Source organism: Mesorhizobium sp. Ca11 (assembly GCF_020165275.1).
Lineage (GTDB): Bacteria > Pseudomonadota > Alphaproteobacteria > Rhizobiales > Rhizobiaceae > Mesorhizobium.
On sequence record NZ_JAIUHU010000002.1, the window covers coordinates 1 to 456,606 of the forward strand.

429 protein-coding genes, 2 tRNA genes, 5 pseudogenes and 2 riboswitches (1 of these 438 only partly in view) are annotated in these 456,606 nt (G+C 63.1%); of the genes and pseudogenes, 237 read left to right on the forward strand and 199 right to left on the reverse strand.

The genetic code is table 11. From position 1 onward, the window contains the following. From LB538_RS03705 to glcF, 3 genes are all read left to right on the forward strand, one after another. On the forward strand, positions 1–463 hold a 463-nt coding region (locus LB538_RS03705; protein WP_263485637.1), incomplete at its 5' end, for a DUF559 domain-containing protein. Between the two features lie 214 nt (positions 464–677). Beyond that, entirely contained in the window at positions 678–1,883 is a 1,206-nt protein-coding gene (locus LB538_RS03710) for an FAD-binding protein (protein WP_224527518.1), read from the forward strand. 64 nt (positions 1,884–1,947) lie between these two features. Continuing rightward, positions 1,948–3,273: a glycolate oxidase subunit GlcF gene (glcF, locus tag LB538_RS03715; RefSeq protein ID WP_224527520.1), complete on the forward strand. Its 1,326-nt coding sequence runs from the start codon at positions 1,948–1,950 to the stop codon at positions 3,271–3,273. Between the two features lie 150 nt (positions 3,274–3,423). Here glcF and LB538_RS03720 read toward each other — a convergent pair whose 3' ends face one another. Both LB538_RS03720 and LB538_RS03725 read right to left on the reverse strand, forming a co-directional pair. Continuing rightward, positions 3,424–4,344, reverse strand: a complete 921-nt coding sequence (locus tag LB538_RS03720; RefSeq protein WP_224527522.1) for a bifunctional 5,10-methylenetetrahydrofolate dehydrogenase/5,10-methenyltetrahydrofolate cyclohydrolase — start codon at positions 4,342–4,344, stop codon at positions 3,424–3,426. Between the two features lie 358 nt (positions 4,345–4,702). After that, the gene (locus LB538_RS03725) at positions 4,703–5,443 is read right to left on the reverse strand and encodes a L,D-transpeptidase (RefSeq protein ID WP_224527525.1); all 741 of its coding nucleotides are present in this window, start codon (positions 5,441–5,443) and stop codon (positions 4,703–4,705) included. 211 nt (positions 5,444–5,654) lie between these two features. Between LB538_RS03725 and LB538_RS03730 the strand changes: the two genes are divergently transcribed. Further along, complete coding sequence (locus LB538_RS03730) at positions 5,655–6,293, forward strand: DNA-3-methyladenine glycosylase I (protein WP_224527890.1); 639 nt, start codon at positions 5,655–5,657, stop codon at positions 6,291–6,293. 206 nt (positions 6,294–6,499) lie between these two features. On the opposite strand, the gene LB538_RS03735 is transcribed toward LB538_RS03730, so the two are convergent. Together LB538_RS03735 and LB538_RS03740 are read right to left on the reverse strand one after the other, a co-directional pair. Continuing rightward, positions 6,500–6,883 (reverse strand): hypothetical protein, encoded by a 384-nt coding sequence (locus LB538_RS03735; protein WP_140839422.1) that lies wholly within the window; start codon positions 6,881–6,883, stop codon positions 6,500–6,502. A 27-nt stretch (positions 6,884–6,910) separates the two neighbouring features. Continuing rightward, positions 6,911–7,147, reverse strand: coding sequence for a hypothetical protein (locus LB538_RS03740; RefSeq protein ID WP_095769977.1), 237 nt, complete (start codon positions 7,145–7,147; stop codon positions 6,911–6,913). A 238-nt stretch (positions 7,148–7,385) separates the two neighbouring features. On the opposite strand from LB538_RS03740, the gene hisS reads away from it, so the two are divergent. The 6 genes from hisS to LB538_RS03770 all read left to right on the forward strand — a co-directional run bounded on the left by hisS (position 7,386) and on the right by LB538_RS03770 (position 14,582). Then, on the forward strand, positions 7,386–8,927 hold the full coding sequence (gene hisS / locus LB538_RS03745) for a histidine--tRNA ligase (protein ID WP_224527527.1): 1,542 nt from the start codon (positions 7,386–7,388) through the stop codon (positions 8,925–8,927). 174 nt (positions 8,928–9,101) lie between these two features. Continuing rightward, complete coding sequence (locus LB538_RS03750) at positions 9,102–10,220, forward strand: ATP phosphoribosyltransferase regulatory subunit (RefSeq protein ID WP_224527528.1); 1,119 nt, start codon at positions 9,102–9,104, stop codon at positions 10,218–10,220. Further along, on the forward strand, positions 10,217–10,918 hold the full coding sequence (hisG, locus tag LB538_RS03755) for an ATP phosphoribosyltransferase (protein ID WP_224527531.1): 702 nt from the start codon (positions 10,217–10,219) through the stop codon (positions 10,916–10,918). The genes LB538_RS03750 and hisG overlap by 4 nt, the downstream gene beginning before the upstream one ends. A gap of 86 nt (positions 10,919–11,004) precedes the next feature. Beyond that, positions 11,005–12,765 (forward strand): AMP-binding protein, encoded by a 1,761-nt coding sequence (locus LB538_RS03760; RefSeq protein ID WP_224527533.1) that lies wholly within the window; start codon positions 11,005–11,007, stop codon positions 12,763–12,765. A 10-nt stretch (positions 12,766–12,775) separates the two neighbouring features. After that, positions 12,776–13,399: a poly-gamma-glutamate hydrolase family protein gene (locus tag LB538_RS03765; protein WP_224685803.1), complete on the forward strand. Its 624-nt coding sequence runs from the start codon at positions 12,776–12,778 to the stop codon at positions 13,397–13,399. A gap of 136 nt (positions 13,400–13,535) precedes the next feature. Beyond that, the gene (locus tag LB538_RS03770; protein WP_224527537.1) at positions 13,536–14,582 is read left to right on the forward strand and encodes a calcium:proton antiporter; all 1,047 of its coding nucleotides are present in this window, start codon (positions 13,536–13,538) and stop codon (positions 14,580–14,582) included. 46 nt (positions 14,583–14,628) lie between these two features. Here the strand turns inward: LB538_RS03770 and LB538_RS03775 are convergent, their stop codons facing one another. After that, a complete protein-coding gene (locus LB538_RS03775) occupies positions 14,629–15,537 on the reverse strand; it encodes a hydrogen peroxide-inducible genes activator (protein WP_224527539.1) in 909 nt (302 codons plus the stop codon). Positions 15,538–15,709: 172 nt separating this feature from the next. On the opposite strand from LB538_RS03775, the gene katG reads away from it, so the two are divergent. Then, entirely contained in the window at positions 15,710–17,917 is a 2,208-nt protein-coding gene (katG, locus tag LB538_RS03780; RefSeq protein WP_224527541.1) for a catalase/peroxidase HPI, read from the forward strand. Positions 17,918–17,982: 65 nt separating this feature from the next. Here katG and LB538_RS03785 read toward each other — a convergent pair whose 3' ends face one another. Then, entirely contained in the window at positions 17,983–18,660 is a 678-nt protein-coding gene (locus LB538_RS03785) for an MIP family channel protein (protein ID WP_224527544.1), read from the reverse strand. 333 nt (positions 18,661–18,993) lie between these two features. Here LB538_RS03785 and LB538_RS03790 point away from each other — a divergent pair, with 333 nt between their 5' ends. The 3 genes from LB538_RS03790 to LB538_RS03800 all read left to right on the forward strand — a co-directional run bounded on the left by LB538_RS03790 (position 18,994) and on the right by LB538_RS03800 (position 21,617). Then, positions 18,994–20,286 carry an RsmB/NOP family class I SAM-dependent RNA methyltransferase gene (locus tag LB538_RS03790; RefSeq protein ID WP_224527547.1) on the forward strand — a complete coding sequence of 431 codons (1,293 nt, stop codon included), beginning with the start codon at positions 18,994–18,996 and terminating at the stop codon, positions 20,284–20,286. 94 nt (positions 20,287–20,380) lie between these two features. After that, positions 20,381–20,842: a PaaI family thioesterase gene (locus tag LB538_RS03795; protein ID WP_140635058.1), complete on the forward strand. Its 462-nt coding sequence runs from the start codon at positions 20,381–20,383 to the stop codon at positions 20,840–20,842. Positions 20,843–20,978: 136 nt separating this feature from the next. Next, complete coding sequence (locus LB538_RS03800; RefSeq protein WP_224527549.1) at positions 20,979–21,617, forward strand: 5'-methylthioadenosine/S-adenosylhomocysteine nucleosidase; 639 nt, start codon at positions 20,979–20,981, stop codon at positions 21,615–21,617. 12 nt (positions 21,618–21,629) lie between these two features. Here LB538_RS03800 and LB538_RS03805 read toward each other — a convergent pair whose 3' ends face one another. Next, on the reverse strand, positions 21,630–21,947 hold the full coding sequence (locus LB538_RS03805) for a hypothetical protein (protein WP_224527552.1): 318 nt from the start codon (positions 21,945–21,947) through the stop codon (positions 21,630–21,632). A gap of 87 nt (positions 21,948–22,034) precedes the next feature. On the opposite strand from LB538_RS03805, the gene LB538_RS03810 reads away from it, so the two are divergent. From LB538_RS03810 to LB538_RS03820, 3 genes are all read left to right on the forward strand, one after another. Next, positions 22,035–22,517: a MarR family winged helix-turn-helix transcriptional regulator gene (locus LB538_RS03810; RefSeq protein WP_224527555.1), complete on the forward strand. Its 483-nt coding sequence runs from the start codon at positions 22,035–22,037 to the stop codon at positions 22,515–22,517. A gap of 58 nt (positions 22,518–22,575) precedes the next feature. Then, positions 22,576–24,141, forward strand: a complete 1,566-nt coding sequence (gene guaA / locus LB538_RS03815) for a glutamine-hydrolyzing GMP synthase (protein WP_224527557.1) — start codon at positions 22,576–22,578, stop codon at positions 24,139–24,141. A 293-nt stretch (positions 24,142–24,434) separates the two neighbouring features. After that, positions 24,435–25,691 carry a tyrosine-type recombinase/integrase gene (locus tag LB538_RS03820; RefSeq protein ID WP_224527559.1) on the forward strand — a complete coding sequence of 419 codons (1,257 nt, stop codon included), beginning with the start codon at positions 24,435–24,437 and terminating at the stop codon, positions 25,689–25,691. On the opposite strand, the gene LB538_RS03825 is transcribed toward LB538_RS03820, so the two are convergent. The 8 genes from LB538_RS03825 to LB538_RS03860 form a co-directional block, all read right to left on the reverse strand. Then, positions 25,645–25,941, reverse strand: a complete 297-nt coding sequence (locus LB538_RS03825) for a helix-turn-helix transcriptional regulator (protein WP_224527561.1) — start codon at positions 25,939–25,941, stop codon at positions 25,645–25,647. The genes LB538_RS03820 and LB538_RS03825 overlap by 47 nt on opposite strands. 125 nt (positions 25,942–26,066) lie before the next feature. After that, positions 26,067–27,494, reverse strand: coding sequence for a tyrosine-type recombinase/integrase (locus LB538_RS03830; protein WP_224527563.1), 1,428 nt, complete (start codon positions 27,492–27,494; stop codon positions 26,067–26,069). Between the two features lie 12 nt (positions 27,495–27,506). Next, positions 27,507–27,755, reverse strand: a complete 249-nt coding sequence (locus LB538_RS03835) for a hypothetical protein (protein ID WP_224527565.1) — start codon at positions 27,753–27,755, stop codon at positions 27,507–27,509. A 339-nt stretch (positions 27,756–28,094) separates the two neighbouring features. Continuing rightward, a complete protein-coding gene (locus LB538_RS03840; RefSeq protein ID WP_318011890.1) occupies positions 28,095–28,550 on the reverse strand; it encodes a MucR family transcriptional regulator in 456 nt (151 codons plus the stop codon). A gap of 374 nt (positions 28,551–28,924) precedes the next feature. Then, on the reverse strand, positions 28,925–30,460 hold the full coding sequence (locus LB538_RS03845; protein WP_224527567.1) for a S41 family peptidase: 1,536 nt from the start codon (positions 30,458–30,460) through the stop codon (positions 28,925–28,927). Positions 30,461–30,482: 22 nt separating this feature from the next. Next, positions 30,483–31,826 (reverse strand): SagB family peptide dehydrogenase, encoded by a 1,344-nt coding sequence (locus LB538_RS03850; RefSeq protein ID WP_411908988.1) that lies wholly within the window; start codon positions 31,824–31,826, stop codon positions 30,483–30,485. Then, the gene (locus LB538_RS03855) at positions 31,823–34,069 is read right to left on the reverse strand and encodes a TOMM precursor leader peptide-binding protein (RefSeq protein ID WP_224527569.1); all 2,247 of its coding nucleotides are present in this window, start codon (positions 34,067–34,069) and stop codon (positions 31,823–31,825) included. The genes LB538_RS03850 and LB538_RS03855 overlap by 4 nt, the downstream gene beginning before the upstream one ends. A gap of 205 nt (positions 34,070–34,274) precedes the next feature. Then, positions 34,275–35,300, reverse strand: coding sequence for a hypothetical protein (locus LB538_RS03860; protein ID WP_224527571.1), 1,026 nt, complete (start codon positions 35,298–35,300; stop codon positions 34,275–34,277). Positions 35,301–35,575: 275 nt separating this feature from the next. On the opposite strand from LB538_RS03860, the pseudogene LB538_RS03865 reads away from it, so the two are divergent. Next, positions 35,576–36,307, forward strand: a pseudogene (locus LB538_RS03865) (IS66 family transposase zinc-finger binding domain-containing protein); the annotation flags it as partial. Beyond that, the gene (locus LB538_RS03870) at positions 36,276–36,419 is read left to right on the forward strand and encodes an IS66 family transposase (RefSeq protein ID WP_224527573.1); all 144 of its coding nucleotides are present in this window, start codon (positions 36,276–36,278) and stop codon (positions 36,417–36,419) included. The pseudogene LB538_RS03865 and the gene LB538_RS03870, both read left to right, overlap by 32 nt. Before the next feature lie 64 nt (positions 36,420–36,483). Here LB538_RS03870 and LB538_RS03875 read toward each other — a convergent pair whose 3' ends face one another. Next, a complete protein-coding gene (locus LB538_RS03875; RefSeq protein WP_224527576.1) occupies positions 36,484–38,424 on the reverse strand; it encodes a hypothetical protein in 1,941 nt (646 codons plus the stop codon). Between the two features lie 738 nt (positions 38,425–39,162). Between LB538_RS03875 and LB538_RS03880 the strand changes: the two are divergent. The 9 genes and pseudogenes from LB538_RS03880 to LB538_RS03920 all read left to right on the forward strand — a co-directional run. Beyond that, positions 39,163–40,132 (forward strand): annotated as a pseudogene (locus LB538_RS03880) (IS110 family transposase); the annotation flags it as partial. Positions 40,133–40,204: 72 nt separating this feature from the next. Continuing rightward, positions 40,205–40,554, forward strand: a pseudogene (locus tag LB538_RS03885) (transposase); the annotation flags it as partial. Between the two features lie 839 nt (positions 40,555–41,393). Continuing rightward, positions 41,394–42,059, forward strand: coding sequence for a hypothetical protein (locus LB538_RS03890; protein WP_224527577.1), 666 nt, complete (start codon positions 41,394–41,396; stop codon positions 42,057–42,059). Between the two features lie 236 nt (positions 42,060–42,295). Next, positions 42,296–44,089, forward strand: a complete 1,794-nt coding sequence (locus tag LB538_RS03895; RefSeq protein ID WP_224527579.1) for an ATP-dependent nuclease — start codon at positions 42,296–42,298, stop codon at positions 44,087–44,089. Next, positions 44,082–45,854, forward strand: coding sequence for an ATP-dependent helicase (locus tag LB538_RS03900; RefSeq protein ID WP_224527583.1), 1,773 nt, complete (start codon positions 44,082–44,084; stop codon positions 45,852–45,854). The genes LB538_RS03895 and LB538_RS03900 overlap by 8 nt, the downstream gene beginning before the upstream one ends. A gap of 176 nt (positions 45,855–46,030) precedes the next feature. After that, positions 46,031–46,237 (forward strand): hypothetical protein, encoded by a 207-nt coding sequence (locus tag LB538_RS03905; RefSeq protein ID WP_224527586.1) that lies wholly within the window; start codon positions 46,031–46,033, stop codon positions 46,235–46,237. Continuing rightward, on the forward strand, positions 46,227–47,036 hold the full coding sequence (locus tag LB538_RS03910; RefSeq protein ID WP_224527589.1) for an HNH endonuclease: 810 nt from the start codon (positions 46,227–46,229) through the stop codon (positions 47,034–47,036). Before LB538_RS03905 ends, LB538_RS03910 begins: the two co-directional genes overlap by 11 nt. Continuing rightward, on the forward strand, positions 47,037–47,282 hold the full coding sequence (locus LB538_RS03915) for an ABC-three component system middle component 6 (RefSeq protein ID WP_224527592.1): 246 nt from the start codon (positions 47,037–47,039) through the stop codon (positions 47,280–47,282). It begins immediately after the preceding gene. Further along, positions 47,279–49,042 (forward strand): DUF2326 domain-containing protein, encoded by a 1,764-nt coding sequence (locus LB538_RS03920; protein ID WP_224527595.1) that lies wholly within the window; start codon positions 47,279–47,281, stop codon positions 49,040–49,042. The genes LB538_RS03915 and LB538_RS03920 overlap by 4 nt, the downstream gene beginning before the upstream one ends. A 476-nt stretch (positions 49,043–49,518) precedes the next feature. Here LB538_RS03920 and LB538_RS03925 read toward each other — a convergent pair whose 3' ends face one another. Then, positions 49,519–49,746, reverse strand: a complete 228-nt coding sequence (locus LB538_RS03925) for a helix-turn-helix domain-containing protein (protein WP_224527597.1) — start codon at positions 49,744–49,746, stop codon at positions 49,519–49,521. Positions 49,747–49,992: 246 nt separating this feature from the next. Here LB538_RS03925 and LB538_RS03930 point away from each other — a divergent pair, with 246 nt between their 5' ends. The 4 genes from LB538_RS03930 to LB538_RS03940 all read left to right on the forward strand — a co-directional run bounded on the left by LB538_RS03930 (position 49,993) and on the right by LB538_RS03940 (position 52,644). Then, on the forward strand, positions 49,993–50,391 hold the full coding sequence (locus LB538_RS03930) for a hypothetical protein (RefSeq protein WP_224527599.1): 399 nt from the start codon (positions 49,993–49,995) through the stop codon (positions 50,389–50,391). A gap of 371 nt (positions 50,392–50,762) precedes the next feature. Next, entirely contained in the window at positions 50,763–50,891 is a 129-nt protein-coding gene (locus LB538_RS29150) for a hypothetical protein (RefSeq protein ID WP_263482269.1), read from the forward strand. Beyond that, on the forward strand, positions 50,888–51,742 hold the full coding sequence (locus LB538_RS03935; protein WP_224527601.1) for a recombinase family protein: 855 nt from the start codon (positions 50,888–50,890) through the stop codon (positions 51,740–51,742). Before LB538_RS29150 ends, LB538_RS03935 begins: the two co-directional genes overlap by 4 nt. A 77-nt stretch (positions 51,743–51,819) precedes the next feature. Then, positions 51,820–52,644, forward strand: a complete 825-nt coding sequence (locus LB538_RS03940; RefSeq protein ID WP_263482268.1) for a zinc ribbon domain-containing protein — start codon at positions 51,820–51,822, stop codon at positions 52,642–52,644. Between the two features lie 117 nt (positions 52,645–52,761). Here the strand turns inward: LB538_RS03940 and LB538_RS03945 are convergent, their stop codons facing one another. Genes LB538_RS03945 through LB538_RS03955 form a run of 3 tightly spaced genes read right to left on the reverse strand, consistent with a single transcriptional unit; the run spans position 52,762 to position 54,061 of the window. Then, positions 52,762–53,106 carry an excalibur calcium-binding domain-containing protein gene (locus LB538_RS03945; protein ID WP_224527603.1) on the reverse strand — a complete coding sequence of 115 codons (345 nt, stop codon included), beginning with the start codon at positions 53,104–53,106 and terminating at the stop codon, positions 52,762–52,764. Between the two features lie 13 nt (positions 53,107–53,119). After that, entirely contained in the window at positions 53,120–53,554 is a 435-nt protein-coding gene (locus LB538_RS03950) for a thermonuclease family protein (RefSeq protein ID WP_224527605.1), read from the reverse strand. Between the two features lie 39 nt (positions 53,555–53,593). Next, positions 53,594–54,061 carry a hypothetical protein gene (locus LB538_RS03955; RefSeq protein WP_224527607.1) on the reverse strand — a complete coding sequence of 156 codons (468 nt, stop codon included), beginning with the start codon at positions 54,059–54,061 and terminating at the stop codon, positions 53,594–53,596. A 307-nt stretch (positions 54,062–54,368) separates the two neighbouring features. Here LB538_RS03955 and LB538_RS03960 point away from each other — a divergent pair, with 307 nt between their 5' ends. Next, complete coding sequence (locus LB538_RS03960) at positions 54,369–54,467, forward strand: putative RiPP precursor (protein ID WP_224527609.1); 99 nt, start codon at positions 54,369–54,371, stop codon at positions 54,465–54,467. A 203-nt stretch (positions 54,468–54,670) separates the two neighbouring features. Here the strand turns inward: LB538_RS03960 and LB538_RS03965 are convergent, their stop codons facing one another. Beyond that, positions 54,671–55,306 (reverse strand): outer membrane protein, encoded by a 636-nt coding sequence (locus LB538_RS03965; RefSeq protein WP_224527611.1) that lies wholly within the window; start codon positions 55,304–55,306, stop codon positions 54,671–54,673. A gap of 400 nt (positions 55,307–55,706) precedes the next feature. Between LB538_RS03965 and LB538_RS03970 the strand changes: the two genes are divergently transcribed. Next, positions 55,707–56,018 carry a hypothetical protein gene (locus tag LB538_RS03970; protein WP_224527613.1) on the forward strand — a complete coding sequence of 104 codons (312 nt, stop codon included), beginning with the start codon at positions 55,707–55,709 and terminating at the stop codon, positions 56,016–56,018. Between the two features lie 486 nt (positions 56,019–56,504). Here LB538_RS03970 and LB538_RS03975 read toward each other — a convergent pair whose 3' ends face one another. The 5 genes and pseudogenes from LB538_RS03975 to LB538_RS03995 all read right to left on the reverse strand — a co-directional run bounded on the left by LB538_RS03975 (position 56,505) and on the right by LB538_RS03995 (position 58,792). After that, complete coding sequence (locus LB538_RS03975; protein WP_224527615.1) at positions 56,505–56,750, reverse strand: hypothetical protein; 246 nt, start codon at positions 56,748–56,750, stop codon at positions 56,505–56,507. After that, positions 56,747–57,040, reverse strand: coding sequence for a hypothetical protein (locus tag LB538_RS03980; RefSeq protein WP_224527618.1), 294 nt, complete (start codon positions 57,038–57,040; stop codon positions 56,747–56,749). The genes LB538_RS03975 and LB538_RS03980 overlap by 4 nt, the downstream gene beginning before the upstream one ends. Positions 57,041–57,225: 185 nt before the next feature. Further along, positions 57,226–57,918 (reverse strand): annotated as a pseudogene (locus LB538_RS03985) (SOS response-associated peptidase). A gap of 5 nt (positions 57,919–57,923) precedes the next feature. Then, a complete protein-coding gene (locus tag LB538_RS03990) occupies positions 57,924–58,187 on the reverse strand; it encodes a hypothetical protein (protein ID WP_224527622.1) in 264 nt (87 codons plus the stop codon). Between the two features lie 14 nt (positions 58,188–58,201). Further along, positions 58,202–58,792: a hypothetical protein gene (locus LB538_RS03995; protein WP_224527626.1), complete on the reverse strand. Its 591-nt coding sequence runs from the start codon at positions 58,790–58,792 to the stop codon at positions 58,202–58,204. A 147-nt stretch (positions 58,793–58,939) separates the two neighbouring features. Here LB538_RS03995 and LB538_RS04000 point away from each other — a divergent pair, with 147 nt between their 5' ends. Then, on the forward strand, positions 58,940–59,899 hold the full coding sequence (locus tag LB538_RS04000; protein ID WP_224527628.1) for an IS1595 family transposase: 960 nt from the start codon (positions 58,940–58,942) through the stop codon (positions 59,897–59,899). A gap of 523 nt (positions 59,900–60,422) precedes the next feature. On the opposite strand, the gene LB538_RS04005 is transcribed toward LB538_RS04000, so the two are convergent. Further along, positions 60,423–61,277, reverse strand: coding sequence for a DUF4747 family protein (locus tag LB538_RS04005; RefSeq protein WP_224527629.1), 855 nt, complete (start codon positions 61,275–61,277; stop codon positions 60,423–60,425). Between the two features lie 216 nt (positions 61,278–61,493). Here LB538_RS04005 and LB538_RS04010 point away from each other — a divergent pair, with 216 nt between their 5' ends. The 6 genes from LB538_RS04010 (at position 61,494) to LB538_RS04035 (ending at position 67,937) form a co-directional block, all read left to right on the forward strand. After that, a complete protein-coding gene (locus tag LB538_RS04010; RefSeq protein ID WP_224527631.1) occupies positions 61,494–62,159 on the forward strand; it encodes a hypothetical protein in 666 nt (221 codons plus the stop codon). Between the two features lie 940 nt (positions 62,160–63,099). Beyond that, entirely contained in the window at positions 63,100–63,963 is an 864-nt protein-coding gene (locus LB538_RS04015) for a class I SAM-dependent methyltransferase (RefSeq protein WP_224527633.1), read from the forward strand. Continuing rightward, a complete protein-coding gene (locus LB538_RS04020) occupies positions 63,963–65,156 on the forward strand; it encodes a glycosyltransferase (RefSeq protein ID WP_224527901.1) in 1,194 nt (397 codons plus the stop codon). Before LB538_RS04015 ends, LB538_RS04020 begins: the two co-directional genes overlap by 1 nt. Continuing rightward, positions 65,153–66,067 carry a sugar phosphate nucleotidyltransferase gene (locus LB538_RS04025; protein WP_224527635.1) on the forward strand — a complete coding sequence of 305 codons (915 nt, stop codon included), beginning with the start codon at positions 65,153–65,155 and terminating at the stop codon, positions 66,065–66,067. Before LB538_RS04020 ends, LB538_RS04025 begins: the two co-directional genes overlap by 4 nt. Then, positions 66,064–66,942, forward strand: a complete 879-nt coding sequence (locus tag LB538_RS04030; RefSeq protein ID WP_224527637.1) for an NAD-dependent epimerase/dehydratase family protein — start codon at positions 66,064–66,066, stop codon at positions 66,940–66,942. The genes LB538_RS04025 and LB538_RS04030 overlap by 4 nt, the downstream gene beginning before the upstream one ends. Further along, positions 66,939–67,937, forward strand: a complete 999-nt coding sequence (locus LB538_RS04035; protein WP_224527639.1) for an NAD-dependent epimerase/dehydratase family protein — start codon at positions 66,939–66,941, stop codon at positions 67,935–67,937. Before LB538_RS04030 ends, LB538_RS04035 begins: the two co-directional genes overlap by 4 nt. A gap of 138 nt (positions 67,938–68,075) precedes the next feature. Here LB538_RS04035 and LB538_RS04040 read toward each other — a convergent pair whose 3' ends face one another. From LB538_RS04040 to LB538_RS29320, 8 genes are all read right to left on the reverse strand, one after another. Beyond that, positions 68,076–68,894 carry a sugar phosphate isomerase/epimerase family protein gene (locus tag LB538_RS04040; protein ID WP_224527641.1) on the reverse strand — a complete coding sequence of 273 codons (819 nt, stop codon included), beginning with the start codon at positions 68,892–68,894 and terminating at the stop codon, positions 68,076–68,078. A gap of 7 nt (positions 68,895–68,901) precedes the next feature. After that, positions 68,902–69,987, reverse strand: a complete 1,086-nt coding sequence (locus LB538_RS04045) for an alcohol dehydrogenase catalytic domain-containing protein (protein ID WP_224527643.1) — start codon at positions 69,985–69,987, stop codon at positions 68,902–68,904. Then, complete coding sequence (locus LB538_RS04050; protein WP_224527646.1) at positions 69,974–71,050, reverse strand: ROK family protein; 1,077 nt, start codon at positions 71,048–71,050, stop codon at positions 69,974–69,976. The genes LB538_RS04045 and LB538_RS04050 overlap by 14 nt, the downstream gene beginning before the upstream one ends. Next, positions 71,047–72,276, reverse strand: coding sequence for a 6-phospho-beta-glucosidase (locus tag LB538_RS04055; RefSeq protein ID WP_224527649.1), 1,230 nt, complete (start codon positions 72,274–72,276; stop codon positions 71,047–71,049). The genes LB538_RS04050 and LB538_RS04055 overlap by 4 nt, the downstream gene beginning before the upstream one ends. A gap of 124 nt (positions 72,277–72,400) precedes the next feature. After that, positions 72,401–73,621 (reverse strand): sedoheptulose 7-phosphate cyclase, encoded by a 1,221-nt coding sequence (locus tag LB538_RS04060; RefSeq protein ID WP_224527651.1) that lies wholly within the window; start codon positions 73,619–73,621, stop codon positions 72,401–72,403. Between the two features lie 380 nt (positions 73,622–74,001). Then, complete coding sequence (locus tag LB538_RS04065; protein ID WP_224527654.1) at positions 74,002–74,580, reverse strand: EscU/YscU/HrcU family type III secretion system export apparatus switch protein; 579 nt, start codon at positions 74,578–74,580, stop codon at positions 74,002–74,004. Positions 74,581–74,806: 226 nt separating this feature from the next. Next, positions 74,807–74,992, reverse strand: coding sequence for a DUF3606 domain-containing protein (locus LB538_RS04070; RefSeq protein WP_224527657.1), 186 nt, complete (start codon positions 74,990–74,992; stop codon positions 74,807–74,809). A gap of 260 nt (positions 74,993–75,252) precedes the next feature. Then, positions 75,253–75,942 carry a hypothetical protein gene (locus tag LB538_RS29320; RefSeq protein ID WP_411908989.1) on the reverse strand — a complete coding sequence of 230 codons (690 nt, stop codon included), beginning with the start codon at positions 75,940–75,942 and terminating at the stop codon, positions 75,253–75,255. A gap of 293 nt (positions 75,943–76,235) precedes the next feature. On the opposite strand from LB538_RS29320, the gene LB538_RS04080 reads away from it, so the two are divergent. The 3 genes from LB538_RS04080 (at position 76,236) to LB538_RS04090 (ending at position 79,551) form a co-directional block, all read left to right on the forward strand. After that, positions 76,236–76,601 carry a VOC family protein gene (locus LB538_RS04080; protein ID WP_224527660.1) on the forward strand — a complete coding sequence of 122 codons (366 nt, stop codon included), beginning with the start codon at positions 76,236–76,238 and terminating at the stop codon, positions 76,599–76,601. 311 nt (positions 76,602–76,912) lie between these two features. Beyond that, on the forward strand, positions 76,913–78,805 hold the full coding sequence (locus LB538_RS04085; RefSeq protein ID WP_224527662.1) for an APC family permease: 1,893 nt from the start codon (positions 76,913–76,915) through the stop codon (positions 78,803–78,805). A 164-nt stretch (positions 78,806–78,969) separates the two neighbouring features. Continuing rightward, positions 78,970–79,551: a sigma-70 family RNA polymerase sigma factor gene (locus LB538_RS04090; RefSeq protein ID WP_224527665.1), complete on the forward strand. Its 582-nt coding sequence runs from the start codon at positions 78,970–78,972 to the stop codon at positions 79,549–79,551. Between the two features lie 3 nt (positions 79,552–79,554). On the opposite strand, the gene LB538_RS04095 is transcribed toward LB538_RS04090, so the two are convergent. The 12 genes from LB538_RS04095 to LB538_RS04150 all read right to left on the reverse strand — a co-directional run bounded on the left by LB538_RS04095 (position 79,555) and on the right by LB538_RS04150 (position 88,733). After that, entirely contained in the window at positions 79,555–79,716 is a 162-nt protein-coding gene (locus LB538_RS04095) for a hypothetical protein (RefSeq protein ID WP_176477115.1), read from the reverse strand. 122 nt (positions 79,717–79,838) lie between these two features. Beyond that, complete coding sequence (locus tag LB538_RS04100) at positions 79,839–79,976, reverse strand: hypothetical protein (protein WP_224527667.1); 138 nt, start codon at positions 79,974–79,976, stop codon at positions 79,839–79,841. Positions 79,977–80,168: 192 nt separating this feature from the next. Then, positions 80,169–80,387, reverse strand: a complete 219-nt coding sequence (locus LB538_RS04105; RefSeq protein WP_095768881.1) for a hypothetical protein — start codon at positions 80,385–80,387, stop codon at positions 80,169–80,171. 59 nt (positions 80,388–80,446) lie between these two features. Next, on the reverse strand, positions 80,447–81,307 hold the full coding sequence (locus tag LB538_RS04110) for a class I SAM-dependent methyltransferase (protein ID WP_224527669.1): 861 nt from the start codon (positions 81,305–81,307) through the stop codon (positions 80,447–80,449). 50 nt (positions 81,308–81,357) lie between these two features. Continuing rightward, complete coding sequence (locus LB538_RS04115) at positions 81,358–82,350, reverse strand: GNAT family N-acetyltransferase (protein WP_224527671.1); 993 nt, start codon at positions 82,348–82,350, stop codon at positions 81,358–81,360. Next, positions 82,350–83,411 (reverse strand): glycosyltransferase, encoded by a 1,062-nt coding sequence (locus LB538_RS04120; RefSeq protein ID WP_224527672.1) that lies wholly within the window; start codon positions 83,409–83,411, stop codon positions 82,350–82,352. Before LB538_RS04120 ends, LB538_RS04115 begins: the two co-directional genes overlap by 1 nt. Positions 83,412–83,429: 18 nt before the next feature. Beyond that, entirely contained in the window at positions 83,430–84,365 is a 936-nt protein-coding gene (locus tag LB538_RS04125; protein ID WP_224527675.1) for a beta-xylosidase, read from the reverse strand. After that, positions 84,358–85,119 carry a TIGR04290 family methyltransferase gene (locus tag LB538_RS04130; RefSeq protein WP_224527677.1) on the reverse strand — a complete coding sequence of 254 codons (762 nt, stop codon included), beginning with the start codon at positions 85,117–85,119 and terminating at the stop codon, positions 84,358–84,360. Before LB538_RS04130 ends, LB538_RS04125 begins: the two co-directional genes overlap by 8 nt. Before the next feature lie 2 nt (positions 85,120–85,121). Further along, complete coding sequence (locus LB538_RS04135) at positions 85,122–85,925, reverse strand: nucleotidyltransferase family protein (RefSeq protein ID WP_224527679.1); 804 nt, start codon at positions 85,923–85,925, stop codon at positions 85,122–85,124. Then, a complete protein-coding gene (locus LB538_RS04140) occupies positions 85,925–87,022 on the reverse strand; it encodes a glycosyltransferase (RefSeq protein WP_224527680.1) in 1,098 nt (365 codons plus the stop codon). Before LB538_RS04140 ends, LB538_RS04135 begins: the two co-directional genes overlap by 1 nt. 14 nt (positions 87,023–87,036) lie before the next feature. Then, complete coding sequence (locus tag LB538_RS04145) at positions 87,037–87,633, reverse strand: histidine phosphatase family protein (protein ID WP_224527683.1); 597 nt, start codon at positions 87,631–87,633, stop codon at positions 87,037–87,039. Beyond that, positions 87,630–88,733 carry an inositol-3-phosphate synthase gene (locus LB538_RS04150; protein ID WP_140844510.1) on the reverse strand — a complete coding sequence of 368 codons (1,104 nt, stop codon included), beginning with the start codon at positions 88,731–88,733 and terminating at the stop codon, positions 87,630–87,632. Before LB538_RS04150 ends, LB538_RS04145 begins: the two co-directional genes overlap by 4 nt. A gap of 153 nt (positions 88,734–88,886) precedes the next feature. On the opposite strand from LB538_RS04150, the gene LB538_RS04155 reads away from it, so the two are divergent. Beyond that, positions 88,887–90,635 (forward strand): hypothetical protein, encoded by a 1,749-nt coding sequence (locus LB538_RS04155; RefSeq protein WP_224527685.1) that lies wholly within the window; start codon positions 88,887–88,889, stop codon positions 90,633–90,635. On the opposite strand, the gene LB538_RS04160 is transcribed toward LB538_RS04155, so the two are convergent. The 9 genes from LB538_RS04160 to LB538_RS04200 all read right to left on the reverse strand — a co-directional run bounded on the left by LB538_RS04160 (position 90,636) and on the right by LB538_RS04200 (position 99,835). Then, positions 90,636–90,821, reverse strand: coding sequence for a hypothetical protein (locus LB538_RS04160; protein WP_095768871.1), 186 nt, complete (start codon positions 90,819–90,821; stop codon positions 90,636–90,638). A 78-nt stretch (positions 90,822–90,899) separates the two neighbouring features. Next, positions 90,900–91,961: a UDP-glucuronic acid decarboxylase family protein gene (locus LB538_RS04165; protein WP_411908990.1), complete on the reverse strand. Its 1,062-nt coding sequence runs from the start codon at positions 91,959–91,961 to the stop codon at positions 90,900–90,902. Beyond that, the gene (locus tag LB538_RS04170) at positions 91,958–93,067 is read right to left on the reverse strand and encodes a glycosyltransferase (protein ID WP_224527688.1); all 1,110 of its coding nucleotides are present in this window, start codon (positions 93,065–93,067) and stop codon (positions 91,958–91,960) included. The genes LB538_RS04165 and LB538_RS04170 overlap by 4 nt, the downstream gene beginning before the upstream one ends. After that, entirely contained in the window at positions 93,064–94,158 is a 1,095-nt protein-coding gene (locus LB538_RS04175) for a glycosyltransferase (RefSeq protein ID WP_224551593.1), read from the reverse strand. The genes LB538_RS04170 and LB538_RS04175 overlap by 4 nt, the downstream gene beginning before the upstream one ends. Then, entirely contained in the window at positions 94,155–95,282 is a 1,128-nt protein-coding gene (locus tag LB538_RS04180; protein ID WP_224527691.1) for a glycosyltransferase, read from the reverse strand. The genes LB538_RS04175 and LB538_RS04180 overlap by 4 nt, the downstream gene beginning before the upstream one ends. Before the next feature lie 2 nt (positions 95,283–95,284). Beyond that, positions 95,285–96,385, reverse strand: coding sequence for a glycosyltransferase family 4 protein (locus LB538_RS04185; protein WP_224527693.1), 1,101 nt, complete (start codon positions 96,383–96,385; stop codon positions 95,285–95,287). Beyond that, the gene (locus LB538_RS04190) at positions 96,370–97,662 is read right to left on the reverse strand and encodes a TIGR04295 family B12-binding domain-containing radical SAM protein (RefSeq protein ID WP_224527695.1); all 1,293 of its coding nucleotides are present in this window, start codon (positions 97,660–97,662) and stop codon (positions 96,370–96,372) included. Before LB538_RS04190 ends, LB538_RS04185 begins: the two co-directional genes overlap by 16 nt. Beyond that, positions 97,659–98,732 (reverse strand): NAD-dependent epimerase/dehydratase family protein, encoded by a 1,074-nt coding sequence (locus LB538_RS04195; protein WP_224527697.1) that lies wholly within the window; start codon positions 98,730–98,732, stop codon positions 97,659–97,661. Before LB538_RS04195 ends, LB538_RS04190 begins: the two co-directional genes overlap by 4 nt. Continuing rightward, entirely contained in the window at positions 98,729–99,835 is a 1,107-nt protein-coding gene (locus tag LB538_RS04200) for an NAD-dependent epimerase/dehydratase family protein (protein ID WP_224527699.1), read from the reverse strand. The genes LB538_RS04195 and LB538_RS04200 overlap by 4 nt, the downstream gene beginning before the upstream one ends. A 189-nt stretch (positions 99,836–100,024) precedes the next feature. Here LB538_RS04200 and LB538_RS04205 point away from each other — a divergent pair, with 189 nt between their 5' ends. Both LB538_RS04205 and LB538_RS04210 read left to right on the forward strand, forming a co-directional pair. Then, positions 100,025–100,297 (forward strand): hypothetical protein, encoded by a 273-nt coding sequence (locus LB538_RS04205; protein ID WP_140833344.1) that lies wholly within the window; start codon positions 100,025–100,027, stop codon positions 100,295–100,297. 224 nt (positions 100,298–100,521) lie between these two features. After that, positions 100,522–100,728, forward strand: a complete 207-nt coding sequence (locus tag LB538_RS04210; RefSeq protein WP_095768905.1) for a hypothetical protein — start codon at positions 100,522–100,524, stop codon at positions 100,726–100,728. 242 nt (positions 100,729–100,970) lie between these two features. Here LB538_RS04210 and LB538_RS04215 read toward each other — a convergent pair whose 3' ends face one another. Beyond that, on the reverse strand, positions 100,971–101,294 hold the full coding sequence (locus tag LB538_RS04215) for a hypothetical protein (RefSeq protein WP_140542275.1): 324 nt from the start codon (positions 101,292–101,294) through the stop codon (positions 100,971–100,973). 208 nt (positions 101,295–101,502) lie between these two features. Here LB538_RS04215 and LB538_RS04220 point away from each other — a divergent pair, with 208 nt between their 5' ends. Both LB538_RS04220 and LB538_RS04225 read left to right on the forward strand, forming a co-directional pair. Next, the gene (locus LB538_RS04220) at positions 101,503–101,997 is read left to right on the forward strand and encodes a DUF6894 family protein (RefSeq protein ID WP_224527702.1); all 495 of its coding nucleotides are present in this window, start codon (positions 101,503–101,505) and stop codon (positions 101,995–101,997) included. Positions 101,998–102,308: 311 nt separating this feature from the next. Further along, a complete protein-coding gene (locus LB538_RS04225; RefSeq protein WP_224527705.1) occupies positions 102,309–102,659 on the forward strand; it encodes a response regulator in 351 nt (116 codons plus the stop codon). Positions 102,660–102,670: 11 nt separating this feature from the next. On the opposite strand, the gene LB538_RS04230 is transcribed toward LB538_RS04225, so the two are convergent. Genes LB538_RS04230 through LB538_RS04240 form a run of 3 tightly spaced genes read right to left on the reverse strand, consistent with a single transcriptional unit; the run spans position 102,671 to position 107,658 of the window. After that, on the reverse strand, positions 102,671–103,045 hold the full coding sequence (locus tag LB538_RS04230) for a response regulator (RefSeq protein WP_224527708.1): 375 nt from the start codon (positions 103,043–103,045) through the stop codon (positions 102,671–102,673). 34 nt (positions 103,046–103,079) lie between these two features. Then, positions 103,080–106,652, reverse strand: a complete 3,573-nt coding sequence (locus LB538_RS04235; RefSeq protein ID WP_224527710.1) for a CheR family methyltransferase — start codon at positions 106,650–106,652, stop codon at positions 103,080–103,082. Further along, the gene (locus LB538_RS04240) at positions 106,606–107,658 is read right to left on the reverse strand and encodes a chemotaxis protein CheB (protein ID WP_224527713.1); all 1,053 of its coding nucleotides are present in this window, start codon (positions 107,656–107,658) and stop codon (positions 106,606–106,608) included. Before LB538_RS04240 ends, LB538_RS04235 begins: the two co-directional genes overlap by 47 nt. Positions 107,659–107,986: 328 nt before the next feature. Here LB538_RS04240 and LB538_RS04245 point away from each other — a divergent pair, with 328 nt between their 5' ends. After that, on the forward strand, positions 107,987–108,418 hold the full coding sequence (locus LB538_RS04245) for a hypothetical protein (protein WP_224527716.1): 432 nt from the start codon (positions 107,987–107,989) through the stop codon (positions 108,416–108,418). Between the two features lie 52 nt (positions 108,419–108,470). On the opposite strand, the gene LB538_RS04250 is transcribed toward LB538_RS04245, so the two are convergent. Beyond that, positions 108,471–109,046 carry a response regulator gene (locus LB538_RS04250; RefSeq protein ID WP_224527718.1) on the reverse strand — a complete coding sequence of 192 codons (576 nt, stop codon included), beginning with the start codon at positions 109,044–109,046 and terminating at the stop codon, positions 108,471–108,473. 458 nt (positions 109,047–109,504) lie between these two features. On the opposite strand from LB538_RS04250, the gene LB538_RS04255 reads away from it, so the two are divergent. Beyond that, entirely contained in the window at positions 109,505–110,107 is a 603-nt protein-coding gene (locus LB538_RS04255; RefSeq protein WP_224527720.1) for a diguanylate cyclase, read from the forward strand. 169 nt (positions 110,108–110,276) lie between these two features. On the opposite strand, the gene LB538_RS04260 is transcribed toward LB538_RS04255, so the two are convergent. Further along, complete coding sequence (locus LB538_RS04260) at positions 110,277–110,480, reverse strand: DUF2934 domain-containing protein (RefSeq protein WP_095768854.1); 204 nt, start codon at positions 110,478–110,480, stop codon at positions 110,277–110,279. Between the two features lie 150 nt (positions 110,481–110,630). Here LB538_RS04260 and LB538_RS04265 point away from each other — a divergent pair, with 150 nt between their 5' ends. Both LB538_RS04265 and LB538_RS04270 read left to right on the forward strand, forming a co-directional pair. Next, a complete protein-coding gene (locus LB538_RS04265; RefSeq protein WP_224527721.1) occupies positions 110,631–110,945 on the forward strand; it encodes a hypothetical protein in 315 nt (104 codons plus the stop codon). A 244-nt stretch (positions 110,946–111,189) separates the two neighbouring features. Then, positions 111,190–111,468, forward strand: coding sequence for a hypothetical protein (locus LB538_RS04270; protein ID WP_224527724.1), 279 nt, complete (start codon positions 111,190–111,192; stop codon positions 111,466–111,468). Positions 111,469–111,562: 94 nt separating this feature from the next. On the opposite strand, the gene LB538_RS04275 is transcribed toward LB538_RS04270, so the two are convergent. Continuing rightward, entirely contained in the window at positions 111,563–111,733 is a 171-nt protein-coding gene (locus tag LB538_RS04275; protein ID WP_224551591.1) for a hypothetical protein, read from the reverse strand. 459 nt (positions 111,734–112,192) lie between these two features. Continuing rightward, a complete protein-coding gene (locus LB538_RS04280; protein ID WP_224527730.1) occupies positions 112,193–113,953 on the reverse strand; it encodes a thiamine pyrophosphate-dependent enzyme in 1,761 nt (586 codons plus the stop codon). A 144-nt stretch (positions 113,954–114,097) separates the two neighbouring features. On the opposite strand from LB538_RS04280, the gene LB538_RS04285 reads away from it, so the two are divergent. Together LB538_RS04285 and LB538_RS04290 are read left to right on the forward strand one after the other, a co-directional pair. Next, complete coding sequence (locus LB538_RS04285) at positions 114,098–114,994, forward strand: alpha/beta fold hydrolase (RefSeq protein ID WP_224527733.1); 897 nt, start codon at positions 114,098–114,100, stop codon at positions 114,992–114,994. A gap of 1,075 nt (positions 114,995–116,069) precedes the next feature. Next, positions 116,070–116,333 (forward strand): hypothetical protein, encoded by a 264-nt coding sequence (locus LB538_RS04290; protein WP_224527735.1) that lies wholly within the window; start codon positions 116,070–116,072, stop codon positions 116,331–116,333. A 35-nt stretch (positions 116,334–116,368) separates the two neighbouring features. Here LB538_RS04290 and LB538_RS04295 read toward each other — a convergent pair whose 3' ends face one another. The 3 genes from LB538_RS04295 to LB538_RS04305 are packed head-to-tail and all read right to left on the reverse strand — an operon-like array spanning position 116,369 to position 117,973. Then, complete coding sequence (locus tag LB538_RS04295) at positions 116,369–116,581, reverse strand: hypothetical protein (protein WP_095768904.1); 213 nt, start codon at positions 116,579–116,581, stop codon at positions 116,369–116,371. 49 nt (positions 116,582–116,630) lie between these two features. Then, positions 116,631–117,230: a hypothetical protein gene (locus LB538_RS04300; protein WP_224527737.1), complete on the reverse strand. Its 600-nt coding sequence runs from the start codon at positions 117,228–117,230 to the stop codon at positions 116,631–116,633. Positions 117,231–117,244: 14 nt separating this feature from the next. Continuing rightward, positions 117,245–117,973 carry a DUF4142 domain-containing protein gene (locus tag LB538_RS04305; RefSeq protein ID WP_224527739.1) on the reverse strand — a complete coding sequence of 243 codons (729 nt, stop codon included), beginning with the start codon at positions 117,971–117,973 and terminating at the stop codon, positions 117,245–117,247. Positions 117,974–118,408: 435 nt separating this feature from the next. Between LB538_RS04305 and LB538_RS04310 the strand changes: the two genes are divergently transcribed. After that, on the forward strand, positions 118,409–119,323 hold the full coding sequence (locus tag LB538_RS04310; RefSeq protein ID WP_224527741.1) for a hypothetical protein: 915 nt from the start codon (positions 118,409–118,411) through the stop codon (positions 119,321–119,323). Between the two features lie 61 nt (positions 119,324–119,384). On the opposite strand, the gene LB538_RS04315 is transcribed toward LB538_RS04310, so the two are convergent. Both LB538_RS04315 and LB538_RS04320 read right to left on the reverse strand, forming a co-directional pair. After that, positions 119,385–120,455 (reverse strand): sensor histidine kinase, encoded by a 1,071-nt coding sequence (locus LB538_RS04315; protein ID WP_224527743.1) that lies wholly within the window; start codon positions 120,453–120,455, stop codon positions 119,385–119,387. After that, on the reverse strand, positions 120,455–121,198 hold the full coding sequence (locus tag LB538_RS04320; protein WP_224527746.1) for a Crp/Fnr family transcriptional regulator: 744 nt from the start codon (positions 121,196–121,198) through the stop codon (positions 120,455–120,457). The genes LB538_RS04315 and LB538_RS04320 overlap by 1 nt, the downstream gene beginning before the upstream one ends. Positions 121,199–121,315: 117 nt before the next feature. Between LB538_RS04320 and LB538_RS04325 the strand changes: the two genes are divergently transcribed. Beyond that, entirely contained in the window at positions 121,316–121,495 is a 180-nt protein-coding gene (locus LB538_RS04325) for a hypothetical protein (protein ID WP_224527748.1), read from the forward strand. Positions 121,496–121,679: 184 nt separating this feature from the next. On the opposite strand, the gene LB538_RS04330 is transcribed toward LB538_RS04325, so the two are convergent. From LB538_RS04330 to LB538_RS04340, 3 genes are all read right to left on the reverse strand, one after another. Then, positions 121,680–121,898, reverse strand: coding sequence for a hypothetical protein (locus tag LB538_RS04330; protein ID WP_140844354.1), 219 nt, complete (start codon positions 121,896–121,898; stop codon positions 121,680–121,682). A gap of 226 nt (positions 121,899–122,124) precedes the next feature. Next, a complete protein-coding gene (locus LB538_RS04335; protein WP_095768840.1) occupies positions 122,125–122,313 on the reverse strand; it encodes a DUF3606 domain-containing protein in 189 nt (62 codons plus the stop codon). Positions 122,314–122,568: 255 nt separating this feature from the next. Then, positions 122,569–122,877: a DUF982 domain-containing protein gene (locus LB538_RS04340; protein WP_224527751.1), complete on the reverse strand. Its 309-nt coding sequence runs from the start codon at positions 122,875–122,877 to the stop codon at positions 122,569–122,571. A gap of 346 nt (positions 122,878–123,223) precedes the next feature. Between LB538_RS04340 and LB538_RS04345 the strand changes: the two genes are divergently transcribed. From LB538_RS04345 to LB538_RS04360, 4 genes and pseudogenes are all read left to right on the forward strand, one after another. Next, positions 123,224–123,385 (forward strand): hypothetical protein, encoded by a 162-nt coding sequence (locus LB538_RS04345; protein ID WP_095768839.1) that lies wholly within the window; start codon positions 123,224–123,226, stop codon positions 123,383–123,385. Between the two features lie 93 nt (positions 123,386–123,478). Next, entirely contained in the window at positions 123,479–124,285 is an 807-nt protein-coding gene (locus LB538_RS04350) for a hypothetical protein (protein WP_095768838.1), read from the forward strand. After that, positions 124,278–125,024 (forward strand): metallophosphoesterase, encoded by a 747-nt coding sequence (locus LB538_RS04355; RefSeq protein ID WP_224527754.1) that lies wholly within the window; start codon positions 124,278–124,280, stop codon positions 125,022–125,024. Before LB538_RS04350 ends, LB538_RS04355 begins: the two co-directional genes overlap by 8 nt. Positions 125,025–125,167: 143 nt before the next feature. Continuing rightward, a pseudogene (locus LB538_RS04360) lies at positions 125,168–125,320 on the forward strand (LysR family transcriptional regulator); the annotation flags it as partial. A 216-nt stretch (positions 125,321–125,536) separates the two neighbouring features. On the opposite strand, the gene LB538_RS04365 reads toward LB538_RS04360, so the two are convergent. Genes LB538_RS04365 through LB538_RS04375 form a run of 3 tightly spaced genes read right to left on the reverse strand, consistent with a single transcriptional unit; the run spans position 125,537 to position 129,089 of the window. Further along, positions 125,537–126,352, reverse strand: coding sequence for an alpha/beta hydrolase (locus LB538_RS04365; protein ID WP_224527757.1), 816 nt, complete (start codon positions 126,350–126,352; stop codon positions 125,537–125,539). Between the two features lie 10 nt (positions 126,353–126,362). Continuing rightward, a complete protein-coding gene (locus tag LB538_RS04370; RefSeq protein WP_224527761.1) occupies positions 126,363–127,847 on the reverse strand; it encodes an NAD-dependent succinate-semialdehyde dehydrogenase in 1,485 nt (494 codons plus the stop codon). Between the two features lie 15 nt (positions 127,848–127,862). Continuing rightward, on the reverse strand, positions 127,863–129,089 hold the full coding sequence (locus tag LB538_RS04375) for an iron-containing alcohol dehydrogenase (protein WP_224527764.1): 1,227 nt from the start codon (positions 129,087–129,089) through the stop codon (positions 127,863–127,865). Between the two features lie 135 nt (positions 129,090–129,224). Here LB538_RS04375 and LB538_RS04380 point away from each other — a divergent pair, with 135 nt between their 5' ends. Together LB538_RS04380 and LB538_RS04385 are read left to right on the forward strand one after the other, a co-directional pair. Further along, entirely contained in the window at positions 129,225–129,923 is a 699-nt protein-coding gene (locus LB538_RS04380; protein WP_095768831.1) for a GntR family transcriptional regulator, read from the forward strand. A gap of 108 nt (positions 129,924–130,031) precedes the next feature. Beyond that, the gene (locus tag LB538_RS04385; protein ID WP_224527768.1) at positions 130,032–130,625 is read left to right on the forward strand and encodes a DJ-1/PfpI family protein; all 594 of its coding nucleotides are present in this window, start codon (positions 130,032–130,034) and stop codon (positions 130,623–130,625) included. Between the two features lie 156 nt (positions 130,626–130,781). Here the strand turns inward: LB538_RS04385 and LB538_RS04390 are convergent, their stop codons facing one another. Further along, complete coding sequence (locus LB538_RS04390; RefSeq protein WP_224527771.1) at positions 130,782–131,546, reverse strand: SDR family oxidoreductase; 765 nt, start codon at positions 131,544–131,546, stop codon at positions 130,782–130,784. Positions 131,547–131,837: 291 nt separating this feature from the next. Here LB538_RS04390 and LB538_RS04395 point away from each other — a divergent pair, with 291 nt between their 5' ends. The 8 genes from LB538_RS04395 (at position 131,838) to LB538_RS04430 (ending at position 138,631) form a co-directional block, all read left to right on the forward strand. After that, on the forward strand, positions 131,838–132,110 hold the full coding sequence (locus LB538_RS04395; protein WP_095768828.1) for a hypothetical protein: 273 nt from the start codon (positions 131,838–131,840) through the stop codon (positions 132,108–132,110). 291 nt (positions 132,111–132,401) lie between these two features. Further along, a complete protein-coding gene (locus LB538_RS04400; RefSeq protein ID WP_224527774.1) occupies positions 132,402–133,604 on the forward strand; it encodes an ABC transporter substrate-binding protein in 1,203 nt (400 codons plus the stop codon). 77 nt (positions 133,605–133,681) lie between these two features. Next, positions 133,682–134,548: a branched-chain amino acid ABC transporter permease gene (locus LB538_RS04405; protein WP_224527776.1), complete on the forward strand. Its 867-nt coding sequence runs from the start codon at positions 133,682–133,684 to the stop codon at positions 134,546–134,548. Between the two features lie 7 nt (positions 134,549–134,555). Next, positions 134,556–135,536, forward strand: coding sequence for a branched-chain amino acid ABC transporter permease (locus LB538_RS04410; protein WP_224527778.1), 981 nt, complete (start codon positions 134,556–134,558; stop codon positions 135,534–135,536). A gap of 3 nt (positions 135,537–135,539) precedes the next feature. Then, positions 135,540–136,319, forward strand: a complete 780-nt coding sequence (locus LB538_RS04415; RefSeq protein WP_224527780.1) for an ABC transporter ATP-binding protein — start codon at positions 135,540–135,542, stop codon at positions 136,317–136,319. Beyond that, positions 136,316–137,038 (forward strand): ABC transporter ATP-binding protein, encoded by a 723-nt coding sequence (locus tag LB538_RS04420; RefSeq protein WP_224527782.1) that lies wholly within the window; start codon positions 136,316–136,318, stop codon positions 137,036–137,038. The genes LB538_RS04415 and LB538_RS04420 overlap by 4 nt, the downstream gene beginning before the upstream one ends. A gap of 11 nt (positions 137,039–137,049) precedes the next feature. After that, positions 137,050–137,787 (forward strand): aspartate/glutamate racemase family protein, encoded by a 738-nt coding sequence (locus LB538_RS04425; RefSeq protein ID WP_224527784.1) that lies wholly within the window; start codon positions 137,050–137,052, stop codon positions 137,785–137,787. 136 nt (positions 137,788–137,923) lie between these two features. Continuing rightward, complete coding sequence (locus LB538_RS04430; protein WP_224527786.1) at positions 137,924–138,631, forward strand: GntR family transcriptional regulator; 708 nt, start codon at positions 137,924–137,926, stop codon at positions 138,629–138,631. A gap of 46 nt (positions 138,632–138,677) precedes the next feature. Here the strand turns inward: LB538_RS04430 and LB538_RS04435 are convergent, their stop codons facing one another. Continuing rightward, positions 138,678–139,580 carry an SDR family oxidoreductase gene (locus LB538_RS04435; RefSeq protein WP_224527787.1) on the reverse strand — a complete coding sequence of 301 codons (903 nt, stop codon included), beginning with the start codon at positions 139,578–139,580 and terminating at the stop codon, positions 138,678–138,680. 99 nt (positions 139,581–139,679) lie between these two features. Between LB538_RS04435 and LB538_RS04440 the strand changes: the two genes are divergently transcribed. Together LB538_RS04440 and LB538_RS04445 are read left to right on the forward strand one after the other, a co-directional pair. Then, the gene (locus tag LB538_RS04440) at positions 139,680–140,531 is read left to right on the forward strand and encodes a helix-turn-helix transcriptional regulator (RefSeq protein WP_224527790.1); all 852 of its coding nucleotides are present in this window, start codon (positions 139,680–139,682) and stop codon (positions 140,529–140,531) included. Between the two features lie 110 nt (positions 140,532–140,641). Next, positions 140,642–140,977, forward strand: coding sequence for a hypothetical protein (locus tag LB538_RS04445; RefSeq protein ID WP_224527793.1), 336 nt, complete (start codon positions 140,642–140,644; stop codon positions 140,975–140,977). A 166-nt stretch (positions 140,978–141,143) separates the two neighbouring features. Here the strand turns inward: LB538_RS04445 and LB538_RS04455 are convergent, their stop codons facing one another. Beyond that, a complete protein-coding gene (locus tag LB538_RS04455) occupies positions 141,144–142,097 on the reverse strand; it encodes a LysR family transcriptional regulator (RefSeq protein ID WP_224527796.1) in 954 nt (317 codons plus the stop codon). Positions 142,098–142,182: 85 nt separating this feature from the next. Here LB538_RS04455 and LB538_RS04460 point away from each other — a divergent pair, with 85 nt between their 5' ends. Both LB538_RS04460 and LB538_RS04465 read left to right on the forward strand, forming a co-directional pair. Beyond that, on the forward strand, positions 142,183–143,013 hold the full coding sequence (locus tag LB538_RS04460) for a class I SAM-dependent methyltransferase (RefSeq protein WP_224527799.1): 831 nt from the start codon (positions 142,183–142,185) through the stop codon (positions 143,011–143,013). A 12-nt stretch (positions 143,014–143,025) separates the two neighbouring features. Next, the gene (locus LB538_RS04465; RefSeq protein ID WP_224527804.1) at positions 143,026–143,529 is read left to right on the forward strand and encodes a hypothetical protein; all 504 of its coding nucleotides are present in this window, start codon (positions 143,026–143,028) and stop codon (positions 143,527–143,529) included. Here the strand turns inward: LB538_RS04465 and LB538_RS04470 are convergent. Continuing rightward, a complete protein-coding gene (locus LB538_RS04470; RefSeq protein ID WP_224527806.1) occupies positions 143,526–144,065 on the reverse strand; it encodes an Lrp/AsnC family transcriptional regulator in 540 nt (179 codons plus the stop codon). The two genes, LB538_RS04465 and LB538_RS04470, sit on opposite strands and share 4 nt — an antisense overlap. A 48-nt stretch (positions 144,066–144,113) precedes the next feature. Here LB538_RS04470 and LB538_RS04475 point away from each other — a divergent pair, with 48 nt between their 5' ends. Further along, complete coding sequence (locus tag LB538_RS04475) at positions 144,114–145,298, forward strand: MFS transporter (RefSeq protein WP_224527809.1); 1,185 nt, start codon at positions 144,114–144,116, stop codon at positions 145,296–145,298. A gap of 90 nt (positions 145,299–145,388) precedes the next feature. Next, a complete protein-coding gene (locus LB538_RS04480; protein WP_224527813.1) occupies positions 145,389–145,814 on the forward strand; it encodes a GNAT family N-acetyltransferase in 426 nt (141 codons plus the stop codon). Here LB538_RS04480 and LB538_RS04485 read toward each other — a convergent pair whose 3' ends face one another. Next, positions 145,815–146,930 (reverse strand): anhydro-N-acetylmuramic acid kinase, encoded by a 1,116-nt coding sequence (locus tag LB538_RS04485; protein ID WP_224527816.1) that lies wholly within the window; start codon positions 146,928–146,930, stop codon positions 145,815–145,817. 224 nt (positions 146,931–147,154) lie between these two features. On the opposite strand from LB538_RS04485, the gene LB538_RS04490 reads away from it, so the two are divergent. From LB538_RS04490 to LB538_RS04530, 9 genes are all read left to right on the forward strand, one after another. Next, a complete protein-coding gene (locus LB538_RS04490; protein WP_224527819.1) occupies positions 147,155–147,844 on the forward strand; it encodes an SDR family NAD(P)-dependent oxidoreductase in 690 nt (229 codons plus the stop codon). 203 nt (positions 147,845–148,047) lie between these two features. Next, positions 148,048–148,884 carry a substrate-binding periplasmic protein gene (locus LB538_RS04495; protein ID WP_224527822.1) on the forward strand — a complete coding sequence of 279 codons (837 nt, stop codon included), beginning with the start codon at positions 148,048–148,050 and terminating at the stop codon, positions 148,882–148,884. 2 nt (positions 148,885–148,886) lie between these two features. Next, the gene (locus LB538_RS04500; RefSeq protein WP_224527825.1) at positions 148,887–150,248 is read left to right on the forward strand and encodes a dicarboxylate/amino acid:cation symporter; all 1,362 of its coding nucleotides are present in this window, start codon (positions 148,887–148,889) and stop codon (positions 150,246–150,248) included. Beyond that, on the forward strand, positions 150,245–151,042 hold the full coding sequence (locus tag LB538_RS04505) for an aspartate/glutamate racemase family protein (RefSeq protein WP_224527828.1): 798 nt from the start codon (positions 150,245–150,247) through the stop codon (positions 151,040–151,042). The genes LB538_RS04500 and LB538_RS04505 overlap by 4 nt, the downstream gene beginning before the upstream one ends. A gap of 197 nt (positions 151,043–151,239) precedes the next feature. Beyond that, complete coding sequence (locus LB538_RS04510) at positions 151,240–152,082, forward strand: MetQ/NlpA family lipoprotein (RefSeq protein ID WP_224527832.1); 843 nt, start codon at positions 151,240–151,242, stop codon at positions 152,080–152,082. Positions 152,083–152,165: 83 nt separating this feature from the next. Beyond that, the gene (locus LB538_RS04515; protein ID WP_224527835.1) at positions 152,166–153,257 is read left to right on the forward strand and encodes a methionine ABC transporter ATP-binding protein; all 1,092 of its coding nucleotides are present in this window, start codon (positions 152,166–152,168) and stop codon (positions 153,255–153,257) included. After that, positions 153,238–153,891 carry a methionine ABC transporter permease gene (locus tag LB538_RS04520; protein ID WP_140844297.1) on the forward strand — a complete coding sequence of 218 codons (654 nt, stop codon included), beginning with the start codon at positions 153,238–153,240 and terminating at the stop codon, positions 153,889–153,891. The genes LB538_RS04515 and LB538_RS04520 overlap by 20 nt, the downstream gene beginning before the upstream one ends. 277 nt (positions 153,892–154,168) lie before the next feature. Beyond that, a complete protein-coding gene (locus tag LB538_RS04525; RefSeq protein ID WP_224527838.1) occupies positions 154,169–155,188 on the forward strand; it encodes an isopenicillin N synthase family dioxygenase in 1,020 nt (339 codons plus the stop codon). Between the two features lie 464 nt (positions 155,189–155,652). Further along, on the forward strand, positions 155,653–156,006 hold the full coding sequence (locus LB538_RS04530; protein WP_224527841.1) for a hypothetical protein: 354 nt from the start codon (positions 155,653–155,655) through the stop codon (positions 156,004–156,006). A gap of 134 nt (positions 156,007–156,140) precedes the next feature. On the opposite strand, the gene LB538_RS04535 is transcribed toward LB538_RS04530, so the two are convergent. Then, positions 156,141–157,043, reverse strand: a complete 903-nt coding sequence (locus tag LB538_RS04535) for a LysR family transcriptional regulator (RefSeq protein ID WP_224527842.1) — start codon at positions 157,041–157,043, stop codon at positions 156,141–156,143. Positions 157,044–157,145: 102 nt separating this feature from the next. Between LB538_RS04535 and LB538_RS04540 the strand changes: the two genes are divergently transcribed. Both LB538_RS04540 and LB538_RS04545 read left to right on the forward strand, forming a co-directional pair. After that, a complete protein-coding gene (locus LB538_RS04540; protein WP_224527847.1) occupies positions 157,146–158,132 on the forward strand; it encodes a zinc-dependent alcohol dehydrogenase family protein in 987 nt (328 codons plus the stop codon). Positions 158,133–158,230: 98 nt separating this feature from the next. Beyond that, a complete protein-coding gene (locus LB538_RS04545; RefSeq protein WP_095768895.1) occupies positions 158,231–159,190 on the forward strand; it encodes a dihydrodipicolinate synthase family protein in 960 nt (319 codons plus the stop codon). A 73-nt stretch (positions 159,191–159,263) separates the two neighbouring features. Here LB538_RS04545 and LB538_RS04550 read toward each other — a convergent pair whose 3' ends face one another. Next, positions 159,264–160,160, reverse strand: coding sequence for an AraC family transcriptional regulator (locus tag LB538_RS04550; RefSeq protein WP_224527849.1), 897 nt, complete (start codon positions 160,158–160,160; stop codon positions 159,264–159,266). 149 nt (positions 160,161–160,309) lie between these two features. Between LB538_RS04550 and LB538_RS04555 the strand changes: the two genes are divergently transcribed. Continuing rightward, positions 160,310–161,035, forward strand: coding sequence for an SDR family oxidoreductase (locus LB538_RS04555; RefSeq protein ID WP_224527852.1), 726 nt, complete (start codon positions 160,310–160,312; stop codon positions 161,033–161,035). A 64-nt stretch (positions 161,036–161,099) separates the two neighbouring features. On the opposite strand, the gene LB538_RS04560 is transcribed toward LB538_RS04555, so the two are convergent. Further along, positions 161,100–164,504 (reverse strand): acyl-[ACP]--phospholipid O-acyltransferase, encoded by a 3,405-nt coding sequence (locus LB538_RS04560; protein ID WP_224527855.1) that lies wholly within the window; start codon positions 164,502–164,504, stop codon positions 161,100–161,102. 536 nt (positions 164,505–165,040) lie between these two features. Between LB538_RS04560 and LB538_RS04565 the strand changes: the two genes are divergently transcribed. Genes LB538_RS04565 through LB538_RS04585 form a run of 5 tightly spaced genes read left to right on the forward strand, consistent with a single transcriptional unit; the run spans position 165,041 to position 172,436 of the window. Continuing rightward, positions 165,041–166,411, forward strand: a complete 1,371-nt coding sequence (locus LB538_RS04565) for an SWIM zinc finger family protein (protein ID WP_224527908.1) — start codon at positions 165,041–165,043, stop codon at positions 166,409–166,411. After that, positions 166,408–167,847, forward strand: coding sequence for a DUF5691 domain-containing protein (locus LB538_RS04570; protein ID WP_224527857.1), 1,440 nt, complete (start codon positions 166,408–166,410; stop codon positions 167,845–167,847). The genes LB538_RS04565 and LB538_RS04570 overlap by 4 nt, the downstream gene beginning before the upstream one ends. A 19-nt stretch (positions 167,848–167,866) precedes the next feature. Then, the gene (locus LB538_RS04575) at positions 167,867–168,946 is read left to right on the forward strand and encodes an ATP-binding protein (protein WP_224527859.1); all 1,080 of its coding nucleotides are present in this window, start codon (positions 167,867–167,869) and stop codon (positions 168,944–168,946) included. 3 nt (positions 168,947–168,949) lie between these two features. Then, positions 168,950–171,208 (forward strand): DUF5682 family protein, encoded by a 2,259-nt coding sequence (locus LB538_RS04580; RefSeq protein ID WP_224527860.1) that lies wholly within the window; start codon positions 168,950–168,952, stop codon positions 171,206–171,208. Next, entirely contained in the window at positions 171,201–172,436 is a 1,236-nt protein-coding gene (locus LB538_RS04585; RefSeq protein WP_224527861.1) for a VWA domain-containing protein, read from the forward strand. The genes LB538_RS04580 and LB538_RS04585 overlap by 8 nt, the downstream gene beginning before the upstream one ends. A gap of 22 nt (positions 172,437–172,458) precedes the next feature. Here the strand turns inward: LB538_RS04585 and LB538_RS04590 are convergent, their stop codons facing one another. The 8 genes from LB538_RS04590 to mtnK form a co-directional block, all read right to left on the reverse strand. Then, positions 172,459–172,659, reverse strand: coding sequence for a hypothetical protein (locus LB538_RS04590; protein WP_140696412.1), 201 nt, complete (start codon positions 172,657–172,659; stop codon positions 172,459–172,461). A 100-nt stretch (positions 172,660–172,759) separates the two neighbouring features. Beyond that, positions 172,760–174,760 (reverse strand): protein-L-isoaspartate(D-aspartate) O-methyltransferase, encoded by a 2,001-nt coding sequence (locus LB538_RS04595; protein WP_224527863.1) that lies wholly within the window; start codon positions 174,758–174,760, stop codon positions 172,760–172,762. 101 nt (positions 174,761–174,861) lie between these two features. Then, entirely contained in the window at positions 174,862–175,587 is a 726-nt protein-coding gene (locus LB538_RS04600; protein WP_140844266.1) for an MgtC/SapB family protein, read from the reverse strand. A 106-nt stretch (positions 175,588–175,693) separates the two neighbouring features. Beyond that, the gene (locus LB538_RS04605) at positions 175,694–175,852 is read right to left on the reverse strand and encodes a peptide ABC transporter permease (protein ID WP_140634712.1); all 159 of its coding nucleotides are present in this window, start codon (positions 175,850–175,852) and stop codon (positions 175,694–175,696) included. A 144-nt stretch (positions 175,853–175,996) separates the two neighbouring features. Beyond that, positions 175,997–177,061, reverse strand: a complete 1,065-nt coding sequence (gene fba, locus LB538_RS04610; RefSeq protein WP_224527866.1) for a class II fructose-bisphosphate aldolase — start codon at positions 177,059–177,061, stop codon at positions 175,997–175,999. 215 nt (positions 177,062–177,276) lie between these two features. Next, positions 177,277–177,744 carry a 6,7-dimethyl-8-ribityllumazine synthase gene (locus LB538_RS04615; RefSeq protein ID WP_224527869.1) on the reverse strand — a complete coding sequence of 156 codons (468 nt, stop codon included), beginning with the start codon at positions 177,742–177,744 and terminating at the stop codon, positions 177,277–177,279. Between the two features lie 80 nt (positions 177,745–177,824). After that, positions 177,825–177,978, reverse strand: a riboswitch (FMN riboswitch). A 330-nt stretch (positions 177,979–178,308) separates the two neighbouring features. Further along, complete coding sequence (gene mtnA, locus LB538_RS04620; RefSeq protein ID WP_224527872.1) at positions 178,309–179,403, reverse strand: S-methyl-5-thioribose-1-phosphate isomerase; 1,095 nt, start codon at positions 179,401–179,403, stop codon at positions 178,309–178,311. Then, on the reverse strand, positions 179,400–180,668 hold the full coding sequence (mtnK, locus tag LB538_RS04625; RefSeq protein ID WP_224527875.1) for an S-methyl-5-thioribose kinase: 1,269 nt from the start codon (positions 180,666–180,668) through the stop codon (positions 179,400–179,402). The genes mtnA and mtnK overlap by 4 nt, the downstream gene beginning before the upstream one ends. 136 nt (positions 180,669–180,804) lie before the next feature. On the opposite strand from mtnK, the gene LB538_RS04630 reads away from it, so the two are divergent. The 3 genes from LB538_RS04630 to LB538_RS04640 all read left to right on the forward strand — a co-directional run bounded on the left by LB538_RS04630 (position 180,805) and on the right by LB538_RS04640 (position 184,477). Next, positions 180,805–182,316 (forward strand): sugar ABC transporter ATP-binding protein, encoded by a 1,512-nt coding sequence (locus LB538_RS04630; RefSeq protein ID WP_224527877.1) that lies wholly within the window; start codon positions 180,805–180,807, stop codon positions 182,314–182,316. A 77-nt stretch (positions 182,317–182,393) separates the two neighbouring features. Continuing rightward, the gene (locus LB538_RS04635; RefSeq protein ID WP_224527911.1) at positions 182,394–183,389 is read left to right on the forward strand and encodes an ABC transporter permease; all 996 of its coding nucleotides are present in this window, start codon (positions 182,394–182,396) and stop codon (positions 183,387–183,389) included. A gap of 35 nt (positions 183,390–183,424) precedes the next feature. Then, entirely contained in the window at positions 183,425–184,477 is a 1,053-nt protein-coding gene (locus tag LB538_RS04640) for a substrate-binding domain-containing protein (protein WP_224527879.1), read from the forward strand. Positions 184,478–184,549: 72 nt separating this feature from the next. Here the strand turns inward: LB538_RS04640 and LB538_RS04645 are convergent, their stop codons facing one another. After that, a complete protein-coding gene (locus tag LB538_RS04645) occupies positions 184,550–184,789 on the reverse strand; it encodes a DUF1127 domain-containing protein (RefSeq protein ID WP_411908991.1) in 240 nt (79 codons plus the stop codon). A gap of 237 nt (positions 184,790–185,026) precedes the next feature. Between LB538_RS04645 and LB538_RS04650 the strand changes: the two genes are divergently transcribed. Next, on the forward strand, positions 185,027–186,532 hold the full coding sequence (locus LB538_RS04650) for a winged helix-turn-helix domain-containing tetratricopeptide repeat protein (RefSeq protein ID WP_224527882.1): 1,506 nt from the start codon (positions 185,027–185,029) through the stop codon (positions 186,530–186,532). A 134-nt stretch (positions 186,533–186,666) separates the two neighbouring features. Further along, the gene (locus tag LB538_RS04655; RefSeq protein WP_224527884.1) at positions 186,667–186,852 is read left to right on the forward strand and encodes a hypothetical protein; all 186 of its coding nucleotides are present in this window, start codon (positions 186,667–186,669) and stop codon (positions 186,850–186,852) included. A gap of 146 nt (positions 186,853–186,998) precedes the next feature. Here the strand turns inward: LB538_RS04655 and LB538_RS04660 are convergent, their stop codons facing one another. The 3 genes from LB538_RS04660 to LB538_RS04670 all read right to left on the reverse strand — a co-directional run bounded on the left by LB538_RS04660 (position 186,999) and on the right by LB538_RS04670 (position 191,397). After that, complete coding sequence (locus LB538_RS04660) at positions 186,999–188,069, reverse strand: D-alanine--D-alanine ligase family protein (protein WP_224560486.1); 1,071 nt, start codon at positions 188,067–188,069, stop codon at positions 186,999–187,001. A 224-nt stretch (positions 188,070–188,293) separates the two neighbouring features. Continuing rightward, a complete protein-coding gene (locus LB538_RS04665; protein ID WP_224526673.1) occupies positions 188,294–190,348 on the reverse strand; it encodes a bifunctional aldolase/short-chain dehydrogenase in 2,055 nt (684 codons plus the stop codon). Positions 190,349–190,431: 83 nt separating this feature from the next. Continuing rightward, positions 190,432–191,397 carry a sugar-binding transcriptional regulator gene (locus LB538_RS04670; protein ID WP_224526671.1) on the reverse strand — a complete coding sequence of 322 codons (966 nt, stop codon included), beginning with the start codon at positions 191,395–191,397 and terminating at the stop codon, positions 190,432–190,434. A 204-nt stretch (positions 191,398–191,601) separates the two neighbouring features. Between LB538_RS04670 and LB538_RS04675 the strand changes: the two genes are divergently transcribed. The 4 genes from LB538_RS04675 (at position 191,602) to LB538_RS04690 (ending at position 198,966) form a co-directional block, all read left to right on the forward strand. Further along, positions 191,602–193,242, forward strand: a complete 1,641-nt coding sequence (locus tag LB538_RS04675) for an acyl-CoA synthetase (RefSeq protein ID WP_224526666.1) — start codon at positions 191,602–191,604, stop codon at positions 193,240–193,242. A gap of 436 nt (positions 193,243–193,678) precedes the next feature. After that, complete coding sequence (locus LB538_RS04680) at positions 193,679–194,284, forward strand: TetR family transcriptional regulator (RefSeq protein ID WP_224526663.1); 606 nt, start codon at positions 193,679–193,681, stop codon at positions 194,282–194,284. Positions 194,285–194,367: 83 nt separating this feature from the next. Continuing rightward, positions 194,368–195,501, forward strand: coding sequence for an efflux RND transporter periplasmic adaptor subunit (locus LB538_RS04685; RefSeq protein ID WP_411908994.1), 1,134 nt, complete (start codon positions 194,368–194,370; stop codon positions 195,499–195,501). A gap of 312 nt (positions 195,502–195,813) precedes the next feature. Beyond that, entirely contained in the window at positions 195,814–198,966 is a 3,153-nt protein-coding gene (locus LB538_RS04690; protein WP_224526657.1) for an efflux RND transporter permease subunit, read from the forward strand. 290 nt (positions 198,967–199,256) lie between these two features. Here LB538_RS04690 and LB538_RS04695 read toward each other — a convergent pair whose 3' ends face one another. The 16 genes from LB538_RS04695 to LB538_RS04770 form a co-directional block, all read right to left on the reverse strand. Further along, on the reverse strand, positions 199,257–200,966 hold the full coding sequence (locus LB538_RS04695; RefSeq protein ID WP_224526654.1) for an APC family permease: 1,710 nt from the start codon (positions 200,964–200,966) through the stop codon (positions 199,257–199,259). A 366-nt stretch (positions 200,967–201,332) separates the two neighbouring features. Then, positions 201,333–203,702, reverse strand: coding sequence for a DUF1989 domain-containing protein (locus LB538_RS04700; protein ID WP_224526650.1), 2,370 nt, complete (start codon positions 203,700–203,702; stop codon positions 201,333–201,335). Between the two features lie 256 nt (positions 203,703–203,958). After that, entirely contained in the window at positions 203,959–204,585 is a 627-nt protein-coding gene (locus LB538_RS04705) for a sarcosine oxidase subunit gamma (protein WP_224526647.1), read from the reverse strand. Then, positions 204,578–207,559: a sarcosine oxidase subunit alpha gene (locus tag LB538_RS04710; RefSeq protein ID WP_224526644.1), complete on the reverse strand. Its 2,982-nt coding sequence runs from the start codon at positions 207,557–207,559 to the stop codon at positions 204,578–204,580. The genes LB538_RS04705 and LB538_RS04710 overlap by 8 nt, the downstream gene beginning before the upstream one ends. After that, positions 207,559–207,834 (reverse strand): sarcosine oxidase subunit delta, encoded by a 276-nt coding sequence (locus LB538_RS04715; protein WP_224526640.1) that lies wholly within the window; start codon positions 207,832–207,834, stop codon positions 207,559–207,561. Before LB538_RS04715 ends, LB538_RS04710 begins: the two co-directional genes overlap by 1 nt. Positions 207,835–207,901: 67 nt before the next feature. Then, a complete protein-coding gene (locus LB538_RS04720; protein ID WP_095768777.1) occupies positions 207,902–209,155 on the reverse strand; it encodes a sarcosine oxidase subunit beta family protein in 1,254 nt (417 codons plus the stop codon). 92 nt (positions 209,156–209,247) lie between these two features. Then, a complete protein-coding gene (gene glnT / locus LB538_RS04725; protein WP_140844229.1) occupies positions 209,248–210,555 on the reverse strand; it encodes a type III glutamate--ammonia ligase in 1,308 nt (435 codons plus the stop codon). 37 nt (positions 210,556–210,592) lie between these two features. Beyond that, positions 210,593–211,921 (reverse strand): FMN-binding glutamate synthase family protein, encoded by a 1,329-nt coding sequence (locus tag LB538_RS04730; protein WP_224515833.1) that lies wholly within the window; start codon positions 211,919–211,921, stop codon positions 210,593–210,595. 6 nt (positions 211,922–211,927) lie between these two features. After that, positions 211,928–212,659 (reverse strand): GXGXG domain-containing protein, encoded by a 732-nt coding sequence (locus tag LB538_RS04735; RefSeq protein WP_224526638.1) that lies wholly within the window; start codon positions 212,657–212,659, stop codon positions 211,928–211,930. A 19-nt stretch (positions 212,660–212,678) separates the two neighbouring features. Next, on the reverse strand, positions 212,679–213,575 hold the full coding sequence (locus tag LB538_RS04740) for a class II glutamine amidotransferase (protein ID WP_140544186.1): 897 nt from the start codon (positions 213,573–213,575) through the stop codon (positions 212,679–212,681). An 86-nt stretch (positions 213,576–213,661) separates the two neighbouring features. Continuing rightward, a complete protein-coding gene (locus tag LB538_RS04745; RefSeq protein ID WP_224526634.1) occupies positions 213,662–213,991 on the reverse strand; it encodes a hypothetical protein in 330 nt (109 codons plus the stop codon). Continuing rightward, positions 213,988–214,677, reverse strand: a complete 690-nt coding sequence (locus tag LB538_RS04750; RefSeq protein WP_224526631.1) for a hypothetical protein — start codon at positions 214,675–214,677, stop codon at positions 213,988–213,990. Before LB538_RS04750 ends, LB538_RS04745 begins: the two co-directional genes overlap by 4 nt. A 46-nt stretch (positions 214,678–214,723) precedes the next feature. Next, a complete protein-coding gene (locus tag LB538_RS04755; protein ID WP_140693763.1) occupies positions 214,724–216,130 on the reverse strand; it encodes an APC family permease in 1,407 nt (468 codons plus the stop codon). A 12-nt stretch (positions 216,131–216,142) separates the two neighbouring features. Further along, positions 216,143–216,304, reverse strand: coding sequence for a hypothetical protein (locus LB538_RS04760; protein ID WP_095768770.1), 162 nt, complete (start codon positions 216,302–216,304; stop codon positions 216,143–216,145). A gap of 49 nt (positions 216,305–216,353) precedes the next feature. Then, complete coding sequence (locus tag LB538_RS04765; protein WP_224526628.1) at positions 216,354–216,731, reverse strand: hypothetical protein; 378 nt, start codon at positions 216,729–216,731, stop codon at positions 216,354–216,356. An 11-nt stretch (positions 216,732–216,742) separates the two neighbouring features. After that, positions 216,743–217,030, reverse strand: a complete 288-nt coding sequence (locus LB538_RS04770; protein ID WP_095768768.1) for a hypothetical protein — start codon at positions 217,028–217,030, stop codon at positions 216,743–216,745. Between the two features lie 285 nt (positions 217,031–217,315). Here LB538_RS04770 and LB538_RS04775 point away from each other — a divergent pair, with 285 nt between their 5' ends. The 4 genes from LB538_RS04775 to LB538_RS04790 are packed head-to-tail and all read left to right on the forward strand — an operon-like array spanning position 217,316 to position 221,099. Beyond that, positions 217,316–218,449, forward strand: a complete 1,134-nt coding sequence (locus LB538_RS04775) for an aminomethyltransferase family protein (protein ID WP_224526625.1) — start codon at positions 217,316–217,318, stop codon at positions 218,447–218,449. Between the two features lie 41 nt (positions 218,450–218,490). Continuing rightward, positions 218,491–219,087: a dimethylamine monooxygenase subunit DmmA family protein gene (locus tag LB538_RS04780; RefSeq protein WP_140844223.1), complete on the forward strand. Its 597-nt coding sequence runs from the start codon at positions 218,491–218,493 to the stop codon at positions 219,085–219,087. Continuing rightward, entirely contained in the window at positions 219,084–220,049 is a 966-nt protein-coding gene (locus LB538_RS04785) for a PDR/VanB family oxidoreductase (protein WP_224515839.1), read from the forward strand. The genes LB538_RS04780 and LB538_RS04785 overlap by 4 nt, the downstream gene beginning before the upstream one ends. 9 nt (positions 220,050–220,058) lie before the next feature. Next, positions 220,059–221,099 (forward strand): heme-dependent oxidative N-demethylase family protein, encoded by a 1,041-nt coding sequence (locus tag LB538_RS04790; RefSeq protein WP_224526622.1) that lies wholly within the window; start codon positions 220,059–220,061, stop codon positions 221,097–221,099. A 146-nt stretch (positions 221,100–221,245) separates the two neighbouring features. Here the strand turns inward: LB538_RS04790 and LB538_RS04795 are convergent, their stop codons facing one another. Next, a complete protein-coding gene (locus LB538_RS04795) occupies positions 221,246–221,968 on the reverse strand; it encodes a helix-turn-helix domain-containing protein (protein WP_095768763.1) in 723 nt (240 codons plus the stop codon). Between the two features lie 318 nt (positions 221,969–222,286). On the opposite strand from LB538_RS04795, the gene LB538_RS04800 reads away from it, so the two are divergent. Next, positions 222,287–223,645: an NAD(P)-binding domain-containing protein gene (locus LB538_RS04800; protein WP_224526619.1), complete on the forward strand. Its 1,359-nt coding sequence runs from the start codon at positions 222,287–222,289 to the stop codon at positions 223,643–223,645. Between the two features lie 52 nt (positions 223,646–223,697). Here the strand turns inward: LB538_RS04800 and LB538_RS04805 are convergent, their stop codons facing one another. The 4 genes from LB538_RS04805 to LB538_RS04820 form a co-directional block, all read right to left on the reverse strand. Further along, a complete protein-coding gene (locus tag LB538_RS04805) occupies positions 223,698–224,801 on the reverse strand; it encodes a mandelate racemase/muconate lactonizing enzyme family protein (RefSeq protein ID WP_224526616.1) in 1,104 nt (367 codons plus the stop codon). Positions 224,802–224,997: 196 nt separating this feature from the next. Continuing rightward, positions 224,998–226,146 (reverse strand): efflux RND transporter periplasmic adaptor subunit, encoded by a 1,149-nt coding sequence (locus LB538_RS04810; protein WP_140844218.1) that lies wholly within the window; start codon positions 226,144–226,146, stop codon positions 224,998–225,000. 15 nt (positions 226,147–226,161) lie between these two features. After that, positions 226,162–229,359, reverse strand: a complete 3,198-nt coding sequence (locus LB538_RS04815; protein WP_224526613.1) for an efflux RND transporter permease subunit — start codon at positions 229,357–229,359, stop codon at positions 226,162–226,164. Next, positions 229,353–229,658 carry a hypothetical protein gene (locus LB538_RS04820; protein ID WP_224526609.1) on the reverse strand — a complete coding sequence of 102 codons (306 nt, stop codon included), beginning with the start codon at positions 229,656–229,658 and terminating at the stop codon, positions 229,353–229,355. The genes LB538_RS04815 and LB538_RS04820 overlap by 7 nt, the downstream gene beginning before the upstream one ends. A gap of 182 nt (positions 229,659–229,840) precedes the next feature. Between LB538_RS04820 and LB538_RS04825 the strand changes: the two genes are divergently transcribed. Continuing rightward, entirely contained in the window at positions 229,841–230,422 is a 582-nt protein-coding gene (locus LB538_RS04825; protein WP_140544202.1) for a TetR/AcrR family transcriptional regulator, read from the forward strand. Between the two features lie 54 nt (positions 230,423–230,476). Then, positions 230,477–231,265 (forward strand): class I SAM-dependent methyltransferase, encoded by a 789-nt coding sequence (locus LB538_RS04830; RefSeq protein ID WP_224526606.1) that lies wholly within the window; start codon positions 230,477–230,479, stop codon positions 231,263–231,265. Between the two features lie 278 nt (positions 231,266–231,543). Here the strand turns inward: LB538_RS04830 and LB538_RS04835 are convergent, their stop codons facing one another. The 5 genes from LB538_RS04835 to LB538_RS04855 form a co-directional block, all read right to left on the reverse strand. Then, positions 231,544–232,566, reverse strand: coding sequence for a LacI family DNA-binding transcriptional regulator (locus LB538_RS04835; protein ID WP_224526602.1), 1,023 nt, complete (start codon positions 232,564–232,566; stop codon positions 231,544–231,546). A gap of 87 nt (positions 232,567–232,653) precedes the next feature. After that, the gene (locus LB538_RS04840; protein WP_224526599.1) at positions 232,654–233,448 is read right to left on the reverse strand and encodes an ATP-binding cassette domain-containing protein; all 795 of its coding nucleotides are present in this window, start codon (positions 233,446–233,448) and stop codon (positions 232,654–232,656) included. 4 nt (positions 233,449–233,452) lie between these two features. Next, positions 233,453–234,439: an ABC transporter permease gene (locus tag LB538_RS04845; protein WP_224526597.1), complete on the reverse strand. Its 987-nt coding sequence runs from the start codon at positions 234,437–234,439 to the stop codon at positions 233,453–233,455. Between the two features lie 106 nt (positions 234,440–234,545). Further along, the gene (locus LB538_RS04850; protein ID WP_140844574.1) at positions 234,546–235,478 is read right to left on the reverse strand and encodes a substrate-binding domain-containing protein; all 933 of its coding nucleotides are present in this window, start codon (positions 235,476–235,478) and stop codon (positions 234,546–234,548) included. Positions 235,479–235,747: 269 nt separating this feature from the next. Beyond that, positions 235,748–236,905 carry a fumarylacetoacetate hydrolase family protein gene (locus tag LB538_RS04855; protein ID WP_224526594.1) on the reverse strand — a complete coding sequence of 386 codons (1,158 nt, stop codon included), beginning with the start codon at positions 236,903–236,905 and terminating at the stop codon, positions 235,748–235,750. A 198-nt stretch (positions 236,906–237,103) separates the two neighbouring features. Here LB538_RS04855 and LB538_RS04860 point away from each other — a divergent pair, with 198 nt between their 5' ends. The 6 genes from LB538_RS04860 to LB538_RS04885 all read left to right on the forward strand — a co-directional run bounded on the left by LB538_RS04860 (position 237,104) and on the right by LB538_RS04885 (position 243,183). Then, positions 237,104–238,387, forward strand: coding sequence for an NAD(P)/FAD-dependent oxidoreductase (locus LB538_RS04860; RefSeq protein ID WP_224526591.1), 1,284 nt, complete (start codon positions 237,104–237,106; stop codon positions 238,385–238,387). A gap of 103 nt (positions 238,388–238,490) precedes the next feature. Next, positions 238,491–239,378 (forward strand): ABC transporter permease, encoded by an 888-nt coding sequence (locus LB538_RS04865; protein WP_224526587.1) that lies wholly within the window; start codon positions 238,491–238,493, stop codon positions 239,376–239,378. Continuing rightward, on the forward strand, positions 239,375–240,193 hold the full coding sequence (locus LB538_RS04870; protein ID WP_224526584.1) for an ABC transporter permease: 819 nt from the start codon (positions 239,375–239,377) through the stop codon (positions 240,191–240,193). Before LB538_RS04865 ends, LB538_RS04870 begins: the two co-directional genes overlap by 4 nt. A gap of 27 nt (positions 240,194–240,220) precedes the next feature. Further along, the gene (locus LB538_RS04875; RefSeq protein ID WP_224526581.1) at positions 240,221–241,291 is read left to right on the forward strand and encodes an ABC transporter substrate-binding protein; all 1,071 of its coding nucleotides are present in this window, start codon (positions 240,221–240,223) and stop codon (positions 241,289–241,291) included. Positions 241,292–241,499: 208 nt separating this feature from the next. Continuing rightward, the gene (locus LB538_RS04880; protein ID WP_224526579.1) at positions 241,500–242,108 is read left to right on the forward strand and encodes a cupin domain-containing protein; all 609 of its coding nucleotides are present in this window, start codon (positions 241,500–241,502) and stop codon (positions 242,106–242,108) included. Continuing rightward, entirely contained in the window at positions 242,098–243,183 is a 1,086-nt protein-coding gene (locus tag LB538_RS04885; protein ID WP_224526576.1) for an ABC transporter ATP-binding protein, read from the forward strand. Before LB538_RS04880 ends, LB538_RS04885 begins: the two co-directional genes overlap by 11 nt. Before the next feature lie 16 nt (positions 243,184–243,199). On the opposite strand, the gene LB538_RS04890 is transcribed toward LB538_RS04885, so the two are convergent. Beyond that, positions 243,200–243,901, reverse strand: a complete 702-nt coding sequence (locus tag LB538_RS04890) for a GntR family transcriptional regulator (RefSeq protein ID WP_224526574.1) — start codon at positions 243,899–243,901, stop codon at positions 243,200–243,202. A 230-nt stretch (positions 243,902–244,131) separates the two neighbouring features. Between LB538_RS04890 and LB538_RS04895 the strand changes: the two genes are divergently transcribed. The 9 genes from LB538_RS04895 (at position 244,132) to LB538_RS04935 (ending at position 253,421) form a co-directional block, all read left to right on the forward strand. Continuing rightward, positions 244,132–245,172, forward strand: coding sequence for an ABC transporter substrate-binding protein (locus tag LB538_RS04895; protein ID WP_224526573.1), 1,041 nt, complete (start codon positions 244,132–244,134; stop codon positions 245,170–245,172). Positions 245,173–245,306: 134 nt separating this feature from the next. After that, positions 245,307–246,386: an ABC transporter ATP-binding protein gene (locus LB538_RS04900; RefSeq protein ID WP_224526689.1), complete on the forward strand. Its 1,080-nt coding sequence runs from the start codon at positions 245,307–245,309 to the stop codon at positions 246,384–246,386. Continuing rightward, complete coding sequence (locus LB538_RS04905) at positions 246,383–247,306, forward strand: ABC transporter permease (RefSeq protein WP_224526571.1); 924 nt, start codon at positions 246,383–246,385, stop codon at positions 247,304–247,306. The genes LB538_RS04900 and LB538_RS04905 overlap by 4 nt, the downstream gene beginning before the upstream one ends. Beyond that, on the forward strand, positions 247,303–248,103 hold the full coding sequence (locus tag LB538_RS04910) for an ABC transporter permease (RefSeq protein ID WP_224526568.1): 801 nt from the start codon (positions 247,303–247,305) through the stop codon (positions 248,101–248,103). Before LB538_RS04905 ends, LB538_RS04910 begins: the two co-directional genes overlap by 4 nt. A gap of 21 nt (positions 248,104–248,124) precedes the next feature. Continuing rightward, complete coding sequence (gene ggt / locus LB538_RS04915; protein WP_224526567.1) at positions 248,125–249,711, forward strand: gamma-glutamyltransferase; 1,587 nt, start codon at positions 248,125–248,127, stop codon at positions 249,709–249,711. Positions 249,712–249,761: 50 nt separating this feature from the next. Then, positions 249,762–251,291 carry an acyl--CoA ligase gene (locus tag LB538_RS04920; protein WP_224526563.1) on the forward strand — a complete coding sequence of 510 codons (1,530 nt, stop codon included), beginning with the start codon at positions 249,762–249,764 and terminating at the stop codon, positions 251,289–251,291. After that, positions 251,291–252,268, forward strand: coding sequence for a 2-dehydropantoate 2-reductase (locus LB538_RS04925; RefSeq protein ID WP_224526559.1), 978 nt, complete (start codon positions 251,291–251,293; stop codon positions 252,266–252,268). Before LB538_RS04920 ends, LB538_RS04925 begins: the two co-directional genes overlap by 1 nt. A gap of 101 nt (positions 252,269–252,369) precedes the next feature. Further along, entirely contained in the window at positions 252,370–252,981 is a 612-nt protein-coding gene (locus LB538_RS04930; RefSeq protein ID WP_224526556.1) for a 2'-5' RNA ligase family protein, read from the forward strand. Positions 252,982–253,067: 86 nt separating this feature from the next. After that, the gene (locus LB538_RS04935; RefSeq protein ID WP_201414125.1) at positions 253,068–253,421 is read left to right on the forward strand and encodes a nuclear transport factor 2 family protein; all 354 of its coding nucleotides are present in this window, start codon (positions 253,068–253,070) and stop codon (positions 253,419–253,421) included. Positions 253,422–253,512: 91 nt separating this feature from the next. Here LB538_RS04935 and LB538_RS04940 read toward each other — a convergent pair whose 3' ends face one another. Next, entirely contained in the window at positions 253,513–253,992 is a 480-nt protein-coding gene (locus LB538_RS04940; protein ID WP_224526553.1) for an SRPBCC family protein, read from the reverse strand. Next, positions 253,989–254,342: an ArsR/SmtB family transcription factor gene (locus tag LB538_RS04945; RefSeq protein ID WP_224526548.1), complete on the reverse strand. Its 354-nt coding sequence runs from the start codon at positions 254,340–254,342 to the stop codon at positions 253,989–253,991. The genes LB538_RS04940 and LB538_RS04945 overlap by 4 nt, the downstream gene beginning before the upstream one ends. 173 nt (positions 254,343–254,515) lie before the next feature. On the opposite strand from LB538_RS04945, the gene LB538_RS04950 reads away from it, so the two are divergent. After that, on the forward strand, positions 254,516–254,863 hold the full coding sequence (locus tag LB538_RS04950) for an ArsC family reductase (protein ID WP_224526545.1): 348 nt from the start codon (positions 254,516–254,518) through the stop codon (positions 254,861–254,863). Between the two features lie 381 nt (positions 254,864–255,244). Here the strand turns inward: LB538_RS04950 and LB538_RS04955 are convergent, their stop codons facing one another. The 3 genes from LB538_RS04955 to LB538_RS04965 all read right to left on the reverse strand — a co-directional run bounded on the left by LB538_RS04955 (position 255,245) and on the right by LB538_RS04965 (position 257,995). After that, the gene (locus tag LB538_RS04955) at positions 255,245–255,601 is read right to left on the reverse strand and encodes a DUF488 domain-containing protein (RefSeq protein WP_224526543.1); all 357 of its coding nucleotides are present in this window, start codon (positions 255,599–255,601) and stop codon (positions 255,245–255,247) included. Positions 255,602–255,697: 96 nt separating this feature from the next. After that, the gene (locus tag LB538_RS04960; RefSeq protein ID WP_224526540.1) at positions 255,698–256,954 is read right to left on the reverse strand and encodes an aminopeptidase; all 1,257 of its coding nucleotides are present in this window, start codon (positions 256,952–256,954) and stop codon (positions 255,698–255,700) included. A gap of 126 nt (positions 256,955–257,080) precedes the next feature. Further along, positions 257,081–257,995, reverse strand: a complete 915-nt coding sequence (locus LB538_RS04965) for a LysR substrate-binding domain-containing protein (RefSeq protein WP_224526537.1) — start codon at positions 257,993–257,995, stop codon at positions 257,081–257,083. 97 nt (positions 257,996–258,092) lie between these two features. Here LB538_RS04965 and LB538_RS04970 point away from each other — a divergent pair, with 97 nt between their 5' ends. The 3 genes from LB538_RS04970 to sbmA all read left to right on the forward strand — a co-directional run bounded on the left by LB538_RS04970 (position 258,093) and on the right by sbmA (position 261,072). Beyond that, positions 258,093–258,293, forward strand: coding sequence for a hypothetical protein (locus tag LB538_RS04970; protein ID WP_224526532.1), 201 nt, complete (start codon positions 258,093–258,095; stop codon positions 258,291–258,293). Positions 258,294–258,514: 221 nt separating this feature from the next. Then, the gene (locus LB538_RS04975) at positions 258,515–259,672 is read left to right on the forward strand and encodes a YbfB/YjiJ family MFS transporter (protein ID WP_224526529.1); all 1,158 of its coding nucleotides are present in this window, start codon (positions 258,515–258,517) and stop codon (positions 259,670–259,672) included. Between the two features lie 122 nt (positions 259,673–259,794). Next, the gene (gene sbmA / locus LB538_RS04980) at positions 259,795–261,072 is read left to right on the forward strand and encodes a peptide antibiotic transporter SbmA (RefSeq protein WP_095768730.1); all 1,278 of its coding nucleotides are present in this window, start codon (positions 259,795–259,797) and stop codon (positions 261,070–261,072) included. Positions 261,073–261,088: 16 nt separating this feature from the next. Here sbmA and LB538_RS04985 read toward each other — a convergent pair whose 3' ends face one another. Further along, positions 261,089–262,093, reverse strand: a complete 1,005-nt coding sequence (locus LB538_RS04985; protein WP_224526527.1) for a polysaccharide deacetylase family protein — start codon at positions 262,091–262,093, stop codon at positions 261,089–261,091. Between the two features lie 202 nt (positions 262,094–262,295). Between LB538_RS04985 and LB538_RS04990 the strand changes: the two genes are divergently transcribed. Together LB538_RS04990 and der are read left to right on the forward strand one after the other, a co-directional pair. Beyond that, complete coding sequence (locus LB538_RS04990) at positions 262,296–262,961, forward strand: tetratricopeptide repeat protein (RefSeq protein WP_140845806.1); 666 nt, start codon at positions 262,296–262,298, stop codon at positions 262,959–262,961. 6 nt (positions 262,962–262,967) lie between these two features. Then, a complete protein-coding gene (gene der / locus LB538_RS04995; protein WP_224526525.1) occupies positions 262,968–264,398 on the forward strand; it encodes a ribosome biogenesis GTPase Der in 1,431 nt (476 codons plus the stop codon). Positions 264,399–264,509: 111 nt separating this feature from the next. On the opposite strand, the gene LB538_RS05000 is transcribed toward der, so the two are convergent. Beyond that, positions 264,510–265,430, reverse strand: coding sequence for a LysR substrate-binding domain-containing protein (locus tag LB538_RS05000; RefSeq protein ID WP_224526523.1), 921 nt, complete (start codon positions 265,428–265,430; stop codon positions 264,510–264,512). Between the two features lie 116 nt (positions 265,431–265,546). Here LB538_RS05000 and LB538_RS05005 point away from each other — a divergent pair, with 116 nt between their 5' ends. The 7 genes from LB538_RS05005 (at position 265,547) to LB538_RS05035 (ending at position 271,227) form a co-directional block, all read left to right on the forward strand. Beyond that, positions 265,547–266,824, forward strand: coding sequence for an MFS transporter (locus tag LB538_RS05005; RefSeq protein ID WP_224526521.1), 1,278 nt, complete (start codon positions 265,547–265,549; stop codon positions 266,822–266,824). A gap of 172 nt (positions 266,825–266,996) precedes the next feature. Beyond that, positions 266,997–268,178, forward strand: coding sequence for a cell wall hydrolase (locus LB538_RS05010; protein WP_224526519.1), 1,182 nt, complete (start codon positions 266,997–266,999; stop codon positions 268,176–268,178). A 387-nt stretch (positions 268,179–268,565) separates the two neighbouring features. Beyond that, complete coding sequence (locus LB538_RS05015; RefSeq protein WP_095768724.1) at positions 268,566–268,958, forward strand: AtpZ/AtpI family protein; 393 nt, start codon at positions 268,566–268,568, stop codon at positions 268,956–268,958. A 65-nt stretch (positions 268,959–269,023) separates the two neighbouring features. Beyond that, positions 269,024–269,782: a F0F1 ATP synthase subunit A gene (locus LB538_RS05020; protein ID WP_095768723.1), complete on the forward strand. Its 759-nt coding sequence runs from the start codon at positions 269,024–269,026 to the stop codon at positions 269,780–269,782. A 75-nt stretch (positions 269,783–269,857) separates the two neighbouring features. After that, complete coding sequence (locus LB538_RS05025; RefSeq protein ID WP_027164582.1) at positions 269,858–270,082, forward strand: F0F1 ATP synthase subunit C; 225 nt, start codon at positions 269,858–269,860, stop codon at positions 270,080–270,082. 60 nt (positions 270,083–270,142) lie between these two features. After that, the gene (locus LB538_RS05030; RefSeq protein ID WP_095768722.1) at positions 270,143–270,724 is read left to right on the forward strand and encodes a F0F1 ATP synthase subunit B; all 582 of its coding nucleotides are present in this window, start codon (positions 270,143–270,145) and stop codon (positions 270,722–270,724) included. Positions 270,725–270,735: 11 nt separating this feature from the next. Continuing rightward, a complete protein-coding gene (locus LB538_RS05035; RefSeq protein ID WP_140845810.1) occupies positions 270,736–271,227 on the forward strand; it encodes a F0F1 ATP synthase subunit B in 492 nt (163 codons plus the stop codon). Between the two features lie 445 nt (positions 271,228–271,672). Here LB538_RS05035 and LB538_RS05040 read toward each other — a convergent pair whose 3' ends face one another. Both LB538_RS05040 and LB538_RS05045 read right to left on the reverse strand, forming a co-directional pair. Then, positions 271,673–272,371 carry a ribonuclease HII gene (locus LB538_RS05040; protein WP_224526517.1) on the reverse strand — a complete coding sequence of 233 codons (699 nt, stop codon included), beginning with the start codon at positions 272,369–272,371 and terminating at the stop codon, positions 271,673–271,675. Positions 272,372–272,563: 192 nt separating this feature from the next. Then, positions 272,564–273,718 (reverse strand): PA0069 family radical SAM protein, encoded by a 1,155-nt coding sequence (locus tag LB538_RS05045; protein WP_224526515.1) that lies wholly within the window; start codon positions 273,716–273,718, stop codon positions 272,564–272,566. A gap of 148 nt (positions 273,719–273,866) precedes the next feature. Here LB538_RS05045 and LB538_RS05050 point away from each other — a divergent pair, with 148 nt between their 5' ends. After that, complete coding sequence (locus tag LB538_RS05050) at positions 273,867–274,370, forward strand: glycosyltransferase (RefSeq protein WP_095768718.1); 504 nt, start codon at positions 273,867–273,869, stop codon at positions 274,368–274,370. A gap of 36 nt (positions 274,371–274,406) precedes the next feature. Here LB538_RS05050 and moaB read toward each other — a convergent pair whose 3' ends face one another. From moaB to LB538_RS05080, 6 genes are all read right to left on the reverse strand, one after another. Beyond that, entirely contained in the window at positions 274,407–274,964 is a 558-nt protein-coding gene (gene moaB / locus LB538_RS05055) for a molybdenum cofactor biosynthesis protein B (RefSeq protein WP_224526513.1), read from the reverse strand. Beyond that, positions 274,951–275,844 carry a 4-(cytidine 5'-diphospho)-2-C-methyl-D-erythritol kinase gene (locus LB538_RS05060; protein ID WP_224526685.1) on the reverse strand — a complete coding sequence of 298 codons (894 nt, stop codon included), beginning with the start codon at positions 275,842–275,844 and terminating at the stop codon, positions 274,951–274,953. Before LB538_RS05060 ends, moaB begins: the two co-directional genes overlap by 14 nt. Positions 275,845–275,869: 25 nt before the next feature. Next, positions 275,870–276,055 carry an NfeD family protein gene (locus LB538_RS05065; protein ID WP_224526509.1) on the reverse strand — a complete coding sequence of 62 codons (186 nt, stop codon included), beginning with the start codon at positions 276,053–276,055 and terminating at the stop codon, positions 275,870–275,872. An 85-nt stretch (positions 276,056–276,140) separates the two neighbouring features. After that, positions 276,141–276,998 (reverse strand): S49 family peptidase, encoded by an 858-nt coding sequence (locus LB538_RS05070; protein WP_140845815.1) that lies wholly within the window; start codon positions 276,996–276,998, stop codon positions 276,141–276,143. Positions 276,999–277,240: 242 nt separating this feature from the next. Beyond that, positions 277,241–278,038, reverse strand: a complete 798-nt coding sequence (locus tag LB538_RS05075) for a tRNA1(Val) (adenine(37)-N6)-methyltransferase (RefSeq protein ID WP_224526506.1) — start codon at positions 278,036–278,038, stop codon at positions 277,241–277,243. Next, entirely contained in the window at positions 278,038–278,262 is a 225-nt protein-coding gene (locus LB538_RS05080; RefSeq protein ID WP_027164594.1) for a DUF2007 domain-containing protein, read from the reverse strand. The genes LB538_RS05075 and LB538_RS05080 overlap by 1 nt, the downstream gene beginning before the upstream one ends. 154 nt (positions 278,263–278,416) lie before the next feature. Between LB538_RS05080 and LB538_RS05085 the strand changes: the two genes are divergently transcribed. The 5 genes from LB538_RS05085 (at position 278,417) to LB538_RS05105 (ending at position 283,382) form a co-directional block, all read left to right on the forward strand. Next, the gene (locus LB538_RS05085) at positions 278,417–279,430 is read left to right on the forward strand and encodes a polyprenyl synthetase family protein (RefSeq protein ID WP_112095919.1); all 1,014 of its coding nucleotides are present in this window, start codon (positions 278,417–278,419) and stop codon (positions 279,428–279,430) included. Between the two features lie 92 nt (positions 279,431–279,522). Continuing rightward, positions 279,523–280,188, forward strand: a complete 666-nt coding sequence (locus LB538_RS05090) for a GntR family transcriptional regulator (protein ID WP_224526504.1) — start codon at positions 279,523–279,525, stop codon at positions 280,186–280,188. A gap of 193 nt (positions 280,189–280,381) precedes the next feature. Next, positions 280,382–280,990 (forward strand): biotin transporter BioY, encoded by a 609-nt coding sequence (locus LB538_RS05095; RefSeq protein ID WP_224526502.1) that lies wholly within the window; start codon positions 280,382–280,384, stop codon positions 280,988–280,990. Next, positions 280,987–281,403: a DUF1284 domain-containing protein gene (locus LB538_RS05100; protein ID WP_224526500.1), complete on the forward strand. Its 417-nt coding sequence runs from the start codon at positions 280,987–280,989 to the stop codon at positions 281,401–281,403. The genes LB538_RS05095 and LB538_RS05100 overlap by 4 nt, the downstream gene beginning before the upstream one ends. 203 nt (positions 281,404–281,606) lie before the next feature. Further along, positions 281,607–283,382: a tetratricopeptide repeat protein gene (locus LB538_RS05105; protein WP_224526498.1), complete on the forward strand. Its 1,776-nt coding sequence runs from the start codon at positions 281,607–281,609 to the stop codon at positions 283,380–283,382. 481 nt (positions 283,383–283,863) lie between these two features. Here LB538_RS05105 and LB538_RS05110 read toward each other — a convergent pair whose 3' ends face one another. Further along, the gene (locus LB538_RS05110) at positions 283,864–284,325 is read right to left on the reverse strand and encodes a GNAT family N-acetyltransferase (RefSeq protein ID WP_224526496.1); all 462 of its coding nucleotides are present in this window, start codon (positions 284,323–284,325) and stop codon (positions 283,864–283,866) included. A gap of 169 nt (positions 284,326–284,494) precedes the next feature. Here LB538_RS05110 and LB538_RS05115 point away from each other — a divergent pair, with 169 nt between their 5' ends. After that, complete coding sequence (locus LB538_RS05115) at positions 284,495–285,442, forward strand: glycine--tRNA ligase subunit alpha (protein WP_224526494.1); 948 nt, start codon at positions 284,495–284,497, stop codon at positions 285,440–285,442. On the opposite strand, the gene LB538_RS05120 is transcribed toward LB538_RS05115, so the two are convergent. After that, on the reverse strand, positions 285,439–285,621 hold the full coding sequence (locus LB538_RS05120; protein ID WP_224526492.1) for a hypothetical protein: 183 nt from the start codon (positions 285,619–285,621) through the stop codon (positions 285,439–285,441). The genes LB538_RS05115 and LB538_RS05120 overlap by 4 nt on opposite strands. Positions 285,622–285,873: 252 nt before the next feature. On the opposite strand from LB538_RS05120, the gene glyS reads away from it, so the two are divergent. Together glyS and LB538_RS05130 are read left to right on the forward strand one after the other, a co-directional pair. Beyond that, on the forward strand, positions 285,874–288,201 hold the full coding sequence (glyS, locus tag LB538_RS05125; protein ID WP_224526490.1) for a glycine--tRNA ligase subunit beta: 2,328 nt from the start codon (positions 285,874–285,876) through the stop codon (positions 288,199–288,201). Between the two features lie 265 nt (positions 288,202–288,466). Then, positions 288,467–288,817 carry an ATPase gene (locus LB538_RS05130; RefSeq protein ID WP_224526488.1) on the forward strand — a complete coding sequence of 117 codons (351 nt, stop codon included), beginning with the start codon at positions 288,467–288,469 and terminating at the stop codon, positions 288,815–288,817. A gap of 97 nt (positions 288,818–288,914) precedes the next feature. Here LB538_RS05130 and LB538_RS05135 read toward each other — a convergent pair whose 3' ends face one another. Both LB538_RS05135 and LB538_RS05140 read right to left on the reverse strand, forming a co-directional pair. Further along, on the reverse strand, positions 288,915–289,304 hold the full coding sequence (locus LB538_RS05135) for a hypothetical protein (protein ID WP_140845825.1): 390 nt from the start codon (positions 289,302–289,304) through the stop codon (positions 288,915–288,917). A 102-nt stretch (positions 289,305–289,406) separates the two neighbouring features. Further along, entirely contained in the window at positions 289,407–289,907 is a 501-nt protein-coding gene (locus LB538_RS05140; RefSeq protein ID WP_181174901.1) for a hypothetical protein, read from the reverse strand. 171 nt (positions 289,908–290,078) lie between these two features. On the opposite strand from LB538_RS05140, the gene LB538_RS05145 reads away from it, so the two are divergent. The 3 genes from LB538_RS05145 (at position 290,079) to LB538_RS05155 (ending at position 293,246) form a co-directional block, all read left to right on the forward strand. Beyond that, the gene (locus tag LB538_RS05145) at positions 290,079–291,041 is read left to right on the forward strand and encodes an L-threonylcarbamoyladenylate synthase (RefSeq protein WP_224526485.1); all 963 of its coding nucleotides are present in this window, start codon (positions 290,079–290,081) and stop codon (positions 291,039–291,041) included. 19 nt (positions 291,042–291,060) lie between these two features. Continuing rightward, positions 291,061–292,494, forward strand: coding sequence for an FAD-binding oxidoreductase (locus LB538_RS05150; protein WP_224526480.1), 1,434 nt, complete (start codon positions 291,061–291,063; stop codon positions 292,492–292,494). A 185-nt stretch (positions 292,495–292,679) separates the two neighbouring features. After that, the gene (locus LB538_RS05155) at positions 292,680–293,246 is read left to right on the forward strand and encodes a DUF6101 family protein (RefSeq protein WP_140545535.1); all 567 of its coding nucleotides are present in this window, start codon (positions 292,680–292,682) and stop codon (positions 293,244–293,246) included. Between the two features lie 167 nt (positions 293,247–293,413). Here LB538_RS05155 and ubiA read toward each other — a convergent pair whose 3' ends face one another. Both ubiA and LB538_RS05165 read right to left on the reverse strand, forming a co-directional pair. Then, positions 293,414–294,397: a 4-hydroxybenzoate octaprenyltransferase gene (ubiA, locus tag LB538_RS05160; protein WP_095770156.1), complete on the reverse strand. Its 984-nt coding sequence runs from the start codon at positions 294,395–294,397 to the stop codon at positions 293,414–293,416. Between the two features lie 66 nt (positions 294,398–294,463). After that, positions 294,464–295,375: a LysR family transcriptional regulator gene (locus tag LB538_RS05165; RefSeq protein WP_224526477.1), complete on the reverse strand. Its 912-nt coding sequence runs from the start codon at positions 295,373–295,375 to the stop codon at positions 294,464–294,466. A gap of 91 nt (positions 295,376–295,466) precedes the next feature. Here LB538_RS05165 and LB538_RS05170 point away from each other — a divergent pair, with 91 nt between their 5' ends. Continuing rightward, the gene (locus LB538_RS05170; RefSeq protein WP_224526472.1) at positions 295,467–296,261 is read left to right on the forward strand and encodes a phytanoyl-CoA dioxygenase family protein; all 795 of its coding nucleotides are present in this window, start codon (positions 295,467–295,469) and stop codon (positions 296,259–296,261) included. A 536-nt stretch (positions 296,262–296,797) separates the two neighbouring features. Next, entirely contained in the window at positions 296,798–298,078 is a 1,281-nt protein-coding gene (gene purD, locus LB538_RS05175; RefSeq protein ID WP_224526469.1) for a phosphoribosylamine--glycine ligase, read from the forward strand. A 9-nt stretch (positions 298,079–298,087) separates the two neighbouring features. On the opposite strand, the gene LB538_RS05180 is transcribed toward purD, so the two are convergent. The 6 genes from LB538_RS05180 to LB538_RS05205 form a co-directional block, all read right to left on the reverse strand. Next, positions 298,088–299,458, reverse strand: a complete 1,371-nt coding sequence (locus LB538_RS05180; protein WP_224526466.1) for an alpha-glucosidase/alpha-galactosidase — start codon at positions 299,456–299,458, stop codon at positions 298,088–298,090. 20 nt (positions 299,459–299,478) lie between these two features. Beyond that, on the reverse strand, positions 299,479–301,149 hold the full coding sequence (locus LB538_RS05185; protein WP_224526463.1) for an ABC transporter ATP-binding protein: 1,671 nt from the start codon (positions 301,147–301,149) through the stop codon (positions 299,479–299,481). 9 nt (positions 301,150–301,158) lie between these two features. Next, a complete protein-coding gene (locus tag LB538_RS05190; protein ID WP_224526461.1) occupies positions 301,159–302,313 on the reverse strand; it encodes an ABC transporter permease in 1,155 nt (384 codons plus the stop codon). Further along, on the reverse strand, positions 302,314–303,321 hold the full coding sequence (locus tag LB538_RS05195) for an ABC transporter permease (RefSeq protein ID WP_224526458.1): 1,008 nt from the start codon (positions 303,319–303,321) through the stop codon (positions 302,314–302,316). A 111-nt stretch (positions 303,322–303,432) separates the two neighbouring features. Then, on the reverse strand, positions 303,433–305,514 hold the full coding sequence (locus LB538_RS05200; RefSeq protein WP_224526455.1) for an ABC transporter substrate-binding protein: 2,082 nt from the start codon (positions 305,512–305,514) through the stop codon (positions 303,433–303,435). Positions 305,515–305,619: 105 nt separating this feature from the next. Continuing rightward, complete coding sequence (locus LB538_RS05205) at positions 305,620–307,086, reverse strand: alpha-glucosidase/alpha-galactosidase (RefSeq protein ID WP_224526452.1); 1,467 nt, start codon at positions 307,084–307,086, stop codon at positions 305,620–305,622. 174 nt (positions 307,087–307,260) lie between these two features. On the opposite strand from LB538_RS05205, the gene LB538_RS05210 reads away from it, so the two are divergent. Beyond that, positions 307,261–308,175 (forward strand): AraC family transcriptional regulator, encoded by a 915-nt coding sequence (locus tag LB538_RS05210; RefSeq protein WP_318011862.1) that lies wholly within the window; start codon positions 307,261–307,263, stop codon positions 308,173–308,175. Positions 308,176–308,214: 39 nt separating this feature from the next. Here the strand turns inward: LB538_RS05210 and LB538_RS05215 are convergent, their stop codons facing one another. Then, positions 308,215–309,378 (reverse strand): glycoside hydrolase family 25 protein, encoded by a 1,164-nt coding sequence (locus tag LB538_RS05215; protein WP_224526446.1) that lies wholly within the window; start codon positions 309,376–309,378, stop codon positions 308,215–308,217. A gap of 249 nt (positions 309,379–309,627) precedes the next feature. Between LB538_RS05215 and LB538_RS05220 the strand changes: the two genes are divergently transcribed. The 8 genes from LB538_RS05220 to LB538_RS05255 all read left to right on the forward strand — a co-directional run bounded on the left by LB538_RS05220 (position 309,628) and on the right by LB538_RS05255 (position 319,697). Continuing rightward, positions 309,628–310,512 (forward strand): AraC family transcriptional regulator, encoded by an 885-nt coding sequence (locus tag LB538_RS05220; RefSeq protein WP_224526442.1) that lies wholly within the window; start codon positions 309,628–309,630, stop codon positions 310,510–310,512. A 318-nt stretch (positions 310,513–310,830) separates the two neighbouring features. After that, positions 310,831–311,913: a sugar ABC transporter substrate-binding protein gene (locus tag LB538_RS05225; RefSeq protein ID WP_224526438.1), complete on the forward strand. Its 1,083-nt coding sequence runs from the start codon at positions 310,831–310,833 to the stop codon at positions 311,911–311,913. Between the two features lie 69 nt (positions 311,914–311,982). Next, positions 311,983–312,819: an ATP-binding cassette domain-containing protein gene (locus tag LB538_RS05230; protein WP_224526435.1), complete on the forward strand. Its 837-nt coding sequence runs from the start codon at positions 311,983–311,985 to the stop codon at positions 312,817–312,819. Then, the gene (locus tag LB538_RS05235; protein WP_224526432.1) at positions 312,816–314,069 is read left to right on the forward strand and encodes a sugar ABC transporter permease; all 1,254 of its coding nucleotides are present in this window, start codon (positions 312,816–312,818) and stop codon (positions 314,067–314,069) included. The genes LB538_RS05230 and LB538_RS05235 overlap by 4 nt, the downstream gene beginning before the upstream one ends. A gap of 24 nt (positions 314,070–314,093) precedes the next feature. After that, complete coding sequence (locus LB538_RS05240) at positions 314,094–314,822, forward strand: SDR family oxidoreductase (protein ID WP_224526429.1); 729 nt, start codon at positions 314,094–314,096, stop codon at positions 314,820–314,822. 138 nt (positions 314,823–314,960) lie between these two features. Next, positions 314,961–316,568: an FGGY-family carbohydrate kinase gene (locus tag LB538_RS05245; RefSeq protein WP_224526426.1), complete on the forward strand. Its 1,608-nt coding sequence runs from the start codon at positions 314,961–314,963 to the stop codon at positions 316,566–316,568. 586 nt (positions 316,569–317,154) lie between these two features. Continuing rightward, positions 317,155–318,924, forward strand: a complete 1,770-nt coding sequence (locus tag LB538_RS05250) for an acyl-CoA dehydrogenase family protein (RefSeq protein ID WP_140845843.1) — start codon at positions 317,155–317,157, stop codon at positions 318,922–318,924. A gap of 20 nt (positions 318,925–318,944) precedes the next feature. Continuing rightward, on the forward strand, positions 318,945–319,697 hold the full coding sequence (locus LB538_RS05255) for a crotonase/enoyl-CoA hydratase family protein (RefSeq protein WP_224526423.1): 753 nt from the start codon (positions 318,945–318,947) through the stop codon (positions 319,695–319,697). 21 nt (positions 319,698–319,718) lie between these two features. On the opposite strand, the gene pdxH is transcribed toward LB538_RS05255, so the two are convergent. Beyond that, entirely contained in the window at positions 319,719–320,438 is a 720-nt protein-coding gene (gene pdxH, locus LB538_RS05260) for a pyridoxamine 5'-phosphate oxidase (protein WP_411908992.1), read from the reverse strand. Between pdxH and LB538_RS05265 the strand changes: the two genes are divergently transcribed. The 4 genes from LB538_RS05265 to LB538_RS05280 all read left to right on the forward strand — a co-directional run bounded on the left by LB538_RS05265 (position 320,374) and on the right by LB538_RS05280 (position 323,447). Next, positions 320,374–320,835 (forward strand): RT0821/Lpp0805 family surface protein, encoded by a 462-nt coding sequence (locus LB538_RS05265; protein ID WP_224526416.1) that lies wholly within the window; start codon positions 320,374–320,376, stop codon positions 320,833–320,835. The genes pdxH and LB538_RS05265 overlap by 65 nt on opposite strands. 116 nt (positions 320,836–320,951) lie before the next feature. Beyond that, entirely contained in the window at positions 320,952–321,878 is a 927-nt protein-coding gene (locus tag LB538_RS05270) for a DnaJ C-terminal domain-containing protein (RefSeq protein ID WP_224526413.1), read from the forward strand. Between the two features lie 107 nt (positions 321,879–321,985). Then, positions 321,986–322,804, forward strand: a complete 819-nt coding sequence (fabI, locus tag LB538_RS05275; protein ID WP_224526410.1) for an enoyl-ACP reductase FabI — start codon at positions 321,986–321,988, stop codon at positions 322,802–322,804. 55 nt (positions 322,805–322,859) lie between these two features. Then, positions 322,860–323,447 carry a histidine phosphatase family protein gene (locus tag LB538_RS05280; protein WP_224526407.1) on the forward strand — a complete coding sequence of 196 codons (588 nt, stop codon included), beginning with the start codon at positions 322,860–322,862 and terminating at the stop codon, positions 323,445–323,447. 234 nt (positions 323,448–323,681) lie between these two features. Here LB538_RS05280 and LB538_RS05285 read toward each other — a convergent pair whose 3' ends face one another. Beyond that, entirely contained in the window at positions 323,682–323,945 is a 264-nt protein-coding gene (locus LB538_RS05285; RefSeq protein ID WP_041002438.1) for a DUF1344 domain-containing protein, read from the reverse strand. 208 nt (positions 323,946–324,153) lie between these two features. Here LB538_RS05285 and aroC point away from each other — a divergent pair, with 208 nt between their 5' ends. Both aroC and ribB read left to right on the forward strand, forming a co-directional pair. Continuing rightward, complete coding sequence (gene aroC / locus LB538_RS05290) at positions 324,154–325,254, forward strand: chorismate synthase (RefSeq protein WP_224526404.1); 1,101 nt, start codon at positions 324,154–324,156, stop codon at positions 325,252–325,254. A 115-nt stretch (positions 325,255–325,369) separates the two neighbouring features. Beyond that, on the forward strand, positions 325,370–326,470 hold the full coding sequence (gene ribB, locus LB538_RS05295; RefSeq protein ID WP_224526400.1) for a 3,4-dihydroxy-2-butanone-4-phosphate synthase: 1,101 nt from the start codon (positions 325,370–325,372) through the stop codon (positions 326,468–326,470). A 345-nt stretch (positions 326,471–326,815) separates the two neighbouring features. On the opposite strand, the gene LB538_RS05300 is transcribed toward ribB, so the two are convergent. Next, on the reverse strand, positions 326,816–328,036 hold the full coding sequence (locus LB538_RS05300) for an MFS transporter (RefSeq protein ID WP_224526397.1): 1,221 nt from the start codon (positions 328,034–328,036) through the stop codon (positions 326,816–326,818). A gap of 120 nt (positions 328,037–328,156) precedes the next feature. On the opposite strand from LB538_RS05300, the gene LB538_RS05305 reads away from it, so the two are divergent. Beyond that, on the forward strand, positions 328,157–328,750 hold the full coding sequence (locus LB538_RS05305) for a TetR/AcrR family transcriptional regulator (protein WP_095766748.1): 594 nt from the start codon (positions 328,157–328,159) through the stop codon (positions 328,748–328,750). A 131-nt stretch (positions 328,751–328,881) separates the two neighbouring features. Continuing rightward, positions 328,882–329,865 (forward strand): hypothetical protein, encoded by a 984-nt coding sequence (locus tag LB538_RS05310; RefSeq protein WP_224526395.1) that lies wholly within the window; start codon positions 328,882–328,884, stop codon positions 329,863–329,865. On the opposite strand, the gene bluB is transcribed toward LB538_RS05310, so the two are convergent. After that, on the reverse strand, positions 329,866–330,597 hold the full coding sequence (gene bluB, locus LB538_RS05315; protein ID WP_224526392.1) for a 5,6-dimethylbenzimidazole synthase: 732 nt from the start codon (positions 330,595–330,597) through the stop codon (positions 329,866–329,868). Positions 330,598–330,639: 42 nt separating this feature from the next. Then, positions 330,640–330,818, reverse strand: a riboswitch (cobalamin riboswitch). A gap of 115 nt (positions 330,819–330,933) precedes the next feature. On the opposite strand from bluB, the gene LB538_RS05320 reads away from it, so the two are divergent. The 6 genes from LB538_RS05320 to LB538_RS05345 all read left to right on the forward strand — a co-directional run bounded on the left by LB538_RS05320 (position 330,934) and on the right by LB538_RS05345 (position 336,115). Next, the gene (locus tag LB538_RS05320; protein WP_224526390.1) at positions 330,934–331,860 is read left to right on the forward strand and encodes a histone deacetylase family protein; all 927 of its coding nucleotides are present in this window, start codon (positions 330,934–330,936) and stop codon (positions 331,858–331,860) included. A 3-nt stretch (positions 331,861–331,863) separates the two neighbouring features. Then, a complete protein-coding gene (locus LB538_RS05325; RefSeq protein WP_095766752.1) occupies positions 331,864–332,115 on the forward strand; it encodes an exodeoxyribonuclease VII small subunit in 252 nt (83 codons plus the stop codon). Between the two features lie 193 nt (positions 332,116–332,308). Then, positions 332,309–332,575 carry a DUF2277 domain-containing protein gene (locus LB538_RS05330; RefSeq protein ID WP_095766753.1) on the forward strand — a complete coding sequence of 89 codons (267 nt, stop codon included), beginning with the start codon at positions 332,309–332,311 and terminating at the stop codon, positions 332,573–332,575. Positions 332,576–332,584: 9 nt separating this feature from the next. Further along, entirely contained in the window at positions 332,585–333,505 is a 921-nt protein-coding gene (locus LB538_RS05335) for a pirin family protein (RefSeq protein WP_140847990.1), read from the forward strand. A gap of 265 nt (positions 333,506–333,770) precedes the next feature. After that, entirely contained in the window at positions 333,771–335,678 is a 1,908-nt protein-coding gene (gene dxs / locus LB538_RS05340) for a 1-deoxy-D-xylulose-5-phosphate synthase (RefSeq protein WP_224526388.1), read from the forward strand. A gap of 149 nt (positions 335,679–335,827) precedes the next feature. Beyond that, the gene (locus tag LB538_RS05345) at positions 335,828–336,115 is read left to right on the forward strand and encodes a hypothetical protein (protein ID WP_224526386.1); all 288 of its coding nucleotides are present in this window, start codon (positions 335,828–335,830) and stop codon (positions 336,113–336,115) included. Here the strand turns inward: LB538_RS05345 and LB538_RS05350 are convergent. After that, entirely contained in the window at positions 336,112–336,513 is a 402-nt protein-coding gene (locus tag LB538_RS05350) for a GFA family protein (protein WP_095767151.1), read from the reverse strand. The two genes, LB538_RS05345 and LB538_RS05350, sit on opposite strands and share 4 nt — an antisense overlap. Positions 336,514–336,621: 108 nt before the next feature. Here LB538_RS05350 and LB538_RS05355 point away from each other — a divergent pair, with 108 nt between their 5' ends. From LB538_RS05355 to LB538_RS05365, 3 genes are all read left to right on the forward strand, one after another. Then, the gene (locus LB538_RS05355) at positions 336,622–337,389 is read left to right on the forward strand and encodes a TlyA family RNA methyltransferase (RefSeq protein WP_224526384.1); all 768 of its coding nucleotides are present in this window, start codon (positions 336,622–336,624) and stop codon (positions 337,387–337,389) included. Next, positions 337,386–338,627, forward strand: a complete 1,242-nt coding sequence (locus tag LB538_RS05360; RefSeq protein WP_224526382.1) for a class I SAM-dependent RNA methyltransferase — start codon at positions 337,386–337,388, stop codon at positions 338,625–338,627. The genes LB538_RS05355 and LB538_RS05360 overlap by 4 nt, the downstream gene beginning before the upstream one ends. A gap of 168 nt (positions 338,628–338,795) precedes the next feature. Further along, positions 338,796–341,618: a caspase family protein gene (locus tag LB538_RS05365; RefSeq protein WP_224526380.1), complete on the forward strand. Its 2,823-nt coding sequence runs from the start codon at positions 338,796–338,798 to the stop codon at positions 341,616–341,618. Between the two features lie 245 nt (positions 341,619–341,863). Here LB538_RS05365 and LB538_RS05370 read toward each other — a convergent pair whose 3' ends face one another. The 4 genes from LB538_RS05370 to LB538_RS05385 all read right to left on the reverse strand — a co-directional run bounded on the left by LB538_RS05370 (position 341,864) and on the right by LB538_RS05385 (position 345,315). Then, positions 341,864–342,523, reverse strand: coding sequence for a transglutaminase-like cysteine peptidase (locus tag LB538_RS05370; protein WP_224526378.1), 660 nt, complete (start codon positions 342,521–342,523; stop codon positions 341,864–341,866). A 195-nt stretch (positions 342,524–342,718) separates the two neighbouring features. After that, positions 342,719–344,131, reverse strand: coding sequence for a metalloprotease TldD (gene tldD / locus LB538_RS05375; protein WP_224526376.1), 1,413 nt, complete (start codon positions 344,129–344,131; stop codon positions 342,719–342,721). A 99-nt stretch (positions 344,132–344,230) separates the two neighbouring features. Further along, the gene (locus LB538_RS05380) at positions 344,231–344,698 is read right to left on the reverse strand and encodes a YbjN domain-containing protein (protein ID WP_224526373.1); all 468 of its coding nucleotides are present in this window, start codon (positions 344,696–344,698) and stop codon (positions 344,231–344,233) included. 77 nt (positions 344,699–344,775) lie between these two features. Continuing rightward, positions 344,776–345,315, reverse strand: coding sequence for an invasion associated locus B family protein (locus tag LB538_RS05385; RefSeq protein WP_095766761.1), 540 nt, complete (start codon positions 345,313–345,315; stop codon positions 344,776–344,778). 211 nt (positions 345,316–345,526) lie between these two features. Between LB538_RS05385 and coxB the strand changes: the two genes are divergently transcribed. The 12 genes from coxB (at position 345,527) to LB538_RS05445 (ending at position 355,431) form a co-directional block, all read left to right on the forward strand. Next, positions 345,527–346,528: a cytochrome c oxidase subunit II gene (gene coxB / locus LB538_RS05390; protein WP_411908993.1), complete on the forward strand. Its 1,002-nt coding sequence runs from the start codon at positions 345,527–345,529 to the stop codon at positions 346,526–346,528. Positions 346,529–346,566: 38 nt separating this feature from the next. After that, positions 346,567–348,216: a cytochrome c oxidase subunit I gene (gene ctaD, locus LB538_RS05395; protein WP_095766763.1), complete on the forward strand. Its 1,650-nt coding sequence runs from the start codon at positions 346,567–346,569 to the stop codon at positions 348,214–348,216. 76 nt (positions 348,217–348,292) lie between these two features. Next, on the forward strand, positions 348,293–349,237 hold the full coding sequence (locus LB538_RS05400; RefSeq protein ID WP_095766764.1) for a heme o synthase: 945 nt from the start codon (positions 348,293–348,295) through the stop codon (positions 349,235–349,237). Beyond that, entirely contained in the window at positions 349,234–349,425 is a 192-nt protein-coding gene (locus LB538_RS05405) for a hypothetical protein (RefSeq protein ID WP_140541531.1), read from the forward strand. The genes LB538_RS05400 and LB538_RS05405 overlap by 4 nt, the downstream gene beginning before the upstream one ends. Further along, the gene (locus LB538_RS05410; protein WP_224526369.1) at positions 349,425–350,054 is read left to right on the forward strand and encodes a cytochrome c oxidase assembly protein; all 630 of its coding nucleotides are present in this window, start codon (positions 349,425–349,427) and stop codon (positions 350,052–350,054) included. The genes LB538_RS05405 and LB538_RS05410 overlap by 1 nt, the downstream gene beginning before the upstream one ends. Position 350,055: 1 nt before the next feature. Continuing rightward, the gene (locus LB538_RS05415; RefSeq protein WP_140847288.1) at positions 350,056–350,937 is read left to right on the forward strand and encodes a cytochrome c oxidase subunit 3; all 882 of its coding nucleotides are present in this window, start codon (positions 350,056–350,058) and stop codon (positions 350,935–350,937) included. 84 nt (positions 350,938–351,021) lie between these two features. Next, positions 351,022–351,408, forward strand: a complete 387-nt coding sequence (locus LB538_RS05420; protein ID WP_224526367.1) for a DUF983 domain-containing protein — start codon at positions 351,022–351,024, stop codon at positions 351,406–351,408. Further along, entirely contained in the window at positions 351,405–352,160 is a 756-nt protein-coding gene (locus tag LB538_RS05425; RefSeq protein ID WP_224526366.1) for an SURF1 family protein, read from the forward strand. Before LB538_RS05420 ends, LB538_RS05425 begins: the two co-directional genes overlap by 4 nt. A gap of 137 nt (positions 352,161–352,297) precedes the next feature. Beyond that, complete coding sequence (gene ispH / locus LB538_RS05430) at positions 352,298–353,302, forward strand: 4-hydroxy-3-methylbut-2-enyl diphosphate reductase (protein ID WP_140541535.1); 1,005 nt, start codon at positions 352,298–352,300, stop codon at positions 353,300–353,302. A 6-nt stretch (positions 353,303–353,308) separates the two neighbouring features. Next, on the forward strand, positions 353,309–354,271 hold the full coding sequence (locus LB538_RS05435; protein ID WP_224526364.1) for a homoserine kinase: 963 nt from the start codon (positions 353,309–353,311) through the stop codon (positions 354,269–354,271). Beyond that, positions 354,268–354,798, forward strand: a complete 531-nt coding sequence (rnhA, locus tag LB538_RS05440; protein WP_224526362.1) for a ribonuclease HI — start codon at positions 354,268–354,270, stop codon at positions 354,796–354,798. The genes LB538_RS05435 and rnhA overlap by 4 nt, the downstream gene beginning before the upstream one ends. A 39-nt stretch (positions 354,799–354,837) precedes the next feature. Further along, positions 354,838–355,431 carry a histidine phosphatase family protein gene (locus tag LB538_RS05445; RefSeq protein WP_224526360.1) on the forward strand — a complete coding sequence of 198 codons (594 nt, stop codon included), beginning with the start codon at positions 354,838–354,840 and terminating at the stop codon, positions 355,429–355,431. Between the two features lie 3 nt (positions 355,432–355,434). Here the strand turns inward: LB538_RS05445 and LB538_RS05450 are convergent, their stop codons facing one another. From LB538_RS05450 to LB538_RS05460, 3 genes are all read right to left on the reverse strand, one after another. Next, the gene (locus LB538_RS05450; RefSeq protein WP_224526358.1) at positions 355,435–355,911 is read right to left on the reverse strand and encodes a DUF2938 domain-containing protein; all 477 of its coding nucleotides are present in this window, start codon (positions 355,909–355,911) and stop codon (positions 355,435–355,437) included. Positions 355,912–356,002: 91 nt separating this feature from the next. Next, on the reverse strand, positions 356,003–356,485 hold the full coding sequence (locus LB538_RS05455; protein WP_224526355.1) for a peroxiredoxin: 483 nt from the start codon (positions 356,483–356,485) through the stop codon (positions 356,003–356,005). A gap of 139 nt (positions 356,486–356,624) precedes the next feature. Continuing rightward, entirely contained in the window at positions 356,625–357,431 is an 807-nt protein-coding gene (locus LB538_RS05460) for a protein-disulfide reductase DsbD domain-containing protein (RefSeq protein ID WP_224526354.1), read from the reverse strand. A gap of 125 nt (positions 357,432–357,556) precedes the next feature. On the opposite strand from LB538_RS05460, the gene LB538_RS05465 reads away from it, so the two are divergent. After that, positions 357,557–358,165 (forward strand): YqgE/AlgH family protein, encoded by a 609-nt coding sequence (locus tag LB538_RS05465; protein ID WP_095767156.1) that lies wholly within the window; start codon positions 357,557–357,559, stop codon positions 358,163–358,165. A gap of 242 nt (positions 358,166–358,407) precedes the next feature. Here the strand turns inward: LB538_RS05465 and LB538_RS05470 are convergent, their stop codons facing one another. The 4 genes from LB538_RS05470 to thrC are packed head-to-tail and all read right to left on the reverse strand — an operon-like array spanning position 358,408 to position 364,615. Next, a complete protein-coding gene (locus LB538_RS05470) occupies positions 358,408–361,296 on the reverse strand; it encodes an EAL domain-containing protein (RefSeq protein ID WP_176476983.1) in 2,889 nt (962 codons plus the stop codon). A 2-nt stretch (positions 361,297–361,298) separates the two neighbouring features. Further along, positions 361,299–361,895, reverse strand: coding sequence for a GNAT family N-acetyltransferase (locus LB538_RS05475; protein WP_224526351.1), 597 nt, complete (start codon positions 361,893–361,895; stop codon positions 361,299–361,301). A gap of 15 nt (positions 361,896–361,910) precedes the next feature. Continuing rightward, positions 361,911–363,203: a M16 family metallopeptidase gene (locus tag LB538_RS05480; protein WP_095766779.1), complete on the reverse strand. Its 1,293-nt coding sequence runs from the start codon at positions 363,201–363,203 to the stop codon at positions 361,911–361,913. A 14-nt stretch (positions 363,204–363,217) separates the two neighbouring features. After that, a complete protein-coding gene (thrC, locus tag LB538_RS05485) occupies positions 363,218–364,615 on the reverse strand; it encodes a threonine synthase (protein WP_224526349.1) in 1,398 nt (465 codons plus the stop codon). Positions 364,616–364,743: 128 nt separating this feature from the next. On the opposite strand from thrC, the gene LB538_RS05490 reads away from it, so the two are divergent. Next, positions 364,744–365,487: a hypothetical protein gene (locus tag LB538_RS05490; protein ID WP_224526347.1), complete on the forward strand. Its 744-nt coding sequence runs from the start codon at positions 364,744–364,746 to the stop codon at positions 365,485–365,487. Positions 365,488–365,547: 60 nt separating this feature from the next. On the opposite strand, the gene LB538_RS05495 is transcribed toward LB538_RS05490, so the two are convergent. Continuing rightward, positions 365,548–367,110, reverse strand: coding sequence for a winged helix-turn-helix domain-containing tetratricopeptide repeat protein (locus LB538_RS05495; RefSeq protein WP_224526345.1), 1,563 nt, complete (start codon positions 367,108–367,110; stop codon positions 365,548–365,550). A gap of 109 nt (positions 367,111–367,219) precedes the next feature. On the opposite strand from LB538_RS05495, the gene LB538_RS05500 reads away from it, so the two are divergent. Then, positions 367,220–367,681: a cupin domain-containing protein gene (locus tag LB538_RS05500; RefSeq protein ID WP_224526343.1), complete on the forward strand. Its 462-nt coding sequence runs from the start codon at positions 367,220–367,222 to the stop codon at positions 367,679–367,681. A 16-nt stretch (positions 367,682–367,697) separates the two neighbouring features. Here the strand turns inward: LB538_RS05500 and LB538_RS05505 are convergent, their stop codons facing one another. Continuing rightward, complete coding sequence (locus LB538_RS05505; protein WP_224526341.1) at positions 367,698–368,387, reverse strand: HAD family hydrolase; 690 nt, start codon at positions 368,385–368,387, stop codon at positions 367,698–367,700. Between the two features lie 173 nt (positions 368,388–368,560). On the opposite strand from LB538_RS05505, the gene LB538_RS05510 reads away from it, so the two are divergent. Continuing rightward, a complete protein-coding gene (locus LB538_RS05510) occupies positions 368,561–369,694 on the forward strand; it encodes a site-specific DNA-methyltransferase (RefSeq protein ID WP_224526339.1) in 1,134 nt (377 codons plus the stop codon). Positions 369,695–369,745: 51 nt separating this feature from the next. Here LB538_RS05510 and LB538_RS05515 read toward each other — a convergent pair whose 3' ends face one another. Both LB538_RS05515 and mutY read right to left on the reverse strand, forming a co-directional pair. Next, a complete protein-coding gene (locus tag LB538_RS05515) occupies positions 369,746–370,357 on the reverse strand; it encodes an HAD family hydrolase (RefSeq protein WP_224526337.1) in 612 nt (203 codons plus the stop codon). A 10-nt stretch (positions 370,358–370,367) separates the two neighbouring features. Further along, positions 370,368–371,522, reverse strand: coding sequence for an A/G-specific adenine glycosylase (gene mutY, locus LB538_RS05520; protein WP_224526335.1), 1,155 nt, complete (start codon positions 371,520–371,522; stop codon positions 370,368–370,370). A gap of 32 nt (positions 371,523–371,554) precedes the next feature. Here mutY and LB538_RS05525 point away from each other — a divergent pair, with 32 nt between their 5' ends. From LB538_RS05525 to smc, 3 genes are all read left to right on the forward strand, one after another. Beyond that, entirely contained in the window at positions 371,555–372,064 is a 510-nt protein-coding gene (locus tag LB538_RS05525) for a DUF721 domain-containing protein (RefSeq protein WP_224526333.1), read from the forward strand. Positions 372,065–372,218: 154 nt separating this feature from the next. After that, the gene (locus LB538_RS05530; protein WP_224526331.1) at positions 372,219–372,980 is read left to right on the forward strand and encodes a DsbA family protein; all 762 of its coding nucleotides are present in this window, start codon (positions 372,219–372,221) and stop codon (positions 372,978–372,980) included. Between the two features lie 63 nt (positions 372,981–373,043). Beyond that, on the forward strand, positions 373,044–376,505 hold the full coding sequence (gene smc / locus LB538_RS05535) for a chromosome segregation protein SMC (RefSeq protein ID WP_224526329.1): 3,462 nt from the start codon (positions 373,044–373,046) through the stop codon (positions 376,503–376,505). Between the two features lie 32 nt (positions 376,506–376,537). On the opposite strand, the gene LB538_RS05540 is transcribed toward smc, so the two are convergent. After that, complete coding sequence (locus tag LB538_RS05540) at positions 376,538–378,250, reverse strand: HAD family hydrolase (RefSeq protein ID WP_224526327.1); 1,713 nt, start codon at positions 378,248–378,250, stop codon at positions 376,538–376,540. Between the two features lie 249 nt (positions 378,251–378,499). Here LB538_RS05540 and LB538_RS05545 point away from each other — a divergent pair, with 249 nt between their 5' ends. Beyond that, positions 378,500–379,009 carry an anthrone oxygenase family protein gene (locus tag LB538_RS05545; RefSeq protein ID WP_224526325.1) on the forward strand — a complete coding sequence of 170 codons (510 nt, stop codon included), beginning with the start codon at positions 378,500–378,502 and terminating at the stop codon, positions 379,007–379,009. Between the two features lie 86 nt (positions 379,010–379,095). On the opposite strand, the gene LB538_RS05550 is transcribed toward LB538_RS05545, so the two are convergent. The 5 genes from LB538_RS05550 to LB538_RS05570 all read right to left on the reverse strand — a co-directional run bounded on the left by LB538_RS05550 (position 379,096) and on the right by LB538_RS05570 (position 383,509). Next, positions 379,096–379,170, reverse strand: a tRNA-Gln gene (locus LB538_RS05550). Positions 379,171–379,403: 233 nt separating this feature from the next. Next, the gene (locus LB538_RS05555) at positions 379,404–380,360 is read right to left on the reverse strand and encodes an NAD-dependent epimerase/dehydratase family protein (protein WP_224526323.1); all 957 of its coding nucleotides are present in this window, start codon (positions 380,358–380,360) and stop codon (positions 379,404–379,406) included. A 95-nt stretch (positions 380,361–380,455) separates the two neighbouring features. Beyond that, positions 380,456–381,439 carry a GDP-mannose 4,6-dehydratase gene (gene gmd / locus LB538_RS05560; RefSeq protein ID WP_224526321.1) on the reverse strand — a complete coding sequence of 328 codons (984 nt, stop codon included), beginning with the start codon at positions 381,437–381,439 and terminating at the stop codon, positions 380,456–380,458. A 99-nt stretch (positions 381,440–381,538) separates the two neighbouring features. Continuing rightward, the gene (locus LB538_RS05565; protein WP_224526319.1) at positions 381,539–382,963 is read right to left on the reverse strand and encodes a phosphomannomutase; all 1,425 of its coding nucleotides are present in this window, start codon (positions 382,961–382,963) and stop codon (positions 381,539–381,541) included. Between the two features lie 201 nt (positions 382,964–383,164). Further along, complete coding sequence (locus tag LB538_RS05570) at positions 383,165–383,509, reverse strand: VOC family protein (RefSeq protein ID WP_224526316.1); 345 nt, start codon at positions 383,507–383,509, stop codon at positions 383,165–383,167. A gap of 214 nt (positions 383,510–383,723) precedes the next feature. Here LB538_RS05570 and ppdK point away from each other — a divergent pair, with 214 nt between their 5' ends. From ppdK to LB538_RS05590, 4 genes are all read left to right on the forward strand, one after another. Beyond that, positions 383,724–386,408 carry a pyruvate, phosphate dikinase gene (gene ppdK, locus LB538_RS05575; RefSeq protein WP_224526314.1) on the forward strand — a complete coding sequence of 895 codons (2,685 nt, stop codon included), beginning with the start codon at positions 383,724–383,726 and terminating at the stop codon, positions 386,406–386,408. A gap of 119 nt (positions 386,409–386,527) precedes the next feature. Then, positions 386,528–387,631 (forward strand): glycosyltransferase family 9 protein, encoded by a 1,104-nt coding sequence (locus LB538_RS05580; protein WP_224526311.1) that lies wholly within the window; start codon positions 386,528–386,530, stop codon positions 387,629–387,631. Positions 387,632–387,884: 253 nt separating this feature from the next. After that, entirely contained in the window at positions 387,885–389,042 is a 1,158-nt protein-coding gene (locus LB538_RS05585; RefSeq protein WP_224526308.1) for a glycosyltransferase family 9 protein, read from the forward strand. A 136-nt stretch (positions 389,043–389,178) separates the two neighbouring features. Then, complete coding sequence (locus tag LB538_RS05590; protein ID WP_095766799.1) at positions 389,179–389,916, forward strand: polysaccharide deacetylase family protein; 738 nt, start codon at positions 389,179–389,181, stop codon at positions 389,914–389,916. 83 nt (positions 389,917–389,999) lie between these two features. Here LB538_RS05590 and LB538_RS05595 read toward each other — a convergent pair whose 3' ends face one another. Next, positions 390,000–390,389: a DUF427 domain-containing protein gene (locus LB538_RS05595; RefSeq protein ID WP_224526306.1), complete on the reverse strand. Its 390-nt coding sequence runs from the start codon at positions 390,387–390,389 to the stop codon at positions 390,000–390,002. Between the two features lie 204 nt (positions 390,390–390,593). Continuing rightward, on the reverse strand, positions 390,594–390,950 hold the full coding sequence (locus tag LB538_RS05600) for a hypothetical protein (RefSeq protein WP_095766801.1): 357 nt from the start codon (positions 390,948–390,950) through the stop codon (positions 390,594–390,596). A gap of 189 nt (positions 390,951–391,139) precedes the next feature. Between LB538_RS05600 and LB538_RS05605 the strand changes: the two genes are divergently transcribed. Together LB538_RS05605 and LB538_RS05610 are read left to right on the forward strand one after the other, a co-directional pair. Then, positions 391,140–392,768 (forward strand): fatty-acid--CoA ligase, encoded by a 1,629-nt coding sequence (locus tag LB538_RS05605; RefSeq protein WP_224526304.1) that lies wholly within the window; start codon positions 391,140–391,142, stop codon positions 392,766–392,768. Between the two features lie 82 nt (positions 392,769–392,850). Continuing rightward, positions 392,851–393,636: a DUF1499 domain-containing protein gene (locus tag LB538_RS05610; protein ID WP_224526302.1), complete on the forward strand. Its 786-nt coding sequence runs from the start codon at positions 392,851–392,853 to the stop codon at positions 393,634–393,636. On the opposite strand, the gene LB538_RS05615 is transcribed toward LB538_RS05610, so the two are convergent. Beyond that, positions 393,637–394,545, reverse strand: coding sequence for an MBL fold metallo-hydrolase (locus tag LB538_RS05615; protein ID WP_224526300.1), 909 nt, complete (start codon positions 394,543–394,545; stop codon positions 393,637–393,639). 221 nt (positions 394,546–394,766) lie between these two features. On the opposite strand from LB538_RS05615, the gene LB538_RS05620 reads away from it, so the two are divergent. The 9 genes from LB538_RS05620 to LB538_RS05660 all read left to right on the forward strand — a co-directional run bounded on the left by LB538_RS05620 (position 394,767) and on the right by LB538_RS05660 (position 403,522). Then, entirely contained in the window at positions 394,767–395,357 is a 591-nt protein-coding gene (locus tag LB538_RS05620) for a biotin transporter BioY (RefSeq protein WP_224526298.1), read from the forward strand. 221 nt (positions 395,358–395,578) lie between these two features. After that, complete coding sequence (rfbA, locus tag LB538_RS05625) at positions 395,579–396,469, forward strand: glucose-1-phosphate thymidylyltransferase RfbA (RefSeq protein WP_224526296.1); 891 nt, start codon at positions 395,579–395,581, stop codon at positions 396,467–396,469. Further along, positions 396,462–397,016, forward strand: coding sequence for a dTDP-4-dehydrorhamnose 3,5-epimerase (gene rfbC, locus LB538_RS05630; RefSeq protein WP_224526293.1), 555 nt, complete (start codon positions 396,462–396,464; stop codon positions 397,014–397,016). The genes rfbA and rfbC overlap by 8 nt, the downstream gene beginning before the upstream one ends. 14 nt (positions 397,017–397,030) lie before the next feature. Beyond that, on the forward strand, positions 397,031–398,164 hold the full coding sequence (rfbB, locus tag LB538_RS05635; RefSeq protein ID WP_224526682.1) for a dTDP-glucose 4,6-dehydratase: 1,134 nt from the start codon (positions 397,031–397,033) through the stop codon (positions 398,162–398,164). Continuing rightward, positions 398,161–399,102, forward strand: coding sequence for a dTDP-4-dehydrorhamnose reductase (gene rfbD / locus LB538_RS05640; protein WP_224526290.1), 942 nt, complete (start codon positions 398,161–398,163; stop codon positions 399,100–399,102). Before rfbB ends, rfbD begins: the two co-directional genes overlap by 4 nt. A 77-nt stretch (positions 399,103–399,179) precedes the next feature. Then, positions 399,180–400,646: a glucosyltransferase domain-containing protein gene (locus LB538_RS05645; protein WP_224526287.1), complete on the forward strand. Its 1,467-nt coding sequence runs from the start codon at positions 399,180–399,182 to the stop codon at positions 400,644–400,646. Between the two features lie 161 nt (positions 400,647–400,807). Further along, on the forward strand, positions 400,808–401,611 hold the full coding sequence (locus tag LB538_RS05650) for a class I SAM-dependent methyltransferase (RefSeq protein WP_224526284.1): 804 nt from the start codon (positions 400,808–400,810) through the stop codon (positions 401,609–401,611). Positions 401,612–401,703: 92 nt separating this feature from the next. Beyond that, on the forward strand, positions 401,704–402,804 hold the full coding sequence (locus tag LB538_RS05655) for a rhamnan synthesis F family protein (protein ID WP_224526279.1): 1,101 nt from the start codon (positions 401,704–401,706) through the stop codon (positions 402,802–402,804). Further along, positions 402,791–403,522 carry a hypothetical protein gene (locus LB538_RS05660; protein ID WP_224526275.1) on the forward strand — a complete coding sequence of 244 codons (732 nt, stop codon included), beginning with the start codon at positions 402,791–402,793 and terminating at the stop codon, positions 403,520–403,522. Before LB538_RS05655 ends, LB538_RS05660 begins: the two co-directional genes overlap by 14 nt. Positions 403,523–403,546: 24 nt before the next feature. Here LB538_RS05660 and LB538_RS05665 read toward each other — a convergent pair whose 3' ends face one another. The 6 genes from LB538_RS05665 to LB538_RS05690 form a co-directional block, all read right to left on the reverse strand. Further along, on the reverse strand, positions 403,547–403,927 hold the full coding sequence (locus LB538_RS05665; protein ID WP_224526271.1) for a hypothetical protein: 381 nt from the start codon (positions 403,925–403,927) through the stop codon (positions 403,547–403,549). Next, positions 403,917–404,867, reverse strand: coding sequence for a WxcM-like domain-containing protein (locus LB538_RS05670; protein WP_224526269.1), 951 nt, complete (start codon positions 404,865–404,867; stop codon positions 403,917–403,919). The genes LB538_RS05665 and LB538_RS05670 overlap by 11 nt, the downstream gene beginning before the upstream one ends. Next, complete coding sequence (locus LB538_RS05675; protein ID WP_224526267.1) at positions 404,864–405,802, reverse strand: glycosyltransferase family 2 protein; 939 nt, start codon at positions 405,800–405,802, stop codon at positions 404,864–404,866. The genes LB538_RS05670 and LB538_RS05675 overlap by 4 nt, the downstream gene beginning before the upstream one ends. Then, the gene (locus tag LB538_RS05680) at positions 405,799–406,929 is read right to left on the reverse strand and encodes a DegT/DnrJ/EryC1/StrS family aminotransferase (protein ID WP_224526265.1); all 1,131 of its coding nucleotides are present in this window, start codon (positions 406,927–406,929) and stop codon (positions 405,799–405,801) included. Before LB538_RS05680 ends, LB538_RS05675 begins: the two co-directional genes overlap by 4 nt. A gap of 195 nt (positions 406,930–407,124) precedes the next feature. Continuing rightward, the gene (locus LB538_RS05685; protein WP_224526263.1) at positions 407,125–407,868 is read right to left on the reverse strand and encodes an ABC transporter ATP-binding protein; all 744 of its coding nucleotides are present in this window, start codon (positions 407,866–407,868) and stop codon (positions 407,125–407,127) included. 7 nt (positions 407,869–407,875) lie between these two features. Then, positions 407,876–408,745 (reverse strand): ABC transporter permease, encoded by an 870-nt coding sequence (locus LB538_RS05690; protein ID WP_224526261.1) that lies wholly within the window; start codon positions 408,743–408,745, stop codon positions 407,876–407,878. A 316-nt stretch (positions 408,746–409,061) separates the two neighbouring features. Between LB538_RS05690 and LB538_RS05695 the strand changes: the two genes are divergently transcribed. From LB538_RS05695 to LB538_RS05705, 3 genes are all read left to right on the forward strand, one after another. Continuing rightward, positions 409,062–411,095, forward strand: a complete 2,034-nt coding sequence (locus tag LB538_RS05695; RefSeq protein ID WP_224526259.1) for a UDP-N-acetylglucosamine 4,6-dehydratase — start codon at positions 409,062–409,064, stop codon at positions 411,093–411,095. Between the two features lie 93 nt (positions 411,096–411,188). Beyond that, positions 411,189–412,100 (forward strand): glycosyltransferase family 2 protein, encoded by a 912-nt coding sequence (locus LB538_RS05700; protein WP_318011863.1) that lies wholly within the window; start codon positions 411,189–411,191, stop codon positions 412,098–412,100. 3 nt (positions 412,101–412,103) lie between these two features. Then, the gene (locus tag LB538_RS05705; RefSeq protein ID WP_224526257.1) at positions 412,104–412,640 is read left to right on the forward strand and encodes a sugar transferase; all 537 of its coding nucleotides are present in this window, start codon (positions 412,104–412,106) and stop codon (positions 412,638–412,640) included. 13 nt (positions 412,641–412,653) lie between these two features. Here the strand turns inward: LB538_RS05705 and LB538_RS05710 are convergent, their stop codons facing one another. Both LB538_RS05710 and LB538_RS05715 read right to left on the reverse strand, forming a co-directional pair. Then, complete coding sequence (locus LB538_RS05710) at positions 412,654–413,598, reverse strand: NAD-dependent epimerase/dehydratase family protein (RefSeq protein WP_224526255.1); 945 nt, start codon at positions 413,596–413,598, stop codon at positions 412,654–412,656. Further along, positions 413,595–414,887: an O-antigen ligase family protein gene (locus LB538_RS05715; protein ID WP_224526252.1), complete on the reverse strand. Its 1,293-nt coding sequence runs from the start codon at positions 414,885–414,887 to the stop codon at positions 413,595–413,597. Before LB538_RS05715 ends, LB538_RS05710 begins: the two co-directional genes overlap by 4 nt. A gap of 447 nt (positions 414,888–415,334) precedes the next feature. On the opposite strand from LB538_RS05715, the gene cysD reads away from it, so the two are divergent. Genes cysD through cysQ form a run of 3 tightly spaced genes read left to right on the forward strand, consistent with a single transcriptional unit; the run spans position 415,335 to position 418,967 of the window. After that, positions 415,335–416,240: a sulfate adenylyltransferase subunit CysD gene (gene cysD / locus LB538_RS05720; protein ID WP_224707448.1), complete on the forward strand. Its 906-nt coding sequence runs from the start codon at positions 415,335–415,337 to the stop codon at positions 416,238–416,240. Between the two features lie 2 nt (positions 416,241–416,242). Continuing rightward, positions 416,243–418,180, forward strand: coding sequence for a sulfate adenylyltransferase subunit CysN (gene cysN, locus LB538_RS05725; protein ID WP_224526250.1), 1,938 nt, complete (start codon positions 416,243–416,245; stop codon positions 418,178–418,180). 7 nt (positions 418,181–418,187) lie between these two features. Beyond that, positions 418,188–418,967 (forward strand): 3'(2'),5'-bisphosphate nucleotidase CysQ, encoded by a 780-nt coding sequence (gene cysQ, locus LB538_RS05730; protein ID WP_224526676.1) that lies wholly within the window; start codon positions 418,188–418,190, stop codon positions 418,965–418,967. A 118-nt stretch (positions 418,968–419,085) separates the two neighbouring features. On the opposite strand, the gene LB538_RS05735 is transcribed toward cysQ, so the two are convergent. The 7 genes from LB538_RS05735 to LB538_RS05765 form a co-directional block, all read right to left on the reverse strand. Continuing rightward, entirely contained in the window at positions 419,086–419,382 is a 297-nt protein-coding gene (locus tag LB538_RS05735; RefSeq protein ID WP_140846230.1) for a DUF982 domain-containing protein, read from the reverse strand. Between the two features lie 199 nt (positions 419,383–419,581). Continuing rightward, on the reverse strand, positions 419,582–421,750 hold the full coding sequence (locus LB538_RS05740; RefSeq protein WP_224551491.1) for an amylo-alpha-1,6-glucosidase: 2,169 nt from the start codon (positions 421,748–421,750) through the stop codon (positions 419,582–419,584). 209 nt (positions 421,751–421,959) lie between these two features. Then, positions 421,960–423,054: a glycosyltransferase family 4 protein gene (locus LB538_RS05745; RefSeq protein ID WP_224551493.1), complete on the reverse strand. Its 1,095-nt coding sequence runs from the start codon at positions 423,052–423,054 to the stop codon at positions 421,960–421,962. Between the two features lie 466 nt (positions 423,055–423,520). Beyond that, positions 423,521–424,663, reverse strand: a complete 1,143-nt coding sequence (locus LB538_RS05750) for a DegT/DnrJ/EryC1/StrS family aminotransferase (RefSeq protein WP_224530024.1) — start codon at positions 424,661–424,663, stop codon at positions 423,521–423,523. Between the two features lie 254 nt (positions 424,664–424,917). Further along, entirely contained in the window at positions 424,918–425,841 is a 924-nt protein-coding gene (locus LB538_RS05755; protein ID WP_224530021.1) for a carbohydrate kinase family protein, read from the reverse strand. Then, the gene (locus LB538_RS05760; RefSeq protein ID WP_095766828.1) at positions 425,838–426,284 is read right to left on the reverse strand and encodes an RbsD/FucU family protein; all 447 of its coding nucleotides are present in this window, start codon (positions 426,282–426,284) and stop codon (positions 425,838–425,840) included. The genes LB538_RS05755 and LB538_RS05760 overlap by 4 nt, the downstream gene beginning before the upstream one ends. Before the next feature lies 1 nt (position 426,285). Continuing rightward, positions 426,286–427,509, reverse strand: coding sequence for an ROK family transcriptional regulator (locus LB538_RS05765; RefSeq protein ID WP_140845712.1), 1,224 nt, complete (start codon positions 427,507–427,509; stop codon positions 426,286–426,288). 212 nt (positions 427,510–427,721) lie between these two features. Here LB538_RS05765 and LB538_RS05770 point away from each other — a divergent pair, with 212 nt between their 5' ends. The 10 genes from LB538_RS05770 to LB538_RS05815 all read left to right on the forward strand — a co-directional run bounded on the left by LB538_RS05770 (position 427,722) and on the right by LB538_RS05815 (position 444,123). Beyond that, positions 427,722–428,756, forward strand: a complete 1,035-nt coding sequence (locus tag LB538_RS05770) for a sugar ABC transporter substrate-binding protein (protein ID WP_095767162.1) — start codon at positions 427,722–427,724, stop codon at positions 428,754–428,756. Positions 428,757–428,918: 162 nt separating this feature from the next. Next, positions 428,919–429,980: an ABC transporter permease gene (locus LB538_RS05775; protein WP_140541596.1), complete on the forward strand. Its 1,062-nt coding sequence runs from the start codon at positions 428,919–428,921 to the stop codon at positions 429,978–429,980. A 2-nt stretch (positions 429,981–429,982) separates the two neighbouring features. Next, positions 429,983–430,765 carry an ATP-binding cassette domain-containing protein gene (locus LB538_RS05780; RefSeq protein WP_176477005.1) on the forward strand — a complete coding sequence of 261 codons (783 nt, stop codon included), beginning with the start codon at positions 429,983–429,985 and terminating at the stop codon, positions 430,763–430,765. A 142-nt stretch (positions 430,766–430,907) separates the two neighbouring features. Beyond that, positions 430,908–433,370 (forward strand): glycogen/starch/alpha-glucan phosphorylase, encoded by a 2,463-nt coding sequence (locus LB538_RS05785; RefSeq protein WP_224530019.1) that lies wholly within the window; start codon positions 430,908–430,910, stop codon positions 433,368–433,370. Positions 433,371–433,524: 154 nt separating this feature from the next. Further along, positions 433,525–435,738 (forward strand): 1,4-alpha-glucan branching protein GlgB, encoded by a 2,214-nt coding sequence (gene glgB, locus LB538_RS05790; protein WP_224530037.1) that lies wholly within the window; start codon positions 433,525–433,527, stop codon positions 435,736–435,738. Positions 435,739–435,801: 63 nt separating this feature from the next. After that, positions 435,802–437,070, forward strand: a complete 1,269-nt coding sequence (gene glgC / locus LB538_RS05795; RefSeq protein WP_095766832.1) for a glucose-1-phosphate adenylyltransferase — start codon at positions 435,802–435,804, stop codon at positions 437,068–437,070. 147 nt (positions 437,071–437,217) lie between these two features. Next, positions 437,218–438,663 (forward strand): glycogen synthase GlgA, encoded by a 1,446-nt coding sequence (gene glgA, locus LB538_RS05800; RefSeq protein WP_224530014.1) that lies wholly within the window; start codon positions 437,218–437,220, stop codon positions 438,661–438,663. 3 nt (positions 438,664–438,666) lie between these two features. After that, the gene (locus tag LB538_RS05805; protein ID WP_224530012.1) at positions 438,667–440,295 is read left to right on the forward strand and encodes an alpha-D-glucose phosphate-specific phosphoglucomutase; all 1,629 of its coding nucleotides are present in this window, start codon (positions 438,667–438,669) and stop codon (positions 440,293–440,295) included. A 175-nt stretch (positions 440,296–440,470) separates the two neighbouring features. After that, entirely contained in the window at positions 440,471–442,468 is a 1,998-nt protein-coding gene (gene glgX / locus LB538_RS05810) for a glycogen debranching protein GlgX (RefSeq protein ID WP_224530009.1), read from the forward strand. Continuing rightward, entirely contained in the window at positions 442,468–444,123 is a 1,656-nt protein-coding gene (locus LB538_RS05815; RefSeq protein WP_224529998.1) for an alpha-glucosidase family protein, read from the forward strand. Before glgX ends, LB538_RS05815 begins: the two co-directional genes overlap by 1 nt. Before the next feature lie 7 nt (positions 444,124–444,130). On the opposite strand, the gene LB538_RS05820 is transcribed toward LB538_RS05815, so the two are convergent. Continuing rightward, complete coding sequence (locus LB538_RS05820) at positions 444,131–445,861, reverse strand: TadG family pilus assembly protein (RefSeq protein ID WP_224529997.1); 1,731 nt, start codon at positions 445,859–445,861, stop codon at positions 444,131–444,133. A 146-nt stretch (positions 445,862–446,007) separates the two neighbouring features. Next, positions 446,008–446,373, reverse strand: a complete 366-nt coding sequence (locus LB538_RS05825; RefSeq protein ID WP_245340453.1) for a TadE family protein — start codon at positions 446,371–446,373, stop codon at positions 446,008–446,010. Positions 446,374–446,748: 375 nt separating this feature from the next. Here LB538_RS05825 and LB538_RS05830 point away from each other — a divergent pair, with 375 nt between their 5' ends. From LB538_RS05830 to LB538_RS05845, 4 genes are all read left to right on the forward strand, one after another. Further along, on the forward strand, positions 446,749–448,341 hold the full coding sequence (locus LB538_RS05830) for a peptide ABC transporter substrate-binding protein (RefSeq protein WP_224529996.1): 1,593 nt from the start codon (positions 446,749–446,751) through the stop codon (positions 448,339–448,341). 177 nt (positions 448,342–448,518) lie between these two features. Then, positions 448,519–449,442: an ABC transporter permease subunit gene (locus LB538_RS05835; RefSeq protein WP_095766839.1), complete on the forward strand. Its 924-nt coding sequence runs from the start codon at positions 448,519–448,521 to the stop codon at positions 449,440–449,442. Next, on the forward strand, positions 449,435–450,559 hold the full coding sequence (locus LB538_RS05840) for an ABC transporter permease (protein WP_224529995.1): 1,125 nt from the start codon (positions 449,435–449,437) through the stop codon (positions 450,557–450,559). The genes LB538_RS05835 and LB538_RS05840 overlap by 8 nt, the downstream gene beginning before the upstream one ends. Position 450,560: 1 nt before the next feature. Further along, entirely contained in the window at positions 450,561–452,180 is a 1,620-nt protein-coding gene (locus LB538_RS05845; protein ID WP_224529994.1) for an ABC transporter ATP-binding protein, read from the forward strand. Between the two features lie 24 nt (positions 452,181–452,204). Here LB538_RS05845 and LB538_RS05850 read toward each other — a convergent pair whose 3' ends face one another. Then, entirely contained in the window at positions 452,205–452,540 is a 336-nt protein-coding gene (locus LB538_RS05850) for a hypothetical protein (protein WP_140845723.1), read from the reverse strand. Between the two features lie 199 nt (positions 452,541–452,739). On the opposite strand from LB538_RS05850, the gene LB538_RS05855 reads away from it, so the two are divergent. Both LB538_RS05855 and LB538_RS05860 read left to right on the forward strand, forming a co-directional pair. Then, positions 452,740–453,033 (forward strand): type II toxin-antitoxin system ParD family antitoxin, encoded by a 294-nt coding sequence (locus tag LB538_RS05855; protein WP_140845724.1) that lies wholly within the window; start codon positions 452,740–452,742, stop codon positions 453,031–453,033. A gap of 4 nt (positions 453,034–453,037) precedes the next feature. Then, positions 453,038–453,403: a type II toxin-antitoxin system RelE/ParE family toxin gene (locus tag LB538_RS05860; RefSeq protein ID WP_224529993.1), complete on the forward strand. Its 366-nt coding sequence runs from the start codon at positions 453,038–453,040 to the stop codon at positions 453,401–453,403. A 59-nt stretch (positions 453,404–453,462) separates the two neighbouring features. Here the strand turns inward: LB538_RS05860 and LB538_RS05865 are convergent. After that, positions 453,463–453,539: transfer RNA gene (locus LB538_RS05865), tRNA-Pro, on the reverse strand. A gap of 191 nt (positions 453,540–453,730) precedes the next feature. On the opposite strand from LB538_RS05865, the gene LB538_RS05870 reads away from it, so the two are divergent. Both LB538_RS05870 and LB538_RS05875 read left to right on the forward strand, forming a co-directional pair. Continuing rightward, the gene (locus LB538_RS05870; RefSeq protein ID WP_224529992.1) at positions 453,731–455,968 is read left to right on the forward strand and encodes an AGE family epimerase/isomerase; all 2,238 of its coding nucleotides are present in this window, start codon (positions 453,731–453,733) and stop codon (positions 455,966–455,968) included. Positions 455,969–455,972: 4 nt separating this feature from the next. Further along, a complete protein-coding gene (locus tag LB538_RS05875; protein ID WP_224529990.1) occupies positions 455,973–456,584 on the forward strand; it encodes a hypothetical protein in 612 nt (203 codons plus the stop codon). 4 nt (positions 456,585–456,588) lie between these two features. Here LB538_RS05875 and betB read toward each other — a convergent pair whose 3' ends face one another. Further along, positions 456,589–456,606 carry the 3' portion of a betaine-aldehyde dehydrogenase gene (gene betB, locus LB538_RS05880; protein WP_224529987.1) on the reverse strand. It continues 1,446 nt past the right edge of the window, so 18 of the gene's 1,464 nt are visible here — the last part of the coding sequence; its start codon lies off the right edge, out of view; the stop codon is at positions 456,589–456,591.

The following is a 456,606-nucleotide window of genomic DNA, read 5'->3' on the forward strand; positions in this document are numbered from 1 at the left end:
GGCTCGGGCGAAGCCCGAGCCGGAGAGGGGGGCGGCCTATCAGCCAAGCCGCCGCTCGCCCGAGAAAATTGCCCGCGCCCGCGCGCTTCGTAGCGGCGACAACCATGCGGAAGCGATCCTCTGGAACGAACTGAAGGCAAGAAGGCTAGGCGGATACAAATTCGTTCGCCAGATGCCCATCGGTCCGTATTTCGCGGATTTTGCGTGCAGGAGCGAAAAGCTGATTGTGGAACTGGATGGCAGCCAGCACGCGGACAGTTCGTACGACAGGCGGCGGGATGAATTCATGCGGGGCGAGGGCTTCTCGGTTTTGCGGTTTTGGAGCTTCGATGTCTTGAAGAACAAGAGGAGCGTTTGCGAGACGATCTTTGCGGCGTTGGAAGGACGGCTTGCCGAAGACGTAGTTGCTGCCGACCTCAGGTTTGTTTTCGCAGCCAGGAAGACGGGAGATAGCGCTCTATGATGGCCCCCTCTCCGTCTCGGGCTGCGCCCGAGCCACCTCTCCCCCGCGTTGCGGGGGCGAGGAACCCAAGCTTTCCAAGGTCGCAACGTCGGCGGTCGGTGTTTCCTCGCCCCCATGAAATGGGAGAGAGGTGTCCGCGTAGCGGACGGAGAGGGGGCAGCGCTGCCATATGCGATTGCCCTGGCCTCGCTGGGGCGAGGAAAGGCGCCCCCTCGTGACCACCTTCACCCCATCTTCTTCCGCCGAAACCCTCTCCACCATCCAATGGGCAGCCGCCGAGGAAACGCCGCTCGAAATCCTCGGCCATGGCTCGAAGCGCGGCATCGGCCGCCCATTACAGACCGAACACACACTCGACTTGTCGCACCTCATCGGCGTAACCCTCTACGAACCGGCCGAGCTCGTGCTCTCGGCCAGGGCCGGCACGCCGCTCGCCGAGATCGAAAAATTGCTTGCCGAGAACGGCCAGCAATTCGCGTTTGAGCCGATGGACTATGGCCCGTTGCTCGGCGGTGAACCAGGCAAGGGCACGATCGGTGGCGTGCTGGCTTCGAACCTCTCCGGCCCGCGTCGCCTCAAGGCGGGCGCCGCGCGCGACCACATCCTTGGCGTCGCCGCCGTCTCCGGCCGTGGCGAGGCTTTCAAGTCGGGCGGCCGCGTGGTCAAGAACGTCACCGGCTACGATCTCTCCAAGCTGATGGCCAACAGCTGGGGCACGCTCGCCGTCTTGACCGACGTCACCTTCAAGGTCCTGCCAGCCGCGGAAACGGAAGTGACCTTGGCCATACGCGGCCTGCTCGACGATGCCGCCGTGGCCGCAATGGCGCTGGCGCTCGGCTCCAGCGCCGAGGTGTCGAGCGCCGCGCACCTGCCGGAGCGCATCGCCGCGAAGGTCGCCGGCGGCAAGCACGGCAGCGATGCCGCCACGCTGCTGCGCGTCGAGGGATTCGGGCCTTCGGTCGTCTATCGCATCGAGGCACTGCGAAAGCTGCTTAGCAAGGCCGGGCCGCTGGAAGAGATCGCCGGCGAGGCCTCGAAGACGATCTGGCGCGACATCCGCGATTGCCGGCCTTTCGCCGATGGCGGCGCCCGGACGGTCTGGCGCGTCTCGATGGCGCCGTCCGAGGCGCATCATATGGTGATGGCACTGCGCATGCAGGCGGCGGCCGACGCCTTCTACGACTGGCAGGGCGGCCTGGTGTGGCTGTCGATGCGCGAGGACGATCCGGAGGCCGATCTATTGCGCGGACTGATCCGCAAATACGGCGGCGGCCACGCGACGCTGGTGCGCGCATCCGCACCGCATCGCGCGGCGCTGCCGGTGTTCGAGCCGCAGCCGCCGCATCTGGCCGCGCTTTCGGCGCGGCTCAAGGCCGAGTTCGACCCGAAGCAGATTCTCAACCCCGGCCGCATGGCCTAAAGCAATTCCAGGAAAAGTGTGAAACGGTTTTCCGTTCGGAATTGCGTCTAACAGAGACGGCGATATGCAGACCAATTTCTCCGCCGCGCAGCTTGCCGACCCGCATGTCGCGGAATCGGAAAAGATCCTGCGCAAATGCGTGCATTGCGGCTTCTGCACCGCCACCTGCCCGACCTATGTGACGTTGGGCAACGAGCTCGATTCGCCGCGCGGCCGCATCTACCTCATCAAGGACATGCTGGAGAACGGCCGGCCGGCCGACAAGGAGATCGTCACCCATATCGACCGCTGCCTGTCTTGCCTTGCCTGCATGACGACCTGCCCCTCGGGCGTGAACTACATGCATCTGGTCGACCATGCCCGCGCTCATATCCAGGAAACCTACAAGCGCCCGCTGCTCGACCGGCTGACGCGCGCCATGCTAGCCTTCGTGCTGCCTTACCCGAACCGCTTCCGCGCCGCGCTGAAGCTCGCCGGGTTCGGCCGGCCGTTCATCGGCCTGTTCGAGAAACTGCCGGCGCTGAGGCCGGTGGCGGCCATGCTGAAGCTCGCGCCATCGGCGATCCCGCCGGCATCGCCGACGGCGAAGCCGGCCACGCATGCCGGGAAAGGCACAAGGCGCGGCCGCGTCGCGATCCTCACCGGCTGCGCGCAGTCCGTGCTCGATCCGGCGATCAACGAGGCGACCATCTCTTTGCTGACCAGGCTCGGCGTCGAGGTCGTGGTGCCGCAGGGCGAGGGCTGCTGCGGCGCGCTCGTCCATCACATGGGCCGCGAGCATCAGGCCCTTGCCTCGGCCAGACAGAATGTCGACGCCTGGATGCGCGCCATTGAGCAGGGCGGGCTCGACGCTATTATCATCACCGCGTCCGGCTGCGGCACGACGATCAAGGATTATGGCTTCATGCTCCGCCTCGATCCCGCCTATGCCGAAAAGGCGGCGCGCGTCTCGGCATTGGCCAAAGACATCACCGAATACCTCGCCGCGCTCGACCTTCCCGAGCCGGCGCGCAGGCCGGGCACGGTCGTCGCGTATCACTCCGCCTGCTCGATGCAGCATGGCCAGAAGATCACGCGCCAGCCGAAGGAGCTGCTGGCCAAGGCCGGCTTCGTTGTGCGCGAGCCGCGCGAGGGGCATCTGTGCTGCGGCTCGGCCGGCACCTACAACATCCTGCAGCCCGACATTTCGGCTAGATTGCGCGACCGCAAGGTCAAAAACATCGAAGCGACGGGCGCTTCAGTCGTCGCCACCGGCAACATCGGCTGCATCACGCAGATCGCGTCCGCGGCGAAGCTGCCGGTCGTGCATACGATCAAGCTACTCGACTGGGCTTATGGCGGCCCGAAGCCTGAGGGTGTTTCTGAGCGAGTACTTGCGGCCGCAGAGTGATCCTCGTCGCCGGCGCCCCCTCATCCGGCCGCTTCGCGGCCACCTTCTCCCCGGTGGGGATAAGAAGTTGGCGCCGCCGCTGACAGTCTCCTCTCCCCATGGGGAGAGGTCGGCCGAGCGAAGTGGACGCTGGGTGAGGGGGGTGTCGGCCTATTCCGCCGCGAGCTGATCCGCTACCCCATAGGTCGCGCGATAAAGCGCGCGCTGGCGGTTGAGCGCCACCATGGTGTTGCGCAGCAGGATCGCGACCGTGAGCGGACCGACGCCGCCGGGCACCGGCGTGATCCAGGACGCCACTTCCTTGACGCTGTCGGTGTCGACGTCGCCGACGATGCGGGTTTCGCCGTCGGGCCCGACCTCGGAATTGATGCCGATGTCGATGACGGCAGCGCCCGGCTTCACCATGTCGGCCTTGATCAGCCGCGGCTTGCCGACCGCGACGAACAGCGCATCGGCGCGCCGCGCATGCGCCGCCAGCGATCGCGTCATGTGATGGCACACCGTCACCGTCGCGCCCTCGCTCATCAACAGGAAGGCGATCGGCTTGCCGACGATCTCCGAATGGCCGACGACGACAACTTCCAACCCCTTGAGCTCGAGGCCTGTCTCCTTCAGCAATTCGACCGAGGCCGCCGCCGTGCAGGGCGCCAGGTCGAGCTGGTTGTAGACGATGTTGCCGATCGAGGCCGGATGCATGCCTTCGACGTCCTTCAGCGGATGCACCGCCGCCTGCAGCGTCTTGATCGGGATATGCGCCGGCACCGGCCGTTGGATGATGATGCCGGTGACGCGCGGGTCGGCATTGAGGCCGTGGATCGCCGCTTCCAGCTCGCCGGCGGTGATGTCGGCGGAAAAGCGCCGCTCCTCGAAGGAGATGCCGGCAAGGGCTGCCTTGGCGCGCTGGTTGCGCACATAGACATCGACCGCTGCGGTATCGCCGACGGTGATCGAGACAAGCTTCGGCGGGAAACCTTCGGCCGTGGCGATCGCTGCGTCGTCGCGCACCGAAGCGATGATGCGCTGGGCGACCGGGCCGCCTTTCAGGTAGCGGCTGTCGTCGGTCCGGGTCATGGCTGGCACCTCTGCCTTCTGAGGCAATTCAAGAAAAGGCGCACTGCCGTCCGGAATTGCGTGACTATCAAGATTTGTGCACTGCAATAGCAGAGGAGCGCCGGGAAATCAGCCCCGGAAACGAAGTGCCCTACTTTCGGGGCGACTTGCCACCTCATGCATGGAAAAAAACAAAAAACGAAAAAGGCAGCGCGGTTTCCCTGCGCTGCCTTTTCGCGACTGGCCGTATCCCCACACGGCCCGTCCCCCGTAAACCCCTTCGCTGGTTAAAGCACATCCCGCAGGATGGCACTATGACTTGGCTGCAACAGCATCAGACAAAAGGTGCTGCGCCGTCTAACCAGCTGATTCGCTGCGATTATATCACCTCGACCGTCGTTCCGACATTCACGCGCTCGTAAAGGTCGACGACATCTTCGTTGCGCATGCGGATGCAGCCGGAAGACACCGCGCCGCCGATCGTCCAGGGCTGGTTGGTGCCGTGGATGCGGTATTCGGTGGTGCCGAGATAGAGCGCGCGCGCGCCGAGCGGGTTCTCGATGCCGCCGGCAAGATAGGTCGGCAGGTAACGGCCCTTGGCCGCCTCGCGCTTGATCATCTCCGCGGGCGGCCGCCAGTCCGGCCAGACCTTCTTGTCGGTGATCTTGTGGGTGCCCGACCATTCGAAGCCGGGCTTGCCGGTGCCAACGCCGTAGCGCCGCGCCTTGCCGTTCTTCTCGATCAGGAAGAGGAAGTTCTGGTGCGTATCGATGACGATGGTGCCGGGCTTCGCCGGCCCGTCATAGGCGACTTCCTGAGGCAGGTAGACCGGATTGATCTGCGGCCGCATCACCACGCGCTTGGCCGGCTGCTGCACGGCCGCCGTCTTCTGCCGGTCGGGCTGCGCCTGGAAAAGGCGCTGCAGCGGCTGCTGTACCGCCTGCCGGGTTGGGCGCACGATGCCCGGCGCATGGCCGAGCTGCAGCACCCAGGGCGCCGAAAGGTCGGGGCTCACCATCACCGGCGGCACGTCGGCATAGCGGTCATTGGCAAGGGAAGTCGTGGCGCCGGCGGCAAGAATGGCCACCGCGCCGAGCAGGGAACAAAACGCTGTCTTCATCGGAACGCACCTTGATCGAACTCATCCGGGGCGTAGGGAGCCCGCGGTTTCGCGATCCTTGGCGCGGAGCGGCAAGCAAAACATGAATCGGAATGCGTAAAATGCCGCTTTGTCAGTAAACCTTTTGGTGTGGTTACCGGCCGGTTCAGGAATCTGGTAAAGCCACGGTAAAAGCTGCGCTGAGGCGCGTTAACGAATGGATTTGCTGACGATGGCGATTGAAAATGCCGGCATTCTCGACGGGCCCGACGGCAAGGCGCGCTGTTTCTGGCACGGCAATTTGCCGGACTATCTCCACTACCACGATCACGAATGGGGCCGGCCAGTGACGGATGATCGCCGGCTGTTCGAAAAGATCTGCCTCGAAGGCTTCCAATCGGGCCTGTCGTGGCTGACCATCCTGCGCAAGCGCGAGAATTTCCGCGAGGCCTTCGCCGGTTTCGACTTCGAAAAGGTGGCGGCGTTCACAGACGCGGATGTCGAGCGCCTGCTCGGCAATGCCGGCATCATCCGCCACCGCGGCAAGATCGTTTCGACCATCAACAACGCCAAACGCGCCCGCGAGATGGTCGACGAGTTCGGCTCGCTTGCCGCCTGGTTCTGGAAGTTCGAGCCGGGTCCGGGCGAGCGGCCCGAAATCGTCGACCTGGCGCATCTGCGCGCTAACCCGACGACGGCGGTGTCGGTCAGGATATCCAAGGAATTGAAGAAGCGCGGCTGGAGCTTTGTCGGCCCGACCACGGTCTATGCTTTCATGCAGGCAATGGGCCTGGTCAACGACCATCTCGAAGGCTGCTACTGCCGGGCAGAGGTGGAGAAAGAGCGCAAGAAGCTGAAGCGGCCGAAGTAGGGGTGCTTTCTTCCTTCTCCCCTTGCGGGAGAAGGTGGCCGCGAAGCGGCCGGATGAGGGGTGTTCCAGGGAATGCCAGCGTCTCACTCCGCCGGAAGAGACGGCAAGATTGCCAGCGTCTCACTTCGTTGGAGCACCCCTCATCCGTCTCGGCGCTAACGCGCCGATCCACCTTCTCCCACAGGGGGAGAAGGAAAAGAGGCGCGCTACTTCTCGAACCTGCCCTTATGGCCGCTGCCGTTGATGTCCCAGACCAGACTGGAGCCGGACACCGTCAGCACCAGTCCGCTGAAGCCGCTGTCGTCGGGCGTATGATGCGTGGAGGCGGAGCTGCGGCCTGCCGGGATGACCTCGACAGTCGAGCCCTTCCGCACCCAGCAGCCCTTGCCGTACTGGTCGTTGGCGCCATAGGCGAGCGCGAATTCAAAGCTGCCGTCTTTCTTCAACAGCAGTTCTGAACCGACCTCCATGACGCCGTTCAGGTAATAATGGCCGGCAAGACGGGCATCACCCGCCTGGCAGGCGTTGGCGGCAACGGGCATGCTACAGAAAAGCGCGCCGGCAAGCGCGTACGCGAATTGCAGATGCATGATGATCCCCCGATCGTTGAGTGAAAGTCAGACGCTGCCGGCGCCGGCCAGGAACAGTCCGGCAATGATCGCCGCCACCGCCGCGAAGGCCGGATAGATCACCAGCAGGCCAGTCACCAGCGCGTCGCGCACGGTCGGCTTGCGCGCCTCGGCCGCGACCTCGAACGGCCCGGCCGGCTGCTGGGCCGGCTTGAGCATAAAGCCACCGGCAGGGCGCAGTCTGGCCGATGTGCCGCTCTCGATAATGTCGTTAGCCGTCGTCATGGCCCCGGACCCCTTGTTTCGACGCGCTTTATGGTCGCCGATTGTGTCGGTAGCATGCCGCGCCGACGGCGGAATTGTTTCGTTTTTCGCGTGGTTCGTTTCAGCTCTTTCCTTCCCACAAGGGAGAAGGAAAGAGCCCACCCTTGCCGCACCTAGCAGCATCGGTTAGGACACGCGCGCCTTGGAAATAGGAAATTTCCTATCTAAGGCGTGCCACGAAACACCGAGTACTCATCCCATGGCCGACAAATCCGAAAAGACGAAAGCGCGGCTACCGCGCGGTTTTGCCGACCGCAGCGCCGAGGATATTCGTGCCGTCGAGAAGATGATGGCGACCATCCGCTCGGTCTACGAGCTCTACGGTTTCGAGCCGGCCGACCAGCCGATGATCGAATACACCGATGCTTTGGGAAAATTCCTGCCCGACCAGGATCGGCCGAACGAAGGCGTCTTTTCCTTCCAGGATGACGACGACCAGTGGCTGTCGCTGCGTTACGACCTGACCGCCCCGACGGCCCGCTTCGTCGCCGAGAATTTTGACAAGCTGCCAAAACCCTATCGCAGCTACCGCTCCGGCTGGGTGTTCCGCAACGAGAAGCCTGGTCCCGGCCGCTTCCGCCAGTTCATGCAGTTCGACGCCGACACCATCGGTACGCCGGGTGTCGCCGCCGATGCCGAGATGGCGATGATGATGGCTGACGTGATGGAAGCGCTCGGCATCAAGCGCGGCGACTACGTCATTCGCGTCAACAACCGCAAGGTGTTGGACGGCGTGCTGGAAGCAATTGGCCTTGGCGGCGAGGAAAATGCCGGCCGCCGGCTGACGGTGCTGCGGGCGATCGATAAGCTGGACAAGTTCGCACTCGAAGACATTCAACTTTTGCTTGGAAAGGGCCGCTGGGACGGCGGCAAGGAAGGCGAGGGAGATTTCACCAAAGGCGCAGGTCTTTCCGACAGTCAGATATCGCAGTTGTTAAACATCACTGGTTGGAAGGCTCAGGGATCGGGCAGCAGCGGGGTTGCTAACGGCCTTACTGTCGACAATCTGCGTCGCGGCTTCGAGCAGACTCCTCTGGTGATGCAAGGTTGCGAAGAGCTTGATCAGATACAAATGCTCTGTGCAGCCGCTGGTTACGACGAAACTAAGATATTGATCGACCCCTCCGTCGTGCGCGGGCTCGAATACTACACCGGCCCGGTCTTCGAGGCCGAGTTGCTGGCCGAGATCCCCAATGACGAAGGCCAAATCGTGCGCTTCGGCTCGGTCGGCGGGGGCGGGCGCTATGACGGGCTGGTCTCGCGCTTCCGCGGCGAGCCGGTGCCGGCGACCGGCTTCTCCATCGGCGTTTCGCGGCTAATGACGGCGCTGAAGAACCTCGGCAAGCTCGACGCCTCCGATGTCATCGCGCCGGTCGTGGTGCTGGTCATGGACAAGGACACCGAAAGCCTCGGCCGCTACCAGAAGATGATTGCCGAGCTGCGCGCCGCCGGCATCCGCTCCGAAATGTATCTCGGCGGCGCCGGCATGAAGGCGCAGCTGAAATATGCCGACCGTCGCGGCAGCCCGGTCGCTATCATCCAGGGCGGCGACGAGCGCGCCAAAGGCGAGGTGCAGATCAAGGACCTGATCGAAGGCGCGCGCCTGTCGGCCGAGATCGCCGACAATGCCGAATGGCGCGCGGCAAGGCCGGCGCAGGTGACGGTGGCGGAGAGCGAGCTGGTTGGCGAGGTGAAGAAGATCCTGGCGGCGCAGGCTGAGGAGCGCGCACGTGGCCGATAGGGCGCCGACCTCCCCTTCTCCCCTTGTGGGAGAAGGTGGCCGAGCGAAGCTCGGTCGGATGAGGGGTGTTCCAGGGAACGCCGGCGTCTCATTCCTTCCAACACCCCTCATCCGTCTCGGCGCTGCGCGCCGATCCACCTTCTCCCACAAGGGGAGAAGAGGAAGGGGCGCCGCATGACCACCCGTCCCGCCATCGCCGCCGACATCGTCGCACTTTTCGCCACCCGCGACACCCACGCCGTGGAAGTCGCCGTGCTGCAGCCTGCCGACCCGTTCCTCGACATGGCCGGCGAGGATCTGCGCCGCCGCATCTTTCTCACCGAGAGCGAGACCGGCAAGACGCTGTGCCTGCGGCCCGAATTCACCATTCCGGTCTGCCTCGATCACATCTCCAGCCAGGCCGGCACGCCGCGCCGCTATTCTTATCTCGGCGAAGTGTTCCGCCAGCGCCGCGACGGCGGCAACGAGTTCTTCCAGGCCGGCATCGAGGATCTCGGCGACCGCGACACGGCCGCCGCCGATGCCCGCTCGCTGGCCGACGCGCATGCGCTGCTGTCGCTGGTGCTGCCTGGCTGGAAGCTCGCCGTCACGCTTGGTGACCAGACCTTGTTTGAGGCCGTGCTGGCGGCGCTCGGCCTGCCGCGCGGCTGGCGCATGCGCCTTGCCCGCGCCTTCGGCTCGGCGCCGATGCTGGAGGCCGCCCTTGCCGATCTCGCCAATCCGCCGCGCAACAGTCAGCTTTCCGGTCCGGTCGCGCTGCTGGTGCTCGACGGCGATGCGGAAGGCCTTGCCGCGCATATTGCCGACGGCATGGAGGAAGCCGGGCTGTCGGCGTCATCCGGCCGCGCGCCTGCCGACATTGCGCGCCGGCTGATCGAGAAAGCGCAACTGCGCAGCGTGCGGCTGTCCGACGAGGCCTTCTCGGCGTTGAAGGGCTTTCTCGAGATCGACGTCGCGCTCAGCGACGCGACCGCGGCGCTGGAAAAATTCGCCGCCGATGCGGGCCTGTCGCTGGGACCGGCGCTGGCGAATTTCGCCGCTCGCGCCAAAGCGATCGAGGCGCATGGGCTGTCGGCGGCAGAAATCCGCTATGACGCCGCCTTCGGCCGTCCACTCGACTACTACACCGGCCTCGTCTTCGAGATCGCGGTCCAGGATGGCGATCGGCCGCTGGCCGGCGGCGGTCGCTACGACCGGCTGCTGACGCTGCTGGGAGCAAAAAAGCCGATTCCAGGGGTCGGCTTCTCGGTTTGGCTCGATCGCATCGAAGCCTTGCGGGAGAATGCCAAATGATCACGCTGGCGATCCCGTCGAAGGGCCGTCTCAAGGAGCAGTCGCTCGAAGTGCTGGCCAAGGCCGGCCTGGCCGTGAGCCTGCCTGAAGACGACCGCAAGTACCGCGCCCGCATCGACGGTCTCGACAATGTCGAGGTGGCTTTCCTGTCCGCGTCCGAGATCGCCGGCGAGATCGGCCAGGGCGCGGTCGATCTCGGCATCACCGGCGAGGACCTTTTGCGCGAGAACCTCGCCGACTGGGAAGCGTGCGCGGAGATCGTCGCCCGCCTCGGCTTCGGCCATGCCGATGTCGTGGTGGCGGTGCCCGACATCTGGCTGGACGTCGACAGCATGGCCGACCTCGATGATGTTGCCGCCGATTTCCGCCAGCGCCATGGCCGGAGGCTCAGGATCGCCACCAAGTACTGGCGGCTGACGCAGCAGTTCTTTTCGCTCAAGCATGGCATCCAGGTCTACCGCATCGTCGAAAGCCTCGGCGCCACCGAAGGCGCGCCGGCCGCGGGGCTGGCCGACGTCATCGTCGACATCACCACCACCGGCTCAACGCTTCGCGCCAACCACCTCAAGGTGCTGGGCGACGGTGTGATCCTGAAGTCGCAGGCTTGTCTCGTTGCTTCGAAGAAGCAGCGCGATGCGGCCGACGAAGCGATCCTGCGCGACATCGCCGCGAAGATGAGCGTCCTGCCTCCTCCCTGAGCGCCCTCAAGCAGAGGGGGACCATTGACGGATTTCCACCGTCCCCATCGGCTGATAGGCTGGCTTATCCCGGGAGGAGAACGGCGATGGCGATCAAACTCGACGAGCTCATGAACGCCACCAATCTGCGCAAGACGCGCAACAGCTTCGTTGCCCCGGTTGGCGACAAGGCGCATGTGTCGGGCGACCGGTCGGTGCCGCTGCTCGACAAGACCATTCCGGAATTGTTTTCCGATACGGTGAGCAGATACGCGACGCTCGACGCCGCCGTCTTCGTCGGCCAGGACAAGCGTTTCACCTGGAGCGAGCTGTCGGACGCGGTCGACGCTTTGGCTGCCGGTTTCCTGGCGCTCGGCCTCGAAAAAGGCGACCGCGTCGGCATCTGGTCGCCGAACCGCTGGGAATGGCTGGTGACGCAGTTCGCCACCGCCCGCATCGGCCTGATTCTGGTTAACATCAACCCGGCCTACCGGCTGACCGAGCTCGAATACGCATTGAACAAAGTCAGCTGCAAGGCATTGGTCACCGCCGCGCAGTTCAAGACCTCCGACTATCTCGGCATGATCGAGACATTGGCGCCTGAATTAGCCAGGGCCGAGCCTGGCAAGCTCAAGGCGAAAAAACTGCCGGCGCTCAGGATCGTCATCCGCATGGGCGACGACAATTCACCCGGCATGTTCAATTTCGGCGATGTTCTGGCCATGGCCGGTCGTGACGAGCATGACAGCCTCGACCGCATCTCCGAAGGGCTGAAGCCCGGCGAGGCCATCAACATCCAGTTCACCTCAGGCACGACCGGCGCGCCGAAAGGCGCGACGCTGACGCATTCCAACATCGTCAACAACGGCAATTTCGTCACCTCGGCCATAAAACTCACCACCGAAGACCGGCTCTGCATTCCGGTGCCGCTCTATCACTGCTTCGGCATGTCGATGGGCACGATGGGCTGCGTGTCGAAAGGCGCGACCATGGTCTTCCCGGGCGAAGGTTTTGACGCCGGCGCAACGCTGAAGGCGGTGGCGCAGGAGCGCTGCACTGGGCTATACGGCGTGCCGACCATGTTCGTCGCCATGCTCGACCATGCGGATTTCTCCAGCTTCGATCTCTCCAGCCTGCGCACCGGCATCATGGCCGGCTCGCCTTGCCCGATCGAGGTGATGAAGAAGGTGGTGTCCCTGATGCATATGTCTGAGGTGACCATCGCCTACGGCATGACCGAGACCAGCCCGGTCTCCTTCCAGAGCAGCGTCGACGATCCGCTGGAAAAGCGCGTCTCCACCGTCGGCCGCATCCACCCGCATGTCGAGGTCAAGGCGATCGGCGCCGACGGTGGCACCGTCGCGGTCGGCGAGCCGGGCGAGCTCTGCACGCGCGGCTATTCGGTGATGAAGGGCTATTGGAACGACGCCGAAAAGACCCGCGAGGCGATCGACGCCGACGGCTGGATGCATACCGGCGACCTCGCCACGATCGACGCCGAGGGCTATTGCAACATCGTCGGCCGGGTCAAGGACATGGTCATCCGCGGCGGCGAGAACGTCTATCCGCGCGAGGTCGAGGAATTCCTCTATCGCCATCCCAAGATCAAGGAAGTGCAGGTCTTCGGCATCCCGGACGACAAATATGGCGAGGAGCTCTGCGCCTGGATCGTGCTGAAGCCCGACCAGATCGCCACCGCCGAGGAGATCAAGGCCTTCTGCGCCGGCCAGATCGCGCATTACAAGGTGCCGCGCTACATCCGCTTCCGCGCCGAGCTGCCGATGACGGTGACCGGCAAGCCGCAGAAGTTCCTGATGCGCGAGGCGATGGTGGAGGAGCTCGGGCTGGTGGCGCAGAAGACGGCGTGAAACGGCATCTATGGACAACGAGTTTCCAAATTTCGCGGCGCTGAGAGCCGCCAAAATTGAAAACGTGGATTATCGCATCGTCGTCCGGCGGGGCGCGCGAACCGGAAGTGCCATCGTCATGGCCCCGCATGGCGGTAAGATCGAGCCTCGCACCTCCCTGACCACCGAGACGATAGCAGGGGCCGATCTCGATATGTATTGCTTTGAAGGGCTCATGCCGGAAAGCAACCGGGAGCTGCACATAACGTCCAGGAACTTTGACGAGGCAACCGCGCTCGAACTGTTGCGGACGAAGTCCACTGTCGTCGCCATCCACGGCCGTCAGGATCGCGACGATTTTTCGACAGTCTATCTGGGCGGCAAGGACGCCGCGTTGGTTTCAGAGATAGCCGGGCGTCTGCAGGGGGCCGGTTTCCAGACAAAAAGAGACAATCATCCCTTTCCCGGTATCCAGGATTCGAACATCGTCAACCGCGGGCTGACGGGGAAGGGAGCGCAGCTGGAAGTGCCCTTCTCGCTGCGCCGCCGACTGGGCAACGAGCCGGAGCTTCTGGAAAAATTCTGTGGGGCGGTTCGCAAGGCCATCGAGACATTCGACGCCATAAACGGCGCCCGGTCCCCGGTCATGTTTTGAATGCTGCAACGATGCCCGTGATGCTCCCCAGGCGCTTTTCCGCTAAGCTCGCGTAAACGCCTGGCATTCGGGGGCTTTGATGTCTGGTTATGCGCGATCGGTGACGTCCTACACGATGCCGTTGGTGGCGCTGGCAATGGCTTTCGCGGTCAGGGCCAGCGGCCTTTCGGTCGACGAAGGGTCGCTGAATACCAGGATCCTCATTGGGGTGCTGTCGAGCGCCATCATGTTCACCACCATTTTCGTCGTGCTCGACCACGCCGAGGCAGTCGCCTCGCGCGTGGGCGAGCCCTATGGAACTTTGGTGCTGACATTTGCGGTGACGGCAATCGAAGTGTCGATCATCGTCTCCATGATGCTGCATGGAGAAAACAACCCGACGCTGGCGCGCGAGTCCGTTTTCTCGACGGTGATGATCACCTCCACCGGCGTCGTCGGCATCTGTCTCACGCTTGGCGGCTGGCGCTACCGCAAGCAGGCGATCCTGCGGCAAGGAACCAGCGCATACCTGTCGGTTCTGATCGCGCTGACCGTGATGACGCTTATTCTTCCGACCTACACCCAAGCCACGGATCCCGGCACGTTTTCGGCGGCTCAGCTTGGTTTTGTCAGCGTCCTTTCGGTGCTGCTCTATGCGAGCTTCGTATTCGCCCAAACCGTCCGACACCGGGAGGACTTCGTCCAGGGGCAGGCGCACGACGCTCCGACGCGAACTGCAACCCACGGAAGCATCTCCGTCAGCGCGCTCCTGCTGCTGAGCGGGCTCGTCGGCATTGTCCTGCTCGCCGAGCAGGTCGCCGCGAGCGTGGAGGATGCGCTCGCCGCCTATAAGGTGACCCAGGCCGACAGCATCGTAGGGGCAATGATTGCGGCACTGGTTTTGATGCCGGAGGCGATCTCGGCGATCCGCGCTTCCTTCAAGAATGAGCTGCAGCGCAGCCTGAACGTCGCGATGGGCTCGGCCTGCGCCACGATCGGTTTGACGATACCGGCGGTCGCGGCGGCCAGCCTGCTGACGGGCAGGGGCCTGACCTTGGGGCTTCCGGCGTCCGATGCCGTGCTTCTGGTGCTGGCGCTTTTCATATGCAGCGTGAGCTTCAGCACCGAACGAACGACGTTCCTGACCGGCATGGTGCATGTCGTGGTGTTTTTTACCTATGTGTTTCTGATCTTTGTGCCGTGAAGTGCCGGCCGGCGGGCGCAGGGATGGAGATGCGTCGAAGCGCGCTTCACACCCCCAGCACTGCCCGATCCAGCCCACGTATGATCCGCGCCAGTTCCACGCACTCGTCCTGGCGCACCTTGTTCTTGCGCCAGGCCATGCAGATCATGCGCTGCGGCATCGGCTCCTGGAACGGCACGATCCTTAGATCCGGCATGACGCCGGCAGCACTTGCCGCCATTTCCGGCACCAGCGTGACGCCCAGCCCATGTGCCACCATCTGCAAGAGCGTCGTCAGGCTGGTCGCGCCGTAGCTTGCCATCGCCACCGGCCGTACATTGCCGCAGACGGCAAGAGCCTGCTCGCGCAGGCAGTGGCCTTCCTCCAGAAGCATCAGCCGCTCCAGCGCCGGGCTCTCGGGCGGCACCGGCGGCGAGGCGAAGGCCGGATCGCCGGCGGGAACGGCGAGGAAGAAGCGGTCGGGAAAAAGCGCTTCGGTTACGATCGCCGGCTGATCGAGCGGCAAGGCCGCGATGAAGGCGTCGAGCCGGCCGGACGTCGCGTCCTCGACCAGCGACGCGGTCACCGCCTCGCGCAGTTCGAGCTGCAGGGCAGGGTAGTGCTTTTTCAGCTCCGGCAGCACATGCGGCAGGAGATAGGGCGCGACCGTCGGGATGATGCCCAGCCGGAAGCGTCCTTCCATGGTCGGGCGGCCGCGCCGGGCAGTCGTCTCGACGTCACGTATATCCGCCAGAATGCGCTCGATACGCGGCTGCAGGGCAAGCGCCTCGTCGGTCATGCGCACCGTCTTGCCGCCGCGTTCGAACAACAGACAGTTCAGCCGGTCTTCCATCTCGGCGATCTGCGCGGAAAGGGCCGGCTGGCTGACGCCGGCAAGCTTCGCCGCGCGGCCGAAATGCAGCGTCTGCGCCAGCGCGTCGAAATACTGCATTTGCCGGATGGTGAGGCCAATCATAAGAAAATCCTATCAAACGAAACAGGAAAGGCAATTTGTCTTTATCGGCAGGCCGGCCTAGTCTGGAATCGTTCCAGGTTGGCGCGGCCAGTGGCTGCCCCCGAAAATTCGGGAAAATCAACCTCGGCAAAATTCAACCACGGCAAAACCTCGGCAGAATCGGGAGACTAAGATGGACGCGAAAACCGACGACAACAGCGCTGGCAAATGCCCGGTGGCACATGGATCCGCACGGACCAACCGCGACTGGTGGCCGAACCAGCTCGACCTTTCCGTTCTCCACCAGCAGTCGAACCTCTCGGACCCGATGGATGAAGATTTCGACTACGCCAAGGAGTTCGCAAGCCTCGACCTTGATGCGGTGATCGCAGACCTGCACAAGGTCATGACGGATTCGCAGGACTGGTGGCCAGCGGACTTCGGCCATTACGGCCCGCTCTTCATCCGCATGGCCTGGCACAGCGCCGGCACCTATCGCATCGGCGACGGCCGCGGCGGCGCCGGTGCGGGTCAGCAGCGTTTCGCGCCGCTGAACAGCTGGCCGGACAACGCCAATCTCGACAAGGCGCGCCGGCTGCTGTGGCCGGTCAAGCAGAAATACGGCCGCAAGATTTCCTGGGCCGACCTTCTGATCCTCACCGGCAACGTCGCGCTGGAATCGATGGGCTTCAAGACCTTCGGCTTCGCCGGCGGCCGCGCCGATGTGTGGGAGCCGGAGCAGGACGTGGACTGGGGCTCCGAAACCAAGTGGCTCGGCGACGAGCGCTATTCGGGCGACCGTGAGCTTCGCGGCCATCTCGGCGCCGTGCAGATGGGCCTCATCTACGTCAACCCGGAAGGCCCGAACGGCAAGCCGGATCCGGTTGCGGCCGCGCGCGACATCCGCGAGACTTTCGGCCGCATGGCGATGAACGACGAAGAGACCGTGGCGCTGATCGCCGGCGGCCACAGCTTCGGCAAGACGCATGGCGCGGGTGATGCCTCGCTGGTGGGCGCCGAGCCGGAAGGCGCCGGCATCGAAGCGCAGGGCCTCGGCTGGTCGAGCAAATATGCCTCCGGCATTGCCGGCGACGCCATCACCTCGGGCCTCGAGGTCACCTGGACGACGACGCCGACCAAATGGAGCAACAATTTCTTCGACAACCTCTTCAATTATGAATGGGAGCTGACGAAGAGCCCGGCCGGCGCCCATCAGTGGACGCCGAAAGGCGGCGCTGGCGCCGGCACCGTTCCGGACGCGCACAATCCCTCCAAGCGTCACGCGCCGGCCATGCTCACCACCGACCTCGCGCTGCGTTTCGATCCGGCCTATGAGAAGATCTCGCGCCGCTTCCACCAGAACCCGGACCAGTTTGCCGACGCCTTCGCCCGCGCCTGGTTCAAACTTACCCACCGCGACATGGGCCCGGTGGTGCGCTATCTCGGTCCGCTCGTGCCGAAGGAAGAGCTGATCTGGCAGGATCCGATCCCGGCCATCGACCACGAGCTGGTGAGCGAGGCCGACATCGCTTCGCTCAAGGCGAAGATCCTGGCCTCCGGCCTGTCGGTCTCCGAGCTGGTCTCGACCGCCTGGGCCTCGGCCTCGACCTTCCGCGGCTCGGACAAGCGCGGCGGCGCCAATGGCGCCCGCATCCGTCTGGCGCCGCAGAAGGACTGGGATGTCAACGAGCCGGCTCAGCTCGCCAAGGTGCTGACCAAGCTGGAAGCCATCCAGAAGGAGTTCAACACCGCGCAGGTCGGCGGCAAGAAGGTCTCGCTCGCCGATCTCATCGTGCTTGGCGGCGTCGCCGCGGTCGAGAAGGCGGCGAAGGACGGCGGCACCGAGGTGAAAGTACCCTTCACGCCGGGCCGCATGGACGCTTCGCAGGAGCAGACGGACGTCGCCTCCTTCGCCGCGCTGGAGCCGAAGGTAGACGGCTTCCGCAACTATGCCCGCGGCAGGTTGCCGATGTCGGGCGAAGCGATGCTGGTCGACCGCGCCCAGTTGCTGACGCTGACCGCGCCGGAGATGACGGTACTTGTCGGCGGCTTGCGCGTGCTCGGTGCCAATACCGGCGGTTCGAAGCATGGCGTCTTCACCGACAGGCCTGGCCAGCTCACCAACGACTTCTTCGTCAACCTGCTCTCGATGGCGACCGTTTGGGATCCGGCGGCCGGGTCAGAGCCGGGCTCGGACGAGGTTTACGAAGCGCGCGACCGCAAGACCAAGGAGGTCAAGTGGACCGGCACCCGCGCCGACCTGATCTTCGGCTCGCACGCGCAGCTGCGTGCGCTCTCCGAAGTCTACGCCTCGGCCGACGCCAAGGCCAAGTTCGTCAAGGATTTCGTCAAGGCGTGGACGAAGGTGATGAACGCCGACCGCTTCGACATCGCGAGATAAGGTCGTACCTCCCAAGCAAAAAAGGCGCGGGTCATGCCCGCGCCTTTTACTTTATCGAACTGCGGTCAGTCTTTTTCGAAGACGCCGGCCTTGGCGACGACGCCGGCAATCGCGCCGCCGACCAGCGGCGCGACGATGAACAGCCAGAGCTGGCTGAGCGCAGCGCCGCCCGAAAACAGCGCCGGGCCGATCGAGCGCGCCGGATTGACCGAGGTGCCGGTCACCGGGATCATGGCGAAGTGGATGCCCGCCAGCGTCAGTCCGATGGCCAGGCCGGCAAAGGCGGTGGTGTGCTTGGCGTTGGTGACGCCGAGGATCACGGTGACGAAGGTGAAGGTGCCGATCAGCTCCCACAGGAAGGCTGAGCTCATGCCCCATTTCGTTTCGTCCCAGCCATTGGCGCCGAAGCCGCCGATGTGGCCGCCGACCTGGCCGGAAACGATGATCCACAGCGCCAGCGAGGCGATGATGGCGCCAATGATCTGCGCGATCCAGTAGGGGACGACATCCTTGGCCGGCATCCGCCCCGCCAGGAACACGCCGAGCGTCACCGCCGGATTGAGATGCGCGCCCGAGATCGGGCCGATCGCATAGGCCGCGGCGATCAGGCCGATGCCGAACGCCAGGCCGATGCCTTCCTGTCCGAGCGGCAGCGCGCCGCCGAAGCCGCCCGTGACCACGGAGGCGGTGCCGATGAACACCAACAAAAACGTGCCGAGAACTTCTGCCAGATAAGTCTTCATTGCCCTCTCCTCATAGGATCCGTCGAAACCGCGTTTCCTGCGTCGCGAATCACTACCGGAAGAGTATTCCTGCCGGAAACACTTGAAAAGCTTGGAGGTTAAGCCGGTTTGCTTTCTTGCAGGCGTCAATCAAAAACATTAGAAGTCTTTCATGTTCTGATCGATTGTTCTTGTTTCCTGACTCGGGCTCCCACCAACGGAAAAATCGTTCGGCCAAATGGGCCGGTCTTGAAACGCCATTTCATCGGCAAACCGAACGGAACTGTTTCAATCCTGGCCGGAAAGGCTTTATGAGCGGGCTGGAACCGATTTGTAACAGCTACGGAAAACGGGATGCGACTGGGCGGAAGGCTGGCGGCGGCCATAGAGGTTCTTGAAGACATCGGCCGGCGTCACCGGCCGGTGGCCGACGCCCTGCGCGATTGGGGCCTGTCGCATCGTTTCGCCGGCGGCGGCGACCGCGCCGCGATCGGCAACATCGTTTATGATGCGCTGCGCCGCAAACGCTCGGCCGGCTGGCTGTTCGGCGAAGACACGCCGCGCGCTATCGGCTTCGGCGCGCTTCTGTTGGAATGGGGCCAGACGGCGCAGTCGCTCAACGACGCGCTCGACGGCGACAAATTCGCGCCGCCGCTGCTCAGCGCGTCCGAGTTGAAAGCGGCTGCCGAGCGCAGGCTTGGCGAGGCCCCCGATGCTGTGCGGGCCGATATCCCGGACTGGTGCGCGCCGCTGCTCGAGCAAGCCTATGGCGACGCCTGGGTCAAGGAAGGCGCCGCCCTGGCGCAGCGCCCGCCGCTGGACCTGAGGGTCAACACGCTCCAGGCCGATCGCGCCAAGGTGCTGGCCGAGCTCCAGGGCACCGGTGCCGCGCCTACGGCGATCGCGCCGCATGGCATCCGCATCCCGCCGATCGACGGCGACGGCCGGCATCCGAACGTCCAGGCCGAGCCTGCCTTCCAGAAAGGCTGGTTCGAAGTGCAGGACGAGGGTTCGCAGCTTGCCGCCGCGCTTGCCGGCGCCGCGCCCGGCATGCAGGTGCTCGATTATTGCGCCGGCGCCGGCGGCAAGACGCTGGCGCTGTCGGCCGAGATGGACAATCGGGGCCAGCTCTTCGCCCATGACGCGGAGAAGGTGCGGCTGGCACCGATCTTCGAGCGCATCCGCCGCTCGCACAATCGCAACGTCCAGGTCGTCAGCAAGCCGACGGAGCTTGCACCGCTCACTGGGCATATGGATGTCGTGCTAATCGACGCGCCCTGCACCGGCAGCGGCACCTGGCGGCGCCGGCCCGACGCCAAATGGCGACTGACGGAAAGGCAGCTCGATGCCCGCAAGGCAGAGCAGCAGGCGATCCTCGACACCGCGCAAGTCTTCGTCAAGCCGGGCGGCCTGCTGGTCTACATCACCTGTTCGGTGTTCGAGGCCGAGAACGGCGAGCAGGTCGCCGCGTTCCGCGCGCGCCATGAAGGCTTCGCGCCGGTCGATCACCGCCAACTATGGGACAGCCGCTTCCCGGGCCATGAAGGGGCCGCGCGTATTGCCGATGCCGGCGGTATCTCGCTGTCGCCGGCGCTCAGCGGCACCGACGGGTTCTATCTCCACGCCTTGCGCAGGACTGCCTCTTGAAGCCAGCCGGGCTTTTGTTGCGCTGCAGCATAAAAGATTGCCTGTCTTGCCTGGCTCTGCAATAAACTTCGCCAGCAATGTGAGGCAAAGCGCCATGGCGGCAGCCAAGATCGTACCCGCTCCGGATTTCGAGGAACGCGTCAGGGCGTCCTTTGCCCGCCAGGAGGCGATGGCGACAATCGGCGCCGAGCTGACGCTGGTGACGCCTGGCATCATCGAGATCGAGATGCCGTATTCCGCCTCGCTGACCCAGCAGCACGGTTTCCTGCATGCCGGCGTCATCTCCACCGCGTTGGACTCCGCCTGCGGTTACGCAGCCTTTTCGCTGATGCCGGAGAATTCGGGCGTGCTGACCATCGAGTTCAAGGTGAACCTGCTCGCGCCGGGCAGGGGCGAGCGGTTCCTGTTCCGCGGCTCCGTGACCAAACCCGGTCGCACCATCATCGTCGCCGACGGCCAGGCCTACGCCTTCGCCGCCGACGGCGAGGCCAAGCTGATCGCCACCATGACCGGCACGATGATGACGGTGGTCGGCCGCGACGGGATAGAGGGGTGAGGAGCGGTCCGCGCAGCGGTCGAAAAGCCCCCAAATGGGCTTTTCGAGCGACGAACGCCCGGAGCCATAGTGAAGGGCAGGCGGCGAGAGCACGGTGTCCCTTTCGCGTCGTCGTAGCAAATAGGGGTAAAGCTTCATGACTGTCGAAGTGTCACGCCTGTCGCAAAAATCCGTTCTCTTCGTCATGGCGGCTGAGGCCGAATACGGCCCACACCTGAAAAACCTGTTCACGCCGCTGATGACCGGGGTCGGTCCGGTCGAGGCCGGGGTCAGGCTGGGCGCCGAGCTCGCGGCGTTGAAGGCTGAAGGCGCGCTTCCGGACCTGGTCGTCTCGCTGGGCTCGGCCGGCAGCCGCAGGCTGGAGCAGACCGAGATCTACCAGGCCGTGTCGGTGAGCTATCGCGACATGGATGCTTCGCCGCTCGGCTTCGAGAAGGGCGCGACGCCTTTCCTCGAACTGCCGGTGTCGGTGCCGCTGCCCTTCGTCATTCCAGGCATCAAGACCGCCACGCTCTCGACCGGCGGCGCGATCGTCTCCGGCGTTGCATATGACGCCATCGATGCCGACATGGTCGACATGGAGACCTTTGCCTGCCTGCGTGCCTGCCAGCTGTTCGGTTTGCCGCTGATTGGGCTCCGCGGCATTTCCGACGGCGCGGCCGATCTCAGGCACGTCAACGACTGGACGGAATATCTGCACGTCATCGACGAGAAGCTCGCCGCGGCCGTCGCCCTGCTGGAACAGGCGATCGGCGGCGGCCTGCTTGGTGGCTGACTGCCGGTTGGATCAGGCAGCAAGGCGTTGCGGATCGCCGAAATCGATGCGTGAAATGCGTCCACGGGAGGCGCCTGTCGCATCGATATAGTCGATTGCCCCCGCTGTATGATCGAGTTTCCACGCGCCGGCGGGGCCGTTTTTCCATTCGACCTTGTAGCCGTCGTCAAGCAGCGTCCAGGTCCCGTGAAAGCGCGTGCCATCCGGCAGGAGCATGTGCGCCCGATCGTCGGTTTCATAGTGGATGAAGGCGTTCTTGCCGCCCATGTCGATGACATGCGTGGTTCCGACCATGATAATGGCCAACGTGTCCCTGTTCAGTATCGTCATTGTTCCTGTCCGCGGGTTTGCGTTTCTCGAATGGCCTCGACGCCAAGAATATCGTCAAGTATCTTGACTATACGGAGTTCGAACTAAATGGTCAAGGAGCTTGACGAAAAAACTGACGGGTTGCCCAATCACGTCGGTTGGCGGCTGTGGCAGGCGAGCCGTGCCTGGCAGGCGGAATTCGCCGCTGCCATGCGGGCCGCCGGCCACGCTTGGTTCAGCGAAGCGCGCGCCGGGCTGCTTGGACACATCCCGCGCAACGGCACGCGCCAGTCGGCATTGATCGAGCGCGCGGCGACCTCCAAGCAAGCGGTTCAGCAATTGCTCGACGGGCTGGAGGCGGAAGGCGTGCTGGAGCGATTGCCCGATCCACGGGACGGGCGCGGCAAGCTCGTGCGCTATACGCGCAAAGGCCTGGATGCCTTGCGCGACGGCGATCGCATCAAGCTTCAGATCGAACGCAGCTATATCGATCGCATCGGCGAGCAGCGGTTTGCGGCGCTGATGGACGCCTTGCGCTCACTTGATGCCGGGCAGGGCGATGCATCGGGAGAAGCACCAGCATCGAAGTGAACGGCGCGACCGCGCACAACCCATTGCGCCGACTCGTTTCTTTCTCTAAAGGCTCGCCATGACGACGACAGCCAATCATCCCGACACCGTTCTGATTGTCGATTTCGGCAGCCAGTTCACGCAACTCATTGCCCGCCGCATCCGCGAGGCCGGCGTCTTTTCCGAGATCGTGCCGTTCCAATCGGCCGAATCGGCCTTCAAGCGCATCAAGCCGAAAGCGGTGATCCTGTCGGGCGGCCCGGCCTCGACCACCGATATCGGCAGCCCGCGTGCGCCGCAGATCGTCTTCGACGCCGGCGTGCCGGTGCTCGGCATCTGCTACGGCCAGATGGCGCTCTGCGTGCAGATGGGCGGCGTCGCCGAAAGCTCAAACCACCGCGAATTCGGCCGCGCCTTCGTCGAGATCGAGAAGGAGAGCCCGCTGTTCGAAGGCCTGTGGGCGCCTGGCCAGCGCCACCAGGTGTGGATGAGTCACGGCGACCGGGTCATCGAGTTGCCGCCGGGCTTCAAGGTGCTCGGAAAGTCGGAAAGCTCGCCCTTCGCGATCTTCGGCGATATCGAGCGCAAGATGTACGGCATCATGTTCCATCCGGAAGTGGTGCACACGCCGGACGGCGCCAGGCTACTCAGGAACTTCGTCCACAACATCGCCGGCATCGAGGGCGATTGGACGATGCGCGCCTATCGCGAGCACGCTGTGGAATTGATCCGCAAGCAGGTCGGCAAGGGCAAGGTCATCTGCGCGCTCTCGGGCGGCGTCGACTCCTCGGTCGCCGCACTTTTGATCCACGAAGCGATCGGCGACCAGCTGACCTGCATCCTCGTCGACCACGGTTTGATGCGCAAGGACGAGGCCAAGGGCGTCGTGGAGATGTTCCGCCAGCACTACAACCTGCCGCTGATCCTGGTCGACGCCTCCGACCGCTTCATCTCCGCGCTGGAAGGCGAGGCCGACCCCGAAAAGAAGCGCAAGACCATCGGCCGCTTGTTCATCGAGGTGTTCGAGGAAGAGGCGAAGAAGCTCGGCGGCGCCGATTTCCTGGCCCAGGGCACGCTTTATCCCGATGTCATCGAAAGCGTCTCCTTCTCCGGCGGTCCGTCGGTGACAATCAAGTCGCACCACAATGTCGGCGGCCTGCCCGAACGCATGAACATGAAGCTGGTCGAGCCGCTGCGCGAACTGTTCAAGGATGAGGTGAGGGCGCTCGGCAAGGAGCTCGGCCTCCCCGAAAGCTTCATCGGCCGCCATCCTTTCCCCGGCCCCGGCCTTGCCATCCGTTGCCCGGGCGGCATCACGCGCGAAAAACTGGAGATCCTGCGCGAGGCCGACGCCATCTATCTCGACGAGATCCGCAAGGCCGGCCTCTATGACGCCATTTGGCAGGCCTTCGCCGTGCTGCTGCCGGTGCAGACCGTGGGCGTCATGGGCGACGGCCGGACCTATGAATTCGTCTGCGCGCTGCGCGCCGTCACCTCGGTCGACGGCATGACGGCGGACTTCTACCACTACGACATGAACTTCCTCGCCGCCGCCGCCACCCGCATCATCAACGAGGTCAAAGGCATCAACCGGGTGGTGTATGACGTGACGTCGAAGCCGCCCGGGACGATCGAGTGGGAATGATTCAGACCTACTCAAACGTCGCCGAAAATACGCCAATCTGCGACGTAACATTCTGAAAACAAAAATAAATCCGTTCGCGGACAATCGGGGACAATCGGTGCGCAGAGATTGGGAGCGGCGGACCGCCTGACGGCCCTTCGGCGTATTGCTCGCTCGGATTTTCCAAAGTACCGTCTGTCCCGACGAGGCTCGTGACGGTACTTTTTTGCTTGTAAAGCATTGAAAATAAAGGAGAGTTCCTGCCACGCAGCCCCGAAATTGTACTGACGGTACTTTTTTCAGGAGACAGTGGGATGCTGACAGATGCCGCCCTTAAGGCTCTGAAACCAAGAGAGAAAATGTACAAAATTGCGGACCGTGACGGCATGTATGTTCGCATCATGCCCAGTGGCGCAATCTCGTTTCGACTGGACTACAGGCTCAACGGACGCCGCGAGACGGTCTATTTGGGCAGATATGGACGAGACGGAATCTCGCTTGCTCTGGCCCGAGAGAAGTGCCTCGACGCGAAGCGCGCCGTTAGGGAGGGACGATCGCCGGCAATGGAGAAGCAGCGCGCGAAACGTCGTCTAAAGGAGGCGAAGAGTTTTGGGGAGTTCGGCGAGAAATGGCTCAGTGCCGCTCCAATGGCCGACAGCACCCGATCCATGCGCCGTTCCATCTTCGATCGCGAGCTTCTTCCGGTCTGGCGCAATCGCCTCCTGACGGAGATCACCCCGGACGATTTACGCGCCCACTGTGGTAGCATCGTTGAACGCGGCGCGCCGGCGACCGCCATCCATGTACGGGATATCCTGAAGCAGATTTACAGTTTCGCGATCCTGCACGGAGAGAAGGTGGCTAACCCAGCCGATGAAGTTGGGCCCGCATCGATTGCCACGTTCGTACCTAAAGACCGCTCGCTTTCACCCTCGGAAATTCGCGTGATGCTGAAACAGCTCGAGCACATCGCCACACTTCCCACGATACGTTTGGGCATGCGGCTCTACCTGCTTACGATGGTGCGGAAGAGCGAGTTGCAGGACGCGGTTTGGGATGAGGTCGACTTCGAGAATGCGGTCTGGACAATCCCGAAAGAACGCATGAAGCGTTCGAAGGCTCATAACGTCTACCTGTCACGCCAAGTGCTCGACATCATGATTGCTCTGAAGACCTGTGCAGGAAATTCCAGGTACCTCCTTCCATCGCGGTATGATGCGGACGCCCCGATGTCGCGTGCCACCTTTAACCGGGTCACTTACGCAGTCGTCGAGCGGGCGAAGGCTGAAGGGCTGCCTCTGGAGCCGTTCACAGTGCATGACTTGCGGCGAACGGGCTCGACGCTGTTGAATGAACTTGGCTTCAACAGCGATTGGATCGAGAAGTGCTTAGCGCACGAGGACGGACGTTCGTCTCGAGGCGTCTACAACAAGGCCGAGTATGAAGTGCAGCGCCGCCACATGATGCAGGAATGGTCGGATACCGTGGACGCGTGGGTCGATGGAAAGAGGTGGATCCCGACGCTTATCCCTCCTTCGATGCCGATCTTGGGGCCCGATCCGTCTCTCTGACCGGTCGGGTTCGGCGCTGCTTCAGGTCCGGTTTGGGGGCGCGCGGAATTGGTTTTGAACGGCGCGCCGCGAGCCATGCTTGAATCTCGCTCAAATCCCAAACCACACATCTAGGGGTCAAAGCGAAGCGTCGCGGAAACTCGCCCCGCTGTTCCATTTCATAAATGGTGCTGTCGGCAAGCGGCACCATTTCTCGGAGTTGATGCCTCCGAATCGTACGGCGGAGTGCTTCTTCATTTGATCGGACCATCTTCTACTCCTCAGTGACGAACTGAACTGAAGACGATCGTGTTCGATGGGAAAAGAGCTTCGGGCTGTGCGTCGTATCACGGGCGGGTTAGACCGGTGAAAGGGACAGATCTAACGTTCCACAACCTACGTGACAGCGAGTGGTTGCCGTGCCGCGCACGGGAGTGCCAGTCTGCTCATGCTGCTTGCAAACGCCAAAACGTCTCGATGAAGTAAAGCTTGGGGCCCAAATCTGTCTGGGCGGTGGGCAAGTCGGAGCGCTCTACATGCCGATGGTATCAACCGTAATCCCTGGTCAATTGCTTTGCATGAGCGTGATCTTGGCGTAGGCATGATTGCCCAGCCTGAAGCGAGTCCTCCGGGCCCACCATCATCGTTATTTATCAATGCTTTATGGGGTGGTTCGCCACGAGGTTCGCCAATAGGTCCGCCAAGCATCGGCTTGCGCGTCACGAGGCGTACGACTCGATCCATCCCTTGGACCGCCAGCCGAACCTGCGAGGCCTCGCGCGAATAAAGCTCGGCGTGGTCGATATCGTCGTGACCGAGCACGTCCATGAGCTGTCTCGTTGAGGCCTCGGCCTCCGCCAGATAAACACCGAGCGACTTCCGCAAGCCATGCAGTGTCAACCCCTTCGGAAGATCGGCAAGCTTGCACCAATGCGCCATCATTCCAGTCAGCGACTTGGCGGAGAACGGCTCACCATAGCCATTGACCAGAACGGTCTCGCCGCGCCTGTCGGCCGCATCCAGGATCTCGGATAGCATCGGTGTGATCGGCACGAAAAGCCGTTTGCCACCTGTTCGTCCCTTGTTCTTGGCCTGAACGATATCAAACCCGTCGAAGTGACGCTCAACACCATCGATGAAGACACGGCGGGTGACCCGCTGATCCCAGCGCAGGCCTGCGACGTCGCCGCGGCGGTTGCCGAGCCAAAGGGCCAAACCGTAGCAAGTGCGTGCCGCGGTGCCGAGCTGCCAACGGTTTTCGAATTGCGCCATCGCTTCGCGCGACCAGGCTTTCCAACCGCCATATGCAGGCCGCCACTCGACCGCCGCTGTGGGATCGATTTCGATCCAGTCTTGTCGCAGCGCGACATAGACCAGCTTGCGTATGCCCACTAACAGATGCTTGGCCTTATGGGGTGTGGCGATGAAGCGGCCAAGGAGCTCTTCAACATGGATGCGTCTAAGGTTTTTGACCGCTACGTTGCGCCAGATGAGCGGGTGATCAGGGACCACACGCAGTTCTAAAAACTCTTCGATCAGCCGCGTGTTCTTGCGCTTGCTGGCTTCGTCAAGCGCCAGCCACTTGACCGAGATCTTCAACCGTTGAAACGCGGCTCCAAACGTGCCGGGCAGGGCAGCTCCGGGCATTTGGACGACGGGGGCCTTGGGGACTTTCCGGCCCTCGACCGCTGCTTGATAGGCATCCTTGAAACCGGGTTGGTTAGGCGCCGGCAGACTAACCACACGCTCCTTCGTCCGATAGCGCCAGCGAAGTTTTCCATGGCGATCGGTATAGGAGGAGAGGTCGGGATATTTGTCGGTCATTGCGGAATGAATCTATTCCCTGCGATGGTTTCCTTGCAACAGGAAGTCGACGATGTTCTCTTCATCGTCTCCAGGTAGTTCGGCAAACGCCGCTTCGAGTTTAAGGCGATCCCAAATCACACGACCGTCAACTTTCTTCGGCTTCGGCATGCGGCGGTCAGCAACCATCTGGTCGAATTTGGTTATGCCCACGCCAATATATCGGGCGGCTTCTTCGCGTGAGAGGCCGCGAGGAGGATAGGAGAGGGTGTCGCTTTCCATGATCTCGCCGGCGGCATATGTCCGCCTAGTGCACGGACTTCTGTTCAGAGATCAGGACCTAGATTGCATCTACCTCCGCCGGAAGGGCGCCGATCAAGCACTGCGGTAAATTGCGGTAACGGCGTATAAATAAGATGATTGTGTGAGTTTCAGGGGTTCGAGTCGGGAGACCGCTACATGGCGAGACCCACTATCGAAGAAGCGTTCTTCTGCTATCGGCGACACTCAGCTAGAGCGCAAAGGTCGCCGAGGATCGCTCGGGTAGCTTGCCCGGTTCTCGATTGGCTAACTGCCGCTGACGGCGCGCCCGAGGTTTGACCCACCAACAGCCAGCCTTCACTAAGCCCTAGGCTTTCGTTTGGCTGGCGCCTTTCGGGTCGTGGTAGGTTGCGGTTTACGCCCGAGCCCCGCCGCCTTCGCGAGTGTAGATCTTTGGGCCGCGTAGTTAGGCGCAACCATCGGATACTCTGGCTTCAATCCCCACTTTTCACGATATTCGTTTGGAGTGAGCCCGAAGTGTACCGCGAGATGACGTTTCAGCATTTTGAATTTCTTTCCGTCTTCCAGGCAGATGATGTAGCCAGGCGTCACCGATCTTTTCGGATTGATCGCAGGTTCGTGTTTAGGCGCCTCGGTCATATTCGGCTGACCAAGACCTGTCAGAGACGAATGGATCGACGCGATGAGATCTGGCAACCCAGCGACGGGCAGGGGATTCTGGCTGACATAGGCAGAGACAATGTCTGCCGTCAGCCCAACCAGATCGGCCGTCATAGCTTCGTTTTGATCACTCAAGTATTTCCTCCTGGCAAGTCAAAACCGGTTCGCCCATTGGTCCTATATCTCCACCGCTGCAGATTAGTACAGACTGCCACCGCCGCCGCCCAGACCGCATGGATTTTGCTTCAGATACGCCATCCTCGCCCGGCGGGGCAGCTTGGTGCTCACCGTGCATCTGCTCGCTATCTCCCTTTCATGGCGGCGCTCTTATGTGGAAACCGGCGACGTTGGGCATCATCTGGCCGCCATGACCGCCACCCTGCTCAACGAATTTGCAGCACACTACACCGCTCGCCCCTATACAGCAGAGCGGAGGTCAATGGCATCAGTACGCCTTTAGTCGGGGGAGAAAATCTCGTTGTATCGGGAGACACCGTCCGGCTTCTTCTTCACCGGCTCATTCTGAGCACCGCGGCGGTGAAATTGATGAGATCGACGTTTTCACCCAGTAAATCATCGCGGGTCAACTCGCATTGCACGTCCGCCCTTACTCCCAATCCCTCCACCGGAATACCGGCACTGAAACCTGTACGCAGTGATCTACGTCCTGCAATCGTAAGCCCGAACCCGCCTGGCAGTCGAGAAAGTCCCCCGTCAACCGCGTCGCTCCAGGAAACCAGCCTATCCAAGCCGAATACATTCGCGCCTCCGCCACCAGTCGTCGGATCAACGCCGACTATCAAACCGACACCATTGTCCGCAAAATCTGCCGCGAAAAAATCGCTTGTGCTGTATGAGAGCGAGTCGATCACCAGCGCAACCTTTCCTGGATAGCGATAGGCCGGAAGACTGTCGTAGCTAGATAAAGCATAAGCTTGCGAGTACTCTAAGCCGGTAAGCGGGCTCAGCTCGATAGAACGACGCCAAATCCGGAAACACTCAAGTTCCGCAAGCTTCAACGTGTAATCTGTGCATCTAAACTGAACCGGCGAGGACAGCAGCGGTTTATTTGTAAGCACCCTAAGGAACTTCTGGCCGGCTGGGATCAATCCTCCTGGGTTGTTCCGAATGTCGACAATCAGTGTCTCTTGGGGCAATGAGGCAATGATAGAAGCCAATCTATTTACAAACGCAATATCATCTGAGACGTCGAAGCTAAAAATCCGCACGTAGCCAGACCTTCCACTACTGGTTTCGATCGACCCGTAACGCAAATTATCATCTGTAGTTAGCGCCAAGACCCTCTCGCTAGTTACTTTCGGCACCTGGCGAAGAAAGTTGTTTGTATGCAAGAGCTGATAGTCGGCACCTTGAAGAGCCGCTCCGTAACCGTCCCTGACGGCGGATGGTGTGGGGCTCAATGGTGTACGATATGCGCAGTACCAAGGCGTCGACACAGATCGCAATTTGCCATCTTGGAGAAAGGTGAGAGTGACCCAATCCTCTATAGGTACCGAGAAGAAGGCGAGGGGTCGCTGGGTTAAATTCATCACGGAAAGCCGCAACCTGGCCGCTTCATGTGCTCCAGAAGTCTGCGCAGCGAACGCTGACACATACAGGTCAATCGGCATGCCATTCCAATGAGTAATGCATGCACCCAGAGGAATGTCTGCGTATCCAAAAAATTGCTTTGTCAAAATATAGGTTGGTCGGCCATTCTCAAGGCAACGTTCAATCATGAATGGAACATAAGCCGTAGCGTCTTGCCACGGCCGCGGCAGATTGATTGTGGTATGGCGATCACGTAAGGCGTGTATAATGCCCAGCAAGTTCTTGGAGAAGTCATTCTCGCACTTCGACGTTCTTAATATGGTTAGTGACTGTACCGGGTCGATAGCCAGACTAGATCGTTTCTGCGGAAGATGTGCGTAGTAGTGCTGCAGCGCCGCAGCCACCTGAGTACAAATCTCTTCTCTTGACACGCTATCTGGTTCGGTATTCCAACCACGAACTGCAGCAAGCACGCAATATTCGATATCATCCATCCGCCCAAGCCCCTTTTAGCAATCAAAGAGGTCGACCTAGCATAAACTCTCCGACAGAACTCTCCACGAGATAGTCCTCGCCCGTCATGCGGCACAATCGGTCGCTGTTTCCTATCCCAAGAGCACAACCAGCGACATTCATCGAGGTGGCCACCAAATACATAGTCTGGTATATCGCTCCGATGTTCTTCAGTTGAGTGGCATATGCCATACCACGATATTTCCATCCCAAGCGATGAAAGCGACTGGCAATCGTAATCAATACTTGCGGCCTCACAGCCCGCGCCGCCGAAGCGCTCGCTTCATCGATCAACATCTCCATATCTGCAGTCGGATGAGATATTAGACAAAGGCCGTGATTGATATGATCATAATAATAAAAGCCACGAGGATAGTCCAAGCAGGCGTCAATAGTAACATAAAACTCCTGTTCGTAAATCGCGCCCCCATTTGCATAAGGGCGGCTAAGCAGTTCACCGGCCGCAGTTGGCAATATGCACCGTGTTCGAACGGTACGGAAGAGAAATTCACCTAGCTGCGCCAGCGATATAGGAACGATGCTGTGCTGCCGAATTGACCGGCGCGTCTCTATCGCGGTGGTCAAGCTGATATCGACTTGACTCAGATGTAAAATGTCAGGTCGGGGAAGGGCACAAAAGGAACCGGCCCATTGGTGCTCCTTTGCGGCGGGAAGCGGCTCGATTTCGCCACGGAACGCGTAGACTCCCCCCATCTTCTGCGTTGTTCGGCCAAGTCGGCTAAGCGAGTGAAACAGCAAATCGTGGAAGTCCCACTGCCTGTACTTGGAATCGTGGGCTTCCAACGGCTCGCCGGAGCTCCCGCATGGAACAATGATCTGGGCGCGGGCAAGTATTCTACACGTATTCATCACACCGCCGTTTGGCTCGCCAGCCGGCAGATGCGAAGGGACCTTAAGGGAATAAAGAATCTCAAACACCGTTTCGTCGTTAACGCTCAGCCAACAGTCCGCCGTTGGGCTTCGAGCTACCAAAACGCCGTTAGAGAAATGCATATACGCGAAACGGGAAACCCTCCATAAGCAGTCCGATGAAACTGGATCTAGCCGAAGCTTGAAGTCGTCTCGGCTCGGAATGAGAACTAGTTTGTCGCGCGTGAGTCCCGCGTGCAGTTCGACTGAGCCTGACCGAGCCAAAGCTTCTAGTATTTCGATTAGATTGCTATCACACCCTTCCAAGGGTATACCGTCTTTCGACAGCCATTCAATAATATTAACGTAACGTGAGGGTAGTCCACTCTTCATTGGGACTATTGCATCTTGGAGCGATGCCGACTTCGACAGGCGAACAGTGGCTGCTGGTTGCTCGCCGCCTTCATGAAGTATCATAGAAACATCACCGTGGGATTGAGCTCTGGTTCTGTTTTCGCTTTTTCCAACCAGCCTTCCGCGACAGGAACATCGAAAAGTCGGCCCGGTGCATAACGCGCCCAAAAATGACGCATTCCCGGAACGACTACCTTGACTACCGGCAACCCGATATCGGGCCTTGTTTGATCTAAAATAAGAATCTCCAAGCCCTTGGCCTCTATTCTTTCAAAGAGCTCAAGAAGCAATCGGGTAACTGAGCTGGCCGGAACAGGCGGTAGGTCGTCGATGCGTACGCTGGCGAGAGTCGATGTTAAGTAAGGTTGGTTTTCAATCGTTGCGGTCTTCCACCAGGCGATAGCATCATCATCCGCGATGCCGTATCGTGTGAAGCCATTCTCGCAAATGTCGAGAACAGCAGGCATAAATTGGTTCATTTCCGTCAGAGCGCGGGAGACCGCGATACGCGGATCAAAGTGAGCCCCGAAGCCCATAATGATATCTTCGGTTGGTCCGGTTTCACGTCGACTAATGGCAACAGCAACCGGTACTTTGAAATCAGATGTGACGTCCAAAATCCAGAACGTTCGGTTCCGCGCTTTATAAAATGCCCTCAACTCGTCAATGAATGGATCATTCAGCGAGTCGAGATCGATGCTTTTACGAGGTAGTCTGTTCGCCCACCAAATTGCTACTGCATCACGTTCGACTAACTCCAAAGCCCCTTGTAATGCCGCGTCTTCGAAGTAACTGCCCGCAGCTGCGCCATTTGAGTCGGCCCAAGCGAAAGAAAGTTCCATCGGCTGCGGGAATCCATAGTACATTAGGCCCGTCGGAAGATACTTCCGTCGCCCCTGTGTCCACGACCATATTGGCGACCAGCTTATCACTGCATTCTCGTCAAATGGGACCGGAACCATTCGGTAGAAGCTGCTTTTGGCGAGCCGGCTATCTCGCTCCAGGTATTGTGTCTCGCTAAATTGCATAACAGTACGCGGATCGATGGCTTCGTCGCTTAGTTGGTTGAAAGAGGAAAAGACTTGTTCCTCCTCGCCGCGATACAAGCCAGAGTATCGTTCGAGCGCCTCACAAAGGGCGCTTGTGCGGGCTTGAGCTTCGCTCTTGCCCTTTCCAGAGCTATTAGAACGCAGAGTACTCTTTATAAAAAGGAGATCATCTGCCTTCAGCGCAAAATTGTGACCAGCTATATACGATTTTACGGGTCCAGTGCTGTTAGTGGGAGAGGGAGCAATGCCCTTTACAACTCCGGAAATCTCCGAGATATGGTGGGCGTAGCGATTGAAGGTCATATCGGGATCTTCGGCGCGCACGCCATTCTCATTTGCGGTAGACACTGACCGTTCCATCAGCGCAACGGGACGGCCGGCTACTCTTGCGATCATCGGCGTGCCGCATACCTGGCATTGCGGTCGGCGAATAACCTGATGTGTTCGCTGCTCTCCCGTAAGTACGTTGATGGTAGAAATTCGTGACTCGAAGTGGGCGTTTTCGCCTCGTGCAAGCCAACGAATCATCTGGAGAATCGTCAGAGATATGGCTTGTGTTTCACCGAGCGGAACAACAGCCTTGTTGATTGGAAAATGCGCACTGCGTCCAGTGTACTGGTTGATGAATGTTTCGGCATCCCGGTTCTGGCGGAGCCGATTTTCGAGACATTTCCAGCAGGGCCCCTTCCCCGGTCGGAAGAACGGTCCCACCATCGGCACGAGGCCCTGCGGCTTCAATAAAATCCACGGCCGACCTAAGGAAGTGTTCTGGCGATTGATGGCATCAAGGCCGCCATTTTGGTAATCGTCTACTATGACGAGCGGAAGAGAGCAGCGGGATGTCTCATTGACAGAAAAGCCGCAACTTCGCAGGCAATTAACTGCGGCGGTGGTGTCCGCATCAAGTCCGAAGACGTGGAGTGGGTTCGAGGCGATGAGTGCTGCGGCGCGCACGGCGTCCAGACCCAATTCACTCCAAAATATCTGAAATGGCCTTAGTTGTGGATCAACCGCTTCCTCGAGGTGGTTACACCGGAGCAATATGTCAAGCCCCGCAATTGCGGCATCGCGTCCTACCACAGGATCGAGTAACGATATTATGTCAAGCCAACCGTTACGACCGTTGAGAAGCGGAACGAGCTGGAACATCGTCTCACCCTCGAGTAGATGTTTCTCGTTCTCCGACAGCAGGAAGATTCCTTGCCCGTCAACGATCTCAACATGGTACTTTGATTTAATGATCGGAAATCGGAACACTTAGGCGCCAACCTCACGAGTAACCGGCGGATTTACCGGCTTCCTCCTTCCCAACCGAACCAACCTCTCGAGTGGGACAACAGTTTTCAATTCTGCCTCTCTGGATCAACAAGCACTAGCGGTTGCTGGTTGGTACTAGTCAAACCCGGCGGATTGTAGATGATGCTTTCCGCTCGGGTTCAGGGCCAGTTTCTCAAGCCAAAGGCTAGAACCTACCGCCCGCCGCGCCGATCGAACCCTGGGTGCCGATCGTTCCAGTGGTAGAGCCGCCACCGCCTGTGAACGCCGTCCCCGCTGTGAAGGTCGTGGCGCCGTACAATTGTGAAGAGCTGCCGCCCGCCGCGCCGATCGAGCCCTGGGTGCCGATCGTTCCAGTGGTAGAGCCGCCACCGCCTGTGAACGCCGTTCCGGCGGTGAAGGTCGTGGCGCCGGACAATTGTGAAGAGCTGGCGCCGGCCGCGCCGATCGAGCCCTGGGTGCCGATCGTTCCAATCGTTGCACCACCGCCAGTGAACGCCGTTCCGGCGGTGAAGGTCGTGGCGCCGGACAATTGTGAAGAGCTGCCGCCGGCCGCGCCGATCGAGCCCTGGGTGGCGATCGTTCCAATCGTTGCACCACCGCCAGTGAACGCCGTCCCGGCGGTGAAGGTCGTGGCGCCGGACAATTGTGAAGAGCTGCCGCCCGCCGCGCCGATCGAGCCCTGGGTGCCGATCGTTCCAATCGTTGCACCACCGCCTGTGAACGCCGTCCCCGCTGTGAAGGTCGTGGCGCCGGACAATTGTGAGGAACTGCCGCCCGCCGCGCCGATCGAGCCCTGGGTGGCGATCGTTCCAATCGTTGCGCCACCGCCTGTGAACACCGTCCCGGCCGTGAAGGTCGTGGCGCCGGACTGCAAGCCCGGAGATGGTTGCGACGCAGATGTGCCAGCAGATTGTACGGAAGCCATTTCGATCCTCCTGATGGTCGTAAGCATTTCGTTGAGAGCTGATTGGAACTCGGCAACAGACAACGACTTGATACCAACCTCTTTAAGCCGCGCGGCATCTGCTGCCCGTATGTCCTTGCCAAAGTCTTCGTTCTCGATAGCACGAAGCGCAATAGACGCTACTAAAAGCGCGTCATGAGAGCGCTCCTGCGAATTAACTTCTGATTGTCTGCCAACAATTTCAGGCTCTGTATTCGGTGCAGCCCGCGGATCTGTTTCCCTTCGAGGATTTTTTTCCGCCGCCATGTCTCGCCTCCACGAAACAAAAGGACACCACTAAGGCTCGACGAACTATTTCGGCGCCGAACCTAGTATCCAGTCTTATTGAGCTTTGTATGTTGATCAACTACTACTTTAGCATTTACTAAGCGGCATTTTCAGCGGCGTGTCAAGAGACGTGTCTTCCGCTCTGCGAATCGTTTCTCTCAGGTAGCTGTGAGCTTCAGAAGGTTGACCAATTCGACCGCGCCGAGGAGACTGGAGAGATAGGCTTTGGAGGGTTCGAATAAACATCCAAAAGAATGCCCGTCTGTCACGCTGCGCCGAAAAGGCGATGGCGCTCGGCTGACCAGCTTTCCGATAATCCGGATGTGCTGAAGGCGATGGTCTTGGCGCGCGATGTCGAGAATGCTCGCCTGACCCAGATCGTCAAGGAATTGCAGCGTCACCGCTTCGGCCGCCGGACCGAAACCCTGCCCGAAGATCAACTTCTCCTCGGCCTCGAGGAGGCCGAACAGATCGAAGCGGCAGGCGAGGAAGCGTCCGAACGTGCCGGTCCTGCCACGCGCAGGGAGCGTACCGCAAAGCGGCGGTCGAACCGGGGGTGCGCTGCCGCAGCATCTGCCGTGCTTCGAGATGGTCGTCGACATCGAGAACCATGTCTACCCATGCTGCGGCAACGGATTTCATCGGACCGGCGAAGACGTCAGCGAGCGGCTCGACATTGTGCCGCGCGCGTGAGCGTAGTCCGGCGCCCAAATATGCCTGTCGCGCTTGCGAGGACGTGGTCGTGCAGGCGCCCGCCCGGCTGATTGAAGGCGGACTGCCGACCGAGGGATGGTCGCCCAGGTTCTGGTCTCACCTGCCGCTCTATCGTCATCTACGCTTGGCAGAATATCAATCTGGATCGCTCCACGCTCGCCGACTGGGCCCGCCGCGCCGACCGGCATCTGGGTCCGGTCCGCGAGCGGCTGCGGGAGAAGCTGAAAGCCTCGCCCAAGCTTGCGGCAGGAAAGGAGCCGACTGATCCTGGCTGAGCTCGAGCCGTGCCTGCGCGAGAAGCTCGGCCTGATCAGCCAGAAGATCAAGCTCGCCGAGGCGATCCGCTACAGGCTCGTCGCTTCGCTGATCGAGACGTCAAGCTGAACAACGTCGGGCTGGGCGCCCCAAGGCTGATGAAGGCCACAGACAAACCTCGGGCCATATTCACCTAAACGAACACGCGCCAGGGTTTCGCCGACTTCATTCTGAATTCAAGTCCATACACATAGAACGCCATCGTCACAAATATCATAGAGATAAAGACCAAGACCTGGCCGACGAAAAAGTCAAACTGGGCAATATATCCCGGGCTTGCTATGAGAACTCCGAATACAATTGCGACCGGCAATATGCATACGTATACGCATGCCTTGTATGCAAAACCACTTTTATCTTCTTTCTGGGTATCGTGAGAGATTGCAATTGCCACTATATCCGTAATAATGCACAACCCGACAGCGACAATGGCAATTGCGATGGCCACTCCAGCGTTCGTCTGCATAACCTGAACGAGATTATCTCTATTAGCGTCCTTATCTCCGCCCCGTGCATAGAAAACTATCCATTGCAATGTAAGCGCCGGCAGGGCCATAAACCAAGCCATCGTGAAGATGCCGACATAAGATGATAACGGCATTGTCCTGATGTCATAGAAGGGTAACCATTCCTCATTACGGAGCTTCGCCGAACGCATAAACAATGCAATGCAACCCGAAAGGAGAGTGGCCAAGGCTGGAAAAGAAACCTCAAAAAGCGGCCTCACAAAGGCACTCGTTAATAAGGCATCTATCGGCTGTGATTCAATTCCGAGATGAGGTGCGACGATGCTATTTTGAGTGAGAATACGATACGCAAAATCAGTGAAGTATGCCGTTACAAATCCGACACCAGAAGCAAGCAAAATGCTGTTGTACCAAGGTTCCGTCGATGTATTATTTGACCGCAGCATCTTGGCGAAAAATCTGAGGCCTGGGTCCGCATACCTCTTATCTGAACTGAGCGCCATTTCACTTAGAAGTGCTTTTGACTTCTCTGGTCTAACCAATTCGCGTAAGGTTCTTTTGTCGTTCCTTGCTATTATTGAAAAGAGCGCAATAAGTCTTTTTGCAGCTATTTCGCAGGCTTTTATGTGATCTTTCCACGCCTCTCTCGCGCTCCTGAGATCTTCAAAAAATGGAATTTCACTTGGGACCGCCCCTTTCCGCTTCCCTTGTATCAGCAATTGATCGGCGGCTAGCCTGAGATCACGCGCCGCGTCCGGCTCAACGCGAGCTCCAACCGTTACAGTTTCGTGCGACGAGAGGAAATCCTTTACGAATGCGTTCGAGGCGGTCTCATCGAGGAGATCTTCAGTCTTGGCTTTAAGAATGACGTATTGTGGCGTCAACAACTTGACGACGTCTGCATACCGTTGATATTCGGCGTACGACCACAAGTCTTCTCGCTCCAGCGTCCACTCCCCGAACAGCCGGAGCGATACACACCGCCTAGCTCCGCGGACAGCGTCATCAAACTCGATGCCGAGGATCGACAGCAGCGCGATGGTCTTCCAAAAGGTTTCGATCTCATCCTCATACTGGGGGGTGCCCGCCACGACATTTTCGATTTCTTGAGCCGACAGCGCGGTGACACGATTATAAAAGTCGTCTGGAATGTTTGCGATCCTATAAGCAAAACTCCGTAACGCTTGCTCTATTTGCGCCACGACCGGTGTTGCGGGCAATACGCCAACAACAAGCAGCGCCCCCGTCAAAGGCCAGGCGGCACCTTCAAACTTTATCGTATTTTTCCCCCCGACTATATCTATTAAGGGCTGAAAAACGCATAAAATCAAATAAAAATACAGAAGCAGGAAAACGTAGAATACATACGCCCGATTGTAAGTTTCCCTCCCCACAAGTAATGGGAGTGTTAACATGCTTGTGAAATCGTACTCGGCCCCCTTTGGGGGCGAAATTAACTCACCAAGTCTCTTGCCGGCGTAAAGCGCTATGACAAGCGTGCCAAACAAAAAAGACAAGCCAAATGACCGCTCTCCGAGACGGGCGAGTATCTCCGGTAAGGACCCAGCTAGATCACTTGACGCGGGAGGTTGGGATATGTCCGCCAAGCTATCAGCCTAGCAGCGCGTAACACTTGGATTACAACCCGCAGCGTGACTGATTTGGCTGCCCCCCATACTGGCGGCCGACATAAGCCCAAGAACGATGGCAGCAAACAAGGCGATCTTGTTGACTTTCACGACAAGCCCTCCGGATCACACCAACGGAAAACGATAGTTGATTTTATCCTCACGGTCAAGACAGTTGCCTTCTTGCTCCTTGACCGCTCCCTGATTTGCAAACGCAGTCGTAGCCGCTCGAATGAAACTAGGTTGGAAGTTGCCCGGCATTCACTTCCATCAACAACTCAAACAACTCGAGGTTGTCCTTCACGGAGAAAGGCGGGCCCTTGCCGCTGGCGCTGAAGAGGTCGGTCCATGGCGTTTAAAGGGCTCCCGCCTCGGAACGCGAATTGGCAGCGTCCATGCGGAGATGGGACGGCCGGCTTCGTGCCGACATGTCTACATGCGTCTTTCCAGAAGACGAATTGCCTGAGCTGGAATTCTGGAGCTCCGCCTTATGGGCCGTCGCACTAGAAATGTTGAGAAGATTCCGCCTCGCCGGCTCCGGCATCCGCTCACGCGTTCCCAGATAATGGGCCGCGTCCACTCGAAGGATACGCTGCGGGAAATGCGCACCCGGTCGGCAATGGATGCCGCTCGGGATCCGGTTTCTCGTGTCAACTGACGATCGCCGGCGACTCGGCGGCAGAACCTCCCCCTGTGAAGCAATGCAGGAGGCGAACGATGGAATTCTTTTGCGGACTGGACGTAGCGATTGACGGGACAGCGGTGTGCGTCGTCGACGCATGGCGCGGTGCATGTTGAGACGACGGCGACAGATCCCGATGCGCTGTTTTTAGTGCTGAAGGCGTTTCTGCCGCGCCTACGTCGCGTCGGCCACGAGGCTGGCGCCTTGTCGCCTTGGTTGCATCCGGAGCTGAAGAAACTCGGCCTGCCGGCCGTCTGCCTGAGACGCAGCATGTGCGCGCGGCGATGTCGGCGCAGCGCAACGGGACCGACAAGGCCGACGCGCTCGGCATCGCCTACATCATGCGCACCGGCTGGTTCCGACAAGCCCATATCAAGTCGGAAAGCTGCTACCGGACGAAGCTTCTGCTGACGCATCGCCGCAATCTGAAGGCCAAGTTCCTCGATCTGGAGAACGCCATACGCCATTCGCTGAAGGCGTTCGGCATCCGCCTGGGCAAAGTGGGGCGAGGGGCCTTCGAGCAGGCGGTGCGCACCGCGGTGGCGGAAGATCCACTGTCGTCCGAGCTGATGGACGCCAGGCTGTCGGCGCGCGCAGCGCTACGGAGGCAGTATTGCCGGCTGCACGATCTCGTCATTTAAAATGGTGGCACACAGCGAACTGTGCCGCCGCTTCATGGCAATCCCCGTCGTCGGTCCGGTCACGGCACTTTCGTTCATGACGGCGATCGACGATCCGTCGCGCTTCCGCCGCTCACGCGACGTCGCGGCGTACTTCGGGCTGACCTCGCGGCGATGGCAGTCGGGCACCTTGATCGACGTTCAGGGTCGCATATCGAAAGCCGGCGACGCCGATGTTCGACGCTCGCTCTACGAGGCGGCGTCGGGGCTGATGACGCCCTTCAAGGGCTCCGACAAGGTCAGGAACTGAGGCCAGGCGATCGCCAAACGCTCCTGCCACCGCAAGGCCTGTGTCGCCGTGGCGCGCAAGTTGGCGGTGATCATGATCATCGCCAAGGGTCGGCCAAAGCTGAACCTGTGGCTGCGCGAGAACCTGCCGGGCAACACGAACCTGACAGCCCGGATGCAGCAACTCGTTCACGACATGGTCGGTGAACTGCACGAACTCGATCATCGGATCAAGCAGCTCGACCAGGAGTTCGAAGCACTCGCCAGAAGCGATGAACGAGCCCGTCTGCTGCGCTGCGTGCCAGGCATTGGCGCGCTCAACGCAACGGCGCTGGCCGCAGCGGTCGGCGACGTATCGGCGTTTGCCAAGGGGCGTGACTTCGCCGCCTGGCTGGGGCTTGTTCCACGTCAGATCACGACCGGCGGCAAGCCGCGGCTGACCGGGATAAGCAAGCGCGGGAGCACCTACAGCGCGTTCTGCTGATCCATGGCGCGCGAGCGGCACTGCCATATCTGGCGAATGGACACCTCAGCTCGGCGCCTGGCTGCTACAGCGCGCCAAGCCCAACGTGGTGGTCGTTGCGCTTGCCAACAAGCTGGCCCGGATCGCCTGGGCCGTGATGTCAAAGCAACGACCCTATGAAGCCGTAACGGCCTCCAAAGGGTAACGAGTTTGGCCGAGCGGGTGCGTCCCGGCAACTGCTCGGCCGCATAAAGTCTGCGGGAGGATGTACATAGAGATGGCCCAACGGTTGATCGGCGTTCGACAAACCTGTCAGCAGGCAGCGGCCCTTTCGAGGTCGTGTATCTTGTTAGGAGCCGGGCGCGCGAATCTCCATCTTGGCAGGGCGCCCAAAGCGCCGAGGCCGGATACATTGGTGCAGACCGAGTGTGCATCTTAAGACATTCCGCTTGCAGATCGGGGCGGGCCATACATTGCCTGCGGCCGCGCCGATCGTCAGACGGCGGACCGCGCGGAATTGCCAGTGACGACGCTCCGTCACTCCGATGGAAAAGTGCGCCACGACGGTCCCAGCGCTGCTTTCGTCCAGCCGTTTGACCCTGTCGCAGAGCGCGGACGCCTACACGGCGCATCGGGACTCGACGCCCGAATACGGGATCGCGTCGCAGAGCATAGAATAATTTATTATCGTAGGCCGGAGGAAGAACGACGATGGAGAATAAGTCGCGGAAAGCACAACCGATTAAGACGGCAAGATAAAAGGGCGCACATTGTGCGTCGGTCGGTTGGTTGTTTTTGCTGAGTTTTTCGCCGCTTCCCGCACATTGCGGCGACCTAAGGCAATGTGTGGTTTAATGACAAGCCGTTGGTATTGTGTAGAAATTAGCAAATTGCGATGGGGTACCGCCTGCTCACGCTCGTAATTCCCGACATTGTTGTGTTTGATTGCCATTGCTCATCGGTGCCAGGTTCGCCGCCGACCTCTCGAATGACCGTAGCAAGGCCGTGGCTGGTCGCCGCACTCCCCCGCGTTTCCCTCCAAGTGAAAACCGTCCGCGCCGAACGGGTTTCGGTTGCGACGCGTCTGTGGCAGAATTCTCTTATGGACATCGAGGAAACGAAAGCCCGTCTGGAGAAGGCCGTCACGCTATTCGTGGATGACCAGAAGCAGCTGCTCGAACTCGATGTGAACGAGCGTGCACTCGGGGCGACGCTCGCTCATCTTTTCGTGCGCGAGTGCTTTCCCGATCACAAAGTCGATGCCGAGTACAACCGGGTAGGCCTTGACGGCAGCCCAAAGAGGCTAAACCTGCCGCTGGAATGCGGCGGGGAAAACACGCCCGTCTATCCCGATATCGTCGTGCATCATCGCGGCGTCAATGAAGAGAACCTTCTCGTGGTCGAAATCAAGAAGACCACCAACAAGCAATCGCGGCGCTGCGACCTTATCAAGCTCGAAGCTTACCGCGACCAATTGCACTACCAGCTCGGCGCGTTTCTGGAACTGCCGGCTGGGGATGATGTGGGGCGCATCGATCCTCGCATCCATTGGTTTGCTTAGCTGCGGACCAGAGGCTGGGGGGTTCAGAAATCGCTGGAAGCCAAGGCCACGCACGCGGCGCGGCCAACTCCGCCAAGTCGCCCCCCAAACTGAGGTACCCTTAGACGTCCAATGCAAGGCCGAACACCAGGCTCGGACTCGGAGCAGCGGGACTAAATATTTTGCGCAATGCTTGGTTTGCACTCTTTCGTTGAATTTCATTTCTGCGTCCGACATGGTTGCATCTAGGGGGAACGATGCAGCTTTCACGAATCATCATCCGCAATTTTCGCAACTTCAAATCTCTTGACGTCGAGCTTTCGGGCGACGTGGTGATCGTTGGTGAAAATCGCGTCGGCAAGAGCAACTTGATCCATGCCCTTCGCCTGATTTTCGATCCGACGATGCCGGACTCCGCCCGCGAGTTGCAGCTTTCCGATTTTTGGGACGGGTTGGGTGGACCAAGCGTTGACGACATAATCATGGTTTGCGTGGACATTCGTGGTTTCACAGGCGATCTGAATGTGCTCGCGATGCTCACCGAATTTCGTCTCGATGACGATCCCGATACGGTGCGTCTGAATTACGTATGTCGCTCCAAGCCTGCCATCGCTGGAGACCCGACTAGCGACGATGATCTTGAGTTCATGTGCTATGGCGGCCAGCATGAGAGTAAGCGTTTCGGCCATGCTCTCCGTCGTCGCATCATCATGGATTTGATGCCTGCGCTTCGTGATGCGGAAGGCGACCTTGCGAACTGGCGCCGCTCGCCTTTGAGGCCGCTAATCGAGGATGCGTTCAGCGGCATCGATCACGAGGACCTATCCGATGTCACCAACGCAATTGAAGAAGCGACCGATAAGCTTACCGAGTTCATAGAGGTTAAAGAGCTTCAGACGGGAATCAGATCCCTGTTCAAATCCATGAGCGGGGCGAGGCAGGATATTAAGCCGACCCTCGGCTTGGCCCCCCTTGATACGAACCGCCTTTATCGCAGTATTCGCCTGCTTATCGACGATGGAATGCGCGGCATAGGCGAGGCCAGTCTCGGCTCGGCCAACATCGTGTTCCTAACACTCAAAGCATTGGAAATCAGGAAGTTGATCAACGAGAGTAAGCGCGATCACACGCTGCTTGCGATCGAAGAGCCGGAAGCGCATCTCCATCCACACCTGCAGCGCTCCGTTTACCGTCATCTGTTCGAGAGTGCTGACAAAGACGCCAACAGGAAGCTCTCGGTTTTGCTAACCACGCACTCGCCGAATATCGCGAGTGTCGCACCCCTCCGATCAATATTGCTATTAAAGGACACGGCAGACCGAGGCACTGTTGGCCGGTCGACCGCGTCTCTCTCGCTGAGCGAGGCGGAGTTCGATGATCTGGAGCGTTATCTTGACGTCACTCGTGCCGAAATATTGTTCGCGCGGGGTGTGATCCTGGTGGAAGGGGACGCGGAACGTTTCCTTGTTCCAGAGTTCGCCCATGAGGCGAAACTTCCACTCGACGAGTTGGGAATTAGCGTATGTTCGGTCTCAGGCACGAATTTCACGCCATACGTCAAACTCCTTAGCGCATTGGAGATACCGTTCGCGGTCGTGACCGATTGGGACCCGATGCCCAAAGCAAATGCTCTGGGTTACAACCGAACTCTAAATCTCGTCCGGACGATCGAGACAGTGCGCACCGGGAAGGTGCCGGTCGCATTGATGAAAGAGCTGCGTGCGATTGAAAAACTTGGGATACTCTGTGACCGCTGTGAAGCGTATGGCATTTTTTCAAACGATCACACGCTTGAGATAGACCTGTTCGAAGACGACTTTGCCGAGCCCATCATCGAGGTTCTCGAAGAGACGTCGTTTAGCGACGAGAAGAAGGCGCTCATTGCTGGATGGAAGGCGGATTACGACACGTTGGACACAGCGAAATACCTCGGACTGATCGAGGATATAGGTAAGGGGAGATTCGCGCAGCGGCTCGCCAACAAGATCAATGGAATTTCCCCGCCCGGGTACATCAAACGCGCGCTGAAGCACGTGGCGGACCGTGTTTGACCGCAAGCTGTATCTGCGTGCTGCCGAGCAGCTCCGCGATAACAAGGGGCAGTGGGATGCCTACAATTCAAAGGGCAACTGCGTAGTTCTGGCCGGGCCTGGCAGCGGCAAGACAAAGACCCTCACGATCAAACTCGCTCGGATGCTTGCCGAAGATGTAGAGGAGCCGCGAGGGCTCGCATGCATCACCTACAACAATGAATGTGCAAGGGAATTGGAAACTCGGCTCGACGCGCTTGGCGTGCAACAAGATCGCCGCGTCTTCATAGGCACGGTTCACTCGTTTTCCCTCACGCAGATCGTCCTACCTTACGCGAAGACCGCAAATCTTGGCCTGCCGGACAGTTTCGCGGTCGCAAACCAACAGCAGCAAGAGCAGGTTCTGGGAAAGGCGTTCTCCAAGGTCTATGGCGGCGGAAATCCCGCTTCTTTAAAGTTCGACATGAACACCTACCGCCGTTCCATCCTGAACCGTGAGGCCAAGGAGTGGTATGGCATCAACGAGAGGTTGGCGAAGCTCTCAGAGGCGTACGAAGCAGGACTACGAGAGCGGGGGCTAATCGACTTTGAAGATATGCCTTTGCTGGCGGTGCGCGCGCTGCGGGACAACGAGTGGATTCAGCGAGCGCTCCTGGCGAAGTTTCCGATTTTGGCAGTCGATGAGTACCAGGACTTAGGGCGTGCCCTGCATCGTATGGTGCTCGGACTTTGCTTCAGCACGGGGATGCGCTTGTTCGCGGTTGGAGATGTCGATCAATCCATATACGGCTTCAACGGTGCGTATCCGGAGCTTTTAGAGCAACTCAGCGAGCGCGCGGACGTCGAAACTATTCCGCTGCAATTAAACTATCGATGCGGCTCGAAAATTGTCGCAGCCTCGGAGTTAGCGCTGGGTGCGGGCCGCGGATACCAGGCTCCGGACGGGGCGCCCGAGGGGCAGGTCTATTTTCACCCATTGCAGGGCGCACAATCGACCCGCGCCAACTATTTGTTCGATTCAACCTTCCCGGAAATACAGGCTAGAAGCCCAGGCCTTCGCCTTGGCGATATTGCAATTCTTTATCCGACAGCAAAGATCGGCAACGCTGTCGCCGACGCGGCCCGAGCTCGTGGACTAGGTGTTATCAGGACCGACACGAACGCCGTGTACCCCCGCAGCAGTCGTGTTATCCGTTGGTTGGAGCAATGCGCGCTCTGGTGCGCAGGTGGCTGGCAGCGAGGCGCGCCACGGTTTTCTCGGCTGTCCGCAGAAGGCTTGCGTCTATTCGGCGAGGCGATTTCTGGGAGCGACCGTGAGGCGGAGTTTCAGCAGCGCCTTGTCTCCATGCTTTGGTCGCGACGCGATCCAGAGATGAAGCTGCACGAATGGCTCACCGGGTGCCAGGAAGAACTGCTGGGCGACCTGTTTGGCAAATGCCGTATGCTCAGGGATGAGCAAGCGATCGTCGAGTCGTTCTTGGCTCGCATATCCGACGGCGGCGACACGTCGGAAATGACTTTGGGGCTCTTCGCGGGCGTTGGAGAAGGAGCTAGCCGACTGGTGCTTTCTACGTTGCACAGCGCGAAAGGCAGAGAGTTTTCGATCGTCGTTTTGTTCGGAATGGACGCAGGCGAAATGCCGCGTTTCAATCAAACAAAAAAGCAGCTTCTCGAAGCGCGGCGGTTATTCTATGTCGGTTTGACGCGCGCAAAGAGCGAGGTTCACATGGTTTATTCTGCGGCGGCGCCCTCCAGCTTTGTCCGCGAGGTCCAAGATAGGCTGTAATCTCGCCTTGATCGCGGTCCTTCGGGGTCGCTTCGGTAACGCTGCCTATGCAATGGAGAAGATTATCGCTGAACTGGGTGTGGCTTTCCTCTAGGGATATCTTTCCATTACGCAGGAGCTGCGCATCGATCCACACGCAATATATCGCCAGCTGGCTCGAGGTCCTCGAGTACAACATGAAGCCGATCTTCAGCGCGGCCTCGAAGGCAAGCCAGGCAGCAAACTGGCTGCTGTTGTCGATCGATTCGCCAGAAGCTGATGGGCGCGAACAGCTCGCGCGAACGTTGACCAAGCTGGCTGCAGCTTGTGCATATGTAATGCTCTCTCCGCCATTTGCTGGAGCAGCGGCCGAACGTTGTGTTACAAATTCTGATGCCCTCTGATCTGAGTCCGGATGAACTGTCCAAAAAAAGTCCACCGCCGCCGGCGAGGAACTATTCTAAGACAACATTAAAAGTGTTGTTCGGGATGTCGGGTAATCAATGCGCGCATCCGGATTGTCACGAGCCGATCATCAGTTCCGCCACCGAGTATTCCGATGCGAAGGTGATCGGGCAGATCGCTCATATTTACGCTCACAGCGATACAGGCCCTCGTTCCAAGCCCGGCTTGACGCCGGCGGAACGAGACGCCCCCTCGAATCTCATACTTCTTTGCCCGACCCATCATGTGAAGGTCGATACCCAATATGAAACCTATCCGGCGACGCTTTTGATCGCCTGGAAGGAGAGGCACGAGACAAAGTTCAGCGGCAAGCTTACGCGCGCGATCACCGATGTCGGTTTCGCAGAGCTCGAGATTGCAGCCAAGGCACTGCTGACGGCAGGCGCGCCGGTGACAGCTCCTTCGCTGAAGCAAATCCCGCCGAAAGACAAAATCACGAAGAACGGACTCGGACCGAGCATTGAGCTTCTGCTTACGATGGGTGCTGCCAAGTCACAGGAGTGTGAGGAGGTCATACGAAAAGCGGCCCAACTCGATCCGGAATTCCCGAACCGGCTACGCAACGGTTTCATTCAGCGCTATGAGCAGTTGAAGACGGCCGGCTACACCGGCGACGAGATTTTTCTACAACTGAATGATTGGGCTGGAGCAGGACAGAGGCTGGAGACCTCGCGGGGTGCGGCCGGCCTTTGTATGCTCACACACCTGTTCATAATCTGCGACGTGTTCGAGAAATAGATGTCGGTCCTCCCTACCAAATATGTGCCGATAGATTTCTCGGTGTTAGGCGTGGCAGCAACGGTCGCTGCGGAAATGCGTAACAACGACACTGTTTCCAGCCTTTGGGATCGGCTCGCCGCCAATCCGCAGGTTCGGACGTTTGACCGCTTCGCTGCCGCTCTGACGCTGCTTTTCGCGGGATCGGTGATCGCGGTTGAAGGTGGAATCCTCCGACGTGCCGCGAACCCAGGAGGTCAGCAATGATCACTGAGGTTCGATCCGATTTACCCGACTTCCGCACAGCGCATTTCGAGCCGGGAATGAACATCGTACTTGCCGAAATCGCGGCAGATTCGACAGAGCACGAGAGCACGAACGGACTCGGCAAGACCACACTCATCCGCATCATACATTTCTGCCTTGGTGGGAGTATTGCGCGTGATCGGGTTCTAAGCCATCCCGCGTTGGCCGGCGTTTCGTTCGGGCTTACCTTCACGCACGAGGGCCGCGATATCCGCGTCGACCGGCGCACCAACGAACATACTGTCCTCGTCTCGAAAGCTTTTTTTGAGGGCGTGGATGTCGAAGCGATTTCCAGCGACGGCGACCGGTCCCTGATCACGGCTGATGACTGGCTGAAATTGCTCTCGCGTCGGTTCGTGAACGACGCGTACGCACCTAAACTCGGAAAATACGCGCCGAGCTTCCGGGAGCTATTTCTCTATCAGGCCCGGATCGGGAAGGAGGCGTATGTCGACCCACTGCAAGCCTTCAGCAACCAATCCGGTACCCAGCGCCGGTTGGTTATCTCCTATCTGCTGTCTTTGAACTGGGACAAGCAGCGAGACCTCCATGAGGAGCAGCAGAAGAAAGACCAAATCGCGAAGGCGATCGCGGCCCTCGAGGAAGTAACGGATTCCACCGACGAGCAGAGCATTGGGGACCTAGAGGCCGAGCGCGTCGTGCTTGAAAAGCAGATCGCAACGAAGCGCGATGAAGTTGCCGGCTTCAATGTGCGCCAGGATTACGACGCGCTGGAGTCGCGGCTCAACAAGGTAGACCGTCAGATACACGACCTGGTTAACGACAATCACAGCGACACCCGGCTGCTCGAATATTACGAGCGTAGCGCGAAGGACGCGCCGACATCAAATCCGGACCAACCGCTACAGATCCTAAGGGACGCCGGCGCGATCTTCAAAGAAGAGGCGTTGCGCTCCTTGGCGGAAGTGGCGCACTTCCACGCGCAGATCTATCGAAACCGCCACGATTTTCTCAAGGCGGAGATCGCTCGGCTCCGAAATCAGATCGGCGCGAGAAGTCGCGACATTGACGCGCTCTCGTTGGAGAAGCGGGATTTGCTACGAACGCTACAGTCGAGCGGCGCGCTCGCTACGCTGATCGAACTTCAGCGTGGCCTCACGGACCTCGAAGCACTTCATGACTCGCTGGTGGCAAGGATCGAAGAGCGCAAGAGATTCGACACGCGCAAAGACACTCTGTCGGCAAGCATGATCGAAACACGCGCGCTCCTGAAACGTGATCTGGAGGATCGCCGCGCAACGACGGACGAGGTGATCGGGCTTTTCGCAGACTATACGCGGTTTCTGTATGGGAAGTCTGGTCGGCTGAGCATCGACGTCAAGCAGGCCGGATACAGCTTTGGAATTTCGATAGACCGCGAGGGAAGCGATGGTGTCGACCAGATGGTCGTCTTTTGCTTCGATCTCGCGGTAGCAACTCTGAGGGCGCGGCGTAAGGCGCCGTTCAACATCCTCATTCATGACAGCACCATGTTCGCCGATGTCGATCCGCGGCAGTACGGCCTAGCGCTGCAATTGGCCGCCGACAAATCGGAGGAGGAGGGCTTTCAATACATCTGCTGCCTCAACTCGGGCGCTCTCCCCGTGGAGCATCTTGGCGCATTTGAGCTAGACGGAGCCGTCCGCCTTCGCCTGACGGATGACGGCAATAAGGGACGGTTACTCGGCAAAAAATTGCCGCCCCGCGAAAAAACAGAATAGGTTGTTGTCCGCTTCTTGTTCGCGGCGTGATTGCGCGGATAAGCGCCTGCGCTATCTAACGAGTTTGGAACCCCTTTGAGGAACGCCTCCCCGAGCGCTTTGGCATAGGCGCGCCAATCCGCCTCAACCGCCTGCTTGCCGGCAGGGATCCGCTGCTCTTTGCAGCGAACAAGCTGCCCGAACGGACGCTCCAGTCCCTGGCCATCGGCGTAGCGATAAAGAATGCTGCCAGTCCCTCGTTCGATCCGCGTCAGATTATCATTGAATGCACGCCACCTCGCTGGCACGTCCGTGGTTGGACGTCCCAGTGACTCTATCGCGAGAGCAGAACGGCGCTTCCTCAGCAACGTCAGGTCAAGGGTTTTCTAATGTGGGCCAATACAACCGACTTGAGGCAGCATAGCGGAAGGCGCAAAGCCGCCGCTCGTTCGCTACGGCGCCGTTTGAAGCGCGCTCGCGAGCGGCTAGGCGCGGCCCTAATCTAAATGACTGCTTCGCGATTTGCGAATGAGAGCTTCCGGCTCCATTCCGAGCGCATCGGCGATGCGTCCGAGAACCGTGACACTGGGCGAAACGTCAGCGCGTTCAATCGCTCCTATGTAGCGAGAACTCAAACCAGAGCGCTCGGCTAGTTCCTCTTGTGTCAGATGCCGGCTGTTCCTGGCGTGCCGCAAATTCACAGCGAAAATTTCCTTGAGGTCCATCCAGAGAGCTAACTCGCGAATGGAACGATCATTCCAGGAACGATAGTTCCTATTCGCCATTATATGTGCTATGAAGTGAGACCCCCTTCGTCAGCATAGTGGTCATCCCAAATGAATGACGCCTCAGAGATTCCAGTCGACGTCAGCAGCTCTTTCGATCCCTTTTTGGCCCTCTGGGGCGAGTGGCAACAGGCCCGTTATGTCTCGCTGGTGCTATGTCGAGTGCAGCAGCGGTTGGAGACGCGAATGACGGTCGATACCGGAATTCAGGTATTGACTGGAGGCGCATCCGAACCGCGTCGAATATCAGCCCCGCCGTCCGTCACAGGTTCTCAGTATGTCGTGACTTGTGAAGCCGAAGTGTTAGCCATGACCGAGGTGCTCAAACTTCAGGACACTGTACCCGAACTCCCCGCCGCGTCGCTCCTCGGCATTGTGGCTAAGTTGGAGATGATCGCCGGCGCCGACCGGGATATCGGTGATCCCACCGATTTCCCATGGCCGCATATCGCTTCCGTCCTACGAGACTTGAAGGCAATCACAGGAGCTCTACGCCGCAGTCGACCGGACCGTACCATTACCCGTGCTGAGGTAGCGCGACATTGGAACGAAGCCACCAAGCTCGTGATGGCGCTTTCGGACTAGGATTCCCAGCGGCATGAGCCTGTCTTGTAAACTTATCGTATCAGTCATTGGCGCAGGTCCCCAGCCCAGGGGCACCTCTCCCATGGAGAATGGTGCGGACATAAGCAGGTTGGAAAGCTCGGAGACGCCCCGCAACGAGCTTCGTGATAAACGCAGTGGCGAAAACACATCGCCGTCCAACTTCGTTAAGTTGACCGCCGTCCGATTTCTACGCTGCGGCGTGCCAATTGCACGATTGGTGGGACGCGTCTCTTTGCTCGTCGCTGGGCATCGCGATGCTAGCTTTCGTGAAGTCGGTACCAGATACAGACAATGGTTCTTGCCTCCCCGAAACCGCCCCTGCGGAGGCGCCGCAGGAGCTTCGCAAAGCCATGCTTGAGTTCGTCGAGGCGCTTGCCATCGCTGATGCCAGACGCGATCATCTCTTTTCTACCGACTCTTTGATTGGCCGAAGTCCCGTGATTGATGCACGTCACGCCGAGAAGGCTCCCAAGATATGACGCGAGCCGCTATCTACGCTCGTTTTTCGACCGAGCTTCAAAACGAAAAGTCCACCGAAGACCAAATTGCCCTTTGCCGCGCTTATGCATCTCGCAACGGTCTAGATGTCGTTGCCGTCTATGAGGATAAGGCGCGCTCCGGAGCGTCGTTATTCGGTCGCGACGGCCTCCTGACTTTGATGGAGGCGGCAGGCCAAAAAACGTTTGATACGGTAGTCGTGGAAGCGCTTGACCGCCTTTCACGCGACATGGCGGATCTCGCGGGTCTTCACAAGCGGCTCTCTTTTCTCGGTATCGAAATCCAGGCTGTTCATGATGGTATCGCGGATGCGGTGCTTATCGGTATTCGTGGACTGGTCGGTCAAATGCAGAGGGAGGATGGCGGTAAGAAGGTACGGAGGGGCATGGCTGGCGTGGTCCGTGATGGACGTCACGCCGGGGGCCGGGCCTATGGCTATCGACCTATCTTGGGCCGCCCTGGGGAACTTGAAGTCGTCGAACGGGAGGCAGAAGTTGTCCGGCGCATTTTTGACGCCTATTCTGCCGGTCGAACCCCACGAGACCTAGCTGGTGATCTCAACCGCGATGGTATAGCGCCGCCGCGAGGAACACGCTGGAACGGTTCCACCATCAACGGAAATGCCCAACGCGGAGTGGGACTGCTCTTTAACGAACTCTATGTCGGTCGGATCATTTGGAACAAGGTTCGAATGGTGAAGAACCCCGATACTGGCAAGCGCGTCTCCAGGCCAAATCCGAAGGATCAGTGGCAGAAGAAAGAAGTTCCGCATCTGCGCATTATCGATGATGAAGTGTGGCAGAAGGTACAGCACTCAAAGTCGCGAGGGTGAACGCATCTTCTCATATCAAGCGTCGCCCGGCGCACCTGTTATCCGGTCTACTGCGCTGCGGCATCTGCGGATCAGGCATGTCGGTTCACGATCGTGATAAGACGGGCAAAACGCGTGTCAGGTGCTCGGCAGTACGCGAAAGCGGGAGCTGTTCCAACCGGCGCATTATTTACCTGCCCGAGATCGAAAGGGCAGTCCTCGATGGCATGCGCGAGCAGTTGAAAGCGCCGGACTTGATCGAGGCATACATCCGCAAATATAACCAGGAGCGTCGGGGATTGGCCGCGCAGGCGAACTCGATTCGGACAGCCCTGGAAGGCAAACGCAATCAGGTAGAAGGCGAGCTTAAGCGCACGATCGACCTCGTGATCAGGAGCGTCATAGCTGAAGAGGATGCCAAGCAGCGGATCGCAGAACTAAAGACTCAGCTTTCTCTGATCGGGGGGCAATTCGGCGGTCTCGATGAGCCGCCATCAACCGTGGCTCTCCACCCGGCCACCTTGCAGCGGTATGTCAAAACCGTCGATGGCCTTTCAAAGGCGTTGGCCGACCACGCGACGGCCCCAGATGATCGTGGCCCGCTCATCCAAAATTTTAGGCAGCTTGTTCACAGCGTTACGTTGCACCCAAAACCTGCACGCGAAGGCTTCGAAATCGAGGTCAAAGGCAAGCTTGCCGCCCTTATTGGCGGAGTAGCGTTCCCTACCGCACGGTACACTGGAAAGCCCACCCCAACAGGCGACCGTTATGATGCGGCCGTTGGGCACGATAGTGGGTTTGAAGTGGTAGCGGGAGACCGCTACATCGCGACACCCACTATTGAAGTGGCATTCTTTTGCTATGGCTCCCATGCCACCGCGGAAGGTCAAGAGCATGGGGGGCAGGTGCTCAAAATTGCATGAGACCACTGTCGGCTCGTCTGGTGCCGACGTTCCTGCAGTCGCGCTACGTATACAGAACGCAATTGTGAGGCCTCCACGAGCCAGAACCTTAAGCGACATCTGAATGCCCTCCGAAGCTCAGCAAAGAGTCTCGCACGCCACGCCGTCACCATCCCGATCCAGCTTCCGGCCCCACGAGCAGTTGTGCAGATACCATTGGGCTTCGTCGCACGACCCGATCTGCGCGCAGTATTGCCGCCGCTCGCATGAATAGCCGCTCTGCGCGACTAGTTTGCGGCTCACGATGCCGAGCGGCTGGCCCGACGGCGCTGCGCCGTCGGCGTGAGACGCGCGCCAGTCCCAAGGCGCTTCGAATTTGCCGATCCATATACCGACCTTTGCCGCCTCTGCTTTCGCCTGTTGCGCCGCATAGGCGCCGTGGCTGTAGCGGGGCCAATCGACCGCCTGGCCGTGCTCGACCATCCATGCCGCCACGCTAGCCGCCGGCGCGCCGGCAGTCGCCGACGAAACGGTGATAGCGATCCCATTCGACGAACGTGCATTGCACGGGCCGCGAAGCCGCCAAGAAGCTATCCAGCGCTTCGGCCGATCGCCGGCCGCACGGATATTCGAAGCCCTTGGCGTCATCGCAATATTGCCGACTCTCCGGCGCGTCGATGCCGTTGAAGCGGATCCGCTGGCCGTGAACTTCGATCGTGTCGCCGTCGATGACCGATGCGACGCCGGTGATCGGCGCCGGCTTGGTGCTGACAAAGTTCTGCAGATTGACCTCGTGTAAGCTGTCGCTATGCCGCATCGCGGTGAGCGCGACCAAGGCGCCGGCTGCGGCCACGGTGACGAAGACGAGGCGCCGCGGGACGCTCGCCCACGCAAGGTTCGGGAGCGCTTTGCGCCGGTGCGCTTGCGCCACTGCTCAGAGCGATTGTCGTAGCGCGACCTGTCCATTGCTTTAAGCCGACCATCCGGGCCAGGTGCTGTCGACCATCGGCATGCCGGCGCAATTGTAGTCGTAGACGAATTGACCGGTCGCCATGTCCCGGCACCTCCATATCAGGCTATAGTTCGGGCCGTAAAACTGATCCCATGCCACGCCGTAGGCTTGCGGTCGTGGGACGTAATAGCCTCCGCCGCCGTTCTTTGCTGCAGCACCGGCGGCCACGGCCAGTCCTCCGACTGCAATGCCAGTCGCCACGGCATTGTCCGTTTGTATGAGCCGGAGGCACTTCTCGGTCGTTGCACCACGCCGAACCAGAAGCGCCGCAACTCGACTTCGATACTGCTCGTCTCTGCTGCTTGCGAGCGCATGACAAAGCGCGTTGGTGTCCAAAGCAGCTAACTGGCCGTCAGAAATATTCGTGCTCGTCGAGCAGCCGGCCAGGAACAAAGCCGCGCTCGAAATAATTGCTGTCGCCTTCATTGATTATCCCCCGTCCGATACTGGGGGAATTTCGTAGCCCGTGTCTACAATTTTTGTTTCGGAGATCGCATCTTGAACTCATTTAGAGCGCGGGGCGGCAGCCGACCGGTGCCTTGTTGCCAGAGATGAATTTGCCGTTGTCGATATGGGAGTGATAACTGCTCATGGCCGCTCTTCCCGTTGGAAAAGCCCCACCTGGCTCGGCTGTGCTTTGTTTCTTGAGAAGCTTCTGCTCTCTTGACATCTAGCAAGAGCACGATCAGCTTCATCGGGTTTTGAGGGATCATCCACCCAAGGGGGAATTCCCATGAAGAAGACCTACGAGAAGCCTACGCTGGTTCACAAGGGAAGGCTTTCCGCAGTCGTTGCAGGGCCGTCTGTTGTCGTTGTCGTGCCGCCGACCTGACCGAACGCCGCGGACAGTCTGAAATCGCCCGTCGGCTCCGGTCGGCGGGCTTTTTTGTTGGAACAAGCACGTTGGATGCTGGTTCATTTGCCGCGATGCATGCGCCCGATTCGGTGCCTGCTCCCGCTGCGGATTGAGATTGCCGCGCAAACAAAAAGCCCCGGGCAAATCTGCCGGGGCTTTCTGCTAGGTCCGCCGAAAAATTAGAACCTGTAGTTCAGACCGACGCGAACGGTGTGGAAGGGCACTTTGACTTCAGCACCGATGTCGTCGAACGTCGTTTTACCCAGGTCGGTGTAAAGATACTCGGACTTGAGGGACCATTTGTCGGTGAAAGCGTATTCAGCGCCCGCACCAACGGTCCAGCCGACCTTGGTCTTGGAAAAGTCGGCCCCAGGGACAGAGACCTTTTCGTGTCCGTAGGCCAAGCCGCCAGTGCCGTAGACCAGGAAGCGGTCGACGGGCGTATAGCCAATGCGAGCACGCACCGTGCCGAACCAATCAACCTTTGTTTCCAGAGAGGGGCCGCCGAACGATAGCTCGCCCTTAACGTCGGAAGCCTGGATGTCGGCTTCCACGCCGTAGACGAATTGGCCAACCTGCCAGTTGTAACCGGCCTGAATGCCGCCCAGGAAGCCACTCGAGCTGAGATCGAAACCACCAGGGCCGCCGCCGGCAGGATCAAGACTGAACGTGCCGAAACCGCCGCCGGCGTTCACGCCAATATATGCGCCGGTCCAGTCATAGGAAGCAGCAACCGGCGCCTCCTGCAATACGTCAGCCGCATAGGCGGTGCTGGTAGCTAGGACGAGAGCGGTAGCGAGAAGAATCTGTTTCACGGGAATACCCCTTTGTTGCCTTTCGGATGAATGGCCCAAGGTCACCACCCGAGTGAGATAGCGATGTCGCCGAAGCGCATCGATTGTCAACGCCGCCAAGTTCAAAGGCGTGGATATTGTTCGGGAGATGCGTGGAAGCCACACTTTCCAGCACGCTTCGCAAGCGCAGCAGTAAATCCCAAATGCCTTTACCCTGCGGCTGCAGGTTGCCTTGGACAGGCGTTCCGAGAGCCGTGTGTTTTACGCTGGCGGCTCAGCCGCTCCACACTTAGGCAATCTCCCCAACGAGAGGCGCCGGCCACCCTTAGCCCGTCGCTAGGTGTGGGGCACACCGGCGGCGGGCTATCGGCGAACATTAGCAGTCGCTTGACGAACCCGCAGGCCGCGCCAGAGTCATGGCATGGCTAAGGAGAACATCAAGGTAGGCGATACGGTTGCGATCACCGCAACGATCCGCAAACGCGTCACGGAGGATAGGGTCGCCGTACTGATCCCTTCCTACCACCAGCCGCATTCGATCGTGGACACCTCGCCGAACATCAGCAGTGGCCAGAGGATCGAGCTAACTGGCGAAGTCCTGCGGGTCGATGATGACACTGTAACGGTCGGCGGCAAGGATCTCGGGATTACGGTCAAGCGCAGTGCTGTGCGGCTGGTTACGAGCCATGTGGCACCGAAGCGCAAGACATCGGAACAAAAAGCCCGCCGCTAATTGACCAAAGCGGCGGGCTGTAGCTAGGGGACTACAACAGCGAGCGGCCCCGAGTGGCTGAAGCCGGGGGTCGTTGGCCGGGTGCAGTGTCCTCGCTTCGGGATTTTCGCGAAGAGAATTGATCGCCGATCGCATCAGCGGATGATCGCAGAAGCTCCATTCTACCTGTAGCTGGTCAAATCCGGCGCGAGATGCTGCTAAAATCCTGTATGGCAGTCCGAATAGCGGTTGTCCTGGCGCTTCTCTTCGCCTTCGCCTACGGATTCGCAAAACTCGTGGAACGTTACGGCGGCGTGGGCGATAGGCCCTACCCGTGTGAATCGTCAAACCCTGCTTGCTCAAACCCGAACGCGCCGCCGCCTGCAAAGGAGCTTGGTGGCAAGGTGCCAATCGAGCAAATCACCTCGCAGCCGAAGAAGCGCTAGGGGAAATGGCCGGGCGCTCGCTAGCCGATCGCGCCTATGTAGATCGGAACTGCCATTTCCATCAAAGTTGCCTGCCGGCCCGGATCATCGCCCGAGCAATGGCAAGCTCTGCCTCGACCTTGGCGTTTTCCTTCTGGGTCATATTGTCGGCCGCAATCAGCCGACGCAGCAAGCGCAGCACTTCGCCGCGCACCCATCCTGCTTCAATCATGCAGTCCACAATTGCCTCAAAGCCGGGCTCCATTGCTTCCTGGCAGTCAACCTCTCGGTCGGGGTAGTCGCCTTCGGGCCTCGGTCCGCTGATCATCCGTTGCCGTCCACCGTGCTCTCTTCGTCCAATTGTCGCGGCACCGGCAGATAAGCGTTGGCGACGAGCCATTCGCCGACGATCATTTCCACCAGATCCGGCTTGGCAGTGCCCATCTCGGCCGCCAGGCTGCTCAGCGCGTCGTCGGTGCGGGGATCAAGGCTGACCCCACCGGCGTTTCTGATCAGCAGCGCGGCCCGACGCAACAGCACCTGCAAATCGGCCCGAGAAGCGTCTGCGATATGGTCGGCGGTGCTTTCCAGTTCGTGCACGAATTGATGACGGGACATCGGTCAAGTTCCTACAGGAAGTGCTCGCCTTCAGCCCTATGCTCAAAGCAGAACCAGTGCGGCGCCTGCTTCGGCTTGGCAAAACCCCAACCGGCATCCTTGCTGCAGCCACTCGTGCTCGCAAACGTAGTGCTGGACGCCAGCCGGCGTAGCGTATTCGGGGCATGGAAGTCTAATTTCGTCGCTCATAGCGGATTGATGGGTCCCGCAAGGCCGGAATGATCGTTGGGCTGCTTGTTAATCGCTGCTGAATTCACCTCGCGTCCGACGCGGTTGAATTGAAGCTGCCCGTCAATGTCGTGGGACAGCACATCCTTAAGGTCGCTTGCCGGCGTCTCCGCATTCAGCCAGGCGTCATAGTAGGCTGGATCGAGGATCAACGGCTGTCTGTCATGAAGCTGGCGCATCGGCTCGCCGGCGGGCTCGGTGATGATCGTGCAGCTCGTGATGTCCAGCGTCCTGTTGTAAGCTCACAGCCGCGCGAAGGAGAACGGAGCATGGCCGGGCATGAAGATGTGCCATGGATCCTTGCCTCCGTCTGCCGGGCTTTTGGTCCATTCGTAGAAGCCGTCGGCGGGGATCAGGCAGCGCTTCGACTTGAAGGCGTCGCGGAACGCCGGCGTGGTGTCGATGCTTTCGATACGGGCGTTGAAGGTGGCGGCCTTCGGCATTTCCTTCGCCCAGAACGGCACTAGCCACCAGCGGCCCGAGCGAACCTTATGGTTGCCGTCATCTGCGGCGGTGATGAAAGGCACCTCATCAGTCGGCGCGATGTTGCAGCGCGGCGCATCGTTGCGCCCGACATCGGCCGGCGCCGTCAGCCGATAGAGGCGATGGATTTCCGACCAAGGCAGATATCGGGTGTAGCGCCCACACATGTCTATCACTCCATGTCGGGCACATCACCGCTCACAAACAAAGTGTTTGGCGGGCCGTAGTCCCCAAGCGCCGGATCGGCATCCCGGCTCCAAGCGATGACACCAACGTGTTTGTCAGCCAGTGCTTTGGCGGTTCGGATCGCCCGCTCTTCGCTTTGCTGATCGGCTGGGCCGTACCTAGGAAACAGCTCGCCGTCGTCGCCGCGGTCGAATGCGACCACGACAATCAACTTCGGCTTTTTCTGCTCTGGCAGGACCTGCGTGGACATTCAATTGGCCTTTCTCAATTGAGCGGCGCTGATCCCGCTTCAAGAGCGTCGATCGCGTCGAGCACTGCCTGGCGCTTTGGCTCGATAGGCTCATTTGGGTGGAACCCTGCGAGCGACAGAGACGTATAGGCAACCGTTACGGCGCTGACGAGTTGCTGCGCTTCCGAACTATCCGGAACCTCAGCAGTGGCGGCGAGAGCAAGCAAGAAGATCCTATCGTCATGATATTCGTGCTTGCCGTCTTCGGCCTGGATGATGGCGCGCATCCGGCGGAGTGCAGTGGTGCGGTCGGCGAGCTGCGCATCCGGATTATGAAGCAACTGCAGACCACTGACCTGCATGCGCTTCTCGTCGGGCCACCCTTCGCAACACGCCTTGATTGCGGCATTGCTGGCCGCCCACCAAATCTCAGCGGCGGCATACTCGTCTTCCGATGGCTCTTGGTCAGGCGGGAAACCCATTTCATCCCAGCCTTCGACTGCGAATGAGCCTTCCGCCGCTTCCTCGGCCGTCAAGCCAGATTGCTCGATCACGGCCCGTGCTGCGGCGAGACCGCGCTGTTTTTCTTCAGGGGTGGCTCCCCTGGCGTCCATCATAATATCCATGACCGGCCTCCGTGGCTGTCAGGGTATCAGTGAACAAAATGAGAACACTGGAGTCAAGAGTCTCCTGACCAGGCAGGAATATGTTCCTAATTATATACTTGACGTACCAGACGCAATTTGCGATAACAACCCCAAGGAGTTACCGCAATGTTCGATCTGACCGCCGAGATTTACCACGACGCAGACAAGGCCCGCGAACACTTGGAAGCCATCCATTGGCCGCATGGTCCGTTCTGCCCTCATTGCGGCAACGCCAATCCCGAGCGCATCACCAAGCTTGCCGGCAAGTCCACTCGTCCCGGCGTCTACAAGTGCAACGAATGCCGCCAGCCCTTTTCCGTGACGGTCGGCACCGTTTTCGAGCGCTCCAAAATCCCGCTCAATAAGTGGGTTCTGGCTTCGCATCTCTATGCCTCGTCCAAGAAAGGCATGTCTGCGCACCAGCTCCACCGTATGCTTGGCGTCACCTATAAGACTGCCTGGTTCATGGCGCACCGCATTCGCGAAGCCATGAAGGAAGACGTGAAGTCTTCCGGGCCACTCGGCGGCGAAGGCAAGATTGTTGAAGCCGACGAAACCTATTTCGGGCCGAAGGACACGGTCAAGAAGCGCACCATTCGCGGCAAACCGTCTAATTCGTCCAAGCGTTCCATCGTCGCTCTAGTCGAGCGCGGCGGCAAAGCCCGTATGTTCCATATCGAGCGCGCCACAACTGCATCTGTCCGTGACGTACTGGTCCGCAACGCCGACCGCAAATCGACGCTTATGACCGACGAGTCCAACTTCTACCCGATCACCGGACAGGAGTTCGCCGACCACGCCACGGTCAAGCATACTGGCGGCGAATACGTTCGCTACGAAGCCGACCGCGTAGTCCACACCAACACGATTGAGAACGTGTTCTCGGTCTTCAAGCGCGGCATGGTCGGCGTCTACCAACATTGCGGGGAGGCCCATCTTCACCGCTACCTTGCCGAGTTTGATTTCCGTTATAATCGCCGCACTGCTTTGAAAGTCTCGGATGCAGAGCGCACCGCCGATCTTCTCCGCATGGCCCGCGACAAGCGTCTTACCTATCGGCGGATTGGCGAAGCCAGTCACGCTTAAGCAGAAGGCGCGGAAATTGCTCCGACTCCGCGCGAAGCGAAACCGTCAGTCTTGAGCACCCGGATGGTTGTACAGCCTCGCTGTTCCAAACAGCGATACTGCAACTACCAAACCCATGCACACGGCGTAGACGAGAAGCCAAAATCCTATGGCGTCTGAAACGAAACAGACGCCAGCTGGAATAACGAGCGCGTAAACTAATCCTAGTGTCTGAAACAGAATGAAATGAACAAATTTTGAGGCGAGATCGATATAGTAGGAATCCTCCCGCCCATCTTCAGCAAGGATTGAAAACATTTTGGTGGTTGGAAAGGCGAGAACTATCGCCATTGCGCCAAGAGAGAAACCTAAGAGAGCTGGGAGACTCGCAATAGCACTGGGCGACCAAGACGCTAGGCGACCAGTCAGAGCTGCTATGACTACAGACAAGACCGCGAAATGAGAGACCGGAGAGCGCCATAGCGCGCGCCATCGTCCGTAAATCTGCCAATAATGGCAGAAGTCGCGGGCAAATGCCCCGAACTCAGACCAGGCCAGATATCGTTGAAATAAGCCGCGCAAAGAAATTGTCGCCTTTCGCCATGTTAATCTCAATCTTTCTGGGCTGATCCCGAGTCGAAAGCTCGGCCTTAGAACCATCGGCATATCTGCCTTCGCCCTTCACCAGGCCATTGTCCGCCCCGACATCGGCAATTTCGCGGAATTCCGGATCTAGGGTGATCCGTGCAGCGTCAGCTGCCTTGCGAAGTCTAATTTCTAACTTTTGAGCGTGCAGCGCTTCAAGCTTGGCATTCACTCTGGCGACGGCCTCAGGGGATGCCGCATCCGGGTTCGGCCTGCCGACCCGGATCATCAAGGTGTTGAGATGTGGAAGAGCTAAAATGCGCTCTATCGCATCATGGGTTGGTACTAGAGTTACCTCAATCTCGGGCCAATCAGGCCCCATTAGTTCACGGTTGAGAATCCCCGAGAAAATTCGCAATACGACGGTAGCGCCTACAGTTTGATCCAAGTCGTTTCGAGCTTCGAAATACAATTGGTGTTTTTGTTCATCGAAGACGTAATCAAAGGCCCGAAAGTTAGGCCGCGCATTAGGAGGAATTGAGATTTTCTCCCGCAATTCGGGATCGATTTCACTTCCTTTGTCTAGGTCTAGCCATGGTCCATCTAGATCAATTTCGGTCCAAATAAGAATTTGGCCTTGTAGAATGCGCTTATATCGATCGTTCCGCTTCGGTAGAGTTATTTTGGCGTAGTCACTTCCTCTCGCTCGGACGATTATGCGTGAGGCTCGCTCCAGCGCTCTGGAATATATGTCTCCGTCATGCGGATTTGCAGCTATATTAAGAATGTAGACTGGTACAATTCGATCTGTCATGTCCCCCTCCGCGTGACGAGAGAGGGTACGGTACTGATGTGGCGTTGCAAGTACTATTTTGCTATTGGTTTTTTTGCCTTCCGAGGGCGCTTGGTCTTTTCATTCGACTCGTGTTCAGAGCTTGCCTTCTGATGCGGCTTCGGCGGCGTTTTCAAGAGGCGGCGCAACACCTCGTCGCCCTTTTCCTGGTCCGTGGTTTTATCGGAGCCTATCATCATGAGTGATGCACCCTTTTTGCCCGCGCGCGACGTTAAAGTAGAACGTGCTGTCGGTCGCTTCATTATCGCATGGGGCGCGTTAGAGCGGGAGATCGACAGTGCAATCCACGACCTTTTATTCACCACACTGCGAACTGGCATGATCGTCACGGCCAATCTCGCCATGCGTGCCAAATTGGATTTGGTGCATGCCCTTTTTGAAATGCTGCGAAGCGAGGAAGGTGCCGTCTGGCGTGCAATTTCAAAAGACTGGGAAGTTCGCTTTGACAAACTCGTCAACATGACGGCCAAGGCCAATGCCGAAGCCCGTATTCCAATAGTGCACAGTCAGCCTATGGCAATTAAGCTGGATAGCGGCGATCTACCAATCTGGATGCGAATGGCAGCAAGAAAAGGTGGATTGCGCGGCTCGGGGGTAACCTACACTAAGTCCTCTTTGGACAAGCAAACACAGACAGTTGTCGAGCTTATCCATGAGTGGGCGGCGGCTCGATCCCATTGGGAATCTGCAATTGAGGCGATCCGCAGCGCTGACGCAGATGGTTGGCTAGGTCGCGGACCAGACAGTCAAGATCACCTGACCCTCCAGCTTCAATCCAATCACGGTTCTCAGAAAGCCACTCCGAAACCAAAGCGACAGAAGACGCCAAAACGTCAGGCGTAAGTCCTACCGCATCGGAAATTTTAGTGCCGGCCTGTCGCGACTCAGTAGACATTTTCAATCTTGGTACGTCAAGTATGTAGTTAGGAATAAATACCTCTTCGGTCGGTGACCGCGCACCACATTCTATTGTCGGTAGGTAGGCCGCTAGCACCTTCAGAGCGGGCAAGCGTTGGCCTCCCTTCGACATTGAAGACGATTCCGGCGTCCTCCAACGCCTTGCGCATTGTCTCGATGTTGTAGCGATGCGTTTCCTAAAACGGTCAAAATCGCTGATCGTCACTTCGCTAAGATTGACCCTTGCGGCGAGTCGGACTCGGGACCAGTTCAAAAACCGACCCGAAGTTGAGCGTAGCCAAAAAGGATTGGGTGTCGTGAAGACCTTCCGCCCTTTAGCCTTGAACGCTTCGCCAACGGCCAGTTCAGGGCACATGGCTTTCTCAAGTAGCAACGTCGAGCGCGTCGAAGGGGATAGACATCGAGTATTTCATTTGGCTCGATCCCATAACGGATGTCCGCCTCAATGAGGATCTCGTCCGGGAATGCTTGTCCAAAGCATCATTCATTAAGACGCCACCCCCTGTCGAACCGCCGCCGATAGAACATTGCATCGGCCATGGATCCAGCCGCAAACCCAAGATAAAAGTGATCGAAAGCCTTACGACGGCGACGTTTATTTTTTCCACACTCGTCTTCCAACAAGATGCGGTGTCTCTGATAGCAGAATGCCGAGCCCCGCTCTGCTTGGCGGCAGGCATCATTTTGACCGTTGAAACTAAAGTCCCCTTGCTCTTAATCGTTGCCACATAGTGCGATCCAATCCGCATCAGGCTCGTCTTATCCACTCCAAAAGAGACTTCTCACGTGAGGCGACATCATCCAGATGGATGTCGAAGAACCACCCTGTTGCGCGTACGATGACGAACCATAGGAGGGCGATAGCGTGCTGCGAACGGGTGCCTGTCCAATCTGCCGCACCAATTCCGGTCCGGTGGTGGTGCGCGAACGGGAGTACAGCGGACGACAGTGCGCGTGCGGTGTCATTTATATCGATCCGCTGCCAGCATGCTTCGTGGACGCAACAATCGATCATCACCACCGCGTCTATTACTCGGCCCCTGCACGTGCGCGCGTCGGCTGGGTGAAGAGATTTACCAAAGGTGGCCGGCTTCTTGAGATCGGTTGCGGTGATGGCGAGTTCACGGCGGCAGCAATGCGAGCTGGATTTACGGTCGAGGCGGTAGAGCCGTCGGACGAGCGCGCCACGGGGGTCGAACGCAGCCTTGGCATCACGGTCGAGCGCGCTCTGATTGAAGACAGCCGTTTGCCCGAAGGGCGCTATGACACCACCTTCCATGTGGATTTGCTTAGCCACTTCCCCGATCCGGTCGCTGCACTAAGGGCGATAGCGGCGAAGGTTGGACCTGAAGGCACGGTCTGCTTCGAAGTCGGGTTGTTTTCAAATCTGTCGCCCTTCTGGCAGCGGCTGGTCGGGCGGCCGAACATGCCGACGCATATGTGGTTCTTCGATGCGCCTGCAATCGAGCGCTTGCTCGACGAGGCCGGGCTAAAGCTCATAGCGATGCGACGCTATCCGGTCGGGCTTTCGACTGCACTTAGTACGGTTCTAGGCAGCCGGCGCGTCGCCGTGGATTCGGATAGCCCCGCCCCTCTTGCGCGCGGCTGGGCGGCTGCGCCTTACTACCGACTGCACATGTTTCTACGCTATGGGATAGGCCGCTGGCTCCCGATGGGTGGCCCACAAACGGCGTTCGTCGCCGCACGGCATAAGACCGTCAGTGCGTGATGTACAAGGAACGACGCATCGTCATCGTCGTCACGGCTCTGCCGCGCTGGATTTCTGATTTCAACCATGTCAGCACCGCGCTGGTCGAGGCCGGTCATGCCGTGGAAGTGTGGTCGCCGGACGACAACGGGCTTGCCACTGCCGGCTGGGATTCCAGGGCGACGATCGATGCCGCACGGAATGCCCTGGCGCGGGGCATCGTGACGCGGACGATGCCGTTCTCGCGCAATCGCGGGCGGCCAAGTCTCCTGCGGCTGGCGCGCGCGAGCTTGATGGCGGCGCGCGCGGCGCTGTTCAGCCCGGGCAGTGTTTTCATCCTTTGGTCGGCGCTGTCGATCCTGCTGGCCGGGCCATGGGTCCGGCTCAGCAATCGGCATGCAATCTACCTGGTCACCGGATTGGGCGCGTGCTTTTCGGCGGCGCAGCGCGACAGCCTGACGACGCGGTTGATCTGTATTGTATACCGCTTCGTCTTCGCCGACCGGCGGGCGATCGTCATTGTCCACAATCACGAGGACAAAGCCGAGCTGATCAGGCGCACCGGCGTCAAACCGGACCGCGTGATCGTTACCGGCGGCTGCGGCGTCATGCCTGACGACTTCCCTTACAAGCAAGTGCGCGCGGTCGGCGCGCGGCCGACGATACTCGTTCCCGGGCGGCTTTTGCGTGACAAGGGCGTGCTGGACGCCGCCGCCGCGTCGGGCATCCTGTCTGAACGGGGCGTGCCGCACCGCATGGTCTTTACCTCGAACCCGATGAGCGGACGCGCAGACGCGCTGACAGAAGCGGAACTGGCGCAGGCGCGATCCTATCCCGACGTGGCGTTCATCGGGTTCCAGCCGAGCATCACCGCCCTCTATGCCGGAGCGGACATCGCCTGCATCCCATCTTGGTATCGCGAGGGGTTGCAGACCGCCTTGCTTGAGTCGGCGTCCTCGGGATGCCCGATCGTTGCGTGCGACAACGTCGGGGTTAATGATTTCCTACGACCCGAAATTGAAGGCCTGGTGGTACCGCCGCGCGCGCCAGTACTGCTGGCCGATGCGCTGGAGCGCATGATCCGCGAACCTGGCCTAGCCGAGCGGCTGCGGACCGCCGCCTATAGCCGGTTCCTGTCCGGCTTCACCCGACAGCATATGGTGGAGACGACGTTGGCAGCGATGCGTCGTACCGGCATCGAGATCCCGTCATGAGCGGCGCATGGACTGGCCTGATCATGGCCGGTGGGCAGGGTGAGCGCATGGCCCTTTCCGGCGTAGTCGGGCGCAAGCCGTTGGTCGAGGTCGGCGGGGTCAGTCTGCTTGAGCGCAACATCTGGATGATGGCGCGTGGCGGGTGCCGACACATCTTCGTCGCGTTGACCCGTGCCGATGCAGTACGTGAAGCGGATAGGATCGTCGATTTCGCCGCACGCGCCGCCGGCATCGGTGTGGCTGTCGCGCCCTTGATTGAGGAGGCGCCGCTGGGCAATTTCGGTGCAGCAACAATGCTGTCGGGCGACGCCGCCGACGTGCTGGTGGTGTATGCGGACAATCTCACCACGCTCGATCTGGCGGCGCTGGCTACCGCGCACCGGGCATCTGGCGCAGCCATGACGCTGGCGGCGCATGAGGAGCAGTTCCGCATGCCCTATGGTGCGCTCGAGATGGACGCGGACGATCCCAATTTGCTCACCGCCTATCGCGAAAAGCCGGTATATCCAATCCTGGTTGGCAGCGGGCTGGCGGTTGTGACTGCTGCTGCGTTGAGGAGCCTGCCGCAGGGTAAGCCACTTGGCTTGGTGGATGCTGCTAATTGGTTGGTGAATGATGGTGAGGCGGTGCGGCTTTATCGTCACCAGGCCTCATGGATCGACGTCAATGACGCGGCCAAGCTAGCTGCCGCCGAAGCCCTGCTCCAGCGGGATGCTGCTTTCGAAGCGTGGTGGCCGGGGGAGATCGTGCGCGAGATCCGGGTAGCGGGCGGCAATGGAGGCTATGTCTGCGACGCGATGACAGAAGCTGGCGTGCTGCGGGTCCATGTCGGCCCGGCGGGTACGTTCAGCGGCGACGAGTTGCCGGACCCGGTGCGCCGTCGCCTTGTCGCAAGGAGGCGGGGCGCGTGATCGGCATTACTGGTGCGAACGGCTTTATCGGCCGGGCGGTGCTGCGCCGGATCGGCGCAGATGCCTGCGTGGCACATGTCGGCCCGATCGACGGCGAAGCGGGGGGGATCGACATTTGCGACCAGCCGGCGCTGGAGAGCTTGTTCACGGGGATTGACACCATCGTTCATCTTGCTGGGCCTAGTGCCGTTGCAGCCTCTTTCGACGCACCGGCGGCATTCGCGCGTGCGCATGTACTCGGCACTGCAACGGTGCTGGCCGCCGCAGAGCGGATCGGCGTGCGGCGCTTCGTCTATGTGTCGTCGGCAGAGGTATACGGTCGTCCGGACAGCGCCCACGTGCCGGAGAGCGCGCCGCTCCGCCCACTGTCGCCTTATGGCGCTGCAAAGGCGGCGGCAGAGCAACTCGTCTCGGGTACCGTCCGGCGAGGGGCGTTGGACTCGGCAACCATTGTTAGGCCCTTCTCGATCTACGGCCCGGGGATGCGCACCAACGGGCTGGTTGGCCGGCTGGCTGCACAGGCGCGCCTGCGACAACCGATGCGCGTCTTCTCGGGGGATACGACGCGCGATTACCTGCATGTCGACGATCTGGCGCGGGGATTGCTGATGGCTGCCGCGCGCAACGAACCGGGCTCTCTGACGCTCAACATGGCCTCCGGCACCGGGATCGATGTCGCCGCGCTCGCGACCCTCTTTGCGAGGATCGGCGGCGGGCCGGACGCGCTGATTGTCGAGGGGCAGGGCGACCGATCGCGCGCCCTCGACATCGCGCATCTCGTCGCAGACGTGTCGCTGGCGCACGAGACGCTCGGCTGGAGGGCGGAGGTCGCCCTAGCCGATGGTGTGCGTGATTGCCTGAGGGAGATGGCGTGACCCAAACGATCCTGGTCACCGGCGCGCAAGGGTTCATTGGCCGCTATCTGGTGCGCGCTTTGTGTGATCGCGGCGATTGCCAGGTGGTTGGCGTTGGGCGGTCGCCAGGTAATGAGACACACTTTACACACACCATCTATCCCGGCGGTGACGAGTGCGCCGCACCGCTGCCAAAATGCCTTGTGCCCGACGGGCCGAATTATGCCTATGTTGAGACCGACCTGTCGGATGCAGCGGCGACAGCGCGGCTGATTGTGGAAAGGGCGCCGGACATTGTCTTCCATCTTGCTGGATCACTGCGCGACGAACCATTCGATCGGCTTGTGACCAACAACATCTTAGCCACGCGCCACCTCTGTGATGCGCTTGCGGGGCGCGGCGCAGTGCTCGTGCTAGTATCCTCCGGCTCAATCTACGGCGAACTCGGCGGCGGGGGCCTGCCGCTGGTCGAAACTGGTGCTACGGAGCCGATCGACCTATACGCCGCGACCAAGCGTACAAGCGAGGATATCGTGCGGATAGCAACTCGAGCGCGAATGATCGACGGCCGCGTTGCGCGAGTCTTCAACGTCGTCGGTCCTGGCCAGGAGGAGCGTCATGTTGCCGGCCGCATTGCCAGCCAAATCACCGAGCTGATGGCGGGGCGCCGTAATGGCATGGCCCTCGGTCCGCTGACCGCCTGGCGCGACTTAATTGACGTGCGTGATGTGGCCGATGCGCTGGTTGCGATCGGCTTCACCGCCTCTGGTGATGTTCTTTACAACGTGGCGTCGGGGCACGAGACGCAGATCGCGGCCGTCTACGATCTGCTCATCGCTGCGGCGAGGATCGGCAATCCGGCGCTGACGCAATTGCCGGGGCGGGCAGTGGACATGGCGCGGCAGGTGGTCGACGTCGGCCGGCTGCGCGCGCTCGGCTGGGAGCCCCGTGTCGAACTTCGGCAGAGCCTCGGGGACGTGATGCACTATTATCTGGACCTGGTGACCAAAGCGTGACGGTACGTATGCTTCGGGCCTACTGCGACTGCAGCACTGCGTTGTGTGCCTTGAACGCCGCGCGAAGGCTTAGTGTAGTGCTTCGGGGATGCGCCTACCGTCTTGTTCGCAGCGAGCGCCATCAGGCCATCCAATGCCCTACAACATGGATCTGCTGATGAATATCTTCAGCCGGGCGAGGTCTCGTCGGATGCGAACTCCAGCATCGTCGCTATAGTCGCCCTCGAGCGTGAATGATGTAGGCCTCGCCTGGCGCGAGAACGCAGCAAACGTAAGCTCTAGCTCGGCAACACCGTCGCCCAGCGGCACATCGCCGTGAACCGAAGCATCTTTGAGGTGGACGTCCAGCGAGACGACGTCAGCAAGTCGCGCCCAAATAGGGGCTGCGGCGTGCCCATAAATGGCGGGATTGCCCGTGTCAAACTGTATGCATATGCCCGGCTGACCAACTGCTTGAAAGATCTGGAGTGTTCTTTCGAAGTTAAGCGCGCTTTCATAGGCCAAAGTAATCCCTGCGGCTCGCGCAGGGCCAAGTGCGAAACGCAGCACTTCCGCTGTTCTTGCCATGTCCTCAGGCGTGCGTATGAGGCTCTGGCGAAAGCCCGGAATGATAATCCTGGGCACCCGCAGGCAGTCTGCCACTCCAATCGCATGCAAGATACTTCGCCGGACTTCCAGCGCTTCCTTGCTGCCCTTCCGCGCAGTCAGGCCAAGATCGTTGAGCCGATTCACAGCAAGGGCGGTGATTGGAAGCGCGAAACGGCGCGACGCTGTGGCGAAGTTCTCCAACACCGGGACATCGGTGAGATCGGGACCGCGGTTCGGGCCACCCAAGTCGACATGAACATAATCGAGACCGGCAGCGGCGGCAGTTGCGAAGCCGGCCAGACCCCGATCCCCCACCTTCCACAGCGCAACTCCGATTTGTGGTCGATAGATACTGTGTGAGACAGCCATACGCACGTTACTCGTCAACGGAGTTCGTTGAAGTTCGCCACCTCCGAAAGTCGATCCCAAGCTTGGTCCAAGACCTAACCGGCGGAGTGCCCACAGCGTCGTGCAATGTGCGGACAGCTTCCTCCGGGTCTGTCACAATCGTAAGAAGCGGCCGATAGGCGCCGGGGCGGGCGCAGAGATCGAGCATCGCCCGGGTCAGCATCGCGTTGGATGAACCGCGGTGCCCCGCGATCCGCACCCGCTTGTGACCGATAGTGGTTTGGCATTGCTCGACAAACGGCCGACCTGCACGTCCGCCGGTATGTCGCGCGCGGACTTCGTTGAGGTTGACCCCGGGCAGGCGCGGATCCCGACCCTCAGAGGGGAGACCGCCAAAGAGATAGAGGATGCCACCGTCGCGTAAGGCGCTGAGGCCGATAGTAAGAGCAGTGGCTGCATCCTGCCGCGAGGAACAAAGGATCACGGTGTCGAATGCTCTGTGCTCGATCTGTGCCGTCTCTTTCGTCCCTGTGACTGAGACATCCCGAACCGACTCGCAGGCAATTCCAAGCGTAAGACGAAGCAGTTGGCCGATCGTGCCCCGTCCGACCACCAATACACTGATCGGTTCCGCAAACTGCTTGAGAATGCTTCCACAAGTTAGGACGGATGCGAGTGGCTCAGCGAGAATGGCGAGATCGGCAGGTAGTTCTGCGGGCGACGAAACGGCCAAGCTCCGCAACCGGGCAGGCACGAGGAAGCGCTGCTGCATCATCCCGTCGAGCGTATGGCCGAGTTCAGCGGCGCCCCAGTCTGGCGTCGGGTTCACGGCAATCGTGGTGCCTAGCCAGCGCTCGTCCGCTTTCGCAGCCACTTCGTCGACAATCGCGACCCCCTCATGGCCAAGAATCCGAGCTGGATCGTCTCGGATGCCGCGCAGAATCTGGAGGTCGGTCCCGCAGACGCCGGCTACGAGGGTTCGGCATACAATGTCCCCCGGTTGTACTACGGGTGCCCGGACCTGTGTGAGTTTCGGAGCGCCTATGCCCGGCGGCCGCACCAGAGCGATGTGTGATTTCGATAGCGCCAAGTTAATCCGATCACCGGAAAACATGAATGTTTCGCCCTTCAGCCGCCATCTCGGCAAGATGGCCGGCACCGATTAGTCCAGACAGGTTCCCGGGCGAGACGATTCGGAGCCGGCGCGAAAAATAGGACGAATCGCATTCAGTGATCTGGTACAATCCATGGTTGCGGAATTGCCGATCAAGGCTAGCCGAATAGGCTGGTTCGAGTGCATCCACGACACCCCCAGTGAGAACAATTGAACCGAGCAGCGGATCGTGTGTTAGGACGGCTGAGAAAATAGTTGCGAGCGGCCGCGTGATCGTAGCGAGGACGTCTAAGGCGAGGGCGTCAGCGCTCGCAACACCACGCGAGAACGCCGCGAGCATGGTGTCATCGTCCTCGTCCCGTGCCGCGGCCATCGTCGAGACCGCAAGCGCCTCCGGGGAAAGAGATGACAGCTCGCGCAGAAGTTTCAACACACCTCGTCCGGACGAATAGGCATTCAGATGGTCGCATCCCCCGCAGTCGCAGGTAGACTTAAGACGTGTGCCGCGGAAGAAAGCCTCAACTTTGAGATGGCCTATTTCGCCCTGTATTCCGTGTACGGGATCGACGGGCACGCCGCCTCGCGCGAAATCGTAAAGCCTCGATCCGATTCCGGTGCTCACCGTAACGAACAGGATACGGGAATCCCTCCCAGGATCGCAGGTCTGTATGTGGGATACCAGTCCAGCGGTGACGTCATTCGCGACCGTCCAGCGGATGTCCAATCGACGGCTTGTCAACGCGGCCTGCAGTTCGAAGGATCCCGACCTGGGGCCCCATAGAGGGCCAGATTTCAGTACACAGCCACTGCAGGCGTTCACAGGTGCTCCAAGTGAGATGCCGACATGCTTTATGGGGTTTTCGCTCTCCAACTGCAGGCGCTCAGTCTCGGTCACCAGATAGTCGGCCAACGCTTCTTGGAGTTCGACGGGGCTGTGGTGGGCCGTGTTAAGGTAATTGATCGCAGGTCGTCGCGTTACTGAGCCCAACTGTCCATTTGACCACAGCGCTGAGCGAAAATGCGTGCCGCCGATATCAAAGACGGCAATCTCCTTGTCGTTCACTGCTGGCCTCCCGCGGTTGACGCGTTGCGGGCAGTGTCGCGCCACATTCGGAAAATTCGCGCGGCGGCAGTCCGAACTTTGTCGGAAGGCGTGATCCGATCGGCTTCGATTGCCGCGCCGATCGTGTCTGGCGTTGGATCGGCGAGCGCCGCCAGGGACAATCGTTCATGATGCTCGAACGCCGCGAGCCAGTCGCGGAATGGCCCGTTCGCTGGCGCCGATTCGATAATATCGATGCGATCGCCAAGAACGTGGGCTCGCCGCTCCTCAACGAGAAGTCCATCCACCGCCACATTTATGGTGGCATCGTAGCTCTGCGCTCCGACGCGAGCGGCGACGAGCGGCACGACCGCTTGCGCATACCAAGGCATGTCACGCTTTGCGATTTGCGCCGGGCATTGTGTAGGATCCGCAACAAGTTCCCTGGCAATTGCATCTCTGAGAGATATTAATGCTGCCGCCCGACCCTTTTCGTGCACAGACGCGCCGTCGAAAAAGGCGAAGTATTTCGTTGAAACTGCGCCAAGGCGAAGGATATCGTCCCGGTACTTCCGCGTCGCCGGATTTGGGGCCAACTGGAGGACGCGCTGCAGGAGATCATCTCCGTCGCCGGTCCTGGCCATGGGGATAAACCCTCTGTGATTGAGGCCCTGGTAATTCCAGTGAAGTTCGGCTGGCTCAATGCGCAGCGCCCTCGCGAAAGCCTGGAGCGTGGCAAGGGGAAGCTCGCAGATGCCGACCACTGCCAAGCCGTGGCGGAGCATCATGGCAGTTGTCAGGCTCAGCGGGTTTATCATGTTCACGACAAAGGCACCGGGACAGATTGCTTTCATGCGGATCGCGAGATCGTCTACCGGCAGCATTTGACGGAAGGCAGAGAGCAGACCGCAGGGCCCCAACGTTTCGTCAGCCTGGCATCCCAACTCGCAAGCGAAGAGTTCGTCACCGACCCTTGCCTCGAGCCCACCGAAGCGCGTCTGGACAATCACGATGTCGGCATCGGTCAAGGCCGCATCGAAGTCCGTTGTGGATACGACCGAGGTTCCGAATGCTCCCAGCCGGTGCCGGGCATAGTGTGCAACCGCATTGAGGTTTTGGACGTTGCGCCCTTGGAGCACTAGCACCCACTCGCCCAGCCGGGGGGTTAATGCCTTGTTTGCCTCAATCGCATCGACAAGGGCCACCGTAAAGGGCGAACTACCGCCGAGGACCGAGACCCGTGTCATCAGAATATCCAGAACGAGCCGTAGGTGATTTCCTCGTCTGACATGTGCAGCCGATCGGCGAATGGACCGCCGTCGCCATGAACTGAAATCCGATCCGGACCTTGCCTTGGGAAAGGCCCGACGCTCATTGTAGGCCAATCCTGGCCAGATTCTCCTCAGCAGGAAGTTCCGCCGCGTAGTGAGCGGAACTGCTGTTCGAAATACCTTCCTGCCAGCTCCGAGCGCGCAAATATGTCAAAACCTCTGATATCAATCCTGGCGGGCACTGATCTTCCCGCTTGAGGAAGCGATACCGGCCAAGGTCGGTTGGCACCACCATATTAATATTTCCACCTCTATGCTTGGCGGCGGCCCGAAACGACCTTGAGACCAAGTCCTCGTTTAGATCCTCGTGCCAGATCGGCAAGCCAACTGCCACCAGCAGATCGACTATGCGCAGGGCCGTTTCCTCTCTGAGCCAACCGAGGTACCATCCCAGGATGCTGGAGAAAGCGAGGTCGATCGCGACAGCAAAGCCGTGGTGAAGTTCGTAATGGGTCGAAGCTTCAAGCGGGTGGGCGATCGTGTGACCCAGGTCTACCGCCCTCTCGTAGGATGTGACCTCGAAGGGATTCTTCGAAAGCTCTCGCAGCATGGCAGCGATGGCCCGCCGGATGGGTTCGTGAGCCAACGAGTCGCCTTTGAGGACCCAGGACTGCAGCCCGCCTCCTCGAGCCTCTTCGATCATGCGGAAGAGATCTGTGTCGGAGGTACAGGCGATCTTGACCATCTCGGCCAACCCCTGCCTGACCGTATCGACGCCCAGGGTCTTGAGCAATGACGGGATCACCGCGACAGCCTCCGGTGGGTGGAAACAACCAAGGTAGTTCTTGCCCTCTCCGAAATTGACGCCGCCCTTTAGTCCGATTCCGGCATCGACCTGCCCAATCAAGGTGGTTGGGATACGAAGGTGAGACAAACTCCGGCGTAGCATCGACGCCGCCAGGGTAACGATGTCTGAGCAGACGCCGCCGCCGATCGCCACCAACGTCCCCTGGCGATCAATCCCGGCGTCAGACGCTGCGCGACAAACGGTCAGTACCGATTTCATGGTCTTCGTCCGCTCGGTGCAGTTCAACACCAGCCAGGACGGCTTCAAACCGACGCATGCGAAGGCTGCACGGATTTCGTCGCCATAGAGCCCCTCGACAGTAGGGGTGGTGACCGCCAACACAGTCCGATTGCGGGCATGGGCCTCGATCCAATCGCAGAAATCCGGCGAGTGAAGACCCTCAAAAAAAGCGACATTGAAGGTGTGGTCGCGGGAAGACCGGAGGGAAAGCTGCTCTGCGGTGGGTGTCCACATGATCGAACTCAAGGGCTATGCGGAATGTCTCAACAGCATATTTGATGGCAACCAGCAATATTCGTTCCGTGTAATTCGAATTATACTTTGCATGAATATATTCGGCCTCATCTGTTCGACGGATGCGCCAATTTGTGGAAGGTGCCACCGGCAACTGGCGAGCGGAAATGCAGTTGTTCAAATCGAGGCAATGAGCGAAATCACTTAGCTTGTTACGAGGTACTCAAGAACTTTGCTTGAGGATCGCTGCACCCTTACCAATCTGAAGCGAGGCGACGCGGATCGATTTCTATGGGCAGCCCAACAATGCACTGCGGGTCTTTGCGCCTCCTCCGGTGACGTCGCGCTCGCATTGAAGCTGGTTGCAGGCGATCCCGGCCTCAGGTGAGGCCATGCCGAACGAGATGGCGAACGACCGGCGGAAACATCTCCTGGCCGATATATGATCCCATGTTGGTGTTCTCGAAGAGTGCTTCGGCAAGGGCGTTATCCTCGACCGCCGGAATACCGGCCTGGCGCGCCTGAGCTGTTATCTCGTTGGCAACGCGCCCCTGACCCTTGGCGACAACCGTCGGGACCGGCGTTTCGCCCCTGATGTAACGCAACGCCACGGCCCGGTCGCCGGATACGAAGATGATAACCGCGTTTTTCACGCCCAGCTTCGCCGGCCGTATCACCGCTTCGCGCCGCTGCCGCTGCTGCTCATGGCGGATCAAGGGGTCGCCTTCGAGATCCTTGTGTTCGCGCTTGTACTCGGTTGTAGTCATGCGCATGTCGCGAAGAAACAGCCAGCGTTGAATAGGGACATCGATCACGCCGATGACGACGAAAGCCAGGCCGGCAGCGATTCCCAGCGGCGTCAGCCCCAGGCATGACGGACCGCAACCCGGCGCATCGAATACGGCTGCAGCCATATGATCAGCGCGAAGACGAAGAGGCGTATTACGACTGACGGGCAAGATACCCGCTTTTCTCCCAGATCTTCAATGTGGATATCGACGCCCGCGGTTGCAGCGCCCTTCCTGTGATCGTCTGGCATTTCTCTTCCCCTCAAGCCCAGTGTGCGGCGGACGATGCCGGCCGCGGCCGCCGAACCGAAAGAACGCCAACGGCAGCGCGGGTTCCCGGCGCGTGACCTTACTGCGTCGGCCGCCGGAAAATGTTGCTGGTTCGGGCCAACGCTGATCAACCGCGGAGCTTTCTCGCTTCGCGCACTAACGTCTTTCGATCGTTGCCATGTTCCCTGATCAGATCCCGAACCTGCTCGGGGCTGATCCGATGCTGTTTGGCAAAATAGCGGACCTCGTAATCTTCCTCCGCCGACACGCGGTCACGGTCGCGAAAATCTCGACTGGCTTTGTCATCTGACATTGCTCATTCCTCCTGGTCAGCGAGAACAGCGGCGCTGCCGGAAAGTTCCTGATGCTATCAACGACCACCGCGCAAAGCATCAAACGGTCTGGACGGATGATCGCGGACAGATAGCGGTTTATAATCCTCTGCTTTTTCCAACGGGCTCTGGTTGACCCCGACCGGCTTTGGACGAACTTGAAAAGGCCAGGTTAGCCGGCGCTGACCTGCCTTGCGGCCCGGCCCGCAAAATCCTGTGTCACCACGATTAACGGGTCGGATCACCCAAGTTCCTGCCGCTGAGCCCGAGATGTGCAATGAATATGAGCAGCATATCGCCTGGGCCGAATATTGCGGGATGATGGCGTGATCTTCCCCAAGCTGACGAGATCCGCATCAACGATCCGGCGCCGATCATGCGCGCAGCCGGCGACGCCGTTGAGCTTGCCTCGATGACGTTTGGGTTTCCGCCGGGCGGCCGAAGGGGCCCGTTCAACGTCCGCTCCGAAGGGAGCCGTTTTGCTTAAAGCAAAAACTGCCTCGTGCCAGCCTCGGCGTTCTTCGAATTCACCGGCACGAAATATCCGAAAGCCAAACACCGCTTCACATTGAACGGTGCTCCGTTCCTGGCCATTGCCGGGCTTTGGCGTGAGGCGGCCGGCAACAAGCCGCCCATCACCCGGTCGGGAACAGAGGCGCCGACCATTTTCATGCGTCAGAAATAAAGTTTTTTTTCTGACATCCATGTTTTTGCTCCGTGGAGCTGCGGCCATTCCCGAGGCGATCTCGATTTTCGCTTTCCAATCTGCTAAGAAAGTTGATGACGGTACTTTTCGGGTAGCTGCGAGGTTGATGCCGACCGAAAATCTGGCTCTGAAGGGCGATTGATCCCGATAGATGCTGAACCGCGAAAAAAAATTTTCGCGCAAATTTCCCTTTAAAATCAAAAGCGTATGGTTTTGACGGCCCACAGGTCGGCTTATTGGGATTGGCGCAAGAAACAATCAAGATATATCAATGACTTAGCTGGCTTTTCAACAATTGAGTGGGAGTAACAGGAAGTACCATGGAGTAGGCATGGGATAGCAGGATGTATAAGCGATCGGAGACCAGCGACAGATAAAAATCGAGCGACGCTGCTCCGCAGGCGGTAGAAGCCCAGGTCGTGTCCTCATCAGCCGACCCGCAGACTATTGGCCGCCAATGCCAAGGAACCACATTCCCATCGGCCAGTTCACTTTCTATGGTGAAAGGAGCACGGGCCATGGCATCCGTCCGATACATTGTGACAGACGTTGACAGTTCGGTCGCGTTTTATCGCGATAACCTCGAGTTCGAGGTTGACATGCACAACCCTGGCAAGTTCGCAGCGCTCATTCGCGATGATCTCACGCTTTACCTTAGCGCTCCGGGGGCAGGCAGTGGAGGAACTGCTGGCGGCAAACCAGAGCCTGGCGGGTGGAACCGATTCATGATCGTCACGAAGGACATAGATGTCGTCGTCGGCCGGTTGAACGATGCAGGCGTCAAATTCAAAGGAGAAATCAGCGAGGCGGGAGCTGGTCGCGCCAGACTTCTGGAAGATCCGTCGGCCAATCTGGTTGAGCTGTTTGAATTCAAGAAGAAATGAATGGGCGCGCAGATCGTCAACAACGACGTTCATGTTCATGCGCTTCACAGGTCCGACCGAATGCAGCTGAGGGAGCTGCCCGGCTGGCATTGAAGTGCGTGGCCGCACTTGATGCCACAGTCGCTGAAACCAAGCAGACAAGCAATCGGAGCCCTCGCGCTGCGCGACAGCCCCATAGCGCCACGAGATCCGCTCGCGGCCGGTGATTCCTAGCGACCGGCCCATTCCCGCCCGCCCTCAGAATCGGAAGGCGCAGTCGAGGAACATTCTTCTCCCCGCGCTATTCGGGAGAAGTTTCTCGGGACAACGACATGTCGATACTGGGCTGGATTCTCGGCCGGCGCCTGGCAAATCAGGAACAGTCGCAACGCAAGATCGGCGTGTTCGAGGGCGTGCCGGCAATGGGCCTCGATGGGCTGGGTTCGTCGGCCTATGGGCCGGAAGCGGCGCTCACGATCCTGATCCCGCTCGGCGCGGCGGGTCTCGGCTATATCGGTCCGATCATGGGCGCCATAGTCGGTTTGCTTGCGGTCCTTTATCTTTCCTACCGCCAGACCATCGCCGCTTACCCCGGCAATGGCGGAGCTTATATCGTCTCGCGCGAAAATCTTGGCCGTGACGCCAGCCTGCTCGCCGCCGCCGCGCTGATGGTCGACTACGTGCTCAATGTCGCCGTAGGCATCTCTGCCGGCGTCGGCGCGCTGGTGTCGGCGCTGCCTTCGCTGCATGCCTACACGCTTTGGCTCTGCCTCGGGATCCTGCTTTTGGTAACCGTCGTCAACCTGCGCGGCACGCTCGATGCCGGCCGGTTGTTTGCCCTGCCGACCTATCTGTTCGTTGCGAGCTTCCTGGCGATCCTGGCGATCGGCGTCTCGAAGACGCTTGCCTCCGGCGGTCAGCCGGTGCCGGCAATTCCACCGCCGCCCCTGCAGCAGCCGTCCGAAACGGTAAGCCTGCTCCTCTTGATGCACGCCTTTGCCAGCGGCTGCACGGCGATGACCGGCGTAGAGGCGGTCAGCAACGGCATGACCGCATTCAAGGATCCGCCCGTCAGGCACGGCCGGCGCACGCTGGCGGCGATTTGTCTGATCCTTGGACTGCTGCTCGGCGGCATCGCCTTCCTGTCGGCACGCTACCGCATCGGTGCGATGGATCAGGAGAAGGACGGCTATCAGAGCGTGCTGTCGCAGCTTGCACATGCCGTCGTTGGCGACGGGGTCTTCTACTATGTCGCCATCGGTAGCCTGCTTTGCGTGCTGGCGCTTTCGGCCAATACAAGCTTCGTCGATTTCCCCCGCCTTTGCCGCATGGTGGCGGAAGACGGGTATCTTCCCAAGCCCTTCGCCATGGTTGGCCGCCGGCTCGTTTTCTCGATCGGCATCCTTTACCTCGCCTCGTCGACAGGACTGCTGCTGGTCGTGTTCGGCGGCATCACCGACCATCTGATCCCGCTTTTCGCCATCGGCGCCTTTCTGACCTTCACGCTGTCGCAGACCGGGATGGTGATGCACTGGGTAAGGGCGCTTCGCACGACCAAGGATACGAGCCGGACGGGCAACCGGATGCATCTGGCGATCAACGCGTTCGGCGGCATAGTCACCGCGCTGGCGCTCATCGTGATTGTCGTCGCCAAATTCAGGGAAGGCGCCTGGATCACGGTGATCGTCATCCCGGTTGTGATCCTCCTGCTGCGGCTGGTGAGGCGCTATTACGACCAGCTCGAGGCAAGTCTGCGCGAGCCCGGGAAAGTCGATTTGAGCAGCACCGAGCCCCCTGTCGTTCTTGTCGTGACCCAGCAATGGAACAGGATGGCGGACAAGGCGCTCAGCTTTGCCTTTCACCTGTCCGAAGATGTCATCGCCGTCCATGTGGCGCGGCTGTCGGGTGAAGAGAGCGACGAAGAGCGCGCAATTCGCGGGAGGTGGTCGCAGGATGTGGAAGCGCCGGCGAGGGCGGCTGGCCTGCGCCCGCCACGCCTGCTTCTCCTCAAAGCCGACTACCGGCTGATGTACGAGCCGTTATTGAAGGAGATCAAGGCGCTGCGCGGCGAGTTCGACGGCCGCACCATTGCAGTGCTGCTCCCAGAGGTCGTGCCCCCCAATTGGTGGCAATATATGCTGCATACGCAGCGCGCTCGCCGATTGCACGCCAAACTGCTCGAGTTCGGCGGATCGGACATCGTGATCATTTCCATGCCTTGGTAATCGAGGAACCGAAGATCGAGGCGGCCCGTTGAATGTTGCCACTCCCTTCGATCACGCCACCTCACCAAAAGTTTGGCCGAGCGATGGAAAACAGGAACGTTCCGATTTCTCAAACATTCTCCCTAGTCTGCACTGCGTAATTCCTACTTGCTGGGGCCGGAACATTGTCATTCAGAGAGCATAATCTGCCGAACCCCAGCACCGAGGAGATCTCCATCGTCAACCTCATTCCTGCCTTGCGGGCTTTTGCGCGGACCTTCTGTCGCGTGCCCGACGATGCCGACGATCTTGTACAGGAAACGTTGACCAAAGGGCTCTCCAACCTGGACAAATTCGAGCCCGGCACGCGCCTGAAGTCCTGGCTCTTCACCATCATGCGCAACACGCACTACACGCGTGTCAAAGCGGCGGCCAGGGAGGCCCCCGGGCTGCTCGACTGCGCCTCCAGCCGGCCGATTTCGGAACCGTCCCAGGATTGGTCCGTGCAAAGCAGGGAAGTGCATCAAGCCATCCAGAAGCTGCCGTCCCATCAGCGTGAGGTCTTGATGCTGATCGGCGTACTGGGCGTAAGCTACGAAGAAACCGCGCAAATATGCGGTTGCGCTGTCGGCACCGTCAAAAGCCGCCTCAACCGCGCCCGTGCCGGCGTTCTGGAATTCCTCGGAGAAAGCTCGCCGCAAGCGCTGATCGAGCCACGACGTCAACTTTCGGACAATCATTGGGATACAGAGGGCGCGAGGCGCTAAATCCTACCGGCGCTGGGCTGCTGTCATGACTTTGGCCTCTCTCATCAACGAGGCCCAATTCAGACCGAGCAGAGAAACAAGTTCGAGCGCTTGCGCTTCGGTGATGCCCGTCTGCGCGACCAGCCGCCGAACGAGTTCGTCCACTTCCGGAGTTCTGCCAGCCATCGGGATGATCCCCAATCGGCTACAACGACTAACTTATGTTAAGGTTCCACCGATCACGCGACAGCGAGCGATATCGTGCCTTCCCGTCTCCAAGGAATGCCGCATCCTTGCTGGTGACATCTTCAACCGCGCTCACCCGCCATGTCGCCTTTGCGCTTTTCGATCAGAGCGTTCTGCAGTTCGAGTGCAAGCCTTGTCAGCCGGTCAGGGACCTCCTCCCGCTCGATAGCGTTCAGCAGCGATGCGATCTCCTGGTCCAAGCTCTGGATTACCCGGGCGCAAAGGTCGCGCTGACTCCTGTGAGACATGGCATTCTCTTAACAAACAGAGGCCCCTTCAAATCTCACAGAGGCATAGCCGACCGGCCTATGCAAGGCGCTTGCCGCAGGCTGTGGGGTTTCCGGTCCGTTGTCCCCGGATTTTGCGGCAAGAGGTGATCTGGAAACATCAGCTCAATCCTTGGGAAGGCGGTTCGCAGCGTGATCCTGATACTGATCGGATTTGATCCGGTTGCCGTCCAGACCTCGTTGCTCGGTGTGCTGCTTCTTGTCCCGGTTGGACAGCACGTCGTTCTCGCCGACCATGTCCTTTGCAAGCGTCGTCTTGGCTCCGGTTCCGGAACCCTTGCCCTGGCTGCCGCGGCCCATCTGTTTCTTACCGCCGGATGCCATCTGCTTCTCCCTGTTCTGCTGGCCTGGAACTGTTCGGTGACCGAACTGCCGCCGGTGCGTTATGTTCCGCCGTCACGACGGACAAGAAAGACCATGCCGTCCCAACTGCCGAACGGCATTTCGCCGTCGACCACGAGGTCCATGCCGCATGCATGAGAAAGACGGCTGATGTCGCCGGAATCGATACCCGGCGATGTCCGATAGGAATAGTTGAGGATCGCTGCCATTCCTCCCCGCCGCAGCACGCGCGCGATCTCGATGAAATGCCGCTCGGCAATCCCGGCGAGCACCAGGTAAGGAAAACTGTCCAGGGCCAGCACGCCGTCAAAGCTTGCATCGGCGAAATCACCGAGATCAAGGCCTGAGGTCAGGTGAAATTCCACATTGGCAAGGCCGGCGCATCGCCGGCGCGCGATTTCGATCATCCGCGACGAGATGTCGATGCCGACGACATATCCTGTGTGGGTGCCGAGCGCATGTTCGAGACGCCCGATGCCGCAGCCGATGTCGAGTATGTGCTTATGGGCACCAAGGAAACCCTGCTGTTCCAGCCATGCGACAATCTCGGCGGTGGTGGTCGACAGCCTGTGCTCGTCGCCAAGCGAGGACAACTGGACGCTGGCCGCGGGAGATATGGCGGCCGCCCGATCGAAGCTGCCGGCCAGCCGTTTGACGGTCATGGCGGTCGGTTCGCTATCCGGCCAGTCATGCGACACGCAGGCAGCCGCTCTGCGGACCTTGTCGAAGGCGTCCGCCTTGCCACGAAGCATCGTGGCGACCTCCTCCAGCCAGCATCGCCGGGGAGCATGGCTTGGACGCATGTCCAGCGCGATATCCGCCAATTGCGCCACGCTGGTCGTCTTGTCGGTATAAACGGCCAATCTGGCCAGCGCGTTGTCGACGGAAAGGCCGTCCGTCATGCAATCCTCGAGCAAGCGCCTGGCAATCGCACCGGGTTGGCTCGCGACGTTCACGGCGACGCGCTCCTGGTCCACACCTTCTGCGCCGTCCAGCGGTCCTTCGCGCCCCAGCCATATTTGTAACCTTCCCTGCCGCGCAGGAAATCGAACTCCAGCGCGCCCTCGCTGGCGGCTCCGGTGATGGCATGCCCGATCAGAATCGCGCCGGGGCTTTCGTCGGCATAGGCCGGATCGAAACCGCCAAGATAGGCATAGGCCCGGTCGCGGTGATGAAAACCGTAATAGGCGCCGACGACGGCATCGTCGATCTGGATCGTCAAGCATCGCGCCATGCCGTTATCGGCAAGCCGCGGCAGGGCCCGGCGATGAAATTCCACAGCCGTGTCGGACAGGACGCCACCGCCATGGCGGGTCCAGCGCGCGCCATGCAGTCGGATGAGCCTGTCGAGAAATGTCTGCGGATCGGATTCGCCGCGGCTGACAATGACGGCTCCTTTTCGCCGGGCAGCTCTCTCGGCGCGGCGCAACTGACGCCTCCGTCTCGCCGGAACCGAGCGGGCCAGAGTCCGATCGCCGTCGAGCAACAGCACAGGACAGGCCGCGTGCGCCATCGATCGGCGCTCTTCGGCATTCGGCAGCTCAAGGCTCAGCGATATGGCGTCGGCCGAGAGATCGGGCAGGATCCACTGCGACCATTCCAGCGACAGCGCCGCTTCGGCTATGGCGGCCTCAGTCTCCGCCTTCAGTTCCGGCGCGCACAAAATGTCGAGATAGTCGCTCAGCGAAATTCCGATGGGGAGCATTCGCTGACCGCCATCATGCCTTTCGATATAGAGCGGCGCCAGTCCGGCGAGTTCGTCTCCGCTCCACACGGCAATTGCGGTGAGATCGCCTGGCGCGAATGTACGCCACCAGGGAATGAGCCAGGCAGGAGACTGGAACGGCGTGGCCGAGATGCTCCGTCCCCAGAGCTGCCACCAGCACGGCTCAAGGTCCTCGAACGTCCCGGGATCGCGAATGATCTCGGTGCGCAGACCGCCCATTAGGCGGTCCCCAGCAAGGCGCGGCGGGTGCCAAGCTTCGCCAGCGCTTCGTAAGCATCCATGTAGGATGTGACCATGCGCTCAAGCGAGAAGCGGCGGCGCGCCTCGGCCCGGCAGGTCTCATGGTCCAGCGCTCCAGAATGGACGATGGCCTTAGCCATCTCCTCGACGTCATTGACCAGAAATCCGGTTCTGCCATGCTGGACGACATCGGGAAGGGCGCCATTCGGGAAAGCGACGACCGGCGTGCCGCAGGCAAGCGCCTCCATCGCGACAAGCGAGCTTGTTTCGGCGGCAAGGCTGGGGACGACCAGGCAGCGGGCGGCGTTGAGCAGCCGCCGTTTGGCGCGAAACCCCAGCGGCCCGAGAAAACGCCGCTGCCGATCGAGGCGAGGACGGACCTCGTCGGCGAAATAGCGCAAATGTGTCTCATAGGGATAGACCTGGCCGGCGATCGCCAGGGGAGTGCCGGCGCGCTTGGCTGCCTCGATTGCGAGATGGATGCCCTTTTCGGGACAGACGCGGCTGAGCACCAAAGCGAAATCGAGCCGCAACCGGGGCTCGTTCAGCGCATCGATATCGACGCCGTTTGGAATAGGCTTCGCAAGTCTCGACCCTGCCGGCGCAGTCCTATGCTGCGCCTCCGAGACCGCGTGCAGCCACAGGTCCTCGCGCGACGGCGCAAGCACTTCGGAGGGATACCAGCCCAGCGGCAGGTGCAACGTCACCAAGGTTGGGCCGTCGGTGGGCAGATAGGCATCGAAGTCGATGCCGTGGAGGTGAACGACGTCGATAGGCCAGCGCGCCCGGGCGGCCGCGATCGCGTCGCGATGCGCCTGCTGGGCCCGGTCCTTCGCCGCCTTGTCGAGCACGCCTGCTTCGGCCGGTGTTTCGACCAGGACGCCGGCCGTCTTTGACCTATGGCAGGCGACGACAACCGACCGGTGGCCTTTCTCAACCAGCGCCCGGTCCAGCGCCGACAGCACCTGCTCGGCGCCGCCGACCGCATCCGGCCCGACAGGCGCGAGGGGGTAGGCGACGTTGAGGACAGTCAGTGTCATCGCCGATCGAGCCGGGATTCACCATGCCGCCGACACGCGCCGCGTTCGTGTCATGTCGTCGCTGATCGCAGGAGCGTAGCGGCGGATCATCGCGGCGCAGAATTCGGCGAATTCCTCGGGCACCTGCGGCGGACTTGTGTGGTGGGGCTGAAGACCCCGATGTTCAGGCGTGAAGCAGAAGGTCACCGTGACGTTGAAGTCGGCGAGCGCTTCCATCTGGCGATCGAACCAGCCCAGCGCGTTCGGCCGGAAGCTGTCCGCCCAAGACAGGCCAGTGCGCAGGTGCGTCACGCCCAGTCGGTGCATCCAGGCTACGGCATCATCCAGCCGATGGTCCTCGAAATGGAACCACTGTACCAGGCCCATTTGCGGGGTGTGGCGCACGAACTCCTCGAGTGCCGGCTTGGGCGTGCCGTCCTCGCGCAGCAGGCCCATGTAGAAGTGCCTGTAATAGGACGAGCCTTCCGCCTCGCGATGGCGCGTCGTCGCCTCCCATGAACGCGGCAGGTCATAGAGGCTGTACCACTGCACCCGCGGCGCGATGCCAAGCAGCAGCTCGGCCGTGCGGCGCAGACCCCAGAGCTGGATCTCCTCGGCGCCGAAGGTCGACACGCCGACTTCGCTGACCCAGATCGGCAGATCGGTGATGGCGGCGATCTCGCCGAGCTTCTGCGGCCATTCGTCGATTTGCCAGAGATTCCAGTCGAGCGGGAAGCCATGAACCGCGACGGCGTCGACATGGTCGAGCACGCCGAAATCCTTCATGCGTGTCATGAAGCCGGCATCGATCGGCGAAATACCGCCCAGCACCTTTGTGACGGCCGGGTTCTCCCGGTCGATCGCATCGGCGGCCAGGATTGCCATCGAGGCAAAACGGCTCCAGTCCGGATCGAGCTCGGGATCCCAATGCGATTTGTTGTTGGGCTCGTTCCAGATCATCGCGGCTTCAATCATCGGCCTCTCCTTTCGCGGGATAGACGGCGGCGCCGTCGGACGGATTGCCGGCCGCACGGCAGAAATAGACCTCGTCCTCGGGGTGGAGCACGATTTCGAAGCCGGCGCTGCGCAGCATCGCTTCGGTGCAGGCGCGGTTTGGAATCCACCAGTTGGTCGGGTCGTCCGCATAGCGATGCTCGATGAAGTGCAGTTTCGGAAATTCAGGTTGATCGAAGAGGTCGCGTGTCCAGAAATGGTAGTTCTGTTCGAGCGGCAGGACGTCCCCGCTGCCCCTCTGCATCGACTGGAAGATCATCAGGTCGCCTGCGACATGCGCGCGGATCAGGTCGAGCGCCAGCAGCGGATGGCGCAGGTGGTAGAGCACACCCATGAACAGCACGATGTCGAAGCGTTCGCCAAGCGCCCCGACGTCGTAGACGGACATTTCCCGGAATTCGATATCGCAGCCGGCGATCTCGGCGGCGAAGCGCGCCTGGGCGAGGTAGGCCTGGTCGAAATCGATGCCGAGCACGCGATCGGCGCCGCGCTTCTTCATCTCGATCGAATAGAAGCCGGCGTTGCAGCCGATATCGAGCACGGACATGCCCGAAAGGTCAGCCGGAATGGCATCCGCGAATTTGCGCCATTTGATCAGCGGATAATTGCCGAGGAAATGATCCGGCGCGGTTTCCACGCCCGCAAGCTCCATATTGTGGAACCACGGTCCCAGCGCGTCGATGCGGCGGCGTATTTCCGTGCTGGAATGCAGCATGGCTAAGCTCCTTCGCCTGGAAGGGTTGGCACCGTTGAGAGATCTTGCGATGCGAGCGTCGGCGGGGTCTCATCTTCAACGACATCGTTGCTTTCGAGCAGCCTGAGCGCCGTGCGATATCCATCGAAAGTGCCGACGTCGACATAGGCCGTTCCGGCCTTTACGCCGTAAGCCTCGCCTCCGGCTGCGAGATAGGCGTTGACCAGCGTGCCGAAATACTCGTCGAAGCCCTCGCGCTGGCGCCACAGTGCCGCGAGCTGGTGGAAGATACGGCCAGGCATCTTGAAGGCGCCCCAGACCCAGTTTGTTGCGGCATCAGCTTGCTTGACCTGGATTTGCTCGACACGTCCGCTCTGATCCAGGACGACGGCGTCGAACAGTTCCGGGCGATCGACCGGAAACATCAGAAAGGACAGCCGGTCGTCGGCCAGGCGGCAGAAGCCGTCCTCGGGGAACCAGATCGTGTCCGGCAGGCCGATCAGGACCGTTTCTTCCGGCGTGACCAGCGGCTCGGCACGGAAGATCGCATCGCACAGTCCGATCGGGGAGGGCTGCGCGACGAAGATTGCTGCGGCTGTGTCATAACCCGCGGCATAATATTCGAGAATGTCCGACTTGCCGGAACCGATAATGAAGCAGATGCGGTCGACGCCGTTTCGGACCATCCGCCGCACCAGATATTCGCTCACCGCGCAGGGGCGCTCGGTCTGCCCGTCCAGCCGGCTGCCGACCGGCAACAGCTCCTTGGAAAAACCCAGCGGCTGAATGCGGCTGCCGCGGCCTGCGGCAGGCACGATCCCCAACATCAGACGGCTTCCTCCATTGCTCCACCTGCCATGGACGCGGCGGCGTTCAAGATGCGATCGAGTTCGGCGGCGCGGTGCGCGGACGTGTGCTCGTCGAGGACGCGTTCACGGCCGCGGCGGCCAAGGGCCTCGATTTCGTTGTCCGACAGGCCAAGCGCGGCGACGACATCGCCGGTATTGTGTGCCAACAGAATCTCGCTGCCGGGCGTGAAGAAGCTGTCGAGGCCTGCCCAATCATCGGAGATGATCGCTGCGCCGCAGGCGGCTGCCTCGAACAGCCGGCCTGACGGGCACCAGCCCTTGCGCGCCATCGCTTCGCGGGTGACGTTCAGCGTCAGGCGCGAGGAGGAAAAGAAGGCGGGGTGATCCGCGGGCGGCAGGTGCCTGACGAAGAAGATATTGCCGCTCCATGGAAAGTCCGCTGGATATTGTGCGCCGCCGATGATGAAGCGGCGGTTCGGCAGTTGGGCCGCTGGAGCTACGAGCAGTCTTTCCACGGCCGCCTGCCGGTCCTCGGCATAGGTTCCGAGATAGGAGAGATCGCCGGCGAACTCGGACCGTGGCGGGGCCGGCCGGTGCCGGTTGGGGTCGACATGTCCGTAGAGCGGCAGGACATGGCGCACGCCGAGAATACCCTTCAGCGCATCGATCGCCGGTCCTCCGGTATAGCTCAGGATCAGGTCGAAATCGCGCAGGCCATCCGGCTCGAAATAGGCCGGATAGTCACCTTGCTCGATTCTCGCCAGCGTTACCGGTGTATCGAGATCGTAGAACACCTTCAGCCCGCGACAGCTCTCGTTGGCGAGCCGCGAGGCCCTCACGGCGTCCGGACAATAAGAGGTGACTATGACCACGTCGGCCTGCCGTATCGCGGCCTCAGCCTCATGGCGGATACTCTCCCAGTCCGAGTAGAGAATGATGTTGCAGGCATCGAGCCGGTCGAGGTCCCTGGCACCGGCGTAATAGGGCGTGTCGCGCTCGAAGAAGCTGATCGACCAGCCAAATGGGGCCAGAGCGCCTATCAGCCCGCGCCAGAGCGTGGCATGGCCGTTGCCCCATGAGGACGTGACGGTGAGACCGAATATGACCATGCGCATCGCCAGCCGCTCCGTCAGGGGAGTTCGTTGAGGCGGATGAGCTTGGAACCCCAGTCGCCATGAACGACTATGGTGATCGAGGCCGGCGCAATATCGAAGCGGAAGCAGTCGCCGAGCTGCAGGCCGAGAATCGCGCAGACGGCCGCCTTGATGACGTCGGCGTGGCTGATAAGAGCGATGCACTGACCCTGCCCATTCTCGCGCAACGCGTCCATCAGGCCGACGATCCTGTGTTGGACATCCAGCATCGTCTCGCCGCTCGGCGTGCGGGCGCTCTGGCGCTGGTCGTTCCAAAGCCGCCAGCTTGCGTCGCCGTTCAGTTCTTCGAAGGTCTTGCCGGACCACTCGCCGAAGTCGATCTCATCGAGTTCTTTGCAGATCGCGATCTTCTCGACCTCGCAGGCGATCGCGATCGGCTTCGCGGTCTCCAGCGTGCGTTCGCGCGGACTGCTCAAGATGGCGGCGAGCGGCTCGCGCGCCATGCGGCGCGCGAGATGCAGCGCCTGCGCCTGTCCGGCCTCGCCGAGGCGAACGCCATCGAGCCGCCCGGCCAAGTAGCACCCGACATGATCATGAGCCGCGTGGCGGATGAGAAAGAAAGTCGTGGTCATTCGGCGGCATCGAGCAACGGCTCGTCCCCGCCGGCGATGAAGGCCAATGTGCGCAGCCGCGCCTCGGCGTCGGTGAACTGCTGGGGCGGCGACTTCATGAAGTAGCTGCTGGGGCCTGTGAGCGCGCCGGCAATGCCACGGTCGAGGGCCAGCTTTGCGCAGCGGACGGCGTCTATGACCACGCCCGCGGAATTGGGCGAATCCCAGACCTCCAGCTTGAGCTCTGCATTGAGCGGCACGCCGCCGAAGGTGGTGCCTTCGACCCGTATATAGGCCCATTTGCGGTCAGTCAGCCACGGGACATGGTCGCTGGGGCCGACATGGATGTTGCCGGCCTCGAGCGGGACGTCGATCTGGCTGGTGACGGATTGCGTCTTGGAAATCTTTTTCGATTCCAACCGCTCGCGCTCAAGCATGTTGAGGAAGTCGGTGTTGCCGCCGAAGTTGAGCTGATAGGTGCGATCGATGCGCACGCCGCGCTCCCGGAAGAGATTGGCGAGCAGCCGGTGCACGATTGTTGCGCCGACCTGGCTCTTGATATCGTCGCCGACGAGGGGAAGACCGCGCTCCTCGAAGCGCTGGCGCCATTCCGGCCGCGAGGCGATGAAGACAGGAATGCAATTGACGAAGGCGCAGCCGGCCTCAAGCGCGCATTCGGCATAGAAGCGCGTCGCCTGTTCGGAGCCGACCGGAAGATAGGATATCAGCACCTCGACCCCGCTCCCCCGCAGCCGGCCGGTTACGTCTGCGACCGGTTCATCCGACTCTTCGATCTCGTCTCGGAGATATTTGCCGATGCCGTCGAGTGTTGGGCCGCGCTCCACACGGACGCCGGTCGGCGCGACATCAGCAAAACGGAAGGTGTTGTTGGGCGCGGTGTAGATCGCTTCCGCCACATCGCGCCCAACCTTGTTTTTCGCGACATCGAAGGCGCAGACGACCTCAATGTCGTCGACATGATAGCCGCCGAGGTCGGCATGCATCAGCCCGGGGATCGGCTCGTTGCCGTTGGCGTGGCGATAGTAGGAGAGACCTTGCACAAGAGATGACGCGCAATTGCCCACGCCAACGATGCCGATGCGAACTTTCTTCGATGTCACGAAACCGCTGCCTCTTTGCTGAAGGTAAGTTCCTCGCGCCGAACCGGGAGCGACCTCGAATGTTCCTTCGCGCCGCGAAAAATTGCTGAGCCGGATCTCGGATCAAAGAGGCGCCGCTTCGCGTTGGCGGCCAGACAGCGGGATAGGAGCCGCATGATCGTCTTCGGCGACCACAAGCGAACGCGCAGCGCACAACAGCTGAGGGAAGCTGCCTTGGCCGCAGCGGCAGCAATCGGCGATCTGCCCGCCGGTATCGAACGTCACGCCGCCGTGGTCGATCTTTTCGTCAGCGCCTCCGAACTTGTGCAAGGCCTTGCCGATGCGGAATTCGACACCAGGGGTGCCGATTGCAATTCGTCGACACAGAAGCTGGGGTCGGAAATTCTCGTCGAGTTGTCGGAGGAAGTGCTGCGATCCTGGCAACAAGGATTTGTCCGGAGCGGAGCGCTCGACCCGTTGCTGCTTGCGAAGCTTGCCACCATCGATTGTAGCAGCGAAATAATCACCGGCCCGGCCGAAGGCTACGCGCTTTATGCGCTATATCCGGAAACCTATCTGCTTGCGGCGCTGCAGTCGGGCCTCGACGCAAACACCTGCGTCATCGGGATCCGCGGCATCGGTCTCGGCCTCGCGGCGATGGTCGCCGCCGCGCTGCATGCGCCGCCGCCCGTCAGTGTGCGGCCGATCGGGCACCCGTTTAGCCGCCACATATGCGCCGCGCCCGAACTCCTCGGCGGCTGGCGCGACAGACCTCATGCCAAATTTGCCATCGTTGATGAAGGTCCGGGCCTCTCCGGCAGTTCCTTTCATGCTGTCGTTGCCTGGCTGCGCCGGCAGGGCATCGACCAGGAGCGCATTCATCTGTTCCCGAGCCACCGCGGCGGGCCGGGCGTGCAAGCTTCGGCAGACATGCAGGCTATTTGGAGCCACTGCTCACGCCATGTCGCGGATTTCGAAGCGGCCTTCGATGGATGCGTCGCGCCGAACCTTCGCCACTGGGTGGCGAACCTGCTCGGCAAGCCCGATGTCGAACTCTGCGAGATTTCCGGCGGCGAATGGCGCAAGCATATTTCCACGCCGCCGGAGCATTGGCCTCCGGTGTTTGCCGGCTTTGAGCGGCGAAAATTCAAGGCACGGGCGGGCACGGAGCGTTGGTTGGTCAAGTTCGCCGGTCTCGGCGGGACCGGGCAGCACAAGCTGCACACGGCGAGGTGGGTGCACAGGGCCGGTTTTGGAACGCAGCCCGCCGGACTCTGCCACGGCTTCCTGATCGAGTGTTGGACAGATGCGGACAGGCTGGATCGGACAGAGCTGGCCAGGGACCTGCTGGTCGAATGGCTTGGACGCTATCTCGGCTGGCGCGCTGCCGAGTTGCCGACCGAAGAGGCCGGCGCGTCGCTGGAGAGGCTTGCAGACATGGCCGTGCGAAACTGCAGGGAAGCCTTGGGGGAACGGCCGGCCGAAACATTAAAGGGTTGGTTCGCACGCCACTCCTCACATTCCGTCCTGCGGAGGATCGAGATCGACGGACGCCTGCACCCGTGGGAATTTCTGGTTAGGCCGGACGGAACCCTGCTCAAGACGGACGCCGTCGACCATTGCCGCTCGCATGACATTGTCGGCTGTCAGGACATAGCCTGGGACATTGCAGGCGCGACGGTGGAATATGAGCTTTCCGACGCCGAGCTTTCGAGGCTCGTCCAAGGCATTGAGGCACAAGTGTCGCGTGCCGTCGATCGTTCTTTGGTGGACTACATGGAGCCCTGCTATCTCGCCTTCCAGCTTGGGCTATGGAGGATGGCCGGACAGTCGACACATGGCGATGAGCGGGTAAGGGCCACGCGCGCCGCCGACCGCTACGAAACCGGGCTTTCGCGTTTTATCAAGCGCACGAAGACCTGATTAGTCCAGCCTGCGCAGCATGTCCGCTTCCTGCTCCAGAATTGTGGCCACTTCCTCGCGCTGCAGATGTGTCATCATGAGGCTGACGCAACATTCGAGATAGGTGATGGAGGCTCGCCGTAGGAAGGCGGCGGTTTCGGCCGCCGCCATCTGGTCGATGTCCTTGATTGGTCGCTTCGGCTGCACAGTTCTTCTCCATGACGGTTGTCATGTCCAACCGCAATCCCGGTCGGTTGTTCCGCTGCGGTGAAGGAAGCCACCGCCTCAGAGCTGAAGGTTCCGAACTTTTCCGGCCTCAGTCCTGTTGACCGGAGCGATGGGCTCCATCGCGAGGTCGTCGAGGCTCGAGAAAAAGGCGATGGTTTGCAGCAGGCCTTGCCTGAGAGGCACCTTGGGCGACCAGCCGAGAAGCGCCCTTGCGCGGCCTATGTCGGGCCGCCGGCGGCGCGGGTCGTCCTGCGGCAAGGGCAGGAATTTCACGGGCGATTTGGTGCCGGTCAGTTCCCGAACCAGCCTTGCCAGTTCGAGGATCGAAAACTCGCCGGGATTGCCCAGATTGACCGGCTGTCGCGGATTGGGATCGACATCCATAAGGCGTCGCAATCCTTCGATCATGTCGCTGACATAGCAGAATGACCGGGTTTGCCGGCCGTCGCCGAATATCGTCAGCGGCCGTTTCTCGATCGCTTGCATGACCAGGTTGGACACGATGCGGCCGTCGGCCGGGTCCATTCTGGGACCATAGGTATTGAAGATGCGGGCGATGCGAATATCGGCCATCTCGGCCCGCAGATAATCGAAGCAGAGCGTCTCCGCGGTGCGCTTGCCTTCATCATAACAGGCGCGCGGCCCTGTGCAGTTGACGTGGCCGACATAGTCCTCGCGCTGTGGGTGCTGTTCCGGATCGCCGTAGACTTCGCTGGTCGACGCCTGCACGAAGCGGGCGCCGTTGCTTGCGGCGAGCTCGAGCAGATTGAGCGTTCCGATCACACAGGTGCGCGTGGTGTGGACCGGATCGGCCTGGTAGCGGGGCGGCGATGCCGCGCAGGCCAGGTTGAAAACGCGGTCGACAGTCTCGCCGAGTTCCAGCGGGACGCAAACGTCTTGCTCGATCAGCCGGAACCGGGCCTGGCCGATCAGCGAGCTGACATTCTCCATTCGGCCGGTAAGAAAGTTGTCGACGCATATGACGCGATACCCTTCGTGAAGCAAGGCCTCGCATAAATGCGAACCGAGGAAACCGGCACCGCCGGCGACAAGCGCCGTCTGTGTCTGCTGAACCCTTCTTGATTGCCGCATCTGCAAAGTCTCCTGTCTGCTATTCATGCTGCACTTTCCACGTTCAGATCGATCGCCGCGCGCGCATGGACAGACTGGGTCAAAGCCTGAACGAATTCACGCGCCCGAGCGCCGCCGGTGTGGCTTGCAAGCACCGCCTCGCGTGCCGAACGGGCCATATCGAGTCTGGCCCGCTCCGATTTGGCTGTGAGGATTTCCTGCACGTCGCCGGCACTGGCTGCGGTCTCGATCGTCGATTCCGGGAAGAAGCTATCGAGACCGGGCCAGCGGTCGCTGATGATCGGTGTGCCGCAGGCAGCGGCCTCGAAGAGCCGCACGCTGGGCGACCATCCGGCCGCGATCATCGACGCGCGCGTAAGGTTCAGCGTGTAACGCTGGCGGCTGTAGAAGGCGGCATGTTCGGCGGGCGGCAGGTGCTCGATCCGCTCGACATTGTCCGGCCAGGCGATATCGGACGGATATTGCGAGCCGGCGACGACGAAGCGGCGCTCCGGCAGGCGCCGCGACGGCTCCAGCAGCAGCGCTTCGAGGGCGAGCTGCCGGTCGGCGCTGTATGTTCCAAGATAGCCGAGATCCCATTCGATCGCGTCTCTGGTGCGATGGTGCCGCTTTGGATCGACCGAGCAGTAGAGCGGCTCCGTTCGGCGGGCGCCGAACTCCGATCTGAGGCGCTGCAACGTCGGTCCGCCGGTGAAGGAGAAGTAGACGTCGAAATAGGGGATCTGCCTGCGGGCAAGGTAATCGCAATCGTCCTCGGCAACCCGCGCCAGCGTCACCGGCGTGTCGATGTCGTAAAAGCAGAACTGTCCAGTGCACAGCGAAGCGAGGTCGTCGATGATGGCCCTGCCTTCCGGCACGAAGGAGCCTATCACCACCGCGTCGGCACGCTGCAACTCCTGCCGGTGATTGCGGGGCAGCTCGGAGACTGTCTGGTAGTAGCGCAAGTCGCAGAAATCGGGGTCGCGCAGGTCCCGGTGATGCGCGTACCAGGGCACGTCGCGTTCGAGGAAGGTGACGCGATGGCCGAGCTCGTTGAGCGCACGCAGCAGTCCCCGGAAAGTCGTCGCGTGGCCGTTGCCCCAGGATGAGGATAACGAAAGTCCGAGGAAAACGATGTCGAGCGGTTTCGTCATTCCGCGGCCTCCATTGCCCGGCGCTCGAAATGCGCCTTGAAGATGTCGTCCACCAGCCGGGCTCTCAGCGTGTAGGTATGCTCGGCCAGAACGCGCCGCAGCGCTGCGGCGCCGATCGCCTTCGCCCGTTTCGGGGTCAGCGTGCGCACGATCTCGGCGACGTCGGCGCCGTCCCGTGCGACCAGGATCTCTTCGCCTGGGGTCAGGAACAACTCGACGCCGAGCCAAGCATCGGTGATTAGGCATGCGCCCGCGCCCGCCGCTTCGAAGACACGTGTCGCGGGCGAAAACCCGTTGGCCGCCATGCTGTCGCGGCTGATGTTGAGCACCGCCTTCGGCGTCACGTTGAAAGCGTTGTGATCGCGCGTACCGACATGGCCGAGCCACGAAACGTTCGCCGGCAAGGGCTTGTCGCCCCAGCCGGATCCGCCGAGCAGGAAGCGTTGGCTGCCAAGCACACGGGCCGGATCGAGGAAGAAGGCGTCGACGCGCGCCTCGCGGTCGGGCAGCCGATTGCCGAGGAAAGCCAGGTCGCAGGCAAAGCGCGGATTCGCGGCGACCGGATGATGTGTCTCAGGATCGAGCGCGTTGTAGATCGGCACGCATTCCGCGGCGCCGAGCGCGCGATAGTCCCAAACCACAGGATCGCCGCCGCCATAGGTCAGCACAAGGCCGATCCTCTTCAACGCCTCATGCAGCGGGTGTTCGGCATGATTGCGCAGCTCGCTTAGGGTCGCCGGCGCATCGACGTCCCAGAACACGGTCAGCGCATCCGGGCGAGCGTTGTCGAGAACCGCATGCAGCAGCGCCTCGTCCTCGAAGCCGACGCCGCTTGCCTTGACCACGACGTCTGCCTGCGCGGCGCGCGAGGCGACCTGCATCAGCGCATGCGCTGTCGGCTCATAGACGACGACGCTGCACCAGTCCGGCGCCTCGATATCGCGATGCTTCTGGCGATCGTAGACATCGGGCTCATAGAAGACGATGTCATAGCCGCGCTTCGACAACGCCTTGAGCAAGCCCCGATAATAGGTGGCCGCGCCGTTCCAGTAGGACGACAGAAGGCTCGATCCGTAAAAGGCGATCTTCATGCAACGGCCTCCCTTGCAGGTTTGATTTCAGCGACCTCGCGATTGCCGCATGCGGCGAGGATGTCGAACAACTCGTCGACGCGGTGCCGGCATGTGTGGCGCGCAAGGATGGTTTCCCGGCCGGACGCAGCCAGCGCCTCCGCACGCTGGCTGTCGTTCAGCACGTCGCGAAGGTGATCCCGCATCTCGGCGCCGTTCCGGGCGAACAGGAAATCCGTGCCGGCACGGAACAGTCCTTCGACATCCGACCATGGCGCCGAGACCAGCGGAATGCCGCAGGCCATCGCCTCGAACATGCGTATGGTCGGAATGCCGGGCAGGCTCTCCCGATAAGGCCGGCGGGGGATGTGCATGGTGACGCGATGCCGGGCGAAGCTCTTCGGCACGTCGGCATTGGCAATCCAGCCATCATAGCGCAGCCCTGCCTCGGCAAGCGCGGCTCGGGCATCGGTCGGATAGCGCACGCCGTGCACGGTTCCCGACAGCGCGAGAGCGCGCGCCGGCTCGATCAGGAACTCGGCGATCTCGGCGCTGCGTTCGTCGTCGCCCCAATTGCCGATCCAGACGAGGTCGGAGACGGGCTCGACATCCGGGCACGGCTTGAACAGCCGGTCGTCCGCCGCCTCATGCCAGGTGAAGACCCGTTTGCCCCAGCCGGCGCGAAGATAGCTCTCGCGCAGCACCTCGCCGAAGACCAGCACTCCGTCATAATGCTCGAGCTGAAGTGCCGCTATCGCCTGCGTCGCCGATACGGCGCGGTGATGAGTGTCGTGGAACAGGAGCGTGAAATTGCCATAGGCTCGCGCCTGTCCGATGCGCGCGACAAGATCCTTGTCCGTCCATTCGTGGACGATCACGACATCCGCGCCGGCGAGCCAGGCTTCATGCGCGAAGCCGGGGCCATAGGTCAGCGCCATCAGCTCCGGGAAATCCTTGCGGAAACGCTCGACAGCGAAAGGGCCTTGCTCGGCGAGCAGATTCGATCGGCTCCAGCCGTCGGCGGGTTCCAGCGCGACCGCCTCGTGTCCGCGCGCGACGAGCTCGCGCATGATGCCGCGCTGGAAATGCGCGTTGCCGTGATTCCAGTCGGAAACGGCGGAGTGGGTGTAAAACAGGAAGCGCATGGTCAAAGCCCTGCCATGGCCGTCGCCGCCCGATCGTAGACCTCTCGCATCCGCGCCGTCTGGGCGCTGAGGGAGAATTTGCGCGCCCTTCGGGCGGCCCGCTGACCGAACCGGCGCCGCAAGCTTTCGTCATGCGAGAGCCTGGCGATGCAGCCGGCAAGCGCGTGGGGATCGCGCGCGTCGAAGAACGTCGCTGCTCCGTCCCAGATCTCGCGGTAGGTCGCGATGTCCGCCAGCACCAGGGGAGTGCCCGCAGAGGCTGCCTCCAGAGCGGCCAGCCCGAAAGGCTCATAGATGGACGGCGAGACAAACATGCTGGCCCGCGCCATCAATTGCCGAACCTCTGAATGGCTGATCGAGCCGAGCGAGATGCAATTGTCAAAGAACAGGCGCTGTCCGTCCGGGCCTTCCGTTTCGCCCGCGGCGAAAACGGGAGGGCCGCACAAGGCAGCCGCGGCATCGAGCGCCAACCCGTTTTTACCCTCATCCCACCAGCGGCCGGCAGCGAGAACGAAGGACTCGCGATGCGCGCCTGCCGGGCCGGGGAGCGCGCCATTGTGGACGACGCTCAAGCCGGCGATCGGACCGTAGCAAGCTCCGAGCATGGCGGCATGGCTTCGGCTCGGCGCGACAATGGCTTCGGCGCGGTCGAATCCCGCCCGGTTGCGCTCTCGTTGCCAAGCCCAATCGCCCTCGGGCATTTGCGCCCGCACTGCGTGCAGCCATGTGACCACGCAGGAATGCGATACCGCGACGATCGGACAAGTCAACTCGAGACCGGCTGCCTGCGCCGGCGCATTGAGGTGTATGAGATTGATTGCATAGTCCGACGCAAGCTCCTGCAATTCGCTGGGCAACCGGTCGAGATCTTTCGTGTCGCGCGTCATCCAGTCCGGCGGGCATTTCAGCCAAATCAGCGTGGCGAAGGAGCGCGCCTCCCGGGCCTGTTCGGGGGAAGGTTCGGGTCCCAGCCCGGCAAGCACGATGCTGTCGCCGCTGGCCGCCAGCTCTCGCGCCAGATCGAGCGAATAGCGCCAGACTCCGCCGACGGCGTCGGTCGTCATCAGAATGCGCCGCGGACGATGGGTCAGTGATTGCAGCATGAGGACTCCAACTCAGCCAGCGCATGCGGACGCTGGTCCTGGATGTCGCTGAAGGATCGGAAGGAGGCGAGGTAGTGCTCATGCGCTCGCTCCCAGGCAATATCGTCGGGCTCGCCCCAGAGTTCGCGGTAGCTGGGCGAACTCGGATAGGGATAGAGCGGCACGGGCTCGTTCGCCCAAACGCCGTGATCGATGAGGTGCTTGCGCCAATGGTCCACCAGCGCCGGGTCGTCCTCGACCACGCCGATCAGATTGGCCTGAACGAAAGGCACGTGGCGACGGGCATCGACCAAAAGCGCGGCCAGATCCTCCGTGTCGAGCCGGCATCGCTTGGCGAGCATCGCACGGCCCTCTACGGTCAGGCTTTCAAGGCCGGCTTCGATCGAGACGCAGCCGGCCTCGCCGAGCAGCTTGAGCAGGTCCGGCTTCCACAGGTCGATGCGGGTCTGGACACCGAACTGGATATCGCGGTCGACCAGCGCTTCCAGCAACGCCTTCTGCGGCAGGAAGATTTCATCGATGAAATAGATGTAGCCGACCCCTTGAGCGATCAAACCGTCGATCTCGGCCATGACGGCATCGTGCTTCCTGCGCCGATACGCATCGCGGAAATCGATCTTGGCGCAGAAGCTGCAATTATAGGGGCAGCCGCGCGACGCTTCCACCTCGGCGCCGGCGCCCTTCTGGTGGGCATCGAACCTGTGGTGGTGGTGGCCATGCGCGGCGATCCAGTCGGATGGCCAAGCGAGCGCAGGATGATCGACGAACGGACTGGCATGCACCCCGCCATTGCACACTGGAAAGTCGTCCTGGAGCCGGGCCGTATGCGCAGCCTTGCTCCAGTCGCTCTGCCGTGCAAGCTCCGTCACGACCTCCTCGCATTCACCGCGCACGACGACATCGACGCCGAGCTTGCGCAGGGTCGGCGCCGGCGTCGCCGAGCCATGCGGTCCGACCGCCACCGTGCGTCCGCCGCGCCCGGCGAGATGATTGAGGAATTCCGCCGGCACGCGCAGCTCGGGCGGCGCGCAGCGCCAGAACAGATAGGTCGGCGCGGTTGTCACGACGGTCATGTCCGGTGCGAAAGCCGCAACGCTTTCCGCAAGGGCGGCGTTGTCCAGCCCTTGCAGCAAGCCGTCCAGCATCAGCACGTCGTGCCCTTCGGCTTCCAGCATTGCCTTCGAATAGCCGAGCTCCAGCGGCAGATGCGGCTGGCGGCAGCCGAAATAGATGCTGTGCTCGTATGTCCAATGAGGATTGACCAGCGCTACCTTCATGCGACGTGCCTCGTGGCTTCGGGGTGCGGTTGGAGCCGATGCCGCAGCAGCCAGCTGGCGAGATCGCTGACGCCTTCGCGCCATGGGACACGCGCCTGCCAGCCGATCGCTGCTTGCAGCTTGCGCGTGTCGGCGACGAAGAAGGGTTGGTCGCCAACGCGCTCGCGGTCGTGGCGAAGCGCGACATCGCTGCCCGTCATGTCGGCGATCTCCGCCAGCAGCACGCGCAGGCTGACCGCATTGCTCGGGCCGCCGCCCAGGTTGAACGCCTGGCCCTTGAGGGCCTCAATCCTGGCCAACACGCCGCGATAGGCGGCTACGGCATCGGACACATGCAGGATGTCGCGCACCTGCCTGCCGTCGCCGTAAACGGTAATCGGCCGGCCGGACAAGACGCTGAGAAGAAAATGCGCGACCCAGCCCTGGTCCTCGGTGCCGAATTGGCGCGGCCCGTAGATGCAGCTCATGCGCAGCACCGCTGTCGGCAGCCCGTAGGATTTGGAATAGTCGAGCACATACTGATCGGCCGCGCCCTTCGAGCAGCCATAGGGCGTGCAGAAATCAAGGCCTACCTTCTCATCGACCCCGCTCGCACGCACCTTCTCGTCGAGCGGTTCGTAGTGATCGTCGGCTTGCCGCACCGCGATCTGGGGCAGGCTGCCATAGACCTTGTTGGTGCTGGCGAAGACTACCGGGGCGCCGGTGCTGCGAGCGGTCTCCAGCACGTTGAACGTCCCCTTGAGGTTGATGTCGAAATCCTGCGCGGGATCGGTCAGGCTGGTCGTCACGGCGGTCTGGGCGGCGAGGTGAAAGATCGCCTTTGCCGGCGCCAGCGCCGCTGCCAGTGCGCTGGCATCGCGTATGTCGACGATTTTAGCGCTCAGCCGGTCGCCGTGCTTTTGCGCCAGCCAGTCGAGATTCTGCTCGACGCCCGGGCGGCTGAGATTGTCGACGACCAGCACGGGCTCTCCGTCGGATAGCAGGCTGTCGGCTAGGTTGGAGCCGATGAAGCCGCTGCCGCCAATGACGGCTATCGGTGCCTTGCGCGGATGCCGGTGGCCCTGGGTCATGAGACCAATCCCCGCTCTTCCAGCTCGCGGCGCATGTCCGCGCCGCGGTCGATAACGACGCTGTTGCGAACCCATGCCGCGAATTCGCCGAGCGAATCTTCCAGTCGGTGCTTCGGCTCAAAGCCGAGCAATTCGCGCGCCTTGGAAATGTCGGCGAAGCAGTTGCGTATATCGCCGGAGCGCGCCTTGCCGAGAATTTCGGCGGGGCGCTTCGGAACGCCCATGGCCTTGGCAAGCAGCCGGGCCACCTCGCTGATCGAATAGGCTCGGCCGCTGCCGATGTTGATGGCGTGGCCGGCTGCCTGGCGTTGCTCCAGCGCCAGGCGGAACGCGGTGGCGACATCGCGCACATGGACGAAATCGCGCTTCTGCTCGCCGTCCTCGAAGATCGTCGGCTGTTTGCCATTGGCGAGGCGCGAAGCGAAATTGGCGAGGACCCCAGTATAGGGATTGGAAAGCGCCTGTCCGGCGCCGAACACGTTGAACAGGCGCAGTGCAACGGCATCGACGCCGTAGGCCTGGCCGAAGATCAGCACCGCGCGTTCCTGCGCATATTTGGTCAGCGCGTAGATCGAGGCGAGATCGGGCCGCTTCTCCTCGTCCGTCGGAAGAGGCGACAGTGCTTGGCCGGTCGCCGATACCAAATCCCAGCGGCCCTCCTTTATATCGGCAGGCTTTCGGCGCGCATTGTCGATCCGCTCGCCGTCCGGAGTCTGATAGAGGCCTTCGCCATAGATGCTCATGGAAGACGCCACGACGATCCGCTCGACCGGATGCTTGATCAATGTCTCCAGCAGCACCGCGGTGCCGAGATCGTTCGCGCCGACATAGCGGGCGATCTCGTACATGGACTGGCCGACGCCAACCTCGGCCGCCAGATGGATCACGGCATCGGCGTCGGAAACCGCTTCGGCGACAGTGTCGCGGTCGCGCACGTCGCCCTTGATCAGGTCGGCCCCCGCAGGGAGGTTGATGGCTTCGGCGCCGTGCACCTGATCGACAAGCGCATCGAGCAGGCGCACCTGATAACCATGGTCGGTGAGTTCCTGGGCGACGTGGCGGCCGATGAAGCCGCAACCTCCCGTAACCAATACACGTTTCACGATGACTCCCTTGTGGACTTGGCTTCGGCGCCCCGAACTGCGCGGCAAAAGGTTTGTTCCCTGCTTCAACAAAGTTCCCGTCGCAGGAGGTGCCGCAGCTTCGACAAGGAGCCGTTCCACCATCTGGAACATTGCCTGTTGGCTGCCGTTAGGACCGCTCATCGGTCCCCGCTGCAGAAAGGAAAGTCCATGTCCGAGGCCAAGACGACCACCAATCACGACGAAATCCGCAAGTGGGTAGAAGAACGGAATGGCCAGCCGGCTGTCGTTCGCACGAAAGGCAAGGGCGGCATTCTGCGCATCGATTTCGGCGAGCCCGAAGACACGCTCGAGCCAATCGAATGGGACGAATTCTTCCGCATCTTCGACGAGAACGATCTCGCCTTCCTGCATCAGGATAAAGCCGGCAGCGGTGGAACGAGCCGCTTCAACAAATTCGTCGAGCGCAGCCAGAAAGGTTGAGAGGCCGAAAACCTGGCGCCGTTGGAGGGAGGAGGCCCGATAATGGCGCGCGGCAGGCAGGGGTAGGCTGCCGCATCTATTCCGCTGAGCTCAATCGAGCGGCTGTCCGTCGGCCTGGGCGTCGCTCCAAGGTCGTAGCCATCCCCGGCGGGGGTTCCCGAACGGCGTCGGCAGTGGGAACCGCGTGGGCGCTCCGGCTGTTGGATCAGCAAGGAGCAATGATCATGGGACTCTTTTCCGACCTGAACAAGAAGCTGACCGAAAACCTGTACGCCCATGGCAGTTATCTGAGCGATCCGAGCGCCGACCTGCCGCGGCGGGTGGAGGAGACGGTCAACCTTCTAATGCCCTTCGTGCGGCCGGAGGCCCGCGAAACGGTGAAGCTGCAGATCCTCGGCATCATCCACGAGCATATCTATGACGAGGACTGACTGCGGCGACTGCTCGATCCGCCGGAGACGCTAGCCGAGGAACGCTTTCAGCCGTTATCCCGAACGCCGGGATCTGCCTTGCTTTTCGGCGTCGCGGAGCAGCCGCACGATGGCGTCCACCGGAGACGGGTCCGTGGTCGGCTGCGCTTTCCAGCGCCATAGATGACGAAACAAACTTCTCAAGCGCGGCATCGCAATTACCTCCTTGCGCTATCAAACCTGGGACGGGGAACGATGTTCCTTCATACCTGGCGGAAGATCGCGGCGAGCAGAAACACAACCGCGGCCAGGACGACCAGCGCCACGATCACCAGCACCGGGCCGTTCCTGCGCGGCTGCAGGCCGGGCGCGTTCTCTGGCGGCCGCATCGCGTTGGCAAAGCTTGCCTGGTTGGTGAAGCTCGGTTCGCGCGGCCCTGCCGGCTTGGCGGAAGTCGGGACATCGCCGGCCTCGGCATCCGTCTCCTGCGGCGCAGCCGCAGGGTCGAACCCAGGGGTCTTATCCTGCGTCCTGCCGGCCTGGATTTCGCCGCGGGCTTCGGCGGGCGTGCGTTGGTTGGGTGACATTCGGCGCCTCCTTTGTTTCCAAACCTGCTTCCGGCCCCGCTGTTCCAACCGCGCCATTAAGACGGATATCGATCAGGCGCTGCCTTCGAGTTCATCGCGAGCGTTGCGGGATGTCGGGCGCGGCTATCCAAGCCGATTCGTGAACTCGGGCGGAACTTTCAGGAGCAGGCGAGCTTTGTATCCTCGACACGGAGACGAAGAGGCAGGAATGCAAGTTCTCGACACAGCGATACATGCCGGTCCTGGAGACGTGACGGTCGAATTTCTCGGCGAGGGCGGGGAAAAGATCGCTGTCACCATGGTTGTGTCCGACCCGTTGCCCGGCGATGCCGCGCTTGTCGATCGCGCCAAAGAGCTGATGGTTCAGTGTGCTGCATTCGGCGGCCGGTCTGCGCAAGGCAGCCAGGACGGGTCCGTGGATGCCGTCCGACCCGCCGTCGAGAGGCCAACCGACGTGGGCCAGGATCTCTACACATTCGAATATCGTGACGGTGGCAGTTTGAGGCGGCTAGAAGGGGTGGAATTGCCCAACCTCGAAGCTGTTCATGATGAAGCGTTGCGCTCCGCGATCGATCTTCTCGACGATCCGGCTGCCGAAGCTCGGCGGGAGGGCTGGGCGGTTCGGGTTCGCGGCGGCGACGGCGATGTAATCTTGTCGGTCGATTTCGATGAGGCAAGGCGGGAAAAGGCCGCCGCATTGTGATGGAGGCAAGTCTGTGAAGGATCGGACGATAAAGACCTTTATGCCCCTGCACGCGATTGCCGCCGCACGGGGAGATGGGCTGAGGCCGGAATTTCTTCGCCTGTTCGAGGCCCGCGCGGCCTTGTCAGACCTCGACGTGATCCAGCTCAGCCGGGGCGAGGACGCAGGCTTGGACCAAGCCGGCCCGAATCCTATCGGCAGCCGCGCAGCCGTTTGCGGGCAAAACGTCGTGCGCTTCCCTCGCCGGCGGAGTACAACAAGTGTGCCAGGAGGAGGTAAGCGTGTCAGAGGAGGTCGTTATGGGAGCGCCCTTGGCACTGATCATTGAAGATGAATATCTGATCGCTTGCGACGTGGCGGATGGCTTAAGGGCACTCGGCTTCGAGGTGGCTTGCGTGGCCTCGGAACGGGCAGCCGCGACCTGGCTGGACGACAACCAACCGGATTTGGCCATCATCGACATCCAATTGCTCGACGGCCAAAGGGGGGCCGCCGCCGCTCGCCTCAAGGAGGCGGGTGTGCCCTTTGTCGTGCATTCGGGCTACGATCCGGCCTTCCAGTCGCCTGTCTTCCATGGCGCGCCTTTTCTGCCGAAGCCTGCGCCGATCCGGCATCTGGTCGAGCTTGCGAGCCGGTTGATAGGCGATCGCACCATGTCGTAGGCCAGGCTTTCTCAGTCCGGCGCATCGCTCTTGCGGAACCGCGACACCGCTTCGATCAACAGGTTGTAATCGACCGGCTTCGACAGCTTGGGCTTGTCGCGAAACTGGTCGGGAAAGACAGTGATGCTGTCGTAGCCGGTGAGGAAAATGAAAGGGACACCGCCGAGCGTGAGATGCTCGGCCAGCGGAAAGCTTTGCTCGCCTCGAAGGTTCACATCCAGCACGGCTCCGTCCAGAGCAACGCCCTCGATTTGTGCAAGCGCCTGTCTGACCGTAGGTGCCGGGCCGATCACTGTGCATCCTGCTTGGGTCAACTGGTCGGTGAGGTCCTCCGCAAGCATAAACACGTCCTCGACCACAAGGACATTCAGGCCGGACAAGAGCATGTTGTGTCCACTCCTCATCGCTCAGCGGCAAATGTCAGCGACCCGTGCCTGACGCCAGCGGAATTTCTATGTCGCATTCAAGTCCGGAGCGTTCGAACCTCAGATCGACCTTCCCTCCCAGCTCGTACTCCAAACTTTGCTGGATGAAGGTCGTTCCGAAATTCCTCCTTAGCGGCTCTTCGACGACAGGTCCGTCGATTTCCCTCCAGCGGATTGACAGAATGCCCGGTTTGTCGGTGTTCCAGGCTACTTCGACGCGACCGTCCTCTGTCGATAGGGCTCCGTATTTCGCGGCATTGCTGGCAAGCTCGAAGAATACCATGCCGAGTGTCGCGGCCGCGCTCGCGCCCAGCTGCAAAGGGCTTCCGAGGATGATGATATTCTGGCGCTCCTTGCTGCTGTAAGGCGACAGGACTGCCCGCAGCAACTGCTCGAGATCGGCATCCGTCCAGTTGTAGGAAGACAGCACGTCGTGCGTTCGACCCATTGCCTGCAGCCGCTGCTGGAAGGACGTGAAAAAATCGCCCATCGAACTGGATGTGCGAACCATGCGGGACGTCAGCGCGGTGACCGTGGCCAGGATATTCTTCACGCGGTGCTGCAATTCGTGCAGCAGCCTTTCCTGGCTGCGCTCGGCCTCCTTGTGACTGGATATGTCGACCAGCGCCGCAATGGCGCCGCGGACCTTGCCCTTTTCGTCGAACAGCGGGTTGGCCGACATCATAACGTCGATTGCGGTACCGTCCTCATGCTGGATCCTCGCTTCATAGCCCGGAATTGCCCTGCCGGTGCGCATTGTCTTGAGCAGCGGCTGGTCATCGGTGCCTACCTTGGTTCCATTGAAAGTCAGCGGCAGGATCGCGGGCACGGATATCAGCTTGGTGCCGGTAGCGGGCCGACCCAACAGCTCCGCCGCGCGCCGGTTGGCGCGGATCTCCACGCCGGCGCCATCCTCGGCGATGAAGATGCCGATCGGCACGAGATCGAGCAGGGCTCCCAGGCTTTCGCCGCGGTTGCGCAGGTCATGCGAGAGCGCGCCGATCCTTTTCTCGGCCTGCGTGATCTGGGTGATGTCGACGAAGGTGACGACGACGCCCGCTATGATATTGTCGACTGTCCGGTAGGGCAGCACCCTCATGATATAGCTCTGGCCGTTGTCCATGCCCTCGACCTGCCGCTCGATCGTGCCAAGCCTTTGCAGCACCTGTTCCATGTCGGCCTGCAAGCCGTCGGCAGTGAAGCGCGGACGGACATGCGCCAGCGGCCGTCCGACATCGCTTTCCACCAGCCGGAACAGGTCGCGCGCGGTCGGCGTGAAGTTCTTGATGCAGAGGTCGCGGTCGAGGAAGATGGTGGCGATTTGCGTGCTTTCGAGCAGGTTCGCCATGTCGTTGTTGGCGCGGGTGAGCTCGTCGACGCGCAGACTGAGCTCGGCATTGACGGTGTGCAACTCCTCGTTGATCGACTGGAGCTCCTCTTTCGAGGTCTCCAATTCCTCGTTGGACGACTGCAGCTCCTCGTTGATCGAGGAAAGCTCCTCGTTCGAGGATTTCAGCTCCTCATTGGAGGATTCGAGCTCCTCCGTCGTGATCTGCAGACGCTCCTTGGTTTCCCTCAGCTCCCTTTCGAGCTGACTGACATTGGCGCTTTCGACATCGTCGGTTGTGTGGACGGCCTCGTCCTCGGCTTCCGGCTTGATCCCGCCGACATCCCGGAAGACCAGCATAAAGAGCGGGTCGGAAGAACCATCGCCCGGAAGCGGCTGCACAGCCAGGCTGATCGTCTGACGCCCGCCATTGGTGCCGATGCTGATCTTGTTCTGGACCGCCACCTGTCCGGTGCTTACGGCCTTGTGGAGCGCGGCCCTCAGATCCATGCGCAACCCGCGACGCGCCATGGAAAAGACGTTGTGGCTGGGGGCGCCGGCAGCGAGCTCCAGATATTTGCCCGTGCCGCCTGAGCTGTGCATCATCTCGCCGGCGGCATTCACGATCACATAGGCCGGCGAATAGCGCTCGACGAGCAAACGCTCCGCGGTTTCCTGCAGGGTTCCGGCCGTTGCCCGCCGGCGCGCACTTGGATCCGTCGATCTCGCCGCGGTAGCGAGCGGGAATTCCGGCAACCGATGTGCGGTGGCCCCGTTGCGCCTCTGGAAGATGCGGCTTGTCTTATCCACCGTCGAGAACAGCTGTGGATGGCGCGTGACGTTCTCCGAGGAACCGAGAAGGAGATAGCCATTGTTGCGCAATGCGTAGTGAAAGATCGGGACGATCTTTTCCTGCAGTTCCGGGCCCATGTAGATCAAAAGGTTGCGGCACGCGATCAGGTCGAGCTTCGAAAAGGGCGGATCGCGCAAGAGATTGTGCACCGAAAACAGGCAGATCTCCCGCAGGTCGGCGGAAATGCGGTACGTACCGTCCTCGCGCGAGAAGAACTCCTTCAGCCGCTTCGGCGTTATGTCCGGCGCGATCGCCGCCGAGTAGCGGCCGGCGCGCGCTACTTCCAGCGCGCGCTCGTCGATGTCGGTGGCGAAGATCTGTAAGTTGGGCGAGGCGGCGCCGCGCGGCGCGTTCTCCTTCAAGAGCATGGCGATCGAATAGGCTTCCTCACCTGTGGCGCAGCCCGGCACCCATACCCTGATCGTTTCGCTGGGTTTGCGGTTCTCGAACAGCCGGGGAATGACCACACGCTCGAGAGCGTCGAAAGCCTGCGGGTCGCGGAAGAAGCTGGTGACGCCGATCAGCAGGTCCTGGAACAAAAGATCGACCTGCTGCGGGTCCTCGCGTAGCCGCTGGTAGAAGACGGTGGGATCGTCGATCTGCAGCACCAGCATGCGGCGCTGGATGCGCCGCAAAATGGTGTTGTCCTTATAGCCGCTGAAATCATGTCCTGTGCGCGAGCGAAGCAGGGCGGCGATGCGCGAAAGCTGTTCGGTCACTTCGCGCTTGCGCCGGTCCCGCTCGGTTTCGGTGCGGCTCGCGTGGGTGAAATAGCTGACCAGCTTGCCGGCCATCTCCTCTGCGGGAAGCACCATGTCGACCAGGCCGCTCTGGACGGCGCTGCGCATCATGCCGTCATATTCGGCGCTCTCTTGCGCGAGCGTCAGTCCGCCGCGCTCCTTGATGGCCCTCAAGCCGACGGTGCCGTCGCTGCCGGTTCCGGAAAGAATGATCCCGGCGGCGTTCTCGGCCTGCTCCTGCGCAAGCGAGATGAAGAAATCGTCGATCGGCGCCCGTCTGTCGCGCGCGGCCGCGATCTTGACCAAGTGAAAGCGCCGCTCTTCAATCCTCACCGAAACACCTGGCGGGATCACATAGATGTTGTCGGGTTTGACCTCTACGCTTTCGGCAACTGTTTGCGTTGCGATCGCGGTTGAGCGCTGGATGATGCTGGCAAGCGCACTTTCATGCTCGGCGTCGAGATGCTGGATGACGACATAGGCGAAGCCGCTGTCGGCGGGCACTTCGGGAAAAAAGCTCCGCAATGCAGCGATGCCACCCGCCGATGCGCCGATGCCGACAATGGGGAAGGACGCCGGCTGTTTTTCGTCGTCGTGCGAACTAACCCCTGCCTTGTGAGTACTTGCCTTCCGCGCTGACTTCGCCATTGCCCCTTACCTGAACCCGCCTGCTTTCGAGGATGCGTTCGATCACAGCGGCATCCGCCTCATATTCCTTCGCCCGCCTGCCCATTTCGGCGGCGAGTCCGGAGCGGCGCTTCGCCCGCTCCCGCTCTGCCATACGCTTGGCAAACTCTGCCCGCTGCTGATGCGAGCGGAGCAGGCTCCACAGGATCTCTTCGGCCTCCACCGCCTGCATCTCCATCACCGCGTCGGTGGTGAAGGCATGCCCGGTATGGCACCGATAGCGCAGCATGTCACCGTCTTCGATCTCCCACAACGGCCCGTGACATTCCGGGCATGTAAACACCGACAATTCGCCAAGTCGATCCGCTTCCTGCATCGTCGAATGCTCCTGCGCGGCAATGGCCGCTTCCAATCTAACCGCCGGCGGGGGAGGAAAGGATTCTCCCGCCGGCTCGACCGCAAGTTTTGCCAGCAAAGGGCCGAGTTCGGCAGCGGGCAGGCAGTGGTCGACCTCGACATAGCGCAGCGCGCTTTCAATCATCCCCGGCACCAGAGCGTCCTTGGGGTGCTGGACGACTGCCAGCCCGCCGACTGATTTGACGGCCCTCAACCCGGCGGTGCCGTCGGAAAGCGCACCCGACAGCAGAACCCCGATGACACTCGCGCCGTAGCTCAGCGCCGCCGACCGGAACAAGGGGTCGATGGCCGGCCGGGCAAGATTCTCGCGCGGGCCGCGTCGCAGCATCATGTGATCATCGTGAAGGAGAAGATGGAACCCGGGCGGCGCGACATAGACGCAGCCGGTCCTGAACTCTTCGCCGTTCCTTGCCGGCTGCGTTTCGAGCGTGCCCGCACGGTCCAGGATCTCCGGCAGGCAGCTGACCTGGCCGATATGCAACACGACAAAGATGGCCGCCGGCAGATCGGCCGGAAGGTTGGCGACGATCTGCTTCAACGGCTCGATTCCGCCGGCCGACGCGCCGATGACGATGATGTTATGGTTGGATAGACCTTTGGAACGGGCCATTCCGCTACGAGCCTCCAAACTGGGCGGTAAGAAGTGTTCCGTTGGGGTGACGGCATCATCGCGGTTCAGCGACAGGTCAGATGTTTAACCCTGTAATCTGCACGAAGTTCCAATCGCTGCCGGCCCAGGCTCGTCGCGAAAGATGGCGGGAACATAGGGGATGACTGGCAGTTGGGGTTTGCTTCAGACGCCATGCCAGGCGTTTGTCGAAGATCGGTGGGCAACACCTGATCGGTCTGCGCCTGTCCCTTGCAAGCGCGGGCTTCAGGCCCGGCAGGTCTGCCGCGCCGCTGTACAGATGTCGCCGCCAAAACCACAGGAGACAGCAATGAAGCATCAGACCTCATATGAACTTCAATCGGTGGCGGTCGTCGACCGGCTTGGACTGATCCCCCTTGCCACGAGAACGCAGCGGATCGAGCGGTGGGCGGAACTGCTGGACCGCAATCCGCTTCGGTGTCTCTCCGCGCTGACGGGCACTGAATATGTCGATCCCGAGGTTCGCGAAAAGGTGCGGGCGGACGGATCGCCGCTCGCGGTTGCTTTCGATGATCCGTTGCTGCGCGCGGCCGGTCTGCAGTCCGACACCTACGGCGAGGCGAAGCGCTTTTTCGAATTGTCCGATTGGCAATTGCATGACGTCGTGTGCAGCTGCCATACCGGCGCGACGATGCAGGCCAGCTGGGCTGCCGCGCGGGTCCGTCGGATCATAAAAGGCAACCGGATCATTGCCTGGCTCAGAAGCCGCCTGACGCATTGAGAATGCTGGTCGCCAGGCGAGCGCAGGCCGCCGGCGGCTCGGCTGCCTGCGATTAGTGCAGCAGACAAGCTCCGCGCAGCCGCGCTATCTTGCGCATGATGGTGTTCAGCCAGTCGGCGATCGATGACCCGGCGGGCCTTTTGTCGATATCTTCAAGCGCCTGCTCCAAAGTGTGCTCGACAAGGCGGTCCGAAGCGCCGGCATCGTCCAGCAGCAGACGCGCGGTGAGCCGGAGCTTGGGGAGCAGCGCAACGACGTCCTCCGCTGCGGGCGCCGGCTGCGCGACGGTCACCGGCTCCGCAAAGGGTTCCGGCGGGAACAGCGCATCGACCACGACGGCGCCGTTCGAGGACTTGCTCAGGCTGCTCGCGAAACGCAAACGCTCGGGGATGGCGATCTCGTCATAACCGCTGAAGAAGACGAAGGGCACGTTGCGCCGCATCAATTCGTCCGCGACCGGGAAGACGAGGCGACCATGCAGGTTGACATCCAGAATCGCTGCGTCCGCCGCTTTTGCATGTCGCCCGGCCTGCTCCACTGTCGCTGCCGGTCCGAGGATGATAGCGCCCATCCCAGCGAAGAAGGTCGCCAGATCGCTGGCCAGCAGCCACTCGTCCTCCGCGATCAAGAGGTGAAGTCCCCTGAGGTTTCGCACACGAAGCTCCTTAGTTCATATTCTGACGTTGGTGAGATCTCAGTCACGGGGCATGTCGCGTCGCAACCGACGCGTGTATTCATGAGGTCGCAAGAAAGCCAACTGGTAGAACGCGGCGATAGGTGAACCGTTCCGGCGGTTCGCCGCGCCGGATCTGACAGCTATGGAACCATTCCGCCGGCCGGCGGTTCGACACCAGGCGGGAGTCGGCCGGGAACGATGACCCATGACGCCGCAGGGCGAAGCTTCCAGGGAAGACAGAGAGCGCCAAGATACCGACCGTATCCGCGACCTTGCGGAAAGAACGAGAATTCCAAGCGGGTTGGCGCTGGCGCTGATCCTGAATACGGCAACGAGCCGAACGTGCTCGATCGCGAGGCTGCAAAGTTCAGGCGCGACGCGAAGAACGGCGGCAGATAGGGAGCTGCGGCGTGCTGGCCGATCCCATGGTCCTCATCCTGATGTACTTCATCCTGCCGGTCTGGCTGGTTGCGGGCTTTGCCGACTGGCTATGCCATCGCGCCACCCACATCGAATCGACGACCGGTGCGAAGGAATCGCTCATTCACTTGCTGATGTTCGCCGAGGTTGGAATCCCGCTGCTTGCGGCAATGTTCCTGGAGGTGAACGCCTTGGTCATCGCCGTGATGATCGTCACCTTCTTCATTCACGAAGCGACGGCGATATGGGACGTGCGCTATGCGACCACGGCTCGCACGGTGAGCCCCGTCGAGCAGCACGTGCACAGCTTTCTGGAAATGATTCCGCTGATGGGGCTGGTCATCGTGGTGGCGCTGCATTGGGGCCAATTCCTGGCGCTGTTCGGCGCCGGAACGGAAAGGGCTCGCTTCGACCTGGCCTGGAAAGAACAGCAACTGCCGGTGATATACATTGCCGTTGTGATGATCGTGATCGTGCTGTTCGAGCTGCTGCCCTATGTGGAGGAGTTCGTCAGAGGCCTGCGCGCCAACTCAGGCCGGCTGGTGCCTGACAAGGCGAGGCGGCGTGAGCCCGGCGACACGGCGACGCGCTGAGGCTGGCTGTCCTCTCAGCCATTCTGGTCGATAGCGTGCGGCGAGGGCTGCTGGGCGCCGCCGCTCGGGCGCCCGCCGTTTTGGTCAGCCCAGACCCAAACGGCGACCAGAACGATCACCAGAATGCCGAGAGCAATTAGGATACGACGCATCCCCGGGCCGACCTGCTTCAGCCGCCTGGCCTGTTGGCGGCCGGATCAGAGCCGGCGCCAACCGCGGGATCGGGCGCCACCGGACCGCGCTCGACTTCCGAACCTTCCGACTCGATCTCCTGCACGGCTTGATCCCAGTGTTCCTGCTGACGGCCCTCGGGGCGGCCTTCACGCTCCCAGATCTCATGAGCGCGTTGCCTGATGCGTTCTTCCCTGTCCATGCCTGGCTCCTCTCGCACGGCTGAACTGCATTGTCTGCGCCTAATCGGATGCCTGGAGGTTTGTTCCACCGGACTTGAAACGGACTGCCCGGCAGTTGGGAACGCCGCTCTCGCGCCGGTGTTATCTTTCATCCAACCGGAGATAGAGTCATGAAGAACAGTTTGAACCGTCGCGAGACCGGCGCCACGAAATATCCCGCCAACACCGATCCGGATCCGAGCGACGAATTTTCCCAGGACGCCGCCGGCAATGAAAGGCCCCATGTCGATCCGGGCCTCAGCCGCAAGCAGGGCGAGGTCGAGGACAAGACCCGTCAATCTGAGGGCCGCAATCCGCCGCGACAGCCGACGCCAAGCACGGCGACGGAAAAGAGCTCAGGGGCCGGTCCCGCTGTCGCGGAGCATTCCAAGGACGCCAAGGCGCCCAGGAGCGGCCGTCAGCCCGGCGCGTATGTAAAGAAATGAACGGCGGCGCGCCCCCTGGAACATAGCTTTGAATTCTAAGTTCGGTAGCAATCGTCTCCGCCGGTTCCGGCATTGAGGCGGCGAGTAGCCAGGCTCCGAGACCATCCGGTTGCTGTAAAACGGCGGACCGACGATGAACAGAAAAGCCCCCAGCATGCATTTCCGGAAACGAGCGGGCGCGATGACGTGTCGCCCGCCTGTTCAGCGCCGAACGACGGCTTGGCTGGTTTTGCCGGCAGGCCTCTTGGCAGGTTCTCTTTGTGCCCCGGCCTCGGCGCACCAGGCGCCGGCGGGCTGGCAGTACGATCCTTCCTGCTGCGCCGGAGTGGATTGCTATCAGGCTCCACCTTCGGACGTGAAAGAGACGAAATACGGCTACCAACTCTCGACCGGCGAGCTGATCCCCTACAGCGACCACCGCATCAAGCGATCACGCGACGAATATTTTCACGAGTGCAAGCCCGGGGGCGACACCAGTTCCCAGCACTCCTTCTGCCTTTATGTTCCGGACCGCGGGATGTGAGGCGCAGCGGTTAGATCCCAAATCGTGACCAAGAAGGCCCGTCCTCCACACAGGCGGACCTTCTCGGTGTGCGAAAGCTACAGGCGCGAAACGCCTACTTGTTGCAGTTCTGCATGTTGGATGTGGTGTTGCCGCTAGCGGTATTGTTGTCGATATCGTTGCCAGCCGCGTCCTTGCACCGGTCGCCCATGCCGCCGGACGGGTTTGTGGTCGTGCTGTTTGTGGCGTTTGGATCGACCGTGCCGCCATTGCCGTTGTTGTTCATGCCGTTGGTTCCGGTCGTGGTGCCTGTTCCAGACCCGTTGCCACTGGTTCCAGAGCCGCTGGATTGGGCCATTGCGGATGTAGCCAGGACAATTGCAACAGCCGAAGCCGAGAGAAGTCTAATCATGGGGAAGTCTCCTGTTTGATCGCCCGATTGCGATATGTCTCAAACAAGAAATCCCTGTCGATGTTCCAGACTGGCAGGTGCTATTCCATAACTTCTTGTCGATTACACCTGAAACCAACAATGCTGCCATATCGAATGCGCGTCATAGAACAACTAGGCTTATTTGTTGTTCGAATTTTCTGCCTCGGGTCGATCCCGGCCGCGATGTTGGAGTCGTTTCACATCGCCTTCGACCGTGTCCCGCCATGGCTCCTTGAAAGTGCCCTTAGAGGGTGCCGATGCCGGGATCGTTCTCCCATATCAGCGTCGCTCGGCGAGCATCGGAATTCCCGCTTATTCGCCGGCCTCCATCATCGTCTTGGCTGGCTCCTGTGCGACGTTTTCCTCGATCTGGTCGCGGCCCGGAGTTCGAGGCAGCGCCTTGCGGAAGTTCTTGGCGTAATCGGGCGGCATTTTCGGCGGCATCATCGGCTCATAGGCGTCGACGAGCGCTTCTATGATCACCGGCCCGCTGGCGGCGAAAGCCTGGTCGAGCACGCGCTCGACCTCCCCCGCCCGCTCGATGCTGAACCCTTTTCCACCCATCGCCTCGGCGGCCTTGGCAAAATCGATCGGCTGCAGCTCGCAGCCGAATTGGGGATTGCCGAGGAACATCATCTGCTCCCAGGCGATCTGGTTCAGCATGTTGTTCTTGATGACCAGGAGTTTCAGCGGAATGCCATAGCGCACGGCCGTCGAAAACTCGCCCAGTTGCATGGCGAGCCCGCCATCGCCGACGATCGCCGCGATAGGGCGGCCGGGAAAGGCTATGCCGGCGGCGATCGCATAGCTGAGGCCGCAGGACATGGAGGCAAGCGCACCGGAAACGCCAAAGGCTTGCCCCGCGCGGAGATCGACATGACGGGCGGCAAGCTCCGTGTTCTGGCCGGAATCGGTGGCCAGAATCGCATTCTCCGCAAGACGTTCGCCGAAGGCACGCGCGACGCGTTGCGGCTTGAGAGGATGAGACAAGGCGTCTTCGGACTGGCGCATCATCTCGCGCCATTTGCGCATCGAGCCTTGCGCCGTCGCCAGGAACTCGCCGTCGGCTTTCTGCTTCAGCCGCTTGTTGAGGGCGCGCAAGGTCTCCGCCGCATCGCCGACCAGACCGGCTTCGACCGGAAAGCGCAGGCCGATGCGCTGCGCATCGCAATCGATCTGGACGCCACGCGCCTTGCCCGGCCGGGGGTAGTACTCGATGTAGGGGAAGGTCGAGCCGACGATGAGCACGGCGTCGCATGCTTCCATCGCCTCCTGCGATGGCAAGGTGCCCAGAATGCCGATGCCGCCAGTGGTGTAAGGATGGTCGTCCGGCAGCACCGCCTTGCCCAGCAGCGCCTTGACCACCGGCGCCAGCAACAGCCGCGCCGATTCTTCAAGCTCGGCCGCCGCGCCGATCGCTCCGCGTCCCGCAAGGATCGCCACGCGCGCTGCGTCGTTGAGAATGGCCGCGGCCTTGTCCAACTCCGCGTCTTGCGCGACGCAGTGAGGAGCGAACATGCCCTGCGGCGTGTGCGCCGGCCGGTTGCGCTTGGATCGCTTGGCCGCGTCGGCGGGCTGTTCCTGGATATCGCTGGCGATTGAAAGATGGGCGACGCCCCTGCGGGCGAGCGCGGTGCGGCAGGCGAGGCTTGCCACGTTCTCCATATGGGCCGCGTCCGAGACCTGGACGTTGTAGACGCTGACGTCGTTGAAGACGCGGGTGAGATCGACATCCTGTTGCGTGAATGTCTCGATCAGGTCATGGAACTGCATGCCGGTAATTGCCAGCACCGGCGCCTGGTCGAGCTTGGCGTCGTAGAGGCCGGTGAGAAGGTGAGTACCGCCGGGCCCCGACGTTGCGAGGCACACGCCGAGCTTGCCTGTCCATTTGGCGTAGGCGCAAGCCATGAAAGCGGCCGATTCCTCATGCCGCACCTGGACGAAGGATATCCTGTCCCGGTTTTTGCGCAGCGCCTCCATGATGCCATTGATGCCGTCGCCGGGCAGGCCGAACACGACTTCGACGTTCCAGGCAATCAGGGTGTCGACGAGGATTTCGGCTGCGTTGGGCATGGCGAGGCTCCGCTGTTGGCTTCCGAACCGGTAAGACCACGGTTGGTTCCCTCGTCGGATCGGGCCGGGCCGGCGGCCACAAGGAACAAACCTGATTGCAAGGGGTTGGGCGGCCACTGCAATGTGCTGCTCTGAGGAGGATCTGTGGAAGAGCCTGTTTTCTGCGACACGCCGCTGCTGCGGGTCGCCTATGTGAGCGGCGGATCCGAGGACGGAGCGCCTGTGCTGCTCCTTCATGGCTGGCCGGACGATGCGACCACTTTTGCGGACGTGTCGCCATTTCTTCACGCCGCGGGCTTTCGCACCTTCGCGCCATGGCTGCGCGGGTTTGGAGGAACTGTGTTCCACTCAAACGAAACGATGCGCTCAGGCGAGATCGCCGCCATGGCGCAGGACGCGCTCGACTTTGCCGATGCCATCGGCCTCGAACGGTTCGCGGTTGTCGGCCACGACTGGGGGGCACGCATCGCCTACCTGCTCGCCTCCGTCTTTCCGCAGAGGATAAGATGCTGCGCGGCGCTTTCGCTGGGATGGCAACCCGGCTCGCTTCCGACGCCGTCTTTGGAGCAGACGAGGGCCTTCTGGTACCAGTGGTTCATGGCGACCGAGCGCGGCGAGGAGTTCGTGCGACAGCACGGCCACTCCTTCGCGCGATTCCAGTGGGGCAGCTGGAGCCCGCCAGGCTGGTTTGACGACGCGCTGTTTGAACGTGTGGCGAAGTCCTTCAAAAATCCGGACTGGCCGGATGTGACGCTGCATTCCTATCGCGTGCGCTGGGGGGAGGCGGATCCCGATCCGCGCTACGCTGAACTCGCGCGCAAGCAGGTTGAGGCGGAGGTCATCTCGGTGCCGACACTGGTCCTTCATGGCGATGACGACCGCGTCGTTCTGCCGGGTTCGTCCGAAGCCAAGGAGAAGTATTTCTCGGCAAGCTACGAACGTGGGCTTCTGCCGGGCGTCGGCCACTTTCCGACCCGCGAGGCGCCTGAGCAGACCCGAGAGGCGCTGGAGAGCTTCCTGATAAGCTTCGGCAGGCAATAGGCTGCGCCGACGATATTCGGGACAACTGCGCCCGAGAGGAAGTTCGTCGGTCCAGCAGACTGGCGGGACAGGAACCTTTTTCCCATCAGTGGGTTAGTGGGGAAGGCATTAACCCATGTTAGGGGAACGGCCGTGACACGCAAGCTTCGTGAGGAGCCCTCCAAGATCACGACGCCGGAGCGCGAGACGAGCGTCGCGTTGGAGGCGCTGGGATGCGAGAATGCACCGTCTCGAATGTTGGCACTGGCGCGTAAGCTCGACGCCGCGATAGCGTTGCGGACGCGCAAAGCCCGCCCGAATTGATTGTCGACCGGGACGTTCCGATCGCAACGATGCGGAACAATCATGGCCGGCAGTTGTTCGTCTCCAAACCTTCCATGAGGCGGTCGGATGAAGGGCATAATTCAAAGCCTGATTGCCGAGTTCCTGCCGCGATGGTGGCGCCGAAAATCTCGCGCCCCGGCACCGAGGCAAGCGCCGGTTCGTGTGTTCTCGCGGGTAGAATCGGACAGTTCCCAAGCGAGCGGGGCAGGGGAAGAATCGGATGGAGGTCCGAGATAGCGCAAGCTGGGGCATGCCCGCTCCGCCGGCTGAAACATTCGTCCCGATTGCTCGTTCGGCAACATCATTTCAGCGGGCGGGAGGGGACACCGAAAATGCCGAAGACAGTTTTCCTAGGGGACGCTAAAGCCGTGGTTGAGTGCGGACCAGGGCTGGTTAAGCTTACGCCCGGCAATTCAGCGCGCTCTTTCATGGAAGCTTGCCGCAAGCTCCGGCTGTGGACGAGAAGAATGCCGTCCAACTCTGAATGTTCACCACACGCTGGAAACGTGAAACTTTCTCCGGAACATTTCTGTCGCCTGCCGGTTCGAAGGGGGATCGCCCCTCCCTCTAGCGATCCAGGGTCCCATCAGGCCCATGGCCCGTTGCCGCATGCAGGCAGCGGGCCTTCTTCGTCTGGATCACCGCGTGGATCTTCGATTGCCGCGGGGCCCCCAAACCGGGCGCAAGGGGAACAAGCGGGAGATCTCCGGGTTCCTCTGAGATAGCGGGAAATGTCAACCAGGAGGCCGCAATGAGCGAGGCTATGACGACCTCAAATCACGAAGTGATCCGAGCTTGGATCGAGGCGCGCGAGGGCAAGCCTGCCGTCGTCGCCGGGCCGGGGAAGGGCGCGATCCTGCGGGTCGATTTCGGCGCAGGCGACGAAGATCTGAGACCGATCGAATGGGAAGACTTCTTCAAAGTGCTGGACGACGACAATTTGGCGTTCGTCCATCAGGACATGACCGCGGAGGGTACCATCAGCCGCTTCAACAAATTCATCGCGCGCGAATAGGCCTCCAGGAAAGAACGGATATCGCGCTCGAACTGTCACTGAGCCCCCGGCATCTTGCTGGCATCCTGCGGATTCTTCGTGATGCCGGCGGCCGGCGAGGTATCCTGCGGCGCGTTCCCGCCCTGGTTTTGCTCGGGTGCCCGTTTGACGGGCGCTGTTTGCCAGCCTGTGCCGACATAGACGAAGGCCCAATAACAGAGCACCAGGACCACCGCAGCCAATATCAGTGGCAGAAGCACCCGTCTCATGTCGAACTCCTGGCTGGCTTTGCGTCTGTTGTGGCCGCCGACGGCGAGGTTAGGTCGTCCTTCGGCGCGCCGCTTCCCGTTCGACATCCTCAGCCGAATAACTGCCGGCAGCCGGATCGAAGGCTGCCCACCCGTCCGCTTCATATTCGCTGCGGCGGTCGGCGATGTTGACTGACGCGGAGCTGTGAAGGACTTCCCGGGCTTCCGAAGCGAGGTCGTCCTCGACGCGAGCCGTCACCAGCGTGCCGCCGCGGCGGACGCCTTCGGCATAGACATGCGCGTCTTCCTCCGGCACGCCGGCATCGGTCAGGCTGCCGATAATGCCGCCGGCCGCGCCGCCCACAATCGCTCCGGCGACGGCGCCCGCGGCTGTCGACGCCAGCCAGCCGGCCGCGACGACCGGCCCGACGCCCGGTATCGCCATGGCGCCCAGGCCTGTTGCCAGACCTCCGGCGCCGCCCACGACCGCACCGATACCGGCGCCGCTGGCGGCATCCTCGGCGGCCGACGATTGCGTGTTTCGATACCAGCCGCGGGCATTGTTGGCCATGATGCTGATGTCGGATGACGGGACGCCAATGGATTCCAATTCGCCTACCGCGTCAGCGGCGTCATCATAGTCGTCGAACAGCGCGGTGATCGTTTGCATGTCGGTTCTCCTGTCTATTGTTGGCCGGCGAAGACGTTGCCCTGATAGTCGAGTGCAACGGAGGTGCCCTTGCCGTCCTTCGTCGCCTGGCCACGCCAGATGCCCTGCTCGTCCTTGGCGAGCGCTGACACGTCCGCATAGCCGGCATCCTGGATGCGCTTCTTCGCCTGCGCCTCGGTGAAGCTGTTTGCGCCGGGAACCGGAGCGGGTGGTTTGGGTGTCGATGCCGATTTGACCGCCGGCATGCTCGCGCTGGCGCGGGCGATCTTCTCGATCATGTCCTGATGCATTTTCAGTGTCGGCAGGGTTTCCGTCGCGAAAGATTTGAGCGCGGGATTGTCTCCGTCCTTGGCGTAGGCCTCGAACAGGCCGACCGCGTCCGCATGTGCCTTGCGCTGCATCTCCACGTAAGGCTGATCCAGCGAGGCCGTCGTGCTCTGCAACCGTTCCAGATCGCTCTTATGCTCCGCATCGGATCGCGTCGGTAGCTGCAATTTCTGCTCGGCGGCGATCTTCTGCAGTTTGGCGTTCGCTGCGCCGTGGTCGGTGATCATCCGCTTGGCGAAATCCTTGATCTGCTGATCCTTCGCATTGTCTTGCGCGATCTTGCTGGAATCCACTTCGAACATCCCGCCGATGGCAGCCTTGTCGACGAAGGTCTGCGCGTCGTCGGCCGCGAAGGCCGGAAGGGCAAGCATCAACGCGACGGCCGTCGATGGAACGAGCAACATACGCATGCTCATGGCTGAAGGCTCCCTGCTGTTTGATGGGGCCCGAACCGCTATTCCCGGCCTTTGTTCCGCGACAGACTTGTGGCGTTTCAAAAGGCCAAAATGGAATCCGCCAGCTCTGGCCGGCCGGGTTTCTGATCGATCGACCATGGCGAAGCCCGGTCAGCGGGCAAGAGAGGAGCCGGTGAATTCGTCGATGAGGATCGGCCCTTTTTTCAACGGAGACGGGCCTTTGCTTCAATCAAGCGCTCGGAGTCGAGGCGAAACCGGCCTTTGTCTCAGAGCTCTGCTCGCGGGTGGAACGAAAGCCGAATCCGGGAATTACCTACAAGCACTGAAGATTACTTGCAGGAGGAACAAATGGGACGAGGTATTCTACTCTGGCTGCTCGGCGTTCCGATTCCGATCATTATCCTTTTGATGCTTTTCGCGCGGTAGGAGCGGACAATGACCAATGCCTTTTCCGCGGTCGACGAAGCCGCGGTCGAAACATCTTCGTCTGCCGTCAATTGGGGACCTATCGTGGCGGGCGCTTTCGCCGCGGCCACTCTGACGCTCGTCCTCATGCTCGTCGGTTCCGGGCTTGGTCTGACGATGATGTCGCCCTGGGGCAGCGCTTCGCTGACGACATTCGCCGTGTCGACCGCGGTCTGGCTGGTCATAGTGCAATGGCTGTCATCCGCGCTTGGCGGCTATATTGCCGGACGGCTTCGCACCAAGTGGGTCAACGTTCATACCGATGAGGTGTATTTCCGCGATACCGCGCACGGATTCCTGGCCTGGGCGCTTGCCACCTTGCTGGTGGCCACCGTCCTTGGTTCGGCGATCTCGGGAATTGTCGGCACTGGCGCCCAGGCGACGACCGGCTTGTTGAGCGGCGCCGCAGCCGGTGCAGCTTCGCAGGCCTCGTCGGCGCAGTCGCCATCCGCCAATGATTTGGCTGGATATTTCGTCGACGCGTTGTTCCGGCCGGCCGATAACGCAGCCGCTGCAACACCACCGGCCGGCACGCCTCAGAACAATGCCGATGCCGCTGGGCAGGCAACACGCATACTGGCAATCAGCGCTGCGAACGGCGAAATGAGCGCGAATGACAAGGCATATCTTGCCCGCCTGGTGGCATCGCGGACGGGCCTGCCACAGGCCGATGCGCAGAAGCGGGTGGACGACGTCCTCGCCAGCGTCGAGGAAGCCAAGAACAAAGCCAAGGCGGCCGCCGACAAGGCCCGCAAGGCAAGCGCCACCACTGCTCTGGTTGGCGCATTGTCGCTGGTGATCGGCGCCTTCATCGCGGCCGTTGCGGGAGTGCTTGGCGGCCGGCAAAGGGACGAGGACGAGGCTCGCTTTTTGAGAAGCAGCTGACGGGTCATCGCGCCTAGTCTGGAAGAGGGCGGCAACCATGTCTCCGACAGCCGTGGTCGTGCTACTGGCCGCCTATGGCCTCGAGCGGAATGGCAGCCGTGAAATTGAGCCCGCTCGGCGCGAGCCGCAAGTCCACTGTCGCTCCGAGCTCGTACGGCAAGGTGCCCTCCAGAACCTCCAAGCCGAAGCCGCGCCGCTCGACGGGTTTGAAATCGTGGGATCCGCTCTCTATCCATTTGAAATGGAGCAGGTCCTCTTCGAGCTGCCATTGGATGTCGATGCGGCCCGCGCGGCTAGACAGTGCTCCGTATTTCAGGGCGTTGGTCGCTAACTCGTGGATGGCCAGTCCCATTGTCTCGGCGGCCTTGGGCGCAAGCGTCACGGGCGGACCGTCGATCGTCAGGTTCTCGCCTTCCCGGCCGCCCGCAGCACGCAATTCTTCCGCCACGATCAATGCCAGACTGATACCGATCGACGGGCGGCGTGTGATGGCCGCCTGGACCCGGGCGAAGGCGTTGATGCGGCCTTCCAGATGGGCCGCGGCTTCGTCCAGGGATTCGCTCTTCTCCATCGTGCGCCGCACGATCGAGCGGATGATGGCCAGCGTGTTGCGCACGTGATGCTGCAATTCGGCGAAGCGGGCCCGGTGTTGTTCCTCGCATTCCTTCTGACGCGTGATGTCGTGACCGATGCCCCCGATCCGGGCGACCTTTCCCGCTTCATCGCGCATCGGAAAATCGGCGTTGCGCAGCCAGCGTGTCTCATTGTCGGCCGGCCGGCATATACGGTATTCGAAGGTGACGCTTTCGCCGTCGCGAATGCGCTCGATCTGGGCCAGCACATGCTCGCGGTCTTCAGGCAGGACAACGTCGATCCAGCTGGCGAAGTTGTCGCCGGCTAGGGCCTTTTCACGGCTCATGCCGTAAATGGCGTCGAAAGCCGGGCTCAGATATTCCCACTGCAGCGTCTCGGCGTTGCGAATCCAAAGCACGTCCGAGGCGGCCTCTCCGAAATCCTGCAGGTTCTCCTCGCTTGCGCGCAGCCCGGCTTCGGCACTCGCATGCTCGTGCAGGGCCGCCTGGACCTCGGCCAGGCTGCGTTCAAGCGGCTCTTTGGGCGGACCCTTTGACATCACTCTTCATTGGCATCGAGATGCCTGCCTTCGCGATCGAGATGCAGATAATTGGGATTGAACAGGGCGACGTCCTGCAATGCTTGAAGGTTGGGAATGGTCAGCGTCCTGTCCTTCAGCACGATGAGGTTCGAGGCGCGCAGCTCCTGCAGGGTGCGATTCACATGAACCGTCGACATGCCCAGCGTCTCGCCCAGTTCCGTCTGCGTCAGCGGGAACTCGCAACTGCTGTTGCTCGTGCAGCCGGCGGCCTCCAGCCGGATGAACAGCTCGCATAATAAATGCGCCATGCGCTCCAGTGCATCGCGCTGACCGAGGTTGACCGTCCACTCGCGCTGTATCGCTGCTGCGACGAGCGATTCCCACCACAGTGCCTGGGTGATGCGCGGATGCCCGATCATCATTTCGTCGAAGGCCGTGCGCGAGATTTCCGACACCACGACCGGCGTGATGGCGCCGATAGAGTGGTCCATTTCCTTCAGGACGAAGACATTCAGATCGCACAGGTCCCCAGGCAGGAAAAATGCGATGATCTGCCTCCGGCCGTCTTCGAGGGTCTTGTAGCGGCAGGCCCAGCCCTCGCTGATCAGATTGATGAATTCGGGCTTCTCGCCCTCGTGGATGATATCCTCGCGCGCGGCGAAACGTCGAACCCGTTGCGCCGCTATTCTGAGCAGCATGTCCTTGTCGGCCTGCGAAAGCCGCGTGAACTTCTCGAGCTTCCGGATCAGAGGCCGCCTCATCCTTATCCTTCTTGTCCGTGATACACAGAACGATCGGGCAACGACCTTACCTATGTTAACGTCCCTTTGCCGCGGACGACTGCGCGCAGGAAGCGCATATGGACGAGAAAGTCGCCGATGCTCGCGCACCGTCCTGGAGACGCGTATTTTCCTGAGCAGGATACCACAGCCGCGATTTTCGCGCTCGGTTTCACGGCTATTGATCCCGTCGCGGCCAGCCACGAGGCCTTGGAAGCGCCTGGTCAAGATCGCGTCGAAATGGGCATGACCGATCTCGACGGCCGGACCGCCGATTGATCATGCGTCGTGAGCCAAGCGCTGAGAAGCGGCTGCCGCGGGTGTGCGCCACCGGCTACGACGCGGCCGCGCCCCTCTCGTGTTGCCAATCGCAGCTGGACAAGCCCACTGCCGACCAATCCGGAGCGTCACCCGCTGGACATGGCGCGCCGGCCTTGCGGCCCCTTGAGAGATCCTCGCCGGATTAGACCGACATCAAGTCGAAGCTGACGGCGTGTCCATGCTTGACGGCCGACCGCGCGATCATGTTGCTCAATTGAGGAGACTCTATCGAGCAATCCGGCATGACAGTCAGGATGGCCCGCGTGGCCGCGGCCACCGACACCGGCGAGCGGTGCGAGGAACGCGTTTCCATATAGTGCTCGATGAGTTCGTTCAGCCGGACAGGATGATATTTGATCACGCCGCACCTCCCTAAGCCGCGCTTATTCTCTTGCAGCCAACGAATGCTCCCGGTCTCGCGGTCGCGCATTAACCCATGAGAGGGAGTCGGGAAAATTCTTTGAAGCTTCGACGGTGCAACGACACGTCTGGAGACGTTGGCGCTTCGATCAATCACACTGGCTTTGCGCGCGCATTCCCTTCGCCTGCGGCTTCAGCCAGACGCATCCGCGCCAGGTCATTCCGGGCTAACGGGAACCGAGCGCCTTGGCTTCGCGCTCCAGCGTCGCGCGGTCATTGCCGTGTTTGCGAATAAGCTCCCGGGCTTCGGGCATCGTCAGCTGGAATTTCCGTGCGAAATACGCGACCTCATATTCTTCATCGCCCGATACGCGGTCGCGGTCGCGGAAATCGCGCTTGTTCTTGTCGTCGGCCATCACCGTTCCTCCTGGTTGAAGAACAACGTCCGCCGGTAAACGTTCCGTCGGCCGCTGCACGGAACATGCGGCTCGGTGCGGTTCGGGAGTCCCCCCTCGCACCCGCCGGCGTACCGAGCGCCTGATCGGAGAAACGGCATGGCCATCGTGGGGAGCCGCCTTTTTGCTGGAACGATCCCGCTGGGCTGCTGGCTCAAATCGGGGCGGGCAAAATCTCGGCTCGCCCATGGCGGACCCGCCGGGATGCGTCTGATCTCAGCTCTGGTCGCGAAGCAATATTCTGGCGTCCTCGGCAGCAGCGATGAAAGCCTGGCGTGCGACCCTTGGCGGCTCCTGATTGCGCAACACCGCAAGGCAGGCCTGGATCGCGCGGCGCCGTGTCCTCAAATGAGGCTTGGGCCAATCGTGCAAAAGCACGTCAGCCGCATCCAGCACCGACACGACGACGCGGTCACGGTCGATGCGACCTGGCTGCACCACGACCGGTTTGCGAAAACGTTTGCTGCGATAGCGCATGGCCGCTTTGCCGCTGAAACGGTGATCGGACACGGCATCATCCTTCAATCGGCGTTTGCGACAACAACCTATGTTAAGGCGGCGCGATCGATCGTGGCGCAGAGTGCGGCGGCCTTAGTTCCCTCACCGAGGCAGGCCCGGTCTGCGCTCCTGTGTCACCAACGAGGATAAGCAGACCGGGCTTTCAATTGGCTCCGCAATGCCTGCGGAAGGCCTTCAGCGATCCCATTCTCCATGGAAAGCGCGCTTCTTCAGTAAACATGGACGCGAGCATGGGCACGGCCGTGAGTGGAGATCGGCTTGACTGTCGCCTCGCACGGACGGTGGGCGGAACATTTGGCCGCCAACTCGGTTAGCCGGACGACCGACCGCCTCCAACCGGGAAGGAAAAGCCATGTTCGGCATCGATCTGTGGGCCTTCGTCGTGATCGGTGGGCCGATTATTCTCCTGCTCGTGCTCGTTTATGCTCTTTTGACTCGCCGGCACCGAGGACCGGCCGAACGCCGCGAGAGCGATCGTGCAACCGAGCGCCTATACCGCAAGCAAGGGGACTGAGGTGAGGCTCACCCACAGTCGCCGGCGACGGAACCAGCCGGTCAGGTTGCTGTTTACATCCCGGATGAAGATTTGAGCTCGGAGCAACGGTCGATGGCCGATGACGAGTTGCCGGGCGTGCTGGCGACGCTGCCTGTGATCGACGCCAAGGCGGAGCCGACGCTGAAGAGCGCGGAGGCGGAAGCTTTCTATACGCACGCGATCCGCGAGCTCGCCGCCACCGACATTCCTTTTCTGGTTGCCGGGACATATGCGGTGAGCGCCTATACCGGCGTCGTGCGCCAGACCAAGGACCTCGATATCTTCTGCAAGGCAGGCGATTGTCCGCGCATCCTCGCCCATTTCAAGGATATCGGCTACGCCGTCGTGATCGAGGACGATCGCTGGCTGGGGAAGGTCTTCGAAGGTCCGCATTTCTTCGACGTGATCTTTGCTTCCGCCAACGGCACCATGCAGGTCGAGGACCAGTGGCTGGAGCATGCCCGGCAGGTCGAGCTACTGGGCAGCCGGGTCAGGATCATCGGACCTACGGAACTTATCTGGTCGAAATGCTTCATCCAGGACAGGGGACGGCACGACGGCGCCGATATCGCCCATACTATCCTCAAGGCACATGAGCAGATCGACTGGCAAAGGCTGCTGTCTTATCTCGACATTCACTGGGAGGTGCTGCTGATGCAGTTGCTGAATTTCCGCTGGATCTATCCCAGCGAACGCGACCGCATTCCCGACTGGTTGCTTGACGATCTGCTCGACCGGCTCGCCAGGCAGCGGCAATTGCCTTCACCGAGGATGAAGATCTGCCGCGGTCGACTGCTGTCGCAGGTCGACTACGAGATCGATGTCAAGGAATGGGGTTTTGCCGGTGTCGGCGGCGTTGGAGAATTTCACGATGGCTGAACAAAGCAGGGCAAGCAAAACGAGCGGAAACGGCAAAATCAAAGTCGCCGCGGTAGGCGATCTGCATGTTCAGGAAGATGCCCAGACCTCCCATCGCGACCTGTTCGGCGAGGTTTCGCGCGAAGCCGACATCCTGGTGCTTACCGGCGACCTCACCAATCTCGGCAAGCCGAAGGAGGCCGAGCTTTTGGCGGAGGATCTCCGGGCCTGCTCGATTCCCGTGGTCGCGGTGCTCGGCAACCACGACTACGAATCCGGTTGCGCCGAGCAGATAGCGGCGACACTTCGCCAGGCCGGCGTTTACCTCCTCGACGGACAGGCGACGGAACTGATGGAAGTCGGCTTTGTCGGCGTCAAAGGTTTTGTTGGCGGGTTCGGCTCGAGGATGCTCGGGTCCTTCGGTGAGCCGGCAATCAAGGCCATGGTGGCCGAGAGCGTCAGCGAGGCGATGCGGCTGGAAAACGCCATGCGGCAAGTCCGCGCCAAGCGGACGCTTGTTGTGCTTCACTACGCCCCGATCGTGGAAACGGTCGCTGGCGAGCCGCCTGAAATCTTCCCGTTCCTCGGCTCTTCCCGGCTGGCCGAAACGATCGACCGGTTCAAGGTGAGCGCCGTCGTGCATGGTCACGCGCATCGAGGCACCTTCGAAGGTCAAACTCCCGGCGGCGCGAAAGTCTACAACGTCGCCATGCACGTCGCGAAGCCGACGGGCCGGCCCTATGCGCTGCTCGAGATCTGAGCCGGCCAGCGACTTGGTGACCGGGCTAGACCTCGTCGAACTGGCTGCCTTCCTTGGAAGGGCCCGCGGTGTGGACAGTCCCCAAGGAGCGGATGAAGCGCTCGAAGGCGCACAATGTTTCTCTGTCGCGCCAAGCGCGTGCGGGAACCGACCTGCACATGTACGGAACGCTCTGGCTTCTCACGCAGGGGGAGTCCCGCAAGACGAAGCGCGTGCGGCTCTTCACCGACTTCATGTCCCGCAGGCTTGCCGCGCACGCGCCGCTTCTCGCCGGGCTGTCCATATCGCGCGACTGACGCGCGGCAGGTCGCCGGAGACGCTTGCGCATCTGATGGTTCGGGCGACGGCAGCCTTCAACGCGGGAAACTTTTTGAGCGGCCACGGTCTCTTACGGTTTGACGCTTTTGTCGCCATAGCCGCCCCATGCAGCCGGCGCGCTTGCGGCCTGCGCCGCTTGAGCGGGATTGAGCGCAGCATTCCACTTCGCAGGCCAGCGGTATCTGGATAGGGCTCTATGTGGCGATGAGCTTGGCCAGACGATCCGATGCCTCGGTTCCACTCACTCCAAGGTCGCGAACGCTGCTCATGTGATTGGCACCGGAGAGGGCGGTTTGAGAGACTGCCAGCCCTTGTTTTCGCAGATGCTTCGCAAATGCCTCGGCCTGGCTGTGGAACGGCGGCGTTTCCTCGGCTCCAACAGCAATCTCGACCTCTACGGCGGGATCGAAGCGATGTGTCAGCGGCGACAGGCTGGCGGCCTCCTCGTCCGTTATGGCGATCTCGGCGGCAAGGAAGGAGGTCTGCAGAGGCTTCAGCTCGTACAAGCCGCCAAGCAGCAGCGCGCCTTTGACGCTTGATGATCGGCCGTCATCGTTGAACAGCATCGTCGCCAGATGGGCGCCGGCGGAGTGCCCGCTGACCGTCAGGCGCCCGCAATCGCCGCCATGCTCGGCGATGTGCTCGAGCACCCAACGCTTGGCTCGGCGCACCTGCTCGACGATGGCGGCCATCCTCACCGAGGGCATCAGTGAATAGTCGACGATGATCGCGATCGCGCCCGCCCGCGTCACCGTGTCCGCGACATAGGAATAATCGCGCTTGGAGAACATGCGCCAGTAGCCGCCGTGGATGAACATGTGCACCGGCAGGCGATCGCGTTTTCCCAGGGGAAAGAACAGATCGACGGTTTCGGCGGCGTCCGGTCCGTAGGCGATATCGGCGACGCTCGGGATTTTCGCCCGGGTCTCCGCGCTGCGGCGAACGATCTCTGCGACGATATCGTCGAACTCCGTAACGTGGTCGCGGATGCGAAACGGATCCCTGGTCACGCCTGCGCCCTCACATCGTCACGGCGATATATTTGGCTTCCAGGAACTCGCTGATGCCGTGCTTTTGCCCGCCTTCGCGTCCCAGGCCGCTCTGCTTGACGCCGCCGAAGGGAGCCGCAGGGTCGGACATCAGGCCCCGATTCAGCGCTATCATACCCGACTCGATCCTTGATGCCACGCGCATGCCCTTGGCCAGATCGCGCGTATAGATATAGGCCGCCAACCCGTATTCGGTGTCGTTGGCGCGCGCGATGACTTCGGCCTCATCGTCGAAGCGCATGATTGGAGCGACGGGACCGAATATTTCCTCGTGCGCCATCTCCGCATCCGGGGCAACGTCGCAAAGAACCGTCGGCGGGTAGAAAAAGCCCTTGTCATCCGAGGCTGCGCCTCCGCACAGCACCTTTGCACCGCGACGGACCGCGTCTTTGACGAGCCGGTCGATTTTCTCGATGGCTTTGCGAGTGATCATCGGGCCGCATTCGGTCTCGACGTCCGTGCCGGGGCCTACCTTGAGGGCGGCCATGCGCTTGCGCAGTCCCTCCGCGAACGCATCATGGATACCCGCCTGGACATAAAGCCGGTTGGCGGCAGTGCATGCTTCGCCGGCGTTGCGCATCTTGGCAATCATCGCTCCGTCGAGCGCTGCCTCCAGGTCGGCGTCGTCGAACACGACAAAGGGAGCGTTGCCGCCAAGCTCCATCGAACAGGAGATGACGTGCCTGGCTGCTTCGGCCAGAAGAACGCGCCCAACGCCGGTGGAGCCGGTGAACGAGAGTTTGCGCACTCGCGGGTCGGCGAGCATGGCAGCGGTCAGCGGTCCCGGATTGGACGTGGTGAGAACGTTTACGACACCGGGCGGGACGCCGGCGTCCTCATACAGCGCGGCAAGCGCATAGGCAGTCAGCGGCGTTTCGCTGGCGGGCTTCAGGATCACGGTACAGCCGGCTGCGAGCGCCGGCGCGATCTTGCGTGTGGCCATGGCAGCTGGAAAATTCCATGGCGTGATGAGCACACATATGCCTATCGGCTGGTAGTCGATGACGATGCGGTTTGCGCCGGAAGGCGCAAGGCCGAACTCGCCGCTGATGCGAACCGCTTCCTCGGCGTTCCACCGAAAGAACTCGGCCGCATAAGCGACTTCGCCGCGTGCATCGCGCAGCGCCTTGCCGTTCTCCAACGAAATCAGCACGGCCAACGTTTCCGCCCGCTCGGTCATCAGTTCGAAGCAACGTCTCAGGATCTCCGACCGTTTGCGTGGGGCAGTTTCGCGCCAGGCAGCCGCCGCCTTGGCCGCGGCGTCGACGGCGGCCGCGGCGTCAGCCAGCGTAGCATCGGGAACGGCTGCGATGACGGATTCCGTCGATGGATCGACCACCTCGATAACGCGCCGGTCCGACGAGGGCCGCCATTGCCCGCCAATATAGAGCCCGTGTGAGAACGTGGCATATTCGGACACGTCCTCCTGATCCAAAAGCCCTGGAGAAGCGTTCATCAGGTGTCTCCTGTTTCACATCAGACTGGCCGGCATATCGCCGTCATAGGCCGCTCGCACCAGCCGTCGCATCGCGGCGGCGTCGAAAGGGCGGGGGTTGTTCTTGATCAGGCGGTCGATGCCGAGCGCCTGCTCGGCGGTCCACTCGATCTTGCCGGCAGGCAAGCCCAGCTCGGCCAGCGTCCGTGTGATGCCGATCGCGCCGAAAAGCCGTGAGACCTCTGCGATGGTCGCGGAAGCCCTGTCCTTGAGTTCAATGTCCGCCTGGGGCAAACCGAGCGCGGCGCCGACCTCTGCAAACTCACCGGCGGCGGCGGGCAAGTTGTAGTTCATCACATAGGGAAGCATGGTCGCCACCCCCAACCCATGCGGCGTGTGGGTGAGCGCGCCAACCGGATACTGCACGGCATGGGCGGCGGCCGTCCCGGCCGTGCCGAAGGCGCAGCCGGCCGCCAAGGCGCCCATCATCACGTCGGCGCGCGCATCCTCGTCCGCACCGTCCCGGTAGGCCCTTTCCAGGCTGCGGCCAAGAAGCTTGACGGCCAATAGCGCGAAATGGTCGGTGAGAGCGCTCTTGCCCACAAAGACATGCTGCTGCGGCAGTGTCGGATCGGTTCCGCGTCTCGCCGCCGTAAAGGCTTCGATGGCGTGCGTCAGGGCATCGGCGCCTGCAATTGCCGTGAGCGCGGGCGGGCAAGTCGCGGTCAGCTCCGGGTCGCATAGCGCGACGGCGGCGATGAGGTGAGGACTTGAAATGCCGACCTTCAGCAGGCGCTCCGGATCGGAAATGACGGCTACGGGCGTCACCTCCGAGCCAGTGCCGGCGGTGGTCGGCACGGCAATCAGCGGCAGCGTTGGGCCCGGGACCTTGAACTCGCCATAGTAGTCCTGAAGCCTGCCGCCATGACTGATCAGCAGCGCCGCGCATTTGGCCATGTCGAGGCAGCTTCCGCCACCGATCCCAACGACCATGTCGGGTTTGAAATCCTTCGCCTCGGCAACACAGACCGCGACGCTGTCCCGAGGCACGTCCGGCAGAGTGCGGTCATGGACGAGGATTTCAACCGAGGTATTGCTCAGCGCGGCCATCATCTCGCCGAATATGGCCGTTGCCGCGAAGCGCTCGTCCGTGCAGACGAGCGCGCGCTTGCCATGCCTGGACGCGACCTGCGGCAGCACCTGGCGCTGGCCTTTGCCGAACAAGATCTCACGCGGCAATCGCGCTGCGGCGAACAAGGTCATCGAGTGAACCCTTCCAATGTGGATCGACGATCCATCGCTTCCATTTAGGCGTATCCGCTATAAAATCGTATAGGATATAGGATTGAATTGGCCGGAGCATCGTGTTAGTGGTCCTTCCTGTCAAGAGGCAAAAAGATGCAGAATCCCGATGTGAAGCTTGATGACGACGCGCGGCCGACAGGCAGAATTCAGCGTGCAAACAGCCTCGCGGGAGACGTCTACGAGGCGATCTTCCAGCAACTCATGTCGCTCAAGATCGCGCCGGGGTCCCGGATTACGGTGGACAATCTCGTCCGGGAACTGGATGTCTCGCATACGCCGATCCGCGAGGCTCTCGGGCGTCTGGAAGGCGAAGGCCTGGTGATCAAGACCCATCTGATCGGCTATCGCGCCGCACCGCAGATCACACGCCGGCGTTTTGACGAGCTTTACGAATTGCGCCTTTTGCTTGAGCCTGCCGCCGCGGCCAAGGCAGCGGCCGGCCTGGACGCTGCCCGGCTGGCGGCCCTGCAAGAGGCGGCGGGCGTCATGACCCGCCGCGAGGGCAGGGACGAGCGCCTTCGCTATTCCAACTTCGCCCGCCAGGATGCGATCTTCCATGACAAGATCATGGAGTTCGCGCAGAACGAGATCATCCGCGAGACGCTGAACCACCAGCACACGCATTTTCACATTTTCCGGCTGATGTACCACTCGCGCGTAACCGAGGAGGCTCTCGACGAGCACGAAGCCATTCTCTCGGCTTTCGCAGCCGGCGATGCGAACGCGGCGCGAAGGGCCATGCGGGTGCACATCGAGAACTCGCGCGACAGGCTCCTGCCTGCGTTCGAATAGGCGGCCGGACGTTCCAAGCGGGTGAAACATGCCCTTTGCTGACATCCACAATCCGATGCCCAAAACCCAAGGCGCGCCTTGCACTGCCACGCAACCGAGAGGAAGACCATGCCAGCCAAAAAGATACTGATGCTGACCGGAGAGTTCACCGAGGAATACGAAATCTTCGTCTATCAGCAGGCCATGGAAGCCGTAGGCCACACCATCCATGTCGTGTGCCCCGACAAGAACGCCGGAGACCGGATCAAGACCTCGCTGCACGACTTTGAGGGCGACCAGACCTATACCGAGAAGCCCGGACACTACGCGCTGATCAACAAGACGTTTTCGGAGGCGGAAAGGCAGATCGACCAGTATGATGCGGTCTACTGCGCCGGCGGCCGCGGACCGGAATACATCCGCACCGACAAGCGCGTCCAGGCCATGGTCCGCCACTTCCACGAGACCAGGAAGCCGATCTTCACGATCTGCCACGGCGTGCAGATTCTGATAGCGGTGGATGGTGTCGTGCGCGGCAAGAAGGTCGGTGCGCTGGCGGCCTGCGAGCCGGAGGTCACCCTTGCGGGCGGCACCTATATCGACCTCTCGCCCACCGACGCCTATGTAGACGGCACGATGGTTTCGGCCAAAGGGTGGACCGCACTTGCCGCCTTCATTCGTGAGTGTCTGAAGGTGCTCGGCACGGAAATCCACCATAACTAGCCACTGCCGGCCGCTGCGCTTGAGAAGGCGGGCGACCTGGCACAAATGCAACGGCGGATCCCGGTTTCGGGTCGGATCGCGACGCGTTTCCCGCGGCCTTTGCCAAGGCCGCGACGTCCTTCGATTTAAGTACGAAGCACGCCGTGCTTCGCTTTGCTACCAGCACACGAAGCCGCCATCCACGATAAGATCGATGCCGGTGACGAAAGACGCGGCTCGACTGGCCAGAAACACCGCCGGGCCTATCATCTCCTCGGGTGCCGCGAGGCGACCCATGGGCGTATCGCGCTCGAAGTTCTTCACTTGCTCGGCCACTTCCGGCCTGCGGTTCATCGGGGTCAGCGTATATCCGGGGCTGAGCACGTTCAGCCGCAGTCCGCGGTCCGACCACTCCATCGCCAGGCTCTTGGTCATGTGAATGACCGCTGCCTTGGACGAGTTGTAGTGCGTCTGGAGGAGACCACGGTTGACGATCGAGCCGGATATGGAGGCCACGTTGATGATCGATCCCTTGCGGCGCGGCAGCATCACGCGAGCCTCGGCCTGGCAGGACAAGAACACACCGCCGACATTGATGCCGTAAAGTTCTTCCCATGTGGCCAGCGGCAAGGTCTCGGCCGCGTGTGCGCCGCCTATACCTGCATTGTTGACGGCAACCGTAAGCGCGCCGAGCTCCCTTTCGATACGCTCGACGGCGGTGGCGAGATCGGTTTCCGACGTCACCGAGCCGGTTATCGCAAGCGCCTTGCGGCCCAGCGCGGTGATCCTTTGGGCCGTCGCCTCGAGCCCTCCCTTCGAGGCGTGACCGAAGCACGCGACGTCGGCACCGGCCTCAGCAAGACCGACCGCTATGGCCTGACCGATGCCACTACCGGCGCCGGTGACCAGCGCGACGTCGCCATCCAGTTTGAACAAGTCCATTGGGGTAATTCCTTCCTAATTCGTGATCGCGCAATCGGGCGAACATACAGGAGTCTTGGTCTCGGCTGCGGTTTTTGTCGCACCCCATCCTTGCTGGTCGCTCAAATGCTGCTGCTGAACGTGGCGGCGATCGATCGACACCTCGAGCGCGAACTGCTCCCCTATCCATGATGCGCATCGCACAAATTTCTGTGTCGAGGAACTCACCGGCCGCGAGTGCGAAACGGGAACTTTTGTTCCACTGGCGATTTTGGCTATGCTGCAGATCCGAATTGCCAGAAGGTCGCTGCCATGACGAAATATTTTGCAATCGCCGCGCTCGTGCTTGCCGCAGCAGCCATGATGGCGGGCCCGGCCGCCGCTGGCGAACAGCATCGCTACCGCGTCGTCAAACAGGAGCGTTATGTTCCAGCCAGCGACGACATCATCGAGACGCTGTTCGGCGGTCCGCGCTATTACGATCAGCAGATGACCACCACGGCGGCGGGCGCCTGCGCGTATCACCGCGTCGGACCGGACGCGAATGCGGTGAACTACATCAACGATAACTATTGCGGGAAGTAGGATTCCCTGGGGGCGGCGTTCCTCGGAGCGTTTTCGACAAGCCTCGACCCTCTTTGCGTTATGGTCTCTGCGAACTATTGGAGTTCGCCGGGGTGGCTGTGGTTGGCCGGACGTGCCCTCTTTTGAACCGATCCTCTCGCGGGTCTGCGGGTCATCGCACACAGTCGATCCAAACATTGTATACAATAATGAAGAAAGATGTTGACAATCGATCTCGGCCGGTTTCCCTTACGCTATACGCGCAGCCTACGAGCAAAACACAAAGCGCGATAACCAAGGGGAACTGAAACTATGATCAACCGTCGCTCGACTCTGAAATCAATGGCGCTCGGCGCCGTCTCGACCCTGGCGCTTGCCGCTCTCGGCATTTCGTCCGCGCAGGCTGAAAACAAGGAACTGAAGATCGGCTTCGTCGGCGTTACCAGCGGCCCCGCTGCCGCCTGGGGCACGTCGAACGTGCGCTCGATGCAGACCCGCGCCGCCTGGATCAACGAGACAGGTGGCGTCAAGATCGGCAACGACACCTACAAGATCAATATCGTGACCTTCGACGACCAGAAGGATCCCAAGCGCGCCATCGCCGGCATGGAGAAGATGGCGCAGGAAGGCATCCACTATGTCGTCGGGCCGAATGTCGATGACGGCGCCGCCGCGGTGCGCCCCGTCGCCGAGGCCAACGGCATCATTTATTTTCCCTACGCTTTCCCCAAGGCGCTCTACCAGAAGCCGGCCTCCAATGCGGTGCTCGGGATGATCGCCAACTATCAGTCAGGCCCTGCGATCTACAAATATCTCAAGGAAAACAAAGGCGTGAAGAAGATCGCCTTTGTCGCGGCCAATGAATCCGACCCGCTCAGCCAGCGCGACAGCGGCGTCGAGGCGGCGAAGGCACTTGGACTGGAAGTCGTCGCCCAGAACGACACCTACCAGAATGACACCCGCGACTTCACGCCAGTGCTGACGCCGATCGTCGCCTTGAAGCCCGACCTGCTCGTCCTGTCCGGCGTGGCCCCGGCCAACGCGCCGCTGCTCATCCGCGCCGCCCGCGAGCTCGGCTATGAAGGCCTGATCTCGACGGAAACCGCGCAGGACGCCAAGGTCCTGGAAGAGGGCGCCGGCGAATACGCCAACGGCTTCATCTCCGTCGGCGGCGCCTCCACGCCGGAGATCGCATCGGACGCGATGAAGGAATTCGTCACCCGCTACACCAAGATGTTCGGCGAATACAACGACGAGTCAAACACCAAGGTCTATGCGCTCGAATACATCATCGAGACCTTGAAGGCCAATCCGGCGGCCATCAACAACGTCGAGGAATTCAAGAAGACCATGGACACTTTCTCGGCGCCCAATCCCTTCCTGAAGGGCGACGCGAAGCTCAGCTATGTCGGCATGACCTCCTTCGGCCAGAAGCGCCAGCTTTCGGTGCCGATGGTGGTCAACGAATATAAGGACGGCGCTTTCCAGACCTTGTTTGTCGGTTCCGTCGACTAGCGCCACCTTCGAGCGTCATTCCTCCAGCTTGCCGCGGGGTCCGATAGGCCGGACCCCGCGGAAGATCGAAGGTATCCATGGAACAGGTCATCGCCAACGGATTGTATCTCGGTGCCCAATACGCGCTGATCGCGCTGGGCTTGACCCTGATCTTCGCCCTGATGAACGTGCTCAATTTTGCTCACGGGCAGATGTATGTGCTGGGCGGGTTCATCACCTACACTGTCTACGGCCAGCTCGGCCTGCCTTTCGTGGTCGCGCTGCTCGCCTCCGGCGTCACGCTCGCCATCATCGGCGCGCTGATGGAGAAATTCCTCTTCCGCACTGTCATCAGGCGCAGCCATCGCGAGGAGAGCACCATGCTGCTCGCCGCCGCGACGGCCTTCTTCTTCGACGCCGTCATCCTGCTTCTGTTCGGCGAAAAGCAGCGCGGCGTTCCCAAGATAGTCAAGGGCGTCTTCAACGATGCCGGCATCATCATGCCTTACGATCGCATGGTCGTCGGCGTGCTGGCGATCGTCTTCATCGCCGCCTTCGTGCTCTATATGCAGTACAGCCGGGTTGGGCGGGCCATGCGCGCGCTTGCCCAGGATCGCGTCGCGGCCCAGCTGATGGGCGTCCGCGTCGATCGCTATTCGATGATCGGCTTTGCCATGGGCGCCATGCTCGCGGGCGTCGTCGGCGGGCTGCTGGTCACCATCACCGGCGTCAATTCGGGCATTGGCGGGCCGATCTCGATCAAGGCCTTCCTGATGGTGATGATCGGCGGCGCCGGCGTCGTCGGCGGCGCGATCGCCGGCGGCTTCATCCTGGGCATGATGGAGTCGGTCGGGCTCACCGTGCTGCGCGAATATGGCGACGTGACCTACCTCGTCATATTCGCTGCCCTGATGGTGTTTCTGTCGATCCGTCCCAACGGGCTGATGGGCAAACCGTGGGGTTGATGGCGCCATGACCCGCAACCGCAACATCAAAATCGCATCGGTTGCGGCCTTCCTGGCGATCGTCTTCATCGCCGTGCCGGCCGCGATCTCGGCAAGCGGCCGTTTTGATCTCTACTACACGCTGACCTCGGTGGCGCTGCTCAGCATCGCCAGCGCAGGTGTCTGGCTCACCTTCTATATCGGCCGCATCAACATCGGCCAGGGTGCCTATGCGCTGATGGGCGGCTACGTCTCGGCCATACTGGTGATGAACCATGGCTGGTCGTTCTGGCTGACGCTTCCTGTCGCAGGCCTGTTCTGCGCCGCCGCCAGCGTGCTGATCGGCCTGCCGATTCTGCGCCTGCGCGGCGTCTACTTCGCCATGGTCACGCTGGTGCTGACCGAGGTGGCGCGGTTGCTCGCTTTGGCGCTGCCGATCACCAACGGCGCCAAGGGCATCGTCAGCATCCCGCTGCCCGGCGCACTGTCGGTCTTCGGCATCACGCTGATCCCTGATTTCGCCACGCTGCAGAATTCGCGGCTCGCCTTCTATCTGCTGGCGGTCACGCTGATGGTGGTCTGCTTCGGGGTCATGTACCGGCTGGTCAATTCGCGCATCGGCAAGCTGTGCCAGTCGCTGCAGCAGAATGAGGAGCTTGCGTCCTCGATCGGCGTCAATATCGCCTATCTGCGCGTCATTGCCTATGCCGTCTCGTCCTTCTTCGGGGGCGTTTCCGGCGCCATCTTTGCCGCCATCTCGCAATCGATCTATCCCTCGAGCTTCACCGTCACCGATTCCGTCAACTTCATGCTGAACTGTTTCCTCGGCGGCCTCGGCTATGTGTTCGGTCCGATGCTCGGCACGCTCGTGCTCTATTTCGGCTGGGACCTCTTGTTCCAGACGGGCCAATTCCAACTGCTCATCTATTCCGGCCTGATGATCGTCCTGATGCTGGTGCTGCCCAACGGCCTGCTCAGCCTCGCCGAAACGACCCGGAAGAAGGGTTGAGCCATGGCCGAAATGCTCGAAGTCTCAGGCATCACCAAGCGCTTCGGCGGTCTCGTCGCGGTCAACAACGTCTCCTTCTCGGTGCGCGAGAAGGAGATCCTGTCCGTCATTGGTCCGAACGGCGCCGGCAAGTCGACTTTGTTCAAGCTGATCTCGTCATTCCTCAGGCCCACGACGGGCGAGGTGCGCCTGAAGGGCGAACGCATCTCCGGTCTCGCTCCGCATATCGCCGCGCGCAGGGGCGTGGTGCGCACCTTCCAGGAGACGACGATCTTCAAGAACATGAGCGTGCGCGACAACGTCATCATCGCCCATCATTTGCGCTCCAAGGCGAGCCTCTTCGGCTTCTTCCTCGGCTCCGGTGCGGCGAAGGCGGACGAAGCGGCCTTCGGCGCCTCCGCCGACGAAATCCTGGCGCTGCTCGGCCTCTCCTCGCTTGCCAATGAGACCGCCCGCAACCTGCCGCACGGCCATTTACGGGCGCTGGGCATCGCCATCGGCCTTGCCACCGATCCTTCGATCCTGCTGCTCGACGAGCCCTTCGCCGGCATGAACCACGACGAAACGATGCGCATGGTGGCGATGGTGAGGCGCCTGCGCGATCTCGGCCTCACCATCCTGCTCGTCGAGCACGATATGCCGGCCGTGATGAAAATCTCGGACCGCATCGTGGTCCTCAATTTCGGGCAGAAGATCGCCGAAGGAACGCCGTCGGAAATCCAGGCCAACGAGAAGGTGATCGAAGCCTATCTGGGCAGCGAAGACGAGGCGATCGGCCTATGAACCAGATCCTGAACTTCGCCAATGTCGAGCTTTATTACGATCACGTGTATGCGCTGAAAGGCGTCTCGCTCGAGGTCAACGAGGGCGAGACCGTCGCGCTGATCGGCGCCAACGGCGCCGGCAAGTCGTCGATCCTTCGCGCCATCACCGGCTTGCGCAAGATCAGGTCCGGCGAGATCCATTACGGCGGCAAGCGCATCGACGGCGCCGCCCCCGACGAGATCGTCAAGATGGGCATTGCCATGGTGCCGGAAGGGCGCCGCGTCTTCCCCTTCATGTCGGTCAGGGACAACCTCCTGATGGGCGCCTTCACCCGCACCAGAAAATCCGAGATCGCCGCGTCGATGGAGATGGTGTTGGGGCGCTTTCCGCGGCTGAAGGAGCGCTTCTCGCAGGCCGCCGGCACGATGAGCGGCGGCGAACAGCAGATGCTGGTCATCGGCCGCGCGCTGATGGCGAAGCCGAAGCTCCTGCTGCTTGACGAGCCGTCGCTCGGCGTCGCGCCAAAACTCGTCCAGGACATCGCCCGCTCGATCGTCGCCATCAACCGCGATGAGAAGGTCAGCGTGCTGCTGGTTGAGCAGAATTCGCGCATGGCGCTGCGTATCTCGCAGCGCGCTTATGCGCTCACCACCGGCAGCGTCGCGCTGAGTGGCAACTCCGCCGAATTGCTGACCGACGACCGGGTCAAGCGTCTTTATCTCGGTGGTGAGATCTGAGGCTGATTTCAATGCGCATACTCGTCATCAACCCCAACACGACCGCCTCGATGACCGTCAAGATCGGCGAGGCGGCGCAAAGCGTCGCCTCCGCGGGAACCGAAGTCCTGGCGGTCAATCCGGCCGACGGTCCGCCAAGCATCGAGGGCTACTTCGACGAGGTCTTCGCCGTGCCGGGCATCATTGCCGAGATGAGCAAGGCGCCGGCGGCCGATGCCTATGTGATTGCCTGTTTCGACGACACCGGGCTCGACGCAGCGCGCTGTGCCAGCGGAGCCCCCGTTATCGGCATCGGCGAGGCGGCGTTCCATATGGCGAGCCTGATCGCCGGCAAGTTCAGCGTCGTCACCACACTTGCCCGCTCGGTGCCGGCGATCGAGCACAATCTGGCGAAATACGGTCTCGCCTCGCGCTGCGCCAAGGTGCGCTCGTCGGAAGTCGCCGTGCTCGAGCTCGAGCGTCCGGGCTCGAATGCAAGGCACAAGATATCGCAGGAGATCGCCCGCGCTATAGGCGAGGATCGCGCCGAAGCCATCGTGCTTGGCTGCGCCGGCATGGCCGACCTTGCCAACAGCCTGTCGGAGGAACATGGGGTCCCCGTGCTCGATGGTGTCGTCTGCGCCGTCACGCTAGCCGAGAGCCTGTGCAAGGTGGGATTGAGGACATCGAAGATCGGCGGCTATGCCGCGCCGCGCGGCAAGCGGTTCGCCGGCATGTTCGCACCGCTGTCGCCCACGGAGGTTGTCTAGGCGGCTTCATGCTGCCGGACGACCCGCCGGCGCCCCGGGCAGGTGGGATTGACCGCCGCGCGAGCGATACTAGATTGGACGGGCTGCCGGCGATTTGGGGGCAGATCGGGCCGGTTCGGGCCCGCGCATTGAAAGTATGTTGACGGTACTCAAGGAAGAAGATCGAGCCGACAGGCCGGCGGCGCGCTGGTCGCCGATCTATTATGGGCTGAGGGACGCCATCGTCAGCCATCGTCTCGCGCCGGGCACCAAATTGCCGGAGGACGAGCTGGCCTCGATCTATTCGGTGAGCCGCACGGTGGTCCGGTCCGCGCTGCAGGCCCTTGCCCATGACCGGCTGGCACGGCTGGAGCCCAATCGCGGCGCCTTTGTCGCGCAGCCCTCGAAGATCGAGGCGCGCGAAGTGTTCGAGGCGAGGGCGCTGATCGAACCCAAGGTGGCCGCGCTCGCCGCCAGGACGGCGGTGCCGTCCGATATCGCGCAATTGCGGTCACACCTGGAGAAGGAGCACGACGCGCTGCATGCCGGCCGCGACAGCGACGCCATCATGCTGTCGGCGCGCTTCCACGTCGGCATCGCCGAGATCGCCGCGCATTCGGTATTCACCAATTTCGTGCGCGACCTCGTCTCGCACTCCTCGCTGATCATCGCGCTCTACTGGAAGCGCCGCGACGCCACCTGCGAGAAGCACGCCCATCACGCGCTGGTCGACGCGATCGAGGTCGGCGACAGTGCCGACGCCGCGGCCTTGATGAACAGCCATCTGGTCGACCTGCTGTCCGGACTCGACCTTACCGACAAGGTGGAGAAGTCCGACAGCCTGGCGGATCTGCTTCGAGCTTAGAGCGAACGGCGGTTCAGCCGGGTCGCTGACCCGCCGGAGGACCAGTCTAGGCTGCGGCCGCCTGCGTGTAATCCATTCGCTCGAGATCGGCGATGAGGCCGGGTCCGGTCGGCTGCCAGCCGAGATGCGCGCGCGTCCATTCGCTCGACGCTTGCATGTCGAGGCTGGCGAACATGGCTAGCCATCCGAAATGGTCGGCTGCCTCTTCCTGCGACAGCGAGACCACCGGCACGTTGAGACCGGCGCCGATCACTTCCGCGATCTCGCGCACCGGAATGCCTTCCTCCGCGACGGCGTTGTAGCGCACGCCGGCTTCCTGCTTGTCCAGCGCCAGACGGTAGAGCTTCGCGACATCCAGCACATGCGCCGCCGACCACCGGTTGCGGCCTTCGCCAAGATAGGCCGACACGCCCTTGGCGCGCGTCTGCGCGATCAGCGGTGTAATCAGGCCCTGCTTCACCGTGTCATGCACCTGCGGCAACCGCACCACCGACACCTTGACGCCCTTCTCGGCCATCGTCGCGCCGGTGAGCTCCGACAGGATACGCGGATTGGGATGGTCGGTGTTGAACACGTCTTCTCTCGCCGGCTGTCCGTGCTCGGCGGATCCCATGCCCACACCCGACGTGATGATGAGCAGCCGGTCCGAGCCGGCGAGCGCGCCGCCCAGCGCTTCGATGACGCGTTTGTCCTTTTCGCAATTCGCCGCGAAATTCGAGAAATTGTGGTCGAAGGCGGTGTGGATCACCGCATCCGATTTCGCCGCGCCATCGCGCAGGCTGTCGAGGTCTTCGAGGTCGCCGCGATGCGGCTCGGCGCCTGCGGCGACAAGCGACCGCGCGCCGGCATCGGAGCGGGTCAGGCCAAGCACCTTATGGCCGGCGGCAAGAAGTTCGGGCACGATCCTGGAACCGATGAAGCCGGTCGCGCCGGTAAGGAATACACGCATGGGAGGGTCTCCTGTGGTTGTTCGGAGGCCTTATTTGCGCTATAAATCATTCTGTTAAAGTAGTGACTTTATCATGGTATAATGGTCAATAGGATGGCAATGCCCCAAGGGACCGCCAGCAAAGAGACGACCAACAGGCTTGGCACCTTTCTTCGCGATCGCCGCATGCGGCTCGATCCCGCCGCCTTCGGTTTCGCCACGGGGCGGCGGCGCACGCAAGGGCTGCGCCGCGAAGAGGTGGCGCAGCGCGCCAATATCAGCCCGACTTGGTACACCTGGCTGGAGCAGGGGCGGGGCGGCGCGCCGTCTGCCGACGTGCTGAACCGCATCGCGACCGGGCTGATGCTGACCGAGCCCGAACGCGAGCATTTGTTCATGCTGGGTCTCGGGCGGCCTCCGGAAGTTCGCTACAAAAGCGTGGACAGCGTGACGCCGCGACTCCAGCGTGTCCTCGACGCTTTGGACCCCAGCCCGGCGATCATCAAGACCGCGACATGGGATGTGGTGGCCTGGAACCGTGCGGCGGCGGCGATGCTGACGGACTATTCCAAGCTGCCGCGCGAGCAGCGCAACATCCTGCGCCTGATGTTCGGCAATTCGCGCGTGCGTGACGCGCAGGACGACTGGCAGAGCGTCGCGCGTTTCGTGGTCGGATCCTTCAGAGCCGACGCCGTTCGGGCCGGCGCCGGCGCGGAGGTCACGGAACTGGTCGAGGAGCTTTCCAGGATCAGCCCCGAGTTCGCGGCACTGTGGCGCGACAATGACGTCGTTGCGGCGCATGGCGAGGGCGTGAAGCGTCTGCGGCATCCCGAGATCGGACTGATCGAGCTGGAGTTCTCGGTCTTCGCGGTCGACGGCCGCCCGGAACTCGGCATGATCGTCTACAATCCCGTCACGCAGTCGGATGCGGAACGTATTCGATCACTGATCGCATCTCGCGCCGCAGAATGATGGCCGCCATGCGCGGTGTTCCGCCAAGGTGCGGCGAAGCGGAAAACAGGTCACAAAGTCGACCCGGTTAGGATAATATCCACCGCCCGACTCCTTCGTGGAAGATGTCTATGACCTTGAATGAGCTTAGTTGGTCGCCCTCCGAAAAGAAAGTTGCCCGCGCCGCATATGACAAGGCTCTTGAGAGGGCACTGGCCAGCATCATGGCCGAATTCAAAAGACGGGCGAACGCCGCGACCACACCCTCCGAGATGTGGGAGGTCGAGGAATATCTGAAGGAGCAACGTCGCGATTTGGATCGGACGTTCGACTATCGCTATTCGCAACTGACCGTCGTTTTCGCAACTCTCATCCGGCAAGGATATCTGGACGAGGACTTACTCTCGGGTCTGTCGGAAGAAAAACGCGAGGAGATCCGCAGAATGCTTGCGTGGCACAAGGGATAAGGGTTTAGAAGCGTTACCTTCGCGCCCCCGCACGCCGGATCGCTTGCGGCGGTTGGCCGAAGCTCCTCATGAAAGCGCGGCGCATGCGGCCGGCATCGCCGAAGCCGCTCTGTTCGGACGAGCGGATTATTGCCTGACTTAACCGCCTTCACGGGCCTTCGAAGCGTCAGCTTTGCCGCCGCCTGCCTGATCGCTTCGGGGCGGCGTCAGCGCCGCCCGGCTGCCTGATGTGGTCGATGAAAGCGCGCAGCTTGGGCAACACCTGGTGCCTTTCCGGATAATACAGGAAAACGCCCGGCGTGGTTACCGCGAAGCGGCCGAGCAGCGCCTGCAGTCGCCCGTCGGCGATCGGCGCTTCGGCGATCGGGCCCGGTACCTGCGCCAGCCCGACACCCTGGATCGCCGCGCCGAGCAGCGACGGATAGTCGTGCGCGATGAGCGGTCCCGACACGATTGCCTCGACGGCCTTGTTGCCGTCGACAAAAGACCAGGGCGCGACCGAACCATTCGAGCGGCGCAGGCGCAGGCAGGCATGGTCGCGCAGGTCCTCGATGCGCTCGGGCGCCGCGCGCTGGCGCAAGTAATCCGGGCTGCCGACGACCGCCATCGGAAAGGAGGGCGTCAGGCGGACCGCGACCATGTCGGGCGCGATCAAGTCGCCCATCCGGATGCCGGCGTCGAATCCCTCGGCGGCGAGATCGGCCAGCTCGCCGCTGGCGACGATCTCCAGCTCGATCTCGGGATAGGTCTGGCAGAAGGAGGCGACCATCGGCTCCAGCAGCATCGGCACCACGGCCGGCGGTACCGAGAGGCGCAAGAGCCCCGCCGGCCGCTGGCCCATCCCGCGCGCGATCTCGCTCGCCGCGATCAGTTCCTCGAAGGCGGGCCGTGCGCGGGCGAAGAAGCGCTCGCCGGCTTCGGTAAGGCCGACGCTGCGAGTCGTGCGGATGAACAGCGCGGTGCCGATGCGCGCCTCGAGCGTTCGTATCGCCTGGCTGATCGCTGACGGCGTGACGGCGAGCTCGGCCGCCGCCTTGCGGAAATTGCGGTGCCTTGCGACGCTCAGGAATGCTTCGACGCCGTCGAGCGCGCCGTGCCTGACTGTGAAGTTCTGCTTCATGACCCATCGACATTATCGTGGATAGTGGTTCGCGGAAAGCGGCCGTATTCCTTCCATGACTTTGGAAGCCTGAAGGGAAGTGGCAATGACCGATGAACTCGATCGCGTGCGCGATCACTATCGCGCGACCGGCTTGACCGATCGATTGAAGAACGCACTGGCGGTGTTTGGGCCTGAGCAACAGCGGCTGAAGCCCGAACAGCTGGCGACCCTCGACCAGTTCCATACCCGCGGGCTGGCCGCGACGGCGGAGCTCGCCAACCTTGCCGTCATCACCGCCGGCATGTTCGTGCTCGACGTCGGATCGGGCGTCGGCGGGCCGGCCAGGTTTCTTGCTGAGACCTATGGCTGCGCGGTGACCGGCGTCGATCTCAGCGAACCCTTCGTCGAAGCCGCGCGCTATCTGACCATGCGCACCGGCCAAGACGACAAAGTGTCGTTCGAAGCCGGCAGCGCGCTGGCGCTGCCTTTCGAAAACAGCCGTTTCGATGCCGCGCTCTTGCAGCATGTGGCGATGAACATCGCCGACCGGCCGTTGCTCTACTGCGAGATCAGGCGCGTTTTGAAGCCGGGCGGAAAATTCGCGACCTTCGACGTCGTGCTCAACGGCGGCGATCCGCTCTATCCGATGCCCTGGGCGAAGACGCCGGGCGAAAGCTTCCTGCTGACGGCCGAGGCGACCTGCGAGACGATCGAAGCCGCCGGCTTCGGCACGCTCGTCCGCCGCGACGACACGGCTGCCGCCAAGGCCTGGTTCGCCGAGCTCCGTGCCTCCGGCCCGCCGCCTTCGCTCAATCTCGGGGTCGTCATGGGCCAGGGTTTCGCCGACTTCGCCACCAATCTCGGGCGCAATCTCATGGAGGGACGGCTGGGCATTCTGACGGCAGTGTTCGAGGCGATTCCGGCCAAGGCTTGATAGGGGGCGAAGATGTCACCTGCGATGATCTTCAACATCCATCTCGTGCTCGGCTACGTGCCGTGGCTGCTTTGCTTCGCCGCCTATATCTGGCCAAGGCTGAGGTCGATGGAGCCGATAGAGGCGCAGCGCGCCATCGCAACGCTGCACAGCTTCCGCTTCTTCGGGCTCGTCTTCCTCATCCCGGGCGTGGTCGGCCCCGACCTTGCACCTGCCTTCGCAAGCTTCGCCGCCTATGGCGACTTCGCCACCGGCTTGCTCGCCATGCTGGCGCTATTCACCGTGGCGAGGCCTGTGATCTTCTGGCCGCTGGTCGTCGCCTTTAACCTCGTAGGCGTGGTGGACATTGTCGGCGACTACTATCACGGCGTCGCGCTCGACCTTCCGGGCCATGCCGGACAGTTGGGCACGACCTATGCGATCCCGATCCTCTACGTGCCGCTTTTGATGGTCACGCATGTCGCGGCTTTCTATCTGCTGGCGCGTTCCAGGCGCCATCAGTTGGCGGCGACCTAGTACATAGGCGTCGCCATATGCTTCGGCGCCGGCCATTCGTTCGTGATCTCGGGCTGCACTGGCCGCTCGAGATAGGTCGACAGCACCACATAGCTGCGCGTCGAGGTCACGCCGGGCGTGTCGTAGAGACGGGCCAGCAGGCCTTCCAGCGCGCGTGTGTCCTCGGTGCGCACCTTGAGCAGCATGCAGGTGTCGCCGGCGACCGTGTGGATCTCCTCGACCTCCGGATATTTGGAGACCGCCATCAGCTCCGGCGTCTTGCCCCAGCCCCTGGTGTCGATATGCACGAAGGCAAGCAGCGGCTTCTTCACCGCCCTCGGATCGATGATCGCCGATGTGGCGCGGATGGCGCCGCTGCGCTTCAGCCGCTTGACCCGCTCATGCGCCGCCGGCGGCGACAGGCCGACGCGTTCGCCGAGCTCGGCATAGCTGATGGTCGCGTCCTCGACGAGGACGCCTAATATCTTTCGGTCGATAGGGTCGACCTCCCGGGCCGGATGCTTGTTCCGCTGAATGTCATCTGTTTCTGTGTCCATATTGAAATTCTCCATTGATGCGGAATTTAATTCGGCCATTATGATGATATGTCGAACAGCAATCAATCAGTAATTATGACTGAGGCGCCGCGCGCGCCGATCCCGGCCACGGCCTATCTGCTGACCGGCTGCATCGCCGTCATCGGCTCCAATTCGCTTGTTCTCGGACCGATCGCGCCGGCCGTCGCGGCATCGTTCGGCGCCAGCGTGCCGGCGGTGATGACGGCCGCCGCCGCCTTCGGCCTCGGCACGTCGGCCAGCGCGCTCTTCCTTGCCCGCTACATCGACCGGATCGGCGCGCGCCGCATGCTGCAGGGCGCGTTGCTGCTGCTGGCCATCGCGCTGGTCGCCAGCGCCTTGGCGCCGACAGTGGCGATGCTGGTGGCCGCCCAGCTCGTTGCCGGCATTGCCGCCGGCATCGCCATGCCGGCGATCTATGCCAGCTCGGCCGCGATCGCGCCGCCCGGCCGCGAAAGCGGCACCATCGGGGTCGTGCTGACCGGCTGGACGCTTTCCATGGTCGCCGGCGTCTCATTGTCGGCGGTGCTGGCCGATCTCATCCATTGGCGTGCCGTCTTCGCGGCCGTTGCAATGCTCGCAGGAACGGCCGTTGCCGGTTTGGCGATGAGTTCGCTGCACGATACCAGGAAAAGCGGCCCCGCGCCGTCGCCGCTTGGCGCGCTCGCCGTTCCCGGCATCCTGCCGCTGCTCATTGCCTGCGGCGCCTTCATGACCGCCTTCTACGGCGTCTACGGCTATCTCGGCGATCATCTCCACCAAGCCCTCGGCGAGCCGGTCAGCGCCAATGGCCTGGCGGCGGTCGCCTACGGTCTCGGCTTCGGCGCGGCCGCTCTGCTCGACGGCGTTATCGATCGCCTCGGCGCCCGTCGCGTCATGCCCTTTGCCTATCTGCTGGTCGCCGCCGTCTATGTCGCGATTGCCCTGGCAAGCGGCGGCTTCGGCCTGCTGATCGCGACGATCGGGGTCTGGGGCCTTGCCAACCATTTCGGGCTGAACGTGCTGGTCATGCGCCTCACCGCGCTCGACCCGTCGCGGCGCGGCACCATCATGGGCTTGAACAGCGCGGTCACCTATCTCGCCGTCACCGTCGGCACGGCAGGCTTCGGCCCGCTCTACACGAGCCTCGGCTTCGCCAATTGCGCGCTGATCGCGGCGGCACTGATGCTGGTGGCGGCGGGCGCAGCGGCGTGGCGGTCAGTCGGTCCTCGGTAACAGGCCTCAGTCTTCGCTTGCGGCCGGAATACTGTTTCGCACTTTCCTGGAATTGCTCTAAGGCTGGCTTGCGAACCGGAGTCGCAGCCGATGAAGACGAGTCTCGAGATCACCGCCGAGCCCTCGCCGCAGGACCTCGTTTTCCTGGGCGGAAGCCTTACCGCTTTCAACGATGCCGATGTCGGAGCGTCAGGCCGAAAGTCGCTCGCGGTTTTCGTGCGCGGGGAAACCGGCGCCCTCGTTGCCGGTATTTCCGGCTACACCGCCTGGGGCTGGCTCTACGTGCAGTGGCTGTGGGTCGACGAAAGACTGCGCGGAAAAGGCATTGCCGCCGGCATGCTCGACGCGGCCGAACAGGAGGCTGCCGCGCGCGGCTGCCACGGCGCCTGGATCGACACTTTCAATCCGATCGCCGAGAAGGTTTACCGGCGCCAGGGCTACCAACCGTTCGGATCGCTACCTGACTTCCCCATCGGCCGCAGCCGTGTCTTCCTGCAGAAGAAGCTGTCGGCCTGATCAGCCCGCCAGTTTTCCGCCGCGCATCGGCTTTGGCGCGCCGGTGGTGCTCGGAAAGCTGATCGGCAGGCCGCGCAGCACGCGCACGGCGAGGAAAGCGAAACATTCCGCCTCGACGGCGTCGCCCTTCCATCCGAGCGTCTCGGCCTGCACCACTTCGACGCCAGCGCGGCTTTCGAGCATTGCCATCATCGTCGGGTTGTGGCGGCCGCCGCCGCTCACTGCCAGCCGCTTCGGCCTGCGCGGCAAAAGGTCGAGCGCCTTGCCGACGGCCGAGACGGTGAAGGCGGTCAGCGTCGCAGCGCCGTCCTCGGCGTTCAGCCCTTCGGCCATCGCCGCGGTGAAGTCGAAGCGGTCGAGCGATTTCGGATAGGGCTTCGTCAGGTACGGATGCTGCAAGAGCCTGGCGAGCCGTTCCTCGTCGACCTTGCCTGCGGCGGCCAGCCTGCCGTCGCGGTCCATCTCGCCGAGGCCTTTCGACTTGATGAAATCGTTGACCGGCGCATTGGCCGGACCGGTGTCGAAGGCGACGATTGCGTCTTTGCCGTCCCACCATGTGATGTTGCCGACACCGCCGAGATTGAGCACCGCAGTGTCGCCGCTGTCGTCCGCCTCTTTAAGCAACGCGGCATGATAGGCGGCGGCCAAAGGCGCGCCTTGCCCGCCGGCCGCGACATCGGCCGAGCGGAAATCATAGGCGACCTTGGTGCCGAGCAGCGAGGCCATCAGCTCGCCATCGCCGAGCTGGCGGGTGCGGCCGATGCGCCCCGGCTGCGGGGCGCGATGCAGCACGGTCTGGCCGTGGAAGCCGACGACGCCGATATCGGCCATGCTCGTCCCCTGGCTCTCGACCAGATCCCTGACCGCCGCCGATTGCGCGCGCGTCAGCGCCTCCTCGGCTTCGCGAAAAATCGCCGGCTCCGGCCCTTCGAAATTCCAGGCGCGCGCCTGGCGCAGCGTTTCTTCCAGCAGGGCGCGGATCGATTGCGGATAGGGGGCCAGCGTGTAGGTGCCGGTGTCGGCGATGCGCTCGCCGTCCGTCTTGATCAGCGCCACGTCGATATTGCCGTCGAGCACCGTGCCGGTCATCAGGCCGACGGCCCAGATTGGTTCCATGGTCGTTCCTCGAATCGCCCTTCATTCACGTGTCGGACGGATCGGCGCGGCAGGCAAGTGTCTCGCTACACCCGAGCAGGCGGCGCATAGACCGACGGCTTTTGCATCGAATGGTGAAAGCGGAGCAACGCCGTTCTTGCCTCTCGTCGAAGAAGGCGCGAGGCTGCGAACAAGACCATCGGCCGGGCGACTGCCCGGATGGACTATCGCAAGGAGAAAATGCCATGGCAGCCAACGTCGCAGTGATCGCGGGCGCCGGTTCCGGGTTAAGCGCCTCACTGGCGCGACTTCTCGCCAAGCAGGATTTCCGTGTCGTCCTTGCCGCCCGCAACGTCGACAAACTGGCCGCGCTGGTCAAGGAAACCGGCGCGCAGGCCCTCGAAACAGACGTATCGGACGCAGCCTCCGTGGAGCGCCTCTTCGAGACGGCCGACAAGGCAGGTCCCCTCGAAATTGCCGTCTTCAACGCCAGCGGCCGCACGCGCGGCCCAATCGCCGAACTCGACGCGCAAGCGGTCAAGCAAGCCCTGCTCGTCGGCGCCTATGGTGGCTTCCTTGTCGGCCAGCAGGCGGCGCGCCGGCTTCTTGCACGTGGTTCCGGCTCGATCCTGTTCACCGGCGCCAGCGCAAGCCTGAAAGGGTTCTCCGGTTCCGCCGGTTTCGCCATGCCGAAATTCGGCCTGCGCGGGCTGGCGCAATCGATGGCACGCGAGCTCGGTCCGAAGAACATCCACGTCGCGCATTTCATCATCGACGGCCAGATCGAGCCGGCCGGGCAGGCGCCCGAGTCCGACCGGCCGGATCGTCGCCTCTCGCCCGATGCGATCGCCGAGACCTATCTCGCCGTCCATCGCCAGCATCGCAGCGCGTGGAGCTTCGAGGTCGAGCTGAGGCCCTGGGTCGAGACGTTCTGACGATCCCTCGCACGAACCGGGCAACAACACGCCCCGCCGCGGACTCGTTTATTTTAGAAAGTCTGCATGTATCCTGAGACCATTTCGGCCGTCTGCAATGTAAAAAAGCGCAAAACAAAAGATACCTTTACTTAACTTCGGCGTGCATACTGCGCATCGGTCAGAATTGTTGTCCGGCTCTCCTGCACGATAGAGAAATGCGCATGCCGCTCACACGTCGCACGCTGTTTGCAGCCGGAGGCGGAGGGCTGCTGCTCGCGCAGGCGCAGGCGCTGGCCACGCCGGCCCAGGCGCAAGACGCTCCCAAACCCATCGTCAGCGACAACAAGCTACGCATCGCCATGCCGGCTTTCGCTTCCGATCCCTTCTTCCCGGCCGACGGCTCTGGGGAGAGCGGCATCGATATGGACCTGGCGCGTGGCATAGCCGCGGAACTCGGCGTCGAACCGGTGTTCGACCGATCAGCCGGGACCTTCGACGCCATGGTGCAGCAGCTGACGTCCGGCCAGGCGGACCTGGCGATCGGCAAGCTGAGCCGCACCCTCCGGCGCGGCCGCTCGATCCTCTATTCGCGGCCTTACGCCATGCTGCACCAGGGGCTGCTGGCGAACCGCGTCAACCTGGCGCGCATCACGCAGGGCAAGCCGGCTGAACAGATCATCCGTGATTTCTCCGGCGATCTCGGCGTGATCGAAGGCTCGTCCTTCGCCACCTACGCGGCCGCCACGTTTCCGCACGCCACGATCCAGCGCTTCGCCGGCTGGAACACGGTCATCGATGCGATCCGCAACGGCACGATCGACCTCGCCTATCGCGACGATTTCGAGATCAAGAAGCTGATGGTCGACGATCCGTCGATGACGGTGGTCGCACGCTCGATCACGCTGACCGACAAGGTCGACACGATCGCCGTCGGGATCAGCCCGGCCAACCCGCATCTGGCGGCCTTCGTCGATCTCTATCTCGATCTCGCGCGAGGCCAGCAGGTCCTCAACACCGACGAGATCATCGCGCGTTATCGCCAGGGGAGCAAAGCCTGACAATGGCCGTCTCGGATGTAGCCGCAGCCATGCCTTTCGATTGGCGCCTGGCGGCAAAGCGCATCCTGCGCTCGCCGGCGACGACGATCATCATGATCCTGGCCGGGATCCTGTGCGGCCTCTATTACCCGGCCTTCGCCCATGCGATCAGCCCTGTCGCGCAGGTCTACCTGAATTTCCTCAAGATGGTCGTCCTGCCCTATCTGGTCTCGTCGGTGATCTTCTCCATCACCGCCATGGTCCAGGACCCGAAATCGGTCCGCTATCTCGGCAAAGTCGGCATAGCGGTACTGGTCGTGTCGTTCCTCGCCGTGCTGGTCAGCGGCACATATTCGCTGATCCTCAAGCCCGGCCAGATCGAGAACCCGCAGTCGCGCATCGAGCTCGGCGAGTTCATCAATTCGCAAGGCAGCGTCTCCACCGATCTCGCATTCCCCTTCCAGCCGCCGCCGACCGGGGATCCGAACAGCGGACATTCGATCTTCCTGGATCTGGTGCCGAACAACGTTTTCAACGCCCTGGCCTCGGGCCAGACCATCCAGGTCCTGTTGTTCTGCCTGCTTTTCGGGCTCGCGATGGGCAAGATTCCCCAGCCCTCGTCGCTCAGCCTCTCACAGGCGCTCAACGCGGTGTACAAGGCCTGCACCGTGCTGACCAACTGGTTCGTCTGGGGATTGCCCTTCGCTACCTTCATCCTGATCGCCGACCAGACCGCGTCGACCGGCATCAAGCCGCTGATGCTGATGGGTGGCTACCTGCTGGTGATGGGCCTTTCCTGCGTGACATTCCTCGCCGGCGCGTTTGCCGTCATCGCCATACGCTCGCGGCGGAGCTACTGGGCCACGATCAAGACCCTTCAGCCGCTTCTGATGGTGGCCATCACAACGCGCTCCACGGTCGCCTCGCTGCCCTGGGTCATCAACCTTTTGACAGAGCGCCTGAGGTTCAACCTGGTGGTCGTCGAGCTGCTCGTGCCCCTCCAGGCTGCGCTTCTGCGGACCGGCCCGGCGCTGGTCTACACCTCGGGCGTCCTGTTCATCGCCCAGCTCTACGGCCATCCCCTGGCGATACCGGACCTCTTGCTTGTCGGCGTCGTCTCCGCGCTTCTGGCGCTGACGACAGGCGGCATGGGCAGCCTGCTCATCCTGTCGCAGATGTCCATTGTCTGCGGCTATCTGAAGCTTCCCTTCGAGGCGGCGTTCGTCCTGTTCGTCGCGGTGGACGCGGCCGTGGACACGCTGATGACGCTGTCCAGCGTCTCCACCGTGGCCGCAAGCACGGCAATGATCGCGCCCAGCCACCGGGAAGCGGCGCAGGCTGCTGAAACAGTCGCACAAGAGCTCGAAGCCGAGCCCGCCCGATGATCGACGACGGCATCCGTCCGCAGCTCGGCATCATCGGTGGTCTCGGGCCGCTCGCATCGGCCGACTTCTACTTTAAGCTGACCCGGATGACCGGGGCGCTGCGCGACAACGAGCATGTGCCTTCCGTCATCCTCAGCGTGCCGCAACTGCCCGACAGGACCGAAGCGATCCTGGCTGGTCATGACGGGCCGCTGGCGCCGCTGCAAGCTGCGGTCTCGACGCTCAACGCGCTCGGCGTTTCCTGTATCGCCATGCCCTGCAACACCGCCCATCATTGGTACGACAGGCTGGCGGCGAACTCGCCAGCCGAGATCATCCACATCGGCGACGCGGTGGTGGCGGAGATCCGCCGGAGCCTGGACCGGGGCAGAGTTGCGAACCTCGCAACCCGGGGCACGCTTGCCTCCGGCTTTTATCAGGACAGGATTTCGCCGGCGGGGTTCGAGGTCTGCGTTCCGGCAGACGCGGAATTCCAGGAACGCGTCGACAGCGCGATCAATCTCGTAAAGGCAGGCTCGATTGCGGAAGCCGCGGCTGAGACTGAGCGCGCGCTCGATCTCGCGCAAATGGCCGGCGCCGATGCAGCGCTTCTTGGCTGCACTGAATTGTCCGTGGTGGCGGCCAGCCTGAACGATCCGAATGGGCTGCTGGTCGTCGACAGCAATGCGGCCCTGGCGCGGGCCTGCCTGACCCGATTGGGCTTTGCCACGCAGGAGGCGCGCGGTTTGCCGTCCGTCTCGTCGCTGCCGGGAGGCGACCGATTGCCCTTGCGCCTTGCCCGGCGCGCTTCATAGGCGCTGCCGCCTTTACGATATCGAACATCCGCTCAACGGGCGTGCTCCAAGTCATCAAATCTTTGAGAGAATATTTCCCGCACTCCGCTTCAGAGGAAATGCGCTTCTTTGCCCGATGAGGCAGCATTGATGATCCTGAAAACAAGGCTTCGCATTCCGCCAGGCCGAACTGATTTCAGGATTGCAAGGAACGCATCATGTCCGACGCTTCAAAGTCTCTCGTTACGTCAGTCACCAGGCGCGCCGGACTTGGCGTGCTTCTCGCCACGACATTGGCCGTCATCAGTCTTGGTGCGCCGTCGCCATCCTTCGGCGAGGACAAGAAGTCGATCAAGGTCGGCATCATCAGCGGTGAGGATGAGGATGTCTGGCGCGTCGTCACGGCCGAGGCGGCCAAGAAAGGGCTGACCATCGAGACCGTCGTCTTCAACGATTACACCCAGCCCAACGAGGCGCTGGACCGCGGCGAGATCGACGCCAATGCCTTCCAGCACAAGCCCTACCTCGACAACCAGATCAAGACGCAAGGCTACCACATCGTGCCGGTCGGCTATACCGGCGTCTGGCCGATCGGCCTTTATTCGAAGAAGCATGCCAAGGTCGCCGATTTGCCCGAAGGCGCGGTGATCGGCCTGCCGAATGATCCTTCCAACGAAGGGCGCGCACTGCATGTCCTGGAGCATGAAGGCCTGATCAAGCTCAAGGACGGCACGGGCATCCTGGCGACGACCGCCGACATTGCCGACAACCCGAAGAAGCTCGAGATCAAGGAGCTCGACGCCGGCATCGTCGGCCGCTCGGTGGACGATCTCGACGCCGCCGTCGTCAACACCGACTGGGCGCTGAAGAGCGGCCTCGGCCCGGAAAACCGCATCGCGCAGGAGCCGGTGGCCGACAATCCCTATCGCAACTTCATCGCTGTCAAGGCGGGCAACGAGAACGAGCCATGGGTGAAGACGCTGGTCGCTTCCTACCAGAACGAAACGGTGAAGGCCGAGTTCGACAAGGTCTACAAGGGCACCGGGATCAGCGCCTATTGATCGGCGCCTGGCTGCCAGAAATAGGCGGCCCGCTGCTGAGCGGGCCGCCGTCGCGTTTGCGCGGCACAGAAACGGACATAGAAATGAACCACCATGTCACGGCCGAACGCGCCGATCCGGTCCACATCCAGCCGACCGGGCGGGAAGACGTTGTCCGCCTCGTCGGCCTGAAGCGCCGCTTCGGCGCGACGCCGGCGCTCGACGGCGTCTCGCTCACGGTGCGCAAGGGCGAGATCCTCGGCATCATCGGCCGCAGCGGCGCCGGCAAGTCGACGCTGATCCGCTGCCTGAACGGGTTGGAGCGGGCCGATTCCGGCGAGGTCTTCATCGAGGGCCGCGAAATCGGCCGCCTGAGCGAACGCGAGCTGCAGCCGCTGCGCCGACGCATCGGCATGGTCTTCCAGCACTTCAACCTTCTGTCGGCCAAGACCGTCGAGGAGAATGTCGCGCTGCCGCTCAAGATCGAGGGCCGCCCGCGCGCCGAGCGTATGGCGCGCGCGGCCGAGCTGCTGCAATTGGTCGGCCTGTCGGAGAAGGCGAAGGCCTATCCAGCCTCGCTGTCGGGCGGGCAGAAACAGCGCGTCGGCATCGCCAGGGCCCTTGCCGCGCGACCGGCGCTGCTTTTGTCAGACGAGGCGACCTCGGCGCTCGACCCGGAGACGACGCGTTCCATTCTTGCTCTGCTGAAAGACATCAATGCCAGGCTCGGCCTCACCATCCTGCTCATCACGCATGAGATGGAGGTGATCCGTTCCATCGCCGACCGCGTGGCGGTGATCGATGCCGGCCGGATTGTCGAAGAGGGGGCCGTCTGGCAGGTCTTCGCCGATCCGAAATCGGAGATCACGCGCAGCCTGCTCGGCGGCATCCGGCCGCAGCTGCCGCCCGAGATCGCCAGCCGATTGGCCAAAGGCGAGGGCGGGGAAACGATTCTGCGCATCGATGTGGCCGGCGAGGTAGCGCATCGCCCGCTGCTGTCTGAGCTGAGCGCCAGTGTGCCCGGCCCGTTCCGGCTTGTGCATGGCGGCATCGATCATGTGCAACAGCAGCCCGTCGGCACGCTGTTCGTGGCGATTCCTGGAGCTGACGCCGCGCATCTGGCGGCGGTTATCGCTTTCTTGAAAGACCGCGGCGCGCGGGTGGAGGTGCTTGGCCATGTCGCCGGTCCTGTTTGAACTCCTGCTTCGCTCGATCTGGGAAACGGTGCTGATGACCGGCGCGTCCGGTATCATATCGCTCGTCTTCGGCCTGCCGCTCGGCCTTGCCCTGGTCGCCACCGATCGCGGCGGCATCGCCGAGAGCCTTTGGGTCAACCGTACTCTCGGCGCCGTCATCAACGGCTTCCGGTCGGTGCCTTTCATCATCCTGCTGGTGGCGCTGATCCCGGTGACACGGCTGATCGTCGGCACCTCAATCGGCACCTGGGCGGCGATCGTGCCGTTGTCGATCGCCGCCACGCCCTATTACGCCCGCATCGCCGAAGTCTCGCTGCGCGAGGTCGACCACGGGCTGATCGAGGCGGCGCGCGCCATGGGTGGTAATCGCTGGACGATCATCCGCGAGGTGCTGGTGCCGGAGGCGCTGCCGGGCATCGTCGCCGGCTTCACGGTGACGCTGGTGACGCTGGTCGGCGCCTCGGCCATGGCCGGCGCCATCGGTGCCGGCGGTCTCGGCGACCTGGCCATCCGCTACGGCTACCAACGCTTCGAGACCAGCGTCATGGTCGCCGTGGTCGTCGTTCTCATCGTGCTGGTCTGCGGCATCCAGTGGATCGGCGACCGGCTCGTCGCGCGGCTGGATCATCGCTGACCAGGGGCGCCGGCGCGAACGCAATTTGCCGCAAAAGACGGGAATTGAGCGCCGGCTTGCTCCGTTTGCAACGAGATTGGGCGGTGCGTTTCTTCACCCGTGATGATGCTGATGTCATCGTGCCAAGGATCGCTAGAGCAATTCCAGGAAAAGTGCGTAGCGGTTTTCCGTTCGGAATTGCGCCAAAACTAAAGAGAGCAATTCCAGGAAAAGTGCGCAGCAGTTTTCCGTCCGGGATTGCGAAAAACAAAGAGTTACCGCCAAGAGGAGCCTGTCCATGGCCAGAATAATCCCGGTGCTCGATCTCGATCGCCTGGAGCAGGGCGCATCGGAACTGCGGACATTTCTGTTCGATCTGCGTACCGCCGCGCGCGATGTCGGCTTCTTCTATCTGAGCGGCCACGGCATCACCCAGCCGGAGATCGATGCAGTGCTGGGCGCCGCGCGCCGCTTCTTCGCCTTGCCGGAGGCCGACAAGCTCGACATCGAAATGGTCAAGTCGCCACAGTTTCGCGGCTATACGCGCGCCGGCGGCGAGCTGACCAAAGGCAAGGCCGACTGGCGCGAGCAGCTCGACATCGGCGTCGAGCGCACGACGATTGTGCAAGGGCCGGGCGTGCCGGCCTGGACGCGGCTGCAGGGTCCGAACCAGTGGCCTGCCGCGCTTCCCGATCTGAAGCCCGCGCTGCTTGCCTGGCAGGCCAAGGCGACCGATGTGGCGATCCGGCTGCTGAAAGCCTTCGCGCTGTCGCTAGACCAGCCGGAGGATGCTTTCGATCCGATCTATCGCGGCGAACCCAACCACCGCATGAAGATCGTGCGCTATCCCGGCCGCAATGCCACCGGCGACGACCAGGGCGTCGGCGCGCACAAGGATGGCGGGTTTCTCACGCTTCTGCTGCAGGACGAGAACAAGGGCCTCCAAGTCGAATATGACGGCAGCTGGGTCGATGTCGACCCGATCCCGCGAACGCTCGTCGTCAACATCGGCGAGTTGCTGGAGCTCGCCTCGAACGGCTATCTCAGGGCAACCATGCATCGCGTCGTCACGCCGCCGGCCGGCGTCGAACGCATTTCGGTGCCGTTCTTCTTTAGCGCCCGGCTCGATGCCACGATCCCGCTGCTCGACCTGCCGGAGGAGCTCGCTGCCGAAGCGCGCGGCCCGGCCAGCGATCCCGACAATCCGCTCTTCCGCAACGTCGGAACCAATGTACTGAAAAGCCGCCTGCGGTCGCATCCCGACGTGGCGCGGCGTCACTATGCCGACCTTCTGGAAAAAGCAGTGGCCATCGGCTGACGATTTCGTTGGATTTGAGCGAGATTTTTTCGCGTTTCCCGTCTTTTTTGGAATTCCGTTCGTGGAAAATACGCCGCTTCAGGCCCACATAGGAACCATCGCTCGGTGTTTTCCTCCCATTGCGCCGGGCGATGTTCCCCTCTGAAGGTTATGACCTTCATACTTTGGCCGGGCCGCTTTCGCGCCCGGCCTTTTTCTTATCTGCGTCGGGAATCCTCCGGTCAGACCGGCGAAGCGCTCGGCCTGCATTTGGATGTCGACCCCTTCACCGGCTCCGACTCGTCAGCCGCCGCCGCTCGAATATTTCGCGCGCTCGAACCTCAAGCGCGTTTTCCTCGCTATTCCATCCTGACATGAATGCGCGAACCGTTGTGTTACGGTGTTGGTGATGTTCACGGCATCCGCTCGGACCTGCCGTAAAGTGAAGAGGAGAGTTCGCCACGTCCAGGATCAGCCGCCGCGCCTTGCTCTTTCACTCCGGCTGCGCGGTCGTCGCCTCGACCGTCGCAGCAAACGGTCACGGCACGAAGGCGCCGAGGCCTGACCGGCAACCATCCAATGACCTGTTCGCCCTGATTGAGGCGCACAAGGCAGCGTACGCAGCGTTCGGCAAGGCCGTCCACAAAAGGGGCAGCCATAGCCGTGACCACATCGAGGCCGGCCGAGAGGAGGAGAGAGCGCTGCTGGCCATCTGCGCCTATCGGGCGGTCAAGCAAGGCGACCGCCTGGCCAAGGCCCGATACCTTTTGGAGATCGAGGCGCGCGGCGAGCTCGACCTGCCAGAACACATGCAGGCCCTTCTGCGCTCTACGGTGTGAAAGGCATGAGACTTCCAGCGCATAGACCGTCGAACCCGCCGCAGTGCTGAAGGTTTCGGGGCTTACGATCATCTGTTCGCGACGAAGGTGCTGACGTGGCTCGGTGTGATGCAGTGACTGAAATCGGCGTGGACTTAGCTCATCATCTTCGGCAATCCCACCGCCAGCGCGTCGACGGCCAGCCGCACTTTCAGCGGCAGATGCGGCGCCTGCAGCCGGAGCGCATGGCAGTCATAGAGATAGTCGCGTTGCTCAGGCAGCAGGCGGACCAGTGTGCCGCCCTCGATGCGTTGTCGCACCAGCCAGTATGGCAGCCAGGCCAGTCCCATGCCGTCGGTTGCCGCGTCGGCGATGGCGTCGAGGTCGTCGAGCCGCAGCCGGCCGGCGGGGGCGATCTGCGTCACCGAGTCATCGTCGCGCGTAAACAGCCATGGCTGCAGCACGTGGCCGAGCCGCCGGTAGACGATCGCCTGATGGCTGGCGATGTCTTCGGGCTGAAGCGGTCGGCCGAAGCTTTCGATGTAGGACGGCGACGCGCAGACGATCATGCGCTGCCGCGCGACGCGGCGCGCAATGATGCCGGCCCTGTCATCCAGCGTTCCGGTGCGGATCGCCAGGTCGAAACCGTCCTCGACGAGATCGACGAAGCGATCGCTGAGCGACAGGTCCAATTCCAGCGTCGGATAACGCCGGGCCAGCTCGATTAGGATCGGCGTGACGCAGTGGCGACCGAAATGCGCCGGCATCGTCACGCGCAGTGTGCCGCGCGGCTCGGACAACTGATCGGCTGCCAATGCCTCGGCCGCTTGCGCTTCGGCCAGCACGATGCGGCAGCGCTCGTAATAGGCGCGCCCGAAATCGGTCAGGCTCTGCCGGCGCGTGGTGCGGTTGATGAGCCGCATGCCGAGCCGCTCTTCGAGGAAGCGGACATGCTTGCCGACCATCGGCCCCGACAGGTCGAGCGCCGCCGCGGCGGCCGCGAACGAGCCGAGATCGGCAGCCTTGACGAAGACCTCCATGCTTTCGAGGCGATCCATATTCAAAACCAATCGTTTCGACTGTTCTGCCTATGTGCCGATTTATCGGTTCTCGATACCGCTGCATAGTCCATTCCATCGATTGGGTTTGGAGTTTCAGGCATGGCAAGGGTTGTTCGCTTTCACAGTCACGGCGGTCCCGAGGTGCTTCGCATCGAAGATATGGATGTTCCGTCGCCGGGGCCCGGCGAGGTGCGGATCCGCGTCAGGGCGCTGGGCTTGAACCGCGCCGAAGCCTTGATGCGCAACGGCTCTTACATCGAGACGCCGACGCTGCCGTCGGGCCTCGGCCTCGAAGCGGCGGGGGTGGTCGAGGCGGTGGGAGCCGGCGTGGAAGTCTTCGCACTGGGCGATGCGGTCAGCATCATCCCGCCGCGTTCCATGGCGCGCTGGCCGGCCTATGGCGAGCTCGTGAATTTCCCGGCCGAGCTTGTGGTGAAACATCCGCCATCGCTTTCATTCGAGGCCGCCGCCGCGACATGGATGCAATATCTCACCGCCTATGGCGCGCTGGTCGATATCGCGCGTCTCGGCCCTGACGAGCCTGTCGTCATCACCGCCGCGTCGAGCAGCGTCGGACTGGCCGCCATCCAGATCGCCAACAGAATTGGCGCGGTGCCGATCGCCGTCACCCGAACATCGGCCAAGAAGATGGCGCTGCTCGACGCCGGCGCAGCGCATGTGGTGGCCTCTGCCGAGGAGGATATCGAAGCGAGGCTGAGGGAGATAGCACCGCAAGGCGTGCGCGTCGTTCTCGACGCGGTCGGCGGCCCGATCTTCACGCCGCTTACCGCCGCGATGGCGCCCGGCGGCATTCTCATCGAATATGGCGGCCTCAGCCCCGAGCCGACGCCGTTCCCGCTGCCCGATGTCCTGGCGAAGACGCTGACGCTGCGCGGCTACCTCGTCCACGAGATCACCGGCGATCCCGCCCGGCTTGAAGCCGCCAAGGCCTTCATCCTCGACGGCCTCGCCGCAGGCGCGCTGAAGCCGGTCATCGCCAGGACGTTTCCGTTCGAGAAGATCGCCGAGGCGCACCGTTTTCTGGAAGCAGGCGAACAGTTCGGCAAGATCGTGGTGACCGTTTGAGGCTCTCTTCAGCCGGAAAAGCGACTATCTGCTTGGCAGCGGTGCTGCGTCGGGCCAAACTGGTCGTTCCGCATGCCTGCCTCAAGGAGACTTCGAAGATGACCGCCAATGTTTTTTCCGGCTGCATGCCGGCGCTGATGACGCCTTGCACCGATGACCGCCTTCCCGACTTCGACGCGCTGGTGCGCAAGGGACGCGAGCTGATCGCCGCCGGCATGTCGGCCGTCGTCTATTGCGGCTCCATGGGCGACTGGCCGCTGCTGACCGACGCGCAGCGCATGGAAGGCGTCGAGCGCCTGGTGAAGGCCGGCGTTCCGGTGATTGTCGGCACAGGCGCGGTCAACACCGCCAGCGCCGTGGCGCACGCCGCCCACGCGCAAAAGGTCGGCGCGCGGGGCCTGATGGTGATACCGCGCGTGCTCTCGCGCGGGCCGTCGGTGACGGCGCAGCGCCATCATTTCAAGGCGATCCTTGCCGCCGCGCCCGACCTGCCGGCCGTCATCTACAACAGTCCCTATTACGGCTTTGCCACGCGCGCCGATCTCTTCTTCGCGCTGCGCGCCGAGCATCCGAACCTGGTCGGCTTCAAGGAGTTCGGCGGCCCGGCGGATTTGCGCTACGCGGCGGAAAACATCACCAGCCGCGACGACGACGTTGCGCTGATGATCGGCGTCGACACCGCTGTCTTCCACGGCTTCGTCAATTGCGGAGCATCCGGCGCCATCACCGGCATCGGCAATGTCCTGCCCAAGGAAGTGCTGCATCTGGTGGGCCTCAGCCAGGCGGCGGCGCAAGGCGATGCCGAAGCGCGCCGGCTGGCGCAGGAACTGGACGCGGCACTGGCCGTGCTGTCCTCTTTCGACGAGGGACCGGACCTCGTGCTCTATTTCAAGCACATGATGGTGCTGAAGGGTAATCCCGAATACAGGTTGCACTTCAACGAGACGGACGCGCTGAGCGACAGCCAACGCGGTTATGCCGAGCAGCAGCTCAAGCTCTTCGACACCTGGTATGCCCAGTGGTCGAGGCAGCCCGTCATGGCAAGATACGCGGCCTGAGCCGATCGGTCCGGCGCAAAGTCTCCGGCGATCCAGGGCCTGTTTGACAGCTGCACCCCGTTCGGCCAAAGCCTCAATAGGCCGCGGCCGAGCCGGGTATGGCCTGAAGACGCTCGATGTCCTGACGGGGCGGGGCGCCGAACAGGCGCCGATATTCGCGGCTGAACTGGGACGGGCTGTCATAGCCGACCGCGAAACCGGCCGTGCCGGCGTTGGCCCCGTCGGCCAGCATCAGCCTTCGCGCTTCCTGCAGGCGTAGCTGTTTTTGATATTCCAGCGGGGTCATGCGCGTGATCGCCTTGAAGTGAGCATGAAGCGACGACGCGCTCATGCCTGACGCCGCGGCAATCTCGTCGATCCGCAATTGCGCCTGGAAGCCGTTCCGAATCGTAGCGATCGCGCGGCTCACCTGGTTCAGGTGGCTATCCACGGTTCCCATTTGACGAAGCGTTGCGCCATGCGGACCGGTAAGCAGACGGTAGAGGATTTCGCGCTCTATCAGCGGGGCCAGAACATCGATGGTTTCGGGGCGATCGAGCAGCTTCACCAATCGGCTCGCGGCATCGATCAGGTCCGGGTCGCTTGGATAGACCGCAAGCACAGGCAAGTCCTTTTCGCCAGAAGCCCGCCGCTCCGTCACCAGCAGATCGGCAAGTGCCGCGAGGTCGAAGTCGATCTTGCAGCATAGATATGGTGCGGCCGGACTGGCCTCGAGAACATGGCCGACCAGAGGCAGGTCGACCGAAACAAGAAGATAGCTCGATGCATCATAGACCACGCTCTGGTCTGCCAGCGAGACGCGCTTCGACCCTTGGGCGATTATGCAAAGCGAGGCTTCATAGACCGCCGGCACCGGCGCGCTGGGCCGGTCGGCACGAATGAGCGTCAGCCGGGGGATCGCGGTGCTTGAAATGCCGGCACCCCTGGCATGCCGGGCAATCAGCCCGGCCAGTTCGGTGATTTTTTCCATGCCGCATAAATCTGCATGACGCGGAATGTTGCAAGGCTTGTCCGCCTCGTTTGGAGGATTGTGCAAACTCTTTGGACGATCACGCTACCGGTCTTCGCCTGTGCGGCGCCATTTTCCATCCCGTCACCGCAAGCCAAAAAGGAACGATCATGACGGGACTGAAAGACAAGGTTGTACTCATCACCGGCGCATCGAGCGGCATCGGCGAAGCGACGGTACGAGAGCTTGCCGCGGCCGGCGCCAGACTGTTCATCGGAGCCCGACGCGCCGAGCGTCTGAAGGCGCTGGCCGAGGAAATCGGTGAACGCGTCGCCTGGCGCGAGCTCGACGTAACGGATGCCGAGAGCTTCGACGCTTTCGCCGATGCCGCTCATGCCCAATTCGGCCGGATCGATGCGCTGGTCAACAATGCCGGCGTCATGCCGCTGTCGCCGCTTGCCGCGGTGAAGCGCGATGAGTGGGCGCGCATGATAAACGTCAACATCTTTGGCGTGCTGAACGGGATCGCTTCGGTGCTGCCGCGCTTCGTCGCGCAGAAAAACGGGCACATCGTCAACGTGGCGTCCGTCGGCGCGCATCTCGTGCTGCCCACCGCGGCGGTCTACTGTGGCACGAAATACGCGGTGTGGGCGATCACCGAAGGCCTGCGGCAGGAGCACGACGACATCCGCGCCACGATCATCTCCCCCGGCGTGACAGCGACCGAATTGGGCGACGACATCAGCGACTCGCAGGTGGCAGCGGCTTTGAAAGAGTGGCGGCAAAAGTCGCTGACGCCGGACGCCATCGCCCGCGCAATCCGCTTCGCGCTCGAACAGCCCGACGGCGTCGACGTCAACGAAGTGATCGTGCGCCCGACCGCCGCCAACATGTGAGTGAACGTCAGGGACTGGCAATGAACAGGCCGGAGCTTGTTGCCGGCCTGTTCGCACGCGCGGGTCAGGCGGCCTTGACCTTCAGGTCTTCCTCGCCGCGCACCATCCTGGTCACGCCGGCGAAGTCGAGCTTGCCGGAACCGAGCACCGGCACTTTCGCCACGACGCGCACTTCGGCCGGCACCATCAGGTCCATGGCCCCGTTCGCCTTGGCGAAGGTCAGGAACTCGGCGCGGGTGGCGTTGGGCGCTTCCGTGATCAGGATCAGCTTCTCGCCCTTGCGCGCATCGGGCAGCGTGGCGACGGCCGACAGCGAGCCTTTCCAGAGTTCGCCGGCCAGCGCCTCCACCGCGGCCAGCGAGACCATCTCGCCGCCGATCTTGGCGAAGCGCTTGGCGCGGCCGCGGATCGAGATGAAGCCCGCGTCGTCGACTGTCACGACGTCGCCGGTGTCGTGCCAGCCATCGGCGAGCGGCTCGATCACGCCCGGATTCTCGGCGCGAAGATAGCCGGCCATGACGTTCGGGCCGCGCACGAAAAGCCGGCCGCCTTCGTCGACGCCGGGCACCGGCTCGAGGCGGTATTCCATGCCGGGCATGATTTTACCGACGCTGCCCGACTTGTTGTACATCGGCGTGTTGATGGCGATCACCGGCGCGGTTTCGGTCACGCCATAGCCTTCCAGGATGCGCAGGCCGAACTTCTCCATATAGGTCGTGCGCGTGGCGGCCTTGACCGGTTCCGCGCCGGCGAAGCAGTAGCGCACCGAACGGAAGTCGTACGGATGCGCCGTGCGGGCATAGCCCGACAGGAAGGTGTCGGTGCCGAAGATGATCGTGGCGTTCGAGGCATAGATCAGTTCCGGCACGATGCGGTAGTGCAGCGGCGAGGGGTAGAAATAGACCGGCACCCCGGAGATCAGCGGCAGCACCGTGCCCGCCGTCATGCCGAAGGAGTGGAAGATCGGCAGCACGTTGAACACCTTGTCGCCCGAATGGAAGTCGATGCGCGAGGCGGCCTGGGCGGCATTGGCCAGGATGTTGCGGTGGGTGAGCACCACGCCCTTGGGCGTGCCTTCCGAGCCCGAGGTGAACAGGATCGCTGCCGGATCGTCCGCTTTGCGCGCCACCCGCGGCGTCGTCTTGCGCAACAGGCCGAGTAGCTTGTCCTTGAGGCCGATCGTGGCCCGCAGGTCGTCGAGCCAGACGATGTCGACCGAGCGGCCGATCTCCTCGACGACTGGCCCGAGCTTTGCCTGTTCGACGAAGGCGCGGGAGGTGAGCACGGTGCGCACCTCGGCCGCCTTGCAGGCCGACAGGATGTTCGCTGCACCGGCGGTGAAGTTGATCATTGCCGGAACCTTGCCGGCCGACATCACGCCGAGAAGTGCCGCGCAGGCGCCGTTGGCATTGGGCAGCATGATGCCCAATGTCTGCTGGCCGGCATAGAGATGCTCGAACTTCTCGCCGAGCACCGCAGCGGCCGTCAGCAGCTTGCCGTAGCTCAGCGACCCGGTAACCGGATCCTGCACGGCGAGCTCCTTCATGCCGCGCTCGTTGGCGGTCTCGATGATCTTCTCCAGCACCGTCTTGTCGATGTCCTGGGTGCGGAAGACCAGGTCCGACATCACCTGGTAGAGCGCGGAGCCCGCCGCGGCGCGGCGCTGGCGGCCCTTCAGTTCCTGCGGGACTTCGAGCTTCACCGGTTCCAGGATGGTCACCTTGACCTTCGGGAATAGGCGATGGCGCACATGCTGCGAGGTCAGCCGCGAGAAGTAGCTCTTCTCCAGCCCCTCGATGCGCACCGGCACCACCATCGAGCCGGTCTTGTCGGCAACCATGGCCGCGCCGTCATAGACCTTCATCAGGCCGCCGGTGACGGTGATGCGGCCTTCCGGAAAGATGACCAGCGGATCGCCGCCCTGCACGATCTTGATCAGTGTGCGGGTCGACATAGGTTTCGCGGGATTGAGCGGCAGCGCGCGAGCAAGCTTCATGAACGGCTTCATCCACCAGGCCTGTGCGATCGTATAGTCGATGGCGAAGACTGGTTCCTCGTCGGTCAGGGTCAGGGCCAGCGGACCGTCGAGGAAGCTGACATGGTTGAGGGCCAGGATCGGCGCCTTGCCGGCCGCCTTGAGGTTTTCGATGCCCTCGATCTCCAAGCGCAGGAAGGCGCGGAAGAGGATCGAGACGAAGTCGCGGAACGGATTGGTCGGCAGGAATTTCAGCATCAGCCAGGCAGCGATCGCGTTGGCTACCACGAGGCCGAACAGGATGCCGGCGATCGAAACGCCGGCGGCCTGAATCGCGGCGACGAGGATGCCGCCGACGGTCATGAAACCGGCATTGACGATGCTTACCGCGGCCACGACGCGGGCGCGGCGCGCTTCCGGCGACCAGGCCTGCACGGCGGCGAAGGTCGGCACCACCAGGAAGGCGGCGGCGATGGCCATGCCGGCGAGGTCGATGGCGACACGAATGGTGTTAGGCCCGGCGAAGAAGGCGGCAAGCGTCTCGGCTTTGGGCGAAGGCTGCATGCTGCCGATGGTCCAGGCCAGATGCAGGCCGAACAGCGCCAGCAGCGCGGTGCCGACCGGCGCCGGCAGCAGCACCATGCGCCCTTGCGACATCCAGGCGGCGATGGCCGAGCCGATGGCGATCGAGACGGCGAACACGGCGAGATAGGCGGTGACGGCGATCTCGTTGCCGCCGAGCGAATCCTTGATCATCGCCGGCAGGATCGACAGCACGATCGCGCCGACCAGCCAGAACCAGGAGGTCATCAGGCCGGCACGCCAGATGCGCGTGTCGGTGCGCAAGTCGGCGACCTGCCGCCAGGTCGACCGGAAGATGTTCCTGTCGATGGCGAGGTTGGGTGCGGCCGAACCGGTGGACGGGATATAGCGGCTGACGAACCAGCAGCCGACGGCCAGCGCCATCATGATCGGTCCGAACACCCAAACGCCGATACCATCGGCGGAGACGACGCCGCCGGCGATGGTGCCGCCGAGGATCGCTGCGAACGTGGCCGACTCGATCCAGGCATTGGCCTTTGGCAGTTCCTTGCGCTCGAGATGATCCGGCAGGATGCCGTATTTGATCGGCCCGAACAGCGCCGAGATGGTGCCGAACATCAACAGCGCCGTCATCAGCACCGGGATCGACGACAGCGCGATGCCGGCGACGGCGACGGCGGCCGCGGCGATCTCGGTGAACTTCAGCCGCCGCGCGATCAGCGCCTTGTCGAAGCGGTCGGCGATCTCGCCGCCAAGCGCCGACAGCAGCAGGAAGGGCGCCATGAAGACAGCCCCCGCCAGCGTCACCAGCGACGCGGCCTGGTCCTTGGCTAGCGTGAAGAGAATGAGGAATACCAGCGTGTTCTTCAGGAAATTGTCGTTGAAGGCTGAGAGGAATTGCGTCCAGAAGAGAGGCGCGAAGCGCCGCGACATCATCAGATGGGTGTTCATGGCAATTTCCATTGGGCAAGGCCGGCTGGCAATCCGATTGGACTGAGCGGACACTTGCGCGGTTTGAGCCTTGTTTATCGGGAAGCCGTTAAACTTCGTTACTGCGATTCAATCCAATCCATTTGTTTCTTGTTTTTGGCGCCTGGGATCCGTCGTTCATGATCGGCCTCCAGGCTTTCCAGGCGCTTGACTGTTTGCGGGCTTGGCTGTCGGCGAGCATCGATATGACCCTTTCGTTTCAGCGTTACGCCGGATCGGCACCGGTCTGTTTCAGGCCGGATACATTGCTTTGAACGCTGTTCACGAATGCACTATAGCACATCGTGAACGACGTTCAAGAGAAAAATGAACGATGTTCACAAATGGCCTGACCGGTACTGTCAGGAGAGCAACGGAACGTTAGAGAGGTTCTCAAATTTTACGGCGGCTGGAGCTACACCGGCGCGCCGCAAACGGCTATCAATCGTTGCGACGTCATTGCTTCGGGGTGGTGAGAGGCGCGCGGCTTGCAGCTGGATTTGAAGACAATCGAGGCATTGGCCCCCGATCAGGCTTCGCTTGGCGCCGCGGCCAAGCTGACCAAGCGGTCGAACTGGCCCAGGCTTGAAGCACATGAACAGCTTCCGCTCATCTGGGGCGAATGCCAGGGCTCAGGATCCAACCCGTACCGGGTCGCATTCGACACCTCCGATCACGGCTATAAATGCACGTGTCCGTCGCGAAAATTTCCGTGCAAGCACATACTGGCGTTGGCGTGGATCGGTGCCACGGCGCCCGACAGCTTCGCGCGTGTCGACCAGACGCCCGACTGGGTGAACGACTGGCTCGGCCGGCGCCGCAAGCCAGGACAGCCGCCGGCGCAAGCGCCCGCGCGCGCGGAAGGCAAAAGCATCGACGAGGCATCGCGGCCGGAAGAGACCGCTCCTGTTGAGGACGCTGCTGCCGCCGAACGCCGCGAGGCCGCGCAGCGCAAGCGGGCCGAGGACACGCGCAGCGCGGTTTCTGCGGCGCTCGATGAGCTCGACCAATGGATCGCCGATCAGCTTCGGCTCGGTCTCGCCGGCTTTGTCGGCGCCAGCAGTGAACGCTGCCGCCGCATCGCGGCGCGTCTTGTCGATCTGAAGGCGACGACGCTCGCCGGGCGCATCGACGAGTTGCCGGCGCGGCTGATGGCGCTGCGCGGCGAGGAGCGCCCGGACGCCGCGATCCGCGAGCTCGGCAAGCTGGTGCTGCTCGGCAAGGCCTGGCGTGCCGCGCCCGACGATGCCGAATTGAAGCGCCTGGTCTCGACGTCGGAGACGCGCGACCAGATCCTCGCCAACCCCGATGCCGTCCGGGTCGAGAGCGACTGGGAGGTGCTTGGCGAAAAGATCGAGACGCGGCGCGACGGCCTTGTAAGCCACGCCACCTGGTTGCTCGATCTCAGGAGTCCAACTCCACGATTTGCACTCCTGCTCGATTTCTTCCCGGCATCAGCGGGGCGGCGCTCCGGCGCTTTTGCCCCCGGGGACCGCTTCAAGGCGAGGCTGGTGTTCTACCCATCCCGCAATCCGCTCAGGGCGCTGGTCGCGGAGCGGCTGGGCGACGCGTCGCCTGGCGCATGGCCGGCGTTCGCCGGCGGCGCCGAGACCGATCCGCTCGCCGCTTATTCCGTATTCCAGGACAAAACGCCTTGGTTGTCCGATTGCCCGCTCATCCTGCCGGCCGGCGTGATCGCGCTGGACGAAAGGGACGGCGCCTGGTGGCAGGCGGCGAACGATCCGCATGGCATCGCCTTGCCTGTCGCGGGTTCGGTCAATCAAACCTTGCTCGGTCTCGACCTCGCGGCGACGGCCGCGCTGTGGAATGGCGCGAGGCTCGAGCTTCTGGCTTCGCAAAGCAGCATGGGGAGGCTCGACCTGTCGTGAACGAGCTCGACCAGGCAGGGCTGGCGAGGCTGCGCGACGGCTGGATTTCCGGCGGCGCTGCTTTCGAATTTGCTCCCGCCGAATGGAAGGAAGTCGTGGCGGCGGCCAGACCGGACGAGCAGGAGCGGCGGCTGCTGGCCATTGCTGCGCAGGCGCTGGACGTCGCGCTTCGCCCGGCGGCGCCAAAAAGTTTGAAACGCCGTCCGCCACTGCCGGTGCTGGCCTTGCCGATGCTTCCTGAACGGCTGCGGCCGTTGCTGCGTGCCGCACTGAAATATGCAGCCGATGCGAGGCTCAAGGGTCGCGTGGCCACGCTCGTCGTCAGCCGAGGCTTCGTGCTGCATCCGATGGATTGGATGCCCGCTGCGACGGATCAGGAAAGCCCTGATGTCTATGCGCCTTGGGTCGACTGGCAAGCAGGCGCCGAAGGCGAAAAACGGTCCGGCCGCGAGCAACTGACGGCGGAAACCTGGGACGACTTCTATCCAGCCGCGCGCCGTATTGCCTTGATTGATTTACGGCGCACCAGGCCTGCCTTGGCGCGGACTCTCATCGAGACCAAAGGGACAAGCGAACCGGCGGAGGTCAGGCTTCCACTTGTCGAACTCATGCGTTTCGGCCTTGGTGCCGATGACGTTCCGTTTCTGAAGAGCTTGTCCGCCGATCGCTCAGGCAAAGTGCGCGAAATGGCCGGCCGGCTCCTGGCAAGGTTGGGCGAACGTGGCAATCCAACTGATGGCGGGCCGGAGAATCCGATAGCCGAGCTCGCCGCTTTCATCGAGGAAGGCAAATCCGGCTTCATCCGGCGCCGCACCACCTATGCGCCGATAAAAATCAAGTCGCCCGCGCAACAGGCACGTCGCGCCGACTTGTTCGCGTCTTGTTATTTCGGCGATCTCGTCGCTCACTTCGGCAAGACGGAGTCCGATTTCATCGGGGCATGGCAGTTTGGCGTCGATGATAATGCCGACCTCTTTCTCGTTCGAATGGTCTCGGCGTCCGGCGGCGATGCGGCGGTGGCTTGTTTGGCGGACCTGCTCGTCGCCGCCGGCGGCAGGTTGGCGCTTCTCGTCCTCCAGCTCATGTTGCGTTTGGACGGCGGCAGAAAACGTCTCCTGATCAGGCAGATCCTGAATGACGCTCAAAATCTGGCCGCGCTCGCCCTGGTCGAAGGCGCCGAAGCAGGCTGGCTGGAATGGGGCAACCTCACAAGCGGCAAGGCGCTTTCGGCGCTGCGTGCCGCCGTCTCGGGTGACAACGACATCATGAAACGAAGCGCCGAGCAGTATCTCGAAACCATGGGTTTTCTCGCCACGGCGGCGACGGCGGAAAAATTGATCGGCGAGGTCGTTGCCGCAGGCTTGCCGCCCGCATCCCCATCGCTCGGTCTGCTGCGGCTCAACGCGGCGCTTGCCCAGAACCAATCCCACAGATGATCAAGCTGGAGACGATCGCATGAACTCAGCCATCCGCCTTCCGGTCGAAGAAATCTATGCGTCCGAACTGCAGGCGCTGGCGCGCGGCGACGACCGCCAGAAGCCTGCCGGCTGGAGCCTCTCGCCCAAAGCAGTGCTCACCTATCTGATGGGCGGCAAGGCCAGCGACGGCACGGTGATTTCGCCGAAATATGTCGGCCGCCGGCAATTGATGGAAACGGCGGTCGCCACTTTGGCTACCGACCGGGCGCTGCTTCTGCTCGGCGTTCCCGGGACCGCGAAATCCTGGGTGTCGGAACATCTCGCCGGCGCCATCATGGGAAACTCGACGCTGGTCGTGCAATGCACCGCCGGTACCGACGAGAACCAGATCCGCTATGGCTGGAACTATGCCCAGCTGCTGGCCAAGGGCCCGAGCCAGGAGGCGCTGGTGCCGACCCCGCTCTACCGCGCCATGCAGGACGGCAAGCTCTGTCGCCTGGAAGAGTTGACGCGCATGGGCTCCGACGTCCAGGACACGCTGATCACCGTGCTCTCGGAAAAGATGATGCCGGTGCCGGAATTGAACACTTCGATCTATGCGCAGCGCGGCTTCAACATCATCGCCACGGCCAACAACCGCGACAAGGGCGTCAACGAGCTCTCCTCGGCGCTGAAGCGTCGCTTCAATGTCGTGGTGCTGCCCTTGCCTGAGGACATGAACGAGGAAGTCTCCATCGTCTCCCGGCGCGTCGGCGAGATGGCCGGTGGGCTTGATCTGCCGGTGCCGAAGAATGTCGGCGAGGAGATCGCCCGCGTGCTCACCATCTTCCGTGAGCTGCGCTCGGGCGCCACCGCCGACGGCAAGGTGACGCTGAAGACGCCGTCGGGCTCGCTGTCCACCGCCGAGGCGATCGCCACGATGGTCGGCGGCCTCAGTCAGGCGGCCTGGTTCGACGACGGCAAGCTTCACGCCGCGGGCCTTGCCTCGAGCCTTGTCGGCGCAATCGTCAAGGATCCGGTGCAGGACAAGGTGGTGCTGGAGGAATATCTGGAGACGGTGCTCAAGAAGCGGCCGGACTATGCCGGCTATTACGCGGCGCTCAACGCGGCCATCTGAGCGATGATTGAGGGCGGCATCAGCTATTTCGGCATTCGCCATCACGGGCCGGGCTCCGCCGAGAGCCTGGTCAAGGCGTTGCAGGAATTGCGGCCCGTCGCCGTGCTGATCGAGGGGCCGGTGGATGCCACGCCGCTGCTGCCGCTGCTCGCCAGCCCCGACATGAAGCCGCCGGTGGCGCTGCTCTGCTATCCCGAGGATGATCCCGCGGCAACGAGGTTCTGGCCTTTCGCCGAATTCTCGCCCGAGTACCAGGCGGCGCTGTGGGCCTTAGCCAACAAAGCGGCGCTTCGCTTCATCGACCTGCCGTCGGCGGCGCGGTTGGCCGAGAAGGCGGCTGAAAGTGCGACGGACGCCGATGGGGCCGAAGCGGAGGCGACGGAAGAGCAGGGCGAGGAGGCCGAACGCATCCGAGATCCGATCGGCACCCTGGCGCGCGCCGCCGGCTACGAAGACGGCGAGAGCTGGTGGTCGGATATCATCGAGCAGAATCCTGCACCCGGCCCGATCTTCGCGGCCATTGCCGACGCGATGACGACGCTGCGCGACGGCGAGGGCGCGATCGGCAACTTCGAGGCGATGCGCGAGGCGCATATGCGTCTCGAGATCGCCGCCGCGCGAAAGGAATTCGACGGACCGTTGGCCGTCGTCTGCGGCGCGTGGCACGTGCCGGCCCTTCGGGCGGCGCACACGCAAAAGAGCGACCAGGCGCTGCTCAAGGGCATCGGCCGACGCAAGACCACGATGACCTTCGCGCCATGGACCGGACCGCGCCTGGCGCTGGGCTATGGCTATGGCGCCGGCGTCGTCGCTCCCGGCTGGTGCAAGCATCTGTGGGCGACGCGCGGGCGCGATGATGCCTCGGTCCTTTGGCTGGCGCGGATCGCCGCGGTGCTCAGGGGTAAGGGCCATATGGTTTCCACGGCCTCTCTGATCGAGGCAGAACGCTTGGCTCGCGCGCTCGCCGCCATCCGCGACAGGCCGAAGCCCGGCTTCGAGGAATTGCGCGACGCCTCGGTCTCAGCGCTCTTCAACGGCGAGGCTTTGCTGTGGAAGATGGTCGAGGCCGAGCTGCTGCTCGGCGCCGATGTCGGCGAGATTCCACCCGACACGTCGCTTGCCCCACTGATCGATGATCTGCAGCGCAACCAGAAGGTGGCCCGGCTGAAGCCCGAAGCCCTTGAGCGGGAACTTTCCGTAGACTTGCGCAGCGAGAGCGGGCTCTTCCGCTCGACATTGCTGCACCGGCTGAATGTGCTTGGCGTGAACTGGGGCAGGCTGACGGATGTCGGCCGCAGGCGCGGCACGTTCCGCGAGCGCTGGATGCTGGCCTGGCAACCGGAATATGCGGTTCGCCTGGTCGAGAACCTGGTCTATGGGCCGACCATCGAGAAGGCCGCCAATGGCCGCCTGATCCAGATGATCGGCGCGGCCGCGACACTGGATACGCTCGCCACACTGGTGCAAAACGCGATCACGGCGGGGCTGAGCGAGGCGTCCGCCGCCGGGCTCGCGGCGCTGGAGGAAAAGGCGGCGCACAGCAGCGAGTGCCTGGAGCTGCTGGCCTCGGTACCGCCGCTGGCCGACATCATCCGCTACGGCGAGGCGCGCAAGACCGAGACCGAACGCCTCGCCGGCCTCTTGGAACGGCTGATCATCGAAGGATCGATCGCGCTGCCTTATGCCGCGCGCGACCTCGACGCGCAGGCCGCCGCGGCATTGATGGCTGCGTTGCGCAAGGCCGACGAGGCGATCAGGCTGGTCGAGCCGGACGAGCATGTCCTGGACGCCTGGCGCAACGGTCTGGCTGCCGTGCTCGATTCATCGCGCTCGACGGCGCTCGTCGCCGGTTGCGCCGCGCATCTGCTCTACGAGCACGGCCGGCTCTCCGCCGAAGCAACCGCCAATCTGCTGGCAAAGCGTCTGTCGCCGGGAACGCCCGTTGCCGATGCCGCGGCATTCTTCGAAGGCTTTTTCAGCGGCGCCGGCCAGAGGCTGATCTATGACGAAGGGTTGCGCGGCGCCGTCGATACCTGGTTGGCCTCGCTGGAAGAGGAAGCTTTCGTGGCGCATCTGCCGCTGCTGCGCCGCGTCTTTTCCAACCTCGACAGCATGGAACGCCGGCGCCTGATCGAGGCCGTGCTTGGCAAGAGAGCGAGCCTGCCCACCGGGCTGACGCCGGCGCCGGACGGCGGCGAGGCTTGGCGCCGGCATTTTGCCCTTCTTGGAAAGCTGCTCGCAGGGGAGCCCCGCCATGGCTGACGAAGCGACTGGGCCGGAGCTCGATCAGACGCTGGACAATCGGGAGCGTCGATGGCGGCTGGCGATCGGCGCCGACGAGGAGACATCGTCGGCGCTCTCGGCCGAGGATCGGCGGCTGTCTGCGGCGCTCGACGCGCTCTATGGCGACGGCAGCGGCGACACCGCCGGCGATCCGCGTAAGCGGCGTGGCGGGCTTGGCCGCTCGGCGCCGCGCGTCGCTCAATGGATGGGCGACATCCGCTCCTTCTTCCCTGAGCAGGTCGTGCAGGTCGTCCAGAAGGACGCCTTCGAGCGCCTGAACCTGAGGCAGATGCTGATGGAGCCGGAATTCCTCAAGGCGATCGAGGCCGACGTCAATCTCGTCGCCGACCTGATCTCGCTGCGCTCGGCAATGCCGGACAAGACCAAGGACATCGCGCGCTCGATCATTACCGATATTGTCGCGAAGCTGATGCAACGTCTGGAGCAGAAGACCGCGGAGGCGATCCGTGGCGCGCTCGATAAGTCGCGGCGCACCAACCGCCCGCGCCAGCGCGACATCGATTGGCCGCGCACCATTACGGCGAACCTTCGCCACTACCAGCCGGACCACCAGACCGTCGTACCGGAAAAGCTGGTCGGCTTCATGCGCCGCCAGCGGCGGCTGGTCGATCTCGACGAGGTGACGCTCTGCGTCGACCAGTCCGGCTCGATGGCAAGCTCAGTCATCTACGCCTCGATTTTTGCCGCCGTGATGGCGTCACTGCCGGTCGTGCGCACCAAGCTCGTATGTTTCGACACCGCCATCGTCGATCTGACCGAAGAGCTCAGCGATCCGGTCGAGGTGCTGTTCGGCGTTCAGCTCGGCGGCGGCACCGATATCAACCAAGCCGTCGCCTATTGCGCCGAGCGCATCGAGCGGCCGACCAAGGCGCATTTCATCTTGATCACCGATCTCTACGAGGGCGGCAACGGCAAGGAGCTTCTGCAAAGGCTGGCGACGCTGGTGCGGTCGGGCGTCAACGTGGTCGTGCTGCTCGCGCTCACCGACCAGGGCCGCCCCGGCTACGACCCTTCCATGGCCGGCTCGGTCGCGGCGCTGGGCATTCCGGTCTTTGCCTGCACGCCGGATCACTTCCCCGACATGATGGCGGCGGCGCTGCGTCGCGAGGACATCGGTGCCTGGGCCGCAGGGGCCGACATCAAGCTCGTTCGCGCCGACGCGGAAGAGCCAAAAACGGATGCGTGAGGCAATCGCCTGGCTTTAGACGCTATTTGTTCGTGCGTATTTTTTGCCGCGGATTGATGCCGCCGCTGGCCGTTGTGTCGTTCTCGACGTCGCCTTCGGTCGTGTTCTCGCCGAGCTCGAGATCATCGCCTTCCTTGATGCTGCCCTTTGACGTTCCGATGCCTGGATTGTTTTCCAGATCGGCGTCGCTCGGTTTGCGCGATTTGAGATGCTTGGTGCTCATGGCAGGCTCCTTCCAAGATTTGCTGGATGAGGAACTGATTGGCCGAAGCGAATGTTCCGAGCGCATTTGGCCGCCGCCCTGTTCCGAAACTCCGACTTCGTCAAAGTCCGAACGGATAGGTTTCGGGTACACCGGTCCTGGCATGCTCCGGCCCAAGCGGCGTCACCGCTTTCGTCTTGTCGAACCAGACGAAGGCGTCGAACTGCCTCGGCAGCGAGGCATCGGCATAGTGGCTGCGCAGTTCGGTTTCCGGCCTGTAGATCACGCCGATGAAGCGCTCCAGCCGCCGCTCCAGCAGGCGATGTCTCAGTGCGGCGTCGCGGTCCATATCGAGCAGGAACCGCGACACCCCGCTGTCGTGGCAGAGCCGTTCGTAGCTGTCCGCATGCGAAGGGCGCACCCGCATGACCTGCATCGGATCGTCCCAATCGGAAGCCGCGGCCACGGTTCCGGAATGGGTGCCGAAGCCGATCAGCGCCACTTGGTCGCCGAAGCGCTCGCGGCAGAGCTGGCCGATGTTCAACTCCTGCCTGATCGTTCCCATCTCGGTGAAGCGGGCATCGCCGATATGCGAGTTGTGGGCCCAGACGACGGCCTTTGACTCCGCGCCGCGCGCATCGAGTAGATGCTCTAGCGTCTCGAACATGTGCTTGTCGCGGAGATTCCAGGATTCCGCCCCGCCGTAATACATGATGCGATAGTAGCGTTCAGCGGCTGCGATCAGCCTGGCATTCTGCGTGGCATCGAGAAAATCGGCGCCGTCCTGTCGAGCGTAGTCGAGCTGCCTTGCAAGCAGCTCCTGACATTGCTCCAGCACGGCTTGTTCGCATTTGCGATAGCCGGCGGTGAGCACGGCGCGCCCGTATGTGGAAGGCTCTTTCTGCCACGGGGTCAGGCAGCCATAGCGTTGCCGCGCAGCGGCGGCGGCTTCCGGGTCGACCTGGTCGAGATAGCGCAGGACGGCCGCAATCGACGCGCTCATATTGTAGATGTCGAGACCGTAAAAGCCGGCCCGGCGGTTTACATCGTCGAGGCCTCCATTGTGATCCCGCATCCAGCCGACGAATGCGTCGACATCGGTGTTGCGCCACATCCATGTGGGAAAGCGCTGGAACGGCGGCTCTGCGGCCGCGCGCGGCGGCCGATGGCGTACATGGCGGTCAATGGCCGCAGCATCCGGCCAGTCCGCTTCAACCGCGACGATGCTGAAGCCATGCTTTTCGATGAGCCGACGCGTGATCGCGCCGCGCGCCTCGTAGAATTCGGAGGTGCCGTGACTGGCCTCGCCGAGAAGGACAACACGCCGGTCCGCGAAGCGGTCGAACAGATCGCCGAAGGCCGGGTCTTCGAAATCCGGCAGCGGCTCGGCGGCGGCCGCGATCATCTCCGGCAGGCTTCTTTCGCGCGGCTGCGGCGTGACCACAGCCGGTCGATCGGCTCCATATCGAGGCCGTTCCGCCCAGCCTTGTTCGCCGATGAGCGGAACGAACTGCACGCCACCGAGGTCTTCCTCCTCGTAGGTCGTTGCGCCGGTTCGGGTGACCTTCAGCAGCCGCTGGTCGTCGACCTCCTTGCCGACGGGGATCACCAGACGGCCACCGACATCGAGCTGTTCCTGAAGCGCCAGCGGCGCGCCGGGACCGGCTGCGGCCACCAATATGGCATCGAACGGAGCGGCGTCGCTCCATCCCTTGGTGCCGTCGCCGGCGCGAACCTCGATATTGTCGTAACCGAGGCGTTCGAACCGCTGCCGGGCGATTTCGGCGAGCATCGCATGGCGCTCTATCGTGTAGACGCGGGCCGCAACACGACTCATCACCGCCGCCGCGTAGCCCGAGCCCGTCCCAACCTCGAGAACGCGGTCGCCAGGATCGATCTCAGCGGCTTCGATCATGTAGGCGACCATGAAGGGTTGCGAGATCGTCTGACCCTTGCCGATCGGCAGAGGGGTGTCCTCATAGGCGAATTCCTCGAAGTCGGGGTCGACAAAGACCTCGCGTGGAACCTCCCGCATGGCCTCCAGGACCCGGCGGTCATGAATTCCACGCTGGGCGATCTGGACATCGACCATCCGGCCGCGCGTCAGAGAAAGTTCGGCCATCAATGCCTACCGATCATGGACAAGTACCATCTTGCCCAGAACCATCTGCGGGCGGGAAAGTTTCATGTCCGGGACGATTTCAAGCATCCTCCGTTACGACACTAGAACGGCTTCTCGCTAATCACCTCGAAGCGCTCGACCGCGCAATGCTCGCCGACAAGCGTCAGCACGTCGGTCGAAGGTGGAATAGCGTCCGGCTGCTTCCACAGAATATTGAAGGAATAAACAAAGCGCTCACGGTCTGCGTCGTGCTCCATGCCGACGAAGCGGGCACTGTAGCCAAGCGGCCGTACCATTTCCTGGAGGTCGGGCGGCGCGTTTTTCGGCCAGGAGACCGAAAGGATTGCCTTGTGATCGCGCCGGATCTTGAGGTCGACCCATTTCAGCGCCTGCAGTGTCACCAGCGTCAGCACGGTTGCGATCGCGCCGAGGCCGTACTGGCCGCCGCCGAAGGCAAGGCCGATCATGGTCATGATCCACATCGTGGCGGCGGTGGTGACGCCGGTGACCAGATCGCCGCGCCGCAAGATAGCGCCGCCGCCGATGAAGCCGACACCGGTGAGCACGCCGAGCGCAAGACGCATCACATCCATGCGTACGAAGGAGTCCGGTCCTTTGCCCGAGACATCGAGCAGCATGTTGGCCTGGACCATTGCGACGCAGGCCGCAAGGCCGACCAGGATGGTCGTCCGCAACCCGGCGGAATGACCGCGGGCCTCGCGGTTCAGGCCAATGAGGAAGCCTGCAAGCACCGTGACCAGCAGCCGCGCCACGAGGTCCGGCCATGTCGGATGAAGCGGCATGTCGCAGCAAAGCGGCGTGAGCATGGTCCGTCGGGGCAGCCTAAGCGCGCCCTCCGTTGCGTCTGGAATGCTCAACTAGGCTTGGCCGCCGATGGTTCCCTGGCCGCTACTCCATCATGCGCGAATCGCCTCACCGGACGGCAATGCTCAGCACCAGCGCCAGCACGACGATGCCGACCAGCCCAGCGATGAAGATGATGCGACGGGTGCGCGTGCGCAGGATGATTTCGCCCTGTCGCGCGTCCTGCCCGGAAAACACCGGACCTTCGCTGTCGCGGTCCTTGCTCATGGTTGTCTCCTTCCCTGTGAGCGGGCACGGCAGGCGTCAGAGCAGGAACCGGTTTGGCCGGCATGAAGTTCCGCCACGCGGATGCTGAGGCGGGGCAGGGCCGGCTACCGCGACCGGCCGAAAACCGGCCGCGGGAAAGTTGGCTTAGCCGAATTTCGGGTCGAGGCTGCCCGACTTGTAGCGCTTGGCCATGTCGGCCAGTGGGATCGGCTTGATCTTCGAGGCGTTGCCGGCGGTGCCGAACTGCTCGAAGCGCTCCTTGCAGAGCTTCTTCATCGCCGCCATAGCCGGCGTCAGATATTTGCGCGGATCGAACTCGCTGGGGTTCTCGCTCAGCACTTTGCGGATCGCGCCGGTCAGCGCCATCCGGTTGTCGGTGTCGATGTTGATCTTGCGCACGCCATGCTTGATGCCGCGCTGGATCTCTTCCACCGGCACGCCCCAGGTCGGCTTCATCTGGCCGCCATATTTGTTGATGATCTCCTGGAGTTCCTCGGGTACCGAGGACGAGCCGTGCATGACCAGATGCATGTTGGGCAGGCGGCGGTGGATCTCCTCGATCACGTTCATCGCCAGCACCGCGCCATCCGGCTTGCGCGAGAATTTGTAGGCGCCGTGGCTGGTGCCCATGGCGACGGCCAGCGCGTCGACATGCGTGTCGCGCACGAACTGCTCGGCCTGCACCGGATCGGTCAGCAACTGGTCGTGGCTGATCGCGCCCTCGACGCCGTGGCCGTCTTCCTGCTCGCCGCCGCCGCTCTCCAGCGAGCCCAGCACGCCGATCTCGCCTTCCACCGAGACGCCGCCCCAATGCGCCATGTCGACGACGCGCCGCGTAATGCCGGAATTATAGGCGTAGTCGGCCGGCGACTTGCCGTCCTCCTTCAGGGAGCCGTCCATCATCACCGAGGTGAAACCGTACTGGATCGCGGTGACGCAGGTCGCTTCGTTGTTGCCGTGGTCGAGATGCATGCAGACCGGGATGTCGGGATGGATCTCGACCAGCGCGTCGATCAGCTTGGCCAGCACGACGTCATTGGCATAGGCGCGCGCGCCGCGGCTGGCCTGCAGGATGACCGGCGACTTGGTCTCCTCCGCCGCCTCCATGATAGCGAGGCCCTGTTCCATATTGTTCATGTTGAAGGCAGGCACGCCATAGCCATGTTCGGCAGCATGGTCGAGCAATTGTCTCAGTGTGATGCGAGCCAACGAATAGTCTCCCGTATCTGGTTCGAGCCCGTGTTTGAAAAGGCGGCCCGGGCGTCGGGCGGCCCCGTTGCTTCTGGCCGGATTTCGGAGCTACCGCAACCTTTCGGAGCCTTTTCGGCCGCAATTCTTGTTGCAGGGCTGAAATCCGGCCGCGGCCGGGCCTAAAGCGCGTCGCGCTGAAAAGGATTCAGGCTCCACGCTTTAGGTTTTTGCTTTCATGCGGCGATGCGTGAGCGCGCGGCGAGGATTTCGACGCAGGCCTTCGCCGCTTCCTTGCCCTTCACGGTGAAATGCTCATGGAAGAAGCGGTGATGCTCGGCGCTGTCATGGTAGTTGTGAGGCGTCAGCACGGCCGACAGCACCGGCACGCCGGTCGCGAGCTGCACATTCATCATCCCGTCGATGACCGCGCGCGCCACGAAGTCGTGCCGATAGATGCCGCCATTGACGACGAAGGCGGTGCCGAGGATCGCGGCGTAGCGACCGGTCTCGGCAAGCGTCTTGGCATGCAGCGGGATTTCGTAGGCGCCCGGCACGTCGAAGACCTCGACGGCGAAGCCGCCGAGCGCGGCAAGCTCCGCTTCGAAGGCCGTCACGCATTGGTCGACGATATCGGCATGCCAGCGCGCCCGGATGACGATGACATGACGGGCAGTATGGTCTTTGGGGAAATGCTGATTCATGGGTCCTTCCTTCCGTTTCGAACCAGAATCAGGACGCACGACGCAAAAACCGCGGCCCGCGCCAGCGGACCGTCTTCTGCGTACGTTCTCTTCCATCCGGACTTTAACCGTCGGCTCCGGAATCACACCGGATCTGCTGACCCTTCCGATAGGTTGGAAGGCGCTCGCGGGCTTGAGCGATCGAAAATCGCCCTTACCGCCGGTGGGGACTTTCACCCCGCCCTGAGAACATTAACGCAGGTTTTATGAGAGAGCAGGGTGGCGCTGTCAATTGGCGACTAGCTAATCTCCCCCCTCGAGGCGGAGATGCCCGGCAGGGCAGAGGGGGCGCGAAAGATCGCGGCGGGACAGGATCAAGGTTCCTCGCCCCACGAATGTGGGGAGAGGTGGCTCGGCGAAGCCGAGACGGAGAGGGGAGCGCCCTACGAAGGCCCCTCTCCGTCCGCTTCGCGGCCACCTCTCCCCGCCTTTGGCGGGGCGAGGAACCCAAACATAGATACGTCGGCGGACAGTGCCCCCACCTGTCCTGCCGGACATCTGCCCACGAGGGAAAAGATCAGCTAATTACCCCCGTTCCGGAAACATCGCCTTCAGCCCCTCGCGCGAGGCCTTCGCCACGCCGCGCTCGGTGATCAGCCCTGTCACCAGCCGCGCCGGCGTCACGTCGAATGCCGGATTGGCCGCCGGTGTCGCATCCGGTGAGACCCGCACCTGCGCGACCTTTCCGTCGGCCGTCTTTCCCCACACCAGCGAAACCTCGTCGCCGGAGCGCTCCTCGATCGGGATTTCCTTCAGCCCGTCGGCCACTGTCCAGTCGATGGTGGGCGAGGGGAGCGCGACATAGAAGGGCACGTCATTGTCGGCGGCCGCGAGTGCCTTGAGATAGGTGCCGATCTTGTTGCAGACGTCGCCATCGGCCGTGGTGCGGTCGGTGCCGACGATCACCATGTCGATGTCGCCGCGCTGCATCAGGTGGCCTCCGGCATTATCGACGATCAGCGTGTGCGGTACGCCGTGTCCCGCCATTTCCCAGGCGGTGAGCTGGGCGCCCTGGTTGCGCGGCCTCGTCTCGTCGACATAGACATGCACCGGAATGCCGGCCTCGGTCGCCAGGTAGATCGGCGCGGTGGCGGTGCCGTAATCGACCGTCGCCAGCCAGCCGGCATTGCAATGGGTGAGGATGTTGACGCTCTCGCCCGGCTGCTTGCGTGCCGCGATCTGCCTGATGATCGCAAGCCCGTTTTCGCCGATGGCGCGGTTCAGCCCGACATCCTCATCGGCGATCTCGGCGGCCCGTCTGTAGGCCGCCTCGGCACGCTCTGCAGGCGCGAGCGGCTTGAGGTGCCGGCGCATCTCGTCCAACGCCCAGCGCAGATTGATCGCCGTCGGCCGTGTCCTATGCAGCGTCTCCCACACCGCGTCGAGTGCTTCGTCCGATGGGTCGTCCATCATCTGGATGGCGACGCCATAGGCCGCGGTGACGCCGATCAGCGGCGCGCCGCGCACCCACATGTCGCGGATCGCGGTGGCGATGCCGGTGACGCTTCCGATCTTCTCGATGCGGAATTCATGCGGCAGCCAGCGCTGGTCGATGATCTCGACCGAGCGCCTGTCGTCGCTGAGCCAGATGGTGCGATAGTGGCGTTCGCCGACGTTCAAAGGCTCTTCTCCTGTTCGATCAGCGCTGCCAGCTTGTTGACCTCGTCGATGCTGTGGATCTGGCGGCGGTTGACGGCGATATGGCGGCCGAAGCGCAAAGCCTTGGCTTCACATCTGGCGCGCAGGTCTTGATCGGCAATGGTCTCGAAATCGGCATTGTGGGCGAGACCCAGGATGCGCCGGTGCACCTCGATGCCGGCAAAGCCGAGCAGGTCGGTCCAGATCGAATGCAGCATATGGTCGAGCGCCTGCTCGGAGCCGAGCAGATCGCCCTGATCCTCGAACAGGCTCTTCTGGTAGAGGATACCGCTGCGCTCGGTCCGCCACAGATGCGAGAACTCGGCGCGGAAGGTCGCCCAGGTCTCAGCCGTGACGCCGAGCAGATAGGCGCGCATGGAGTCGCGGCTACCTTTCTCCTCGTGGCCGCGCTGCGAGAAGAAGGCCATCCAGAAATTGGCAAGCAGCATCCCCACGTCGAAGGCGATCGGGCCGTAGAAGGCGAATTCCGGATCGATCATCCGGGTTTCGCTGTCTGTCACCATGATCGAGCCTGAATGCAGGTCGCCATGCAGCAGCGTCTCGGCATTGGCGGCGAACAGATGCTTCAGCCGCTGCGCCTCGACCTTGAGATCGCGGTCGGCGCGCAGCTCGGCGACCAGGCCGTCGAGCTGCGGCGAGGTATGCCGGTTCATCTTGGCGTCGAAATAGGGGTCGGAGAACACCAGGTTCTCGGTGATGTCGCACAGCTCGACATTGTCGGCGAACAGCGCAAGATCGGCCTTGCGCTCCTTGGCTGCCATCGACAGGTCGGAGCCGCGGAACAGCGTGCGCGCCATGAACAGGCCGATGTCGCGTGCGATGTTCGGCAGCTCGCGGCCGTCGATCAGCGCCCGCCTGAGGATGATGTGCGGCGGCGCCAGATACTCCATCACGATCAGCGCCTGGGTCTCGTCGAAATGGTAGATCGCCGGTACCGAGCCCGGCGCACGGCGCTCCTGCCTGGTCAGCGCATGATATTCGAAGAAGGAGCGTTTGAGCGGCAACGGCCAGCTGTCGCCGACCAGCCGCACATAGGGCAGCGCCTGCTTGACCACCGCGGCACCCTTGTCGCCTTCGACGATGAAAACGAGGTTGAGATTGCCGTCGCCGACCTCGCGTACTTTCCAGCGGCTAGTGTCCTTGCCGATGCGCTCCGTGAGCGCCGCGGCGTCGCCAAGGCGCTTCGGCAGCGTTTCCGCCGACAATGCTTCGAAGTTCCCGGTCATGCTCTCCCTCCTGCGCGTGGTTTCCGACGATAGCGGAGCCACAGCGGCGGGGCCAAGCTAGGAAGCGCTCTGGCAAATGTCAATCGTGTTGACAATTGCCGAATGAGCCCATAGCGTCACGATCCGGGAGGAATGGATGGGCGCAGATGCCGTGTTCCATGTGGAGGGCCTGAGGAAATCCTTCGGCCAGAACGAGGTGCTTGGCGGCATCTCGCTCGACCTCTTTGCGGGCGAGGTGACCGTGCTCATGGGCGCCAACGGCGCCGGCAAATCCACGCTGGTCAAGATCGTCAGCGGCGTCTACGAACACGGCGCAGGCTCGATGCGGCTTGCCGGCAAGGCCTTCGACCCGCAGACACCCGCCGAAGCCATCCGCGCCGGTGTCGTCACCGTGCACCAGAACATCAATGACGGCGTCGTCGCCGACCTCGACGTCGCCACCAATCTGACGCTCGACCGGCTAAGCGGCAAAGGCGCGTCGTTGCTTTTTAAGCCTGTCAATGTCCGCGCCGAGGCGAGAGCCGTCGCCGACCGCATGGGACTTGCCATCGACCTCAAGGCGCGCGTCAGCGACTTGTCGTTGGCGGATCGGCAGATGGTGGCCATCGCCCGCGCCATGGCGCATCGGCCTAAGGTCCTGATCCTCGACGAGCCGACCTCTTCGCTATCGAGCGCCGAGGCCGATCGGTTGTTTTCGCTCATCGATCGGCTGCGCGGCCAGGGCGTCGCCATCCTTTATATCTCGCATCGCATGTCCGACATCAGGCGGCTCGCCGACCGCATCGTATCGATGCGCGACGGCGTGGTCTCCGGCATTTTCGACCGGAAGCCGCTCGATTATGAGGGTGCGGTCAACGCCATGCTCGGCCGCAAGATCCATCTCGACAGGGTCGTTGCCAGAAGCTCGGCCCGAGCCGTCTTCACCGCCGAGGGCCTGCGGCTGGCGCAAGGACCGAGACCGATCTCGATGACGCTCGGCGCCGGCGAGGTGGTGGCGATCACCGGCCTGGTCGGCGTCGGCAAGACGGCGCTGGCGGAAACGCTGTTCGGCGTGCGCAGGCCGCTTGCCGGCACCATGCACATGGACGGCAAACCCTACGCGCCGGGCTCGGCGCGCGAGGCGATTGCCGCCGGCGTCTTCCTGGTCGCCAAGGACCGGGCCGCGAGCGGCATCGTCGGCGGCTTCAACATTGAACGCAACATCAGCCTGCCGTTCCTCAAGCGCATGTCGGACCTCGGCGTCATGAAGAAGCGCGCCGAGCGCGCCGCTGCTCGCCGCCAGATCGACGAGCTCGGCATCGTCTGCCGCTCGGAGAAGGACGAGCTTTCGGCGCTCTCCGGCGGCAACCAGCAGAAGGTGATGGTCGCGCGCTGGATGTCGCAGGCCTCGCGCCTCTTCATCCTCGACGAGCCTTTCCAGGGTGTCGACATTTCGGCGCGTCGCGACATCGCCGCCAAGCTGAGGGCAAGCGCCGACGGCCGCGCGACGCTGATCTTCGTTACCGAGCTCGACGAGGCGCTGGAGACCGCCGATCGCATCCTGGTGATGTCGGAACACACGATCGTCGGCGAGCACCGCAACGATGACATCGATCTCGACCGGCTGCTGGCGGAAGTGGCCGGCGGACCGCTTCACAGCGCGGCGTGAGATCGCAGGATGACGAGACCCGGAGTGCAGGCATGAGTTCCAGTTTGGCGGCCAAGGCAACGGCGCGGGAGCGTTCGATGACATTGCGCGATTACGCCATCCGCTACGGCTTCATCGTCCTGCTGGTCGGGCTGATCGCCTATTTCGCGGTCGCCGCCGACGGCTTCGCTTCGCCGCAAAGCGCCGTGTTCATCTTCCAGTCGGTGGCCATCACCGGCGTGCTGGCGCTCGGCGTCACCGCGACGCTCGTCGTCGGCGGCTTTGATCTCTCGATCGGCTCGGTCGCCACCAGCGCCATGATGGCGGCCTCCTACGCCATGGTCGTGCTGGAGCAGAATGCGATCGTCGCCGTCATCGCCTGCCTGATCATCGGCGCCATCGTCGGCCTGATCAATGGCTGGCTGATCGTCTATATGCGCGTGCCCGATCTTCTAGCCACACTCGGGATGATGTTCCTGCTGCTCGGCCTGCAGCGCATTCCGACGGAAGGCCGCTCGATCGCCACCGGCATGACCATGCCCGACGGCTCGGTCGCCAACGGCAAGTTCTCCGAGGCGTTCCTGGCGCTCGGCCGCCACCGCATCGACTTCTTCATCCCGAATCTGATTCCGGTTTCGGTCGTCGTGCTCGTCGTGCTCGCGCTGCTTATCTGGTTCTTCCTCGAATACACCCGCTTCGGCCGCATGATGTATGCCGTCGGCAGCAACGAGAGGGCGGCTGAACTCGCCGGCGCGCCTGTCAAGGCATACAAGATCTGGGCTTATGTGATTTCGGGAGTTTTTGCCTCGATCGGCGGGATTTTGCTCGCCGCCCGGCTTGGACGCGGCGACATCGCCTCGGGTAATAATCTCTTGCTCGACGCAGTCGCGGCGGCACTCATCGGCTACGCTGTGCTTGGCGCCGCCAAGCCAAACGCCTTCGGCACCGCCGTCGGGGCGGTGTTCGTCGGCGTCCTGCTGCAAGGCCTGACGATGATGAACGCGCCTTACTATACGCAGGATTTCGTCAAGGGCGCGGTGCTTGTCGTCGCCCTTGTCTTCACCTTCGCCCTTTCCGGCAGGGGCAAGAGATAGTTTCGACCGGGGCATAACAAATGGAGGAAAACGAAGTGAGCATTACAAGAAGACTTTTGGGGAAGGCGGCACTCGGCCTCGCCGGCGCGGCGCTGCTGATGCAGGGGACGGCGCTTGCCGCGGACCGTCCGGCGCCGTTCGACAAGCCGGGCGTCAAGATCGCGCTGGTGCGCTATCTGTCGACCGGCGACTTCTTCCAGGCCTATCTCTCCGGCGTCGAGGCGCAAGCCAAGGCGCTCGGCGTCGACCTGCGCGTGCTGGACAGCCGCCAGGACGCAGCACTCCAGGCCGACATGGTCGACCAGGCGATCGCGCTCGGCGTGCAGGGCATCATCATCCAGCACGGTCTGACGGAATCGATGAAGGACGCCGCCCAGCGCGCCGTCGACGCCGGCATCAAGGTCGTCGCCTTCGACGTCAATGTCGAGAACCCGAAGATCCCGCAGATCGAGCAGTCCGACCGCGACCTGGCGAAGCTCGCGCTCGAGCAGGCGGTCAAGGACAATGGCGAGAGCTGGAAGGCCGGCTATGTCTATGTCGCCGGCATCGCTCCGCTCGACCGCCGCAACGAGACCTGGGTCGATGTGAAGAAGAAATATTCGGGCATCAGCGAGGTCGCCATGTTCGGCACGCTCGATAACCCGATCGCCAACTCCGTCGCCAACCAGGCGCGCTCGGTGCTGCAGGCGCATCCCGACATCAACGTGATGTTCGCCCCCTATGACGAGTTCGCCAAGGGTGTGAAGATCGCCGTCGATGAGGCCGGGCTCAACAAGAAGATCAAGATCTATTCGGCCGACATCTCGACCTCGGACATCGCCGCGATGCGCGAACCGGACAGCGCCTGGGCGGCAACCGCCGCCACCAACCCCGCCGTCGTCGGCCAGGTCTCGGTGCGCGCGCTGGCGCAGCTGCTTGCCGGCGAAGATCCCGGCCACAACGTCATCGTGCCGCCGACGCTGATCACCCAGAAGGAGCTGATCGACAAGGACATCAAGAACATGGAGGACCTGTCGGCCAAGCTGCCGCAGTTCGCCCATGCCGATGTTGCGATGCCGGCCTGGATGCCGAACCCGAACGCCAAGTAAGGTTCGGACGGTCGCGAATGAAGAGAGCGGTCCAACGGACCGCTCTCTGCCCTTCGGCCGGCCCAAGGCGGTCTATCGCTGCCAGAAGGGCAGCTTGGCGATCTCCGCCTCGACCTCTTTTCTCGTCAGCCCGATGTCGTCGATCAGATGCGGATTGTCCGTCGCCATGCGCTTGAGCTCGAAGCGGAAATAGGCCTGCTTGCGCCGCTCGGCGATAAGGCTGCGCAAGGCCGCCAGGCTGAAGCGCCCGCGCCTTGAGTGCATTGCCGGTGCCGCCGCCAGACACGTAGAGGGCGTGAAGCTATCGTTCATGGCAACCTCCATCGAATAAGGGGTTTTGAAAACCCTCGACCTGATTGAGATTGCACTGTGCCGCAGGCGGCCGGCGGCGTAATTAAGCCGTCCCAAATAGTTCTCAAAACTTCCAAATCGGTTAGAGCGTTTCACCGTTTCACGGAAACGGCGAACCGCTCTATCCCTTTGTTTTTACGCAATTCCGGAGTGAAAACCGCTTCACACTTTTCCTGGAATTGCTCTATAGATCGCCCCATGCAGGGATCGCGCTTTGCTTTCGGACCGTTCGTGCTTGATCCAGGCGCGGGAACGCTGCTCCGGGGCGATGTTCCCGTCGCCGCCAGCCATCGCGGGCTGAAGCTGCTGGAGGCGCTCGTCGCGCGTCCGGGCGAAATCCTGGCCAAGGCCGAGCTGATGGATGCGGCCTGGCCTGGCATGGCAGTCGAGGAAGGCAATCTCACCGTCCAGATCGCGCAGCTCAGGAAGCTGCTTGGTCCGGCGACCGGTGGCGGTGAATGGATCGCCACGGTGCCGCGCGTCGGCTACCGCTTCACCGGCATCGTCGAACGGCCCGATGCCCCACGCAAACCCTTGCCGCTGCCCGACAAGCCGTCGATCGCCGTGCTGCCCTTCGCCAATCTGAGCAGCGATCCCGAGCAGGACTCTTTCGCCGACGGCCTGACCGAAGACCTGATCACCGATCTCTCCCGGATACCGGGCCTCTTTGTCATCGCGCGCAACTCGGTCTTTGCCTACAAGCGCAAGGCCATGGATGTGCGCGCCATCGCCGGGGAGCTCGGCGTGCGCTACCTGCTGGAAGGCAGCGCCAGGCGCGCCGCGGGGCGGGTGCGCATCAATGCCCAGCTGATCGACGCGCTGAGCGGCGAGCATCTCTGGGCGGAACGTTTCGATCGCAGTCTTGAGGACATTTTCGCCGTTCAGGACGAGGCGACGGCCAAGATCGTCGAGGCGCTGCTCGGGCGGCTGCGCGCGCTGCCGGAGCGCAACCGGCCGAAGAGTCTCGAAGCCTATGATCTCGTCGTGCGGGCGCGAAAACTGTTCGACGAGTCGCCGCAAATGGCGCGCGAAGCGCATCTGATGCTGACGCGCGCGGTCTCGCTCGACCCGGATTACGCGGAGGCCTATCGCTGGCTCGCCATGAACCATTGGATGGGCTGGGTGCATTGGGGCGAGCCGTTCGAGCCCGCCCGCAGCACGGCCCTGGAACTGGCGCGCAAGGCTGTGGCGATCGATCCCAACGACGCCGGTTGCCGCTGGGTTCTGGCGAACCTGCTTGCCTATGAACGCGATTTCGAACGGTCCGAGGCGGAATTCGCCAAGGCGATCGAGCTCGATCCGAACGAAGCCGACATTTGGGCGACATTGTCCGATATCGACGTGCTGGGCGGGCGGATAAGCGAGGGCCTGGAGCACATCCGCAAGGCCTTCCGGCTCAACCCCTTTCCGCCGAGCTGGTATTATCTGACGCTCGGCCAGGCACAGTATGCGGCCCGTGACTATGAGGCCGCCGTCGAGACGCTGCGTCGCGACGAGACTTACCGCACGAGTTCGCGCCGCTTTCTGGCGGCAAGCCTGGCGCAGCTCGGCCGTCTCGACGAGGCGCGCACCGAGGTCGCGCTGTTCCTCGTCGGCAATCCGCATTTCTCCACGCAGCGCTGGGTCGAGACGGAGCCCTTTCGCGACGATGCGACACTCAGGCATTTTGTCGACGGCTTCCGCAAGGCCGGCCTTCCCGAGTGAAACCGGCATGATTGCTGAATGTTGCGGTAGAGAATGCTGACAGCCAGTACTGCATTTCGAGCGTTCTCAAGCCTTCTCTTGTAACTATGTCCCGTGTTTGACTATGTTGACCAAACTTAAGGCGGAGAGAATCAATGGCCGAGGCAACCATCGTCGAAACAGGTGTCGGGACACATGAGCGCGTAGCTCTCGATCTGGCGAAATTTATCTTTTCGACCAGTTCAGATGTCAGAGGAATGACGCAAGACGAAATATTCCGTCTTTATCAAAAGTGCCTGCAGGCTACATACGGGCGCTACCCAAAAACACCCATCGCTTAGATCGCAAATATAATTTTCTCCTGACGCGTGCCGGTGCTTCGGGCAGGTTTGGCGCACCAAACGACGCCGTGATGTTGTAGCCGGTGGACACCGCCGGTCTTACGCTCGGGCGGCGCCTGAAGGAAGGCTGGAGCCACGTCTTGCACTCAGCCCGTCCGGCCGGCGCGCGCCAGCCCATGCGTCACCAGACGGTCGATGACCTCCGGATAGCTGACGCCGCTCGCCGCCATAGCCTTGGCATACATGCTGATGTTGGTGAAGCCGGGAATCGTGTTGAGCTCGTTGATCAGGAAATGCATGTCCGGCATCAGGAAAAAGTCGACGCGGGCCATGCCGTCGCAACCGAGCGCCCTGAACGCCCTTGCAGCCGCATCGCGCATGGCATCCTCGACCTCCTGCGGCAGCTCGGCTGGCACGATCAAGGCCGCGCCATTCTCGTCGATATATTTGGCGTTGTAGTTGTAGAAACCGTGGCTCTCCGCAGGCACGATCTCGCCCGGCCGTGAGACGAAGAGTTCGCCCGCGGGGCTCTCCAGCACGCTGTATTCGATCTCTCGGCCACGCACGAATTCCTCCGCCAGCAGCTTGCGGTCATGTTGGAATGCTTCCGCCAGCGCGTGGTCGAATTCCTGGCTGGCATTGACCTTCGCGACGCCGACCGACGAGCCCTGCCGCGCCGGCTTGATGAACAGCGGCAGGCCGAGCTGGTCTTCCAGTTCGGCGAGCGGAGGCGCGGCATCTTCATTGATCGTCACCGAGCGCGCCACAGGAAGTCCGGCCGCCTTCAGCAGCCGCTTGGCGATGTCCTTGTCGAGCGCCGTGGCGGAGCCGAGGATGCCGCAGCCGGCGAGCGGCACGCGTGCCACCTCGGCCACGCCCTGCACCGCGCCGTCCTCGCCATGCAGGCCGTGCAGGACCGGAAACAGCATATCGATGGGAGGCAGGTCGTGGGGCACACCGCCGGCAGGGATCGCCAGCACCCGTCCATGGCCGCCCGGCACCAGGCAGAGTTGCGTGCCGGTCGAGGGCGTCGCCAGCGCGACGCCCTCGACGCGGCTCAGCAGCCATTGCCCTTCGCGGGTGACGAAGATCGGCACGGCATCGTATTTCGCCGGGTTTAAGGCAGCCATGACGTTGGTTGCTGAAAGCAGCGACACTTCATGCTCGGCGGAGCGCCCGCCAAAGAGCACGCCAATGCGAAGTCTTTTCGCCGCCATCTGGAGCTCCACCAATGATCAAGGTTGGAGCCGCATGCGAAACACGAGGCACCCCTTAAACTGGTTGAGCAATACGCGAAGGATTGGTGTGGATTTTGACGGGTTCGAGCAGTTCTTCAGCAGAAGCGCGGAAGGCCTTCAGTTCGGAACGGCGTCAAAACAGGGACGATGGAGCGTTCTTCGTTTTCACGAAACGAAGAACGCTCCAACGCATGCCCACATGTTCAGCGCAGTGCCGCCGCGATGTTGCCGCCGTCCACCGTCGTCACATCCGCTGTGGTGCGCTCGGCCAGCGCCTGGTGCAGGAAGGCCTGCGCCACGTCGTCGGCCGTCACTTCCTGTCCCAGCAGATTGCCGGACATGTATTCTTTTTCGGACACGCCGCGCGCGCCGGAACGGCTGGCGATCATCGCGTCGGTCAAGAGACCCGAACGGATGCGGTCGGCGTTGACCGCGTTGGAGCGGATGCCATAGGCGCCGTAGTCAAGCGCATACTGCCGCGACAGGAACAATGTCGCGGCTTTCGGGATGCCGTAGGCGCCGAATTTCGGGCCGGGATTGATCGCCTGCTTGGAGGTGTTGAACAGCAGCACGCCGCCCGTACCCTGTTCCAGCATGATGCGCACCGCATTCTGCGCCGCCGACTGGTGGGCGAAGAAATTGAGCTCGAAGCTTTTGCGCAAAGTGGCGTCGTCGAGTTCGCCGATGCGGCCTTCCCAGGCATTGCCGGCATTCGAGACCAGGATGTCGAGGCCGCCATAGACCGAGACTGCCTTGTCGAAGGCGGCGCGCATCTCGGCCGGCTTGGTGATGTCGGCGCCGACGCCGATCGAGTTGTTGCCGGCCGCCTTCGCCGCTTCCGCTGCCTTGGCTGGGTCGAGATCGACGATCACGGCATGCGCGCCATTGGCCGCGAACAGTTTTGCCGTCGCGGCGCCGATGGCGCCGGCGCCGCCGGTGATCAGCACCACCTGGCCGGTCAGCGGCTTCGGCTTGTTCGAAGCGAGCTTGGCCTGCTCGAGAGACCAGTATTCGAGCGGGAAGAGGTCGGCCTTGGAGAGTGGATGGAAATTGCCGATCGCTTCCGCGCCGCGCACCGCCTCGATCCACATCTCGCCGACATCCGACGCGATCTTGGCATCCTTTAGCGTGCGGCCATGGCCGAACATGCCGAGGCCCGGCACCAGAGTCAGGCGCGGCATCGGGTCGAGCATGGTGCGCTTGACATTGTCCAGCGCGTCATTGGTCTCGAAATAGGCGGTGTATTCCTTGACGAAGGCATCGACATGGCTGCGGACGACGGCCTTGTAGTCGCCGAGCTTGTCCATGTCGGGCGCCGGTACCGCCATCGGTCCGGTCTTGATGCGGATCGACAGGTCCGGCGTCGAAACGCCGCGCCCGGCCAGCTCGGCGATCTTGGCGGAATTGATGAAGTCGACGATCGCGTCCGAGGTGCGGAAGTCGCTGATCATGCGGTCGAAGCGGCCTTCGCCGCGCGCCACGGCAACGGCGCCGCGCAGCGTCGGCGCGATGTCGCTGGGCTTGGCAAGCTTTGCCGGCAATGCTGCCTTGGCCGTCTGCGGCTTGCCGTTCTTGGCCACATAATCCTCGGCCACAGTCACATAGTGGATCATGCGGCCATAGGCCTGCCTGGCGTCGTCGCCGAAGGTGAAGATGCCGTGCTTGTCGAGAATAAGGCCTTCGACGCTGGGATCGGCGTCGAAGATTTCCGCCGCAGCCTTGGCGAGGTCGAAGCCCGGCTTGATGTAGGGCACGTAACCCATCTTGTCGCCGAACACCTTTTTCACCAATGCCTTGCTGTCTTCCTGGTCTACGATGGCGAGGATCGCTGTCGAATGCGTGTGGTCGACGAACTTGTGCGGCAGGAAGGCATGAAGCAGCGTTTCGACCGACGGGTTGGGCGAGGACGGATCGATGAGGTTGGAGCGCTGCAGCGCCACCATGTCCTCGTCGGAGAGCTTGTCCAGGGAGCGCGCCTTGAGCAGCGCGCCCATTTTCACCGCCGGCAGGCCTTGCGGCTCGATGACCGCCATGTCCCAGCCGCTGCCCTTGACGCAGAGCACGTCCCATTCGTCGCCGACGAGATCGGTGGCTTTGGTCTTGCAGGAGGTGTTGCCGCCGCCATGCAGCACCAGGCGCGGCTCGCCGCCGAGAAGTCGGGTCGTGTAGACGCGCAGCGCAAGGTCGCGGCCGACGCCCTTCCTGGCATAGTCGGCAACCATCTTTTCCGCGTCGGCGTCATTCCAAAGGTTCTGCATGTCGATCCGTCCGATTCCGTCTTTTCTTGTTCATGAACAGAAGGCCGCGACGTCGTGATGACAGAAGCGGCGAGGGTGGTTTTCTACGAGGCCTTTTTCGTTGCCGCGCCGGCGTGCTGAAGCAGGCGCTCGGCCATATGCGCGCCGACCACCAGATGCGTGCACAGCCCGCCGGCGATGGCCGCAAGCAGCGGCTCGAACTTGGTGTCTTCCTGCACCACCATCAGCCGCTTCTCGATGGCGCGCAGCGAGGCGAGCTCGGCGGAGATGACGCGCCTATTGTAGCTGCAGTCGAGCACTTCGCCCATGGCGTCGATGATCTGTCCGGCGATGACGCCGGCCGCACCCTGGCGCCGCAACGTCTCCATCTCGGCCGCCGACAGCGCGCCGCATTTCACCAGATGGCTGTCGGCGTCAACCGCGCCGACGGAATAGAGCGCCAGATCGCAATCGGCGATGCCGGCCAGCTGGTCGCGGATCACCGGCTCGGCACGCAAACCTTGCGCCAGGCCTTCCGTCGACAGAACCAGCGGCGCGTAGAAGTTGAGGCCCTTGGCATTCAGCCGTCGCGCGATCTCCATCGTGCACTGGTCGGGCCGGTAGGAATAGGGCGCGCCGAGATTGCCGCAGAGCTGCACCACGGTGACGTCCTGCAGATCGGCATAGGACATGATGTCGGCGATGGTGTAGACCGTGCGGCCCCAGGCGACGCCGATGCGGTCGCCTTTCTTCACCAGCTCGAGAAAGACGCTCGCTGCCAGCACGGCGATATCGGCCGAGGGATCGGCGAGGTAGGCATTTTCCGGCGCGATCCAGACGGCGTCGAGATCGAACGCATCTTCCAGCCGTCGCGCCATGACGTCGTCGGTGAAGAGCTGGGTCGAGGTCGAGATGTTGACGATGCCGGTCTCGCGCGCCTTGCGCAGATACATGGCGACCGAGGCGCGAGAAATGTTGAGCTGGCTCGCCACTTCGTCCTGACGCAGGCCATGCGCATAGTAAAGCCAGGCGGCCTTGTGGATGAGCTGTTCTGCCGGTCTGATAGCCATGCCGCCTCCTCGGCTGACATTAGTCACGGCTCTCGACAAAAGTCAAATTTGCCTGCGCGAGCTGCGATCGTCTCGCGGCGCGGCCCAATCCGGATTGCCGTTCCACCAAGCCGGCGCAGCATAGCATTTTCAGCCGTGGAAGGGGGATAGCGTGACGGCCGGCCTAAGGTTAGAAAGCTCGAAAAGAACATCGGGGAGAACGGGATGGCCAATCCTTACGAACAGGATCTCGACAGGAACGCTGCCAACCACCAGCCGCTGACGCCGCTCACCTATCTTGAGCGCGCGGCCAAGACCTATCCCGACCACATCGCCATCATTCATGGCAACCAGCGCATCACCTATCGCGATTTCTGGCGCCGGTCGCTGAAGCTTGCCTCAGCGCTCGCGAAGCACGGCCTCGCCAAGGGCGATACGGTGACGGTGATGTTGTCCAACACGCCGCCGATGCTGGAAGCCCATTTCGGCGTGCCGATGGTGAAGGCGGTGCTGCATTCGCTGAACACCCGCCTCGACGCCGCCGTCATCGCGTTCCAGCTCGACCATGCCGACAGCAAGGTGCTGATCGTCGACCGCGAGTTCTCGGGCGTCGTCAAAGACGCGCTCGCCTTGGCCAAGGTGAAGCCATTGGTCATCGACTATGACGATCCGGACTATGCCGCCGACGCACCCTATCCGAAGGGCGAACGGATCGGCTCAGCTGATTACGAGGAGTTCGTCGCCGCCGGCGACGAGACCTTTGTCTGGTCGATGCCCGATGACGAGTGGGACGCCATCTCGCTCAACTACACCTCCGGCACCACGGGCAATCCGAAGGGCGTCGTCTATCACCATCGCGGCGCGGCGCTGATGGCCTACACCAACACCATCCATGCCGGCATGGCCAAGCACGCGGTTTATCTCTGGACGCTGCCGATGTTCCATTGCAACGGCTGGTGCTTCCCCTGGACTTTGGCCGTGCAGGCCGGCACCCATGTCTGCCTACGCTGGGTGCGGGCAAAGCCGATATACGACGCCATCGCCGACCACGGCGTCACCCATCTGTGCGGCGCCCCGATCGTCATGTCGGTGCTGATCAACGCGAAGGACGAGGACAAGCGGCAGTTCGCGCAGACCGTCACCTTCAACACCGCCGCAGCGCCCCCGCCGGAGGCCGTGCTGTCCGGCATGGCCGATGCCGGCTTTGCCGTCACCCATCTCTACGGCCTGACCGAGACCTACGGCCCGGCGGTCGTCAACGAGTGGCACTATGAGTGGGACGCGCTGGAGAAGGGACCGAGGACGCAGAAGAAGGCACGCCAGGGTGTGCGCTATGCCGCGCTCGAAGGTCTGACGGTGATGGATCCCGGGACGATGATGGAGACGCCGGCCGACGGCGAGACCATCGGCGAGGTCATGTTCCGCGGCAACATCGTCATGAAGGGCTATCTGAAGAACCGCAAGGCCACCGACGAGGCCTTCGCCGGCGGCTGGTTCCATTCCGGCGATCTCGGCGTCATGCATCCGGACGGCTATATCCAGTTGAAGGACCGCTCGAAGGACATCATCATCTCGGGCGGCGAGAACATCTCGTCCATCGAGGTCGAGGACGCTCTCTACAGGCATCCGTCGGTTGCCTCGTGCGGTGTGGTTGCCCGCGCGGACGACAAATGGGGCGAGGTCCCGGTCGCCTATGTCGAGCTGAAGCCCGGCAAGACCGCGACCGAGGCCGAGATCATCGAGCACTGCCGAGGGCTGCTGGCGCGCTTCAAGGTGCCGAAGGCGGTGGTGTTTGCCGAAATCCCGAAGACCTCGACGGGGAAGATCCAGAAGTTCAGGCTGCGGGAGATGGCGAAGGGGGTGTGAGCGCAGCCCCCAGCGTTGGCAACTAGCATTTGGCCCCTGCGGTCGTCATCCACGGGCGAAGCAAGGAGCGTAGCGACGCGCGCAGACCCGAGGATCCATTCCGTGACATCAGTCGAAGAACGAAGCCGGATCAAGAAGTTACGCTGATATCCGCCTAACAATCGCTGACGCCTATTCTCGACCCGTTGGAGCACGGCCGCATGGTCACGGAATGGATCCTAGGGTTTCCGCGACGTCGCTTCGCGACTGCTCCACCCTAGGATGACGACCTCACAGGTGCCGGCGAAAATTGTCGGAGTCGCCAGCCACCGATCTCCCTCCTGTCACCATCTGTCACCAAATTATACGCGTACGTCGATTTCGCGTTGACTCCTCGCCGCTTTCGTTTTACGACTGATGAAAATTGAAATTCGTCACTCATCAAACCGAAAGCGCTATGTCAGAAGCCGCCAACATCGTGGCAGACCCCGCCAGACAGGAGAATGTGACCCGCATTCTCGACTGCGCCGAGCGGCTGTTCCGCCATTATGGCTACGGTAAGACCAATGTTGCCGACATCGCTCGCGAGCTCGGCATGTCGCCCGCCAACATCTACCGCTTCTTTGCCTCCAAGGTCGAAATCCACCAGGCCGTCTGCGGCCGCATGCTCGGCGCCAGCTACAACATGGCCTACGAGATCATGCATCTCCCGGTCAGCGCCGAGGAGCGGCTGCGCCGCTACATCCATGCCCAGTACAAGATGACGCTCGAGACCATGCTGGACGAGCAGAAGGTGCATGAGATGGTTATCGTCGCGCTGGAGCGCGACTGGTCCGTCATCGACAAGCATGTCAACAGTATCCACGACCTGTTCGCCGAGGTGATCCGCGAGGGCATCGAGGCAGGCGAGTTCAGGCAGCAGGATCCTGAAACCGCCGCGCGCTGCTTCGGCGCCGCCACCGTCATTCTGTGCCACCCGCAGATGGTGGCGCAGTGCCTTGCCAAGACCAACCGGGCAATGCCCGACGAACTTATCGACTACGCCATCAGAGCCTTGAAATAGAAGCCGTCCGCCGCGTGCGGTCGGCAAATCATCTCCAGTTCGGGAGTGCTAAAGTGTCTTTGCCCAGTTCCATCCTCCGCAGGCTGCCGGCCGCCGGCCTTCCCGCCATCGGCATCGTCGTCGCCGCGCTTGCCCTTGCCGGCTGCAGCCAGGAAAAGGCCGAGGTCGTTCAGGAAGTCGTCCGGCCGGTCAAGGTGATCGAGATCGGCGAGGCGCGGACCACTCGCCAGCTCGACTATTCCGGTTCGGTGCGCGCCCGCATCGAGATGAATCTCGGCTTTCGCATCGCCGGCAAGGTCACCGAGCGTCTGGTCGATATCGGCCAGCATGTGAATGAGGGCGATGTGCTCGCCCGCGTCGACCCGTCCGACTACGAGCTGTCGGTGAAGAGCGCGCAGGCCAGCCTGGACGCCGCCGAACGCCAGGTCGAAACAGTCGATCTCGCCAGGAAGCGCGCCGAGCAGCTCTATGCCAAGAACTTCGCGCCGAAGTCGCAGCTCGATCAGGCGCGGCTGACCTACGACCAGGCCGTGGCGACGCGCGATGCCGCCCGCTCGACGCTGGCCCAGGCGCAGAACCAGGTCCATTACACCGATCTCAAGGCCAGCCAGGCCGGCATCGTCACCGCCATCTCCGCCGATGTCGGCCAGGTGGTCGGCGCCGGCACGCCGGTCATGACGGTCGCGGTGGACGGCGAGAAGGAAGTTTCGATCGCCGTGCCGGAGATGGATATTGCAGGGTTCAAGCCCGGCAAGGAAGTCAAGGCAAGCTTCTGGTCGGACGAAGGGCTGACGCTTGACGGCAGGGTCCGCGAGGTCGCCGGCAGCGCCGATCCGCAGTCACGTACCTTCGCTGTCCGGGTTTCGCTGCCCAACGATCCGCGCGTGCTGCTCGGCATGACGGCCAATGTCGAGGCAACCGTCGGCAGCAAGGCGCAGCTCGTGTCGATCCCGCTCACCGCGATGACCGAGAAGGATGGCAAGCAGATCGTCTGGACGGTCGACCGCGCCTCCGAAACAGTCCATCCGCGCCCGATCAAGGTCGCCAACTTCACTGCCGACGGTGTCGCCGTGGCGGACGGCCTCAAACAGGGCGACGTCGTGGTGGCGGCCGGCACACAGTTCATGACCGAGAACCTGAAGGTCAAGCTTGCAAGCGACGCCCAGCAATCCGCCTCGGCGGAGGACGACGTCGCGACCACCAGCAGCCTGCACTGATGCTTGTCGCCCAAAAGTGCGAAGCGGTTTTGGGACAACGACATGCATCGAACTAGAATCTGAAGTCAGGCGTAACGAACGCCTTTCCCGCTCTCGCTGCTTGCGCCGCGGGCCGGGGAAAGCATGGGTTCCGGGCGGCGAACGCCCCGATCGTGAGATGCCGGCATGTTGGCTCCCCCGCAGCAGTGCCGCGTCGAGCGCGATTTGCGAGCTCTCTCCGCTTGAGGGGTCTCGCCGCCCGGAAGCCCACCGAACTGGAAGCGGCATGCCAAGCGAGCGTGCCTTGCCGATCAATTGGACTGGACGTGTGCCATGACCACCAGCGACAGCAGCACTGAAAAACGGCCCTTCAATCTTTCGCGTTGGGCGATCGGACATCCAAGCATCGCGCGCTTCCTGTTCGGGCTGATCATCCTTGCCGGCGCGCTCGGCCTGATGCGCATGGGCCAGAAGGAAGACCCCGACTTCACCTTCCGCGTCATGGTGGTGCAGGCGATCTGGCCCGGCGCCTCGATCCAGGACATGGAGGATCAGGTCGTCAACAAGATCGAGCGCAAACTGCAGGAAACGCCGCATCTCGATTTCGTGCGTTCCTACACCCGCGCCGGCAGTGCCATCATCACCTTGCAGGTCAAGGGCGACACCAACACCGAGGAAGTGAAGGACGCCTTCTACCAGGTGCGCAAGAAGGTCGGCGACATCTCCAATGAATTGCCCCAGGGGCTGCTCGGCCCCTATTTCAACGACGAGTTCGGCGACACCTTCATCACGCTGCATTCGATCAGCGGTGACGGCTTCACTTATCCGGAGCTGAAGAAGTTCGCCATCCAGGCGCGCGACATGCTGTTGACGACGCCGGGCGTCGAGAAGGCCGTCATCATCGGCGACCAGCCTGAGAAGATCTATATCGATGTCTCGTCCAAGGCGCTGGCCGAGCGCGGCCTGACCATCCTTGACCTGCAAAACGCCGTGAAAGGCCAGAACGCCGTCGATCCGGCGGGCTCGGTCGACACCGGCCTGCGCTCGGTGCGCATCTCGGTCGAGGGCGATGTCACCAAGGCCGCGGATATCCGCGAGCTCAGGCTGCGTTCGGGCAACCAGGTGACGCGCCTCGGCGACATCGCCACGGTCTCTTCCGGCCTCCAGGATCCTTACGACAACAAATACCTCTTCAACGGCCATCAGAGCGTCCAGCTCGGCGTCGTCATGGCCAAGGGTTTTAACGTCAGGGATGTCGGCAAGGATGTCGAGGCGACCTATCAGCGTTTCGAGGCAGGGCTGCCCTATGGCGTGTCGGTCGATCAGATCTCCGACCAGCCCCAGGTCGTCAAGGACGCGGTGAGCGAGTTCATGGAGGCGCTCGGCGAGGCGCTGCTCATCGTGCTTGCAGTCTCGCTGCTGTCGATCGGTTGGCGCTCGGGCCTGGTGATCGCCATCGCCATCCCGCTCGTCTTGGCCGCCACCTTCGCCATCATGTACGAGATCGGCATCGACCTGCAGCGCATTTCGCTCGGCGCGCTCATCATTGCGCTCGGCCTTTTGGTTGACGACGCCATGATCGTCGTCGAGATGATGGAGCGAAAGCTGGAGGAGGGGCTGGTCAAGATCGAGGCGGCGAGCTTCGCCTACACCTCGACCGCTTTCCCGATGCTGACCGGCACGCTGATCACCACGGCCGGCTTCATCCCGGTCGGCTTCGCCGCCTCTACCGCCGGCGAATATGTGCGCACGCTATTCTATGTCGTCGGCATCGCGCTGGTCGTGTCGTGGTTCGTCGCGGTCTATTTCACGCCGTGGCTGGGCTACATGATCCTCAAGCAGCGCAAGCATGCCGGCACTCATCACGATGTCTTCGATACCGGCTTCTATCGCCGGCTGCGCGCGACGGTCACCTGGGCCGTGCGCCACCGCATCATCGTTTTGGTGATGACGCTGGTTACTTTTGCCACCAGCCTGTGGGCCTTCCAGTTCATCCCGCAGAACTTCTTTCCGCAATCCTCGCGCCCGGAAATCCTGGTCGACCTGTGGCTGCCGGAAGGCACCTCGATCAAGGATGTCGAAAACCAGGCCAAGTCGTTTGAGGGCAAGATGGCGGACGATCCGGACAAGCGCTTCATCGCCACCTATATCGGCGAAGGCGCGCCGCGCTTCTTCCTGCCGCTCGATCAGCAGCTCCGTAACCCGAACTTCGCCCAACTCCTGGTGATGGCCAAGGACGAGCCGGCGCGCGAGCGGCTGATCGTCAAGATGCGCAAGATCCTGGCGCAGGACTTCCCCTCGATCCGCGGCAAGGTCGACCGCCTCTTCCTCGGTCCGCCGACCGGCTGGCCGGTGCAGATGCGCGTCATGGGCCCGGAACGCAAGGAGGTGCGCCGTATCGCCGACGAGGTGAAAGCGAGGTTCCAGGCCAATCCGCTGCTCGGCGCCATCCATGACGACTGGCTGGAACCGGTGCCGGCGATGAAGCTGGTGATCGACCAGGATCGTGCCCGCGCCCTCGGGGTCACCTCGCAGCGCATCCGCCAGATGCTGCAGGCCACCATGTCCGGCGCGCCGCTAGACGACTTCCGCGACGGCGAGGAGACGGTCTCGATCGTCGCCCGCGAGCCGGAGGCAACCCGTCACCTGCTCTCTTCGGTCGACTCGGTCTATATCCCGACCGACTTCGGCGGATCGGTGCCGCTCTCGCAAGTGGCCAAGGTCGTGCCGGTGATGGAGCAGGGCGTCGAATGGCGGCGCGACCGCCTGCCGACGATCAGCGTGCGCGCCACGCTACCGGACGGCGTGCAGTCCAACGACGTCGTCACCAAGATATACAACGACATGAAGGATCTGCGCGCCGGTCTCGCACCCGGCTACAACGTCGAGATCCAGGGCGGCGCCGAGGACTCGGCCGAAAGCCAGGCCTCGATCGCAGCCAAGGCGCCGATCATGCTCGCCGTCATCGTCGTGCTGCTGATGGTCCAGCTGCAGCATTTCGGCAAGTCGATGCTGGTGCTGGCCACGGGACCGCTCGGCATCATCGGCGCCGCAGCGGCGCTGCTGATCAGCGGCGCGCCGTTCGGCTTCGTCGCCATCCTCGGCGTCATCGCGCTGCTCGGCATCATCATGCGCAACTCGATCATCCTGGTCGATCAGATAGACCAGGATATCGCCGCCGGCATGGAGCGATCGGAAGCGATCGTGGGTGCAGCCGTGCGCCGCTTCCGGCCGATCATGCTGACGGCGCTGACCGCGGTCCTGGCGCTGATCCCGATCTCGCGCGGCGTTTTCTGGGGGCCGCTGGCCTACGCCATGATGGGCGGCATCCTCGTCGCCACCGTGCTCACCATCCTGGTGCTGCCGGCCGGCTACGCCCTGTTCTTCGGCCGCGCGCCGAAGAAGGCCAAGACCGACGAGCAGGCGCACGAGCCGGAGAACGTCGAAGGCATCGAAAGACCGCAGCTGGCCTTGGCTGCGGAATAAAAGGTGGCAACCTTGGATCATCCGCCATCGGCGAAAGCCGGTGGCGGATGACCCGCGTCAAGGTCCGCGGGGCGGAAAAATGTGCTGTGGCAAGGCTTCCGCAAAACAGAATTCTTTCTCAGCAACGTCATAAAGGTTCGACGTTGCGCGAGAATCTCGGCCTGAAGCGTCCAGAAAATCGGCTCTTTGTAAGCGAGGCGGTCCGAAATGCCGGCTGATGCCGGGACGGGGGGATCGGCAAAAAAGAAGGGCGCGCCGAGGCGCGCCCGTCTGTTTTCAAGGCTGCCGCGTCAGATGACGAACACCCAGTTGGCGATCAGCATCACCACCACGCCGGCAATCAGCGTCAGGTAAGGCAGCATGCCCGCTTTCTTGACCGAGAGGTCGGCTCCCGCCATGCCGAGGTCTGCCAGCATGTGTTCGGGGAACTTGCCCTTGTCCTGGACGTAGTGGCGGAAGCAGAACACCGGGATGATCAAGGCAGCGGTGATCAGGCCGGCCCACAGCGCCATCGGGTTCCACACCTTGGCGCCGGCGCCCATGAAGATGGCGTTCACATAGGCGAAGATCGCGCCGATGCCGAGCAGCCAGGTCGGCGCCTTCCAGGGGCGGTTGATGTGGCCATTGTCGATGCGATGGATCCAGCCGGCGTTGAGGTTGAGGAAGTTGAAGATGATGTAGCCGCAATTCGACACGGCGAGGATGAAGAAGAAGCTCGTCGCGTCGGCCGAGGCGATGGCCAGCACGATCAGGTTGAAGCAGAGGTCGGTCCACATCGCCCGCGTCGGCGCGCCATGCTCGTTGACGTGGCTGAGATAGCGCGGCAGCCAGCCGTCGACCGAACCCTGGTAGAGCGTGCGCGAGGAGCCGGCCATCGCCGTCATGATGCAGAGCACCAGGGCCAGGATCATCAGCATGACCAGCAGGCTGTGGATGATCTTGCCGCCGCCGACCATGCCGGCCAGCGCGTCGGCGACGCCCGAGCCGTCGACGATCGGCGTCGCCAGCATGCCGTTCAGGCCGAGCACGCCCTGGAAGGTGAAGGGCACCAGGATGAACAGCAGCATGCAGAGCAGGCCGGAATAGAAGATCGCCTTGAACGTGTCGGTGCCGGGGTTCTTGAACTCCGACGTGTAGCAGACGGCCGTCTCGAAGCCGTAGGTCGACCATGCCGCGATGAACATGCCGCCCAGCACCAGCGTCCAGCCGGCGATGTTCCATGAACCCGGATCGGGCGCGTAGGCGGCCGCCAACGGCACCAGCGGCGAGAAGTTCGCCCAGTCGATCTGGCCGGTGAAGATCGGCACGACGCCGACGATCAGCATCGGGATGATGACCAGCAGGCCGATATATTTCTGCACATTGGCCGTGCCGAGGATGCCGCGATGCTGGATCGCGAAGATGATCAGCATCAGCACCGCGCCGATGAAGAAGGTGGCGTTGAAGGTGAAGGACACTGGACCCAGCGTATGGCTGAACAGCGACCAGGTGCGGATCGCGGGCGTGGCGGCAGCCGCCACCGCGGCGATGGCGTCGGCGGGCGCCGTTCCGGCATGCGCGGCGATGTAGGCGACGACTTCCGGCGATGTCTCGGTGAAGGCCGGGATCGGCGCCAGCGCATTGAGGATGTAGGCGGCGGCGATCGAGCAGCCGAGCGACAGCACCGGCGACCAGGCGAACCAGTTGCACCACACCGATAGCGGCGCGATGAACTTGGAATAGCGCAGCCATGCCGTGGCGCCGTAGATCGAGGCACCGCCGGATTTGTTCGGGAACAGGCCGGCGATCTCGGCATAGGTGAAGGATTGCAGGAAACCCATGATCATGGATACCGTCCAGATCAGGAAGGCCAGTGTTCCGGTCGTGCCGGCGATGCCGCCGATCGAGAACAGGACCAGCGCTGGAACACCGCTTGCCACCCAGAAGGCGCCACGCCAGTCGATATGCCTGAGCAGCTTGCTTTCGACAGGCTGCTCGAGGGCCGTGCTTATCGTGCTCATATCTTGTGTCTTCCCCTTTTTGTTGTTCCCCGCCAGCGATGCTTCGGCTCTTGCGAAGCTTGCTCCCCGGCAAATCGACGTCGGCCTGTCGTGTTTCCACTCAGTCGTATTTTTTTCTTAAGAGTGAAGATTGATCCGACGCGCTTTCGCGTCAAGCGTTTTGTGGATGTCATGCACATCGCGCTTGCGAAACATGCTCTTTCCTTCTCCCCTTTGTGGGAGAAGGTGAATCGGCGCGTAGCGCCGAGACGGATGAGGGATGTTCCAGCGAAATGAGCGGCTAGTGTCTTCTGGAACACCCCTCATCCGACCGAACTTCGCTCGGCCACCTACTCCCACAACGGAAGAAGGCAAGGGTTGCCGCTATCAGGAACGCGGCCTGGTCTTCTGCGGATCGTAATGGGCGAAGCCCACGACACGCGCCGGCAGCCGCTTGGCGTGGCCGTCGAGCTTGCCGATCTCGACCTCCGTGCCGATCTCGGCGTGAGTGACGTCGAGCCGTGCCAGCGCGATGGTCTTGCCGAGCACCGGCGAGCGCATGCCGGAGGTGACGACGCCGATCTGGGCGCGGCCGACATGGACGCAGTCGCCGTGGCCGACGGCGATATTGGCATGGATGTCGAGGCCGACGAGCTTGTGTTGCGGATGCTCCTTGCGCCGGATCAGCGCATCGCGGCCGATGAAGTCGTCGGCCTTGGTCTTGAGCGGTACGGTGAAGCCGATGCCGGCTTCGAACGGATCGGTCTGGTCGGAGAATTCGTAACCGGCGAAGATCAGTCCCGCCTCGATGCGCACCATATCGAGCGCCTGCAGGCCCATCGGCTTCAGCCCGTGCGGCTGGCCGGCCTCCCAGACGGCGTCGAACACTTTTTCGGCGTCGCGCGGATGGCACCAGATCTCGTAACCGAGTTCGCCGGTGTAGCCGGTGCGTGAGACGACGACGGGCACGCCATTGCCGCCGCCAATGCGCGCGACGGCGAAGCGGAACCATTCGAGCTCGCCGATCGATGGCTGCACGGGCGAGGTCCAGACCACTTCCTTCAATATGTCGCGGCTCTTCGGCCCTTGGACGGCGATGTTGTGCATCTGGTCGGTGGAGGAGCGCACCAGCACGTTGAGGCCGAGTTTTTTCGCCGTCTCGCGCAGCCATTCGCCGGAAAGATCGTCGCCGCCGACCCAGCGGAAATTATCCTTGCCGAGCCTGAGCAACGTCCCGTCGTCGATCATGCCGCCATGCTCGTAGCACATCGCCGTGTAGACGACCTGGCCGACGCCGAGCTTCTTGACGTCGCGGGTCAGCGTGTATTGCAGCAGCGCTTCGGCATCCGGGCCGGTGACCTCGAACTTGCGCAGCGGCGACAGGTCCATGATCACCGCGGTCTGCCGGCAGGCCCAGTATTCGGCGATGGGGCCTTCCTTGGCGAAGGAATTGGCGAGCCAATAACCCCTGTATTCGACGAAGTCGCGCGTGTGCTTGGCAAAGCTCGAATGAAAGGCTGTCTCGCGGGTCATCTTCGGTTCCGAGTCGGGCTTCATGCGTCTGGCGATCGCTCGCGAGAATTTGTGCTGGCCTGAATAGGCGCGCACATGGATGTCGGTGAGATCCCAGCCATTGGCGGGCGTGGTGTCGTCCGGGCAGGCCGAGGAGACGCAGACGATGTCGGTCAGGGCGCGCAAGAGCACATAGTCGCCAGGTCGCGACCACGGCTCGTCCGACACCATCACGCCATGCGCGTCGATCGCCGTGTTGAAGAAGAAATTGATCGCCATCCAGCCGGCGCGGGGCGTCACGCCCTTGTCCGACAGCGCCTTGTTGAAATTCTCCGAGCAGTTGGTGTGTCCGGGATAGCCGATGTCGTCGTAATATTTGGCGGCGCAGGCAAGCGCGAAGGCGTCGTGCCGGCCGCATGTATCCTGCACCACCTCGACCAGCGGCTCCATGTCCTGGTCGTAATATTTCGAATGCAAGCCGGGCATCGGATAGGCCGAACCCATCAGCGTGCGGGTCGTCGTCACGTCGAGCGGCAGGTCGCGCCCCTTGTCCAGCTTGCGCGCGGAAAAACACTGCAAGTCGGTGCATTGCCGGCCATCGACATCGATGATCTGCAGATAGTCGCCGGCGTTGACGAAATAGGCCTCGGCGGTCGCCGACTTCACCCGGAGATCAAGCACCGGATCGGCAAGCGGATCGGGAAGCTGCGACCTGTTCTTCAGGCGGATCGTGGCGCGCCGCACCAGGACGGTCAGCGGCGTCGCAGTGTTGTGTCCGTCGACCAGCATCGGCCCGCCAGGCGCCGCGATCAGCAGCGCGCCGTCGCGCTGGATGGCAAAGCTCTGCTCGGTGCCGGCAGGCGTGGCGCCGCCGAAAACGCGCACGCCTTTCGGCTGGTCGAGTTGCACCTGCCGCCGCTCGAGGCTGAGACGCAGCGCCGAGAGGCTGTCGTCGCCTTCGGCGAGCAGCGCCTTGATGCCGGCGGCGTTGCTGTTCGACCGTTCGCCGAAAATGCCGGGATCCGTCGCGCCTGATTTGTCCCAGGCCAGCAGCTCGCAGGGTTGGCCGCCCTCGACATTGCTCACGCTGACGCTGTCGCCGGCCTCGACGTCGATCAGCGCCGCGCCATTGCCCTGGACGGTATAGCGCTCCATCCCCGGCGGCAGGCTGATCTGGCCGGGCCTAAGGATCAGGCTCGGCTTGGGCGGCCCGGACAGGACGGCGGGGTAGGGCGACTGGCTCATCTAAAACCCTCCTCCGAGCGAGAAACAAGTTTGCCTGTGTGTAAAATTATTTTCGCCGAGAGAATAGCAGGGGGAATGCGTTTGGCAAGGCGGGACTTCCCTTCTCCCCTTGTGGGAGAAGGTGGATCGGCGCGATAGCGCCGAGACGGATGAGGGGTGTTCCAGCGGAGTGAGACGCTGGCTTTCCCTGGAGCACCCCTCATCCGTCGCCTTCGGCGACACCTTCTCCCACAAGGGGAGAAGGGGTGGTGCTGCGCTACGCCAGTTCCTCGGAATGGCCGACCGTCACGCCATATTCCGCGGCCGAGTCCAGAATAGTGTGCCACAGGCTCTCCGCAAAAGTCGCGAACACCAGCAGGTTGAACACCGCCTGTCCATCCGCCAGATCCTTGCCGCGCCACAGCGTGACACTGGTGTGATCCATCGACGTCGCGGCCGCCGCGCCCACGCCGAAAACATCGGGGTGCAGGTCGATCGAAGACAGCTTGGCGAGCATCGTGCGCGCCTTGTCGCCGGAGACGCTGATCAGCACCCGCGCATGCGATTGGTCGGAAAGCGAGGCCGAACCGACGAAGGCCGGCGCAAGCGCCTCGATCGTATGCTTGCCGCCTCTGGACAGCATCAGGAATTGGTCCGGTCCCGACCAGATCAGCGTCGCATCGGCCGCAGCGACCGCCTTTGGCGTTTCCGGCGCCGCCATGCCGAAGCGCGCCTGCGCGGCCTTCGCCATCTCGCCGGCCTTGCCGCGCCGCGCCATCACCTGGACGAGATCGAAATTGCGGATCTCCGTCAGCGCCACGCCGGCGTCGCCTTGCGCGCCATAGGGGCCGGCAATCAGCGCGCGGTCGAGCGGGCTGCGGACGTCCCAGGAAAACTCAGCCACGCTGGCGCCCTCCATCCGGATCGTAGAAGACGGAATTGCAGAGCTCGACATCGTAGTCCTCGCCGCGCAGCGGATCATGCGCCCGCACGATCTCGCCGATGCGTTCGCGGCCGCGCTCGACCAGGCCCAGCCCGATCCATTGGTCGAGCACCGGCGAGAAACAGACCGAGGTGACATAGCCCTGGTCGTTGTCGGGGCCGGGGGTCTCGCCCTTTGGAATGATGTGCGCGCCGGAGCGCAGGCGGCGCGCCTTGTCGGTCGGCTTGATGCCGACGACCACCTGCCGGTTCGGCGCGACCAGCGCCTCGCGGCCGGCCATGACGCGGCCGATGAAATCCTTCTTGGTCGACATCATCTTGCCGAGGCCGAGATCGCCCGCCGTGGTGGTGCCGTTGAGTTCCGGCCCGGCGACATGGCCTTTTTCGATGCGCATCACGCCGAGCGCCTCGGTGCCGTAAGGCGTGACGCCGAACGGCTCGCCGGCAACCATCAGATTGCGCACCAGCGCTTCGCCGTAGCGCGCCGGCACCGAAATCTCGAACGCCATCTCGCCGGAGAAGGAGATGCGGAACAGCCTTGCCTTCAGGCCGCCGCGCAGCCTGACCTCGCGCGCGCCCATGAACGGGAAACCTTCGTTCGACAGGTCCTCGGCCGGATCGACGATCTCTTTCAAGAGATCGCGGGTCTTAGGTCCGGCGATCGAGAACTGCGCCCACTGATCCGAAACGGAGGTCAGCTGCACGTCGAGCTCGGGGAACAGCACCTGGCGGCAGAATTCCAGGTGCTGCATCACCAGTCCGGCCTTCGCCGTCGTAGTGGTGAGGAAGTAATGGTCCTCGGCCAGCCGCGAGGTCGTGCCGTCATCATAGACAATGCCGTCTTCGCGCAGCATCAGCCCGTAACGCGCCTTGCCCACGGCAAGGCTGGAGAAGGCGTTGATGTAGACGCGGTCAAGGAAGGCGCCGGCATCAGGCCCGTGCACGTCGATCTTGCCGAGTGTCGAGACATCGCAGAAGCCGACGCCGCTGCGCACCGCCTTGACCTCGCGGGTGACCGATTCCAGCCAGTCCTTCTCGCCGGCGCGCGGATACCACTGCGCGCGCTTCCACAGCCCGGTGTCGACGAAGACGGCGCCCTGTTCGGCCGCCCAGTGATGCGAGGGCGTCAGCCGCGTCGCATGGAAATTCTCGTCGCGATGGTGGCCGGCGAAAGCGCCGATGGCGACCGGCACGTAAGGCGGCCGATAGATCGTCGTGCCGGTCTCGGGGATCGACTTGCCGCTGACCGCCGCCATGATGGCGAGGCCGGCGACATTCGAGGTCTTGCCCTGGTCGGTTGCCATGCCGAGCGTCGTGTAGCGCTTCAGATGCTCGACTGATTGAAAACCCTCGCGCTGCGCCAGCTCGACATCGGAAGCGGTGACGTCGTGCTGCTGGTCGACGAAGGCCTTGCCCTTGCCGGCGACATGCCAGAGCGGAGTGATCGAAAAGGCCTCGTCGTCGGCGACCGGCATCGATCCGATATTGCCGCTGCGGCCGGCGTCGCGTGCTGCGGCAGCACCGGCTTCAAACCCTTCGCGCAGACAGGCGCCAAGTCCGAACGCGCCGTTGGCTGCGCCTGCCGCGAGCATGCCGGGCGGTGCGCGATCCGGCACGAAGGCTGCGATGTCGTCGCGCCATTTCGGCCTGCCGCGATGGTAGGAGGTGAGGCCGACCGCGGGGTTCCAGCCGCCAGAGACGGCGAGCCCGTCCGCCTCGACCTCGGCGCGCGCGCCGCCGGCCAGCGAGACGGAAATCTTGCGCACGCCACCCTTGCCGCCGTCGACGCCGGCGACAGCGCCGTGCAGTACCGGAAAGCCGCCTTTGCTGGCCAGCGAGCGGTGGGCCGGCGAAATGTCCGGCCGCGCGTCGATCACGGCGGCCACTTGAAGACCCGACGCGATTGCCGTTTCCGCTGTGCGCCAGCCATCCTCATTGTTGGTGAACAGCGCGATGCGTCTCGCCGGCGTGGCCGCGTAGCGGTTGATGTAGCTGCGCATGGCCGACGCCATCATCACGCCCGGCGTGTCGTTGTCGGCAAAGACGATCGGGCGTTCGATTGCGCCGGCCGCGACGACGCAGCGCTTGGCCACGATCCGCCATAGCCGCTGGCGCACCTGATGCTCGGGCGGCACCGGCAGGTGGTCGTTGACACGCTCGATCGCGCTATAGGTGCCGCCGTCATAGACACCGAACAAAGTCGCGCGCGTCATGATGCGCACATCCGGCATCGCCGTCAGCTCGGCAACCGCGCGCGCAACCCATTCGGCGGCCGGCAATCCGTCGATCATGCCGCCGTCGGCGAGCAGGCGCCCGCCGAGGACGAAATCCTCCTCGCACAGGATGACGCGCGCGCCGCAGCGCGCGGCGGCAAGAGCCGCCGCCAGACCTGCCGGGCCGGAACCCGCGATCACCACATCGCAATGCGCCCAGGCCTTGTCATAATGGTCGGGATCGGAAACCTGGGCAGCGCGGCCAAGGCCCGCGGCGCGCCGAATTGCCGGCTCGTAGATCGCTTCCCAGAACTTCGCCGGCCACATGAAGGTCTTGTAGTAGAAGCCGGCGACGAAGATCGGCGCGAACAGCTGGTTGACCGACATCACGTCGAAATTGAGTGACGGCCAGCGGTTTTGGCTGGCGGCTTCGAGCCCTTCATAGAGCTCGGCGGTCGTCGCCTTGGTGTTCGGCTCGCGCCTTGCGCCGCTGCGCAATTCGACCAGCGCGTTCGGCTCTTCCGAGCCGGCCGTCAGGATGCCGCGCGGGCGATGATATTTGAACGAGCGGCCGACGAGCTTGACGCCATTGGCGACCAGCGCGGAAGCCAGCGTATCGCCCTTGAAGCCGAAGAGGGTCTTGCCGTCGAAGCGGAAGTTGAGCGCGGTCGAGCGGTCGATGAGACCGCCATTGTTCAGCCGGTTTGCCTGATCGCCGCGCATCACACACCAACCTTGGCGGCGCCTGCGCCCGCCGCCGGCTCGACGGCCGAAATCTCATGCGTCAGCGTGTTGCGGGTGACCTTCAGCCAGGTCCGGCAGCCGCCGCCATGGTACCAGTGCTCGCTCATCGGGCCGGCAATGTTGTCGCGCAGATAGACGTAGTCGTAGACCGCGTCCTCGCCGGCATCGGCCGCCGGCCGTTGCGGCTTGGCGTCGCCGAGATAGGTGAACTCGCCGAGTTCGCGTTCGCCGCAGAAGGGACAGACTATGCGCATGGCTGAGTCTTCAATGCATGATGCCAAAAAATGTGAAGCGGTTTTTGGATAACATCATGCTCTATCCCTAATGCAGGTTCGGTTGGGCGCCCTGGCCCTTCTCGTCGATCATGGCGCCGCGCTGGAAGCGGTCGAGGCGGAAAAGCGCGGCTTCCTTGTGCGATTGATCGCGGGCGATGAGATGGGCGAAGACGAAACCGGAGCCGGGCGTCGCCTTGAAGCCGCCATAGCACCAGCCGGCATTGATGTAGAGGCCGTCGACCGGGCTCTTGTCGATGATCGGCGAGCCGTCCATCGACATGTCCATGATGCCGCCCCACTGGCGCAAAAGCCGCACGCGGCCGATCATCGGGATCAGCGCCATACCGCCCTCGCAGACATCCTCCACGACCGGCAGATTGCCGCGCTGGGCATAGGAATTGTAGCCGTCGATATCGCCGCCGAAGACCAGCCCGCCCTTGTCCGACTGGCTGACATAGAAGTGTCCGGCGCCGAAGGTCATGACCCCGGGGATCAGCGGCTTGATCGCTTCGGAGACGAAGGCCTGCAGCACATGGCTTTCGATCGGCAGGCGAAGACCTGCCATAGCCGCGACCCGTGACGAGGAGCCGGCCACTGCCATGCCGACCTTGCCGGCGCCGATCTTGCCGCGCGATGTCTCGACGCCGGTCACCTTGCCGTTGGCGTCGCGCGTGAAGCCGGTAACCTCGCAATTCTGGATGATGTCGACGCCGAGTTCGCTCGCCGCATGCGCGTAGCCCCAGACCACGGCGTCGTGTCGTGCGGTTCCACCGCGGCGTTGCAGCAGTCCGCCTTGCACGGGGAAACGCGCATTGTCGAAATTCAGGAACGGCAGCATTTTGCGCAGCGCCGCCTGGTCGAGCAGCTCGGCGTCGATGCCGTTGATGCGCATGGTGTTGCCGCGCCGGGCGAAAGCATCGCGCTGCGCGTCGGAGTGATAGAGGTTGAGCACGCCGCGCTGGCTGACCATCGCGTTATAGTTGAGGTCCTGCTCCATCCGCTCCCACAGCTTCATCGACAATTCGTAGAAGCCGGTGTTGCCGGGAAGGCCGTAATTGGAGCGGATGATGGTGGTGTTGCGGCCGGCATTGCCGGAGCCGATCCACCCTTTTTCCAGCACCGCGACATTGCGGATACCGAACTCGCTGGCGAGAAACCAGGCGGTGGCGAGCCCGTGGCCGCCGCCGCCGATGATGATCACGTCATAGCGGTCCTTGGGCGCAGCATCGCGCCAGGTCGGCTGCCAGTTCTTGTGGCCGGAGAGGGCGGCGCGGGCGAGCGAGAAGATCGAATATTTCATCAGTTCATTCCGAGGTCGCTCGCACCGCTAGAGCATGATGCCGAAAAGTGTGAAGCGGTTTTCGGACGACATCATGCTCCACTACGGGACGGTCAGATATCCAGCGTGTGGTCGCGCTCCCACTGCGTGAAGTGCGAAGCATAGGAATTCCATTCCTGCTGCTTCAGCTTTAGATATGCCGACGAGAATTCCTCACCCAGCGCCGCCTTGAGCGATTTGTCCCTATCGAACTCGCGCAGCGCGTCGAGCAGGTTGAGCGGCAGTTTCGGCGCATCCGTCACCGTGTGGCCGAGCTGGTACATGTCGATGTCGTAGCGCTTGCCGGGATCGGCCTTCGAGCGGATGCCGTCGAGGCCGGCGGCGATGATGACCGCTTGCAGCAGATAGGGATTGGCGGCGCCGTCCGGCAGGCGCAATTCGAAGCGGCCGGGTCCCGGTACGCGCACCATATGCGTGCGGTTGTTGCCGGTCCAGGTCACCGTGTTCGGTGCCCAGGTCGCGCCCGAAATGGTGCGCGGCGCGTTGATGCGCTTGTAGGAATTGACGGTCGGATTGGTGATCGCGGCAAGCGCCGAGGCATGCTTCATGATGCCGCCGAGGAAGTTCCTGCCCTTGGCGGACAGGCCGAGCTCTTCCGAATTGTCGGCAAAGACATTGGTCTTGCCGGTCTCGTCCCACACCGAGATATGCGCATGGCAGCCATTGCCGGTCAGGCCCTGGAAGGGCTTGGGCATGAACGTCGCGCGCAGGCCATGCTTTTCGGCGATCGACTTGACCATGAATTTGAAGAAGGAGTGCTTGTCGGCGGTCGCCAGCGCGTGATCGAAGGTCCAGTTCATCTCGAACTGACCGTTGGCGTCCTCGTGGTCGTTCTGGTACGGGCCCCAGCCCAACGCCAGCATATGGTCGCAGATCTCGGCGATGACGTCGTAGCGCCGCATCACCGCCTGCTGGTCGTAGCAGGGTTTCGAGGCTGTATCGTATTCGTCGGAGATCGCCTTGCCATCGGGCGAGATCAGGAAGAACTCGGCCTCGACGCCGGTCTTGACATGCATGCCGTCGCGGGCGGCTTCGTCGATCAGCCGCTTCAGCGTGTTGCGCGGTGCCTGATTCACCTCCTTGTCGTCCATGATGCAGTTGGCGGCTACCCAGGCGACGTCCTTCTTCCACGGCAATTGGATGACCGAAGCCGGATCCGGCACCGCCAGCATGTCCGGATGCGCCGGCGTCAGGTCAAGCCATGTCGCGAAGCCGGCAAATCCTGCACCGTCCTTCTGCATGTCGGCGATCGCCTGCGCCGGCACCAGCTTGGCACGCTGCCCGCTGAACAGGTCGGTGTAGGAGATCATGAAATATTTGACGCCGTTCTCCTTGGCGAATGCGGCGAGATCGTTCCCCATTATGTAGTTCCTCGCTTATGTGTCTTGGAAGTTTGTCCTAGAAGCCGTTCTTCCCAGGTATCCAGCTGGTGCCGGCCAAAGGCACGCCGGCCATGGCGGCAGCTTCGATCGAGAGCGCTACGAGATCCTCGGGCTCGAGATTGTGCAGGCTGTTCTTGCCGCAGGCGCGTGCGATGGTCTGCGCTTCGAGCGTCATCACCTTGAGGTAGTTCGCGAGCCGTCGCCCGGCCGCGATCGGGTCGACCCGCTTCATCAATTCGGGATCCTGCGTGGTGATGCCCGCCGGGTCGCGCCCTTCGTGCCAGTCGTCATAGGCGCCGGCCGTGGTGCCGAGCGCGTTGTAGTCCGCCTCCCAGCGTGGATCGTTGTCGCCTAGCGCGACCAGCGCCGCCGTGCCGATCGAGACGGCGTCGACGCCCAGCGCCAGCGCCTTGGCGACATCGGCGCCGTTGCGGATGCCGCCCGAGACGATGAGCTGCACCTTGCGATGCATGCCGAGGTCCTGCAGCGCCTGCACCGCCGGCCGGATGCAGGCAAGCGTCGGCTGGCCGACATTCTCGATAAACACTTCCTGGGTGGCAGCGGTGCCGCCCTGCATGCCGTCGACCACGACGACATCGGCGCCGGCCTTCACCGCGAGCGCGGTGTCATAGTAGGGCCGGGCCCCGCCGACCTTGACGTAGATCGGCTTTTCCCAGTCGGTGATCTCGCGCAGCTCGAGGATCTTGATCTCGAGATCGTCCGGTCCGGTCCAGTCGGGATGGCGCGAAGCCGAGCGCTGGTCGATGCCCTTGGGCAGCGTGCGCATCTCGGCGACGCGGTCGGAGATCTTCTGTCCGAGCAGCATGCCGCCGCCGCCCGGCTTGGCGCCCTGGCCGACGACCACTTCGATGGCGTCGGCGCGGCGCAGGTCGCGCGGGTTCATGCCGTAGCGCGAGGGCAGGTACTGGTAGACCAGCGTCTTGGAATGGCCGCGTTCTTCCTCGGTCATGCCGCCGTCACCGGTGGTGGTCGAGGTGCCGGAAAGCGTGGCGCCGCGTCCGAGCGCCTCCTTGGCCGGGCCGGAGAGCGATCCAAAACTCATGCCGGCGATTGTGATCGGGATCTTCAGCTCGATCGGCTTCCTGGCGTGGCGCGAGCCGAGCACCACCGAGGTGTCGCAGCGCTCGCGATAGCCTTCGAGCGGATAGCGCGAGATCGAGGCGCCGAGGAACAGCAGGTCGTCGAAATGCGGCAGCTTGCGCTTGGCGCCGGCGCCGCGGATGTCATAGATGCCGGTCGCGGCCGCGCGGCGGATTTCGGAAAGCGTGTAATCGTCGAAGGTCGCGGATTTGCGCGGCGTCGTCGGCGGGTTGCGGTAGGTCATCTTGCCTCAATACGCGTCGGCGTTATCGATGTTGAAATTGTAGAGTTTGCGGGCCGAGCCGTAGCGCTTGAACTCCGACGCCTTGACGCCGGTCACGCCGGCCTTGTCGAGCAGGGCCTGCAGCAACTCGATATGCTCGGACCGCATCTCCTTGGCGATGCAGTCGGCGCCGAGGCTCTCCACCTTGCCGCGCACGAAGAGCCGCGCCTCGTAGATGGAATCGCCCAACGCGTCGCCGGCATCGCCCAGCACCACGAGGTTGCCGGACTGCGCCATGAAGGCTGACATATGGCCGATATTGCCATGCACGACGATATCGATGCCTTTCATCGAAATGCCGCAGCGCGACGAGGCGTTGCCCTCGATGACCAGCAAGCCGCCGCGGCCGGTGGCGCCGGCATACTGGCTGGCGTCCCCCTTGATGACGATCGAGCCCGACATCATGTTCTCGCCGACGCCGGGGCCGGCCGAGCCATGCACGGTGATCGCTGCGCCGTCATTCATGCCGGCGCAGTAATAGCCGACGCTGCCGCGCACATCGATGCTGACGGGCTGATCGACGCCGACCGCCACCGAATGGCTGCCCTTCGGGTTGAGCACTTCCCAGGCGGTCTCGTTCGAGCCGGGCGTGAGCTTGTGCAGCGCCTGATTCAATTCGCGCAGCGAATGCACGGATAGGTCAAAGACGCGTGACGCCTGACTGTGGGCATTGCCTGGCTCGCGCTCTGCTTTCGACATTGGGGTTGCCGGCATCAGCTCAATGCTCCCAGAAATAAACGGTTGCGGGCTCGGGCTCCCAGACACGCGCATTGTCGATGCCGGGAAGCTTGGTCAGCGCACGATATTCGGAGCCGAAGGCGACATACTGGTCGGTCTCGGCCATCACGGCCGGCTTGCAGGCGATCGGATCGCGCACCACACCGAAGCCGTTCTTGGTGCCGACGACGAAGGTGAAGAAGCCGTCGAGGTCGGAGAGCGTGCCTTCCAGCGCCTCACCGAGATTCTTGCCATGCGCCATCCGGTTGGAGAGATAGGCAGCCGCCACCTCAGTGTCGTTCTCGGTCTCGAAGGTCATGCCGTCGCGGATCAGCTCGCGGCGTACATTGTTGTGATTGGAGAGCGAGCCGTTATGCACCAGGCACTGGTCGGCGCCGGTCGAGAAAGGATGCGCGCCCATCGTCGTCACCGCCGATTCCGTCGCCATGCGGGTGTGGCCGATGCCATGCGTGCCGGTCATCGCGCGCACGCCGAAGCGGTCGACGACGGCTTCGGGCAGGCCGACTTCCTTGTAGATCTCCACCGCCTCGCCGGCGCCCATGATGCGGATGTCGGGCCGGAGCGTCTGCAGCGCCTCGCGCGCGGCGTCGACCTTGTCCGGCGTGGTCCGGATCACCGCATGCGTGGACTTGACCGCGACGCTGACCGGCGCGCTGATCGCCTTGGCGAGCTCGGCGTCGAGGCCGCGGAAATCGCGATCGGGCTTCGGCGACTGCACGGTGATCTTGGCTTCATTGCCGGTGGCTGCGCCATAGATGGCGATGCCGGCACTGTCCGGTCCGCGGTCGCTGAGCGACACCAGCATTTCCGACAGCATGGCGCCGAGCTTCGGCTCCAGTGCCTTGTCCTTCAAGAAAAGTCCGACGATTCCGCACATGCCAGCCTCCAACGTTTTTTGGCTCTCAGATGATGTACCCAATGAGTAAGCCGAATTCAATTGGTATGAAAAAAATTTTCCTGTGATTACATATTAGACGGCGCATTGCCCTCGGCACTATCGCCGCCCGGACGCGCATTGTGAACCCAGATCGCATGGCGGATGCGCGCGATCCTATAGGCGTCGAGGATCGAGAAGGCATAGATCAGGAAGCCGCCGGCATGGCGGCCGATGAAGCCGGCGTCGGCCGGCGCCAGCTTGGTGGTTATCCAGCCAAGGATCACCATGAAGAACAGGAATTGCAGCCCGCGCGCCGGCACGCCGAGCATGACATGGCCGCTTGCCGGCAAGATCATCCCGGCGCCGAGCACGAGATAGGGATTCGCGGGAGCAGGGGTGGCGGTTTCGTCGCTCATGCGGCCCGCCTTTCGCGCCGGTTGATGGCTTGGCGAAGCGTCGAGGCTGCCTCGAGCAGCCGTTCGATCAAGGCCGGATCGATCCCGGCATCGCCGAACGCCGCCTGCCGGAACACACCGTAGCGAGCGCGCTCGGCCTCGGCCAGCAGCCAGACGATGCGCACGCCCTTCGGCGTTATCAGCAATTCCTTGGCGCGGCTTTCGGCAAAGATGTCTGTATGCGCGGCGATCAGATCCTGCGGGAAGGCGACGCCTCTGCGGTCCGTCCTGAGCACCGCGTCGGCGGGAAGGCCGAGCACCTTCGGCAGCGTGTGCGGCAGATGGTCGAAATTGGAGAATGTCGTCGCCGAATTCGGCCGCATCATCATGTCGAACGTGCCCGGCACCGCGACCGGCTCGGTGATCGAAACGCTGAGCCAGCGTGTCGGCAGCTTTCGTGTCGCCAGCGTGTCGACGATGGTCCGCACCTGGACGCGCTGACCGTTCCAGGAACCGGCCCAGGTGACGACGCCGGCCGTGCCGTCGGAAATGTCGGCGGCGTCCACAACGATGCTGCGGATGCTCGCCATATCGGCGGCCAGGGCCGCCTTCGCCCTGTTGCGGCCGGCGCGCGCCAGCCAGGCAATATGAGCGGCGACGCCCAGTGCGATCGCCCCGGTAAGCAATACTGACGTCAGCTCAGACATTTCGATACGCCACGGCCCGCCATCGAACGGCGGGCCCTTACTCCACTCAATAACCCTGCGGCTTCGGCCACGGCATGGAGAACTGGTCGCCGCGCCGCACGAACTTGTAGCGGTAGAAGTGGAACCATAGCGAGATCAGGAAATAGAAGACGGTCATCGCGATCAGCTGCGAGCCGAAGCCGAGAAAGATGGCGAAGAAAGTCACCATGCACAGGCAGAAGAGGACGATCGCCGGCAGTGGGTGGAAGGGATGCGTGTAGCCGCGGCGGATCGAACCCAGCGGCCACTTCTTGCGGAACATCATGATGTTGATGCTCATGAAGGTGTATTGCAACACGCCCGACAGGATCGAGAAGGTGATCGCCTGGTTGAGATCGGCGATGAAGGCGAAGGCCAGCGCGATCGGCAGCAGGAACAGGATCGAGCGATAGGGCGTGCGATACTTCGGATGCACCGCCGAGAACCAGCTCGGCAGGTAGCGGTCGCGGCCGAGCGAGAACCAGGCGCGCGCCGCGTCGTTGATGCAGCCATTGGCCGACGCGAGCGCGGCCAGCAGCGTCGCGATGAAGAGCAGGTTTTCCAGCAGCGGGCTGCCCGTCAGTTTGCCGGCGTCCCATAGCGGATAGTAGGTGATGCCGAGATATTCCCAGGGCATCAGCGAGGCGCAGACATACCAGGTCATGGCGGCCGCGATCAGAAGCGTGATCATGCCGGCCATAGTGCCGTAAGGCAGCGAGCGCGCCGGCGAGCGCACTTCCTCGGCCGCCTGGGTCGTGCCCTCGATGCCGAGATAATACCAGATGCCGAACTGGAAGGCGGCAATGACGCCGATCCAGCCATAGGGCAGCGCATTGGCGGGGGTGACCAGCTCGTTGAGCTTCAGCACCGCGCCTTGCGTCCACGGGCTGACGGAGAAGAACAGGATGACGATCGAGACATAGGCGATCGCGGTGATGACGAAGTTGACGTTGAGTGTCATCAGCACGCCGCGATAGTTGAGCCAGGCGAGCACGACGATGGTGGCGGCGATGAAGGAGTTGTGCGTCAGCCCCTCGACGCCGGCCTTGGCGACGATTGTGTCGCCGAGCAGGATCGCGTCCGACACTTCCAGCATGGTGTAGGCAAACACCAGGAACAGCGCCACGTTGAAGGCCATCAGCGGCCCGACGATATGCTTGGCCTGCGCATATTGGCCGCCGGCGGCGGCGACGGTGGACGTCACCTCCGAATCGATCATGGCGACCGAGGTGTAGAGCAGTCCGACGACCCAGCAGACGATCAGCGCGGCGAGCGCGCCGCCCTTGTCGGCGGAGAAATTCCAGCCGGTGAACTCGCCGACTAGCACGATGCCGACGCCCAGCGCCCACACATGCGCCGGGCCGAGCACCCGAAGCAGCGAGACCCTGTCGCCGTGGATTGTCGTCGTTTGTGCCGTTTCAACCGCAGCCGTCATGTCAGTCCCCACTCAGATCCGGTGTTTTTCGGAAACGGCTTCAAGCTCGCCTTCACGGGAAGACGTCAAAGTCTCCTCGGAATAGGTCGTATCGACCTTGAACCAGTCGTAGAGCATCCACGCCGCAAGCACGACCGAGATGCCCCAGCAAACGTAAGACAGTCCCATCCACATGATGTTTTCCCCGGTCTCTTTGTCGTCGAAAGTCTCTTGTCGTCGAAGTCTATTTGTCGTTGAACTTCTCGTTGATGACCTCGCGATATTCCTTATCGGAGGCGCGGAACAGGAAGACGAAATACGCGATCAGCACGATCGCCATGATGATCAGCGTCGGCCAGTCGATGATGTAGTGGAAGCGGTTCTGGATGATGTCGTGCGCCGTCTCCGGCGTGTAGCCCAGCTTCTCCCAGATTGACGCCATGGTCGCATTCTGGCCGAGCGCGTCCCACGTCTTGGCATCGAGCGGGTCGATCGACTTCGCCGCCCCGGCAAAGCCGAGTTTCAGCGGCAGCCAGAGCGCCACGAAGATTGCGACCACCACGACCGCGATGTCGAGGATCTGTCCGGCCTTGCTCTGCTCCGGCGGGGTATAGCGAGCCATGGTTTCTCCCTTCACGATTGGCGGTTGCGGGCGGCGTCGGCGTTCTTGATGTCGAGCCCGTAGATGAAGTCCTTGTCTTCCTTGTAGTGGTTGAGCATGGCGAGGATCGCGGCGGTGTTGAAGATCAGCACCGCGGCGGCTGCAACCGCCACCACGAGCTTGATGCCGCTATGCGGAATGTATGGCCATGTCATTAGGAGGACGAAGAGGATCGTTGCCCATAGGCACACGATCAGGAGCACGGACCCACGCACGTCAGAACGGTACAGCGCTTCGATGCGCTGCTGCATGTCGGACATCGGTTTTCCCCTTCTGGCGACGTCCGGCCACACAACCGACCGGGCGTCCACTCTTTCAACAGAGTGAAATTTTTTTCATAAATTCCGCTCGATTCCCGAAATTGTCAAGCCGGATTTACGCATCGTAAACCGTTTGTCATCGGGCAAGAAATTTGCCTGACAATGAAATTATTTGCTTCAAGGGGATTGCAGGGCTTCGCCGTTTGCGGTCAATATTCGACCAAGCTCCGCCACCAAGCAGGAGCAGGGAACAGCAACGACTTAAATCGCACGGAGGACGATCGGATGACGGCATCCTGGAGATTCTCGACCCTGGCGGATCGCCATCGCGCGCTCGGCTCGAAACTCGAGGACTGGAGCGGCATGGGCACCGCCTGGACCTACGACAAGGACGCCGACGAGGAATATGTCGCGATCCGCACCAAGGCCGGGCTGATGGACGTCTCCGGCCTGAAGAAGGTTCATATCACCGGGCCGCACGCCTCGCATCTTATCGACCTCGCCACGACGCGCGACGTCGAAAAGATCTATCCCGGCAAGTCAGCCTATGCCTGCATGCTGAACGAGGCCGGCAAATTCACCGACGACTGCATCCTCTACCGCATCAGCCCGAACTCGTGGATGGTCGTGCACGGCTCGGGCACCGGCCATGAGGAGTTGCAGCGGGCGGCGATGGGCCGCGATGTCTCGCTGCGCTTCGATGACAATCTGCACGACCTTTCGCTGCAAGGCCCGACCGCGGTCGACTATCTCGCCAAGCATGTGCCGGGCATCCGCGACCTCAACTATTTTCATCATATGCAGACGCAGCTCTTCGGCTTTCCGGTGATGATCTCGCGCACCGGCTACACCGGCGAGCGCGGCTACGAGATCTTCTGCCGCGGCCAGGATGCCGGCACGATCTGGGACAGGATCCTCGAGGAGGGCAAGAGCGCCGGCATCATTCCCTGCCGCTTCACCACGCTCGACATGCTGCGCGTCGAGAGCTATCTGCTCTTCTACCCTTACGACAATTCCCAAAAGTATCCGTTCGAGAACGAAGGCCCTGGCGACACGCTGTGGGAGCTCGGCCTCGACTTCACCGTCAGCCCCGGCAAGACCGGCTTCCGCGGCGCCGAGGAGCATTATCGGCTGAAGGGCAAGGAGCGCTTCAAGATCTACGGCGTGCTGCTCGACGGCAAGGAACCGGCGGATGAGGGCGCGCCCGTCTATCGCGACGGCAGACAAGTCGGCGTGGTGACCTGCGCCATGTATTCGCCGCTGGTCGAGAAATCGATGGGCATCGCGCGCCTCGATGTCGATTGCGCGGTCAAGGACACCAAGCTCGAGATTCGTAATCGGAGCGGCTCGATCAAAGCAACGGCGCAGCCCTTGCCGTTCGACGATCCCAAAAAGACCAAGCGCACAGCAAAAGGTTGAGGCATCATCAGCGGGAGGGCTTTCGGGGCACGAAGGAAAGAATGGCAGTCAAGACGATCATCAGCCGGCCCATTTACGGAACGCTGTCGCCGCAACCAGGCAAGCATCATCTGTTCATCGCCGATGCGGAAGGCGCGCTCGCGATAACGGACATGACCGGCAAGGCGCCGCCTGGCTTCTTCGACGGCGCCGAGATCGTCTTCATTCCGGGGCCCGAGGGGAAGCACATCGCCGCCCTCGAAGCGCTGAAGCCGATGCAACTTCACATCGCGCCGTCTTTCGCCAGCCTGTTGCCGCGGCTGAAGCAGACGCTGACCAACGCCCATATGGGCCTGCGCCTTTATCTTGCCGGCACCGAAGGCCTGATCGGCCAGGCAATGCAAGTAGCGCTTGAAGCCGGCATCGACCATACCTCCATTGCGACCGAGCATCGCGGCTCGCTGGCGCGGCGCATGCAATGCGTGCACTGCAAGGGCATCACCGAGAATGTAACGACGCAGCCGGCTACCTGCTCGCATTGCGGCCTGCTGCTTCTGGTGCGCGATCACTATTCGCGGCGCCTCGCGGCCTTCCAGGGCGTGTGCATCAATGCCGAGGATCGCTCCGAGATTCCTCCGATCGAGGAGGCTTTCCCGTGAGCACCGGCACCACCAAGCTCGACGTCGTTGTCAGCGACGTCGTTCCCGTCAACGACCTCGTGACCCGCTTCCATTTCCGCCGTCGCGACGGCGAGCTGCTGCCGACCTTTTCCGGCGGTGCCCATGTCGTGGTCGAGATGCGCGACGGCGACCGCACCAGGCTCAATCCCTATTCGCTGATGGGCTCGCCGCTCGACACGCGCGAATACACGATCTCGGTGCGCCGAGACGATGCCGGCCGCGGCGGCTCGCTGTTCATGCACCGGCAGGTCAAGCCCGGCCTCGAGATGGTGATCAGCTATCCGGTCAATCTGTTCTCGCTGGATCTGCGGGCGAAGAAGCACCTGATGCTGGCCGGCGGCATCGGCATCACGCCTTTCATGGCGCAGACGTCGCAGCTGGCAGGCGCCGGCGGCAATTTCGAATTGCATTACACCTGCCGCACCGCTTCGCTGGGCACCTATGCCGATGTGCTGCAGCAGCGCTATGGCAACCGGGTCAGGCTCTATCACGACGACCGCGAGGAGCGCATCGACCTCGATCGGCTCTTGTCCTCGCAGCCGCTCGGCACGCATCTCTATGTCTGCGGCCCGGCCGGCATGATCAACTGGGTGCGCGATCGCGCAGCCAGCCTCGGATGGCCGCCGGAGACCGTGCATTTCGAGCATTTCGCGGCACCCCAGCCCGGCGCGCCGTTCGACGTGACCTTGGCCGTCAGCGGCAAGACGATCCGCGTCGGCGAGCAGCAGAGCCTGCTCGAGGCGATCGAAGCCGCCGGCGTCGACCCGCCTTATCTCTGCCGCGGCGGCGTTTGCGGCCAGTGCGAGACCAATGTGATCTCCTCCGACGGCAAGTTCATCCACAATGATCACTGGCTGAGCGAGGAAGACCACCGTTCCGGCTGCAAGATCATGCCTTGCGTCTCGCGCTTCGAGGGCAAGTCGCTGGTCCTGGAAAGATAGGAGGCGTCAATGGGCATCACCTTTCGCAAGGAAACGTTTCGCGACGATTTCACCTTTAAGAACAGCCCGGAGCACATCAGGCGCTTTCCCTTCCCGTTCAACGAAGATGCCTACATGTATGCGGTCAATATCGAGCCGCATGTCGTCGGGCCCAAGGGCAGCGTGCTCGAGAACCTGATCGACGTCGACGAGCACTATGTCGCCGAGATGCAAGACCGCGCGCTTGTTCTGGCCGAGGATCCGCTGCGCTGCCAGTCGCTGCCGCACATGACTTTGGCCGGCTGGGACCTGCTCGAGCTTCTGATGGAGCAGCAGGCGCTCGGCTATCCCGAGCATTTCACACTGGAGCGAAACGGCGATCGCTGGCGCTGGATCAACCGGCCGCTCGGTATCGGTGACACCTTCACCTTCGGCGACACCTCGACGCTGCCTTACGGGCCGATGGAATACATCACCCGCCAGAGCCAGGGCGATTTCTGTATCCTCGACCAGCGCGACGGCAATCTGTGGATGGATGCCGGCATGGTCACCACTCAGGCCGACTGGTCGCTCGACTTCGACATCGGCATGAACTTCTTCGAATGGCACGCGCCGGTACCGCTGGCGCATGAGAAGGGCATTTTCACGCGCGCGCTGAAGTTCCTCACCAACATCCAGCAGGGCAAGCCGGCAAGGCGTCTCAACTGGACGATGACCATCAACCCGCGCCTCGACACCAGCCCCGAAAACTATCACAAATGGGGCCCGGACCGCGCCACGGTCACGCCCGAAAATGTCGGCCAGAAGGTGCATCTGCGCGTCGAGCTGCAAAGCTTCTGGCGGCTGCCGCGTTCCAACGCCATCGTCTTCCCGATCCGTTGCTATCTGATCAAGATGGACGAGCTGGTCACGCAGCCGAAATGGGCGCGCCGCCTGCACCGCGTCATCCGCGACCTGCCGGAAGAGCTCGCCACCTATAAGGGCTTGACACGATATAGGCCGACGCTGGTGGAATGGCTGTCGAAGCTTGACGACGGCAGCCCGACGTCACCAGGATTCGGGCCGGATTGAAGACTTGGGTTCCTCGCCCCCGCAAAGCGGGGGAGAGGTGTCCGCGAAGCGGACGGAGAGGGGGCCTTCGTAGGGCGCTCCCCTCTCCGTCTCGGCTTCGCCGAGCCACCTCTCCCCACTTTCGTGGGGCGAGGAACCAGAACGTCTCACCCCGCGCTGTTTTGCGGATAGCAGATAATCGACAGATACCGCATCGGCAGGCGCGTCAACTCTTCCGGGCCGTGCGGCGCGTCGGCGTCGAAGAACAGGCTGTCGCCCGGTTTCATTGGATAGAGATTGTTGCCGTGCCGGTAGACGACCTCGCCTTCGAGCATGTAGAGGAATTCCATGCCCGCATGCTGGAAGGTCGGGAACACGTCCGAATTCTCGGTCAGCGTGATAAGATAGGGCTCGACGACGACGCCGCTGGTGTTGGCGCCGATATGTCCGAGCAGGTTGTATTGATGGCCGGCGCGGGTGCCGCGGCGCTCGACATCGACGCCTTCGCCGGCCTTGACGAAGACGGCGCTGTGCTCTTCCTCGAAACGCCGGAAGAAGGCGGTCACCGGAACGCCCAGCGCCCGCGACAGCGCCTGCAATGTCGTCAGCGATGGCGAGGTGATGCCGTTTTCGATCTTCGACAGCATGCCGAGCGAAATGTCGGTGGCGGTGGCGAGATCGGCGACGGTGATGCCGAGCTTCTTGCGGAACGCGCGCACCTCATGGCCGATCGCCACTTCCAGCACTTTCTCGCGCGTGTCGCGGATGGCGTGCGGATTTTGCGTCAACGGCGCGCGTATCGTGCGCCCGGCCGCCGAAACGCGCTTTAGCGGTGCCTTGCCCTTCGCTGCCGCATCGGTGGACCTGGTGCCGGAATTCTTGTTCGCCATGTCGCCCCCGACTCTCGCGGATTTATTTCACTCAAGGTGAACATATTCGGTGGCGATACAAGAGCGCAACCGCGACAACAAGCCGCTAGCGGTTGCAGGGCGCGCCTGCTTCAACGTGACGCCGCCGCCTTTGCGCGCAAAAACCGTTTCACGCAAACGCCGCCGCCGCAGATGTTTGTTGACAGCACCAAAGACCCAATTACTGTCACTGTCAGTGAAATTTGTTTCGTGGGAGCAATTCCAGGAAAAGTGTCGAACGGTTTTCCGCCCGGAATTGCGTTAAGAAAAAAGTCGAAATCAAAAAGGAGGAGGCCCGCAATGAAATCTCGTGTCGCCGTCATCGGAGCCGGACCGTCAGGCCTGGCCCAGCTAAGGGCCTTCAAGTCGGCCGCCGACAAGGGCGCCGAGATCCCGGAAATCGTCTGCTTCGAGAAGCAGAGCGACTGGGGAGGCCTATGGAACTACACCTGGCGCACCGGCCTAGACGAGCATGGCGATCCGGTGCACGGCTCGATGTACCGCTATCTCTGGTCGAACGGCCCGAAGGAATGCCTCGAATTCGCCGACTACACCTTCGAGGAGCATTTCGGCCGGCCGATCGCCTCCTATCCGCCGCGCGCGGTGCTGTGGGACTACATCAAGGGCCGCGTCGAGAAATCCGGCCTGCGCGAATGGGTGCGCTTCAACAGCCCGGTGCGCATGGTGACCTATTCCGACGAGACCGAGAAGTTCACCGTCACCGCGCATGATCGCACCAACGACGTGACCTACTCGGAGGAATTCGACAACGTCGTGGTCGCTTCAGGCCATTTCTCGGTGCCAAACGTGCCTTTCTTCGAGGGTTTCCCCACCTTCAACGGCCGCATCCTGCACAGCCACGATTTCCGCGACGCCATGGAATTCAAGGGCAAGGACATCTTGATCATCGGCCGCTCCTATTCGGCCGAGGACATCGGTTCGCAATGCTACAAATACGGCGCCAAATCGATCACCTCCAGCTACCGCTCCAAGCCGATGGGTTTCAAATGGCCGGAGAACTGGAAGGAGGTGCCGCTGCTGCAGAAGGTCGTCGGCAAGACGGCGCATTTCAAGGACGGCACGACAAAGGATGTCGATGCCATCATCCTGTGCACCGGCTATCTGCATTCCTTCCCCTTCCTCACCGACGACCTCAAGCTCAAGACCGCCAACCGCATGTGGCCGCTCGATCTCTATGAAGGCGTGGTCTGGGAGAAGAACCCGAAGCTTTTCTACATCGGCATGCAGGACCAGTTCTACACCTTCAACATGTTCGACGCGCAGGCCTGGTACGCGCGCGACGTGATGTTAGGTCGCATAAAGCTGCCATCCGCCGAAGCGATGGCCGAGCACGGCGCCAAGTGGCGGGCGCGCGAGGAGACGCTGGAGGACGCCGAGCAGATGATCTGGTTCCAGGGCGACTACACCAAGGAGCTGATGGACCAGACCGACTATCCGGGCTTCGACGTCGAGGCGGTCAACCGCACCTTCATGGAGTGGGAGCACCACAAGATGGAAAACATCATGACCTTCCGCGACAACGCCTACCGCTCGCTGATGACCGGCACCATGTCGCCGCTCCATCATACGCCCTGGCTGCAGGCGCTGGACGATTCCATGGAAAGCTATCTCGAGGTAAAGGGCGTGGCGGCCGAGTAGCACGGCGCGCTGGCGCCAACGTTCTCAGACTCGACCCGCCTGATCTTCATCTTCAGCCAATCTCGAAGAACGGCTTGCCGAGCAGGCCAGGGTCCACATCGATGCCAAGGCCGGGGCCGTCGGGAACGCCCATGTGGCTGCCGGTTACCGGCGGCGCGTTCCTGGCCGTACGCACCGTCACCCATTCGTGGAAGGCGATGGCGTGCAGCCGGCGCTCCTGCGGCGTCGACAGCGACAGATGCGCCATGGCGGCGGTGTCGATCTCGGCGCCGCCGGTGTCCTCGACCGTGATCATGAAACCGAGATCGACGGCGACGTCGCGGATCAGGCGGGTCTGCGTGACGCCGCCCAGCCGCGAGATCTTCAGCGTCAGCCCGTCGGCGGCGCCGCGGCGGTGGATCTCCAGCATCTCGCCCAGCGAGGTGACGGATTCGTCCAGCACCATCGGCTTGTCTAGCATGCGGCGCACCGACATGTTCTCCTCGATCGTCGTGCATGGCTGCTCGAACGTGTAGTCGATGCCGCGCGTGGCGTCGGCGAACTGGCGCGCCTGGTAAGGCGTCCAGCCGGCATTGGCGTCACAGAAGATCACCGTGCCCTTCGGCACGGCGGCGGCCACTGCCGAGACCCGCTCGATGTCGTCGCGCACATTGCCGCCGACCTTGACCTGCAGGCGCCGGCAGCCTTCGGCGATGATCCTTTTGGCAAGCGCTGCCATCTGATCGAGCGTGCCGTGGGTGACGACCCGGTAGGTCTCGGCCATCTCGCTCTCGCGGCCGCCAAGCATGGTCACCAGCGGCACGCCGGCGGCGCGGGCGGCAAGATCCCAGCACGCCATGTCGAGCGCCGACTTGATGTAGGGGTGGCCCTTGAATGCCGTGTCCATCAGCCGGCCGATGCCGGCAAGGCCGCGTGGATCCTGGCCGATGAGATGCGGCGCGATCTCCGGCACGCCCGCGCGTGTGCCTGCGGGAAACGCGGCCGAGTAGAAATTGCCGAGCGGCGCCATCTCGCCCCAGCCGGTGTCGCCGCTGTCCGACGTGATGGCGACGATCACCGCGTCGAAGCAGTCGGCGATCCGCCCCTTGGACATGCGGTAAGGTCCGTCCACGAAGGGCTGCACGACATGATAGGTCTTGATGCTCTTGATCTTCACGTTTGTGTTCGTTTGCGGGTCAGGTCATATTCCGATGAACTGGCTGTAACACAATCAGGTTGTCGACAATCCAACAAGGGACCCGTCCGTAGAAGACTGTTCCTTTCCGCGTCGGAATTGCCTGACCCCAAATAGTAAACGGCGCCCTCGACGTGGGTATCGAGGGCGCCGTCGGACCGGAAACTGATGGGGGTTATCAGCTGGCCGGTTTCGGTTGCGGCAAGGGAGAAACCGGCATTCCGGGTCCGATCTTCTGCAAATTGCCCGTGATCACCTGGTCGGTCTCCGAGATGCCGGAGGTCACGGAAATCAGGTCGCCGTCGGTCGGGCCGAGCGAGACCAGCTTCTGGTCGACGGTGTTGCCCTTGCCGATGACATAGAGGTATTTGCCGAGCTGGCTGGAACCCAGCGCCACCTGCGGCACCATCAGCGTGTTGGGCTGTTCCTTCACATGCAGCCGCACCCGCACATACTGTCCAGGCAGCAGCGTGAACTTGGCGTTGCCGATGGTGGCGCGCGCCGTGATCGTGCCGGTCGAATGGTCGATCGTGTTGTCGATGAAGGTCAGCTCGCCCTTCTGGCTGGGCTGGGTCTCGCCGGGCAACAGCACGTCGACGGCGATCGGACCGGCGGCCTTCGCCTGCTCGATCTGCACCAGATCGCTCTCGCTTGGATTGAAGGTCACGTAGATTGGATCGAGCTGCACCAGCGTGTTGAGCACTGTGCCGGCGACACTGACCAGCGTGCCGACCGAAGCCTGGTTGCGGCCGATGCGGCCCGAGAAGGGCGCCTTGATCTCGGCATAGCCGAGATTGAGCTCGGCCGTCCGCACCGCCGCCTGGTCGACGGCAAGGGCGGCCTGGGCCGCGCGCAGATTGCTGGTGCGCTGGTCGAAGCTGTCCTTGTCGAGATAGCCGGCCTTGGCGAGGTCGGTGCCGCGGCCGAGATTGGATTTTGCATATTCGAGCGTCGCGCTATCGCGCTGCACCTGCGCCTTCGCCTGGTCGAGCGCGGCCTGATAATCATCGGGCGCGATACGGTAGAGCAGGTCGCCCTGCTTGACGTCGCTGCCGTCGGCAGCCGTCTGCTCCTGCAGATAGCCCGGCACGCGCGCCTGCAGCGTGATACTGCGGATCGACTCCACCCGCGCGGCGTAGTCGAGATAGATCGGCAGCGTCTTCTTCACGACATTCACCACCGGCACCGGCATCACGAAGGCCGCCGGCGCTGGCGCAGCGCCCGCTGCGCCGCCGCTCAAATTGCCCATGTCGAGAAAGTGCACGCTGGCCACCGAGATCGCGCCGAGCGCGACGGCCGTTCCCAAAGCGATTTTCCATCTACGCATAATTGATCTCCAATCTTATTCGGCCGCCTGGGCGAGCGGCTGAAGCGCCGGCTCGCCGGTCGGTTCAATTTCGTCTTGCTGAGGCGCATCGTCGTGCGCCTTGGCAGGTTTCCTTTCGCCACGTTCGCGCAACTGCTCGATCACGGCGTAGAAGACAGGCACGAAGACCAGCGACAGGATCGTCGCCGCCACCATGCCGCCGAAGACGGTGGTGCCGATCGATTGCCGGCTGGCTGCACCGGCGCCCGTCGCGAACATCAGCGGCAGCACGCCGAGGATGAAGGCGAAGGCGGTCATCAGGATCGGCCGCAGCCTCAGCCGTGCCGCCTCCATCGCCGCCTCGACGATGGTCAAGCCTTCCTCGCGCCGGCGTCTGGCGAACTCGACGATCAGGATCGCGTTCTTCGCCGCCAGGCCGATCAGCATGACGAAGCCGATTTGCGAGTAGACGTCGATCTGCATGCCGCGCAGCAACAGCACGATGAAGGCGCCGAACAAAGCGAGGGGCACGGCCAGCAGCACCATGAAAGGCATCGCCCAGCTTTCATACTGCGCCGCCAGGATCAGGAACACGAAGACGATCGCCAGCCCGAACACGACAGAGGCGATCGATCCGGCCTTGAGCTCCTGGAAAGTGATGCCGGTCCATTCGTAGCCGAAGTCGCGCGGCAGCACATTCGCCGCCGCCCGCTCCATGGCCGCCACCGCTTGTCCGGACGAGAAGCCGGGGGCAGCGCCGCCATTGATCAGGGCCGAGGCGTTGTTGTTGTAATGCGGCACGGTCTCCGGCCCGACGATCGGCACCAGTCTGCCCAGCGTGCTCAGCGGCACCATGCCGCCCGACGCGTTGCGCACATAGAGCCGCGATATGTCGGTCGCGTCGCCGCGCGCATCCTTGTCGGCCTGGATGGTCACGCGGAAGGTGCGGCCAAACAAGTTGAAGTCGTTGACGTAGAGCGAGCCGAGATAGATCTGCAGCGTGTTGAAGACGTCCGGCAGGTTGAGGCCGAGCAGCTTCGCTTTGCTGCGGTCGAGGTCGTAGTTGAACTGCGGCGTCGAGGTCGAGAAGGATGAGAACAGCTGCTGCGGGTTGAGCTCCGGCTGCTTGCGCGCCTCGGCGAGCAGCGCCTGCGTGACGTCATTCAGCGCCGCACTGCCGCGCCCGGACAAATCCTCGACCTGGAACTCGAAGCCGCCGGTGGTGCCGATGCCCGGGATCGACGGCGGATCGAAGGAGAGCGCGAACGCATCCGGCATCTGCAGAAGCTTGCCGCGCACCTGCTCGACCAGTTTCGAGGCGCTCTGGTCAGGACCGCGTTCGTCCCATGGTTTCAGGATCGCGAACTCCACCGCCGAATTCGACTGGGCGGCGCTGGTCAGGAAGTTCAGGCCGCTGATCGAGCCGACGATGTCAACGCCGGGCGTCGATTGCAGGATGTCGCGCGCCTTCTGCGCCACCGCGTCGGTGCGTTCGAGCGAAGCGCCGTCGGGCAGCTGGATGACGACGAAGAAATAGCCCTGGTCTTCCACGGGAAGGAAGGTCGAAGGCAGTTTCTGCCAGACGAAATAGGTGGCGACGAGGCCGGCCGCGAACAGGCCAAGCATGATCCAGCGCAGCTTGATCAGAATGCGCACCCCATGCGCATAGGCATGCGACAGCCAGTCGAAGCCGGCGTTGAACCAGCGGAACAGCACGAACTGCGTCTCGCCGCGATGGCGCAGGAAGGCAGCGCTCAGCGCCGGCGAGAGCGTCAGCGAGTTGAAGGCGGAGATGCCGACGGAGATCGCCACGGTCAGCGCGAACTGGTTGTAGAGCCGGCCCGAGACGCCCGGGATGAAGGCAACGGGAACGAACACCGCCATCAGCACCGCCGTGGTGGCGATGATCGGACCGGTCACCTCGGCCATCGCCGCGCGCGTAGCGGCCAGCGGCTTGAGTCCTGCCTCGAGCTGACGTTCGACATTCTCGACCACGACGATCGCGTCGTCGACGACGAGGCCGATCGCCAGCACCATGCCGAGCAGCGAGAGCATGTTGAGCGAAAAGCCCAGCATGTACATCACCGCCAGCGTCGCGATCAGCGAGACGGGAATGGCAATGGTCGGGATGATGGTGGTGCGCCAGCTCTGGAGGAAGATGAACACCACCGCGACGACCAGCACCAGCGCTTCGCCGAGCGTGATCAGCACGTCGTGCATCGAAGCCGACACGAAACGCGTCGTGTCGTAATGCATGGCGTAGCTGACGCCCTTCGGGAAGCGCTTCGACAGCTCCTGCATTTTGTCCTTGACCCGCTGCTGCAGGTCGAGGGCGTTGGAGCCCGGCATCTGGTAGACGGCCAAAACCACGGTCGGGTCCTTGCCGAAGAAGGCGGAGGAAGAATATTGCAGCGCGCCGAGCTCGATGCGGGCGACGTCGCGCAGCCGCACAAGCGAGCCGTTCTGCGAATTGGCGCGCACGACGATGTCGCCGAATTCCTTCGGGTCGCTAAGGCGGCCCACCGCATTGACCTGCATCTCGAAGGCGGTGCCGGCGGGCGCCGGCGACTGGCCGATCTTGCCGGCCGCCACCTGCACGTTCTGTTCGGCGATGGCGTTCTGCACGTCGACAGCGGTGATGCCGAGATTGGCAAGCTTGTCCGGATCGAGCCAGACGCGCATCGAATAGCGGCGCTCGCCGAAGATCTGCACGTCGCCGACGCCCGGCAGGCGCTTCAGCGGGTCGACCACCTGTAGATAGGCGAGGTTGCTCAGCGCCACCGGATCGACCGAACCGTCGGGCGAGGTGAGGTCGACGATCAGCACGAAATTGGGGTTCTGCTTCTTGATCGTCACGCCGCCCTGGTTGACGATGGCCGGCAGGGAGGATGCCGCTTGGCTGACGCGGTTCTGCACGTCGACCGCCGCCGTGCTCAGCGGATAGCCGACGTCGAAGGTGATGGTGATGGTGGAAGAGCCGTCATTCGAGCTCGTCGACGACATGTAGGTCATGCCTTGCACGCCGTTGATCTGCTGCTCGAGCGGGGTGGTGACCGTATCGGCCACGACCTGGGCGCTGGCGCCCGGATAGTGCGCGCTGACCACGACCTGCGGGGGCGTGATGTCGGGAAACTGCGAGACGGGCAAGAGGAAATAGGCGATCGCACCGGCGAGCACCATGATGATGGCGATCGCCGACGCGAAGATCGGGCGGTGGATGAAGAAGTTCACCATGATGCGGACGCCTCGCCGAACGGGTTTGCGAAATGGCGCAGGCGCCGGGCCCGGCCGGAGCCGGAATCCCGCAGGAAGGATGGCGGGATGTTGCCCGGCGCCTGGTCAGCCGCGCGCTGGCGCAGCATCCGTTCGAAGGCTTTGGGGTCGATCCCGTCCGCCTTCATCACCAGCCGGATCATCGGATCCCGGATGGCTTCGTCGATCGTCAGGTCTTTGCGCTTTTGCATAGGAGTGGCTCCTTGCTCGGTCCGCATCGCTTGATCACGAACCGCTTTTTCTCGTTCTTCACCGGCCAAAGCCGCATGACAGGCAGGTTTTGCGTCCTATCTCACTCTGGCAGGGCTATCGGAGGGCCTTGTCGTTTGACGGCGAGTGATATAGGTGTTACCAGTAAGTAACATGCTGGAAGTTACAGACCGGTAACACCCTAGTCAAGAGGTGGCGACGGTTTTTTTGGAAACGACGAAAGGAGAGCATGATGACTGACGGCGTTGCGGAGCGTTCCCGTCCCCGGGACCGAATCCTGGAGACGGCGCAGGACATGTTCCACAAGCACGGCATCAAGGGTGTGGGCGTCGACGCCATCACCGAGGCTGCCGGCACCAACAAGATGACGCTTTACCGTCACTTCGAGTCCAAGGACGAATTGATCGTCGAATGCCTGCGCGCAACGGCGGCGAAGGCTTCGAGGATCTGGGACGAATTCGAGGCCAAGCATCCCGGCGATAAGCTCGCCCAGCTGCATGCTTGGGTGCAAAAGGCTTCGGAACTGCTGAGCGCCGACAGCCGCGGCTGCGATATGGCCAATGCCGCCGTCGAGCTCACCGAGACCGATCACCCGGCAAGGCGCGTCATCAAGGAACTGAAGGAGGCCCAGCGCGAAAAGCTGGTCGCGCTTTGCCGCGATGCCGGCATCGGCCAGGCCGAGCTTCTCGCCGACACGCTGTCGCTGCTGCTCGAAGGCGCGCGCGTCTCGATGCAGAGCGTCGGCGCCGAAGGTCCGAGCGCGCAATTCGTGCGCATGGCCGAAAGCCTGATCGCCTCGTTCCGGGCGCGCTGATCTCTTCGCCTCGTCCTAATTCTGTTATGCTGTTCCGGAAACGGGCGCTAGACGATGGGTCAGGCAAGTTTTCCGGAGATGTATGAGCGCTGGCTCGTGGGTCCTCTCTTCCGCCCCTGGGCCGAAGTGACCTTCGAAGACCTGAAGCTGTCTCCAGGCCATCGTGTGTTGGACATCGCCTGCGGCACGGGAATAGTTGCCCGGGTTGCCAGGGAACGGCTCGGTGCCGCCGGATATGTCCTCGGCATCGACATCAACGCAGATATGCTTGCTGTCGCGCGCACCGTGGCGCCAGACATCGATTGGCGCGTAGGCAATGCCGGTGCACTGCCCCTCCATGACGGAGAGCAGTTCGATTTGATCGTCTGTCAACAAGGGCTGCAGTTCTTTCCCGATAAGTCCGCTGCGGCGGCGGAGATGCGGCGAGCACTGGCGCAGGGCGGCCGGCTGGCCGTTGCCACGTGGCGCCCCGATGAGGAAATCCCCTTCTTTCGGGATCTCCGCCGCGTCGCCGAGCGCCTCCTCGGCCCAGTGGTGGACCTGCGCCACAGCTTTGGGAATGCGGCGCAGATCGAGGTGCTGCTCCGCGACGCCGGCTTCCACGACGTCCGATCAAGGACAATATCGCGCAGGATACGCTTTGAGGACGGGGCGCCTCTCCTGCGGTTGAACACGATGGCCCTGGTCGGCATGAGCGCCGCCGGCAAGGCAATGGCCGATCAGGAACGCAAGCACGTCGTGGAGGACATCATGAGCGGGAGCGCGCCCGTGCTGCAGTCTTATGCGGATGGATCGGGAGTCGCTTTCGAACTCAGCTCCAATCTGGTGACGGCGAAAGGCTAGGCGCGTATCTGGTCAGCATTAGGTAGCTTCGCCTCCGCCTTTGGCACGCAAAGAAAAAGCCCGCTGCCGGGAGGAGGTGGCAGCGGGCTCGATTTCGAATACGGCACGGGAGGAGGTGTACCGCACTCAGCGTCGGCATCACATCTGGGAGGAGGAGACGGCCGACACCCAGATAAATACGAGGTGCCTAACGATTCGGCAATTGCGAAACCTGCATAGCTGCTGTGCAGAATTGCGGGATCAATCGTCAGACAAATAAGCGAGCGGCGCGCTCCGCGCTACTGCGCCGGGACGTTTTCCTTGAAGATCAGCCGCGGCTCGATGAATTTCTTCGTCAGGTATGGCGCCGACGAGGCAATGGAGCCGAGCAGACGGATCACCGACTGCTCCGCGATCAGCCGCGCATTCTGGTCGATGACGACGTCGGCAAGATCGTCGACGAGATAGCGGCGCGTTTCCCTGGTCAGGTCGTGGCAGATGAAGACCGGCTTCAAACGCGGCTTGACCTCGAGCAACGCCTTGGCCACGCCGGAGCGTCCGGCGCCGACGCAATAGATGCCGAGCAGATCCGTTTCGTCGTGCAGCGCCTTGACGGTCGCGCGGTAGCTGGCGTCCGGCTCGTCGTTGCTTTCGGCCGCGCTTGAGACCGTGAGGTCGGGAAATTCTTCGGCGAGCACCGAACGAAAGCCCATCTCGCGCTCCTCGTGGCCGCGATAGGAGCGCGAGCCGACCACCATCGCCAGATGTCCCCTACGGCCGCCGAGGAAGCGGCCCATCAGCAGCGCCGCCGTGCGGCCCGCCACCCGGTTGTCGATGCCGACATAGGCCGAGCGCGGTGCCGCCGGCACATCCGAGATCAGCGTGACCAGCCTGATCCCGGCATCGACCAGCTCGCGCAGAATGTTGCGTGTGCGCGGATGGTCGACGGCGATCACGCCGACGCCGTTGGCCTTGAGCGACAGGTTCTCCACGGCACTCTGCAGTGCGCCCGGCGAAATGCCGGCAAGATTGTGAATGCGGCAGGACGCGACCAAGGGCAGGCGCTGGGCATAATCCTCGATGTGATAAGCGAGATCGGCCATGAAGGCGTTGGACCCGATCGGCAGGAAGAATTCGAGATGCGCCGGCTTCGACGGCAGCACGACCTGGTCGAGCGTCGGCAGATAACCGAGCTGCTTGGCCGCCTCCAGCACGCGCTGCCGGTTGGCAGCGCTTGCACCCGGGCGATTGTTGAGCACCCGGTCGACGGTCGCGGTCGACAGGCCGCAGCTCCGGGCGATATCGGCTACGGTGGCTTTCATAGGTCCAGTCATAGGCGCTGATGCAATTCTGTGCCAGCGGCGGGCGTGAAGCGGCTGCCGGCCGCCGATCGGCCTGCCGGTCAGCTCTCAGCCATGCTGCTGCGGACCGTCGGAAATCGCGTCACGGATTTCCTTGTCCGACATGCCGGTGATGACGCGCTCGACCTCGGCGACCGTTGTCTTTTTCGGGTCGATGTCGTCGGCCACCACCTTGCCCCGACGCATCACCACGATGCGGTCGACCACCTGGAAGACGTGGTGGATGTTATGCGCGATGAAGATGCAGGAATGGCCGGAATCGCGCGCGCTGCGCACGAAGCTCAAGACCCCTTGCGTCTCGGCGACGCCGAGATTGTTGGTCGGCTCGTCGAGGATGATGAGATCGCTGTCGAAATGCATGGCGCGCGCGATCGCCACGGCCTGCCGCTCGCCGCCCGACAGCGAGCCGATCGGTGTCGTCGGCGGGATGTTCTTGGTGATGCCGACTTGCTTGAGCAGGTCGCGCGCTACCGTGTTCATTGCGTCCTGGTCCATGCGGTTCAGGAAGCGCGGCGCCTTGATCGGCTCGCGCCCGAGGAACAGGTTGCGCGCGATCGACAGCTGCGTGACCAGCGCCGAATCCTGGTAGATCGTCTCGATGCCGTGGGCAATGGCATCGCTGGTGCTGCGCAGCGTGACCTTCTTACCGCGGATGAAGATGTCGCCGCTGGTCAGCGGCACGGCGCCCGACAGCACCTTGATCAGCGTCGACTTGCCCGCGCCGTTGTCCCCCAGCAGGCCGACGATCTCCTTTTCATTGACGTGGAAATTGGCGTCCACCAGCGCCTGCACGCGCCCGTAGGACTTGCGGATATTTTCCATGCTGATGAGCGGTTCGGCCATCGTCCTAAGTTCCCGCCTGGTGTCGGCGTTCGAGCCATGAATGCAGCGCCATCATCCCGAGAATGATCGCGCCGATGAAGATGTTGTAGGCGAGTCCCGGCACGCCGATCAGCACGATGCCGTTGCGCATGACGCGCAGGATCAGGATGCCAAGCACGGTGCCGATGATGGTGCCGCGCCCGCCGGTCAGCGCCGTGCCGCCGATCACCACCATGGCGATGACCTCGAGCTCGTAGCCGGTGCCGCTGTTGGGGTTGGCCGCGGAAGTGCGCAGCGAGGAGATCACGCCGGCGAGCGAGGCCATCACCGCCGACAGGATGAACAGGCCGACCTTGACGCGGCTGACGTTGACGCCGCGCGCGCGGGCTGCGTTTGGATTGCCGCCGGCGGCCTGGATCCAGTTGCCGGTGCGGCTCTGCGTCAGCACATAGCCGAGCACGATCGCGGCGCCGATGAACCAGAACAGCGAGGCGTAGATGCGGAAAGGTCCGACATAGAAGTCGCCGACCAGGATGTTCGCCAGCCAGCTGCCTTCGGCGCTCCAGGTGCGCTGCGGAAAGCCGTCGGTGATGAACAGCGCCGAGCCGCGCACGACAAGCAGCATGCCGAGCGTCACCAGGAAGGACGGGATCTTGAGCTGCGTGACGAACCAGCCATTCACCAGTCCGATCAGGGCAGCAACGATCAGCGCGATCAGCAGGCCCATTTCCAGCGAGGTGACGCCGCTGTTGTAGAGCGTCCACATCAGCACCGGCGAGAAGCCGAACAGCGAGCCGACCGAGAGGTCGAACTCGCCTGATGTCATCAGCAAGGTCATTGCCAGCGCGATCAAGCCGAGCTCGACGGTGAAGGCCAGGATGTTCGAGATATTCTGCGGCGACAGGAAGTCGGGATTGATGCCCCAGAAGACGGCGAGCTCGACGATAAGCAGCACCAGTGGGCCGAATTCCGCTCGCGCGATGAAACTTTGAATGAAGGAACGGTTTTCCATTGAGCCTGCGGCGTGAATGACTGGCTAAGCCCACTCCGATCAGACAGGGCTCGACGGTACAGGAAAGCGGCCGCGGCCCGAAAGCCGCGACCATAGATGTCAGGAATTATTTGCCGGACAGGATCTTGTCGTAGACGCCGGCGGTGTCCTTCTCATAGAGCGCGCCGGTGATGACGTTGAAGCCCGGAGGAATGCCGCTGGCGGCCATGTTGGCCAGCGAAAGCGCCACATAGCTGGTCGCCTGCGGATCCTGCCACTGCCCGGCATTGACGTAGCCGTTCAGCACTTCCTGCGTTGTGTCGAGCGAGTTGCCCCAGCCGACGACCGGGATTTCGCCGGGCTTGACGCCGGCCTGGTCGAACACGCGCTTGATCGAGCCGGTGACGAGGTCGCCGAGGCCGATGATCGCCTTCACCTTGCCTTTGTGGGCGGTGAGATAATCGACCATGCGGTTGATCACTTCGGCCTGGTCGAGTGTCGCTTCAGTCACCTCATAGGTGATGCCGGCCGGTCCGAACACGCTCTTGATGCCTTCCTCTTCCTGCACGCCATAGGTGGCGCCGGGAACCTCGACCGGCATCCAGACGAAATCGCCCTTCTTCACCAGGCCTTTGTCGACCAGATATTGCGCCCAGTGCTTGCCGAAGGTGACGTTGTCGCCGCCGACATAGGCGTTGAAGTTGGCCTTCGGATCGGGCGTGTTGAAGTTGATGATCGGGATGTTGGCCGCGCGCGCTTCCTTGACGATCTCGACAAGGCTGCCCGGATCTGGACTGGTGGTGACGATGCCATCTGCCTTGGCCGAGATGGCGGCGCGGACGGCCTCCTGCTGCGACGCCACATCGCCATTGTGGAACGAGGTGTTCACCTTGTTGCCGGTGTCGCTCGCCCATTGCTTGGCGCCGGCCAGGAAGTAGGTCCAGACCGGATCGGCCGGGCCGCCATGCGAAATCCAGTAGAACGTCTTGGCCTCGGCCATCGCCGGAATGGCGATAGCCGCGATCAAGCCAAGCACGAGCAGTCTTAGCCGCGAAAGCATTCGATTTCCTCCCATGTTGAACTCTCCTCCTGGATCGGCGCGACGCGACCTTGGCCGCATCTCCTGCCCGCGCCGACCGGAACGTCTAGAGCATTCTCTTTTTCAGGCAGTGGCAAGCCTCCATCGCCAATGGATGTTGGCACAGGCGCGCGCGCCATCAGCAATCCCATCAGATTGCATCAGCAGCGGTGATATTCATTGGGCAAGCGGCGCCATCGACCATCCGCTGCACGGATTGGCCTCCAAGCAACCGCCCTTCCGGTGCGGCGTTAGAGCAGCCCCGCCCTGGCCAGGTCGCGCATCAGGTGGCTGGCGCCGTAGGTCCAGTGCGGGCAGTCGGGCGACAGCCGTACGCGGTTGACCAGCGCGCCGAGCTTTTCCGACGAGATGGTGACGATGTCGCCGATCTTGTGCGTAAAACCCTTGCCCTTCTCGCCTCGGTCCTTCGAGGGCACGAACATGGTGCCGAGATAGAGCGCGAGTCCGTCCGGATACTGGTGATGCGGGCCAATCGCCGCCTTGACCAGTTCCTCCGGCGAGCGGCTGATCTCGGCCATCGAGCTCGCGCCCTCCAGCGAGAAGCCGTCCTCGCCCTCGACGCTGAGCTGCACCGTGGCGCGCTTCACGTCCGCGATCGAAAACGTCTCGTCGAACAGCCGGATGAATGGCCCGAGCGAAGCGGAAGCGTTGTTGTCCTTGGCCTTGCCGAGGAGCAGCGCCGAGCGCCCTTCGACATCGCGCAGATTGACGTCGTTGCCGAGCGTGGCGCCGACGATGCGGCCCGAGCTGTCGGCGATCATGGCGATCTCCGGCTCGGGATTGTTCCAGGTGGAGACGGGGTGCAGCCCGACATCGGCGCCGAAGCCGACGGAAGCCATCGGCTGGCATTTGGTGAAGATCTCGGCGTCGGGGCCGATGCCCACTTCGAGATATTGCGACCATGCCCCGCGCGCGATCAGCTTGGCCTTGATCTCCATCGCTTCCGGCGAGCCGGGCTTGAGCTTCGACAAATCGTGGCCGATCAGTCCGGCGATGTCGGCGCGGATGGCGTCGGCCTTTTCGGCCGAACCGCGCGCTTGCTCCTCGATGACGCGCTCGAGCAGGCTGACGACGAAGGTGACACCGGAGGCCTTGACCGCCTGCAGGTCGACGGGCGACAGCAGGATCGGCTTCCCGGCGTCACGTTTGGCCTCGAAGCTGTTCGCCGCGATCTCTTCCAGCGCGCCGATCGCCTTGCCCTTGGCCGAGCGCAGATAGTCAGCCGGATCCTTCAACTCGCAAAGATCGCGCACCGTAGGCGCCGCGCTCGAGGTAATGTCGATCACCTCGCCGTCCCGCACCGTCACCACCAGCGGATGGGAAGCGGCGCTGGTCTTGGCGCGGCCGACGAAAATTCCATCGGCGGGCAGACGGGTCGGATCGGTCATGGCATCATTCCTCTCAATTTTTCGCGCGCGGCACTTTTCCCCGATTTCGCGGAAACGTCTATCCCGCCAGCCGCAACATTTGCGACGATGCATGTGCTGTCACACAGCCACGGCCGAACTGGCCCATCGAAGCGCCCTTTCAAATCCATGAAATCGGCAATAGGATTTTCACGAAGCTCCAGCGCGTAGGTGATCCTCTTGGCCGAAGCCTTTTCCGATCCGATCTGGCGAAAGCCCCAGGCGGCCACGGCGTTTCAGTCTGAGCTTTCGGCCGACGGCACGCTGGACGCGGTCGTCGTCGGCGGCGGCATCATGGGGCTGTCGACCGCGCTGCATGCGGCGCGCGCGGGCCTTTCCGTCCAGGTGCTGGATGCCGGCGCGATCGGGCAGGGCGCTTCGGGCCTCAATGGCGGCCAGGTCATCCCCGGCCTCAAATACGATCCGGAATGGCTGATCGAACACTTCGGCAAGGAACGCGGCGAAGCCCTGGTCGCGTTCTCCGCCTCGACGGCCGATGCCGTGTTCGACGTGATCCGTGACGAGAAGCTGGCGGTGCCGTTCACACGCAATGGCTGGATCCAGGCCGCGCACACCAAGACCGCGCTGAAGGCAGCGGCGAACCGGGATCGCCAATGGCGCTCGCGGGGTGCCGACGTCGAGCTGCTCGACAAAGCGGGAATTGCGGCGATGACCGGCGCCAAAGGCTATCTCGGCGGCTGGCTGGACCGCCGGGCCGGCGTCATCGATCCGCTGTCCTATACGCTCGAGCTCGCTCGCGTCGCCGCGGCCGCCGGCACCAGGATCGCCGAGCAACAGCGGGTGGTGAAGCTCTCCAAGGAAGCCGGCGCATGGCGGGTCTCGACACAAGGCGGCGCCGAATTGCGGGCCAAGTCGGTCGTGCTCGCCACCAACGCCTATACGGACGGGCTGCTGCCTGGTCTTGCCCAGACGATTGTGCCGCTGCATTCCTTCCAGATCGCCACCGCGCCGCTTCCGGCCGAGCTTGCTGCAAGCATCCTGCCGGGCGGTCAGGCCGTTTCCGATTCCCGTCGCATCCTGGTCTACTACCGAAAGAGCCCCGACGGCCGGATGGTGCTGGGCGGTCGCGGCCGCATGGCGCTGCCCTCAAGCGCCGCCGACTGGGCACATTGCGAACGCGCGCTCATCCGCCTCTATCCGGCGCTGGGCGGCATCGCCATCGAAAAGCGCTGGTTCGGCCGCGTGGCGCTGACGCCGGATCACCTGCCGCATCTGCATGAACCGGAAAAAGGCCTGCTCGCGGTTGTCGGCTGCCAAGGCAGGGGCGTCGGCCTGATGAGCGCGCTGGGCAAGCGCATGGCAAACTACCTTGCAAGCGGCGACGTGAGGCAGTTGCCGTTTCCGCTGTCGCCGATCAAGCCGATCCCGTTCCACGCTTTCCGCCAAGTCGGCGTCGCCGCGGCAATCACCTGGTACCGCATGCTCGACGCGTTCGAACGCTGACGCCGAATGCGTGCAGCGCACAAGCGAATCCGCTTGACAGTTTCATGAATATGAAAAAACATCAGGCGATTTCAAAAATCCGATGGAGCCAACAGGCACTTCGATGTCGACCATCGCCGCAACACGGCCCTTGCCGGAAAACCGCATCTCGCCGGTCTTCCGTTTCGCCATGCTGCTGCCGGGTGGGCTGGTCACCTTCTTTCTGATCCTGTTCGCGCTTGGCCTGGTGGTCTTTCTCGCCTTCAGGGGCAATGACGGCTCGCTGCTCGGGGTTGGCCTGACGGTCGAAAATTTCGTCACCGTCGCCACCGATCCGCTCTATTGGACGGTGACGCTGCGCTCGCTGGTCATCGCCGGCTTGGTGACGCTCGCCACCGTCGTTACTGCCTATCCGGTCGCCTATTACCTCGCCTTCCATGCCGGGCGGCGCCGCAACCTGCTGCTCTTCCTGGTCACGCTGCCCTTCTGGACCAGCTACCTTTTGCGCGTCTTCGCCTGGAAGATCGTGCTTGCCTATAATGGCGTTCTGAACTCGGCCTTTATCGAGACAGGCCTTTGGAAGGAGCCGGCGCTCGCCTTCCTCAACACGCCGGCCGCGGTCGTGGTGACACTCGCCCACGCCTATGCGCCTTTCGCCATCCTGCCGATCTACGTGGCGCTGGACACGATCCCGAAATCGCTGCTCGAAGCGGCGTCCGATCTCGGCGCACGGCCCTTCACCAGCTTCCGCCGCGTCGTGCTGCCCAACTCAATGCCGGGCGTTCTGGCCGCGGCGCTCGTCGTCTTCGTGCCGACGGTCGGCGACTATGTCACGCCGGCCATGGTCGGCGGTCCGGCCAGCACCATGATCGGCACGCTGATCCAGTCGCAATTCGGCAAGGCCAATGATTGGCCGTTCGGTGCCGCGCTCTCGGTCGGTGTCATGCTGGTCATCCTCTGCGTGGTGCTGGTCGCGCGCGGCGCCGACCGCCGGTTCGGCAGCCGCACATGAGCGCCCGGGTAGACATCAATAGCGACGGCCGCTGGCTCGGCGTCTACGTGCTTGGCTATCTCGTCTTCCTCTATCTGCCGGTGCTCTTGATCCCGCTGTTTTCTTTCAACAACTCGATCCAGGCGGCGTTTCCGCTGCAGGGTTTCACGCTTGAATGGTACCGGACGCTCTACGGCAATCCGGCGCTGTCCGGCGCCCTGGCCAACAGCTTGGCCATCGGGGTCATCGCCGCCTTCGGCGCGACGCTTTGCGGCATCACCGTTTCCTACATGGACCTCTACGGCCGTTCGCCGATCGCCGCCACCATCAGCGCCATCGCTCGCCTGCCGATCCTGATCCCCGGCGTCATCGTCGGCATCTCGCTTTTGATCCTGGTCAATCTGATCGGCCTCGGCCCGTCGCGCGTTTCGATCGTGCTCGGCCACATCCTGGTCGCGCTGCCGACGACCGTCGTGGTGATGCGCAGCCGCTTCGCCGCAATCCCGAAGACGATCCGCGAGGCGGCGCTCGATCTCGGCGCTTCCGACTGGACGACGTTCCGGCGCGTGATGCTGCCGCTCAGCTTGCCCGCCATACTGTCGGCCTTCATGCTCTCTTTCCTGATTTCCTTCGACGAGTTCATCGTCGTCTTCTTCCTCGCCGGCACCGAGCCGACGCTGCCGCTCTACATCTGGAGCCAGCTGCGCTTCCCGCGCTCGCTGCCGACCGTGATGGCGCTCGGCACGGTGATCCTCGCTGTCTCCTTCGTCATCGCCGGCACAGCCGAAATCCTTCGCCACCGCGGTCTTGGAACTGCGCGCCGCAATCCAGCCTGAACCACAACAAAGAAGAGGAGAACGAAAATGACAGTCCACCTGAAATCGGTCCCCGGACACAAAGCCCGGGCTGGCCTTGCCGCGCTGGCGCTCGCGCTGTCGTCGACAGTCGCTCTTGCCGCCGACAAGCTGCAATATTTCACCTGGTCGGGCTATGAATTACCCGACTTCAACAAGAGCTTCCTTGCCGCGCATCCCGATGGCGTCGAGGCGACGATCTTCGGCGATGACGATGATGCCTTCACCAAGGTCAAGGCCGGGTTCAGGCCCGACATCGCGCATCCCTGCTACGACAAGGTGGCGCGCTGGAATAAGGAAGGCCTGCTGCAGCCGATCGACACCAAGCGCATCAAGAACTGGCATTCGATCTTCCCGGTGTTCAAGAACCTGCCCGACTTGCAGGCCGGCGACGGCAAGGTGTGGATGGTGCCGTGGGACTGGGGCAACACCTCGATTCTCTACCGCACCGACCTGGTGAAGAACCCCGAGGCGAGCTGGAACCTTCTGTGGGACAAGCAATATGCCGGCCGCATGGCGACCATCGACGCCGTGCACGACACGCCGATTGTCGCGGCGTTGCTGGCGGGCGTGAACCCCTTCGACATGACGCCCGACCAGATGGACAAGGTGGCCGAAAAGCTGCGCGAGCAGCGGCCGCTGCTGTCGAGCTACACCACCGACATGACCTCGGTCGAGCAGGCGCTGGCCAGCGGCCAACTGGTCGCCGCCATGACCTGGAACGCGTCCGCCACCTCGCTGAAGAAGCAGGGCGTGCCGGTCGAGTTCATGAAGCCGAAGGAAGGCATGCTGACCTGGGCCTGCGGCTTCGTCATGCTTAAGGACGCCAAGAACGTCGACCTCGCCTATGACTTCATCAACAGCCGGCTCGACGCCGACTCCGGCAAGTTCCTGATCCAGTCCTATGGCTATGGCAGCTCGCTGAGCACCGCGTTTGCCGGCGTGTCGAAGGAAGAGCTGGAGAAACTACAGCTGCCGGCGGATCCGGAGGTGATGCTGAAGAGCACCATCTTCACCGGCCCGATGAAGCAGAATGACGATATGGCGAAGATGTTCGAGAAGGTGAAGGCCGGGGGATGAGTGGCGCGGATTCCCCTTCTCCCCTTGTGGGAGAAGGTGGATCGGCGCGCAGCGCCGAGACGGATGAGGGGTGTTGGACGGATCGCCGTCGTCGCCAAGCTGGAGCACCCCTCATCCGTCGCCTTCGGCGACACCTTCTCCCACAGGGGGAGAAGGGGGAGCCTGGCGGCGCTGCGCCACACCGGGGAAAGACAACAAGGACCAACGCATGGACATTCTTGACGAAGCGGCGGCAAAGCCGAAAGACGATGCCGATATCCGCGTCGGCCGGCGCGTGCGGGCGCTCAGGCTCGAGCGCAAGCTGTCGCTGGCCGAGCTCGCGGCCAAGGCCGGCATCTCCATCGGCGCGCTCAGCCAGATCGAGCGCGGCATGTCCTCGCTGCGCGTCAAGGTGATCTGGCCGCTGGCGGCGGCGCTCGACATCGAGCCGTCGGCGCTGATCGCCGACGGCAACGAAGCGGTCAACGATCTCTATTGCGTGCGCGCCGACAAGCGACGGCAGATTCCGGTGAAATCCGAAGGCATCGCCAAGGCGCTGCTGTCGCCGCCGGCCGCGACACTGACCGGCATGCTGGTCACGGTCGAGGCCGGCGGCGGCACGGCGGAAGCCTACGCCCACGCCGGCCACGAATTCGGCTTCGTCATGGCTGGCGAGGTCGAGCTGGTGGTGGACGCCAGCACCTATGTGCTCAAGGCCGGCGACAGCTTCGCCTTCAAGAGCACGCTGCTGCATGCCTTCCGCAATCCCGGCGCCGAGCGTTGCCAGATCCTCTGGGTCAACACGACAAAACCGTCCGAGGTGCGCGATGGCGCCTGACGCGCTCGTTAGGCTGCAGAAGGTTTCGAAGGTTTTTCCTGGCGGCATTGTCGGGCTTGATAGTGTCGACCTCGATATCGCGCCGGGCGAGTTCCTCACCCTTCTCGGCCCATCCGGCTGCGGCAAGACGACGAGCCTGCGCGTCATCGCCGGCTTCGAGAGCCCGACCAGCGGCGATGTGCTGCTCGACGGCCGCGACATCACCGGACTGCGGCCTTTCGACCGGCCGGTGAACACCGTCTTCCAGGACTATGCGCTGTTTCCGCATATGGACGTCGCGGCCAATGTCGGCTTCGGCCTGTCGCTGCGCAAGCTCACCCGCGCCGAGCAGGCCAAACGGGTCCGCGAGGCGCTCGACATGGTGGGGCTCGCCGACAAGCTGCGCGCCCGCGTCTCCGAACTCTCCGGCGGCCAGCGCCAGCGCGTCGCCTTAGCCCGCGCCATCGTCTGCGAGCCGCGCGTGCTTCTGCTCGACGAGCCGCTGTCGGCGCTCGACGCGCATCTGCGCGAGCAGATGCAGGTCGAATTGAAGCGGCTGCAGTCGCGGCTGGGCACTACCTTCGTCATGGTCACGCACGACCAGACCGAGGCGCTGTCGATCTCCGACCGCATCGTCGTAATGAACAAGGGCCGCATTGAGCAGATCGCGCCGCCGGCCACACTTTACGACCGGCCTGCGACACGCTTCGTCGCCTCCTTCATCGGCACCATGAACTTGTTGCAGTCGCGCTTCGTCGGCCGCGACGGCGAGCGCCTGCGCTTTGCCGCCGGCGACCTGCCGCTGGAGGCGATCTCAGACGGTGGCGAGACGCCGGCCGCCGGCGACACGCGAACCATCGGCGTGCGGCCGGAAGATCTCCTGGTTGTCGGTGAAGCCGGCGAAGGTACCGCGCCGGCGCGCGTCAGTGGCGTCGTCTTCCATGGCCGCACGCTGCGCCTGCACGCCGAGCTCGGACAGGGGACTTCGATCGTCATCGATGCCCCACGCCGCGCCGACGGTGCTCAATTCAGCGTCGGCGACGCGGCCCATGTCATCCTGCGGCGGGGCGCCAACTGCCCCATGCTTTCCAGCTGATGGAACGGGCCTAGGCTCAAGACGCCTTGGCGAAGAATCCCTGATAGTCGGACTTGGCCTGCAGCAGGCGCAGGATGTTCTCGCGCGAGCCGCGCACATGCGCGCGGGCGCGCTCGCCGGCCAAGGCGACATCGCCAGCGCAGATCGCGTCGACGATGCCGGCATGTTCCTCGCGGGTGAGCTTCCACTCGTCCAGCCACAAAAGCTCGGTCCACACATATTGCTGGCATTTGTCGAGGATGCCGCAGAGCATGCCATAGAGCATCTCGTTACCGCCGATTTCGGCGATCGCTCGGTGCAGGTCGATGCCGACCTGGAGTTCCTCGAATTTCTCCCTGGTGCTGCGATCTGGGATCGCCGCCAGCCGCTCGCATTCGGCGAGCATCTCGCGCAGCCGCGCCTTGTCGGCGGCGGTCGCGTTTGCCGCCGCCAGCTCGGTCGCGCGCCCGTCGAGCAATTCGCGGATGTCGAAAGCCTCGCGGAACATGGTCAGGTTGAACTCGGCCACCACGTAGCCCTGGCGCGGCCGCCCGATCACCAGGCCGTCGCGCTCCAGACGGTTGAAGGCCTCGCGCACCGGCGTGCGGCTCACCTTCAGGCGCTCGGCGATTTCGTTTTCCGTCACGCGGCCGCCCGGCGGGATCTGGCCGGTGATGATCAACGCCTTCAGCGCCTCGAACACCGAGTCGCGCAGCGTGTTCTTTCTCTCCTTGCTCAAGCGTCCCGCCTCCAACGGTCAGTCATGGAATCGCAGTTTAGTGCCTTTTAGCGCCTGCTTGAACAGACCGTTTCGGGGCGAGCGGCCGCTCCGAACCGTCCTGCTTCTCCCACCACCAAAAAACCCGATGCCCCATGTTGACATCGGCTTCCGGCGAATTACACTCAAAATTGTATACAAATTCGCATACCAAATCAACGATAACGGGAACACCGGTTGGAGAAGCGAAAATGACGAAGAGACTCTGTATTCAAGGCTTGGCCGTCGCCGGCCTGCTGGCCACGGTCGCCGTTCCGGCCTCGGCCGCCGACACCATCACCGTCGCCTCATGGGGCGGCACCTATCAGGAAGCAGAGACCAAGGCCTTCTTCGATCCGACGGCCAAGGAACTCGGCATCACCATCAAGCAGGATACCACCAACGGCCTCGATGACGTGCGGCTGCAGGTCACCGGCAATGCCGTCAAATGGGACATCACCGAACTCGGCGCCGACGAATGCGCGCGCGGCTCCAAAGAAGGCCTGTTCGAGAAGCTCGACTACAACGTCATCGACAAGAGCGGCATCAACCCGAAGCTTGTCCACGATGATTGGGTCGGCATTTCCTACACCTCGGTGGTTTTGATCTATCGCACCGATGTTTTCGGCGACAAGGGCCCCAAGACCTGGGCCGATTTCTGGAATGTCGAGAAATTCCCTGGACGCCGCGCGCTTTCCGGCAGCCAGGCGACGGAGACGCTGAGCGTCGCCGCACTCGCCAAGGGCATTCCGATCGACAAGGTCTATCCGGTCGACATCGACGGCGCGCTGCAATCCGTCGACAAGGTCAAGGGCCATATCGATGCCTGGTGGACCTCCGGCGCGCAGGCCATGCAGCTCGTCAAAGACGGCGAGGTCGACATGGCGAGCATCTGGAACGGCCGCGCCGGCACGCTGAAGAAGCAAGGCGCGCCGGTCAGCTTCTCCTTCGATCAGGGCGTGCTCACCGCCGACTGTATGGTCATCCCGAAGGGCTCGAAGAACAAGGACGTCGCCATGAAGGCGCTGGCCAAATTCGTCAGCCCCGACCTCCAGGCCAACCTGCCGCTCTATGTCGACAATGGCCCGGCCAACGAGAAGGCTTTCGAGACCGGCAAGATCCCGCCGGAGCGGATCAAGGACATCAATTCCGCGCCGGAGAACGTCAAGAAGCAGGTGCTGCAGGATCCGGCCTTCTGGCGCGACACCCTCGTCGAGGCGACCGAGAAGTTCAACAACCTGATCCAGCAGTAACGCTAAGCAATTCCAGGAAAAGTGCGCAGCGGTTTTCCGTCCGAAATTGCGTAACAAGAAACTGTCGGAGCGGCTTCTGATACGCCGCTCCGCATCGTTTCGCGAAAAATGATCCGGAGTTGAAGGAGATGCTCTTGTCTCTCGCGCAGTCCGCGCTTCCCATCGGCATCAGCGGTATCGAGAAGCGCTTCGGTGCTGTCTCCATCCTCAGCGATCTCAGCCTCGATGTGGCGGCGGGCGAATTCCTGACGCTGCTCGGGCCGTCCGGCTCGGGAAAGACGACGCTCTTGATGATCCTGGCCGGCTTCGTGCGGGCCAATGCCGGCTCCATCAAGGTCGGCGGCGAGGAGATCATCACCATGCCGCCGCACAAGCGCAACATCGGCATGGTGTTCCAGAACTATGCGTTGTTTCCGCATATGAACGTCTTCCACAACATCGCCTTTCCGCTGAAGCAGCGCCGCGTGTCGACGGCCGAAACGGCCGAGCGTGTCGAGAGGGCGCTGGACCTTGTGCAACTGAAAGGCCTCGGCGAGCGCCGTGTCGACCAGCTCTCCGGCGGCCAGCGCCAGCGTGTGGCCTTGGCCCGCGCCATCGTCTTCGAGCCGCGCATCGTTTTGATGGACGAGCCGCTGTCCGCGCTCGACAAGAGCCTGCGCGAGCATATGCAGATCGAGCTGCGCAACCTGCACCGCCGGCTCGGCATGACGACGGTCTACGTCACGCACGACCAGCGCGAGGCGATCACCATGTCGGACCGCGTCGCCGTCATGAATGCGGGGCGCATCGAGCAGATCGATCAGCCCGAGATCCTCTACGCCAGGCCAAAAACGAAGTTCGTTGCCGGCTTCATCGGCGAATCCAGCTTCATTCCGGTTGAATGCCGCAATGGCGGCGTCTGGCATGAAGGCAACAAGCTGCGCATGAAGGATCCAATGCCGTCCTCGGGCCGGCACCTGATGGTGGTGCGGCCGGAGAAGCTGCGCCTAATCGCTGGCGAACAGACCGGCGACATCAATGCACTGCCGGCAACGGTCGGCGACGTCATCTATCAGGGCGACAGCTTCGTCTGCTATGCGACGCTCAAGGACGGCCGTCAGGTGATTTTGCGCGACTATTGCCGTTCCGAGGTGTTGGCGAGACTGCCGGCGCCGGGCGAGCCGATAACGCTCGGCATTGACGCGCAGGATGTGGTGCTGGTGGCGGACCAATGAGTACCGCGTCCGTAAGCCTCGACCACGCCGGCCGGCCCGATGGGGCGCTCAATACCGATGCCTTGCGCGCCGACGCGCGGCGGGAAGCGCGTGGCCTGCTCGCGCTTTTGTCGCCCGGGCTGCTTCTGGTCTTCGCCGTGATCATCATACCGATCGGCTGGCTGTTCTGGCTTTCGCTGTTCGACGAAAGCGGACAGCTCAGCGCCGCCAATTATGCGCGCTTCTTCGAGCAGGCCTCCTACATCAAGACCTTCGCCACCACCTTCAAGGTGGCCTTCGTCGTCACCGGCGCCTGCGTGCTCTTCGGCTATCCGCTGGCCTATATGCTGTCGCAACTGCCGCGCCGCGCCGCCGGGGTTTGCCTGATCTTCGTCATCCTGCCGTTCTGGACCTCGGTGCTGGTGCGCACCTATGCCTGGCTCGTCATCCTGCAGCGCAAGGGGCTGGTCAACAGTTGGCTTATGGATCTCGGCGTCATTGGCCAGCCGCTGCCGCTCGCCAACAATTTCGCCGGCGTGGTGATCGGCATGACCCACATCATGCTGCCCTTCCTGGTGCTGCCGCTCTACGCCTCGATGAAGACCATCGACGTCGACTGCTTGCGCGCCGGCATGAATCTCGGCGCCAGCCCGGCCGCCACTTTCCGGCAGGTCTTCTTCCCGCTGTCGCTGCCCGGCCTGGCCTCGGGCGTGGTCATCGTCTTCGTGCTGTGCCTCGGCTTCTTCGTCACGCCGGCGCTGATGGGTGGCGGCAAGGTCATCATGTGGGCGATGCGCATGGAGCAGACCACCAGCCTCTATTCCAATTGGGGCGCGGGCGCTGCCCTCGGCGTCGTGCTGCTCGCCGTCACGCTGGCGCTGCTTGGCCTCTTCCACTGGCTGCTCGGCGCCCGCGCGACCGGTGTGTGGAGCCAGCGATGAGCATGGAAAATGCCCTGCCCATCTCACATCGGCAGCGCCTGTGGCTCTATACGCTCGGCGGCCTCGTCATGCTGTTCCTGATCGCCCCGTCGGTGATCATCGTCATCATGTCCTTTTCCGGCTCGTCGCTCTTAGAGTTCCCGCCGCAGGAATGGTCGCTGCGCTGGTATGAAAGCTATTTCGGCTCGGTCGAATGGCGCGACGCCACCGTCGTATCGGTCAAGGTTGCGGTCATGACGGCAATCGTCGCAACGCTGCTGGGCACCGCCGCCGCCTACGCCATCAACGCCCGCACACTGCGGCTGACCGGCGCGATCAACGCGCTGCTCACGGCATCGCTGATCATCCCGGTCATCCTGATCGGCATCGGAACCTTTTTCCTCTATGCCCGCATCGGCCTCAACAACACGCTGACCGGCCTCGTCATCGCGCACACAGTGCAGGCGCTGCCGCTGGTCGTGCTGACCGTGCTTTCGGGCCTGCGGTCCTACGACATGAACCAGGAGATGGTGGCGCGCAGCCTCGGGGCCGGTCGCTTCTCGGCCTTCTTCCAGGTGACGATGCCGCAGATACGCTTCTCGATCGTCTCCGGCGCGCTGTTTGCCTTCATCACCTCCTTCGACGAGGTGGTGGTCTCGCTGTTCATCTCCGGCGGCGAGACCACAACCCTGACGCGGCGCATGTTCAATGCGTTGCGCGATCAGATTGATCCGACGATTGCCGCCATTTCGACTTGCCTGATCGTGCTATCGATCATCTTGTTGTCCGCCGCCCAGCTTTTCGGCCGCGGACGTTGATACAGGGACACCTTGAACAGCATGCGTGATTTCCAGTTTCCCGGCCGCTCCCCGGTCCGCGCCACCGAGGCGATGGCCGCGACCTCGCATCCGCTCGCTACGCTCGCGGCCATCGACATGCTGCGCTCCGGCGGTAACGCGATGGACGCCGCGGTCTGCGCGGCCGCGGTGCAGGCCGTGGTCGAGCCGCAGTCGACCGGCATCGGCGGCGACTGCTTTGTCCTCTATTGCCCGAAAGGCGACGGCAACGTGCTTGCCTTCAACGGCTCGGGCTGCGCGCCAAGGGCCGCGACGGTCGACTGGTATCTGGACAAGGGATTCAGCGAGCTTCCGAAGCAGGGTCCGCACGCTGTCACCCTTCCAGGCGCCGTCGACGCCTGGTGTCGGTTGCTGGAGGATCATGGCCGCAAGGGTTTGGCCGACGCGCTCGCTCCGGCCATCCGTTATGCGGAAGAAGGCTATGTCGTGCACGACCGCGTCGCCTTCGACTGGAGGAATCCCGAGACCGACCTGACGGCCGACGAGGTGGCCACACGCATCTTCCTGCCCGGCGGCAAGCCGCCGAAGGCCGGCGATGTTCATCGCCAGCCCGAGCTGGCGGAGACGCTGCGCATCATAGCGAAGAAGGGCCGTGCCGGTTTCTACGAAGGCGCGGTCGCGGACGATCTGGTCGGGCGGCTTCGCGCGCTCGGCGGCCTGCATACGCTCGACGATTTCGCCGCCACCAAGGGCGATTACCGGACCGCGATCAGCACCTCTTATCGCGGCTATGACATCCACCAGATGCCGCCCAACAACCAGGGCCTGACCGCGCTTCTGATGCTGAACGTGCTCTCGGGCTTCGAGCTGGGCAAGCTCGATCCCGACGGCGCCGCGCGCCTGCACCTCGAAATTGAGGCGGGCCGGCTCGCCTATCAGGATCGCGATGCATTTTTCGCCGATCAGGATCAAGTCGATGTGCCGGTCAAGGCGCTGCTTTCCGGCGCCTATGCCGACAGCCTGCGCGCCGCGATCGACCCCGAGCGCGCCATGACCCATCTGCCGCGTCTCGATCTTCCGGGCAGCGACACGGTCTATATCAGCGTCGTCGACCGCGACCGCAACGCGGTGAGCTTCATCAACTCCACTTATTATTCCTTCGGCAGCGGCGTCGTCGGCCCGAAGACCGGGGTCGTGCTGCAAAACCGTGGCTCCAGCTTCCGCCTCGATCCCAAGCACCCGAACGCCATCGCGCCCGGCAAGCGGCCGATGCACACGATCATGCCGGGCATGATGACCAGGAACGGCCGCGCGATGATGCCCTTCGGCGTGATGGGCGGCGGCTATCAGCCCTTCGGCCATGTGCATCTTTTGACCAACATGATCGACTTCGGCATGGACCCGCAGCAGGCGATCGATGCGGCGCGCGTTTTCTACAACCACGACGTCGTCGAGGCCGAGCGAAGCGTGCATCCCGAGGCCATCGAAGGCCTGCGCCGGCGTGGACATCGCATTGTGGAGCCCGACCATCCGCTGGGCGGTGGGCAGGCGGTGCTGATCGATTGGGAAAAGGGCACGCTGACCGGCGCATCCGATCCGCGCAAGGACGGCCTGGCGCTCGGATATTGAGCAGGCCTTTGCTGGACATAAGCCGATCGTTCGAAACATAGTCTGGAACCATGACAAACAGCGAAAACGCCACCGATCTCGCCCATCGTCTTGCCCCCGGCGCCGACGACGCGCCGGCCATCGCCGCGCCCGAACGGACGGCACTCTCGCATGGCGGGCTGCGCCGTCTGATCCATGAGACTGTTGCTCGGCTCAACGCGCTCGGCATCGGCCGCGGCGACCGCGTCGCCATCGTGCTGCCGAACGGCCCGGAAATGGCCACGGCCTTCATCGCGGTGGCGGCCGCCGCATCCACCGCGCCGCTCAATCCGGCCTACCGGGCCGATGAGCTCGATTTTTATCTCAGCGATATCGGCGTCAAGGCGATCCTCGTCAACAAGGAGGAGGCAGGCCCCTCGGTCGAAGTTGCCGGGCGCCTCGGCATCCCGGTGCTGAGGCTGGTGGTGCCGGAGGGCGCGCCGTCCGGAACCTTCACGATCGAGGGTGAGCCGGTTGGATCGCCGGTCTCGTCTGGCTTCGCCGCGGAAAGCGATGTTGCGCTGCTGCTCCACACCTCCGGCACGACGTCGCGTCCGAAACTGGTGCCGCTCAGCCACGCCAACCTTGCGGCGTCGGCGGCACATATCGGCGCGACGCTCGGCCTGACACCGGCCGACCGCTGCCTCAACATCATGCCGCTGTTCCACATCCATGGGCTGATCGCCGCGGTGCTGTCCTCGCTCGCCGCCGGCGGCAGCGTCTTCTGCACGCCGGGCTTCAACGCGCTGCGTTTCTTCCAGTGGCTCTCCGAGGCCAAGCCCAGCTGGTACACCGCCGTGCCCACCATGCATCAGGCGATCCTGCCGCGTGCCGCCCGCAATCCCGAGCAGCTTGCCGAGGCGAAGCTGCGCTTCATCCGCTCGTCGTCGGCTTCGCTGCCGGCGCAGGTGATGGCCGAGCTGGAATCCACCTTCGGCTGCCCGGTGATCGAGGCCTACGGCATGACGGAGGCCGCGCATCAGATGGCGTCCAACCGTTTGCCGCCCGGACTGCGCAAGCCCGGCAGCGTCGGTGCGTCGGCCGGACCGGAAGTCGCCGTCATGGCGCCGGACGGTCGGCTGCTCAAACCCGGCGAGGTCGGCGAGATCGTCATTCGCGGACCGAACGTCACGGCAGGCTACGAGAAGAACCCGGATGCCAATGCCAGCGCCTTCGCCCATGGCTGGTTCCACACCGGCGACCAGGGCGTGCTTGACGAGGATAACTATCTGCGCGTCACCGGCCGGCTGAAGGAGATCATCAACCGCGGCGGCGAGAAGATCTCGCCGCTCGAGGTCGACGGCGTCTTGATGGATCACCCGGCGGTGGCGCAGGTCGTCACCTTCGCCATGCCGCATGACAAGCTGGGCGAAGAGGTGGCGGCGGCCGTCGTGCTGCGCGAAGGCGAGAGCGCCAGCGAGGCCGATATCCGTGGCTTTGCATCGACCCGGCTCGCTGACTTCAAGGTGCCGCGCAAGGTGGTGATCCTCGACGAGATCCCGAAGGGCGCGACGGGCAAGCTGCAGCGCATCGGGCTGGCGGCCAAGCTCGGGCTCGGCTGATGCGCGTTACAGTCTTTGGCGCCGGCGCCATTGGCGGCTATCTCGCCGCCAAGCTCGCGATCTCCGGTTCTGTCGATCTGTCCATCGTCGCGCGCGGCGCGCATCTGGAAGCGATTAAGGCCGACGGCCTGCGCCTGATCGAGGACGGCAAGGAAACGGTGGCGCAGGTGAGGGCGGCGGCACGCGCCGAGGAGCTCGGCGTGCAGGACTATGTCGTGCTGGCGCTGAAGGCGCATTCGCTGGCCCCGGCGCTGGACGAGATCGCGCCGCTGTTGGGCGAGGGGACAGTCGTCGTCACCATGCAGAACGGCGTGCCCTGGTGGTACTTCTACAAGGCGGGCGGCGCTCTCGAAGGCACGCGGCTGGACGCGGTCGATCCGGGCGGAGCGATCTGGCAGCGCATCAGGCCCGAGCGCGTCATCGGCTCCGTCGTCTATCCCGCTGTCGAGGTCGATGCTCCGGGCCTGATCCGCCATGTCGAAGGCACGCGCTTTTCGCTGGGCGAGCCTTCCGGTGAGAAGAGCGAGCGGGCAACCGCGCTTGCCCACGAAATGGTCAAGGCCGGGCTGCAGGCGCCGGTGCGCGAGGACATCCGCTCGGAGATCTGGGTGAAGCTTTGGGGTAACCTCTCCTTCAACCCGATCTCGGCGCTGACCGGCGCCACGCTTGCGGCAATCGTCGGCGATGAAGCCACGCGCGCCGTCGCCCGCGCCATGATGCTGGAGGCGCAGGCGATCGGGGAGAAGCTCGGCGTGCGCTTCCTTATTCCCGTCGACCGGCGCATCAAGGGCGCCGGCGATGTCGGCGAGCACAAGACCTCTATGCTGCAGGACCTCGAGCGCGGCCGCCCGATGGAGATCGACGCGCTGGTCACCGCCGTGCAGGAACTCGGCCGCCTGACCGGCCAACCGACGCCGATCATCGACACCGTGCTGGCGCTGGTACGGCGGCTGGCGATCGAGCGCGGGTGTTATTGACTTCATAGACGTAAAGATCGTCCCCTCTTGACTCTTGCCAATGTTCCTGTTTTGTTCTTGTTAAAAGCTTAACAGGAGCGTTCTCAGCCGAACGAGTACGGATGTCTCGGCAGCAAGAGTTTGATTTCGGCATCCCGATTCCCCCACTGCAGCCGAAGCGGCCGGACCGGGTGTTCTTTGCTCTGTTTTTGCAGGCAAGGGATCGTGCCGCGTTTTGGTCGCTGCAGAGACATCTGTGTGATCTCAACGGGATAACCGGGACGCTGCTGCTAAAAGAGCGATTTCACATCACTCAACAGCATGTGGGCGACTACAAAAGACTTAGATCGAAAATCGAATTCGCGGCCAAGCGGGCCGGCCGAATGGTTGAAATGCCGGCGTTTGAAGTCACGTTTAGCCATGCTGTAAGTTTTCCCGGCCGCCCGGCGGCAAAAGGCAGGCCGCCGTCGCGTCCGTTCGTGCTTTTGGCAGACGATGGGCCGGTCTGCGAACTCAGCCGGTTGATTGGCATCGCCATGAAAGCAAATGGTCTCAAATCGGCGGATCACTTCGTCCCGCATATGACGATTGCCTATGACGAGAAATTCGTCCCCAGGCAGCCGATCGAGCCAATCGGCTTTGTAGCAAGGGAGTTCGTCCTCATTCACAGCCTGCGCGGCCTGACGATCTACAAGGATCTGAGCCGCTGGCCGCTGATGGCCGCGTCATCCTGACACGAATTGTCACCTGCGAGCGCCGCACCGCTGGCAGATGAACCATCGGTCCCTACTTGATGTCTTGTCCAAACCGGGAGGAAATCATGAACACTGCGGAAATTGCCAAGGATTTCACCGAGCTCCTCAAGAAGGGCGACAGCCACGGTGCCGCCGCGAAATACAATGCCGACGACATCGTCAGCTACGAAGCCATGGAAGGCCCGATGGCCGTGTGCAACGGCAAGGAAGCCGTCAAGCAGAAGGGCGAGTGGTGGGAGGCCAACCATGAGGTTCATGGCGGTTCGGTCGAGGGCCCCTACGTCAATGGCGACCAGTTCGCCTTGCGCTTCAGCTTCGACGTGACACCCAAATCCACCGGCGAGCGCGTCAAGATGGACGAGGTCGGCCTCTACACGGTCAAGAACGGCAAGATCACCGAAGAGCGGTTCTACTACTGAGCCTTGCTGGGCTCTGAATGCCCTTCGCGCCGCGATTTAAAGAATCAGGCATGGCGGCCTCGGATGATGCCCTGGCCACCATGCCAGCTTCTCAAATCGTCTTCACATAGGCCGCCAACTGGTCGGCTACCGTGCCCCAGCCGTCGAAGAAACCCATCTCCTCGTGGCTGTTGCGGGTCGCCTCGTCGCGATGGATGGCGGTGGCGGTGTAGCGCGTGCCCTTGCCCTCGGGCGTCAGCGTGATGATCGCGGTGATGAAGGGCTCGCCGGACGGCCGGTAGCCCGGCAGCAGCGCGTCGGTCCACACCAGCCGCTCGTTCGGCACGATCTCGAGATAGCAGCAATGGCGGTCGTTGACCTCCTTGCCGTCGGGCGATTGCATGCGCGTGCGGAACAGGCCGCCGGGCCTGAGGTCGATCTCGCAATCGGTGATGATCCATGGCTTCGGCGTGAACCACTGCTTGACATGCTCCGGCCTCGTCCAGGCGCGCCACAGGAGTTCGCGCGACGCGTCGAGGAAGCGCTCCAGCGTCAGGTCCAGTTTCGGGTTCGGCTTGAACGGATAGCTCACTTTTCACTCTCCTTGAGGCTCATCACATAGGCGTCGAACTGGTCGAGGCGGCGCTCCCACAGCGCGCGCTGTTCGGCGAGCCAGTTTTCCGCCAGCTTCAGCGGCTCGGGCGAAAGGCTGTAGGTCCTGACCCGACCGGCCTTTTGCGACTGCACCAGCCCGCAACCTTCCAGCACCTTTAGGTGCTCGACGAAGGAGGGGAGCGCCATGCCGAACGGCTCCGCCAGCTCGCTGACTGAGGCGGGACTCCTGTTCAGCCGCTCCACGACACGCCGGCGTGTCGGATCGGCCAGCGCGCGAAATATGCCGTCGATCGGCGGCGGGTTTGGGCTGACGGTCTTCAGGCTCATAGCTGTTCCTTCCGAGACCGCCTTGCGGTCAGACGACCTTTGCAGGAAAAATACTTAGGAAAAAACCTTAGTATTGGCAAGAGCCAATCGCACCGGCGTAAAGCGCTGGCAAAGCCTATAGGGCCGGCCTAGGCTTCTGCCGGATTCGAAAATCTCATCCGACAGAGGCTGCCTTGACCATCACCATATATGGCATCACCACTTGCGACACGATCAAGAAGGCGCGCGTCTGGCTGGAGAGCCATGACGTGCCGTATCGCTTTCATGACTACCGGGCAGGGGGGATCGAGGCCGACAGGCTCAGCGGTTGGATCGCCAAGGTCGGCTGGGAAAAGCTGCTCAATAAGGGCAGCACCACCTTTCGCGAGCTGCCGGAGGCGGACAAGGAAGGGCTGGACGAGAAGAAGGCCAAGAAGCTGATGCTCGCCAAGCCGACGATGATCAAGCGGCCGGTGCTGGAGGTGGGGGATCGGGTGTTTGTGGGATTCAAGCCGGAGGTTTATGAAGAGGCGGTGAAATAGTGCGCGACCGCGAAGCTGCCAATCTCCCCTTGTGGGCTACGGCATGCATGGCAGCTTGGCGTATGCATCGTCTAATGTAGCGCTGGTCGACCCCCACTCCGTCTCGGCTTCGCCGAGCCACCTCTCCCCCGATCGATGGGGGAGAGGAAAGGCGCCAAGCTTTTTGCCGTCAACGCTCGTCCGCAAGGCTCCCTTCCTTTCCCTCCGGAGGGGGGAAAGGTGGCGCTGCGAAGCAGCGACGGATTGGGGGAACCACGTGGCAATCAAGCCTCGGCCTGATCCGTTACGCCTGTCACACAAGACGTGTGCATAGTCTAGCCATTTCATGGGGAGATGTCAGGCAGGACAGAGAGGGGGCGAAGGAACGCTACGTCTCGATAATTATGCGTGGGCTTCCAAATACCCCGCCAGCGCCACCGCATTGTTGTGCGCCTCGTCATGCGCGCCGTAGAGCAGCGTCACCTTGCCCTCCCGCAACAGGCCACGCAGCTGGGCCACGGCGTCGCCATTGGCGTCGAGTTCGGCCCGGTACCGCTTCTGGAACTCGGCCCAGCGCTCCGGCTCATGCCCGAACCATTTGCGCAGCGCGTCGCTCGGCGCGATGTCCTTCAGCCAAAGCGTCAGTTCGGCGTCCTTCTTGCTGACGCCGCGCGGCCAGATTCGGTCGACCAGCACCCGCTGGCCGTCGGCCTCCGTCGGCAGCTCATAGACACGCTTCACCGCAATGTCGAAGGCCACTTACGCCTCCTTTGCCAAACCCGGGGAAGTGTGCAGCGGTTGGGCTCGGCTACTTCGCCGTGGCCGTCCGTCCGAAATTGCGCCAACAAAATACCGTTACGCCCACTCGCCCTTGCGCATCACCGGCACGCGGCCGCCATCCTTGGCCACGCCGTCAATGTCGATCTTGTCCGAGCCGATCATCCAGTCGATATGGATGAAGCTCTTGTTGCCGCCGCGCGTCGATATCTCGTCCTGGCGGAGCGAGGCGCCGTCGACGAAGCATTTCGAATAACACTGCCCGAGCGCGATGTGGCAGGCGGCGTTCTCGTCGAACAGCGTGTTGAAGAACAACAGCCCACTCCGCGAGATCGGCGAGGAATGGGGCACCAGCGCCACTTCGCCGAGACGGCGCGCGCCTTCATCGGTGTCCAGCACCTTCTGCAGCACGTCCTCGCCCTTCGAGGCCTTGGCCTCGACGATCCGCCCACCCTCGAAGCGCACCGAGATCTCGTCGATCAGCGTGCCCTGATAGGAGAGCGGCTTGGTCGAGGAGACATGGCCCTCGACGCGCCTTGCATGCGGCGTGGTGAAGACCTCCTCGGTCGGGATGTTCGGATTGCAGGTGATGCCGTTCTTCGCCGTCGAAGCGCCGCCCATCCATTCATGGCCGTCCGCCAGCCCGACGGTCAGGTCGGTGCCCGGTCCGGTGAAATGCAGCGCGTGGAAACTGTGCTCGTTGAGCCATTTCGTGCGCTCGGCCAAGGCGGCGTTATGCGCCTTCCAGTTGCCGATCGGGTCCTCGACGTCGACCCGCGAGGCCGAGAAGATCGCGTCGGCGAGCTTGACGACCGCGACGTCGTCGGGTTCGCCCGGAAACACCTGTTTAGCCCAGGCAAGGTCGGGATAGGCGACAATGTTCCAGTTGATGTCGAAGCCGGTGATCATCTCCAGCGCCGGCTGGTAGGCCATCGAGTTCGCTTTGTTGGCGCGCGCCACCTTGGCCGGATCCTGCGACGAGAGCAGCGACGGGTCTTCGCCGCGAACCGCAAGCCGCGCCGCATTGTTGGAGAAGGCCTTCGCCATGCCTTCATAGAGCCAGCCGGCGGCGCGATCGAAGCCGGCGTCCGCCCCATAGCGAAAACGCGCCAGCGTGATCTCGTCGTCGTTGAAGATGGGCGTCACCAGCCCGGCGCCGGCCTTATAGGCGTGCTCGACGATGCGGCGGGTCAGCGGCAGCGCTGCGATCGAGGAGGTCAGCACCAGGTCCTGTCCGGGCTGCAATTGCAGTCCGACCTTGACGGCGACTTCCGCCAGCCTGTCGAGCTTCACCGGGTCGATGCTTGCCGAAACGCCGCGCGAATGTGTGGTCATGATCCTGCCTGCCGTTATGTTGGGGTTCTCATCCTTACATAGACCGCTGCGATTGACCTTTCCACCGCGATCGACTGGGCCTGCTCTCAAGCATGACGGACCGCATTATTGAAAAGTGCGGAGCGGTTAGGCGGCGCTGTCCAGCGCCCGGAACTGCGCCATGGTCGCCTCGATCTCCTCGCGGATCCAGGCCTTGAAGTCGCGTACCTTGCGGCTTTCGCGCTTGGTGGCCGAGGTCACCAGCCAGTAGCCGAGCCCGCTTTCGGCTCTGATCCCGAAGGGCGCGACCAGCCGGCCGTCGGCCAGCGCGTCGGCGGTGAGCAGCTGCCAGGCGAGCATCACGCCATGGCCGGCGATCGCCGATTCCAGGCAAAGCATCGGATCGGTGAAGCGCGCCCCTTTCTGGAAGGTGACCGGCTCGACGCCGGCCGCCTCGAACCAGCCGTCCCAGCTGAACATCGCCCGCTCGCCGGTGATGGCGCAGGTCTGCGCCAGATCGTCGATCGACTTCAGCCTGGTCGCGATCGAGGGCGCGCAGACCGGAAACACTTCCTGGGCAAGCAGAAGCTCGGCGCGCCCGCCTGGCCATTTGCCGTCGCCAAGCCGGATAGCGATATCGATGTCGGAGCGGTCGAGATCGGCGACCCTGGCGGAGGCGTCGATGCGCAACAGCACATTCGGGTGTCGCGCGAAATGCCGCGACAGCCGGGGCAGCAGCCATTTCGAGGCGAAAGCCGGCGCCACCGAGACGACCAGCGTGCACTCGTTGGCCTCGTCGGCCAGCGCCACGGCTTGCGCGAGCTCGCGGAAGCCGGCGCTGAGTCGCGTCGTGAAGGCGGCGCCAAATTCGGTCGGCACGAGCCCGCCCGGCGTCCGTTCGAACAGCGCCTGGCCCAGCTGCTTTTCCGTGCGCTTGACCTGCTGGCTGACGGCACTGACCGAGACGTTCAACTCGGCCGCCGCGCCCGCCAGCGATCCCAGCCGGGCGACGGTTTCCACGGCGCGCAGGCCGTTGAGATGGACGCGGTTCAGCATAGCCATCCAGTTTTTCTAAAGCGACCGGACCGAAATCTCAATTGAACCCCGACAGGAAAGCGCAGAATTTAGCCGAAACAACCTTGAACCATGAGGTGGCCCCATGAAGATTTTATCTTTTCTGAAAGGGCTTTCCGGCACCGAGGCGAGGCCGCGCGACGACAGCGAGGTCGCGCGCTGGACCACCGATCCGCTGTCGCATCCGGTGCTCGACACCATGTCGGAGCGCGAGCTCGGCGACATGCCCTTCCGGCTGACGGCCCGCCGCACCGCATATGAAACGATGGGTGCAGCTGGCCGCTAAGTTGCCGCTAAGTTTTTGGCCTTTTCGGCGGTGCTCCCCTCATCCGGCCGCTTCGCGGCCACCTTCTCCCTTCGGGAGAAGAGATGGCGCCAGCGCCGACAGGCTCCTCTCCCCACCGGGGAGAGGTCAGCCGAGCGAAGCGGAGGCTGGGTGAGGGGACGTGCACCTGGCCCAACGCAAGCGCATTGTTTCACCTGCACATGCAATTATTGTGCACTGCAATGAACGCCACGCCATCTCCCTTGCGGCTTGCTCTCGCCGGCATGGTCGCGCTTGCCGTCGCCATGGGCATCGGCCGCTTCGTCTACACGCCGATCCTGCCGGGCATGATGGAGGGACTTGGCCTGACGCCGGCCGATGCCGGTTGGATAGCTTCCGCCAATTATGTCGGCTACCTCATCGGCGCGCTTGCCGCGGCCGGTGGCTGGGCGCATGGCCGCGAGCGCATGCTGATGTTCGCCGGCCTCGCCGCCAGCGCCGTGCTCGCGGCCCTCATGGGGTTCAACGAGACGATGGCCGCCTTCCTCGTCATCCGCTTCCTGGCCGGCCTCGCCAGTGCCTTCGTCATGGTGTTCATGGCCTCGATCGTCTTCAGCCATCTGGCTGAGGCTGGCCGCGGCGATTTGCAGGCGCTGCATTTCGGCGGCGTGGGCCTCGGCATTGCCGCGTCCTCGGCGCTGCTGGCGATCCTCGTCTCCGAACATGCGGGCTGGGCCGCCGGCTGGCTCTGGTCCGGAGCGCTTTCGGCGCTTGGCCTGCTCGTCGTCGCGCTGCTCGCCGGCTCGACCATGCCGGCCAATGTCGCCAGCGGGCGCGAGCCGGCGCTGCCGAAGTACGGGTCCCTGGTGAAGTTGATCGTCGCCTATGGGCTGTTCGGCTTCGGCTATGTGGTGACGGCCACTTTCCTGGTCGCCATCGTCCGCCAGGGCGGCGGCGGGCGCGTCTTCGAGGCGACTGTCTGGATGGTTGCCGGCCTCGCTGGCTTTCCCTCGACTTGGGCGTGGCAGAAGCTCGCCGGCCGGATAGGGCTCTATGCCACTTATGCCGCGAGTTGCCTGGTCGAGGTGGTCGGCGTCACCGCCAGCGTCGTCGTCAAGGGCGTCGCCGGACTGCTGATCGCCGGCGTCCTGCTCGGCGGCACCTTCATCGCTATCACGGCGCTGGGCCTACAGATGGGCAGGCAGCTCGCGCCGCGGGCGCCGCGCCGCATCTTCGCGGTGATGACGGCGGCCTTCGGCCTTGGCCAGATCGTCGGCCCGATCGCCGCCGGCCTGCTCGCCCAGGCTTCGGGCAATTACATGCTTGCTTCGATCATGGCAGCGTCGGCGCTGCTCGCCTCCGGCGTCATTGCTTGGTCGGCTGCGCCAAAATCGCCATGATTTGCGGTTTGTTCGATGCCGGGCGTCGGGCACGGGCATTTTCTTTCCCCCTAATGTGTGACTTTATGCCCGCCGAACTGCAACGCCGCTGATTTGCGGTCAGACCGAGGAAACCCGCCACAGTGTTCGTATCCTTCTTCCCGCAGCCGAAGCTTTTCTTCACATCGGCCGCCGTCTGGAGCCTTGCCGCGATCCTGTTCTGGTTCTTCGGCGGCGAGCAGTTGGGCGCCGTCTTCGGCCTGCCGCCCGTGGCGGCCGGTTCGCCGCCGATCATCGGCATCGCGGTGCTGTGGTCGAAGCCGTTTCTGTGGTTCTACATGTACTTCGTGGCCTGCGTGGCGATCTTCTACGCCTTCTGGAGCTGGTACGCCCCGCACCCGTGGCAGAACTGGTCGATCCTGATGACCGCCGTCATCCTGTTCTTCATCTACTTCAACGTTCAGGTCTCGGTTGCGGTCAACAACTGGTATGGCCCGTTCTTCGATTATGTTCAGGGCTTGATGTCGGGAACGACGGCCTCGACCGACATCGAATTCTACAAGGGGTTGGCCGATTTCTCCTGGCTCGCGCTGGTCGGCATGAACGTGCAGGTGGTCAACGCCTTCATCGTCAGCCATTGGATCTTCCGCTGGCGCACCGCGATGAATGATTACTTCATGGCCAACTGGGGCCGGCTGCGCCACATCGAGGGCGCCTCGCAGCGTATCCAGGAGGACACGATGCGCTTCTCGCAGATCATGGAAGATCTCGGCTCGACTTTCGTCCAGTCGATCATGACATTGATCGCCTTTCTGCCGGTCTTGATTCAACTGCAGGCCCACATCACCGAATTGCCGATCATCGGCACGGTCCCGCAGCCGCTGGTCGTTGCCGCATTGGGCTGGTGTCTGTTCGGAACGATTTCCGTCATGGTGGCGGGTCTCAAGCTGCCGGGCCTGCAGTTCCGCAACCAGCGTGTCGAGGCAGCCTATCGCAAGGAACTTGTCTACGGCGAGGATCATCCCGATCGGGCGCAGCCGGCGACGACGACACAATTATTCGCCAATGTCCGCCGTAATTATTTCAAGCTATATTTCCACTACATCTATTTCAACGTCGTTCGTTACACCTACCTGCAAGCCGACAACATTTTTTCGTTGCTCATCCTTGGGCCCTCGCTGGTTGCGCATAAGATCACGTTCGGCGCCCTGAACCAGATATCGAACGCGTTCGGCAAGGTGACGAATTCGCTGCAGTTCCTGTTGAATTCGTGGTCGACGATTGTTGAACTGCAGTCGGTGCACAAACGTCTGCGAGCCTTCGAAGCGACGCTGCAGGGCGAGCAACTGCCGATTATCGATCAGCACTATCTAGAGCGCGAGCAAGCTGGCATGCGTCCCGAAGATCAGCCGGCTGGCTAGAGCGCGGCCGGTCCAGTTAGCCGCCCACGGTCGCCTGTGCCTGCCCGGGCCGCTGGCGCGCGAGATAGTCGCGGAAACTGATGCACTCTACATCCGCTTTCACACAGACCTCGCCGGCGAAGCGCTCCAGCGCGTTCCAGTACGCGCCGTTATTCATCAGGGTGAAGTGGAAGCCGAGCTCCAGCGGCAGGCGCTTGCCGTTGTACTGAGCCTCGAAAGCGGCGCGGAACGCCTGATAGGCGCGCTCGGTGAATGCGTCCGCCTCGGCCGGCTTTTCGGTGCCGCCCGAGTGGCGGACATAAAGATTGTAATCCATGGCGACGACCGGCTTCCCCTTCGGTCCTTCCGGGACAAGCGGTAGGGCAAAACGGGTTGTGCCATTCAGGGTTGGCGGCATGGCCGGGCCGTTCGAGACGCCGCTCGCATCGTATTCAAAGCCGGCCTCGGGCAGCGCTTCGTAAAGCGCCTTATCGGTGGCCAGATAGGGCGCGCGAAAACCGGTTACGGTATGGCGGGCGAAATCGCGCCAGCTAGCCGGTTCCTGGATGCCGTTGATCGCATAGGCATTCTCGAAAATGCGCCGCGCAGACGCGAATTCGGCCAGCCAGTCGGCCTTGCTCCAGTCCTTGCCGTCGAAATGGCCGCAGGCATGGCTGCCGATGTCGTGCCCCTCGGCCGCAGCCAGCTGGACCTGCTCAAGCCGGTCGGCCACATCCTGCTTTGAGGCGCCGAAGCCGACATTGGATTTGCCGGCGGCCTTGCCGGGGCCGGCATAGTGCAGCCGCGTCTCGGGAGAGAGCAGGAAGACGCAGGACAGGAAATAGGTGAAATGCGCGCCCGTGCGCTTTGCCAGCGCCCGGCTGCGCTGCCATTGCGAGATCTCGCGGGCGGCATCGAAAGAGATCAGCACGACCTGCTTGGCCGGCCAAACGGTTGGCGATCTCGGCGGATCGGCGAAGGCGGCATTGGCTGAGGCGAGCGAGGCGAGACTGATCGCAAGGACGCGGTACGAACGAAGCATTGACAACCTTCTGGCGGGGACGTCTCCGGCCGATCGGAAGCCGGCTATCGCGCAAATGTGGCGTGGTTGCGTTCAGGTATGGACTGTGGGCGCCCGGCATTCTCAGCCGATTTTCCGGTCCGCCCCCTTCCATGCCGACGAAATTTCGCTAAAACGCGGGCTCAAGAAGCGCCCCCTCCTGGGGCCGCAATGGTTTTGATTGATGTCGGACGACAGTTTTATCCGCGAAGTCAACGAAGAGATTCGTCGCGAGCAGGCGCAGAAGCTATGGGACCGTTTCGGCCCGGCCATTCTCGGCCTTGCCATCCTGATCGTGCTCGGCACTGCCGCTGTCGTCGGCTACCGCTATTGGGACGAAACCCGCGCCAACCGCTCGGGCGACGCCTTCTCGGCGGCCCTCAAGCTCGCCAATGACGGCAAGAACGACGAGGCGATTGCCGCGCTCGACCAGCTGGAGAAGGACGGCTACGGCGCCTATCCGCTGCTCGCCCGCATGCGCGCCGCGACCGTCAAGGCCAATAAGGGCGACGTCGACGGCGCGGTCAAGGATTTCGACGAGGTCGCCGCCGACAGCGCCATTCCCGCCGGCATTCGCGATATCGCGCGGCTGAGGGCGGCGCTCCTGCTCGTCGACCACGGCTCCTACGCCGATGTCTCCAGCCGCATCGAGGCGCTTACCGCCGACACCAATCCGTTGCGCCATTCGGCGCGCGAGGCGCTCGGCCTTGCCGCCTGGAAGGACGGCAAATCGGCGGACGCGCTCAAACTGTTCGACCAGATCTCTTCGGATGAAGCCGCTCCGCGCAATGTGCGCCAACGCGCGCAGTTGATGTCCGAGTTGATCCGTGGGTCGGGCAACGTGTCGTGATCCTGGATGGGCTTCAAAGTCGCCATCATCGGCCGGCCTAACGTCGGCAAATCGACTCTTTTCAATCGGCTGGTCGGAAAGAAGCTGGCGCTTGTCGACGACACGCCTGGTGTAACGCGCGACCGCCGTGTCCATGCGGCAAAACTCTACGATCTCCATTTCGATGTCATCGACACCGCCGGCTTCGAGGACGCGGCGGCTTCGACGCTTCCCGGCCGCATGCGCCAGCAGACCGAAATCGCCATTCGCGAAGCCGACCTCATCTTCTTCACCGTCGATGCCAAGTCGGGCCTGATGCCCGACGACCGCACCTTCGCCGAAGTGGTGCGCAAATCGGGCAAGCCGGTGGTGCTCGTCGCCAACAAGGCAGAGGCGCGTGGCGCTCAAGGGGGCATGCTGGAAGCCTGGGAGCTCGGCCTCGGCGAGCCGATCCCGATCTCGGCCGAGCACGGCCAGGGCATGCCGGATCTGCGCGACGCGGTGATTGAAGCGCTCGGCCAGGAACGCGCTTTCGGCGAGGATGAGGAAGACGAAGCCGGCGAGATCGCCGCCAATGAGGTTCTGATCGGCGAGGACATCGCCGACCCGGACGCTGAAGCGCCCTATGACGACACCAAGCCGCTGCGCATCGCCGTCGTCGGCCGCCCGAACGCCGGGAAGTCGACGCTGATCAATGCTCTGATCGGCGAGGAGCGGCTGCTGACCGGTCCGGAAGCCGGCATCACCCGCGATTCGATCTCGGTCGACTGGGACTGGCGTGGCCGCAGGATAAAGCTGTTCGACACGGCCGGCATGCGCCGCAAATCCAGGATCCATGAAAAGCTGGAAGTGCTCTCGGTGCAGGATGGCCTGCGCGCCATCCGCTTCGCCGAGATCGTCATCATCATGCTCGACGCCACCATCCCGTTCGAGAAGCAGGATCTGCAGATCGCCGACCTCATCATCCGCGAGGGCAGGGCGCCGGTGATCGCCTTCAACAAATGGGACCTGATCGACAATCCGCAGGAGCTGCTGGCCGAGCTGCGCGAAAAGACCGAGCGGCTCCTGCCGCAGGTGCGCGGCATCCAGGCGGTGACGGTCTCGGCCGAGACCGGCCGCGGCCTCGACAAGCTGATGGAAAGCGTCATCAAGACGCACAAGGTCTGGAACAGCCGCGTCTCCACCGGCAAGCTCAACCGCTGGCTGGAAGGCATCCTCGCGCATCACCCGCCGCCCGCCGTCGCCGGCCGCCGGCTGAAGATCAAATACGTCACGCAGGCCAAGACCCGCCCGCCGGGCTTCGTCGTCTCCTGCTCCCGCCCGGACGCGATGCCGCAATCCTACGTCCGCTATTTGACCAACAGCCTGCGCGAGGCCTTCGACATGCCAGGCGTGCCGATCCGCATGGCGCTGCGCACCTCGGACAATCCGTTTGCGGGCAGGGCGAAGAAGCGGTGACTTCTGGGAAAGCGCCGACGCTGATCCCTCGTCATCCTAGGGTCTGCGCTGCGTCGCTCCGCTCCTTGCTTCGCCCTAGAATGACGATGTCGAAAGGCGTCGGCTAAGACGCTAAGCGACCTCCCGCAGTCCATCGCCGGTTCGCGCTCCCTCAGGCAGCGTCTCCAGCGCCGCCTGCAAAAGAATCTCCGCCAGCCGCGCTGCCACCGGGTCGAGCTCGGCGTCCTTCCGGTGCAGGTGCAGCGCCATCGTCGGCAGGGCAGGAAGGCAGAGGACTCCCGGCGCGATCGCCCTGACATTGGCAGGCAGGCCGATATCGGTGCGGATCGTCAGGCCGAGGCCCGCCGCCACCGCCGCCCAGATGCCGCCGAGGGAAGGACTCGAGAAGGACATGCGCCAGGGCATGCCCGCGCGATCGAGTGTCTCGGTCGCCACGGTTCTGAGCAGGCACGGCGCCTCGAACACCACCAGCGGCAGCGGCTCGCCATTGCGCGGGCGAGCCTCGATCGGCTTGGCCGGGCCTATCCAGCGCGCCGGCACGTCGGCGACATGGCGGCTATAGGGCAGGGCCATGCCGTCATGCCAGGCAAGCGCGATGTCGAGATTGCCTGACAGGACACGCTCGGCAAGGTCGTGGCTGCGGCCGATCCGTGCTTCGATGCGGACCTTGGGATGGGCGCGGGCGAAGCGGCCGAGCACGTCGGGCAGCACGGCCTCGCCGAAATCCTCCTGCAGGCCGAGCCGCACCCAGCCTTCAAGCTCGACGTCGCGGATGGCGGAGGCCGCCTCGTCGTTGAGTTCGATCAGCCGCCGCGCATAGCTAAGCATCGTCTCGCCGGCTTCGGTGAGCGCCAAGCCGCGCCCTGCCTTGCGGAAGACCGGCGTGTCCGCCTGCTCTTCCAGCTTCTTCAATTGCGCGCTGACCGCGGATGTCGAGCGGCCAAGCCGTTCGGCCGCCTTGGCGAAGCTGCCCAGCTCCATGCCGGTGACGAAGGTTCTGAGGACATCGAGGTCGAAAGTGACGCGGCGCATCTGGATCGTCCTGGTTTTCAGGATTGTTGGTGAAAAACTTCCTGATTTTATGGATGAAGCTATGGCGCTACATCCGGCCCGTCAAGCCGTCAGCCAGCCATCACAGGAATGGAGCCATGTCCGCCATCGTCACACGCAACGTCTGCCAGCCGCCCGTGGGAGACATTGCCGGCGCCTCAGCCCGCCGTGCCTTCGGCCCCAACCATCGCTGGAAGGCGATGGGCATCGGCGTCGCCGCCAATGCCGGCTTCTCCGCCACCTTCTCCGGCATTCCGGCAACCGCAGTGGCGATGCGCCAGGGCTACCACCTCGACAATGCTTCGCTGGGCTTGGCATTGGGTCTACTCGGTCTCGGCGTGGCGCTGAGCGAACTGCCCTGGGGCGTGCTCACCGATCGCTGGGGCGACCGCCGCGTGCTCCTGACCGGACTGGGCGCGACTGCCGCATGGCTCTTCATTATGGCGCTGCTCGTCGTGCCGACGAAAATGGCCGTTCCCGGCGTCGCGCTGCTGTCGGCAAGCCTGCTCGTCGTCGGCCTGCTCGGCGGCAGCGTCAACGGTTCCAGCGGCCGCGCCATCATGGGCTGGTTCGGCGAGGGCGAGCGCGGCTTCGCCATGAGCATTAGGCAGACGGCGGTGCCGCTTGGCGGCGGGCTGGGCGCGCTTGTCCTGCCGTCGCTTGCGTTGAGTTTGGGCTTCACGGCGGTCTTCGGCCTGCTTGCGGTCGTCTCCGCGCTCTCGGCCTGGTTTACCTGGCGCTGGCTGCACGAGCCGCCAGTGGAAAGCGGCGCTCACGCCGCCACGGCGACACTTGGCCCGGCGCCGTTGCGCAACATCGAGGTATGGCGCATCTCGACCGCCATCGGCCTGCTCTGCTTCCCGCAGGTTGCGGTGCTGACCTTCGCCTCGGTCTTCCTGCATGACTTCGCCGGCATGGGCACCTTGGTGACCAGCGCGAGCCTCGCTGCGGTGCAGGCCGGCGCGATGGCGATGCGTGTCTGGAGCGGGCGCTTCACCGACCGCCACGGCAACCGTCGCCCGTTCCTGAAACTCTGCAGCGCGCTGAGCGCATTTGCCTTCCTGGCTCTGTGGCTGCTGGTGATCGGCGCTGCCGGCGCGCCGTGGCTGCTGGCGCTGCTTCCACTGATGGTCATCGTCGCCGGCATATCCGTCTCGGCCTGGCACGGCGTCGCCTATACCGAGCTTGCCACCCTTGCCGGCGCCGGCCATGTCGGCACCGCGCTCAGCCTGGCCAACAGTTTTGTGTTCATCGGCTTCTGCCTGGTGCCGATCGCCATTCCATGGCTGCTGGTGGTCTTCGCATGGCCCGGCGTGTGGCTGGCGGCGGCGGTTTGCGCGGTGCTCGCCTGGCCAATCTTCCTGCGCCCCGCCTGATTCAGCCGAAGCCGATGCACCCACCCAGGCCTGATTCTTCATCGGCCCGCTGTGGAAATTGCAAGCCGGCTTGCCTCAAACATGAAAAGAACATGATCGATGCCGTTAACCCCGCATCAAGGTTAATGCTTCATTTTGACTCTCCGGGGTCAGTAGCGTTCTGGAGAGTTCCGTGCATCGACGCGTTTCATTGCGGCTTGCCGCCGCCGCCGTTGCGAAAAAACATTCCTTTCTTCCTCCTTTGGTGCTTGGGCTCGGTATTTGGATCGGCTTTCCGTCGGCCGTCGCCTACCAGGATATGGCAAGCCTGATCTCCGGCCTGGAATCGTCCGACACCCGCTGGAACGCCTATATCGAGAAATCCGCCGCCGGCTCGGTGCATGCCGCCGAAATGCCGTTTGTCGATTCCGTCACCACCGGCTCGCTGTCCGGTTCCGGCGTGAATTTGCCGGGGGTGGGCACCGTCGCCTTCCGCGGCAAGGGCAGCGCCGTGGGCGCGACGCCCGATGAGGATCGTGTCGTGCGCGCCGACAAGAAGGGCCGCATCGTCAAGGTGTCGCCGGTCGCGCCGCCCAAGAATTTCAGCGCCGGCTCGATTTTCGAGCGCACCTCCTCGCTGCTGCGTCCCGCGATGGACAGCGGCCTGAAGCTCACCTTCGCCAAGCCGGGCATCAAGGGCAAGGAAGTCCAGATCGCCCAGGCCTTCCATCTTCGCGAGGACAAGAGGCCTGATCCGGCGCTGCCGGCGGCGCTTGTCGCTCTCGTCAACAACGACAAGCCGGACATCCTTGCCACGGCCTATGCCCAGTCCGCGCCCGACTACGCCAAGGCTTCGCCCTTCGAGGCGCTGCTGCAGGACGATCCCAACGATGGCCGCTTCATTCCGCCGATGGGCAAGGGCGACCATGCCTGGCTGCAGACCCCCCTGCCGGCAAATGTCTTTTCCAAGCCCGAGCAGGCCTGCCTTGCCAAGGGCATCTATTTCGAGGCGCGCAGCGAGCCGGTCCGCGGCCAGGCGGCGGTGGCGCAGGTGATCCTCAACCGCGTCCGCAATCCGACCTATCCGAAGACGATCTGCGGCGTCGTCTACCAGAACGACAACTGGTTCAACCGCTGCCAGTTCTCCTTTGCCTGCGACGGCAGGAAGAAGACAATCACCGACCTGGCTTCCTACAAGACCGCCCAGGAGGTTGCCATGGCGGTGACCGCCGGCAAGATATTCATTCCCGAGGTCGGTTCTTCGACGCATTACTACGCCAATTACGTCCATCCGGGCTGGGCGCGGGCCATGCACAAGATGACCAGGATCGGCCTGCATATCTTCTACCGCACCTATGGCGGCGGCTGGAGCTGAGCCGCTAAAGCATGTCTCCCGAAAGTGGTAAGCGGTTTCGGGAAGACACGCGCGAAATCAAAAACTGAAGCGCGTGGAGCGAAGCTGAAGGATCGCGACGCGCTTAGGCGGCTCAAGCTGAGCCGCCCAAACACCGCCCCGGCTATCCTTCCTCCGACGCCCGGCAATGCCTCGGCGGACGCGCCTTGTCGCGCGGATTCGCGCCGTTACCTCACGCAGGCGTGAAGGGCACGATGTCGCACCTCGGTAAACCATTGATTTAACTGCTAAAAATACATCGCTCGGAAGTTCGGCCCGTGGCTTGACGGGGGCGGACCCTCTAACTATGTTGCCGGCGACTTTAGAAGCGGACGGACGGCAATCGTCTGCCCGGGCAGGGGGGTTGCGATGGCCGACAAAACCGGGCCAGACGGAACCGGAGAAACCGGCCGCGGCAGGCAGCCAGAAGCCACCATCCGCGACGACGAACTTGAGCGCCGCCGGCGCGACCTCGAAGCATCGCTTGCGACGAGACGCACGGACCGGTCCGAGGGGAAAGACGAAGCGAAAGCTGCGACCGGTTACGGTCAGGCGCTGAAGCTGTCCAGCGAGTTCATCGCCGGAGTGGTGGTCGGTGTCGGCTTGGGCTGGATCATCGACCGTCTGGCGGGAATAGCGCCCTGGGGTCTGATCGTCGGCCTGTTGCTGGGCTTTGGCGCAGGCATACTCAATGTCCTGCGCTCGGCGGGACTGGCATCGGAATTCGGCCAGGGCGGCAAGCCGCGCGAGCCGAGAGAATGAAGTGAGGCGCCGCAGGGCGCTAAAGTGAATTAAAAAGCCGTTTGTGGCTTTGACGGGGATTTAAAGTGGCTGCTGACAAGGTCGATCCGATCCACCAGTTCCAGATCCATCCGATCATCCCGCTGCATATCGGCGGCTACGACGTATCTTTCACCAACTCCTCTTTGTTCATGGTCGTGACGATCGTCCTGGCGTCCGCCTTTCTCTATATGAGCACCGCCAGCCGGGCCTTGATTCCCGGTCGCCTGCAGTCCGTGTCCGAAATGGCCTACGAATTCGTCGGCAACATGCTGCGCGATGCCGCGGGCAAGCAGGGCATGCAGTTCTTCCCGCTGGTGTTCTCGCTGTTCATGTTCGTGCTGGTCGCCAACCTGATCGGCCTGTTCCCTTATTTCTTCACCGTCACCAGCCACATCATCGTCACCTTCACGCTGGCGATCCTGGTCATCGGCACGGTCCTCGTCTACGGCTTCGCCAAGCACGGCTTCGGCTTCCTCAAGCTGTTCGTGCCGCATGGCGTGCCGGGCTATCTTCTGCCGCTGGTGGTGGCGATCGAAATCATCTCCTTCGTCTCGAGGCCCGTCAGCCTCTCGGTTCGTCTTTTCGCCAACATGCTGGCCGGCCACATCACGCTGAAAGTGTTCTCGGGCTTCGTCGTCAGCCTGAGCGCGTTTGGCGCCGTCGGTATCGCCGGCTCGGTGCTGCCGCTTGCCATGGCGGTCGCGCTCTCGGCGCTCGAGCTGCTGGTCGCCTTCCTGCAGGCCTATGTGTTCGCGGTGCTGACCTGCATGTATCTGAACGACGCCCTGCACCCGAGCCACTGATTTTCACCGGCGCCCCGGCGCCAGCTTACCCAACGTACCAACTTCAACGAACAGAGAAACCACAGGAGTTTTGAAATGGACGCAACTGCAGCAGCTGCTATCGGCGCTGGTATCGCCTGCATCGGCATGGGCGGCGCGGGCATCGGCCTCGGCAACATCTTCGGCAGCTACCTCTCGGGTGCGCTCCGCAACCCGTCGGCTGCCGACGGCCAGTTCGGCCGCCTGATCTTCGGCTTCGCGGTGACCGAAGCTCTGGGCATCTTCTCGCTCCTGATCGCTCTGCTCCTGGTCTTCAAGTAAGAGCCGGCGCTGACGAAAGGGGCCGCATGGTGCGGTCCGTTCTAGGGACAGGGGAATGAGATGTTCGTGACATCTGCCTATGCGCAAGAAGCAGCGCCGGCCGCGGCCGAGGGCGATACGCATGCCGGCACTGCCGTGCCTGCCGCGGAGCATGAAGCGTTCCCGCCGTTCGACGCCAAGACCTTCCCGTCGCAGATCCTGTGGCTGGTCATCACCTTCGGGCTCTTCTATCTGTTCCTGAAGCGGGTTGTGATGCCGCGTCTTGGCGGCATCATCGATGTCCGCAACGACCGCATCACCCAGGACCTCGACCATGCCGCAAGGCTGAAGGGCGAGGCGGACGCCGCGGTTGCTGCCTATGAGCAGGAACTGGCGGAAGCCAAGGTCAACGCCAACAAGATCGGCCAGCAGGCGAACGACGCCGCCAAGGCGCAAGCCGAGGGCACGCGCAAGAAGCTCGAGGCCGAGCTTGAGAAGAAACTTGGCGAGGCCGAGGCGAGCATCGCCTCGATCAAGGCCAAGGCGATGAAGGAAGTCGGCACTATCGCCGAGGACACGACCTCGGCCATCGTCGAGGCGCTTGTCGGCGGCAAGGCCGACAAGGCCGAAATCGCGGCCGCGGTCAAATCCGCGAGCCGGTGAGGAGCGGGATCATGGACGCCACATCACTCGCCACGCTCTGGGCCACCATCGCCCTGATCATCTTCCTCGGCGCCGTCGTCTATCTGAGGGTGCCGGGCATGCTTGCCAAGTCGCTCGACGCCCGCGCGGCCAAGATCAGCAGCGAGCTCGAAGAGGCACGGCGCCTGCGCGAGGAGGCCCAGCAGCTGCTGCGCCAGTATCAGCAGAAGCGCAAGGAAGCCGAGAAGGAGGCCGCCGACATCGTCGCTGCCGCCAAACGCGAGGCTGACTTGCTTGCCTCCGAGGCGGCCAAGAAGACCGAGGACTATGTCGCCCGGCGCACAGCGCTTGCCGAGCAGAAGATCAGCCAGGCCGAGCGCGAGGCGGTCAGCGAAGTGCGCGCCACCGCCGTCGACATCGCCGTCGAAGCCGCCCGCACGCTGCTCGCCGCCAAGGTCGACGTCAAGACCGGCGCGGATCTGTTCAAGTCGGCGCTCAATGATGTGAAGGCCAAGCTGAACTGAGCTGACTTCGAAGCTTCGAAATCAAAAGCCGCCTGGGCAACCCGGCGGCTTTTTTGTTTGGAAGGAGCGCGGCGCCGAAGCTGCCAATCTTCCCCACAAGGGGCTACGCTATGCACACATTTCCGAGCAGCTGGTCTTGGCGATAGCGTGCATGGCAGCTTGGCGCATGCATTGTTTGATGTAGCGCTGGTCGACCCCCACTCCGTCTCGGCTTCGCCGAGCCACCTCTCCCCCGATCGACGGGGTAGAGGAAAGGCGCCAAGCTTTTTGCCGTCAACGCCCCTCCAGCAACGCTCCCTTCCTTTCCCTCCGGAGGGGGAAAGGTGGCGCTGCGAAGCAGCGACGGATTGGGGGAACCACGTGGCAATCAAGCCTCGGCCTGATCAGTCGCGCTAGTGACAGAGGATGTCCGCAAGCCGTAACCACATTGGGGGAGATCAGCTAACTACTCCAGCCCGGCGAGGCTCTCTTCCTCTTCCGCCATTTCAGCCCCACCCAACCGGAACGGCGCGAACGAGGCTCGGTGAAGCCGTGCCACCGGCCCATGCGCCTCGATCGCGGTGCGGTGCCGGACCGTCGCGTAGCCCATATGCACTTCGAAGCCGTAACGCTCGTGATGTCCGCCGCAGCCGCACATCATGCGGTCGCGCATCACCTTGGCGATGATCGAGGCGGCGGCGATCGACTGCGAGCGCTGGTCGCCCTTGATGAGCGCGCGGCCTTCGCAGGCGAGACCTGGCGGTATGTCGCGGCCGTCGGCCAGGGCGAGCTTCGGCCGCAAGGACAGGCCGGCGGCAGCGCGGCGCATCGCTTCGAGGCTGGCTTTCAAAATGTTGCTGTTGTCGATGCCTTCGGCGCTGATCGAAGCCATCGAGATGCTGAGCGCCGAGCCGAGAATCTTGAGAAACAGCGCCTCGCGCTGCAAATGGGTGAGGCGCTTGGAATCGTCGAGCCCTTCGGGAATGTTGGCGGGGTTGAGCACCACCGCGGCGGCCACCACCGGACCGGCGAGCGGACCGCGGCCGGCCTCGTCCATGCCGGCGACCGGCCACAGCCCGTCGGCTATCGCTTTCGTCTCGATCGAGAAGTCGGGCTTCTCGACCATTTCAAAGAGAAGCGGAGAATCGGAACGCGCGCGAGCCATGGTGCGGCGAGGTTCGCATCGGCTCCGATTCTCCGCAAGTCCTTCCGGGTCGGATGGGGCGTCGGACCGGGAAGGCACCGTCTCACAGCCGGGGGACAGGGGCCGGACGGGATTCTTGAGGACGACAATTCCAGACCGAAAATCGCTTTGCCTGGAAGCGCTTAGCGCCGGCCGTCATGGCCGGTGCTGGCGTCAAAGCAGCATCAGCTGCTCGCAGGCACTGGCGCCTGCGACGAATTGGTCGGTGCGAAGCTGCCGCCGCTCGACATTGAGGCCGAGCCGCTTGGCGGCGATCTCGAAGCGCCGGCCGATCTGCCAGGCATAGGGACCGGCGCCCTTCATGCGCTTGCCCCATTCGGAATCGTAATCCTTGCCGTCGCGCATCGAGCGGATAAGCGACATCACATGCCGGTAACGGTCGGGATAATGGCGCAACAGCCAGTCCTTGAAGATCGGCGCCACTTCGAGCGGCAGGCGCAGGATGACGTAGCCGGCCTCTCGCGCGCCGGCGGCTCTAGCCGAATCGAGGATGCGCTCCATCTCCGGATCGGTAAGCCCCGGAATGATCGGTGCCACCATGACCGATGCCGGGATGCCGGCGTCCGAAAGCTGCCTGATCGCCTCCAGCCGCTTCGTCGGGGTCGAGGCGCGTGGCTCCATCGTTCTCGCCAGCATGCGGTCGAGCGTCGTCACCGACAGCGCCACCTTGGCAAGGCCGCGCTCGGCCATGCGCGACAGGATGTCGATGTCGCGTGTCACCAGCGCCGACTTGGTGACGATGCCGACCGGATGGCCGCGCGCTTCCAGCACTTCCAGGATCTCGCGCATGATGCGGTATTGCTTCTCGATCGGCTGGTAGGGATCGGTGTTGGTGCCGATGGCGATCGTGCGCGGCTGGTAGCCCGGTTTCGACAATTCCCTGTCCAGCATTCGCGCGGCATCCGGCTTGGCGAACAGCTTCGATTCGAAATCGAGCCCCGGCGACAGGCCCATGAAGGCATGCGTCGGCCTGGCGAAGCAGTAGACGCAGCCATGCTCGCAGCCGCGATAGGGGTTGATCGAACGGTCGAAGGAGATGTCAGGCGACTCGTTGCGCGTGATGATGGTGCGCGGCTTCTCGACCTGCACTTCCGTCTTGAACGGCGGCAGTTCCTCCAGCGAGTTCCAGCCGTCGTCGAACACATGCCGGCTGACCGGCTCGAACCGGCCGGACGGATTGATGCCGGCCGAGCGGCCGCGATTGCGGTCGGGCCGCACGCGCATGCCGCTCTGCTCGATCATCGCATTTGCCATTTCGGCTCTTCCTGCTCCGAAGGCGGCAATGTCGGCGCGCACGATCTGTTCCATTTTCGCCCTCTCCCAGGGACTGTCGGCAGGCTGTCGAATCGCTCTGTTCATGAAACTATTCCTATTTTGCCGAACAGAACAAAGCAAGAACTTTTTCGCTTGAAGCCCGCAACTGGCGCATCGCCGCACTTTCCGCTATTCGGCTAAAATGCTCAGCGTCCTTATCGAAACCCGCAACGACGAAGAGGGGCTTGCCCGTACGCTCGCCTCGCTGGTCGGCGGCGCGGTCGAAGGCGTCGTGCGCGACGTGATCGTCTGCGATCAAGGCTCGACCGACCAGACGCACCGGGTGGCCGAGCATGCCGGCTGCCACTATGCGACCGGCGGGATCGGCGCCGGTATCGGCCAGGCCAAGGGCGACTGGCTGCTCCTGCTCGAGCCAGGGGCGCGGCTCGCCGAGGGCTGGATCGACGAAGTCGTGGCGCACACGGCGAAACAGACCATGCCGGCGCGCTTTTCACGCGCCCGCGCCAACCGTGCGCCTTTCCTGGCCAGGGTGTTCTCGAGCAATCGTGCGCTGGCCGAGGGGCTTGTCATCAGCAAGCGTCAGGCCTCGGCTCTGGCAAAGAGCGCGCGCAGCGCCGAAGCCTTGGCGCGCGGCCTGGCGACCAGAAGGCTGAACGCCGAAATCTGGATCGCGCCGCCGAAATGATGCCCCGCCGTGCCGGCCGGGCGCCTTAACTGAGCTTTACGAGGTGGGCTTGCCGCCGCGCCTGAGATGCTCGTCCAGCCGCGGCATGATCTCGACGAAGTTGCAGGGCATGTGCCGGTAGTCGAGCTGCGCCTTGATGATGCCGTCCCAGGCGTCCTTGCAGGCGCCGGGCGAGCCCGGCAGCACGAAGACGAAGGTGGCGTTGACGACGCCGCCTGTTGCCCGGCTCTGGATCGTCGAGGTGCCGATCTTGTCGTAGGAGATGCGGTGGAAGACTTCCGAAAAGCCGTCCATGCGCTTTTCGAAGATCGGCTCCAGCGCCTCCGGCGTCACGTCGCGGCCGGTGAAGCCGGTGCCGCCGGTGGTGATCACGACATCGATATTTTCGTCCTTCGACCAGCCAAGCACCTTGTCGCGGATCTTGTCGCGGTCGTCGGTCACGATATCGCGCGCGGCAAGGCTGTGGCCGGCTTCCGCGATGCGGTCGGCCAGCGTCTGTCCGGATTTGTCTTCGGCGAGGCCGCGCGTGTCGGAGACGGTAAGCACGGCGATGCGCACCGGAATGAAGGGCCGGCTTTCGTCAAGCTTCGCCATCGCTCACCTCCATGCTGCGCGTCGCGGCAACGAACCAGTCGGGGTGGCGGGCGCGGATCTCGATCGCCGCGCGCTTTGCGACATTGCCGGTCTCGAACAGGCCGAAGCATGTGGCGCCCGAGCCGGACATGCGCGCGAAGGCGGCGTCGGCACGCTTGAGCGCCTTGAGCGCCTCGCCGATCGCCGGGCAGATCGAACGGGCGGCGGGCTCGAGATCGTTGCGCGTCGTCTCCAGCCAGTTGCGGATCGTGTGGAAATCGAGGCGTTTCGGCAGCGGCGGCAGCGCCTCGTTGTCGGGGCTGGAGAGCGCCTTGAACACGTCCGGCGTCGAGACCGCGATGCCCGGATTGACCAGCACCAGGCCAAGCGCAGGAAAGGCGGATAGCGGCGAGACTTCATCGCCGATACCGCGTGCGATCAGCGGCATTGATTTGAGGCACATCGGCAGGTCGGCACCGAGCGAAAGCCCGATCCGGGCCAGTGAATTGTCGTCGATATCGAGCTTCCAGAGCCGCGCCAGGCCATTAAGCGCGGCCGCCGCGTCGCTCGAGCCGCCGCCGACTCCGGAGGCGATGGGCAGGTTCTTCTCCAGCCGGATGGCGACCGGCGGTCCCTGTTGCATGCCGGCTTCCCGGCGCAAGGCATCGCGCGCCTTCACCACCAGATTTTCCCCATCGAGCGGCAGCCCGGCGGCATAACGGCCGGATACCGAGAAGTCATCCTCTTCCGCCCGCTCGATCTCGAGCCGGTCGCCGAAGCGGGTGAAGACGGCAAGGCTGTCGATGAGATGGTAGCCGTCGGCGCGCTGTCCGATGACATGCAGCGCCAGGTTGATCTTGGCAGGCGCAAGCCACGTCCGGACCTCTGTGCCGGGCTCCAGGATGTCGGCTGCTGGCGAGATGGGATCAGTCCTTGGCGAGACGATATTCGCCGGTCGTGGGGTCCTTGACCAGCGTGCCCGTCGTGCCGTTCGCCGCCTGTCTTTCGGTACGCCGGATCTTGGCCGTCACGCGTTCGGCCTCGCGCACGAAAGCGCGGTAGCCAAAGTAAGCGGCGGCGCCGACAACGGCGAAGAAAATGATCTGCGGCATCTCTAAAACTCCTCCCGCGTCCTCGCGGCAAGGCCGGCCGGACAGGCTCGGTCAAGCGGCCATGCTAGCCGCATTCATGGCTTTTTCAAAGCCCGAAGCGCGCCCACAGCGCACGCTCTTCCGCCGCATCGAGGACGCCGCTGGCGGCGGCCGCCGCGATATCCGGCGCCGAAACGCGCGAGCCGAACAGGCCGAAACGGCCGAACAGACCGCGCGGCGCGGTGATCAGCTTGAGCTGCGTCTTTTCACCGAAACGGGTCTTGAGCACGCTGCGCATATCGCCCAGCGCATCGACAAGGCCGAGCTCGAGGCCGCGCTTGGCGGTCCAGAACAGGCCGGTGAACAGGTCCGGGTCGTCCTTGAGCTTGCTGCCGCGCCGTTCCTTGACGAGGTCGATGAAGGTCTCGTGCACTTCGAGCTGCAGCGCCTTCAGCCGTTCGACGTCCTCCTCCTTCTCGGGCTTGAACGGATCGAGCACGGCCTTGTTCTGGCCGGCGGTGTGGACGCGCCGCTCGACGCCGATCTTCTTCATTAGCTCCGGGAAGCCGAAAGAGGCCGAGACCACGCCGATCGAGCCGACGATCGAGGACGGGTCGGCGAAGATCTCGTCGCCGGCAACCGCGATCATGTAGCCGCCCGAGGCCGCCACGTCCTCGACGAAGACCAGCACCTTCTTGTTCTTTTCCGCCGCCAGGTCGCGGATGCGCTTGAAGATCAGACGCGACTGCACCGCTGAGCCGCCCGGCGAGTTGATCGAGATGGCGACCGCCGGCGCGTCGAAGCTGAACGCCTTTTCGATCAGGCCGGCCGTCGAGGCGAGCGACAGGCTCGGCCGGAACTGGCCTCCGCCGGCCATGATGGGGCCTTGCAGCCGGATGACCGGAATGGTGACGACTGTCGAGCGCCAGGATTTCGGCAGCAGGCGGTTGAAAAGGCGTTTCACGAACGATTGTCTCCGGACAAAAGGCAAAGGAGCAAGATGAGATCAGGTCGGTTGGTCTGTTTCACGGTCGCGGCATCATCCTGCTTGGGCATGTAAGGAACTCGCCGGCCAACGGCAATGCCGCATCGCCGGCCAGTGCATGTCGCGCAAAAGTGTGCAGCGGTTTTGCGAAAAAGACATGCATAAAACAAAAACTTGAAGCGCGTCGCTAGAATCCATTTCAACGCGACGCGCTTCAAGGATCAATCGCCGAACAGCGATGCCAGGCCGTTATTGATCATTTCCGTCCGCTCCGCCGGCCCGTTGCCGGACGGCCCGTGCAAGATGAGCGGCGGGCGGATCGACAATTTTCCGCGCGCGCCGAGCACCGCCCTGACGACGATGCGGATCGCCGCCGCATCCGGCCGCGGATGCACGCACAGCAACTCGGCATCGCCGAAGCGTCCCTCGATCGCGTCCAGGATGGCAACCAACTGCTCGGGCCGCGCGATGACGGCCAGCCCGCCGCGCGGCCTGGCGACGGCGGCGGCGCTCCTGATCCAGCGCTCGAACAGGCCGTCCTCCGACACATGCGCCTCTCTGCGCAACGCGTCGGGCGTCGAGCGATCCTCGGCCGCGTTGAACGGCGGGTTCATGATGACGAAGTCGAAGGAGTTGACGGCAAGCCCGGCCTCGGTCCGCGCTCGACCGGTCAGCGTCACGTCGGCGGTCAGCACCGAGGCGCGGTCGCCGAGATGGCCATTGCCGGGATGCGAAAGCGTGGCAGTGGCGAACCTGGCCATTTCGGCGGAGCGCTCGACGAGCACGGCCTGTGCCGCCGGGCAGCGCGACAACACGGCAAGGGCGGCGGCGCCGGCGCCCGCGCCGAAATCGGCGAGCCGGCCGGAAAAGCCGGATGGCACGGCGGCCGCCAGCATCATGGCGTCCATGCCGGCGCGATGACCGCCGCGGCTCGGCTGCACCAGCCAGAAGCGCCCGCGATGGAAGGCATCGATCGTGTGCGCCGGCGTATCCGGGACGGGGGCGGTGCTGGCTCCCATTATTTTTTGCGGATCTCGTTCTCGATGCCGGCATCCTTGAGGATGCGCCGTGCGGCATCGACCTTTTCGGCATCGACCATCACGCGCCGCGGCAGGATGCCGAGCGAACCGTCGAGCACGCTCATATTCTGGTCGGCGACGAAACAGGCGATGCCGGCATCGCGCATCAGCGATTCGACAAAGGAGATGACGACGGCGTCGTTGGTGCGGACAAGCTCGATCATGAAACGAAAATCGCAGGTTGTGGCGTTCGTGTAAACGTGCGCGTGGACACTCCGTCGGCGGAGCCGCGCTAATTCGCCTCTTGCCGTGCCCGGTTGCGCCGCCCTAGAGTCGGCGAGGGACCAAGGGTGCGTCAGATTGACGGGAGTTGTCGTGGTGGGTGTCGTTCTCAACATCGAAGGCAAGCGGGAACCCGCTTCCATCAAGGATTTGATCGATCTGACAGCCGCCGATATGGGGCGGGTCAACGAGCTGATCCTGTCCAAGGCCGGCTCCGACGTCGAGATGATCCCGGAGATCGCCAATCATCTGATCTCCTCCGGCGGCAAGCGGCTCAGGCCCATGCTCACGCTCGCCGCCGCGCAGATGTTCGGCTATTCCGGCGAAGGCCATGTCAAGCTCGCGACCGCCGTCGAATTCATGCACACGGCGACGCTGCTGCATGACGACGTGGTCGACGAGAGCGCGCTACGCCGCGGCAAGAAGACGGCGCGCATGATCTGGGGCAACCAGGCGAGCGTGCTCGTCGGCGATTTCCTGCTCGGCCAGGCCTTCCGCATGATGGTCGAGGTCGGCTCGCTGGAAGCGCTGGACATCCTGTCGGCCGCAGCCTCCATCATCGCCGAGGGCGAGGTGATGCAGCTTGCCGCCGCCAAGAACCTCGAGACCACCGAGGACGAGCATTTCGCCGTCATCAAGGCCAAGACGGCGGCGCTGTTCTCGGCCGCCGCCGAAGTCGGGCCGGTCATCGCCCAGGCCTCGCGCACCGATCGCGCGGCGCTTCGCTCCTACGGCATGAATCTCGGCCTTGCCTTCCAGCTCATCGACGACGCGCTGGACTATGGCGGCTCGAGCAAGGATCTCGGCAAGAATGTCGGCGACGATTTCCGCGAGGGCAAGGTGACGCTGCCGGTGATCCTCGCCTACCGGCGCGGCACCAAGGCCGAGCGCACCTTCTGGAAGCGCGCCATCGAGGACAACGTCGCCGACGATGCCGGGCTTGAAAAGGCTATCGGACTGATGGCCCGCCACGGCGCCATCGCCGATACGATCGGCCGCGCCCGCCATTTCGGCGAGATCGCCCGCGACGCGCTGGCGCCGCTGGAGGCGACGCCGCAGAAGTCGGCTTTGATCGACGTGATCGATTTCTGCATCAGCCGCGTCAACTGAGCCCGCGGATCCGGCACATTTGCGTCCGCCGGGAAGTGAATCCCGCGCCGGCCGTCTCGACAAACGGCGGTCCGGCAAATTATCTATAAAATATGGCCAGCAAAGAAGACACGATCGCCGTCCGCATCAGCAAGGAACTGGCGGACCGCATCATTTCGGGCGCCATCGAGCCCGGCTCGCGGCTGCGCCAGGACCATGTCGCCGAGGAATTCAACACCAGTCATGTCCCGGTGCGCGAGGCTTTCCGGCGCCTGGAGGCGCAAGGGCTGGCGATTAGCGAGCCGCGCCGCGGCGTGCGTGTCGCCTCTTTCGATCTCGGCGAGGTCAGAGAGGTGGCCGAGATGCGGGCGGCGCTCGAAGTGCTGGCGCTGCGCCATGCCGTGCCGCATCTGACGGCGTCGATCCTTGATCAAGCCGAGGAGGCGACCAAGGCCGGCGACAAATCCCGCGACGTGCGCTCCTGGGAAGAGGCCAATCGCACCTTCCATCGGCTGATCCTGGCGCCCTGCAACATGCCGCGCCTGCTCTCCACCATCGACGACCTGCATGCCGCGAGCGCGCGCTTCCTTTTCGCGGCCTGGCGCTCGGAATGGGAAACCCGCACCGACCAGGATCATCGGGCGATCCTGAGCGCCCTGAGACAAGGCAACACCGAATCGGCCGCCGCGACACTCGGGCGGCACGTGCAATGGATCGGCCAGAAGCCGGTCAAGACCGCTTCCGGCAAGACGCGCGACGCCTTCGCCATCGTGGGGTAGGTTTGGCGATTGGCGATTGGCCGAGGCTTCTCAGCCTCGTCATTCTAGGGTCTGCGCGCGTCGCTTCGCTCCTTGCTCCGCCCTGGAATGACGAATTCGAGGGCAGGCGCTTGCCATTCGTTTCAAAATATGGATTCGATAATAGATGAAGTCAAAAAATTATCTATAATTCATGCGAACCAAGGAAAACACCGTGACCCATCCAGCCATTTCGACCCAAAACCCCTCCTTCAGCCCATTGCGGCTGCACAGCCGTTCGCTCGCCTGGCAGATCGGCGCCGTGATCCTCGGTTCGCTGTTCCTGGCGCTGTCTTCCTATATCGAGGTGCCGATGGTGCCAGTTCCGGTCACCATGCAGACCTTCGCCGTCACCCTGGTCGGCGCGCTTTATGGCTGGCGCTTCGGTGCGCTGACCATCGCCGCCTGGCTCGTCGAGGGCGCCGCCGGTTTCCCGGTTCTTGCAGGCGGCGCCGCTGGCATACAGCATTTCGTTGGCCCGACCGGCGGCTATCTCTTCGCCTTTCCGGTCGTCGGCGCTGTCGTCGGCTGGCTGGCCGAACGCGGCTGGAACGGGAACCGCGTCATGCTTGCCTTCGCTGCCATGCTCATCGGCAACCTGCTCTGCCTGGTTCTGGGCACCGCCTGGCTTGCCGTCATGATCGGCGCTGAAAAGGCCATCACCTTCGGCTTCGTGCCTTTCATCGTCGGCGGCCTGCTCAAGTCGGCGCTGGGCGCGGCGACGCTAAAGCTCTTTTCCACCTATCGTGCGGAGCAAGGCGACCGCTCGTCCGGGACGCGATGACCGTCAAGCTGCGCGCCCATCATCTGCTCTGTCTGCTGACCTATGTCGGCAAGGGCTACTCGCCGGCCTTCACCGCCAATTACGACAAGGTGGTGAAGCGGCTGGGCGAGGGCGAGGCGGTGGTGATCGTTGCCGGTCCGGACGATGTCTGCGCCCCGCTGCTCGGCGAGCCGGAGCCGCATTGCTTGCGCGAGAGCGCCGCCGAGCGGGACCGGATGGCGGCGCGCGATGTCGGCGCTCTCCTCGGGCGGCCGATCCGGGCCGGAGACCGGTTGGTGCTGGACGCCCACAAACTGGCGGGGATGCGCAAGGCTTTTTCCGCCGGCCTGACGCGCCAGGCGTGCTCCGGCTGCGAATGGTCCGGCCTGTGCGATACGGTTGCCGCCAGCGGATTCAGCGATACCTATCTGTAGGCAATCCGATGCCGCATATGGGCGTCCCGGGCCTCCGCGCGGGATTTTCGCTGGCGCGGCATCGTTTTTTAAGCCGGATGATTGCATTGTGATTCGCCCGGCAATTGAAGCCTGACCCCAAAAAGGCCATGCTTTGACCGGAAAAGAGCGAGTCTGTGGGCGGTCCGCCAAGGGCGGGATCGCATCTGGCTGAAAGGGATACGATGCGGCAAGGACGTGCGCGCTGGCTGACGAGGCTGGCATTTTTGACCGGTGTGGCGCTTTGGGTGCTGCCGGTCCAGGCCAAGGAAGAGGCCCGACCGCTCCAGATCACGTCTTTCTCGGGCGCCTATCTCGCGGCTCATATCGCCGAAAGCGACAACGATCTCGACGATGCGATCGCCTATTACAAGCAGGCGCTGGCCTTTGCGCCGAACGACAAGGAATTGCAGCAGAGCCTGATGCTGGCTCTGGTCGCGCAAGGCCGCTTCGAGGAATCGCTCGTCTATGCCGACAAGCTGAAGGAAGTGCCGGACGTCGAGCGCTTCTCGCGCCTGGCTCTGGCCATCGATTCCTTCCACAAGAAGGACTACGCCAAGGCGCAGTACTGGCTGAAGCTCTCGCTGGAATCCGATCTCGACCGGCTGCTCTCGGGCGTCATGGACGGCTGGGCCAAGGAAGGTGCCGGCAACGCGTCCGAGGCCATGGACTCCATCGACAAGCTCAAGGGCCCGGACTGGTTCGGCCTGTTCAAATCATTCCACCGCGCGCTGATCGCCGACGCCGCCGGCCTGAACGACAAGGCCGAGGAACTCTACGCCGCCACCATGGCCGATACCGCGGCCGGCGGCTCCGCGCCCGAAACCTGGATGCGCAACGCCCAGGCCTATGCCTCGTTCCTGGTCCGCAAGGGCGACAAGTCGAAGGCGCAGGCGGTGTTGAACCAGGCCGAAGCCTTCGCGCCGGGCAAGCTTGAAATCACCACGCTGCGCGACCGCATCAGCAAGGGCGACAAGATCGAGCCGCTCGTCGCCGGTCCGGCCGACGGCGCGTCCGAAATCCTGCTTGACCTTGCCACCGCGCTCAACCGCGGCGGCGGCGAGCCTTTTGTGCGGCTCTATCTGCAATATGCCCTGGCACTGAAGCCGGACAGCGACGCAGCCCTTGTGCAGCTTGCCGCCGTGGCCGAGCAGTTGAAGGACGGCGAAGGCGCCGTCTCGCTCTACCGCCGCATTCCGGCGTCCTCGCCGCTGAAGGAGCTCTCCGACCTGCAGATCGGCCTCAACCTTGCCGATCTCGACAAGCATGACGAGGCGGTTTCGCATCTCAAGGCCTATCTCGACCGGCATCCGGACGACATGCGCGCCTATCTGGCGCTTGGCGGCGTCTATGGCTCGAAGGAAGATTTCCGCTCGGCCGCCAGTCTCTACGACAAGGCTGTCGACCAACTGAAGACGCCGACCGCCGCCAACTGGAACATCTTCTACCAGCGCGGCATCGCCTATGAGCGGCTGAAGGAATGGCCGAAGGCGGAACCCAATTTCCGCAAGGCGCTGGAGCTGCAGCCCGACCAGCCGCAGGTCATGAACTATCTCGGCTATTCCTGGGTCGACATGAACATGAACCTCAAGGAAGGCCTGGCGATGATCCAGAAGGCCGTGGATCTGCGGCCGAACGACGGCTACATCGTCGATTCGCTGGGCTGGGCCTATTTCCGCATGGGCCGCTTCGACGACGCCGTGCGCGAGATGGAGCGCGCCGTCTCGCTGAAGCCCGAGGATCCGGTCCTCAACGATCATCTCGGCGATGCCTACTGGCGCGTCGGCCGCAAGCTCGAGGCCACCTACCAGTGGACGCAGGCACGCGACCTGAAGCCCGATCCGGATGTGCTCGCCACTTTGCAGCAGAAGTTGCTCAAGGGCCTGCCGCCGATCGAATCCAACACCGCGCAGGAAACCCCCAAGGTGAAGCCGGAGCCGACGCCCGCGCCGAAAGGCTGAGCCTCTCGCCAGCGTTCAAGAAAACGGGGCCCGTCGAGCCCCGTTTTTTATTTCAGCTTGGCATCTGTGGAGCTTAAGGTCGGTCCGGCCCTACTGGAATGCCGGCAAACGCCAGTTCCCGAACGGAGAAATCTCAACCCGTAGGCTGTGTTTGCGTTGGCAGGCGGCATGCGTTGGAGATTGGGCCGAAATGCTCAGCCCGTCGTCATCCACGGGCGGAGCAAGGAGCGAAGCGACGCGCGCAGACCCGAGGATCCATTCCGTGACTTCTGAGCGCTGCTGCGGTGCAGAATTCTGCTCCGCTGCACTCCGCGGCTCAGGTCACGGAATGGATTCCAGGGTCTCCGCGACGCCGCTTCGCAGCTGCTCCGCCCTGAAATGACGAGGTTGGAAGGCTTCAACCAATCTCGGCGGTTGTCATGGAAATGACCGGTGACAATCTTGCGCCGACAAACAGCTGCCTTTCCCTGTGTCGAGGAAACTAGAACATTTTTCTATAGACGACGAATCCCGACTTCTCGCCGATCTTGTCGTAGAGCTGCATCGCGGTGTGGTTCGTCTCATGCGTCAGCCAGTAGACGCGGTTCGCGCCCGCTTGCCTGGCGCGCTCATAGACGCCTTCGATCAGCGCCCGGCCGACGCCCTGGCCGCGCGCGGCCTGCGTGGTGAAGAGATCCTGCAGGTAGCAGCTCGGCGCGATCGACGTCGTCGAGCGATGATAGAGATAGTGGACAAGGCCGAGCAGATTGCCATCGCGCTCGGCCACCAGCGCATGCACCGGTTCATAGGCGTCGAAGAAACGCGACCATGTCATCTGCGTGATCTCGCCGGCAAGTGCCGTCGAGCCGGAGCGCCCGTAAAACGCGTTGTAGCCGTCCCAGAGCGGCAGCCACTGCTCGTAGTCCAGCCTTGTGACGGGTCGTATGGTGAGTTGACCGGACATAGCGAAACCTCTGTCGTTGAGCTGGAACGGAGCAAACGGCGGCCGCCGCTCGACGGCAATGGGCCAGCCCGCCGCAAAGCTTTCCGCCTTGCCGGGCGCGAGCCTCCCGCCTTGACGCTCGGCGGCCCGGCAACTAGGGAAGCGTCATCCCGCGCTTTCCGAGGCCGCCGTGACCATCGAAATTCCTGCCCATATACATCCCAGCCGCTCCTTCCAGGGGCTGATCCTGACCTTGCACAATTACTGGGCGGACTATGGTTGCGTCATCCTGCAGCCCTACGACATGGAGGTCGGCGCCGGCACCTTCCATCCGGCCACCACCTTGCGCGCGCTGGGCCCGCTGCGCTGGAACGCGGCCTATGTGCAGCCCTCGCGCCGCCCGAAGGATGGCCGCTACGGCGAGAACCCGAACCGCCTGCAGCACTATTACCAATACCAGGTGATCCTGAAGCCAAATCCGCCGAACCTGCAGGAACTCTATCTGGGCTCGCTGGAAGCAATCGGCGTCGATCCGCTGCTGCACGACATCCGCTTCGTCGAGGACGACTGGGAAAGCCCGACGCTGGGCGCCTGGGGGCTCGGCTGGGAGTGCTGGTGCGACGGCATGGAAGTCTCGCAGTTCACCTATTTCCAGCAGGTCTGCGGCATCGAATGCGCGCCGGTGGCCGGCGAGCTGACCTACGGCCTGGAGCGGCTCGCCATGTATGTGCAGGGCGTCGACAATGTCTACGATCTGAACTTCAATGGCCGCGAGGGCGCCGAGAAAGTCACTTACGGCGACGTCTTCCTGCAGGCCGAGCAGGAATATTCGCGCCACAATTTCGAATTCGCCAACACCGCGATGCTGCTGAGGCACTTCGAGGACGCCGAGGCCGAGTGCAAGGCGCTGCTCGATGCCGGCACGCCGAAGCCGAGCGACAATCTGGCGATGCACCGCATGGTCTTCCCGGCCTACGACCAGTGCATCAAGGCAAGCCATGTCTTCAACCTGCTCGACGCGCGCGGCGTCATCTCGGTCACCGAGCGGCAAAGCTACATCCTGCGCGTACGCAATCTGGCCAAGGCTTGCGGCGAAGCGTTCCTCAAGACGCGGGCGGGCGGGCTGGCGGCGGCTTAAGCCGACACGGCCTTCGCGGTCTCGACGGCGGCACCGACCGGCAATACGATCTGCGCCGATGCGCCGTCGATCGTGCGCATGGCCTGCCTGATCCCAGGCATCGTGATCGTGCCGTGTGCCTGGACGGCGAAGCAGGCGCTGAGCGCCAGGATCTGCAGGGTTCTCGATGCCGTCTTCATCACCGTTCAGCCAATAGGTCTCTGCCTGAGCGTTTGTCGCTTCAGCGCAGCGTTCGGTTCATGGGAAGTTCTGCTCCAAGGACGGGTGGGCCGGCGCCAACCCGACAGCGGGTCGAAAAATTCCGCAAAATCGGTCGAAGAGGCGATCTGCTGGCGGGGTGACAGCGGGCGGCCGAGTTGCTATCTCCCGCCCATTCGTTTCGGCGCTTCGCGCCGACCCTCCCCATCAAGGGGAGGGTGGGGAGCTTAACTATGCCCGACCTGCTCTTGGAACTCCGCTCGGAAGAGATTCCCGCCCGCATGCAGCGCAAGGCGGCCGGCGACCTCAGGAAGATGCTGACCGACGGTCTGGTCGAGGCGGGTCTCACCTATGAGGCGGCGCGCGAATATTGGACGCCGCGGCGTCTGGCGCTCGACATCCGTGGCCTGACCGCGCGCTCGAAGGACATCCGCGAGGAGATCAAGGGTCCTTCGACCACGGCGCCCGAGCAGGCGGTGCAGGGCTTCCTTCGCAAGGCCGGCCTTTCGTCGATCGCCGAGGCGCATGTCCATTCCGACCCCAAGAAGGGCGACTTCTACGTCGCCCATATCTCCAAGCCGGGCCGGGCGGCGGAGGAAATCATCGCCGAGCTGGTGCCGGGCATCATCCGCGCCTTCCCTTGGCCGAAATCGATGCGCTGGGGCCCGGCCTCGGCTAAGTCCGGTTCCCTGCGCTGGGTGCGGCCGCTGCAGTCAATCGTCTGCACCTTCGGGCCGGAGACCGAGGAGCCGGTGATCGTCGATTTCGAGATCGACGGCATCCGCGCCGGCAACGTCACCTATGGCCATCGCTTCCATGCGCCGGGCCCGATCACCGTGCGCCGCTTCGACGACTATGTGGCGAAGCTCGAGGCGGCCAAGGTCGTGCTCGATGCCGACCGGCGCAAGGAGATCATCCTGGCCGACGCCCGCAACATCGCCTTCGCCAACGGCCTAGACCTGGTCGAGGACGAGGGCCTGCTGGAGGAAGTCTCCGGCCTGGTGGAATGGCCGGTCGTGCTGATGGGCGAGTTCGAGCAGGATTTCCTCACCATTCCGGGCGAGGTCATCCGCCTCACCATCCGCGCCAACCAGAAGTGTTTCGTGACGTCGCGCCCGATCTCCCCGCTGGAGGGGGAGATGTCGGGAAAGCCGACAGAGGGGACTCAGCGCGAGGCCCCCCTCTCTGCCCTGCCGGGCATCTCCCCCTCAAGGGGGGAGATTGGCCAATCGCCGCTTTCGAACCGCTTCGTGCTGGTCGCCAACATCGAGGCGAGCGACGGCGGCAAGGAGATCGCCTACGGCAACGGCAAGGTGGTGCGCGCCCGCCTGTCCGATGCGCTCTATTTCTGGCGGACCGATCAAGGCGATTTGCCCGACCTCGACCAGCTGAACGAATCGGCGGCGAAGTTCGACCTGGATTTGAAGAAGCCGCTCGACCAGCGCATGGCGCGCCTCGATCATCTCAACGTGACTTTTCACGCGAAGCTGGGCACGCAAGGCGCGCGCGTTGAGCGTATCAAGCGGTTGGCTGAGGAACTGGCGCCGACGGTCGCCTCCGGCGACATCTCCCCCTCGAGGGGGGAGATTACCGCGCTCGCAAGCCGTGCCGCCGTGCTTGCCAAGGCGGACCTGCAAACCGAAGTGGTCGGCGAGTTCCCCGAGCTGCAAGGCGCCATGGGCCGCAAATATGCGCTGCTGCAGGGCGAGCATCCGTCGGTCGCCGCGGCCGCCGAGGAGCATTACAAACCGCAAGGCCCATCCGACCGCGTGCCGACAGATCCGGTCTCGGTTGCCGTCGCGCTCGCCGACAAGCTCGACACGCTCACCGGCTTCTGGGCGATCGATGAAAAGCCCACGGGCAGCAAGGATCCGTTCGCGCTGCGACGTGCGGCTCTTGGCGTGGTCAGAATACTCGTCGAGAACCGGATTCGTCTGGCGCTGACGTCTGTTTTCGCCAAGGCCTTTGCAAACTTCAAAGGCGGCGCGGACCAGTCGTCCGACCTCCTCGCCTTCTTCCACGACCGTCTGAAAGTCTATCTGCGTGAAAGCGGTGCACGGCATGACTTGATCGATGCCGTGCTGTCAGCGGGCTCGCGCCCAATCTCCCCCACAAGGGGGGAGATTGGGCAATCGCCGAACGACGACCTCCTGCAGATCGTGCGCCGCGTCGAGGCGCTCGGCTCCTTGCTCGACACCGAGGAGGGCAAGAACCTGCTTGCCGGAACCAAGCGCGCCGCCAACATCCTGGCCGCCGAGGAGAAGAAGAAAACGGCAATCGCCGAGACCGTTGAGTCGGCGCTGTTCCGCGAGGAGGCGGAAAAGAAGCTTTTTGCCGCGGTGAATCAGGCCGAGAAGGAAGCCGGCCAAGCAATTCAAAACGAAGATTTTTCTGCTGCCATGCTGGCGCTTAGCGTGTTGCGCGAACCGGTTGATTCATTCTTTGAGCGTGTTCTCGTGAATGATGAGGACCAGGCCGTGCGCGCCAACCGTCTGGCGCTGCTCGCCCGCATCCGCGCCGCCACCGACCAGGTCGCGGATTTTTCAAAAATCGTCGGCTGACGGCTCGGAAAACCGCACATTTGAGCCTGCCCGCATCCGCTAGGATGCCGGCAGGCTTGAACAATTCGGCGCCCGAAATTTAATGCGCCGGAGCCGGCTTACAGTCATATGACGATGACCTCCGCATGGGACAAAGGTGCATGTCGTCCAGAAGCGCTGAGCGGTCCTGGGGCAACGACATGCATCAACCAAAGACTTAAGGCGCGTTGCCCGAAATCGTTTCGCGGGTGCGCCGTAAGACATTCCCCAAACACGGAGGCATGCCATGAATTCCGTTGACGATATCGACTTGATTGAAGAGACCCCGGCCGCCGCCGAGGCGATCGAATCCGCTTCCGAAAACCTTCTCGACCACGCTGCCGCCGCGGCGGTCGAATCCGCCGATCGGTCCGAAGACGACGACGAAGACGGCGACGAGAAAACCACTGCCTCGGCCGACGACGAGTCGGACGACCAGGATGAAGGCGACGAAGACGGCGACGACGAAGACGCCGACGAAGAAGCCAAAGCCTCGGGCGACGATGAGTCCGACGACGAGGATGAAGATGGCGACGATGATGAGGACGAAGCCGATGAGGATGAGTCCGACGATGACGAAAAGGAAGAAGCGGCCTGAGCCGTCTCCTCTCGTCTGAACCATCAGGGGCGGCGCGTCGCGCGTCGCCCTTTTTCGTCGGTGCGGCTCTTGTCGGTCTTCCAGGAAGATTGACCCGTTAATCCTCCACTATGCTGACCCGCACACCGTCCGAATAGACATCGACCTCGATCAACGGCTCGCCATTGACGATGGCGCGCCTTGTGGCGCTGCTCATGGCGCCGCCGCGTTCCAGCATGCGCTGCAGGTCGGCGCGCGAGCCGTCGCTGCGGAACCAGGCATCACCCTGGTCGTCGCTGTCGCGCCGGTGGAATTTATGCCAGTTGGCGCGGTCCTGCCGCACCATCTGCGCCGCGCTGCCGAGCGGGTAGCCGTCGCTGGCGCGGTGATCGCGGTCGGAAATCCGCGCCGTGTAAGAGCCAAGCATGTCGTCGGCCCGTGCCGTACCCGTGCCCAGTGTCGTCGTCGCCAACAGTGCGGCAACGGTCATTGCTTTCGAAACAGTCATGAAACCCCCTTTTTTTGAAATGCCGGCGCAATCGTGCCCGATCCGATCACGGGAATCGGACCGGTTAAGCGCCTAGCATGCCAGGGCCGGATCCAGTGTGATCTACATCGCCTTGCCGACGCGCGGCACCGACGGGGCGCCTTGCGGCTGCGCGCCGCCGCCCGACGCATTGGCCGTCGCGGCCGGCTGTCCGCCGGTTCCGCTGTTGCCGTTCGAAGCGGACGCTGTGCCGTTCGCGGGCGTTGCCGGCGTGGTGCCGTTTGCCGGCGCGGCGGCGGTAGTGTTTGCCGGTGCTGTGGGCTTGGCCGCCGCGGGCGTTTCGAAAGCGCCGCCGACAATGCCGCCGCGAATGATCATCGGGGCCTGCTGGCGCCCGGACTTCGCGGGGATTGCCGCGACCTTTTCGTCGGTGACGGCGGGCACAGGCTCGCCAAGCGCTATCATCGACGGCGTCGAGGCCACAGACAGCTTGGTCGGTTCGATCGCATTCAGCCTGATAACCGAAGGCGTCGAGGTCGAGGGTGCCACCACGACGATTGACGAGGCATGTGCCGCGCCGTTCATCGCCAGAAGGCTGATACCGAAAGCTCCGAGCAAACGCATTACAAACTCCCAAGCCGCAACCGCATTGAACCCGCACCCTAGGGCCGTCCGATTGAAGCCGGCTTGCACGGGAACTTAACATTTTAGGGATTGATAAATCGCCAATGCCCGCACTTGCCCGATGCAAGCGGCCGTATTACGGGACCGGCATGTTCAGGACTGGTGGCGAATTTGGCTGAGATACTGGCGGTCGGCGAGGCTATGCAGCAGGCATTGGCGCTGCTCGAAGGGGGCGACGTCGTCGCCATCCCGACAGAGACGGTTTACGGCCTGGCCGGCGATGCCACCAATGGCATTGCCGTGGCGCGCATCTTCGAGGCCAAGGGCCGGCCGCGCTTCAACCCGCTGATCGCCCATGTCGCCGATCGCGCGATGGCGGACCGTATCGCCGGCTTCGATCCGCTCTCGGCAAAACTGGCCGAAGCCTTCTGGCCGGGTCCGCTGACGCTGGTGCTCCCGCAGCGCAGCGGCAACGGCATCCACCCGCTCGTCACTGCGGGGCTGGACACCATCGCGTTGCGCATGCCGCGCGGGTTTGGCGGCGAGCTGATTGCCCGGCTCGGCAGGCCGCTCGCAGCCCCGAGCGCCAATTCCTCCGGGAAAATCAGCGGCACGACAGCGCAGGCGGTCGCCGCCGATCTCGGCGACAGGATCAGGCTGGTCGTTGATGGCGGCGCGACGCCGGTCGGCCTGGAATCGACTATTCTCAAGGTCGAGAACGGCAAGTTGCGGCTGCTGCGGCCCGGCGGCATCGGCGCCGAGGAGATCGAGGCGGTGGCCGGTGCGAAGCTGTCGCGCGGCGCCAGCGGCATCGAGGCGCCGGGCATGCTTGCCTCGCATTACGCGCCGGGCGCCGCGATGCGGCTCAATGTCGGAAAAATTGCCGAAGGCGAGGCGTTGCTTGCGTTCGGCCGCAACCGCGCCGAGGGCTGGGAACGGGCCGTTGCGCTGCGCAATCTCTCTGAAAGGGGCGACCTGCGCGAAGCGGCAAGCAACCTCTTTGCCTATATGCAGGCGCTCGACCGTGTCGGCGCCGCGACCATCGCCGTCGAGCCGATCCCGTTCGAGGGCCTGGGCGAAGCCATCAACGACCGACTTGCCCGCGCCGCCGCGCCGCGTGACAAGACCGGCTGAGCGCCATAGGTTCAGTCTCATGAACGATCAGCCCTTGGACCTCGATCCCACCCTCATCGACCGCTTCGCGGCAATCGTCGGCGACAAATATGCGTTGCGCGAGCAGGCCGACATCGCGCCCTACATCACCGAGCGGCGCGGCCTTTGGCACGGCCGGACATCGCTGGTGCTGCGCCCCGGCAGCGTCGAGGAAGTGAGCCGCATCATGCGGCTGGCAACCTCGACCGGAACCCCGATCGTGCCGCAAAGCGGCAACACCGGGCTGGTCGGCGCCCAGGTGCCGGATAAATCCGGCCGCGACATCGTGGTCTCGCTGTCGCGACTGAACCGCATCCGCGAGATCGATGTCCTGTCGAACACGGTGACCGCAGAGGCCGGCGTCATCCTGCAGACGCTGCAGGAAGCGGCCGACGCCGCCGACCGGCTGTTTCCGCTCTCGCTCGCTGCCCAGGGCTCCTGCCAGATCGGCGGCAATCTCTCCTCCAATGCCGGCGGCACCGGCGTGCTTGCCTATGGCAATGCGCGCGAGCTCTGCCTCGGCGTCGAAGTGGTGCTGCCCACCGGCGAAGTGTTTGACGATTTGCGCAAGCTGAAGAAGGACAACACCGGCTACGATCTGAAGAACCTCTTCGTCGGTGCCGAAGGGACGCTCGGCATCATCACCGCCGCGGTGCTGAAATTGTTCCCGAAGCCGAAGGGCAGGGAGGTGGCCTTTGCCGGCCTGCCATCGTCGCCGAAGGATGCGCTTTCGCTGTTCACCCTGGCGCTCGACCGCGCCGGGGCATCGCTGACCGCTTTCGAGCTGATCGGCAAAAGGCCCTACGATTTCACGCTCAGGCACGGGCAAGGCATCACCCGGCCATTGGCCGACGACTGGCCGTGGTATGTGCTGATGCAGGTCTCTTCCGGCCGCTCCGAAGAGGACGGCAAGGCGCTGATCGAAGAAATCCTGGCCGAGGCTCTCGATCAGGGCATCGTCGGCGACGCGGTGGTATCGGCAAGCCTTGCCCAAGGCGACGCCTTCTGGAATTTCCGCGAGACGCTTCCCGAATGCCAGAAGCCCGAGGGCGCTTCGATCAAGCACGACATCTCGGTGCCGACCGCCTCGATCCCGGAGTTCATCGAAAAGGCGGCCGGCGTGGTGGAGGGGGTCTGCCCCGGCGCGCGCGTCGTCTGCTTCGGCCACATGGGCGACGGCAACCTGCACTACAACATCTCGCGCCCGGTGGACTGGCAGGACGAGCCGTTCCTCGAGCTCTATCACGCGATGAACAAGGCCGTGCACGATGTCGTGCGCTCCTTCCACGGCTCGATCTCGGCCGAGCACGGGATCGGCCAATTGAAGCGCGACGAGCTGATCGCCACGGCGCCGCCGATGGCGATCGAGCTGATGCGCCGCGTGAAGGCCGCCTTCGATCCGGCAGGCATCATGAATCCCGGTAAGGTTATCTGATCCTTCCTCGATCCGGCAGCCGGTCGCATTCCGATAACCATCGGCTCAGATCAGCAAAATTTAACCGACTTTCTTAAGCGCGCCGGTAAGAAGCGAGCGCTAATGTTTCTTCCCATAACGAGGCCGGAAAAACCGGCCCTGAGAGAACCGGAAAACGGCCCTCAGGACTAACAGGGAAGACATCGATGAACACTGGACTGAAGCCAGTCTGGGCCGGGCGCAACATGCGTCTCGACCCGTTTCGCCTGCCGCAGATGGTGAGCTATGCCACCCGCGACGACTATGGCGATGTGACCTTCACCATCGACCAGCGCGGCGCCGTCATCCGCCGCGTGCTGGAGATGAGCGGCGTGCCGGCGATCATCGCGCTGCCCGCCAAGGCGTTCCGCGGCGTCGCCGCGCGCGCCATGGAGGATCCGGACGGCAATGTCACCGTGACGCTCGAGCTCCTCCACAATGATCCGATGCTGTCGGTGCCGCTCCTGGTCGCCGACGACCTCGACGACGTCGCCGCCGACTGGCGCGCCTGGGCCGATGCCTATCGCCTGCCGATGCTGCTGATCGAGGCCGACGGCATTGCCCGCACCCTGGAAGAATCGCTCGGCGCCGCCATCAAGGCGCTGCCGCCGCAGGAGCGCCGCAAGGGCCGTGTTTCCACCACGCGCCGCCCGCGCTTCCTCGCCCGCCGCAAGGCCGGCAATCTGGGCCTGAGGCTGGTCATCGACGGCCAGGAGATTATCGCAAGGGAGTAGTGCAGCACTTTTTTCCTTCTCCCCTTGTGGGAGAAGGTGGATCGGCGCGCAGCGCCGAGACGGATGAGGGGTGTTCCAGCGGAGTGAGACGCTGGTGTCCTCTGGAGCACCCCTCATCCGTCGCCTTCGGCGACACCTTCCCCCACAAGGGGGGAAGGGGGAGCCCGCTACACCAGCGGCTTCAGCCAAATCCACACGGACCCGCCGATCAGGCCGAGGAAGATCAGCCAGCCGACCTGGTTGTTCGACTTGAACAGTTTGAGGCACTGGTCCGGATTGTTGATGTCGAGTCGGATGATCTGGCGCGCCATATGCGCGCCGGCGGCGATCAGCCCGGCCAGCGCCACGATCGGCACCTGGGCGGATGCAAAGGCGATGGCGAAGCAGACCAACGCGCCGCCATAGAGTCCAACCAGCCAGGTCTTGGTGTTGTCGCCGAACAGCCGCGCCGTCGAGCGCACACCGACGATAGCGTCGTCTTCCTTGTCCTGATGCGCGTAGATCGTATCGTAGCCGATCACCCACAGGATCGAGCCGATATAGAGCATGATCGCCGGATCATCGAGATCGCCGAATTCGACCGCCCAGCCCATCAGCGCGCCCCAGGAGAAGGCGAGCCCCAGCACCAATTGCGGCCAGTTGGTGATGCGCTTCATGAAGGGATAGACGGCGACGATCGCCAGCGAGGCGATGCCGAGCGGAATGGCGAAGCCGTTGAACTGCAACAGCACGGCCAAGCCCACCAGCGCCTGGATGATGACGAAAGCCCAGGCCTGGCGGCGTGTCACCTTGCCGGCGGGCAGCGGCCGCGAGCGCGTGCGCTCGACCTGGTTGTCGATGTCCTGGTCGGCGAGATCGTTATAGGTGCAGCCGGCGCCGCGCATGGCGACAGCGCCGATGAAGAACAGCAATAGATACCAAGGCGTCGGCAGCAGCGTCAGCAGCGGGTCGGTCGGGCGCGGATAGGCACCCGCGGCAAGCGCTGCCGACCACCAGCAGGGCCATAAAAGCAGCTGCCAGCCGATCGGCCTGTCCCAGCGCGCAAGCTGCGCATAGGGCCAGAGCCAGCGCGGCAGCACGCGGTAGACCCAATGGCCGCTCGGCGCGTCGGCGACACGGCCCTGGATCGCTTTCGACTGGACGGTTTCCATCACCCTGGAGTGGCAGCAGCTAAGGGCGTCGTCAAGCGGCCGCGTTGTCGCTCAAGCGCTGAAAACCTAGGCAGTGACAACATCGTGACCGGCAAACCATGCCTTGGCGACGTCGATGAAGGCGACCGCTGCCTTCGACAGGCGCTGGCGCGTGTCGTGGGTCAGGATGATGCGCTGCATGGGCAGCGGATCGGAGAGCGGCTTGCAGACCAGCGGCAGGCCGTCATAGCTGCGGTCGCCATAGGGCCTCGTATAGCTGACCGCGACGCCGAAGCCGTTGGCCACCATGGAGCGCTGCAGCTCGAACGAGCTGGTCGTCGCCCGGGCGACCGGTGAGAGGCCGCGGCTGAGGAAAAGGTCCAGCATGTGCTGCCAGCTATGCGGCTGGTCGGTGGTGATCAGCGGATGCATGGCGAGTTCGGCCAGGCTGACGGCGTGCTTGTCCGCCAGCACATGGCCGGCCGACAAAAGCGCGTGCGGCCGCAATTCATGCAGCAGAATACGCTTGAAATGGCCTGGAAGGCCGAGATCGTAGGTGAGGCCGAGATCGACGGCGCTGTCGGCCAGGCGCCGTCCCAGCGTGTCGAAGGTCTCGTCGCCGATGACGACGGTGACAGCCGGGCAGCGCTCGGCGAAGGCCCGCATCAGCGCCGGCGCGAAATAGGGCGCCAGATCCTCGAAGCAGCCGAGCACCAGTTCGCCGCCGACATCGGCGTTGCGCGAACCGAGCGCCGCCAGTTCGTCCGCCTCGCCCAACACCTGCCTTGCCTTGGCCACAGCCCTGCGGCCGAAGGATGTCAGCGAAACGCCGCTGCCGCGCTGCCGCACGAACAGTTTCTGGCCAAGCGCATCCTCGACATTGTCGATCGCGACCGAGATGGACGGCTGCGACACGTTCAGCGCCTGGGCTGCCGCGGTCACGCTGCCATAGCGGGCCACGGCAACGACATAGCGCAATTGCGCGAGGGTCAGTCTCATAGGGTATAACTATAAACCAGATGGCAAGTTATTATTTTACCCGATGTCGGGCGCTTGCGATAGTCGCTTGCCAACTCAAGGAGAGCACGCAATGGCCAGCCCGAAGATCGATGCCTCGACGATTGCCGATTATCAGCGCGACGGCGCGGTCTGCATTCGCGGCGCCTTCAAGGACTGGGTCGATGTCATCGCCGACGGCATCGAGCGTAATATGCGCAACCGCAGCGCCGCCGCCTCCGACATCGCCGGCGGCCAGGGCAGTTTCTTCGACGATTACTGCAACTGGGAGCGCATCCCGGAATTCGTCAGGATCGTGCGCGAGTCGCCGGCCGCCGAGCTCGCAGCCGCGGTCATGCAGTCGCGCAGCGCCCAGTTCTTCCACGACCACGTCCTCGTCAAGGAGCCCGGCACGCAGAAGCCGACGCCGTGGCACCAGGACATTCCCTACTACTTCGTCGACGGCAGCCAGACGGTCAGCTTCTGGATCCCGATCGATCCGGTGAAGGAAGCGACGCTAAGGCTGATCGCCGGCTCGCACAAATGGGAAAAGATGGTGCTGCCGGTGCGATGGCTGAACGACGACAACTTCTACGCCGGCGAGGGCGACTACCTGCCTGTGCCCGACCCCGACAACGACCCGTCGATGAAGGTGCTCGAATGGGAGATGGAACCGGGCGACGCCATCCTGTTCGACTTCCGCACCGCGCACGGTGCGCGCGGCAACCTGACGGCGGCGCGGCGCCGGGCGCTGTCGCTGCGCTGGGTCGGCGACGACGCACATTATGTCGAACGTCCCGGCCGCACCTCGCCGCCCTATCCGGGTCACGACATGAAGCCCGGCCAGAAACTGCGCGAGGACTGGTTCCCCGTCATTTTCCAGAGCTGAGGCATTTTTTCAGACCAAGTTGGGGACACAGCAATTTCTGATGGGTCGGCTATATTTGCGCCGGCAATCGCATGGTGGGGTTGGCCGAACCGGCCCGCCCTCGTCATCCACGGGCGGAGCAAGGAGCGTAGCGACGCGCGCAGACCCGAGGATCCATCCCGTGATGCTGAGGCGTTGCAGGGGTGCAGAATTCTGCTCCGTCGCGGCCCTCGATCAATGTCACGGCATGGATCCTAGGGTCTCCGCGACGGAGCTGCGCTCCTGCTTCGCCCTAGGATGACGACGTTGATGAAACTTCAGCCAATCACCAACGCTTGCGCCGATTTCACGGAAATGAACGGCCAACATCTTGCTCGCCGATAAACGGCAACCTCCCAAATCCCTGTACCGGGGACTGGCCGGCGGCGGGACTTGTCTCATCGGCCTTGATGAGGCCCACGTTCCCGTGCGCAATTGCCGCCAAAATGCCGAGACGCCTTGACCCGTCGCCCGCGGACCAATAGCGGGTTCAGGGAGACGATCAGCAAGAGGTGGCCATGAACGTTCTTCTTCTCGGTTCGGGCGGCCGCGAACATGCGCTTGCCTGGAAGCTCTCCGCCTCGCCGCTGTTGACGAAGCTCTACGCCTCGCCCGGCAATCCGGGCATCGGCCGCATCGCCGAACCGGTGAAGCTCGACGTTGCCGACCATTCCACCGTGGCCGCCTTCTGCCAGGAAAAGAAGATCGATCTGGTCGTGGTCGGTCCGGAAGGCCCGCTGGTCGCCGGCATTGCCGATGATCTGCGCGCCTGGGGCATCCGCGTCTTTGGCCCCTCCAGGGCGGCGGCGCGGCTTGAGGGCTCGAAGGGCTTCACCAAGGACCTTTGCGCCAAGTTCAACATTCCGACCGCCGCCTATGGCCGTTTCAGCGACCTCGCCTCGGCGAAAGCCTATGTCGAGAAGACCGGGGCGCCGATCGTCATCAAGGCCGACGGGCTTGCCGCGGGCAAGGGCGTCACCATAGCCATGACACTGGACGAGGCGAACGCCGCGCTCGAAGCCTGCTTCGACGGCGCCTTCGGCGCGGCCGGCGCCGAGGTCGTGGTCGAGGAATATCTGAGCGGCGAGGAGGCAAGCTTCTTCTGCCTGTGCGACGGCGCCACCGCGCTCCCCTTCGGCACCGCGCAGGACCACAAGCGCGTCGGCGACGGCGATACCGGACCGAACACCGGCGGCATGGGCGCCTATTCGCCGGCGCCGGTGATGACGCCGGAAATGACCGAGCGCACCATGCGCGAGATCGTCGAGCCGACCATGCGCGGCATGGCCAATCTCGGCGCGCCCTTCGCCGGCATCCTCTTCGCCGGCCTGATGATCACCGACCAGGGCCCCAAGCTGATCGAATACAACACCCGCTTCGGCGATCCCGAATGCCAGGTGCTGATGATGCGGCTGAAGGACGATTTGCTCGTCCTGCTCAACGCCGCCGTCGACGGCCAGCTCGCGCATATGTCGGTCCGCTGGAGCGACGAGACGGCGTTGACCGTGGTGATGGCGGCCAGGGGTTATCCCGGCGCGCCGGAAAAGGGTTCCGTCATCCGCGGTCTCGACGAGGCGGAAGCCGAAGGCGTCCAGGTCTTCCATGCCGGCACCGCCATCAATGGCGGTGCGCTGGTCGCCAATGGCGGCCGCGTGCTCAACGTCACCGCGCTCGGCAAGACCGTCGGCGAGGCGCAGGCCAAGGCGTATGCGGCGATCGACCAGATCGACTGGCCGCAAGGCTTTTACCGCCACGACATCGGCTGGCGCGCCGTCGAGCGCGAGAAGGCCGGGGCGTAATCCCGGAATTCAGGCGGCCGCGCTCTTGCGCCGGCCTCGCGCCCAGGCCGGCAGCCAGTCGCCGTGAGCGGCAAGCAGGTCGTCGACCAAGGACCAGATCTGATCGAGGTCGAGCTCGGCCGCCGTATGCGGGTCCATCATCGCCGCATGGTAGATGTGCTCGCGGTTCTCGCTCATCAGCGCCCGCACCGTCAGCTCCTGCACATTGATGTTGGTGCGGATCAGCGCCGTGAGCTGCGGCGGCAGATCGCCGATGTAGGTCGGCTGGATGCCGGAGGCATCGACCAGGCACGGCACTTCCGCCGCGCAGTCGAAAGGCAGCGAGGTGATGCAGCCATTGTTGCGCACATTGCCGTAGATCACCGACGGCTCGCCGGTCCAGACCGAATTCATGATCGAGGAAGCGTATTCCCTGGACTGCTCGACCTCGATCCGCTCGGCCGAGCGGTAGGCCTCCGCCTGGCCTTTCCAGCGCTCGATCTGCTCGATGCAGCGTTTCGGATATTCGTCGAGCGGAATGCCGTATTTCTCGATCAGGTCGGGTCGGCCGTCCTTGATGAAATAGGGCGTGTATTCGGCGAAATGCTCCGAGCTTTCGGTGACGAAATAGCCGAGCCTGGTCAGCATCTCGTAGCGCACCTTGTTCGGGCAGCGCGGGTTCCAGCCGGGTTTTGGCGCACGACCCTCGCGATAGGCGCGCACAAGGTCGGGATAGAGGTCGCGGTAGGTGCCGTCCGGCTGGCGATGCTCGAACTTGAGATAAAAGGCCATGTGGTTGATGCCGGCCGAGCGGTAGCGGATCTCCTCATAGGGAAGGTCGAGATCGTGCGCCAGTTCCATCGCCGTGCCCTGCACCGAGTGGCAGAGCCCGACCTGCTTGATCGTGGGATATTTCTCGGCGATCGCCCAGGTGTTGATCGCCATCGGGTTGACATATTGCAGCATGATCGCCTCTGGGCAGACCGCGAGCATGTCCTCGCAGATCTTCCACAGATGCGGCACGGTCCTGAGGCCCCGCATGATGCCGCCGACGCCGAGCGTGTCGGCGATGGTCTGGCGCAGGCCGTATTTCTTCGGCACCTCGAAGTCGGTGACGGTGCAAGGCTCGTAGCCGCCGATCTGGAAGGCGACGACGACGAAGTCGGCGCCGGAAAGCGCCTTGCGCTGGTCGGAATAGGTCTCGGCCTTCGCCTTGACGCCGAGCGTCGCGATCAGTTTGTTGACGACGACGGCGCTTTCTTCCAGCCGCTGCGGGTTGATGTCCATCAATGCGATGGTTGCGCCCGACAGCGCCGGCCGCTGCAGCACGTCGCCGACGATGTTCTTCATGAACACCGTCGAGCCTGCACCGATGAATGTGATCCTGGGATTTCTTGCCACTGTAAAAACCTCCGGCACTTCTAAGCCACGTCGAAAGCGGCCCTGACGAGCCGTTCGGTGTAGGCGGTCTTGGGATTGGAAAGGACCTCGTCGACGGGTCCCTGCTCGACGATCTTGCCGTGCTGCATGACGATGACGCGGTGGCAGAGCGCCCGCACCACCTTGAGGTCGTGCGAGATGAACAGATAGCTCAGGCCGCGCTCGTCCTGCAGCTTGCGCAACAGGTCTATGATCTGCGCCTGCACCGAAAGGTCGAGCGCCGAAGTCGGCTCGTCGAGCAGGATGAATTCGGGCTCCAGCGCGATGGCGCGCGCGATCGCGATGCGCTGTCGCTGGCCGCCGGAGAACTCGTGCGGGAAGCGCGACAGAATGTTGCCGGGCATGCCGGCGCTGACCAGCGCCTCGCGCACCCGCTCGTTCCGCTCGCGCCGCGTCGCTCCCAGCCTGTTGACGACCAGGCCTTCCTCGATGATCTGGCCGATCGTCATGCGCGGGTTGAGCGAGGAGAACGGATCCTGGAAAACGACCTGCATGCGCGAGCGCAGCGGCCGCATCTCGGTGCGCGACAGCTTCTCGATCGGCTGGCCGTCGAAGCGGATCTCGCCGCGCTTGGCGTCAGCCAGCCTGATCAGTGCCTGGCCGAAGCTGGTCTTGCCGGAGCCGGATTCGCCGACCAGTCCCAGCGTCTCGTGACGGCAAAGCTTCAGGTCAAGATCATCGACCGCGACCAGCTCGCGCCAGTCCGGCTTGAGGAACGAGCCGTGGCGCAGCATGAAGCAGACGCGCACGCCGTTCGCCTCGAGGATGGTGCCGCTGCCCTCCGGCAGTGGCTGCGGGCGGCCGCGCGGCTCCGAGGCGAGCAGCCGCTGCGTGTAAGGGTGCCGCGGCTCGGCGAACAGCCGCTCGGTGACGTTGTGCTCGCGCATTTCCCCATGCTGCATGACATAGACATAGTCGGAGAACTTGCGCACCACGGTGAGATCGTGGGTGATCAGGATCACCGCCATCCGCAGTTCCTTCTGCAGGTTGCGGATCAGGTTCAGGATCTGCGCCTGCACCGTGACGTCGAGCGCCGTGGTCGGCTCATCGGCGATCAGAACGTCGGGCTCGTTGGCCAAGGCCATGGCGATCATCACCCGCTGCCGCTGACCGCCCGACAGCTGATGCGGATACTGCTTGAGCCTTGCTTCCGGCTCGGGGATCTGGACATGCCGTAGAAGCTCGAGCGCGCGCGCCCAGGCTTGCCTGCGGCCCACATTGCGGTGCACCCTGATCGCTTCGACGATCTGGCTGCCCACCGTGTAGATCGGGTTGAGCGAGCTCATCGGCTCCTGGAAGATCATCGAGATGCGGTTGCCGCGCAGCTTGCGCCGGGCGCTCTCGGGGAATTTTAGGATGTTCTGCCCGAGATATTCGACGCTCGATCGCGGCGAGACGGTTGCCCGCCTGGACAACAGCCCCATGACGGTGCGCGCCGTCACCGACTTGCCAGAGCCGGACTCACCCACGATCGCGATCGTCTCGCCGCGATAGATCTGGAAGGAGACGTCCTTGACCGCCTCGACGGTGCCGTGCTCGACCTTGAACGCGACCTCGATGTTGCGGGCGTCGATGACGGGTTGGTCATGGCGTCCGCCATGGTCGAACCGGACGGCCGGCGCGAGGGAGTCTGCGAGCGCGATCGTCGTCATCCGGCCACCTCAATAAGGATCGACGGCATCGCGCAGGCCGTCGCCCAGCGCGTTGAAGGCAAAGACGGTGATCAGCACGAAGCCGACCGGCGACAGGATCCACGGATAGGTGCCGATGACCGAATAGGTCGCGGTGTCCTGCAGCATCAGGCCCCAAGAGATCAGCGGCGGCTTCACCGCGAAGCCGAGGAAACCGAGGAAGGATTCGAGCAGCACCACAGTCGGGATCGCCAGCGTCACGGCGACGATCACATGGCTCATCACGTTGGGGAAGATGTGCTGCATGATGATGCGCCGGTCGGTGGCACCGACCGCCATGGCGGCGCGCACATAGTCGATCCGCGCCAGCGCCAGCGTCTTGCCGCGCACCTCGCGCGACATCTGTGCCCAGCCCAGCGCCGACATGACGATGATGACGAAGGCGAGAAAGACATTGGTCGGCGCGGTGACCGGGATCAGCGTCGTCAGCGCCAGATAAAGCGGCAATTGCGGGAAGGCGAGCACAAGCTCGACGAAGCGCTGCATCCAGACATCGAACTTGCCGCCGAAATAGCCGGAGATCATGCCGACGCTGGTGCCGATGACCGTGATGATGAAGACCACCGTCAGCGCGATCATCAGCGACACGCGCGAGCCGTGGATGGCGCGCGACAGCACATCGCGGCCGAACTTGTCGGTGCCGAGGAAATGCACCGGCTGGCCGTCCATCGAGGCGAAGAAATGCCGGTTCGCCGGAATGAGACCGAGAAGCTTGTAGGGCGCGCCTTCGACGAAGAAGCCGAGCAGCCTTGGATGGTCGTAGTCGGGGCCGACGATCGGCTGGAAGGTGACCGGATCGAGATCGGCCGAATCGGCCAGCGCATAGACCCGCGGCCGCGCGACGAAATTGCCGTCCTTGTCGTGGAAGGCGGGCAGTTGCGGCGGCGCGAAGGCGACGTCGGTCGCCTTGGGGTCCATCGGCGCCAGGAATTCGGCGAACACCGCCATGACAAGCAAGAGCGCGACCAGGCAAAGCCCGGCCATGCCGGTCCACGAACGCTTCAGCCGGCGCCAGACAAGCGCGATGTAGCTCTCATTGCCATGCGCGGCTTCGGCCACCGGGACGCTTTCGGCCGGCAAGGGCGTAAGGGATGGGGGCGGGGGTAAGGGATCGCGGGCCAGCATTTAGCGCTCCCCGAACTGGCGGATGCGCGGGTCGAGCAGGACCAGCAGCATGTCGGCGATGATGTTGCCGACGATCAGCGTCGCCGACAGCACCATCATGAAGGTCGCCGTGACATAGACGTCGCCGACCGCCATCGAGCCGACGATCGCCGGGCCGACAGTGGGCAGCGCGAAGATGATTGCCGTCTCGATCTCGCCGGTGAGCATATAGGGCAGCACCACGCCCTGATACATCACCAGCGGATGCAGCGCGTTGGGCACGGCATGCCGCATGACGACGGCGCCGCCGGTCAGGCCCTTGGCCTTGGCCGTCTCGACATATTGCGCGTTGAGCGTGTCGAGCAGATTGCCGCGCATGACGCGCATATTGTAGGCGAGGCCGCCGAAGGTCGCGATCGCCACAACCGGCCAGACATGTTTGACCAGGTCGACGAACTTCGCCCACGACCAGGGCGCGCCGCCATATTGCGGCGAGAAGAACGAGCCGATCTCGGAGACGTTGAACTGGAAGACCAAGAGGTAGACGATGATCAGCGCCATCAGGAAGCGCGGCACCGTCATGCCGAGGAACGAGATCGCCGAAAGTGTCGAATCGATCCAGCTGTACTGACGCGTCGCCGCCCATATGCCGAAGGTGATGCCGAGCACCGAGGCGAGCAGATGGCAGACCAGCGCCAGAAGCAAGGTGCGCGGCAGGCGCTCGCCCACCACATCGGCCACGGGCTTGTTGTAGTAGAGGCTGTAGCCGAAATCGCCGCGGGTGATGATGCCGCCGATCCAGTTGAGATACTGGATGGGCAGCGGCTTATCGAGGCCATGCTCGACGCGGTAGGCCTGGGCTTGCGCTTCAGCCTCGGCGTAGGAAGCGCCACCCTGGTTGATCAGCTGCGAGCGGATGTAATCCGCATAGTCGCCGGGCGGCGCCTGGATGATGGCGAAGGTGACGAGGCTCAAGATGGCGAGGACGGGAAGCGCCGACGCTATGCGCATAAGCAGGAATCGCAGCATGGGCGGTCAGCTTCCTTTCTGGCCGGTCGCTCCCTGAGGTGCGTTCGGAGGTTTCGTTGTCCGGCCGCGCCGCGGCGCGGCCGGACGTCTTTTCGTCAGGGGAGGTAAACCTTACATCGGACCCTTGTCACCCGGTTTGCCGGGAAGCTCCTCCGGATACAGTTCGTGCTTCGCCTGCTTGTCGGCGGCGACGAAGACACGTTCGCGGATGATCGAATCCTCGGCCCAGTTGAACATGTAGATCGGCGTGCCTTGCGGAATGTTCGAGAAGCGCTTGTTGATGATGAGCGCGCCCGGATACTCGGTCAGCCCGACATTGTAGACATGCTCGGTCGATATCTTCTGGAACTTTCGCATCAGGTCGGCACGCTGATCGTTGTCCTGCGTCGTCACGAACTTGTTGACGATGTCCACGAGGTCCTTCTCGAAGGGCATCAGGTCGACTTCGCCGCTTTCCGGCGCGCGGTGATTCCAGCTGGTCTTCGGGCCGACGGGAGCAAGTTGCTCGGTGTTTTGCACCACCGAGGTGAGCTCGGTCTCGTTGCGCCGGATCAGCCAATCGAAACGGCCGGAATATTGGATGGCGTCGCGCTGCGTTCCGTTGACCCCGTTGAGGACGACCCTCAGTCCGAGCTTTTCCATCTGCGCGACGACGCCTTCGGCGAGGCTCTTGTCGGTGGTGTAGTCGTTGTTGACCAGCATCACGATCTCGACATTCTTGCCGCCGGCGGTGCCGGCCGGGAAGTTCACGATGCCGTCGCCATCGGTGTCCTTCAGCCCGGCCTTGGCAAGCTCGGCCTTGGCGCCTTTGAGATCGAACGGATAGTAGACGGTCGACTTGCGGTCATAGAAGCTGGTGCCCGACGAGAAGCCGCCCGGATAGATGGCGGTAAACGGACCCTTGACCAGCGAGTCGCCCAGCGCCTTGCGGTCGAGCGCCATGGTCACCGCCTTGCGGAAGTCCTCGTTGCGGTTCAATTCGCGCAGCGCCTGGCCGCGTTCGTCCGGGTTGCCCCAGCCATTGGCGGAGAAATTCATGCGCAGATTGTAGCCGATGAGGCGCGGGCCGAAGGCAAGCCGGGCCGGCGCGTTCGGGTCGGCCGCGCGCTTCAGCGAGGCGACGAAATTCTCGGGCTGCTCAAGGTTCGAGAAGTCGCCGGAGCCCGCCACCGCCTGGACGTCGCGGTCGGCCCAGGTCGACAGCTTGTATTGCAGCTCGTTGAGATAGGGCAGCTGGTTGCCCTTTTCGTCGACCTTCCAATAGTAGGGGTTGCGCCGCAAGACGATGATATCGTCCGGCCGGTATTCGACCGGCACCCAGGCGCCCATCACCGGCATGTTCATATAATCCGGCGGGAAGGCGTTCTTGAACTGGTCGTAGGTATTCTTCGAATATTTCGGATGCTGCGGCTTCAGGATGTGCGAAGGGCCGGGACAGAAGGTGCCGTAGGCCATCGCATAGAGATATTGCCGCGGGAACGCCTCCTTGAAGGTCCACTCGACGGTGTAGTCGTCGACCTTCTTCAGCGTCGTGCCGACGCCGAAGGTTTCGGGCGTGGCGCCGTTCAGCGGCGAGACGTTGGGATCGACGACCTCGTCATCCCAGTAGAACATAACATCGTGGGCGTTGAAGGGCGCGCCGTCCGACCATTTGGCGCCTTCGATCAGATGCATGGTGAGCTTGTGGCCGTCACTCGACCAGTCCCAGCTCTTGGCAAGGTTCGGAAGCGGCTCGGTGTCCTTGGCCTCGACCTGGAACAGCGGCGCCGTGCGCGTCAGGCATTCGGACAAGCCGATATCGATGCCGCCCCAGCCTTGCGTCTGGCCGGCGCCGTAGTTCCAGCCTTCCGGCCTGCCGCCGATGACATGGCGCATCGTGTCGCCATAGACTCCGATGCCGTCGGGCATGTTGCCGGTCTTGAAGACCAGCGGCTCCTTGGGCAGTCTGTCCTTGACCGGCGGCAACTTGCCGGTCTTGACGTATTTCTCCGTCACCCAGTCCGGCTCGTGATATTCGGGCAGCGCCTTGAACTCCAGGATGGAGTCGCGCGCCATATAGTGGATCTTGCCTTCGGCCGGGAATGTCGCCGGCTGCGGCGGCACTGTCGGTTCGGACGCGAAAGCGTTGAGTGCGTGGACTGAAACGCTGAGCATCAGCCCGGCGGCGATGCCAACTCTATGCAGGTTCCTCATAGTCTCCTCCCAGATGTTTGGATGTCTGCTGTTGCCCGCCTCTTGTTCGGGACGGCTCATTCCGACGGGACCTGCCTCCTGCAGGTCCGGCTGCTTGTCCCAGTCTCAGCCGGCCTGTTTCAGCGCCGCCTTCTCGGCGCGCAATTCCTCGATCGAGCGCACGCTGCGCCGCGCCGCGCCCGCCCATTCACGCGTCTTGACCTTGGATTTCGAAAGCCGCTCCTTTGCCGCCGGAACGGCATGCGCATATTGCGGCAGCCATTGAGCCTGCGCGACGACCATCTCGTCCACCATCTGCCAGACCTCTTCCGGCGTCGATACGGCTCCGACCAGCGGATCGTGCAGCACGGCGAGCTTCAGCAGGTCGATGTCGCCGGCGACCGCGGCATGCACCGACATGCGCTGGACGTTGATCGAAGCCATGCAGGTGGCCGCGCAGGCTTCCGGCAGGGCGATGCCGGCGGCCATGTTGATGCCGAAGCGGTCGACGAAGCCGGGCGATTCGATGATGGCGTCCTGCGGCAGGTTGGTGATCACGCCGTTGTTCTTGACGTTGAAATGGCCGCGATAGACGCGATTGGTCTCCAGCGCCTCGAGAATGTGGCTGGCGTGTTCGTTCGAGCGTTTTGCCGGGTCGATCGGTTTCGAGGCCGCTTCGAGAAATTGCGGATATTCCGTCTCGAACCAGTTGCGGGTTTCGGTCGAGTAGCGCAGGTAGCCGCCCGTCTCGCCATGGATCCAGTCCGACATGTCGATCCAGCGCGCGATCTCGTCGGGACGCTTGCGATACCAGGGCAGATATTCCGACAGGTGGCCGTTGCTTTCGGTCGAATAGACCCCAAAACGCTTCAGCACGTCGATGCGCAGCTTTTCCTGCTTCGAATAGACCGGATGCGCCTCGAAGGCGGAGATCAATTCGTCCTTGCCGACCGGCCGGCCGTTCAGCTTGAGCTCGATGAACCAGGTCTGGTGGTTGATGCCGGAGCAGACATAGTCGAGCTCCTTGGGCGACTTCGCGCCGAGCGCCTGGGCAATCTGCTCGGCGCCATGCTGAACGCCGTGGCAGAGGCCGACCGTGTCGACCTTGCCGTATTCGATCGCGGCCCAGGTGTTCATCGCCATCGGGTTGGCGTAGTTGAGGAACTTAGCGCCGGTGGCGGCGACCTCCCTTATATCCTTGCAGAAGTCGAGGATCACCGGAATGTTGCGCTGGCCGTAGAGGATGCCGCCGGCGCAGATCGTGTCGCCGACGCATTGGTCGATGCCGTATTTCAGCGGGATGCGGATGTCGTCGGCATAGGCTTCGAGCCCGCCGACGCGCACGCAGCTGATGATATAGCGCGCGCCCTCCAGCGCCTCGCGGCGGTTGGTGGTCGCCGTCACCTTGGTCGGCAACTTGTTCGCCTCGACGATCCTGTCGAGGATCGCCTTGATCATCGCCAGATTGTGCTCGCTGACATCGGTCAGCGCGAATTCGATATCCTTGAACTCCGGCACGCATAGGATGTCGGTGAACAGCTTCTTGGTGAATCCGACGCTGCCGGCGCCGATAATAGCGATTTTGAAACTCATCACCTTCACCTCGATCCAATCGAATGCTAGGCAAGGAGCAAAGGAGAGAACATGGCCGCGCGCAGCAGCGCGCATGCCATCCAAAGCCGGAAATCCGGCTCTTTCTCCTCCCGCCCGCTCCTCGACCGCGGGTCTTTCGCGTTCTTGAGGGCCGGATTATGCGCTTATTCGCCGATGGGGCCAGAGAAGGATTATGCTTTCGAGGGTAATTTTGTGCTGCGGGACTTGATCGCCAACGGAAAGCTGATGCGGACGATCTCGCTGCCGCGTGGCCGCCAGCGCCTGCATGCCATGCCGACCAGCACGGGCTATGAACTGCGCGAGGACGAGGCATATGACTGGGACGGCAGGAAGCGCGGCCAGACCCCGTTCACCGTGCTCCAGCATACGATCAGCGGCACCGGTCAATTGCGCTACGAGAGCCGCAATTACCGCCTGCAGGCGAACGACACGCTGCTGGTTCTGGTGCCGCACAATCATCGCTACTGGTTGGCCAAGGGCGACCGCTGGGAATATTTCTGGATCTCGATGAACGGCGAGGAGGCGCTGCGCATCCACAAGTCCATTCTCAGCGTCTCGGGCCCGGTGTTGCGGCTGCAGCCGGCCACCATCGATCACCTTGCCGATTGCAGCCTGCGGCTGATCAAGGGCGCCGCTTCGCCAGGCGCGGCCTCGGCGATCGCCTACGAGGCGGCAATGGCGCTTTATGATGACGTCTTCGGCTCGCACGCCTTCGCCGAGAAGCAAAGCGCCATGCAACCGGTCATCGACCACATCAACGCTAATCTCGACAAGCCGCTGCCGGTGGCGGAGCTGGTTCAGATCAGTGGCTTGAGCCGCGCCCATTTCTCGCGCTGCTTCGCCGAGAGCGAAGGATTGCCGCCGGCCGAATTCGTGCTGCAGCAGCGCCTGCAACGCGCGGCGAAACTCCTGACCAAGGCCGATTTCCTGCCGGTCAAGGAAGTCGCGGTGCTGTGCGGCTTCGAGGACGCGAACTACTTCTCCAAGGTCTTTCGCCGCTGTTACGGCATCAATCCGACGCAGTTTCGCACCACCGGCATGTATGCCAGCCTGGGCAGCCATCGTTGATGTCCTCGGCTCCTGGAAGAAGTCGGCTCTTGGAAGAAGTCAGCGCTTGGCGCTGTCGAGCGCCGTTGAGGCGGTGCTGACCGGATCGGCGGCAGCGGCGAAGGCCGCGTCGATCTGCTCGGGCGTGCGCTGTCCGGAGCGTTTCCAGGCGACATATTGCGCGATGCCGAAGCCGGCGCGCCGCGGCACCGTCTTCACCACCGGCATGCGGAATCCGTCGCGGAATGTCTCCCAGCGCGCACCGAGCACCGCCACCATCTCCTCGAAGGTCGGCGGCGCCGCCACGTCGGCATAGGTGATCGTCACCTTGCCGGCGAGCGCCGCTTCGCGCGAGAGCGGCACCGGGATCGAGGCGAGGTAGTCGGCCGGCACGTCGAGCAGGCCGCCAAAAGCCCATTGCCGGCGCAGCTCGTCAGCGCTCATCGGCGCGACGCTGACGTCGATGTCGTTGGGCGTGCCGGGCACGCGGTAGGGGCAACGGAAGCGGCCGCAATTGGTGTGCGCGGAGAATTGCCAGAGCGCATAGCCCTGCCAGTTGCCCATCGGGAAATGCACGTCGATATCCGGCTTGTAGCGCGCATACCAGAGCGGCAGCCGCGACAGGAGCCGATATTGGTAGCGGTTGTCGGCGATATACTGGGCGGTCTTGCCGTTGACATAGAGCACCGGGAAGCGGCCGAGGCGGCGATGCACCTGGCGCACGAATTCTTCCGCGTCCTCCAGCGACATCCATTGCGTTGCATCGATGCCTTCGATGTCGAGGGCCATCAGCTCGTCCGGCGCGGGCTCGGCGAAATCGATGAAATTATTGGCCTGCTCGACCGGGTTGCCGGGCCGCGCCAGGTGATAGGCGCCCCATTTCAGGCCAAGCGCCTTGGCCACCACCTTGCGCGTCTGGAACAATTCGCGTGTCACCGCATAGCGCTTCCACTGCGCCTTGCAGAGTTTGACGTCGGCTTCGGCGCCGAAGCAGAAATAGGGTGGCGGCAGCCCGTCGGACGCCTTGTTGATGAAGCCGGCGACACGCTTGTCGGTGACGAGCTGCTGCCAGTCGATCGAATTGTATTCATAGGCGTCGATGACCAGCGGCCGGTCGGCATTCTTCCACGGCTCGGAGAAATCCGAGGCCTTTGCCGCCGTGCCCAGCGCAATCGCTGCCGCGAGAAGCGCCAGGCGGCGAAGAGGGCGCGCCGGCTTTTTCAATCAGGGTGTCCCCACTGACCAGAGAACGATCCTGAACCGCTATGGTTAAGGAAGTGCTTTCAAAACATCGGCTGCTTCGACCCGCTCCGAAACGTCAAAAAAGTATCGGTCGGGTGGACAAGCCGTGGTGGCAGGCGTTTCAATTGCCGCCTAAGCTTCAATCACGGCGGCCAGTGGGAATACACAGGCCTGCCTGACGAAGCGCAGCAACCGGTCCCAAGACCGGACCCGCGCGGGGAGGAAATGAAGATGAATCCGGACCTGGAAGTCGTCCAGATCAGACAGGGAGAGTCGTTCAAGGCCTGGGCCCACGGCTATCCTTTCCGTACCGTGCGCTGGCACTTCCATCCCGAATACGAGCTGCATCTGGTCGTCGCCACCACCGGCCGCTATTTCGTCGGCGACTTCATCGGCGAGTTCGAGCCGGGCAATCTGGTGCTCACCGGGCCCAATTTGCCGCACAACTGGGTCAGCGACGTGCCGCCGGGCGAAACCGTGCCGCTGCGCGGCCGTGTGGTCCAGTTCTCGGAAGAATTCATCGCCGGCGCCTCCGCCGCCTTGCCCGAACTTGCCGCCTGCGCCGGCATCCTCGAAACCAGCCGCCGCGGCGCGCTGTTCTCGCCGGCGACGGCTGAGCTCGTGGCGCCCCTGCTGGCGGAACTGACCGAGGCGCAGGGCGTGCGCCGCCTGTCGCTGTTCATGGCCGTGCTCGATATATTGAACCGCGCCGGCGACGTCCGCACTTTGGCTAGCGCCGGCTATCTCCCCGATCCCTCCGGCTTCATGTCGGCCGGCATCAATCAGGCGCTCGCCTATATCAACTGCCACCTGACCGAGCCTTTCAGCGAAGGGACGCTTGCCGAGATCGCCGGGCGCAGCCCGAGCGCCTTCTCGCGCAGCTTCCGCCGCCACACCGGAATGGCACTGGTGCAGTATGTCAACCGCCTGCGCATCAACCTCGCCTGCCAGCTGCTGATGAGCGAGGACCAGATGTCGATCACCGAAATCTGCTACGCCGCCGGCTACAACAACATCTCGAATTTCAACCGTCAGTTCCTGGCGCAGAAAGGCATGTCGCCTTCGCGCTTCAGGGCCTTGTTGGCTGAGAATATCAACGCGGAGATAGCCGCCTAACAGGGAGGAAGCGGGAGGAGACTAGAGCAATTGCGAAGCGGTTGAACGCGGCGAGCTTGCCGTAGCCTCCGTCCGTAATTGGTCAAACAATAAGAGATTCAGGGAAGGAAGGACGCGGGGTGCGGAGCACCCTGTGCTGGAGATCGTTTGTTCCGAATCCAGCACGTTCAGGAGGATGCTTGTAGAGTTTACCGGGGTCAGATCGATCCTCGGCCGCTGACAATACTCCTCCCAACAGTTCGACATGCAGTCAAGGCCTGGCGCGTCGTCCACCGCGCAGGTCCTCGTGAAACCATTTCTCGAAACGGAGACATTCGAATGACCAGACATGCTTGGAAATCGCCGTTTGCCTTTAAATCGACGATCGCGGCCGTTTTCGCGGTCTCGCTGCTCGGCAGCACCGCGGCCTTCGCCGATACGTTAACCGATGCTACGGTTGCCTTCCTGATGCCCGACCAGGCGTCGACCCGCTACGAGCAGCACGACTATCCCGGCTTCGTCGCCGTGATGAAGAAGCTCTGCCCGGGGTGCAAGGTGATCTATCAGAACGCTGACGCCGATGCGGCGCGTCAGCAGCAGCAGTTCAATTCGGTGATCTCGCAGGGCGCCAAGGCGATCGTCCTCGACCCGGTCGATTCGACCGCCGCCGCCTCGCTGGTGAAGCTCGCCCAGAGCCAGGGCGTCAAGGTGATCGCCTATGACCGGCCCATCCCGACGGCGCCCGCCGATTTCTACGTCTCCTTCAACAATGAAGGCATCGGCAAGGCCATCGCCGACTCGCTGGTCGAGCACCTCAAGGCTCTGAAGGTCGACCCCGCCGGCGGCGGCCTGCTGCAGATCAACGGCTCGCCGACCGATGCTGCCGCCGGCCTGATCAAGAAGGGCATCCACGAAGGCCTCGACAACAGCGGCTATCCGATCCTGGCCGAGTTCGACACGCCGGAATGGGCGCCGCCGAAGGCACAGCAATGGGCGAGCGGCCAGATCACCCGCTTCGGCGCCAAGATCCTCGGCGTCGTCGCTGCCAATGACGGCACCGGCGGCGGCGCGATCGCCGCTTTCAAGGCAGCAGGCGTCGATCCGGTTCCACCGGTGACCGGCAATGACGCGACCATCGCGGCTCTGCAGCTGATCATCGCCGGCGACCAGTACAACACCATCTCCAAGCCGAGCGAGATCGTTGCGGCGGCCGCGGCCAACGTGGCCGTCAAGCTGTTGTCGGGCGAGAAGCCGAAGGCAGAGATGACGCTCTACGACACGCCCTCGCAGCTGTTCACGCCGGCGGTGGTGACGCAGGAGAACCTCAAGGCCGAGATCATCGACAAGAAGATCAACACGGCGGCCGAACTCTGCGTCGATCGCTATGCCGAGGGCTGCAAGAAGCTCGGCATCACGAAGTGATCCATATGGGCATCCGGCCGCTCCTTGGCGGCCGGATGTCCAATGAACGACAGTCAAGAAAGGCGGCGCATGAGTGAAAGTCCCGAAAGGTCGGCTTCCGTCGGCGAGCTGGTGCTCAGCCTGCGCGGCATATCGAAGAATTTCGGCGCCGTTTCGGCGCTGACCGATATCGATTTCGATGTCCATGCCGGCGAGGTCGTCGCGCTGGTCGGCGACAACGGCGCCGGCAAGTCGACGCTGGTCAAGATTCTCGCAGGCGTGCATCAGCCGAGCGCGGGAACGATCAATTTCCGCGGCAAGCCGGTCACGCTGCCCGATCCGCGCGCGGCGCTGACGCTTGGCATCGCAACCGTGTTCCAGGACCTGGCGCTCTGCGAAAACCTCGATGTGGTCGCCAATATTTTCCTCGGCAACGAGCTCAGTCCGCTGCGGCTGGATGAGGTGGCGATGGAGATGCGCGCCTGGACGCTGCTCAACGAATTGTCGGCGCGCATCCCGAGCGTGCGCGAGGCGGTCGCCTCGCTGTCCGGCGGCCAACGCCAGACGGTCGCGATTGCACGCTCGCTGCTGCTCGAGCCGAAACTCATCCTGCTCGACGAGCCGACCGCGGCCCTCGGCGTCGCCCAGACGGCTGAAGTGCTCAACCTCATCGACCGCGTCCGGGCGCGCGGCCTCGGCGTCGTGATGATCAGCCACAACATGGAAGATGTCCGCGCCGTCGCCGACCGCATCGTGGTGCTGCGGCTGGGGCGCAACAACGGCGTCTTCGAGCCCGACGCCTCGAACCAGGATCTGGTGAGCGCCATCACCGGCGCGTCCAACAACGCGGTGTCGCGCCGGGTCGAGCGCCTGCGCATGGAGCGCGATCACAGCGGCAGCGCACAGGCGGGGGAGCAGCGCCCATGACGGCAGAGAAAAGCACCTCCGCCCCAATGGCGCTCGACCGCGCCGATGCGCGAGTGAAGCATGAAGCCGGCTTCGGCGGCGCGCTCCGCGCCTTCCTCGACCGCGTGCGTAGCGGCGATCTCGGTTCGCTGCCGGTCATCGTCGGCCTTGTGGTCATCTGGACCGTGTTCACCAGCCTCAACCCGGTCTTCGTTTCCAGCAGCAATCTGGTCAACCTCCTGTTCGACTGCTCGACGGTCGGCGTCATCGCGCTCGGCATCGTCTGCGTGCTGATGGTCGGCGAGATCGATCTCTCCGTCGGCTCGATCAGCGGCTTCGCCTCGGCGCTGGTCGGCACGCTCTGGGTCAACCAGGGATGGCCGGTCGCGCTCGCCATCCTGGCGGCGTTGGCCTTCGGCGCCCTGATCGGCTCGCTCTATGCCATTTTGTTCAACCGTCTGGGCATGCCGAGCTTCGTTTCGACGCTGGCCGGCTTGCTCGCGGTGCTGGGCATGCAGCTCTACATTCTCGGCTCCACCGGCTCGATCAACCTGCCATACGGCTCCGCTTTGGTGGATTTCGGCCAGCTGATGGTGATGCCGAAATGGGTATCGTACACGCTGGCAGCGATCCCGGGCCTGGCGCTGCTGATCTCCGGGCTTCGCACCTTCGCGCGCCGCCGGGCGGCCAACCTGTCGGCACCGTCCGTGACCGGGCTCATCGTGCGCGTCGCCGTCATTACCGTCGGCCTCGAGCTGATCGTCGCCTATCTCAACCAGTCGCGCGGCATCCCGTGGATGTTCGGCCTGTTCGTCGGCCTCGTCGTGGCGATGAACTATGCGCTGACCCGGACCAAATGGGGGCGCTCGATGACCGCCGTCGGCGGCAACCGCGAGGCGGCGCGCCGTGCCGGCATCAAGGTGCGCGCCATCTATCTCAGCGCCTTCGCGCTGTGCTCGCTCTTTGCCGCGCTCGGCGGTGTGCTTGCGGCCGCTAGGCTTGCTTCCGCCAGCCAGCAGGCCGGCACCGGCGACGTCAACCTGAACGCGATCGCGGCCGCGGTCATCGGCGGCACCAGCCTGTTCGGCGGCCGCGGCAGCGCCTATTCCGCGCTGCTCGGCATCATCGTCATCCAGTCGATCGCCAGCGGCCTGACGCTGCTCGATCTGTCCTCGTCGCTTCGTTACATGATCACCGGTGCCGTTCTGGCCATCGCCGTGATCGTCGATTCCCTCGCGCGCCGTTCCCGTGCTTCGCACGGCCGCGCCTGAACAGTTCAAACGAGAAGGGTACACATGGCTCACGATCTTTCGGGAAAAGTCGCCGCGGTCACCGGCGCGGCATCGGGCATCGGCCTCGAATGCGCCAGAGCGATGCTTGCCGCCGGTGCCCGCGTCGTTCTGGTCGACCGCGCAGAGGACAGGCTGAAGGAGGTGGTCGCCGAGCTCGGCGACGGCGCGTTCCCCCTGGTGGTCGACCTCACCAGCCCGGCTAGCGTGGCGACCATGATGCCCGGCATCCTCGACAAGGCCGGCCAGCTCGACATCTTCCACGCCAATGCCGGCTCCTATGTGGGCGGCGAGATCCTCAACGGCGATCCGGATGCCTGGGACCGCATGCTGAACCTCAACATCAACTCGGTGTTCCGCTCGGTGCACGCGGTGCTGCCGCATATGGTCGAACGCAAGACCGGCGACATCATCGTCACCAGTTCCATCGCCGGCCTCGTCCCCGTCGTCTGGGAGCCGGTCTACACCGCCTCGAAACACGCTATACAGGCATTCGTCCATACGCTGCGCCGGCAGGTCGCCAAGCACGGCCTGCGCGTCGGCGCCGTGGCGCCTGGGCCGGTGGTGACCGCGCTGATCAGCGATTGGCCGAAGCAGAAGCTCGAAGACGAGCTGGCGGCCGGTGGCCTGATGCAGCCCACCGAGGTCGCCGACGCCGTCCTGTTCATGCTGACGCGGCCGAGAAACATCACCATTCGGGATCTGGTGATCCTGCCGCAGAGCAATGATTTGTAGGCAGTAGGAATTAGGCAGTAGGGAATAGGGAAAGAGGCGGTTGCCTCCGGCCGTCCAACACGGATCATCTCCTACTGCCTACTGCCTACTGCCTACTGCCTACTGCCTACTGCCTACTGCCCTACCTTTGAGGTTCTCATGCCTTCCCACTTTCTCGGCATCGATGTCGGCACCGGCAGCGCGCGCGCCGGCGTCTTTGACGAGAGCGGACAGCTGCTCGCTTCCGCCAAACGGGACATTGCGCTCTTCGTCGAGCCTGGTGAGATCGCCGAGCAGTCGAGCCGGGACATCTGGGAGGCCGTGTGCGCCAGCGTGCGCGAGGCGGTCGGGAAGGCGGGCGTCGATCCCCGGGAAATCGGTGGCATCGGCTTCGACGCGACCTGTTCGCTGGTGGTGGTCGGCGATGACGGCGAACCTTTGCCGGTCGGCCGCTCGGGAGATAGCGACAGGAACATAATCGTCTGGATGGACCACCGCGCCCTCGACCAGACCAGGCGCATCAACGCCCTGCGGCATCCGGTCCTCGACTATGTTGGCGGCGTCATATCGCCGGAAATGGAGACGCCGAAGCTTTTGTGGCTCAAGGAGAACCTGCCGGGGACCTTTGCCCAAGCGCGGCATTTCTTCGACCTGGCCGACTATTTGACCTGGCGCGCCACGGGCAGCCTTGCCCGCTCGGTCTGCACGCTCGCCTGCAAATGGACCTATCTCGGCCACGAGCGGCGCTGGGACGAAAGCTATTTCCATGCCGTGGGGCTCGGCGAGCTTGCCGACGAGGGTTTTATCCGCATCGGCACCGACGTGGTCGATCCCGGCACGGCGCTGGGCGCCGGCCTGACGGAAGCGGCGGCCGCTGAATTGGGACTGGTCGCGGGCACGGTTGTCGCTGCCGGGCTGATCGACGCTCATGCCGGCGGCGTCGGCACCGTGGGGGCTGCGGGCGAAGCCGGCACCATCGCCTCGCGCATGGCCTATGTGCTCGGCACCTCTGCCTGCACCATGGCAAGCAGCGAAGGCCCGGCCTTCGTTCCGGGAGTCTGGGGACCCTATTATTCCGCCATGGTGCCCGGGTTCTGGCTGAGCGAAGGCGGCCAGTCGGCGGCCGGCGCGGCCATTGATCTGCTGGTGCATTTCCACCCGGCCGAGGCCGAAGCCTCCGCGCGTGCAGCTGCCGAAGGCAAATCGCTGGTCGATTGGCTGGCCGCGGCCGCCACGGCGGGCTCGCCCGATCTGTCGGCCGCCGCCACGCTCGCGGGAAGCATCCATGTCGTTCCTGAATTCCTCGGCAATCGCTCGCCCCTGGCCGATCCAGACGCGCGCGGCCTGATCGCCGGGCTTGGCACCGACCGTTCCGTCGAGAATCTCGTCGGGCTTTACGTGGCCGGGCTTTGCGGGCTCGGCTACGGCGTGCGCCAGATCGTGGCGGCGATGGCGTCGTCCGGCCATGCGGTCGATACCATCGTCATCAGCGGCGGCGCCGGGCAGTCGCCGCTGGTGCGACAGCTGCTTGCCGACGCCGCCGGCTTGCCGGTCGCCGCCTCGCAATCGCCCGAACCGGTGCTGCTGGGCGCTGCGATGCTCGGAGCTGTCGCGGCTGGCCGGTATGCGGACCTTTCGACCGCCATGCCTGCCATGTCCCGGCTTGGCGATGTTTTCACCCCGGCGACCGGTGAAATGCAGGCTTGGCATGACAGGCGCTACGAAGCCTTCCTGGCGCTGCAGGCGGTGGGACGCAGCATACGTTGAGAGACCGTTTTGTTTCTGCGCGATTCCGGACGCTTGGACCAAGCGCGAAGGTTCAGGACGCTTGCCCCAACGAAGCGATCGCAGCCTCCGGAAATCAGCCGCAGCGTCCGAGCTTCGTCATCCACGGGCGGAGCGGGAGCGCAGCGGACGCGTAGACCCGAGGATCCATTCCGTGACCTTTGCCGTGGAGTGCAGCGGAGTAGAATTCTGGACCGTAGAAGCGCCTCAAAGTAACGGAATGGATTCTATGGTCTGCGCGCGTCGCTTCGCTCCTTGCTCCGCCATAGAATGACGAAATCGCGAAGGCCACGGCCAATCTCAAGGTTGCAATTACCACTCAATTCTACGCCGAATTACATCCGGCTGGTAATCCAGGAAAAGTGGACGCGGTTTTTCGGTTGTCAGGCCCATCCTCGGCTCTACGCGTTCGCGGTGCTCCCGCTCCGCCCGTGGATGACGAAGTCCAAGCAAAATCCGCGTGACAAAAGTTGACGTTTACGTAAAAAGAAGGCGTGAGGCCGGCCCAAAGGTGGATGGCTTCGCTTCGGCCATGCGCCTACGCTCGGCCGGAATGGGAGGAGCAGACATGTATCGCGCGCCGGTCGAGGACATCGCCTTCACGCTGAAGCAGGTGGCGGGGCTGAAGCCGGCGCTTGACGCCGGCATTTTCGGCGATCTCGGCGAGGACCTTGTCGACGCGATCCTGGCCGAGGCGGGCCGTTTCGCCAGCGAGGAAGTGGCCCCCCTCTACAAGATCGGCGACGAGCAAGGCGCTGTGCTGAAGGACGCTGCCGTCACCACGCCGCCCGGCTGGAAGGAACTCTACCGGCGCTGGATCGAAGGCGGCTGGAACGCGCTGTCCGGTCCGGAAGAATTCGGCGGCCAAGGCCTGCCGACCATGCTCGGCGTCGCCGCGCTCGAAATGTGGAACTCCGCCGCCATGGCCTTCGGTATTGGTCCGACGCTAACGATGGGCGCGGTCGAGGCGCTCGACAAACACGCATCGGAGGAACTCAAGGCCAAATACCTCGCAAAACTCGTCTCCGGCGAGTGGATGGGCACGATGAACCTGACCGAGCCGCAGGCGGGCTCCGACCTCGCGGCCTTGCGCAGCCGCGCCGAGCCCGTCGGCGACGGCACCTACCGCATCTTCGGCCAGAAAATCTTCATCACCTATGGCGAGCATGATTTCACCGACAACATCGTGCATCTGGTGCTGGCCAGGCTGCCCGACGCGCCGGCCGGCACGCGCGGCATCTCGCTGTTTTTGGTGCCGAAGTTTTTCGTCAATGACGACGGTTCGCTCGGCGCCCGCAACGACGTCTTCTGTTCGGGCCTCGAGCACAAGCTCGGCATCCATGCCTCGCCGACCTGCACCATGATCTACGGCGACGGTTTTCGAGGCTCCGCACCCGGCGCCATCGGGTGGCTGATCGGCGAGGAGAACAAGGGTCTGGCCTGCATGTTCACCATGATGAACATCGCCCGCCTTGCCGTCGGCATGCAGGGCGTGGCCGTGGCTGAGGCCGCCACCCAGAAGGCGATCGCCTATGCCAACGAGCGCCGCCAAGGCAAGGCTTTCGCTTATACGGGCGCTGGCATGGCGCCGATCGTCCATCACCCCGATGTACAGCGCAACCTGCTCACCATGAAGGCGCTGACCCAGATCGCCCGCTCGATCAGCTATTCCTGCGCCCACGCCATCGACCGCGCGCGCGTCGGCGAGGGCGAGGCCGCCGCCAATTGGCGCGACCGCGCCAACCTGCTGACGCCGCTCGCTAAAGCCTTCTCGACCGATGTCGGCGTCGAGGTCGCCTCGATCGGCGTCCAGGTGCATGGCGGCATGGGCTTCATTGAGGAGACAGGTGCCGCAGCGCTCTATCGCGACGCGCGCATCGCGCCGATCTATGAAGGCACCAACGGCATCCAGGCGATCGATCTTGTGGCGCGAAAGCTGCCGCTCGGCGGTGGCGAGCATGTGCATTCCTATATCGGCGAATTGAAAGCTGTGGCCGATGCGGTGCGCACCTCCAACATTGACGGTTTCGGCCGCACCGCCGACAATCTCGACCATGCGCTGGCCGATCTCGACGAGGCGACGCGGTTCCTGCAGAAGCTCATGGCCGACGGCAAGACCGACGCCGCGATGGCCGGCGCCACGCCCTATCTGCGCCTGATCTCGCTCGCTGCCGGCGGCGCCTATCTGGCGCAAGGCGGGCTGGCCGACCGCAGCCGCGTCGCGCTTTGCCGCTTCTTTGCAGAAAACCTGCTCGGTGAGACGCGCGCGCTCAAGGAGCGTGTCGTCGACGGCGCCGAGAGCCTCGCCGCCGCCGGCAAGCAACTGATTTCCGCTTGACGTTCACAAGGAAAAAGATCGTGACAGACCACATCCTCGTCGAGCGCCAGGGCGCCGTGCAGATCATCCGCATCAACCGCCCGGACAAGAAGAACGCGCTGACGCGCGCCATGTATGCGAAAATGTCGGCGGCGCTCGCCGAAGGCAATGCCGATCCGGCGGTCCGCGTCCATGTCTTCCTCGGCGTTCCAGGCGCCTTTTCCGCCGGCAACGACCTAGCCGATTTCCTGGTCATCGCCACAGGCGGCGAGGGCGGCAACGAGGTCTGGGATTTCCTGATGGCGCTGGCCAAGGCCGAAAAGCCGATGGTGTCGGGCGTCGACGGCATCGCCGTCGGCATCGGCACCACGCTCAACCTGCATTGCGACCTGACCTTCGCCACGCCTGGTACGCTGTTCCGCACGCCCTTCGTCGATCTCGGCCTGGTGCCTGAAGCCGGCTCCAGCCTGATCGCGCCGCGGCTGCTTGGCCGGCAGGGTGCCTTCGCGCTGCTCGGCCTGGGCGAAGGCTTTTCGGCCGAGCGCGCCAAGGCCGCGGGTATGATCTACGATGTCGTCGCGGAAGACTCCCTCGAAAGCGCGGTGTTGGCCGCCGCCGCCGACATCGCGGCCAAGCCGCCTGAGGCGCTGAAGATCGCGCGCGACCTGATGCGCGCGCCGCGCGAGGAATTGATCGCCCGCATCGAGGTCGAAAGCGAGCATTTCCGCCAGCGGCTCAAATCGGACGAAGCACCCGCGGCGCTGACTGCGTTCATGACGCGCAAGAAGGGCTGAGCCCTTCGCCTGCGGTACCGTTCAAGGATAAAGCCGCGTCTTGTCCCAGCCGGCGGCGTTGCGCGAGAAAAGGATGCGGTCGTGCAGGCGGAACGGCCTGTCCTGCCAGAACTCGATCGTTTGCGGCAGGATGCGGAAACCCGACCAATGCTTCGGCCGCGGAATCTCGCCGATGGCGTAGCGCGCCGTGTATTCGGCCACCGCCTTTTCCAGCGCGAAGCGGCTTTCCAGCGGCCGCGACTGTTTCGAGGCCCAGGCGCCGATGCGGCTGCCGCGCGGGCGTGTCGCGTAATAGGCGTCGGCCTCGGCGTCGCTGACGATCTCCACCGGCCCGCGTATACGCACCTGGCGGCGCAGCGATTTCCAGTGGAAGCACATCGCCGCCTTCATGCGGCCAAGAATCTCGCGGCCCTTGGCGCTCTCGAAATTCGTGTAGAAGACAAATCCCTTTTCGTCGAACCCCTTGAGCAGCACCATTCTCACATCCGGCATGCCGTCGGCGTCGACGGTTGCCAGCGCCACGCCGTTGGGATCGTTGGGCTCGCTTTTGGTGGCGTCCTCCAGCCATGCGGCAAAGAGCCTGAACGGCTCCGCGGCCTCGGTGAAGTCACTTCTTGTTAACTCAGTTTCGTTCATAGTTTTCCGAATTTTTACCGTTGCGGGAGGAGTTGGCCGATTGTCGCGTATCGCGCAAGCTTTTGACAGCAGGCAATGGGGCGTTATCGCTTCTGCCAGCGTCAAGGCTGTGGTCGTGACGTTGGCGCTACCGCTTGCCGCTTGCGGTGCCGGCGGCTTCAGCCTCGAAAAGGCCGACGTCGACCGCTCGATCATCACCTCCAGCGCGCCCTCGTCGCCGGCTGCCCCGGCGGCTGATAAGGACTCCGACCAGACCACCATCGGCAACGCCGTTTCCTCCGCCGACTTGAAGGAGCTTGCCGGCCAAGCGGTGCCATGGGCCAATGCTGGAACCGGGTCCCGCGGCGCGATCACCGAACTGGTGGAACTGAAGGATGGCGGCCTGACCTGCCGCCGCTTCAGCGCCACGCGCGAGAGCTTCGACGGCGTCGCCCTCTACAAGGGCGAGCTGTGCCTAGCCGAGGCCGGCGGCTGGCGCATGCAGGAATTCAAGGCGCTCTGATTGTCCGGCACTCTGATTTTCGGGCGCCAATTGCCCCTGCGCCACTGGAATTTCTTCCTATGCGAGCGCATATAGGAGGCGACTCATAAATCCATTCTCTCATGCAGGCAGGAAGCATGCGCGACCCCTATGAGGTGCTGGGCGTTGCCAAGAACGCATCGGCCAAGGACATAAAATCGGCTTACCGCAAGCTCGCCAAGAAGTATCATCCGGACCAGAATCCGAATGATCCGAAGGCGAAGGACCGTTTTGCCGCCGCCAACCAGGCTTACGAGATCGTCGGCGATGAGAAGACGCGCGCCGCCTACGATCGCGGCGAAATCGACGCCGACGGCAAGCCTAAATTCCAGGGCTTTGAAGGCGCAGCCGGCGGCGATCCGTTTGCCGGATTCCGCCGTCAGCAAGGCCCCGGCGGCGCGCATTTCGAATTTCGCAGTGGGCGCCCGGGCGGCGATCCGTTCGACGGCAACAGCGACATCTTCAGCCAGATTTTTGGCGAAGCCTTCTCCGGTGCCCGCGGCGCCGGCCGGGCCGACCGGCGTCAGCCGGTCCAGGCCGCGGACCTCAACGTCACCATGGATATCAGTGTCGAGGAGGCAGCCACCGCCGATAAGGTGACGGCGATGTTCCCCGACGGCCGCAAGGTGGCGGTCAAGCTGCCGGCCTATGTCGAGGATGGCCAGACGATCCGCTTGAAGGGCCAGGGCGAGCAGGGTCCAGGCCAGCCTGGCGATGCGCTGGTCAAGATCCACATCCGCCGCCATTCGCGCTACCGCATCGAAGGCCGCGACCTGCATGTCGATCTTCCCGTCGATCTGGCCGATGCGGTGCTCGGCGCCAAAGTGGCGGTCGAGACGCCGACCGGCAAGCTCGCGGTCAACGTGCCCGCATGGTCGAGCTCGGACAAGGTGCTGCGCCTCAAGGGCAGGGGCCTGCCGGAAAAGGCAGGCGGCCATGGCGATCTCTATGCCCATGTGCGGCTGATGCTGCCGGAGGGCGGCGATGCCGAACTCGAGGCCCTGATGCGCCGCAGAAAAGGGTGATTGAGGGAATTTTGTTCCTGTTGCAGTGTCTTTTGAGCGCTTGAAGGGGCTTTGTGCCTGTGCGATAGGCTCTCCACAAAGCAGATATTCTTGCGGAGAGCTTGCACATGGCGGGTGGACAGGGCCTGATGGCCGGTAAGCGGGGCCTGATCCTGGGCGTCGCCAACAATCGGTCGATCGCTTTCGGCATCGCCAAGGCTTGCGTCGATCACGGCGCCGAAATCGCTCTGACCTATCAGGGCGAGGCCTTCAGGAAGCGCGTCGAGCCGCTCGCGGCCGAACTCAACGCGCATGTCGCGGGCCATTGCGACGTCACCGACCCGGAAAGCCTCGACGCGGTCTTCGCCGACATCGCCAAGCACTGGGGCAAGCTCGACTTCCTCGTCCACGCCATCGCCTTTTCCGACAAGGACGAGCTCACCGGCCGCTATGTCGAGACGACGCGCGACAATTTCCTGCGCACCATGGACATCTCGGTGTTTTCCTTCACCACCATCGCCAAGCGCGCCGAGCCGCTGATGACCGATGGCGGCTCGCTTTTGACGCTGACCTATTACGGCGCGGAGAAGGTGATGCCGCATTACAATGTCATGGGCGTCGCCAAGGCGGCGCTGGAGGCCAGCGTGCGCTATCTCGCCGTCGACCTCGGCGCCAAGAAGATCCGCGTCAACGCAATCTCGGCCGGTCCGATCAAGACGCTGGCCGCCTCCGGCATCGGTGATTTCCGCTATATCCTGAAGTGGAACGAGTACAATTCGCCGCTGAAGCAGACGGTCACCCAGGAAGAGGTCGGCGATTCCGGCGTCTATTTCCTGTCGGACCTGTCGCGCGGCGTGACCGGCGAGGTCCATCATGTCGATTCCGGCTACCATGTCGTTGGCATGAAGGCGGTCGACGCGCCGGATATCTCGACCGTCAAGGACTGATCCTTACCTTCGCCTATCCTTCGTCCCAGGCCCTGGCCCGACCTTGGAAGACCTGATGTATCCGCTCGTCTACATCGCGCGTCACGGCCAGACCGAGTGGAATGCCGAGCGCCGCCTGCAGGGTCAGGCCGACACCGACCTCAATGCATTCGGTCGCAAGCAGGCGACGCGCAATGGAAAGCGACTGGCGGAGCTCGTCAGAAATCCTGCGGATTTCGACTTTGTCGCCAGCCCGATGCGGCGCACGCGTGAGACGATGGAGCTGATGCGCGAGGCTATGGGGCTCGATCCCTCCGGCTACCGCACCGATCCGCGCCTGGTTGAGCTAAGTTTTGGCGACTGGCAAGGCTTCACCTTCGCCGAACTGGAGAAGCGTGCCCCCGGTTCAACCGATGGCCGCCGCCACGCCAAATGGGATTTCCAGCCGCCCGGCAAGGGCGCGGAAAGCTACGAAATGCTGCTCGAGCGGATAAAGCCGTGGCTGGACGCGCTGCGCCGGCCGACGGTCTGCGTCACCCATGGCGGCGTCATGCGCTGCTTCTTCCGCTTGGTCACTGGCATTTCCAAGCAGGAGGCCGCCAGCCTCGATGTCCCGCAGGACCGCCTGCTCCGGCTGGAGGGCCGTAGCCTGGAGTGGCTTTGAAGGTTAGCATCGTCATTCTAGGGCGAAGCAGGAGCGAAGCTCCGTCGCGGAGACCCTAGAATCCATGCCATGACCTGGATCAAATGGTAAAAACGGCGCAGAACACAGGTCGTTCTGCACCGCTGCAACGCGTTGCCGTAACGGCATGGATTCCAGGGTCTGCGCGCGTCGCTGCGCTCCTTGCTTCGCCCTGGAATGACGAAACACGGACGCTCCAGCCTCTAACTCGAAAGATCAGTTCTGATCGCTGTCGGGCAACTGCATGTCCGTCACGACATTCTCGCCATTGGTCACGTCATAGGCGATGACGATGTCCATGCCGGGCTTCAGCGAGTCGATGTCGGTCTCGGCGTTGAGCTTGTAGGCCTTGCCGTCGTCGAGCGTCAGCGTCAGCGTGTCCTTGTCGACCTTCTTGATCAGGCCTTCGGTCTGGCCGGCGAACGCGGCGGCGGTGGAAATCAGCAACATGGCGCAGGCGGCGCCAATCAGGGTACGCATCGTCGTCCTCTTTAGGTCATTGCGCCGGCTTGTCAGCGGCGGGTCCTCAACGGCGGATGGGAAGAGAGCAGAAACCAACCGAATGTGTCAAAACTAAATCCGCCACATCACAGTTTGATGCACACCCGATCAGCGTTTGACCACTGTGGAAAACGCCAATAGAAGGCAGCCTTAACCGGGTTCCCTCGCCGGGGCAGGGCGTATCCTCATGTCGCACAACACATTCGGCCACCTCTTTCGAGTCACCACCTGGGGTGAAAGCCATGGCGCCGCGCTCGGCTGCGTTGTCGACGGCTGCCCGCCCGGCATCCACTTCAAGCGCGAGGACATCCAGGCCGAGCTCGACCGCCGCCGCCCCGGCCAGTCGCGCTTCGTTACCCAGCGCCGCGAGCCGGACGAGGTGAAGATCCTGTCCGGCTTCATCCTAGACGAGGACGGCGAGACGATGATCACCACCGGCACGCCGGTGTCGATGCTGATCGAGAATGTCGACCAGCGCTCCAAGGACTATGGCGAGATCGCCCGCCAGTATCGGCCGGGCCATGCCGACTACACCTACGACGTCAAATACGGCCTGCGCGATCACCGCGGCGGCGGCCGCTCCTCGGCGCGTGAGACGGCAGCGCGGGTCGCGGCGGGTGCGCTGGCGCGCAGGATAGTGCCCGGCATGGTGGTGCGCGGCGCGCTGGTCTCGATGGGCGAAAAGTCGATCGACCGCGCCAACTGGAACTGGAATTTCGTCGGCGACGCCGAGAACCCGTTCTTCACCCCGGATCCGGCCTCGGTCCCGGTCTTTACCGCCTATCTCGACGGCATCCGCAAGGCCGGCTCTTCGGTCGGCGCGGTGATCGAGATCGTCGCCGACGGCGTGCCGCCCGGCCTCGGCGCGCCGATCTATGCCAAGCTCGACCAGGATATCGCCTCCGGCCTGATGTCGATCAACGCCGTCAAGGGCGTCGAGATCGGCAATGGTTTCGAGGCGGCCCGCATCACCGGCGAACAGAACGCCGACGAGATGCGCATGGGCAATGACGGCAAGCCAGTGTTTCTGTCCAACAACGCCGGCGGCATACTGGGCGGCATCTCGACAGGACAGGCGATTGTGGCCCGTTTCGCCGTCAAGCCGACCTCCTCGATCCTGACCCCGCGCCAGTCGATCGACAAGGACGGCAAGGATGTCGAGGTGGTGACCAAGGGCCGCCACGACCCGTGCGTCGGCATCCGCGCCGTGCCGATCGGCGAGGCCATGGTTGCCTGCGCGATCGCCGATCATTATCTGCGGCACAGAGGACAGACAGGAAGGGAGTAGGGGAATAGGGCAGTGGGGCAGTAGGCCAACGCTTGCCCGGTGGCCAAAACTTTTTCCTTCCCCTATTCCCTTACTGCCCTATTCCCCTACTCCCTTGCGAGCGAAGCGAGCGCCGATGCCCTACGACCAGAAGAAGATCGTCGAAGCGATCCGTGCTTTCGAGCGCGGTGAGATCGTCGTCGTCATGGACGATGACGGGCGCGAGAACGAGGGCGACCTGATCGTCGCCGCCGTCCACTGCACGCCGGAGAAGATGGCCTTCATCGTCCGCAACACCTCCGGCATCGTCTGCACGCCGATGCTGCGCGAGGACGCGAGGCGGCTGAACCTCGCGCCGATGGTGGCGGACAATGATTCGGCGCACACCACCGCCTTCACGGTCAGCGTCGATTTCAAGCATGGCACGACAACAGGCATTTCCGCCGACGACCGCACGCTCACCGTGCGCAACCTTGCCAATGGCAATGTCGGCCCGTCGGATTTCGTGCGTCCCGGCCACATCTTCCCGCTGATCGCGCGCGAAGGCGGCGTCTTGATGCGCTCCGGCCATACGGAGGCCGCAGTCGATCTCTGCAAGCTGGCCGGCCTGCCGCCGGTCGGCGTCATTTCCGAGCTGGTCAATGACGACGGCACGGTCAAGCGCGGGCCGCAAGTGCAGGCCTTTGCCGAGGAACATGGGCTGAAGCAGGTCTCGGTCGCCGACCTCATCGCCTATCGCCAGCGCAAGGAGACGCTGGTCGAACGCGTCGCCTGCTCCGACATCGACACGCCCGGTGGCAAGGCGCAGGCCTTTACCTACACGCTGCCCTGGGATTCCATGCACCATCTCGCGGTCGTCTTCGGCGACATCCGCGATGGCGAGGAGGTGCCGGTACGGCTGCATTCGGAAGATGTCGTCACCGACGTCTTCGGCACCAGCCATCGGCTCGACGGCATCATGAAGGCCATGGGCGAGCGCAGGCGCGGCGTCATCGTCTATCTGCGTGAAGGCTCGGTCGGTGTCGCCCATCAGGAGCGTAAGCGGCCCGCGAGCGGCGAGCGCGAGGACCACGAAGAAGCCCGCCGCCGCGAGAACGAATGGCGCGAGATCGGCCTTGGCGCCCAGATTCTCAGGGACCTGGGCATCTCCTCGATCAACCTGATCGCCTCGCGCGAGCGCCACTATGTCGGTCTTGAAGGATTTGGCATCCATATCGCCAAAACGGAGATTCTGTAGTCCGTCGGAGGGTTGACGAACCGGAGGCCGTACGGCAGCCCGCCGGCCTTGCTGACGGACCGGAGTCTCCGTGACGGAGGCGATTGGCCGGAGCCTCCGGAACTTCGTCATCCACGGGCGAAGCAAGGAGCGAAGCGACGCGCGTAGACCCGAGGATCCATTCCGTGACTTCGAAGCGTTGCAACGGTGCAGAATTTTGCTTCGCTGCGCTCTACGATCCAGGTCGCGGAATGGATCCTCGGGTCTGCGCTCCGCTTCGCGTCGCTCCGCCCGTGGATGACGATGTCGCGGAGGCTCCGGCTAACCGCCAACGTCTGCGATGATGATCGGGCGGCCGAATAACCGTCACTCCGCCGGAACCACCGCCTCGCCCCTGTCCACATCGCAATCATCCGTCGCCAACCGGCATTGACCGGCGAGCACGGTGACGAGCGCGATGGCGCCGGCCGCGACCGAAACCCAAAACCCGTTCTGCGGACCGAAAGTGTCGGCCATCCAGCCGGCGGCGAAGGAACCCAGCGCCATGCCGATGCCGATGCCGGTCGTCACCCAGGTGACGCCTTCGGTGAGCATCGCCGGCGGCACGTGGCGCTCGATCAGGCCGAAGGCGGTGATGAAGGTCGGCGAGATCGCGACGCCGCTGACGAACACCGCCAGCGCCAGAGTCGGCACCGTGTCAACGAAGAGGAGCGGCAAGGTGGTGAGCGCGATCACGGTGACTGCAAGGGCCAATTGCCGCTGCAGCGGCACCTTGAGGCTGAGCGCGCCGACGATGATGCCCAGCACGAAGGATCCCAGTGCATAGACGCCGATGACGAGGCTCGCCGCCTCAGGCTGGCCAAGCTCCTTGGTGATCGCCACCGTCGTCACTTCCGTCGTGGCGAAGGTCGCGCCGACGAATATCAGTGCGAAGGTGATGATCTGCACCGGCCGCAGGCGGATCACCGAGCCGGCCGCGCCATGTTCGGCCGGGCGGACGGGCGGCTCGGACGAGCGCTGCAGCAGGAATGCCGCCGAGCCGAGCGCAAGCAGCAATGTGCTGACCACCATGCCGGCTTCCGGGAACAGCGCGGCGCTCAAGCCCACCGACAGCGAGGCGCCGGCGACATAGACCAGTTCGTCGGCGGCCGATTCGAAGGCGAACGCCGTGTTGAGCTCCGGCCGGTCGCGGAAGATCTCGGTCCAGCGCGCCCTGACCAGCGCCGGGATGCTGGGCATGGCGGCGGCAAGTAGCGCCGAGCTGAACAACGTCCAGATAGGCCAGTGCTGGTTGGCCGCGACGATCAATGTCGCGAAGGAAAGCACCGAGACGAGCGTCATGGGTGCTGCGATCGCCGTCTGGCCACGTCGGTCCACCAGCCGCGACCCTTGCGGCGACAGGAAAGCATTGACCAGCGCATAGGTCGCCGAGACGGCGCCGGCCAGCCAGTATTCGCCATGTGTCTGCGACAGCATCGCCACGATGCCGATCGGGGCCATGGCGATCGGCAAGCGCGCGATGAAAGCCGCCGCGGCGAAGCCTTTCGTGCCGGGAGCCCGAAAGATGTCCGAATAAGGGTTTCGCATGATCCTGCTCCTCGACAACGGTGCATACTAAAATTACATACGCTGCGTATGACTGTGAGATAGTTCATACGCCACGTATGTCAATTGGCATACGAGGCGTATGTGAGTAGGGCCAGAACCATGCACAGACCGCGCAAGGAGATGATCGCCGAGACGCGCGCCAAGCTGATCGCGGCCGCTCGCCATGCTTTCGGCACGATCGGCTATGCCGAGGCCTCGATGGACGATTTCACCGCGTCGGCCGGCCTCACGCGCGGCGCGCTCTACCATCATTTCGGCGACAAGAAGGGACTGCTGCAGGCGGTGATCGCCGAGATCGACGGCGAAATGGCTGTGCGGGTGAACGAGGTGGCTTCGAAAGCGCCCACCCGCTGGCAGCATTTCGTCGACGAATGCACCACCTATATCGAGATGGCGCTCGAGCCGGAAATCCAGCGCATCATGTTCCGCGACGGCCCGGCGGTGCTCGGCGACCCGGCGCAGTGGCCGAATGCCAGCGCCTGCACCGCCTCGATGACCAACCATCTGACCAGGCTGCAGGAAGAGGGCGAGGTCGTTCCGGAGCTTGATCCCGAGACGACCTCACGGCTGATCAATGGCGCCAGCAGCCAGGCCGCGCAGCGCATCGCCAATTCGACGGACCCCGAGGCGACCTCGAAAAAAGCGATCACGGCCTTCAAGCAGTTGCTCGAAGGCTTGCGAAAGAAGCCTTGACGGCACGCTCGGGTAATCAAGCCACCGGCTTATGCACCGGTTTCGGGCCGGCGCAACCCTGCCGCGATTGACAATCGCCGGGGCGAGCGCATCCTCCACCGCCAACTCTGAAGGTGAGGGGAGTCGGGGCCATGTGGGACTTCAGCATCGCCAGATCCGTGTCGATCATGATGCGGACATGGCCGTTCATCGTCTTTCGCATGATCGTCTATTTTGGCATCACGGTCGCCTACATCATGGCGACCGGTACGGGCGCCAGCGTCGGCTACGGCGTCGGCCACATCTCCACCGATCCCGACGGCCCGATGTCCTTCGCGCTGTGGGGTGGCGTGGTCGGCTTCAGCGTCATCTCGATCGCCGTCTACTGGATACGCGAATACATCCTCTATGTGTTGAAAGCGGGCCATATCGCCGTCATGGTGCATCTGATCGACGGCCAAGATGTCCCCGACGGCCAGGGCCAGATCGCCTACGCGAAGGAAGTGGTCACCCAGCGTTTTGCCGAGGCCAACATCCTTTTCGTCGTCGACCAGCTGGTCAAGGGCGCCATCCGAGCCATCACCGGCCTGATCGGCGGCATCGCCGCCTTCCTGCCCATTCCGGGCCTGAGCGGCATCGTCAGCTTCATCAACACGGTGATCCGCCTGTCGCTGACCTATGTCGACGAAATCATACTCGGCTACAACATCCGCATCAATTCGAGCTCGCCTTTCGAGACGGCAAGGCAAGGCATCGTGCTCTACGCGCAGAACGGCAAGCACATGGTCAAGAACGCCGTCTGGTTGGCGGCGATCATGTGGGGCGTGTCCTTCGTCATCTTCCTGTTGATGCTGGCGCCCGCGGCGGCCATTCTGTGGGTCATGCCGGGCCAGCTTGCCGGCTGGGCCTTCGTGCTGGCCATCGTCTTCGCCTGGGCCTTCAAGGCAGCCTTCATCGAGCCCTTCGCCATCGCCTCGCTGATGCAGGTCTATTTCGAAGCCATCGAAGGCCAGGCGCCCAATCCCGAATGGGACCGCCGGCTCGCCGAGACCTCGTCCAAATTCAGGGAACTGCGCGACAAGGCGCTGGGCTCTTTTGGCGGCGGCTCGCGCTGGGATACTCCGAGAGCCGCCTGATCATGGCTTTGATGGGCCGCAGAGCTTTGCGATGGCCGATTTAAGCGGCGCCTCGCCGGCGCCGCGAAACGTCTCGCTCATGACCAGTTCGGGCAGCGGCAGGCGCTTGCCCCAACCATGCGCCTCGAGGTCCGGCTTCGGCGCGAATTCCGAGACGCGGCCGACGCAGAGATAGGCGATCGGCGTGACATGCTCCGGGATCGCGAGAAGCCGCTTCAATGCCTCGGTTTCGATGATGCTCACCCAGCCGACGCCGACACCTTCGGCCCGCGCCGCCAGCCAGAAATTCTGCACCGCGCAGACGGTGCTGTAGAGATCCATCTCCGGATTGTGCCAGCGCCCGAGCGGCGAGTCCTTCGACCGTTGCCGGTCGCAGGTGATGCACAGATTGAGCGCGCTTTCGCAGATGCCTTCGAGCTTCAGTTTCCTGTAGAGCGCCTGCCGTTCCGCCTCGATCGCCGGCAGCTCCTGCTCGCGTGCGGCAAGGAACAGGTCGCGCACTTGTCTGCGCCGCTCGGCGTCGCGGATGACGATGAAATTCCACGGCTGCATATAGCCGACCGACGGGGCGTGATGCGCGGCGGTGATGAGCCGGGCCAGCACATTGTCATCGAGATCGTCGGGGACGAAATGGCTGCGCACATCGCGCCTGGTGAACATGGCCCGGTAGACCGCGTCGCGCGCCAATTGGTCAAAGTCGTCGCCGCTCGCGGCGATCGCTGCTGCCGTCATCGCTTTTCCCCTTGCGACAAGCAGTCCCCCGCCTGACCAAGCGGAAAACCATGTCTGCCGGGCCGGTCTTCTGGCTCGGGATCGTCCCGCATCCGGCGCCTTCCCGTCTTCGACAGTGGCGTGTGCCGGCGCGGTCCCCCTTACAGTGTTGGGCACGCCACGGAGTTCAACCGTGTTCCCGATTCTCCCGCGTCGCGGGCACCTGGCAGCGATGCGACCTTACAGCGAAGCTTGGGCCGCGCCAATGGCGTTAGCGACACGGCAAGACGCGATTTCCCCAGCCATTCGGCCTGCCAAACATGGTCATTCGGCCGCCAGGTCCCTAGATTAGGCGCCATGGCCACCCGTCTCTACACGCATCCGATCTTCCTCGAACACCTCACGCCGCCCGGTCACCCCGAGCGGCCCGACCGCCTGCGCGCCATCGAGCGCGTGCTCGACGACGAGGCTTTTTCGGCGCTCGACCGTGTCAAGGCGCCGGAAGGCGACGAGAAAACGATCCTCTATGCGCATCCGCAGGATTTCGTTGAGCGCGTGCGCGGGGCGATCCCTGAGAGCGGGATCGTGTCGATCGACGCCGATACCAGCGCCAGCCCGAAAAGCTGGCAGGCCGTGGTGACGGCGATCGGCGGTGCCAACGCGGCGGTGGACGACGTTTTCGAGGGCCGTGCGGCAAACGTCTTCGTCGCCGCGCGTCCGCCTGGACATCATGCCGAAAAGACCACGGCGATGGGCTTCTGCCTGTTCAACACGGCGGCGATCGCTGCCCGCTACGCGCAGAAGAAACACCAGGCCGAGCGTGTCGCCATCGTCGACTGGGACGTTCATCACGGCAATGGTACCCAGGACATCTTCTGGGACGACCCGTCGGTTCTCTACTGCTCGACGCACCAGATGCCGCTTTACCCAGGCACCGGCGCGAAGAGCGAGACCGGCGCCGGCAACATCGTCAACGCGCCGCTTGCGCCGCAGACCGGCAGCGACCTGTTCCGCGACGCATTCCTGTCGCGCGTGCTGCCGTCCATCGATGCGTTCGCGCCGGACCTGATCATCATTTCCGCCGGTTTCGACGCGCACCACCGCGATCCGCTGGCCGAGATCAACCTGACCGAGGACGATTTCGATTGGGCGACCGGCCAGTTGATGGAGCGCGCCGGGCGCCACAGCTCCAACAGGCTCGTCAGCCTGCTGGAAGGCGGCTACGATCTGCAGGGACTGGCATTTTCAGTCGCCGCCCATGTCGGGCGGCTGATGAAGGGATAGGGTATGGCATTGGAAGGCAATGAGGACGTCAAGGCGATGAGCTTCGAACAGGCGCTCGACGCGCTGGAGAAGATCGTCGATGATCTTGAGCGCGGCGACGTCCCGCTCGACCAGTCGATCAAGATCTATGAGCGCGGCGAGGCGCTGAAGGCGCATTGCGACCGGCTGCTGAAAGCGGCCGAGGACAAGGTCGAGAAGATCAGGCTGTCGCGCGACGGCAAGCCGGTGGGAACTGAACCGCTGGACGCCGACTGAGGTGTTGATATTCAGGTGAGGCCGGCCTGCAAATGGCAACTTCCTGCGCTTCCGGTGCTCACGTACTTCAAGTACGCTCCGCTCCGGTTCTCGGAAACCACCATTTTCGGCTCGGCCTGACCTGAATCTCAACACCTCAGCGGATGATCTCAGACCGGGTAAGGGCAAAGAAAGCAGGTAAGGAGTTCAAGCCATGTGCCGCAACATCAAGACCTTGGCCAATTTCGAGCCGCCGGCGACCAATGACGAGGTGCATGACGCAGCGCTGCAATTCGTGCGCAAGCTGAGCGGCTCGACCAAGCCGTCCAAGCGCAACGAGCATGCCTTCTACCATGCCGTCGAGGCGATCGCCGCTGTCGCGCGCGAATTGATCGATTCGCTCGAAACCAACCAGGAGCCGCGCAACCGCGAGGAAGAAGCTGCCAAGGCGAAGGCCAGGTCTGCGCTGCGTTTCGCCTGAGGATACGACATGAGCTTCTTTCCGGGAAACGATCCCGAACCCGGCGATGCCTTCGCCTGCGACCAGATCGAGCTGATGGTCGTTCCGAACGCCAAGGACATTGGCGGTTTCGAGGTGCGCCGCGCTCTGCCGACGGCGAAGCGCCGGCTGGTCGGGCCGTTCATCTTCTTCGACCGCATGGGCCCTGCAATCCTGCGCGCCGGCCATGCGCTCGACGTGCGTCCGCATCCGCATATCGGGCTTTCCACCGTCACCTACCTGTTCGACGGCAGGATCAGGCATCGCGATTCGCTCGGCACCGAAATGGTGATCGCGCCGGGCGACGTAAATTTGATGACTGCCGGGCGCGGCATCGTTCATTCCGAGCGCACGCCGCAGGAATTGCGCGGCGCGCCGATGTCGGTCTCCGGCCTGCAGACCTGGCTGGCGCTGCCCGACGGCAAGGAGGAGATTGCTCCGGTATTCGCGAATACGTCGGTGGCCCGCTTGCCGCAGATCGATGCCGAGGGTGTCAGCGGCCGCGTCGTCATTGGCGCGTTCTCAGGCCTGCGCTCGCCCGTGGCGACCGCTTCCGACACGCTCTACGCCGATCTCAGGCTGGCCGCCGGCGCCAGCGTGAAGATTCCGGCCGATGCCGAGGAGCGCGCCATCTACACGCTGGAAGGCGACGTCTCGATCGCCGGCGATGTTTTCCCGGCCGAGCGGCTCCTGGTGTTCAAGCCGGGCGAGGAGATAGTCGTTTCCTCCGAGCGCGGCGCGCATTTCATGCTGTTCGGCGGCGCTTCGCTGGGCTCCAAGCGCTACATCTGGTGGAATTTCGTCTCGTCCTCCAAGGAACGCATCGAGCAGGCCAAGCAGGAATGGAAGACGGGCCGCTTCGATATCGTTCCCGGCGATGAGGAGGAGTTCATTCCGCTGCCCGAGAACTAAGGTGTGTTGATGTTCAGGTGAGGCCGGCCTGCAAATGCCGGTTTCCTGCGCTTCCGGTGCTCACGTACTTTGAGTACGCTCCGCTCCGGTTCTCGGAATCCATCATTTTCGGCGCGGCCTGACCTGAATCTCAATACACCTTGCAGCGTAGCACGCGTCATTGACGCACATTTACATTCGCCCGCCGGCGGACTATTGCCGCGCATGATTATGGCGCAATCTGCTGATAGCGCCGTGTTCGATCGATAAGGCAGGACGCGCCCGAGTGAAGCCAGACACGCCGCTGCTCGACAAGGTCCGCATTCCGGCGGATTTGCGGACGCTTGATGAGAGCGCGCTGCCGCAGCTTGCCGCGGAACTCCGCGCCGAGCTGATTGATGCCGTGTCGCAGACCGGCGGTCATCTCGGCGCCGGCCTCGGCGTCGTCGAACTGACCGTCGCGCTGCACTACGTTTTCAATACGCCGCAGGATCGGCTGATCTGGGACGTCGGCCACCAGGCCTATCCGCACAAGATCCTGACTGGCCGCCGCGACCGCATCCGCACGCTGCGCCAGGAAGGCGGCCTTTCCGGTTTCACCCGGCGCGCGGAGAGCGAATACGACCCGTTCGGCGCCGCGCATTCCTCGACCTCGATTTCGGCCGGTCTCGGCATGGCCATGGCGCGCGACCTGTCGGGCGGCCGCAACAATGTCATTTCGGTCATCGGCGACGGCTCGATGTCGGCCGGCATGGCCTTCGAGGCGCTGAACAATGCCGGCGCGCTCGACGCCCGGCTGATCGTCATCCTCAACGACAACGACATGTCGATCGCGCCGCCGACCGGCGCCATGAGCGCCTATTTGGCCAGGCTCGCCTCCGGCAAGGCCTATCTGGGGTTACGCGATTTCGGCAAGAAGCTGACATCCTATCTGGGCAAGCGCGCCGACCGCGCCATCACCCGTGCGGTCGAGCATGCGCGTGGTTACGTCACCGGCGGCACCTTGTTCGAGGAACTCGGCTTCTATCACATCGGTCCGATCGACGGGCACAATCTCGAACATCTGATCCCGGTGCTGAAGAACGTCCGCGACAATGGCAAAGGCCCGGTGCTGATCCATGTCGTGACGCAGAAGGGAAAGGGCTACGCGCCGGCGGAGGCCGCAGCCGACAAATATCACGGCGTCAACAAGTTCGACGTCATCACAGGCGCGCAGGCCAAGGCGCCGGCCAACGCGCCCGCCTACACCAAGGTCTTCGCCGAAAGCCTGATCCAGGAAGCGCGCGAGGACGACCGCATCGTCGCCATCACCGCCGCCATGCCGAGCGGCACCGGCCTCGACCTTTTCGGCGAGGTGTTTCCGAAGCGAACTTTCGACGTCGGCATCGCCGAGCAGCATGCGGTGACCTTCGCCGCGGGGTTGGCCACCGAAGGCTACAAGCCTTTCGCCGCCATCTATTCAACCTTCCTGCAGCGCGCCTACGACCAGGTCGTCCACGACGTTGCGATCCAGAAACTGCCGGTGCGCTTCCCGATCGACCGCGCCGGTTTCGTCGGTGCCGACGGCGCCACCCACTGCGGCGCTTTCGATACGACCTTCCTGGCCACGCTGCCGGGCTTCGTTGTCATGGCCGCCGCCGATGAGGCGGAGCTGCGTCATATGGTGCGCACCGCGGCGGCCTATGATGACGGCCCGATTGCCTTCCGCTATCCGCGCGGCAACGGCGTCGGCGTCGACATGCCGGAGCGCGGCTCGCTGCTGGAGATCGGCAGGGGCCGCATCCTCAAGGAAGGGACCAAGGTCGCGCTGCTTTCCTTCGGCACGCGGCTGCAGGATTGCCTGTTGGCGGCCGAGGAACTTGGCGCTGCCGGTCTTTCTACTACCGTTGCCGACGCCCGCTTCGCCAAGCCGCTGGACGAGGATCTCATCCGGCGGCTCGCCCGTTCGCATGAGGTGCTGGTGACCGTGGAAGAGGGCGCCATCGGCGGCTTCGCCAGCCAGGTGCTGCACTTCCTCACCCATGAAGGCCTTCTCGAAAGCGGCCTCAAGGTGCGCCCGCTGGTGCTGCCGGACGCGTTCACCGACCATGCCAAGCCGGAGAAGATGTATGCCGATGCCGGGCTGGATTCGGCAGGCATCGTGCGCACGGTCTTCGCCGCGCTCGGTCGCGGCGTGCAGGCGCAGCGCGCCTGAATCAGAGCTTCAAGCGGTGAATCGGTTTGCCGGGTGCCAGATGTAAGTATCTGTTAAGGCTCCCGTTTGGCGGTTCGCTTACCCTGTCTCTTGGCCGATTTTCAACGGCGCCCTGCTAGAAGCTCGGGCCAGGCAGGGAGACAACCAAAATGAAAACGCTTCTGTGCGGAGTGGCCCTTTTGGCGGCCGTGACGGCCCCGACGGCAGCCGAGACGCGTTACGACCGCAATCTCGAAAAGGCGGTGCTGGATATCGTTGCCGGCAAGATGGGCAACATCCGTGGCGGCTTTTCCTATAAGCAGGTTCCTCAACTCGTCGTGCTGCCGGATGCAGGTCTCGTCGCGCCCACTCCGGTTGAGCCGCCGCGCAAGCAAGCCTCCGGCAATGACGGCCTGATGCCCGCCGTCGAGCGCCAGGTGTCGCGCACCATTTTTTAGAACCACATATCGCGCACGCAGCGGCCGTCGCGCGGCAGGTCGTCAAAAGTGTCGAGGCCGTCGAAATGGTCGATCGGCAGGTCGGCGACCTCCTCGGGCGGCGCAAGCCTGACATTGACAGCGATACGCGTGCGGCCGCTTTCGCCGGAGCGCAGCCCACGCCAGGCGACCACGCAGGCGCAGGTCGGACAGAACAGGATTTCCAGCGCGGGTTCCGCCACCTCGGCGCGTGTGTACGATTTCAGCGGTCCGGCGACGCGGATGCGCTCATCGACATAGTCATAGGCCCAGAGCGCTCCGTAGCGGCGGCAAAGCGTGCAATTGCATGCGGTGATACCACCGGGATCGCCTTCCAGCGTCCAATGAACTGCGCCGCAATGACAGGTACCCCTCAGCATTGCCACCCTCCACCGGCTGACGAACCGCCTGTTCCTCTCGGCATTCTGCAGCCTCTTGCGCCATATTCAACCATTGCGTTCGCGCCCGGCTTTCGCCAATGAAGGCCGATGAGTTCCCCTTTGCCAGCCAGCCGGCGCCAGCGGCTCGACGAATTGCTCGTCGGGCGCGGTCTGTTTGCCAGCCGTTCGCGCGCCCGCGACGCGATCGAGCGCGGCACGGTGACGGTTGACGGCGCCGTCGCCCGCAAGCCCGGCCAGCCCGTCGCGCCGGACTGCCTGGTCGCCATCGACGATCCGGCGCGGGCCTATGTATCGCGCGCGGCGCTGAAGCTGATCGCCGGCCTCGACCGTTTCGGCCTCGATCCTTCCGGCAGCGAAGCGCTCGATGTCGGCGCCTCGACGGGCGGCTTCACCCAGGTGCTGCTCGAGCGCCGCGCGGCCCATGTCACGGCGATCGATGTCGGTCACGGCCAGATCCATCCCGACATTGCCGGCGACCCGCGTGTGACGGTGATCGAAGGACTGAACGCCCGCGATCTGACGGCCGCCGATCTCGGCGGCCGCGTTCCCGGTTTCCTTGTCTGCGACGTCAGCTTCATCTCGCTGAAGCTGGCGCTGCCGCCGGCGCTGGAATTGGCGGGCGAGGGCGCCAAGGCAGTTCTGCTGGTCAAGCCGCAATTCGAGGCGGGCCGTGAGGCCATCGGCAAGGGCGGCCTGCTCAAGGATCCGGGCGATGCCGGGCGGATTGCCGCAAATTTGCGCGACTGGCTGGCCGGCGTTCCCGGCTGGCGCGTGCTGGGACTCGAGCCGTCGCCAATCGAAGGCGGCGACGGCAACCGCGAGTTCCTGCTCGCCGCCATGAAGGACGGGCGATGAGCACACGCTTCACCATTGCAAGGCTGGGCTCGCAGGGCGACGGTATCGCCAATGCCGAAGGCGGGGAGGTCTTCATCCCGTTCACGCTGCCGGGCGAAACGGTAACGGCCGCGCGCCAGAAGGACCGCGCCGCGCTGATGTCGGTATTGGAAGCCTCGCCGCTCAGGATCGATCCGGCCTGCCGCCATTTCACCGAATGCGGCGGCTGCGCGCTGCAGCATTACGAGGCCGAAGCCTACCGGCAATGGAAGCGCGAGAAGGTTGTGCAGGCGCTGAAGGCCAAGGGCATTGCTTGCGAGATCGCCGCGCTGGTGCCTTGCGCGCCGCACACCCGCCGCCGCGTCACCTTCAGCGCCAGGCGCACGGATGCCGGCATGCTGCTCGGCTTCGTGCGTGCGCTGTCTTCCGAGATCATCCCGATCGAGGAATGCCCGATCTCGCTGCCCGCGATCGTCTCGGCGCTTGATAAATTGCGCGCCCTGGCCGGGTTGGTCTGCGCCACCCCGAAGGCATTTCATATGACGGTGACCGTCACCGCTTCAGGCCTCGACGTGGCTGTGCACGATGCCGGCAAGCTTGGCGACCATCAGCGCCGTATCGCGTCGAATTTCGTCATGGCCGAAGGCCTGGCGCGGCTTTCCGTCGACGGCGAGATCGTCGTCGAGCCGAAGAAGCCGGTGGTGCAGTTCGGGCCCGTCGCGGTCGCCGTGCCGCCGGGCGCCTTCCTGCAGGCGACAGAGGCCGCCGAGCAGGTGATGGCAAGCCTCGTCGGCCAGCATCTGTCGCGCGCCAGGAAGATCGCCGACCTGTTTGCCGGCTGCGGCAGCTTCGCGCTCAGGCTCGGCGCGCAATCCGAGGTCCATGCCGTCGAGGGCGATGCGCCGGCGCTTGCCGCGCTCGACCGCGCCTTCCGCTTTGCCAGCGGCCTGAAGCGGGTGACCAGCGAACGCCGCGACCTGTTCCGCCGGCCGCTGACCTTCAAGGAGTTGAACGTCTTCGACGGGCTGGTCTTCGATCCGCCGCGCGCCGGCGCCGAGGACCAGTCGAAGCAGATCGCCCGCTCCGACGTGCCGCTGGTCGCCGCGGTGTCCTGCAATCCGGTGACGCTCGCGCGCGATCTGCGCATCCTGATCGATGGCCGCTACACGCTGAAGAGCGTCACGCCGATCGACCAGTTCCTGTGGTCGCCGCATGTCGAGGCGGTCGCGCTTTTGGAGAAGCCGAAGCGGCGGCGGTAGCTCGCGGCCGGAGGCTCGCGTGAAAACTGTGAAGCCTCTGTTCTTTCGACGAAATTGCGCCCTAAAGCCGCCTTTTTGCAGGGTCTTAATTCTGCGGTTAGGGAAACATTCCTGCCTCTCCGGCGTTGTCGCGTTGGACGAAATGGCGGACAAGGATGGCGGATTGCAATGCGCTCGCTTCGGAAAGTCATCGGCCTTGTCGTCGTTCTCATCGCCTTCGCCGTCGCGTCCACGACGGGCGCGCTCGCCCAACAGCAGAAACGTCTCGCATTCGTCATCGGCAACGCCGCCTATCCGTCGGATGCGCTGGTCACCTCCGCGAATGACGCCGGCCTGATCGCCCAGACCCTGCAGGCAGCAGGGTTCGATGTGGTCGGCGCGCGCGATGTCGACCAGGAATCGTTGCGCGGCGCGCTGCGCGATTTCCTTGGAAAGGTTTCCGCCGCCGGCCCGGACGCGACCGTTTTCGTATACCTGGCCGGCCGCGGCGTGCAGTTCGAAGGTGAGAACTATTTCTTGCCGGTCGACGCCCAGATCGCCAATCCGGCCGACGTGCCGCTGCAGGCCATGCGGCTCTCCGATATCACCAAGTCCCTGGCGGGATTGCCGGCGAAGGTCAATATCGTCGTCCTCGACGCGGCTCGGCCCAATGGCCTTCCGAAAATGAGCCAGCCGCTGGCCGGCGGTCTCGCGCTGGTCGACCCCGACCCCAACATGCTGATTGCGTTCAACGCGGCGCCCGGAACGGTTGCGCCGGAAGGCAAGGGCCCATACGGCGCCTATGCTCAGGCGCTCGCCGAGATGATGCGGGAAGGCGGCATAGCGCTTGACGATGTTTTCGACCGCACGCGGCTACGCGTCAACGAGGTGACGCAAGGTGCCGAAATTCCGTGGGACGCTTCGAAGATCAGCGCGCCTTTCGTGTTCTTCGAACGCGCTCCGGACGCGCCGCCGCCGAAGGTTTCGGAGGCCGAAGAACGGGCCAACCGGACCAGGCCGATCCGCGACTTCAATGCGCATGACGCCTATGTCGCGGCACTCGACCGCGATACCATGCGCGGCTACGAGGAGTTCCTCGTTGCCTATCCGCACGATCCGATGGCCAAGCGTGTGCGGGCCATCATCGCGGCGCGACGCGAGGCGATCACCTGGCGCGAAACATGGCTGCGGGATACGCCGGAGGCCTATTGGTCCTACCTCGAGCGTTATCCGCACGGGCTGCATGCCTGGGACGCGCGCCGCCGGCTGGAGCATTTCGACGCCGAGCTCGAACCACCGACGAGCTTCACCGTCATCGTCTACGACGTGCCACCGCCGCCGCCGGAGGAAATCATCTATGTCGACAGGCCGGTGCTCTATTTCGACGATCCCGATTTCGACTTCGAGCCGCCGCCGCCGATCGACGTGATATTCCTGCCGCCGCCGCCGCCCGATTTCGTCGTGCTGCCGCCGCCCCCGCCGCCGGTCGATGTTTACGTCCTGCCGACGCCGGTCTTCGTTCCCGTGCCGGTCTGGGTCAAGCCGCCGCGTGACATCGTGCCGCCGCCGAACGACATCATCTTCAACAACATTCACAACGCGACCGTCATCAACAACAACACGACGATCAAAAACGAGCAGGCCAATCAGGCCGGACAGCCAAACGCCAATGCACCGAGCGGTCTCACCACCGGGCAGAAGATGGCGGTTGGCGCGGGCGCGGCCGCAGTGGCGGCCAAGGTGGCGCTGCCGCCGGTGCTGCAGAAAAGGGCGGTGCTGTTCAAGCAAAATCAGGGCGGTCAGCCGCTGAAGCCGGGCCAGGCTGCCACGCAGGGCCAGCTGCCTGGTGCGACGCCGCAATCGCTGAAACCAGGCCAGGCTGTCACGCAGGGCCAGCAGCCGGGTGCGACGCCGCAGGCGAAGACGACGGGCAAGCTCCCGACCGGTCACGCCTTGCCGGGAGCTGATGGCAAGGCGCTGCCACTCGTCAACGGCAAGCCGGTGCTCAACGGCCAAAACGCGCCCAACAGCAAGGTGCTGGGCAAGCAAGGCACTGGCAACCAGCAGGCTACCGGGAATGCCGGCGCCCCCGTTACGGGCAACGGCCAGCAGAACGGAGTTGTCGACGATCAGGGCAAGAATGGGAAGTTCCGCAAGTTGCCGACCGTCAATGGCGCGCCGGGCGAGAACGGGCAGAACGCCCAGCAGAGGTTCGGGAAGAACAATCCGAACGCGTTGTCCGGCCAGAACGAAGGCAGACCGAGGAAGCTGACCCGCAAGGATCTGCCGGCAGGCCAGACAGCTGTCGGACCGAGCGATCAAGGCACGGTCAACGGAGGCGATAGAGGTAAGAAGCTCCGCAAGCTGCCGACCGTCAATGGCGCGCCAGGCGAGAACGGGCAGAACGCTCAGCAGAGGTTCGGGAAGAACAATCCGAATGCGTTGTCCGGCCAGAACGAAGGCAGACCGAGGAAGCTGACACGCAAGGATCTGTCGGGAGGCCAGACAGCCCTCAGCCCGAGCGATCAAGGCTCGGTCAACGGAGGCGACAGCGGTAAGAAGTTCCGCAAGCTGCCGACCGTCAATGGTGCGCCAGCCGACAACCGGGCGAGCGTGCAGGAGCGGCTCAGGAGAAACAATCCGAGTGTGTTCTCCGACCAGAATCAGGGTTCGGCCAACGCAAACAGGAAGTTTCGCAGGCTGCCGAACGGCGAAGAGGGTTCCGCCGGCGCAGGCATCAACGTCCAGCGCAGCTTCAAGCAGGAAAGGCCGAACGTGCAGGTGCTCAGGCCGCAAAGGCCAGAGTTCCAGGCGCAGCCAAGGCCTCAGATGCAAGAGAGACACCTGCAGCAGTTGAGGCCTGAGCCTCAGATGCAAGGAAGACGCTTGCAGCAGCGGCCTCAGCCTCAGATACAGGAACGGCGCCTGCCGCAGCAGCTCAAGGAGCAGCCGCCGCAGGGAAACAAAAAGCCGACCTGCGGGCGTCCTGGCGAGCCGCCCTGCCAGCAGTAGGCCAGCAAGGCTTGGCCGCGGGCGGCAACGCTCGTTCATGGGCCGGATTTCCGGCCTATGAATTTGCGAGGTAGAGAATGTGACGGATCAGTCCGTCAAAGCAGACAAGACCGCTCTGGTCACGCCGGGAGCGATTGCGGGAAAAGGTGAAGGTTCGGGCTCGGCGACTTCGCCATAGCCTTCCGTGCAGAATTGCATCCCAGGGCGAGAGAGCGGCTCGCTGTTTCCGTGAAACGCTCTGGCCCTTACGAACTCGGAGACAGTCGTTTCGCCGTGCCGCCGCGCTGGTTGATCGACACCCAGGTGTTCGGGTTCTGCTGCGACTGGCGTTTCAGGAAATAATAGCCGGTGGCGTTCCAGGGGCGGATTTCGTCGACCAGATTGTCCAGCACGAGATCGCCCTTGTCGGTCTTCACCGTCAGAATGGTGTGGCCCTCATTGTGGAGGTCGCGCACCACCGTCATCAGCAGCGCCTGCCGGGGGAAGCCCGCTTCCAGGAGCAGCTTGCGCTTGTAGAGCGCGTAGATCTTGCAGTCGCCCTTGCCGTCCGTCGGATAGTCCCAGTGGTCCATCATCGTGCCCCAGTGGTCGTAATTGCTGACGGGCTTGATGGAGTGGTTCGCCTTCTGGTTTACCCGCTTGAGGATGCCCATGTTCTGCGCTGTCAGCCTGACGCTTGTGGCAGGCAGGGCAGGCACTTTGCATTCCTTCGGCCGGCGACGACAGAAATCGAGCCAGCCATATGGGACGCTGGTGCTGCCGCCGACTGCGGCGGAACTCGCAGCCGTTAGCTTGAACAGCGACGACTGCGCCGCTGCGGGGCCGACTTGCAGCGATGATGCGCCAACCAGGGAAACGAGGCCAATGAGGAAAGAAGAAGTCAGGACGCCAGGGGAACGCTGCATTGCCGACACCACCGCAACGAGAAGACTGGCGACAAGCTAATGCGCAAACGCTCGCCCCGCCAATTAAACAATTAATAATGTCCTAACACGATTGTGTTCACTTCAAGGTGGAGGATACATTCACGCCGGAATCAACCGCCTGGCGCGCGGAGACTGCTCGGGATGGTCGTTCGTCAGGCAGTGGACGACAGACCCTCAAACCCTGGTGCCGCCCACCGTCATCTGGTTCATCCGCAGATGCGGCTGGCCGACGCCGACAGGCACACCCTGTCCGGCCTTGCCGCACATGCCGATGCCGGTGTCGAGCTTCATGTCGTTGCCGATCATGCTCACGCGGTGCATGGCGTCCGGCCCGTTGCCGATTAGCATCGCGCCCTTGATCGGCTGCGTCACCTTGCCGTTCTCGATCATGTAGGCTTCGGTGCAGCCGAACACGAACTTGCCCGACGTGATGTCGACCTGGCCGCCGCCGAAGGAAACGGCGTAGATGCCATTCTTGACCGAGGCGATGATCTCTTCCGGCTCCATGTCGCCCGAGGTCATGTAGGTGTTGGTCATGCGCGGCATCGGCTGGTGCGCGTAGCCTTCGCGGCGGCCGTTGCCCGTCGCCTTCATGCCCATCAGCCGGGCGTTCTGGCGGTCCTGCATATAGCCGACGAGTTTGCCGTCCTCGATCAGCACGTTGCACGCCGAGGGCGTTCCTTCGTCGTCGACAGTGAGCGAGCCGCGCCGCTCGGGGATGGTGCCGTCGTCGACCACGGTGACACCCTTCGCCGCCACCTGTTGGCCCATCAGGCCGGCGAAAGCCGATGTCTTCTTGCGGTTGAAGTCGCCTTCGAGCCCGTGCCCGACCGCCTCGTGCAGCATCACGCCCGGCCAGCCGCTTGAGAGCACGATGTCGAATGTGCCGGCGGGCGCCGGAACCGCTTCCAGATTGACCAGCGCCTGTCTCAACGCCTCGCCGGCGGCATGCTTCCAGCTTTCCTCGCCGACGAACTCGCCAAAGCTCTTGCGGCCGCCCATCCCGTAGGAGCCGCTCTCCTGCCGGTCGCCATCGCCGACCACCACGGAAACGTTGATCCGCACCAGCGGGCGGATGTCGCGCACAATCTGGCCGTCGCCGCGCACGATCTCGACATGCTGCCACGAGGCGGCAAGCGACGCCGTCACCTGGCGCACGCGCGGATCCTTGGCGCGCAGCCAGCCGTCGATCTCCTGCAACAGCTTGGCCTTGGCCTCGAAGGAAGGCGAGGGGATAGGGTTCTCGTCGCCATAGAGATGGCGGTTGGTGCGGGCGGGCGCTCCGGCCAATGTGCCGGAATAGCCGCCTTTGACAGCCGAGACTGCGTCTGCCGCGCGCAACAGCGAGGCTTCGGAGAGATCGCTCGAATGCGCATAACCGCTGGCCTCGCCGGCCACGGCACGCAGGCCGAACCCCTGGTCGGTGTTGAAATTGGCCGTCTTCAGCCGGCCATTATCGAACATCAGCGCTTCGTTCTCGCTGTATTCGAGGAACAACTCGCCGTCGTCGGCGCCCTTGATGGTCTCGGTGACGATCTCCTTGACGCGATCGTCGGAAATGTCGAATTGGCCGATCAGGCTGTTCATGGCAAATCCATTCGTGGAAACAAATCGTTCCTCGGCATGTAGGCGCGAAGCCGCCTTCGCACAATCGCCAACTGGGTCAAGCCGACGATTGCGCCGCCATCAGTTGCCGCTGACGAAGTCCTTGATGTTGCCGGCCATCGCGTTCCAATTGGAAAACTGCTCCTCGAGATTGGCCCTGGTGATGCCGCCGGCAAAGCTGACATCCATCCTGAAATTCGAGCCGTCGCCCGAATAGGCCTTCACCCAGCGGTATTTTGCGTTCCAGGCGTTGGCTTGGTCAGCGGTAAGCGGGTCGGCGTAGCCGGTCGCGAATTGCAGCGACTTGCAGTTCTCGTGGTCTTCGCAGCCGTAGAAATAGATCAGGTATTTAACGCCGTCGATCCGCCCCGAAATCATCGGATCGCCGTTGTCGTCCTTGCCCATCCTGGCGGAACCGAAGCCCTTGGCGATATCGAGGATCGCCGCCGAGTCGGGCCTCTGGAGGATTTCGTCGTCCTCGGCCCGGGCGACCGAAACCGCACCGGCCAGCGCCAGCCCAGCGATGAAAGCGGACAATGACGTGCGCATGGAGCCTCCTGCCGCCAAATCCGCATTCGCCATCCGACCTCAGCGTCGGAAATGGCCGCGGTGCATGGGCAAGAAGATCAAGGTAGGGCGGCGAAGCCGTCTGCAAAGCCCTTGAGATCGACCGGAATGCCGATGCCTTCCTCGGGCGTCTGGAACACGATGAAGGTGGCCGACGTGCCGCTCTTCAGCGTGTCGAGCAGCGGTTTTTCAAGGATCACCTCGGCGTAGCAGCCATCCTGGAAGCAGCGCACGAAATAGGCGCGGCCGATATCCTTGCCGTCGACATTGAGGCCAAGCCCGTTGGGCAGGAGCACGCCGAGCGGCGCCAGCACGCGCAGGATCTCGGCCTTGTTGTCGGCTGTGCGCAGCACCACGACCGAAAGCCCCATTTCAGGGCGGTCCTCGGCGACAACGTTCTGCATCATCACGCATTGCTCTGAGGTAGCACCTGCAGGCGTATCGCAGATGATCGACCACGCGCCATGCGTCGACTTCACCGTGCCGCTCGGCGGCTTGGCGTCGTTAGGCGAGGCGGGGGCGCCGACGGCTACGCCGACACCGAGCAAGGCGACGGCAAGGACGACCTTCGCCAGGGTTCTCGAAAGCCAGGAAGTCATAACGGCTCCATTGCGAATCACGGCACTTTAAGCCGCGCCGGGGCCAAGTAAAGGACGAGACCTCCGTCGGTCCGCCCCGATACCGGCAATTGCATGCTTTTCCAAAGCAAATTCGCCCGAATTGCGACCGTCGCGCATATAGCATGGCGGGCGCCGAACGCGGCCTTCGGCCTGCGCGCAAAAATGCCGCACGGTTTCCTCCGCTCCTTTCTTGCGGAGGGAAATAGAGTATGGTTTGAACCAGCCTCGGGACAGCCCGGGATTCCCAATTCCGGTGTCGTCCGTTATTGGTGCGACCAGATCGCGGGAAGTGGGAGACGAGAGGGCGATGAGGAAATTCCTGGCAAGCGCTGAATTCTTGGCAGGTACGGCAGCTTCGGCCGTGCTCTTCTCCAGTGCGGCGGCTCGTGCCGACCAGCCGCGGGAATGGGAGATGACCTTCCAGGCGCCCGCGACCGACATGATGCGGCAGATCGAGCGGTTTGGGAACTACACCATGTGGTTCATCGTCCCGATCACCATCCTCGTGCTGGTGCTTCTGCTGGTCTGCATCGTTAGGTTCCGCGCCAGTGCCAATCCAGTGCCGTCCAGGACCAGCCACAACACGCTGATCGAGGTGATCTGGACGGTCGGGCCGGTGATCGTGCTCCTGCTCATCGCCATTCCCTCCTTCCAGCTGCTCACGGCGCAGTACACGCCGCCGGAAGAAGCTAAGCTCACCGTCAAGGCGACCGGCAACCAGTGGAACTGGGATTACGAGTACCAGGTCGACAAGACCTTCTCCTTCAACTCGGCGGTTCTTCAGGATGCCGACCGCGCCAAGGCCGGCAAGGAAGATCGCGCCCGCTATCCGCGTCTGCTGGCGGTCGACAACGAGCTGGTCGTGCCGGTCAACACCATGACCCGCGTGCTGATCACCGCCACCGATGTCATCCACTCCTTCGCCGTGCCGTCCTTCGGCATCAAGATGGATGCCGTCCCCGGCCGCACCAACGAGACCTGGTTCAAGGCGGAGAAGGAAGGCCTCTACTACGGCCAGTGCTCGCAGCTCTGCGGCAAGGACCATGCCTTCATGCCGATCGCCGTGCGCGTGGTGTCCGATGCGCAGTTCAAGACCTGGCTGGATACGGCCAAGACCGACGTGCCCGCCGCCAACAAGGCGCTGATGGCCGAGATCGATGATACCAACAAGGTAGCGGCCGCCGGCAACTGATGCCGCGGGTTAGCAAGATTTAGGGAACGGAGCGGAACATGGCAGAGGCTGCAGCTCACGATCACGGCGACCACAGGCCGCATGGCTGGGTCCGCTGGGTCTACTCGACCAACCACAAGGACATCGGCACGCTCTACCTGATCTTCGCGATCATGGCCGGCATCATCGGCGCCGCGCTCTCGGTCGCCATCCGCATGGAGCTGCAGGAGCCGGGCATCCAGATCTTCAGCGGCCTGGCGCAGATGGTCTACGGCATGCAGGGCGACGCCGCCATCGACGGCGGCAAGAGCATGTACAACGCCTTCGGCGCCGCGCACGGCCTGATCATGATCTTCTTCATGGTCATGCCGGCGCTCATCGGCGGCTTCGCCAACTGGATGGTGCCGATCATGATCGGCGCGCCGGACATGGCCTTCCCGCGCATGAACAACATCTCGTTCTGGCTGCTGCCGCCGGCTTTCATCCTGCTGCTCTCCTCGATGTTCGTGCCGAGCGCGCCGGGCGCCTTCGGCGTCGGCGGCGGCTGGACCATTTATCCGCCGCTCTCGACGTCCGGCCAGCCGGGCCCGGCGATGGACCTGGCGATCCTCTCGATCCATATCGCCGGCGCGTCGTCGATCCTCGGCGCCATCAACTTCATCACCACCATCTTCAACATGCGCGCTCCCGGCATGACGCTGCACAAGATGCCGCTGTTTGCCTGGGCGGTGCTGATCACCGCTTTCCTGCTGCTGCTGTCGCTGCCGGTTCTGGCGGGCGCCATCACCATGCTGCTCACCGATCGCAATTTCGGCACCGCTTTCTTCGTGCCGGATCAGGGCGGTGACCCGATCCTCTTCCAGCATCTGTTCTGGTTCTTCGGCCATCCCGAGGTGTACATCCTGATCCTGCCGGGCTTCGGCATCATCAGCCATATCGTCTCGACCTTCTCGAAGAAGCCGGTGTTCGGCTATCTCGGCATGGCCTACGCCATGGTCGCGATCGGCGCCGTCGGCTTCATCGTCTGGGCGCACCACATGTACACGACCGGCCTGTCGCTCGACACGCAGCGTTACTTCGTGTTTGCCACCATGGTCATCGCGGTGCCGACCGGCGTGAAGATCTTCTCCTGGATCGCCACCATGTGGGGCGGCTCGATCTCCTTCAAGCCGCCGATGCTGTGGGCGCTGGGCTTCATCTTCCTGTTCACCATCGGTGGCGTCACCGGCGTTCAGCTGGCCAATGCCGGTCTCGACCGCTCGCTGCACGACACCTATTTCGTGATCGCCCACTTCCACTACGTGCTGTCGCTGGGCGCGGTGTTCGCCATCTTCGCCGGCTGGTACTACTGGTTCCCGAAGATGACCGGCTACATGTACTCGCCGGTTATCGCCAACACCCACTTCTGGGTGACCTTCGTCGGCGTCAACCTGATCTTCTTCCCGCAGCACTTCCTCGGCCTCGCCGGCATGCCGCGCCGTACCGTCGACTATCCGGACGCGTTCGCCGGCTGGAACATGGTGTCGTCCTACGGCTCCTACATCGCGGCCGTCGGTGTCGCGATCTTCCTCTACGGCGTGTTCGAGGCCTTCCAGAAGAAGCGCGTCGCCGGCGCCAACCCGTGGGGCGAGGGCGCCACCACGCTCGAATGGCAGCTGCCTTCGCCGCCGCCGTTCCACCAATGGGAACAGCTGCCGAAGATCAGGTAGGCAGCGTCCCGACGCATACGAGACCGCCGGCTTGCCCGGCGGTCTTGGCCAACGGAATGATGGACTTTAAGTACGCATGGCCCTTGCCGAAGACAGATTGATGGAGGAAGCGGGTTTTCGCATGTCGGAAGCGACCGCAGGCGATTTCTTCGCCCTCCTGAAGCCGCGTGTCATGTCGCTGGTCGTCTTCACGGCCTTTGTCGGCATGATCGCGGCGCCCGTCGCCATCAATCCGCTCATGGCGGTGATCGCCATCCTCGCAATCGCCATTGGCGCCGGTGCTTCCGGCGCGCTCAACATGTGGTACGACGCCGACATCGACGCCGTGATGACGAGGACCGCCGGCCGCCCGGTGCCGTCCGGTCGCGTCACCCCAGGCGAGGCGTTGAGCTTTGGCCTTGTGCTGTCGGTGCTGTCGGTGATGACGCTCGGCGTGCTGGTCAACTGGCTGTCGGCATCGCTTCTCGCCTTCACCATCTTCTTCTACGCCGTCATCTACACCATGTGGCTGAAGCGCTGGACGCCGCAGAACATTGTCATCGGCGGCGCCGCCGGCGCCATCCCGCCGGTAATCGGCTGGGCCGCCGTGACCGGCTCGGTCAGCCTCGAAAGCGTGATCCTGTTCCTGATCATCTTCCTGTGGACGCCGCCGCATTTCTGGGCGCTGGCTCTCTTCAAATCCGACGACTACGCCCGCGCCGGCATCCCGATGATGCCGAATGTCGCCGGCCATGCCTCGACCCGTAGGCAGATCTTTGCCTATGCGCTGATCCTGGCGCCGGTCGGGGTGCTGCCCTGGGCGCTCGGCTACACCACGGCCGGCTACGGCGTCGTCTCGGCGGCCCTTGGCGCGGGCTTCGTCTGGTATGCCTGGAAAGTGCTTGCCATGGCGGACGGCGACCGCGCGATGAAGCCGGCCAAGGCCCTGTTCGGCTATTCGCTGCTCTATCTCTTCGCTATCTTTGCCGCCTATCTCGTCGACTGCGTGGTCGGGCGCGCCCTCATGATGGGGGGAGCATGATCGTGGCCGACAAGAAACTCGAATTGGTCACGCTGACCGAACGCCAGCAGAAGGCCCGCCGCAACCGCTCCATCGCCATCGGTCTTGCGTTGGCAGCGCTGGTCGTCGTCTTCTATGCCGCCACCATCGTGCGCTTCGGTCACAGCGGAGCCAGCATCACCGGCTCCGGCCTGCTGGGAGGCGGCTGATGGGCGGCGAGGCCAGCAGCAAGCCCCGCAAGGTGAACAACGGCATCGTCGCCGCCGTCTGCCTCGCCTTCTTCACCGGCATGGTCGGCATGGCCTATGCGGCGGTGCCGCTCTACAAGATGTTCTGCCAGGTCACCGGCTATGGCGGGACCACGCAGCGCGCCGAGAAGCAATATGCCGGCCGCGTGCTCGACCGTGATATCACCATCCGCTTCGATGCCAACACCAACGGCATTCCATGGCAGTTCGAGCCTGTCGCCCGCTCGGTGACGATCAAGATCGGCGCGACGGCGCAGGCGCATTACAGCGCCACCAACAAGTTCGACCGCACCATTACCGGCCGCGCCTCGTTCAACGTGCAGCCGGAAATGGCCGGCGCCTATTTCAACAAGGTGGAGTGCTTCTGCTTCACCGACACGACGCTGAAGCCCGGCGAGACGCTGGACATGCCGGTCGTGTTCTATGTCGATCCAGACATCGTCAACGTGCCGGAACTCAAGGACTTGAAGACCATCACCCTGTCCTACACGATGTTCCCGGTCGAAAACAAACAGCCGGTCGCCTCCTCGGTGCCGGCCGCAGGCAGCAGCAACAAAGTTCCAGATTCCGACGCAAGCCTCGGGGGTTGATATGGCAGACGCGCACGCAAAACCACAACACGACTACCATCTCGTCAACCCCAGCCCCTGGCCTTTCCTGGGTTCCGTCGGCGCGCTGGTCACCGCCATCGGCGGTGTCTGCCTGATGCAGTATCTGAAGGGCGGCAACTTCCCGGTCTTCGGCCACAACATCGCCAATCCGTGGCTGTTCTTCATCGGCATGATCATCGTGCTCTACACGATGTTCGCCTGGTGGTCGGACACCATCAAGGAAGCGCATGAGGGCCACCACACGCGCGTCGTTTCGCTGCACCTGCGCTACGGCATGATCATGTTCATCGCCTCGGAGGTGATGTTCTTCGTCGCCTGGTTCTGGGCCTTCTTCGACGCAAGTCTCTTCCCCGGCGAGGCGAACCAGTATGCCCGCACCGCCTTCACCGGCGGCGTGTGGCCGCCGAAGGGGCTTGAAGTCCTCGATCCCTTCCACTTGCCGCTCTACAACACCATCATCCTGCTTCTGTCGGGCACGACGGTGACCTGGGCGCACCACGCGCTTCTGCATGGCGACCGCAAGGGCCTGATCAACGGCCTGGTGCTGACCGTCGGCCTCGGCATGCTGTTCACCATGGTGCAGGCCTACGAGTATATGCACGCTCCGTTCGGCTTCAGGGATTCGATCTACGGCGCCACCTTCTTCATGGCGACTGGCTTCCACGGCTTCCACGTCATCATCGGCACCATCTTCCTGCTGGTCTGCCTGATCCGCGCTTGGCGCGGCGACTTCACCCCGAAGCAGCATTTCGGCTTCGAGGCGGCCGCCTGGTATTGGCACTTCGTCGACGTGGTCTGGCTGTTCCTGTTCAGCGCCATCTATGTCTGGGCCTCGAACGGCGCACTGATCGAAGGCCATTAAACCGACGGGTTTCGGAATCCCAAAGGGCGGCTGCGGCGACGTGGCCGCCTTATTCTTTGGGGCAAAAAGGTCTACGGTGAGAACATGAGCGAAGACAAGGCGATCTGGCCACCGATCGATCCGATTTCTGCCGGCCTGCATGGCCGTTGTCCGCGCTGCGGCGAAGGCAAGCTGTTCTCGGGTTTCCTCACCGTCGGCAAGCGCTGCTATAATTGCGGACTCGACTATTCCTTCGCCGATGCGGGCGATGGGCCGGCCGTGTTCGTCATCCTGATCATCGGCTTCGTCGTCGTCGGCCTTGCATTGTGGATGGAGGTGACGTTCAGTCCGCCGCTCTGGCTGCATTTTATGTTGTGGATACCGCTGGCGCTGGTGCTCTGCCTGACGGCGCTACGCCTGATCAAGGGCGTGCTGATCACCTTGCAGTATTCGAAGAAGGCCTCAGAGGGCAGGCTGGATTACAACGAATGAGCGAGACGACCGGTTTGGTTGCCGGCCCTTCGCGGCCGCGCACGGCGTTGCTGCTTGGCCTCGGCCTTGTCCTGTTCGCCGTCCTGATCGGGCTCGGCACCTGGCAGGTCCAGCGCCTGCATTGGAAGGAAGGCCTGCTCGCAACCATCGACAAGCGCACCCATTCCGCACCGCTGGCTCTAGCGGACGTGGAGAAGGAATTCGCCGCTTCCCATGATGTCGACTACACGCCCGTGACGGTAACAGGCACTTTCCTGCATCAGGGCGAGCGGCACTTCTTTTCCACCTGGCAAGGCGACAGCGGCTTCAACGTCTACACGCCCCTGCAGCTTGAGGACGGCCGCTTCGTGCTCGTCAACCGCGGCTTCGTTCCCTACGACCTCAAGGATCCTTCCAAGCGCCGGCAGGGCGAAGTCGCCGGCAAGGTGACGGTGACCGGGCTCGCCCGCAATCCGCTGCCTGCAAAGCCGTCGATGATGCTTCCCGACAATGACGTCGCCAAGAACATCTTCTACTGGAAGGACCGCGACGTCATGGCGGCGACCGCCGGCCTGCCTGCCGGTTTCGTGCTGGTGCCGTTCTTCGTCGATGCCGACAAGACGCCGAATCCCGGCGGCCTGCCGGTCGGTGGCGTCACCATCATCGACCTGCCGAACAACCATTTGCAATATGCCGTCACGTGGTACGGGCTGGCCGCCGCCCTTGCAGCCGTGCTGATCCTGAGGTTGCGCCGCCCGGCGAAGGAGCAGTGAGCGTCCTCGCTCTTGACAGGGCAGGGGTGCGCACCTCATTTCGCCTAATCAAACAGATAGAGCATGATGTCGTCCGAAAACCGCTTCACACTTTTCGGCATCATGTTCTTGGTTCCGACTGAATCGGCCTTGCATTCATGACCCAGAAAAAGCCACCGCTGACGATCAGGCTCTGCCAGCCACGCGGCTTCTGCGCCGGTGTCGACCGCGCCATCCAGATCGTCGTGCTGGCGCTGAAGAAATATGGCGCGCCGGTCTATGTCCGCCATGAGATCGTCCACAACCGCTACGTCGTCGAAGGGCTGCAGAGCCTGGGCGCCGTCTTCATCGAGGAACTGTCCGAGATTCCGCCGGAGCATCGTCAGTCGCCCGTGGTCTTTTCCGCGCATGGCGTGCCGAAATCGGTGCCGGCGGACGCCCAGGCGCGCAATCTCTTCTATCTCGACGCCACGTGCCCGCTCGTCTCCAAGGTGCACAAGCAGGCGATGCGCCACCAGCGGCTTGGTCGCCATGTGCTTTTGATCGGCCATGCCGGCCACCCGGAAGTGATCGGCACGATGGGCCAATTGCCGGAAGGCGCGGTGACGTTGATCGAGACGGAGGCTGACGCCGCGCGTTTCGTGCCCGTCGACGCTTCGGCGCTGGGCTTCGTCACCCAGACGACCTTGTCGGTCGAGGACACCGCCGGCATCATCCGGGCGCTCCAGGAGCGGTTTCCCGAACTGCATGCGGCCGCAGCCGAATCGATCTGCTACGCTACCACCAACCGCCAGGAAGCGGTGAAGGAGACGGCGGCCGGCGCCGATCTTTTCCTTATCGTCGGCGCTCCCAATTCGTCCAATTCGCGTCGCCTTGTCGAAGTGGCGGAGCGCGCCGGCGCCACAATGTCGCTTCTCGTGCAGCGCGCCGCTGAAATTCCGTGGGATGAGATCGCCGGGATCAGGACGCTCGGCCTGTCGGCCGGCGCCTCGGCGCCGGAAATCATCGTCGACGAGATCATCGACGCGTTTCGGCAACGCTTCGACGTCACCATCGATCTGGCCGTCACAGCCACGGAAACGGAGGATTTTCCGGTGATGCGGGTTTTGCGCGATGTCGAACTGACGGCGGCCGACATGGCCTTCGTTAATGGAGCGGCGTGAAACCGGATGGCCGTCTACACCGACGTCAGCGAAGGCGAGCTGACCGCATTCCTCAAGGCCTATCCGGTGGGTGAGCTGCTCTCCTACAAGGGCATCGCCGAAGGCACCGAGAATTCCAATTTCCTGGTCCACGCCTCGACCGGCTCCTACATCCTGACGCTCTACGAGAAGCGGGTCGACAAGGCCGACCTGCCGTTCTTTCTCGGCTTGATGGGCCATCTTGCCAGGAAAGGCATTTCCTGCCCGCTGCCGGTCACCGCGCATGACGGCACCGTCATCGGCACGCTGGCCGGCCGGCCCGCCGTCATCATCACCTTCCTCGAAGGCCTGTCGCTCAGGCGGCCGACGGCCGCGCATTGCGCGGAAGTCGGCAAGGCGCTCGCCGGCCTGCATCTTGCCGGCCAGGATTTTCAGATGAGGCGGCCGAACGCTCTGGCGATCGACGGCTGGCGCAAGCTCTGGGCCGCCTCGCGCGAGCGCGCCGACGAGGTCGAGCCAGGGCTGGCGGCCGAGGTCGACGCCGACTTCAGCGATTTCGAGCGCAACTGGCCCACCGGCCTGCCGAAGGGCATCATCCATGCCGATCTGTTCCCGGACAATGTCTTCTTCCTCGGCGAGAAACTGTCCGGGCTGATCGACTTCTATTTCGCCTGCGACGACCTCTACGCCTATGATGTCGCCACCTGCCTCAACGCCTGGTGCTTCGAGAAGGATTTTTCCTTCAACCTGACCAAGGGGACGGCGCTGCTGGCCGGCTATCAGTCGGTGCGGCCGCTTCAGGACGACGAGAAGGCGGCGCTGCCGATGCTGGCGCGCGGCTCGGCGCTGCGCTTCATGCTAACCCGCCTCTATGACTGGCTGACTATTCCGGATGGCGGGCTGGTGATGAAGCGCGATCCGACCGAGTATATCCGCCGCATGCGCTTCCACCGCGCCATCAAATCGCCATCCGAATACGGGCTGACATGAACAAGCAGATCGAGATCTTCACCGACGGCGCCTGCTCGGGCAATCCCGGGCCGGGCGGCTGGGGCGCAGTGCTTCGCTACAACGGCGTCACCAAGGAGCTGTCCGGCGGCGAGGCCGAGACCACCAACAACCGCATGGAGCTGCTGGCCGCCATCACCGCGCTCAACGCGCTGAAGGAGCCTTGCGCGGTCGACCTCTACACCGACAGCAAATACGTCATGGACGGCATCTCCAAATGGATCCACGGCTGGAAGAAGAACGGCTGGAAGACCGGCGACAGGAAGCCGGTCAAGAATGGCGAGCTCTGGCAGGCGCTCGATGAGGCCAACCGGCGTCACAAGGTCGTCTGGCACTGGGTTAAGGGCCATGCCGGCCACCCGGAGAACGAGCGCGCTGACGAACTGGCCCGGCAGGGCATGGCACCGTTCAAGAAGGGCCCGGTGAAGCCTGTTTTGGCGGCGCAGCCCGCAGTGCAGCCGAAGCGGCCGGCGGTTGCGAAGGCGCGACGCTCGACCCAGAGCTACTGATCGGCCATCGAGCCCGCATCTGATCGGAGAAAGTTTGCCTTGCCGATCGCCTATTACATTACCCATCCGCAGGTTCGGATCGACGCCAACATTCCGGTGCCGGAATGGGGGCTGTCTGACATCGGCCGGGCAAGGGCTGTTGCGATGCTCGATCAGCCCTGGATCGGCTCGATTGGGCGCATCGTGTCGTCCGCTGAACGCAAGGCGGTCGAAACTGCGGAAATCCTGGCGAAGCACCTCCATCTTGAGGTCGAGGTGCGGGAGCGGATGCACGAGAACGACCGGTCGGCGACGGGCTTCCTGCCGCCGCCGGAGTTCGAAGCGGTTGCCGACGAGTTCTTCGCCAGGCCGCACGACAGCATCCGCGGATGGGAAAGGGCGATAGACGCGCAGCAGCGCATCATGGGCGAAGTCGACGCCGTGCTTGGTACCGGCCTCACCGGCAACGTGGCTTTCGTTGGCCACGGAGGCGTGGGAACACTTCTGCTGCTTTCGCTCGATGGCCGCGAGATCAGCCGTATCGCGGATCAGCCGGCGGGCGGCGGCAATTACTTCGCCTATGACATTGAGGCTCGCCGCATCCTGCACGGCTGGCGCCCCATCGACGAACTGGCGCCGCATAGCGGCATTTGATCGTCAGCGGATCAGCAGCGCCGTCGAGAACATGCCGAGCGCGAACACCATGTGCGCCAGGAGGTTGAGCGCGCGCACCTTCATCGGATTGGGAAGCTTGGACGCCGCCCAGCCGGCGCCCATGCCCGGCGCAAGCAGGAACCAGCCCGCCCCGACCGTGACGATGCCGAGGATGAAGGCCGGCAGGAATGTCGGCGCCGCCAGCCAGCCCGCGCCGGCGAGCACGACAAGGATCACGCCGTAGAGAATGCCAACGAGGTAGTGGAATGCCCAGCCGAGCGCCTTTTCATGCGCATAAGGTGCCGCCTTGCCGATATCGTCGTGAAAAACCCTCTTCGGCAGATGCCGCACCCAGCGTCCGACCATGCCCCAGTTGGGCAATGGCAGGCCGAACGCCTTGTTGAGGACGATCGCCCAGACATCCATGAATACTGTGGCGCCGATGCCGATCGCCACTGCGCGCCAGACGGTGTCAAACATCAGAGCATGATCCTGAACCGAAGGTCAGCGAACGCAAAAAGTGGAACTGGTTTTCGGTCAAAATCATGGGGCCAACGAAACCTGACCTGATCTAGAGCTGCTCGAGGATTTTTGCCGCGCCACTCTCGTCGACGCCCGGCTTGGTCTCGACATTGAGCGCCACGACCTTGCTGTCGTCGACGATCATTGAGAAGCGCTTCGAACGCAGGCCCATGCCGGCCCCGGAAAGATCGTTGTCGAGTCCCACCGATTTGGCGAAATCGCCGCTGCCGTCGGCGAGATAGAGGATCTTGCCTTCGCCGCCGGTGAACCGCGCCCAGGCGCCCATGACATGCACGTCGTTGACCGAGACGACGGCGATCGTGTCGACGCCGCGGGCCAGGATGGCGTCATGATTCTCCAGATAACCAGGCAGGTGGTTGTTGCTGCAGGTCGGCGTGAAGGCGCCGGGAACGCCGAACAGCACGACTTTCTTGCCGGCGAAGATCTCATCGCCGGTGATCGACTTTGCGCCGTCCGCGGTCATGGTCTTGAAGGTCGCTTCGGGCAGTTTTTCGCCAACCGCAATGGTCATGGGGTGCCTCGCTTGGGGGATGGGAAGGATCGATGCCTTCGATATCGGACCGCGCGGGCTCCGGCAACTCTTCAGAGCAATTCCAGGAAAAGTGGGCAGCGGTTTTCCGTCCGGAATTGCGGCTCAGAAAGCCCCTGGATCAAGGGAAAGGCAGCAGCCCGTCCACCGAACCCTCGGCACTGGTCAGCGTGTAATACAGCCCGCCATCGGTCGGCGCCGCCGACGGCCGGTCGAGGATCGGCACGGTGAAGACGAGCTTGCCATCCTTCTGACTGCGCACCGGCGCGCCGAACATGTAGTCGCGCTCGCCGGCGATGAAGAGATCGACGGATTGCGGATCGCCGGGCGACTGCGCCTGGACGACAAGGATCTCATGGTCGCTGGACAGCACGCTGATGCCGAAATCGGACCGGGCCGGGGAGGGCAGCGTCGCAAGTGCGGTTTTCACCAGGGCCGCGTCGGTCGCGTTATCGGGATCGGACCCGGGTTCGACGCTGAGCCGGGTCTGCACTGGAATGCAGATCGTCTCGCAGATGCCGAGGAAAATGTTGGCATCGATGGTCGCCGGCTGGTCGGGCGAAGACAGCGTGAACGTCACCGGCAGCGACACCGGACGATCGTAGCCGGCCCATTTGCCGTAGCCGTCGTCATGCCGCTGTGGCGGCGGGAACGACAATTGCGCGTCGGCGACATTGGTGCTGCCCGATATGTCGAGTTGCGGCGGCACGCCGGCGTCGCCTGGATCGCGCCAATAGGTCTTCCAGCCGGGCTTCAACGCGATATCGAGCACGCCGTGGATCTTGCCGGCCTGGTCGGGCTTGCCCGTGGTCACCAGCCGAACCTTGCCGCCTTCACTGTTGTACCAGTTAGAGGAGGAGGCCTCGGCCGGTAGGCTTGTAGCCCACCCGAAAACGACGCCGAGAACCAGTAATTTCGTGTATCGCATGCGGTGATTTGACCGTCCGTTCTTGGCCGCGCAATGACTTCATCGCTCTCCCGATATCATATTTGCGTGACATCGGGGACTGGCACCATCTTTTCGGCGCTGCCGAAACGCGTTACGCTGAGGCCATGGACTTGCTGCGCCACAAGAAGTCGGCCGCCGGACGCGGTTTCCTCGACGATCAGTTCCTGATTGCCATGCCCGGCATGAAGGACGACCGTTTCGCGCGCTCCGTCATCTACATCTGCGCCCATAGCGACGAGGGCGCGATGGGCCTGATCATCAATCAGACGCAGCAGATGCTGTTTCCGGACCTGCTTGTGCAACTCGGCATCATGAACGAGCAGGAAGCGATCCGCCTGCCGGCGCATACGCGCGATTTCGTCGTGCGCAACGGCGGGCCCGTCGACCGCAGCCGCGGCTTCGTGCTGCATTCGGGCGACTATCGCGTGGAATCCTCGCTCAACGTCTCCGACGATATCTGTCTGACGGCAACCGTCGATATTCTGCGCGCCATCTCGACCGGCCGCGGCCCGCGCCATGCCCTCATGGCGCTCGGCTATTCCGGCTGGGGCGCCGGCCAGCTCGAAACGGAGATCTCCGAGAATGGCTGGCTCACCTGTCCGGCGACGCCGGAGCTTCTCTTCGACACCGATATCGAGCGCAAATACGACCGTATCCTTGCCTCGATCGGCATCGACCTCGCCCATCTGAGCGCCGCCGCCGGACACGCTTAGCACGTTCGTCATCCTAGGGCGGAGCAAGGAGCGAAGCGAACGCGCGCAGACCCTAGGATCCATGCCGTTACATCGAGCATAGAGTGCAGCGGTGCAGAACTCTGCAACGCTTTTCAATGCGTTAACGTCACGGAATGGATTCTCGGGTCAAGCCCGAGAATGACGATGTGATGGACGTAACGGCCAATCGCAGAGTGTCTCGCTACTCGATTGGAACGACCGGCCGCATCAAGCGCGCCCACCTAAGCCTGGGTCAGCGGATACTGCTCCCTCAGCGTCTTCAGCACCTGGTCGCCGGGCATCGGCGCGCCGAACATGAAGCTCTGCACATATTCGCAGCCCATCTGGCGCAGCTCCAGCGCGTCGCTTTCATCCGAAATGCCTTCCGCCACGACCGAAAGCCCCAGCTCATGCGCCATGTTGACCATCGATTTGAGCAGCACGGCACGCTTCGGCGTGGCGTCGTCGACGAAGCTCTTGTCGATCTTGATGGTGTCGAAGGGGAAGCGCGTCAGGTAGGAGAGCGAGGAATAGCCGGTGCCGAAATCGTCGAGCGACAATCCGATGCCGAGCTGCTTCAGCTTGGTCAGCACATGCGCGGTCTGCTCGGGATTGTCCATCACCAGGGACTCGGTGAGCTCCAGCCGGAAGCAGCGCGGTTTCAGATTGGCGCGCGCTATGACCGAGCGGACGTCGCTGACCAGGTCGCGGCGGATGAGCTGGCGGCTGGACAGGTTGACCGACACCGACAGCGGCGCGTCGCCGATCTGCTTCTGCCAGGTCGCGAGGTCCTCGGCCGCCTGCTGCATGGCGAACAGGCCGAGCTGCACGATCAGCCCGCAATTCTCGGCGACCGGAATGAAGTCCCCCGGCGGGATCATGCCGCGGCGCGGATGGTCCCAGCGCAGCAGCGCCTCGAAGCCGGCGACGCTGCCATCCTCCAGCCGCACGATCGGCTGGTAGGCAAGCGTGAACTCGCGCCGCTCGATAGCGCGGCGAAGGTCGGATTCGAACTGCAGCCGGTCGGTGCCGACGGTGCGGAAGGCGGGACGGAAGGGCTCGATCCTGTCGCCGCCGAAACGCTTGGCCTGGTGCATGGCAAGCTCGGCGTCCTTGACCATGTCCTCGGCCGAAGTCTGCGCCGTCGTCCAGGTGATCAGGCCGATCGATGCGGTGAGCACGATTTCTCGCTTGGCGAAGGTGATCGGATTGTTGATCGCGTGCTTGATGGCGTCCGCCATGGCAGCGATGCGGGCCGGGTCCTGTTCCGAAAGCAGCATCAGCGCGAACTGGTCGCCGGCAAAGCGCGACAGCGAATCCTTCGGCTTGAGCAGCCGGTGCAGCCGGCGCGCGACAGTGAGCAGAATGGTGTCGCCGGCGGAGATGCCAAGGCCGTCATTGACCTGCTTGAAGCGATCGATGTCGATGATGAAGACCGTCGGGCGCACCTTCTCCTCGGTGCGGGCGATCGAGATGATCGCTTCCAGCCGGTTCATGAACAATTCGCGGTTCGGCAGGCCGGTCAAATTGTCATGCACGGCGTCGTGCAGCAGCCTTTCCTCGGATTTCTTCTGCTCGGTGACGTCGATCATGGTGCCGACGCAGCGGATCACCTCGCCGTCGGAGCCGATCACCGGGCGGGCGCGCAGCGAGAACCAGTGGTAATGGCCGTCGGCGCCGCGCAGGCGGAAGTTCTGCGCTACCTTGCCGCGCCTATGCTCCAGCACCACGTCGAGCGTGGTGCGGAACGTGTCGCGGTCGTCGGCATGCAGCACCGGCAGCCAGTTGCGGGCCGCACCCCCAAGGCTGTTGGGCGCAAGGCCGAGCTGCAGGCTGATGTCGGGCTTGGTCACCACGCGGTCGCGCAGCACGTCCCAATCCCAGACGATGTCGCCCGAGCCGGCGACGGCGAGCGCCTGCCGCTCCAGGTCGGAGAACAGGCCCTGATGCAGCGCGCCGCCGGCAAAGGCGTGCTGCATGACCGTGAAGCCGATCAAGAGGATGATCAGGATCAGCCCGCCGCCCAGCGCCGGCTGGGCGATGTCGTTGTCCAGCATGCCGGTGATCGCCATCCACGATCCGCATAGCCATAGCAACACCATCACCCAGCTCGGCACCAGCATGATCGCGCGGTCATAGCCGCGGATGCCGAGGAAGATGATCAGGCCGAGACCCGTGAGCGCGGTGGCGGCGAACGAGATGCGGGCAACGCCGGCGGCGACCGCCGGATCGACGATGGCGACCCCCGCGATCAACAGCAGCCCGAGGATCCAAACCAGCGCGCCGTAGCTGAAATGACCATGCCACCGGTTGAGGTTGAGATAGGCGAACAGGAACACCACGAAGGTTCCGGCCAAGGCCACCTCCGTGCCGGCCCGCCAGATCTGCTCGTTGCCGGGCGATATCTCGATGATCTTGTTGAGGAAGCCGAAGTCGACGCAGATATAGGCCAGTACCGCCCAGGCGAGCGCCGCGGTCGCCGGGAACATCGAGGTTCCCTTGACCACGAACAGGATCGTCAGGAACAGCGCAAGAAGCCCCGAAATGCCGATGACGATGCCGCGAAACAGCGTGTAGGAGTTGACCGAGTCCTTGTAGGAATCCGGCTCCCAGAGATAGACCTGCGGCAGTTTCGGCGAGGCGAGCTCGGCGATGAAGGTCACCACCGTTCCGGGGTTCAGCGTCACCCGGAACACGTCGGCGTCGGGGCTTGTCTGGCGGTCGAGCGCGAAGCCCTCGCTGGGCGTGATGGCGGCGATGCGCGTGGAGCCGAGATCCGGCCAGAAGATGCCGGAATTCACCAGCCGGAAATGCGGCGCGACGATCAGCCGGTCGAGCTGCTGGTCGGTGGTGTTGGCGAGCGCGAAGACGGCCCAGTCGCCGCTCGAGCGAGCATCATTGGCTTCCACTTCGATGCGCCGCACGATGCCGTCGGGGCCGGGCGCCGTCGAGACCTGGAAATTCTCACCCTGGTTCCGGTAGATTTCCACGGCGCGCGATAGGTCCAGCGCCTTGTCGTCGCGAGCGATCTTGATCGGCTCGACGGCAAAAGCCGGCATGGCCGAAAAAAGCGTGACGACGACCGTCATGATGAGGGCGAATAGCGACGCTAATCGCGGAAAATTCGTCACAATCAGCCCTTCGTTCCATCGCCCGGCGGATCGTCCGCGATCCGGGCGTAGAGGTAGTGATCCTGCCAGATGCCGTTGATCCTGAGATAGGATCGCAGAAGTCCTTCGCGCCGGAATCCGGCTTTTTCAAGCACACGGATCGACCGGGCATTTTCGGGAATACAGGCAGCTTCGATCCGGTGCAACCGCAGCGTATCGAAGGCGAAGCGCGACACCAGCTTGACCGCCTCGGTCATCATGCCGCGGCCGCCGAAGCGTTCACCAATCCAGTAGCCGATATGGCCGCTCTGCGCGACGCCGTGGCGGATGTTGCCGAGCGTGATGCCGCCGGCGAGCTTGCCGCTCGGTTTTTCGAAGATGAAGAAGGCGATGGCCGTGCCTTGGGCATAATCCTCGCGGTAGCGGCTGATGCGCAGGCGCCAGGCATTGCGGTCGAGCTCGTCCGGCTGCCAGCGCGGTTCCCAAGGTTCGAGGAAGGCGCGGCTTTCGCCGCGCACCGCCGACCATTCGCGGTAATCGTTGGTCAAGGGCACGCGCAGCGTGACCTTGTCGCCCTTCAGTGCCGGCAGGTCGCGGCGAAAGAAAGGGAGCGCGAACACGGTTTTGGTCGAAGATCAGACGGCGAGCCGGCGGGCCGTCGTCTGCGGGCCCGCAAGCGATTCGAGGATCGCCTCGTAGGGCGCCAGCGTGCCCACGGGACCGACCGCGGTAAGCGTCGGCTTGGTCGAGAACAGCCGCGAGGAGAGATCGGTCAGCCGCTCGACGGTCAGCGCCGAAAGCCGCTCCATCAATTCCTCTTTGGCAATCGGCCGCCCGAACAACAGCAGTTGCCGGGCAATCTGCGAGGCGCGGCTCGCTGGGCTTTCAGCCGACATGATCAGGCCGGCGCGATATTGCGCCCGCGCCCGGTCGAGCTCGTCCTGCTGGATGCTCTCGCCCGCCTTCTGCAATTCACCGATGATCACCGGCACCAGCTTGGCGATGTCGCTCTGCCCGGTGGCGGCATGCACGCCGAAGATGCCGGTGTCGGAAAAACCCCAGTGGAAGGCATAGACCGAGTAGCAGAGGCCACGCTTCTCGCGCACCTCCTGGAACAGCCGCGACGACATGCCGCCGCCCAGGATCATCGACAGCACCTGCGAGGCATAGAAATCGCGCACATGGTAGGCGCGGCCCTCGAAGCCGAGCACGATCTGCGCATCCATCAGGTCGCGGTCCTCGCGGAAGTCGCCGCCGACATATTGCGCATATTGCGGGATATTGCCCGCCGCCTTGGCGCGGAAGCCGCCAAGCCGCTTCTCGACCTCGCGCACGAAATTGTCGTGCTTGACGTCTCCGGCGGCCACGACGACCATCCGCTCCGCGTCATATTGGCGCTCGATGAAGCTGTGCAGCTGTTTGGAGGTGAAGGATTTGACCGTCTCCGGCGTGCCGAGGATCGAGCGGCCGATGGTCTGATGACGGAAAGCCGTTTCGGTGAAGCGGTCGAAGACGATGTCGTCGGGCGTGTCATGCGCGGCGCCGATCTCCTGCAGGATCACATGCTGCTCGCGCTCCAGCTCGTCGGGGTCGAATTCGGATTCCTGCAGGATGTCGGCCAGGATGTCGACCGCCAGCGGCACGTCGTCGGAAAGCACCCTGGCGTAGTAGGAGGTCGTCTCGACGCTGGTGGCGGCGTTGATCTCGCCGCCGACATTCTCGATTTCCGAGGCGATCTCGAAGGCGCTGCGGCGCTTCGTGCCTTTGAACGCCATGTGCTCGAGCAGATGAGCCATGCCATGCTCTTCGTCGCGCTCGTTGCGGGCGCCTGACTTGACCCAGACACCAAGGGCAACCGATTCGATGCTTGGAAGGGTTTCGGTGGCGACTGTCAGGCCGTTCGACAGACGGCTTACCTCAACACCCATATGGCAAGTACTCCCTAACGCGCCGCCCGCGAGTGGCGGTCCACGTAATCTTCCACCATTTTCAAGTCGGATGGAAGTATCGTGTATTTTTCGTCGGCTGTCATCAAGCCGCCTAGCCATGCGGGCAGGGCAGGGGTGATGCCGCTTGCGGCCTCGACCGCCGCCGGGAATTTCGCCGGATGCGCGGTGCCGAGCACCACCATGGGCACCGCGCCGGAGTCCTGGGTGGCGGCGACACGGACGGCTGCGGCCGTATGCGGATCGAGCAGGTAGTTGCTCGCCTCGAGCGTCGCGCGGATGGTGGCGGCGACCTCGTCGACGCTAGCGCGGCCGGCGTCGAATTCGGCGCGGATGCGCTTGAGCTCGCCCTCCTCGATGGTGAAGGCGCCCGACTGCTTCAGGCCGTTCATATAGCGCCGCACCGTCTCGGCATTGCGGCCTGCGGCCTCGAACAGCAGCCGCTCGAAATTAGACGACACCTGGATGTCCATCGACGGCGAGGTCGTGGCGAACACGCCCTTGGTGCGGTATTCGCCGCTTGCCAGCGTGCGCGCCAGGATGTCGTTGTCGTTGGTGGCGATAATCAGCCGCTCGATCGGCAGGCCCATGCGCTTGGCGGCGTAGCCTGCGAAAATATCGCCGAAATTGCCCGTCGGCACGGTGAAGGAGACCGGCCTGTCGGGCGCGCCGAGCGACAGGGCCGACGAGAAGTAATAGACGATCTGGGCCATGATGCGGGCCCAGTTGATCGAATTCACACCCGACAGCGACACCCTGTCGCGAAAGGCGTGGTCGTTGAACATGTCCTTAACCAGGCCCTGGCAGTCGTCGAAATTGCCTTCGACCGACAGCGCATGGACGTTTGCCGCGCTCGACGTCGTCATCTGGCGCTGCTGCACCGGCGATACCTTGCCGTGCGGGAACAGGATGAAGATGTCGGTGCGGTCGCGGCCGGCGAACGCATCGATCGCGGCACCCCCGGTGTCGCCCGAGGTCGCGCCGACGATGGTGGCGCGTTTGCCCCGTTCCGAAAGCACATGATCCATCAGCCGCGCCAGCAACTGCATCGCCACGTCCTTGAAGGCCAGCGTCGGGCCGTGGAACAGCTCGAGGATGAAGGTGTTTTTCCCGGTCTGCACCAGCGGGCAGACGGCCTCATGCCGGAAAGTCGCATAGGCCTCGCGCACCAGCCGCTCGAAGACGGGCGCCGCGATCTCGCCGCCGAGGAACGGCGTCAGCACGCGGATGGCAAGGTCCGGATAGGCAAGGCCACGCATGGCGCGGATGTCGGCGGCCGAAAACTGTGGCCACTCGCGCGGCACGTAGAGCCCGCCGTCGCGCGCCAGGCCAGCCAGCACAGCGTCGGAAAATCCAAGCGCGGGCGCATCCCCGCGGGTACTCACATATTGCATCGTCAAAGGCCTGTTGCTGCCGGTCGCGTCATCCACGGCAATTGGTTAATTTTCCGAGCCCGCTCAGTCGCATTTTTGCCGCGCGGTTGCTATACGTCACCGGCTTTGTGAGAGGGAAGTGCAGTTTCATGGCGTTTTATTCGGTCAACCGTCGTTTTGTCGCGGGTCTGGCGCTCACCGGCTTTATGCTTGCCGCCGCCGGCTGCCAATCGAGCGACAATGGTATTCTTAGCTTTGGTCTGACCAAGAAGGATCCTGTCGCGCCGCCGCCGCCGCAGGATCCCAAGATCCTTGCCAGCCAGCTGCGAGCCTATTGTCCGAAGGTGACGCTGCGCGACGGCACTGCCTATTTCAACACCTATGCCAAGGGCACGACGGCGAAGCCCAAGAAAAAGAAGGTTGACGCCGCGGCCGACGCCGAGGCCGAGGCAGCCGCCGCGGCCGCACAGACCGGACCCAACGGCCAGCCGATCGATCCCGCTCACGATCCGTCGAAGATTATCTACCAGGCGTCGATCACCGACGTGACGCGCGATTGCACCCATGCCAACGGCCAGATGTCGATGAAGATAGCCGTCGCCGGCAAGATCGTGCCGGGGCCGATGTTCGCGCCCGGCACCGTCACCATGCCGATCCGCATCGCAGTTCAGCATGGCGACGAGGTGCTTTATTCGCAGCTGCATCCGTATCAGGTGCAGGTTACCGACCCATCGGCCGCTACCCAATTCGTCTTCGTCGACAGCAATGTCGTGGTGCCGGAGCCGACCGCGCGCGACTACCAGGCCTATGCCGGCTATGACGAGAACACGCCGGTCGCCTCGGCGGACAAGGCGAAAGGCAAGAGGAAGAAGCGCGCTCCGGCGACCAACTGAGCAAGGGCAGGAAACAACGACGGCGTCTCGCTGGCCAAACGAAACAGACGTGTTCGTCGTCTATTCAGGTAATCCGGCTGCCCGTAATGCGCTGCCAAGAGCCTGCGCGAGCGCGGGCGCGCAATTCACGCCTGCAAACTGGCGGCCGTAGCGAAAGCCAGGCTGAAGCTCGATCACGCGGGCAGCGGCCGCCCTCGCTTCGTCCAATCGGCCAAGCTTGGCCAGCGCGGCGGCCAATTGCACATAGGTGATGCTGTGCGCCGGATTGGCTTGGACGGACTTGTAGGCAGCACGGCAAGCCTCTTCGTAACGGCCGCGCAGCAAATAGCTCATCGCCTGCGCGTCAAATGCGGCCCAGGCCCAGGAATCGAACGGGCTCAACCGCATTCCCTGCTCGCTCCACTCTATTGCGCGCTCTGCTTCACCGCTCCATCCGAGCATGACGCTGCCGAGGATGTAGGTCAGCGCCGATGACGGGCTGATGGCAAGCGCAGCTTCCAATGCCGCGAATGCGCCGGCGCGATCATGCGCATCCATTCCGATGGAAAAGCCCGCCCATGTGAGGGCGAGCGCATCATCCTGCCCGTGGACAATGGCCGACCGCGCGTGGCGGATCGAAGACGCACGGTTGATCTCCTGCAGGCCGGCGCGAAGGAACAGGCAATGATGGCACATCGCGGCATTGCCATGCGCCAGCGCATAGGCCGGTTCGAGCGCGAGCGCACGCTCGAGCAGCACCAGCGCCCTGGTCACCTGATCCGGCATGCCTGAATCCACGTCTGGCTGGGCCTGCAGCACGAGATCGTAGGCATCTAGACTGTCGGGGCGCTTGCGCCTGACTCGTTCGATTTCGGCTTTCCGCACGCTTGGCGCAATCGCTCCTACTGCTGCCAGTGCGATCTCGTCTTGGAGCGCGAAGATGTCTTCGGAGCTGCGATCGTAGCGCTCGGCCCAGACATGAGCGCCGGTCGATGCATCGATCATCTGCGCGGTAACACGAACGCTGCCGCCGGCCTTGCGCACGCTGCCTTCGAGGACATAACGAACGCCAAGCTCGCGGCCGACCTGCTTCACGTCGATGGCGCGACCCTTGTAGCTGAAGGTCGAGTTTCGCGCGATGACGAACAGCCATTTGATGCGCGCTAGGCCTGTGATGATGTCGTCCACCATCCCATCGGCAAAATACTCCTGCTGCGGGTCGCCGCTCAAATTCGAGAACGGCAGGACCGCGATCGAGGGCTTCTCAGGCAAGCTCGGTGCCGACGCGGTGCGGGTGGTGGCCGAGGTGTCGGGAACATTGGTGGCGACGGCCGGTCCGACATAGCGATAGCCGCGGCGCGGCAAAGTCTCGATCCAACTCGCGACATTCGCTGCGTCGGCCAGAGTCCGGCGCAAGGCTGCAATCTGAACCGTCAGATTGTTATCGGCAACCGCCGATCCGCCCCAGCCGGCGTCGATCAGCGCGTCCTTCGATACGGGTTGGCCCGCATTCTGGATCAGCAGCCGCAGCAGCGCCACGGCGCGCCGCCCGAGCATGGTCGGCTCGGCCCCGTAAAAGAGAATGCCCACCTCAGGATCGAGGCGGAACGGGCCGAACTGGTAGGCGTCGCCCCTGGCTGTCATTCGAGTCTTTTAGCAAATTTTTGGCAACGGATTCACGACTTTCCGGTGTGAGCAGCCGATGTTGCGCGAACGCTTGCCGCAAACAAGCGCCCTGTCAGAGGAGGATCAAATGAGCGCTGATGCCGTCATCCGCATGCCCGACGAGAAGAAGGGCGTCATGTTGCGTGGCCATCCAATGGCTTTCCTCGTTACCGATGAAAATACCAGGCATACGAGCATGTTCGACTGGACGATCCCGCCGGAATTCGCCACCGGGCGGCATGTTCACCGGGTGCAGGAGGAGACCTTTTACCTGCTCGAGGGCGAGTGTGAATGGCATGTCGGAGACAGGACGGTCCGGGCAACGCCCGGCACCTTTCTGTTCATCCCGCCGGGAATACCGCACAACATCACGAATGTCAGCGAGAAGCCGGCGCGCGTGCTGATGACCGTCTCTCCGCCCGGTCACGAACATTATTTCGAAGAGCTTGCCGAACTCACGGCGCATGGTGCGCCGGATCCGAAAGCGCTCGCCGATCTGCGAAACCGCTACGACACCGACCAGCTGACGACGCTGACGACGCGCTCCTAGCCGGGTCCCTTGAATTCTAGGCGTCCTCGGACCACTCCGACAGCGCCGCGATCGTGCTGTTGAGCTCCGCCCAGCGCCGGATGACCGTTTCGGCGCCGGCCTCGGTCAGCGCATCGGCATGGCCCGGATAGCTGTGCCCGGCGCCGGTGAAGCCGATGACGCGCATGCCGGCGGCCCTGGCGCCGGCGATGCCGTGCACGGAATCCTCGATCACGAAAGTGTTCTTCGGGTTGGCGCCGAGCTTTTCGGCGGCGTAGAGAAACACGTCCGGCGCCGGCTTGGTCTTCTTGCTGGGAATATCGAGGCCCGAAAAGATGCGGCCGGCGAAGAACGGCAGCAGCCGCACCTTCTCCAGCATGAATTCGACCCGCTCAGTGCGTGAATTGGAGCAGACGGCGCGTGGCGCGGTTACGGCCGCCACCGCCTCGCGAGCGCCGTCGATGATGCGCACGTCTGCGCGCAGCTTGCGGTCGACGAGCTCCTCCTCACGGTCGATCAGCGAGGCCTGGAATGGGATCCGCGACTTCTCCTCGACCCGCAACATGATGTCCTTGAAGGTCAGGCCGGCATAGGTCTCGGCAAGCTCCTCGGCCGAAATCTCGAATCCTGCCGACGTCAGAAGCTCGGCATCGACGCGCGCGGCGATGATTTCGGAATCGACGAGCACGCCGTCGCAATCGAAGATGACAAGGTCTGGCTGGGGCATGGCAATCCGGACGTTGAGAAGGGGAGCGTGGCATGGCTGGCCCAAGCGGTGCGGCATACACCAACAGGCCGCTCTTCGCAAACCGAGCAAGCGTCTGCAGCCTTCACTGAATGTTTACGCTGATCGGTAACCATAACAGTCAGTAAACCGTAACGCGTGCTTTGGGTGTTTTGATGTCTGCCATGCGTCTTCTCGACGAGCTTTCCCACGCTCCCCAACAGTCCGAATGGCTGGATACCATCCTGAAGGGCGATTGCGTCGCCGCCCTCGACCGGCTGCCGGAAAAGTCGATCGACGTCATCTTCGCCGACCCGCCCTATAATCTGCAGCTCGACGGCGACCTGCACCGGCCCGACCAGTCCAAGGTCGACGCCGTCGACGACGACTGGGATCAATTCGAGAGTTTCGAGGCTTATGACGCCTTTACCCGTGCCTGGCTGCTCGCGGCGCGCCGCGTGCTGAAGCCCAGCGGCACCATCTGGGTCATCGGCTCCTATCACAACATCTTCCGCGTCGGCGCCCGCATGCAGGATCTCGGCTTCTGGATCCTGAACGACATCGTCTGGCGCAAGACCAACCCGATGCCGAATTTCCGTGGCCGGCGCTTCCAGAACGCGCATGAGACGATGATCTGGGCCTCGCGAGACCAGAAGGCCAAGGGCTATACTTTCAACTACGAAGCGCTGAAGGCCTCGAACGACGACCTGCAGATGCGCTCCGACTGGCTGTTCCCGATCTGCACCGGCGGCGAGCGGCTCAAGGACGAGAATGGCAACAAGCTGCATCCGACGCAGAAGCCGGAGGCCTTGCTTGCCCGCATCATGATGGCCTCGACCAAGCCGGGCGACGTCGTGGTCGATCCCTTCTTCGGTTCCGGCACCACCGGCGCCGTCGCCAAGCGCCTGGGCCGCCACTTTGTCGGCATCGAGCGCGAGCAAGCCTATATCGATGCCGCCAATGAGCGCATCGCCGCGGTACGGCCCCTGGAAAGCGCCGATCTCACCGTGCTGTCCGGCAAGCGCGCCGAACCGCGCGTCGCCTTCATCAGCCTGCTCGACAATGGCCTGGTGGCCCCGGGCGCCACGCTCTACGACGCCAAGAAGCGCTGGGCGGCCAAAGTGCGCGCCGACGGCACGCTGGCCATCGGCGACAGCGCCGGCTCCATCCACAAGATCGGCGCCGAGGTGCAGGGGCTGGATGCCTGCAATGGCTGGACCTTCTGGCACTATGAGCGCAGCGGCGGCTTGACCCCGATCGACGAGCTGCGCCGCATCGCCCGCCTCGGCATGGAGCGGGCAGGGGGCTGATTCGCCTGAAGCTGAACCAAAACATCAACGGATCGCCGCAAGCGATTCAGATCAGGCAGCAATCCCCAGCCGCTCAAGGTCTGCTTTAAGCGTCTCGGCGTCGGTGAACAGCACCGCCTGCCAGCCGGCGGCCTTGGCGCCGTCGACATTCTTCTGGCTGTCGTCGATGAATAGCGAAGCCGCCGGATCGAGCCCGAACGAAGCGACGTGATGGTCGTAGATGGCGCGGTCCGGCTTGATCAGGCCGATGTCGCCGGAGACCGTGATGCCGCGCGGCTTTTCAAGGAACGGAAAACGGGCGCGAGCCTCGCGGAATGTGTCCGACGCCCAGTTGGTGAGCAGGGTCACGTCGCGGCCGTCATCGATCAGGCCCTCGAGCAGCGCGACGCTGTCGTCATAGGCATGCGGCACCATATCGTGCCAGTGGCGGCGGAAGTTGCGGATGTTCTCGGCATGGGCGGGATGCTCGGCGATCAGCAACGACTCGGCTTCTTCCCAGGTCCGGCCACGGTCCTGCTCGATGTTCCAGGCGCTTGTGCAGACATTGTCGAAGAACCACCGCCGCTCCTCGGCATCGGGGATCAGGCGGCTGAACGGAATGTCCGGATCATAATGGATAAGCACCTTGCCGATGTCGAAGACAATATGGCGGATTTCGGTCATTGCGGTCCTTTCAATGCGGGTGCTGCTTTTTGGTCGCGCCCGGTATGGCCGTCTCGATTACCTTTTTCATGACGGTGGGCAGCGCTTCCCCCGAAATTTCATGGGCCAGCGACCAGAAATGCCCCGCCGGCGCATCGCGCTTGACGTGGGCATGGAAGATTTCGAGCTCGAGAGCGAAATGGGTGAAGACATGGCCGATCTGCCCGGCGCGCCGCCAATCGGCGGCAAAAGGTGCGGCATCCGCCGTCGTCGCGCCATCCACCCTGGCGGTCCAGGCGGTGGTCGGCACCTCCGTCATGCCGCCGAGCAGGCCTTTGTCGGGCCGCTTGCGCAAGAGGATGGCGCCGTCGGCGCGCTCGGCGACGAAGGCGGCACCCTTGCGCAGCGGCTTGTCGTCTTTCGGCAGGCGGACCGGAAAGCGTTCCGGATCGCCGCTGAGAATGGCGCTGCAATCCTCGCGCACCGGGCACAGCATGCAGCGCGGCCGCTTCGGCGTGCAGATCGTCGCACCGAGATCCATCATCGCCTGGGCGAAATCGCCGGGCCGCGTTTGCGGGACCAGCTTTTCCACCAGGGCGCGGATTTGCGGTTTGGCTTCGCTAAGCGGCGTCTCGATCGAATAGAGCCGGGCCACGACCCGCTCGACATTGCCGTCAACGACTGCCGCCGGCCGGTCGAAGGCGATCGCCGCGATCGCCGCCGCTGTGTAGGCACCAATGCCGGGCAATTCGCGCAGGCCCGCCTCGGTGTCGGGAAAGCGGCCGCCTCGCAGCGCCACGAGGTCGGCGCAGGCCTTCAGGTTGCGCGCTCTTGAGTAATAGCCGAGCCCGGCCCAGGCCTTCATCACGTCCTCGGCGGGCGCCGCCGCCAGCGCCTCGACCGTCGGCCATTTCTCGACGAACTTGCGGAAATAGGCTTTTACCGCCTCGACCGTGGTCTGTTGCAGCATCACCTCGGACAACCAGATGCGATAGGGGTCGGGCCTTTCGCCGCGCGCAAACGCGCCGGGCGTCACGCGCCAGGGCAAGTCGCGATGATGCGCATCATACCAGGCAAGCAGGCAGGCCCCGATATCCCGGGATCCAGCTTTGCTGGTATCTCCGGATCCCGCGTCGCCGGATGCGGCCTGCTGTGATGCCTTGCGGGTCTGGTTTAGTGGTGCCATTGATCGGATGAACTGGGGACTGGAGAACGCACATGGCAGGGAAAAGGCCCTTCGGCAATCCCGTTCCGGTCAGCGATCTCGCGACCGAGATCCTCGATCCGGTGCTGAAGAAGCGCGCCGGCATCTCGATCGGGCTGGTGCAGTCCTGGGAAGAAATCGCCGGGCCTCGGCTCGCCAGCCATTCGCGGCCGGAGAAGATCCAGTGGCCGCGCCGCCTGCACGAAGACGATCCGTTCGAGCCGGCGACGTTGATCATCGCCTGCGAGGGCATGGCCGCGCTGCATCTGCAGCACGAGGCCGGCGAGGTGATCAACCGCGTCAACGCCTTCCTGGGTTTCAACGCGGTCGGCCGCATCAAGATTCTGCAAAAACCGGTGCTTTCGCAAAAGGCGCGCCCAAAGCCGGCGCCGCGGCCTTTGAGCGAGGCCGAAAAATCGAAGCTTTCGCGCATGGTCGGCAAGATCGAGGACGACGGCCTGCGCGCTTCGCTGGAGCGGCTCGGCGCCACAATTATGGGTGAAAGGAAGCCCAAAGGGTCGTAAGAAGCGTCATGAATGCGTTACCGATCTCGCGCATTCGTGATGCTTGTGATCAAGTTTCCCGATTGGATTGGGGATCGCGATGCCTTAATTCGCGCCAACTCTCGCCTTTTCTAGCCCTTGCATTGCAAAATCCAACCGATATCAGGTGATTCGCATGAACCGTGCCCCGTTTGGCAAAAGCCCGTTTGGCAATAGCTTGTCTCGCAGAAACCTTCTGACCACGCTGGCTGCTGTTCCTGCGGTGGCGCTGCTTGCAGCATGCAGCGACTCCGGCGAGGAGGCCAAGGCCGCCGATGTGAAGCCGGCCAACCCGTCGACGCCTGCCAAGCCGGCCGCGACGCCTGCGGCGGCCCAGGTGCCCGAGGCGCAGGGCACCGTCGACATGGCGGAGCTGCTGAAGCCCGGCGCGCTGCCCGACAAGCAGCTCGGCAAGGACGACGCCAAGGTCACAATCGTCGAATACGCATCGATGACCTGCCCGCATTGCGCGCATTTCAACGACACCACCTTCCCTCAGTTGAAGTCGAAATACATCGACACCGGCAAGGTCCGTTACATCCTGCGCGAATTCCCATTCGACCCGAGCGCGGAGGCCGGCTTCATGCTGGCGCGCTGCTCGAAGGACAATTACTTCGCCATGGTCGACGTGCTGTTCAAGCAGCAGCCGAGCTGGGTTGGCGTCAGCAACACCAAGGAAGCGCTGCTGCAGATCTCGAAGCTCGCCGGTTTTACACAGGAGTCCTTTGAGTCCTGCTTGACGGACCAGAAGCTTCTGGACGATGTGAGAGCAGTCCAGAAACGCGGAGCGGACGAGTTCAAGGTCGACTCGACGCCGACCTTCTTCATCAACGGAAAGACCTACAAAGGGGCGATGTCGATTGAGGAAATGTCGGCCATCATCGACCCTCTGCTCTGACATCCAGGCCGCGCCGAAGCGGTCCGGCTTCGGCGCGCACCCCTGTAGTGTTGGGCGGCGCGAATGAAGTTTTCGCGCCTTCGCCTCCTTGGTTTCAAATCCTTCGTCGAGCCCGGCGAGTTCGTCATCGAACGCGGGCTGACCGGCATTGTCGGGCCGAACGGCTGCGGCAAGTCGAACCTCGTCGAAGCGCTGCGCTGGGTAATGGGCGAAAGCTCCTACAAGAACATGCGCGCGTCCGGCATGGACGACGTGATCTTCTCGGGCTCGGGTGCGCGGCCTGCGCGCAACACCGCCGAAGTCACGCTTTTCCTCGACAACACCGACCGCACGGCACCCGCCGCCTTCAACGATGCCGATGAGCTGCAGGTGTCGCGCCGCATCGAGCGCGAGGCGGGCTCGCTCTACCGCATCAACGGCAAGGAAGCGCGCGCCAAGGACGTGCAGCTTCTGTTCGCCGACCAATCGACCGGCGCGCGCTCGCCCTCGATGGTCGGGCAGGGCCGCATCGGCGAGCTGATCCAGGCCAAGCCCCAGGCCCGTCGCGCGCTGCTCGAAGAGGCGGCAGGCATTTCCGGCCTGCACACGCGCCGTCATGAAGCCGAGCTCAGACTGAAGGGTGCCGAGCAGAATCTCGAGCGGCTGGACGACGTCGTCGGCGAGCTGGAAGGCCAGATCGAGAGCCTGAAGCGCCAGGCGCGCCAGGCCTCGCGCTTCAAGAACTTGTCGGCCGATATCCGCAAGGCCGAGGCAACGCTCTTGCATCTGCGCTGGACGCTGGCCAAGGCGCAGGAAGGCGAGGCGCGTTCAGCGCTTGCCGTCGCCACCACGCTGGTCGGCGACCGCGCCGCCGCCCAGATGGCGGCGGCCAGGGAGCAGGGCATCGCCGCGCACCGGCTGCCCGATCTGCGCGACGCCGAAGCCGCCGCCGCCGCCGCCTTCCAGCGCCTGTCGATCGCCAAGACCCAGATCGAGGAAGAGGCCGGCCGCATCCGTGCGCGCCAGACCGAGCTCGAACGCCGGCTGCAGCAGCTCGACGCCGACATCGCCCGCGAGGAGCGGATGGTGCGCGACAATGCCGACATCCTCGAGCGCCTGCGCACCGAGGAAGCCGAGCTCAACTCGGAAAATGCAGGTGCTGCCGAGCGCGAGGCGACCACGCGCGCCGCCTTCGAGCAGGCCGGCGCGACGCTCTCGCAAAGCGAGGCAAAACTTGCCGCGCTGACCGCCGAGCGCGCCGAGGCGGCTGCCTCGCGCCACCAGATCGAGCGTAGCTTGCGCGAGACCGCCGAGCGCCGCGACCGCTTCGCGCGCCAGCTCGCCGACGTCGATCGCGAGCTTTCCGATATCGTCGCGCGGATTTCCGGCCTGCCCGATCCGGCCGAAAAGCGGCTGCTGGTCGAGGACGCGCTGGCTCGGCTGGAAGAGAGCGAGGCCGGCGCCATTTCCGCCGAGCAGGCCGTCGCCGAGGCGCGCGCCGCCGAAAACGCCGCCCGCCCGCCGCTGCAGGATGCAAGGGCGGAACTGGCGCGCATCGAGACCGAGGCGCGCACGCTGGCAAAGATCCTCAACGCCACCAGCGGCGGCGATCTTTTCCCTTCGGTGCTAGAGCAGATCAGCGTCGAGCGCGGCTATGAGACGGCGCTGGGCGCGGCCTTGGGCGAGGACCTCGACGTCCCGCTCGACCGCAGCGCCCCGGTGCATTGGGGCGAAAGCGCGGTGCAGCCCGGCGATGCGTCATTGCCCGAAGGCGTGAAGAGCTTGGCCAGCGTCGTGCGCGCGCCGGCGCAGCTTGCGCGCCGCCTGGCGCAGGTCGGCATCGTCGATGCCGCCGACGGCCGCCGTCTTCAAGCATTGTTGGCGCCCGGCCAGCGGCTGGTCAGCCGCGACGGCGCGCTCTGGCGCTGGGACGGCCTCACCGCAAGCGCCGACGCCCCGACCGCCGCCGCGCTGCGGCTGGCGCAGAAGAACCGTCTGGCCGAGCTCGACGCCGAAGCCGTGCAGGCGACGCGCGTCGTGCGCGAGGCCGAGGAAGCGCTGGCTCGCGCCGAGCAGGCGATGCGCCTGGCAAGTGAGGCCGAGCGCAATGCTCGCCAGGCCGGCCGCGATGCCCAGCATGCGCTGGATGCCGCGCGTAACGCGCTGGCCGAGGCCGAGAAGGCTGGCGGCGAGCTGTTGAGCCGGCGCGCCGCGCTAGAAGAGGCACGCGCTCGCATCGTTGACAGCCACGAGGAGACGCAGGCCTCCTTCCTCGAAGCCGAGGAGATGCTGAAGGACGCGCCCGATCTCGGCGATCTGCAGCTTCAACTCGAACAGGCTTCCGCCAACGTCTCGCGCGACCGCGCCACGCTTGCCGATGCACGCGCCGTGCATGAAGGGCTGCGGCGCGAGGCCGAGGCGCGCATTCGCCGGTTGGACGCCATCGGTGCCGAGCGCAAAAACTGGGTGGAGCGCGCCGAAAATGCCTCGACGCAGATCGCCGCCCTTGGCGAGCGCAAGGCAGAAGCCGAAGCCGAGCGCGAGCGGCTGGCCGATGCGCCCGACGAGATCGACGCCAAGCGCCGTGCCCTGCTGACGCAGCTTTCCGAGGCCGAGGCGCTGCGCAAGGCTGCCGGCGACCGCCTGCAGGAGGCGGAAAACAAGCAGGCGGAGCTCGACAAGGCGGCCACCGCTGCCATCCAGTCGCTCGCCGAATCGCGCGAAACCCGCGTTCGCGCCGAGGAGCGGCTGACCGCGGCGGATGAACGCCGCGCCGAGGTCGAGGCGCGCATCCAGGAGGCGCTGAACACGCCGCCACATCTGGTCATCAAGCATACCGGCCTCGAAGCCGACGATCCGATGCCCGACATGGCCGAGATCGAACGCCAGCTCGACCGGCTGAAGATCGAGCGCGAGCGGCTCGGCGCCGTGAACCTGCGCGCCGAGGAGGAGCAGAAGGAACTGTCCGACAGGCTGGAAACCATCGTTTCCGAGCGCGAGGACATCATCGAGGCGATCCGCAAGCTGCGCCAGGCAATCCAGAGCCTCAACCGCGAGGGCCGCGAGCGGCTGCTGTCGGCCTTCGAGGTGGTCAACGGCCATTTCCAGCGGCTCTTCTCGCATCTCTTCGGCGGCGGCACGGCCGAGCTGCAGTTGATCGAGTCGGAGGATCCGCTGGAGGCGGGGCTGGAAATCCTCGCCCGCCCGCCCGGCAAGAAGCCGCAGACTATGACGCTGCTTTCCGGCGGCGAGCAGGCGCTGACCGCGATGTCGCTGATCTTCGCGGTGTTCCTCACCAACCCCGCGCCGATCTGCGTGCTCGACGAGGTCGACGCGCCGCTCGACGATCACAATGTCGAGCGCTTCTGCAATTTGATGGACGAGATGTCGAAGACCACCGAGACGCGCTTCGTCATCATCACCCACAACCCCATCACCATGGCGCGCATGGACCGGCTGTTCGGCGTCACCATGGCCGAGCAGGGCGTCAGCCAGCTGGTCTCGGTCGATCTGCAGGCTGCCGAAGCGATGCGCGAGGCGAGCTGAGAGCTCGGCCGGTTCAGGCTGGCGAACCTGCTCTACGTCTCCGCAGCCGTAGCAGGCGCCGTGTAGCGCCTCCGCACGGCGTCGATCACCAGCTTGCGGCTCTCGTCGGCCGATAATGCCTTGTTCTTCTCCGCCTCAGCCGTTTCTCGGGCGAGGTCCTTGTCCCTGATCTGTTGGCGGAACCATTTGGAATAGTCGCCGGCGCGCAGATGGTATTCCCATGTCTTGTCGTCGATGCCTTCCGCCATCTGCGCGAAGATGATGAGATTGTGGGCCCTGAGGTTCATCGCCTTCTTCGGACCGGTGAAGTAGAAGCTGCCTGCCTCGTCGAGCTCGCCCTCGGCATATTTGCGGCTGTGGCGCTTCAGCGACTGGTCCGGCTCGACCGCCTTCACCGTGAACGGCTTCTTGCCGTCGTGCGGCCGCCAGAACAGCACCCGGTCGCCCTTGGGCAACGGAATGCTCTTTGGAGCCTGGAGCCCCGTCTCCTTGCAGAAGGTCTTGATCACGCCCTTCGCCTTGGGCCCAAGCGCAATCACCGCCGTCACCAGGCCGAGCGCATCGGTCGAGATCGCTTCCGGATGGACAGTGATCAGCACCGTGCCGGGCAGCTCGATCGAAAGCACGGATCGCGTATCCCCGCGTCGCTTGGGCATCAAATGATGCGCCTCGTCGATGATCAGCCAGTGCGGCCTTGCCGTGCGATAGCGGACATTGCCGAGGCCGGGCAGCAATTCAGCGAAGAAATCGGGCCTCTCATCGACCTTCAGCGCCAGGCCGTTGACCACGATATTGGTTTGCGGTTTCTCGATCAATTCCAGCAACTGTTCCTTGTTCGGCGCAGTCGAGCCGTTGCCGAGCGGCACCGCGCCTTTCAGTCCGTCATAGTCGCCCTCGGGGTCGAAAATGCAGAATTGCAAACCCTTTTCGACCAGCCGCTCGGTGAGCGCTGTGGCCAAGGTCGATTTGCCGATGCCCGAGCTGCCGGCGATCAGCACTGTTTCCATCGGCGACAAGTAAATGTCCTTCCCGCGTGAGGTCCCGAGCAGCACGCCGCGCAAGCGTTTCTTAGCCAGCAGATGATCATGCTTGACCAGCCTGCGGATCAGCTCCTCGACGCCCTTGCCGCGCGCTTCCTTGGTGACGAGGTCGGCGGTTTCCTTGACGGCGGGCAGCGCGTTGGCCACCGCGACGCTGCAGCCCGAAGCCCTGAGGAAGGCGTGGTCGTTTTCGGCGTCGCCGACGGCCACGACATTGTGCGGCGACAGCTTCAGGTCGTCGAGCGCTGCCGCCAACCCGGTCGCCTTGTTGATGCCGGAAGGCAGGATCATAACCGCGCCCTTGTTGAAGATGATCTCCAGCTCCAGCCCAAGCTGCTTGATGACGTCGAGCACGGTGGCTTGGTGCGGCTCCCAGGTGGCGACGATCGAGCGGCCGACGGACAGCGGCTTCACGCCGCGCTTTTTGAGCATGTCGACAAGATCCGCGGAAGGCGAGGGGGCGATCGTACGCTCTTCCTCGCTGGCCGGCGTGTAGACCAGCGCGCCGTTTTCGGCGACCACCTTGTCGAACAGGGAAAGTTCGGGAAACACCTCCTTGAGGTCGGGCAGTTCCCGTCCGGTGACCAGGATCAGCTTGCGCCCGGACTTCTTCAGCTTCTCCAGCGCCGAGATCGTGCTGGCCGCGACCAGGCCATCATGCGCCAGCGTGCCATCATAATCGGTGGCCAGTGCCATGAAATACATCGGTTGAAACCTCTCCGAACGGTGTTTGTCGGTCCGTCTGGAACGAACAACGCCTGTCGGCGGAAAAGGTTTAGGCCGATGGTTGGCGTCGAGACGATGGCGGTGTTTCGCCCAGCTCACGGCTCATACAGCGCGCCGCCCAGCCGAATTGGAGCGTACGCCGATGGGAACCCGGTCGGCAGGATCACGTTCGGTCTTGACGAGGTTGCTCCCGCACAAGCGCTCGAGCTGGAGTGAGAGGCCGATCCGATGTATGTCTTTCTGGAGGTCCTGACCGTCGTCGTTGTGGCCGGTGCGATGGCCATGGCGCTCGCCCACGCGCTGGAGCTCCCGGGCAAGTTGCGACTCGGCAGGCAAGAGTATTTCGTTGTCCAACGCATCTACTACCCGGGTTTCACGATTGGAGGCGGCATCGCGGAGATCGGTGGGATCCTCGCGACTTTTGCGCTGATGCTGACGTCGAGCGGTGCGCTCCATGTCTGGCTGATCGCCGGCGCCTTGATCGCGCTCCTCGCCATGCAGTTTGTCTTCTGGTTCATGACCCAGCCGGTCAACAAGCACTGGCTGCAGGACGTGGAACTGAACGCGCCTGCCAAGCGCTTCTTCGCGACTGAGGGCAGCGACGGAGCTCCGCTCCCACCAGCGCAGGAGTGGACGGCGCTGCGCAACCGCTGGGAACTATCGCACGTTATCCGCGCGACACTGGCGATGCTGAGCCTGATCTTGCTCACCACCGCAATCGCCATTCAAGGCGCCTGATGCCCGACCGGCTTTCCGGTCGAACCACGCGATGCTTCAAACGCGTTGGCCGATCGTCCGTTCGAGCTTGGCGCTGATGTGGAGGTTGGCTGGGGCGCCAGGATTCGAACCTGGGAATGTCGGTACCAAAAACCGATGCCTTACCACTTGGCGACGCCCCAGCAGGCGGGCATGCCGCTCTGCGCGCGGCCTTATAGGACGAGGCGACGCAAAGCTCAATGCCGGGAGATCAACTAAAATCGGCAGTGACGCGGGGCCGTCATTTCCGGCCAGTTCGTCGCCCGATCGCCCCGCGGTGGATCGTAAGCCGCACACGCCGCGCGCCAGCTTCGGGCGGTGCGGGCGCGGGAGCGGCTCAGCTCCGCGTTCAGGGAAGCAGGCGATGCATCCTTGCCTAGGCCTGGGCCACGCGCGCGCGGCAATCCTCCAGGACGGCAGCAAGCGTATCCTCGAAGGGATGCTCGGGCGCCCAGCCGAGCAGGGTCCGGGCGCGGGTCGCATCGCCGACGATGCATGGCAGATCGCTCGGCCGCAGCCGCAGCGGATCCTGCTCCGTGACGATCTTGACGCTGCTGCGGGCCAGCAGCCGATCGAGGATGTCTCCCATCCGCCAGGAGAGGCCGGACGCAAGGTTGAAAATGGCGTTCGGCGCAAGATCGCGGCTCTTCAGAACCGCGCGCGCATAGGCGTTGGCGATGTCGCGCGCATCCAGGAAATCGCGCCTCGCATCGAGATTGCCGACGCGGATCACCGGCGGAGCCAGGCCCGCTTCGATCCGGGCGATCTGCATGGCGAAGGCCGGCACGGCAAATGCCTCGGTCTGGCCCGGGCCCGTATGGTTGAAGGGGCGCATTCGGACACACTTCAATCCCTGGCGTGAAAGCGCGCCGAGCGCGAGGTCGGCCGCGGCCTTGGTCACGGCGTAGTCGTCGATCGGAGCAAGCAGCGTGCCTTCGTCGAGCGGGCGTCCGGTCTTGGCGCTTTCGCCATAGACCAGGCCCGATCCGACATGAACCAGCCAGCAGTCCGGTGCTTTGTCGAGGATGGCATGGGCCACGTTGAGCGCGCCGTCCACATGAATGCGCCATGTGTTGCGGGGATCGGCCTGGGCGGCACCCAGGGCCGCGACCGCCGCCATGTGAATGACATGGGTGGGCTGGTGACGGGCAATGGCATCATGGACGGCGGCCGGATCGGTCACGTCCAGTTCTTCGACCTGGCCGAAGGCGGGATGCGGTCCACCATCCTTGGAGGTCGCGGCAATGACAATTTCGCGGCCGCAAATCCTGCGCAGCGCGTCGCCCACATAGGGCCCGACGAAACCGTTGGCGCCGGTTATCAAAACGCGCATGCCGGCCTCACGGACCACGACGAATTGTCCGCATGCGGATGCGTGACGGAAGACGGTGCGTCAAGTCATCGACCTGTTGATGCAAGAGCTTCCTTTCAATTCCTGGCAGCCGAGTGGCGCGCCAGATCGGCGTCCACCATTTCGCGGATCATATCCTCCAGGGAGATCGTCGCTTCCCATCCGAGCTTCGCCTTTGCCTTGGCCGGATTGCCGCGAAGGATTTCGACTTCCGCCGGCCTGAACAGGTCGGGATCGATGACAAGATGGTCATCCATCTCCAGCCCGACATGCTCGAACGCGATCCTGCACATATCGCGCACCGTCGTCGTCCTGCCGGTGGCGACCACATAGTCGTCGGGCTGATCCTGCTGCAGCATCAGCCACATGGCGCGGACATAGTCCCTGGAGTGGCCCCAGTCGCGCTTGGCGTCGATGTTGCCCAGGCGCAGTTCCTTGGCCATGCCCTTCTTGATGCGCGCGACGGCGTCCGTGACTTTGCGTGTCACGAATTCGATGCCGCGAAGCGGCGATTCGTGATTGAACAGGATGCCGCTCGAAGCGTGCAGGCCGAAGCTCTCGCGATAATTGACGGTGATCCAGTGACCGTAGACCTTCGCCACCGCATAGGGAGAGCGGGGATGGAAAGGCGTGGTCTCCGACTGCACCGGCTCCTGGATAAGGCCGTACATCTCCGACGACGACGCCTGGTAGAAACGCGCCTCGGGGATCTCGAGACGCAGCGCCTCGAGAACATTGGTGACGCCGATACCGGTGACGTTGCCTGTCAGGATCGGCTGCTGCCACGAGGATCTGACGAAAGACTGTGCGGCCAGGTTGTAGACCTCGTCCGGCCTTACATCGCGCATGGTTCGACTAAGACCCGACAGGTCCGTCAGGTTGCCGTCCACGATCCGCACATCGTTTTCGATCCCCAGCCATTTCAGGCGCATGGTGTTGACGTCGGCTGTGCTCGACCGCCGCGCCAGCCCGTGGACTCGGTAACCCTTCGAAAGCAGGAGCTGGGCCAGATAGGCGCCATCCTGCCCCGTAATGCCGGTTATCAACGCCGTTCTTGTCATCGATGCTCTCAGGGCTCGGGCGAGACGTGGGGCACGTGTCCCCGTTATTGTAGAGCGGGCCGCGCCCCAAGCCTGCGGCGATCGCCGGCTCCGTCTTCGTTATACGGCTTCTGATTCATCTGCCAGTGTGGTGTCGCGCGCTCGTTCCAGCGCCATTGCCACAATCTCGCTCGCCCTGTCATGGCTGGCGGCCTCGGCATAGCACCGAAATTCGGGAGCGTTGCCGGAAGGCCGCAGATGGATGATCTCGCCGCTGGTCATCCGTGCCCTGAGACCATCGGTCTCATCGACGTCCAAGACGCTGCCGAAGGGGGCAAGGAAGTGTTGCAAAGCATCACGGTCGGCGAGCTTTCGCATCAAGCCGCGCGATTTCTCGACGGGGAAGTTCTCGAGCCGTTCGCTGGCGCAGACCGGAAGGCTCCAGGTTTCGCGCAGGCCGGAAAGCGATTTTCCGGTCGATGCCATCGTGCCCAGCACCGCCAGGATCGGCAAAAACGAATCCCGTGTCGGCAGCGCCGACAAAGCCTTGCCGTTCACCACGCAGTCCGACCCCAGAAGAACCCCGCCATTGGCTTCGAAGCCGACGACAATGCCGCCTGCCTGCCGCGCGGCGTCCATTTCCGCTATGACGAAAGGGGATCCGACCTTCGTTCTCCTGACGCCGAATCCGAAAGCATCGGAGATGCCTGAATTGGAGGTGATCGGCGTCACCACAATGTCGGCCTTGAGGAACAGCGCCGTGGCCAGCCCGATCAGGTCGCCGCGGAACAGTTCGCCACTGTCGTCGATGACAAGCGGGCGATCGGCATCGGCGTCGGCAGAGAGCACGGCGTCGAATTCGAATTCGCGCACCCAGCCTTTCACCCTCGCCATCGTTTCCTGGCCGACGGCCTCCGTATCGACGGGCACGAAGGTTTCTGTTTTCCCGACGGGGATCACCTCGGCGCCGTAGGACCGCAGGACCTCGACCAGCAACTCCGCCGCAACCGTGCTGTGCTGGTAGACGCCGAGCTTCATTCCGGAAAGGGCGCCAGGGGGCAGAATGCCATCGACACGATCTCGAAAGGCCGCGAGCGCCTGTTCATGGCCGGCTTGCCGGTTCGCATGGGCCGGAGGCCAGGGATATCGATCCGACAGTTCCGCGACGTGACGGGTGATGGCGGCCTCATCCGCCTTGTCGATCTCGCCCCTCGGCCCATAGAATTTGATGCCGTTGCGGTCGGCGGGAATATGCGACCCCGTCACCATAAGCGCCGCGGCGCCATGCAGGCGGGCGTAAAAGGCGAGCGCGGGCGTGGGGATGGGACCGCAATCGACCGGCTGGAAGCCGGCCGCGGCCAATGCTGCCATGCAGTCTTCGGCAATCGTTGGACTGCTGTCGCGCAAATCGTGCCCGACTAAGACCTTGCCTTGCTGAAATCCGGTCGACCGCAAGCGCCGGGCGAAACCCTCAGTATAAAGTCCGCTTGGCCTTCCCACCAATTCGGAAGCCAAACCCCGAACGCCGCTTGAGCCGAATTTCATCAGTCTGCTTTGCTGTTGGAAGATTGCCGACGCTCATTGGAATGAGCCCGGCTGCCCCCCGGCTGTCAACAGCAAAAACAACTCGAAATCCGCGTCTTTCCTGGAGCAATTCCAGGAAAAGTGTGAGCGGCTTTCCGTCCAGAATTGCGTAAAATCAAAGAGTTAGAGCGGTTTACCGTTTCAGTAAAACGGTGAAGCGCTCTAATGTCCCCAAACGGCCAGTTCGTTGCCGGCCGGATCAGTGAAGTGGAACCGCCTGCCGCCCGGGAAGGAAAAGATCGGCTTGACGATGGTGCCGCCGGCGCTCTCGACCGCATCCAGCGTTTCCTCGAGGCTCTCGGAATAAAGCACCGGAAGCGGCTTGGCCGGCGCCTCGCCGGCATTCGCCTGGAAGCCGCCGTCGAGCCCTTCGGCAAAGGCGGAATAGGTCGGGCCGTAGTCGGTGAACGACCATGAAAAGGCGGCGCTGTAGAAAGATTTGACGCTGTCCAGCGTGCCGCCCGTCGCCGGCAGTTCAAGATAGTCGAGTTTTCCATTGAGTTTCATCACGCTACTCCACTGCGTTCCCGTTATGTTCTATATCGGTCGTTTCCCTCCAGCAAGTCTTTTTGACGCAGCTTTTGCTTAATCGATTGTAGCCGCAGTGGTTGCTTGCCGGTGCCTTGCCTTTCGCAGTGCAGCATCCTATCGCTCGGAGCGGGGAAGGCGGGAAACGGCCATCATCCGGATGTTTCTATCTCCCACGAACTGGAGGGCAAGCATGACCAAGTGGGTTTACACCTTCGGCGACGGTGCCGCCGAGGGCCGTGCCGGCGACCGCAACCTTCTCGGCGGCAAGGGTGCCAATCTGGCCGAGATGTGCAGCCTTGGGCTGCCGGTGCCGCCCGGTTTCACCATCACCACGGAGGTCTGCAACGCCTATTACGCCAACGGCCGCACCTATCCCGGCGGGCTCGAGACGGATGTCGTCTCCGCTCTCGACCATATCGGCCGGATTACCGGCCGCCGCTTCGGCGACCCGTCGAAGCTGCTTCTGGTCTCCGTGCGCTCCGGTGCTCGCGCTTCGATGCCCGGCATGATGGATACGGTGCTCAATCTCGGCCTCAATGACGAGACGGTCGAGGCTTTGGCCGCCGATTCCGGCGATGCGCGTTTCGCCTATGACAGCTACCGCCGCTTCATCCAGATGTATTCCGACGTCGTCATGGGCCTGGACCACGAAGTGTTCGAGGAGATCCTCGAGGACCAGAAAGCCAGCCTCGGCCATGAGCTCGACACCGGCCTGACGGCCCAGGAATGGCAAGGCGTGATTTCACTCTACAAGGCCAAGGTCGAGGAAGAGCTCGGCAAGCCGTTCCCGCAAGATCCGCAGGAGCAGCTCTGGGGGGCGATCGGCGCCGTGTTCTCAAGCTGGATGAACAACCGCGCCATCACCTACCGGCGCCTGCACGACATCCCGGAAAGCTGGGGCACGGCGGTCAACGTCCAGGCCATGGTGTTCGGCAATATGGGCGACACGTCCGCGACCGGCGTCGCCTTCACGCGCAATCCCTCGACCGGCGAGAGGCAGCTCTACGGCGAATTCCTGGTCAATGCCCAGGGCGAGGATGTGGTGGCCGGCATCCGCACGCCACAGAACATCACCGAGGCGGCGCGCATCGCCGCCGGCTCCGACAAGCCGTCGCTGCAGAAACTTATGCCTGACGCCTTCCAGGCTTTCGTCGACATCTCCGACCGGCTGGAAAAGCACTACCGCGACATGCAGGATCTCGAATTCACCATCGAGCGCGGCAAATTGTGGATGTTGCAGACCCGCTCCGGCAAGCGCACCGCCAAGGCTGCGCTGAAGATTGCCGTCGAGATGGCGAAGGATGGGCTGATCACCAGGGAGGAGGCGGTCGCCCGCATCGATCCGGCCTCGCTCGATCAACTGCTCCATCCGACCATCGACCCGAATGCCGCGCGCGATGTCATAGGCACGGGCCTGCCGGCGTCGCCCGGCGCCGCCACCGGCGAGATCGTTTTTTCCTCCAGCGATGCCGAGGACGCCAGGGCGCAAGGCCGCAAGGTAATCCTGGTGCGCATCGAAACCAGCCCGGAGGACATCCACGGCATGCATGCCGCCGAAGGCATCCTCACCACGCGCGGCGGCATGACCAGCCACGCCGCGGTGGTGGCACGCGGCATGGGCAAGCCCTGCGTGTCCGGCGCCGGCTCGCTGCGTGTCGACTACAAGGCCGGCACGCTGCTCTCGATGGGCCAGACTTTCCGCAAAGGCGACATCATCACCATCGATGGCGGCAACGGCCAGGTGCTCAAAGGGGCGGTCGCCATGCTGCAGCCGGAGCTGTCGGGCGATTTCGCCGCCATCATGGAATGGGCCGACGCCGCGCGCCGCATGAAGGTGCGCACCAACGCCGAAACGCCGCTCGACGCCCGCATGGCGCGCTCTTTCGGCGCCGAGGGCATCGGCCTTTGCCGCACCGAGCACATGTTCTTCGATGGCGACCGTATCGTCGCCATGCGCGAGATGATCCTGGCCGACACCGAGAAGGACAGGCGTGCGGCCCTGGACAAGCTCTTGCCCATGCAGCGCTCGGACTTTCTCGAGCTGTTCGAGATCATGGCCGGCCTGCCGGTGACGATCCGCCTGCTCGACCCGCCGCTGCACGAATTCCTGCCGAAGACCGAGGCCGAGCTCGCCGAGGTCGCCTCCGCCATGAACGTGTCGGCCGACAAGCTCAGGCAGCGCACGGAAGCGCTGCACGAATTCAACCCGATGCTGGGCCATCGCGGCTGCCGGCTCGCCGTCTCCTATCCCGAGATCGCCGAGATGCAGGCGCGCGCCATCTTCGAGGCGGCGGTCGAGGCCGGCCACAAGGCCGGCGCGCTGGTCGTGCCGGAGATCATGGTGCCGCTGGTCGGCCTGGTGAAGGAATTGCAATACGTCAAGGCGCGCATCGATGCCGTCGCGCAAAGCGTCATGCAGGAGACCGGCACCAAGATCGATTATCTGACCGGCACGATGATCGAACTACCGCGTGCGGCGATCCGGGCGCATATCATTGCCGAAGCGGCCGAATTCTTCTCATTCGGCACCAATGATCTGACGCAGACCACGTTCGGCATCTCGCGCGACGATGCGGCGTCCTTCCTCGAAACCTACCGGCAGAAGGGCATCATCGAACAGGATCCGTTCGTGTCGCTCGACATTGAGGGCGTCGGCGAGCTGGTGCGGATCGCGGCCGAAAAGGGCAAGACGACGCGGCCGGGCATCAAGCTCGGCATCTGCGGCGAGCATGGCGGCGACCCGGCCTCGATCCGCTTCTGTGAGGAAGTCGGCCTCGACTATGTGTCGTGCTCGCCCTACCGCGTGCCGATCGCCAGGCTGGCCGCCGCGCAGGCGGCCGTGGCGGCAGCGAAGGGCGCGGCAAAACGCGCCTGACATCCCGACACCTTACGGTTTTGTATGCAATGTCACGCGAACGTGCGCGTGACGGCCCTGAATCTCGACACCGTTCCAAGCGACTTTTCGACACCGAATTTATTTGTGTCGGAAAACCCATGTTGCAGATTTCCCCATCCGTTTACCGATCGATCCTAATCCTGCAGACCAAGTTCATTGGCGACATCGTGCTTGCCTCGGCGTTGGCGAAGAACCTGCAGCTTCAATATCCGGGCGTCAGGATCGTGTTTCTCTGCGAAGCCCATTTCGCCGGCTTCCTGACTGCCCATGGCATAGCTTCCGAGGTCGTCCCCTTCAGCCGTGCCAAGATGCGTGGCTCGCCGCTCGAGCGGGGGCGCGAGCTCTTCCGGATGGTGCGCACGTTGCGGCAGCACCGCTTCGACGTGACCGTCGACATCACAGATTCCAAGACCTCGCGGATCATTTCTGGACTGGTCAACGCTCCGGTCAGGGTCGGCTATTTTCCGACGGAGCGGCCTTTGCGCTGGCACGAGCGTCAACCCGCCAACGTCAGGATGAAGCCGTTCGGATTCGGCAAGAAGCACTATCTCTACCGTTATTTGTCTCCGCTGGAGGCGCTGGGCATCGATCTGCGCGTCAGGGCGCCGGCCATCCGGCCGCTGCCCTTCGAGACGACGCGCGTCCTGGCCTTGCTCGCCAGGCACCAGATCCAGCCAAACGCTTTTGTTGCGGTCCATGCCGGAGCAAGCTTCGCGGGGCGGCGGTGGCAGCCGGAGCGCTTTGCCGAGACAATCGACAGGATCGTCCGCGAAACCGGCCTGCGCGTGGTCCTGGTCGGCGGTCCGGACGAGGTTGAGGCGACCGACAGGATCATGGCCGCGGCGAAGACGCCCGTCGTCAACCTGGCGGGCACGCTGCGGCTGGAAACGCTGCTGGCGCTGCTCAGGGAGGCTCGGCTGTTTCTCGGCAACGAAAGCGGACCGATGCATATGGCAGCCGCGGCTGGAACGCCGGTCGTCGGCCTGTTCGGCCTGACCAACCCGGTCCTTTGGGCGCCGGTCGGCGTGCCCAGCATTTCGTTGCGGCCATCGATGCCTTGCGACTGCATCGGGGGCGACCTGTGCCGCCGGACCGACCCGAGCAAGGCATGCTGCGTCTGGCGCCTGGAAGTCGATCCAGTGGTGGACGCGGCGCTGGAACTCCTGGCGCGCACCGAGATGGTCCTGGAAGCCGCGGTCTGACATTTGCTGGAATTGCGGACCGCCCGCCGGCCGCGTCCCCCGCTTTGCGCAAGCCAGGAAAAAGTGTGAAACGGTCAGGTCCTGGGACTTCGCCTTAGCCTTCCGTCCGGAATTGCGTCAAAGACGACGAAATAGCGCATTCTCCGCGGTTTCCGAGAAACGGTGAAACGCTCTATCCGCGCGCGAGAGTCCGATGGTCCGCGACCGTGTCGTCTTGTATAAGATCACGTGAAAATGCGCGTGATGGTTCCACATGTCGACATCTCAACCCAGCTTCGCGAACTCCGGTCTGTCCGGAGCTCAGACACCGATGTTGCGGGCTCCCTTTGCAGTCCGCTCGATCCTGATCTTGCAGACGAAGCACATTGGCGATCTCGTTCTTGCCTCCGCGCTGGCGAAGAACCTGCAGCTCGAATATTCCGACGCCCGCATCGTCTTCCTCTGCGACGCCCGCTTCGGCGGTCTCCTCACCGCCAACGGCATCGCCTCGGAGGTTGTGACCTTCCGCCGTTCCCATATGCGCGGCACGCCGCTGCTACGCCTGCAGGAACTCGTTCTCACGCTCTTTAAGTTGCGCCGCTACCATTTCGACATGGCCATCGACATCACCGACACCAAGACGTCGCGGTTCATCTTGGGGCTGGTCGGCGCACGGGTTCGCGTGGGATATCACCCGTCCGAAAGGCCCCTGGGTTGGTTTGCGCGCCAACCTGCCAATGTGAAGGCCAAGCCGTTCGGGTATGGCGAGCAGCACTTTCTCTATCGTTATCTTTCGCCGCTGGAGGCACTTGGCGTGGACTTGCGCGCGCGGGCTCCCGCCTTCCGGCCGCTGCCGTTCGAGACGACGAAAGCCTTGGCGCTGCTGGACAAGCTGCACCTTCGGCCGAACGCCTTTGTCGCGGTGCATGCCGGGGCAAGCTTCCCTGGGCGCCGCTGGCAGCCCGAGCGCTTTGCCGCCGCAATCGATCGGATAGCGGCCGAAACCGGTCTCGACGTCGCCCTGGTCGGCGGCCCGGACGAGAACGAGGTGGCCGAGAAGATTCTGGCGACTGCGAAGACGCCGATCGTCAACCTGGTCGGAGCGCTCCCGCTCGAAACGTTGCCGGCGCTGTTCAAGCAGGCGCGGCTGTTTCTCGGCAACGACAGCGGCCCCATGCACATGGCTGCCGCAGTCGGCACTCCCGTCGTCGGCCTGTTCGGCCTGCAGAGCCCGATCCACTGGGGGCCAGTCGGCGCGCCGAGCGTCGCGGTATGCCCGTCCATGCCTTGTGACTGCGTCGGTGGCGACCTGTGCGAACGGCCCGACCCCAACAAGGCATGCTGCGTCTGGCGTCTGGAGATCGACGCAGTCGTCGAGGCAGCGCTCCAGTTGCTGGCCCGAACCGAGATGCCTCTGGAAGCAGCTGTATAGGCGAAAGCAAATTTTTCGCGATTGCTGTTTTTACGCTGTTTGCCGTCCCGATTTTCGCCTAGATGCCGGTCTTCTAGAGACAAGTTTTTGGCGCGGCGCGAAGGATGATGCCGAGCCTGCCGATGTGGAATGAATGATGGGTCTGCTTCGAAACTCCCTTTGCGCGATGGCGCTGTTCGCGGCGTCGGCGGGCAATGCCGCGACGCTGCTCGAACCGACGCTGCATCTGAAGCCGCAGGGCGTTGAAGGCGGCGGTCGCGTCGCCTTGACGCTCGATGCCTGCGGCGGAACGACTGACACAAGGATACTTTCGGCGCTTGTCGACAACAGGATACCGGCGACGATCTTCGTTACCGGCATCTGGCTGAAGCGCAATGCCGAGGCCGTCGAGATCATGCGGGCGCATCCCGACCTGTTCGAGCTGGAAAATCACGGCGGCCGCCACGTTCCGGCGGTCGATACGCCGCGGAAAATCTTCGGCATCCGCAGCGCCGGCAGCCCGGACGCCGTGCAGGCCGAGGTTGAATCCGGCGCCGCCGCCCTGGCCGGCGCGGGCGGCCCTGCGGCAAAATGGTTCCGCGGCGCCACCGCCGAATACAGTCCCTCGGCGATCGCCATGATCCGCAGGCTGGGCTTCAAGATCGCAGGCTTCTCGGTCAATGGCGACGGCGGTTCGCTGCTCGGCGCGAAGGAAACGGCGCGCCGCATCGGCGCCGCCAAGGACGGCGACGTCATCATCGCCCACATCAACCAGCCGACCCATGCCGCCGGCGAGGGCGTGGTTCAGGGCTTACTGGCCTTGAAGCAGAAGGGCATGACCTTTGTACGCCTCGACGATGCCGAGGGCGTCGGCAATGACGGCACCACCGATTGAGAGCGCGGCGCGAGGGTGGCGACCGCTGAATTTTGGCGGCCACATCATTCCGAGATCGACCTAAGGGCCCCTCCCTTTACGGCTCAGTCCGGCGTGGCTGCGACCGTCACCTTGTTCGTGTAGAACGCGCCGTGATTGCGGATCTCGACCATTTCGTCGAACGGATGCTCATAAGCCCACATCGCGTTCTCGCCGGCTTCGCCGGCCGGCTGGACGCTCCAGTAGCTGGCATCGCCCTTGTATGGGCAATGTGTCGAATGGTCGGTCGGGGCGAGCTTGCCGAAATCGATATCGTCGAACGGGATGTAGAAGACGGCCGGGTAAGGTGGCTCCGAGAGAACCTTTGCCGCAGTCGATGTGGCGATGATCCTGTCGCCCGCGCGGACCGTGACGGCGCCGCGATAAGGTTCGACGGTGATCACCTTGTCCGGGTTGCGCTGGAAGCCGGGGGCTGGATTGGCAAGCTTGTCCATGAATGGTCTCCTGGAGCAATTCTAGAAAAAGTGCGAAGCGGTTCTCCGTCCGGAATTGCGTCAAAACAAAGAGAGAACGTTTCGTCGTTTCCGCGAAACGTGAAACGTTCTCAGGGGAGACTTACATGTGTCGCGCAGGCGCGTCGCGCAAGCGCGCGTCACGCTTGGCGTCATCACCATTCATTGAACGTCTGCTTCCGGTCGTCAGGCGGCCGTCTTGAAGGCATCCATGAGGCCGGCATAGGCGGCGGCAATGCCCGCGACCGGATTGGTGCTTCTCGCCGCCGTCTCGACCTTCAGCGCGCCGCCGGTGGTCGGCAGCGTGAGCAGCAGGAACTGACGATTGTCGGCGTTGCCGATGCAGGCCGCGGCGACATGCTCGCCCTCGGCGCCGTTTTCAACGCGCATCTTGAACAGCAGCGTTCCGCCGACGGCCTCCAGCGCACCGCCGACGACTTCGGCAAATTCATCTTCGGAAACGGTTTTGATGTCCGGCGTCAGATCGTCCAGACTTTCGGCAAGCGTGCTTTCGAGGGCTTTTTCGTCGAGCTGCGCGTCCATGCGAATCTCTCCATTCGCCAATCTCACCCAGCCCGTTAACGAAGCTTAACGGCGACGATGGCCGGATTATGGCGGTTTTCCCGGTCCTTCGATCCATCCACTGGCTTCGACTTATGGCGGCTGGACAAACCGCCGGTTCGTTTCACAATGCGTGAAACAAATGACGCGAATGCGCAAAGGGAGGAATTGATGCTTGGATTGATGCAGGAATGGCCGCTGCTTTGCCATAAGCTGCTCGACCATGCGGAACGCCAGCACGGCAGCCGGGAGGTCGTGTCGCGTTCGATCGAGGGGCCGATCGTGCGCATCAGCTATGCCGAAATCCATCACCGTTCGCTCAAGGTGGCACAACGGCTGGAGCGTGACGGCTTCAGGCTCGGCGACCGCATCGCGACCCTTGCCTGGAACACCGCCCGCCATATCGAGGCCTGGTACGGCATCATGGGCATCGGCGCGATCTATCACACGCTCAACCCGAGGCTTTTTCCCGAGCAGATCGCCTGGATCATGAACAATGCCGAGGACAAGGCGATCTTCGTCGACCTGACCTTCGTGCCGATCCTGGAAAAGATCGCCGGCGCGGTCCGATCGCTGCGACGGGTTATCGTGCTGACCGACCTGGCGCATATGCCGCAAACGTCGCTGCCGAACGCCGTCGCCTACGAGGAATGGCTGGCCGAAGCCGACGGCGCCTTCGCTTGGAAGACGTTCGACGAGAACACCGCCGCCGGCATGTGCTACACCTCGGGCACGACGGGCGACCCGAAGGGCGTTCTCTACAGCCACCGGTCCAATGTCCTTCACGCCATGATGGCCGCCATGCCCGACGCCATGGGCATGTCCACCCGAGACGTGATCCTGCCGGTCGTGCCGATGTTTCACGCCAACGCCTGGGGGCTCGGCCAGAGCGGTCCGATGATCGGCGCCAAGCTGGTGATGCCGGGCTGCAAGATGGACGGCGCCTCGATCTATGAGCTGCTCGACACCGAGAAGGTAACGTTCAGCGCGGCCGTGCCGACCGTCTGGATGATGCTGCTGCAATATCTTGAGGAAACCGGCAAGAAGCTGCCTCACCTGAATAAGGTCGTCATCGGCGGGGCGTCCTGTCCGCGCGCCATAACCGCCAAGTTCCAGGACAATTACGGCGTGCAGGTGGTGCATGCCTGGGGCATGACCGAGATGTCGCCGCTGGGGACCCTCTGCACCCTGAAGCCGCAATATGAGGCGCTGACCGGCGAGGCGCGGCTCGACGTGCAGGGCAAGCAGGGTTTTCCCCCCTTCGGCGTCGAGATGAAAGTGACAGACGACGACAACAACGCGCTGCCCTGGGACGGCAAGACCTTCGGACATCTCAAGGTGCGCGGCCCCGCGGTGGCCCGAGCATATTATGGCGGCGCCGGCGCCGAGCAGTTCGACGCCGACGGCTGGTTCGACACCGGCGACGTCGCCCATATCAACGCCAGCGGCTATATGCAGATCACCGATCGCGCCAAGGACGTCATCAAGTCCGGCGGCGAGTGGATATCGACCATCGATCTCGAGAACCTTGCCGTCGGCCATCCGGACGTTGCGGAGGCAGCGGCCATCGGCATCCCGCATTCCAAATGGGGCGAGCGGCCTTTGCTCGTCGTCGTGCGCAAGCCCGGCAAGGAGCCGACCAAGACAGACATCCTCGCCTTCATGAGCGGCAAGGTGGCGAAGTGGTGGATGCCCGACGACGTCGCCTTCGTCGGCGAAATTCCGCACACCGCCACCGGCAAGATCCAGAAGACCAGTTTGCGTGCCCAGTTCAAGGATTACCGCCTGCCGACGGATTGACGAAAAATGTTCGATCTTTCGGCTTCAAGCCGGCGCCAAAAACCTCTAAGTCTCGGTTCGGACTGGGGTAATGCGGCAGACAATGGCTACAATTCCTGAACGGCAGACGTCGAGGGCGGCCGGCTGGTCGCGGCGGATCGGGGCATTCTCTCTCGTCCTTTTGCTCACCGCCGTTGCCGCTTACAGGCTGGGTCTCGTCGAGACGCCGCCTTTCCTGTGGGTCCTGGCGCTCGTGGCGCTGCTGGCTGCGCTTGCCCTGTTGCTGGCCGGTCTCGGCTTGGCCAGGGTCTGGAGCTTCGGCGATCGCGGCGGCCGCGATCTCTCCATCGGCGCGCTGCTGGCGCTGCTGGTGCTGGCACCCTACGGCGTCGCCGTCTACTGGGCGACGATCTATCCGCCGCTGCGCGACATCTCGACCGATCTCGACGATCCGCCCGCGTTGGACACCAGCGACCGCACCGCCGACATGAACAAGCTGTCGCCGCCGACCCCGGGCGAACAGGCCCTGCAGGCCGAGGCCTATCCGCTGGTCAGCGGGCGCAGCTACAATCTGCCTTTCGAAACCGTCGTCGACGCTGTCGAAACCGTGCTCGACCGCCGCGACTGGCAGTTGACGGCGCCTTATCCCGACATCAACGGGCAAAGCCAGGCGACGATCAACGCGCTGGCAAAGGGCTTCGTGCTCGGACTACCGGCCGACGTCGCCATCCGCATCACCGACGACGGCGAGCAGGTCATCGTCGACATGCGCTCGGCCTCGCGCTACGGCCGCTACGACCTCGGCGACAACGCCGCTCGCATCACCGATTTCCTTGGCGAGTTGGACCAGCAAGTCGCCGGGCAGGTCGGCGCGGCGCCGGCTGAGTGATCACGCGGCGGGGCTGAAAATGCCGTCTATAGCCGGATCGCCTTCTGTGGCCACGAGGCCGCGGGCAACCAGATCCTCGAGATGGGCAAGCACCGAAAGACCGGCGGCGCCGTGCAGCCGCGGGTCGGTGTCGCGATAGATCGCCGCGACCATTTCCGCGATCGTCCGGTCTCCGGCGCGGATGCGCTCCAGGATCGCCCTTTCGCGCATCTTGCGATGCGTCTTCAGGCCGCGCATGAAGCTTTGGGGCGCGGCCACAGGTCCGCCGTGGCCAGGCAAAAGCAAGCGATCGTCGCGCGTCAAAAGCTTGTCGAGGGAGCTCATATAGTCGGCCATGGCGCCGTCCGGCGGCGCGACGATCGAGGTCGACCAGGCCATGACATGGTCGGCTGAAAACAGCGTTCCGGTTCCCTCGAGGGCAAACACGGCGTGGTTGCCGGTGTGGCCGGGCGTCAGCACGGTGCGGATGGCCCAGCCGTTGCCCTCAGTCAGCGCATTGTCGGCCAGCACGACATCGGGAACGAAGGCGAGATCGGCGCTGGCGTCGAGCGGATTGACCTCGCCGATGCGCAAGGGGCGCGCCGGCCGATGCGGGCCTTCGGCAAGCGTTGGCGCGCCGGTGCGCTCTTTCAGCCGCGTCGCGAGCGGCGAATGATCGCGATGGGTGTGGCTGACGAAGATGTGGCTGACCGGTCGGCCGCCGATCGCCTTGAGCAGTGTTTCGAGATGGGTGTCGTCTTCCGGCCCTGGATCGATCACCGCCAGCGTGTCGCTGCCGACGAGATAGCTGTTGGTGCCGTGGAAGGTGAAAGGACCCGGATTTCTTGCTGTGATGCGCAGCACATCCGGCGCAACCGGAACCGCCCGGCCATAGGCGGGATCGAAGCTGGTGTCGAACTCAAGGGTCATGCCTGCGGGCTCCGTTGCGATGCGGCAAAATGATTGCCGTCCGATACGGAAGCCAATATAGGAAAATCAATGGATGTTGCCCAAAACCGCGCTGCGGTTTTGGGAGAACGACATGCATCAAGACAATTTTTAAAGCGCGTCGCCTGAATGCGTTTCTGCGCGATGCGCTTTAAGAGCCAGCTAATCAGCCACCCGGCAAATCAGCCAGAATGGGGAAGACCATGGCAACTGCAACCACGATGCGCCCGCTTGTTTCTCTCACCCTGCCGGATCGGGGTGTTGCCCGGCTGGCGACCCAGCTTTTCCTGGCGCTCGCCGGAACCCTGCTGCTGACCCTTTCGGCCAAGACCAAGGTGGTGCTCGGCCCGGTCGACATCTCGCTGCAGACGCTGGCCGTGCTGCTGATCGCCTCTGCCTTCGGCCTGCGCCTTGCCGTCGCGACGCTTCTTCTCTACCTCGCCGAGGGCGCTTTTGGCCTGCCGGTCTTCCAGGGCACGCCGGAAAAGGGCATCGGCATTGTCTATATGCTGGGCTCGACGGGCGGCTATCTCGCCGGCTTCGTGGTCATGGCGGCGATCGCCGGCTGGGCCGCCGACCGCGGCTGGGACCGCGACCCGTTCAAGCTGTTCGGCGCCATGCTGACGGCCGAGGTCGTCATGATGGCCATGGGCTTTGCCTGGCTGGCCACGCTCATCGGGCCGGAAAAGTCCTGGCAGTTCGGCGTCCTGCCCTTCATCGTCGGCGACCTGATCAAGGTGGCTTTGGCCGCCAGCCTGGTGCCGGCCGTGTGGACATTGCTCAAGCGCGGCTGAGAACAATCGACGAGAAAAGGGCCGGCGGGCGACAAGCGCCCGCCGGCCCTTTTTCATGGCGCTGTCGGATTTCGCTCGAAACCGCCTCCTGTCGGATGATAGAAAGCGATGAAGTAACGTCGGGAAGCAGTCAAAGCCGACATTGACAAGCCAGTGCCCGAAAACTAAGCACGGGCAACTTGGCGTCGAGGCGGGGGCCGCGGTAGTTCAAGGAGAGCTTGTTGAAAGGAATTATCCTTGCGGGTGGCAGCGGAACACGTCTTTATCCGCTAACATTAGCGGTTTCTAAGCAAATACTGCCGATCTACGACAAGCCGATGATCTATTACCCGCTGAGCGTGCTGATGCTCGCGGGAATTCGCCAGATTCTGGTCATTTCAACTCCGCGCGACTTGCCGGTCTTCCAGGCGTTGCTGGGCGACGGTTCCGAATTCGGGCTGGAATTGTCCTATGCCGTGCAGGCGCAGCCCAACGGCCTCGCCGAGGCCTTCATCATCGGCCGCGACTTCATCGGCAAGGACAGCGTGTCGATGATTCTCGGCGACAACATCTATTTCGGCGGCGGCCTGTCGCAGCTCTGCCGCGAGGCGGCGACGCGCGATGGCGGCGCATCGGTCTTCGCCTATTATGTCGACGATCCCGAGCGCTATGGCGTGGTCTCCTTCGACAAGGCCACCGGCAAGGCTCTGACGATCGAGGAGAAGCCGCAAAAGCCGAAGTCCAACTGGGCCGTCACCGGTCTTTATTTCTACGACAACAAGGTAGTCGATATCGCCTCGACGATCCGCCCTTCGGCGCGCGGCGAGCTCGAGATCACCGCGGTCAACAATGTCTATCTCGAGCGTGGCGAGTTGCATGTCCACCGCCTCGGCCGCGGCTATGCCTGGCTGGACACCGGCACGCATGACAGCCTGCTCGAGGCATCGTCTTTCGTGCGCACGATCGAGCATCGCCAGGGCATCAAGATCGCGTGCCCCGAGGAGATTGCGCTGGAGCAGCACTGGATCAGCGCCGACAAGGTGCTGGATCGCGCCGCGCGGCTCGGCAAGAACGAATATGCAGCCTATCTGCGCCGGCGGGTCGCCGATCTGATGGAGGAACGCGGTGCTTGAGGTCAGGCGGCTCGGCCTCGACGGCGTGCTGGAGATCGTGCCGAAGCGGCATGGCGATGCGCGCGGCTTTTTCAGCGAGACCTGGAATGCGGAGCGCTTCGCCGAAGCCGGCATCGATCTCGTTTTCGTGCAGGACAATCATTCCTATTCCGCCGCGGCCGGCGTGCTGCGCGGCCTGCATTACCAACTGCCGCCGCGCGCGCAAGCCAAGCTGCTGCGCGTCATCCGCGGCAGCGTGCTCGACGTCGCGGTCGACATCCGCCGTTCTTCGCCCACTTTCGGCAAATGGGAAGCGCTGGAGATATCGGCCGACAAGGGCAACCAGGTCCTGGTGCCGCAAGGCTTCGCGCATGGTTTCGTCACGCTCGTGCCGCATACCGAGGTGCTCTACAAGGTGACCGACACCTACTCGCCCGAACACGACCGCTCGATCCGCTTCGACGACCCGGCGATCGGCATCGCATGGCCGGAGATCGCGGGCGGCTTCCAGCTTTCGGACAAGGACCGCAACGCGCCGCTGCTCGGCGCGGCGGAGGTGTTCGCGTGAGGAGGGACGGCGGCATGAATTTCCTGGTCACCGGCGGCGCCGGCTTCATCGGCTCGGCCGTGTGCCGGCATCTGTGCGCCAATCCGGCCTACCGCGTCACCAATCTCGACAAGCTCACCTATGCCGGCAACCTCGCTTCGCTGCGGCCGATCGAGAACGCGCATAATTACCGCTTCGAGCAGGCCGATATCTGCGACGAGCGCGCGGTGCTGGAGATCCTGCGCCGCGACGATATCGACATCGTCATGAACCTCGCCGCCGAGAGCCATGTCGACCGCTCGATCGACGGTCCGGGCGCCTTCATCGAGACCAACATCGTCGGCACCTACCGCATCCTGAACGCGGCGCTGGAATATTGGCGCGGCCTGTCCGAGGAGCGCAAGGCGGGCTTCCGCTTCCACCACGTCTCGACCGACGAGGTGTTCGGCGACCTGCCCTTCGACGGCGGCATGTTCGTGGAGGAAACGCCCTATGCGCCGTCCTCGCCCTATTCGGCCTCCAAGGCAGCCTCCGACCATCTGGTGCGGGCCTGGCACGAGACCTACGGCCTGCCGGTGGTGCTTTCCAACTGCTCGAACAATTACGGCCCCTACCATTTCCCGGAAAAGCTGATCCCTCTGGTCATCCTCAACGCGCTCGACGAGAAGCCGCTGCCCGTCTACGGCGCCGGTGCCAATGTGCGCGACTGGCTGTTCGTCGAGGACCACGCGCGCGCCCTGGAGCTGGTGGCGACCAGGGGGCGGCCGGGCGAGAGCTACAATGTCGGCGGCAATTCCGAGCGCACCAATCTCGGCGTCGTCGAGGCGATCTGCGACCTGCTCGACCTCAGGCGGCCGCGCGCCGGCGGCAAGCGCCATCGCGAGCTGATCACCTTCGTCACCGACCGCCCCGGCCATGACCGGCGCTATGCGATCGACGCCTCCAAGATCGCGCGCGACCTCGGCTGGGCGCCGCAGGAGGATTTCGACAGCGGCCTGGCAAGGACCGTCGACTGGTATCTCGACAACAAATGGTGGTGGGGGCCGATCCGCGAGCAGCGCTATGCCGGCGAGCGGCTGGGCCACCGTTCAGTCGCAAAGAGCCAACACAGTTCGATCGAAAGCAGTCCGTCCGGGAACGCGGCCGAGAGCAGGAAGGTAACCACGTGAGGCTTGCCGTCACCGGACGCGAAGGCCAAGTTGCCGCGAGCCTGGTCGAGGCGGCGCGGAGCCGCGACGATGTCGAGGTCGTCGCCGTCGGCCGCCCGGCGCTCGACCTGGCGCGGCCCGACACGGTGTTCGCAGCCCTTGAAGCGGCAAGGCCCGACCTCATCGTGTCCGCCGCTGCCTACACCGCTGTCGACCAGGCCGAGGACGAGAAGGACCTGGCCTTCGCCGTGAACGCAACCGGCGCCGGCAAGGTGGCGCAAGCCGCGGCAAGGCTCGGCGTTCCCGTCATCCATCTGTCGACCGACTATGTCTTCGACGGCGCCAAGGACGGCGCCTATGTCGAGACCGATCCGACCGCCCCGCTCGGCATCTACGGCGCCTCCAAGCTCGCCGGCGAAGAGGCGGTCGCCGCGGCCAACCCGCGCCACCTCATCCTGCGCACGGCCTGGGTCTACAGCCCCTTCGGAAGGAACTTCGTCAAGACCATGCTGAGGCTGGCCGCCGACCGCGACGAGATATCGGTCGTCGCAGACCAGTGGGGCAATCCGACCTCGGCGCTCGACATCGCCGACGCGATCCTGCATGCGGCGTCAAAGCTGGTCGACGACAGGAATTTCGCTGCCTTCGGCGTCTACCATCTGGCGGGCGAGGGCGACACCAACTGGAGCGGCTTTGCCCGTCACATCCTCGACACAAGCCGGGCGTTTGGTGGCCCGCACGCGAAAGTGCGCGATATCGCGACGAGCGACTATCCGACCAAGACACGGCGCCCGCAAAATTCGCGGCTGTCGAGCGCGAAGTTTGCAGGGGCGTCTGGGTGGCAGGCGCCGGGGTGGCGGGAGTCGGCTGAGAAGGTGGTTGCCCGTCTAGTCCGAGATGACCGGGGCCTGTGTCTTCCATCGGGATGTGACGCAATGGACCGCCACAGACAAGCTTAACCCCATGGCTTTCTGTTGCCAGCAGCAGCTTTCAAGATGCACGTCCTGAAAGTGCAGTGCACAGATTGAGAGGACTGATGGTGAGTCAACAGACAGCGGTAGAGAACGCGAAATCCGTCGCGCGATTGTGGCTGCTTTTCGTCGCCATTTATTTCCCAATGATGACAACGTTGCCCCTTTACATCGATGCGGAAATCGCAGCGACGAGAGACTCCGGAGGCGCGTGGATAGCGCAAGGCCGGTGGATGACTTACGTGCTGTTACGGTACATTCTGCCGTTTCCAGTTGTGCCTGCCTTTACGGTTGGCTTATTTGGTCTCTGCGCTGCAAGCGCGTATATGCTTTTCCTCCGTGGTTGCCGGCAGCCATTCGGGGTTAGTTCTTTTCTTGCCTTTGCAGCCTTCGCGGCATTTCCGATTTGGAGCTGTCTGCTCGAATTTCCCGCGAATACTTCCTCGGCTGGTATTGGTTTATTGCTCTGCGGGGTGGTCGCTTACACCGTGGAACGATACTTAACTGAAAACAACAAGGTGTTTTGGGCGATTGTGATGGTTGTCTCCGCAACGGCGGCAATCGGCACCTACCAGGCGTTTGCCTTTGTTGCCCTGGTGGTTGGCCTGGCGGTTGTCTTCTTCAGCAACAGTGAACGACAAATACGGGGCACTATTTCCGTTTTCGCTTTGATCGTTGCGTCGATTGCGATGCACCTCTTGATTCAGAAACTCTTTGTAACTTTTTCGGGGATACCGATCGCCTATATCGAGGCATTTATGCGACCGGACATCCTATTGGCGGATCCTCTCGGAGTCGCGGGCAGGACAATTGCGAATAGCATCTTGGTTTTAATCGGCGCGCGTTCAATGTTTGGTACGGCGATTTGGGCTAGCGGTTTTCTTATTGCGTTGGCCGTCTTTATCGTCATCACACAGAGAAGGTATATATCTACGTTTCTTCTATTGATGATATTACTTGCGCCGTTTCCGCTCATGTTATTGGCTGGTGGGTTGGTTCCAATGAGGACTCTGCTCGCCGTTCCGAGTTCAATCTGCGTTTGTTCGATTGTGGTTATGAATTCGAAATCGAAGCAACTGAGAATAACGGGTTACATTTTGACAGGAGCGCTTGCAATTCAGTCAGCGGCAGCCATTTCCCAATACCAAGCGGAACGAGTTTTGGCTGCCGACTTTGATAGGCAAATGGCAAGCAGAATATATGAAAGAATGTCGGACGTAGCTGACCTCAGTAAACCTCAGAAATTCGATATATATGGTGGTGCAGTCCGCTCGAGCCTGTATCCGATCGCGGTGGGCTCTACAGCTGGTGCTTCATTCTTCTCTTGGGATGGCGGCAACATCGAGCGAATGTCCGCTTATTTGCAGATGCAGGGATATAAGAACCTCGTGCAACTGCCTGGCAGTCAGCGGAGGGCGCTCAAACCTGAGTTTGACGTGATGCCAGTTTTTCCTGCAAAAGGTAGCGTCCGTCTACTGAACGATGTTGTTCTCGTAAAACTCGGCTTGCAATCAGGATATTATTCACCATGATTGGTAATCAATACTTCTCCAGAATTTGGGGGAGTCTCTCTAGACCAAAGAGGGGTGCACGAGATTCATTAAGCCAAGAAGTAGTTCCACCTCAGGAGGTAGAGGTAGGTCTTTGCCTAGACATAGAGTTCTATCGCAAAAATCACCCCGATCTGGCTCGCATGAGCGACGAGCAGCTTCGTGATCATTTTTTGCGAATTGGTTCTCGGGAAGGAAGGTTGGGTTCTCCTCTGTCACTGCGTGAGCGCTTCTTGGGCGAAATGAGATCAAGCCGATCGATCCTTGAGATTGGCCCCTTTTGTAATCCACAGGTGATTGGCGAGCAGGTTCGGTATTTTGACATCCTCGACAGCGAGCAATTGGTCGTCAGGGCCAACCAGATCGGATATCCAATAAAAGCTGTTCCGAAGATTCACTATACATCGCCGATCGGGGATCTCTCGGTAGTGTCTGAAAAGTTCTCTGCAGTGGTTAGTTGCCATTGCATCGAGCATCAGCCCGATTTGATTCATCATTTTCGACAAGTTTCAGGAATTCTGGAGGATGATGGAAAATACTATATCATTGTGCCAGACAAAAGATATTGCTTTGATCACTTTATCGCTGAATCTACGATCGCCGACATTCTTGACGCATACTTATCTCAGCGTAGAACTCATCGGCTTGCGAGTGTGATCGAACACCGAGCGCTGACCGTGCACAATGACTGTGTCCGACATTGGCGCGGAGACCATGGCGTCGAACTGCAATCATCTGAGCTCCGGAAGCGCGTGCGAGCTGCAATTGAAGAGCACCGGCAAGCCGACGGCGGCTATGTTGATGTCCACTCATGGCAATTTACCCCGGAAGGCTTTCAACGCAACATCCAGACACTGTTCGAACTCGGATATTCGCCATTGCGCCCCGTGAGTGTGCATGCAACGCCGTTCAATCGTAATGAATTCACAGCAATCCTCTCGAAGTGAGGGGTTGGGGCTACCGTCGGTATCTGTCCCAGACCGGTATGAACGGCCGATCGCCCCACATGGGGTAGAAGGACCAGGAGGGAAGTTATAACGTGACGAACAAAAATGTCGCCGATCGATTAAAAGAGGCCGCGATTAAGGTTTTTGCGCGATCAATTTTCTACTATCCGAAGGTATTTTCTGCGGTTATTCGTCGATTGTCTGGAAAAGACGGATTTATAACGGAAAGTATTGAAGGAAATCGCCGCTTTGAAAATGGAAAATTTGCTATCTTTTTGATATGGCAGCCGAAAGAACTGTCATGGTATGTAAAAAATGCCCTTGAAGCGCTGGCGGAGGCGGAAGTAAATCTCATCGTGGTAGCTAATCACACGTTAAACGACGCTACCAGGGCAGCGCTTATTTCACAAAGCCGTTGGATTCTGACCAGAGACAATACGGGATTCGATATTGGCGGATTCCAAGACGCAACTCATTTCCTGCGTAAGCATTTTGATGTTGAGCGTCTTATTTATCTGAACGACAGCGTCTACTTCTTCCGAGAAGGCCTGACTGAGATGATCCAGCGGCTGGCGACCTCGAAAGCCGACATCTGCACGGCGTTTGAAAATTGGGAGTTTTTTTATCATATTCAATCGTTTTGCTTCTCTGTGTCGCGGCGGATGTTGGATACTCCCGCTGCTGTTGAGTTCTGGCGGAAATATCTGCCGGTAAATTCGAGAAGATGGGCGATACAAAGGGGAGAGATCGGATTGTCAAAGGCAATAGTGCCCTTTGCCGATGAAATAGATGTTATATACTCACCTAACGAAATTCAGCCTTTTATGAAAGATCTTTCCCTGGGAGAGTTGATTTCGCTTAGCGGATCGCTTCCTTCTGCAATCCGGTTGCGCAGGGAAGATCACAAGGGTGCTCGCGGAAACGAAGTGCAAGGCGATATACTGAATCGCATATCGGGGCGTTCTCAGATTCACACCGGAGGTTTTCTCTACCGAAGGTTTCTAAGATGTCCGCTTCTGAAGCGGGATCTGGTATACCGCTTGCAGTATTCAATCTATGATGTTGAGGCTTGCCTAAGGGACCTAGGGCATGAGGGTCATCTTCATGAAATTTTGTCGGATATGAGACGGAAAGGGGCTGGAACTCAACTGAGCTTTTTGAAAAGAATTCAGTTCAACGATGGAATCATTTAGCGGGGGCGGCATGCTGCGGGGGGCATCGAAACGATTTGAGTGGCTATCTAAACGTAGTCGCCCGTCGGCGCAGGTCGATATCAATCAACTTAGAAACTTCGGAGTCCATATCATCAATAATAGCGTGGCGGGAGGCACTGCGACGATTGTTGTCGTTGGTGCGCCTCGCTCGGGCACTTCCATGGTGGCGGCCACGCTGGATTCCCTTGGAGTTTACCTGGGCGCCCAGGCCGACAAGGCGGTGTTCGAGGACTTGGAATTCGCAGATGCCATTGAAAACGCGCCGGACGAGTTGCCTGCGATGATTGGCCGGTACAACAGCGTCCACAACGTCTGGGGCTTCAAGCGGCCTATGGCCTTCCAAAGTGTTGGAAGCTATCTTCACCTGTTTCGCGAGCCGAGATTGGTTATACCTTTTCGCGATCCAGTCGCCATCGCAAAACGGGAAGAAATCTCGATGGTTTGCGAGTTCCGTGATCAACTGCGCAGAGCAGTCGAACTAAATCTTGAGATTGTGAACCTAATCGAAAAACTCACTGTTCCTGCACTCCTTGTCAGTTATGAGAAAGCGATCTTTCAACCCGCAAGCTTTGTAGCTGCTCTTGCCGATTTCTGCGGCCTGCAGTCGTCAGATCGAGTCAAATCTAGAGCGGTGGACGTAATTCGTAACGGCCCGGAATTATACTTAAAAATGTCTCAGATAAGATTCCCTTTTTAGCTTTAATAGGGGATCTCCATTACCTTACCGTTTCTTACGTAGTATAGATCGGGAGATAGTAAAGTTGAGCGTTGTTGTGATGGCTAGCGTTGCAAAGAACGCCGCCGCTCGGCTTTGCAGCGCTCGTTCGAGAAGATGAAGGGTTACTAAGCCTGCCACAAACACCGCGGCGACCGAGCCGCCGACTGCCAGCCGGTCCGTCAAGCCGGTGCGCCCGCCAGGAAAGACGCGGTCTGGATAGAACGCCATCACGAATGCGAGGCCTACCAGCCAGGCAATCGTGTAGGAAATGCCCGACGACAGGATCGTCAGGCCGGCAAAGTAGACGCCACTCGTCAGCGCGGTGTTCAGTCCTCCCGCAGCAAGAAAACGAAGCGCATCCGAGCCTATCCGGTCAGTGGTCATCCGGCCTGACCGTAGCGAGGAAATCCGAATAGTCCCTGATATAATCGCTTGCATCATATGGATGCGAGGCCATGACCAGCAGGGCGGTATCGGGCTGGAACTTGTATTGGATACCCCATACCCCAGGAGGTAGGTAAAGACCGATCGAGGGATCTGCCAGCGACACTTCCTTTCTGTCGTGACCGTCATCGACGACCACCGACAGGCGGCCATGGGTGGCAATCAGGAATTGGTGGCACTGGCGGTGCGCATGCTCACCCCTGACCTTGTCCGAAGGTACACCGTAGACCAAAAACGACCGCATGGGCTTGAAGGGCAGGTTCTGTCCGAACTCGAGCGGGGCCAGTTCGCCGCGCAGGTCGCTGAAATGCGGCAGCCGCCAGAGCTCACATCCGCCGACGCCGAGCGCCATCCTGTCGCCTGCAGCGCCGGGGGTTGCTTGCGTCATCACAGGCTCGACCTGCGGACCGGTCTGATAGCCAACGATGACGGCCGGATTTCCAACAACCACGGCGTTTGCGGGGACGTTTTTGGTCACTACGGCGCCGGCGCCGATCATCGCCTGGCGGCCAATCGTTATGCCCGGCAGGATCGTTGCGTTGGCGCCGATCGACGCGCCGTCCTCGACGCTCGTCTGGGGGAACGACTCCGGATAGTGTTTCGAACGCGGGAAGCGGTCGTTGGTGAAGGTCGCATTCGGACCAACGAACACGCGATTGCCCAGCCGAATGCCGTCCCATAGCTGAACGCCGCTTTTAATCGTGACGTCATCGCCAACGGTCACGTCGTTTTCGATGAAGACATGATCGCAGATGTTGCAGTTCGCGCCGATCACGGCCCCAGGGAGGACATGGGCAAACGCCCATATGCGCGTTCCATTGCCGACGCGCGTGCTTTCGCAGATCCCGCGGTCATGGACAAAAAATGGTTTGTCGTTCATGCGGACGTCCCGTCGACAATGCGGCTTATTATCCGCAATGGGCGCGATTTGGTATTTTCAACCGCCCGCCAAAGATAACAGCCAAGGATGCCTTGCACCGCGAGGATCGCTGATCCAAACCCCGCGATCAGCAGCACCAGCGTCGTGTATCCGGCCGGGTCGATTTTGCCAAGCAAGCGGGCGACGACGGTGATTGCCGCAAACACAAGACTGAGCACGCAGCCCGCAATTCCTACCCAGAGTATGAAAACGATCGGAAAGTCGGAAAACGAGAAGATCGAGTCCATCATATATCTGAGCCGGCGCCCAATGCCCCAGGCACTCTTCCCATGCTCCCGCTCGCGCCGCCGGTAAGGCACGAACTCCCGTCTGAATCCGACCCAGAACAGCTGAACCACAAGCGAGCTGTTTGGCTCCTCGATTGACAGGATCGCATTGAGCGCCTGGCGGTTGCAGGCAAATATATCGACGCCGCCGCTCGGCATGCTGGGCATAATCAGCCTGCGGTAAACGCTCCAGAAGGCCCGGGACAGGAAACGTGTCAGAAGGGGGTCGTCGCGGCCGGTTCTGCGGCCAAACACGACATCGGCCGTGTCCTTCTCCAACATCGAAAAGAATTCGACAATCAGTTCGGGCGGCTCCTGGAGGTCAGCAGCCATCGCGGCCACATGTTTGCCGGATGCATGCTCAAGCCCCGTCCGAATGGCCGTGAAGGAACCAAAATTCCGGCTGTGGAAGATGATCTTGTACTTGTAGCGGGCGTCCTTCAAAGCCCTGACCAGCAGCCCGCCCGACTGGTCGGGCGACCCGTCGATGACGAAGACAAACTCGATGTCGCCCTCATACATGGCGTCGAAATCGGCGACGGCCTGCAACAGGGAAGGGATGTTCGGCTCATTGCGGTAAATGGGAAAAACCAGAGAGCGCGCAGTCACATTGCCTCCCAGTCGCTGAGGGCCCTGCACACTTGCTCGACCTCATCATTCGTCATGTCCGGGTAGCACGGGACGGAACAGAGACGACTGATGCTTGCCCTGGAGATCGCAAGATTTTCGGTCCCTTTCATGGGCAGGGCAGCCCAACCAACCTGATCGCAATCGAGCACGGGGTAGTGGACATCGGTATCGACGCCGCGCTCTTTCATGAAGGTGCGGAATGCGTCCCGGTCGTCACACAGCAGGACCGCGAGGTGTGCGACGGCGCCATTGCCGCCGTTGAGGAATTTGAGCCGGCGTCCGGTGACGGCCCTAAATCGGCTAACGATGCTGCGGCGTTGTTCGTTGCGGCTGTTCAAGTCCGGAAGGAGCACATCCAAAATAGCGGCCTGGACCTCGTCCATGCGAGAGTTGCGCCCTCCCGGCAGGGCCACATGATATTTGGAACTCCAGCCATATTGATGAAGCTGACGAACGCGGTCCGCCAGTCTTGGGTTGGAGGTGAGGACTGCGCCGCCGTCACCCATCGCGCCAAGATTTTTGGTCGGATAGAAGCTGAAAGTGGCGATGTCCCCAAGTGATCCAGCCGTTTCACCCCTGATGCGAGCACCATGTGCCTGGGCGCAATCCTCGATGACCGGTATGTGCGACATGCCGGCATCGGCAAGTCCTGCCCGGATAGCGGGTACATCGACCACGCCGCCGTAAAGATGGGTGGCGACAATGGCAGCCGTATCGGTGCTCACCGCTTCCAGCACCGACTGGACGCTTGCAAGTTGGCTAGCTGGTTCGATATCGACGTAGTGTGGAATGAGGTCGTTGTGCCAGCACGCGCAACTGGCATAACCCCCGGCATTCGCCGCCACGATCACCTCGCGTCCATGCGCATCGCCAAGCCCGACGATAGAGCGTAAGGCGAGTTCAAGGGCGTCCGTTCCGTTGGCGACGAGGATGCAATCCGAGGCTCCTGCAAACGTCGCAAAGTTCGCTGCGAATCGCTTCCCTGCCGCGCCATTGAGCCACCATCCGGACCGTAGCGTGCTTGCTACTTCGCGCGCGATTTCAACCTCATAGCGCTGGTACAGACGCTTGAGATCATTCATCGGAACGGCATTCGGCTTCATCATCGACAACTCGACAGCGTGTCTTCTTCGTTCCGGCGTGTTCGCCTGCAAAGCATTCGGAAATTCAGATGATTCTAATATAAAACAACCGAGAATACTTGCATCGCGGAAACAGCGGAAGCCAGAACCGCATGCACAACTATTGAGATTCCGGCTCGGTCGCAACAGGCTGGCGTCATTTTGGGGAACGCTCTGGGCCTAGGGGCTGGCCAATGCCCCTTCGGCAGACCTGATCGGGACCGCCGTCAGCGACTCCACTCGACCGCCTTTGAGCGTCAGCCGTTTCGTACACACGCTTTGAATAAGACCTTCGCTGTGGCTCGCCAGAACGATGATGCCTGCCTTTTCGGCCAGTTCGTCCATGCGCCTCTTGGCTTTTTCCTGAAAAGAAGCATCACCTGCCCCGATCCATTCGTCCATCAGCAGGATTTCCGGTTCAAGCGCTGTCGCCACCGAAAAAGCGAGCCGCGCCGCCATACCCTGGCTGTAGGCCTTGAATGGAAGGTCGATGAAATCGCCGAGCTCGCTGAAGGCAATGATGTCTTCCATCTTTTCTTCGATCTCGGCTTCCGACCATCCGTTGATCAAGCCTCGCAATACGATGTTCCGGCGGCCCGTCGCTTCGCGGCGAAATCCGATGTTGATGTTGAAAAGAGCATCGACCTTACCTTCGATCGCGACGCTCCCTCCGGAAGGCTCGTAGATGCCGTAGAGGACCTTCAGCAGTGTGGTCTTCCCAGCTCCGTTCGGACCTACAAGGCCAAGCCGGTCGCCGGCCTTCAGTTCGAAACCGACGCCGTCGAGCGCCTGAACGAACTGCTTTCGGCCAGAACCTTCAATTCTTCCGCCTGTCGGGCCCAAACGCCGATCCCGCGCCGAAAGCGTCAATTTTTCGTGCAGCTTGTAGACCAGGCTGACGTTGTCCAGTTTTATGGAAACCATCACAAACTCAAATCAAAAAGACGACCTGGCGGCGATATCTGCCAAGCAACAGCAGCGCGATCGCCCACATAAACAAGGCTACCATGCCTGTAACGGCGAAGGCATTACTCGGAAACTGACCGCTCAGGATTGGGGTGCGTGCAACGTCCAGAAAGTAGGCGAACGGATTCCATTGATACGCATACCTTTGGATGGCGTCTTGCCCATTATAAACCCAGAACACGGGTGTGAAGAACATTCCAACGCGCATCAGATTGCCGACGATGAATTCGCTGTCCGGGAAGAATGCGCCGGTAAACGCAAAGACTGTGATGAGAGCCGGTGTGGCCAACAAGATCAGGAGAAGCCCCATAAGCGACCACAGCCACGCCATCGTTGGCCCCGAGCCACTCAGCAATAGAATGACAATGCAACCTGCAATCGCGTATCCGGCTCTGATCGCAGATTGCACGGTCAATCGCATCACATAGACAAACAGTGGAAGCGTCGTGCCTTCGATGAAGCTCTCCTCGCGCTTGAAGAGCGACACGCTCAGCGAGATAACCTCCATCAGGAAGAACCACACCATCAAGCCAATCGCCACGTAAGCGGAATAGCCGGCGGCATCCTTGCCCGCAGGCTGGAACACGAAGACGAAAGTGCCGACGAAGGCAAGATAGTTCACCAGCAACCAGAGCGGCCCGAGCGTGGTGCGCCGATGCTGATCTCCGATATCTTCATGGGCCAGGGCGATCCATACCCTTCGCAGCTTCATGGCCCTGAATATGTCGTCGAAGGCGCCGTTCAGTGCCGAAATCATCGTTGTGGTGCCACAGCTATTGTTCTGGTGATTTGTCCCTCGCCCCTCACGTCCGCCGTGCACCTCTTTCATGGCCATTGCGACAAGCTTATGGCAGCGTGCTGCGGCTTAGTGAAGCCGGATCGTCACATCGTGACATTTATTAGCTCCCCCTGTTAGGTGCCTGACAGTTCTCTGAACGACTGGCAATCCAGCCTGAGTTATTGCGGCTTCAAGTCAAATCATCCGCACAATCGAATATCGCCCAAAAAACCTCTAGCCCTCCCGCCCTCTCCGCGCTAAGGCGGTAACCGGGTGACGGGGTTGGGGATTGCAATCTGAAGTGGCGGTGGGCGATGTGTTTTGTCCGCGGCCGTTCTGATAGTATCACCGCGCCTGGAGTCAGTACTGCCCAATGACCGCATACGTAGAAGCCGTATCGGAACTCCGACCGAGGATGCGGCGCGCCATCATCATGGTCCAGGATCTCGTCATGGTCCTGGTCGCGGTGGCGCTTAGTCTCATCCTGTCGCAGTCGCGGCTTTCCTTCGACGCGTTCTCCGTCGGCGGGCTGGCCTGCTGGGCGCTCATCGTGCTCATCGCCCATCTGCTGTTCCGATCCAGCGGCCTCTATAACACCGTCTGGCGCTTTGCCTCCACACCCGACTTCTTCAACATCCTCAAGGGCTGCGGCAGCCTGACGGTGGTGCTCTATCTGGCCTCGCTTGCCTTCCGCTTCTTCTTCCAGCCGGTCGCCGGCCTCAACGAGCGCCAGTTCATCGTCTTCTTTCTGGTCTCCTTCACCATCATCTCGGCGCCCAGGCTCTATTATCGCTTCCTGCGCGACGGCGCGAGCTGGCGCATCCTGCGCCGCGCCGCCGGCGATGCCTCGACCAAGCAGGCGCTGTTCATCGGCCGGCTGGGCGAGGCGGATCTGATCGTGCGCTTCACCCGCACGGCTCAGCCCGCCGAATACGCCATCGCCGGCATCATGGCCACCGAGAGCGCCGCGCCGCTCGGCACGCGGATCCAGGGCGTTCCGGTCGTGGCGCTGCGACCGCGCCTGGTCGAGGTGCTGGAAGACTATGTCAAAGGCACGCAAAGCCTCGACCTCCTGATCTTCGGCCAGGGGGTCGAGCGCGAGATCGAAGACTATGCCGAGCTGGTGCGCGTCGCCCGCCACAGCGGCATCGCCGTCGTCCAGTTTGCCGGCCTGTCGGAACTGGGCCAGGGCGGCAAGCTGGTTCTCGATGCCGTCGAGATGGAAACCATCATGCGCCGTTCGGCGGTCGCCACCGATACCACGCGCATCAGCGCCTTCCTCGGCGGCAAGCGCGTGATGGTCACCGGCGGCGCCGGCTCCATCGGCCGCGTGCTCGTCAAGCGCGCGCTAGAGCTGGGCGCCGAGGCGGTGCTGGTGGCCGACAATTCCGAATTCGGCATTTTCCAGCTCGATCAGCAGACCGACGACGCCGACCGCGACCGGCTGACCAGCCGCATCGTCGACGTCGCCGACCGGCCTCACATGACGCGCCTCGTCAGCGAGTTCAAACCCGCGATTATCTTTCATGCCGCGGCGCTGAAGCATGTGCCGCTGCTCGAGGAGAATTGGGAAGCGGCGATCGAGACCAATGTCTTCGGCACGCTCGCCTGCGCCGAAATCGCCGCCGAATGCGGCGTGCCACAGTTCCTGCTGATTTCCAGCGACAAGGCCGTCGACCCGACCTCGGTGCTGGGCGTCACCAAGCGTGCGGCCGAACAGATCGTGTCCTCGCTGCATGAGGCCCAGGCGGCCTCGCCGCCGCCGCGTGCCGGCGCGGCGAACGGCCCTGCCGGCCCCGCCGATCTGCGTCATTCGGGCACGAAATTCATCGCCGTGCGCTTCGGCAACGTCTTCGGCTCCAACGGCTCGGTGGCGACCGTCTTCCAGGCGCAGATCGAGGCCGGCGGGCCGGTCACCATCACCGACCGGCGCATGACCCGCTATTTCATGACCATGGCCGAGGCCGTCGACCTCGTCATTATGTCGGCCGCCGATGCCGAGCAGCGCCAGGGCAAGGACGACTACGCCATCTACATGCTCGACATGGGCGAGCCGGTGCCGATCCTCGAAGTCGCCGAAACCATGATCCGCATGGCGGGCAAAAGTCCCTATACCGATATTCCGATCCGCTTCACCGGCATCAGGCCCGGCGAGAAGCTGCACGAGACGCTGCACGCCGAGAACGAGGAGGTGGTCAAGCTCGACACCGCCAAGATCTTCGGTCTCAGGACCGGCGTCGTCGAATGGCCGAGGATCGAGGCGGCCCTGCCGGCGCTGGCGGCCGCGATGCAAGCTCGCGACAAGGCCGCGGCACTTGCCATCCTGGCCGGGCTCTACCGGGCGGAAGAAGACATGGGCGGCGTGCGCGAAGAGGCGGTGCCGAAAGCGGCCGGGCAGGTCGGTTAAAACTTTGCCGCAGGCCCGCAATTAGCTATTGAAAACCTTTCAAGCACCTCGCGGGCAAGTGATTCCAAAGCCGTGACCAGAAAAGATCAGCGCGTGGCCGTTCTCATGGGCACGAAGGATGGCGCGGCCTATATCGGCGAACAATTGGAATCCTTGGCTACGCAATCCTGGCCGCTCGTCGATCTCTGGGTTTCCGACGACGGCTCGTCGGACGCCACGGCCGCGATCGTCGAGGCGTGGCGATCCCGCTGGACCAAGGGGTCGCTGACACTTTTACAGGGCCCGCGAAGGGGCTTCGCCGCCAATTTCCGCTCCATGATCCTCGATCCGCGCATCGATGCCGACTGCTACGCGTTTTGCGACCAGGACGATGTCTGGGAGCCGGATCGGCTGGAGGCCGCCATCCGCTGGATGGAGGGAGAGGACATGGAAACGCCGCTCCTGTTCTGCTCGCGCACGGCGACTATCTCCGAGGCCGGCGCTCCGGCCGGCTACTCGCCGCTCTTTCGCCGCCCGCCGTCCTTCCGCAACGCGCTGGTGCAAAGCATCGCCGGCGGCAACACCATGCTCTTCAACCGCAAGGCGCGCGACCTTCTGGCGAAAGCGTCGGCCAGAACCGAATTCGTCAGCCATGACTGGTGGGCCTATCTCATCGTCACCGCCGCCGGCGGCAAGGTCCGCTACGAGCCGCGGCCGCTGGTCAGATACCGCCAGCACGCGGCAAACCTCGTCGGCGCCAACGTTTCATGGAAAGCGAGGTTTTCGAGGCTGGGCCGTCTGTTCAAGGGCCAGTTCGCCACCTGGACGGACACCAATCTGCGCGGCCTAGCCGTCAACCGGGACCTCATCGCGCGCGATGCAGCGCTTTGCCTTCGCCTGTTCATCAGGGCGCGCAAGGGCAATATCTTCAGGCGCTTCGGCCTGCTCGGCAAAAGCGGTGTCTACCGGCAGACATTCATGGGCACGGTCGGGCTCTATGTCGCTTTCCTCTGGCGCCGGATCTGAGCCATGACGGCAAAGCGCGCGCTCGACCTGGCGGTCGCCGTTCCGATGCTGGCGCTGGCGTCGCCCGTCCTGCTTGTCGCGATGCTGGCGATCCGGGCGACGTCGGCCGGCCCCGCCGTCTTCTCGCAGATCCGCGTCGGCCGGGGAGGAGCCCTCTTCGCCTGCCACAAGCTGCGCACCATGTATCGGGAAACCCCTTCCTTGCCCACCCACGAGGCGCCGTCCGGTTCGGTCACCGCGGTCGGCAAGGTTCTGCGCGCAACCAAGATCGACGAACTGCCGCAGCTCTGGAACGTGCTGAAGGGCGAGATGAGTCTTGTGGGTCCTCGTCCATGCCTGCCGACGCAGGCGGAGCTGATCGAACGGCGCAAGGAACTGGGCGTGCTGGCAGCACTTCCGGGCATCACAGGGCTGGCGCAGGTCAAGGGCATCGACATGTCCGATCCAAGACTTTGCGCGGAAACCGATGCGGCCTACGTCAAGGCCGCCTCGACCGGCCTGGACCTCAAGATATTGCTGGGCACGCTCTTCCGCACATAGAGCGTTTCACCGCTCACGGAAGCGGCGAACGGCTCCTCTGTCGCGCCAGTTCTTCAAGCCGGCCGAGTGTGTCGGCCTCCCGTTCCCAGCCTTCCGACGCAAGCAAAGACGAATCACAGACCTGCGTCGCCACCAGAGCTTGCCACGCGGCCCGTCTGCCGCTGAGCGTGGCCAGCATTCGGAACGGCCAGGCCGGCACGGGAAGAAGCCGGGCCGGCCGGCCACATCCGCGCCGGAACGCGGTGACGATTTCGGACACCGCAACCGGCGAAGCATCGCCCAGCACATAAGTTGGGAGCGGCGCCGTGGGACGGCTCAAAAGATGCGTCACGGCGCCGGCCACGGCGTCATGCGAGACGAGCGAACGAACCGCCGTCAGAGCGGCTGTCGGCAGCGGCAGGCCGGTGGCGGCCAACCGCATCAGCCCGCGCAGATTTCCCTTCATGCCTTCGCCATAGGCCGGCGCCAACCGCAGCGCCGTCGCGCCGGCGCATCCGGCCGTTGCAAAAGCCTCCAGCATTGCGATCTCGCCTTCGCGCTTGGAGCGCCCGTAAGCGCATTGCGGGGCAGGGGGCGTGGCCTCGTCGATCCTGCCGCTGAACCTTGCCCCCACCACGGCGCGAATCGAGGAGAGATAGACGAAGCGCCCGTCGATACGCGTGGCCGCCGCTTGGGCCAGCCGTCCGGTCAGCGTCGCGTTGACCGCTCGCAAGTCGGCCGCGCCGGCGCTGCGGTTATTATTGACCGCCGCGCAGTGGACGACATGCGTCACGTCACGCACCAGGGCCAGAAAGGCCTCCTGCGGTGCATCGGTACCGGGCAGCGCGACGGCATCGTCCTCGCCTGCCAGCCGCTGCGGCAGGCGCGATGCGATCCGTATGTCGAATCCGGCCTCGCCCAACCGGCTGACGATCCGGCGTCCAATGAAGCCCGTCGCGCCGGTGACCAGGACCTTCATGGTTGCGGGCTGGCGCCCGGCGCCATGGTGGGCGCGCTTTTTCCGGTCGGTTCTATCGTCCGTCCGGAAGCGAGGTAGGTTCCCGAGATCAGGAACACCATCAGCGTCGCGTCCAGGATATCGTGACCGACCAGGATTCCGGCCATTCCGCCGGTGAGATAGGTGATGACGGCGACCAGGATCATCGTCGCGCCGAACCTCTCCACCGGATCGGCGCTGCGGCGCAGCGTCCGTGCCGCGTTCCGTGCGGCAACGACGAAGATCGACGCCAGGGCCAATGCCCCCAGCAGGCCGGCCTCGACCAGCGCCGTCAGGAAGCCGTTGTGGAAATGGCTGAAACCCTGCTGTAGGCCGAACTGGTCCTGCAAGCCGTGCTTCATCAGCGCCCGGCTCGCCGAGATGCCGTGGCCGAAAATCGGCATCTCGCGAAACGCGGCAAAACCGATTTCCCACATCGCTACGCGCAAGCCGAGCGCGGTCGAATGGTCGCCATTGACATTCAGCGCATCCCAGTCGCTGACCAGGAAATCGGCCCGGTCCAGGATGACGCGAGAGCCGATGGCGGCAATCACAAGGGCGACCACGACGCCGATCGCCACGAAGCGCGCCACGCTGGCGCCGGTGAACCGGCGGCGGTTGATGAGGAGCACGACGATGCCAGCAATCGGCACGGCTACCCAGATCATGCGCGATCCCGAATAGACGATCGCCAGGGCTCCGGCTATCGCTGCCAGGACCAGCAGCTTCCATCGTTTCTCGATGCCTGACAGCGCGCCGGCAAGGCATGTCATGGCGGCAAGGCACGTGACGGTAGCGAAGACGATCGGATTGCCGGCGCCGCCCTCCGCCCTCACACCGAGCCGGTGGGACTGGAACACGGCCATCGCCAGCGCGCCGAAGCAGGCCGCAGAGCTGGCCAGAATGGCAATGCGTGCCAGCGCGGTCTTCTCGGTGATGCTCCACGTCGAATAGGAGAGGGGGAAAAGCAGGAAGGTGATCAACGGCAGGAAGAACCGCAAATCAGCAGCCAGCGTGCCGTTGACGATCGAAGCGAGAACCATCGCCGCGCAATAGGCATAGATCGCCGCCGTGACGGCGAGCATCGGCCGGTCGATATTGAAGCGTCGCCGCTTCGCGGCCACCAGCATCGCCGACCACACGCCACCGGCATTGAAGGCGATGCTGACCAGCGATCCAAGCACCGGCGGCGAAAAAAAGCAGACGATCGAGAAATAGATGTTGATCTGTGCGGGCGTGAGGTGGCGCCGGAGCGTTGTAGACGGGTTCAAATGCTTCGCTTCGCAATTTTCCAGGTTGCGCCCGGATCCATCGAGCCAGCCAAAGGCCGCCTCGCCGGTCTCCGTTTGCCGCGCCTTGCCCGTTCCCCGAGCCCATATAGCGGCTGGCGCCGATCCGCGATAGTGCGGTCGACAATGTCGCGACAGAAATCCCCTGGTCCGGTCAGGATCGGGAGCTGTCTGGACACCACGGCTTTTCCCCGCTCGGCGTTTTCAATGACTCCGGCAGGATTTTCCGCTTTGCCGGCCTTGCTTGGAAAATTCGTTCTCCAATCACCGCGCGCCGTGTGGGTCTTGCATTGTTATCGGCGGCGCCGATCTGTTAGAACGCCCGCACGAAACAGTTTGTCCGAAGTGAAATCTGCGCCTGGGCGGCATCGGATTGCCCCTGCGATGCAAGATTTCCGCTCCACGGCACGAGAGAACGCTCGACGCTCCATGAATATCGCGCTCACGCATCTGCAGCGGCTCGAGGCCGAATCCATCCACATCTTCCGCGAGGTCGCGGCGTCTTTCTCCAAGCCGGTGATGCTCTATTCGGTCGGCAAGGATTCCTCGGTGCTGATGCATCTGGCGATGAAGGCCTTCTATCCGGCCAAGCCGCCTTTCCCGTTCCTGCATGTCGACACCACCTGGAAATTCCGCGAGATGATCGCCTTTCGCGATCAGATGGCGCAGAAGCTAGGCTTCGACCTTTTGGTCCACGTCAACGAGGACGGCGTGCGCGACGGCATCAATCCCTTCGACCATGGTTCCAACACCCACACCCATGTCATGAAGACGGTGGCGCTGCGCCAGGCGCTCGACAAATATGGCTTCGACGCGGCGTTCGGCGGCGCCCGTCGCGACGAGGAGAAGTCGCGCGCCAAGGAGCGCATCTTTTCCTTCCGCAACGCCCAGCATGCGTGGGACCCGAAGAACCAGCGGCCGGAAATGTGGAAGATCTTCAACACCCGCATCGCGCCGGGCGAATCGATCCGCGTCTTTCCGCTGTCCAACTGGACTGAGCTCGATATCTGGCAGTACATCCTGCAGGAGAACATCCCGATCGTGCCGCTCTATTTCGCCAAAGAGCGGCCGGTGGTCGAGCGCGACGGCATGCTCATCATGAAGGATGACGACCGCATGCAACTGCATCCCGGCGAGGCGGTCGAGAACCGCCTGGTGCGCTTCCGCACGCTGGGCTGCTATCCGCTGACCGGCGCGATCGAGTCGGATGCCGACACGCTGGAAGCCATCGTCGGCGAGATGCTGACCGCACGCACCTCCGAGCGCCAGGGCCGCCTTATCGACCGCGACGAGGCAGGCTCCATGGAAAAGAAGAAGCGCGAAGGGTATTTCTGATAATGCGCCACATGATGGCCAAGAGCCTCGCCCCGACCGATTCGATCCGCGACTACATGGCCGCGCAGGAGAAGAAGTCACTGCTGCGCTTTCTCACCTGCGGCTCGGTCGACGACGGCAAGTCGACGCTGATCGGCCGGCTGCTCTCCGACACCAAGCAGATATTCGAGGACCAGCTCGCCGCGCTCGAAAAGGATTCGCGCAAGCACGGCACCACCGGCGACGACATCGACTTCGCGCTGCTGGTCGACGGGCTGGAGGCTGAGCGCGAGCAAGGCATCACCATCGATGTCGCTTACCGCTTCTTCGCCACGCCGAAGCGCAAGTTCATCGTCGCCGACACGCCCGGTCATGAGCAGTACACGCGCAACATGGCGACCGGCGCCTCGACAGCCGATCTCGCGATCGTGCTGATCGATGCGCGCCAGGGCGTGCTTCGCCAGACCCGGCGTCACTCCATCATCGCCTCGCTGCTCGGCATCCGGCATATCGTGCTTGCGGTCAACAAGATCGACCTCGTCGACTTCGACAAGACCGTGTTCGACCGGATCGTCGCCGACTACGGCGAATTCGCCAAGGAACTGGGCTTCATGAGCGTCGCGCCGATCCCGATGTCGGCGCGCTTTGGCGACAACGTCACCAGCCGCTCGGAGCGCACGTCCTGGTATTCCGGGCCGTCGCTGATCGAGCATCTGGAAACCGTGTCTGTCGACGAGGCCGCCGTCGAGCTGCCGTTTCGCTTCCCCGTCCAGTATGTGAACCGTCCGAACCTCGATTTCCGCGGCTTTGCCGGCACCATCGCCTCGGGCACCGTCTCTGAAGGAGACGAGGTCGTCGTCGCGAAATCCGGCAAGGCGTCCCGGGTCAAGCGCATCGTCGCGCAAGGCGGCGACCTCGAGCAGGCGGTCGCTGGCCAGGCGATCACGCTCGTCCTCGAGGACGAAGTGGAGGTGTCGCGCGGCAATATGCTGGTGTCGCCGGCCGCGCGTCCGCAGGTCGCCGACCAGTTCGCCGCAAACATCGTCTGGTTCGACGAGCAGGCGCTGCTGCCCGGCCGCTCCTACATCCTGCGCACCGAAACCGACCAGGTGAGCGCGACCGTCACCGACCTGAAATACCGCGTCAACGTCAACGATTTCGCGCATGAGGCGGCGAAGTCGCTCGACATCAACGAGGTCGGCGTCTGCAACCTGTCGACGCGCGCGCCGATCGCTTTCGATCCCTTCGCCGAGAACCGCACCACCGGCGCCTTCATCCTGATCGACCGCATCACCAACGCCACCGTCGGCGCCGGCATGATCCTGCATTCGCTGCGCCGTGCCGAAAACATCCACTGGCAGTCGCTCGATGTCGGCAAGCGCGGCCGCTCCGACCTGAAGAACCAGCGCCCGGCCGTGTTCTGGTTCACCGGACTCTCCGGCTCAGGCAAGTCGACCATCGCCAATTTGTTCGAGAAGAAGCTGTTCGCGTCCGGCCGCCACACCTACATCCTCGACGGCGACAATGTCCGCCACGGCCTCAACCGCGATCTCGGCTTCACCGACGCCGATCGTGTGGAAAACATCCGCCGCGTCGCCGAGGTGGCCAAGCTGATGGCCGATGCCGGCTTGATCGTCATCGTCTCCTTCATCTCGCCCTTCAGCGCCGAACGGCGCATGGCGCGCGAACTGATGGCCGAGGGCGAGTTCGTCGAGGTGTTCGTCGACACCCCGTTCGAGGAATGCGCCCGCCGCGATCCAAAGGGTCTCTACGCGCGCGCCTTGAGCGGCGAGATCAAGAATTTCACCGGCGTCGATTCCCCCTATGAGGCGCCGGAGAACCCGGAAATACACCTGAAGACTCTGGGCAGGAGCCCGCAGGAGATGGCGGAAGCCTTGGAACACTGGCTGACCGAGCGCGACATTGCCGAGGAGCAGTATGACAATGGCGGCGGTATCTGACGAGGCGATGCTCGGCGTCTTCGAGCGCCTGGCGCTCGAGGCCGGGCGCGTGGTGATGCGCGTCTTCCATGAAGGCTGCGCCGTCGACAGCAAGGCCGATTCTTCGCCGGTAACGGAAGCCGACCGCGAAAGCGAGAAGATCATCCTGGCCGGCCTGCGCGCCGCCTATCCGGACATCCCCTGCGTGGCCGAGGAGGAGGTCGCAGCGGGAATTGCAACGCCCGATCTCGACGGCGCCTTCTTCCTGATCGATCCGCTCGACGGCACCAAGGAATTCGTCAACCGCCGCACCGATTTCACCGTCAACATCGCGCTGGTCCGCCACGGCGTGCCGGAAGTCGGCGTCGTTTTCGCGCCGTGCACGGGACGCTTTTTCTCCGGGCGACCCGGCAAGGCCGAGGCGCTGGAGGTCGATGCCGACTATCGCATCGCCGGCCGCCGGCCGATCACGGTGCGGGCAGGGGGCACGCCGCTCGCCGTCGTCGCCAGCCGCTCGCACAACACGCCGGAAACCGAGGAATTCATCCGCGATCTCGGCGCCGCGGAGATCGTCTCGATCGGCTCGTCATTGAAATTCTGCCTGCTCGCCGCGGCGGAAGCCGACGTCTATCCGCGCTTCGGCCGCACCATGGAATGGGACACGGCCGCCGGCGACGCAGTGCTGCGCGCCGCCGGCGGCATGACGCGCACGCTGGACGGCCAGCCGCTCGTCTACGGCAAGCGCAACCAGGCTAGCGACGGCGATTTCGCCAATCCGCATTTCATTGCGCGAGGGAAGGGCGCGTAGCCTCGCCGCTTGAGGGGGGAGGGCCGGCAGGTCAGAAGGGGATCGGCGCCCAGGTTTGCGTTTCGCTCCGGCGCGATTCGTCGCAAGCTGCGCCTGACGAGGAGGCCTTTCGCACCCCTTACAAGAGGTCTGCGTTGCTGATCTTTGGCCCAGTCATCCACGGCGGTGCTGTGGGCACGTCCTCGATGACGCCAACCTTGCGGGCCCAAGTCGTAAAGGCCTTGTGCGCGGCCTCGACTGGTTTCCGACCGTCATAGGCCGAGTAGCACGCCTCGCAGGCCGCCGCGTGAAGCAGGCCGCGTCTCTCCACAGGCCATTCTTCCAAAAACTCAATGGCATCCATCACGCAGTCGATCTTTTGGATGTAGCCATTCTCCCCTACGAAAACTGACTGCTTGAAAGCATCACTTTCCATAGTGACCTCCCTTCAACAACTGACCCCGTTGGTCATTTCCGCAGATGCACCGCTAAATTCGAACACCTGCACGACCGGCTGGAGACAAGAGAAAAGATTGGAAGCAGCTCTTCTCAGTTCAAGGGGAGCCTGCGAGACATCACCAGCAGCACCTGGATGCTACAGTGAGCATCGATAGCAGGCCCTGCTGTCCCGGTTGCTAAGAGCGAACGACCAGCGGCACTAGGCCCTCGTGCCGCTCGCCGAGATAGCAGACGACCCGGTCACCGACGCGCTGGAAATTGAGGTCGACCTTCGCCTCGCCCACGGTTAAGTGCCGGATGACGATGTTGTCGATGCCTATCGGCAACCGTGGGCGTTCGACATTGATCTCGCGCTTCCAACCATCGATGCGGATCCCCAGGCAGGCCTGCAGCATCATGAACGCGGAACCGGCCGACCATGCCTGCGGCAGACAGGCGACGGGATAGGCGATCGGCGCATCCCCGATCGCCCGCGTAAAGCCGCAGAATAGCTCCGGAAGCCGCATATTGAACCGGACCGCCGCCTCGAACATGCTGCTCATAAGCTTCACGACGCTGGTGCGCTCCTGGTAGCGGGCTAGCCCGGCGGCACAGATCGCCGTGTCATGCGGCCAGATCGAGCCGTTATGATAAGACATCGGATTGAACGGAATCTCATCGTCGGCCAAGGTGCGAACGCCCCAACCGCTGTGCAGATGCCCCGACAGCAACTGCTCGGCAATTGATTTCGCCCGTTCTGCCGAGGGCAGCCCTACATAGAGCAGGTGACCCGCGTTGGAGGCGCGCACCGCGCATTGCCTGCCTTCTCCATCGATTGCCAAAGCGTAAAAATTGCGGTCCGGCATCCAGAACCGGGCCTCCACTGCGCTGCGTATTTTTTCTGCCATGGCGCTCCAGTGCTCCGCCTTGGCGGCGTCTCCGCGTTTGGCTGCCAAGGCGGCCATGCCTTGATAGGCTGCGAAGACGTAGCCTTGCACCTCGACCAGTGCGATCGGACCGCGAGGTATTTTGCCGTCGGCATGGAAGATAGCGTCGGCGCTGTCCTTCCAGCCCTGGTTGAAGAGACCCGTGTCCGCCGCCCTATTATAGGTCACGAAACCGTCGCTGTTGCGGGCACCGACTTCCTCCATCCACGCGATTGCTGCGCACAGCGAATCCCACATGCGATCGACGAACTCGTCATCGCCCGTACGATCGGCGTAGGACCAAGCCAGGTAGACATAGAGCGGAGTGGTGTCGACGCCGCCATAATAGCGGCCGAACGGCAGCTCGCGCAGTATAGCCATTTCCCCTTTGCGCGTTTCATGCATGATCTTGCCGGGCTCGGCATCGTCGAACACAGAGGTCTCCGTCGATTGATAGCGGCCAAGGAACGCCAGCACGCCGCGGGCAAGCTCGGGGTTGAGCCACAGCATTTGCAAGGCGGAAATGACGCCGTCGCGGCCGAAGGCAGTCGAAAACCAGGGAATACCGGCATACGGATATGGCCCGGTCTCCAGATCGGTGGTCAGCAGGGCGATGTCGGCACGTGTGCGCGTGAGCCAGTCATTGAACACGCGGCCGGAGCTGAAAACAGTGGCGCCCTGTCGACGCTTTGAGCGCATTGCAAATCGCGCTCGCGCCGCGGCGGCGCGGAACCGATCACTGGACGGGATTTCTTCGTTCTGACCGACTTCCAGATACAGCGCCTTTCTGTCGTGCCTCCCCACCAGAATGAGAAACTCTGCATGATGGGGATGGATCTGGTCGGGCCTCATCGAAAACGCGATGACGGATTGGCGCGCCACATTATCGAGGCCCTCGTAGCAAAATGTCACGCCTGACTCGCCGACCAAGGCGTCATGTGCGCGACCGCGCCGGCTGCGCGTAGTGCCGCGCACCTCGAACATGTCACGGAAATCGGCATCGAAGTCGAACCGGACCGGCAGCAACACCTCACGCGCGGAGTAATTCGTGAAAGTGACTCGCTCGTACATGCGGTCGTGCCAGATGAATCTGGTCCGCTCGATGTGCACGACCCCAGGCAGCGTTTCACTGCCGTCGGGCCCGATGGTAGCCAAATTTGTGAGATTGGCGGTGAATAGGATGTTGTCCTGCGACAGCGACGCTCCGAGCAGCGACGGCATGCGGCCGCCTATGAACAGCCGGAAACGCGACAGCACTCGCGTATCATCGCGGAAAAGCCCGTCGCCGCTGCCGCGTATGTCGCCATAGCTGTCCGCGACGACGAAGCAGTCCTCATGCTTCAGCGCAAATTGCCTATGCGGCTCGCGCGGGGCCGATTCATCGAGTGCGGGGAGAGCGACCGCTGGATTAAGCTTGCGTTCTTCGACTTCGATGCTCATCTCAACCCTCCTGTTCAGACGGCCGATGCTGGCGCTCATCGCATATGCCTGCGCCCGACCATCTCCTATCAACAGTATCTCGCATCAATGCTGCGATGCCCATGATCTCGGAGAGCGTCATTGAAATCTTGGCGGATGTTCGGCGAAGCTTCCGCTGCTCGACCTGATCGAACGCGGCGGGAACCCGGCAGCCTAGCCGACAACTTGTCTTAAGCAGTGCTGGCTATCTCAGCTGCGTTTGCGGCGAAACCGTTTCGCGGGCCGAGTGGAAATTGCTCGTCGCACGCCAGCAAGCTGTAGATCCCCAAATAGTCGCTGCACATGCGCCCGACCGTGAATCGCGTTTCAAAAGTTTTCCGCACTCGTGCGCGATCGAGACTGCCTATCCGCCGCACAGCTTCGACGGCTTCGTCAATGCTTTCCACTATCAGTCCGGACACGCCATGATCGATGACCTCCGGAACGGCTCCGCGGTTGAAGGCAACCACCGGGGTGCCGCAGGCCATCGCCTCGATGGTCACGAGGCCGAACGGCTCCGGCCAATCGATCGGGAACAGCAGCGCCGTCGCATTGCCCAAAAATTCCGCCTTCGCACGCTCATCAATCTCGCCAATGAACTCGACATTCGAATGTCGAAGCACCTGGGGTTCGACCTTACCGCTCCAGAATGATCGGTCCACTGCGTCGATTTTGGCCGCGATCTTGAGCGGCATCCCGACGCGCGCGGCGATTTCTATCGCGGCTTCCGGGCCCTTTTCGGGTGAGATGCGACCGAGGAACGCGAGGTATCCAGAGGCTTTCGGCCGGAATGGGAGGATATCGTTCGGCAGGCCGTGATAGACCGTTCCAAGCCAGTTGACCGGCGGCATGGGCCGGCGCTGGTCATCCGAGATCGAGACCAGTGGAATGTCGTTGAACATCGCGTAAAGCTGCGCCAGGTCTGGAAGGTCGAGCCGGCCATGAAGCGTGGTAACGGTTCGCTGCGCGAACTCTCGAATTATCGGGAAATGGAGAACGTCGACGTGGAAATGCAGCACGTCGAATTCATTCGCCCGTCTGCGAACCTCTTCAAGCATCATGACGTGGTAAGGAATGGGATTCTGAGCTTTCTGATTCAGGCGTAGCGCAACATCGCAACATGCCACCAGTTCGGCCGAAGTACGTGAATCGCCGCTGGCGAACAAAGTCACGTCATGGCCCCTTCGAACCAACTCTTCCGTTAAATAGGAAACGATGCGCTCGGTCCCGCCATAGAACTTGGGTGGCACGGACTCAGTCAGGGGTGCGATCTGGGCAATCTTCATGTGCAGGGCATCCTGGAACGAAAGTCGGCCTTCAACGAACCGGGGACGGCAGCGGTTACTCCTTCTCCCGGTTCGCCGTTCTCGCGAACTTTCGGACTGCTAATTTGTTCCCGGCATCAATCACTTCGCCGTGGCATCGTATGCAAAAGGGAAAGGGCGGAATGTAAACTGCCGGACGGGCAAGCCCGTTGGCGAACATGGCGGCGATCGAGGCGCCGGTCAGGCTGACAAAGAAAGACCGCAGAGCATGTACGCTGCGGCTGATGCAGTGCGGCCGCATTCAGGCTTGGCCTTTCTAATCAATGAGGAACATCCGCCCGCTTGATCCGCGAGCATCCCCGATTCTGATAGCGCCACATTCGCATCCCGAGATATGCACCGGTACCCCATCTGAGCGTGAAGAAACCGCGGCTGTGAGTCCTATGCGATGGCGACCCTCTGTCGCCTTGAGTGACACTGAGGGAGATCAGGCCGCCGCGACATGCGCCGAGTTCGAGCCGATGTAATTGCGGATCGTCTCGATGATGCGGTCCTGATCGGCCTCGCTCAAATAGGCATGCATCGGCAGGCAGAGGATCTGCTTCGGCAATTGCTCCGAGACCGCAAGGCCGGTCGGTGTCCGCGGATAGTGCTTGTAGGCGACCTGCTCGTGCAGCGGCTTCACATAATAGATCACCGACGGGATGCCCTTTTCGCCGAGATGGGCCTTGAGCCCGTCGCGCTTCGGCGTCTCGATGGCGTACTGCGCCCAGGCCGAGCGGCCGTGGCCGAGATTGCGTGAGGCCTTGACGATGTCGCCAAGGCCCTTGGCATAGCGGTCCGCGACCACCTGCCTGGCCACCATCTCATCCTCGAGGATGGCGAGCTTTTCGATCAGGATCGCCGCCTGCAGCGTGTCGAGGCGCGAATTGATGCCGACGCGGACATTGTCATATTGCGTCTCGCCCTTGCCGTGGAAGGCGAAGGAACGGAGCTTGTCGGCCAGCGCAGCATCGTTGGTGAACATCGCGCCGCCATCGCCGTAGCAGCCAAGCGGCTTCGCCGGATAAAAGCTGGTCGAGCCGACATGGCCGAAGGCGCCGCACATGGTGCCGTCGGCGGAACCGCCCATCGACTGCGCAGCGTCCTCGATCACCAACAGGTTCTCGCGCTTGGCGATCGCCATGATCGCCTCGTAATTCGCGGAGAGCCCGAACAGATCGACCGGGATGATCGCCTTCGGCTTCAGCCTACCTTCCTTCTTGATCATCTCGATCGCCGCCTCGAGGCTGGCGATGTCGATGTTATAAGTGTCGCGGTCGACGTCGACGAAGACCGGCTCGGCCTTGGCGAGCGCCACCACCTCGGCGGTGGCTGCGAAGGTGAAGCTCGGCACGAACACGGCATCGCCCGGGCCGATGCCGGCGGCAAACAGCGGCAGGAGCAGCGCGTCGGTGCCGTTGGCGCAGGCGATCACATGCTTGACGCCGATATAGGCGGCAAGCTTGTTCTCGAATTCCGTGACCTGCGGCCCGAGGATATAACGGCCGTCCTCGACGACGTGGTCGATCGCGGCCTTCAGCCGGTCGCGGATACGTTCGCGCTGCGCGCCAAGATCGATGAACTGCATGTCGCCCTCGAAACTGCCTGTAAAACCGGCCCGCTGGTAACAGACTTGAACCGGCTGAGAAAGCCGGTGGCGGCCGGCGCAAATTGCTCAGGTGTCGCAGCTTGTTGCCGATTTTGCTGGCGCAATGCCTGAAAAACCCGGAAATCCGAGCCGCGAGAGGCGTTTTCCGGGCCCTCCCATCGCGTCGTTGCACCGGTGGGAAACATAAAGTGATCGGCCGCGAAGGGCGGATTCGCATCCGCTCCCACGCTGGATCAGGCGATTTCGTGCCGCCAGGGCGGGTTGGCGCCGGCCCGCGAAACCGTCACCGCCGCCGCCTTAGCGCCGAGCTCCAGCGCCTTGCGGATCGCATCTTCCGGCAGGTCGCCGATCGCCGCTTTGGTGAGCAGGCCCTGCTCGTGCAGGGAGGCCAGAATGCCGGCGTTGAAGGTGTCGCCTGCGCCGACCGTGTCGATGACCTTCACTTTCTGCGGCATGACGGTGACCTTGTGCGCCTTGCTGTACCCGACGGCGCCTTCGCTGCCATGGGTGACGACGATCAGCTTCGGCCCGCGCTCCAGCCAGTTGCGCACCACATCCTCATGTGAGCCGGCCTCATCGAACCATTTGAGATCCTCGTCGGAGAGTTTCACGATGTCGGCCATCGCCATCATCTCGCGGATACGCCTCAGATGCTTCGCCTTGTCGGGGATGAAATTCGGCCGGATGTTGGGGTCGAGCATCATCACCCGACTCCGGTGCTCGCGCCGCATGAATTCCTCATAGGCCGATCCCGCCGGCTCGGAGATCAGGCTGATGGCGCCGAACAGCATCGCCTCGATCTCGGGCCCGAGCTTCGGCAGGTCCTCGATGGTCAGCATGCGCCCGGCGGTGTTCTCGTCATAAAAGGTGTAGGTCGCCTGGCCGTTGGTGAGCCGCACGAAGGCGAGTGTCGTCGGACGCGGCGAGGTGTGCGCATAGGTGGAGCTCACCTTGCTTGCGCCGAGCGCCTCGCGGAACTGGCCGCCGAACAGGTCGGAGGAGAGGCCGGAGAAGAAGCCGGCCGGAGCGCCGAGCCGGCCGAGCGCGATCGCCGAGTTGAACACCGCGCCGCCGACATAGGGCGCGAAGGCCGCTTCGCCTTGCGTCGTGGTGCGCGGCAGCATGTCGATCAGGGCTTCGCCACAGCAAAGGATCATGTCGTCTTGGTCTCCGGCGGATGGATCACGCCCTTGCGAATGATGATGTTGGCAAAGAGCCTGGGTTCGCTGGTCGCAACGATGGCGTGCGCCGCCTTGACGCGTGCATAGAAGTCGGGCCCGGCCAGCGCAACCACCTTGTGGCCCGGCGCACGCCTGGCGCAAACCGATTCCATCTCATGATGCACGGCGTCGGCCAGCGCCGGGTCGCCCTTCACCGAGGCACGAAACAATGCCTCCGGCACAGCCTCGTCCACCGGCAGCACGCTGAGCACGGCGTCGAGCACGGCTATGACGTGATGGCCGTCGGCGCGAATCAGCCGCCGCGCCTGTTCCTCGGCCGGATAATTGCCGTCGACGATCGCGATCTCGTCGCCATGGCCCATTGCCCTGAGCGTCGCCAGGAACTGGGGCCCGAGCAGCGACGGGATGCCGATCAGCATGTCAGGCGCCTCCGGACGTGTGAGGCCCGATCAGGAAGCGCTCAGACAGCGGCAGGCTGGCGCCGCCCATGGCGCGTGCGTGAATGCCGACCGTTCCCTCGCGCACGACAGGCAGTTTCAGTCCTTCGGCATCGACGCGGGCGATCGCTTCCGTCACGGCATCGACCAGCCGACGCCGCACATCGAGTGGCATCCAGCCGTCGATAACCGCCGCTTCGAAATCGATGACCGACGAGGCAGCGACAATGGCATAGGCCAGCGCCCGCGAGGCGCTGGCGATCCACTCGTCGAGATCGGCGCCGATTTCGCCCCATTCCTGCGGCGAGGTCCACAGATAGGAGCCGTCGATGCCCTTGGCGGAGAGCGCCTTTTCCAGCATCGCGATCGAGGCGACGTCGATGAGCTGCGTTGGCTTGCCGTCCGGTCCGGGCACCGGCATCGAGCCCAGCGCGCCGGCGTTGCCGTTCGGCCCGCTGTAGAGGCGGCCATTGAGCACGATGCCACCGCCGGCGAAGGCGCCGATGTAGAAATAGACGAAATCGCGCGCTGCGCCCGCTCGTCCGAAGACGAGCTCCGCGCCGCAAGCCGAAGTCGCATCGTTCTGCAGGTAAACCGGGAACTCGCACTGCCCCTGGATGTCGGCGCGGATGTCGCGATGGCGCCATTCGTCCATGATCTCGCGCGGCGCGCCGGCGGTATCTGCCCAGTTCCATAGCTCGAACGGCATGGCGATGCCGAGCCCGGCAATGCGCTTGTCCTGCGCCGGCGTCAGTTCGCCGCGCATCGTCTTGATGCCGGCGGTGACGAATTCGACGGTCTCGCGCGGTGCGGGATAGCGGTAGGAATGCTGCAGCATGGCGCGCACATTGCCGAGGAAGTCGATCAGCACGAGTTCGGCCGAGCGCCTGCCGATCTTGAGGCCGATGAAAAAAGCGCCTTCCGGATTGAGCGCCATCGGAATCGAAGGTTGGCCGATCTTGCCGCGCAGCGGCGCCTGGCGCACAAGCAGCTTGTCTTCCTCGAGCTCGCGCATGATCACCGACACCGTCTGGGCCGACAGCCCGGTCATGCGCGCAATGTCGGATTTGGCCAGGCTGCCATGCTGGCGCACCAGGGACAGCACGAGCCGCTCATTGTGGTCGCGCATGCCGCTCTGGTTGGTGCCGCGGTGCAGCCGGCTCTCCAAAGCCTCGGGCGAACCGTGCCTCGCAATGCCGGTCTCCACCCTGTTTCCTCCCGTCTGTTTCCCCTCGATGCTTTTCGTTCAGAATGGGTGAACAGCGCAAGGCTGTCAATAATAAATAAGAGTGATTTAATTATTGACAGCCGTTGCGGACTGGTGTCTTTTGATCTGGCGTCCACGCTGGGAGAAATGGTTGGATGCGTTTGAGGCGTCGGGTTGGCCGGCGTCCGGAATGGTTCCACTGGGAGGAAATCGTGACCAAGAAATCGCTGCTGAAATCCACCGTATTCGCGGCGGCCGGGCTGGGCCTGCTCGCGTTCGCCTCGTCCGCGTCGGCCGCGGGCGTCGGCGCCTGCCTCATCACCAAGACCGACACCAATCCCTTCTTCGTCAAGATGAAGGAGGGTGCGACCGCCAAGGCCAAGGAACTCGGCGTTGACCTCAAGACCTATGCCGGCAAGATCGACGGCGACAGCGAGAGCCAGGTCGCGGCGATCGAAAGCTGCATCGCCGACGGCGCCAAGGGTATCCTGATCACGGCTTCCGATACCAAGGGCATCGTGCCGACGGTGAAGAAGGCGCGTGACGCCGGCCTGCTGGTGATCGCTCTCGACACGCCGCTCGATCCGATCGACGCCGCCGACGCCACTTTCGCAACGGACAATCTCGAAGCCGGCAAGCTGATCGGCGCCTGGGCGGCCGCTACGCTTGGCGACAAGGCCAAGGACGCCAAGATCGGCTTCCTCGACCTGACCCCCTCCCAGCCGACCGTCGACGTCCTGCGCGACCAGGGTTTCATGATGGGCTACGGCATCGACGTGAAGGACCCCAACAAGATCGGAGACGAAACCGATCCGCGCATCGTCGGCCATGACGTGACGAACGGCAACGAAGAGGGCGGCCGCAAGGCGATGGAGAACCTTCTGCAGAAGGACAACACCATCAACGTCATCCACACCATCAACGAGCCGGCCGCTGTCGGCGCCTATCAGGCGCTCAAGGCCGTCGGCCTCGAGAAGCAGGTGCTGATCGTCTCGGTCGACGGTGGCTGCCCGGGCGTGAAGTCGGTCACCGAAGGCGTCATCGGCGCCACCTCGCAGCAATATCCGCTGCAGATGGCGGCGCTCGGCATCGAGGCGATCGCCGCCTTCGCCAAGGACGGCACCAAGCCCAAGCCGACCGAAGGCAAGAACTTCTTCGACACTGGCGTCAACCTTGTCACCGACAAGCCGGCCAATGGCGTCAAGTCGATCGACACCAAGGAAGGCCTGGCCAAGTGCTGGGGCTGATGCTCTGAGAGGTCCACGAACCGTGCGGCTGGGGGCTTGATCCCCGGCCGCATCGGGTGGACGATGCGCTTTCGTCAAAGCGCGACAATCCTGGCGACAAGACCGGAATAGGCGTCGACGGCGTGTGCGGCAATGAGAGGCCGTATGCAGACGGGAGGACATATGTCTCAGATACAGGAATTCGAGAAAGTACTTACGGGAAGCGACACCAGCGTCGCCGCCTTCGACGAGCACAAATCGGCCGTCAAGCGCGCCCAGCACTTCCTGCACTCAACGCCGGCGGCGGTGCCGCTGATCGTGCTGGTTCTGTCGGTCATCATCTTCGGCATCGCCATCGGCGGACGTTTCTTTTCGTCCTACACGCTGACGCTGATCCTGCAGCAGATCGCCATCGTCGGCATTCTCGGTGCCGCGCAGACATTGGTCATCCTGACCGCGGGCATCGATCTCTCCATCGGCGTGATCATGGTGATTTCGGCGGTGATCATGGGCAATTGCGCGGTGACCTATGGCATGCCGGCCATTCTCGCCGTGGCGATTGGGCTTGCCGCCGGCGGCGCCTGCGGACTGCTCAATGGCCTCCTGGTCGCCTACATGAAGCTGCCGCCCTTCATCGTCACGCTCGGCACCTGGAACATCGTCATGGCCACGAATTTCATCTACTCGGCCAATGAGACGATCCGCGACACCGACGTCGACGTCCAGGCGCCGCTGCTGCACCTGTTCGCGGTGAGCTTCAGGGTCGGCTCTGCCGTGCTGACGCTTGGCGTCATTGCCATGGTCCTGCTGGTGATCCTCCTGTGGTACGTGCTCAACCACACCGCATGGGGCCGCCATGTCTACGCCGTCGGCGACGATCAGGAGGCTGCGAAACTGTCGGGCATTCAGACCAAGAAAGTGCTGATGACGGTCTATGCCCTTGCCGGGCTGATCGCCGCTTTCGCGGCTTGGGTCTCGATCGGCCGCAACGGCTCGGTCTCGCCGTCGGCCGCTGTCACCGACTACAATCTGCAGGCCATCACCGCGACGGTGATTGGCGGCATCTCGCTGTTCGGCGGGCGCGGCTCGATCCTCGGCACGCTGTTCGGCGCCATGATCGTCGGCGTCGTCTCGATGGGCCTCAACATGCTGGGCGCCGATCCGCAATGGAAGGTGCTGCTCACCGGCGTGCTGATCATCGGCGCCGTGGCGATCGATCAATGGATCAGAAAGGTTTCGGCATAGTCATGACCCAGGAGCCCATTCTCACAGCGCGCGGCCTGATCAAGCGCTATGGCCGCGTTACCGCCCTCGACAATGCCGATTTCGACCTCTATCCGGGCGAAATCCTCGCAGTCATCGGCGACAACGGCGCGGGCAAATCATCGCTGATCAAGGCGATCTCCGGCGCGGCGGTGCCCGACGAAGGCGAAATCCGGCTTGAGGGCAAGCCAGTTGCCTTCAAGTCGCCGATGGAGGCCCGGGAAGCCGGCATCGAAACCGTCTACCAGAACCTCGCCCTATCGCCGGCGCTGTCGATCGCCGACAACATGTTTCTCGGCCGCGAGATCCGCAAGCCAGGTCCGCTTGGCAGTTGGCTGCGCATGCTCGACCGTCCGGCGATGGAGAAGCGTGCTCGCGACAAGCTCACGGAGCTCGGCCTGATGACCATCCAGAACATCAGCCAGGCGGTGGAGACGCTTTCGGGCGGCCAGCGCCAGGGCGTGGCGGTGGCGCGTGCTGCCGCCTTCGGCTCGAAAGTGGTGATCATGGACGAGCCGACGGCCGCCCTTGGCGTGAAGGAAAGCCGCCGCGTGCTTGAGCTGATCCTGGACGTCAAGAAGCGTGGCCTGCCGATCGTTTTGATCTCGCACAACATGCCGCATGTCTTCGAGGTGGCGGACCGCATCCACATCCATCGGCTTGGAAGGCGTCTCTGCGTCGTCGATCCTAAGCAGATTTCCATGTCGGATGCGGTGGCGCTGATGACCGGCGCCAAGAAGCCGCCGGAGGACGCGCTGGCGGCTTGATCCCCACGACATGTCCCTGTTGCCGCAGGCGGGCTGATGGGTCGGTTGAGTAAATCGATTGAACCTATGCTGCAACGCACTAAGATGGGCTGGGAGGAACGGTGAAAGCCGCTATGATCAGGCCAGTTGAACGAGAGGCAGCATGACATCCGCCATGACGATCGAAGTCCCTGTTCTCGACAATCCCGACCCCAAGACGCTCGCCGAAGAAGTCTTGATGTCGCTCAAATACCGGGTCGGCAAGGACACAACCGTCGCCACGCCCTATGACTGGCTGACCGCTTCGATCAAGGTGGTGCGCGACCGCATCGTCGATCAATGGATGCAGGCGACCAAGGAGGCTTACGACCAGCAGGAAAAGCGCGTCTATTACCTTTCGCTCGAATTCCTGATCGGGCGCCTGATGCGCGACGCCTTCTCCAATCTCGGCCTGATGGAGAACATGCGCGAGGCGCTGTCCTCGCTCGGCGTCGACCTCGACCTGATCGCGGGGCTCGAGCCGGACGCAGCACTAGGCAATGGCGGCCTTGGCCGTCTTGCCGCCTGCTTCATGGAAAGCATGGCGACCGTCGACATCCCCGCCCATGGCTACGGCATCCGCTACGCCAACGGCATGTTCCGCCAGGAAATCCACGGCGGCTGGCAGGTCGAATTGCCGGAGACCTGGCTCGATCACGGCAATCCCTGGGAGTTCGAACGGCGCGAGCGTTCCTTCGAGGTCGGCTTCGGCGGCTCGGTGGAATCGATCACCTCGAAGGACGGCCGGCTCGAACGCCACGTCTGGAAGCCGACCGAGCATGTGTTGGCCGTCGCCTACGACACGCCGGTGGCCGGCTGGCGCGCCAGGCGCGTCAACACGCTGAGACTCTGGTCCGGCATGCCGATCGACCCGATCCTGCTCGACAAGTTCAATGCGGGCGACCACATCGGCGCGCTGGCCGAGAGCAACAAGGCCGACGCGCTGTCGCGCGTGCTTTATCCTGCCGATTCCCACATGGCCGGCCAGGAGCTGAGGCTGCGGCAGGAATATTTCTTCTCCACTGCCTCGTTGCAGGACATCGTGCAGCGGCATTTGAGCCAGTATGGCGACCTGAAATCGCTGCCCGACAAGGCGGCGATCCACTTGAACGACACCCATCCCGCGGTCGCCGTGCCGGAGCTGATGCGGCTGCTGATGGACGTCCACGGCATGGACTTCGACCAGGCCTGGGACATCACCAAGCGCACCTTCGGCTACACCAACCACACGCTGTTGCCCGAAGCGCTTGAAAGCTGGCCGGTGCCGCTGTTCGAGCGTCTGCTGCCTCGCCACATGCAGATCGTTTACGCCATCAATGCGCAGGTGCTGCTCGAGGCCCGCGCCACCAACCAGTTCTCGGGCGATCAGATCGCCCGCATCTCGCTGATCCAGGAAAATGGCGACCGCCGCGTGCGCATGGGCAATCTGGCCTTTGTCGGCTCGCATTCGATCAACGGCGTCTCGGCGCTGCACACCGAGCTGATGAAGGAGACGGTGTTCGCCGATCTCCACAAGCTCTATCCCGATCGCATCAACAACAAGACCAACGGCATCACGCCCAGGCGCTGGCTGATCCAGTGCAATCCCGGCCTGACCTCGCTTGCCCGCGAGGCGATCGGCGACCGCTTCATGGACGACATCGAGGCGATCAAGGATCTCGATCCGCTCGCCGATGACGCGGCTTTCCGTGAGAAATTCGCCGGTGTGAAGCGGCAGAACAAGGCGCGGCTCGCCAATCTCGTCGCCGACCGGCTCGGCATCAGGATCGATCCGTCAGCGCTGTTCGACATCCAGGTCAAGCGCATCCACGAATACAAGCGCCAGCTGCTCAACATACTGGAAGCGATCGCGCTGTACGATCAGATCCGCTCGCATCCGGAACGGGACTGGATGCCGCGCGTCAAGATCTTCGGCGGCAAGGCGGCGCCCAGCTATCACAACGCCAAACTGATCATCAAGCTGGCCAACGACGTCGCGAAGGTCATCAATGGCGATCCGTCGGTGCGCGGCCTGCTGAAGGTGGTGTTCGTGCCGAACTACAATGTCAGCCTGGCCGAGGTGCTGATGCCGGCCGCCGATCTCTCCGAGCAGATTTCGACCGCCGGCATGGAAGCTTCGGGCACCGGCAACATGAAGTTCGCGCTGAACGGCGCCTTGACCATCGGCACACTCGACGGCGCCAATGTCGAGATCAAGGAACATGTCGGCGACGACAACATATTCATCTTCGGCCTCACCACCGCGGAGGTCGCCGAGCGGCGCAACAACGGCTACAATCCGCGCGGCGTGATCGAGACCTCGTCCGAGCTGTCGCAGGCGGTATCGGCCATTTCCTCCGGCGTCTTCTCACCCGACGATCCCGACCGCTATCGCGACCTGATGAACGGGCTCTACCAAAGCGACTGGTTCATGGTGGCGGCCGACTTCGATTCCTACGCCGCCTGCCAGCGCGAGGTCGACGCCGTGTGGCGCAACAGCCCCGACTGGTACGCGCGCGCCATCCGCAACGTCGCCCGCGTCGGCTGGTTCTCGTCCGATCGCACAATCCGCCAATATGCGAAAGACATCTGGAACGTGCCCGTCTGATATGATTGCATGAGCCACAAAGAATGTGGCCAGATGCATGTCGCCCAAAAGTGCGTAGCGGTTTTGGGACCACGACATGCACCAAGACAAAGAACGGCGCGTGCCGGAGCGAGGCATGCGCCAGAACAAGGTGCCCGGGGAGGGCGACCGTTTGATGAGGAAGCCGCGCGCGACCGCTGCGACAAGCGGGCCGGACGGACTGGCGCCAGCCGGCGATGTCGCGGCGATTGTCGCCGGAACGCATGGCGATCCTTTCGCGGTCCTGGGCGTGCATGAAGCCGGCAAGGGCTTCATTGCCCGCTGCTTCGTGCCCAATGCCGAATTCGTCACCGCCTACACGCTGACCGGCAAGGAGGTCGGCGAGCTTTCCCGCAGCGACGATGCCGGCTTCTTCGAGGGCAAGGTCTCGATCCGCAAGCGCCAGCCGCTGCGCTATCACGCCAGGAATGCCGGCGGCGATTGGTGGCTGACCGATCCCTATTCCTTCGGCCCGGTGCTCGGTCCGATGGACGACTATTACATGGCCGAGGGTTCGCACTTACGGCTGTTCGACAAGCTCGGCGCCCACATCATCGATCATGAGGGCGCCACCGGCGTCCATTTCGCCGTCTGGGCGCCCAATGCGCGGCGCGTCTCCGTGGTCGGCGCCTTCAACGATTGGGATGGTCGCCGGCACACGATGCGCGACCGCAAGGACACCGGCATCTGGGAATTGTTCATTCCCGATCTCGGCGCGGGCCGGCCCTATAAGTTCGAGATCATCGGCCCCGACGGGGTGCGCCTGCCGCTCAAGGCCGATCCGTTCGCCTTCGAATCGGAACTGCGGCCGGCGACCGCCTCGGTGACGGCGCCGCCCATGGCGCATCAATGGGGCGACGAGGCGCATCGCGGCTATTGGCGCAAGGCCGATCCCCGGCGCGAGGCGATCTCGATCTACGAGGTCCATGCCGGCTCCTGGCAGCTCCGCGACGACGGCACATTCCTCTCCTGGGATGAGCTCGCCGCGCGGCTGATCCCCTACGTGGTCGACACCGGCTTCACCCATATCGAGTTCCTGCCGATCTCGGAGCACCCCTACGACCCATCCTGGGGCTACCAGACCACCGGGCTTTATGCGCCGACAGCCCGCTTCGGCGACCCCGACGGCTTCGCCCGTTTCGTCGATGGCGCGCATCGCGCCGGCGTCGGCGTCATCCTCGACTGGGTGCCGGCGCATTTCCCGGTCGACGAGCACGGGCTGGTGAAATTCGACGGCACGGCGCTCTACGAGCATGCCGATCCGCGCCAGGGCTTCCATCCCGACTGGAACACCGCCATCTACAATTTCGGCCGCCGCGAGGTGGTATCGTTCCTCGTCAACAACGCGCTGTTCTGGGCCGAGAAATACCATGTCGACGGCTTGCGCGTCGACGCGGTCGCCTCGATGCTCTACCTCGATTATTCGCGCAAGGCCGGCGAGTGGATCCCCAACGAGAAGGGCGGGCGCGAGAACCTGCAGGCCGTCAGCTTCCTGCAGAAGATGAACAAGGAGGTCTACGGCCACCACCCCGGCGTGATGACGATCGCCGAGGAATCGACCTCATGGCCGAAAGTGTCGCGTCCCGTGCATGAAGGCGGCCTCGGCTTCGGCTTCAAGTGGAACATGGGCTTCATGCACGACACGCTGGAGTATCTCTCCAAGGAGCCCATCTTCCGCAAGCACCATCACAACGACATCACCTTCGGCCTGGTCTACGCCTTCTCCGAAAATTTCGTGCTGCCGCTTTCGCATGACGAGGTCGTGCACGGCAAAGGCACGCTGCTCCACAAGATGGCAGGCGACGACTGGCAGAAGTTCGCCACGCTGCGCGCCTATTACGCCTTCATGTGGGGCTATCCCGGCAAGAAGCTCTTGTTCATGGGCCAAGAATTCGCCCAGCGCCGCGAGTGGAGCGAGGAACGCGCGCTCGACTGGGACCTGCTCGAATTCGCGCCGCATCGCGGCGTCTGGCAGACGGTGCGCGACCTGAACTATCTCTACCGTTCGCGCCCGGCGCTGCATGCGCGCGACTGCGAGCCGGAGGGCTTCTCCTGGCTGATCGTCGACGACCGCGACAATTCGGTCTTCGCCTGGCTGCGCAGCGCGCCGGACGGCAATTCGATAGCCGTCATCTCCAATTTCACGCCGGTGCCGCGCGAGAACTATCGCGTGCCGCTGCCAAAGGCGGGAAAATGGCGCGAGATCATCAATACGGACGCCGAGGTCTATGGCGGCTCCGGCATGGGCAATAGCGGCATGGTCGAGGCAAGCGGGGAAGGAGGCGGCGTATCGGCGACGATGCTTTTGCCGCCGCTGTCGACGATCATGCTGGAATTCGTCACGGATTGAAGCAGATGATGTCTCATCCTGCTCTTGCAACAGTCCGGGCAGCTTGTTTGGGAGGGTAACAGAATGGCAGAGATCAGAAGAACCCAGCCGCTGGCACGCGATGCCATGGCCTATGTGTTGGCCGGCGGCCGCGGCAGCCGCCTCAGGGAGCTGACCGACCGGCGCGCCAAGCCGGCGGTCTATTTCGGCGGCAAGACGCGCATCATCGATTTCGCCCTCTCCAATGCGCTCAACTCCGGCATCCGCCGCCTCGGCGTCGCCACCCAGTACAAGGCGCACTCGCTGATCCGCCACCTGCAGCGCGGCTGGAACTTCCTGCGGCCCGAGCGAAACGAAAGCTTCGACATCCTGCCTGCATCGCAGCGCGTCTCGGAAACGCAGTGGTATGAAGGCACGGCCGACGCCGTCTACCAGAACATCGACATCATCGAGGCCTACGGTCCCGAATACATGGTCATCCTCGCCGGCGACCACATCTACAAGATGGATTACGAACTGATGCTGCGCCAGCATGTCGACGCCGGCGCCGACGTCACCGTCGGCTGCCTGGAAGTGCCGCGCATGGAGGCGACCGGCTTCGGCGTCATGCATGTCGACAAGAAGGACAACATCATCGCTTTCGTCGAAAAGCCGGCCGATCCGCCCGGCATTCCGGACAAGCCGGAATTCGCTTTGGCGTCGATGGGCATCTATGTCTTCAAGACCAAGTTCCTGATGGAGCAGCTGCGCCGCGACGCCGCCGAGCCCGGCTCCAGCCGGGACTTCGGCAAGGACATCATCCCTTACATCGTCCAGCACGGCAAGGCGATCGCCCACCGCTTCGCAAAATCCTGCGTGCGTTCCTCGCACGAGGCCGAACCCTATTGGCGCGACGTCGGAACGGTGGACGCCTATTGGGAAGCCAATATCGACCTCACCGATATCACGCCCGAGCTCGACCTCTACGACCGCGACTGGCCGATCTGGACCTATGCCGAGTTGAAGCCGCCGGCAAAGTTCGTGCATGACGAGGACGGTCGCCGCGGCGAGGCGATCTCCTCGCTTGTCTCCGGCGACTGCATCGTTTCTGGCGCCTCGCTGCGCCGCAGCCTGATCTTCACCGGCGCGCGCATCAATTCCTATTCCAAGCTCGAGGAAGTGGTGATGCTGCCCGACGTCCAGGTCGGCCGCAACGCGAGCCTCAAGCGCGTCGTCATCGATCACGGCGTCCACATCCCGGAAGGACTGGTTGTCGGCGAGGACCCCGCGCTCGACGCCAAGCGTTTTCGCGTATCGGAGAAGGGCATCTGCCTGATCACGCAGGACATGATCAACAAGCTGTCGACCACTTAGGGTCGGTCAACAAGTTGTCAGCCTGATAAGGTTGATCGGCAGACTGTCGGGTCTATCAGCGAGCTGACAGGGTCGATCAGCAAGCTGACGACTGGATCAACAGGTTGTCACTTTGACCTGGCATCTTGAGATCGGAATGTGGAGCGCATGCAGGTTCTGTCGGTCACGCCCGAAATCTTCCCGCTGATCAAGACCGGCGGGCTTGCCGACGTCGCCGGCGCCTTGCCGATCGCGCTTGCCGGCAAGGGCGTGGCGATGCGCACGCTGGTTCCCGGCTATCCCGTGGTGATGGCGGCCTTCGCCAAGAAGAAGGCGGTCTACCAATATCCGCTGCTGCAGGGCGCCAAGGCTTCGATCCATGCCGTCAAGATCGGCGACCTCGATCTCTTCGTTTTGGACGCGCCACATCTTTTCGATCGCCAGGGCGGCCCTTACGGCACCGCCTCCGGCGCCGACTGGCCGGACAACTGGCGCCGCTTCGCCGCGCTCAGCCAGGCCGGCGGCGACATTGCCGGCGGCGCGATCTCCGGTTACCAGCCCGACATCGTGCATGCCCATGACTGGCAGTCGGCGATGACGCTTGCCTATATGCGCTATGGCAAGGCAGTCGGCGTGCCGTCGCTGATCACCGTGCACAACCTCGCCTTCCAGGGTCAGTTCGGCGCCGGCATTTTCGGCGAGCTCGGCCTGCCGAGCGTGGCGATGCAGCTCGACGGCGTCGAATATTATGGCGGCGTCGGCTTTCTCAAGGCCGGCCTGCAAGCCGCCTGGGCCATCACCACGGTCAGCCCGACCTATGCGCAGGAAATCCGCTTGCCCGAATTCGGCATGGGTCTCGACGGGCTGATCAACATGCGCTCCACCGATCTCTACGGCATCGTCAACGGCATTGACGTCGACATCTGGAACCCGCAGACCGACAAGCATCTGGTCGCCAATTATTCGGCCGAGACGCTTGCGGCGCGCGGCAAGAACCGCAAGGCGGTCGAAGAGCGCTTCGGCCTGGAAGCGGATGGCAGCCCGATCGTCTGCGTCATCAGCCGGCTGACCTGGCAGAAGGGCATGGACATCCTGGCCGCGGTCGTCGACGGCATCGTCGCCGCCGGCGCGCGGCTGGCGATCCTCGGCTCCGGTGACGCCGGCCTCGAAGGCACGCTGCTTGCCGCCGCCGCCCGCCATCGCGGCCGCGTCGGCGTCATCGTCGGTTACGACGAAGACCTTTCGCACGTCATGCAAGGCGGCTGCGACGCCATCATCATCCCCTCGCGCTTCGAGCCCTGCGGGCTGACCCAGCTCTACGGCCTGCGCTATGGCTGCGTGCCGGTCGTCGCCAGGACGGGCGGTCTGGCCGACACCATCATCGACGCCAACGAGGCCGCCTTGTCGGCCGGCGTCGCCACCGGCTTCCAGTTCGCGCCCAACAATGGTGCCGCGATGCTCCATGCCATCCAGCGGCTGGTCGAGCAGCATGCGCGGCCCGCGACCTGGGCCTCGATCCAGCGCCAGGGCATGAAGGCCGATGTCTCCTGGGACAAGAGCGCCGAAAAATACGTCGAACTCTATCGCTTGCTGCTTTCAAAAAGGGCTGCCTGAGACATGATCGAAACCGTCCCCACCAAACCCTATACCGACCAGAAGCCAGGCACCTCCGGCCTGCGGAAAAAGGTGCCGGTGTTCCAGCAGGAGCACTACGCCGAGAACTTCATCCAGTCGATCTTCGATGCGCTGGACGGTTTTCAGGGCAAGACGCTGGTGATCGGCGGCGACGGCCGCTTCTACAACCGCGAGGTCATCCAGAAGGCGATCGCGATTGCCGCCGGCAACGGCTTCGGCAAGGTGATGGTCGGGCAGGGCGGGATTCTGTCGACGCCGGCCGCCTCCAACATCATCCGCAAATACAAGACCTTCGGCGGCATCATCCTGTCGGCCAGCCACAATCCCGGCGGCCCGCATGAGGATTTCGGCATCAAGTACAATGCCGGCAATGGCGGCCCGGCGCCGGAGAAGATCACCGACGCGATCTTCGCCAAGTCGAAGGAAATCAAGAGCTTCAAGATCGCCGATATCGGCGAGATCGACATCGACACGATCGGCACGGTCAAGGCCGGCGACATGACCGTGGAGATATTCGATCCGGTCAAGGACTACGCCGAGCTGATGGAAAGCCTGTTCGATTTCGAGGCGCTGCGCAAGCTCTTCAAATCGGGCTTCCGCATGCGCTTCGACGCCATGCACGCGGTGACCGGACCCTATGCCAAGGAGATCCTCGAACGCCGGCTCGGCGCGCCGGACGGCACCTGCCGCAACTTCAGGCCGCTGCCCGATTTCGGCGGCCACCACCCGGACCCGAATCTGGTGCACGCAAAGCACCTCTATGACGAGATGATGGGGCCCGACGCGCCGGATTTCGGCGCGGCTTCCGACGGCGACGGCGACCGCAATCTGATCATCGGCAGAGGCATCTTCGTCACGCCGTCGGACTCGGTGGCGATGCTTGCCGCCAATGCCAAGCTGGCGCCGGGCTATAAGGACGGCTTGAAGGGCATTGCCCGCTCCATGCCGACCAGCGGCGCCGCCGATCGCGTCGCCGAAAAGCTCGGCATCGACATTTACGAGACGCCGACCGGCTGGAAGTTTTTCGGCAATCTGCTCGATGCCGGCATGGCGACCATCTGCGGCGAGGAAAGCGCCGGCACCGGCTCCAACCATGTGCGCGAGAAGGATGGGCTGTGGGCCGTGCTTCTGTGGCTCAACATCCTCGCTGCGCGCGGCGAGAGCTGCAAGGACATCGTAACCGGACACTGGGAGACCTACGGGCGCAACTATTATTCGCGCCACGACTATGAGGAGGTCGAGAGCGATCGCGCCAACGCGCTGGTCGACGAGCTACGCGCCAAGCTCGGCTCGCTGCCCGGCACGACCGTGCGCGGCCTCAAGATCGCCAAGGCCGACGATTTTGCCTATCGCGATCCGGTCGACGGCTCGGTGAGCGAGCACCAGGGCATCCGGATCCTGTTCGAGGGCGGCTCGCGCGTTGTGCTGCGCCTCTCCGGCACCGGCACGTCAGGGGCGACGCTGCGCCTCTATATCGAGCGCTACGAGCCGGACAAGGCAAGGCACGACCTCGACACGCAGGAAGCGCTCGCCGATCTCATCGCCGCCGCCGACGACATCGCCGGCATCAAGAGCCACACCGGCCGCAACAAGCCGAGCGTGATTACTTGAGGGTGGGGGCGGAGGCCTTTCCTTCTCCCCTTGTGGGAGAAGGTGGATCGGCGCGCAGCGCCGAGACGGATGAGGGGTGTTGGCCGGATCGCCGTCATCGCCAAGCTGGAGCACCCCTCATCCGTCGCCTTCGGCGACACCTTCTCCCACAAGGGGAGAAGGGGGAGGCGCTCGCATGACCTTCGGCGCCACCATCACCCCCGAAGGCATCCGCTTCGCCGCCTGGTCGTCATCCGCGAGACGTCTTTGGGTCTCGATCTTCGACGACACCGGCGCGCTTGAAACCGACCGGCTGGAGCTCAACCCGGAAGGCGACGGCGTGCACGCGCTCCTTGTCTCCGGCCTTGGCGATGGCGCGCGTTACGGCTTCCGCGCCGACGGCGACTATGCTCCGGAGCGCGGCCTGTGGTTCGACCCGAACAAGCTTCTCGCCGACCCCTATGCCGTCGAGGTCGATCGTCCATACCAATATCATTGGCGGCTTGCCGCCAAACGCAACGAAGGCGCCGACACCGCTCCGCTGATGCCGAAGGCGATCGCGCGTTCGCTGCCCAAACCGGTGCTGCCCCAGCCGCCGCTGTTCCGGTCAGGCGGGCTGATCTACGAGCTCAATGTCCGCTCCTTCACCAAGCTGCATCCGGACGTGCCGGAAACCCAGCGCGGCACCATCGCGGCACTCGCCCATCCGGCCATCATCGAGCACCTGAAGCGTCTCGATGTGTCGGCCGTCGAATTGATGCCGGTCACCGCGTCGATCGACGAGCGGCATCTGCCGCCATTGGGGCTGAGCAACGCCTGGGGCTACAATCCCGTCACTTTCATGGCGCTCGATCCGCGCCTCGCGCCCGGCGGTCTCAAGGAACTGCGCGACACCGTCGCCGCTCTGCGCCAGGCCGGCATCGGCACCATCCTCGATCTCGTCTTCAACCACACCGGCGAAAGCGACCGGCTCGGGCCGACTTTGTCGCTGCGCGGACTGGATGCGATAGGCTACTACCGGCATCAGGCGGACGGCAGGCTGGTCAACGACACCGGCACCGGCAACACCGTCGCCTGCGACCATCCGGTTGTGCGCGAGATGGTGCTCGACACGCTGCGCCACTTCGTCCGCTTCGCCGGCGTCGACGGCTTCCGCTTCGATCTGGCGCCGGTGCTCGGCCGCGTCGACGGCGCCTTCGATCCGGAAGCGCCGCTGCTTCGGGCCATTGCCGGCGATCTCGTGCTCTGCGACCGCGTGCTGATCGCCGAGCCTTGGGACATCGGTCCGAGCGGCTACCAGCTCGGAAATTTCCGGCCGCCATATCTGGAATGGAACGATCGTTATCGCGATGATGTCAGGCGCTTCTGGCGCGGCGATGCCGACGCGGTAGGCGTCTTGGCCACAAGGCTTGCAGGTTCCTCCGATGTCTTCGGCAGGGAAGGCCAACCGGCGAGCCGTGCGGTCAATTTCATCGCCGCGCATGACGGCATGACGCTGGCCGACATCGTCGCCTATGAGCGCAAACACAACGACGCCAACGGCGAGCACAATCACGACGGCCACAACGACAATTTGTCATGGAACAACGGCGCCGAGGGCGAGACGGACGACGCGGCGATTGCCAAGGCGCGCTTCGAGGACCAGCGCGCGCTGCTGGCGACACTTTTCGCCTCGCGCGGCACCATCATGCTGACCGCCGGCGACGAGTTCGGCCGCACGCAAAAAGGCAACAACAACGCCTATGCGCAGGACAATGCCATTACCTGGCTCGACTGGGCCGGCCGCGATCAGGCGTTGGAGCGATATGCCTCATCGCTCTCTGCGATGCGTCGTGCCTTTCCCGCGCTGTCGGACACGCATTTCCTGACCGGAAAGCCGGCTGATGCTCCGGCCATTCCGGATGTCGAGTGGCTGACGGAGACGGGCGCGCCGCTCGGCGAGACGGAGTGGAACGATCGCGATCGACATCGCCTTGTGATGATGCTCGGCGATAGCGGAGGCAGTCGCCTTGCCGTCATGGTCAATGGCGACCGCCGCCAATGCGTCTTCACCTTGCCGGTCCGGGACGGCTACGAGTGGGGCCCGGCGATCGAGGCGCAGCCGGTCGATCTTACGCGGCCGCTGCCCGGCCGCAGCGTCAATTTCATGATCGAGCGGCGTGCCGCTCAATCGCGCAACGGGAAGGGCTTGTGATGGCTGCCGAAAATTCCGGGCAAGGGAGCGAATGGTGGCGCGGCTGCGTCATCTATCAGGTCTATCCGCGCTCCTTCCAGGACACGACCGGCGACGGCAGCGGCGACCTCAAGGGCATCACCGCGCGGCTCGCCCATGTCGCGTCGTTCGGCGTCGATGCCGTCTGGCTCTCGCCCTTCTTCAAGTCGCCGATGGCCGACATGGGCTACGATGTATCCGACTATCGCGACGTCGATCCGATGTTCGGCACATTGGAAGATTTCGACGCGCTGGTCGCCGAGGCTCACCGGCTCGGCCTGAAACTCATTATCGACCAGGTGATCTCGCATTCTTCCGACAAGCATGAATGGTTCGTCGAGAGCCGCGCCAGCCGCGACAATGCCAAGGCGGACTGGTACGTCTGGGCTGACGCCAGGCCGGATGGCAGCGCGCCCAACAACTGGCAATCGCTGTTCGGCGGGCCGGCCTGGGAATGGGACGCCACCCGCCGGCAATACTACATGCACAATTTCCTCGCCGCTCAGCCGGATCTGAACTTCCACAATCCGGACGTTCAGGACGCGCTTTTGGACACCGTGCGCTTCTGGCTGGAGCGCGGCGTCGACGGCTTCCGGCTGGACACCGTCAACTACTATGTCCACGACCGCTGGCTGCGCGACAACCCGCCCTTGGCCGCGAGCGTCGCCGGCACCAATGGCGCCACCAGCACCTACGCCTTCCAGGAGCATCTTTTCGACAAGACGCGGCCCGAAAACCTCGACTTCTTGAAACGTTTCCGGGCGCTGCTCGACGAATATCCAGACCGCGCCGCGGTCGGCGAGGTGGGTGACGAGGAGCGCTCCTTGCAGACGCTCGCCGCCTACGTATCGGGCGGCGACAAATTGCAGATGTGCTACACCTTCGACTTGCTCAGTCCGCAATTTTCCGCCGCCCATGTGCGCGGCTGCGTGGAGGCGTTCGAGACGACTGCCCCGGACGGCTGGGTCTGCTGGGCCTTTTCCAACCATGACGTCGTGCGCCATGTCAGCCGCTGGACGCGGCAAGGCGAGAACCCGGACGCGGTGGCGAAGTTCTCGATCGCGCTGCTTGCCTGCCTGCGCGGCTCGATCTGCCTCTATCAGGGCGAGGAACTCGGCCTCGAAGAGGCGGAGCTAGCCTATGAGGATCTGCGCGATCCCGTCGGCATCCGCTTCTGGCCGGGCGTGAAGGGCAGGGACGGCTGCCGCACCCCGATGGTCTGGCAGGCGGAGGCGGACAATGCCGGCTTCTCCACGGCCAAGCCCTGGCTGCCGGTGCCGCAGGCGCATCGCGCCCGGGCGGTCGATGTCCAGAATCGCGAGGAGCGGTCGGTGCTTGCCGCCTATCGGTCGATCCTTGCCTTGCGCAAGAGCCATCCGGCACTGATCCAAGGCTCGATCCGCTTTCTCGAGGCCGAGGGCGATGTGCTTGCTTTCCTCCGTGAGCGCGACGGCGAAAGGCTGCTTTGCGTTTTCAATTTCTCGACCGAGGCAACAGGCTGGGCGCTGCCCACTGAGATCGGCGAGGCCGAGATAACGGCATTTGACGTTGACGCCGCCGGCGTTCTTACCGGTGTGGTCGAGGACAGCGTGCTGGCGCTGCCGCCTCTGGGCAGTTTCGTCGGCAAGATTGGCTGACGGCGGACTACTGCACCAGCACCGAGCGCCCGCAGGTCGCGCCGGTCACGCGCACGTCGGCCTCGCCGACATGGACGCCCAGAGCTCCAAGCACATTGTAGAGAAGGTCGTCGACCGGCGCGGTCACGCCATTGAGCAGTGTCGTCACCGCCGGCTTCACCGTGCCGAGCAGGGCGGCCACGTCGAGGCCGAGCCCCAGCGCGTTGACCGAGAGCGACAGGTTGTTGACCAGCGATGTCGTCAGCGACTGCGTCAGGTTCTTCGTCGACACCGTCTTGATCGCCTTGTTGGCGATGTCGGTGGCGTTGTAGGTCAGGTTGGTCGGCGTCATGTTGGTGACCGAGAAGGCCGACGAGCCTGTCACCTGCAGCAGCGGGACGAGCAACAGCTTCAGGTCCGCGATATCGGCGTCGGAGAAGGACTGCGGCTTGGTGAAATCCGCGAAGCCGCTGGCATTGCTGTTGGCGAGATGGGCTGAGACCACGCCCGGCTGCGCGGCGATCGAAACCTTGATGCTGGAGGGACCGGTCGGGCAAGTGATGTCGGTCAGCTTCGCTTCCGCATGGGCGACTTCGACATTGAGCGGCAGATTGACCGCGAGCAGATTGATGCCGCCGCCGAGATTGGAATTGCCGAGTGTCACGCTGGCATTGAGCTTGATGCGGGTCTGCGCCGTGCGCACCACGGTGCCTGCCTCTCCCACCGCCAGCCAGGCCGAGTTCTGCATCGGCTCGCCGATGGCGATCGCAAGCGTCGTCGATGCCAGCCCTGGTATGGTGGCGCCGAGATTGACCGCGACCTGATTCGTTCCATTGGCCAGAGCGGCAGCCGCGGTAAGCATGCTGAGCGCGCTGGCTGTCACGTTGAGGCCGGCCGGCTTTTGCCCGATGCCGAGATCGCCGACGGAGCCGAGATCGATGAGGGTGCTGAGCGGAATCCTGACCGTATTGGTGGCGCTGGAGGCCATGGTCTGCAGAGCGAGTTTGGCTGTGCGGTCGAGCCCCGGCACATTGGCCATTGCCGTGGCGATCTGGCCGATCGTTGCTTTGGAGGCGAGCACGTCGTTGTAGGAAACGCCGGTCAGATGCAGTTGCGTCGCCAGCGCATCGGTGAACGAAAGAACGTCGACATCGGCCGACACCAGTGAATTGTAGTCCATCACGCTGAGCGAGATGTTGCCGCCGAGAAGGCCGCCGAGAAGCGCGTTGAGAATGCCGTCATTGAGGCTGGCGAGCCGCGAGCCGACCGAAAAACCCGCTTGCGGCTGCGCGCTGGCGATAGCGGTCGTGCCGAGAGTGGGCGGCGCCATGATCGAGCCCGCGAAATAAAGCGTACCCTGTTTCTTGAGCGTAACCTGGACCGCATTGTAGGGCAGCTTGCCCGCCTCGAACCGGCTGCCGGCGGCAATGGTGCTGACGCCCGTGTAGCGCCCCGGCACGACCTGGACGACGGCCTTGCTGGCGGTCGGCGCCACGGTCGCGCCTTGTTGCTGCACGGCGACCGAGGTGATGCCGTTGTCGCTGAGCGCGGTCAGCACCGCCTGCTGGGCGTTGGTGATGTTCGAGGCCGCGGTGATGGCGGCAAGGTCGACGATCGACTGCGCGGCGCGGCGCTCGTTGTAAAGGGAACCTTCGTCGATCGCGAAGGCGGTCAGCGCCAGCGCTACCGGCGTGCACAGCGCGGTCATGACGGCGAAATTCGCGCTCCGGTCGGCGAGCAGCCGTCGCGTCGCCGCCATGAAAGCAATTCCAGGAAAAATGCGAGGCGGTTGAGTTCGGTGACCTCGCCGTAGCCTTCCGTCCGGAATTGCGTCACTGAAAACAGATCGAGCGGTCTGGCCTTTTCGGGAAACGATAAGCCGCTCCAGCCCCCCCTTGATGGGCATCATATGCCTCCGACGCGGATCGTCGATTGACGTTGGATCGTCGTGCCCGGCAGCGGCAGCGTCCGGAACAGGTTCCAGATCGGCAGGTTGCGCGCATCGTAGGTGACCGAGACGACGAACTGGCTGCCGTCGACGGCGCTGTCCTGCGCGTTGACGGTCAGCTTGTTGGCGTCGACGAACGGATAGCCCGAGACATCGTGAGTGATGAAATCGGTAACCAGCGCCTGCCGCTCGGTCTGGTTGAGGCCGGCGATCGCGGTGCGCGCCGCGTCGGCGGCGATCTGCTGCACCGAATGGCTGGCGCCGAAATAAATCCCATATGCAACCATGCCGAGCAGAAGCAGGATGAAGACCGGCGCCAGCATGGCAAATTCGATTGCCGACGTGCCCGTGGCGTCAGCCCGGAAACGAGACCACGGAACAAGCAATTTTCGGTTCTTCAGCATGGCGCGGAGAATGCCAAAGGCCGCCTGCAAAAACAGAAAACAGCTGGAACAACCGGCAGGTGTGCCAAGTTGAAAGCAAGCTCTAAGCTTTAGGTTTCGCTGTTTTAGCGTTATCGCTCTCACTTAGCGTCAAGCAGGCAATGGTTGAAATAAGATTTCGCTCTGTCTAGTCTCCTGCCACCAGCCGCCGGAAGGAACCGGCGGCACGCCTGAAACGGGGCCGTTTCAACGGTTCCGAGGTGTCAAAACTTAAGAAGGCGCGGCTGAGGGGCTGCGCCGACAGGGAGAAACTTCATGCTGAAAGACATGCTGAAGGCGACGGTGTTCGCCACCACATTGGCTTTGGCCGCCGGCACATTCTACACGCCTGCCTTAGCCGAAACCGTCTACAACCGCGGCGCCGCCGCCGAGGCGGAGACGGTCGATCCGCACAAGACGTCGACTGTCTACGAGGCCGATATCATACGCGACCTGTTCCAGGGCCTCGTCATGCACGACCAGAAGACGAATCTCATACCGGGCGCCGCCGAAAGCTGGACGGTGTCGGATGACGGCACCGTCTACACCTTCAAGCTGCGCAAGGACGGGCTCTGGTCAGACGGCACCCCGGTGACGGCGGACGACTTCGTCTATTCGTTCCATCGACTGGAAGATCCGGCGACCGCTGCAGAATACGCCTCGATGCTCTATCCGGTGAAGGGCGCCGAGGACTTCAACACCAAGAAAGGCAAGGCCGAGGATATGGGCGTGAAGGCGATCGACGCCAACACGCTTGAAGTCACGCTGAAGGCTCCGACGCCCTATTTCCTGGAGATGCTGACCCACCAGGCGACCTATCCGGTCAACAAGGCTTCCATGGACAAGCTCGGCGCCGACTGGATCAAGCCGGGCAAGCTGGTCTCCAATGGCGCCTATACGCTGGCGGAGTGGATTCCCAACGACCATATGAAATTGGTCAAGAACCCGAAATTCTGGGACGCCGCGAGCGTCAAGCTCGACGTGGTCAACTACATCCCGACCGAGGATCGCTCGTCGGCGATGAAGCGTTTCGAGGCGGGCGAGCTCGACAGCTATGGCGACCTGCCGACCGAGCAGCTCGCCGATCTCAAAACCAAATTCGGCGACCAGGTCCGTGTCGGGCCGTATCTCGGCACTTATTATTACGCGGTCAAGACCGACAAGGCGCCTTGGGACAATGTCGAGTTGCGCAACGCCATCTCGATGGCGATCGACCGCGACTTCCTCGCCGAGAAGGTCTGGCAGAACTCGATGCTGCCCGGATATTCGATGGTGCCCCCGGGCATCGAGGGCTACACTCCGGCACTGGCCAAATACGCCGACATGCCGCAGATCGACCGCGAAGATGCGGCCAAGAAGATCCTGGAAAAGCTAGGCTATACACCCGAACATCCGTTGAAGATGGAGATCCGCTACAACACCTCGGAGAACCATAAGAACACGGCGGTGGCCATCCAGGAACAGCTGAAGCCGCTCGGCGTCGAGGTGACGCTGCTCAACACCGACACCAAGACCCATTACAGCTTCCTCGAGCAGAAGGGCAACTACGACGTCGCCCGTGCCGCCTGGATCGCCGACTACAAGGATCCCGAGACCTTCCTCGGCATCTCGCGCAAGGCGAGCGGCAACAACTACTCGAACTACAACAGCCCCGCCTATGAAGCCGCCATGGACAAGGCGGCTGCCGCAGGCGGCAAGCCCGAGGAGCGCATGAAGGACCTCGCCGCAGCCGAGCGCATCCTGGTCGACGACGTCGGCGAGATCCCGCTTCTCTACTACAGCTACCACGACATCGTTTCCTCGAAGCTGCATGGCTTCGACGACAATGTGATGGACATTCATCCGTCCCGCTTCATCTCCAAGGACTGACAAGAAACCTTGGCCGTGCCGCCGCTCTCTTTTTGGGAGCGGCGGTCGCGGTCTGTCGTCGTGCCGGGCCGAAAGTCGGATTGGATTTTCGGGCTGCCCGGTGCGAAGATCAGAGATGCCGGCGCGCCACGGATCTTCGACTGGAGAGCCTGTCGCCCTGGCTGAAGCGGGGCGCCGATGCTGCGTTATGTCTTCCGGCGGCTGTTGACCGCCATCCCGACGCTGTTCGTCATCGTGACGGTGGCGTTTTTCCTGATCCGCGTCGCGCCAGGCGGCCCGTTCAACCAGGAGCGGGGCCTGAGCCCCGAGATCAGGGCCAATCTCGAAGCCCAGTTCGGCCTCAACGATCCGCTCTGGCTGCAATATGTCCACTATCTCGGCAATCTTTTGCGCGGCAGTTTCGGCCCGAGCTACAATTTGCCGGATTTCACCGTCACCGAACTCTTCGCCAAGGGCCTGCCGATCTCGGTACAGATCGGTAGCTCGGCGCTGGTGCTGGCGCTGCTGTTGGGCTCGATCCTCGGCACCATCGCCGCGCTCAACCAGAACAAAATAGGCGACTATTCGGTGATCGCCTTGGCCACCGCCGGCAGCACCATCCCCACCTTCGTCACCGCGCCGGTGATCCAGCTCGTCTTCGGGTTGTCCTGGAAGCTGCTGCCGATCGGCGGCTGGGGCGACGGCGCCTTGATCAACAAGGTCGGTCCGGTGCTGACGCTGGCTCTTCCGCAGATCGCCATCGTCGCCCGCCTGATGCGCGGCTCCATGATCGAGAGCCTGCGTTCGCACCATATCCGCACCGCCCGCGCGCTCGGCCTGTCCGACTGGTCGGTGGTGGTCAAGCACGCGCTGCGCGGCGCCGTGCTGCCGATCGTCTCTTTCACCGGCCCGGCGGCGGCGGCGCTGTTGACCGGCTCGATCATCGTCGAGACGATTTTCTCCATACCCGGGGTCGGCCGCTACTTCGTCGATGCCGCCCTCAACCGGGACTACACGCTTGTCATGGGAACCGTGGTGGTGATCGCGCTCTTCACCATCGTCTTCAACCTGATCGTCGACCTGCTCTATGCGGTCGTCGATCCGAGGGTGCGCTATGACTGAGCTCGCCGTCGCCGTTCCCGAGCCGATCGTCGGCCGCTCGCTCTGGGGCAATGCCTGGGCCCGGCTCAAACGCAACCGCGCCGCGATGCTCAGCCTCTATTACCTGGCCTTCATCGCCGTCATCAGCATTTGCGGTCCGTGGGTCGTGCCGCATGCATACACCACCATATATGGCGACTACGTGCGCATGCCGCCGAGCCTTTCGGCCTATCCGAAACCCGACATGATTCAGGGTGCGCTGGGCGACGCCATCAAGCGGATGCGTGCCGACATCAAGGAATGGCATCAGGACGGCAATCGCGTCATCGTCACCGTCACCTCGACCAAGCCGATCGACGACCGCAACATCCGCTATCTCGACCGCTCCGATGCCTTCGACGACACCAGGATCGAGAACAAGTCGCCCGACGGCCTCGAAGTGACGATGAGCTCGGCCGTGAAGCAGCAATATTTCTTCTTCGGCACCGACAACACCGGCCGCGACCTGCTTTCGCGCACGCTGATGGCCGGACGCATCTCTTTGGCCATCGGCCTGCTCGCCGGCGTCGTCGCCGGCGTAATCGGGGTCATCTACGGCGCGACCGCGGGCTTCTCCGGCGGCAAGGTCGACGAGGTGATGATGCGCATCGTCGACGTGCTCTATTCGCTGCCGTTCATCTTCTTCGTCATCATGCTGGTGGTGTTTTTCGGCCGCAACTTCGTGCTGATGTTCCTGGCCGTCGGCGCTGTGTTGTGGCTCGACATGGCGCGCATCGTGCGCGGCCAGGCGCTGTCGATCCGCAGGCAGGAATATGTCCAGGCGGCGGAGGCCATGGGCGTCGGCCAGCGCGGCATCCTGTTGCGCCATGTCATCCCCAACCTGCTTGGCCCGGTGGTCATCTACATGACGCTCTTGGTGCCGCAGGTCATTATCCTGGAGAGCTTCCTGTCCTTCCTCGGTCTAGGCGTGCAGGAACCGATGACCAGCTGGGGCGTGCTGATCTCGGTCGGCGCCAAGAACATCGGCTACGCCAACTGGCTGCTTTTGTTCCCGGCCTTCTTCCTCGTCTCGACGCTGTTCGCCCTGAATTTCGTCGGCGACGGCCTGCGCGACGCGCTCGATCCCAAGGACCGCTGAGATGACTGGTTCCGAAACGATCCTCAGCGTCAAGGACCTGCGCGTCCGCTTCCAGACCCTCGACGGCACGGTCGAGGCCGTGAAGGGCATCAACATCAAGGTCAACGCCGGCGAGACGGTCGCCGTCGTCGGCGAATCCGGATCCGGCAAAAGCCAGACGATGATGGCGGCGATGAGCCTGCTTTCCTCCAATGGCGAGGCGACCGGCCAGGTCGACTACCGCGGTCGCAATCTCCTGACGATGTCAAAGAGCGAGCTGAACCAGGTGCGCGGCCGCAAGATCAGCATGATCTTCCAGGAGCCGATGACCTCTCTCGATCCGCTCTACACCATCGGCAACCAGCTGATGGAACCGATCAGCCGACACCGCGGGCTGAACGCGGCCGCGGCGCGGGAAGAGGCGCTGAAATTGCTCAGGCTGGTGCACATTCCCGATCCCGAACGGCGGATGAAATCCTATCCGCACGAGATGTCGGGCGGCCAGCGCCAGCGCGTCATGATCGCCATGGCCTTGGCCAACGATCCGGACATCCTCATCGCCGACGAACCGACGACGGCGCTCGACGTCACCATCCAGGCGCAGATTCTGATGCTGCTGGCTGAACTGCAGCGCAAGCTCGGCATGGCCATCGTCTTCATCACCCACGACCTCGGCATCGTGCGCCGTTTCGCCGACCGCGTCTATGTCATGCGCCTGGGCGAGGTGGTGGAGGAGGGCGATGCGGAAGCGCTCTTCGCCAATCCGCAGCATGCCTACACCAAGATGCTGCTCGCGGCCGAGCCGACGGGCACCAAGGCGGCGCCGCCCGCCAGTGCGCCGGTGCTGCTCGAAGGCCGCAATGTCGAAGTCGTCTTCAAGATCGGCGGCGGCTTTCTTGGCGGCGAGCCGCTGATGCTGCGCGCGGTGGACAGGATCTCGATCCGGCTGAAGCGCAACCAGACGATCGGCATCGTCGGCGAGTCCGGTTCAGGCAAGTCGACGCTGGGCCGTGCGCTGCTCAGGCTTTTGCCCAGCGACGGCGTGATCCGCTTTGGCGACCGCGACATTTCGGACGCGGACCGCCAGGCGATGCGGCCGCTCAGGCGCGAATTGCAGCTGGTGTTCCAGGATCCGTTCGGCTCGCTGTCGCCGCGCATGACCGTCGGCCAGGTGATCACCGAGGGCCTTTTGGTGCACGAGCCCTCGCTGACCGGCAAGCAGCGCGACCAGCGCGCCGTCGAGGCGCTGCGCGAGGTCGGCCTCGACCCCAACGCACGCAACCGCTACCCGCACGAATTCTCCGGCGGCCAGCGCCAACGCATCGCCATTGCCCGCGCCATGATCCTGAAGCCGAAAGTGGTGGTGCTCGACGAGCCGACCTCGGCGCTCGACCGTTCCGTGCAGAAGCAGATCGTCGAGCTGTTGCGCAAGCTGCAGGCCGACCACGAGCTGTCCTACCTCTTCATCAGCCACGACCTCGCGGTGGTCCGCGCGATGGCCGACTACATCATCGTCATGAAGCAGGGAAAGATTGTCGAGGAAGGGCCGACGCAAGAAATCTTCGACAATCCGCGCGAAGCCTACACCCAGACGCTGATGAACGCCGCGATCGATACGGCACGGTTCAGGATGAGTGCTTGAAGGGCAAGCTTAACCTCGCTCGGCTTACGGCGAGGACGGGCACCTCCGGTTCCGCGTCGCGACGATCACCTGCTGCTGTTGCTGCAGCCGTTCGATCCGGGCGGTTTCGCGATTGGCTATCGCCGTCTTCACGCGCTCGCCGCCCAGCAACCATGTCGGCACGCTGGTGTTGGCGACCTTGCCGCGAGCGATTGCGGTGCGTGAAATATCGGTCGCGGTGTCGCCGACCGCATTGTTGAGCTCGGGGCAGTTCATTTTGTCGTAGTTCGCCGGGCTGATCGACGCGGTGGTCGATGAGCAGCCCGCCGCGAACAAGAGGACCGCAATTGTCGGTAGAATGGCCGTCGGCGTGAACTTCATACTCCCAACCCTGGTTCGCCGTCCTGCGGTCCCGCGCATCCAGGAGCATGGCGGGTTGCCATTAGGCCAAAGTGAGAAACCGTTGTCGAGCGTTGTCGCACGATTCTGTTTTCGAAGATCAGACATCGTTCGAGCGACGGTATTGGCATAATATGCCATCCCCCTATATCATGCCTGTTGAATTGGAGCTGATACCGCGATGCCGACCCGCAATGTTGTCCTGACGGAACACCTCGAAGAGGTGATCGATCGGCTGGTGAAAACCGGGCGTTATCAGAACGCCAGCGAGGTATTGCGTGACGGCTTGCGGCTGATCGAGCAGCGCGAGGCGAGGGAGTCGGCAAAGCTGGCTGCGCTCAGGGAGGCAGCCAGCATCGGTTTCCACGACATCGAGCAAGGCCGTTTCGAGGATATTGCTGGAGACAGTCTCGAAAAATTTATGAATGGCCTGGGGCGGCAGGCAAGCTTACGCGCGAAAAAACCAGGCTTGTAACGCCATGGTCCTGTACCGGCTTTCAGCAGCCGCGAAGGAAGACATCGTTCAAATACTCGCCTACACGGAAGTCAATTTCGGCGAGATCGCGCGTGTCCGTTACGAAGGGTTGCTGATTGCGGCGCTGCGCGACATTGCTGCCGACCCCGAACGGGTGGGCAGCATCGCCCGCGCGGACCTGGGAAACAATATCCGCAGCTATCACTTGCGCTATAGTCGGGATCGAGCACGGACCGAACACGGCATTGTTCTGCGACCACGCCATTTTCTGCTCTACCGGATGACGCTTGAGGTCGTCGGAATTGGCCGCGTTCTCCACGACGCGATGGAACTCCGGCGCCATCTGCCGGAGAGCTACGGCGACGATTGACGGCAGTCCGGATTCCGGACGGATGGCGATTTCGGGAAAGGCCAAGTGCTTGTTTTTTCTGGTCGGAGTGGCAGGATTTGAACCTGCGACCCCCTCGTCCCGAACGAGGTGCGCTACCAGACTGCGCTACACTCCGTGACCAGACCGCGGGCTTATAGCTGCCGCTTTCTGATCCTGCAAGCGGCAATGGCAGTCCTTCTGTCGCATTTCCTTTCTTTCGCGAAGCTTGGCCCAATGGCATAGCATTTGGTTGTGAGGTAAAGGTGGGCTTAAAGGCTTTTGTCGTAAGTCCGACCCATGGGAGCCGGACTTTTGACAGGGTCGTTCATGAGCCAGCGCATCGTCAGTTTCGTCATGAGCGGCGGCGTCGGGTCGCGGCTGTGGCCGCTATCGCGCGAGGACAACCCCAAGCAGTTCCACGACTTCTCCGGCGATGGCTCGATGCTGGCCAAGACCGTGCGCCGGCTGGCGGCGCGCACGCAAGGCGAGACGCCGATTTTCCTGATCGCCTCGGAGCGTCACGCCGACCGCGTCCATGCCGACCTTGCCGGCATCGATCTGGCCGGCGGCGGACCGCTGTTCGAGCCGACGGGCCGCAACACGGCCGCCGCCGTGGCGCTGGCCAGCCTGCGCACGCTCTCCGAATATGGCGACGAGCTGGTGCTGGTGGTGCCATCGGATCACGAGATCTCGACGCCTGGCCAGTTCTGGCAAAGCATCGAGGCGGGCGCGGCCGCGGCAAATACCGGGCGGCTCGTGGTGTTCGGCCTGAAACCGACACAGCCCGAGACCGGCTACGGCTATATCGAGGTCGGGACCGGCAGGGACGGCGTCTTCGACGTCTCGCGCTTCGTCGAGAAGCCCGATCTTGCCACCGCGCAGGCCTATGTCGACGCCGGCAGCTTCTACTGGAACACCGGCATCTTCCTGTTTCGCGCCGGCGCAATGCGCGACGCCTTCGCGGCCCATGAACCGAAAATCTGGCAGGCGACGCAGGCCGCCTACGAGGCTGCGACCAGCGATCTGTCCGGCCTCTATATGCCGCTGGACCTTTATTCCGCGATCCCGTCGACCTCGATCGACTACGCCATCATGGAGCAGGCGAAAGATATCGCCATGGTGCCCGCCGGCTTCCGCTGGAACGATCTCGGCTCCTGGCAGTCGCTGCTCGATGTCGGCCCGTCCGACAAGGGCGGCAACGTCATCGTTGGAGACGTCGTCGCCATCGATTGCGAGAACTCCTATATCCGCAGCGAGGGTCGGCTGCTGTCGGCCATCGGCATGAAGGACGTGGCGATCGTCTCCACGGCCGATGCCACGTTTGTCGCGCCGGTCAGCCACAGCCAGCACGTCAAGAAGATCGTCGAGCAACTGGAGAAATCCGGCCGGCTCGAAACAAGGTTCACGCCGGCGCATGACCGCGTCATCGAGAGCGGCGCCTGGCGGCGCCGCGTGCGCCACTGGCTGTTCGAGGAGACGCTGCCGCTATGGTCGACGCTCGGCGTCGACGAACGCCATGGCGGCTTCCACGAGGCGCTGGGCTTCGACGCCGCGCCGCTGATGAAACCCAAGCGCATGCGCACCCAGGCGCGTCAGGTCTATGCTTTCGCGGTCGCCAAGGAGCGCGGCTGGGACGGCCCGGCCGACCGGCTGATTGCGCACGGCATCGACTTCATGGCGGGGCAGGGCCGCACCGATCGCGGCGGCTGGGTGCGCACGCTCAACATCGACGGCTCGGTCGCCGATCCGGTCGAGGATGCCTACGACCATTCTTGCGTGCTTCTGGCGCTCGCCCACGCCCATATGTCGGGCCATCCCGACGCGTTGCGGCTCGCAGAGGAGACATTCGCCTTCCTCGACGCGCATCTGGAGGATGCCCGCCTGACCGGCTTTCTGGAAACCTCCGACGGCGCGGAGGAACGGCGCTCCAATCCGCACATGCATCTGCTCGAGGCCTTCCTCGCCTGGCACAAGGCGACGGGCGAGCGCGCCTATCTGCGCCGCGCGGCGCGCATCATCGATCTTTTCCGCAGCCATTTCTTCGATGCCGAAAGCTGGACACTGGGTGAATATTTCGACGACGGCTGGAAGCCAGCGGCGGGCGAGAAGCGGAGCTGGACCGAGCCTGGCCATCACTTCGAATGGGCCTCGCTGCTGGTCGATTTCGCCGCTCGCAGCGGCCAAGGCGAACTCACCGCTTTCGCGCGCAAGCTCTATGCCTCGGCCATTGCCAACGGCCTCAACCGCGCCACCGGCCTCGCCTATGGCGCCGTCTCGCGCCAGGGACTGCCGCTCGACACGGTCTCGCGAAGCTGGCCGCAGGCCGAGGCGATCAAAGCGGCAATCGCGCTCGACGGCTCGGGTGGGCCGGACCTCAAGCCCGAGATCGAGGCGCGCGTCGGCCGCCTGTTCCGCTGGCACATAGATCCGGCGCCGCTCGGCCTGTGGATCGACCGCATCGACGAACGCGGCCGTTCGCTGGCGACCGACGTGCCGGCCAGCATCTTCTACCACCTAGTCTGTGCGCTGACGCAGTATCTGGACGGAACGACGGAGAAGGGGTGAAAGGTTGGAAGAGGCGGACGCCGGCGACTTTGTAGACCTTCCGGGCGATACAACCCTTTGGAAGACCCAGGGCATTCCGCCGACAAGGATTAAACTCCCAATAGAAGCCCGCAGCCGCTTTCCTTGGTACTTGCCCATCTTCGGCATAGCCTCGGTGTGGGCACTATCTTCTTCAGTGGGCTTCTACTCCACTGCGGTCCAAAACTGGGAAGCAGGAAATTCACTCGACCGGCTAGGGTGGCTTGCTGGGATCCTCGGCTGTCTTCTTGTCGGCGCACTGTTCGCGGGAACGCTAGCAAGGGCGGCAATGGACGCGGCGAGTTCACGCCCATCGCTCATTCTCACGAGAGAAACCCTATGGGATAGGCGGCAGCTGGATGGCCCGATGCCTTGGAGCAACGTCCAGCGCGTAAGCTTTATATCCAGTAGGGCTTCGTTGGCCGCTCATCTGAAACTTACCCGACCAGTGTATGTCAGAAGCGGGCTGTTCCGGTTCGGTGGGGCAGTCACGAGCAGGCTCAGATCAAATGTGGTCGTCTTGATTTCGGACCTTGACGTGGACGAGGGAGTGATCAAGAAGATCATCATGGCCCTTCCTAAGAATGTGCGCCCGTAACTATTCAGTAGGGCGCTGCCAC

Excerpts from the sequence above, each read along its gene's own strand:
- LB538_RS04590 (WP_140696412.1), bottom strand. The coding sequence starts at position 172,659 with ATGAGCACCAAGCATCTCAAATCGCGCAAACCGAGCGACGCCGATCTG.
- LB538_RS05165 (WP_224526477.1), bottom strand. The coding sequence starts at position 295,375 with ATGAGACTGACCCTCGCGCAATTGCGCTATGTCGTTGCCGTGGCCCGC.
- LB538_RS05855 (WP_140845724.1), top strand. The coding sequence starts at position 452,740 with ATGCCGACCCGCAATGTTGTCCTGACGGAACACCTCGAAGAGGTGATC.
- LB538_RS04180 (WP_224527691.1), bottom strand. The coding sequence starts at position 95,282 with ATGCGCTTCCTGTTTTACACCCACTCCGCCGTTTCCGACTGGAATCAC.
- LB538_RS04595 (WP_224527863.1), bottom strand. The coding sequence starts at position 174,760 with ATGGCCGAACTTTCTCTGACGCGCGGCCGGATGGTCGATGTCCAGATC.
- LB538_RS05710 (WP_224526255.1), bottom strand. The coding sequence starts at position 413,598 with ATGAAGGTCCTGGTCACCGGCGCGACGGGCTTCATTGGACGCCGGATC.
- LB538_RS04985 (WP_224526527.1), bottom strand. The coding sequence starts at position 262,093 with ATGCTTCGTTCGTACCGCGTCCTTGCGATCAGTCTCGCCTCGCTCGCC.
- LB538_RS03775 (WP_224527539.1), bottom strand. The coding sequence starts at position 15,537 with ATGATTGGCCTCACCATCCGGCAAATGCAGTATTTCGACGCGCTGGCG.
- LB538_RS05140 (WP_181174901.1), bottom strand. The coding sequence starts at position 289,907 with ATGCGTTTGCTCGGAGCTTTCGGTATCAGCCTTCTGGCGATGAACGGC.
- LB538_RS04055 (WP_224527649.1), bottom strand. The coding sequence starts at position 72,276 with ATGACACGGGTCTCGGTCCTCGGCGGTAGTTCGCCCTTTACGGTGGCC.
- LB538_RS04745 (WP_224526634.1), bottom strand. The coding sequence starts at position 213,991 with ATGAGCGACGAAACCGCCACCCCTGCTCCCGCGAATCCCTATCTCGTG.
- LB538_RS05370 (WP_224526378.1), bottom strand. The coding sequence starts at position 342,523 with ATGCAGCGTTCCCCTGGCGTCCTGACTTCTTCTTTCCTCATTGGCCTC.
- LB538_RS04870 (WP_224526584.1), top strand. The coding sequence starts at position 239,375 with ATGAGCGCCCGGGTAGACATCAATAGCGACGGCCGCTGGCTCGGCGTC.
- LB538_RS04245 (WP_224527716.1), top strand. The coding sequence starts at position 107,987 with ATGAAGCATCAGACCTCATATGAACTTCAATCGGTGGCGGTCGTCGAC.
- LB538_RS05605 (WP_224526304.1), top strand. The coding sequence starts at position 391,140 with ATGCTTGGATTGATGCAGGAATGGCCGCTGCTTTGCCATAAGCTGCTC.
- LB538_RS05285 (WP_041002438.1), bottom strand. The coding sequence starts at position 323,945 with ATGCGTACCCTGATTGGCGCCGCCTGCGCCATGTTGCTGATTTCCACC.
- LB538_RS04535 (WP_224527842.1), bottom strand. The coding sequence starts at position 157,043 with ATGGATCGCCTCGAAAGCATGGAGGTCTTCGTCAAGGCTGCCGATCTC.
- LB538_RS05615 (WP_224526300.1), bottom strand. The coding sequence starts at position 394,545 with ATGACCCTTGAGTTCGACACCAGCTTCGATCCCGCCTATGGCCGGGCG.
- LB538_RS04630 (WP_224527877.1), top strand. The coding sequence starts at position 180,805 with ATGGGCGCAGATGCCGTGTTCCATGTGGAGGGCCTGAGGAAATCCTTC.
- LB538_RS04760 (WP_095768770.1), bottom strand. The coding sequence starts at position 216,304 with ATGTGGATGGGACTGTCTTACGTTTGCTGGGGCATCTCGGTCGTGCTT.
- LB538_RS04465 (WP_224527804.1), top strand. The coding sequence starts at position 143,026 with ATGTCACCTGCGATGATCTTCAACATCCATCTCGTGCTCGGCTACGTG.
- LB538_RS04645 (WP_411908991.1), bottom strand. The coding sequence starts at position 184,789 with ATGAACGATAGCTTCACGCCCTCTACGTGTCTGGCGGCGGCACCGGCA.
- LB538_RS03955 (WP_224527607.1), bottom strand. The coding sequence starts at position 54,061 with ATGAAGGCGACAGCAATTATTTCGAGCGCGGCTTTGTTCCTGGCCGGC.
- LB538_RS04105 (WP_095768881.1), bottom strand. The coding sequence starts at position 80,387 with ATGGCATCCGGCGGTAAGAAACAGATGGGCCGCGGCAGCCAGGGCAAG.
- LB538_RS04855 (WP_224526594.1), bottom strand. The coding sequence starts at position 236,905 with ATGACCGATCCGACCCGTCTGCCCGCCGATGGAATTTTCGTCGGCCGC.
- LB538_RS05200 (WP_224526455.1), bottom strand. The coding sequence starts at position 305,514 with ATGAGGAACCTGCATAGAGTTGGCATCGCCGCCGGGCTGATGCTCAGC.
- LB538_RS03915 (WP_224527592.1), top strand. The coding sequence starts at position 47,037 with ATGTCGGTCCTCCCTACCAAATATGTGCCGATAGATTTCTCGGTGTTA.
- LB538_RS03940 (WP_263482268.1), top strand. The coding sequence starts at position 51,820 with ATGTCGGTTCACGATCGTGATAAGACGGGCAAAACGCGTGTCAGGTGC.
- ribB (WP_224526400.1), top strand. The coding sequence starts at position 325,370 with ATGCCCTACGACCAGAAGAAGATCGTCGAAGCGATCCGTGCTTTCGAG.
- LB538_RS04375 (WP_224527764.1), bottom strand. The coding sequence starts at position 129,089 with ATGACCTTGTTCGCCGCAGCGCGATTGCCGCGTGAGATCTTGTTCGGC.
- glgC (WP_095766832.1), top strand. The coding sequence starts at position 435,802 with ATGGCAGAGATCAGAAGAACCCAGCCGCTGGCACGCGATGCCATGGCC.
- LB538_RS04825 (WP_140544202.1), top strand. The coding sequence starts at position 229,841 with ATGACTGACGGCGTTGCGGAGCGTTCCCGTCCCCGGGACCGAATCCTG.
- LB538_RS05250 (WP_140845843.1), top strand. The coding sequence starts at position 317,155 with ATGTATCGCGCGCCGGTCGAGGACATCGCCTTCACGCTGAAGCAGGTG.
- LB538_RS04405 (WP_224527776.1), top strand. The coding sequence starts at position 133,682 with ATGGAACAGGTCATCGCCAACGGATTGTATCTCGGTGCCCAATACGCG.
- LB538_RS04910 (WP_224526568.1), top strand. The coding sequence starts at position 247,303 with ATGAGCATGGAAAATGCCCTGCCCATCTCACATCGGCAGCGCCTGTGG.
- LB538_RS04960 (WP_224526540.1), bottom strand. The coding sequence starts at position 256,954 with ATGACCACACATTCGCGCGGCGTTTCGGCAAGCATCGACCCGGTGAAG.
- LB538_RS05850 (WP_140845723.1), bottom strand. The coding sequence starts at position 452,540 with ATGAAGTTCACGCCGACGGCCATTCTACCGACAATTGCGGTCCTCTTG.
- LB538_RS04520 (WP_140844297.1), top strand. The coding sequence starts at position 153,238 with ATGTCGCCGGTCCTGTTTGAACTCCTGCTTCGCTCGATCTGGGAAACG.
- LB538_RS04810 (WP_140844218.1), bottom strand. The coding sequence starts at position 226,146 with ATGCGTAGATGGAAAATCGCTTTGGGAACGGCCGTCGCGCTCGGCGCG.
- LB538_RS04575 (WP_224527859.1), top strand. The coding sequence starts at position 167,867 with ATGAACTCAGCCATCCGCCTTCCGGTCGAAGAAATCTATGCGTCCGAA.
- LB538_RS04545 (WP_095768895.1), top strand. The coding sequence starts at position 158,231 with ATGACCGCCAATGTTTTTTCCGGCTGCATGCCGGCGCTGATGACGCCT.
- ctaD (WP_095766763.1), top strand. The coding sequence starts at position 346,567 with ATGGCAGAGGCTGCAGCTCACGATCACGGCGACCACAGGCCGCATGGC.
- LB538_RS05495 (WP_224526345.1), bottom strand. The coding sequence starts at position 367,110 with ATGACAGCCAGGGGCGACGCCTACCAGTTCGGCCCGTTCCGCCTCGAT.
- LB538_RS04500 (WP_224527825.1), top strand. The coding sequence starts at position 148,887 with ATGGCCGTCTCGGATGTAGCCGCAGCCATGCCTTTCGATTGGCGCCTG.
- LB538_RS04385 (WP_224527768.1), top strand. The coding sequence starts at position 130,032 with ATGCCAGCCAAAAAGATACTGATGCTGACCGGAGAGTTCACCGAGGAA.
- LB538_RS04690 (WP_224526657.1), top strand. The coding sequence starts at position 195,814 with ATGACCACCAGCGACAGCAGCACTGAAAAACGGCCCTTCAATCTTTCG.
- LB538_RS04720 (WP_095768777.1), bottom strand. The coding sequence starts at position 209,155 with ATGAAATATTCGATCTTCTCGCTCGCCCGCGCCGCCCTCTCCGGCCAC.
- LB538_RS05690 (WP_224526261.1), bottom strand. The coding sequence starts at position 408,745 with ATGGCCATGAAAGAGGTGCACGGCGGACGTGAGGGGCGAGGGACAAAT.
- LB538_RS04495 (WP_224527822.1), top strand. The coding sequence starts at position 148,048 with ATGCCGCTCACACGTCGCACGCTGTTTGCAGCCGGAGGCGGAGGGCTG.
- LB538_RS05305 (WP_095766748.1), top strand. The coding sequence starts at position 328,157 with ATGCACAGACCGCGCAAGGAGATGATCGCCGAGACGCGCGCCAAGCTG.
- LB538_RS04380 (WP_095768831.1), top strand. The coding sequence starts at position 129,225 with ATGCAGAATCCCGATGTGAAGCTTGATGACGACGCGCGGCCGACAGGC.
- LB538_RS05220 (WP_224526442.1), top strand. The coding sequence starts at position 309,628 with ATGAATCCGGACCTGGAAGTCGTCCAGATCAGACAGGGAGAGTCGTTC.
- LB538_RS05015 (WP_095768724.1), top strand. The coding sequence starts at position 268,566 with ATGGCCGACAAAACCGGGCCAGACGGAACCGGAGAAACCGGCCGCGGC.
- LB538_RS04895 (WP_224526573.1), top strand. The coding sequence starts at position 244,132 with ATGACGAAGAGACTCTGTATTCAAGGCTTGGCCGTCGCCGGCCTGCTG.
- LB538_RS04185 (WP_224527693.1), bottom strand. The coding sequence starts at position 96,385 with ATGCTGCAATCACTGACCCATCGTCCGCGGCGCATTCTGATGACGACC.
- LB538_RS05005 (WP_224526521.1), top strand. The coding sequence starts at position 265,547 with ATGTCCGCCATCGTCACACGCAACGTCTGCCAGCCGCCCGTGGGAGAC.
- LB538_RS05530 (WP_224526331.1), top strand. The coding sequence starts at position 372,219 with ATGAACCGTGCCCCGTTTGGCAAAAGCCCGTTTGGCAATAGCTTGTCT.
- LB538_RS05335 (WP_140847990.1), top strand. The coding sequence starts at position 332,585 with ATGAGCTTCTTTCCGGGAAACGATCCCGAACCCGGCGATGCCTTCGCC.
- LB538_RS04120 (WP_224527672.1), bottom strand. The coding sequence starts at position 83,411 with ATGACACTGACTGTCCTCAACGTCGCCTACCCCCTCGCGCCTGTCGGG.
- guaA (WP_224527557.1), top strand. The coding sequence starts at position 22,576 with ATGACGACGACAGCCAATCATCCCGACACCGTTCTGATTGTCGATTTC.
- hisG (WP_224527531.1), top strand. The coding sequence starts at position 10,217 with ATGATCACGCTGGCGATCCCGTCGAAGGGCCGTCTCAAGGAGCAGTCG.
- aroC (WP_224526404.1), top strand. The coding sequence starts at position 324,154 with ATGTCGCACAACACATTCGGCCACCTCTTTCGAGTCACCACCTGGGGT.
- LB538_RS05080 (WP_027164594.1), bottom strand. The coding sequence starts at position 278,262 with ATGATCGAGCTTGTCCGCACCAACGACGCCGTCGTCATCTCCTTTGTC.
- LB538_RS04605 (WP_140634712.1), bottom strand. The coding sequence starts at position 175,852 with ATGAGCAAGGACCGCGACAGCGAAGGTCCGGTGTTTTCCGGGCAGGAC.
- der (WP_224526525.1), top strand. The coding sequence starts at position 262,968 with ATGGGCTTCAAAGTCGCCATCATCGGCCGGCCTAACGTCGGCAAATCG.
- LB538_RS04670 (WP_224526671.1), bottom strand. The coding sequence starts at position 191,397 with ATGGCTATCAGACCGGCAGAACAGCTCATCCACAAGGCCGCCTGGCTT.
- LB538_RS05150 (WP_224526480.1), top strand. The coding sequence starts at position 291,061 with ATGAACGATCAGCCCTTGGACCTCGATCCCACCCTCATCGACCGCTTC.
- LB538_RS05590 (WP_095766799.1), top strand. The coding sequence starts at position 389,179 with ATGGGTCTGCTTCGAAACTCCCTTTGCGCGATGGCGCTGTTCGCGGCG.
- LB538_RS04700 (WP_224526650.1), bottom strand. The coding sequence starts at position 203,702 with ATGAGCCAGTCGCCCTACCCCGCCGTCCTGTCCGGGCCGCCCAAGCCG.
- mutY (WP_224526335.1), bottom strand. The coding sequence starts at position 371,522 with ATGGCACCACTAAACCAGACCCGCAAGGCATCACAGCAGGCCGCATCC.
- ubiA (WP_095770156.1), bottom strand. The coding sequence starts at position 294,397 with ATGGAAACCGTCCAGTCGAAAGCGATCCAGGGCCGTGTCGCCGACGCG.
- LB538_RS04850 (WP_140844574.1), bottom strand. The coding sequence starts at position 235,478 with ATGCTTTCGCGGCTAAGACTGCTCGTGCTTGGCTTGATCGCGGCTATC.
- LB538_RS05830 (WP_224529996.1), top strand. The coding sequence starts at position 446,749 with ATGCTGAAAGACATGCTGAAGGCGACGGTGTTCGCCACCACATTGGCT.
- LB538_RS05325 (WP_095766752.1), top strand. The coding sequence starts at position 331,864 with ATGGCATTGGAAGGCAATGAGGACGTCAAGGCGATGAGCTTCGAACAG.
- LB538_RS04795 (WP_095768763.1), bottom strand. The coding sequence starts at position 221,968 with ATGGCGAACAAGAATTCCGGCACCAGGTCCACCGATGCGGCAGCGAAG.
- LB538_RS05460 (WP_224526354.1), bottom strand. The coding sequence starts at position 357,431 with ATGCGATACACGAAATTACTGGTTCTCGGCGTCGTTTTCGGGTGGGCT.
- LB538_RS04815 (WP_224526613.1), bottom strand. The coding sequence starts at position 229,359 with ATGGTGAACTTCTTCATCCACCGCCCGATCTTCGCGTCGGCGATCGCC.
- LB538_RS04095 (WP_176477115.1), bottom strand. The coding sequence starts at position 79,716 with ATGGCTGGCAGAACTCCGGAAGTGGACGAACTCGTTCGGCGGCTGGTC.
- LB538_RS05620 (WP_224526298.1), top strand. The coding sequence starts at position 394,767 with ATGGCAACTGCAACCACGATGCGCCCGCTTGTTTCTCTCACCCTGCCG.
- LB538_RS04730 (WP_224515833.1), bottom strand. The coding sequence starts at position 211,921 with ATGACCTACCGCAACCCGCCGACGACGCCGCGCAAATCCGCGACCTTC.
- LB538_RS04635 (WP_224527911.1), top strand. The coding sequence starts at position 182,394 with ATGACATTGCGCGATTACGCCATCCGCTACGGCTTCATCGTCCTGCTG.
- LB538_RS05245 (WP_224526426.1), top strand. The coding sequence starts at position 314,961 with ATGCCTTCCCACTTTCTCGGCATCGATGTCGGCACCGGCAGCGCGCGC.
- LB538_RS04660 (WP_224560486.1), bottom strand. The coding sequence starts at position 188,069 with ATGGCGGCGAAAAGACTTCGCATTGGCGTGCTCTTTGGCGGGCGCTCC.
- LB538_RS04435 (WP_224527787.1), bottom strand. The coding sequence starts at position 139,580 with ATGCGTGTATTCCTTACCGGCGCGACCGGCTTCATCGGTTCCAGGATC.
- ispH (WP_140541535.1), top strand. The coding sequence starts at position 352,298 with ATGACCCAGAAAAAGCCACCGCTGACGATCAGGCTCTGCCAGCCACGC.
- cysQ (WP_224526676.1), top strand. The coding sequence starts at position 418,188 with ATGCTCGGCGTCTTCGAGCGCCTGGCGCTCGAGGCCGGGCGCGTGGTG.
- LB538_RS05205 (WP_224526452.1), bottom strand. The coding sequence starts at position 307,086 with ATGAGTTTCAAAATCGCTATTATCGGCGCCGGCAGCGTCGGATTCACC.
- LB538_RS04265 (WP_224527721.1), top strand. The coding sequence starts at position 110,631 with ATGAAGAACAGTTTGAACCGTCGCGAGACCGGCGCCACGAAATATCCC.
- LB538_RS04970 (WP_224526532.1), top strand. The coding sequence starts at position 258,093 with ATGAAGATTTTATCTTTTCTGAAAGGGCTTTCCGGCACCGAGGCGAGG.
- LB538_RS05235 (WP_224526432.1), top strand. The coding sequence starts at position 312,816 with ATGACGGCAGAGAAAAGCACCTCCGCCCCAATGGCGCTCGACCGCGCC.
- LB538_RS05735 (WP_140846230.1), bottom strand. The coding sequence starts at position 419,382 with ATGGAAAGTGATGCTTTCAAGCAGTCAGTTTTCGTAGGGGAGAATGGC.
- LB538_RS03960 (WP_224527609.1), top strand. The coding sequence starts at position 54,369 with ATGAAGAAGACCTACGAGAAGCCTACGCTGGTTCACAAGGGAAGGCTT.
- LB538_RS04735 (WP_224526638.1), bottom strand. The coding sequence starts at position 212,659 with ATGTCGAAAGCAGAGCGCGAGCCAGGCAATGCCCACAGTCAGGCGTCA.
- glgX (WP_224530009.1), top strand. The coding sequence starts at position 440,471 with ATGACCTTCGGCGCCACCATCACCCCCGAAGGCATCCGCTTCGCCGCC.
- LB538_RS05240 (WP_224526429.1), top strand. The coding sequence starts at position 314,094 with ATGGCTCACGATCTTTCGGGAAAAGTCGCCGCGGTCACCGGCGCGGCA.
- mtnK (WP_224527875.1), bottom strand. The coding sequence starts at position 180,668 with ATGACCGGGAACTTCGAAGCATTGTCGGCGGAAACGCTGCCGAAGCGC.
- LB538_RS04210 (WP_095768905.1), top strand. The coding sequence starts at position 100,522 with ATGGGACTCTTTTCCGACCTGAACAAGAAGCTGACCGAAAACCTGTAC.
- glgB (WP_224530037.1), top strand. The coding sequence starts at position 433,525 with ATGAGGAAGCCGCGCGCGACCGCTGCGACAAGCGGGCCGGACGGACTG.
- LB538_RS04280 (WP_224527730.1), bottom strand. The coding sequence starts at position 113,953 with ATGCCCAACGCAGCCGAAATCCTCGTCGACACCCTGATTGCCTGGAAC.
- LB538_RS05490 (WP_224526347.1), top strand. The coding sequence starts at position 364,744 with ATGGCGTTTTATTCGGTCAACCGTCGTTTTGTCGCGGGTCTGGCGCTC.
- moaB (WP_224526513.1), bottom strand. The coding sequence starts at position 274,964 with ATGGCGAAGCTTGACGAAAGCCGGCCCTTCATTCCGGTGCGCATCGCC.
- LB538_RS04695 (WP_224526654.1), bottom strand. The coding sequence starts at position 200,966 with ATGAGCACGATAAGCACGGCCCTCGAGCAGCCTGTCGAAAGCAAGCTG.
- LB538_RS04235 (WP_224527710.1), bottom strand. The coding sequence starts at position 106,652 with ATGGCGAAGTCAGCGCGGAAGGCAAGTACTCACAAGGCAGGGGTTAGT.
- LB538_RS05670 (WP_224526269.1), bottom strand. The coding sequence starts at position 404,867 with ATGAACGACAAACCATTTTTTGTCCATGACCGCGGGATCTGCGAAAGC.
- LB538_RS04945 (WP_224526548.1), bottom strand. The coding sequence starts at position 254,342 with ATGAGCCTGAAGACCGTCAGCCCAAACCCGCCGCCGATCGACGGCATA.
- gmd (WP_224526321.1), bottom strand. The coding sequence starts at position 381,439 with ATGACAAGAACGGCGTTGATAACCGGCATTACGGGGCAGGATGGCGCC.
- LB538_RS03770 (WP_224527537.1), top strand. The coding sequence starts at position 13,536 with ATGGCTTTCGCGGTCAGGGCCAGCGGCCTTTCGGTCGACGAAGGGTCG.
- LB538_RS04780 (WP_140844223.1), top strand. The coding sequence starts at position 218,491 with ATGGCAGTCAAGACGATCATCAGCCGGCCCATTTACGGAACGCTGTCG.
- LB538_RS04230 (WP_224527708.1), bottom strand. The coding sequence starts at position 103,045 with ATGCTCTTGTCCGGCCTGAATGTCCTTGTGGTCGAGGACGTGTTTATG.
- LB538_RS03975 (WP_224527615.1), bottom strand. The coding sequence starts at position 56,750 with ATGATCAGCGGACCGAGGCCCGAAGGCGACTACCCCGACCGAGAGGTT.
- LB538_RS05515 (WP_224526337.1), bottom strand. The coding sequence starts at position 370,357 with ATGACCGAAATCCGCCATATTGTCTTCGACATCGGCAAGGTGCTTATC.
- LB538_RS05645 (WP_224526287.1), top strand. The coding sequence starts at position 399,180 with ATGGTGAGTCAACAGACAGCGGTAGAGAACGCGAAATCCGTCGCGCGA.
- LB538_RS05680 (WP_224526265.1), bottom strand. The coding sequence starts at position 406,929 with ATGATGAAGCCGAATGCCGTTCCGATGAATGATCTCAAGCGTCTGTAC.
- LB538_RS04830 (WP_224526606.1), top strand. The coding sequence starts at position 230,477 with ATGGGTCAGGCAAGTTTTCCGGAGATGTATGAGCGCTGGCTCGTGGGT.
- LB538_RS05360 (WP_224526382.1), top strand. The coding sequence starts at position 337,386 with ATGAGCACACGCTTCACCATTGCAAGGCTGGGCTCGCAGGGCGACGGT.
- LB538_RS05000 (WP_224526523.1), bottom strand. The coding sequence starts at position 265,430 with ATGCGCCGCGTCACTTTCGACCTCGATGTCCTCAGAACCTTCGTCACC.
- LB538_RS04480 (WP_224527813.1), top strand. The coding sequence starts at position 145,389 with ATGAAGACGAGTCTCGAGATCACCGCCGAGCCCTCGCCGCAGGACCTC.
- LB538_RS05650 (WP_224526284.1), top strand. The coding sequence starts at position 400,808 with ATGAGCGACGAGCAGCTTCGTGATCATTTTTTGCGAATTGGTTCTCGG.
- LB538_RS05545 (WP_224526325.1), top strand. The coding sequence starts at position 378,500 with ATGTATGTCTTTCTGGAGGTCCTGACCGTCGTCGTTGTGGCCGGTGCG.
- LB538_RS05785 (WP_224530019.1), top strand. The coding sequence starts at position 430,908 with ATGACATCCGCCATGACGATCGAAGTCCCTGTTCTCGACAATCCCGAC.
- LB538_RS05230 (WP_224526435.1), top strand. The coding sequence starts at position 311,983 with ATGAGTGAAAGTCCCGAAAGGTCGGCTTCCGTCGGCGAGCTGGTGCTC.
- LB538_RS03805 (WP_224527552.1), bottom strand. The coding sequence starts at position 21,947 with ATGACGATACTGAACAGGGACACGTTGGCCATTATCATGGTCGGAACC.
- LB538_RS04935 (WP_201414125.1), top strand. The coding sequence starts at position 253,068 with ATGAACACTGCGGAAATTGCCAAGGATTTCACCGAGCTCCTCAAGAAG.
- LB538_RS05780 (WP_176477005.1), top strand. The coding sequence starts at position 429,983 with ATGACCCAGGAGCCCATTCTCACAGCGCGCGGCCTGATCAAGCGCTAT.
- LB538_RS05350 (WP_095767151.1), bottom strand. The coding sequence starts at position 336,513 with ATGCTGAGGGGTACCTGTCATTGCGGCGCAGTTCATTGGACGCTGGAA.
- purD (WP_224526469.1), top strand. The coding sequence starts at position 296,798 with ATGAACGTTCTTCTTCTCGGTTCGGGCGGCCGCGAACATGCGCTTGCC.
- LB538_RS04005 (WP_224527629.1), bottom strand. The coding sequence starts at position 61,277 with ATGACAGATCGAATTGTACCAGTCTACATTCTTAATATAGCTGCAAAT.
- LB538_RS03995 (WP_224527626.1), bottom strand. The coding sequence starts at position 58,792 with ATGGATATTATGATGGACGCCAGGGGAGCCACCCCTGAAGAAAAACAG.
- LB538_RS05410 (WP_224526369.1), top strand. The coding sequence starts at position 349,425 with ATGGGCGGCGAGGCCAGCAGCAAGCCCCGCAAGGTGAACAACGGCATC.
- LB538_RS04165 (WP_411908990.1), bottom strand. The coding sequence starts at position 91,961 with ATGAATAGCAGACAGGAGACTTTGCAGATGCGGCAATCAAGAAGGGTT.
- LB538_RS05565 (WP_224526319.1), bottom strand. The coding sequence starts at position 382,963 with ATGAAATTCGGCTCAAGCGGCGTTCGGGGTTTGGCTTCCGAATTGGTG.
- LB538_RS05755 (WP_224530021.1), bottom strand. The coding sequence starts at position 425,841 with ATGATCCTTTGCTGTGGCGAAGCCCTGATCGACATGCTGCCGCGCACC.
- LB538_RS04505 (WP_224527828.1), top strand. The coding sequence starts at position 150,245 with ATGATCGACGACGGCATCCGTCCGCAGCTCGGCATCATCGGTGGTCTC.
- LB538_RS03760 (WP_224527533.1), top strand. The coding sequence starts at position 11,005 with ATGGCGATCAAACTCGACGAGCTCATGAACGCCACCAATCTGCGCAAG.
- LB538_RS05750 (WP_224530024.1), bottom strand. The coding sequence starts at position 424,663 with ATGCAGTTCATCGATCTTGGCGCGCAGCGCGAACGTATCCGCGACCGG.
- LB538_RS03735 (WP_140839422.1), bottom strand. The coding sequence starts at position 6,883 with ATGCATCTGCAATTCGCGTACGCGCTTGCCGGCGCGCTTTTCTGTAGC.
- LB538_RS04580 (WP_224527860.1), top strand. The coding sequence starts at position 168,950 with ATGATTGAGGGCGGCATCAGCTATTTCGGCATTCGCCATCACGGGCCG.
- LB538_RS05525 (WP_224526333.1), top strand. The coding sequence starts at position 371,555 with ATGGCAGGGAAAAGGCCCTTCGGCAATCCCGTTCCGGTCAGCGATCTC.
- LB538_RS03800 (WP_224527549.1), top strand. The coding sequence starts at position 20,979 with ATGACTGTCGAAGTGTCACGCCTGTCGCAAAAATCCGTTCTCTTCGTC.
- LB538_RS04080 (WP_224527660.1), top strand. The coding sequence starts at position 76,236 with ATGGCATCCGTCCGATACATTGTGACAGACGTTGACAGTTCGGTCGCG.
- LB538_RS05825 (WP_245340453.1), bottom strand. The coding sequence starts at position 446,373 with ATGCTGGCGCCGGTCTTCATCCTGCTTCTGCTCGGCATGGTTGCATAT.
- LB538_RS04865 (WP_224526587.1), top strand. The coding sequence starts at position 238,491 with ATGTCGACCATCGCCGCAACACGGCCCTTGCCGGAAAACCGCATCTCG.
- LB538_RS05845 (WP_224529994.1), top strand. The coding sequence starts at position 450,561 with ATGACTGGTTCCGAAACGATCCTCAGCGTCAAGGACCTGCGCGTCCGC.
- LB538_RS04655 (WP_224527884.1), top strand. The coding sequence starts at position 186,667 with ATGGCCGAGGCAACCATCGTCGAAACAGGTGTCGGGACACATGAGCGC.
- LB538_RS04510 (WP_224527832.1), top strand. The coding sequence starts at position 151,240 with ATGTCCGACGCTTCAAAGTCTCTCGTTACGTCAGTCACCAGGCGCGCC.
- LB538_RS04305 (WP_224527739.1), bottom strand. The coding sequence starts at position 117,973 with ATGAGCATGCGTATGTTGCTCGTTCCATCGACGGCCGTCGCGTTGATG.
- LB538_RS05455 (WP_224526355.1), bottom strand. The coding sequence starts at position 356,485 with ATGACCATTGCGGTTGGCGAAAAACTGCCCGAAGCGACCTTCAAGACC.
- LB538_RS03720 (WP_224527522.1), bottom strand. The coding sequence starts at position 4,344 with ATGACCCGGACCGACGACAGCCGCTACCTGAAAGGCGGCCCGGTCGCC.
- LB538_RS04145 (WP_224527683.1), bottom strand. The coding sequence starts at position 87,633 with ATGACCACGACTTTCTTTCTCATCCGCCACGCGGCTCATGATCATGTC.
- LB538_RS04130 (WP_224527677.1), bottom strand. The coding sequence starts at position 85,119 with ATGCTGCATTCCAGCACGGAAATACGCCGCCGCATCGACGCGCTGGGA.
- LB538_RS03845 (WP_224527567.1), bottom strand. The coding sequence starts at position 30,460 with ATGGATGATATCGAATATTGCGTGCTTGCTGCAGTTCGTGGTTGGAAT.
- LB538_RS04125 (WP_224527675.1), bottom strand. The coding sequence starts at position 84,365 with ATGATTGAAGCCGCGATGATCTGGAACGAGCCCAACAACAAATCGCAT.
- LB538_RS03810 (WP_224527555.1), top strand. The coding sequence starts at position 22,035 with ATGGTCAAGGAGCTTGACGAAAAAACTGACGGGTTGCCCAATCACGTC.
- LB538_RS04060 (WP_224527651.1), bottom strand. The coding sequence starts at position 73,621 with ATGTGGACACCCACCGCAGAGCAGCTTTCCCTCCGGTCTTCCCGCGAC.
- LB538_RS05045 (WP_224526515.1), bottom strand. The coding sequence starts at position 273,718 with ATGGAACAGATCGTGCGCGCCGACATTGCCGCCTTCGGAGCAGGAAGA.
- LB538_RS04680 (WP_224526663.1), top strand. The coding sequence starts at position 193,679 with ATGTCAGAAGCCGCCAACATCGTGGCAGACCCCGCCAGACAGGAGAAT.
- LB538_RS03935 (WP_224527601.1), top strand. The coding sequence starts at position 50,888 with ATGACGCGAGCCGCTATCTACGCTCGTTTTTCGACCGAGCTTCAAAAC.
- LB538_RS05745 (WP_224551493.1), bottom strand. The coding sequence starts at position 423,054 with ATGAAGATTGCCCAGATCGCACCCCTGACTGAGTCCGTGCCACCCAAG.
- LB538_RS03725 (WP_224527525.1), bottom strand. The coding sequence starts at position 5,443 with ATGAAGACAGCGTTTTGTTCCCTGCTCGGCGCGGTGGCCATTCTTGCC.
- LB538_RS04220 (WP_224527702.1), top strand. The coding sequence starts at position 101,503 with ATGCAAGTTCTCGACACAGCGATACATGCCGGTCCTGGAGACGTGACG.
- LB538_RS05090 (WP_224526504.1), top strand. The coding sequence starts at position 279,523 with ATGGCCAGCAAAGAAGACACGATCGCCGTCCGCATCAGCAAGGAACTG.
- LB538_RS04395 (WP_095768828.1), top strand. The coding sequence starts at position 131,838 with ATGACGAAATATTTTGCAATCGCCGCGCTCGTGCTTGCCGCAGCAGCC.
- LB538_RS04675 (WP_224526666.1), top strand. The coding sequence starts at position 191,602 with ATGGCCAATCCTTACGAACAGGATCTCGACAGGAACGCTGCCAACCAC.
- hisS (WP_224527527.1), top strand. The coding sequence starts at position 7,386 with ATGGCCGACAAATCCGAAAAGACGAAAGCGCGGCTACCGCGCGGTTTT.
- LB538_RS04415 (WP_224527780.1), top strand. The coding sequence starts at position 135,540 with ATGGCCGAAATGCTCGAAGTCTCAGGCATCACCAAGCGCTTCGGCGGT.
- LB538_RS04600 (WP_140844266.1), bottom strand. The coding sequence starts at position 175,587 with ATGCTCACGCCGCTTTGCTGCGACATGCCGCTTCATCCGACATGGCCG.
- LB538_RS05595 (WP_224526306.1), bottom strand. The coding sequence starts at position 390,389 with ATGGACAAGCTTGCCAATCCAGCCCCCGGCTTCCAGCGCAACCCGGAC.
- rnhA (WP_224526362.1), top strand. The coding sequence starts at position 354,268 with ATGAACAAGCAGATCGAGATCTTCACCGACGGCGCCTGCTCGGGCAAT.
- LB538_RS04525 (WP_224527838.1), top strand. The coding sequence starts at position 154,169 with ATGGCCAGAATAATCCCGGTGCTCGATCTCGATCGCCTGGAGCAGGGC.
- LB538_RS05555 (WP_224526323.1), bottom strand. The coding sequence starts at position 380,360 with ATGCGCGTTTTGATAACCGGCGCCAACGGTTTCGTCGGGCCCTATGTG.
- katG (WP_224527541.1), top strand. The coding sequence starts at position 15,710 with ATGGACGCGAAAACCGACGACAACAGCGCTGGCAAATGCCCGGTGGCA.
- LB538_RS04930 (WP_224526556.1), top strand. The coding sequence starts at position 252,370 with ATGTCTCGGCAGCAAGAGTTTGATTTCGGCATCCCGATTCCCCCACTG.
- LB538_RS05510 (WP_224526339.1), top strand. The coding sequence starts at position 368,561 with ATGTCTGCCATGCGTCTTCTCGACGAGCTTTCCCACGCTCCCCAACAG.
- LB538_RS05480 (WP_095766779.1), bottom strand. The coding sequence starts at position 363,203 with ATGGGTGTTGAGGTAAGCCGTCTGTCGAACGGCCTGACAGTCGCCACC.
- LB538_RS04025 (WP_224527635.1), top strand. The coding sequence starts at position 65,153 with ATGAGCGGCGCATGGACTGGCCTGATCATGGCCGGTGGGCAGGGTGAG.
- LB538_RS04925 (WP_224526559.1), top strand. The coding sequence starts at position 251,291 with ATGCGCGTTACAGTCTTTGGCGCCGGCGCCATTGGCGGCTATCTCGCC.
- LB538_RS05815 (WP_224529998.1), top strand. The coding sequence starts at position 442,468 with ATGGCTGCCGAAAATTCCGGGCAAGGGAGCGAATGGTGGCGCGGCTGC.
- LB538_RS05420 (WP_224526367.1), top strand. The coding sequence starts at position 351,022 with ATGAGCGAAGACAAGGCGATCTGGCCACCGATCGATCCGATTTCTGCC.
- LB538_RS05500 (WP_224526343.1), top strand. The coding sequence starts at position 367,220 with ATGAGCGCTGATGCCGTCATCCGCATGCCCGACGAGAAGAAGGGCGTC.
- LB538_RS03920 (WP_224527595.1), top strand. The coding sequence starts at position 47,279 with ATGATCACTGAGGTTCGATCCGATTTACCCGACTTCCGCACAGCGCAT.
- LB538_RS04615 (WP_224527869.1), bottom strand. The coding sequence starts at position 177,744 with ATGAATCAGCATTTCCCCAAAGACCATACTGCCCGTCATGTCATCGTC.
- LB538_RS04490 (WP_224527819.1), top strand. The coding sequence starts at position 147,155 with ATGGCAGCCAACGTCGCAGTGATCGCGGGCGCCGGTTCCGGGTTAAGC.
- rfbB (WP_224526682.1), top strand. The coding sequence starts at position 397,031 with ATGAATTTCCTGGTCACCGGCGGCGCCGGCTTCATCGGCTCGGCCGTG.
- LB538_RS05105 (WP_224526498.1), top strand. The coding sequence starts at position 281,607 with ATGCGGCAAGGACGTGCGCGCTGGCTGACGAGGCTGGCATTTTTGACC.
- LB538_RS04205 (WP_140833344.1), top strand. The coding sequence starts at position 100,025 with ATGTCCGAGGCCAAGACGACCACCAATCACGACGAAATCCGCAAGTGG.
- LB538_RS05450 (WP_224526358.1), bottom strand. The coding sequence starts at position 355,911 with ATGTTTGACACCGTCTGGCGCGCAGTGGCGATCGGCATCGGCGCCACA.
- LB538_RS03740 (WP_095769977.1), bottom strand. The coding sequence starts at position 7,147 with ATGACGACGGCTAACGACATTATCGAGAGCGGCACATCGGCCAGACTG.
- LB538_RS04475 (WP_224527809.1), top strand. The coding sequence starts at position 144,114 with ATGTCGAACAGCAATCAATCAGTAATTATGACTGAGGCGCCGCGCGCG.
- LB538_RS04370 (WP_224527761.1), bottom strand. The coding sequence starts at position 127,847 with ATGAACGCTTCTCCAGGGCTTTTGGATCAGGAGGACGTGTCCGAATAT.
- LB538_RS03820 (WP_224527559.1), top strand. The coding sequence starts at position 24,435 with ATGCTGACAGATGCCGCCCTTAAGGCTCTGAAACCAAGAGAGAAAATG.
- LB538_RS04665 (WP_224526673.1), bottom strand. The coding sequence starts at position 190,348 with ATGCAGAACCTTTGGAATGACGCCGACGCGGAAAAGATGGTTGCCGAC.
- LB538_RS05210 (WP_318011862.1), top strand. The coding sequence starts at position 307,261 with ATGGGGCCAGAGAAGGATTATGCTTTCGAGGGTAATTTTGTGCTGCGG.
- LB538_RS04320 (WP_224527746.1), bottom strand. The coding sequence starts at position 121,198 with ATGAGGCGGCCTCTGATCCGGAAGCTCGAGAAGTTCACGCGGCTTTCG.
- LB538_RS04410 (WP_224527778.1), top strand. The coding sequence starts at position 134,556 with ATGACCCGCAACCGCAACATCAAAATCGCATCGGTTGCGGCCTTCCTG.
- LB538_RS04325 (WP_224527748.1), top strand. The coding sequence starts at position 121,316 with ATGCTCGCGCACCGTCCTGGAGACGCGTATTTTCCTGAGCAGGATACC.
- LB538_RS03795 (WP_140635058.1), top strand. The coding sequence starts at position 20,381 with ATGGCGGCAGCCAAGATCGTACCCGCTCCGGATTTCGAGGAACGCGTC.
- LB538_RS04420 (WP_224527782.1), top strand. The coding sequence starts at position 136,316 with ATGAACCAGATCCTGAACTTCGCCAATGTCGAGCTTTATTACGATCAC.
- LB538_RS03895 (WP_224527579.1), top strand. The coding sequence starts at position 42,296 with ATGCAGCTTTCACGAATCATCATCCGCAATTTTCGCAACTTCAAATCT.
- LB538_RS04740 (WP_140544186.1), bottom strand. The coding sequence starts at position 213,575 with ATGTGCGGAATCGTCGGACTTTTCTTGAAGGACAAGGCACTGGAGCCG.
- LB538_RS05695 (WP_224526259.1), top strand. The coding sequence starts at position 409,062 with ATGACCGCATACGTAGAAGCCGTATCGGAACTCCGACCGAGGATGCGG.
- LB538_RS05120 (WP_224526492.1), bottom strand. The coding sequence starts at position 285,621 with ATGAAGACGGCATCGAGAACCCTGCAGATCCTGGCGCTCAGCGCCTGC.
- LB538_RS04920 (WP_224526563.1), top strand. The coding sequence starts at position 249,762 with ATGACAAACAGCGAAAACGCCACCGATCTCGCCCATCGTCTTGCCCCC.
- LB538_RS04155 (WP_224527685.1), top strand. The coding sequence starts at position 88,887 with ATGATCGTCTTCGGCGACCACAAGCGAACGCGCAGCGCACAACAGCTG.
- LB538_RS04300 (WP_224527737.1), bottom strand. The coding sequence starts at position 117,230 with ATGCAAACGATCACCGCGCTGTTCGACGACTATGATGACGCCGCTGAC.
- LB538_RS05505 (WP_224526341.1), bottom strand. The coding sequence starts at position 368,387 with ATGCCCCAGCCAGACCTTGTCATCTTCGATTGCGACGGCGTGCTCGTC.
- LB538_RS04540 (WP_224527847.1), top strand. The coding sequence starts at position 157,146 with ATGGCAAGGGTTGTTCGCTTTCACAGTCACGGCGGTCCCGAGGTGCTT.
- LB538_RS04755 (WP_140693763.1), bottom strand. The coding sequence starts at position 216,130 with ATGACGGCTGCGGTTGAAACGGCACAAACGACGACAATCCACGGCGAC.
- LB538_RS05385 (WP_095766761.1), bottom strand. The coding sequence starts at position 345,315 with ATGACTTCCTGGCTTTCGAGAACCCTGGCGAAGGTCGTCCTTGCCGTC.
- LB538_RS05540 (WP_224526327.1), bottom strand. The coding sequence starts at position 378,250 with ATGTATTTCATGGCACTGGCCACCGATTATGATGGCACGCTGGCGCAT.
- LB538_RS04715 (WP_224526640.1), bottom strand. The coding sequence starts at position 207,834 with ATGCGCATAGTCTGTCCCTTCTGCGGCGAACGCGAACTCGGCGAGTTC.
- LB538_RS03830 (WP_224527563.1), bottom strand. The coding sequence starts at position 27,494 with ATGACCGACAAATATCCCGACCTCTCCTCCTATACCGATCGCCATGGA.
- LB538_RS04965 (WP_224526537.1), bottom strand. The coding sequence starts at position 257,995 with ATGGCTATGCTGAACCGCGTCCATCTCAACGGCCTGCGCGCCGTGGAA.
- LB538_RS04840 (WP_224526599.1), bottom strand. The coding sequence starts at position 233,448 with ATGGCCGAACCGCTCATCAGCATGGAAAATATCCGCAAGTCCTACGGG.
- LB538_RS04045 (WP_224527643.1), bottom strand. The coding sequence starts at position 69,987 with ATGTTTTCCGGTGATCGGATTAACTTGGCGCTATCGAAATCACACATC.
- LB538_RS05585 (WP_224526308.1), top strand. The coding sequence starts at position 387,885 with ATGTCGACATCTCAACCCAGCTTCGCGAACTCCGGTCTGTCCGGAGCT.
- LB538_RS05405 (WP_140541531.1), top strand. The coding sequence starts at position 349,234 with ATGATCGTGGCCGACAAGAAACTCGAATTGGTCACGCTGACCGAACGC.
- LB538_RS05135 (WP_140845825.1), bottom strand. The coding sequence starts at position 289,304 with ATGACTGTTTCGAAAGCAATGACCGTTGCCGCACTGTTGGCGACGACG.
- LB538_RS05280 (WP_224526407.1), top strand. The coding sequence starts at position 322,860 with ATGTATCCGCTCGTCTACATCGCGCGTCACGGCCAGACCGAGTGGAAT.
- LB538_RS04800 (WP_224526619.1), top strand. The coding sequence starts at position 222,287 with ATGAAATCTCGTGTCGCCGTCATCGGAGCCGGACCGTCAGGCCTGGCC.
- LB538_RS05270 (WP_224526413.1), top strand. The coding sequence starts at position 320,952 with ATGCGCGACCCCTATGAGGTGCTGGGCGTTGCCAAGAACGCATCGGCC.
- LB538_RS05685 (WP_224526263.1), bottom strand. The coding sequence starts at position 407,868 with ATGGTTTCCATAAAACTGGACAACGTCAGCCTGGTCTACAAGCTGCAC.
- LB538_RS05805 (WP_224530012.1), top strand. The coding sequence starts at position 438,667 with ATGATCGAAACCGTCCCCACCAAACCCTATACCGACCAGAAGCCAGGC.
- LB538_RS03835 (WP_224527565.1), bottom strand. The coding sequence starts at position 27,755 with ATGGAAAGCGACACCCTCTCCTATCCTCCTCGCGGCCTCTCACGCGAA.
- LB538_RS05860 (WP_224529993.1), top strand. The coding sequence starts at position 453,038 with ATGGTCCTGTACCGGCTTTCAGCAGCCGCGAAGGAAGACATCGTTCAA.
- LB538_RS04835 (WP_224526602.1), bottom strand. The coding sequence starts at position 232,566 with ATGAAAGCCACCGTAGCCGATATCGCCCGGAGCTGCGGCCTGTCGACC.
- LB538_RS05185 (WP_224526463.1), bottom strand. The coding sequence starts at position 301,149 with ATGACGACGATCGCGCTCGCAGACTCCCTCGCGCCGGCCGTCCGGTTC.
- LB538_RS29150 (WP_263482269.1), top strand. The coding sequence starts at position 50,763 with ATGCTTGAGTTCGTCGAGGCGCTTGCCATCGCTGATGCCAGACGCGAT.
- LB538_RS05040 (WP_224526517.1), bottom strand. The coding sequence starts at position 272,371 with ATGGCTCGCGCGCGTTCCGATTCTCCGCTTCTCTTTGAAATGGTCGAG.
- ggt (WP_224526567.1), top strand. The coding sequence starts at position 248,125 with ATGCGTGATTTCCAGTTTCCCGGCCGCTCCCCGGTCCGCGCCACCGAG.
- LB538_RS05610 (WP_224526302.1), top strand. The coding sequence starts at position 392,851 with ATGGCTACAATTCCTGAACGGCAGACGTCGAGGGCGGCCGGCTGGTCG.
- LB538_RS03910 (WP_224527589.1), top strand. The coding sequence starts at position 46,227 with ATGCCCTCTGATCTGAGTCCGGATGAACTGTCCAAAAAAAGTCCACCG.
- LB538_RS04550 (WP_224527849.1), bottom strand. The coding sequence starts at position 160,160 with ATGGAAAAAATCACCGAACTGGCCGGGCTGATTGCCCGGCATGCCAGG.
- LB538_RS04175 (WP_224551593.1), bottom strand. The coding sequence starts at position 94,158 with ATGAAGATCGCCTTTTACGGATCGAGCCTTCTGTCGTCCTACTGGAAC.
- LB538_RS04345 (WP_095768839.1), top strand. The coding sequence starts at position 123,224 with ATGTTCGGCATCGATCTGTGGGCCTTCGTCGTGATCGGTGGGCCGATT.
- LB538_RS03790 (WP_224527547.1), top strand. The coding sequence starts at position 18,994 with ATGCGACTGGGCGGAAGGCTGGCGGCGGCCATAGAGGTTCTTGAAGAC.
- LB538_RS05320 (WP_224526390.1), top strand. The coding sequence starts at position 330,934 with ATGGCCACCCGTCTCTACACGCATCCGATCTTCCTCGAACACCTCACG.
- fabI (WP_224526410.1), top strand. The coding sequence starts at position 321,986 with ATGGCGGGTGGACAGGGCCTGATGGCCGGTAAGCGGGGCCTGATCCTG.
- LB538_RS04885 (WP_224526576.1), top strand. The coding sequence starts at position 242,098 with ATGGCGCCTGACGCGCTCGTTAGGCTGCAGAAGGTTTCGAAGGTTTTT.
- LB538_RS03970 (WP_224527613.1), top strand. The coding sequence starts at position 55,707 with ATGGCTAAGGAGAACATCAAGGTAGGCGATACGGTTGCGATCACCGCA.
- LB538_RS05110 (WP_224526496.1), bottom strand. The coding sequence starts at position 284,325 with ATGTCCGGTCAACTCACCATACGACCCGTCACAAGGCTGGACTACGAG.
- LB538_RS04020 (WP_224527901.1), top strand. The coding sequence starts at position 63,963 with ATGTACAAGGAACGACGCATCGTCATCGTCGTCACGGCTCTGCCGCGC.
- LB538_RS03785 (WP_224527544.1), bottom strand. The coding sequence starts at position 18,660 with ATGAAGACTTATCTGGCAGAAGTTCTCGGCACGTTTTTGTTGGTGTTC.
- LB538_RS05355 (WP_224526384.1), top strand. The coding sequence starts at position 336,622 with ATGAGTTCCCCTTTGCCAGCCAGCCGGCGCCAGCGGCTCGACGAATTG.
- LB538_RS03860 (WP_224527571.1), bottom strand. The coding sequence starts at position 35,300 with ATGGCGGCGGAAAAAAATCCTCGAAGGGAAACAGATCCGCGGGCTGCA.
- LB538_RS05310 (WP_224526395.1), top strand. The coding sequence starts at position 328,882 with ATGTGGGACTTCAGCATCGCCAGATCCGTGTCGATCATGATGCGGACA.
- LB538_RS04290 (WP_224527735.1), top strand. The coding sequence starts at position 116,070 with ATGAGCGAGGCTATGACGACCTCAAATCACGAAGTGATCCGAGCTTGG.
- LB538_RS04470 (WP_224527806.1), bottom strand. The coding sequence starts at position 144,065 with ATGGACACAGAAACAGATGACATTCAGCGGAACAAGCATCCGGCCCGG.
- LB538_RS05075 (WP_224526506.1), bottom strand. The coding sequence starts at position 278,038 with ATGGGAGCCAGCACCGCCCCCGTCCCGGATACGCCGGCGCACACGATC.
- LB538_RS04775 (WP_224526625.1), top strand. The coding sequence starts at position 217,316 with ATGACGGCATCCTGGAGATTCTCGACCCTGGCGGATCGCCATCGCGCG.
- LB538_RS04000 (WP_224527628.1), top strand. The coding sequence starts at position 58,940 with ATGTTCGATCTGACCGCCGAGATTTACCACGACGCAGACAAGGCCCGC.
- LB538_RS05760 (WP_095766828.1), bottom strand. The coding sequence starts at position 426,284 with ATGCTGATCGGCATCCCGTCGCTGCTCGGGCCCCAGTTCCTGGCGACG.
- LB538_RS04460 (WP_224527799.1), top strand. The coding sequence starts at position 142,183 with ATGACCGATGAACTCGATCGCGTGCGCGATCACTATCGCGCGACCGGC.
- bluB (WP_224526392.1), bottom strand. The coding sequence starts at position 330,597 with ATGACGGCAGCAGCGATCGCCGCGAGCGGCGACGACTTTGACCAATTG.
- LB538_RS03765 (WP_224685803.1), top strand. The coding sequence starts at position 12,776 with ATGGACAACGAGTTTCCAAATTTCGCGGCGCTGAGAGCCGCCAAAATT.
- LB538_RS05130 (WP_224526488.1), top strand. The coding sequence starts at position 288,467 with ATGAATTCCGTTGACGATATCGACTTGATTGAAGAGACCCCGGCCGCC.
- smc (WP_224526329.1), top strand. The coding sequence starts at position 373,044 with ATGAAGTTTTCGCGCCTTCGCCTCCTTGGTTTCAAATCCTTCGTCGAG.
- LB538_RS05195 (WP_224526458.1), bottom strand. The coding sequence starts at position 303,321 with ATGCTGCGATTCCTGCTTATGCGCATAGCGTCGGCGCTTCCCGTCCTC.
- LB538_RS03750 (WP_224527528.1), top strand. The coding sequence starts at position 9,102 with ATGACCACCCGTCCCGCCATCGCCGCCGACATCGTCGCACTTTTCGCC.
- glcF (WP_224527520.1), top strand. The coding sequence starts at position 1,948 with ATGCAGACCAATTTCTCCGCCGCGCAGCTTGCCGACCCGCATGTCGCG.
- LB538_RS04310 (WP_224527741.1), top strand. The coding sequence starts at position 118,409 with ATGACCAATGCCTTTTCCGCGGTCGACGAAGCCGCGGTCGAAACATCT.
- LB538_RS05170 (WP_224526472.1), top strand. The coding sequence starts at position 295,467 with ATGGCCAGCCCGAAGATCGATGCCTCGACGATTGCCGATTATCAGCGC.
- LB538_RS04975 (WP_224526529.1), top strand. The coding sequence starts at position 258,515 with ATGAACGCCACGCCATCTCCCTTGCGGCTTGCTCTCGCCGGCATGGTC.
- LB538_RS05050 (WP_095768718.1), top strand. The coding sequence starts at position 273,867 with ATGCTCAGCGTCCTTATCGAAACCCGCAACGACGAAGAGGGGCTTGCC.
- LB538_RS05380 (WP_224526373.1), bottom strand. The coding sequence starts at position 344,698 with ATGCGCACGTCATTGTCCGCTTTCATCGCTGGGCTGGCGCTGGCCGGT.
- LB538_RS05415 (WP_140847288.1), top strand. The coding sequence starts at position 350,056 with ATGGCAGACGCGCACGCAAAACCACAACACGACTACCATCTCGTCAAC.
- LB538_RS05100 (WP_224526500.1), top strand. The coding sequence starts at position 280,987 with ATGACCGTCAAGCTGCGCGCCCATCATCTGCTCTGTCTGCTGACCTAT.
- LB538_RS04990 (WP_140845806.1), top strand. The coding sequence starts at position 262,296 with ATGTCGGACGACAGTTTTATCCGCGAAGTCAACGAAGAGATTCGTCGC.
- LB538_RS03890 (WP_224527577.1), top strand. The coding sequence starts at position 41,394 with ATGGGGTACCGCCTGCTCACGCTCGTAATTCCCGACATTGTTGTGTTT.
- LB538_RS04650 (WP_224527882.1), top strand. The coding sequence starts at position 185,027 with ATGCAGGGATCGCGCTTTGCTTTCGGACCGTTCGTGCTTGATCCAGGC.
- LB538_RS04425 (WP_224527784.1), top strand. The coding sequence starts at position 137,050 with ATGCGCATACTCGTCATCAACCCCAACACGACCGCCTCGATGACCGTC.
- LB538_RS04115 (WP_224527671.1), bottom strand. The coding sequence starts at position 82,350 with ATGGGCGGTCTGCGCACCGAGATCATTCGCGATCCCGGGACGTTCGAG.
- LB538_RS04560 (WP_224527855.1), bottom strand. The coding sequence starts at position 164,504 with ATGAACACCCATCTGATGATGTCGCGGCGCTTCGCGCCTCTCTTCTGG.
- tldD (WP_224526376.1), bottom strand. The coding sequence starts at position 344,131 with ATGAACAGCCTGATCGGCCAATTCGACATTTCCGACGATCGCGTCAAG.
- LB538_RS03980 (WP_224527618.1), bottom strand. The coding sequence starts at position 57,040 with ATGTCCCGTCATCAATTCGTGCACGAACTGGAAAGCACCGCCGACCAT.
- LB538_RS05345 (WP_224526386.1), top strand. The coding sequence starts at position 335,828 with ATGAAAACGCTTCTGTGCGGAGTGGCCCTTTTGGCGGCCGTGACGGCC.
- LB538_RS04445 (WP_224527793.1), top strand. The coding sequence starts at position 140,642 with ATGACCTTGAATGAGCTTAGTTGGTCGCCCTCCGAAAAGAAAGTTGCC.
- LB538_RS05400 (WP_095766764.1), top strand. The coding sequence starts at position 348,293 with ATGGCCCTTGCCGAAGACAGATTGATGGAGGAAGCGGGTTTTCGCATG.
- LB538_RS05580 (WP_224526311.1), top strand. The coding sequence starts at position 386,528 with ATGTTGCAGATTTCCCCATCCGTTTACCGATCGATCCTAATCCTGCAG.
- glnT (WP_140844229.1), bottom strand. The coding sequence starts at position 210,555 with ATGGGGAACGATCTCGCCGCATTCGCCAAGGAGAACGGCGTCAAATAT.
- LB538_RS05570 (WP_224526316.1), bottom strand. The coding sequence starts at position 383,509 with ATGAAACTCAATGGAAAACTCGACTATCTTGAACTGCCGGCGACGGGC.
- LB538_RS04770 (WP_095768768.1), bottom strand. The coding sequence starts at position 217,030 with ATGTCCGACATGCAGCAGCGCATCGAAGCGCTGTACCGTTCTGACGTG.
- thrC (WP_224526349.1), bottom strand. The coding sequence starts at position 364,615 with ATGCAATATGTGAGTACCCGCGGGGATGCGCCCGCGCTTGGATTTTCC.
- LB538_RS05775 (WP_140541596.1), top strand. The coding sequence starts at position 428,919 with ATGTCTCAGATACAGGAATTCGAGAAAGTACTTACGGGAAGCGACACC.
- LB538_RS04295 (WP_095768904.1), bottom strand. The coding sequence starts at position 116,581 with ATGAGACGGGTGCTTCTGCCACTGATATTGGCTGCGGTGGTCCTGGTG.
- LB538_RS05835 (WP_095766839.1), top strand. The coding sequence starts at position 448,519 with ATGCTGCGTTATGTCTTCCGGCGGCTGTTGACCGCCATCCCGACGCTG.
- LB538_RS04710 (WP_224526644.1), bottom strand. The coding sequence starts at position 207,559 with ATGCGCGGCGATCAGGCAAACCGGCTGAACAATGGCGGTCTCATCGAC.
- LB538_RS05435 (WP_224526364.1), top strand. The coding sequence starts at position 353,309 with ATGGCCGTCTACACCGACGTCAGCGAAGGCGAGCTGACCGCATTCCTC.
- LB538_RS04750 (WP_224526631.1), bottom strand. The coding sequence starts at position 214,677 with ATGTCTGAGCTGACGTCAGTATTGCTTACCGGGGCGATCGCACTGGGC.
- LB538_RS04110 (WP_224527669.1), bottom strand. The coding sequence starts at position 81,307 with ATGACGGACGGCCTTTCCGTCGACAACGCGCTGGCCAGATTGGCCGTT.
- LB538_RS05330 (WP_095766753.1), top strand. The coding sequence starts at position 332,309 with ATGTGCCGCAACATCAAGACCTTGGCCAATTTCGAGCCGCCGGCGACC.
- LB538_RS03850 (WP_411908988.1), bottom strand. The coding sequence starts at position 31,826 with ATGATACTTCATGAAGGCGGCGAGCAACCAGCAGCCACTGTTCGCCTG.
- LB538_RS05820 (WP_224529997.1), bottom strand. The coding sequence starts at position 445,861 with ATGGCGGCGACGCGACGGCTGCTCGCCGACCGGAGCGCGAATTTCGCC.
- LB538_RS04440 (WP_224527790.1), top strand. The coding sequence starts at position 139,680 with ATGCCCCAAGGGACCGCCAGCAAAGAGACGACCAACAGGCTTGGCACC.
- LB538_RS03990 (WP_224527622.1), bottom strand. The coding sequence starts at position 58,187 with ATGTCCACGCAGGTCCTGCCAGAGCAGAAAAAGCCGAAGTTGATTGTC.
- LB538_RS04240 (WP_224527713.1), bottom strand. The coding sequence starts at position 107,658 with ATGGCCCGTTCCAAAGGTCTATCCAACCATAACATCATCGTCATCGGC.
- LB538_RS03825 (WP_224527561.1), bottom strand. The coding sequence starts at position 25,941 with ATGGTCCGATCAAATGAAGAAGCACTCCGCCGTACGATTCGGAGGCAT.
- glyS (WP_224526490.1), top strand. The coding sequence starts at position 285,874 with ATGCCCGACCTGCTCTTGGAACTCCGCTCGGAAGAGATTCCCGCCCGC.
- LB538_RS03905 (WP_224527586.1), top strand. The coding sequence starts at position 46,031 with ATGAAGCCGATCTTCAGCGCGGCCTCGAAGGCAAGCCAGGCAGCAAAC.
- LB538_RS05190 (WP_224526461.1), bottom strand. The coding sequence starts at position 302,313 with ATGCTGGCCCGCGATCCCTTACCCCCGCCCCCATCCCTTACGCCCTTG.
- LB538_RS03925 (WP_224527597.1), bottom strand. The coding sequence starts at position 49,746 with ATGGACCTCAAGGAAATTTTCGCTGTGAATTTGCGGCACGCCAGGAAC.
- LB538_RS05025 (WP_027164582.1), top strand. The coding sequence starts at position 269,858 with ATGGACGCAACTGCAGCAGCTGCTATCGGCGCTGGTATCGCCTGCATC.
- LB538_RS05870 (WP_224529992.1), top strand. The coding sequence starts at position 453,731 with ATGAGCCAGCGCATCGTCAGTTTCGTCATGAGCGGCGGCGTCGGGTCG.
- LB538_RS05155 (WP_140545535.1), top strand. The coding sequence starts at position 292,680 with ATGAACACTGGACTGAAGCCAGTCTGGGCCGGGCGCAACATGCGTCTC.
- LB538_RS04430 (WP_224527786.1), top strand. The coding sequence starts at position 137,924 with ATGTTGACGGTACTCAAGGAAGAAGATCGAGCCGACAGGCCGGCGGCG.
- cysD (WP_224707448.1), top strand. The coding sequence starts at position 415,335 with ATGAATATCGCGCTCACGCATCTGCAGCGGCTCGAGGCCGAATCCATC.
- LB538_RS05030 (WP_095768722.1), top strand. The coding sequence starts at position 270,143 with ATGTTCGTGACATCTGCCTATGCGCAAGAAGCAGCGCCGGCCGCGGCC.
- LB538_RS05035 (WP_140845810.1), top strand. The coding sequence starts at position 270,736 with ATGGACGCCACATCACTCGCCACGCTCTGGGCCACCATCGCCCTGATC.
- LB538_RS05705 (WP_224526257.1), top strand. The coding sequence starts at position 412,104 with ATGACGGCAAAGCGCGCGCTCGACCTGGCGGTCGCCGTTCCGATGCTG.
- LB538_RS04515 (WP_224527835.1), top strand. The coding sequence starts at position 152,166 with ATGAACCACCATGTCACGGCCGAACGCGCCGATCCGGTCCACATCCAG.
- LB538_RS03945 (WP_224527603.1), bottom strand. The coding sequence starts at position 53,106 with ATGGTCGAGCACGGCCAGGCGGTCGATTGGCCCCGCTACAGCCACGGC.
- LB538_RS04215 (WP_140542275.1), bottom strand. The coding sequence starts at position 101,294 with ATGTCACCCAACCAACGCACGCCCGCCGAAGCCCGCGGCGAAATCCAG.
- LB538_RS04455 (WP_224527796.1), bottom strand. The coding sequence starts at position 142,097 with ATGAAGCAGAACTTCACAGTCAGGCACGGCGCGCTCGACGGCGTCGAA.
- LB538_RS05665 (WP_224526271.1), bottom strand. The coding sequence starts at position 403,927 with ATGACCACTGACCGGATAGGCTCGGATGCGCTTCGTTTTCTTGCTGCG.
- LB538_RS04335 (WP_095768840.1), bottom strand. The coding sequence starts at position 122,313 with ATGGCCGACGACAAGAACAAGCGCGATTTCCGCGACCGCGACCGCGTA.
- LB538_RS04135 (WP_224527679.1), bottom strand. The coding sequence starts at position 85,925 with ATGTTGGGGATCGTGCCTGCCGCAGGCCGCGGCAGCCGCATTCAGCCG.
- LB538_RS04880 (WP_224526579.1), top strand. The coding sequence starts at position 241,500 with ATGGACATTCTTGACGAAGCGGCGGCAAAGCCGAAAGACGATGCCGAT.
- LB538_RS04905 (WP_224526571.1), top strand. The coding sequence starts at position 246,383 with ATGAGTACCGCGTCCGTAAGCCTCGACCACGCCGGCCGGCCCGATGGG.
- LB538_RS05660 (WP_224526275.1), top strand. The coding sequence starts at position 402,791 with ATGGAATCATTTAGCGGGGGCGGCATGCTGCGGGGGGCATCGAAACGA.
- LB538_RS05365 (WP_224526380.1), top strand. The coding sequence starts at position 338,796 with ATGCGCTCGCTTCGGAAAGTCATCGGCCTTGTCGTCGTTCTCATCGCC.
- ppdK (WP_224526314.1), top strand. The coding sequence starts at position 383,724 with ATGACCAAGTGGGTTTACACCTTCGGCGACGGTGCCGCCGAGGGCCGT.
- LB538_RS04355 (WP_224527754.1), top strand. The coding sequence starts at position 124,278 with ATGGCTGAACAAAGCAGGGCAAGCAAAACGAGCGGAAACGGCAAAATC.
- LB538_RS05065 (WP_224526509.1), bottom strand. The coding sequence starts at position 276,055 with ATGCCGCAGATCATTTTCTTCGCCGTTGTCGGCGCCGCCGCTTACTTT.
- LB538_RS04875 (WP_224526581.1), top strand. The coding sequence starts at position 240,221 with ATGACAGTCCACCTGAAATCGGTCCCCGGACACAAAGCCCGGGCTGGC.
- cysN (WP_224526250.1), top strand. The coding sequence starts at position 416,243 with ATGCGCCACATGATGGCCAAGAGCCTCGCCCCGACCGATTCGATCCGC.
- LB538_RS04555 (WP_224527852.1), top strand. The coding sequence starts at position 160,310 with ATGACGGGACTGAAAGACAAGGTTGTACTCATCACCGGCGCATCGAGC.
- LB538_RS04350 (WP_095768838.1), top strand. The coding sequence starts at position 123,479 with ATGGCCGATGACGAGTTGCCGGGCGTGCTGGCGACGCTGCCTGTGATC.
- LB538_RS05840 (WP_224529995.1), top strand. The coding sequence starts at position 449,435 with ATGACTGAGCTCGCCGTCGCCGTTCCCGAGCCGATCGTCGGCCGCTCG.
- LB538_RS04275 (WP_224551591.1), bottom strand. The coding sequence starts at position 111,733 with ATGAACAACAACGGCAATGGCGGCACGGTCGATCCAAACGCCACAAAC.
- LB538_RS05740 (WP_224551491.1), bottom strand. The coding sequence starts at position 421,750 with ATGAGCATCGAAGTCGAAGAACGCAAGCTTAATCCAGCGGTCGCTCTC.
- LB538_RS04315 (WP_224527743.1), bottom strand. The coding sequence starts at position 120,455 with ATGTCAAAGGGTCCGCCCAAAGAGCCGCTTGAACGCAGCCTGGCCGAG.
- LB538_RS04485 (WP_224527816.1), bottom strand. The coding sequence starts at position 146,930 with ATGGAACCAATCTGGGCCGTCGGCCTGATGACCGGCACGGTGCTCGAC.
- LB538_RS04170 (WP_224527688.1), bottom strand. The coding sequence starts at position 93,067 with ATGACGAAACCGCTCGACATCGTTTTCCTCGGACTTTCGTTATCCTCA.
- LB538_RS04195 (WP_224527697.1), bottom strand. The coding sequence starts at position 98,732 with ATGACCCAGGGCCACCGGCATCCGCGCAAGGCACCGATAGCCGTCATT.
- LB538_RS04585 (WP_224527861.1), top strand. The coding sequence starts at position 171,201 with ATGGCTGACGAAGCGACTGGGCCGGAGCTCGATCAGACGCTGGACAAT.
- LB538_RS04790 (WP_224526622.1), top strand. The coding sequence starts at position 220,059 with ATGGGCATCACCTTTCGCAAGGAAACGTTTCGCGACGATTTCACCTTT.
- LB538_RS04010 (WP_224527631.1), top strand. The coding sequence starts at position 61,494 with ATGAGTGATGCACCCTTTTTGCCCGCGCGCGACGTTAAAGTAGAACGT.
- LB538_RS04190 (WP_224527695.1), bottom strand. The coding sequence starts at position 97,662 with ATGAAGGTAGCGCTGGTCAATCCTCATTGGACATACGAGCACAGCATC.
- LB538_RS04400 (WP_224527774.1), top strand. The coding sequence starts at position 132,402 with ATGATCAACCGTCGCTCGACTCTGAAATCAATGGCGCTCGGCGCCGTC.
- glgA (WP_224530014.1), top strand. The coding sequence starts at position 437,218 with ATGCAGGTTCTGTCGGTCACGCCCGAAATCTTCCCGCTGATCAAGACC.
- LB538_RS05465 (WP_095767156.1), top strand. The coding sequence starts at position 357,557 with ATGGACTTGCTGCGCCACAAGAAGTCGGCCGCCGGACGCGGTTTCCTC.
- LB538_RS04260 (WP_095768854.1), bottom strand. The coding sequence starts at position 110,480 with ATGGACAGGGAAGAACGCATCAGGCAACGCGCTCATGAGATCTGGGAG.
- LB538_RS04040 (WP_224527641.1), bottom strand. The coding sequence starts at position 68,894 with ATGGCTGTCTCACACAGTATCTATCGACCACAAATCGGAGTTGCGCTG.
- LB538_RS03730 (WP_224527890.1), top strand. The coding sequence starts at position 5,655 with ATGGCGATTGAAAATGCCGGCATTCTCGACGGGCCCGACGGCAAGGCG.
- LB538_RS05225 (WP_224526438.1), top strand. The coding sequence starts at position 310,831 with ATGACCAGACATGCTTGGAAATCGCCGTTTGCCTTTAAATCGACGATC.
- LB538_RS03930 (WP_224527599.1), top strand. The coding sequence starts at position 49,993 with ATGACGGTCGATACCGGAATTCAGGTATTGACTGGAGGCGCATCCGAA.
- LB538_RS05600 (WP_095766801.1), bottom strand. The coding sequence starts at position 390,950 with ATGGACGCGCAGCTCGACGAAAAAGCCCTCGAAAGCACGCTTGCCGAA.
- LB538_RS04070 (WP_224527657.1), bottom strand. The coding sequence starts at position 74,992 with ATGTCAGATGACAAAGCCAGTCGAGATTTTCGCGACCGTGACCGCGTG.
- LB538_RS04390 (WP_224527771.1), bottom strand. The coding sequence starts at position 131,546 with ATGGACTTGTTCAAACTGGATGGCGACGTCGCGCTGGTCACCGGCGCC.
- LB538_RS05300 (WP_224526397.1), bottom strand. The coding sequence starts at position 328,036 with ATGCGAAACCCTTATTCGGACATCTTTCGGGCTCCCGGCACGAAAGGC.
- LB538_RS05425 (WP_224526366.1), top strand. The coding sequence starts at position 351,405 with ATGAGCGAGACGACCGGTTTGGTTGCCGGCCCTTCGCGGCCGCGCACG.
- LB538_RS04845 (WP_224526597.1), bottom strand. The coding sequence starts at position 234,439 with ATGGAAAACCGTTCCTTCATTCAAAGTTTCATCGCGCGAGCGGAATTC.
- LB538_RS04765 (WP_224526628.1), bottom strand. The coding sequence starts at position 216,731 with ATGGCTCGCTATACCCCGCCGGAGCAGAGCAAGGCCGGACAGATCCTC.
- LB538_RS04085 (WP_224527662.1), top strand. The coding sequence starts at position 76,913 with ATGTCGATACTGGGCTGGATTCTCGGCCGGCGCCTGGCAAATCAGGAA.
- LB538_RS04140 (WP_224527680.1), bottom strand. The coding sequence starts at position 87,022 with ATGCGCATGGTCATATTCGGTCTCACCGTCACGTCCTCATGGGGCAAC.